We start from the raw sequence: 461,373 nt of genomic DNA, 5'->3' as shown, positions 1-461,373 counted from the left end.
AAATCTTGCCGACGGTGCGTTTTCGATAGCTGATGTGGCACGCACCGAAGGCATCACACCGCGCGCGATCCAGAAACTTTTCAGTCGGACAGGCACGACCTTTTCGCGCTACGTGCTGGAGCGGCGGCTGGTGCTCGCCAAGAGCCTGATTCTTGCCGAGAACACCGCAACTCCGATCAGCCAGATCGTCTACAGCGTCGGTTTCAACGACCTGTCATATTTCAATCGCACCTTCCGCAGTCGCTACGGAATACGCCCGACAGACCTGCGCCGCATGACGGCGCCTGACGAGGCAAAAAACCTGTGAGGAATTAAGTCGTCTCGTGACACTGCTGGAAAGCGTCACTCCGGCCGCTTGTCATCATCGCCGTAGCGACGCGCCTGAACCGCGTCCGATCCTTCCAAGGAACCAGACGGAAAGTCCCATTCCGACAAGCGAAAGAACTGTTGCCGTCGAAAACAGCGCCGAATAACCCATCCGGTCGGCAACCAGGCCGGCTGCGGATGCACCAACCATGTAGACGACCAGTTCGGCACAGGTGAGAATGGTAAAATCCGTTCCTGGCTGATCGTCCGAAGAGTTCTTCATGAAGAATGAATAGATGGCTACCAGCTCCATGTAGCGGATCAGCGTCTGGAATGCCGAGGCCGACATCGCCACCCACATGCCGGGCCAGACGCCGGACGCATTCAGCGTGAAGGCGAGGAAACACAAGCTTCTGAGGCCACCCAGCAGGATAAGCGTTGTCGTCAGGCCAACCTTGCGGATAATGGAAGCAGCGATACCCACGCCGATCAGGCCCGCCGTTGCCGCCGCTCCGCCAGAGAGGTAACCGATCCAGTCAGCCGGGACCTTGCTGTCAACCAGATAGGTGCCTTCCATCCCGCGCACGAGACCTTCGCTCGCCCGGTATGTCAGCGCAAATCCCAAGATCAGCCAGGCACTCGGACGGCGGAAGAAACCAGCAAGGCTTGCGCGCTTTTTTTCTTTGCCAACCGTGGGCGCTTCCGGCTGCATCGCCAGGGCTGCAAGAAGGGGCAGCAACGACAGCGCGGCTACCAGCAGTATCATCGTGCGCCATCCAGCGACATGAAACACCACCAGTGCCGCCGTCCCGCCAACGATTACGCCCAGCGCTACGGCACCCGCCTGCACGGCATTCCCCAGCGAGCGCGTCTTGTCGGTCAGGCATCTTACGGCGTAGCCGTCGGTTGCAATATCCTGGATTGAGGAGACGAGCGTGATCGATATGCAGATTGCAAAAAGGACCGTGGCATCACTCGGATCCACCAGCGTCATGGAAGCGATACCGGCGCTGACGAGAAGCTGGGTCGGCACAACCCAGCCGCGGCGATGGCCAAGCTTGGGTAACGGAGACCATTGATCCACCAACGGTGCGACCGCAAATTTCAGGATGAGCGGCAGCATCAGCAGCGAGAATAGGCCGATAGACGTGCGCGATGCCCCACTCTCGCGCATGATCGGCGGCAGGGCCACCAAGAGCAGATACGTCGGTATCCCCTGAGCGAGGTAAAGACCGCCCAGCACATACATCAACCGCCGTTCGAACGTCGAAGTCGAAACGGTGTCGCCAGGAATCGCGTCGTCGATTTGGGCCATTGCAAGAACCGAATTCATGAGCCCGGAACACCACAGACCCAGGTAAGGTTTTCAGCGCTTCAAACGCCGGTCTGTCCCGGAGCGTAAACAGGAATATTTTTTAATCGTCTTTATCTCACCGGCAAGCAAATGCTTGGATATGGGCGAACCCGACTAGGACAATTGCGAACAGCCGCTCGATGCGACAGAGCTGAAGCAACAAATGCAGCGGCCGGCTGCCACCCCCCTCGCAAGACTGGTTCAGGGAAATGGAGATGCCAGTTTTGTTGTTAGCGAAGAGGCCGACATATCGAAGCGGCGGTGATACGATAAAAACCGATTGCAGTCCCAGGGATCGATGATATCTCGGCGCGACCACCATTAAATGGACTTAACCGGCACTCCTCCAATGACGGACTTGGCTCTTATGCGCGCGGCCTTTCGGTAGGCCCGGGGCGTGAGTCCCATCTCCATCCGGAAATAGCGATTGAAGTTCGACAGGTTGTTGAAGCCCGCCTCGAAACAGATATCGGTGATCGATATTTCGGTCTCCGCGAGAAGGGTTCTTGCTCGCCAGACGCGGACGGATCGGCTGTAGTCAGAAAAGTTCATGCCGGTTAGGCGCCGAAAGGCACGCGAGAAGGCGGACGGCTCGAAACCAACCATCGCAGCCACTTCATGCATCTGCGCACCAGGATCCGATTGCAGGATCTGGATTGCCTGGTCGATCCGGCGGTGCCTGCGGTCCGACACCTGGTTATAGACCGCTATGAAGTGTTCGCTGGCGAGCAACCTCTTTTCGGTGGCCGCTTCGATTGCCTCCAGTATCTCTAAAAACAGCCCGAGCCCACCACGGTGTCCCACCGCGTGAAGCTCGAGAATCTTCGCTCCAATCAAGAGCGCGTCGGCGCCCAGAACCTCGATCCCCCGTTGGGCCAGAGGCTTCAGCCGGTGGAGCACTTCAAACTCAGGGCATACTGCGCGAATACCGATTAGGGCATCCGCGTCGAATTGCAGGACCATGTCTCGGCCTGGCAAAGCCGGTGCACCGGGTGTGATCCAGTTGTGCGGCAGATTTGTCCCGGTGAGCACCAGATGCCCAGGCCGAAACGGGCCGATATAGTCCCCCACATAAGCAAATCCTGAAGCGTCAGGGATGAAGTGAATCTCCCATTCGGGATGATAGTTCCAGATGCAGATCGGATTGGGATAGTCGTCCCTCCGGATCAGATAGGAAGCGCCTCCGGGTAAGACGATCTGCTCGCGCGTGGCGGTGAAAGTCTCAGAGACCGTCTGAGGAAAGTCTGATGCAATAGGCATTCAATTGCTCATGTTTCAGCGCACAAATGTCAATATAATACCAGTTCTGTGACGGAGGCAAACTAGTACGCGCCCGTCGCTTGCGTAAATGTGGGCTGGTCGATGGCAAGGGAGTTGCCATTCAGGGAGGACATCATGACACTCAACGCTCTCCGCGCCGGTTGCGCGGTTATCGCCATATTTGCAGCATCCAGCGCTTTTGCCGCCGCACAATGCACCAGCGACGTGCGTGTCCTGGCGCAGCCGCGCGACGGACTGACCCTTCTCGAAAAATATGTCGATGAGTTCGAAGAGCTCTCCGGCGCAGGCTTCGAGATCAGTTATCTCAACGAGAACGATCGCCGCGCGAAGTCGCAGGCCGACGCCTCGACGGTCGGAAGCTTCAACGTGTATTATGTTGATGAAGCCAATCTGGCGCTTTTTGCCTCGTCTGGCTGGATCGTCCCGCTTGATGGCTTTTATCCATCCGAATACGACTACAAAGATTTTGACGCCGGTATGCGCGCAGCTGCGACCTATGACGGCAAAGAGTGGTTTGCACCGGTGCAGGGTGGCGGCGACCTGATGGTCTACCGTACCGACCTCCTGGAAAAGGCAGGCATCGCGCCACCGAAGACCTGGGACGAATATTTCGCAGCCGTGCAGAAGCTGCATGATCCGGCCAACGGCGTCTACGGCACTGCGCTTCGCGGACAGCGCGGTTCAGGCGCCAACGTCTGGCGCTGGATGCCGTTCTTCAAAGCAAACGGCGGCGAGTGGTTCAAGGACGGCAAGCCGGCCTTCAATTCGGATGCCGCGGTAAAGGCGACCGAAACCTATCTCGAGCTCTTCAAATATTCGGCGCCGGGCACTCAGACCGGCTCTTGGGACGAGTCCACCGGCGCCTTCCGCTCCGGCAAGGTGGCGATCATCATCGAATCCGCACCCCTTGGCGGCATGTCCGTCGACAAGGCACAGAGCCAGGTTGCAGACAAGGTTGCGTTCTCCGTTCCGCCGTCGCCGCTGCCGGGGGCCGGTTACGCCCATGGTTTTGCAATCGCGTCCAAGGCCAACAAGACAGATGAGGAAAAGGCCTGCGCTGGTCTCTTTGTTGCCTGGGCAACATCCAAGGAACAGGAAGCCCGCCGCCTCGCCGCCGGCCAGCCGGGCGAGTTGACACGCACAAGCACCTATCAGAGCCCGGAATACGCCAAGACCTTTGGCCAGAACCTTGCCGACGCCATGGCGGCGACCGGTCAAAAGACCACCGTCACCTTCTGGCAGGATCCGCGCTGGCAGGAATTGGGCAACCAGTGGGGCATCATGCTGGAAGAGCTGATCACCGGTAGCCGCACTGACATCAAGGCGACGCTGAACGACCTAGAAGCCTTCGCAGCCAAACTCTGACGCCTCCCAAGCCGTCTGACGGGCGCGTCTGATGACGCGCCCCCTTTTGCCAATCCGAGGATCTGCCATGCGCCGAGGCCGCTCGCTGCCTTACGTCTTTCTTGGGCCCAGTTTGGGTATCCTGATCATTCTGGCGCTCGTGCCGACGATCTACGCTATCAATATATCCCTGCAGAACCGGACCCTTTCGGCACCCGATGCAGACTATGTCTGGTTAGCCAATTATCTGGCGCTGTTTTCGGATGCCCGTTTCCTGAACGCGCTCTGGGTATCTTTCAAGTGGGAGGTTATCAGCGTCTCGTTGACCATGGTGACGGGGGTTGCGCTCGGGATTGCCATGTTCGAGGCAGCGAGCGCCCGTATGCGCAACGTCCTCTGCGTGCTCTTCATCATTCCCGTTCTCCTGCCACGCGTGTGCGCCGCTTTTGTGTGGAAATTCGCCTTTCATCCGCTCTACGGCGCGCTGACCTGGCCGGTCAGGGAGCTCACCGGCATCACGCCCGACATTCTGTCGACGCCGCTCGGCGCGCTCCTTGCTGTTGCTTTCGTCGATGTCTGGCAATGGGGCTTGTTCTTTTCAGTGATCATCTTGAAGCTTCTCGAATCCCTGCCGCCTCAGCCGCTGGAAGCCGCACGCATAGATCGGGCGACCCGCTTCGAAATCCATCGTTTCGTGACCCTGCCGATGCTGAAAGCACCCTTGATCAGTCTGCTGCTGGTCAAGGCGATCGAGAGTCTTCGCTCCTTCGACCTCGTTTATGTCATGACGCGCGGCGGTCCCGGCATCTCAACCGAGACGCTTGACATGTATGCCTATTCCCAAGGCTTCATAGAAGCCGGCAAGATCTCCTATGCGTCCTCCATGGCCGTCATCATGATGGTCCTGACCATCGTCACCTTTACCTTTACCTGGAAGAGGCTGAACCGATGAAGATATCCACCTTTCTTCTCAGGCTTTTGTTGGTTCTTGCCGCTGCACTTGTCGTGCTGCCACTCCTATGGACCCTGCTAAACGCCTTCAAGACCAATGCCGATCTGCTGGTGTCAACGCCAAAGCTTATCTTCCAGCCTGTCTTCGACAATATGAGTTATGTGCTCAATCGCCGCTCGGTGGCGCGCGCACTTACCAATTCGTTGATCATCTGCTCGAGTGCGGTCGTGCTTGGCGCCGTGCTCGGTGTACCGGCGGCCTATGTGATTGCCCGGTTCAAGAACAGGATCACGGCGGAGGCGCAGTTCTTCGTTCTGTCACTGCGCTTTCTGCCGCCCGTCGCGATCGCTATTCCCATGCTGGTCATCTGGCTCGGTCTTGATCTCTATGACACCCGGCTGTCGCTGATCGTGACCTATCTCATTGTGACAGCCTCGATCACCATCTGGCTTTCCGTGCCGGCTTTCGAGCGTGTCAGCCTTCACGTTGAAGAAGCTGCCCGGGTGGATGGGCTTGGCCCATATGCGACCTTCTTCCGCATCGCCCTGCCGATTGCCCGTTTCCAGGTCTTCGGCGCCATTGCCTTCTCCTTCGTCCTTGTCTGGAACGAGTTCCTGCTTGCCATGATGCTCACGACCTCGAAGGCAAAGACCCTGCCGATCATCGCGTCCGAGATGTCACAGCTCGGCATGAATGTGCCCTGGGGAATTCTGAACGCCGCCGTCGTCCTGTTGTCGCTGCCACCGCTGATCCTGCTCGGAGTGCTTGCCGGTGGCCTCAACGCCGCATTTTCCAAGAAAACTGACCAAGGTTGACTGACCCATGAAAGCACTTGTCCTCGAACATGTCGGCGAACTTTCCCTGCGCGATATCGAAATTCCTCAAGTGTTGGGGCCGGATGACGTTCGCATTCGTATCCATACTGTTGGCGTCTGCGGCAGCGACGTGCACTATTACACCCATGGTCGCATCGGTGACTTCGTCGTGAACGCGCCCATGGTTCTCGGCCACGAGGCGGCTGGAACCGTCACCGAGACCGGCGCCAATGTCACCCATCTGAAGCCCGGCGACCGCGTCTGCATGGAACCGGGCATCCCCGATCCGAAATCGCGTGCGTCGCGGCTCGGCCTCTACAATGTTGATCCTGCGGTGACATTCTGGGCAACGCCGCCAGTGCACGGCGTCTTGTGCCCGGAGACAGTCCATCCGGCAAGTTTCACCTACAAGCTGCCTGACAATGTCTCCTTCGCCGAAGGCGCGATGGTTGAACCATTTGCCGTGGGCATGCAGGCGGCGGCGCGGGCGAAGATCACGCCCGGCGATACGGCGGTTGTTACAGGCTGCGGAACCATCGGCATCATGGTGGCACTGGCCGCCCTTGCCGGCGGCTGCTCGCGAGTGCTGATCTCGGACATTTCCGCAACAAAGCTTAAACTGGCCGAAAGTTATGGCGGCATCACTGGTATCAACCTCAAGGAGGTGGATCTCATTGAGACCGTCAACGACGCGACAGAAGGCTGGGGAGCCGATATCGTCTTTGAATGCTCCGGCGCACCGGCCGCGGTCCGTGATCTCTTCAAGGTCGTGCGCCCGGGCGGAACAGTCGTTATCGTCGGCCTGCCGCCCGAACCCGTCGCGGTAGACCTTGCGGCGGCCTGCTTCCGCGAATGCCGTATTGAAACGGTTTTCCGCTACGCCAACGTGTTTGACCGTGCACTGGCGCTGATCGCCGCAGGCAAGGTCGACCTGAAGCCATTGGTTTCCGGCACCTATGCCTTTGATCAATCGATCAAGGCCTTCGAAAGGGCGGCCGAAGGCCGGCCAGAGGACGTAAAGCTGCAGATCGTCGTGGACGGGGAGACGAAGTGATGGCCACTGTTGAGTGCCGGGGGATCAGGAAAGTCTATGGTTCGCTTGAGGTCATGCGGGATTTTGACCTGAAGATCGACAACCACGAATTCGTCGTCTTTCTCGGCCCGTCAGGCTGCGGAAAATCCACCATGCTGCGGATGATTGCCGGGCTTGAAGAGATTTCAGGCGGGGATCTGCTCATCGGCGGCGAGCGGATGAACGATCGCGATCCGGGTGACCGGGGCATCGCCATGGTGTTCCAGAACTACGCGCTTTACCCCCATATGAGTGTGCGGGACAATATCACTTTCGGTCTCGAGAGGGCGGGAATAGGCAAAGCCGCGATCGATCAGCGCCTGGCGCCTGTGGTCGACGCGCTCGGTCTTGGCGTCTATCTTGCGCGCAAGCCGACGGAACTGTCCGGCGGACAGCAGCAGCGTGTGGCCATCGCCCGCGCCATGATCAAGACCCCGGAGGTCTTCCTGTTTGACGAACCGCTTTCCAACCTTGATGCTAAGCTGCGGGGCAGCCTGCGGGTCGAGATCGCGCGCCTCCACCGCGACCTGAAAACGACAAGCATATATGTCACTCACGACCAACTCGAAGCCATGACGCTTGCCGACCGTATTGTCCTGATGAAGGACGGCCGTATTGAGCAGATGGGCACGCCCGAAGAAATTTATCAGGCGCCTCGGACAGTGTTTGCTGCCGGCTTCATCGGCACACCGAACATGAATTTCCTTCAGTTGCAGATGACGCAGGAGTGGCTGGGCGACAATCTTGTCAGGTTTACAGCTCCGGCAGGCCTCCGTTCCGGTGAGGTTACCGTTGGAATTCGGCCCGGATCATTTCGCATAAACCAGGATGCTCAAGCCTTTCGCGGCACCGTCGAGCGGAACGAGTTCCACGGTGAGACACGTCTGATCTGCCTGAAAAACGACCGCCACGAGATCAATATTTCTGTTCCTGCGGACATAAGACCCGCCATCGGCGAGGTGCTTGGTGTTGAAGTGGCATCGTCCGACCTACACGTGTTTGATCCCGGCACGGGACTGAGGTTGATTTAGACCCACTTAGGTGGGACCTTCAATCACGTCGCGCAGGGCAACTGGATGCCTACAATCCGCCTGGCTTCCGGCAGGTGGCCGGTGATCTGAGCCGCAAAACGACCTTCGATCCTGGTAGGGTCGGTTACCACGAAGAGACGGGCAACGCCAGGCATTCTCGGACGAGCAGTTCATCGGGATATTGAAAGAGCAGGATAGCGGCTGATATCAGCCGTAAACACGCAATATGCAGGCTGCTATTTATGACCGAACCGTTGCCATACCGAGCGGCCTTACCAGTGAGGTCGGCAAGCATGGCCTAAACCTCTCGGGCGGTGAAAGACGGCGAATTGCCATGGCAAGAACCTTCTTCTGGTCCTGCTCTTATTTTCCTTACTGAGGCCAGCCCAGCGTGAAACGACGGAATCGACAGCCCCTGCCGGCGACGTCACTATAACCGCGATCACCCATCGTAGAGCATTAATCACTATGAAGGATCAAGTGATCAACTGAGGCGGCAGAGAGATGAGACCGCAGCAAAAATGCGGGCGGGCATGCACGAAATGGATCGGCGGATGTACTGCCCGCTGTTGATGTATTCACGCCATCAAAAGAGCAAACGAAATATTCAGTTGAACTCTCGTGGGAGTTTCAATCCGGCGGCGCTTGAAATCATCGTCGCTGTCCGTTTCGGACACATCCTGACAACGGATCAGCATCCCGCGATTCAACGGCAGAAATGACCCCGTAATTTTAGCGATCCGGCTGGTCGCTTAAATCTTTCTCATTCGACCAATAAATGGTCAGATCCCACAATTGCATCAGACTGAAAGCGCGATTCTTGCAGGAAATCGAGATTGGCACGCTGTTTGCTTATGACTGATTTGACCGTTTTGACTGATTTGACGGTTTATTCAAAATAGAAAAGGGGAACTCGATGGGTTCAGAATTCAGTCGTCGTCGCTTCCTGCAAGGATCCGCGGGCGCAGCCGCCGTCGCTGGCTACATGCAGATCAATCCTGACTTCTTCATCTCGCCGGCCTTCGCACAGGCCGGCAAGACCATGACGTTCCTGTCGGCCGAAAACATTACCGGCAACTGGGACCCGACCGCTCATACGACACTTTCTCAGAAGAATATCGAAGGTTTCGTCATGGGCTTTCTTACCCGCACGCCGATGAAACTCGATGATCCCGGCGCGGTGGTGTACGAACTGGCCACCGACATCAAGCTGCTTGACCCGCACCGGCTACAGATCAAGCTGCGCGAAGGTATCGTCTTCCATGACGGCAAGCCGTTCAAGGCAGAAGACGTCAAGGCAACCTTCGAATACGGCTCCAGGGCAGATCGTCCGGCGCAGTGGTATCCCGGCCCGACCGAGACACTGACGATCGAAACACCGGACGATTACACCGTCATCGTCGACACATCCAAGGGCGGCTATCCGGCCCATCTCTTCATCTTTCTTGCCTCGTTCCTGCCGATCATGTCGGCCAAGGATGTCGCCGGCGGCCCCGGCGGCCCGCTCTCCCAGCGGCTCAACGGCACCGGTCCTTTCAAATTCGTCGAACAGCGCGGCAACGACACCGTGATGCAGGCCTATGACGGCTACTTCAAGGGCAAGCCGGCCATCCCTGGCATCAACTTCACCTTCACCGGCGACTCCACCACCCGTATGTTGTCGCTGATGAACGGCCAGGCTTCGATCGTTGAACGTCTGGAGCCTGAACAGGTTGACACGATCAAGGACAATCCAGCGATTTTCATCAACAAGGTCGTTTCCGTCGAGAACAAGTATCTTTGGTTCCGCTGCTCGAAACCGCCTTTCGACGATCCGCGTATCCGTCTTGCCGCCTGCCATTCGATCGATCGCGACATGATCATGGAACTGATGGGCTCGGCCGGCCATGCCTCGTCGAACTTCGTCTCGCCGGTCAAATTCGGCTATGTCGATCTGGCGAACTACCCGAAATTCGACCCCGAGAAGGCCCAGGCCCTGCTTGCCGAAGCCGGTTTCCCAAACGGCAAGGGCCTGCCGCCACTGGAATACATCACGTCCGTCGGCTTCTATCCCAAGACCAAGGAATATGGCGAGATGCTGACCGCCATGCTGCAGGAGCAGGGATTTAACGTCAGCCTGACCGTACTTGAACCTGCGGCCTGGAACGAGCAACTGTACCATCGCCCCGGCGGCGGCCCGGGCCATATGGTCGATTGCGGCTGGTCGACAGCGTCTCCGGAACCGGATCTGGTCCTGCGCACCCATTTCCATTCCACCTCGCACCGCATCTGCGGCATCGAGGACAAGGAGATCGATGCCAGCCTCGACAAGGAACGTTCGGCACCGACGCTGGAAGAGCGCAAGAAGATCCTTCAGGAAGAGACCATGCCTCTCATCACCGCCAAGATGCCGGCACTCTCGCTGTTCACATCCGTGATGATCCACGCAATGCAGAAGGACTTTGAGGGCATGTACATCTATCCCGACGGGTCGATCGACGCGGCGAAACCTGCTGCCTGACCGTGATCAGCCACACGCCGCGATCAGGCGGCGTGTGGACTTGCCCGTGACTTCTCGAGCGGAGTGACTGAATGTTTGCCGTGAACTTCCTGATGCGACGCCTCATGCAGGGCGCCATCATCATATTCCTTGTGTCCTTGCTGATCTTTACCCTCTTGCGGGTGGTGCCGGGTGACCCGGTACGCCTTATGGCGGGCGGCATGGCGCCCGAAGCACTGATCGAAAAGATCGCAACCGACATGGGCCTTCGCGATCCCATACTGGTGCAATTCGGTCGCTACATGGGTGGTGTGGTTCGTGGCGATCTTGGCCAGTCCTTCGTGCGCCCGGCAAACGGCGCCTCGACCGGTGGCGCGACATTCAACGACTCAACTCGCGGCGAACGAGCAAAGGTCTTCGACCTGATTTTCGATGCACTTCCAATGACGCTTCAACTGGCGGCCGTGACGCTGGTGATTGCACTGATCTTCTCGGCAATCATCGGCATTGCCGGCGGGCTTGCGATCGGCAGATGGCCAGACAAGCTTGCCTTCTACATCTCATCGATATTCATCTCGCTGCCGAATTTCTGGCTCGGCATCGTTCTGGCATTGCTTTTCTCGGTGAAGCTCGGATGGCTTCCTGCCATTGGCTATCAGGGTTTTGCCTACACAATCCTGCCGGCAATCGTGCTGGCGGTCGAATTGTCTCCGGTGCTGATCCGCACGCTGGTCAGTTCCGTATCCAGCCAGATGATGGAGCCTTATGTGGCAGTCGGACGCGTACGTGGCCTGAGCCGTTCGCGGATCATCACCAACCATGCCCTGCGCAACGCATCGGTGCCGCTTCTCAACCTGCTCGGTGTGCAATTCTCCAACCTGCTCGGCGGGGTCATCATCGTCGAATATATCTTCGATTATCCCGGGCTCGGCCTTCTGACCATCAATGCCGTGCTGCAGCGCGACTTTCCGTTGATCCAGGGTATCGCGATCGTCACGAGCGCCATTTTTGTACTGATCAACATTGTCGTCGATCTCGTCGCAACAACCATCGATCCGAGGCTTGAATACTGATGTCCATCACATCCGCACTCGACACCCCGATCATTTCTAAAATGGCAAGCCGCTCGATTGCGCGCCGCATATTCGATCGCGCCGCATCGACGCCCGGTTTTCGCATTGGCCTTGCAATCTTCTTGCTGCTTGCGATTGCCGCCGCACTTTATCCGGAAATCAGTGGCGTCGACCCGACCAAGATGGATGTGAAGGCCCGCCTTCTGCCGCCACTTTTCTTCGGCGACAACTGGAGCTGGGGCCACCCGCTTGGCACCGATCAGATTGGCCGCGACATGCTGGTGAGGTCGCTTGTCGGCCTGCGCTACTCCTTCCTGATAGGGATTGCATCGGTTGCAGTGACACTCATCATCGGCTGTGCCCTCGGCACGATCGCCGGTTACTTCGGCGGTCGTATCGACATGCTGATCATGCGTCTGACCGATGCGCAGCTATCTATTCCGATGATCATTCTGGCGATCGCCGTTCTTGGCGTGTCGCGCCCGACAATTCCGGCCATCGTCCTGGTGCTTGGTCTCTCAAGCTGGCCGGTCTATGCGCGCATCATGCGCAGCATTGTGATGACGGAAAGGCAGCGGGAATATGTGCGCGCTGCCAAACTTGGGGGCTCGACCGATTTCCGCATTATCGTCAGCCTGCTTCTGCCGCTGCTCCTGCCGCCGGTGATCTTCACCTCGGTGCTTGATGTAGCACGCATGATGATCTTTGAATCGACACTCGGCTTCCTCGGCCTGGGTGTCCAGCCGCCGACGCCGACCTTCGGCAATATCATTGCCGATGGCCGAAAGTATCTTCTGAACGCCTGGTGGATCGCAACCATGCCCGGCATTTTCCTCGGCCTCACTTTAACCAGCATCAATCTCATAGGCGCTTCGCTGGAACGGGCCCGCAACACCATTCACGGAGGGTCCGAGTGATGATCAAGCCGCTTCTTGAGCTGCAAAACCTCACCGTTAATGCCGGTCGCTCGGACAAGGCGAAGATTATTCTGGACAATATCTCCTTCAGCCTCGCGCCGCGAGAGATCGTCGGTGTGGTCGGGGCCAGCGGAGCCGGCAAGACGGTGCTGTCCAAGGCAGTCGTCAACTGGCTGGAACCGCCGCTTTCCGTGCGTTCCGGCAGCGTCCTCTTCGAAGGCAAGGATATTTACGGCATCTCCGAGAACGAGATGCGTACCCTGCGCCGCCGGGTTGCCTATGTCGGCGCCAATCCGATGGGTGCACTCGATCCGACGCTGCCGGTCGGCGTCCAGATCGTCGAGAAGCTGCGCGCGGTCGTTCCAGGAACCTCGCGGAAAGAGGCGGAAAAGCGCACGATCGAGCTTCTGGAGGCCGTCCGCATTCCCTCGGCCCGCAGCCGTTTCAGCGACTACCCGTCGCAGTTTTCCGGCGGCATGATGCAGCGCGCACTGATCGTTGATGCGTTGGTGACGAACCCGGCGCTGCTGATTGCAGATAACGTCACCCAGCCGCTCGACGTTACCGTCGCAGCCCAGGTCATCCGTCTGATGAAGGAACTGACCGACGGTTTCAATACCGCTGTGCTGTTCGTCTCCTCCTCCCTTCCCGTTGCCCGCGAAGCCTGCAACCGGATTTTGGTGATGGAGAAAGGTCGCATCGTCGAGGAACAGGAAACCGAAAGGCTGATCGCCGCCCCTGCATATGCCTATACGAAGGAGCTTGTCGAACAGACGCCGAAGATCTGGATCGAAAAGACCGAGATGCCGCGTCTCAACGACAAACGCGACGTTGTCTTGAGCCTGCGCGATGCCTCACAGGTCTACAGGGTAAAGAAGAAGACCGGCTTCGGTGGCTTCAACCATGTGCGTGCGGTTCGCAACGTCACCTTCGATGTCCGGCGCGGCGACAGTTTCGCGATCGTCGGTGAATCCGGTTGTGGCAAGTCGACGCTGATGCGGCTTCTGAGCAGGCTGGAACTGCCGAGCTCCGGCCAGGTTCTGTGCGGTGCCGACGATATCGCCATGCTCGGTGGCAAAGACCTTCTGACCTTCCGCAAGAAGCTGCAAATGGCACTTCAGGATCCGTTCGGTTCCCTGCCGCCACGCACATCGGTCGGAAAGATGCTGGAGGGCCCGCTTCGCACGCACGGATGGAAGGACAGTGCCAAAATTCGTGAGCGGGTTCTCAAGGTCATGGGCGAAGTCGGCCTCTCCGCCGATCTCTACGAGGAATTGCCGATCGGCCTGAGTGCCGGCCAGCGCCAGCGCATCAATGTTGCCCGTGCGCTGGTTCTGGAGCCTGAAATACTGATCATGGACGAAACGCTTTCTGCCCTGGACCAGACAGAACAGTTCAAGCTTCTCGATCTTTTCCAGAAGCTGCAGAAGGAATACGACCTCACTTACATCTTCATCTCCCACGACCTTGCGATGGTCCGCAAGGTCTGCAACCGGGTGGCGGTAATGTATCTCGGCGAGGTCTTCGAACTTGCTGATAACGAGCGGTTGTTCTTCGACCCCGGACATCCGTACACAATGGCGTTGCTCAGCGCGATGCCGACACTTGAAGAACGCCGCTACAAGGCGGAAGACTGCCTCCTGGAAGGTGAACCGCCAAGCCCGATCGATATTCCTCCAGGTTGCAGCTTCAAGTCGCGCTGTCCGCGTGCGATGGAGAGATGCGGCAGCCTGCAGCCCGCGCTTACCGCGCGTGGCAGCCAGGATTTCGCCGCCTGTCATCTCATCCAGCCATTGGCTCTCGATGACGCAACCCGTCAAATGGCTTTAGCCTGACCATGGTTGCGGCGCCACAGACGGGGCCGCGACGATCACTAGAATCCAGGGTGCATTCATGAGTTTCACCGAACATCGCCTCAAGCTTATCCTCGACATGCTGAAGCAAACCCAGCGCGTCAATGTGAGGGAGCTTGCCGATTATCTGCAGGTCAGCCAGGAGTCGATCCGGCGCGACCTCAAGGAACTTGAGATGCGCGGTTATGCCCGCCGCGTCTATGGCGGCGCGGTCCTTGACCAGCAGGAAAGCGATCAGCCGTTTACCGACCGACTGCGTGTCAGCTCACGCGAGAAAGCCAAGATCGGCGAGGCCGCAGCGTCGCTGGTCGAGGACGGCATGAAGGTGTTCATCGATACCGGCACCACAACGATTGCCTGCCTGAAACATATCGAGACGCGCAAGGACCTGACCGTTGTCAGCAATTCGCTGGCGGTCGCAGCCCACTTCTTCAATCTGCCGCAGGCAAGTGTGCGCGTTCTTGGCGGTCGCATGCGCCCAGATTATCAGGCGACATACGGCCATGAGACCGTGGCCGCGCTGAAGGAGCATTTCTTCGATCTTGCGATCATCGCCATCAGCGCCATTCACGCCGAACGCGGGTTCATGGATTTCGGCGAGGACGAGGCGATCCTGCGCCGCGTCGCCAAGGCCCAGGCAAAACGTTCGATCATTGTTGCCGACAGTTCCAAGTTTGGTCGCCTCGGCTCCATCCACACATTCGGCCTCAGCGAAATCGACGCGGTGGTGACCAGCGGCGTCATCGCGCGGGAATTTTCAGATCAATTCAATCAATCCAAAGTGGAAATCATACATGCCTGACGTCTCCTCCTCCCCTGTCCCGATCAATGCCGAGCGGCTCCAGATGCTGATGGAGACCCTCTCCACTTTTGGCGGCGGCCCCGATGGCTCGATGACCCGCCTGACGCTTTCCAGGGAAGACGGAATGGCGCGCGACTGGCTGGGGCACTGGTTTGCCGAAAACGGCTTCGAGCAGGCCGTGGACTCGATCGGCAACCAGTTCGGCAAGATGACCTTGGCGGGCGCAAATGCGCCCGTCATCATGGTCGGTTCCCATATCGACAGCCAGCCGAACGGCGGTCGGTTCGACGGGGCGCTTGGCGTCATCGCCGCCTGCGAGGCGGTTTTGTCGGTCAGCGAACGTCTCAAGGCGGAAGGCAGGTTGTCCGCCTGCAACTTCCAGATCGTCAACTGGACCAATGAGGAAGGCGCCCGTTTCCAGCCGAGCCTGCTCGGCAGCAGCGTGTTTACCGGCGCCATTGACCTGGAATGGGCGCTGGAACGGGCCGACGGTGATGGCATTACGGTGCGCCAGTCGCTGGACGAGATCGGTTATGCTGGCAAGGAAAAGGTGGAAATTCCCGACGCATTGATCGAGCTGCATATAGAAGGTGACACGACGCTCAGCCGCGCCGGGGAGCGGTTCGGTATCTTCACGCGGTTCTGGGGCGCGACAAAATATCGCCTCGCCTTCCATGGACGCCAGGCACATACCGGCGCAACCCCGATGGCGGATCGCAAGGATGCGCTGCTTGCTGCTGCCTATCTGATCGCCGATCTCAAGCAGATATCGACGGAGCACGGGCTGGACCTGCATACGTCGGTTGGCCGCCTGGAAGTCTTCCCCAATTCACCCAATGTCGTGCCGGCCGAAGCCGTGCTGTTCATCGAGCTGCGCTCGGGATCGCCAGACGTCCTGACGGAGGCGGAACGCAAGATGAAGATCAAGATCGAGGAAGCGGCGATGAAAGCCGGCGTCACCTCGGAGGTCCGCTCCATCGACCGCCGCAAGGCGGGAAGGTTCGCGCCGGGCCTGGTGACGCTTGCGCAAAGTGCTGCGGCGCATCTCGGCCAAAGCGCCCGTCACCTCGATACGATCGGCGGCCATGATGCCGTTGCCGTCTCCGATGTCTGCCCGGCGGTGGTGCTGGCGGTTCAGAGCCGTGACGGCGTTATCCACCACCCGACCGAGTATACCTCGCCTGAAGATCAGGCCCTTGGCACGCAGATAGTGGCGGACATGCTGTACAAGATCGCCTGCGAAGGTTTGAAAGTTGTCGAACTCAGCGAGGCTGCCGAATGAAGAGATCGGGCTCTCCTCAATCACCGATGGAAGCCCGCGCGGAGAAGGCGCTTTCAGTCTTTTCCGCAGCGATTGGCGACACCCCTTCCTATGCGCCGGCGACGGCAGCTGTCGCATCGCCGTCCTATCATGCCGTCGAATCCTGTGGTTTCGTGGTCGCGCCGACAGACGGGGAGGCACGTTATTTCCTGCGTCTCGGTGCCGATGAGGTAACCGATCTCGTAGATGCCGAGACCGCAATTGCTGCGGCACACCGTTTTCACAGCCTTGGTCTTTCGCCAGAGCCGATTGGTTACGATGCCGGGACGGCCAGCATGCTGTTTGCCCGACTTGGCGACGGCTGGCGAGCGGCAAGGATCGACGATCTGATGCAGCCGAAAACTGTTGCCCGCCTGATCGAGATGCAGACGACGATCGCAGGGGGTGTTTCCACCGGCCGAACATGGTCAGTCTTCGACGGCATCGATCAGCTGTGGGCGATCGTGAGTGCCGATGCCACCAGCCTGCCCGGCGATGTCGAATGGATGCTCTCCTGGATGACGCCGATCCGCGAGGCAGTTTCAGCGGCCGGCGTGGACCTGAAACCGGCCCATGGTGATCCGCAGGCTTCGAATGTCATGCTGGGCCCAGACGGGAAAATGCAGCTCGTGGACTTCGACATGGCCGCCGACATCGACCCCTACTACCAGCTCGGCGTTCAGATGAACGAACTCTACCAGTTCGAAAGCCAGATGAGGCCCTTGCTGGAAATGCACGATGGAGGTTTCAGCGAAAGAAACTTCAACCGCTGCCGTGTCTATGCGGCGGCAGACGACCTCTACTGGGCGTTGCGCAGCCTCGTACTGGAGCTTCGTTCGCCGCCGCGGGGTGTCGAATTCCTGAAATATGCCGGCTGGCGGTTCCTGCGTTGCCGAATGCTGCTCGGCCAGCCGGATTTCGAGGCCAGGCTGAGAGCGCTCTAGGCATACGAGAACGACAACGGGCTAGAAACAATAACGGGAACAAGCCTATGAATGAACTGGGAATGGCACGATCCGATGCCGAACGGGCAGTTGAGGCTGCAATCATCCAGGTACCACCTTGGGAGGGACGGCGGCTGCGCTACAGTCCGGTTTCCGGCGGAATCAGCAACACCAATTTCCGCATCGAGGTCGAAGGTGAAGAGCGTGGCTATTTTCTAAAGATTCCCGGCCGCGGCACCGAGATGTTCATCGATCGCAAGGCCGCCGCTGCCGCCAGCAAGCAGGCGGAAGTGATCGGAATCGGCCCGAAGACATTCGACTATCTCGATCACCTCGACATCGAAATCGCCGAGTTCATCGACGGTCGCCGCGCCTCGACACATAGGGATTTTGCAGACCCGGCGATCCGCAACGAAGCGGTGCGCGTCTACCGGCAGTTTCACGATGCCCCTGCCCTGCCGCTGACAAAAACCGTCTTCGACATGATCGAGGAACATTTCGACCAAGTGCGCCAGCTTGACGGCCACTGGCCGCTCGACCACGACTGGCTCTTGCGCAACTACAGACAGGCGCGCGCCGCGCTTGAGGCATCCGGGCTCGATCTGGTTCCCTGTTTCAACGACCCGATGCCGGGCAATTTCCTGATCGGTGACGACAAGTCGATCAAGCTGATCGATTTCGAATATGCGTCGAACAATGAGAGGCTCTACGATCTCGCGATCTGGAGTGGCGAGATGTTCTATTCCGAGGCGACCGACTGCGAGATAATCGAGGAGTATTTCGGTCGTTACGACAAGGCGCATCACGCTCGCTTCATCGTCCACAAGGCACTCGCCGACATCAAGTGGAGCACCTGGGCGATGGTACAAAACCGGATATCGACCCTCGATTTCGACTTTTACAAGTACGGAATCTGGAAGCATATGCGCGCCCGCTCGATCATCCACGATCCCCGTTGGCCCCTGTTTCTGAAAGCCCTTTGATGCCCGTCACCGATATCAGCCCGCAAGAAGCTGCGACCTATATCACCTTCGCCGCGGAACTTGCCGACGCCGCGCGTCCGCTGGCGCTCTCCTATTTCCGGACCCCGCTCGACGTGATCTCAAAACTCGACGATAGCCCGGTGACAATCGCCGACCGGGCGATCGAAAAACATCTCCGCGAGATGATCGAGGCGCGCTTTCCCGATCACGGCATCCATGGTGAGGAGTTCGGCGTAAAGGAAGGTAACGCCTTTACATGGGTGCTGGACCCGATCGACGGCACCAAGAGCTTCATCACCGGTTTCCCGCTGTTTGGTACGCTTGTCTCACTGACATTTCAGGAACAGCCATTCTGTGGTCTGATCGATATTCCAGCCACCGGCGAACGCTGGCAGGGCCGGCCGGGGGAGACACTCTTTGCTGGCAAGCCGGCCCACGCCAGCGGCTGCGAGAACCTTTCCAGCGCCCGTCTTTATACGACTTCGCCGGATATGTTTGTGGACATCGAAGCTGAAAGCTTCGAGCGTCTCTCCCGCAAAGCCCGGCTGCGGCGTTTCGGTGGAGACTGCTACATCTATGGTCTGATCGCTTCCGGCCATTGCGACATCGCTCTCGAGACGGGACTTCAACCTTACGACTACATGGCTCTCGTGCCCGTTGTGACGGGTGCCGGCGGATGCATTACGGACTGGCGGGGCAATGCGCTTTCGATCCATTCCGACGGACGGGTTCTGGCGTCGGCCACCCCGAGACTTCATGACGAAGCCCTGGCCCTCCTCAACCGGTGACGTGAACAAATGCCCTATACGACGACAATCGAGCAGACTGTCTTCCGCTTTGATGATCTGAAAATGCTGCTGGCGAAAGCAACCCCGGAGCGCTCCGGCGACCAGCTGGCCGGCATTGCGGCGCAAGGCCCGGTCGAGCGCTTGGCAGCCCAGATGGCGCTGGCCGATCTCCCCTTGAAAGCATTTCTCGGCGAGGAGCTCATTTCGTCGGAGGATGACGAGGTTTCCCGACTGATCACGCAACGGCACGATCCGGCAGCCTTTTCCGCAGTTTCCTCGCTTACTGTCGGTGAATTGCGCGAATGGCTGCTCAAGCCCGAGACGTCGCATGAGCGGCTGGAGGCGGTGACCTTTGGACTGACGCCGGAAATGGTCGCGGCCGTGTCGAAGATCATGCGCCTGCAGGACATGATAGCTGTTTCTGCCAAGCGACGTGTCGTGACGCGATTCCGAAACACGATCGGGCTCGCCGGGCGGCTTTCCACCCGCAACCAGCCCAACCACCCGACCGATGACAGCCGCGGTATCATCGCGTCTGCCATCGACGGGCTGCTGATGGGGTCGGGAGATGCCGTGATTGGCGTCAATCCCGCGACCGATGCGACGGATGACTATATCCGCATTGTTTCCTTGCTCGACGAATTGCGGGAAAAGCTTGCGATCCCGACACAGACCTGTTGCCTTGGCCATGTAACGACGGCGATCCAGGCAATCGAACGGGGTGCGCCGGTCGATCTCGTCTTCCAGTCGGTGGCGGGATCGGAAAAGGCCAATCGCGGCTTCGGCATAGATCTGGCGCTTCTGAAGGAGGCACATGAGGCGGGGCGGTCGCTTGGTCGTGGCATGCCGGGCGCAAACGTCATGTATTTCGAGACTGGGCAGGGCGCGGCGCTTTCGGCCGATGCGCATTTCGGCGTCGACCAGCAGACGATGGAGGCACGTGCCTATGCGGTGGCGCGCGAGTTCGATCCGCTGCTCGTCAACACGGTCGTCGGTTTCATCGGGCCGGAATACTTGTTCAACGGCAAGCAGATCATCCGTGCAGGCATCGAGGATCATTTCTGCGGCAAGCTCCTTGGCCTGCCGATGGGCGTCGACGTCTGCTACACCAACCATGCCGATGCTGATCAGGAAGACATGGATACGCTGTTGACGCTCCTCTGCGCAGCCAATGTCAATTTCGTCATCACCGTTCCCGGCGCCGACGATATCATGCTGAACTACCAGTCGTAATCGCATCACGATGCCGTCTATTGCCGCGAGACGCTGAAGCGGCCACCCGCACCAGAGTTCGAGAAATGGCTTTTCGAAATCGGCCTGACCGATCCAGATGGCGCGCTGGTCGGCGAGCCTGCCGCGCTTTCCCATTATGTCCGCAACAGCGCATTGATCGGAGCCTGACATGGAAAAGGTGCGAGAACCCACTGCTGCCGGAAAAAACCTCACTATCAAGGATATGACCGATGCGCGTGTTTCGCTCGGCCGTCATGGCGCGGGTCTTCCGACACGCGCTCAACTTGCCTTCCTTCTGGACCACGCGCGGGCACGCGAAGCGGTCTGGACGAGCGTCGACCGGCCCTCGCTGGCAGACAGGCTCGATCGTCTCGGCCTTCCGGCTGTCAATGTCGATAGCATGGCAAGTGACCGCAGCACCTATGTGCGGCGGCCGGATCTTGGCCGGCGGCTTGCGGCGGAATCTGAAAAACGGCTGAAACATGAGAGAACGATCAATGGCTATGATGTCGCAATTATCGTCGCGGACGGCCTGTCGTCCCACGCAATCGATCTCAATGCCGTGCCGTTGATCGAGGCGCTTGTTCCGAAGCTCGCTATCCTGAACCTGACCGCTGCACCAATTGTGCTGGCGAGCCAGGCGCGCGTCGCGCTCGGCGATCCTGCCGGTGAGGCATTAGGTGCAAAACTGACGATCGTGCTTGTCGGCGAACGTCCGGGACTTTCAGCTGCCGACAGCCTCGGTGCTTATATCACTTACGGTCCCAAGTCGGGAAACCTGGATTCCAGCCGAAATTGTGTCTCCAATATCAGGGATGGTGGTCTGCCGGTCTGCGAAGCTGCCGAGATCATTGCGACGCTGACCAGGGATATGATGAGGACCCGCGTCAGTGGCGTGGCGCTCAAGGCTGCCATGGTGGAGTTTCTCGAAAGACATGACAATTCGCTTCCAGCTAAAGACCTACTGACAATTTGAAGTCTTCGCGGTGCGAAGCCTTCGGGACGTGGCCCATCTGCTTTGGAAGGCTTGCGGCCTGTCGTCGAAAGCGCAGTCGGCTGCGTCGTGTTGAGTGCGGAGAGGCGGATGACGGGACGTAGACATCGCTCGCTGGAGCAAAAAAGGTGTGTGTGTATTCTCGATGCTCAGGCGAACACGCGGAAGAATTTTGATCCCATGATTTTACATTTGCGAATGTTTTCGGCTCTCCTCTATGTTGCAACCGGACAAGGAAACTGACATCATCGTTTTGCAGGCTTCAACGGGCCGCTGATATTCCATGAGCAGGGTAGCTCTCGACCGGAAACGGGCGGGAGCTTTTTTATTTTTTGGTGGGCGATGATGCATTCAGAAAGCTGGCGGGTCGGTGTGCTGTTCTCCGAGACGGGTGTGACCGGAGCCGTCGAAAAAACCCAGAGGTTCGCGACCTTGCTGGCGATCGACGAAATCAATGCGGCTGGCGGCGTCCTCGGCCGGATGATCGAGCCTGTCGCCTATGACCCTAAATCGACGCCCAATCTCTATAAGGAACTTGCGGTCAAGCTTTGCGACGAGGATCGGGTCCGTGTCGTTTTCGGTTGCCATATGTCTAGCACCCGCAAAGCCGTACTGCCCGTCATCGAAGCTCGAGAGGCCCTGCTATTCTATCCGACACTGTATGAGGGGTTTGAATACTCTCGGCACTGTATCTACACCGGGGCCGCACCCAACCAAAACTCCGTGCAGTTGGTCGACTTCCTCACCAAGCATTATGGAAAGCGGGTTCTCCTTGTTGGTTCGAACTACGTCTACCCTTACGAATCCAACCGGACGATCAGCGATCTCTTTCTTCAGCTGGGCGGTCAGGTGCTGGACGAAATATATGTTCCTCTCAACCTAAAGCCCGAAGATGTCGCCAAAATCATCCGGCATATTCGCGCGGCAAGGCCGGATGTCATCTATTCGACGATCGTCGGCGACGGCATCATTCCCTTCTACACGGCGTTCAAAGAGGCGGGTTTTGATTCAGCGACGATGCCAATCGCCAGTCAGTCGACAAGCGAGGCCGACGTGATCCGGATGCGGCCGGAAGTGGCCGAGGGGCATATCACCGCGGCCCCGTTTTTCGCCTCCCTGGATACGCCTCGCGCGCGTGCCTTCGTCTTGGCTTACCAACAGCGATACGGCCAGCAGATGCTGCCGACCGCGCCGGCCGAAGCGGCCTATTTCCAGGTCTATCTCTATGCGGGAGCTTTGCAGCGGGCCGGTGGCGACGGGCTGGAGCAGCTTCTTCCAGCCCTTTACGAGGTCGAGTACGACGCTCCGCAGGGCGCCGTGAAGATAGACCGGCTGACGAACCACACCCATCTGTGGCCAAGGGTTGCAAAAGTAAATGCGCAAGGCAGCTATGACATCGTCCATGACCCGTCGCTGCGCGTGGCGCCAGATCCGTTCATGCGAGAATATCGCCCGGACCTAACGCAGCCGTTCCCACATCGTGTTCAGGTCTGAGAAGGAGCGACGATGTCTTTCGCCCTTCTAAGAGATTTGCGGGACCTCAAGGTTCTGGTGATTCATCCCCGGACATCCGAAGGAGAGTTTCTAGTCGATCACCTGCGCCGTATCGGTTGTACGGTCAGTTGCCTCTGGCCGGTCCCTGCCGAGTTGCCACACGGCACGGATGTCGTCTTTCTTGCCATGGAAGACGAGGCGCGACCGGAAATCGAACGCCTGCTGAAGTGCCTGCCCAATCCCGCTCCGACCATGCTCGCCATCGTCGGTTACGAAAATCCCTCCACATTGCAGATCGTTCTTGAAAGCGGCGCGCTTGCCATTGTCGAGAGACCGATCAAACCGTTCGGCCTGCTGACAAATCTCGCCATAGCGCGCAGTCTCTGGCTTGAGCGCCAAAGGCTCGTCAAGGAAGCCCGTAAATATAAGCGCAAGGTCTTGGGAGACCAGAAGCTCGCCCGGGCAAAAGCCATTCTAATGGCCAATCGCGGCACGAGCGAGAATGAGGCGTATCGTGAAATGCGCGAGCAAGCGATGGCTCGGCGCGTCCCAATCGATGAAATCGCCAATTCGATTATCAACGCCGAACAGCTCTTGCGCCCTTCCCAAAAACATGATTAGTTTTTGATGTGTTCCAGATGAACACCTCCGGCACATCCCTTCGTTTCGCGAAGCCATGTGCCGCTGTTGCACGCGGCGCGGCCGTGATGCGATGATGGCAAGGGTGCCCGCAGGCTGTGAAAAGCCTCGCGGGTTTTTTGTTATCTGCTGACAGTGAAGTCGGCCTTCCAGTATTTTTTCGGCATGAAAGCCTCGCCGTAGAGCCGGGCAGTGCCGTCGCGTGCGCCAATCAAAAAAAGGGGAACCAAGATGGTGTTCAACAGACGTGACTTTCTGAAAACCGCAGCCACCGCTTCCGCCGCACTCGCCTTGCCGGCGCTGGGCGGCCGGGCCTTTGCAGCCGATGCTATCAAGGTCGGTGCGCTCTACTCCCAGACGGGCGGGCTTTCTGTCGCCGAGAAGCTTCTCGCCAACGGTGTCATGATGGCCGTGGCCGAAATCAACGCAGCCGGCGGCGTTCTTGGCCGCCAGGTGGAAGTCGTCGTCGAAGACGGCGCTTCCGATCCGAAGACCTTCAGCGAAAAAGCATCGAAACTGATCCTCAAGGACAAGATTTCCACCATCTTCGGCTGCCACACCTCTGCCAGCCGCAAGGCCGTGCTGCCGATCTTCGAACGGCGCGGCGCGATGCTGTTCTACCAGACGCACTATGAGGGCTTTGAGTGCTCGCGCAACGTCGTCTATTCCGGCGCTGTTCCAAACCAGCAGCTCTCCAACTACATTCCCTGGATTGTCGAGAAACTGGGCAAGAAGAAGTTCTTCATCGTTGGCTCCAACTATGTCTATCCGCGCGAGATGGCCAAGGTTTCCAAGAAACTGATCGAGGCGGCGGGCGCAGAATGGGTGGCGGACGAATATCTGGAACTTGGACACTCCGAATGGGCTGTCATGGTCAGCAAGATCAAGGAATCGGGCGCCGACGTGGTTCTTTCCAACGTGGTTGGCGACTCGATCATCGCCTTCTACCGCGAGTTCAAGAACCAGGGCCTCTCGCAGGAGGTTATCCCGATCTGCGCGACAGTGACCTCCGAAATCGAGATCGCCGCCATGGGCGCCGAATATGCGGCGGGCAGCTACACATCATTTCCATATTTTATGTCGATCGAAACGCCGGCCAACAAGAGCTTCATCGAACGCTTCAGGACCTTCGTCAACGATCCGAAGGCAGTGACATACCATTCGCTCGAGGCCGCCTATTTCCAGGTATTCCTGTGGAAGCAGGCAGTGGAGAAATCCGGCGATCTGTCCGCCGATGCTATCCGGGCCGGCATTCGTGGCCAGACCTATGACGCGCCCGGCGGCAAGGTGACCACCGACCCCGACAACCTGCATTGCTGGCTGACGCCGCGTATCGGCCAATGGCAGCCGGATGGACAAAGCAAGGTCGTCAACGCCTACCCGGCACCGATCAAGCCGCTGCCCTATTCGGCCTATGGCGAGACGGAAAGCAATCTTTTCTGCACCAGCAACGGTCTCGACGCAGCAAAGCTAAAGGGCTGACCCCTCTTTCCGCGTCCTCCCGCCAGCCATGCCTGGCGGGACCATGTCTCGGCAAGGCGGATCTGCGTTTTTTCCTCTGCTCGGTGCCAACCCGATTTCGGGACAGGCAAGGAGCAGGACAAAGTCTGGTCCGCCCTTCTCACGAACGGTGGCGTTATGCTCGACATTCTCTTTATCGGCCTCAGTCTCGGCTCAATCCTTCTTCTGGTGGCACTCGGTCTTGCCATCACCTACGGCGCCATGGGCGTCATCAACATGGCCCACGGCGAAATGGTCATGATCGGTGCCTACGTCGCCGTCCTCTCGGGCATCTGGCTGAAAACAGGCCTTCTGTTCGCAATTCCCCTGGCTTTTGTCGTGACCGCCCTGCTCGGCCTGGTGATCGAGCGGGTGGTGGTGCGCAGGCTTTACGGCCGCCTGCTCGACACGCTTCTTGCCACCTGGGGCATTGCCATCCTTTTGCAGCAGGCCGTAAGGCTCGAATTCGGCCTCAGCTTTTTCGGCATTCATATCGAGGGCCTGGGAGCCGGACTGCAAAACGTCGCCGTGCCTTCGTATCTGCAGGGCACCTTCAGGTTCGCCGGCGCCGACATCAACGCGTATCGCACCTTCATCATCGCGGTGACGGCCGCGTTGACGCTGGCGACATGGTTCATTCTCTACCGGACGACAGCGGGCATGCAGGTGCGCGCCATCATCCGTAATCCAAAAATGGCTGCCGCTTGCGGCATCGATGTGAAACGCATCAATGCCCTGACTTTCGCCTTCGGTTCCGGCCTTGCGGGCGTCGCCGGCGTAATGATGTCCGGCTTCAAGACGGTTTTCCCCGACATGGGCACGACGATGGTCGTTGACGGTTTCATGGTCGTGGTAACGGGCGGGGTCGGCAGCCTTTTCGGCACGGCCCTGTCGTCAGGGCTTCTGGGCGAAATCAATGCGCTGGTGGCGATTGGAACGAACGACATTCTGGCGCGCGCCGTCGTCTTCGGGGTCGTCATCCTCGTCATTCTCGTCAAGCCCAGCGGGCTATTCTCGTTCAAGGGGCGCTAACATGAGCATCGAACGAAAATTCCAGATCGCCGCCTATGTGCTTTTCATCGCGGTGATTTTTGCAGCGCCGGTTTTCGGTGACGAATTCTGGCTGAACCGCATTTCGAAATATCTGGTCTACGGCATGCTCGGCGTCGCCATTGCGCTCACATGGGGATATGCCGGCATTCTCAATCTCGGCCAGGGGCTGTTTTTTGGCCTGGGCGCCTACATGCTCGCCATGTCGCTGAAACTGTCGAGCCTGACCAGTCTGCAACAGGGCTCCGACAGGCCGGTTCCGGATTTCATGCTGTGGAATGCCGAGCCCGGCGCGCCGACGGAACTTTGCTGTATCAACAAGGGCTCCTTCCTCTGGCTTCCGTTTCAGAGCCAGTCCGTGGGTCTCGTGCTTGGCATCGTGCTTCCCGTCGTGATCGCCGGGGCACTCGGCATGCTGGTTTTCCGCAAGCGCATTTCCGGTGTCTTTGTCTCGATCATCACCCTGGCGCTTGTTCTGCTTGTGCGTCTCGTCATGGTCGATGCGCAACCGGTGACGAACGGCTTCAACGGCCTGACCGATCTTGGCTGGCTGACGATCGGCGGCATCGAATTCGACCCCTACAGCCGGGCAACCTATTATCTGTGCGCCGCATGCCTCTCCCTGACGCTCATCGGCGCGCGTCTCATCGTGGAGACCCGTGCAGGTATGATCCTACAGGCGATCCGCGACGATCAGCTTCGCGCCCGCTATCTTGGCTTCGACGTCTCGCTTTACCAGGTGTTCTTCTTTGTCATTTCTGCAGGCATCGCCGGCGTTGCCGGCATGCTCTATGTGGTCGTTGCGGAGTTCGCCTCGCCGACCTTCATGGACCTGTCTTTCTCGGTGACGATGGTCGTCTGGGCTGCCGTCGGCGGCCGTTCCTCCCTGCTCGGCGCCTGCATCGGCGCGATCCTGATCAACATGATCGAGGCCGAGGTCAGCGAGACCGAAGCGCTGGTCGAGGCCTGGAAAGCGATCATCGGCCTCATCTTCGTCCTTGTCGTCCTGTTCATGCCGCGGGGCCTTGGCGGCGTCGCGCACGATGTGCTGCGGCAGTTTATCCGCCGTGTCAGACCAGGCCCGGCATCCTCATCGTTACAGCAACAGAGCGAGGCATTGTAATATGAGTGCAATCGCGTTGACCATCGACGGTCTCAGCGTCGATTTTGGCGGATTCAGAGCCGTCAACAATGTCAGCATTACCGTTCGCGATGGCGAGTTGCGTGTGTTGCTCGGCGCAAATGGCGCCGGAAAGACAACTTTGATGGACCTGGTCAGCGGCAAAACCCGCAGCACAAAAGGCAGGGTCTTCGTCTACGACACAGACATCACCAACTGGCCGGAACACAAGATCGCCCGCGCCGGGATCGGTCGAAAATTCCAGATCCCCAGCATTTTTCGCGATCTCACCGTGCGGCAGAATCTGGAGGTCGCCAATTGCCGCAATCCATCGGTGTTTGCCAATCTCCGGTTTGGATTTTCGCGCGCCGAAGCCAAACGCGTCGATGAGGTACTCGCCCTCACCGGCCTCGAAGCGGAGGAGAATGTGACTGCGGCTTATCTCAGTCATGGCCAGACGCAATGGCTGGAACTGGGCATGCTCATCATCCAGGATCCCAAGGTTGTTCTGCTGGACGAGCCGACGGCGGGCATGACCCAGGCCGAAACCCGCAAGACGGCCCAGATCATCAAAAATCTCAAAGGCCGCCACACCATCCTTGTCGTCGAGCACGACATGGGGTTCGTCCGTGAAATCGCCGAACGCATCACCGTTCTGCATCTGGGAGAGGTTCTCGCCGAAGGAAGCGTCGAGGATATCGAGAGCAATCCGAAGGTCCGCGAGGCCTATCTCGGTTCGAAAGGAATATCCTGATGCTGACATTGAAAAACGTACACAGCTATTACGGCCGCAGCCATATCCTGCACGGCGTCACGCTTGATATCCCGGCGGGAAAGGTAACCAGCATTCTTGGCCGCAACGGTACCGGCAAGACGACCCTGTTGAAAACCCTGATGGCGCTGACCGACCGTATGACGGGCGAGATGCACCTGCAGGGGAAAGACATAGGCTCATCTTCGACGCATATGAGGGCACGGGCCGGGATCGCCTATGTCCCCCAGGGCCGGGAGATCATTCCCGATTTCACCATCCGCGAGAACATCCTGATGGGCGCCTTTGCGCGCACCGATCGCAAACGCGAAATTCCGGCACTGGTGCCGGAGCTTTTTCCATACCTGATGGCCAACCTCGATCGGCCCGGCGGTGTGCTTTCGGGCGGCCAGCAACAGCAGCTCGCCATCGCCCGCGCACTGGCCGCGGATCCGAAGGTACTGCTTCTCGATGAACCCAATGAAGGCATCCAGCCCTCGATCGTCGAGGAGATTGAAAAGATCATCATCCGGCTCAATCGCGAGATCGGCATGACGATCATCCTCGTCGAGCAGAACGTTGCATTTGCGCGGCATGCCTCTCACCACTTCGCCATGCTGGAGAAGGGAGGTGTGGTCGCGGCCGGCGCCATCGACGCGCTCTCCGACGCGCTGGTTCATAGGCATATGGCTGTTTGAAAAGACGCATCCTTTCATAAGACAATGGGAACAATCATGACACCGACACAGAGCTACACCGCCGCCGCTATCCAGTTCGAACCGACCATGTTCGAAAAGGCGCGCAATATCAGCCGGCTGAGCGCCCTTTGCGAGGAAGCGGCGCAGGCCGGCGCCCGCCTGATCGTCACCCCCGAAATGGGGACGACAGGCTATTGCTGGTTCGACAGGGCCGAGGTGAGGCCCTTCGTCGAGGCGATCCCCGGACCGACCACCGATGTTTTCCAGGCGATTGCCCGCAAACACCGCTGCTATATCGTCGTCGGCATGCCGGAAGTCGATCCGGCGAGCGATCTCTATTACAATACGGCAGTTCTGATCGGTCCGGATGGCATCGTTGGTCGGCACCGCAAGTCGCATCCCTATATCGCCGAGCCAAAATGGGCCGCAAATGGCGACATCGTGCACGAGGTCTTCGAAACGGAGATCGGACGTATTTCAATGCTGGTGTGCATGGATCTGCACTTCTTCGAGACGGCGCGGCTGGAGGCTCTGGCCGGTGCCGACATCATATGCCACATCTCCAACTGGCTGCAGGAGCGCGCGCCCGCTCCCTACTGGATCAACCGCGCCTTCGAAAATGCCTGCTATGTCATCGAAAGTAATCGGTGGGGTCTGGAAAGAACCGTGCAGTTTTCCGGGGGAAGTTGCCTGATCGAGCCCGACGGAACGGTTGCCGCATCCATCGACACAGGCGACGGAATTGCCTATGGCAAGGTCGATCTTGCCCGTGCCCGTCGCCGCGAGGTCTTAAGCGAACCGGTCTTCAAGACGCGCCGGCCCGAGCTCTACATGAACATGATGACCAACAGTTTCACCTGGAACCCTGGCGATTATTTCCGCCTCTATGGCTATCAGCCAATCCCGCGCGGACGCAGATCGCGTGCAGCCGTTGCCCAGTTCGCGCCAACCTCGGTCATTGCAGACAATATTGCCCACATAAAAAGGCTCGCAAACGAGGCTAAGGCGACAACGGCGCCGGACATTCTGGTGTTCCCGGAACTGTCGCTGACCGGACTTGAGGCCCCGCAAACGCGGGCGGAGCCGCTGTCTGGTCCCACCGTATCCGCCTTCGTTCGTCTGGCCATGAAGCTCGGCTTTTATCTCGTCGCCGGATTTGCCGAAGCGGACGAAGACAGGATCTATAACAGCGTGGTGCTTGCAGGGCCCGAGGGGCTGGTGGGCAGCTATCGCAAGACGCATCTGGGCGTCGCCGACAGTTGGGCAACGGCCGGCGACGAATGGAAAATCTACGACCTTGCCATTGGCCGGGTGGGCCTGGCGATTGGCCACGACGCGCTTTATCCGGAAGCCATCCGTTCGCTTTCACTCATGGGATGCGATCTTGTTGCCTGCCCTTCGGCGATCGCCGGCACCTTCACCGGCAGCCATGGCGGTACGAAAATCCCGCACAACTATCCGATCCCAAAGGGCGCCGATCCCTACCACTGGCATGCGCTTCGCGTTCGCGGCGGCGAGAACAACGTCTATTTCGCCTTCGCCAATGTGCTGGACCAGGAAAAGGGTTATCTGGGCAAGAGTGCGGTATTCGGGCCGGATTCCTTTGCTTTTCCACGTCAGGAATCGGCGATCCTGGATGAGGAGGGGATTGCCGCTGCGGCTGTCGATACCACCAATCTCGACACGCCATATCCGACGAACATCGTCCGGCGAAAAGACCTGGTCGTCATGCGTCAGCCGCATCACTATCAGCCTCTCGTCAAATGGCATCAGTAGAAGGCGGCACAATGTCGAAGTCTTTGAGGTCATATCGGCTCATGTGAACCCCGAACCAGGAATCGGCGCGATGTGAAACCATAAAAGTGTCAAGCCGCAGACGACGATATGGCATTGGAGCAAGCCCAATGCTATCGTTCGTGCAATATAAAACGGGGCAAGACGATCATGGATTTGGTAATTCCCAGCGCAACAAATCTCAGCCTGTTCGTCAGCGCTACACTGGTGCTGCTTCTCGTGCCGGGACCGGCAGTTCTCTACATCTTCGCGCGCTCGGTCGAGCAGGGTCGCTCTGCTGGGCTCGTTTCAATCCTTGGCATCCATACGGCCACGCTTGTGCATGTCGCCGCTGCCGCTGTAGGGTTGTCGGCGCTCCTGGCATCATCCGCGCTCGCCTTCAGCGTCGTAAAGTATGCCGGCGCGGCCTATCTGATCTGGCTTGGCCTCAAAAAGCTTTTTGGCCCCTCGGATATTCCCGGCGTCGAGGGCAATTTACCCACACGGAGCCGCATGCGCCTCTTTTGTGAGGGCTTTATCGTTAATCTCCTCAATCCGAAGACCGCACTATTCTTTCTGGCTTTCTTGCCGCAGTTCGTTGAGGTCAACCGTGGCCATTTGGCTATGCAGATCGCTTTTCTCGGGCTTCTTTACACAGCGATTGGTGTTCTGACGGACAGCTCTTACGCACTTGCCGCCGGCACGGCCGGCAAGTGGCTGAAGCGCAGTCCCGCGTACCTAAAGGCTGAACGCTGGGTCAGTGGTTTCGTGTATATCGGTCTTGGTTTGACGGCCGCTTTTGCTGGCAATCAAAAGAAATAGACCATCCTGTTGTACCTTGGGAGTCGCCCTGAACGGCTAGCCTCTTAGAGCCAACGGGGCGTCCCTTGTGTTCGATTTTTGTCGGCGTCGCTTTCAAATGAGATTTCGTAGCGAGCCGCTATTGGCTGTGGCTCCAGATCGGCGCCACAGCCGTGAGCGATGTTTACTAAATCGACGGTTTTCAACCGTTCATTAGCTTGCTCGTTCCGCTCGAAACCCAGAAGTTGCGCCAATAACGTTTCCAGGTTGACCAACAGGGCAAAGATGCGGTTGCAGCAATTGATATAACTCAAAAAACCTACGGAGACCGTTGGCCTCCGTAAGCCATCTTGTCAGTTGTCGCCCGTGCACGATGCCGGTCAGGCTCCGTATGGCACCCAAATGTTCTTCACCTGGATCGCCCTGCGCAGATAATCACGACCCTGCGCTTCGGTGCGATTTAACCAATCGGGGTGACGGCCATTATTGACCCAGGTGGCCTTCAGGTTGCCCGCAGAAGCCCGCTCGACCATCGCGCTTCCCTCGGTCGAGCCGAAATACCAGACAGCCGCAACGTCGTCATGCTCGGCCAGTGTCTTTGCAAGCAGATCGCTTTCGCCGGTCACAATGTTGATGACCCCGCCGGGCATATCCGACGTGTCCAGCACCTGGTAGAAATCACCGGCAATCAATGGATGGCGAGACGACGGGACCACCACAACGCGATTGCCCATGGCGATTGCAGGCAGCACCAGCGACACCAGCGACAGGAGGGGTGCCTCATCGGGGCAAACGATCCCGACGATGCCCCACGGCTCGTTCATGGCAAGCGTGACGTGACGTGACTTGGTGGAGTGCACGGCGCCATCGAACTTGTCTGCCTGGGCGGCATAATAGGAAATACGGCGCAGAGATGCGTCGACTTCGTCCTTCGCCTTCTTTTCGCTGACACCGGTGCTATCGATGATGCGGGCGACAAATTCGTCACGCCGTGCATCGAGGTTCTCTGCAAGATAATAGAGCACTTGAGCACGGTTATGGGCGGTTGCGGAACCCCAGCTGCTTGCCTTGGACGCTGCTTCCACAGCATTGCGGATGTCCTTGCGGCTGCCTATTCCGGCCATGCCAATCACGGTGTTGCCCTTGCCGGTCACCGAATAACTGTAGCCACCGTCGGGGCGGGCTTGCTTGCCGCCGATATAGTTCTTCATGGTTCGATCAAGGCCATCGACCGCCATCTTGCTGTCAGCGTTCGGCAATGCAGATGGCGTGAAGGCTTCAGCGGGCTTTGTCACCGGCAGGCTCTTTTCCCAGTCTGCCGCCAGATATTCGTAAAGCCCCTCGCGCGCACCTTCGCGACCGAAGCCACTTTCGTGGTAGCCGCCAAAACCTGCACCGGCATCGAGCATGTTGGTGCAGTTGATCCAGACCACGCCTGCCTTGACGCGGGCGGCTAGATCAAGCGCGACATTGATGTTTTCCGACCAGATGGAGGCGGCGAGGCCGTAACGGGTGTTGTTGGCCAGCGAAACAGCTTCATCCGGCGTGCGGAAGGTGGTCGCCGCGGCGATCGGGCCAAAGATTTCCACCTGGCAAACCGTCGATGCCTGATCGACTTCGGTGAAGAAGCCGGGAGCGACGTAATTGCCGGTGGTCGGCAACGGGTTGGAACTCTGCCAGAGTTCACCGCCCTCTTCCACGCCCTTGCGTACCAGATCCGTGATGCGTTTCACCTGCGTGGCCGAAACAATCGCGCCGACATCGGTCGACTTGTCGAGCGGATCGCCGACCCGCAGGGTTTCCAACCGCTTTTTCAGCCGTGCATAAAATTTATCGGCAATACCTTCCTGCACCAGCAGGCGGGAACCGGCGCAGCAGACTTCGCCCTGATTGAACCAGATCGCGTCAACAACACCTTCAACCGCCGCATCGAGATCTGCATCCTCGAAAACGATGAATGGTGACTTGCCGCCCAGTTCCAGCGACAGCTTTTTGCCCGAACCAGCAATCTGCTCGCGAATAACGCGACCAACCTTGGTCGAGCCGGTGAAGGCAACCTTATCGACGCCGTCATGGCCGCAGATTGCAGCGCCTGTCGAGCCATCGCCCTGCACGATGTTGACGACACCGGCGGGAAGGCCGACCTCGTGGCAGATTTCCGCAAAGGCGACAGCGGTCAGCGGTGTCAGGTCTGCAGGCTTAAGTACCACGGTATTGCCGGCAGCAAGCGCCGGCGCAATTTTCCAGGCCAACATCAGCAGAGGGAAATTCCACGGGATCACCTGACCGCAAACACCGACCGGCGAGAAACCACGGAACTCGTCTTCCACCATTTCGGCCCATCCGGCGTGATGGTAAAAATGGCGGGCGACGAGTGGAATGTCGATATCGCGGGTTTCGCGAACCGGCTTGCCGTTATCCATCGTCTCCAGAACGGACAGGAAGCGCTCGCGCTTCTGTACATGTCGAGCAATGGCATAGAGGTAACGAGCGCGCTCGTGACCCGACAGCTTCGACCATTTTGCGAAGGCCGTGCGGGCGGCCTTGACCGCCTGATCGACGTCTTCCTCATTGCCGCGAATGATTTCCGCCAGCTTATCCCCGTTTGCGGGGTTTGACACGGAAATGGTCTCGCGGCCCTCCGGAGAAACGAACCGGCCGTTGATATAATGTCCAAACGAGCGTCCATGCGCGTCGAGCCACTGTTTCACATCACCATTGGCTTCGGGGGAAGGTCCATATTCCATGGTTTCCAAAATGTCCTTGATGGGTCGCATTTTTTCAGTCCTTATGCGGCAGCGTGATGGTGAGCGCTGGAATAGCGACCGGTTACGAAATGTTCGAGCTGGCGCTCGATATCGCCAAGCATCGAGCTGGCGCCGATGCGGAACAGGTCCGGTTCCAACCAGCGATCGCCCAGCTCCTCCTTCATCAGCGTCAGCCATGACAACGCGTCCTTCGCTGTCTTCAACCCGCCTGCAGGCTTGAAGCCGACCATCTGGCCAGTCAGTTCGCCGTAGTCGCGCAGCGCACGCACCATGGTCAGACTGACCGGCAGAGTGGCGTTGACTTCTTCTTTGCCGGTCGAGGTCTTGATGAAGTCCGACCCCGCCTGCATCGCCACCATCGAGGCGCGATAGACATTGGTCAGCGTATTGAGATCACCCGTCGCCAGGATAGCCTTCATATGGGCGTCGCCACAGGCTTCACGCATCGCGGCGATCTCATCATAAAGTGCTGGCCAGTTCTGCGTCAGAACGAACTCGCGAGTAATGACGATATCGATTTCCTTAGCGCCCTGCTCGACGGCATAGCGGATTTCTGCCAGCCGCTGCGGTAGCGGAGTGAGGCCGGAGGGAAAGCCTGTCGCCACCGATGCGACCGGAATAGTCGTGCCTTCCAGTGCCTTGACGGCATGGGGCACCATGGTCGGATAGACGCAGACGGCACCGGTTGTGATGCCGGCGTCCGCAAGGCCGAGTGCCTCAAGAATGTCGTCCCGAACCGGGCGTCGCGCTTTCGCACACAAGCGGCGCACACGACCGGGCGTGTCGTCGCCGGACAGCGTTGTCAGATCGATGCAGGTAATCGCCTTGATCTGCCAGGCAACCTGATATTCCTTCTTGACCGAGCGCCGGGTGGTGATTGTCGCTGCACGCCGTTCGGAGGCACTGCGATTGACCGATACATCTTCAAACCATTCCGGTTTGAGAGCCGTGCCGTTGTTTCTGGGGAATGCTTCGCTCATTTTTTGTCCATTCTTGGGGTCAGGCTGCGGCATGGTCACGTTCGCGGCAGAATGCCTCGAACTCTTCGATGCTGGCATAAGCCTTCTGTGTTCCGGGACGGGTGATGGAATGCGCCGCATAGAGAGATGCCTTCTTCAGTGAGGACACGACCTCTCCCGTTTCGGCATAAAAGCGGGCAAAGGAGCCAATAAAGGCGTCGCCAGCGCCGGTGGTGTCTTTCGGCGTTACCTTGACGGGCTCGATATTGACGATCTCATCTGACGTAATCATGCGCGCGCCACGTCCGCCCAGCGTCACGATGACGGTACGGATACCGCGTGCGATCAGGGAACGGGCGGCAGTGATGATTGCTTCGTCGGTCTCGGTCGGCAAGCCGGACAGTAATGCCAGCTCGCTCTCGTTCGGAACGAGGAACGTTACCTGGCGAATACGCTCCGGATCGAGATTGGCAGCGGCGGGCGCAGGATTGAGGATCGTCTCGATACCGTTTTGGGCCGCAAGTTCGATGGTGTGATAGACTGTCTCAACCGGCACTTCCATCTGCATGAGGATCAGACCGCACTGTTTCAGATCGGCGGCCGCCTTGTCGACCTCTGCCGGCAGAAGATCGGCGTTGGCGCCCTTGACTATGAGGATCGAATTCTCGCCCGACTGCTCGACGAAAATCGGCGCGACGCCACTGGACTTGCCGGCAACCTTCACCACGTGACGCGTATCCACGCCGAAGCTCTCGAGATTGCGAATGGTATTGTCGCCGAAGACATCGTCACCGACCCGGGTGACCATCATGACGTCAGCGCCAAGACGCGCCGCAGCCACCGCCTGATTGGCGCCCTTGCCGCCGCAACCCATTTCGAAGGCGGGAGCCTCAAGCGTCTCGCCCGGTCCGGGCATGCGGTTCACATAGGTTATAAGGTCGACCATGTTGGAGCCTACGACCCCGATTTTCTTGCTCATGCCGAAATTCCCTGGATATCCTGTTTCAAAGGGCGCTGATCCTGGCGCCGAACTGATCGGCGGCAGCGCAATCGAGATAGCCGAGCCGTACCGGAAACGCCCTGCGTTCGCCCGGTGAAAGGCTCTGCACGTTGTTCTTGGCCTTCTCCGCTAGATAGCCCTCCGGCTCGCAGGTCGACGGCAGGGCAAATGCGGCAACTTGCGAATCCCCATTCACCAGGATCCAGCGCACCGTCTTCGGGAAGGCGGCAAGCGGATAGGAGATGGCAAAGCCATCGCCCTCACGCCGCTGCATCATCAGATGCGTAAGCCCCTCGCCGTCCGTCGGCAGGCCGTTAATGTAAAACACCTGTTCGGGGTCGTAACGTTGCGGCTCGTTAAACACTTCCATGGCTGAAGGCTGCTTTGCCAGCGTCTCCAGCAGGGAAAGATAATCGGGGTTTGGCGTCACGTGGCCGGGCACGGCCGTGCGCACCTTCACCTGCTCCGGCGTATACGGCACGGGCTGAACGATGCGCGCACCTTCGGCATAGGCGAAGTTCACATGGCACATATACATGAGGTCCATGGACGCTGATGACAGGTTCTGGATATCCATGACCATGTCAAAAAGCGTGTCTTCAGCATGCAAAGTCACGCTGGGGCGGGCAAGATAATTGGCGCCGAAGCCCATGACATATTCAACTTCGCCTGTTACCCGAACATAGGCGCCGCGCGCGTCGTGACCGATGACAAAACCGGCCTTGTCCATGGCGGCACAGGGCATTTCACCATGCAGGGGGTGATTGTCCTGCGGCGACGGGCAACCATTGCGCAACATGCCACTGTGGAATGCAAAACACCCATAGGTCTCGACGATTGAACCTGCCGGTCGTGGCATGGCAAAGCGGCTTCCCATGGTCAGGTCGACGCCGTTGAACTCGACGCTCCAGATCATCTGACCCATGAAGGGCAAGATGACGATCCGGCCGTGGCGATTGTCTAACTGCAGCGCCTCGATGCCGGTAGGATACCGGAAGGCTGTAATCTGCAGCCCGCCCGTTGCCGCCAGAAGATGCGGGACGTCTGTAAAGTCCTGCCTGCGGAGATGAAATTCCGTCGCCTGCATGGGGTCACCTGCCGGGGTTGCGCCACGCATTGATGGCGATGACGAGAATGAGGAATGCCCCCCAGATGAAGTCGATAAGGTGGTTGGAGAACCGCATCATCTGGAAGCCGGAGGAAAGCAGCATGAGGGCGATCAGCGCGATGGCGATGCCAAGAACCCGCCCCTTCCCGCCTGCGGGATTGGTGCCGCCGAGTACCGCGATCAGCACCGCCTGCAACAGATAGGACGCACCGTAGTCGGATTTCGCTGCGTTGGTTCGGCCGGACAGAATGATCCCCGCCAGTGACGCCAGAACGCCGGTCAGCATGTAGGAATACAGCATCATGCGATCTTTGCGGATGCCGGCAAACACTGCTGCCCGCGGATTGGTCCCGATCAGCATCAGGTTGATGCCAAGCGTCGAGCGCGTCAGCAGGATAGCCACGATAATGCACACGGCGACGAACAGCAGGAACGGAGTCGCGATGCCGAAGATTTTACCGTTACCGATCCAGTTCCATGCATCGGGAAAACCGACGATTGCCGGCCCGCCGGTCATCACCAGTGCCAGTCCCATCAAGACCTGGCCTGTGCCAAGCGTGGCAAGGATTGGCGTAATGCGCAGTTTCGCGACCAACAGCCCGTTGACCAAACCGGCCAGCAAGCCGACTGCCATGGCCAGCAGGATGCCAAGACCGGTGTAGAACACCATGCCCGACGTAGAGGACTGCCCTGCCTGAACCATGGTGGAATGGAAATAGACGCCGGCGATGATACCCGCCAGATTGGCAATCCCCACCACGGAAAGATCGATGCCGCCGGTCAGCATGGCAATCATCATGGCGATGGAGAGGATCCCCAGTTCGGGCATGATATAGCTGATGGACTCGAAGTTGTAATAATTCAGGAACTTGCCGGGGTTCATCCAGGTCATCAGCGCGAAGACGATGACGGTGATCACAAGGAGCTGAAGGATGTTGTTGTCGTTGCCGAGAAGCCGGCGCATGTCGAACGAATTTCTCATGATGCGCTCTCCCGTTACGCTATGCTTTTGCGATCGCGCCATGCGGTGATGGCGGTGGCGACGATGATGATCAGGCCGACAACGACGCGCTGCCAGGTGGTGTCCACCTTCATGATGATCAGTGAGTTTTTGACCATCACCAGCATGAACACGCCCATCAAGGTGCCGAGAACCGTGCCGCGTCCGCCAAAGATCGATGCCCCGCCCAGAACCACGGCCGCTATCACGTCGAGTTCGAGACCGACAAAGTCACGCGGGTTGGCAAGCCAGATCATCGATGAGTGCAGCAGCCCTGAGAAACCTGCCAGCGCACCGGCAACGCAATAGACAAAGAAGATTGTCGCGCCCGTATTGAAGCCAACGCGCTTGGCCGCTTCGGGCGAGCCGCCATAGGCATAAACACTGCGCCCGATCATGGTGTAGGTGAGGACGAGATGGATAACCAATGCCAGACCCATATAGACCACAAACATCGCGGTCAGGCCGAAAGTCGATCCCGTTGCCGACGTCAGCGAGATGACGTCGGTTTTGCCGAACCCGATCAGTTCCTTTGGCATCTTGTTGATGTTGACGATGCTGGTGCCGACGAGGCCGAGAACCAGACCGCGCACGATCGAGCCGGTTCCAAGCGTCACGATCAGCGGGATCATCCTAAAACGGTGGATAATGAAACCGTTGAACGCACCAAGAGCCAGCCCAATCAGCGTTGCCGCAACGAAGGGAACGAGCACGCCGTCATAACCGAGATAGACCATGGCGCGCACAGTCAGATACATCGCTGCAATGGCAAAGGCCGTGAACGAAACATCGATACCGCCGGAAATCATCACCAGCAGGACGCCGAGCGCCATAATACCGATCACGACATTGGAACGCAGCAGCCCGAAAATGTTGTCCAGCGACCAGAATGCCGGGTTGATAGTACCAATAATGACCATGGCCGCCAGCAAGACGCCGGCGATAATAAATTCTGTGCTTCTGAAGAATTTCATGTTTTGCGGCCCCTCAATTCAGCGTCTTGAGCCGGTCATTAACGGCGTCTTCGGTCATGCCTTCTCCGGACAATTCATCAACGAAACGGCCGCGGTGCATAACCACCACGCGATTGCAGTTCTGCACCAGTTCCGGGACATCGTCGGAAATCATCAGCACGGACAGGCCTTCCTTTTCGGCCAGTTTGCGGATGATGTTATGAATCTGTGCTTTGGAACCAACATCGACACCGACGGTCGGGCCGTTCAGGATCAGCACTTTGGCGCCCGTCAGCAGCCAGCGGGCCAGAACCACGCGCTGTGCGTTGCCGCCGGACAGATGGTTGACCGGCGTGTGCGGTCCCGGCGCCACGATCTGCATGGCCGAGAACATATCGCGGGTCGTTTCGTCGGCCTTTTTACGATTGATGAAAAGACCGCGAACAAATTTCTCAATCGACGTGACAATGATATTGCGCTCGATCGATTGTGTCAGGAATAGCCCCTCGGTCAGGCGGTCCTCCGGCACATAGGCGACACCGCAGGCAATACCTTCCTGAACGGTCCTCGGGTGAACCTCGCGGCCTGCAAGGCGCACTGAACCTGTAAAGTCAGGGCGCATGCCAAACAGCGCCAGTGCAAGTTCGGTGCGACCCGAACCGATCAAGCCCGAAATACCGACGATTTCGCCCGGCCGAAGCGTCAGGTCGGCATTTTCCACCGAACCCGGAACCGAGAGATTGCGCACTTCCAGCACCGGCATGACGGCGCCCTCCCGAGGAGCCCACTGGTAGCTGTGGGCGGTCAGTTCCTGCCCCGTCATCGCGCGTGTGATTGCCGGCTCGTCGAATTCGGCAATCGGTCCTTCGGCAACCTTCTTGCCGTTGCGGAAAACAGTCAGGCGCTCGCTGATTTCGAGCATCTCGCGCATCTTGTGGCTGACAAAGAGAACGGCAATGCCCTGCGCCTGAATATCGCGCACGATCTTGAACAGGGCATCGACCTCGTGACGCGTTAGCGCGGTCGTCGGCTCATCCATGATGATCAGGCGCGCATCGGCCATGAGAGCGCGGGCGATCGCCACGATCTGCTTGCCCGACGTGGGCAGGCTTTCGACATCCGCATCAAGATCGATGCTCACGCCGAGGCGGTCCAACGCCTTTTGAGCCAGCTGACGAACCTGTCGCCAGTCGACCGTCTTGCGGCCTTCCATCAGGAAGGTATTGATCGCCAGGTTTTCGGCGACCGTCAGGTTACCGAACAGGGAAAAATCCTGGTAGATCACCTGAATACCGTGGTGAACGGATTTTACCGGATCGAGTTTGCCAACAGGCTTCCCGTCGATCAGAATCTCGCCGTCCTCGGGCGTGTAAACCCCAGACATGATTTTGATAACGGTGGATTTACCGGAACCGTTTTCACCGGCAAGGCAATGGATTTCTCCCGGGCGAATGCTCAGCGACACGTCGTCGAGCGCCTTCACGCCGCCAAACCGCTTGCCGATATGGCGCAGCTCGATCAGATTTTCAGTCATAATGGCCTCGTGCAAGGCTGGAAAACACGGGGTGTAAGGAGAGAGGGCTGCCCCTCCCCCCGTGGTGCGGATCAGAAGTCGTACTTGTCCATGTTTTCTTTGGTCACGCCGACCCAACCTGCGCCATAGAGCAGATGTGGCTTGGAGGCGTCAGGAACCAGCAGGCTTTCGTAACCGGGCAGGCCCATATTCAGGCCGGCCTTGATCTGCTCGTTCTTCTTCTCGAGAACCGCGACAGCCAACATGTTCATGGCATAACCGGCAACGGCCGGATCCCAGAACTGAATGTACTGGATGTTATCGTTCTTGATGTATTCGCCGGCAACGGAAACAAGGCCCGTGCCCGAGAAGAAGACCTTGCCCGACAGACCGCCTTCGGCGATCAGGCGACCCGCGCCTGCCGATGTCGGCATCGGCGCGCCGAGAATACCGGTGATATCAGGATAGGCGGTCATCGCTTCCTTGAGTTTGGTATAGTCGGTATTGGCGTCGTCATAGGTTTCCAGCCGCTCGGTCGCCTGCGACATTTCCGGGAAGTTGGCCTTCTGGTACTCGACGGCGCCATCGATCCATTCCATCTGCGACTTGGACGTCAGACTGCCAACGGTGGCGACATATTTGCCCTTGCCGCCCATGGATTTGCCGAGCTCCTTCATCAGGTTCGCGCCATAGGCCTTGTTGTCGAAGGCTTCGATGTCGAAATCGACGTTCTGGATATTGGAAGCCTCATGGCTGATGACGACAATGCCGCGATCGCGGGCTTTCTTGAGCACCGGTTCCACCGCTTCCACCGAGAACGGCACGATGGCGATGGCGTCAACGCCCTGCGCGATGAGATTTTCAACAATCTGTACCTGGGCGGCGGCATCGGCCTGACTTGGGCCAACCATCCAGACATCGTTTCCGGTATCGCCCTTGAACTGCTCGACGCCATCGCGCATGCGGTCAAACCACGCGATGCCATCCACCTTCACGACGGTCGCAATGGTGTATTTCTTGCCACTCGCCGTGGTGATCAATTCCTTGTTGACCTTCGATGTATCGACGGCGCTCTGCGCAAAGACAGCCGACGCCGAAAGCGTGGCAGCAAGCGCGATGGTTGCGAAAATCTTGTTCACGGATAACTCCTCCCTTTGAAACTGCACTGTGCCGGACCTATTCCAGTCGCAGCACCCGACAATGGTCGATCCCTAACGCCGGTATCCGCTCCTCACGCGTCCGACGCCTCCTCATTCTCCCGGAAAAGGCTTCCCACGCCCCGGTAGATGGACCACGATGTGACCCAGAAACCTGTTGTCTTCCTCTCCCGATAATGCGAACTATTATGATACAATCCGATCATTATGTTTCGATCGTTTCATGTTTGTTGTTCTTCTGTCAAGCGTAGAGAGGGGCGATTGCAAGGAAACTAACACCGAAATATGAAGCGCAGGGACAAACCGAAAGCGGAGATAAGGTGAGCAGAATAAGTGCACACAATGCCAGGTTGGACGCGCTGGCTGGGCTGGTTCAGGAAACGGGTGTCCTGAGGCTGCGGGACGCAGCGTCCCGGCTTGGCGTATCCGAAATTACCATTCGCCGCGACATTGCCGCCGACGGTCAGCGGCTTAGCTGTCTTGGCGGCTACATCATTCCGGTTCAGGATGGCGCCATCAGCAGCGACTATGTGCTCGAGCAGGAGAAGGACAGCCATGCAACTGCCAAGGCGCGCGCCTGCACGCAGGCGGCAGCTCTAATCGAACCTTATGACACTGTATTCATCGATTGCGGAACGACGATGCCGCATCTGGCGCGGCAAATTCCGGCAAACGCCCATGTCACGGTCATCTGCTATTCCCTCAATGTTGCAGAGGAGCTGGCGAGCAGAACCGATGTCCGCCTGATCATGCTCGGGGGGGTCTATCATCCGGAAGCGGCTTCGTTTTCGGGTGATGAGGGTATCGAGGTGCTGAAGCGCATCAATATCAACAAGGCATTTTTGTCTGCCGGTGGCGTGGACGAACAGCATGGCGTCACCTGCTCCCATTTTCATGAAGTGCCGATCAAGCAGATGGTTATGCAACGCTCGGTTCAAAAGCATCTGGTGGTGGACAGCAGCAAATTCAGAAAGGTGCGAGCCGCGCGCTACGCTGCCATAAGCGACTTCAACTCAGTTATTGCAGATCAGCCTTCACCCTGGATTTGAGACAAACCGACAACGAGGGCTCCCAAATAAGCCTCGGGAGAGAGAACTCAGCAATATCTTTCGCCCCAAGAGGGCGAACATCACCGCAGTCCGGCTAGAAAGCCGGCAGAACGCCCCTGCTGCTACACCATTCCTGCGTATCTTGATGGAAGATTTCAGCAATACGAAGGGAGAGGAAAGATCGGCTGATATTCATCAGACTTGTCTTTCATGCCTCGTAGCAAGTTGGCCGAGTGAACAAGTGCCATCAATTAGCTGTTTGACTTGAACGCGCTCAAACACCATCTGTGCGACATGCCGAAGCATGAAAAACATCACATCGAACTGATCAGAACATGGACCCTGCCGGCTACCGTGACATTGGGGTCGGCCGTTCGCGCCAAAGGCGTCCTTCAAGAAATACAGGCAAAGCTGCCCGCTCACGCAAAAAAGTTGATCTCGCTCGAAGGAGTTGATCTCACACTGGCGATGACGGCCAGTGAGAAGACCGCCTTCAATGCAGCAGCGACCATCGTCACAAAAGTGGTGACGGAGGCAGCTGCACTGCCGGTAATCCCGCGCGAAATCGAGGACATCCTGACTATCAAGACGAGCGAGCGGCATCGTTGGCTTGCCGACGGTCGCCTGCCGAGCGCGGGGACGCGAACGGTCAGACTGAACGGCCGTGCCCGTCAGATCACGTTCCATGTCTTTGACCCCAAGGTGGTCGAAGACCTTCTCGACCGTGGCGTTGTCGACGAATGGCGGGTGGAGGATGCAGAGGCGAAAGCCGAAAAGAGGCAGCGCGCGGCATATCAGGCGAAGCTGACGCGGTCGCTCAAGAAGAAGGTTGCGAAGCGGCCAACGACGTCTTCCGATGATCCGGCCTCGAAGCTCGGCGGCTGGGAGGAGTTCGACGTGGACGGACTGCTTCGTTAAGCAGTTATGCCAGCACTCTTGGTATCACGCGCGATCACAGCACTTGGCCTAACATTTCATCGACAGGGTCAATGTTGCAGCGGTGATCTTTGCCGTGAAAGAACATTCGTCGGCAGGTTCAACGCCGGAGCATTTTAAGTTCATCGGTTTAGAAACAGGAATGTTGGGTTATACGCCGGCCTACGCTGTAAACTATGCCGCTCTGCGGATCGGCATTGAAAACCACGTATCTGCGCTGTGGGCAGACCAGGTCAAAGGAGGTTTTATGGCACTCAAGGATATCGGTCTTGCGTTGGACGTTGTCTTTGGCCACGACTGTGCGGTTTCGATCAAGGCTTTGGTTGCATCGGAAGCCGTTTCGCGTCGCCATCGCTCTTGCGGCTTCCAGGCTGACACCTACCGCATCCAGCTTGCTCACGTCGCGATCATGCACAAAATCAGGTACCTTGGTTAGTCCGCATCCGCTGATACTCAAGCACGCAGCCACTATCACTGAAAAACGGAACATTTTCTCTCACTTTTTGTGCTTGCCTGATGGCTTGCTCCGATACGCATTGGCACAAGCCTCAAGGCAGCGGCTCGGCGAACACTCTTGGCCGTTCTTCCACAATTACCGCAATCGACACAAGGCGGTCGGAAGCGTTGTGACGGCCTCACCGCAAACTCGAAGCCCGAAAGCTGACAATTATTTCCGGTAGACCGTGAGTACCCCATAAGGCTGATCACTGCAGGTGTTGCGCGCACTCAAAGGAGCGGCCAAGAACGCGTGCCAGATATCCTAACAAACGGCAAGCAGGACTTTCTCCACCACGCTGAACGGGGGACATGGTGGTCGTAGAACTTCATTCATGTTTGAAGTCCTCCCAACTGTGCTCGCAAGGCTGCGTTTTCGGTTTCTAATTGCAGCAGTTTTTCACGAAGAGGAGCGACTGCCTGCTCGACCTGCTGTTGGGTGTAGCGCGGAGTAATATGCTGGGGACAGTTCCAGTCGTACGCTTCAAGCCGAAGCCTGAAAATCCCCTCCGCACGGCCTTTATATGTGGGGTCGGATACCAGATCGTTGAGCGTCGGGTCGGCATCAAGTGTCAGCCGATCTACATGGACATAGATTTTGAGCCTCGCCCTTCGCGCGTAATCCATCAGAAAAAGACAGGCCCTGTCGTTGGCAGCCAGATTGCCGGTGCTGATGTACTGTCGGTTGCCGCGATAATCGGCAAAGGCCAGAGTTCGTTGATCAACGACTTTGAGAAAACCGGCATTGCCTCCACGATGTTGAACGTAGGGCCATCCCGTTTCCGAGACCGATGCCATATAGAAGCTGTCACGTGCGGCGATGAAAGCGATCTCGTCTTCTGTGAGGGTATCGGAGGGACGGCTATCATTACCCAACCAGATCTGGTCCACGCCCATGGCAGACTGAGCGGCTCTGACGCTTGGCGTCACGGCGACTTCAAGGAAATGATATGGCATGTCTCAATCCCCTGTTAACGCAGGCTCGCACCGCTGTCTCCCGGTGTCAGCCTGAGTTGTCTTATAGCAAGCCCGATTTTTTTGCGATGCTATATCCTTCAGATCTGGCGTAGACGTTAGTCCTGCCAGCCCTAGCCTGCAACTTGCCAACGCATCTCGCCGCGATCAGCGACGATCCGACCAAGGCCCGAGAGAGACGATCAACATAAAGCTCGGCATCGGGGTAGTTGTTTCTTACCACCAGGGACCAGTCCACCCATATGGTTCTGGATCGTTCATGGCTAAAGCACCCGGTCTCCAGGCCAGGCTGGGAAGCCTTCACGCCATCTCAGGCTGCGCGGATCCCATTAGCGGCGCGGAAGACTTCGAATGCGGGTGGGAAGCGTTAAGTCGCCGAGCCACAATGTCATGGTTGAGCCACAGAACTGGACCGGAGGGTTCGGAAGATTCACCGAAGATCAGCTGCCCTGTTGCCGTCACAACGAGACTGCTCAACAGATCGCTGATCATCACCTTGCTATCCCGATGCATCTGGGTGATTTCGTTGGACGTGCCGATGGTGAGATCAGCCTGCGCCTGGCTGTTTGCCATGGGCCATGCCGAAAAGTCATAGAACGGACGCATGACATCGCTGGCCTGCATGGCGGCGATCTTGCCGAAGACGTCTTCCATCGTTAGGCCATCTACCAGCAGCTGCTGGCAGGCCTGCCACTGGTCATCTGCCCATTGGCCGCCGTTTTCTTTCTTCAACGCAAGCAGCAGCGGTATCAGGGGCAGCTCGATACCGGTGAACACGTCGGACGAATTGGTCCGGATTTCGGGGCAATTATAAACTGTTGCCTTGATCCCTTTAGCCCAGGCTTCCTCTGCAATGCCTTCGAGCCGCATCTTCGCGTAACCCTGGGTGTAGTTGGTGTAGGTCTGCCAACGATAACTTCCGTCGATGAGGACCGCCGATCCGTGATAACCATAGGCCGTATATCGCACTTGACCGCCTGAAGCTTCAACGCGCTCGCGGATCGCCGCACTGAAATCGATGAGATGGCGAAAGGTGTTTGCGGAGACGTCGTCAAAATTCTGCAGGATGAGTTTTCCCATGTCACTGTCGAGCAGGGTCTGCGAGGACATGTGGCGGGTTCCGGTTCCCTTGTAGATCCGATTAGCGATAACCAGGAACACCTTCGCCTTCGGGATGCCGCCTGCCATTGTGTGGGCGAAGAAAACATTGCGGCCATCGGCGATCATACCGTCGAGAACGGTCATGACTTTCGAAAGCGATTCCGTAAAACGCGCATTGGCAATGTCGCGGCATTGCCTGACATAGTCCCAGTCGAGCTTGTCGTGCTCCCAGCTCTCAAGCGTCATTTTTGCCAGGAGATCGGTGGGAGTCGGCCCGTCTGCGGGCGCATCGCGATCGAAACCCGCCATAAGAGGTATGTTGATGATCCTGCCGCCCAGCTGGGCCTCCGCCGAAGACAGTTCATCGGCGTCGAGCGGCCGCAGCGTGTTGTTCTCGTCACGCCGCCCGACGGTGATCCCCACAATCTCCATTCCAGCCCGTCTCGCTTCGTCGAGCAAGCCGGTGGCGTATCCGCGGCCGAACAGTTCGCCGAAGAGTACGAAAACGTCGCCTTTACGGAAGACCGTGTTTTCAGAAAGGCGATTCAATGCAACCGGATTTTCCATGCTGTCAACTCTTTAAAGTTTGTCATCGAACACTGGCTCGTGCAAGTTTTGCAAAGACATGACCGCATTGGCACGGAATGGGAACTCATTTTCGGTGACCGTTCATTTCAAAACGTGAAGTCGGTCTCTGTTCGCCCTACAATACAGGGGACGCCGAGGCTGGAGGATCGGCGCGCCGATACCAAAAAAGAGCTCGCTGGAAACATCGCGCCTCTCCAGTGGCGCACCACGCCGAATCTTGTCGCGTCGAAGACTGTTCAGACTGCCTTCTCGCAAGTTTGCAAGAAGACCGGTATCGACAAAATATGCACCAACGACCAGGCTGACGACAAAGATAGGCATCCTCGTTATCAATTGTCGCCAGTCGAACGCTCTCGGATCAGCTCGATGAAGGCACGCAGTTTGGCTGGCATGTGTCGCCGTTGCGAGAAATAAAGGCTAAGTCCCGGATATTCGGGAGACCAGTCTTCCAAAACAGGAATGAGATCGCCTGAGGCAATATGGGGCGCAAGTGCATGTTCACCCAGATAGGCGAGCCCAAATCCGGCAAGAGCGGCCTCCAGAATAAGGTCAGACCCATCAAATGTCAGATGGCCGCTGACATCGATCAAGTGTGTTTCCCCGTGCTTCTCAAACTCCCAGCGATAGAGTCTCCCGCTTGTCATGCGCATCTGGATACAGACGTGCCGGGCGAGATCGGCTGGGACGACAAGCTTTGAACGGCCGTCGAAGTAGCGCGGCGAGCCGACGACGAAAGACCGCATTTTCGGAATGATCGGTACGGCCACCATGTCGGGCGAGATAGCCTCGGCGAGACGAATGCCCGCATCGAAACCTTTGCCGATCACATCCACGAGCGCATTTTCGGTCACGATCTCGATGTCGACATCCGGGTATCGACGGCTGTACTCGAGGATGAGCGGCTGCAGCAGAATGCGCGCCGCGCCCGGCGCCATATTCAGCCGGAGTCTCCCGGAGGGCCGATCTGAATGTTCACCGACATTTTCGATCGCCTTCTCGAGCGTCTGCAGGGCAGGTGCGATTTCAGATAGGAATTGCTCACCGGCTGCAGACAAGGACACGCTACGCGTGGTGCGGTTGAAAAGCCTGACGGCAAGGCGCTCCTCAAGTGCGGCGATGGCATGGCTCAAAGCCGATGACGACATACCGAGTTCGCGCGCGGCAGCCCGGAATCCACCGTGACGCGCGACGCCGGCAACCGCTTCAAGCTCGATCAGGCTTGCCCTCATTGCGCAATCCAGTTCATCAGGCTGTCCGATTTTGTCCTACTACACGCAACACTTACCGCATGCCATTTTTGCTGTGAAGCCATCACAGGAGAAGAAACATGCACATCATCGATCGGATCTATATCAACGGGGCGTTTGTCACGCCGCACGGCGATCAATGGGCGCCGCTTTTCAATCCGGCAACCGAGGACCAGATCGGCAGCGTGCGGCTCGCAGATGAGCGGGACGCCGACCGCGCAGTTGCTGCCGCCAAACGCGCTTTCCCAGCCTTTTCGAATACGACCAGAAAAGAGCGGATCGACATGCTGAACCGGCTGCATGCCGCGGTGTCCGCCCGAACCGACGATCTGGCGTCCGCCATGCGTGAAGAATACGGTGCGCCATCGGGCTTCATCGGCTTTTCAGCGTCACGCGCAGGTAGCGTCTTTCTCGACATGGCAAGAACGCTGAAGGACTACGAGTTCCAACGCCGCATGGGCAGCGCCGATGTCGAGATGCGACCCTCGGGTGTTGCTGTGGCGATCACGCCCTGGAACAGCAATTACAGTTTTATCTGCGGCAAGCTCTCCGCCGCCATTGCAGCCGGAGCAACGATGGTGATCAAACCTTCGGAGATGAGCGCCCTGCAGACGCAGGTGATCACTGAGTGTCTGCACGCGGCCGGTCTTCCCGATGGCATTTTCAATATCGTCACCGGGTATGGAGGCGTCGTTGGTGCGGCACTGACGGCTCACCGCGACGTGTCCAAGATCACCTTCACCGGTTCCACTGCCACAGGTCGCGGCATTGTTCAGGCGGCAGCGGCCACTATGAAGCGCGTTACAATGGAACTTGGCGGCAAAAGCCCCAGCATCATTCTGGACGATGCCGATCTTGAGGTCGCCATCCCGCAGGTGCTGGTGGCAGGGTTCCGCAATAGCGGTCAGGCCTGCATTGCCGGAACCCGCATTCTTGCTCCAGAAAGCAGGTTCGGTGAAATCGAGGAACGGCTAAGCCACACCATCAAAGACTTCAGGTCGGGAGAACCGGCCGACGAACAGGTTCAGGTTGGTCCGATGGTCAGCCAGAAGCAGTGGGATCGCGTGCAAAGCTATATTCGCCTGGGACAGGAGGAAGGCGCCAGACTGCTGGCAGGCGGCGAAGGTCGTCCGGAAGGGCTGCAGCGCGGCTGGTTCGTCAAGCCCACCATCTTTACCGGCGTCCGCAACGACATGCGCATCGCGCGCGAGGAGATATTCGGCCCCGTGCTATCGCTGATCTCCTACCGCGACGAGGAAGACGCCATCACGATCGCGAACGACACCGATTACGGCCTGCAGGCGCACGTCTTTTCTTCCGACGTCGCGCGGGCAAAACGCGTCGCAAACCAGATCGAGGCAGGCCGCGTGTTCATCAACGATGCGCCGCATGACCCAATGGTACCATTCGGCGGATTCAAGCAATCCGGCTTCGGGCGGGAATTCGGCGTCTTTGGGCTCGAGGCCTTTCTCGAACCCCGTGCCGTACTGTCGTGACATTTAAAGGCCACGCGACTTTTTAGCTGCGTGGCCTGATGCCACATACCGTCGAGCGAACCCTGTTGGGCGGCCATTGTTGCACCTGGCGTAATGATGAAGTGTGAAGCGCGATCGTTCTCATCACCACGTAATAATAGCAATCTGCAGGTGCGGATCGGGAATTGACCCGAACGATACTCGCAGGAGCGCACAATGAAACTCTATCATCATCCTTTGTCGGGCCACTCGCATCGGGCCCGTCTGTTCCTTTCACTGATCAACCTGCCGCATGAGCTGGTTGAGGTGGACCTCATGTCCGGCGCGCACAAGACGCCCGATTTCCTCAAGATGAACCCGTTTGGCCAGGTTCCGGTTCTCGACGACGACGGCGAATACGTATCGGATTCTAACGCGATCCTGGTCTACCTTGCCAAGAAAGCAGGACGCACGGACTGGCTGCCCGATGACCTGAAGAGCGCCGCAGCGGTCCAACGCTGGCTGTCGGTAGCTGCCGGCGAGATCGCTTATGGTCCGGCGGCGGCCCGCCTGGTCACCGTCTTTGGTGCCAAGTTCAATCCGGACGAAGTCATTGGTCGCGCCCATGCGGTCCTTGGAAAACTCGAAACTCAGCTTTCCGACCGAGAATGGCTGGTTGGCGAACGCCCGACGATCGCTGACGTCGCAATCTACAGCTACGTGGCCCGCGCCCCTGAAGGCAACGTGGATCTCTCCACTTATCCTGCGGTCAACAGGCTGCTTCGTCGTATCGAAGCGCTTCCGGGCTTCGTGGACTTTATCGGGACTCCGGTTGGCCTTGCCGCCTGATCCGCATTCGGGTGCGCGCCGAAGCGTGCCCGATCCCTTCTTAGGAGAGCTGACATGACCGACACTTTGACAAAACTGCCGACATGGCACGAAGGCGAGAAGTTCATCCAGGAAAAAGTCGGTGTCGCCGAGCGTATGGAGGTCGTCGGCCAGCGGGTCGTTCGCGATTTCATGCCGGATCAGCATCGGGACTTCTATGCCCAGCTCCCGTTCATCGTCCTTGGCAGTGTGGATGGCCACGATGACGCATGGGCCACTTTTGTCGAGGGCCGACCCGGCTTCATGTCCTCTCCTACGCCGACCACGCTCGATATCCGCTCTACCTTGGAGCCAAGCGACCCCGCCAGCGAAGGAATGGCGGACGGCAAACCGATCGGCCTGCTCGGCATCGAGATGCACACGCGTCGCCGCAATCGCATGAACGGCTTTGTCTCCACCGCAGCGAACGGTTATCGGATCGATGTGGATCAGAGCTTCGGCAACTGCCCGCGCTACATACAATTGCGGGATTTCCAATTCGAGAGGGCACCCGGCCAACCAAGCCAGAACCAGCGTGAAGACCTGTCCGAGCTTGACGACCTTGCTCGCTCCACGATCAAGACTGCGGACGCGTTCTTCGTTGCCTCCTATGTCGACCGCGAAGACAGGCGCCAGGTTGACGTTTCGCATCGCGGCGGGAATGCCGGCTTCGTCCGCGTTGGCGATGATGACGTTCTCACAATTCCCGATTTCGACGGAAACCTTTTCTTCTCGACACTGGGGAATATTCTGCTGAACAAGAAAGCAGGTCTGCTCTTCGTAGACTTCGCGACGGGCGATGTGCTGCAGATGACAGGCGAAGCCGACGTCATCCTGGAATCACCCGAGATTGCGGCCTTCCAGGGCGCGGAACGGCTCTGGACGTTCAGGCCAACCCGGATCGTCCGGAGACCGAATGCACTCGCACTCCGCTGGGCATTCCAGAAGGATGGATGGTCGCCGAATTCTCTGATGACCGGGAACTGGGCGCAGGCAGCAGACCGGATGCGTGCCACCGGACTTTCAGACACGTGGCGGCCGATGACGGTCACCAGGATCGTCGAGGAAAGCACGACGATCCGCTCGATCCATCTCCAGCCAAGCGACGGCGCGGGGTTGCTGCCGCATGCTGCCGGGCAGCACCTCCCGATCCGGCTGGTGCTGCCGGGAAGCGAGCGGCCTGTTGTCAGGACCTACACCCTGTCTGTCGCACCGTCCGATGGCATCTACCGCATCAGTGTCAAACGCGATGGGCTCGTGTCGCAGTTTCTGCACGACAGCATCTCCGTTGGCGACGTGATTGAGGCGCGGCCCCCCGCAGGGCGGTTCGGTGTTGACGCCCGTGCCACGCGCCCTGCAGTGCTCCTTGCCGGTGGTGTCGGCATCACGCCGCTGCTCGCCATGCTCCGTCATGTCGTCTACGAGGGAATTCGCAAACAGCGCATCCGGCCGATCACGTTGTTCCACGCTGCCCGCACGAAGGCCGAGCGACCTTTCGACAAGGAGATCGCCGAACTCGTGGCTGCGGCCAAGGGCGTGGTCCGGTTAGTGCGAGTTCTCAGCGACATCGGCGATGCTACAGAGGGCTCCGACTACGATACTGCAGGCCGTATCGACATGGCTATGCTCACCAAGCATCTGCCGTTCAACGACTACGACTTCTATCTGTGTGGTCCGCCGCAGTTTACGCAGGCGCTCTATGACGGTTTACGCGGCTACAACATCGCAGACGATCGTATCCACGCGGAAGCGTTCGGACCCTCGTCGCTGGTTCGGTCTGTAGAGGCCAAAGATGCCAGGGCCGCCCCTTTGCGTGCGCTGCCGTCCGACAAGCCGGTGCCTGTCATATTCACGAACTCGCTGAAGGAGGCCCGCTGGGCACCCGGCTCCGGAACGCTGCTGGAACTTGCAGAAGCACGCGGTCTTCAGCCCGAGTTCAGTTGCCGCGAAGGCAATTGCGGTACGTGCAAAACAAAACTCGTCAAAGGCGCTGTGACGTACCTGAAGGAGCCGACAGCGAAGGTTGACGATGACGAGATCCTCCTTTGCTGTGCCATTCCAGCAAGCCAGGAAGGCGGCATCCAGATCGCCGTCTAAACCAACATTACTACGCCTGACGCAACAGTCCCTTCCTGCTTTTCGACGTTCAACAACAACCGGTTACCAATCATCTTGAGGATCAGAGAGCGACGTCTCTCAAAACCATTAAAGGAGAATACCATGTCACGCATTCCTACCCCCGCCACGATTGAGGAGGCGCCCGAAGCCTCACGGCCGATCCTTGAGACCATCCAGAAGCAGATCGGCTCCGTGCCGAATATCTTCCGCCTCGTCTCCAACAGCCCAGCCGCCCTCAACGGCCTCGCCTCGTTGCAGGGTGCGCTCGGCAAGGGCAAGCTTGCACCCGCCACTCGGGAAAGGATCGCCCTGGCTATGGCCGAAGCCAACGGTTGTGACTACTGCCTTTCGGCGCACACCTTCACCGGAGCGAAGTTCGCCAAGCTCGATGAAGCGGAGATCGCTTCGAACCGCCGCGGAACATCGAACGACGCCAAGGCTGCGGCAGCCGTCGAATTCGCCCGCGCCCTGACGACCGCGCGTGGCTCGGTGGCACCTGGGGAAATCGTAAAAGTTCGGGACGCCGGCTACAGCGACGCGGAAATCGTCGAGATCATTGCACATGTCGCGCTCAATACCTTTACAAACTACGTCAACGAAGCCCTCGATACCGAGATCGATTTCCCGCGTATCGATCGTCTTGCGGCATGACATTCAGGACGGGGTGACGCGAGAGCCGTCATCCTTCCCTCCCCCTTACGAAACCTGGAGCCATCACAATGTCCCGTCCCCCGCTTCCCCCTTTCACTGAACAGAGCGCCATCGAAAAGGTCCGCCTTGCGGAAGATGGCTGGAACAGCCGCGATCCTGCCAGGGTAGCGCTCGCCTACACGGTGAATACTCGCTGGCGCAACCGTGCCGAATTCGTAACGAGCCGCGCTGAAGCCGAGGCCTTTCTGGGCCGCAAGTGGAACAGGGAACTCGACTACCGCCTGATCAAGGAACTCTGGGCATTCACGGGCAACAGGATCGCGGTGCGCTACGCCTACGAATATCATGATGACAGCGGCCAGTGGTTCCGGGCCTACGGGAACGAGAATTGGGAGTTTGCCGAAGACGGCCTGATGCGGGCGCGTCACGCCAGCATCAACGAACACCCGATCGCTGAAGCCGACCGCAGGTTTCACTGGCCGCTCGGCCGCAGGCCTGACGACCATCCCGGTCTCAGCGACTTCGGCTTTTGAGCCGGGCGTCGGTCCGTTGGCCTCGTCAATGCCGCCGTTCAAACTCAACGCGCGAGTTCGAGTGTCCGTTGAACTCGCTCTTACCGCATCGAGCGGCGACCTGTCGTGCAAGCGCAAGCAGGAAGACGATAGCCGTGCGCTTGGGCTGACGGGTGCGGAAATCGATCTGGCACGCCGTGGCCTGAGCTTCGATCTGAAAATAGCGCGGGCCATAGCGTTTGCGCTCGCGATCAATGAGCACACACGTGCACGTGCAAGCGCCGCTGGCCTTTGTGAGCGAAGCTGCGTCGAAATCGAGCACCTTGCTGCTGCCAACCGACAGGTCGCTGGCAGCTAATCCATGCCGCGGACGGCTTGCGGTCTTGTCGTCCAGGATTCTACTATGGTCACCGTATCGAGGGCATGGGGGACCGGATGGATCGTTGGCAGGCAATGCGGATTTTCGTGAAAGTAGCGGAGACCGAAAGTTTCGCAGATACCGCCCGCCAGATGCACATGAGTGCTCCTGCCGTCACACGGTCTGTTGCAGCCCTGGAAGATATCATCGGGGCACGCCTGTTCGTGCGAACGACCCGTTCGGTAAAAATGACCGAGGCGGGTGCCCGGTATTTCGAGGACTGCCGCAAGATTTTGTCAGACATCGCTGAAGCAGAGGCGGCAGCGGGCGGCTCCTACGCTACACCGACAGGCACCCTGTCCGTAACTGCTTCGGTCATGTTCGGGCAGATGTATGTGCTGCCCGTTGTGACGGGCTTTCTGGACGCATTTCCGACCATGAAGGCGCGAACCCTGTTTATCGACCGGCCTGTCAATATTGTCGATGAAGGCATCGATGTCGCTGTCCGCATAGGTCACCTCCCCGACTCCGGCCTCTCCGCCATAAAGGTCGGGAGCGTCAGGCGTGTCGTGTGTGGTTCACCGGCATACTTTGACCGACATGGCATTCCGACAACGCCATCCGACCTCAGGGATCATCGCATCGCGGCGTCCACCAGCGCCTGGGCCTCCCCTGAATGGCGCTTTTCCGACGATTTCCGCGTGACGATAGACGCTGCTCTTCAGTGCAACACCAACGAAGCGGCCATAACCTCCGCACGCGAGGGCTGGGGACTGACGCGCGTGCTGAACTACCAGATAGGCCCTGACCTTATGGCGGGCGACCTTCAGATCGTGCTCAGCGAGTTTGAAGAGCCGCCCCTGCCTATCCACATCATGCATCCAGAGGGTCGGAATGCACCCGCAAAAGTGCGGGCTTTCGTTGACATGGCAGTTGCCCGCCTGCGTGAGAACCGTCTCCTGAACTGATCCAGGCGCAGCGGGCAGATCAAAAACCAATCAGAATCTTGCCAATGGCCTTGCCGCTTTCCTGCAGTTCATGGGCCTCGGCAATCTGATCAAGCCCGAGCGTTACGGCGATCTTGGGAACGTAGGCTCCCGAAGCCGCGCAGGCCGAGACTTCCTCGGCGGCATCGCGCATCGCTGTTTCCGGCATCGTATAGACGTAGACGAAACGGAAAGAAAAACCACCAACGAGCGCCGGAAAGAACGGGATCGAGAGCCTGGCTTGCGGCGAACCCGTGGAGTAAGCCGACACGCCCCCGTCACGCGCAAGGCAGGCGATTGCCGTGTCGATGTTGGCGGAGATGTCCACGTCGACAATACGGTCGACGCCGTGACCATCGGTCGCCGACCTTATTTTCACAGCAACATCACCGGCATGCCTGTTGACGACGAGATCGGCTCCGGCTGCGCGGGCAACGTCTGCCTGTTCGTCGCGGCTCACCGTTGCCGCCACCCACGCCCCTGCCCACTTTGCAAGAAGAATGGCGGCGTTACCGACCGCACCGGCGCCACCCTGAACGAGGACCCGCTTACCTCGCAGGTTTGTATCGGCAAACAGGCATCGATGCGCCGTCATCGCGGGGACGCCGAACGACGCACCGACCCCGAAGGGCACGTTGTCGGCCAGCCTGACCGCTTGCCTCGACGGCACCACGACGAATTCCGCAGCCGTCCCGAACGCCCTCCCCGTCTGGGCCATGTAGACCCACACCCGCTCGCCTATACGTGCCTGAGACACGCCGGGGCCGACACTGTCGATGACGCCCGACCCGTCCTGATGCGGAACGATTCTTGGAAATGGCATGGCCTTACCGCCGAAGCCGACACGCGTCTTGATGTCCGAAGGATTGATGCCCGAGACCACGATCCTGACCCGGACTTCCCCCGCCCCGGGCTGGGGATCGGGAAGCTCGCCAACGGTCAATACTTCTCTCGCAGTTCCTTGCCGTTCGTAGAACGCAGCTCGCATAACACACCTCTCCTAAATGTGGCTTCCATCTGGGCGTGACACAGGCAAACTTGCAAGTAGGCAACAGTTTTGCCTATAGGAATAAAAAGTACACTAATGGAGAACTGAATGGCTGTTGGCCCAAAATGCCCGGTAGAAGTTACCGTCGATGTCACGGGCGGCAAGTGGAAGCCGATGATCATCTATCGTCTACTCGACGGTCCGTACCGGTTTGGAGAGCTGCGCCGCCTGGTCGGCGATCCGAGCCAGCGCTCGCTCACGATGCAGCTCCGCGAACTCGAGGCCGACGGGATCGTGAGCCGCGAGGTCTTCGCCGAGGTCCCTCCGCGCGTCGAATATTCCCTCACCGAATTCGGAAAAACGCTGGCCCCCGTGCTGATGGCGATGCGCGACTGGGGAGTTTCCTTCCAGGGTCGCTGTCAATCCACGAAGGCATGACCGGTCGTCCACGTCAGGGACCGGGCTTTGCCGCGAAGCGCTGCACGAAGAAGTCGATTAGCACTCTGACCTTCCGGGACACGTGCGATCCTGGCGGACGCACGATGTAAACGCCGATCTCCGGCAGGCCGTAGTCCGACATAATCGGCACAAGGGTCCCTGCGGCAACATAGCTTTCCGCGATCACAACCGGCAGTGCAGCGATGCCCAGTCCGGCTGCCGTCCCTTCGGCAATGCCAAGGGCACTATCCGCCTTGAACCTTCCCTGCGCATTGATGACGATGGTTCGGCTGCCATCGGACACCTTCCAGCTCTCGGTGCCCTGCAGGATCGCCTGATGTTCAAGCAGATCGGAAGGCTTTCGCGGGACGCCATGCTTCCGGAGGTATTCGGGGTTGGCAAACAATCCAGCCGCGAATGCACCGATCTTCCTCGCCGTCAGGTTCGAGTCCTGCAGATAACCGACACGTATCCCGCAATCAAAGCCTTCCGCCACCAGATCGACGTAACGGTCGCTGTAGTGCGCATGGAGCTGCAAGAGCGGATGCTGGCGAGCCAGTTCGGCGAGCGCTGGCGCAAAATGCCGCGGACCGAAGGATGACGGAACGGCGACGCGCAGCCGTCCCCGAAGCTCCCCGGTCGGCGCCATCTCCTCGCGCGCAACCTCCATTTCCAGGCACATGCGCGCGGCATGCTCGCGAAACGACGCTCCAGCCTCCGTCAGCGACGCACCTCGTGTGGTCCGGGCGAGGAGCTGGACGCCCAGCTCGCTCTCGAGACGAACGAGGCGACGGCTGACGATGGATTTCGGCAATCCGAGACGTCGCGCCGCAACCGTGATCCCGCCGCCATCGGCGACCTCAACGAAAGTCTGCATATCTTCGAAGCTGACCATTATTGCGTTCCACTTTCCGTTCCACAGAGTGGCTTATCCTAGAGCTACCGTGCCGTCTATCGCAACGCTAAATTCCACTCATCGAGCGGACCTAAATCCAACCCGACAGCCGCCGACAACGCAAAAAGGAATACGACAATGCATAAGGACGTCTTTACTCCCGAGAATTCCGCGATGCTGCTGATCGACCATCAGATCGGCACGATGGCCTGGACCCACTCGCACGACATCAACCTGGTCAAGCAGAACGCACTCAAGCTCGCCCGGATCGCCAAAGCCGCCAACATCCCGACCATCCTGACGTCCAGCATGGAAGAACAAATCCAGGGGCCGCTGATTCCGGAACTCAAGGAAATCCTGCCCGAGGCGTTCGAAGCCCGCATCAAGCGCCCGGGTATCGTCAACGCCATGCACCACGAAGGCTTCAACCAGGCCGTCAAGGCGATCGGCCGCAAGAAGCTGTTCGTCGCAGGCGTGACCACGGAAATCTGCGTCACCTTTCCGGTCCTCCAGATGCTTGACGAAGGTTACGAGGTGCAGGTCTCGGCGGACGCATCCGCCTCTTACACCAAATACGGCGACGATATCGCCCTGAGGCGCATGGAAAAGGCAGGCGCAATTATCACCACTGTCGACCAGATCATCTCGGAACTCGCCGTCGACTGGACGAGCCCGCTCGGGCAGAAGCTCGTCGGCATCCTGAACTACCACTGACAACGCAAGTCGCTGCGTTCGGCGCGGGCGATTGTCGCCCGCGCCCGAGATCGAAGGAAACAGTCCAATGACCATCACCAAAATCCCTGCAGGACTCATGCGCGGCAATATCGGCCAGGGCTTCTGCGTCGAGATCATGTATCCGGGGCTGTCACTGACAACCGACGACAGCGGGATCGGTCCCATCGGCAGGATTGACCGCGCCCAGGTTCAGCCGGGTCATCTCATAGGCATGCATCCGCACAAGGACGACGAAATACTGACCTACATGCGCGGCGGCGAGATGCTGCACCGAGACACCGTCGGAAACGAGAAAAAGCTCGACAAGACACGTTTCATGATGATGAACGCCGGCCATCACTTCCAGCATGAAGAGCTTATGCTTGGGGAAACACCCGTCCGGGCCCTACAGATTTTCCTGCGTCCTAACGCTCAAAATCTTGAGCCAATGGTGCAGTTTCATGATTTCGTCGATGAATTCAGTGACGATAGCTGGAGACTGATTGCAGGGCCACGAAAAGCGCCATTGACGGTAAGATCCGATGTCTGGGTCTTTGACGTGCGCCTCAGAGCAGGCACGACGCTGAGATTGCCAACCGCTGATAACTCCGGGTTGGCTTGCCTGCTCTTTGTCTTCAAGGGGGAAATTCGATTTGGAGACGAGACGGTCTCCGACGGAGAGAGCGTGTTCGTGACCTCGTTCGAACAACATCCAACGGCATTGACCGAGACCGATATCGTCTTGTTCTCGTTCGATACTGACGTCCAGGTATTTCGCGGCGGCATGTTCAGCGGCAACCAGAAACGGGGCCGCTGAAGTCGTTCTTCGAGCGGCGCAAACGTGAACCAGGGGCTTTCTCGCGCCAAGTCTCTTCCAACGTTTCGGTGTCTCCCACCGATGGTGTTTTTATGCATAGCAAAGGGCACCACTAGATCGGTATCATCGCCAGCGCCTTCCGTGGCCATCCTCGATGAACGGAAGGGCAGTTCTGGCCAATCGTCGCTACCCGCCCAATCTTCATAGCGATGGCTGATGCGGATCACGAAGACCGCAGCGTCCGAGCGAACACAAAGCGCGTGCGATTGGAAACACGCAACTGAGGAGGGTTTGCTTCAGTGCTTAAGGTTGATCCAGTCTTCGGAAGGAGAGCCTTCTTCCCCGGGGACGCAATCGACATCATGTTGTTTGTGACCTGACCTCCGCAGATTACTCCCGAAAGAGCCACGCGCACACGGCGAAGTCGGGCTCCGGCCTGCGCAAATTACGGTGCCAACCGTCGCCAAACGCTGCGCGCTGCGGCGCTGCGGCGGGCGCCATTGGCAGTCCGGACTCAGACACTCCCGCGCCTACGCCCTTGATTCTCCTGAGGTCGCGCCCTAGATGTTTTAGAAAGTCCGGAGGAAACATGCATCAGGTTTTAAGTCAAAAAGCAGAAACTGGCGTCAAGGGACTGGATGATGTTCTTTCCGGTGGCTTTACGCGCAGGCATGTCTTTTTACTTGAGGGCTCTCCAGGGACTGGCAAAACAACGATTGCGTTGCAGTTCCTTATTGAAGGAGAAATACGGGGCGAGCGCTGCCTTTACATCAGCCTGTCGGAAACGGACGAAGAATTGCGCGATTGCGCCAGATCGCATGGCATGGAGATTGGTAGCGGGATCGAGATATTTGAACTCGTCCCCCCGGAAAGCCTTCTCGACGCCGAACAACAGCAAAGCCTGCTTTACTCCTCAGATCTCGAGTTGGGTGAAACGACAAAACTGATTTTCCAAGCTTTTGAGCGGATCAAACCCCAGCGCGTCGTAATTGATAGCCTCTCTGAAATTCGCCTTCTAGCGCAGAGTTCGTTGCGATACCGCAGACAAATCCTCGCATTGAAACACTTCTTCGCTCGCTCCGATGCAACGGTGCTGCTGCTTGATGACATGACGTCGGAAAATTTTGACAAGACGGTCCATAGCGTAGTCCACGGTGTCATTCATCTCGAACAGCTTGCTCCCGATTACGGCTCCGAGCGGCGTCGGTTGAGAGTGATCAAGTATCGCGGTCAGTCGTTTCGCGGCGGCTATCATGATTTCACTATCAAGACTGGTGGCGTTGCGGTTTTTCCGCGCCTGCGCGCGATTGAGCACAGAACCGAATTCGAACGAACGACCCTCTCGAGCGGTCTTTCCCAATTCGACGGCCTGCTCGGTGGGGGCGTGGATCGTGGATCAAGCACTCTCCTCATCGGCCCTGCTGGAACCGGAAAGAGCCTGTTTGCTCTGCAGTTCGTCAACGCCGCAGTCGAGCGTGGGGAAAAGGCTGCGGTCTTCATTTTCGATGAGGAACTTGGTCTCCTTTACGCACGCACCAGATCAATGGGTATCGACTTGGAGAAGCTGCAGGCAGATCGGCACGTCCACATCGAGCAACTCGATGCCGCCGAACTATCACCGGGGGAATTTGCACAGCGTGTGCGCGACCGGGTATCAACTTTCGATGCCAAGACAGTGGTGATCGACAGCATCAATGGCTACCAGGCTTCCATGCCGGAAGAGAATGCTCTCATCTTGCACATGCACGAACTGCTACAGTACCTCAACAGGCAGGGAGTCAATACATTCCTGACGGTCGCCCAGCATGGCCTCGTCGGGGACATGAAATCGCCCGTCGATGTCACTTATCTGGCAGATAGCGTCATCCTTCTGAGATATTTCGAGGCGCTCGGAAAAGTGCGTCGCGCCGTATCAGTGATCAAGAAGCGCACAGGCCCTCACGAAGACACGATCCGTGAGTTCAGAATATCCGGCAACGGACTGACCCTCGGAGAACCACTTTCCGACTTCCAGGGTATCCTTCGCGGCGTTCCAAACTTTGTCGGCGATCAACACCCGCTTCTTCCTCTCAACGGGGAGGGTAGCAAGAATTCCTAACGGCGACACACGCGCACTTGTCTATGCTCCGATCGGCCGCGATGCGCAAATTGCAGCGTCACTCCTGAAGGAAGCTGGTGTATCTTCCACCACCGTGGCTGACATTGCGTCGTTTGTCGCAGGTCTAGGGGACACCATGGCCTTCGCTGTGGTGACCGAGGAGGCATTTCGTTCAGCGGACCTGAAAGGGATTTTTGCTTGGATCGCAGCGCAGCCCAGTTGGTCTGATTTGCCATTCATTATCCTGACAAACCGCGGCGGAGGACCTGAACGCAACCCGACTGCGGCGAGGCTCTCTGAGGTTCTGGGAAATGTGAGCTTTGTCGAGCGACCTTTTCATGCGACGACTTTCATAAGTGTTGCCCGGTCGGCCATGCGCGGTCGCCGGCGGCAGTTCGATGCCCGGGCCAGAATGGAAGCACTCGATGAAGGCGAGCGTCGCCTCCAGACGGCCCTTGCCGCCGGCCGACTTGGCGCGTGGGAGCTCGATCTTGCAACCAATGAACTGACCACTTCGGCAACATGTCGATTAATTTTTGGCCGCGGTCCCGACGAAGAGTTTACCTATGCGGACCTCTTAGCATCGGTCCATCCTGATGACTTCGAGCGCATGCAGTTGGCTGTTCGAGCAACGATCGAAACGGGCGCCGACTACGCGATAGAATACCGAACGGTCTGGAATGACGGGTCTACCCACTGGGTGGAGATCCGTGCCCAGCTCTACAGGGACCGCACTGGCAAGGCCATCAAGCTTGTTGGCGTATCGGCCGACATAACCTCACGTCTGAAAGCGGAAGAGCATCAACGGCAGTTGAATGAGGTTCTGGAAGAGCGCGTTGCGGAGCGAACGCGTGAACTGGAAGAAGCATATGCTACTGTCATGGAAGAGGTAAGCCAACGAGAACGAGCTGAGCAACAGTTGCGCCAGTCCCAGAAGATGGAAGCGATCGGCCAACTCACCGGCGGCGTGGCGCACGATTTCAACAACCTCCTGATGGCCGTCCTCGGTAATCTTGAGTTGCTGCGAAAGTGCGTTGGCAATGACGCAAGGGCAATCCGCCTCATCGAGGGTGCCCAACAGGGCGCAAAACGTGGCGCTTCCCTCACCCAGCGGCTTCTCGCTTTCTCGCGCAGGCAGGACCTACGCATTGACCCGGTCGATATGCGAGCGCTGGTTACCGGAATGGAAGACCTTCTGAAAAGGTCCGTCGGCTCGACCGTGGTGATCAAAACTGACGTGCCAGATCACCTTCCTCTGGTCTCGGCCGACGCCAACCAGGTCGAGCTCGCGCTCCTCAATCTCGTTGTCAATGCCCGTGATGCCATGCCTGACGGAGGCGAGATCGTTATCGGGCTGGACCATGTCCATCAGAACGTCCAGGCCGGTGAGCTTGCGGCAGGCAATTACGTCGCCCTCTCGGTCGTCGACCAGGGCCACGGAATGGATCGTGACACACTGCAAAAGGCTATCGAGCCGTTTTTTTCGACCAAGGAACTTGGAAAAGGCACCGGACTTGGTCTTTCCATGATCCATGGCCTGGCGTCCCAGTTGAAAGGCGACCTCAAGCTGACAAGCGAACTGGGTAAGGGCACAAGGGCGGAACTGTGGATCCCAATCTCGACATCCGAAATCACAAATGACTCCGCAGCGATTGAGGTCTCGGCTGGCCCGACCGCGAGCGCATCAGGACCGAAACGAATACTGCTGGTGGATGACGACCCTCTCATAGCGATGAGCTCAGCCGATATGCTGATGGACCTCGGTCACGATGTCGTTGAAGCGCATTCGGGGAAAGAGGCACTGGAACATCTGGGAGACGGAACCGGCTTTGACCTCCTGATCACGGACTATTCAATGCCCGGTATGACCGGCGGAGATCTGGCAATTGCAGTGCGCCATATTGTCCCAAAGCTTCCGATACTCATCGCCTCGGGCTATGCAGAACTGCCGCCTGGAGTTGATCTTGACGTTTCCCGGCTCGGCAAGCCTTATACGCAGGATCAGCTGGAGCGGGAGCTTCATAAGCTGTTCAACGATCCAATCCTGACAGGCCACGTTGTCAGGAATGGACAGTAATATGAGGATGGTGGCGCAAGCGGTTTAACTTACCGACCAAGTATCGGTGAGAATGCGTTTAACGGGCTTCGGTCATGAGCACACAAGCGTGAAGTAGACCGAGCCTACGTATTCCATACTGGCTGGCGGTTATGTTCTGCCGCGAAAGAAGCGGAACACATGTCCGCACCAAACTCAGAAGTCATATCGGAAGAATTCTCTTGTGCACCCGGAGGTTTCCACAAATCTCCTCAAGCACAGGCTTGGACTATCCAGGACCAGTCATCTTTCTAACACCCGGCAATGAATCAGTGTCCCTTCCTATAACTGACTCAACATCCCTAGTTTGCAGGATCACGAGAAATCGGTGACAAAGAAGACGGCCGCGCCAATTCCCGCTGCAAGCAACGTCGCTCCGGAAAGGGGAAGGCAAAATCGACTGGGTCCAGCGACCATTGCCAGTGAAAGGCGTCCAGCCCCGTTTGCGACTAATGCCATGAGGATAGCCTCTCCCACCTGACCTGTCGAAAGAATAGCACCATTGAGGCGAATTGCACTCAGCACGGCAACATCCACATCGAAAACGCCAGACAGAGCAGAACTCGCAAGAACACTGACTGACCCAAATCGCTCGACCAAGGCCGCGCTGAGCGTTGAAACAACCGCGAAACCTGCAGCAAATATCAGCAACTGCATAAGGTCAAAAGGATTGCGGGGGAGCGAGCTCTCGTCGGCCTTCTGCGCGTGCCCGAACGAAAGCAATAGCAAACCGCACAGGCCAAATGCCAACGCTGCAGCGATCGCCGATGGTGCAATTATCTTTAGCAAATCAGGTTTCAGCAGAGCGACTACGATGCAGACACGGATAATCGAGACCATTGCTGCAAGCGAAGCCCCGCCCGCCAGTGGAAAGGCATTCATTACACCATGTGCGCTTTTCGCCAAGGCGACGGTGACCGATGTCGATGAGATAATGCCGCCCGACAGTCCAGTGATAAGGGTACCCTTCTGGAGTGCACCCCATTTCACCGGACAAGTCGGCTAGATTGATTTAGCCCTGATGAACTGCCGAGGGGAAGCCATCTTGAGCGCGGAATGGGGATGGATTTCGTTGTAGTCCTCAATCCATCCGTCGATGAGCCGGAGCGCTGTTTGGGCGTCCGGTAGAGCTGATATCCGAATATAGTCCCGCTTCAACGTTTTGACGAAGGCTTCCGACATGCCGTTCGACTGCGGGCTGGCGACCGGCGTGAAGCAGGGCGTTAGATTGAGTGCTTGCGCAAACAGCCTCGTGTCCCGCGCCGTATAGGCTGAACCATTGTCAGACAGATGCTCGATAGCATTCGGGGCTCGGGTTGCATGGAAGCGTTTCTCGACCGCCTCCAGCATCATGTCGCGGACGTCCGAGCCGGATATTCCGGCATTGGCGAGCGCCGTCCAAGCGATGATCTCCCGGTCGAAGGCGTCGATGATGAAGGCGAGACGAATGACCTCGCCATTCCAGCAGGCGAACTCCAGGCCGTCCGAGCACCAGCGCAGGTTGGAGCGCATGACCATGACCTTGCCATCGTGGAGGCGGCCCTTGCGAACGGCTGTGTGCTTCTCCAGTAGCATGGCGTGGTTACCCATGATGCGATGGACCCGTTTGGCGTTGACGACAGGCTGATCGGCGGCTCGCCTTTCGCGATTGAGGAGCGCGGCGATCCGCCGATAGCCATAGGTTGGCCTTTGATCCACCAGCCTGCGGATGGCGGGCAGAAGCTCTGCATCCTCGGCCTTGTTGTATGGCCCACGCGGCTTTGATCTGCCTTTCAGCCGCTCGATGAGGTTGGAACGGGAGACGCCCAGCGTGTCTGCGACGGCCTTCATCGCGAACCGTCCTTCGGCAACAAGATCGGCCGCGATATCCGTTTTTTTGAGTCCGCTTTGGAAAGGGCTTCGCGGAGGATTTCGACCTCCATCGTCTTGCGACCGAGCATGCGCTCCAACTCCCGGACGCGATCCTCCAGTTTCTTCACTTCCGAATTTCCGACAACCGGCTCGTCAGAATCCACGGCTGCAGCACCTCCCTCGCTCAAGAGCCTGCGCCACCGATAAAGCAAATTGGGCGCGACGCCATGACGGCGAGCGGTCGAAGATACCGTCTCGCCGGGTTCGAAACTCTGCTCAATGATTGTCAGCTTTTGCTCGGTTGTCCACCGCCTGCGGCGAACATCACCCGTCAGCAATTCAACGTGTCGATAGTCGTTAGACATAAGCCTATACCCAAGCCTGTGCTTGAGCCTTTCTGCTTATGCCGACTGTCCGGTCGAAATGGGGGGCAGTTCACCTTCGTCGGTCCAAGCATGCGGACAGCAATGTAGCCGAGATAGGACAGTGCGGCCGTCAGGACGGTGAACAGCCAAACCTCGTGAGGATTTAATCCACCCCACGGATCAATGGTCCGGTTCGGCAGCAGCGGCAGTACGATTGTGGTCATCCCAGCCAGGAGGACCGCCGACCTGACTTCGGGCCATGTCAACCGCTTCAGCAGAGAATGGAGGATTTCCCTGCTGGCCAGAAGCCCTGCCAAAGCTGCTCCACCAGCGGCTGCCACTTTGTAATCACCAACAACAGCAAGTGCTCCCAATGCGAAAACACACAGCGCCGCAATTACAACAGTGACGCTGAAATCTTCGTCCTGACTCGCCTTCCAAAACTGGAACCAGCCGACTAATGCACCCAACACTGAAAATCCAATAACAAGCATCCAGGGAGCCCCAGAGAGTTGGGAGAGAGCTGCGATCACAGCGCCGAGCAGTCCCGTGATTGAGAACGTTCTTATGCCGGCAACACGCTTGCCTTCCAGTTCGTCGCGTTCACGCCAGCCCCGTTCCAACCCGACCAGCAGCCCTATGGCGATAGCGACGCCAAACCTAAGCATCAGCTCTGTCATGTCATCACCTGTCCGGTCATCTGTGTGGCAGCCAACTGAAAGCCTCGCAGCTGCCCCAACCTTAAACACAGATGCCAGTTTCCTGCATGACTTTCTCGCGTTGCTCTTGCATCACGTAAAGCCATTGCGCACCCTAGAAACCTTGTCCCTTATGAACGCTGGTACCCGGCTTGATCGCAAGCGTGCCAACAGCGAAAAACCTGTCAATGTCGAGCGAAGCTTCCTCAGAAGTGCCGAATTAACATTCCCCACTTCACGAGTGGCCAGCAATCTCGCCTTAGTTGGCTCGACGAGGTTTAGCGCCTTCATAGAAATCGAACCGTCGGGCTGCAGTCCTTCACACACGCAGCGCATCAATGACGGCGCGCAGGCCGGCCGACAGGTATTTCCGCGTCGGGTAATAGAGATAGAGCCAGTCCTCGGGCGCACTCCAGGATGTCAGGCATTCGACCAGGCTGCCGCTCTGGACATAGGAACGCGCGCGCTCTTCCCAGACGTAAGCCAGCCCCACGCCCGAAAGTGCCGCCTCGACCATCAGTTCATGGTCATCGAGCGACAGAGAGCCGGTCGGCTCGAATTCGATGATCTTGCCTGCGCGGCTGAACTCCCAGGCATAGGGCTTGCCGCTTGGATAGATATTGCGAATACAGACATGGTGACGCAGATCATCCGGGGTTTTAGGAAGCGGATAACGTTCGAAATAGCTTGTTGAGCCCACGACGGCAAACCGAAGCCGCGGTTTGATCTTCACAGCAGTCATGCCATCGCGCAGACTTTCTCCAAGACGGATGCCGGCATCGAACCCCTCCTCCACAATGTCGACAAGCCGGTCGGTAGCGACGATTTCCAGCTGAAGCCCGGGATTTTCTGCAATCAGAGGACCGATGACTGACCGGAATACGAACGGTGCGACCGAATTGGGCGCATTGATGCGAACCTTGCCAAAAGGCGTATCGCGAAACTGGTTGAGGGCATCGAGCGCCGAGCCGATCTCGCCGAAGGCGGGCGACAGTTGCGCAAGCAACATTGCCCCGGCATCAGTCAGCGACACGCTGCGGGTCGTTCGATTGAGCAGACGAATGCCGACGCGTGCCTCGAGATTACCCACCGCATGGCTGATCGCCGAGGCCGTCACCCCGCGCTCTTCACCGGCACGGCGAAAGTTGCGGTGACGGGCGACCGCATCGAAGGCCGCGAGTTCAGAGAGATCCGTACTGCGCATTGTCAAATCTCACTCATCATTGAGAGGAAGATTATCTCTCTAATCCTGATCGTTGAAAAGGTCCAGATTTCTCCTCGCAAACCGGCGCTTGTGCCGGACCACACAGGAGATAGGACAATGGCCGACTTCATTCCTCCCGCCCACAACACTGCATCACCCTTTGCCGACATGCGCGGTCATCACGTTGCCGTCCGCACGCCGGACCTCGAAACCGCAAAGCGCTGGTATGTCGAGAAACTCGACTTCCGTGTCGTTGCCGAATGGGACTACGCCGACGAACAATTGGCCTATCTCGCACCCGCGACTGACGACCATTTCTATGTGGAAATCCTGGGTGGCGGCGATCCGGCGCCGGCGGAGGTCCGCCCTTATACCGATCTCGGCGATAGCCTCAAATATGCCGGCTACCACCATTTCTGCCTGAATGTCGCAAGCGTCGACGCCACTGTCGAGGAATTGCGGGCGCGCGGCGTCACCATCGTGACCGAGCCGTTCGAGCTTTTGGCAATCAGCCGCCGCCTCGCCTTCTTCTGCGATCCCTTCGGCAATCTGATCGAGCTGGCGGAAGTCCTGCCGTGACCCTTTCTCACCCGGCTGGCCGTCACGGCATCGCGATGGCCAGCACATCAGGAGAATATCCCATGACGAACTCCATCATGATTATCGGCGCCGGCCCCGGCATCGGGCAGGCCGTTGCGGAGAAATTCGGGCGGGAAGGCTGGCATGTCGTGCTCACCGCTCGCAATGCCGATCGTCTCACCGGTCTGTCCAGAACCCTTTCCGGGCAAGGTCTCCACGTCTCGACTTTGCAAGCTGATGCGACCGACCCGATCGCACTGCGCAAGGCGGTCGCCGAGGGCGACCGCCTGTCCGGCGGGCTGACGGCGGTCCTTTTCAATGCCGCGTTCGTGCGTGAACAGGATCTGTTCAGCATGCGCGACGATGAGGTCACGGACGACCTCGCCACCAATATTGCTGCCGGCCTTCACACGATCCGGGCATCCGTTGAGTTGTTCGGTGCCCGCCGCGGTACGATCCTGGTCACAGGTGGCGGCCTCGCCGTCTCACCCCATGCCGGCTATGCCAGTCTCGGCCTTGGCAAGGCGGCCCTTAGAAATGTCGTCGAAGGTCTGGCCGGCCCTCTCGCCGAACGCGGCATCCGCATCGCGGTGGCGACAATCGCCACACTCGTCGGCCCCGGATCGACAGAGGCGAGAGAGGCAGCCGACACAATCTGGACGCTGGCGACGGACCCGACCGCAGGGTGGGAAGCCGTTTACCCCGAAGACGCCTTCAAGGGAGACTGACATGACCGAAACGTTGACTTTGATTGCCAGGCTGACGGCCAAGCCGGGCTGTGCCGCGACGCTTGGCGAAGCGTTGCAGGCTCTGGTCTTACCGACCCGCGCCGAGGGGGGATCGATCGACTATCACCTGCACCGCGACAACCATGATCCCAGCGTCTGGATTCTCTATGAGAACTGGCGATCGCGCGCTGATCTCGATGCGCATTTTGAGCAGCCCTACACCAAAGCCGTCATGGCGCGCTTTCCGGAGCTGCTGGCCCGCGACATGGAATTGACATTCTGCACCATGACATCGCCGCGCCCTTGAGCCCCCGGCCCAACGCTTTCCCCATCAATCCAGCATCAAGGAACACCCTCATGAAAATCTGGTTCATCACCGGCGCCTCGCGCGGCTTTGGCGCCCTCGTCACCACACGCGCTCTTGCACAGGGCGACGCCGTCGTCGCTACCGCCCGCAATCCCAAAGCGATCACCGATCGGTTCGGCGAGCATCCCAACCTGCTTCCGGTCGTCCTCGATGTGACCGACGACAGACAGGCAACCACAGCGGTCAAAGCCGGGATCGAGCGCTTCGGCCGCATCGATATCCTGCTCAACAATGCTGGGTTCGGATTGATGGGTGCCGTCGAAGAAGCAACCGTGGCTGAGGTCGAGGCTGTATACCGCACCAACGTCTTTGGTCTCCTCAACGTGACCCGCGCCGTCCTGCCCTTTATGCGCCGGGCCCGTTCCGACCGCATCCTGAATATCTCGTCGATCGGCGGCTATCGCGGCGCAGCAGGTTTCGGGGTTTACTCCTCGACCAAATTCGCCGTCGAGGGGCTGAGCGAAGCCCTGCATGACGAACTGGCGCCGCTTGGCATCCATGTCACCGTCATCGAGCCGGGTTATTTCCGCACGGATTTCCTCGACAGTTCGTCCTTGTCGGTGAGCGGCAATATCATTGGCGACTACGAAGCGACCGCTGGCAAGGTCCGCACGATAGCGGCCGGACTCAGCCACAACCAGCCGGGCAACCCTCAAAAACTGGCAGAGGTCCTGATCGCCTTCGCTGACGCCGCCAATCCGCCGGTCCGCCTCCCGCTCGGTAGTGATACCGTCGCAGCGATCGAAAAGAAGCATGCACAGGACAACGCCATTCTCTCCGAATGGCGCGCCGTCTCGGTCTCGACCGACTTCGCCGTTGACTAATGACGACGCTCGTCTGGTTAAACTTCATCCGATGGGAGGTAGCTTTCAGGCCTCCCATTGAAAGGATACGAACCGTCTGAGCGCGAGCGCCGTCGTCGCGACGCTGAACAGCATCATCGCGCGTACGATAATAATGATCACACGGGTAGGCCTGGCGCAACATGCAAACCTCCAGCCGTTGTTGGGTCGGGTCAGCAGGTGGACGGCCACGCCGATTGTCGCCACCGGGATCGGCATGATGCTGATCCTCATCTTCTCAACCGCCATACCGCCGTAGGGGCCGGCGAACTGACCTCGTGAGACACACTGGCTCCGTTTGCAACTGTAAATTTGGTGCTGATCTGCATCAAGTGGCTAGAGCTTGTCTCGCCTGCCGAGGTCTTAGTCTGCCCCAACTGCATATCCTATTCTGTCCTTGCAGCGAGCCTCATGATCTTGGTGGTGGACGGTCTCCCCTTGTCTTGACGTCGATCAAGTCCCGCATGAGGTCAGATGATACGGTGTCTCTCGTGTTCCTCCAAGAGGGTCACATGAGGGAGGACTTGCGATGCTTGAATACAGAATCTTGGCACGGCGGATTGATCCCAGCGAGAGCGTGGCGCGCACAGAGAATGCAGATATCAGGCTTGCTACCGGACTGACCGGCCCGGTCGACGCCTTCAATCCGGCCGAACTGTTGCTGGCGTCGATTGCAGCCTGCATGATCAAGGGGATCGAGCGCGTCCTGCCCCTCCTCGATTTCTCTCTCGATGGTGTCGAAGTGATGCTTCATGCCGTCCGGCAGGATGATCTGCCGCGTATCGTCTCCATCGACTACGAACTCTTGGTCGATACCGAGGAGAGCGAACAGCGGCTCGAACTCCTGCACAAGAACGTCCGCAAATACGGTACGATCTCCAACACCATCGCTCTCGCAGCTCGCCTTGATGGCGTCATCCGGAGGGCCTTATGAGGAGCCTTCACAGCGAAACGCATCTCGTTTCCCGGATAGGATGGCTGCGAGCGGCCGTTCTCGGCGCCAATGACGGCATCGTGTCGACCGCAAGCCTGATCGTCGGGGTGGCAGCCTCTGCGGCGGGGAGTTCCGAGATTCTGATCGCCGGCATCGCAGGACTTGTGGCAGGGGCCATGTCGATGGCGGCGGGCGAATATGTCTCGGTAAGCTCCCAGGCGGACACCGAGCAGGCCGATCTCAACCGCGAACGACTGGAGCTTGAGAGCCAACCCAATCTGGAGCGAGAAGAATTGGCGCAACTTTATGCCAGACGCGGTGTCGATATCGATCTGGCCAGAAGGGTGGCCGAGCAGTTGATGCAGAAGGATGCGCTTGAGGCGCATGCCCGCGAAGAACTCGGCATCTCCGAGATCACCACTGCGAGACCGATCGTGGCTGCCCTGACATCGGCGCTGACCTTTGCTGTCGGTGCCACGATGCCGCTCGCAATGGTGTGGCTGGCGCCGGCAGACCAACTTGTCTGGCTCGTCTCGGCTGCTTCGCTGTTGTTTCTCGCGCTGCTTGGAGCCATCGGCGCCAAGGGTGGCGGGGCAGACGTGATGAAAGCCACAATCCGGGTCACCTTCTGGGGTGCCTTTGCCATGGCGCTGACGGCAGGCATTGGCGCGCTGGTGGGCACCGCCGTCTAGGAGGTGCGCGACCCTCAGAGGATATACTCCGGTGTGGGTCCAACACCGGCAACAAGATCGGCATGCGCCGGTCGCCAGGGAGTGAGATCATTACCTATACACTCGATAAGACAATCAAAGGCATGCCATTTGACGCTGTGGTCGCAGCCACCAGGAAGCCCTGTCGACCAAAGGATTCGGTGTGCTAACCGAAATCGATGTGCGAGCGACAATGAAGAAGAAGCTCGACGTCGATGTAGCTGACTATCTCATTCTCGGCGCCTGCAATCCGATGATGGCGCTTGAGGCGATGAAGATGGAGCCCAGGGTCGGCGCCATGCTGCCCTGCAATGTGATCGTGCGATCGCTGGAGGAAGGGACCATCATGGCCAGCGCCATCGATCCCGTCGCCTCGATGCAAGCGATCGACAATCCCCACCTCAAGACGGTCGCTGGCCAGGTGAGGTGTCTGCTGCAAGACGCCGTCGCCGCGATCTGAGGCATTGGTTCCCCGGCACTGCCGCAGGCTGCCTGAGCGGGTCTTGATTGCGCCCGGCTTGTGGCGGTGTCTCCGATTGCGCGCTCAGGTCTCCAGGGCACGCCAGATGTTGCGGATGATTGCACAGCGTGGCTTGTCTTCTGCCGCCATACGCAGCTCGGCCTGGAGGTGCTAGCTCGTTTTGTGTGAGACAAATGACCAGTGCCCAAACGATTCGAACGATCACCAGCGCAACAACGAGGTCAGGGTAGAGGCCCAAATGGCCGAAAGCTGTTTCGATCGCGTTTGCAAAAAAATGGCCGGCGGTCGTCACGACTATGCCCCAGACCAAAGCACTGACGGGAGCGCTTGCTCCTAGGCAAAAATGCTGGGTCGCGCTGGTAGGGTGCACGCAACGGCAGCTTGGTAAGGCCGTCGTAACCTCGTAGAGCCTTCCGCACAGTACTATTCTTCGTAAACGTGGCCTCTGGCGGCAAAGGACATCACCTATACAAAGGTGTAGTCCTAGCCAGACTTTGGCTCAATGGCCGGCTTGGATGGCGAGACGTAGGCTTGAGACGATCCAAAATCAACCGGAGAACCCTTATGTCCAAGCAGATCCGCCCCCGCGACATGGCCAAGGCCTTCACGCCAGCGCTCTCCGATTTTGTCGACGACCCGTTGTTCTCAGAGGTTTGGGCACGCGAAGGCCTGTCAAAGCGCGACCGCAGCTTGATCACCGTTGCAGCTTTGGTTGTTATGTATCGACCAGGCGAACTGGGCGCGCACCTGCGCCGCGCTATCAAGAATGGCCTCAGCAAGAAAGAGCTCAGCGAGGTGATCACCCATCTCGCCTTTTATGGTGGCTTCCCCGCCGCTATCAGCGCGTCGTCGATTGCCAAAGAAACGCTCGGGGCCCTCGACATTGAATGAAGGGCTGCACCCTATCTCGACGGGTCCGGATCAATCTTGAGCTTTCACCGTCCGGAATCGTCTGTTCCAATCTCGCGCGCGACACCCGGTCTGTCATTCTTCAAGCAAATCGGAACGGTAATGGCAAAAACGTCTGATTTCTACGACGCCCGCCACGGTGACTTCGACACCACGGTGCCCTTCGAAGGCGTCTCGAGCGACGGTGAAGATAACAATGAAACACAGATCCGCCCAGTGGAGACGAGTCCCAGCAAAGGCGTTTCGGGGGCAGACGAGATTGCGTTCAAGCCCTCGAACATTGCTCTGCGGTCGCGCGCCTCGCAAGAACGGCAAATGTCTATGTCATAGTCGTGGATCCGGGCCGGACCGAGGAACTCACACAGCTGATAGGTCCGTCTACCACGGCCGCGGTTCTGCGTGACGATATCGATGCGGAAACGCCTCTCCTTGCGATGGATCTGCGATCTAAGGCGTTTTATGCGGGTGCGCTGGGCAGCACCCGTACCAATCGGAAGCGATGTGATCGCTTGGCATCAGAAGGTTTCGCGGCGTCCGAAATCGCGAGGATCAAGGCGCCGATGATAAGATTGGAGCGGTTCTGTTGGCGGCTGGTCGATCGGGCAGGATGGCAGCAGGTTTATACAAACCGTTTGTTGAATTTGACAGCATTCCGCTGGTGCGGCGATAGGCGATGACACTGGTTGAAGCAAAGCCGACGGCAATAGTGGGCGTTCTGTGTCACCGAGGTTCAGGCGGCGCTCGCAGGACTGCCGATGAAGGTCGTGGTCAGCAACCGCTACGCTGGTGGCATGGGGAAGTCACTGGCGCTCGGCCCGTCAAATCAGGATATGTCGGGACCAGACGCCGTGCTGGTCGAGTTGGCAGACATGCCCGATCTTCGAGCATCACACGTCCAGTGCTTCGCCAGAGTTTTCAAAGAGGTAAATGGGCAAAAGATTGTGCGCGGCAGCAGCGGCGATCTGCCCGGCCATCGGGTGATTTTAGCAATTGCCCAGATAGGTTAGATTGCCCTCCTTGACGGCGATACCGGGGCCCCGCATGTCATTCACTCCAGCCCCTGCCCAACCCGTTATGCGATATCGGTATGGTCGCGTTGAATGTTGTGGACACCGTCGACGGCACAATCAGGGCGGTGAAAATATCCAAAGCCAGACGATCAACCTGCCAGCAACAAGCCCCTTCTCCAGGTGGCGTTGAACGATATGCATGTCCTTTGAATAAGGCTCACCAAAACTATTGCTGCGATGCAAAATCGCTTTGACAACGCTTTGCCGAGATGTTTTGTCGGCTTGCTTTGCAAGCCTATACCCGATGGGAAACTGATGACTTATGCTCTTGGAAACCGGCAAATCTTTGGTCGGGAAACCGAACTCGACGTGCTTCTTCAGGCCTATGATAGGGTATCGCAGACGGGTTTCGGCGAAATCGTTTTGATCGGCGGTGCCGCCGGTTTCGGGAAGACGTCAGTCGTCAACGCGTTTCTGAACGCAAACGAATATATCAAATACGCTGTCGGCAAGGCCGACGAAGCATTCCAACGAGTACCCTACAGTGCGATCCTGAAGGCGCTTCGCCAGCTTCGCCCCGCATCGGAAATCGAAGAGCTTGCATCTGTTCGTGACGCGGTGACGTCATCGACAACCAATCGGGTAAAGGATCACCTGATCGACGCGATCCAAGCGAGCAGCTCTCCAACCACTCCTCTCGTCCTGTTTGTCGACGATCTCCATTGGCTCGACGAAAGCTCGATCCAGTTGATGCGGGCTTTGTCCGAGCGCGGCTTTCGGGACATGCTGATCGTCGGTACCTATCGGACCGATTACACGTCGGAATTTCGAGAAGTTGGGTTGCAGAATTTTCTCGGTGACACTGCTGTTCGGGTTACCGATATTCTCCTGAAGACGCTTGCATTCGATGCTGTGGAGGGGCTGATTTCCGCCCAGCGATATGGGGAGACAACCGGCCCATTGGCGCGCCTTGTCCAGTCCGTTGCAGGAGGGAACCCGTTCCATATACAGCTCATCTTGAATGTACTTAATCGGGCTGAGACCACACCGGATCTGGCTCAGTTCGTCTCTGATCAGAAGAACTGGAGCCTGAACTCGCTGCTGAGCGGCATCGTCGCCGAACTTCCATCGGAGACGAGGCGGGTTCTCCAATTTGCCGCCTGCGTCGGTTTTACAAGCGAGCAGAGCGTTCTGTGCTCTGCTGCCGAGGTTTCAATCAGCGCCCTCAAGCAATCGCTACAGCCAGCAGAAACCCTTGGGCTGGTCCAAATCGACGGGAATTGGTGCCAATTCTCCCACGACTCGGTTCGGGAGCATATCCGTGGTGCTCTTAGTAAGGATGACAAGACATCCAGGCACGCCTATATCGCAAAAAGCATGCTGGAGCTAAACGCCGCGGGAACAGACCAACATCTTGCCGTAGCCGAACAGATAGTGAAGGCTCGAACCAGTCCCATTCTGCTTGCAGGCCTTGAGCCTGCGCTTGCTGCTCTTATAAAAGCCGCCCAGATCGCTAAAGCGGTCGGCTCACTGGATGGCGCGCTTCGCTATGCCGAAAAGGGTATGGAACTCGTTTCATTCTCCAAGTCCTCGGACAGATATCATTGGGGATTTGCCGAGCTTCGCTGCGCTATCCTCGTCGATCAATTTGGAGCAGCTATCGACGACCAAGAGCTCGATCGCCTTATTGCTTACGCCGGCTCGCCAGCAGATCAGGCTCGAGCTGCGCGTCTGCGTGCCGCAGTGCTTATATTGCGGGGACAGTTCGAGCAAGCAATCGAAGTGGCTCTTTCCGGTCTGAGACTGCTTGGCATCTCGCTTACGCGAAAGCCCACAAAGGCAGAACTCGATGCCGCATATGAGGCGGTAACGGCTGCAGTCGAAAGATTGTCGCTACCCACGATCAGAGAACATGCACGCCTCTCGGACGACACGATCGCTGTCGCTGTGGGTCTCTTGGCAACTTTGCAATCATCGTTTTTTTCCGATGACGGTTTGAAATTCCTACACACAGCGAAAATTGTCGAACTGTCGGCCGAACACGGTGTCTGCGACGCAACATGCTATGGTCTCGCTTGGTGCGGAGTTTGCCTTGCCAGCGAATATGGCGACTACGAGAATGCTCTGGCTATGGCCGAGGCGGGGGTGGCGCTTTCGGGCACGCATGCCTATAGCGCGTATCGGACCTCGGCTCTGGTCGCGCTCGACCAGGTATCGGTCTGGCTAAAGCCTCTTTCCTACTCGCTGGCTCGCGCCAAAGAGGCGTTCGAACAGGGAAGGAACAGCGGCGATATCAGCATGGCATGCTATGCGACCAACCACATCGTCTCGGATTTGCTCTCCATGGGAGCGCCGCTCTCCGTGGTGACCAACGAAGCCAACCGCGGCATCGCAATGGCGCGGAGTGTTGGCTTCGAGGAGGTCATCCGGATCCTGCAGGTTCAGCTCGCATTCGTTCAGGGCTTAAGAGATCGCAGTGTCGAGTCAGGCATGATTCTGGCACTTGCGACCTCGGACACAGCATCCGAAATGTCTCCCCTGATCTTTTGGGGCCACCTCTTCGAAGGCATTTCACAGTTCTATCGTGGTCAGATCGAACTCGCCATGAAATCGTTTGCTCAGGCGAGAAAATGGAAATGGACGACCCCCGCTCATATCCACGTTGCGGATCTCCATTTTTATTCGGCCTTGGCAAACCAGATGACCGGCGTAGGTAACCCCAGCAACGATGACCGTGACATATTGCGCGTTCTGGCCGAACGGAACCCCGCGACATTCGAAAACAAGCTTGCTTTTGTGGACGCCGAAGCCGCACTCTCCGCTGGCGACACGATCGAAGCGCTTCGCCAGTATGAGCGTTCGATCAAGGCTGCAAAGGAAGCGGGCTTCTGGCACGAGCTCGCTCTTGTACATGAGCGGGCCGGGAGACTTTCCCTTGAGACTGGCCTGTCTTTTGCCGCCTTTGGCCATATCCGACAGGCCCAGGCCCATTACCAGAAATGGGGTGCGGACCAGTTGGCTAACGGACTACGGGCTGAATTTGCCGAGGTCTTTTCTGTTCCTGTCGATATCGAGCTTCCGGATCGCGTTATTCAGCCAATCGAAAGATCCGACTCGCTCACGACGGATCTTATCGTTGCCGCAGTGAAATATTCTGGCGCCATGCGCGGCCAACTCATCAGTGTCGATGGCGACGATTTCTCCATCATCGCGAGCACGCGCCTTCGTGATGGCGTCACGAATGTTTTAACAGAAAAGACCCGCGTGACTGCCGAGATGGCCCCTGCCACGATCGTCAGGCTTGTGGTGGAATCTGCACTTTCGCTCCGATACGGCGACGCACAGACCGAGGCTGGCGACGCGCATGCATTAGCCTTAAAGGAATGCCCAGTCAGGTCGCTTCTTTGCGTTCCCCTCAAGGACAAGGATCGTGTTTTCGCCATTCTCTATCTGGAGAACAACGCACTCAGCGATGCCTTCTCGCTCGAAATCGAACAGGCCATCGAGCTCTTTGTTGTCGCAACCACGGAAGCTCTCCGCCTGAAGGGACAGTTGGAGCAGCACCAGCGAGGCAGCGCCGCTCAGAAGAGCCAGGACATGGCCCGTGGAAGTGCTCGCGCCGAACTCATCAAGAATTCCCATGTCAGCGTTCTGGGGGGCATGGCGGCCTCGATCGTTCATGAAGTCAACCAGCCGCTGTCTGCTATCGTTACATTCGCCAATTCTGGCATCCGCTGGCTAAAGCAACCGGTCCCGCAGGTTCAGAATGCAATCACGAATTTCACAAAAATCGAACAGTCAGGTGTGCGGGCGAGCAACATAATCTCCGCCCTTCGTTCGCTTGCGAAGCAGGCGCCGGCGAATCTCGAATTCCTAGACCTGCACAACGTGGTGAAAGACGTCCTCACAGTTGTCGAGACGGACAGCCGTGCGGACGGGGTTGAAATCGAATGTGTGCTCGCCGAAGGTAGCTCTGTTTTCGCCGATCCGATCCAAGTTCAACAGGTGGTCCTCAATTTGATGACCAACGCGCTCGATGCGATGGAGCCGCAATCGGGTGGCCGCCGTCTCCGAGTCGAAAGCGAGGTCCGCGATACCTTCGTGATCCTCGCCGTTTCTGACACCGGAACCGGCATACCTGCATCGGCAAGGGACTCCATCTTCGATCCCTTCTTCACCACCAAGGACAAGGGTCTCGGCATGGGTCTTGCGATTTGCAAGACAATTGCCGAGGTCCATGGCGGGGGCCTGAGCATTGGCAGCACAAATTCCTCTGGTACCACGATGATTTTCCGGCTGCCGTTGACGACCAGTCCGGCAAATAAAGGCGCCGAAGCCGCTGCGTAGCGAGAATTGTCGAAGCAAATCCGCTAGCGAATTATCTCTCGCTTTGTGGCGGGCACCACCTGTGCCGCTGTGCTATACTCACCGTTACTTAGCGAACGTGAGTCGCGGAGGCGTCCGCAGTTCACGTTGCCCTATTCTTTTTTGCCGATGCCTCCGTTTCAATGTGGTCGATCCGCTAGCGTCTATGACAGAAGCATAAATTGTAATTCTGCGTGTCATAAATTTTTCGAAGGGACGGCTACCGCGGTAATCGAGTTCATCGCCAGAAAATCGAGGGTGCCAAAAAGATCCCGATCGCCAAGTTTGACGTCGCCATCCATATAGGCTTCACCTAAGGCCAACGCCCGATTTCTCGCCAGCCCGACCCTACGCCTTTTGCGTCAGATCGCCATTGATGCCCGAGGCTCGCCGCCCGTTCCGAAGAGCCTTGGCCGTCCCGTCCGGAAAGATTACACTTAGGGTGCCGATTTTGATCGGTCGCTCAAGTGCTGCTTCAAGGATCATGTCAGCGCTCCAGGAAATTCGAAAGCGTCAGATCAATGAGTTCGTCGCCACGGCCGTTCATTACCGTACGCAGCGCCCAAAGGCTGAAGCCTTTCACTTGCTCCGCCTTGATCTGCGGTGGCATGGAAAGCTCCTGAGTGTTGGTGACTACATCTAGAAGCGCCGGCCCGTCATACGCCAGAATATCCTTGATCGCATCCTCCAACTCGGAGGGATCCTCGACGCGGATTGCATGAACGCCTACAGATCGGGCGAACTCAGCGAAATTTGGATTTTTCAAGGTCGTTCCGGTTTCGAGGAAACCCGACGCCTTCATCTCCATCGCGACGAAGCCAAGCGTCGAGTTGTTGAAGATGATGACCTTGACTGGCAGGTCCTGCTGGACGAGCGTCAAAAAGTCACCCATCAGCATGGCAAAGCCACCATCGCCGGAAAGGCTGATGATCTGACGACCGGGATAAGCAGCCTGGGCCCCGATTGCCTGTGGCATCGCGTTTGCCATGGACCCGTGTGACAGAGAGCCAATCATGCGGCGCTTGCCATTCATTTTCAGGTAACGAGCCGCCCAGATTGTAGGAGTGCCGACGTCAAAAGTGAAGACGGCGTCTTCTGTAGCGTGATCGCTGACGAGCTTCGCAAGATACTGGGGATGAATCTTGCGACCAGCCTTTCCGGTAGCAAGATCATCGAGACCGGCGCGAGCCTTGACATACCGTTCTTTGCAGAAGTCGAGATAGGCAGTATCGGGGTTCGCTTCGACAAGCGGGAGCACTGCCTCAATCGTCGATTTGACGTCACCGACGAGTGCCAGATCGAGGGGGACGCGGCGGCCGAGATTTTCCGGTCGTATATCCACCTGGACGACCTTGGCATTGGACGGGAAGAACTGGCGGTAAGGGAAATCGGTGCCTAACATCACGAGCGTGTCGCAATCATGCATGGCGGCGTAACCGGAGGAGAAGCCGATAAAACCAGTCATACCGACGTCGAAAGGGTTCTCCCACTCGACGTGCTCCTTGCCGCCCAGGGCGTGGACGATCGGCGCCTTGAGGCGTTTGGCCAGCATCAGCAGCTCGGCATGGGCGCCCTGGCAACCGCGGCCGCAGAACAGTGTGGTCTTGGCGCTGCTGTTGAGAATATCGGCGAGCTGTACAATCTCGCTGGGTTGCGGCGTGACGGTGGACTGGGGCAAAGCGAATGCTGCTGCTTGCGAAATCTTACCGGTAAACTCGGATAGCGCCACATCACCTGGGACGACGATGACAGCCACGCCGCGCTTGCCGACAGCTGCACGGATTGCCGATTCTAAAACGCCAGGAAGCTGATCGGGATGGCTGACCATCTCGCAAAAGTGGCTGCATTCTCGGAAGAGCTGATCGGGGTGGGTTTCCTGGAAATAGCCGCGACCAATTTCCGCCGATGGGATCTGGGCGGCGATGGCGAGAACTGGAACACGCGAGCGATGGCAATCGAACAAGCCATTGATCAGATGAAGGTTGCCCGGCCCGCAGCTCCCGGCGCAAACTGCAAGTTCGCCTGTGAGATGGGCCTCAGCGCCAGCCGCGAAGGCCGCTGTCTCTTCATGCCGGGTGTGGACCCATTCGATGTCCTTGCGAACCCGCAACGACTCGGTCAGTCCGTTCAGGCTGTCGCCTACGACGCCATAGATGCGACGCACGCCCGCAGCGTGGAGGATATCTGTGATGAGGTCTGCTGCTTTCTTGGCCATGATGCGCTCCTTGATGGTAATTTAAATTCTTGATCGCCACGCATTTTCTCAATGCCGGCACGCGATCGCGTGAAAAGTCTTCGGATTGGACTGGGTCGTGGCGGGACTATTCGGTCAGTCCTGCCAGTGACATGATGAAGCGGAAGGTCACGGCGAATATGCCGAGGCCAATGACCGAAATGGTCCAGATGGCAATCATCCAGCCGACACGCTTGGCCGGTTCCTTTACAGAGGTCCTGATCGTCATCAGTGGTACCCATCGCCGACCGTCTGCTTCCCGCGAAACACGTAGTAGGACCACGTCGTGTAGACGAGGATGATCGGGATAATCAGGAGCGTGCCGACGAGTGCGAAGCCCATGCTCTCAGGCGGGGAAGCTGCGGCCCAGATCGTGACCGACGGCGGGATAACATACGGCCACATGCTGATTGCCAGACCGGTGTAACCGAGAAAGATCATCAAGAGCGCCAGGATAAACGGTGCTGCGTGAACCTCACGGCTTCGCAGAACCCGGAGGTGAAGCCAGGTCACGCCAAGCACCAGCACCGGAACGGGAGCAAGGAAAAACAGATTGGGTAGGCTCAGCCACCGTGTGGCGACCTGAGGATGCATGATCGGCGTCCAGATGCTTACGATAGCAATCACGACGAGAAGGGCGATGGCGATCCATTGTGCTAAATCCCGCATGCGACGATGCAGGTCGTCCGACGTCTTCATTATGAGCCAGGTCGAACCAAGCAGAGCGTAGGCCACCATCAAGGCAAAGCCGGTGAATATGCTGAACGGGGTGAAGCAATCGACTGCTGTGCCGGCAAAGGTCGTGCCTTCGAGCTTGAAGCCATTAATGAAGGCACCGAGCGCCACGCCCTGCGAGAAGGTCGCAACATAGGAGCCTCCAGCGAACGCACGGTCCCAAAAAGGTTTGTGACGATCGGAAGCCTTAAAGCGGAATTCGAAGGAGACGCCACGCCAGATCAGACCGGCCAACATGAACATCAGCGGCAGGTAGAGAGCGCTGAGCAGGAAGCCGTAGGCCAGCGGGAAGGCCGCGAACAGGGCAGCACCACCGAGCACGAGCCAGGTTTCATTACCATCCCAGACCGGCGCCACGGTGTTAACCATGGCGTCGCGTTCATGACGATCTTTGATGAACGGGAAGAGGATGCCGATCCCGAGATCGAAACCATCCATTACAACATACATCATGACGCCGAATGCGATGATGACAGCCCAGATGAGGGGAAGATCAACACCCATCTCAAACCTCCGTGGTTTCGCGCATCGGCGCGGCGTTGATTGTGTCGGGAACTGCAGACAACGGACGCGCGGGACGATTGATCTGTCCCTCGTGTTGAGGGCTCGTGCCACCACGACCCTCGTCTGGGCCATGGGCAACCATCCGCAGCATGAAGCCAATACCGGTACCGAAGATCAGGAAATACATCACTATGAACATGACCAGCGTGATGGTCAGGGTCAGGACCGCGTGATTGGATACCGCGTCCTGGGTACGCAGGATGCCGTACACCACCCAGGGCTGGCGTCCGACTTCCGTGGTGATCCAGCCGGCGAGGACCGCGATTAACCCGGTTGGCCCCATAAAAAGGGCGAACAGGAGGAATGGCCTTGTATCGTAAAGCTTGCCGCGCCAGCGCTGGAACGCACCCCAGACTCCGAGCAGGAACATCGCGAGCCCGAGACCGACCATGATGCGGAAAGTGAAGAATATGATTGTCGAGTTGGGGCGATCCTGTGGAGCGAATTCCTTCAAGCCCGGGATTTTTCCATGCAGCGTATGAGTGAGGATCAGGCTGCCTAGATAAGGAATTTCAATTGCATATTTTGTCTCTTCGGCAGCCATATCAGGAACACCGAAGGCAATCAGGGGCAGGTTGGTGGCGTTCGGATCATTTTCCCAGTGGCCCTCAATCGCCGCGATCTTTGCCGGCTGATGCTCGAGCGTGTTAAGGCCATGCGCGTCGCCGACAAACATCTGGACCGGTGCCACGATGATCAGCATCCACAATGACATCGAAAACATCTTGCGGATCGCGGGTGTCGAGCGCCCACGCAGTAGGTGCCAAGCGGCTGCAGCGGCCACGAAGAGCGCCGTTGACAGGTAGGCGGCAAGCGTCATATGCGCCAGTCGGAAGGGGAAGGATGGGTTGAAGATCACCGCCAGCCAGTCGGTCGGAACGACCTTGCCATTGATGATCTCGAAACCCTGCGGCGTCTGCATCCAACTGTTGGATGCGAGAATCCAGGTAGTCGAGATCAGCGTGCCGAGCGCGACCATGGCTGTTGCGAACATATGCAGTCCAGGACCGACTTTGTTCCATCCGAACAGCATGACGCCGAGAAAGCCCGCTTCCAGGAAGAAGGCGGTCAAGACCTCGTAGGTCAGCAGCGGCCCGGTAACGCCACCGGCGAATTGCGAAAAGCCGCTCCAGTTTGTACCAAACTCGTAGGCCATCACCAGGCCGGACACGACGCCCATGCCGAAGTTAACGGCGAAGATTTTAGACCAGAAGTGATAGAGTTCGACATAAACTGGATTACGTCGGATCAGCCACAGCGTTTCGAGTACAGCGAGATAGCTGGCAAGTCCGATCGTGATGGCGGGAAAAATGATGTGGAACGAGACGGTGAAGGCGAATTGCAATCGCGCAAGTTCCAATGCGCTGAAACCCAGCATCGAGACGCTCCTTGGCGTTGATTGATTAATTGATGGCGAGCGTTACGTGCTCGAATGTCGAACGCTTGAAAGAAGCATCTGCCAACACAATCGCGGTTGGGCGCCTGGCCCGCAATTAAACCTAGGTATAGCTAGGCTACGCCTTGATATAAAGCGGCCGAACAGAGGACATCGGAGCGTCAATGGCCGCATCGTCGGGCTTCGGGTCGCGGGCAAGAAGAGCGAAAGTGGCTTGATTTGCCCGCACTGGCGGTAGCCACATTGCAAGACCTCAAGCGAAAGCCAGAAACTGTGGATGCCTCTTCCCTCCTCCGTTTCGCCAATCCCCTCGATCGTCGTTATCGCGCCATCGATTTCTCCCGATTGCAAGCATGCAGGACCTGACCGGCTCGCCGTTGATCTGCAGGGTGAATCCACCGGATTGGTCGATACTGCACTCGAACTTTGTGCCCGTCATGCCGAGCAGGTCGCGCAAGGCCGTAATAGGGCATGTCCGGCGGTCCATCGAGTTGAGCCGGCCGTCCATTAACGGTTGCTGAGATCGCCATAAAGGGAGGGCTTTCGATCAAGCGTATCGGGGGGCGGCGATACGAAGATTGAGCCGATTGAGGTCAGGAGAGTTCAAGGGGAAAGCGCCGCGGAATAACTGATACGTAGGCCTAGCCCTCCTTTATGAAGCTGTAGGCTGGCCACGTTCCTTAGCAGCAAGGTCCTCTACTGACACCGGCGCTCAGGGGAATTGGTGTACGATGCGGCGAGCATCATGCCCGCCCCATTTCGCTGGTCATTTAGAAACCCGCCTGCTCAACTGAAGACTGACGGCGACGGCGCTTGCTGCACAGGCCATCAGCGTTGCAGTCGCCCAACCGCAGTGGTTCTGGGCTTCGGTCCCGATGGCAGAGATGGCGGCGCCGATGAGAAATAGGGTGACGTTCGAATTTTCCTCACCGCGGCGAGAAGCGGTACACCTCGCGCGGTCGACCGTCCTCCGAAGATCGGCGATCGGACTGTCAGTCGCAGGCTGCAAGCCCTGGAGGCCGCCCTGGCCGTGGAACGGCGTCTGGCAGGCGACGAGCAAAAACTGGAAGGTAGCTTGCGTATATCGTCGCCCGACTTGTTTGCGCTTGGGTTTCACCTGCGGTGATTGAGACGTTTTCGACGCTCAATCCCGAGGTCGAAATTGAACTTTTGACGGGAGCTTACGTCCTCGGCCTCGCTCAACGCGAGGCGGACGTTTCCTTCCGGATCCATCCGTCGCCGAGGACGATATCGTCCAACGGCGACTGATTGACATGCGTTGCAGCCTCTATCTCGCCAAGGGAATGAACTCCCGAACCGAATGGACGATGGCTTTACGCTGGTCGCAATACATCGCTCGACGCATTTCCAGCTATAGACTAGTTCAAGCGGAAGCTTGCCGGTACCGAGGTCACATTGAAGTCGAAGAACGGAAACGTTCAGGCCCAGATGAGTTGCTAGGGTTTAGGGATTGCCGCGCTAACGCGATCTGCCGGCGACCAACGGGCAAATCTTGTGTGTATTGACCTGGGTGAGGATCCGCCGACCCGCGAACTATGGATGGTTACCACCGAGACGTTCCGCGATCGACGGGACTGCTGGCGATTGTGGATCTGGCGGTGACGATGCGGGTAAACTGGAGGAACCAGCATGTTCATACCAGTCTCCAAGGCAAATTTTGAGCTGTTCTGTGATCTCGTCGTTGAACCTTCCGAACTTCGAATCCGCAGGTGTCAGCACAACCTTTGTAGCATGCCAGTCTCGGCACGTTGATGTTTTTTGAAAGATACTGCGCCAAATGCCCCCTGGATTGAATGGACACGCCCCAAAGTGTCGGTTCGAAGCTATCATGCGTTGACGATCGCATCCGGCGCGGTCTTTCTATCCCCACCGAGTGCAATTGGTGAAACAGGGTGGTGACGATGACCGACGCGGGCGGGGAGTTGAAAGGGGCGTTCACACAAGACGCTCGCGTGCAGCATGCACATGTTGAAGACCTCCTCACTGCCGCAGTTCAATTCTCGGGCGCATGCAAGGCATATCTCCTTGTTCAAAAGGGCGAGAATTTGGTCGTCGACACGAAGATTGTCATAGAAGGCGACAAGGCAGTTGCTACTCATCCACAGTCGGCTAGTCTTGCCCCGGGCGAAGCAGCACTTCTCGAGCTGATCGCTTCGAACTCGATATCTGAACGGTACACAACGTTAACGGTCGGGGATCCACTGCGGGCACCTCGCCCCGCCGATAACGCGGAACCCGCATTATGCTTGCAGGTTGGCGGGGAGGACGGCGCCAGCTGGGTAGTTTACATGGAATCGGACCCGCGGGGTGCTGGCTTTCCGGGACATATTGTCAGCGCGATCGAACTCTACGTTTTGGCATTGGGACGGGTTCTTAAACCGCGTTGCAGGGAAAGCAAACAGTACGGCGACACAAGCCACCTCATGGATCGAACTCCATCTGACAGGCGAACCGAAATTGACGGAGTCGATCGCGCCATTATTGCCGGCGTCGCCGAGTCAATCGCGATAGAGATAAATGACGCACTTTCGGCGGTTGTAGCCCATGCCAGCGCGGGTCTCCAATGGCTCAACCAAGAAGCTCCGAAAGTTGAAAAAGCACGGCAGTCCCTCAGGAAGATTGCCTCATCGACGTTTGCGATCGGTAGTGTGGTTGCAGCCTATCGCAAGACATCACCCGCCGGCGGTCCCGACAGCAAACCGGTAGACTTGCAGGCGATCGTGATTGAGGCGCTGGAAGCGATTGCGCCAGATCTTCAAGATGCTTCCGTTCAAAGCTATTGCGATATTCCTCGGGAGATGCTGGTTCGTGGCAATGCCAAACAGATCCAACAAGCGATCGTCAACGTGGTGAGCATTGCCTTTGACGCGATGAAGGCAGTGGACACCCCCCGAAAACTAACGATTTCGAATGCGACGCAGGACAAATTCTTCGTTCTGGCATTTTCGGACACCGGTGAAACTATCCCTGTCGGCGCTCGGGACGCAATCTTTGATCTGTCTTATACAGCAAAGCAAGGACACCGGGGCGTCAAACTGGCAATCGCCCGCACAATCGCGCAACTGCACGGCGGAAGCCTCGATGTCGCACGCTCGGAGACAGACGGCACGACGATGCTCTTGAGATTGCCAATGGCAACAACCGGCTGATGTTCTAATTTCCGATCGTGCAGGGAACTGGCTAGAGCGAAAACACAATGTTGCGCGCCTATCCAGCGCGTCCCGATCCATAGCTCTGCTTAATTTTATCTGCTAGGTAGCTCTATAAAGTCTCGACCCAAGGAGTGAATGGAGAAACGCCGTTGCCCAGTACAAGAACAATAGACAATCGTAACATGGAGTACCTGAGAGCCGACCAAGCGCCGTATATTGCGATGTCGACCTTGACTGGCGGTCTCCTCGCGATGTCGAGGTTCAAGTGCGACATGGCTGGGCATGGTCTCTCCGACGATCATGTGAAAGAGGATGCGTTCATGTTGTCCTCGCAGCTCCGCGATTATCAAGGCGGACTTTGGCTCGATGGAGAGCGACTGGATTTTGCCGGAAGCAAAAAGGGCAATTTCACCCTCTATGACTATTCCAGATCCTGGCGAGCGGACCTTCAAACGCCTTTCGACTGCGTGAATTTCCATATCTCAAGGCGAGCGCTCAATTCACTTGATGATGAGATCGGCTCAGCGCGGTTGGATAGTTTCGACATCGCGCCGGGTGCCGATACCAGCGATCCTATTGTTGAGAGCATTGTCAGCGCGCTCGTTCCGATCTTTGATGGCTTTTGCGAGGCCAATCAGCTTTTGCTCGACTATATCGGCACGGGTTTGCTGATCCATCTTGCTTCGACTTACGGCACCTCGCGACAACGCGCGCGATTAAGTCGTGGCGGCTTGACGCCAACGCAACTCAACCGGGCAAAAATGTTGATTGATGCCAATCTGAACGGCCAACTGACTCTGACTGATATCGCGACTGAATGCGGGCTCTCCTCCTCCTATTTCGCTAGAGCATTCAAGATGTCGACCGGTGGAACGCCGCACAGGTGGCTGGCTCAGCGACGGATCGAAAAGGCGATTGACTTGCTCAAGAACTCCCAGCTGTCTATAAAGGAAATTGCCTCTGCGTGCGGCTTTTCCGATCAGGCCCATTTCACGCGGGCTTTCGGTGAGGCCAAAGGTGTGCCACCAGCCGCTTGGAGGCGCAACGCTCCCCCAGCGCCGACAATCGGTCTCTATCCGATCTCCACAAAATTCCGTTCCGCCAAGTAAGCACAATAGTCAATCGTCGTCCCCGAGCATGGTTTTGCGCACGAGAAATTGCGGCTTTGAGCATCGGCAGACGACCTTGCTCGACTGATGATTTTCGTCTGATCCCCATCTTTGACTTTTTAGCAAAGCCGTTTCGATTATTTTCTGACTTGCCCGACACCACCATTCGCTTCAGTTGGATATTCGCAAAACTGGCTTAATCATTAAAACAGAGCGGCAACTGGCACATGTCGATATTCAAACGGGGTGGATTGTCACCTCTTCGGCTGAGCCAGGCTCTGTCGCTCCTCGAAGACAGCCTCCTTACTCGTTCTACTGTGACGCAGATCGCGGTCAATTGCGGCTTGTCTTCAAGCTATTTCACCCAAGCATTCAAAGCCTCGACCGGCCTGTCGCCATATCGTTGGTTGGTACAACGGCGCCTCGAAAAAGCGACGGAGCTACTCGCCGAAGCGACAATGCCCTTAAGCGAAGTCGCGACCAGATGTGGGTTTGTCGATCAGGCGCATTTCGCGAAAGCCTTTCGCAAATCTACAGGCGTGCCGCCGTCGGTGTGGCGGCGCGGCGCGCTCTCGGCGGATAATCCTGACGAGATTGACTGAAGACCACCATACACAAGGTGGTTCGACCTATTCCTCCGTATAGTGTCGGGTTTCAAAGCACATTGGTATCCTTTGCATAGATTTTTGCTTCGACTACGACGGATTCCAGCAACGATGATCGACCAGACCTCCACCGGGAGCAGTGCTTCGTCTGCGCCAACGCAGCCTCCCTCCGCAGTCTTGGCGACGATCCGGCGCGTGGCGATCCCGGTCGTAGCCGTCGTCGTCGTCGGATCCGCAACTGCGTCGGTCATCGGCAACTGGGATAGCTGGATTGCTGGCGCCGCGCATCAATCCACCGATGACGCAACCGTTAACGCGGATATCTCGACCCTGAGCGCTCAGATCAGCGGGACGATCAGCAGCGTGGCGGTCGCCGACTACCAAAAAGTTGCCAAGGGTCAGCTCTTGGCTGAGATCGATCCTCGCACGTTCGAAGCGGCGGTCACCGTTGCCTCGGCAAACGTTGCTTCGGCACACGCGACCCTCGCTAACCTAGTTAATCAGATTGAGCTTCAGAAGGCTGCGATCGATGCCGCCGAAGCACAGAACACCTCGGCACTGGCGCAAAGCATGCAAGCGGATGAGGAGTACAGACGCCAGTCTGATCTTGGTGGCGCCACGTCGCAACAGGCGCTGCAGCAAGCTCAGACCGCTGCATTGCAGGCTGCGGCATCCGTGCGCTCGACGACCGCCACAATTGCCCAGCAACGCGCGCAATTGAAGGTTTTGCAAGGCGAGGAGCCGCTACTCAAAGCTCAAGTCGACGCAGCTCAGGGCAATCTCGACACCGCCAGGATCAACCAGGGTTACACACGGATCTACGCCCCCTTTGATGGCATGCTTGGCAGGCGGCTCGTTCATGAAGGCGATTTCGTCAGCGCCGGCACAGGCATCATATCCGAAGTCCCCTTGCCAAACGTCTATGTGATGGCGAATTTCAAGGAAACCCAGCTCTCGAGAATGTCAGCGGGAGACATGGTCGAGATAAGAATCGACACGTTTCCGGGGAAAGCGTTGCGTGGCAGAGTGATTGATCTTTCTCCCGCAAGCGGTTCCGTTTTCGCTCTGCTTCCCCCCGACAACGCAACCGGAAACTACACGAAAGTCGTTCAACGGATTCCCGTAAAAATTGCCATCGATCCGGACCAAGCCTTGCTGAAACAGCTGCGACCGGGAATGTCGGCCACGGTCACCGTCGACACCCTGGGTGACGCAGTGCCATGAGCACCGCCGTCCGCTCGTTCGGGCCGGTTACGAGCGGCACCACCGCCACCCGTCCATTGCTGATCGTCGCAGCGTTGCTTCTCGCTTCTTTTGTCGTCGGGTTCGACACGCGCGTGTTCGTTGTTGGAATGCCCGACCTGCGTGCAGCCTACTCTCTTAGTGTCGATGAGGCATCTTGGCTGAGCACGATCGCGAACGCGCCACAGATCCTTATCGCTTCTGGCGTGGCGTGGCTTGCGACCGTTTTCGGGGTACGACGTGTAATGATACCGACGGCCCTTATCTATGCCATCGTATCCCTCGAGATCCCACTGGTGAACGATGGGCCGCTGCTTTTCACACTGCATGCTATTCGAGGGCTTTTGCTAGGCGTCTTTATCCCAGCGACGATAATGGTCATCTTCCGCAATCTGGACAAGAGATACTGGTTGATCGGAATCGCTATTTACGTCCTACGCGTGCCGCTGTCGCAGAATCTCGGATTTGTCCTTGTCGGTTTTTATGGCGATTATCTCGGCTGGCAGTGGATGTATTGGCAGGACGTCATCCTTGCGCCGCTTGTCGCGCTTCTCCTGTTAATCGCGGCCCCAAAAGAGGATATCAACGTTGGTCTGCTTGAACATGCCGACTGGGGTGGGATGATGCTACTCGGCTGCTCCATGACGATGCTCTATGTCGGTCTGGACCAGGGAAATCGGCTAGACTGGTTCCAATCGGGCACGATTATTGCGCTCCTGACCGGCGGTTCAATCCTTGCAATCGGGTTTCTGATCAACGAAACGCTTGTGGCGCACCCTTGGGCTCATTTCAGCGTTATCATGAGCCGCAACATCGGTCTCGGCTACGCAATCATCATCTGTTACGCGCTTTCAAGTGCTGGCGCTTCGATTGCCATACCCGGCTTCCTGCAAAATGTCGTGGGATTGAGACCGATTTCGATCTCCACGCTTTACCTGACCGGGGCCGTGATTCCAGTTTTTCTATTCATTGCCATAGCCGCCGTTCTGTTACACCGGTTCGATGCCCGCTTGTGCATCGTGCTTGGCCTTGGACTAATGGCGACAGGCTCGCAATTTGGTTCACTTCTTACACTCGACTGGGCACCATGGAATTTCTTTCCAACGGTGATCCTCCATACGGCCGGCCAGTCGTTCGCGTTTTTTGGCTCCATCGTCTACCTTATCGGCAATTCTGATCCTTCTCGCTCGACTGCGGTTTCGGCCTACATCCAAGTGGTTCGACTTGGAAGCGTCGAGTTAGCGATCAGCATCCTCGCAACACTGCAACGGCATCGGGAGCAGTATCATTCAGACGTACTGAACACACCGATTACTGCAGCGTCGCAACAGCTTCATGTCATCCTGCAAAAGCTGCAACATGTCTTCGGTGTTGGATACAGACCGCATCTTGAGAGCCTGTCGTTGGTTGCATCCAGGATAAGAAATCAGGCCTCCGTCCTTGCTTACAGCGACCTGTTTATGCTGTCATTCTGGGCGGCGGTCCTCGGCTTGCTCGTTGCAGCTTTTATGGTCTCGATGCCCTATGGGCCGCTCCACCCTGACTTCAAACATCCGGAGCCCGGCGACCTGGAGTCTTGAGGACTGGTGGATAAATGCACCCCTTGCATCCTTCAAATGCCATATCCAGGCGTCGTTCCGTAGCGTGCAAAGCGCTAACCTCAGCAAGGCTCTAAAATAAAGGATGCACACCCGGTACGAAAAACGCCCTCGGAGGTTCCGTCCATCACATTCGGATATTTTGAGCCATTTCAGAGGTCAACCGAGGTGCAGATCCCTGTCGCACTCGGTCTCATCATTCCTTGTGACCTCGTCGCTCTCACCTCTTCCGAACAGACAATGCAGCAACGGACATCATCGCGGCAAACTTGGCCGACCTGTCTGGTGACAGCATGGGCTTTGAACTCAACAACAATGCCACCATCGCGACTTGGCAGACAACATTCTTCAGGATCGGTGCCAGCAACGCTGCTTGCATCCCCAGGAGAGCCTATCGCCTTGTAATGCAGGGAGATACCAGTGTGGACGGCGAACTAGCGCGCCTGTTCAAAGCTGACTCCGACAAGCCGCAAGTGCGCGGCGTCGGTAACGATATCGTACACGCAAGCCGGACGCTGGACACAGTTTAACGCGAGCCATACCGTATATGGTCATCCGCGCATGCGATCCTTGTCAAGCCGAGGCCAAAGGTTGCTCTACTATCGACCGGACACGAATTATTCGATCTACCCGCAGGAATTGGTCCTGGCCTAATCTACGATAGCAACCGGCTCATGCTCGAGGCGGTCGACATCTGCATGCAACGCTTTTCACCACAGCGGTCGACCATGAGCTTATCGTCCCATCCGCGGAAGCCTCTACTTTTTTACAGACCTACCTGACAGCCACAGGACCCCAACGTGGACACCTGGAGTTATGGAAACTCGACAGGCGGTCCGGTAAGTCCATTGGTTTCGGCGACGTCGAGCATTGCCCGATCCTGATCCTTCCTGGCAGCTCGCTGGCCGCCGCCGCCCGATTCGCTGTCCTCAGTCGGGCAATCGTCAGCCGTCTCGCTGGGCGGCAGACGGAAGACGGCCCCGCTTGTGCATTGGATTTGCTACGTCGCTTTCCAAGCCGCCCGGTCGCACGTAAATCCTGTCGCGTTGAGTGGTCGCCGACCAGCAGAGAGGAACTACATCGCGTATCCCTCCTCGATCGTGGTTCGGCCAGTGTTCAATACCTGTCGCGCGCAGCAGATTTGATAGTGCTGGATGAAAACCAAGCCGAGGTAAACGTGGATCCCCCCGAGAGGAGATCGAAGCATAGTTGGCCGCCGACAAGCGTGTCGCGCAGCGAACGTCAGATCCTCGCAAAAAACGTTCAGACATAGGTCGGCGCTAGGGATGAGAATGCCGGCTTGTGAATCTCAATCGTTGTGTCGTGGCCAGTCATTGACTGCTCATGCCAGATCAATCCACGCGGGCCCGCGTGGTGCTCTTTGAGCGCAGATGCAGGCGATGACAGTTTCAGGCGCGCGGCGGCGTCGCGAATGAAATCTGAAAAATCACTAAGTGATATCCCATCAGCCTTGAGCAATACGCGGATCAGCGGATCGGTCAGGAGTTCGGACATGGTCAGTTCGCATTCCATTGTTAGCCTCCTGCGGCAAATAGATTTGAAAAGATCTTCAAGTAACACTACCGGATCGAACGACTGCCGGTTACTATCCGAAGATGTAGGAACCCTGCCATGACAGGCGCAGCTTTAACGGATCGATTGCCCGAGGATTCCGGCATTGGCAATCTCGCACCCACCGTGGCGGGTCGAACACTTGCCACGTGTCATCAGCTACCCGACCAAGATCGGGGATAACGGCGATCCGGTTCAACCCTTGATAAACGCCAGAATGTCCGGATTGCCAACGTCCGCATGGGTCGTCAGCATGCCATGTGGATAACCCTTGTAGATTTTCAGCGTGCCATTCTTGAGCATTTTGATCTGCAGTTCAGCCGCGTCGGTATAAGGCACGATCTGGTCGTCGTCGCCCTGGGTAACGAGCGTCGGAACCGTCACCTTCTTCAGGTCTTCCGTCTGATCCGTTTCGGAAAATGCCTTGATACCGTCGTAGGTCGGCTTGGCTCCGCCCATCATGCCCTGGCACACATTCCCCCAATTCCTGAGAGCACACCACAGCACAGAGCGAAGACCGTCATTCGAGCGATATTGCGAACTGACTGCGAGAACCGGACAAAACCACGACCCGGCAGAGGCGCGGTCTCGTCGAAAGCCACGGGCTCCATTTCTTTCGCACTGTTGGGTGATGACATGCTGCGATCCTCCTCTTGCGCGGAAGCGAACCTTCATGGCCTGTTCGAAGAGCACCGGATGAAGGTTTGTTTAATCAGCTCCGGCGCCGCCTCAGCGCGAGGCCGAAGGCGAGAAAGCCACAGCCCTGGAAAAGGAGATCGACGGTAAGCATAGCGCCGAGAAGCCCGAGCCCGACAGTCGGCCAGGTCGCGAGGATGATGACACCGATAACGGTGGTCGCAATGCCGCTGGCAAAGACCCATCCCCAACCCTCGTTTGCGCGCACACGCAGTCCAGTTGCGATCTTGAAGATACCGGCGACGATCAGGAGTGCGCCGATCACCAGCGAGATATCGACTGCGGAGAGAATGGGATCAAAAATCAGAAAGGCACTGGCGATACCGTAGAACAGCCCGCTGACCAGATCAAAAGTGCGGCGGCGCCAGCCATTTGCGGAAAATGCATGTGCTATCTGCAGGACGGCGCCGACGAGCATCATTGCTGCAATGTAGATGACCGACGCGAGCGTGGTGGCGAAGAGGTTGATGCTGGCGACGAAGCCGGCGGCAATCAGTGCGAGGCCAAGAGCCACATACCAGCCCCAGTTGGCGCGGGCTTTTTTTAAAGCGATACTTGGGTTGGCGTTTACGGTGATCATAGTCATGGCGGGCTCCTTTCATGAACGAGTTGGAAAGCGTGGCGGTCCCGGGTAGGAAACCGCAGTAGATGCAAAATCGATTGATGACGGCAGGTATTCTCACCTCGCCGGTACGCCCGGTGGAAACGAAGATGATCTGCGCGCAATCGCGGCGCGCTGGCGCGCCCCCTTCGGGCGTGGCTGTTTGGAACGCCGGAGAAGTTCTTTCTTTCCAGCACCGGTAACCAGCGCGTGCTGCTCGGCATCATCCACTGACCGTCGCTGCCGAGTGATGAGATGGTCTAGCTTTTCGTGCAGTCTGCGGATTTCAAGCTCGGCCTTGAGGTTGACCTTGTAGTCGTTGGTCGACCGGAGCCGGTCCTTCGCCTCCTGCCGCCTCTGGCTCATCATGATCACGGGTGCCTGAAAGGCTGCGATCGTCGAGAGAACGAGATTTAACAAGACGAAGGGATAGTTGTCGAAGGCATCACGCGCCGAAACAAAACTATTGTAGGCCATCCAGGCTGCAAGAACGCTCCCAAAGCCGATGATGAAGGTCCAGCTCCCACCGAACTCCGCGACGAGGTCTGCAACGCGGCTTCCAAGCGTTTCGCTGTCATCGAACTCGGTTTCGGTATTTTCAGCGAGCGTCTCCCGCGACCATATGCTTTCGGCCACTTCGTTTTCGATCGGCGTCAATTCGTCTCGATCCTCACGAAGCAGATCCAGTATCGATTGGCGGCGAAGATCTTCAATCCGACGCCTGTCGATCGTGTCGTCCGGTTTCAGTGAGGGATGGTGGCGGCGCAAGTAATCGGCCACGCCTGGCCTCAACTCGTCGATCCGGCATTCCTGACCTGGCTCGATCAACACACCGGTTACCGCATCGATCGCTCGGACAGCATATGTGTTTTTTGCTGTCGACGGGCCCCGTGGTTTCGGTTCGTCTCTTTCGGTTATGGACAGGGCATTCAAACTGGGTCCCCCAAATTTGTTTGCGGGTGCAAGCGCGGCGCCGACCCCACAGGCAGAACAGGCGTGTGGCAGGTTTCCGCACGCCCCGGCTTGCTTAGTTGGCGGCATGCAGCGTCAGCGCAGTGATGCCTGCCGCGATATTGACGCCTTCTTCGGCCTGCAATGCGATCGGCTGCAGCGCAATAGTGCCGTGCAGACCACCGCCGAGCACCTTGGCGCCGACGCCAACACCGATGGCGGCGTCAGCCGTGATACCGGTATAGGTTCCAGACAGGGCAGCCTCATCGCGGGATGCGGGCGCGAAGACGAGCCAGGAGAGCTTCGCCTTGTTGATTTCGCCGATATCCAGGCCGAATTCAGTTATCGTGCCGGAGTAAGCCTCCTTGGCGGTGCCGTCGCTTGGCGTGAACACGCAGTTCATTTTCTGCTGCGATCCGACGATAACACCGAGACCGGCGGAAACGTCGCAATCGAGGCGTCCGGCTTCGACATGTTCAGCTGCCGTGGCGGAACTCGCGCCAAAACCGATCACAGCGACAAGGGCGAGAGAAGAGATCAGAGATTTACGCATAGGGGGTCCTTTCCAAATGAGGATCAGTTGAGAGTATGCGATCCTATGAAAGGAGCGCGCAGCGGTCGCCGCGGAGAAGAGCCAGCCATTTGGCGCGGTCGACAAGAGTGGGGGGCGCCTGGCCCAGAGATTGGACCAGGCTGGCTCAATTAACGCAGCCAGAAGGTGACGCTGCCGTCAGCAGCCTGCTGAGCGTTCACGATGTCATCGAGGATCGCGCCGCGGCGCACGAGGCGACGGGCAAGCGCCTTGTTGGATTCGATCGCAGCCTGGAGCTTCTGAACTTCCGACGCCGGCAGAGGGACAGCATTTGGGTTTCTGCTGTCACTGTCGCTGGCGCTGTAGTCATTGGTGTATTCAATGTTGAAGGGTTTGTTGAAGGTTGTCAGGGTCTTTTCCAATTCCGGAGCCCAATTCATGCTGGCACTGTCGGCAGAATAGCTGGCCCCGGCAAACGACATTGTGGCGAGGGCTGCGGCGGCTGCAAGTTTCGAGACGCGATTCATAGCTTTTCCTTTCACTGTGGATGGTGAATGCCGCTGACGGATCGCCGGGCGGCATCTCGACCGCGTTTGAAGCGGTGAGAGAAAACTATGGGGTTAAGCAGGAAGGCGAAATCACACACAAGTCTCTGCGACCTAGACCAACGTTTGGTGTTTCGAGACACCGGCATGCCTTGTCGCAAGATGCAAACTGACAGTGATCTGAACCCTTCAAACTGGACCGTTTTTGGTTAGAGTTTTCCGGTGCATTTTTCTGGCTGTGAAAGGAACGGAAGTCGATGAAAGCATCGCAGTTTTCGGACGCACAGAAGGCGTTCATTTTGAAGCAGGGTGATGAAGGAGTGTCGGTGGCGGAGGTCTGCCGGAAAGCAGGGATCAGCCAGGCGACCTATTTCAACTGGAAGAAAAAATACGCGGGCATGCTGCCGCCGGGGATGGAGAAGCTGAAGCAGCTCTAGGACGAGAATGCGCGGTGGAAGAGGATCGTCGCGGACCTGACGCTGGATCGTGAGATGTTGCAGGATGTCATTCGGCGAAATGTATGGTCGGCCCTGTCATTGCAAGGATTTCAAGTTCTGGCGATAGCAGTTTGCGTTAATGTATCCGGCCTCTCGCGAGTGGACTGCTGTTGCAGCCAGGCCCTGATGAGATCCGCACATTCTGTTTCCAAATAGCTTCTTCGGGCACGATTTACAGAATGTCGATCAACTGTCTCGTCATCACCCTCGAACCCTGCAATCTGTCCGGCCCCAACGGCCAGAAAGGCGATCCGGTCAAGCTGTGACCTGACGCAGGTGCGTAGCCCCCGCCTTTGTCAGAACAACCCAAACGATACGGGCCAGCTTGGCAGCCAAAGCTACGGCCACCTTGTTAACGTGCATTCTCTGCCGCAAGGTATCGATCCAGACGCCAAGACGATCCTTTCTCCGATCGAGATGCAGCATGCATGACCGTGCTCCATGAATGATCAGGCGACGAAGTTATCACCGCGCTTATCGTATCGGGTTGCTACTGCACAGAAGTGTTTGATTTTGTTGCAAAACCTCTCGACTTCATTGCACTTCTTGTAGAGTCACTGGTTGAAGAAGGGGATATGCACCCTGCTCGGCATGAGGCGGATGCAAGCCCATGCTCCAACGACCTTGAGTTCCCGCAGCAACCGGCCACTGTCATAAGCACGATCGGCCAGAAGGGTGTTTCTAGCCTGAACAATCTCAAACATATCTGCTTGCGAGCGTCAGTCATGAACCTGGCCTGCTGTTAGTTTAAGCCGGGTTGGACGGCCGTATTCATCAACCAAAGCATGGATTTTGGTTTTCAGCCCGCCACGCGAGCGACCCATTCGATTGGATCGCTCGTCTTTTTTTGACCGTTAGCGGCGTGTTGATGCACGCGGATCGACGAACTGTCGGTCATCTGGATTCGCCATCGTAAGCTTCCGTTATTGCGTTGAAAATAAGCGACCAATGACCCACATGGCGCCATCAATTGAAGCGGTTTACGCAGGTACTATGGGGTCCGTATCGGGCTGGAATATTCGCTTAAGGCGCTCCGGTTCCTAGACTACAGAAGATACCATTCCGTACCACCCAGTCATAAACCCGGGCCTTGCCATGTACCTCACTCGGAAGAAGCGGTTCAATCAACGTCCATTCGAAATCCGTCAAATCAACGAGTGCCATCAATGCCTCCAAATCATGAGGCCAATGAATCACAATTGCTTAAAAAAACGGATTTTATGGGTATGTGATTTAGTCCTCCACCGTAGGCGGAAGTTTGCTTCCCTCATAAGAAAATGCGCGACCCCGCGGTGGATCGCGCATTCCTAACCACGCCTTCGAACATGAACCCTTTTGTGGGGGTAGCTGGCATGATGCCCTCACGTCGGCGACGACAAGCAGAACGTGGATTGAGCCAGCGCAGTATTGCGCTCGCTTACCAGCCGTAGCCGGGTCCGAATGGACCGTCAAATTCTGGGAAATCAGGCCCCCAACCGGACCAATCCCAGTTTGCGTCTCGATAGGTCTGCGCGGCCAGAAGCTGCCGATCGGCAATCCGCTCCTGCTTCTTGGTTGCCTGGTAGGAACCGTAGGCTTTCTGGGTTCCGACATAGAGGCAATTGCAATTGACCGGATCGGCATAGACGTAGCTGACGGTATTCCCCTTGCTACGCATCAGGAATTTGTTCGGCGGCAGCCGCTTGAGCATCGCGACACGCGCCGACGTGTTTGCCGGCCGCGCAACGAAGCCTGCGGCTGCAAGGTCATTTTCCTTGTGTTGAACGCTTTCGGCGGACGTCTGGCATGCCGCGAGCGCCAGAGACAACGTGGTTGTCGCAATAATGGCGAAGCCAGTCCTGCAGTTGCTCGCGGCAAATTTCGTAAGGGGCATAGTTACTCTCCGGTTTGAATTGAACAGGGAGAAATTCGAACTTTCTTGCCGCGCAGGAAATCATACCTGTGGTCAACCAGCCCATCCCTTCGTATGGCCGCCCGCTCAGCGGCTGGCGAGCGACAGACCCGTCACCCCAACGGCAAAGTTGAGGCCATGTCCCTGAAGTAGGTAGGGTCGGAGCACAACACCGCTGCCGTCGCTTTTCTTCAACACGATGGCATGGCCTGGCATGTTGAGTTCGGGGCCGGCCGGGGAGGCGCTGTATGACCCGGCAAAATCGGCGTTCGGGGCTGCGCCGAGTACGAGCCAGGTCATATGACCGTCGTCGACCTCCGCGGCATCAATAGCGACATCGGTTATGCGACCATCGTAACGGGTCGCCACACCATCGGTGGCAGAGAAAAAGTCGCAGACGACATTTTCCTTCGCGGCGACCGGCGTGTCCCCATTCGAGGTGACTTCACATCTCATCGTTCCGGCAGGCTGGTCGTCAACTGTCTGTGCGTGACTCATCTGGGCAAACGATGCCGTGGATATCAGGACGACTGCAATTCTCAAGGACATACGGCTCATCGAGCTCTCCGTTTTTTGGGGTTGGAATGCGCGCATCCAAAAAACTAGCCCCGGGGCGCCAGCGCAAACATCATCCCTACATTTACTCGCCCCCTACATGGGTATTGATCATCCGCCTCGGAGGCAGATAGGGCTGGCGCGGACGTCCACCCCTTACCTATGTGCAGGGGTAGCTAGACCAGCGCATAGATTACGCTCCATCACGCTTCCGGTATCTTTTTATAGAACGCGCACATTGACGGCATCGGGCACGAAGACTGCTTGCCGGTCGCGCCCTCGTCCCTGGAAATCGGAGCGCAATATGAAGTCCTCACATGGCGACAGTCGGTACAGTGTCAAAATGCATCACACGATGGCATTGCTCGGAATCTTGGGCGCCTCGGTCGGGGTAGTCGCGATCTCGGCGATTGCTCTGGAATTTCTGCCCTTACCGGCTTTTGCCTTAGACAGGCCACCGGTAGGTGTGCCGGTAGAGGTTGCAAACCCAAAGCGGGAAAACGTGCCAGTTTATCTCAATAGCCTTGGCTTCGTTCAGTCAGAAAACACTGTCAACATCACGCCACAGATCAGCGGACAGTTGGAGAGCGTCAGCTTTGTCGAGGGCCAGCAGGTTCACAAGGGTGATCTGCTGGCCGTCATCGACCCTCGTCCGTTCCAGGCGGCAGTCGATGAAGCCGCGGCCAAGACTGCGCAGGATCAAGCCAATCTTGCCAATGCTCAATATCTGCTGGAGAAAGACACGAGACTCGCAGGTCAACAAATCGTCACCCAGGAGGAACTGGAACAGCAGCGGGCTCAAGTAAACGCGCTCAGCGCTCAGCTACAGCAGGACCAGAGCGCCAAGGAAAACGCCGACATATCGCTGAGCTACACTCAGATACGATCACCCATTGATGGTCGCACTGGCATTCGGCAAATCGACCCCGGCAATCAGGTTTCCCCAAGTGGTGCGACCCCGATCGTTACTATTACCCAAATGGATCCGATTTCTGTGATCTCGACATTGCGCGAGGGCGATCTTGAAAAGGTTAAAAGCGCTTTGGCTGCCGGACCGGTCGAGGTCAGGGCGTTGTCAATGGACATGACAACGGAGCTCGGGAGCGGCGATGTCCTTCTGATCGACAATGAGATCAATCAGGACACCGGCACGATAAAGATCAAATCTACGTTCGCCAACCCGCAGGCAAAACTCTGGCCGGGCCAGTCCATCTCTCTACGTATCCTTCAAAAACTCCTTCCTGACGCCCTCACGGTGCCGTCCGCTGCGCTGCAACGCGGACCGGATGGCTACTTCCTCTACGTCGTAGATTCCGATGGGAGGGCGCAGGTGAAGAATGTAACAGTCGGGCCGATCGAGGAACATTTTGCCATGATCGCAAGCGGTTTGGCGGCAACCGACGATGTCGTTGTGACGGGACAATACCGGCTTTCCCCAGGTACCGCGGTGGACGCGACGCCCGTTGCAGCCCCAACCGCAGCGAAGGAGTAGCCGATGTCGATATCCTCCTGGTTCATCAAGCGGCCCATCGCCACCTCGCTGTTCATGGTCGCTCTCTTTGCGGTCGGGGTCGCTGCCTATCCCTTCCTGCCGGTTGCGGCATTGCCACAGATTGATTTTCCGACGATCCAAGTCTCGGCGCAATTACCTGGTGCGGACCCGCGCACGATGGCCACGTCTGTCACGCAGCCGCTTGAAAGGCAGTTCGCACAGATCCCCGGCGTGTCGCAGATGACTTCCACTAGTACGTTGGGAAGCAGTTCTATCATCCTGCAATTCGATCTCTCGCGCGACATCGACGGCGCAGCACAGGACGTGCAGACCGCGATCAACGCTGCGGGCGGCCAACTGCCGACAGGTCTGCCCTCTCCCCCCACCTACAGGAAGGTAAATCCGGCCGACCCGCCGATCATGATCCTTGCCCTGACTTCCGCCGAGATCCCCCTGACGGCCGTCGACGACTATGCAGAAAATGTGCTCGCCCAGCATATCAGCCAGCTTAGCGGAGTCTCGCAGGTGGTCGTTTTTGGTCAGCAGAAACCGGCGATACGGGTGCAGGTCAACCCGTCAGAGATTGCAGGTCGAAACCTCGGTTTGGAAGACGTCCGAAGTGCAATCTCAACACTTTCAACCGATGCGCCGAAAGGCACCATTCAGGGGGCCTCGCGTACCTATACGATCTACGACAATGACCAGTTGCTCGACGCAGAAGGTTGGAACGAAGCGATCGTTGCCTACAAGGGTGGCGCTCCCGTTCGAGTCAAGGACATAGGTCAGGCCGTCAGCGCGCCTGAGAATATGCAGCTTGCAGCATGGGCGAATGGCAAGCCGGCGATCCTGCTGCCGATCTTCAAACTGCCAGGCGCGAACGTGATTGACACGGTGGCGGCTATAAAGGCCGCCATGCCGCAGTTGAAGGCGATTTCGCCCGGTGCGGTCGACATCTCGATCCTCAGCGACCGTACCGAAACCATCCAGGCATCGGTTCTGGATGTCGAGACGACGCTTGCGATCACTATTGGCCTCGTCGTTATGGTCATCTTCGTCTTCTTGAGAAGCTTCTGGGCGACTGCTATCCCTAGTGTGACCGTGCCTTTGGCGCTGATGACGACTTTGGCGCTGATGTATGTCGCCGGCTTCAGCCTGGATAACCTTTCACTCATGGCATTGAGTATTGCGATCGGCTTCGTCGTCGACGATGCGATCGTCATGGTCGAGAACATCCAGCGCCATATCGAAATGGGCAAATCGCCGCGCGTGGCGGCATTCGATGGGGCAGCCGAAATAGGCTTTACGATTGTCTCGATCAGCGCATCTCTGGTTGCAGTGTTCATACCGCTTCTCCTGATGGGCGGTCTGGTCGGCCGACTCTTTCAGGAATTCGCACTCACGGTAACGATGACGATCGTTGTGTCAGCAATCGTGTCACTGACAGTCACTCCAACTCTCGCTGCTCGTTTTCTGGAACCCGAAGTGCAGGCTAAGCGTGGCCCGATATTCATGGCCTTCGAGAAGGGCTTTGACGCACTGCTTGCCGGCTATCGCCGAACGCTGGATCTGGCGTTGAGATTTCATGCCCTTACCTTCTCGGTATTCCTCGCCTCGATGGTCGCAACTGCTATTCTCTTCATCGAGATCCCGAAGGGATTTTTCCCGACCCAGGACACGGGATTGCTGATCGGTCAGCTAGAGGCGTCTCAAGACATATCATTCGCCCAGATGGTTCGACTGCAAAAGCAGGCGGGCGCCATCATACAAAGCGATCCGGATGTCGCGACGATCGGGATGGCGGTCGGTGGTGGCGCCGGGACAACGGTCAATATCGGCCGGATGTTCATCACGCTAAAACCCCACGACCAGCGCACGGCATCAGCCAGCGACATCATTCGCCGGCTCAATCCGAAGCTGGAGCAGATGAACGGCGCCCAAATTTTCCTGCAGCCGGCCCAAGACATCAATGTTGGTGGTCGCGCATCGGCAACCCAGTATCAATACACTCTGCAGGACGCCAGCGGATCAGAGCTCGATGAATGGGCAGGTAAACTGCTTGCCAAATTCAAGACAGTTCCGGAATTGGCAGATGTCGCCTCTGACCAGCAGAATGGCGGCGCGACGATCACGCTTGCGATCGACCGCGATCAGGCTGCGCGTTTCGGCATCGAAGCACAGACGATAGACAACACGCTTTACGATGCCTTTGGTCAGCGCCAAGTCGCCCAGTTTTTCACTGACGTCAACAGCTACCACGTCGTCCTGGAGGTCAGTCCCGGCTTCAAGGACAGTCCGGCGGCCATCGATGGTCTTTACATCAAATCGCCGCTGACTGGCGAGCAGGTTCCGCTTAGCCTTCTGGTGAAACAGTCGACGGGACCAACTGCGGTTCTTGCCGTCACACATCAGAGCCAGTTCCCGTCCGTGACGCTGTCATTCAATCTTGCGAAAGGCGTGGCGCTCAGCCAGGCCGTTAGTGCCATCGGCACCGCGCAGAACCAGATTGGCACGCCAGCATCATTGACAGGCACCTTTCAGGGTAATGCGCAGGCCTTCCAGTCGTCATTGGCAAGCGAACCGCTTCTGGTGCTTGCCGCGCTTTGTGTCATCTACCTCATTCTGGGGGTGCTTTATGAAAGTTACGTCCATCCGGTAACAATCCTCTCAACGCTTCCCTCGGCCGGGCTTGGGGCACTTGCGATGTTGTGGGGCTTTGGCTTCGACTTCACAATTATCGCATTGATCGGGGTGATCCTTCTGATTGGTATAGTGAAAAAGAACGGCATCTTGATCGTCGACTTCGCGCTCGAAGCTCAGCGGGACTTGGGATTGACACCACAAGAGGCGATCCGCCATTCCTGTCTTCAGCGCTTTCGCCCGATATTGATGACGACCTTTGCGGCATTGCTCGCGGGCGTCCCGCTGATGTTGGGACATGGTACCGGATCAGAGTTGCGCCAGCCACTCGGCTACACGATTGTCGGGGGCCTGATCATCAGTCAGTTCATGACGCTCTATACAACACCGGTTGTCTATCTCTATCTCGAGCGGCTTAGCCATCTGTTTGGACAAAAAAGTCCCTTATCTCAGCAGCCCAAGCCACGCGAACAGCAATGATGCGGCATTCTCTTTGAACGAACGGCAATCTGTGGTGCGCGTCTATAGCACCTATGCTTCTGTATAGCTTCGGACGTCCCCTTGAGCTGCTAGGCTTGCCAACGATCAACTGTGGAGACCCCCGATGACGAAAAAGCGCCCAGACGGCATTAAGGCATATAATGAACCGGCAGGCGGCTGGGGAGCTCTGAAAGCTGTTGCCGAGACGCTCGCCAGGCAGCAGGTGGTTGCACAAGGCACGGCAACATTGCTGAAAGCGAACCAGCCTGAAGGTTTCGACTGTCCCGGCTGCGCCTGGCCCGACCCGAAACATACCTCGTCGTTCGAGTTTTGCGAAAACGGTGCAAAGGCGATCACCTGGGAATCGACTGCCAAGCGCGTCAGCCCCGATTTCTTCGCCGACCATACGGTTGCCGAGCTTTGGAAATGGACCGACCACGAGCTGGAAAACCAGGGGCGGCTGACGCACCCGATGATCTACGATGCAAAGATCGACCGCTATCAGCCAATCGAATGGGACGAAGCCTTTCGCCTTATCGGCAAGGAGTTGAACACCCTCGAAAGCCCGCATCAGGCCGAATTCTACACATCGGGCCGCGCCTCGAACGAAGCCGCTTTCGTCTATCAAGCCTTCGTGCGTGCCTTCGGCACCAACAATTTCCCGGACTGTTCGAACATGTGCCACGAGGCGACCAGTGTCGGACTTCCGGAATCGATCGGTGTCGGCAAAGGAACGGTCACGCTCGAAGACTTCGACCACTGCGATGCGATCTTCAGCTTCGGGCACAATCCGGGCACCAACCATCCGCGCATGATGACGACTCTGCATGAAGCGTCGCGTCGAGGCACGCCGATTGTCGTCTTCAATCCGTTCAAAGAGCGGGCGCTCGAGAAATTCGCGGCCCCCCAGGATCCGATCGAGATGGCGACCTTCTCCTCGACAGAGATCGCATCCGCCTATCATCAGGTTCGCACCGGCGGCGATCTCGCGGCACTCAAGGGCATGATGAAACTTATCTTCGAACGGGACGCCGCTGATCTCGCAAAGGGCGGACCAGGTGTCCTCGACCGCGCCTTCATAGCGGAACACACCCTTGGCATCGACGAGTTGCGCCGTGACGTCGAAGAGACCAGCTGGGACCAGATCCTGTATTATTCCGGCCTCTCGCGTGCTTCAATTGAAAGCGCGGTAGACGTCTATCTTAAGGCCAAGAATGTCATCCTCTGCTATGGCATGGGTCTCACCCAGCATGCGAACGGAACGCATAACGTTCAGCAGGCCGCAAATCTCCTGTTGCTGCGTGGTAATGTTGGGCGCAACGGTGCCGGGATATGTCCGGTCCGCGGCCACTCGAACGTCCAGGGCGACCGGACTGTTGGGATTACTGAAATTCCCAATGCAGCACTTCTCGACGGCATGGAACGTGCCTTCGGATTCCGGCCGACGGGCGATAAGGGCCACAATGCGGTCGAGGCAATCGAAGCTATCGCAGAAGGCCGCTCTAAAGCGCTGATCTGCCTCGGGGGCAATCTCGCGGTCGCCATGTCGGACCCGACGGTGACCTTTCCCGGTATGCGCAAGCTCGATCTTGCCGTCCACATTTCGACGAAGCTGAACCGGTCGCATCTTTTGACCGGAAAGACCTGCATCGTTTTGCCATGTTTCGGCAGGACCGACCTCGATACACAGGCGTCAGGACCACAATCCGTGACGGTCGAAGATTCCATGTCAATGGTGCATGCCTCGCGCGGTTTCCTCAATCCACCAAGCCCTTTCCTCAAATCCGAACCCGCTATTCTGGCTGGAATCGCCCAGGCAACGCTCGGGGATAAATACGGGATCGACTGGGCGGGGATGATCGATAATTACGACCGGATCCGTGACAAGATCGAGATCGTTTTCCCCGACTTCAAGGATTTCAACAGGCGCGTGCGTGTACGTGGAGGTTTCAGGCTTAACATCCCTGCTTCACATCGCGAATGGCGCACTACGTCCGGAAAGGCGAATTTCCTGATTTCCTGCGGTCTGGACGAGGATCCGAGGCTGAAGGATCCCGAAACGCTTGTGCTGGCCACGATGCGTAGCCACGACCAGTACAATACGACTGTCTACGGACTAGACGACCGATATCGAGGCGTCTTTGGCCGGCGCGATGTCATCTTCATTAGCGCTGCCGACCTCAAGGCTCGCGGCCTGCAGGACGGCGATCGGATCGACGTGGTTGCGGTTACCACAGGACCGGAGAGGTCGGTTCGCGGATATACTGCCGTCGCCTATGACCTTCCCCAAGGTTCGGTCGGCGGCTATTATCCGGAAATGAACGCTGTCGTCGCCCTGACCCATTACGATCACAAGTCCGGAACACCAGCCTACAAGGGCGTTCCGGTCAAGATCTTTCGCTCCCAGACTGGCTAAGAAGGAGAAGCGACCTTAACATGGCTTGAGGAGGCAATGGAAATACTGATATTATGATCGCCTCTCGAACCTCCTATGCGGTCGTCTACATCGTCGACGGCGATCGTTCGATGCGTGAACCACTTGTTGATCTGTTCACGTCGATATCGATGGACGCCCTTGCCTTTGGGGATACCGCATCCTTCCTCGCGGCCGCCAGATCCGGGGCGCGGTGCATCCTGCTTGATATTCGACTGCCGCATGTCGACGGGCTCGAATTGCAGGCACATCTCAATGCCAAGTGAAACAAGATGTCGAACATCTTCATGCCGGCTATGGCCACATCCCCATGACCGTGATGGCCATAAAGGCATGGGCATCCGACTTCATGACGAAGCCCTTTGGAGAAAAGGCTCTCCTGGATGCCGTCTCCGTAGCACTTGAGCGCGACGCCGAAATCCGCAGAGGTGACGCTGACCTAGAGGCGGCGGCGGCGCTTTAAGAGACCTTGACTGCCCGCGAACAGGAGGTGATGCAGCTTGTGGTCCGCTGGCTCATGAACAAGCAGATAGCCTTTGAACTTGGGATCATGGAAGTCACCGTCAAGCTCCATCGCGGCAACGTGATGCGCAAGATGGACGTGCGATCATTTGCGGACCTGGTGAGGATCGGTGAGGCGCTCGGCTACGGAAAGCAGCCGTGATCTAGCCTTGTTGCGCCTGTATCCAGCAACGCTAAAACGTTACCGTCAATGAGGCACCACGCGGCTCGGACAGGTGAATATCTCGAAGTCCTCTCCTCGGGCGAGGGCGATGAGCGTTACACCGGCGGCCTCGGCGGTGCGAATGGCAAGGGCAGTGGGTGACGAGACTGCGATCAGTACAGGACAGCCGAGCATCACGGTTTTTTGGACCATCTCCACCGAAATCCTGCTCGTTACGACGACCGCTCCCCGGTGGCGATCCACGGCTGAACGGATCGCATGTCCGCAGAGCTTGTCCAACGCGTTGTGCCGACCCACATCCTCGCGCGCCGCGACCAAACCTATCTCCGGAAGGTACAAACCCGCCGCGTGTACGGCTCTGGTTTCCCTGTGAAGTTTTTGAGCGCCGTACAGCTTGGCAGTCGCGGCAACGACCGCTTCATGGCAGATCTGGAACCGGATGGATGAAAGGTCCGGCAACGTCCTCATCGCCTGATCGATCGACTCGATCCCGCACAGTCCGCAACCGACAGGCCCAGCCATGTTGCGTTTGCGTGCTCGCAACATTTCGTTGACGTCATCCACCAGCGAGATCTGCAGATCGATGCCCAGGTCTCCTTCGACAATATCGACAGAGCGGATTTGGGAAATATTCTCGATAACACCTTCCGTCAGGCTGAAGCCGATAGCGAAATCCACAAGGTCGTCCGGTGTAGCCATCAACACGGCGTGCGATGAGCCACCATAGGATATCGCGATCGGGACTTCCTCGGGCACACAGAGAACGCTGTTTCTTTCTGTCCATTTATCCCGGATCGAGCGTGTCAGCATCGATTGCAGGGTCGGCCTCAGAAACGTCATCGAACTAGCACCTTCAAAGTATCAGACTTTGCGAGCATTCTCTGGAGGGTGCGTCGGTGCATCGACAGTCGGCGGGCAGTTCGCGAAACATTGGCTCCACATGAAATCAACACCTGTCGTATGTGCTCGTCACGCACTGCATTCGGGCCTTGGAGGCATTCGATCCGGGTCGAGCATCTCAAATCTTTCTCCAGCAGAATTGCCAGAACAAATTCGACTGACATGGGCTTCGGCAGAACATCTGCCGCTCCGGCTCGTGTCATGGCAACAGCTGTCGGCACACTGCAATACGCGCTGTGGACGATCGTTCTGCAATCGGGATGATGGGCCGCAAGCATTTGTAACACGTCATGTGCTTCACCATCGTCGAACACCAGTTCAGTCACGCAGAACGATATCCTCGAGGAGAGGATGTGGGCAATAGCACCCTCGATATTCCTTGCGATGAGAACCTGAAAACCACCATGGACCGCCTTCTGGACCATGTCGGATTCCGGTGCCTGGGCAGGGTCGACGATAAGAACCGTCAGACGCTCGCAGGCCCCGATCAATACCTTGCCGAAAAGTTCTTCTGCCATGCGGGTCAATCTCCGATTATGATCGAAGGTTACGGAGAACGCCGAGATATCTAAACTATACGTTGGGTTAGGTCGCACCATACGTGTTGGCGGATCAGATGGAATGACCAAGATTTCGCAGGCTCTAATGACGGTGGCAGAACGACAGATTTGCCTTGTAATTCAGGTGTTCCCGCGCGGTTTCCGAAACTCGATCCGCTCCTACACTCATGTATAGTTACAGCTCCCTGCAGCTTGGTCTAGCGTTCTCGGAGTTGTGCCGCTGTTGACGGCATCCAGATCTCTTCAGCTTGAGAACAATGACGTCGGCGATCTCAATCTCTTCGAAAAACTACCGGCGAGCATGCCGCCGGCATGGAGAGGATCGTCACGTTCACAAAAGGAGCCGCAGTGAAAGTCTCTATCCTTGAACAATCGACCTTGTCGGAAAACGGGTCCCCATCGGATGCAATCCAAAACACAGTCTGGCTCGCGCGTGAAGCGGATTACCTCGGTTACGAGCGGCTTTGGCTATCCGAGCATCACAATATGAGCATCCTGCAAGGATCATCACCGGAAGTCCTCTTGGCGGCGATCGGTTCGAAGACGGACCGCATCCGGCTCGGTTCCGGCGGCGTGATGTTGCCTAATCATTCAGCCTACAAGGTCGCCGAAAATTTCAGGGTTCTCGAAGCGCTGTTTCCAGGTCGTGTCGATTGCGGGATCGGTCGCGCAAGCGGTGGCGATCCCTATACGACCGCCCTCCTCAATCCGCCCGAGGGGATCGAGTTCAGCCAGCAAGTTGGCCAGCTGGAGCGGTTCTTCCATGATGAACATCAACGCTCGACTGCAATGCCGAAGGTCAGTGGCGCTCCGCCGCTTTGGCTTCTCTCTGCGGGCTCGCATCCCGACAGCGGCCGTATGGCGTCGGAGAAGGGCATGGGTTTGGCAGTCGCGCTCTTCATCAACCCAACGGCGACGCGGGAGGCTGTTGACCAGTATCGCCGCAGCTTCAAGCCGTCGCTCGAATTCCCGGAACCGCGTGTTCTGATCGCCCTCAACTTCATCGCCGCTGACACCACCGAAAAGCTCGAGCAGTTGAAGAAAGCCTCGGACTACTTCCGTCTGATGCGCGACAGCGGTAACTATCCGAAGTCGGTCCCCTCGCCCGAGACAATGGATCAGGTAGAATTTTCGCAAAGCCAGAAGGCCTATCTCAAGCAGATCGCCAACCGCGAGGTCATCGGGCTGGTCGATGATGCGGTCAAGGAAATCGGCGAAAGGGCGGCAGCTTACGATGCGGATGAGGTCATGTTGACGACGATGTGTTTCGACATCGAGGACAAGATCCGTGCTTTCCACCAGGTTGCCAACCGGATCGTGAGTTGACGGTATGAGCCAAAAACTAACCCTTTCCGTCCTGGACATCGGCCCGATCCGCTCGAACCAATCGGCAACGGACTGCTTCAATTCTATGATCGAGCTCGCAAAGCATGGCGAGGTCCTTGGCTACAATCGCTATTGGCTTGCCGAGCATCACAATGTCGCGGCGGTCGCGGCCAGTCACACTGCCTCGCTCGCACCCGTCATTGGCGCCCACACCAAGCGTATCCGGATCGGCGGCTGCGTTCTACTGGCACACTACCCGCCGCTTTTGGTCGCCGAACAGATGGGCATTGTGGAGGCCTGCTATCCGGGCCGCGTCGACCTCGGCATCGGCCGATCGACCGGTGCAGATTGGGCAACCAGTTCCCTGTTACGCGGCGACACGGAAACGAAATCAGACGAAGCCATGATCAGCGATCTCACCAATTTACTTGCTCTGAACCGGCCCGAAGGTTTGACGGTTGCGCAGGACGGTCGAGAATTCACTTTCCAGGCAGTGCCAAACGCGACCGGCGCACCAGCCCCCTGGATCCTCGGGACCTCCTGGTATTCCGCCCAGCTAGCAGCCGAACTCGGCCTTCCCTATGCGTTCGGCTACCACATTCGCGCCGAAGGCGCGAAGGAGGCAATCGCGCTGTATCGGGAAAAGTTCAGGCCGAGCGCCTACCTTGCTGAGCCGCGCGTGTTGGTGTCCGCGATTGTGGTGATTGGGGAAACTGATCTGGAGGCCGAGCGGCTTGCCAGGCCTCAACTCTTCTTCATGTCCTCTTTCCGCTCTGGTGAACCGGTGAAATCGCAGATGCTTGTCGAAGAAGCCGATGGCGACGAATTTCCAGCTCATCACGAGAGGCTCGTTAAAATGTTCCGCAGCTCCTGGATCATTGGGTCGCCGGATCACGCCGCAAAGGCTGTAGCCAATCTTGCGGCCGATCTTGGCTGCTCGGAGATCATGATCAATCCGGTCGCGGCAGCCTATTCCTCACAGCCGAAAGACCGGGCGCCAAACCGTGAATTCACCTTGGCAGCACTTGCCGAGCGCCTTTCATAGGAATAGCCGAAAGGTACCAAACCAAAAGCACCGCGCTCATGCTTCGAAATGGCCAGGTCAGGTGCTTTTCTTTTTGACGGTGGTGTTGAGCGGGATAGTGCTATACGCCAAGCCGTACGCGAATTTGGCGCACCGCGTCCTGGTCGCATGGCCTATTGCAGTCGCTCGTCACGGCGCCGTTCGGCCGCGATTTCCTGAAGGTCGAGATCCTGCTCGATATTCTTCATGATCCGGTCAGAGACCTGACCAGCCCGATACATTTTGAGAATCTCGGAGCGACCCATACGGATCGCATAGAGGGTGGCATCGAAATGGTCCGTCGACAAAGGACCTCGCAGTTCCGGCGCGGTGTCGAAATGGGGGCTAACTTCTACACTGAAGAGATCACGATCGGATACTCGCGGCCGTCGGCGCGTTCGCGTCGCACGGCAGTGGTCAAGCATCGCCTGGTACTGGATCTGTGCAACCTTCTTTCGGATGGTCCCCTCGTCCCTGGCCAGCTGCGAATTGCTTTTCAGGCTGACAGAGGGAAATAGCTTGACGAGCAGGGGCAGAGTGGTTCCCTGAACAAGGACAGTGACAAGGATCACACCGAAGGCCGACGCAAGAATGAGGTCGCGCCCTGGAAAATCCATCGGCAAGGATAAAGCAGCCGCAAGGGTAACCACGCCCCTCATCCCCGCCCAACTGACAATCATCGTCATCGGAAGGGACGGCGGATATTTGGGACGGATACCGAGCCGTGAGAGGACGGTCCATACCACATCCGAGCCCACGAGCCAGATGAACCGCGCTGCTATGACTGTTGCGACGACAGCAACCACCGGGAGCCCGAGTGTCTGAAGACCGTCGCCGACGTTTTCGAAGTGCCTAAGAGCCTGTCGCAGTGAAAGCCCAATGAGGATGAACAGCAGGGATTCAAGAAGAAAGACAAGGACCCGCCAGAAGGACTGGGCACGGATCCGGGTCGCAGCCGAGAAAATCTCATGCTGCTGCCAGCCGAGCATCAGTCCCGTCGTGACCGTTGCTAGCACGCCTGAGAACCCCAGTTGTTCAGAGGCCATATAGGAAACGGCGGCAAGCAACAGAGTGCCGGTGACTATCAACTCGCTGTTTCCGAATTTCCTCAACAGTCTGAGCGCCACCCATCCAAGGCAGAACCCGACCACCACACCTCCGATGGACACTCGGAAGAAGGTTTCGAGGCCGACGGGAGCGTCAAAGGAACCGCTGCGGACGGAAGATATGGAGAAATGAAACAGGACAAGCCCACTTGCATCATTGACGAGGCTTTCGCCCGTCAGAATGGTTGTCACTCTGTTTGGAAGCCGCAATCTTTCGAGGACAGCCTTAGCGGCGACGGCATCGGGTGGAGAGACGATGGCGCCGAGCGCGAAAGCAGCAGACCAGGGAATACCCGGCTGTAACCAATGCACCACATAGCCAACGGCAACGGTTGTGAACGCAACTGCACCAACCGCAAGCGAGGATATAGCCGCTAAATACTGTTTGAAGTCGAGCCAAACCGTTTGATACGCGCTGCTGAGCAGGAGCGGTGGTAGAAAGACAACCATCACGAGGTTGGGATCCATGGCAACGACGGGGATGCCGGGGATGAAGGCGATGGCGATCCCTCCGCCGATGAAGGCGGCGGCCGGCGGCAAGCGCAGGCGACGTGCTGCCAACGCCAGTCCGAGGACGGCCATCAGCAGCCCGATCAGGAAATCATACTCAAGTTCGATGGACATGTCGGCAGTCTCGCAGATCATGAGGCATGCTGACGGGGCAACCGTCGCGAAGATGGTTTGCTCGGAGATGGCGTAACGACCTGCCCGCCCAGAACCCGCAGGCTATGCTGAGGATATGCGCGCAACGACGTGCAGTATCTGTCTCTGGCATACCGGCGGATTTGCCTGATCTTGGCGGCCTCTGAAGACGACCAACCCAAAGCGTTTTGGGTTCATGTAGACCGGACCTGGAACGGGTTAGTTCCGCGAGTTGTGCATCAGTTGCACCTAGCGCACACCCATTTCCGCGCCGCGTAGAAATTCCATGTATCGGTCACGGCCATGCAGAATTCCTTTTGTACCGAGGCGGGCAGCAACAGCACTGGACCAGCCGACAGGAGCCATGCCCTGCTTGCCCTGGAACTGGTTCATGACGTCGTCATAGGCAGAGATTTCCTGCCGTCCTGCTATCCGATAGACCTCCTCGTGAACCACGACATCCTGAGGCAACCGCGGCTTGATGTCCGTATCATGTGCCGGATGCGGGCGACCGACGACAAGACCCGTCACCGGAGCACAGCGCTTTGGTAATTGCAGCAGTGACGCAAGAACGGCAGCATTGTTGCGCACCGCGCCGATGAAACAAGTGCCATAGCCAAGCGCTTCGAAGGCCAATGCTGCATTCTGCGCAGCGATGCAGGTATCAACTGTGCCCAGCATCATGGATTCGAAATAGTCGAATGCCTCGAGGGGCGTATCGTAGGCCTGACCGATTGCATAATTGCGGCTCTGGTCGGCAAGCCACACGAGCATGAGCGACGCTTCCTCGATCTGCCCTTGGTTACCGCATAGCCGGTTGACCTCGCGCTTGTGCGCGGGATCGCTTATCTTGATAACGCTCCAGCTCTGCAGGTTCGATGATGTCGCCGCTGACTGGGCAGCCGCGATCGCGGTCACGATGTCGGCTTCCGCGACCGGCTCTGATGTGAAGCGCCTGATGGTTCGATGCATGAGCATGTGATCGACTACGACATTGCCGGTCCGAACCTGCTCGTCAGTTTCTCCGTAGCGATCGGCAACCGCATCTGCGACAGGGCGGCCATGTTTGACCGCGTAGTTTCTATAGGCGTCCATATCTACCCTCGTTTATCCTTATGCGATGACCACATCCGCTCGGTCGGACCCGTGAGATAGGCTCCACCGCATGAGATATTGCCGGAGAAATCAGTCTTTGTTGTCAATAGTCAGGACGATCTTGCCGAAGCCGCCACCCGCTTCCATCGAGCGGTGCGCTTCAGCAGCGCGAGCGAGCGGAAAAGTCTGGCTGATGACCGGACACAAGCGACCATCCTCGAACATTGGAAGACCATCTTTGGCGAAACGCTGCACCATTGCGCGCTTTTCCTGGGCACTGCGTGACTTCATCACTGTACCGATGACCTTCAAGTGATTGTGGAGGACCAGCCCGAGCGAAATATCGGTATTATCCTGTCCGCTTAGCAGACCGACCTGGACCAATCGCCCACCTGGACGAAGGCTGCGCAGGTTTGGACCGAGATAGTGGCCACCCACAAAATCGACGATCACGTCTACGCCCTGGCCGTCCGTTGCTTCGCGAATACCCTGCTCGAAGTCCTCCGAATTATAGTCGAAGACCCGTCCAGCGCCCAGCGCTTCGACTTCTGCTCGGCGCGATGCCGACGCAGTCGCAAACACACGGGTTCCAAGCGCGCTTCCAATCTGAACGGCCGCCGAACCAATGCCACCTGCTGCGGCATGGATTAGGACGGAGTTACCTGGAGCAATCTCGCCCAAATGGACAAGCGCTTCCCACGCCGTGACAAAGGATTCCATGATCGCCGCAGCTTCGACGAAACCGAATCCCTCGGGAACCGGCACAGCCATATAGCGATCAACCCGAGCGTATTCGGCATAGGCGCCGCCGCCCACGATAGCCATGACCCGGTCGCCCGGCGCGATGCCAGTAACATCTGAACCGATGGACACGACTTCCCCCGACAACTCTAATCCCAACAAGGCACTCTCTCCATAAGTTAAGGTGCCGTAATAGCCTTGGCGCTGAAGGAGATCGGCGCGATTGACACCGAGCGCTTTGACCTCGACGAGGAGGTCCCCTGGGCGTGGCTCCGGCTGTGGAACGTCGGCTAGGCGGAGCACATCCGCCTTGCCGAACTGATCATAAACGATCGCCTTCACTCTGCAGCAACCTTGACGGCGGCCTTGGCAAGCGCTTTGCGAGCGATGCTTTCGGCAAACTTCGGCGTTTCGCGGTGATTGTGATCGCCGCCTGCTGCCTGACGAGCTGCTGCAGCATCTTCGAAGGACTGGCCATGCTGTTCAATGAACGCCATGAACGCCTCGGTCGGGTGGCATGTAACCTGATTGGTGTAGCGCGTACGGTTGCCCTCGATCGATTCTGCCTTCAGCTCCCAGATCACGTTGACCTGCGTGCGCTCACCGGTCGGGGTGAAGACGTCGGAGATCGAGTTCATCTTGCAATAGGACGGGGTGGCTTCATCAGCGACATAGTGCTGGATGACGAGGCCGGTCCCAATCTTCTCGACATTGATCGACATCTTGCGGCCATCGTCGGTGAAGGTAGCACCGCAGGCGACGTGGTCCGGCGCGCAGCAACGCTGATATTCTGCTTCTGGGAGATTGAAAAGCCAATCGGCGATGTCGATCTGGTCTAGCGGGACGTCGATGTCGTGTGAGTAAGCGGAGAACGATAGCAGCTTGTCGGTGAGAACTTTCATGGCTTTTTCCTTTCGGTCTGATTTCGGCACCCAAAAAACCAGGACTTTGCTGGCAGTGTTCGTGGCGCTCTGATAATGATCGTCTTGAGCAAACCGTTGTCTGCTCTGGGATCAAAGTGGCATCGGGGAGAGCGAGCCTCAATTATACGGATAGGTCTCGGCCCTATCCTTTCGTCTTGGTCCTCTTTCTGTGGCCGTTTGGCGAGCCAAGAGATTGCGCCGAGCACGTGCGACGTATAAGCCCAAATTTCCTCAAAGCGGCTTTGCCCGGAGCGCAAAGATGAAAGCAGAATCCCTTTCTACATTCGTGGACGTTGTCCAGGCGGGTAGCTTTTCCGCAGCCGCACGGAAGAGAGCCGTCACACCGTCTGCGGTCGTGCGACAGATCGATATGCTCGAGGACGATCTCGGCGTCGCGCTGCTGATACGCTCGACGCGGGCACTCACCCTGACTGATGCAGGTGAAAAACTCCACGAGCGCGCCCTAAGGCTTCTTAGCGATCTAGCCGACACGCGCGCCGAGGTCTCGGCTTTCGGCGGATCGGTGTCTGGCACATTGCGGATCGCTTGCTTTCCCACGTTCGGCAAGCGCTATGTCTTGCCGGTCGTTGCTGCCCTGCAGGCTGAACACCCAGCCTTGAAAATCGAACTGGAGCTAACGGAGCGGCTCGCCGATCCGGTACAAGAGCGCCTTGATATGGTCATTCGCATGGGTATCTTACCCAACTGCACTTTGATCGGGACCAAGCTAGCGCCCTTCCGCCGGCTTCTCGTCGCAAGTCCGGAATATCTCGGAAAGGCAGGAACACCGGCAACCTTAGCGGAACTCAACCGCCATCGCTTGCTCGACAAGCTTCACGGAGCCGATCTTCTGGGCTGGACCGAAGTGCTTGGCTCACCGGCGGGCGAGAGCGGGCACGGACAAGTAACATTCCGCTGTGATGATTTCGAGGCACTGCGCGGCGCGTCCGAAGCAGGGATGGGCATTGCATTTCTACCCACATGGGTCGTGGGTCCTGATGTCCATCAAGGCAAGCTGATCGAGGTCCTCGGCGGCCATGACCACTGGAACAATGATCCTGCCGGCATCTATCTGCTTCGTGCGTTACCGCGCCCAAGTGCCAAAGTTCAGGCCTTCGCGAAGGCGCTTATTGCTTCAACAGGAAGCCCGCCGAACTGGGAACCGATAAGATAAGGCGCATTTTCAACCCGTCACCTCTTGCTGTGTGTAACGGGTCCCATAGTCCCATCCTATACGTTTGTATGGTTGTCCCGTCGCTTCGTCTGCGAGATTGATGAGCCAACGTGGAAGGAAACATAATGCAGATGGCGGCCCAGAACAAAGCTAACCTTCTCACTGCGACAACTAGGAATGGCCTGATCGACCCGTTCGGACGCGCCATTACCTATTTGCGGGTTTCCGTAACCGACCGCTGCGACCTCCGATGCACCTATTGTATGGCCGAGTACATGCAGTTCCTTCCTAAAAAGGACCTACTGACTCTGGACGAATTGGACCGGCTTTGCTCGGCCTTCATCGAACTGGGAGTGCGCAAGTTGCGTCTTACTGGTGGTGAGCCACTCGTTCGCAAGAACATCATGCACTTGGTTCGCCAGCTCAGCAGACACATCGGTGATGGCCTCGACGAGTTAACGTTGACAACAAACGGTTCTCAGCTTGCACGCCACGCCGCGGAGCTTTTCGATTGTGGCGTTCGTCGCATCAACGTCTCTCTCGACACGCTCGACCCAGACAAGTTTCGTCAGATCACCCGTTGGGGCGATTTCTCCAGGGTTATGGATGGTCTCGACGCTGCTCAGAACGCCGGCATTGCAGTTAAGCTCAATGCCGTGGCGCTCAAGGGTTTTAACGAGGCAGAAATGCCGGCACTCATCCGTTTCGCCCATGGCCGAGGCATGGATCTTACAGTCATTGAAACCATGCCGATGGGAGAGATCGACGAAGACCGGACCGATCGATATCTGCCGCTTTCGAAGCTGCGAACTGAGCTCGAGCAACAATTTACGTTTCGTTCCCTCGACTATCGAACAGGGGGACCGGCGCGATATGTAAAGGTTGCAGAGACCGGTGGCCGTCTCGGCTTCATCACGCCGATGACCCACAATTTCTGCGAGAGCTGCAACCGCGTGCGCCTCACATGCACGGGTACGCTATATATGTGCCTCGGTCAGGAAGAGGCCGCTGACCTGAGATCGGTGCTAAGAGCGGGTGAGAGCGATCATGGTCTGCAGGCAGCGATCAACGACGCGATCACCCGCAAGCCGAAAGGCCACGACTTCATTATCGACCGTGGGCACAATCGGCCGAGTGTTGGTCGCCACATGAGCGTTACCGGCGGTTGAACTGGATCGTGAAGGTCACCGCGGCTCAAGGGCGCGCAAATTATGAGCCCTTCGAAATACCTGCCGTATGAGATACGAGAACGTACCTTGATCGCCCGCTCAATCGCCCTAACGGCTATGTTCGCTTTGGCAATGCCAATGCCACGTCGATATACTCGATCAGTTTGGACAGATCTACTGGCTTGCCAAGGAACGCCAGAGCCCCTCCATCCAAGGCCGCCGTTCGCGTCCGGTCGTCATGATAGGACGTCATGAAAATCATCGGCGGTCGGTCGCCATCCTGGTTCAGATGCCCTTGCAGCTCGATACCACTCAGACCTGGCATTTTGACGTCGACAACCATGCAATCGATAGATGCGCGCGGCTGAAATCTGAGAAACGCTTCTGCAGATTCGAACAGCTTACTTCTATGACCCAGCGACTTCACAAGGTCATCGAGCGCTTCACGGATTGCCAAGTCGTCGTCAACGATGGCGATGAGAGGGGTATCAGGCACTTATTCCAACTTTCATGAGTTTGCTGTGTGCTCACGCAACGCGCACAATTGCGGGCTTTGCTGACCTTACCAGATGTTCGTTGGCTTGCTCGGTGGCACGCACAAGTTCCGCAACCGACTTGACCTGCATCTTGCGCATCACGTTGCCACGATGCAGTTTCACCGTGATTTCGCTAATACCAAGCCTGAACGCGATCTGCTTGTTCATCAGGCCTTCGACCACCGCCTCCATGACCTCCCGCTCTCTCAGCGTCAAGGTTTCGAAGCGTGTCGTGACTTCAAGGTGGCGACGCATTTCGCGCCGGCGTGCCGCATCGCGTTCCACCGCGGCGAGAACCGCGTCCAGAATGTCCTGATCGCGGAATGGCTTAGCGAGAAAATCGACTGCTCCCGCCTTCATGGCACGGACGCTCATCGAGATATCACCATAGCCCGTCATGAACACGATTGGGAGCAGGCTTCCCGAACGCTCGAGCTGGGTCTGAAAATCAAGGCCGTTGATGCCGGGCAGGCGCACATCAAGAACGATGCATCCCGGGCGGGTAATATCTGCCAGGCTCATGAATTCATTGGGATTAGCGAAAGCCTGAGCCTCAAATTTCATAGACAGGAAGAGATCGACGAGGGACTCACGCATGGAAAGGTCATCGTCGAGGATATATATAACAGGGGCGTCGAGGTTCCGTTTGCTGGACTTCAACTCAAGCATCGGCTGTCTCCTTGGGTAATTTGATCTCAAAAATTGCGCCGCCATCAGGATGATTGTTTCCGTCGAGCGTACCGCCTCTGGCTTCAATGGTACTTCTGCAAATCGAAAGACCAATTCCCATGCCCGTATCCTTGGTAGTAAAGAAGGGCTTGAACAAATTCTGTTTGGCCTCGGTGCCCAGACCGTTACCGCTGTCTCTCACCGCGATGGAAATGTGATCACGATCACGGGGGGCATCCAGAATAATCGTTACGAGCCGTTTCTGCGTCGTCGATGCGCCCATCGCCTGGGACGCATTCGAGATTAGATTGATCAAGACCTGCTGCATCTCCAGGCGAGCCGCCTTGAAGGGAGGGACTATCGACTTGCGGACGATCTGCACCTCGGTGCGATCACGCTGCAGGTCATGATCCATCAGTGTCAGCGTGTCGCTGATAAGGGTCTCGAGTTCGATCGGCTCGCTCTCCTTTGGCGTTGCGAGCATCATTGCTCGGGTGCTTTTGAATATATCGCTGGCGCGATTACTATCGCGCAAGATCCGTTCGGCCGAGCGCTTCGCAGCGTCGATATCTGGCGGGTCGCGCTCAAGCCATCTGACGAGGGTCTGCGAATTGACAGCGATCGCGCCAAGCGGCTGATTGAGTTCGTGAGCAAGCGATGCAGAAAGAGCGCCAATCATAGCGGCTTTGGATGCCCTGCTCAGTTCCGCTTGCGCCTCAGCCAGCGCCATGCGCGCCTCTTCTCGCTGAGTAACGTCGACCATGCTCACGATGACACGATTGAAGGCTTGCGGGTCAGTCGGAAAGCTAATGCCCAAGAGAACGACGCGACGTTCGCCGGCCTCGTTAAATACCTCGGCGTTGTCCTCAAAATAGGTCGCTCCATCCATGATCGCCTGCAGCAAAGAGGCAAAAGTGTCGCTGTCCTTCGGTATTATGCGATGCAGAACGCCACCGGGCTCACCCGAAGTAAACGATCCAAGAAGTTCCACAGCGGCATCATTGGCATCGACCACTTTGATTTTTCCAATGCATTCATCGAGAGCGTCGGGATGATCCTTGATATAGGCCTTCATGTCCGTCACGCCGGCAGACTTCAGTACCATGATGTATTGGAGCAATTTCGAGTAGTCGCGTTCCCACAATGCGACACGCGTGCGATCAAAGATCGAGCGATAGCGTTCTTCGCTTTCGAGCAGGGCCGCATTGGTCCGCAGCAGGGCGCTGCGCGCATTCTCATTGCGCAAGAGCAGCGCTGCTGTCACAGCGAGCGCCGCAAGCGCGACGCAAAGGCGTAAGAATGTTGGGAAATCAGGATCAGGCGCGTGCGTGAAAAAGAACGACGCCAATGAAAACACCATGAACAGCGCGGTGAGCAAGATGAGGCCAAGCCTGTTGACCGCTTCCGCGGCCAGAAGCAGTGATATTGCATAGATGACGGCGATCGCGCCTTCGATCTCCGTGAAGGTGTCGACGGCAAACACCGTTAAAGCGACGAACAGAGCCGCCCCACCGAAGATAGAGTCGTGACTACCTGCGCCTTGCCTTGCCAATCTCACTTCCAGCACCTGTGTCATGGTCGGTTCCAAATATTATAGATCAAGGATACCGGTTCGAGCCTCTTGCCGGACCTATACAATGGTCTAGTTGATCGACTTAATGACGATCCTGTCTGGTGCATTTCCGAGACAATCGGTTCGCAAGAAAGAGGCCGTCTTCCGAGGGTAGGAAGACGGCCTTTCGCGGATTGCGGTGATCCGCAGATCGTCCGGGGGGAGGGGAAACCCGGACGGGTAGCTGCTTGCTACCGACCTCGTCGTTGGGGGGCGGCGATCGAGGTACGAGATGGAGACTACTGCCGACGGCGCGGTAGCGGAACTATACTTAGGTGTCGCCAGATCTAGACGTTCGGAGCGGCAAACAAGATGCACCATCAAACACAAAGAGAGCCCCACAACATGGTTGTGGAGCCAGTTATTCCCCTTTTTGATTGAAGGCACGAATTACGTGACGAGATTTCCTTTTTCTTGGCTTTATCACCTTTCGAAATTCTGCTCTATCCGCTTCACTGAAGCCGACATTCGCTCGATGAGGAATGGACCGTAGCACTCCGACGCAATCTCTATGGCTGATTCACGCAACGATATGGAGAGATAGGCCAACATGGCCTCCAGATCGTCCCTCTCTCGCTCATGGGCTGTTCGGGAAATCTCATCCAGCCTAGCTGCCAGTTCGATTATGATGTCGTGGCGCGCGGTAGGGGAAAGCGACCGAAGATCATCCACAGTCGGCAAATATTCCATGATACGGCCGCCGACATGGCTGGGCTCGGCGCTTTGCATGAAGGTCGTCATAATTCGCTCTTTGTCAGATTAAAATGTCAAGCTGGATTGCTTCACAGACAGCGCACTCGAACCTTTTCAAGTCGAGATGAGCCCGACCCCAGGCGCAGCGCGTGATGCAGCTCTGGTGGTTCGATAATTTTCAGGGCATGATGCCAGGCTGATCGCGCGGAATTTTCGCGATATCTCTTTGCTGTATATTCAGATGCTGCGCAACGAGCGAGGGTGGCGTATGCGACAGCCACGACGACAGACCGATCTCCTGATATTCAGGGACCTTGAACACTGCGACGAACTGTAGGTCAGTCTTTCCGGTATTCTCGATGATGTGGCCCTGGCTCTTTTTGACGTAGCCGATGTCGCCAGCGCGGAAATCCGCGGTTTGACTTCTCGGACCGGCGTCGAACACCGTCATGCGCCCCTCCCCCTTGATCCAGTATTGCCACTCATCAGCATTCGGATGCCAGTGCATCTCACGTACAGCACCTGGCTTGATTGTCTCGATGGCAGCGGCGATGGTCTTCGACACGGTAAAGGCGCTGCTATCAGCAAGCTGGATCATGCCGGCAGCGCTCTCCTTGATTGGTGCGGAGGCGGTGAGACGATAGGTGAAGGGGTATTCGGGTAGTCCGGCGGAAGCGACCGCCTCCTGATCCATCGACAAAGGACCAGGTTCGGTTCCTTGGAAAATCCACAGGTCATCGAGTGGAATACTCTTGAATGCATCCTGCGGCATGCCGAAGTTTTTAGCCAACAGCTCTGGCTGAGTATGTGCCAGCCAGTCTGTCAGGAGCAATGTCCCGTATTCGGATTGGTCCCCCTGATCAAAGACGATCACGAACTCGCAACCATCGGGACCGAGGCCCTGAAGCGAATGCGGGAAACCTGCCGGAAAATACCAGAGGTCGCCGACGCCGACATCCTGGATATAGGCACGCCCCTTAGCATCGAGCACTGTAATCCGGCAGCGCCCATTCGTCACGATGGCCCACTCGGCTGCGCGATGCCAATGCATCTCGCGAACACCGCCGGCGCTGAGGCGCATATTGACTCCCGACACGGCCTGCGAAATCGCGAAGTCCGCCTTTGTCACTTGCCTTGCCCAGCCGCCGTTCTGAATGCGCTTCGGTGCGTTGTTGAAAGAGGCCCAGAAGAGCTGCATGTCACCAACATCTGTTGCCGGCGGATTCTGAAAAGAGGGAAACTGTTCATTCAGCGCGGGATTCTTCGGACCAGGGTCCGTCAGGGAGCCCGGGTTGGCGTTGATCGCACCTTCCAGTGGGTGGTCGGGATTACCGAAACTCGATGCGCTCGCGGCAGTAGCAGCAAGCGCGGCGCCGCCGGCGGCACCAAGGGCAAGCATATGACGTCGTGACAGAGGATTCATGATCGTTCCTTTTTCGCTATACGGATTAATTTGAATTTCACTTGTCGCTGGGGACGGCATTGGCGCGAATGCGAACAGGCATGGCTTCCGGCGTGAAGGAAACATGGCCGCTACTGTAGAATTGCGCCCAATAGCCCAGGGCCATAAAAATGGCGCCACCGAGGATATTTCCCAGCGTCACCCAAACAAGGTTATGAGCTGCACCGGCGAAGGTCACATCAGCCGGATGGTCGCCAATGAGCGCAAGGGAGAAGGCGAACATATTGGCGACGGAATGCTCGAAACCGGAAGCTACAAAGATCGTGATTGGCCAAAAGATCAACATGATCTTGGCAGCAGCATTATCTGTCCTGCCTGCCATCCAGATGGCTAGGCAGACCAGCCAGTTGCACAGAATGCCGCGCGCGAGCAGTGCAAGCGAACCGGCTGACATCTTGCCCGACACAATGGTAAAGAACGCCGCGCTTCCATCACCCAGCATAACACCACCACCTGCCAGATAAATGAGGCCGGCAAGGATCACGGCGCCGACGAGGTTTCCAACCCACGCCGCACACCAGACGGCGATCATATCGCCAATTCCGGCCCGGCGGGTCAGTACGGCGAGCGGCATATACATTGCAGTTCCGGTGAACAATTCCGAACCGGCGAACACGACGATCGTCAGGGCGGAGGAAAAGACAACACCCATCACCAGATGGGACCAGGCCGGGTCGGCATGGGCGCCAGCGGTAAACATCAGCACATCACCGAAACCGATGTAGGCGCCGGCCATTGCAGCGCCGATCAGAAATGCGAAGAACTGGGTTTTGACGACCTGCGCCTTGTGTGCGCCGGCTTCGGCTAAGTTATTGACGGAGTCTTCGTACATGGTTCGACCTCTCCCACCCCTGCCGGGCGAAAACATTTGAGTTGCCAGACCGTAATCCTCATCACTGGATCGCAGAACCCATACGTACGTTTAGGAGACTAGCCTCATCGTATCGGTTCCATCTGCTCGTCGCCGATCCCTACCGCATAGTAAATCGGTCGAGCTCCTGCCCATAGGCGACGATCTCTCATCCTACAGTGATCCTTTTGCCTCCAAGCCGCAGAACGCGACAGCGAGGTTATCCGCACACCAGATGGCCCAAAAGCAAAACCACGTTGCTGCGGTGCAGGTATCATGAGCGCGGCCGTCGCAACCACGCTGAGGGAGCTGGAACCCAACCTTTCAATGGTCGCGTTTGAAACGCTGTTCGATTGCGCGCTCGAAAACTCGCATGGATGGAACAATGCCGGCACTGGCCACGCTGCCAATTGCTAACTCAACTATACGCCTCAACGCGCTGACGGAACGATCGACATCGACAAAGCCCTCGAAGTCAACGTCGAGTTCGACATCTCCCGCCAGCTCTGGTCGCACTTCGTTCGCAAAGGCGCAATCAAGGATCCCGGCGCATTTATGCATGCCTGCCCGCATCCTCTCTCGGCACGTCAAAGCAATGTCGGCGCATCCTCCTGTGCCGACTTTTACGCGGACCTGATTGCGTCGTCCGTCCGATCCCACGAGATCTGAGAGGAACTTCCATGCCTGCAAAGCGAGAATTCCGTCGAAGGACCCTCACAGCATACTCGTGCTAACTCTTGTAGAGGAGGACCGGCATCCTGTCGTAAATTGGCATAACCGCCTCGTTTGCGTTCGTCAGTGCGCCTGAATAAACCTGTCCAACCTCATCGCTCAGGTGTCACAATCCACCTCACGCGAAAATCGGTTCATTCTTCAAGCTGAGCGAGGTGCCCGTCTTGGCTCCCTTTTACCTTCCGCGCCAGCAAATTTAGTCACAGGGATCAGACATTTCCCTTGAGGTTAAGGGACGAAGCCGACCCACATCGTTTGGTCAGTTCAGCAATATTATTGTCTCGCATGGTCTTGGCATCGGGCTTCATACCTTTGAGACGAAGCGGAACGCCCCAGATGATAGATCGCATCTCCCGACAGGAGTCGGGTCGACTATGGCCATTCCGGGTGTGCCTGAAGACACCTCCACAGGCACATTGCTTGAACCGGATTGGGGATGCCGGAAATAAGTGGTGACTGACGAATTCGGCCCCTCCACATCTCCTGTTCGGTTGTTGCGACAATCGGATTGTCCAAAAATTACGAACGTTTAACCGCCCAGATAGCCAGCGGTAATCAATCCCCGGCTAGTGTACTATTCACGGACATAGCGAAGTACGCGTGGCCGTAACCGAAAAACGAAGGATCACGACCATGTTGACTGCGACACGTCAGTTCGTCACCACGGGTCTGGTCGCCTTGACGATCGCCGGCACGGCTCTTGTCACCGCCTCCCAGGCTGAAGCACATAACAATTTCGGCCGCGGCCTTGCCGCCGGGATAGCAGGTGCAGTCGTAGGCGGCACGTTGCTCGCCGGCGCCGGTCACGCACACGACTACGGTCCACCCGAACCTGCGCCCGCGCCTTATGGCCCGCCGACGTACGTCTACGGCCCGGCCCCGGTCGCTTCCTACTACCCCTCATGCCATGTCGTTTGGCATCAGGACAGATCGGGCGGCATGTATCGAACGCGCGTCTGCAACTAGGTCGACGACCACCGGCTAACGCCGCCCCTGCGGAAAACCAACCGAGCCTGAGCACCCCGCCCAACCGCGGCGAAGGCCCTTCTTGTCTAGATCAAACAGAAAGTGAACCCCTATGTCGAACATCACTCAAAGACACAGAATCCTGACACTGGTCGGAGCAGCTCTGATCGCTGTTCCTTTGGCAACGCCCCTTATCGTCGGCAACAAGACCGCCTTCGCCGCGTCCACCTCCCCCGAGGTCGGCGGTATCGTCGCGCGCCCCGGCTCGTTCGCCTCGATTGTCGCCGCTGACAAACCTGCTGTCGTCACCATCACCTCGACCACGAAGGCGGAGCCTGTCGCTGCGGCGAGCGGATCTCCATTTGGTGAAAACTCGCCATTCAACGAGCAGTTCAGGCAGTTCTTCGGCGAACAGGGCATGCCCACGCCTCGCCAGGCGCCTCAGCAGCCTCAGAGGCAGCGGTCTCAGGCACTTGGATCGGGCTTCATCATCAGCCCGGACGGTTATATTGTCACGAACAACCACGTCATCGACAAGGCCATGGATATAAAGGTTACCCTTGATGACGGGACCGAACTACCGGCCAAACTGATAGGCGCCGACCCGAAATCCGATTTGGCCGTCGTCAAGATCGACGCAAAAAAAACGCTGGCGACCATATCATGGGGGGATTCCGACGCGTTGAAGCTCGGCGACCAGATCCTTGCGATCGGCAACCCATTCGGTATCGGCACGACGGTGACCGCCGGCATCGTCTCGGCCCGTGGCCGCGACCTCCATTCGGGCCCCTATGACGACTTCATCCAGATTGATGCACCGATCAATCACGGCAATTCCGGTGGACCTCTGGTCGATGGAGACGGTAAGGTGGTTGGCATTAACACTGCGATCTATTCGCCGAACGGCGGTAGCGTCGGTGTGGGCTTCGCCATTCCTTCCGATCAGGCCCGGGCTATCGTTGCCAAACTGATCAAGAGCGGCTCGATCGAACACGGCTTCATCGGTGTGCAGATCCAACCGGTCACCGCCGATGTTGCAAATGCGATTGGTCTCGACAAACCGGAAGGCGCATTGGTCGCGGGCGTCAACGGGGATACGCCGGCCGCAAAGGCCGGCATCAAGACCGGCGACGTGATTACCGCGCTCGGTGGCAAAGCCGTGACATCGCCACGCGATCTGTCTCGTATGGTCGCTGATCTCGCGCCCGGCGATCGCGAGGAGGTTACGGTCTGGCGTCGCGGACAAACGAAAGATCTCCGGTTGACGATCGGTGAGAACGGTCAAGATCAGCAGGACTCTGCCCAAGCCGGCAAGGAGGGTCCCGCAGCCCACAAGGTTCCGACGATTGGCATTGGTCTTGCAGATATAACCAATGACGTTCGCCAGGCACTCAACCTGCCAGAGACGGAAACGGGCGCCGTCATCGAGAGCGTTTCGCCTGACAAGCCGGCAGCTGACGCTGGTCTTCAACCTGGCGATATTATCGTCGCGGTCAACCAGCAGCCGGTGAAGTCTGCGGACGAAGCCAAAGCCGCGGTCGCGGATGCTGGAAAGGCCGGCCGGAAGGCCGTGCTGCTTCTTATCCAACGCGGCGAAGACAAGACTTTCGTGACAGTCCCGTTCTCGATCGGTTGACGTTCACCAGCGGATCTGACCGCCCCTGCCATGGACATGTTGTCTGTGTGGGGGCGGTTCTTTGCATTGACAATCCGCGATGCCAAATTCCGGCGGCGGGAAAATCGAGTGTGATTTGATCCCTTACCCTGGTGTCGACGTCCCCAAGTAAGCTTTGGCTTGCGCCAACGCCGGATGGCACCAATTCCGCAGAGATTGATGTCGGCACAGACAACACCTCCACCAAGCGCGAGTCAATCGACTCTGGACGGCCGCACCAATCCCTTGGATTGGGTCGGGTTTGTTGAGATGACGCCTTTGCGATCGATCTGGGGAACAAATTCCGGCGGGTTAAGTACCTCGTTCGGCCCCTTCTGCCGGTTTGCCGGTGGCGCCCAGACTATGGCCCGCTCTGTTACTCCAGTCCGCGTTTAGCGTCGCATCTATCGGCATTGAGGGCAGGTTTCACATGGCAGCAAGATTTCCAAAGATGGCGAAAAACACTGAATCCTCAGGTCCTGGAAGGCACGTTCAATTTCCCCGCATTCGACTCTTTTGGCCAGCAGATTTTGCAAGGGCGGAGTTCACGACCGATATGAGCAGGCTGAATCTGGAAATGATAAGGGTCGGCAGCAAGAGTGCCCAAACTAACTTTCGGACAAGCTTCGCGAATATGTGGTCAAAAAGCAGGGCGGAGCGAGCCAGGAAAACTTGCCGAACCGCGCAGCGGCGTCCTCGACGGCCGCCACCTGACTGAATTTTACGAGATGCACCGGCTGTGTGCAATCGTTTGGCCGGTCATCCGCGCCTAAAAGACAGCCGTGGCAAACCAAATTGACAAGTTAGATGAGCACGGGATTAGGCGTTGCGCGATTGAGGTCCCGACGCTTGAGTCTTTGCCGAAAGGCGGTCGGCGTCATGCCGGTAACACGCCGGAAAACACGTGAAAGATGCGCCTGGTCGGCAAAACCACATTCGAGAGCGATTTCGCAGAGTGGCAGGCTGCCCTCGGCCATCTGTCGCTTGGCGAATTCCACCCGACGCCTGGTAATGTAGGCATAGGGCGAAATTCCGAAATTACGCCTGAAAGCTGCAGTGAAATAGCTCGTGCTCAATCTGGCCAGGGCGGCTAGCCTATCGAGGCAGAGTTTCTCGGAAATGTTCGCTTCGATATGGTCGGTGACCCGTTTGATCTGCCACGGCGCCAATCCCCCCATCGTAGACTTTGAAGCTATATCGGCCAGCGCTGCCGATCCAAGATTCCCTGCTTCCGATAAACGACGCTCGGCGTCATCGGCACCCAAGCTCGCCAGATTGCTAGAGGCGTACCGGTCGAAGGCGTTCTCTAAATGCATGGTCGGTCTCCGATACGGCTGGTGAAGCAGTTACTGGCCGAAATTGTGCCAGTCACGCAGACGCGTCGAAACTCAACTGAAATACAGGTGTGATAGCTCTCAATCTAAGGCGACCATACGCAAGTATGGTTGCGGCAATGACCTGCCCCTTGGCAGTGCGGGCGTCCAGAACCAAAAGGCAAGGGTACGCGCAGGCGATGCCGATGCATGCACGTTTGGATGTCGACGTGTAGAAGCTCAGGCGTTACGCCGCCACGCGCCTGGCGAGGTGCCGAGCGCGCTCGCAAACGCGCGTGTGAAATGACTCTGGTCAGTAAATCCGCAAGCGGTTGCCACTTCGGAAAGCGACAATTTAGAGGTTCGTAGAAGTTCGCATGCGCGCGATATCCGCTCGTTCTGTAGCCATCGATAGGGCGTCATCCCTGTCGTTTCACGAAAAGCATGGATGAAATATCCGCGAGAAAGGTTGCAGGCTTTTGCTACGTCCAGGATCGAGATATCGCCCTTTAGATTGTTCAGGAGGATGTTCTTTGCCAACGCCTCGTGGGACCTGGACAGTTTCCTGCCGTTCTTAGAAGCAACAGGCTTTCCACCATACTGTTGGACGATATGGGTGCCGATCGCAGATGCCAGCTGATCAACAAACAACCGGCTTACCCGGTCAGGCCGCTCAAGTGCGGGGATCAGTGTTTTCACGAGATTGGCGAGAACAGGATCGCTCAATGCGGTCGTGACGTCCAGTGAAAAAATTCCCGCCAGATCGCTTTCCTGAGCGATGCGATTGAGCGAGGCCGGAGAGATCTCGAGCAGCAGGAAATCGAAGGGCCCGCCTAGATCCGCCTTGTAGGGATCGCCGAGATTGCGGATATATATCGAATCCTCGGTAAACTGGTAGGTGGTCGCATGATGCTCGTGGAAAATGCGACGGGTATGTCCACCCATCGTGGAAATCCCGATCGCAAATCCCCGATCACTGGCAGGTGTGGCCACCTGCTCCAAGCTCGTTTCCCTCGTCCCTTTGCGAAAAAAGCTGATATCGGCGCCTTGAAGCGCCTGATTGTTATAGAGCTTGTCAAACGGGCATCCGAAACTGTCCGTTGTCCTCTCGGCCTGTATTTTAGGTCCGATAGTCAACTCTTGGTCCAAGGCTGGTAACTTTCCCGTTCGAGAGGCAGAGCAGAGCTGGGCAGCTCATCTCAGTCGTTGAGCGTGCAGTTTCACCGATTTCGATAACTCACGCTAGAGGCATGCTGGATGGATAAAAAGAATACAGTAACAATATACAAATCGAAGCTGGACACATTAAGTTACGGCTTGATGATACGCGCTTCTCATCGGCATCCCCCTGTCAGCGCCAGCAATTTTCCTTCTCGATATCCTCGGACCTTTCGCTCCCTATACGAGTGGCCTGTATGCTCCGCTCATTATGATTTCGATCTTAACATTCTCCTCAACCGGCGTCGCGTATACCGGGCTTGTCTGCTTCGTTATGACGATCTTGGGCTTCACCCTGTCGCGCAATGACAGCTTCGAACTGAAGACTGAGCACAATCTATTTGCGGTTCTCACCGTCTTGGTCATCACGACTATTGCGGCCGCTTGCGCGCGCCGAATTCCCTGACGATGTCGCGTTTTCACAAGTCTGCCGCATGGACCAAGGTCGGATGCTTTCATACCTACGTATAGTTGTGATCGGCGCCGCCAAGGTGAACAATTCTATGCAAGCCACCGCGTAGGCGCGGTTATCAACAGCCATTCAAAAAACCAGTGTTCTCTGAGCCTTCAGGATGAGAACCGGATCCGACAGGGAACATTCCATGGAAATTGACGCCATTATACAGCCTGTTCGGGGATCGAGCGGCGCAGATGATCCAGGGCCTCGCAACGTCGAACTCGATCGGCAAAACCCGGATTCCCTTGTCCCACCGGAAACCGACAACGGATCTCTGCCGAACCTGAAATTTCCCTTCTCGATGGCCCATAATCGTCTTGAAGACGGTGGCTGGGCCCGCGAGATCACGATGCGCGAATTTCCTGTCTCTAAAACCATGGCTGGGGTAAACATGCGGCTCGGCGCGGGTGTGGTGCGCGAGTTGCACTGGCATAAGGAAGCGGAATGGGCCTATATCCTGACCGGCACTGTCCGGCTGACTACAGTAGACGCGGACGGAAACCTCTCCATCGACGATCTTGCTCCAGGGGATGTTTGGCTTATTCCGGCCGGGATCCCACATTCGATCCAGGGGCTTGAAGACGGGACAGAGTTTCTGCTTGTCTTTGACGACGGAAATTTCTCTGAGAACGAAACCCTGCTGATCACCGAATACATGGCCCATACGCCACTTAGCGTTCTGGCAAAAAACTTTGGCGTGACTGCCGCGGATTTCGCGAACCTTCCGAAGAAGGAAAAGTACATTTTCCGGATGCCCGTACCGGAACCGCTCGATCTGGTCCGAAACAAGCTTCCGAACAGACCTATACCGAACCCGTATGTCTATGCCTCCTCCCGGCTACCGGCGAAACGCTTCAGTGGCGGCACGGTGAAGACGATCGATTCCAGGAACTTTCCGGTAACGACGCTGTCTGCGCTGATCATTGAAATCGAGCCGGGCGGCATGCGCGAAATGCACTGGCATCCAAATGCCGACGAATGGCAATATTATGTTGCAGGCGAAGCACGCATGACCGTCTTCGATGCCACATCCAAGGCACGCACCTTCAACTATCGCGCTGGCGACGTCGGCTTCGTTCCCCGAACCCTTGGCCATTATATCGAGAATACGGGGACCACGCCGGTCACGGTCATAAATGTCTTCAACAGCCTGATCTGCAGCGATATCTCGCTCAACCGCTGGATGGCTCTAACGCCTCCCGACCTCGTGCGCGGTCACCTCAATCTCAATGACACAGTCATGGCGGCGCTCAATCCCGAGGAAAACGCGGTCGTAAAATGAGCCCAGATAGCAGGACTAAAAGGATCCAAGGCAATGAAACGAGCAATTCTGTCGGTATGCCTCGTAGTTGCAGCGAGCCGTACATTTGCACCGGTTGCCCTCGCCGAAGGGCACGATCGTGGTCGCAACGTCAAAGGCGATGGCCATCACGATCGCGGCTGGGTCGCCGGTTGCACGAGCCCGGATAGCGAACCATCGATTACCTATCCACCCACGTCTTCCGTCAACGGGGTCTATTTCGGCTACCCGCCCGAGCCGGTACCCGGATACCCACGAGGTAATCGCTATGCGCTGTCCGGCAAATGTCAGCCCGTCGGCAGCAGCCCCTCGCGAGCTGTCTGGGAACCCCCGCAGTGAATGTTGCACGGCCCGTTCTTATGGCCGCTGTGTTTCACCACAACGGCTTTTCGAAAATCCTCAAGGCGTTCGGAGCATCAAATGTCAAACGCGTCATCTGCGCCTCTGCAGTCGGGTACCGCCGCACCGGATTGCACTTTATTGGCAATACCCGATTAGTCGCTCTCGTTGGCAGAACTCAAAGGTTCGCCGACCATTGTGGCCTTCTACCTTGCAGACTGGAGTCCAGTCTGCGGAGAGGTGAGCGCGACGTGGACAGCATTGTCGAAGCGCTTTTGATGAGCGCAAGAAAGCTGCTCGTTGAAAATGCGGCGACATAAGCGCGCGAAGACCGACAGAGCCGCTCTCGACGGAGAAATTCAGACATCACCCGACTCCAGCAACGGGGATAAGCCCAATGGATGACCCTAAAGACAAACATGGAATAAAATCGATTTTGAACAATAGCATCTTCGTGCTTCGATGTTCGGGAGCTGCGATGGTATCGTATCTCGCCGCAGTGTCCCTAAATCTGGAACACCCGGTATGGGCAGCTATGTCATCGCTGATCGTTTTGCAGGAAGATGAAAGAGCAACCCAGAAGGCAGCCGTCGCGCGCGTAATTGGAACCTGCGCAGGGATCGCCATTGCCGTTTTGGTTGGGGCCTTAACTAGACCGATGGGCGCTTCTACGACTGAAGACATCGGGATCAGCGTCGCGTTCTGTGCAATTTTCACCCGTAAATTTCCAGACATGAGGGTCGCCATGTGGACCGCCCCTTTAGTCTATCTTAGTCGGAGCCCTGGAATCGATCTTTGGGATTCTGGGGTTGGGCGGGTGCTGGAAGTATTGCTTGGGGCGGCCGTCGGCGCAGCATTTCACTGGGGATCCGTTCGGGCGCTCAGGGCGCTCGATTAGGCTGATTGTGTTCTTCCAGCTCAATCAGCTGCTTCGTGTTCCAATAGCGATCGCAACTCCGCTATCGACTACCATCCGAGGCGTCTTGAGCACGTCTGCCGCGTCCAGCAAAGCGGAAGAATATTCGGAAAGCGCAAATCTATCCTTCTGCTTGGCAACCTTACCGGAGCCGGATTATACCATCCCGGCGTTTTCGCATAGCTGGCAGGCAAGCCTTGCGTTGCAGCCCCAAGGTCTCCCGATCGCCAAATAGAAGTTTGCGCATCCGGCGGCGCTGAGACCAGGTTTATCTGCGAAATGAGTCCGGTTGCTTCGCCTCCCTAATTCCTATTGTTCTTTGCCCCAAAAGGCCACATACCAAGCGGATCTGTTTTGGATACTTCAGTCACATCACTCCCGACAAAAGAGATTTCGGACCGGACCATGTTTGCGATAGCAAAGCCGCCAGCACCCTTGGCACTAACGGCTTCTCATCGGCATCCTATGACTACGCTTAAAACTTCACACCGACGCCGACCTGCACAATGTTCTGCTTAAAGTCGACATTTCTGCCGAACAGTTCGGCTCTGCCAAAGTCGTTGTAGCGATATTCAAGACGGCCGAAGATGTTATTTGTGAAAGCGTGTTCAACACCGCCGCCGATAGTCCAGCCATTTAAGGTGTCGTCATCGCTGCCCGCTGGCGTCTTCAGCTTCACGTTTGTCGCCGTCCAGCCGCCAGCGGCGTAAATCAACGTACGATCAATCGCGAAACCAGCGCGCGCGCGCACGGACCCTGAGACACCGCTTTCGAGCTTGAGGCCGCTGCTATAGTTCTTGTCGGCCCAGTCATAGTTGAGATCGCCTTCGACACCGGCGACGAAGCCGTTCGAAAACTGCCAGTTGTAACCGCCGAAGCCGCCTAGCCGCCAGCCATCGAAGCTGTCGGAACCTAGGCCATCAGTTTTGCCGGTACCCCAGCTATAACCGGTATGGCCACCGATATAGGCGCCGCTCCAGGAAAACTCCGACGGGGTGTCGTTCGCAACCGGAGCAGTGGGGATGCGGTCAACGACATCAGCAGCGTAGGCAGAAGTCGACGCACTTAGAGCAGCGAAAGAAGCAGCAAGAATGAAAAGACCCTTCATGGGGCATGATCTCCGTATCTGAGTTTTGAAGTGTTATTAGAAGCCGCTACCAAAGGGTTTGCGACCAGAATGTCACGGATGAATGAGACACTGCGGGTAATGTTAATTCTTGAACATTCCGCTCGTTTTGCATCGATTACGGACCAAGCAAATGCGATCGCTCACTGACGGCCACATGTTCAGTCCATTGGCCAACGGTGCGGCGGCTGCTCTTTTCTGGCAGAAGAGCCGCAGTGATCAGGGCAATCTTTGGATGTTCAGATACGAGTAGCTCCAGCCTCCACTCGGCATCAGCGCGAGCTCATCAAGCATGACCCGGACGAGGCCATCGACATGAGCGTCGCGCGCCGCACTTTTGGACGGTTTCGCAATCGATGTATCATCTCCAGAAGCATCGGCGAAACTGAGCGCGCGCCGCATTCAGCCGGAAGCACGGCTACGCCGGACTCTACAAACAGGCACGCCAGAAGGGCAACCCACCTGTAGGTCGCATTATTGCACTTGATAAGGACGCTGCGCTCATTTGGGAAAAGGCGCAAGGAAAGGCAGTGGGCAGCCCGCGAAGCGGGTTGGACACAATCGTGGCTGCCATTGCTCAATCCAATAGCTGCTTGTTCACCAATGGTGAGCGAGATTTTTACCTGATCGAAATCATCGATCCCCGTCGAGGAAAGGCACGCTGAAAGACTTGGGAGATCTAGTGCCTCGAGTTCGCGTCCTCAGAAAAGCTCAGCTCATTGAATAGACTTCCTTTTGAATCGACCGCGACGCAGCCTAGCAAATGCTTCTCGTCGCCGAACTTGCGGTTGCGCTACCCGTAACCGCCACCGTCCGGTCTCTCGCCCCAGACAATTCTTATTTCGAAATGAAATACCCGCTATCGGATATAATCGGGATATCCGTTTCATGCCCGCATAAGCTTGCAAAATATTGCCGCTTGCTTCCTCCCCATTTGATAACTTATGTTGGCAATGTTCTCAGGGCGGGGTGCAATTCCCCACCGGCGGTATCGGGATTTTCCCGGAGCCCGCGAGCGCTTCCGGTCTCCAAAGCCGGAAGGTCAGCAGATCCGGTGAGAGGCCGGAGCCGACGGTATAGTCCGGATGGAAGAGGACAAGGCAAAAGACGCCCGCATGCAGCGGGCTTCGCATTGCATTGTTCGCCCAAGGGATATTTGGCGCTTCTTGAAGCGCGAAAATGCCGCAAAACGGCATAACCCTTGAAAGGCTTGAAAGAAAATGACCATTGCTAAAATTGAAGACGCAATCGAAGCCATATCCCGTGGCGAGATGGTAATTGTCGTTGACGACGAAGACCGCGAAAACGAAGGCGATATCATCGCCTCGTCCGACAGCATAACCCCGCAGCAGATCGCATTCATGATGAACCACGCGCGCGGGCTGATCTGCGTCGCCATGCCGGGAGAGCGCCTCGACGCGCTCGACATTCCGCTGATGGTGTCGCGCAATACCGAATCCCTCAAGACAGCCTTCACCGTCTCCGTGGACTATATTCCCGGCACCACGACAGGCATTTCCGCTGCAGACCGGGCAAAAACCGTGCGTGCGCTGGTATCGGAAGGCTCGCGTCCCGAAGACTTCGCCCGCCCCGGCCATATCTTCCCGCTACGCGCCAACCCTGCAGGCGTGCTCGGCCGCACCGGCCACACGGAAGCCGCCGTCGATCTGTGCCGCCTGGCCGGCAAGTACCCCTGCGGCACCATCTGCGAAGTCGCCAATGACGACGGCACCATGGCCCGCCTGCCCCAGCTCGAAATCTTCGCCGAACGCCACGGTCTGCTCGTCGTGACGATCAAGGACCTCGTTGCCTATCTGAAGGGCGAGGTTGTCGAGGAAGTGGCGCAGAAGCAGGTTGCCTAGTCTTCACGCGCCTGTGCGGTGAATAAAAAACGCCCGGCGAAAGCCGGGCGTAAAATCAAAAGACAGACCACCTTACCTCTTGCACGTGGTCATCAATTCGGGCGGCGCTGCCGCGCAAACCCTACCAGCAGCAGAACCCGCCATCTACCAAAAGGTCCACGCCCGTCACGAAGCTCGCCGCATCTGACAGCAGGAAGATCGCCGGGCCGACCATTTCATCGACGCCCGCCATGCGCTGCATCGGGGTCTGCTCTTCGAACAGTTTCGTCTGGTGCACCATTTCCGGCCGCGTGTTCATCGGCGTCGCGGTGTAACCCGGCGAGATGGTGTTGACGCGGATGCCGCGCCCCACCCATTCCATCGCCATGGATTTGGACATGTGGATGACGCCAGCCTTCGATGCATTGTAGTGGCACTGCATCAGGCCGCGATTGACGATGACGCCGGACATGGAGGCAATGTTGACGATTGCGCCGCGACCGTTCTTCAGCATGGCATTGGCTTGCGCCTGGCAGGAGAGGAACACACCCTTCAGGTTGATGTCCATCATCGTCTGGAACTGGCTTTCCTCCATTTCCTCGGCAGGATTGGCGTTGGCGATGCCGGCGGCATTGACGGCAAGCGAGAGAGCACCGAGTTCGGCCTGCGTGCGTGCTACCGCTTCGCTCAGCGCCTGCTTGCTGGTAACATCGGCGGCGATCTGGATCGACTTGCGACCAGCCCTGGCAATGAAATCGGCCGTCTGCGCCAGGCCGTCATCGGTGCGGCGGTCAAGCAGCGCGACATCGGCACCGGACTGGGCAAGCCCCATGGCGATCCGCTGGCCGATGCCGGAACCGGCACCGGTGACGAACGCCACCTGGCCGGAAAGATCGAAAAGTTTCGGCGCGTTGAGCGTGATGGTGGACATTCTCTATTTCCTTCTTCAGATGGTTGCCAGTTCCATGACCGAGACGTCGTTGGCCTCGTCGCGATTGAGGATTCCGGCCTGTTTTCCCTGCGCAAGAACGAGGATACGGTTTGAAACGCCCAGCACCTCTTCCAGATCGGAACTGACGACGATGACGGCAACGCCGCTTTTGGCCAGACCGACGATAATATCGTAAATGCCAGCCCGCGCGCCGACATCGATGCCGCGCGTCGGCTCGTCCAGCACAACCACGCGCGGGTTACGTGCAAGCCATTTGGCGATGACGACCTTCTGCTGGTTGCCGCCGGAGAGATCCGAGGCAGGCTGTTCGCTGCGGCCCTTCACGCCGAATTTGGCAATTGCCTCTTTCGTAAAAGCACGCTTGATGCTAGGCGTTATCCAGCCGGTGCCGACACGGTCGAGATTGGCGTAGATCAGGTTCTCACCGATCTCATGCTCGACAACCAGCCCCTGAAGCTTGCGGTCTTCCGGCACCATGACGATGCCCTTCGCAATCGCATCCGCCGGGCTTTTCAGCGTCAGCACCTGTCCATCGAGCAAAACCTCGCCCGCACTGGTCGGATCGGCACCGGAAATGGCACGCACCAGTTCGGTGCGCCCCGCGCCGATCAGCCCGGCAATTCCAAGAATTTCGCCTGCACGGACGCCGAAACTGATGTCGCGGAAAGAATTGCCCGTGCCAGTCAGCCCCTTGACCTCCAGCACCGTTTTTTCCTGCGGTTCGGGCAGCGCCGGGAACAGGCGTTCCAGCGACCGGCCGACCATGCTTTCGACGATGGTGCGCACAGGTGTCGCGCTGTCTTCAAATTCATGCACCCGCTCACCGTCGCGCAGCACGACGATGCGGTCGGTGATCTGCCTGATCTCTTCCATGCGGTGGGAAATATAGATGATGCCCACGCCCTCTGCGCGCAGCTTGCGAACCTGCTCGAACAGGGCCTGGGTTTCCGCACCGCCAAGGGCCGCCGTCGGCTCGTCGAGGATCAGGAGCTTGGCATCGAGCGCCAGCGCCTTGGCGATTTCGATCAGCTGCTGGTTCGCGGTCGAAAGGCCCGCCACCTTGCGGGTTGCGGGAATATGTAGATTGAGACGCGCCAGCTGCTGCTGCGCCCTTCGCACCATTTCGGCGCGGTCGACGATGCCGTTCTTCATCGGCCAGCGGCCGATAAAGACGTTTTCGGCGATGGAAAGCTCCGGCAGAAGCTTCAGCTCCTGATGAATGAGTACAATGCCCTTGTCTATCGCCTCACGCGGCGAAGCGGGCGTATAGGGCTGGCCAAGCCAGGTCATCTTTCCTTCTGACGGCTCGCGGGAACCGGCGATGATGCCTGACAGGGTGGACTTGCCCGCCCCGTTTTCACCCAGCAACGCCACGACTTCACCCGGATAGACGTCGAGATCGACGCTTTTCAGAACCTCGAGCGGGCCGTAACGTTTGCTGATGCCACGGAGCGAAAGAACCGGCTCGCGCATGACGGGACCTCCTGGGAAACACGCGTGGCAGCGATGCGCCACGGCTTTGCGTCCGAATTGCCTGAAAACGAACAGATGACGCCCCCGCGCATCCGGCTGGAGTGCGCGGGGGCGGATGCATCAGGGATGGTTGGCAATGAAGCCGTCGACGTTTTCCTTCGTCGTCAGCGTCGCCTCGGAGAGTTGCACGGCCGGAACCTTCTCGCCGCCGACGATCTTGACGGCCATCTCGACAGCCGTGCGGCCCATCTTCTGGGTCTGCTGCGTCGCTGTCACGTCAAAGACGCCGTTCTTCAGCGCCTCAAGCGCTGCCGTGTCGCCATCGAAGCCGCCAACGACGATCTTCTGCGAGGGGTTGGCGACCTTGATCGCCTGTGCCGCGCCGAGCGCCAGACCGTCTGCCTGGGCAAAGACGATGGAAACGTCCGGATTGGCCTGCAGCATGTTCTGCATGATCTGGAAGCCTTCATCCTGGCTCCACATGTTGGACCACTGTTCGGCAACGATCTTCACGCCGGAATTGGCCTTGACCGATTCCATGCAGCCCTTGGTGCGGTCGACTTCCGGTGTCGTGCCCTTCTGGCCATGAATGATGACCATCTTGCCCGAGCCGCCTGCCTGCTTGATGATGTAGTCGCAGACCGACTTGGCGGAAGCGACGGAATCGGTGGCGAGGAAGGTATCGCCCGGTGCGCCGTCGGCATTGCGGTCGATGTTGATGACGGGCACACCGGCCGCCTTGGCAAGCTTGACCGGAACGGTCGCCGCAGCGGCACCAGCGGGAATATAGATCAGCGCGTCGATGTTCTGCGTCAGGAGATCCTGGATCTGGTTGACCTGCGTCGGACCGTCGCCCTTGGCATCGACGGTGACAACGGTGATGCCGCGCGTCTTGGCTTCGGCTTCGACGGCCTGCTTGATCTGGTTGAAGAAGTTCGCCTGAAGATTGGCAACGGCAAGGCCGATCTTCTTGACTTCGGCGGCGTTGGCCGAACCGAGCGACAGGGCCAGAAGGGCGGCGGATGTCAGCAGAATGCGTGAAAATTTCATGATTATTCCTCCATTTGTTGATTTTTGACCTTCGGGCAGATCAAACCTCCTCCCCTTCGGCCGCTTTTCACGCCTCCCATACCGGGAGGGTCGTCTATTGCGCGGACGGCTCATCGCCCTCCGCAGGCAAATTCAGCTTCTGCGCCGGCGCAATGTTTCAGCGCCCACGGCCAGCACGATAACCACACCGATGATGACCTGTTGCAGAAAGGGTGAAACATTGAGCAGGTTGAGGCCGTTGCGCAGCACGCCGATGATGAGCACGCCGATCAGCGTTCCGCCGATGCCGCCGGCACCGCCCGAAAGCGAGGTCCCGCCGATGACGACAGCCGCGATCGTATCCAGCTCGTAGCCAAAACCGCTGGAGGGCTGCACCGAGTCGAGACGGGCTGCAAGAACGATACCCGCCAGACCGGCAAGAACCGCACAGGCAACATAGACGCAGATCGTCACCAAGGCGACGTTGATGCCGGCAAGTCGCGCCACTTCCGGGTTGCCGCCAACCGCATAGACGGTGCGGCCTTCGGAGCGGAAGCGCAGGAAAAGAAACGACACCAGAACAACGACCAGCATCAGCAGCACGGTCGCCGTCAGCACGCCGAAATGGCGGTCGATGGCCAGCATCATGAACCAGTCAGGGAAACCGACGATCTGCTGACCGTCCGTGATCATATTGGCAAGGCCACGCGCCACCGACATCATGGCAAGCGTCGCGATGAAGGCCGGAACCCGGAAGGCGGTGACGAGAACGCCTACGACAAGGCCGCAGGCTGCGGATGCGATGAGCGCCAGCATGATGGCCATGCCCATGGGCATGCCCGCGACATTGGCTGTCCAGCCCATGATCATCATCGAAAGCGCCAGCACCGAACCGACGGACAGATCGATGCCGCCGAGCAGAATGACGAAGGTCATGCCAACGGCCATGATGCCGAGCACGGTGATCTGGTCGAGGATGTTGAGACCGTTTCGAAGCGACAGAAAATTTTCGCTGGTGAAGGTCAGGAAGACACACAGCAGCAGCAGGCCCAAAAGAGGTCCGGTCGCACCGCTTAGCCAGGCAAGCGGGCTTCTGGTGTGCGTAACCCCCTCATTGCGTTCAAGCACGGACATGGCTCCTCCAAGTGGCTATCTTGCATTTTTTAAACCGATTAGAATAATTATTCATGCTCGGTGAAACATGCATATGCCAGTTGAGAGAAACTTGTCAATAGGCTTGGAGGACGGGACGGGCCTTGCGGGTGATGGGATGGCTTCACACCTGCGCCTCTCATCCCGTTCCGGTGCGCATCGCGGGAATCCAGCGCAAGCGCGCCTGCGTGGCAAGGAGAGCCCTTTCAGCCAAAGGACTTAGGCTGAGCAGGTTCCTTTTACGGACCGAGGAATGAGGCGGGGAGGCGCGCTTCATCATTGGTGAAAATGAAGCGGCAGAAATAATCGGCACGGATTGAAACAGGACAATTCACAATTCCGGCTTGACAGAAACGCCACGTCTGCAATTATATAAACAGCTGTATAAATATTCACACGCATGTTTTGAAGAGGATCCCATGCAGCCCACAGAGCTAGAGCGCATTGCGCGCCAGATTCGCCTTCGCGACGTCCAGGCTGTTTTCGAAGCGGGTGCCGGCCATATCGGCGGAGAAATGTCGGCGATCGACATCATGACCGCCCTTTATTTCCGCGTATTGCGCATCTGGCCGGAAGAACAGAAGAACCCTGCCCGCGACCGTTTCGTGCTGTCGAAAGGCCACACCGCCTGCGCGCTTTATGTGACGCTCGCCAAACGTGGCTTTATCCCGGAAGAGGAAATCTCGACCTTCCTGCAACCCAATTCCCGCCTCAATGGCCACCCCAACTGCAACAAGGTGCCGGGGGTCGAGACCAATACCGGCCCGCTTGGCCACGGGCTTCCAGTTGCCGTCGGAATGGCCAAGGCGGCCAAGCTTTCGGGAGCGGATTACCATACCTATGTCATGACCGGTGATGGCGAGATGCAGGAGGGCTCCAACTGGGAAGCCATCATGTCCGCCGCGCAGTTCGAGCTTAACAATCTGACGCTTATCATCGACCATAACCGTTTCCAGCAGGGTGCTGCGATCTCGGAAACCAACGACGTCGCGCCGCTTCGCCCGAAGCTTGAAGCATTCGGCTGGGAGGTGAGCGAAATCAACGGCAACGCGATGGAAGAGATCGTTCCGGCGCTCGAACATCGTGGCGAGCGCCCGCATTGCATCGTCGCGCACACCAATAAGGGTCACGGCATTTCGTTCATGCAGGACCGCGTCGACTGGCACCACAAGGTTCCAAGCAAGGAACAATACGAAATTGCCGTCAAAGAACTTTCGGAGGCATTGTAATGAACGCGCCCGTAACCGCCGCCAAACTCTATGATTGCCGCGACGCCTTCGCCGAAACGCTGGAAGCGCTGGCCGCTGCAAACGACAGGGTCGTGGCCGTCTGCAACGATTCAGTCGGCTCCTCGAAGCTCGGCGGCTTCAAGTCGAAATTCCCTGAGCGCCTCGTCAATGTCGGCATTGCCGAACAGAACATGGTGGGCGTCGGCGCCGGCCTTGCCAATGGCGGCCAGCTTCCCTTCGTCTGCGGCGCATCTTGTTTTCTGACCGGTCGCGCGCTGGAACAGATCAAGGCAGACCTCGCCTATTCCAACGCCAATGTGAAGCTCATCGGCATCTCCTCGGGCATGGCCTATGGCGAACTGGGTCCGACGCATCACTCGATCGAGGATTTCGCCTGGACCCGCGTTCTGCCAAACCTGCCGGTGATTGCCCCCTGCGACCGCATCGAAACGGCCGCCGCCGTCAAATGGGCTGCGGACTATGCCGGCCCCTGCTTCCTGCGCCTGTCGCGCGTCGGCGTGCCGGACCTTCTGCCTGATGACCACGTCTTTGAACTCGGCCGCGCCAACCTGCTTCGCGAAGGTTCCGACATAACGTTGATCGCCAATGGCACGCTGACACACCGCATCGTCAAGGCCGCCGATATTCTGGCCGGTCGTGGCATCAAGGCGCGTGTGCTTAACATGGCAACCGTGCGCCCGATCGACGAGGCGGCCATCATTGCCGCAGCGAAGGAAACCGGCGCAATCCTGACGGCTGAGGAACATTCGATCTTCGGCGGTCTCGGCTCTGCCATCGCCGAAGTTGTCGTCGATCATGCCCCCGTGCCGATGAAGCGCCTCGGCGTTCCGGGCGTCTTTGCCCATACCGGCTCGGCAGAATGGCTGCTCGATGAGTTTGGCATGGCACCCGCGGCCATCGCGGAGGCTGCAGCAGCGCTGCTCAAGAGAAAGTAAGTCTCCTCCCAGGGTCGTCGCGTGTCTTCGGATGCGCGGCGACACCCTTTGCAATATCGTCGTTTAATCACCGCAAGGCTGAAACGAAAAAACTGCCGACGAAAGAACTCAAGTGATGCGCGCCATTCTGTCCATCGATCAGGGCACCACCAATTCCAAGGCCATTCTCGTTTCTGAAACAGGAGAATTGCTGGCGCGCGGTTCATCGCCGGTCGGCATCACCTATCCGCAGCCCGGCTGGGTCGAGCAGGATCCGAACCGTATCTGGGCCTCGGTGCGCGAAGCGATTTCCGCCTGCCTGTCTTCGGCACCCTCTGCCGTCAACATTGAAGCCATCGCCATTTCCAACCAGCGCGAATCGGTGACGATCTGGGACGGCGAAACAGGCGAGCCGCTTGGCCCGGTCTTGAGCTGGCAATGCCGTCGCACCGCGCAGGAATGCACCGATCTCATCAGCAAGGGCCATTCCGAACGTGTCATGGCGCTGACCGGCCTGCCTATTGACCCGATGTTTCCCGGCGCCAAGATGCGCTGGCTGTTGGAGCGTGCGCCGAAGGGCCGCAGCCTTCGCCTCGGCACCATCGATAGTTGGCTGATCCACTGCCTGACCGGCGGCAAGGTGCATGCCTGCGACGCCTCCAATGCGGCCCGAAGCCAGGTGCTCGATCTCAACCGGCAGGTGTGGAGCGAAGAGCTTTGTGACCTTTTTGGCATCGACATCAACGCCCTGCCCGACCCGCGCGACAAGCAGCGGCGACTTCGGCGTGACATCAGGTGTTCCCGGCATCAAGGACGGCACGCCTATTCTGGCTGCCGTCGGCGACAGCCACGCCGCCCTCTTCGGCCACGGCGCCTTTAATCCCGGTGACGGCAAGGTGACGTTCGGCACCGGCTCATCGGTGATGACGACCCTGCCGCATTTCATCGCGCCAGAGCGCGGCATCACCACGACAGTTGCCTGGAGGCTTCACGGCAAGCCGACTTTCGCCTTCGAGGGCAATATTCTTGTGTCTGCCGCCTCCCTGCCGTGGATGACGGACATCCTCGGCCTGCCAGATGTCGCATCTCTTGTGGAGCTTGCCGCGACCGCTGAACCAGATGGCCCCGGTTTCGTCCCGGCCTTTGTCGGCCTCGGCGCGCCCTATTGGGATTCCAATTGCCGCGCGCTATTTTCGCAGATCAATTTCAGCACAAGTCGCGCGCAGATGGCCCGCGCCGTTACCGATTCCATCGCCTTTCAGGTTTATGACGTCTTCTCGACCATGCGCGCGCAGTCGCCCTCCGGCTTCGGACAGCTGTTCGTGGATGGCGGGCCGAGCCAGAACCGTTTCCTCATGCAATGCGTCGCCGACATGCTGGACCACCCCGTCATCCAGCGTGACGCGCCGGAAGCCTCCGCACTTGGCGCGGCCTATCTTGCCGGCCTCGCCCTCGGTCTGTGGAGCGATCTCGACGCCATCGCTGCGCTCAACAGTCACGGCAACGCCATCGCGCCTTCGTCCAGTGACGGCAGGCAACGGCTTGCCGTCTGGCGCGACGCGATTGCGCGCTCGACGTTACCTGTGACGTCGGGTAAGGGTGAATAAAAATTCACCCTGGAGGGCTTATGGGCAGGATCAACGAACTTCGGATGATATCCCGCGTGGCGCAGATGTATTTCAGCGAGCACAGGCGGCAGGCGGAGATTGCCGAACATCTCAATCTTTCGCAGGCCACCGTCTCGCGCATGCTGAAGCGTGCCGAAACGGAAGGTATCGTGCGCACCAGCATCATTCCGCCGCCCGGTACCTATAGCGATCTTGAAGCACAGCTTCGCGAACGCTTCGACCTGCCGGAAGCCATTGTCGTCGATTGCAGCGAGGATCGCGACGGCGCGATCATGGCCCGCATCGGCGAGGCTGCCGCGCATTTTCTCGAGGTGACGCTGTCGCAAAACGAGATCATCGGCGTTTCCAGCTGGAGCCAGACGATCTTCAAGATGGTGGAAAACATCCATCCGCTGAAGGGCGCCAAAGCGCGTTACATCGTCCAGACGCTGGGCGGCATGGGCGATCCTTCCGTGCAGACGCACGCGACCCAGATCACCACCCGGCTGGCGCGGTTAACTGAGGCCGAACCGAAATTGCTGCCGGTCCCCGGCGTCGCCACCTCTCGAGAGGCGAAGCTTTTGATGCTGGCCGATCCCTTCGTGCGCGAAACAATTGATCTTTTCGGTTCGATCACGCTCGCAATCGTCGGTGTCGGTGCCGTCGAGCCATCGGAGCTTCTTGCCCGCTCGGGCAATATCTTTTCCGCCAAGGAGCTTGCCGATCTCGCACAGGCCGGCGCCGTGGGCGATATTTCGCTCAGGTTCTTCGACAAGGACGGCAAGCCCGTCAAGACACCGCTCGATGACCGGGTCATAGGCCTTCCGCTGGAGAACCTCTCCAATGTCGACCGCGTCATTGCACTCGCCGGCGGCTCGAAAAAAACCGAGGCGATCGCCGGTGCGCTCAGAACCGGCGTGATCGATGTTCTCGTCACCGACAAATTCACCGCCGAACGACTGGTCGGCACAGAAACATAGCCGTTATCCCATAAGGAGGAGACATGAGGCGCTTTGAAGGTCAATCCGTATTCGTGACCGGAGGCAACAAGGGCATCGGTTACGGCATCGCCCGCCGTTTTGCCGAGGAAGGTGCGAAAGTCGCCATCGCCTCTGTCGACAAGGACACCAATGACGCCGCCAAAAAGCTGGCGGACGAAACCGGCTCAGTCACCCATGGCGTGATCCTCGATGTGCGGGATGCGGCGGCGGTGCGCGAGGCCTATGGCGCAGCCGAAGAGGCAATCGGTCCGCTTTCCATCTCCGTCCAGAACGCCGGCGTCATCACCATCTCCAAGATCGAGGAGCTGACGCAGGAACAGTGGGAATTCAACCTCGATGTCAACACCAAGGGCGCGTTCCTGTGCTGCCAGGAAGCGATCCGCCGCTTCCGCGCAAGTGGCACCAAGGGCCGCCTGGTTAACACCGCCTCCGGCCAGGCCCGTCAGGGTTTTATCTATACCCCCCACTACGCCGCTTCAAAATTCGGCGTCGTCGGCCTCACGCAAAGTCTGGCCAAGGAACTGGCGCCCGAAGGCATCACCGTCAACGCCATTTGCCCCGGCATCATCCACACCGAAATGTGGGATTATAACGACCGAGTCTGGGGCCAGATGCTCGGTGACTACAAGCCCGGCGAACTCATGGCCGAATGGGTGCGCAACATTCCAATGCGCCGCGCAGGAACACCAGCCGAAGTGGCGGCCTTGGTGGCGTTTCTCGCCTCCGAGGATGCGGCCTACATCACCGGCCAGACAATTAATGTCGATGGCGGGCTGATCATGTCGTAGCACTCAACCAATCGATGACGGCATCTGCGTTCTTCTCTGGCGGATGGACCGGGTAAAAGACATGCTTGATAACGCCCGTTTCGATAATCATCGTGAGCCTCTTTAGCAGTGTCAGGCCTCCAGCCTGGAACGTTGGAAGGCGAAGGGCTGACACCAGAAGGAGTGAATGATCGGAAAGCAGAGGGAACGGCAGGTGAAGCCGCTCTGCTGCCTCTCGCTGATACTCCGTGGTCTGCGTAGAAAGGCCAAACAGACGCTTTGCTCCCAATGCCTTCAGTTCAGCGAAATGATCACGGAAGGCACAGGACTGTGGTGTACATCCCCTCGCGCCGGGTATTGCGTCCCATCCGTCAATAGCCTTGCCTCCGGGCGGGCTTGTCCGGGGGTAAGCATAGACTACGGTTAACCCAGGCCCACGCAGATCGACGGTCGTGCCATCCGTCGCAACCAAACCAATGCCAGGCAACTCCATCCCGGGTAAATGCCTGGCTGCTCCGTCGTCACGTGGGGTAACTAATTGCTCATCCCCGCCGGGTTCAATCATTGCCACCTCGTTGCTCTTCCTGTCTGTCGACGTTGCGAAGTTAGCCGATTTTCATACTACCGCAATGTCTTGTGCGCAGGTGCAAAGCTGCCGTAGCGATTCGCGCCTTCAGCCTTGATGGAATACGAACGCCACACCTTCATTCGATTTGACAAAGTCACTGATTGCCAAGTCTCTGGCCGATAGTATCGTTTTGGAATTTCCGCTGAAGCGATGTTCTGAGGCAACGGCTTCTTTATCTTGGGATCGCTGCTACCGGGTGGCCACCACTGTCCCCATTTGCAAAAGGCAATTGCTGCTCTCGGCAAATACGTCCTGCTGACTGAGACCCCCTTTTTTCGGCGATCTTAGCGGCCGTCGTGCTCCCGAGATTTTCGGCGTCTGGGAAGTTGTTCTGTTTGGCAAAAGTCACGAAGACGTCGGTGGCGTTGGAATAAATGTCTTCCAACCGAGACGTTTGGCTCAAACACTCAGCAGAAACAGGGCCGATTTTTAGAGAACAGGCCGTCTTGGCAGCTTTGCGCCAAGAGGCCTACATCCGTCGAAGCTGTCAGGATGATCCGCGCCGTGACCTTATAGCCATTCGTAAGTCTCCCAGCGTTTGTCGCGATGGGCGCGGTGGCGGCGAACGGCTGCCATCCGCAGGTTCAGACTATCAAAAAACTAAACAGTGAGCTCTCTTCGGACGATCTCAGCTCCTGCGCTCAAGGAATTCAGCTTGTCTCTTGCCACACGACGAGACAGGGGGGCCATGCCGCAATTGGTGCAGGGGCAAAGTTTATCTGCGTCGACAAACTTAAGCGCCTTGCGCAGCGTTGCAGCGACTTCCTCCGGGGTTTCGATGGTATTGCTTGCCACATCGATGGCCCCGACCATCACTTTCTTACCTCGAACAAGTTCCAGAAGATCCATTGGGACATGAGAATTGTGGCATTCGAGGGAGATCATACCGATGCCGGATTTCTGCAGCTTGGGGAGAGTTTCCTCATACTGCCGCCATTCTGACCCGAGTGTCTTTTTCCAATCCGTATTGGCCTTTATGCCGTAACCGTAGCAGATATGGACGGCGGTCTCGCACTTCAGCCCTTCAATTGCCCTGTCCAAAGTGGCAACACCCCAGTCATTCACATCGTCAAAGAAAACGTTGAAGGCAGGTTCGTCGAACTGGATGATATCGACGCCGGCAGCCTCCAATTCCTTTGCTTCCTCGTTGAGTATCCCGGCAAATTCCCAGGCAAGCTTTTCACGGCTCTTATAATGGCCGTCAAAGAGAGTATCGATCATCGTCATCGGACCTGGCAACGCCCATTTGATGGGTTGTTTGGTCTGCTGGCGCAAAAACTTGGCGTCTTCGACGAACACGGACTTCTGGCGAGACACGGCGCCGACGACTGTCGGGACACTCGCATCGTAGCGATCGCGAATTCTGACTGTCTCGCGTTTTGCAAAATCGACCCCGTCGAGGTGCTCGATGAAAGTCGTGACGAAATGTTGGCGTGTTTGCTCGCCATCACTGACGATGTCGATGCCGGCACGTTGCTGATCGTCCAGTGAAAGGCGCAGGGCGTCTCTTTTGCCTTCCAGTAATTGCTCGCCCTCCAGCTTCCAGGGCGACCACAGTTTTTCGGGCTGCGCAAGCCAGGAGGGTTTCGGCAGGCTGCCAGCGGTCGATGTGGGGAGAAGTTTCTTCACGGTGGGACCTCTTCTAAGTGATGCTCAAGCGGGGCGGTGAGCAAACAATTGCTCAAGGACGGCGCGGTATGGCTTGATGAAGTGTTTTTCGGTGAACTTACCCTGATCGACCGCCAAGCGATTTCGTTCGTCGCGATCGTAAATGACCCGGGTCAGCGAATAGTCCTGGTGCTTCAGGTTGGGCTGGTAAAATGTCCCGGCTGCTGCGTTCGCATTGTAGATTTCGGGGCGATAAATTCTCTGAAACGTTTCCATCGTGCTGATGACGCCGATTAGCTCAATATTGGAGTAGTCGCCCAGCAAGTCCCCAACAAAGTAGAAGGCCAACGGCGCAACGCTGCCTGCAGGCATGAAGTAGCGAACCTGCAATCCCATTTTCCCGAAATACTGGTCGGTGGACGAGAACCCATTCTGCCGGTATTCGACGCCCATGACGGGGTGATGATTTTCGGTCCGGTAATAGGTCTTGCTGGTCGAGGCGCTGATGCAAATGACCGGCGGCTTGCGAAAGTGCGAGCGGTAGGCATCCGACCGCAGAAAAGACTTGAACAGGTTTCCATGGAGGTCGCCGAAGTCGGCCGGAATGCTGAAGGCAGGAACGCTCTTGTTATGCTCCGGCAGCACAATGCTGAAGTCGTAGTCTCGCACATAGGAGGAGAAGTTATTCCCAACAATGCCGTCGATACGTTCACTGGTTTTGTGATCGATGATCGTCGTCTTCAGTATCTCGATGAGGGGAAATTTTTCACCTGCGACATCGAAGCTCATATCGACCGAAATGATCTCCAACTCGACCGAGTATCGGTCCGATTTGGGATTATCCCAGTGAGCGAGGGCGTTGAAGCGGCTGTCGATCATGCGCATGACATTGCGCAGGTTTTCCTGCCGCTTTTCACCCCTGGCCAGATTGGCAAAATTGGTGGTGATGCGCGTATGTTCTGAAGGACGATAGTCCTCATCGAAGGGTACGCTCGTGATTGTAAAAATGCAGGTCTGAGACATGTTGTGCCCCTATAGAGTTGGGGGCATGGGTCTGCGGACGCATAGCAAGACAGGCCGCGACAATGCAGCCTTTGCTACGGCACACTGGGACACCCCGCCCGTGGACGTTATTTCACCAAAGGCAGGTCTCCTGGCTCACGGATCATCACTTCCGTCCGCCTTCCCGGGGTAAACCAGTGACATATTGGACTTCAGCTCGCCGCTTACAGTTGCGGGGGCAGCGTCGGCTTTTCCGCATGACACGGAGCACCGACTTCCCTCTTAGCCCCGGCACGTTGCCTGCAACGACTGGGGAACCTTAGGCGTGACGACCATATTGTAAGCCACGTCATCGGTCAACATCATATAACGATATCTTTATGTCCTTAAGTCTACGTTTCCATTGTCGGTTCCGACCGAGTAGGTCGCATTCGGCGTTGTCAGGCGATTCTCACATACGCGGACCTGGCCGTGGCAAACTAAAGATGAATCGTCGACTGTCGGTTCGATTCCGACAAGCGCAGGTAAGCATGCGTGATGACAGCTTCCGGGAAATAGTAGACGTCTCGCGCCACGCAGTTGAAAGGATCAGACCACACCACGAACAGTTCCTGGCGCGGAAGCAGCCTGGTGAAACCGAAGGCGCGCATGATTTCGGCTGCCACAGGCGTTTCAACGAAGCGGCCCCGCTGGAGGTTGGGATGCTATTCGGACATGCCTTACTGTGCCGGCGCAGCGCTATTTAAGGGATCGGCGTTTGAATTAAATAGCGAATGAGCGAAGGCAAGCACCCTTAAATTGCGGGGCGATAACATCACGGACGCGTATCCGCGACAGCACCGCCGAATTTCTGCTCGGGCCTTCGGACCGCCGCATGTCGTTGAAGGTGCACAGGAAGTTCCGATCCGCACCGGGCATCTGACAGGTCTGGCAGTGGGCGGTATTCGGCTTCGTTGATCGCACCGTCAGGCTTGAGCCACTGGAACTGCCAATCGGCAGTCAACGTTGCGGTTTTACGCTTTTCGCCGCTTTCAGCAGCGTCATGCGTCCCAGTTTTCAATCGCCGGCGCAACGGCCTGGAGCAATATCCTCCTGCTGCCGCCGAGGCGGACAGTTATCCCTCACAAAGACGAATACAACCGCTTTTTCTAAGAAAAGGGTTCCAGCCTTTCGCTGCAAGGATTGCCCAGGCAGTAGCGCCGACATGCGGCAACCTGAAATATTTGAAGTCGGCAAATGTCGAGGTCGGCCCGATCATCAGCCCGGTCGTCAGTTCGGCCCCGACTGTTGCGTAGATCAGGTTATCGGGAGATATTTGTGCGGCGATGGTGGCAAGCAGCGCCTCGGCCCGCTCGGCATCGCCGACCTGCTGAAATGCCAGCGCGGCCTGGGCCGTACCTTCCAGCCACACACCATCCCGATCGTCGTTAAAATCAAAACCTCCCGCAACCTCATAATGCCGATCAACCCAATGCAGAACACGCCCACCGCGGCCCCGAAACTCCGGCACGGCGAGAATGGGCCAGAGCTCGGAATCTATTCCGGACTGGCTCGAGTTGGGTGTGTCGCTTCCGGGCAGGCTGCCGACGTAAAACCGTCCCTGCTGCTCATTCCACATCGCATCAAGAAATTTGCGTGTTTTATCCCGCATCGCCTGCCAGGCGAGCGCTCCCTCTATTTCGGCGAGCCAACCCGCAACGGCATATACATCGAGATTATGTTCCGTCGATTTCCACTCGAGTTTTGCCGGTGCAGGCTCATGACCGAATGTCCCACCTGTGTAGCCGATATCGCGGACGCCCGCCGTATGCGCATCGATCCAGCGCATGAGTTTGGTCGCTGCCTGTACATAGGACGGATTGCTTGATCGTTCACTGGCAGTGAGAAGCGCAAGTGCCGCCCAGGCCAGGTTGCCCGTTGCGCTGCCCACCTGATAATCATCCTCGACCCACGTCTTGCTGGCCTCACTCCAGAAACCGGGCAAAAGCATAGCATCGTTTTCGTTCGCGACGGGGCCGGAACGGTAGGCGTTGCGCAGGCGGCCATCGCTGTAATAGCGATCGTTGTTGACGGCGAGCAGCAGCGCATCGGCAACCCTTTTTGCTTCGGCATCGTCGCCACAGGAAAAAAGGGCAATCGTCGCCAGGGCATTGTCATAGGTGAAACCCGCATTTGAAAGAGCGGGATCAAGCGCTTTGCCGCCGGGTGCAGGCTCAAAGCTCCGAAATACGAAGGGGGTGGTGGATTTGTCCATCTTCCCAACGAGACCCGCACACAAGCTCACAGCAAGGCGGTCGCGAACTGATCCGGAACCGGTGCGCCCATCGCCAGCAGCGACCACTCCTGTTGTGAAGCAGGTCATGAGAACTGTCGCGACGATCGATTTGACAGACATGAGTTTTCCGTTTGGTAGGCGCTTTTCCAAACAAGCCCGCCTCTAGCTTGCGGTTTACGTCGAGCACGGTCCCGGGTTTGGCGCGAATTGTCTTAGCTGAAGGCCCTTGCGAGTAACATCTGCATGGACTTCAAGAGGTCGCCCTGTTCCGCGACATTTTCGGGCGCATTGCGGAAAAGCAGCCTCAAGATTGCACGATGCTGGTCGGCAGTCGGGGTGAGAGTGAATTTGCCGGGCGTTTGCGACACCTTCGTTGCATCGATCTGCACCCAGCCCACATCGGGCACGTACAGGGACTCTGCCTCGGCGTAAGACCGGTTGAAATCCGCCAGGGTCGCGGTTTCGGTCGAAAGCGCCACGATCCGTACCGCCTTCACCTCGCTTGCGCACTGCAAACGGCCTTCGAGATCCACGCCGATCGGCTCTTCCTTGTCGACACGTGGTAATTCGATGCAGCAGATGAGGCTGGTGAAGGCAATCACCATGGCGACCGCCGACCAGATGAGGTTGAGACAATCTCGCGCCGAAAATTCTACAGGGGCGTCCCATGCGTAAACGGCGAGCAGAACTGAAACCGCGGAGGTGACGGTGACGATTGCGAAAAATAGCGCTGTAGGCCCATGAATGCGCACCTGTGACCGGTCACCACCTTTCTCCGTGACTTTAAAGGGACGTCCGAAGGGTTTGCGCATAGCCTGAAACAACGTGATAGTGATGGGAACAGCGGTCAGCGCATGCGTCACTTCGGTGAACAGCGGTAGGGTGCGTTTTCCCGATATCCAGGTGGAGTAGGCCCAAAACAAAGCCAGTGACGACAGTCCAAATTTCATGAACATCAGCTCGTCGGCCTGGAGGGCGGAAACGCCTGTCAGCCAGTAGATCGATGGTGCCAGCAACAGGCAGAGGATGAAAGGCTTCGACAGCCAGCAAAACAGCCCGTGCAGATAATGCAGCCTTTGTGTCAGCGTGAACTTGCCACGCCACAATGGTCCCGTCCGCAGAAGGCCGATCTGAATGGTGCCCAGGCACCACCGCGTGCGTTGCGTGATATATTCTGGCAGGCCCTCAGCCGATAGACCGACACTGAGTTTTTCGTTGAGCCAGCGTGTGACGTAACCTCGCTCCATCAGGCGGTAGGTCAGCAGCATATCTTCAGAAAGTGCATCATGCGGAAACCCGCCGAGCTCGTTGACCGCCGCCCGCCGCACGACAAAACTCGTCCCGACGCAGAAAGCGCAACCGACCGCGTCCTTGGCCGGCTGGAATACATCAAAGAATACACGTTGATCATCGACGAAGGAATTGCGGATGCCGAGGTTGTGCTGGATGGGGTCGCAATTAAAGTAAAATTGCGGTGTCTGCACAACTGCTACCTTGGGATCGGCGAAAAGACCGGTTACGCGACGAAGGAAGTTGGCCTGTGGCGCGAAGTCCGCATCCAGAACCATGATGAAATCGGAAACCTGTGGCAGCGCATTGGTGTGTTCAAGTGCATTGTTCAGATTTCCCGCCTTGGCATGTCTATTGTCCGGGCGCGTCACATAATTGACGCCGACCGTCTCGCAATAGTCCCGCACTTCCGGCCTGCGCGTGTCGTCGCAGACAAAAACACGCAGCTGCGGATATTGCATGGCCTGGGCCGCGATAACCGACTTCTCAAGGACGTTCAAAGGTTCGTTGTAGGTGCAGATAAAGACGTCGACGAGTGGCGCATCGGAATTATTTGCAATCGCGGCTTCCCCTCTATCAGCCAGGAAAGTCCAGTCCGTCCGCCTCGTCAGGATCAGGATCGAGCCGATGGCGTAAAGGACGGAGATCAGCTCGAAGGTGAAATAAATGTAGTTCCAGGCAGTCTCCAGAGAAAGCTCGAAGGGTGGCAGCGTATCGGTGGCGCGCCAAAATATGTAAAGGCCAAGAGACAGCAGCATAATCGCACTGAAGGCCAACCGGTCCAGGACCCTGCGCGGGTCGGCCAGTATGGTAAACAGGATCGCGCAAAGGGCGATGACAAGATTGACGTAGAGTACCGACTGAACATCGCCATCAGGGCTGAAATACATCGACTTATCCTCATGGTTGGTCAGGCGCGCGGCACGCCGCGCGTGAATGAGGTTGCTTCGAGTGTCTAAAACAGGTGGTGGGTCGCCCTGCGGGTTTGCATCGCACTCCCGCAGGGGCCCGTCCAATCCATGCGGGTGTCAGGATTGGGTGCGCGGTGCCTTTCCGGTGGCATCCGTATTGCCGAAAGGGTGCTGGGTGATGATATCGGGCTGATGTGCCCGGCCAGGCACGTCCGGCCGCTGTTGTGGCCACTCGATACCAGTGTGTGCGGATAGCGTATCACGCGACGTTTCGATCAGTGCCCATGCGGCCTGCCTGACATCCGGCAATTCGCTGACGGAGGTCTTTGCAAACTGGAACAGGCTGGCTGATGCTTCATGCACATAATTCCGGGTTTTGCCGAGCCACTCGCGCGGTAGGCTCACACTCACCCACGTGCCGACCGAACAGGCGCCGTTCTCGGTCAATTTCTCCTGTGCCCTGCCGTCCATGCGAATATAGGCGTAAAGCTCTCGCCGCTCTGTTGGTGGAAAGGGCACGGCATAATCGAGGTCGACACGTTCGGTAGTACGTGGCACCAGGCGCTCCACCACCCCATCGGATTCTTCCGCCCAGGCATCAGAACTCACCTTCACCCGAGAACCGACGGAAAGCGCCTGTGCCTGACGCTCTGAAAAAATCGCCACGACGAAAGCGTTGCGACAGTCAAGCGCCTCCGCCAGCGTATCGCCTGCAACCACTTCACGGCCGGTCGCAGCCACGGGCTTGTAGAGCGTTGTGCCCGGTGGAATGGAAAGATCGGCGCGGGTCAGCCTTTCAATACGTGCGCTCTCCGCCGATGCCAGCGTTTCGAGCTCGCTTTTGCGCGTCTGCATGGTGGTCATCTGCATCCGGATCTGCAGCAGATCTGCGGACCGTGTGCGAATTTCCTGCTGAAGATTTTGCAGCGATTGCAAATCGGAGCCGATATAGATGCCTTGGCGCGCGAAGTTCATTTCCTTGGTGAGTTTGTCAACGGCGACTCTGGCAGCCTGCAGCTTTGTATCTTCAAGTTGTATTGTGTCCGCTATATCCTCTCCGATTCCAGAATACATCCCCTTCGCCATCAGCTTCTGTTTTCGCGTGGCTTCCGCTTTTGCAATTCGGGTCGAATAGGTCACCATCTGCAAGGCTGCATTGGCTGCCTGTAGATCAGATTCGGTTCTTTGCAGTAACGCCGCCTGCTGACTGGCAAGATCCCTGTTCAAATCGTCGATGCGGCTTGCATAGTCGCCAATAATTCCGTTCTTCTGGCGAAGTTCATTATCGAGTGCTGCCAGTTGCACCTTCAGGCCGATGAGCGTGGTATTGTCGACCTTGTCGTTTTCAATAGCAGCCTTACCGTTCTTGTCGGATATCTTTACCACACCGCTGATCGGTGTCGTCAGCGGAATGACTGGTGCATTGATGAGGGCGCGGTTCGTCTGGGATGTGAAGACCGGCGGAAACACAGAAGATGAAAACACCGTGGCTACAACGCCAAGGACAGTATAGGAGGCCAGCTTCACCGACGCACTTTGGCGCACTTCTTTGTCTCTATTGCGGAACAGCATGATATCAACTCCTGTTTTGTTGAACAGCCTTTCCTCCCGCAGTATTAAAATAGTTCACTAAGTTTTTTTGCGACGCAACATCGTTAAGATTGCATTAATAAATTTTTCGATATCGCCTAAATCATAGGCATCTGCCAGCGTTGAAATCGCAAAAACTCGTCCACGAAAAACTACAGAGCTAAATTTCAATCGTTTCGTATCAGCTGTGCCTTTTAAATGGCATCTGGTTATTACGCGGGCTCTCACCCCGCCGCGCAAGTTGCAACCTATAGAAGCATCCGCTTGCCAAGGCAGCGGTGCGATTCTGATTTCCCATACCGGCTTTCGATAGGCCAGCGTCTACATGTCTGTGTTCGTGGTAAGTGGTTTGCTGGTTCGGATGATGCTGCCTGAGGTGTGAAGCTATCTTCACGTGATCGCGTCGCAACAGGCTCCCAACCCTGCGACCATCGATCCGTTCATCGCGCAGGGGTAGGCATAACAGAAGGCTTGCTGCCGAAGGGACTTATTGCGACCTGAAGTGTTGCACCAGGCTACCACTTTTCAAGCCTTGTGAGCTCCCCTTAGTCAGTTATCGGAGCGCAAGAGATATTTATCGAGCTTTTTCTTTCATCGGCTTGGAACGTCTGGCGAGTGGCTGCTCAATAAACCTCTCTAAAATATAAGCTGCTAAAGCCACCACCACAGGGAATATCAGCCAAAGCGCCATGTACGCGACATCCGTCTTGTCTAAGCCGCCAATTCTTCGAATGATAGGTCGACCCTTCGACATGATGGACATGCGGCGACACAGCCACCATAGTGCCGAAAAAGAGCGGCGCGCCAGACAGACGCTTAACAGCGGAGCGTGCCAACGGACGGGGCTGAAATACCGGTGAAGACCGAAGCTTTGCGGCAGTCAAGGGAGAGTTCTGAAAATGGTCCGTGCCGTGGTCAATACAGGTTCGGCCTGCCTGCTGGCTCAGTTGAATGCCACGCTACATTAACGAGTTGTACGACGCTGGAGGATTGGGCTGATGAAAATGAGATTTCTCGGTGAGGCATTTTTCGCCTTGATGCTTTCCACCGCAGTCGCCTCCGCGCAGCAGGCGTCCGACACGGTGGCGCCCGAAAAAGCGACCGATATTGCGACTGCCAAACGCATCGAGTCAAAGAGCTTCATGGTAGCGGCGGCTAATCCGCTGGCGACTGAGGCAGGGCGTGATGTGATCGCCAGGGGCGGCAACGCCGTCGATGCAATGGTGGCGGTGCAGGCCATGCTCGGCCTCGTTGAACCGCAGAGTTCCGGTCTCGGTGGGGGTGCCTTCCTGGTCTATTACGACGCAAAAAGCGGCAAGTTGACCACGTTTGACGGCCGCGAGACGGCGCCGATGGAAGCCACACCGAAGCTATTCCTGGATGACAAAGGTCAACCGCTAAAATTCATGGACGGAGTGGTCGGCGGCCGCTCTGTTGGCACGCCGGGAACGGTGCGACTTCTGGAGGAAGCCCACAAACGCTATGGAAAGGCCGAATGGGCAAGCCTGCTGAAGCCGGCGGAAACGCTGGCTACAGAGGGCTTTAAGGTGTCACCGCGTCTTGCCTCTCTGATCGCGTCCGAGGGAGACCGGTTGAAGAAGTATACAGAACCCCGGTCCTATTTCTTTGACACCTCCGGGGCCGCCCTGCGGGCCGGCGTTCCTTTGAAGAACCCGGCCTATGCCGAGACGCTTGCGGCGCTCGCCAAAAGCGGCGCCGATGCCTTTTACAAAGGGCGAATTGCCGAGGCGATCGTCAAGACTGTGCGCGAGGCGGCCGACAATCCCGGCGTGCTGTCGCTGGACGATCTTTCCAACTATCGGGTAGTCGAGCGCGAGCCGGTCTGCTTTGCTTATCGTGCTCTTGACGTTTGCGGCATGGGGCCGCCGTCGTCGGGCGGAATCGCCATCGGCCAGATGCTCGGTCTGGTGGAAAATTTTGATCTCAAGGCGCTTGGGCCAAAAAATGTCGACAGTTGGCGCATTATCGGCGACGCCCAGCGTCTCGCCTTCGCCGACCGCGAGCGTTACGTCGCTGACACCGATTTCCTGCCGCTGCCGATCAAGGGCCTGTTGGACAAGACCTATTTGGGCGAGAGGGCAAAGCTGCTCGACGGCGATAAGGCGTTGACCAACGATGCCGTCAAGGCCGGCGAGCCGGAATGGGACCACGCGCTTCTTTTCGGCCGGGATGCGGCGATCGAGTTGCCCTCCACAAGCCATTTCGTCATCGTCGACAAGGACGGCAACGTGGTCTCGATGACGACAACGATCGAAAGTGGCTTCGGCTCGCGTCTGATGACGAACGGCTTCCTGCTCAATAATGAGTTGACGGACTTTTCCTTCAAGACCCATGATGGCGGTCTGCCGATCGCCAACCGCGTTGAGCCAGGCAAACGACCGCGCTCCTCCATGGCCCCGACGATCGTGATGAAGGGTGGCAAACCGCTGCTCGCCATCGGTTCGCCGGGCGGCAGCCAGATCATCGGCTACGTAGCGCAGGCGCTGATCGCCTATATCGATTGGGGCATGCCTGTAGAGGCGATCGTCTCCCAGCCGCATCTCATCAACCGCTTCGGCACCTACGACATCGAGGCCGGTACAAGCGCGGAAGGTCTGGCAGGGCCACTGAAGGCGCTGGGTTACGAGGTGAAACCGGGCGAGATGAATTCCGGTTTGCATGCCATCGAGATAACCGCCGAAGGTTTGATCGGCAGCGCGGATCCACGACGCGAGGGAGTGGCGGCAGGGGAGTGAAACGCTGCGCCAGCGGAAAGGGCATGAGAATAGGTCAACACGAAGGGTGTGTATCTCGCCAAGGAGCGCTAACACCTTGACAAGAACCTGCGGCCTCCGAATGCAAGTGTGGATAACGGTGCACGATCCAGATTGCGCGGGGGAGGCTGACGGTTTATCGGCAGCGATTACGTTCTTCCGGCTAACCACTACACGTGGGTTGCGACCACCGCTGTGTTTGACATACAGCCTGCAAACAGAAACTGACAGGCTGCGCTGTTCGAGCGCACGACACAAGAGGATATATGACCATGGCAACACCCCGACGACCGTCCAATCCGAAAGACGCAGCAGAGGCGCTATTCAAACCGGCGAAGAAGGTCGCAGCGCCGGCCGTTGAACGGCCTGCAATCCCTAACACCAAAGAGCTTGTATCATTGAAGATCGACAGCGATGTGCTCGCGCATTTTCAAGCCGACGGTCCGGGCTGGCAGGAGCGCATCAACGATACCTTGCGAGCCGCAATGAATGCGTCCAAATAAGCTCTTGAAGAGTCCCGACCCCATGCCCCGTCAATAGCTGCCGCTTCTCGGCCTCGCGGCTCGTTGGGCAAGCGTGGCGCAATCATACGCCATTCACAGTCAGCCCGGACCTCTGTCGAATCGAGAAGGCCTTCTCCGCGTTGAAGGCGCTCGTACCAGAGGTGGCCCAGTGAACGATCCCGCGACTGTGGGATAGCATCGAAAGGCCGGTTGATCTGGTCGAGCCACAAAAGCCTGGTCATATCGCAGGGCCTTTTCGACCACTCCGCGATTGCGGAGGAGTTACTTTGGCCAGTACTTGTTCACATACATCTGTGTCTCACGAAGCATGAAACGGGCACTGTCTTCGGCTCGGTCCTCCCAAGCGAAAACGCAATTTGAAAGGACACCGTCGAATTTCATGTCGGCAAGAGTTGAGAAGAATACTTCCCAGTTGATCTCACCTTGGCCGAAGTCGGTGTGTTGATGGACGCGCACCTTCGCTCCAGGCGGATTTACAATGTAGCGCAGTTGCGAAGACTTGTTATGATCATAGGTGTCTGCGAGGCGCACATGTGCAAGAAGCCCCTCGGTCACTCGCAGGTTAGCAACCATGTCGGGACCGTAGAAGAAGGTATGGGGCGCGATGAACGATGCCTTTACAGCCTTTGAATTGATCGTCTTGATGATATCGATGGCAGGGGCGATTTCCTCAATCCAGTCCTCTGGATGCGCTTCGAGCGAGAGGATCAGCCCTTCGCGCTCCAGAATTGGCACGAGGATATCCATCGCACGGAAAAACTGCCCCTCACACGTCTCCGGACGATGCAAGCCGCTGCGGTCATTCAGGCTTCTATCCGGGGATCCCCCTCGCCCGAACTCCGAGACCAACATCGGGCATTCCATCTCTGCCGCAATTTCGATAGCACGCTTCCAGTTCTCTATCGCCGTTTCCCACTCGTCTTGGTATGGGCTGGCCCAGCGGTACATGGGCTGCAGCGTTGCCAGGCCCACCCCATGGTCCTTGAGGGCCTTCTTGAAGCTCTTTACCCTCTCGGGATAAACCTTCGGACGCGTCCACCAGGAGAGAAAGTCCGGACGGGGTGAGAGCTCAACATAGTCGTATCCCAGCTCGGCGGTCTTTCGGCAAATTTCCTCCAGAGATAAATGACGGATCATGTGCGGATCGAGTGCGTGTTTCATCAAAACCTCCTGATAATATAAATTCGCCCCTTCACGGGAGCGTCGATGCGGACAAGCATCGCTTGCTGGACCACGTCGCGTGGGTGGCAATCATTTATGGTGCTGCTCTCTCCATCGCGCTACCGATAATCGACCCAGACCCCGCCGAGATCGGCAGAACGAACGCAGTTCTCAACCCAGCGAACGCCTTCAACCCCTGCCGCAATCCCCGGAAACCGAAGGCTCGCAAGGCGTTCGCCATCGTTTTCGTTGCGCGCCTCCATAGCGATAGCAAAGCGGTCGTAGAGGTTAGCCCAGGCCTCGAAGAGACCCTCCGGATGGCCTGCACCGATACGATCGTCGGCAAGTGCCTTTGCGTGCAGGTAGCCCATGCCACGCTCAAGAATGCGTACCGGCTCGCCCTGAACCTCAAATCGTAGCTGGTTTGGCTGCTCGTCCCACCATTCGATCGAAGCCTTTGATCCGACGACGCGCACCTTTTGTCCATGCATGGAACCCGCATTGATGGCGCTCGACCAGACGGTGCCAAACGCGCCATTGTCATATTCCATCAGGGTCATGGCGTTGTCTTCGAGCGGTGCACGCGTCTTGACGAAGCTCTGCCGGGTACACAGAAGCCGTTTGATACGGAGGTCGGGCAGGATGACCTCGGAAATATAAAGCGGATGTGTACCGATATCACCGAGCACATAACTTGGGCCTGCGAATTTAGGATCGACGCGCCAGCGGGTCGCCGGGTTTTGAAGCTCGACAGCCTCGTTGTGAAACCCGTGGGCGAATTGCAGGTTGACCAGACGAATTTCTCCGAGCTCGCCGGCAGCAACGAGCTCGCGGGCATGCTCGATGACTTGGTGGCCGCTATAGCCGTAGGTCACGCCAACAATACGGCCACGCTCTGCGGCGATACGCTGAAGATCCTCGGCCTCGGCCACCGTGAAGCACAGCGGCTTTTCACACACAACGTGCAGCCCGCTTTCCAGTGCAGCCTTGGTGATCTCGTAGTGGGTATTGTTGGGCGTTGCGATCGATACTGCCTCGATCCCATCCGGACGCTTTGCCTCCTCTGCGAAAAGCGCACGCCAGTCGGCGTAGCATCGCGAAGGCTCGAGCCCCAGTTCAACACCGAAGGCGCGGCCGCGCTCGGCGTCGAGGTCGAAGGCGCCAGCGACCAGATCGAAGTAGCGATCACGCAGGGCGGCGCTGCGGTGAATATAACCGATCTGACTGCCGCGACCACCACCCACCATAGCCCAGCGAAGAGGTCGTTTTGTCTGACGCGTTCCGTAAATCATGAGGTTTCTGTCCCGGATTGTTAGAAGCCAGCCGACTTGAGATAGTCACGGCTGAGTTTTACGTCGGCGAGGCTACCGCCCGCGTTGCGCGGATCACGCTCCTGCTCAACGGTGATAAAGCCTTCATAACCAAGCTCATCAAGAAGGGCGCGAATGGCGGGATAATCGATACAGCCCTTGCCAATGGGACACATGACCCCCTGCGCGCAGGCTTCAAAGAAGCGAATGTGCTCACCCATCACGCGTCCGAAGACGGCCCTGTCGATGTCCTTGAAGTGGATGTAGTCGAGACGGTCGGCGTATTTGCGCAGGGTTTGGACAGGGTCCATGCCGGCATACCAGGTATGGCCAGTGTCGAGGCAGAAACCGGCGACCTCCTGGGGTATGTCAATGGCGAGACGGGCAATCTCGTCCTCGAATTCGATGTAACCGCCGGCATGCGGATGAATGGTGGCGCGAACGCCATATTTCTCGCGGGCAAGAGCGGATATCGCCCTGATATTATCCATCATGCCGTTCCATGCCGCGTCATCGAGCCGGGGTGCCCTGTCGGAATGACCCGCCGCATAATCGCGTTCGTCGTGTCCCCAATCCATCACCGTCAGATAAGGTGCGGGAAATCGCTGGCCCAACGCCTTCGGCGGCCTCGGGAGACGGGTGATCAGAGCGCAAATCTCGTCCGTCTGGCGCAGCAGGCTATCGCGGTTTTCCTCAGCGACAAGATCATTGAAGATCGTTCCGGCGACGATATAGAGCCCTCGACTTGTCAGAGCCTGAGAGACCATGTCGATGTTCAGCGGAACATAACCATAGGGGCCAAGCTCCACTCCCCCATATCCGGCCGCCTTGACTTCATCGAATACCAATTCCCACGGCGGTAGGTTTGGATTGCGCACGTCATCGACGCCCCAGCAGCACGGTGCTGTGGTGACTGTTATAACCATAATATTCTGGTCCTTCCCTGGTGTCGCTCACTTGGTGGGCGACCCTCCCTGACGCAGAGATTTAGCTGGAGATCTCCGATTTACAAAGTTGGAATTTGATGGGATTCAATCAGAAAACCGGGCGGAGGGGTAAATGACTGCACGCAAGATAAGCATTTCGGATGTTGCAAAGGCAGCCGGGGTCTCGACCGCGACGGTGGATCGGGTTCTCAACAACCGTGGCGGCGTGCGTACCGACAAAGAAGACCGCGTTTTGGCCACTGCACGGGCGCTCGGTATTGACCGGGCCCTAGATCGTACTCCTTCACGCGCGCTACGTGTCGCGGTCCTTATCCAACCGCCAGTCAACCCGTTTCACGCGTCTTTGCGCGAGGGTATCGATCTTGCATCGCGAATGTACGCAACACTGAACGTGCAATTCTTCGTCCATCACATCGATCCACGAAAGCCGGCGGCGATCGCCGCAGCCGTCCGCGATTGTCGCTCCTATGATGGCCTCGTCATCACCAGCCCTGACGATATCAGGGTTCGAGAAGCCGTAGCATTCCTGTCGCGCAATGTCCCGGTGGTTACTCTGGCGACCGACCTCACAGATTGCGGGCGTGCCGCCTATGTGGGGCCGAACGACAGGCAGGCCGGTCGGGTGGCTGGCGACCTGATGGGCCTTTTCCTCGGACGGCAAGGCGGCCGCGTCGTCGTGGTTGCCGGCTCACGCGATATCACTGGCCATCGCGAACGGGAAGCCGGGTTTCGCGACATCATGACCGAGCGTTATCCTGAATGCAGTCTGGCCGTGGTTCTGGAGACCGGAGAAAATCAGGAGGAAGCAGGCCGTGTCGTAGAGATTGCATTTCGGGATGACCCGGGATTACGAGGCATATATCATCTGTCCGCGGGTGCTTTGCCGATTGTCAGTGCTCTGCAACGCCTTGGCCGAATCGACAATACGGTGGTCATCACCCACGAACTCACGCCCAATCGACGGATGCTGCTAAAATCCAGAAAGATCAACGCGGTTATCGACCAGAGACCCCTTTTGGAAGCACGCCTGGCAGTTGAGACCATCGCAAAGCTCCTCGGTAGAATGCCTGGAGAAGCGGTCTCTATCTCAACGGACATCCAGATCTTTCTCGCGGAGAATGCCTAGCGAGGTGTATCAGATTTTCCTTGACAAAGCTGGGTATAAGCAGAGCCGCACCGCCTTTGCCGACGACCTCTTGATGGGATCAGAAGAGGCGATCCGTTGTTGCAATTCAGGTTTGATTGAGCTTGAGCCATCAAACCATTCGCCGTCACATGGAACGACATATTCTCGGTGGAAAGGCGTGGGCAATTTGGGCGGGCGGCCGTCGTTGAGAATTTAGGACTTATCTTCTGCCATTCACTTCAAGCATCGCGGGGAGATAGCAGAATAGGAACTTTAGCTCGATCTAACTTGACAATTACCCTCTTGTTTTGCTGCCGCTTTGATGATTTAGACGCCAAGAAAGTGTTGGCAGCCGCAAGGCCACAAGAGGGTATAGAACATGATGAAACTTTTGATCTCCGGGACGATCGTTGGTCTGCTTGGGCTTGCGCCATTGACAGCACAAGCAGCCGCTACAAAGTACCCTCTGACCGTGGAAAATTGCGGTGTGAGCGTGACCTTTACCAAGGCACCTGAGCGTGCTGTTGCCCTTGGCCAGAATAGCGCAGAAATCTTGCTGTTGCTTGGCCTTCAAGACAAAATGGCCGGGACCGCGTTTTGGCCGAACAAGGTTCTTCCACAGGTCGCCGAGGCCAATGCCAAGGTGAAAGTTCTGACGGTCGAGTTCCCGACATTCGAGTCGATCCTCGCACAAAACCCTGATTTCATTGCCGCCGCACTGCCAAGCCTGTTGGGGCCGTCGAGCAAGGTTGCAAAGCGAGACGATTTCGAGAAAGTGGGAGTTCCCACTTATATTTCACCGAGCACCTGCGTAGCTGATGGCACGAAGCATGACAAATTCGGTTACGGCGATCGCTCGCAACTCTGGAACATGGATACTCTGTTTAAAGAGATCGAAGATCTCTCGCAAATCTTCGACGTCGCGGATAAGGGACAGGAAGTTATTGCTGATCTGAAAAATCGCGAAGCAACGCTGCGGGCAGATGCGCCAAAAGACAGAAAGAAGCTGTCCTACGTATTCTGGTTCTCCAGCCCATCACCTTCTGCTGATGCTTATGTCGGTGGCAAGAACAGCGCTTCCGGCTTTATCGCCGACCTTCTCGGCGGAACGAACGCCGTTACAAATGAGGCTGAATCTCCCGCTATCGGCTGGGAAAGCATCATTGCCTCAAACCCGGACGTCATTGTTGTTACGCAGGTCGATCGTAATCGCTGGGAACTCGACAAAGCCCAAGAAAAGATAAAATTCCTCAATAGCGACCCCGCGACTAGCCAGATGACGGCGGTCAAGAACAAGGCTCTGGTCATCATGCCCGCCCAGGCTATGAACCCCAGCGTTCAAACCGTCTATGGTGCGGAACAAGTGGCACAGCAGTTGAAGGCACTTGGTCTCAAGTGAGCAAAGCCGTCTATTCAGGTAAAGTAAGCAATGCGGTAGTTGGGCAAGCGATTTATTTTCTTGTTTGCCTCGCCGCCATCGCTCTTGTCGTTGGTATCAGCGTTGGGGTCGGTGACATGCCGATCCCATTGGCCACGACATATTTGACAATAAGCAACAAGCTCGGCTGGACCTCAGTAGAGATCAATCGCATACATGAGGCCGTCATCTGGGAGTATCGCTTGAGCCGTTCGCTCGTTGCTGTATTCTGCGGCGCAGGCTTGGCACTTTGCGGCGCGATCATGCAATCAATGCTTCGCAATCCGTTGGCAGAGCCCTATGTTCTGGGCATTTCCGCCGGTGCCTCGACTGGCGCTGTGGCGGTTGTCATCCTGGGGATAGGAGCTGGCGCAATCTCTCTTTCCGCAGGCGCCTTCATCGGGGCCTTCGGAGCGTTCTTTCTGGTTGCGCTGCTCTCCAACGGCGCACGTGGGGGTGCTGACAGAACGATCCTTGCGGGCGTTGCAGCCTCGCAATTATTTAATGCCGCGACTTCTTATGTCGTGGCCACGTCGGGCAATGCGCAACAGGCCAGAGACGTCATGTTCTGGCTACTGGGTAGCTTCGGTAGCGTGCGTTGGCCCGAATTCCAACTAGTCTCGATTGTCGTCAGTATTGGATTGGTTGTGTGCCTGTTTTATTCTCGGGTTTTGGATACTTTTGCGTTCGGCGATGAAGCGGCAGCCTCGATGGGCGTCAATGTCGGCCGTATGCGGATCATTCTTTTTGCGCTGACAGCAATCATGACGGCGACCATCGTAAGCATGGTCGGGACGATTGGATTTGTGGGACTGGTTATTCCTCATGCTGCCCGCTTCGTGGTGGGTCCTCTGCATGCTAGGTTACTGCCAGCTTGTGCAGTCTCGGGTGCTATCTTCATGGTTCTTGCTGATATTGCGTCACGCAGTCTGATCCCTCAGCAGGTGCTGCCGATTGGCGTTGTGACCGCACTCGTCGGGGTCCCGTTTTTCTCTGTCATTTTATACAGGCTTCAGCGCGCACCATGAGTTTTATCGCCGACAATGTGGTCTGGAAGATTGGCTCCAAGACGATCCTAGATGGCATTTCCTTCGCTGCCGAACCCGGCAAGATGTTGGGTCTTCTGGGACCCAACGGCTCTGGAAAAACGTCACTTCTTCGCTTGCTGAGTGGTCTCAAGCAACCTCACTCGGGTACCATAACCCTCGACAATACCAACATCTCGAAAATCCGCCGCCGGACAATTGCCCGGAGGGTGGCATTTATCGAGCAACATGCAACGACAAATGCCAATCTGAAGGTTATTGACGTCGTCAAACTCGGCCGCTTCCCCCATCGCTCGATGTTCTCGGGCTGGACCACTGAAGACGACGCCACGGTCACGGCCGCGCTTGAACGGACGCAGATGACGGCAAAGCGCAATGATCCCTGGCAGATCCTCTCGGGCGGGGAAAAGCAGCGGGCCCAGCTCGCGCGGGCGCTTGCGCAATCTCCAAGGGAACTCATTCTGGACGAGCCAACAAACCATCTCGATGTGCACCATCAGATCAGCCTTCTGCGTCTTGTCTCCGAGCTGCCAGTCACAAGTATCATTGCGCTTCATGACCTCAATCATGCAGCTATGTTCTGCGACCGGTTGCTTGTACTTCAGTCCGGCAAGATCGTGGCATCCGGTACACCTGAAGACGTTCTAACGAGCGAGTTGTTGCGAGACGTATTTTCTGTTGAAGCCGTCGTCGAACCGTCACCTTATCACTTGCGACCGCATATTCACTTCGCTCGATAATTTGGTGCCGCTCCAGCAGTTCTTAGCCTGCGCAGCTTGATTTTCGCGGCTCCAACTACTCTGGAAGCAAGACCTATTATTCATCTGCTCAATAAAATGGCTCTCTTCGCCTTGAAGGGAGTTGAACCTGAGGCCCAATTTCGTAGCCGTTGAATTTTCACGGATGCTCGCGTGTCTGGAGCCAGAGCGAATGATCGAGCGCTATCGCCACAATGCCGAGATTGGTACAGCGGATAGGCGTTCTCCAAATGGAACCACCTTGTGCTGATCGTAAAGGACCATGCCTGATACAAAGCGCTCGCCGCAAGCGTCGGCCAAAATTCGCAATCCAGAAAAATCGGAATTCGTGACGGATGCTGCCGCTTTTATCTCGATACCGACAATCTGTCCTCGTCTGTCTTCGATGACGATATCGACTCCATTCTGTTGCTTGTCACGAAAATGAGAAAACTCAAATCTGTGCCGCGCTGGCGAGTTTAAGGATCTCCCCAAAAAAGAAAGTCTCTAGCAACGCCCCGAACTGCGCTCTGTCGTTCCGCATCCTCTCGAGAAAGAGGTCACGAAGAGATCCGAGAAGACCAGAATCGAGAAAATGTATTTTCGGGGTCTTCGTCAGGCGCTTCAGTTTGTTGGAAAACCAGGGTTGAACGGTTCGGGCGAGGAACAGGCTCTCGAAAATGCCGACGTATTTCTGGGTTGTGATGTGGTTCATCCCGATGGGCCGCGCCAATTCCGGAGTAGTTCACGAGCTGTCCCGAATGCTCTGCCAATATGTGCAGCGAGCGCGGCATTTTCGCAATCTGCTCGATTTGCGCTACATCGCGAACGTCGCGTTGAACGATCGCTTGGATGTAATCTGCATACCAGTCCTGTCTGCGGCTCAACGTTTTGCGGCCAATACCTCGGGATATCCACCGGCAAGGACGGCAGCCATCAAATCGTCGCCGACGATGGGTTCTCCACCCTTAGCTTGATTTTGAAAGGCGTCGCGCAAGAAGCTGCTTCCGGCGGTTCTGATTTCGCTCTGCGCAAGCGGAAGCAGTCGAATGACCTCCATTCCGCCTGCGAGCGAGTCTGCCACCCTTGGCAGCGTCATGAGGTTAGCTGAACCAGTCAGAAGGAAACGGCCCGGACGCTGGTCGGTATTTACACTTTCCTTGATTGCCAACAACAGCTCGGGGGCGCGTTGAACTTCATCGATGACCGTTTGAAACTATGGTGATGACTAATTGAAAGTCAGTATGTGACCATTTGAAATCAACGTGGCTACTGATTGGAACGAGAGGTCAAAAGTAGGTGGCATGACGCAAGCAAGAGCTTCCGCAGGCGCCGCCTCTCGCTGATTGATCATCAGAACTGATTCAGCTGAAACGCCGGGGGACCTGATCAAAAGGGAAGCGAAAGCAAATTCGTGTATCCTCTGATCACAACACAGCATTCTACAAATGAGAGGGAATGCAAACGCGCTGATTAGGACACGAACGCGACCCTCCGCTTTTATTATACCAAATCAATGGTTTATAGGTATTCTATTAGTTGTATCGCTCGTGGAGTCCGCGCCGCTTCTGTTCCGTCACTAGCTGCTGACCGCGATGGCTTAGCGCGCACATTGGAATATTTGATCTGACAATCGCTTCGACCGCGATCAACCTGTCCGGTTCGCTTCTTATCGGCGAAGGTGACGATGGGAGCGAAGGACGGCGAGCGTGGCGGCTGCGTAAGCAGGAGGCCAGAACAGCGCCAATGCTTAAGGCGCAATATCCGATTGTACGCAGAGAGTGTCCAGGACTTCTCACGCAAACTCTTTTCAGCGGCGCTTCAACGACGCCACCAGCACGTAGAAAACAGGGACGAACATCACGGCGAGGACAGTTGCGGAAATCATACCGCCGAAAAGACCAGTTCCGATGGCATTTTGTGTTTCGGAACTTGCGCCTTTCGCGATGACGAGCGGCACGATGCCGAGCGTGAACGCGAGCGAGGTCATGACGATGGGCCGGAGTCGAAGCCGGGATGCCTCGATGACGGCGTCGATCAGCGATTGTCCATCTTGCTGTCTCTTTCGCGCAAACTCCACGATTAGCACCGCATTTTTTGCAGACAGTCCGATGAGCGTGATGAGACCGACTTTGAAGAACACGTCGTTTTCCAACCCTCGCAGATGGACGGCGATGACTGCACCGAGAATGCCGAGAGGCACGACCATCATGACGGACAGCGGGACCGTCCAGCTTTCGTAAAGCGCGGCGAGGACCAGGAAAACGATGAGGAACGAAAAGGCCATCAATATCGGCGCCTGCGCGCCCGACTGACGCTCCTGCAGCGACTGACCGGTCCATTCGACGGCGAAACCCTTGGGCAGCTTTGCCGCGAGCCGTTCCATTTCCTCCATCGCCTTACCGCTGGAGACGCCCGATGCGGCGGAGCCGGAGATGCTGGTGGAAGGGTAGCCATTATAGCGGGTGAACTGCAGCGGCATTGTCGACCATTCCGGTGTGACGATTTCCGAAAGGCGGACCATTTTGCCGGCATCGTTGCGGACATGAAGATTGAGCACGTCATCCACCTGCATGCGGCTTGAAGCCTTTGCCTGGACTATCACCTGCTGAAGGCGTCCATCACTCGGAAAATCGTTCACATAGGTCGAGCCGACGGCACCACCTAGCGTATCGGCAATGGTCGAGTAGGATACGCCGAGTACGCTCGCTTTCTGCCGATCGATGTTCAACGTGACGCTCGGGCCACGCGGAAGCCCATCAACGCGAACATCGCGCACAAGCTTGCTCTCACCCGCAAGCTGGGTGAGTTGGACAGCAGCTTTGGCAAGCGCTTCTGCACCGTGGTTGGAACGGTCCTGCAACCGCAATGCAAAGCCCGATGTCGTCCCAAGTTCATCGATTGCCGGTGGCTTGAGGCTGAAAATCTGTCCCTCCTCGGCCTTGGCCATCGCGACGGTCGCGGCGTTCACTTCTTCATCCACGCTTGTCTCTCGCGCACCCCATTCCTTCAGTGTGGTGAAAGACATGGCAGTGTTCGGTCCCGAGCCAGAAAAGCCGAAACCCGTGATGGTCAAATTATTGGCGATGTCCGGCCGGGTCTTCACGTGGTCTTCGAACAGATCGACGACAGCGCGGGTCCGCTCCGCCGTGGAATCCGCCGGTAATGTGTAGGATGTCATGAACGAGCCCTGGTCTTCATCCGGTACAAAGGCCGTCGACACCTTGGCGTAACCGTAGCCGACCGCAGCGATGATCGCGAGGTAGACCACCATGGTCCGCCCCGTCTTGCGCAGGAGGATTGCAACCCAGCCGGCGTAGCGCTCGGTCAGGCGTTCAAAGGCACGGTTAAACCAGCCGAAAAAGCCCTTTTTCTGATCATGATCGTGGCTGACCGGTTTCAGAAGGGTCGCACAGAGCGCGGGCGTCAGACTGAGCGCCAGGAAAGCTGAGAATAGAATTGAAACGGCCATCGAGACGGTGAACTGCCGATAGATCGCGCCAACCGAACCGGAGGCCATGCCCATTGGCAGGAAAACTGCCGTCAGAACAAGCGTGATGCCGATGACGGCACCGGATATTTCCGTCATCGCCTTACGGGTCGCTTCAAGAGGCGAAAGTCCTTCTGTAGCCATCAGACGCTCGACGTTTTCCACGACGACGATGGCGTCGTCGACAATGATGCCGATTGCGAGAACCATGCCGAACATCGTCAGCGCGTTGATTGAATAACCGATCGCCAGCATGACCGCGAATGTGCCGAGAAGGGCGATAGGCGCGACGATGGCCGGAATGAGCGTGTAACGCAGATTTTGCAGGAACAGCAGCATGATCAGGAACACCAGGACCATGGCTTCCGCGAGCGTCTGAACCACCTTCTGGATGGAAACCTTAACGAATGGTGCCGTATCATAGGAAATGGCGTATTCCATCCCCTGCGGCATGGTAGTGGCAAGCTCCGCCAGACGCTCGCGTACGCCATTGGACGTGCTTACCGCGTTGGCGCCCGGCGTCATCTGAATGGCTGCCGCCGTTGCAGGTTTGCCACCGTCCAGGATGGAGAAGCTTGAGCTCTGGGAGCCCACTTCGATTGTCGAGACGTCGCCCAATGTCAGCCTGGAACCATCGGGATTGGAACGCAGGATGATCTGCGCAAATTGTTCCGGGGTCTGCAACTGGCCGCTCACATTCAGCGGTACGGTGACCTTCTGGCCCGGTACAGTTGGAGATTCACCCAGACGCCCGGGGGCAACCGGGACGTTCTGCTGCTGGATCGCCTGGGTCGCCTCAGCCATGGAGATGGAATGGGCCACGAGGCGGACGGGGTCGAGCCAGATGCGCATCGCCGCTTCCGAGCCGAATGACTGCACCCTGCCGACACCGCTAACGCGCTTTAGCTCGGGCGCAATATTGCGCACGAGATAATCGTCAAGGGCGAGCGCGTCGAGCGACCCGTCTTTCGATTTCAACGAAACGATCATCAAAAAACCCGACGATGCCGATTCCACGGTCAAGCCCGCGCGGCGAACCTGTTCCGGCAGGCGCGGCTCCACGGCCTTCAGCCTGTTCTGCACATCCACCTGGGCAAGCTCGGGATTGGTGCCCGGCTTGAAGGTGACCGTGATGTTTGCGGAACCGGAAGAGTCGGCCGACGAGTCGAAATAGAGGATATTCTTGGCGCTCGAAAGTTCGCGCTCGATCAGGCTGGTAACGCTGTCATTGATCGTCTTCGGCGTCGCACCGGTATAGGTGGCGTAGATCGAGACGCTGGGCGGCGCGATGACCGGAAAGCGCGAAACGGGAAGCTGGGGAATGGAGATGACCCCTGCAATTACGATCAGGATTGCGATGACCCAGGCGAAAACCGGCCTGTTAATGAAAAACTGCGGCATGATCTGTCCGCTCCTTAGCTTTTTGTCTGTGGCGCGGCGGCGGAAAAGGGCAATGTCTCCAGCGGCTGCCCGTTTTCGACGCGATCCTGCCCCAGGACGACAACCGTCTCTCCAGCGGCAAGTCCTGATGTGACGATGTACTGACCGTCCGTTATCGGCCCCAACTCCACGGTTCGTCGGACACCGGTCTTGTCTTGTCCAATGACGATGATCTGGGGGCGACCGGCCGGATCTCGGGTAATGGCTTCCTGCGGCACGCGGATTGCCTCGCTATAGATGGCGCGTGGTACCATGGCGCGGATATACATGCCCGGAAGCAATTGCTCCTCCGGGTTGCTGACGAGGATGCGAATACCGAGGCTTCCCGTGGCGCTATCGACGGAAGTATCCGAAAACAGGATCTTTCCGTCATGGGCAAAGGGTTTACCGGCAATCGTCGTGATCTTGACCGGCAATTCGTCCGGATTCTGCGATCCTGCCTCCGCCGCCGTGTCGCGCAGCGCTTCGAGGCTCATTGCCGATTGGCGAACGTCCACATAGACCTGATCGATCTGCTGAATGACGGCGAGCGGTGTCGTCGCAGAAGCCGAGGCAAGCCCCCCTTCGCTCATGAAGGACTGGCCAATGAGGCCGCCAATGGGGCTCCGCAACGTGGCGTAGGAGAGCTCCAGCTTTCGCCGCGCCAGAATGGCCCTGGCTTCCGCCACATTTGCCTTTGCCTGCGCCAGAGCGGCCGTTGCATTGTTGAAGGACTCTGTGCTGGTGATCTCGCGTGACGACAGGGATTTCGCGCGCTCATATTTGACCTGCGCATTGAGGAGCTCTGCCTCAGTGCGAGCAAGCACGGCGGTTGCCGCGTCCACATCGGCGGCGAATGGTGCAGGGTCGATCTCGAAAAGTGGCGTGTCGGCTTTGACGAACGCCCCTTCGGTAAAGAGCTTCTTCTGGATGATGCCGCCCACCTGCGCCCGGATTTCCGCTGTTCGATAAGCTGATACCCTGCCCGGCAGCTCGTCATAAACGGTCACAGTCTCCGGCTTTACAGTCAGGACGCTGACGCGTGAAGGCGCCGCCACTTCGGGAGCGCTGCCTTCGCCCTGGCCGCTGTCGCTGCACGAACACAGAAGAATGATCGGCAGGCACAATGCGCCGAGTTTCCAGAAGCGTGATCCGCGTTGCATGTGTGTCCACCATTGAATTCTTGAAAAATCTCTTTGATGGCGGCCATGTAAGGTCTGAGCGTGGTGGCTTTGTGCAGGATTTGTTGAGGCTTCGTGGAGGCGGCGGTCTCAAACTCGACGGCGCCATCGTTCGGTGGCATGGAGGTGTCAAGGAGTGTGACGACGATGGCTGAACTAGTATTGATCGCTGAAGACGACATGGAAATTGCCGGCATACTCGAGGCCTAATTTGTCCGCGAGGGTTTCCGCACGGCGCATGCCCGCGACGGCAAGGTAGCCCTTGAACTCCACCGCTCGCTGAAACCCGATACCGTTCCTGGCTGACGTCACCATGCCGCCGCAGGATGGGTGGGTGGGAGGTTCTGGCGGAAATACAAAGACGCGGCTATACCCCCGTCATCATGGTCACCGCGCTCGACGAGGATGTCGACCGCCGTCAGGGGCTGCGCATCGGCGCCGACGATCACATCGTCAAACCGTTCCACCCCATCGAGGTCGTGACACGGGCGAAGGCGGTCCTCAGGAGTGCCGGGCTCGCTCAGGCGGGAGCCGTCGTCCGCGTCGGCAATCCGACCATCGATCTCGACGGCTACCAGGCAAAGATCGACAATGACGGCGAGACTATCCGCTTGTCGCTCACCTTGACCAAGTTCCGCCTGCTGACACATCTGGCGCGAGCGCCCCCACGGCGGCAAGATGCGATATGCGCCATCCGCCAAAGGCGGCGCGATGTTCGAGATATCGCTCGGTCAGCCGGTCTCCTGACCATTCTTACGCCGCGTGACCGAAGGACGTCGTCTCCACGCTTTCTCCACAATGCCTCCATGAAACGACAAGGGGCCCCCAATACGGTCCAGGATGCGGAAGTGGCAGCGGGTCCAGCCCGTTGTCAGCCTTGCGCGATCAAGTATTCTGATGGTGAAAACAATGACGGTGTCTGTCGACCCGAATAACGTCACGCCACCCTCCCCGCTGCGCGCGCGTCGGTGGTTCACTCTCATTGCGGTCATGCTGGCATTTACGCCCGTTGTGATCGACATGACGATCCTTCATATCGCCGTGCCATCGCTGACACTGGCGCTGCGGGCCTCGACCACGCAGGTGCTCTGGATCATCGACATCTATTCGCTCCTGATGGCCGGGTTGCTGGTACCCATGGGAACCCTTGCCGACAGGATCGGCCACAGGAAAATGCTGCTGACCGGCTTGTTCGTTTTCGGCGTTGCCTCCCTCGTGGCTGCGTTTTCGGTGACGCCTTGGATGTTGATCGCTGGGCGTGTCCTACTTGCCTTCGGTGCGTCGATGATCCTGCCTTGCGTTCTCGGCATTATCAGGCGCACTTTCGAAGACCCGGGTGAGCGCGCGATGGCGCTCGGTCTCTGGGGCACGGTCGGAGCCGCCGGTGCCGCAGTCGGTCCACTGGTCGGCGGCGCGCTTCTCGAGCATTTGTGGTGGGGATCCGTCTTCCTGATCAATATTCCCGTCGTGCTCGTCATCATGCCGATCATCGCTTTCATCCTGCCTAAAAAGGAAATGGTTTCTCCTGGCAAGTGGCAGATAAGCCAGGCTCTTTTGCTGATCGTCGGTCTTATAGGACTGGTCTATGCCGTCAAAACCGGTTTCGGTGGCAAGGAGCCCTTCGTAATCGTCGTACTCGCTCTTCTCATCGGCGCGACGGCTCTGACGATTTTCGTTCGCTCCCAGCTTTCCGTCTCGCAGCCAATGCTTGACGTAACTCTCTTTTCCCGCCCTGCGATCGTGACGGGTGTGGCGATGGCGATCGTCACGTCGGGGGCGTTGGCAGGTGTCGAACTAACCATTGCCCAGGAGATGCAGTTTGTTCTCGACAAGTCCCCGCTGCAGGCGGGCCTCTTCATGCTGCCCATCATGATTGCTGCCGCCGTCGGCGGTCCTTTCGCCGGTTTCCTGTCGAACCGGCTCGGGCTTCGCACGGTCGCTAGCGCATCCCTGTTGGTTGCCTCTCTGTGCCTTCTCGGGCTGGCGCGAATGGATTTCCATGACCCCGGCTTCATCGTGCCAGCATGCCTAATGCTGCTCGGACTATCGCTCAGCATCGGCCTCACTGCTTCATCGATCGCCATCATGGGAGCCGTGGAGGCTGAGAAGGCAGGGGCTGCCGGTTCGCTCGAGGCAACCGGTTACGAGCTGGGCGCCGGCCTCGGCATCACCTTCTTCGGCGTGGCGCTGTCGGCAATCTACATGGGTGCACTGGTTCTCCCGGCAGGGGTTCCGACAGAGCTCGCAGATGCCGCACGCCATTCGATCGGAGATACCTACGTTCTGGCAGGCAAGCTGCCCGGAAGCGTCGCTGCGGCACTGGTAACCGCCGGCAAGAGTGCCTTTTCGCAAGCGCATGCGGTTCTGTTGACAGCAGCGGGCACGACGATCGGCCTGCTTTCGGCAGCCGTATTCCTTGCCCTCAAAAACGTCAAGGCGGGCCATTGAGCCCGTCTTTCTCATTCGGCAGCGCCAATCTGGCGAGATGACCATTCCCATCTAGGAGACCATTGTGATGTCAGCCATAAACACAGACAATCTCAAGGCCGTTAAATATCCCCTTCCGATCCGCTGTCTTCACTGGATAAGAGCCGCTCTTATCATCGGGCTAATTGCATCGGGCTGGTATATGACGCGCCTGCCGGAAAGCGATATGACAACCGCTTCGATCTTCTATCCCAACCACAAGCAGTTCGGCATTCTCGTCTGGCTGCTTGCGCTTGTCCACCTTGCACTTCGCTCGCGTTACGCAACGAGCCTGCCCTCAGCGCCCTCGGCGCTTGCGCGGTGGGAGAGAACCCTCTCACATGCAGTCCACAAGCTTCTCATTCTCCTCACGCTCCTCGTTCCGCTGCTCGGCTATTCGCTCTCTAGCAGTTTTTCGCAGAGTGACGGTGTGCCATTTTTCTTCATTCCGCATCTGCCGGAACTGCTTCCCAAGAACGACAATGCTTTTTCCGTCTTCCAAACGTTGCACAGGTACGGCGCCTACGCCATTCTGGTGCTGATCGGACTTCACGTGCTGGGAGCGCTGAAACACCGGCTGATGGACAAGGGCGGTCCGACCGATGTTCTTCCCCGCATGGTTTGATTCGGGTCAGGAGCCGATCACAAGACGAGACATTGGCCAAACGGCGTCGGCAATCACCGGTAAATTGGATTATTGGCTCATCTCACCGACAAATTTGCTGATTAGGGTCAGCGTCCTGCACAGGCCATGTTTTTCTCGAATCTGAACATGCCACCGTCATTTGGATCAGTTTCGTCCGTATCGTGCGGGTCAGGATGCCGCGAATTGTAATATTCGACGATCTTGAACCCGCACTTATTGACGTAGAAGTGAATGTTGCGCTTTTCGAAATAGGGCGTGTGCGTCGTCCATATGCGTGTTTCAGGATACCGTCGCTCTATTTCTTTCCACGCTTTCTGGCCGACGCCACGACCATGCTCATCTGGTTCCACATAAAAGAAGGCGAGCTCATTTTCATGCGTCTTGTCGTCTATCGTGACGATGGCACCTCCCACCCACTTGCCGTCGGCGAGAACGCGAATAACGACAGAGCCGGGAGCCTGAAATGCGCCTTCAATGTCCTCGTCAGCCGGGATCTTCTCGCCCATCGACCCCATTTCCTCGGCGACGGAAAGCATGAAAGCGCGCTGCAAGGCCTTCTTGAAATCGGGCAAATCCGCCCCTTGCGCTATATCCAGCGTCAAATCGACCGAATTTCCATGTTTGCTCATTGAACTCTCTCTTTCACTAGGACGGCATGAGGCACGATATTGCCTCTTACTCTCTCGACAAAGCTTCGACCGGATCGAGCCGCGCCGCGTTGCGGGCGGGCAGGAAGCCGAAGGTGAGGCCAATCAGAAAAGCAACGACGCAGGATCCAAGCACCGCCTGCATGGAGATGATCATCGGCATCTCACCCTGTTTGTCGCCGATTATCGTTGCAATCGCAAACGCAAGGGCTACGCCGACGATCGAGCCGGCCAGGCAAATCAAAATCGCTTCGATCAGGAATTGCAGCAGAATGTCCAGGCGTCTTGCGCCCACGGCCATTCGAAGACCGATTTCGCGTGTCCTCTCCGTGACGGAAACGAGCATGATATTCATGACACCGATGCCGCCGACGATTAACGAAATCACTGCAACGGAAGAAATCAAAAGTGTGATCGTGCGGGAGGTTTTCTCAAGCGCCTTTCGCATCTGGTCACTGTTGAAGACATAGAAGTCCTTTGTCCCATGCCGGCGGGTAACCAGGTTTACGATCGCGCGTTCGGCGGCTGCGGTATCGATGCCATCTGCGACACGCACAGTCAGTCCGCCAAGACTGCTGGCAGTTCCAGACACCCTTCCTGCGAAGTTGAGATGGGAAACATAGATCTGCAACGTTCTATCGCCCGCAGCGCTTCTTGGCCGCTGGACAACGCCCACCACTGTCGCTGGCATGCGGTCGATCATAATGGTGCGCCCAAGCGGAACCCGGTTATTAGGGAACAGTGCCGCTGCCGTCCTGTCATCCAAAACAGCCTGCTGACCGAGCATCGACGGCCCCGCGGAGGAGAGGCCCTTGCCCGATAGCAGCTTCATGCCATTAATGGCAAAATAGTCGTGCCCGACGCCATTGATATTTGCGGTCAGGGAAGCATGGTCTGATCGCGCACGGGCCGAAGCATAGATGAGCGGCGTCACACCGCGCACATAGGATTGCGCCGAGATTGCTTCGGCATCAGCGATAACGAGAGACGTGATACTCGCCGCACGCTCGTCACCCCAATCGCGCCCCGGATAGATTGAGAGCGTGCTGGCGCCAAGTTCGCTCATCTGAGCCAGAACTTTCTCACGCGATCCTTCCCCCAGGCCCACAACACAAACGACGGCGGCGATGCCGATGATAATACCGAGCATCGTCAAGAACGTGCGGATGCGATAGGCTGCCATGGAGCGAAGCGCCATCGGAACCGCATAGGACAGGCGCTGCCTGAAGGCAGAAAACCGGCCGACCGGCGTTTCGTCGTGGGGTGGCAGTGTGATGCTTGCTTCCGGGACATCCCGTGTTCTTTGGTCGGAAACGATCCTGCCGTCATGGATCTCGATGATACGGTCCGCGTTGGCCGCAACCTGCATATCATGCGTGACCATGATGACGGTGTGCCCTTCACCGTGCAGCTCCTTAAGGATCTCAAGTACGTTCTCGCCGCTTTTACTGTCGAGTGCCCCGGTGGGCTCGTCTGCGAGAATGATTTCGCCGCCATTCATCAAGGCGCGGGCAATGGAGACACGCTGCTGCTGGCCTCCGGAAAGCTGCCCCGGGCGATGATCGAGACGCTCGCCAAGACCAAGACGATCCAGCAGTGTCCTCGCCCGACGATGGCGGGCAGCCGGGTCACGACCCGCATAAACGGCAGGAATTGCCACGTTCTCGACGGCTTTGAGCGGTCCGAGCAAATGATAACGCTGGAAGATGAAACCGAAATGCTCCCGTCGCAACGCCGCAAGCTCATCGGCAGTCAGCCCTGAAACACTCTTGCCGCCAATCACATAGTCCCCTTCGCTCGGCCGATCGAGACATCCGAGGATATTCATAAGCGTGGATTTACCCGAACCGCTGGCACCAACGATCGCGACAAGCTCACCCGCTTCGATCGTAAGGCTGACACCGTTAAGCGCGGTGATTTTTTCGTCCCCGGCCACAAACGAGCGGTAGACATTGTCGATCTGGATAAGCGGGGTCACATCGTCACCATGTCTGCGTTGGACGATGTTTCGCCTTTCGACGGTATGATGACCTTATCGCCAACCGAAAGTCCGTCGATGATCTGGTTGTTGATCTTATCCGTCAGCCCGACCGTAACCAGCTTCTCGACTGCGACGCCGGATGCCTGACGCACACGGACATGATAGCGGCCGTCCTTATCGCGATCCGTGAGGGCCGACCAGGGCACGAGAGGGACGTTTTCTGCCTTGCCGACGATAATTCTAACAGACGCTGTCATCATGGGCCTGAGGCGGCCATCCGCATTGGGGGTGTTGAACAGCCCGTTATAATAAACCGCCTGCGCACCCTGAACCGCCGCTGACGTACCGGTGCTGGTCGCGGAATCTGCTGCGATTGTCGTGGGCGCCGGTTCGATCTGCTCAAGTTTCGCCGAGATCGGACTGTCAGGATAACCCATGATTGTGAAGCGGACGTCCTGCCCGACCCGAACCCGCCCAATATCGGTTTCCGAAACCTGAACTTTCACACGCATCGTGTCCAGTTGCGCCAGAGAAACGATTGTCGGTGCGGCCTGAACGGCGTTCAGGGTCTGCCCCGCCTTGGTGACGACGGCAACGACCGTGCCGTCGATCGGAGCACGCACTTTCGTGTAGCCGAGATTGACCTCGGCATTCTCAACCTCGACCGAAGCCTGAAGGATCTGCGCGTCGAGCGCCTCGACTTCGGCCTGCAAGGCGCGAAACGCCGCTTCCGCCGTTTCCCGGTTGGCGGTCGAAACAATGTTCGCGCTATTGAGCGTTTTCTGCCTGTTGTAAGCAAGTTCAGCCTGATGCCGATGGATGTCCCGCGCGCGCCGCTGTGCTTTCAGGTTCGCAAGGGCGGCACTGGCAATCCGCAGGCCGTTTGCCTGCGGTGTCGAATCGACTTCGCCGATCAAATCGCCCTGCTTCACCTTCTGCCCGAGTTCGACATGCAGGTTTTTCAGCTGCCCCGACACCTGGGCTCCCACATTGACCAAACGGGAGGGCTCGAGGACGGCGCTAGCGACAACCGCTTCTTCGACGGCTCCCTGAACAACCGGCATGACGATTTCTTCCTTATCATCCGTCTCGGAGAAAACCGTCCGCGCCGAGGCCCCGCCTATCACCAAAACTGCGATGACGGCGCCAATGATGAGACCATTCTTTCTGGTGATTTTGCGTTTCATTGTCGTCTGACTCATGGTGTTGCGGCTTGCTGAACGCTCGTCCGCAAATGGTCGTTAATCTGCGAGCCGGTCGTATGCCAGGCAAGAACCACCTCAAGGATAGAAAAGACGATGCAGACAACGAGAAGTTTTCGTTCGGTCATGGAGCGTCTGCCCAGATCTGGCTTGGGCAGGGGTCGCACAGCAACCCATCCGCCTGAGCGCCGTCTCACCAATTGGGATCCCAACCGGGCGGCGGCACATCGTCTTCCCATGCAAAGTCATCCCAGGTGTCGATGTCGCTATAGAAATCCTGGTCGGCGTAATGATCGGACCAATAGGTGCCAATATTGAAGGAAACCGTTGGGACGACGGGCTCATGCATCACATGAGCGTAAGCCGGCACCCGGAGCCTTCGTGCTTCGTAGTCGATAGTGATGTAAGCGCCCGAAACCCAGCCCCGGCGCCGCGAGGCCTCTACGTCGCACCAACGATTGCCTTTCGTGCAGCCGACGACTTTCAGGGGTAAGCCTTCCGGCAAGATACCCATGGAGGGATAATGTGTGCTCGGACCCGCCCGCATGTTGATTTCGGCAGCGGCATATGAACCAGCCAGCGCGGTAGTGTTTCCAAGGATGGCTGCGCCGGTAATTGCCGCCGCGAGAATGAGCGCGTTTCGCATCGAAAACCTCATAGAATTCGGCCGGCACGTCCGCGCCGACAACTTAGAGCAGAGATTGCTCGTGAGTGTCACTAACCAAGTCCAAGTCCAGATTACGTGGAGGAAACGTCGATAATCGGTAGCCTTAAACGAATGACGGGGTGCCGAAGCACCCCCATCATTCCATGCCCTGCGGCACCTTCTTCAGGCTTTCGCCGAAACGCCGAACTCCGCGACAGCGGGAACGCCGTTGCGAATGTCAGTCGTGTGTGACCCTCAGTCTCGGGCTTCTTCTCGACGAGGTAGCTGGAGTTCGATACTGAAACCGCGTCCCTCGGTAGGCAGAATGACTGCGTCACCTCCATGGGCTTGCATGATCGCCTTCACGATGGGCAGACCCAGGCCTGAACCGCCGGAAACACGATTACGGGAATCATCAGCTCGCCAAAAACGCTCAAAGGCGCGGTTCTGGTTGTCATCAGCGAGGCCTGGACCCGTATCGGTGCATCGGAAATACACATAGTTCCTGTCCTGCCAAGTCTCGATATACACGGTGGAATTTGGGGCGTAGCGCCGGCAATTATCGAGGAGAGCCACAATTGCTTGACGTAATCTGGGCTTGTCTGCCAGGGTTACAGCGGGGTTCAGCCGCCTCACGACGAGGCTGCCCGCGATTGAAAGCTCGTGTTCCATCGAATCGGCAGCGGCAGCTACGTCGGATGCGAGATCGAGCCGTGAATATTGCAGATCGAGTTGGCCGGCATTGCTGAGTGCGAGTGTCCGCAACTCCTCTACGATGCCGCCGAGGTCATCAACATGAGCGATGAGACGAAGATAGAGCTGGGGACTTGGCTGGAACGCGCCGTCGAGCAGACCCTGCAATCTGCCCCGCAAGATGGTCAGTGGGGTTCGCAATTCATGGGCTATTGCGGAGTTCGAATATTTGAGTTCGGTCTCTGCCCGCTCCAACCGTTCCGCCATCAAGTTAAAATCCGCGACAAGTTCACCCGCTTCGCCAAAGCTGCGGCGGGGAAGCACGGCACGTGCCGAAAAATCACCACGGGCAATCGTCCTTGCCGCACTCGCAACAGACTTCAGCGGCTCCGTAACGTATCGCGCCAACCTCCAGCCCAGGATCGAGGCGGTCAATATACCTATCCCAAGCAGCAGCCCCAGCGTGACCGTATCTCCAATCTGCCAGGCGCTGTCATATTCTCCCTCGGGATAAAGCCAATCATAGATGAAGAAAAAATAGGCCACCAGGCCGCCATAGACAACGACGAAGGCCAATAGTGTCAGCAACACCATCGCCCGCACGAGTCCTGCGTTCAGATTAGTGCGTTTAGATGTCATCAATCCGGTACCCTACGCCACGCACACCCGTCAGAACGCCCCCGGCGCCCGCGGCAGTGAGTTTGCGCCTTAGATTGCTGACGTGGCTGTCAACTGTTCGGTCCAGCGCCTCGCCTTCTGGAAGACAGGCATCGACGAGTTCTGATCGCTCGAACACGCGGTTGGGTGACGCCGCCATATGCGCCAAAATTCTAAACTCGGTGCGCGTCAGATCGAGGGTCACGTGATCGGATCCCTTTTCAACCACCGCACGATGGGCCTGTGGATCGACGCGGAGCGGCCCAACACGCAACACGTGGTCTGGACTGCGACCCGCCACCCGCCGAAGCACCGCCTTGGCACGTGCAACGACCTCAAGGGGATTGAACGGTTTGACGACATAGTCGTCGGCGCCAATGCGCAAAGCCTGCAGCTTGTCCAGATCGTCGGCAAGTGCCGTCACCATGATGACAGGCGTATCGGAAACTCGCCTGATGGCGGCAAGTACCTCGTACCCGTCCTGACGCGGCAGCTTGATATCCAGCACGACCAGATCCGGCCGAAGGCGCTGATGATGGCCCAATCCAACTGCGCCGTCACCTGCGGTAACGACGCGGAAGCCTTCGCGCGCGAAATAGGTCTCAATAATGTCGGATATTTCCGGGTCGTCTTCTATGATGAGGATGAGGGCATTGTTCATAGATTGTCTTTCGATAGGCAATTGTGCAGGCGTTGACATAAAGCATTCGGTTCAACGTGCTGAGGTCGCGATCGCATTCCGGCGTCGGTATTCTGCTTGCAATTGGACCAACTTATTCAAGTGCGTCAATCGGTGATATTGCCGACGGGTGACCGCTCCACCGAACACGAAGATTTTCTCCACGATTTCTCGACAGACGAGGCGCATTTGCCTTTTCGCCAGCACGGCACCGGCAAACGGCACCGTTCCGTTTCCCGACGTGCTGGTTTTGACGGAGAGCATTTCGGACATGAAAAAACCAACAATCGAACAATCGTCGGTGAAATCGCTATTTTATCGAGCGGATATCTCAGCAGTGTCTGGTCATTTGGCTGCTCATGGCCACACATATCGCGTTTCCAGACCTTCCGACGTCGCATGTGCAGGGATGGCGCGCTGATGCACGCCTACTGCGATTTTGATGGTACGATAGCCACGATCGACGTCACGGATGCCGTTCTCGAGCGGTTCGCCGCCCCCGAGTGGCGCGATATCGAAGCAGCCTGGGAAGCAGGGCGCATCGATGCGCGGCAATGCATGAGTGCACAAATCACGCTCATCCAAGCGGCCATCAACCAAATAGATGAATTTCTCGACACGGTCGAAATCGATCCTGAATTCCCTGAATTCGTCCGCTGGTGTTTGAGAAATTCGATCCCCGTAACCGTCGTCAGCGACGGGGTCGATCGTTTCATTCACCGCGTCCTGTCCAATCACGGTCTCGATCATCTCGACATCATCGCCAATCACCTCTGTGTCGAAAACAACGGCAACCGCTTCCACTATCGATTGGAAGCTCCGTTTACGCAGTCCGCATGCAAAGCCGGATCGGGCGTCTGCAAATGTGCCATCGTGGCATCACATACGCCCCATATCTACGTCGGCGACGGCCGCAGCGACTTTTGCGTCTCGGCAAATGCCGACCTGCTTTTTGCCAAGCACAAACTCGCCACGCATTGCGCGAGCATTTCGATTCCGTTCGTTTCCTACACGACTTTCAAGGACGTCCAGACAGAGGCCGCGACCCAGCTGCCGCACATCCGTACTGCAAACACAGCGGCCTCTCACCTCTCAAAAACTGCCTAATCAGGAACATGAAAATGCATTCTCTTATCAAGCCGATTGACGGCCAGGACGACATCATATCCGAAGACGAACTCCGTGCTCTGGAGGAGACCTATTGCTCCCACGGAGACACGGTCCACTACACGGATCGCCCCAAATTCTTCACGGGATGCGATGGATCCTTCATGTATGACGGGACAGGTACGGCCTTCCTCGATCTGCAGATGTGGTACTCTGCGGTCAATTTCGGATACCGCAACCCCCGCCTTAATGCTGCAGCCCATCGCCAGCTTGACACCCTACCCCAGGTCGCCTCGCAATATCTCCATCGTGAGAAGGTCGAACTGGCGACGATGATCGCCCAGGACGCGGAAAGAAAGTTCGGTCGGAAGGGTCGCGTGCATTTCAACGTCGGCGGTTCGCAGGCCGTCGAGGACTCGCTGAAGCTTGTCCGAAACTATTCGGGCGGAAAAAGCCTGATGTTTGCTTTCGAGGGCGGTTATCATGGTCGCACGCTGGGCGCCACGTCCATCACCTCGTCTTATCGTTACCGTCGCCGTTACGGGCATTTTGGCGAACGCGCCCAGTTTGTCGAGTTTCCCTATCACTTTCGCGGCCCGAAGGGCATGTCGAAAGAGGAGTATGGCCACTACTGCGTCCAGAAATTCGCCCGCCTGTTCGAGAGCGAATATAACGGGGTTTGGGATCCGAAAGCCGGCAAGTCCGAATATGCGGCATTCTACATCGAGCCCATTCAGGGCACAGGCGGCTACGTCATTCCGCCGATGAACTTCTTCGTGGAACTGAAGAAGGTGCTCGATGAGCATGGCATTCTTCTTGTTGTCGACGAAATCCAGATGGGTGTTTACCGCACGGGTAAACTCTGGTCGATCGAACATTTCGGCGTCTCCCCTGACGTTCTGGTATTCGGCAAGGCGATCACGAACGGTCTCAACCCGCTTTCCGGCATCTGGGCACGCGAAGAGATGATCAATCCGACAATTTTCCCACCCGGTTCCACGCACTCCACCTTCGCCAGCAACCCGATGGGAACGGCTGTAGCTCTCGAAACACTGAAAATGGCCGAGGAAGAAAATATCGGCGCCAGTGTCATGGCAAAGGGCGCCGCCTTCCTTGATGGCTTGCAGCAGTTGCAGCGCAAACACGCGATCGTCGGCGAAGTGGATGGGCTCGGCCTTGCTCTCCGGATGGAAATTTGCCGCGACGACAGCTTCACGCCTGACAAAGCCACGCTCGACTGGATGTCGGATGAGGGCATGAAGGGCGACATGATCGTCAACGGCCGCAACTACGGCCTGGTGCTCGATGTTGGCGGTTACCACAAGAACGTCATCACGTTCGCGCCGAACCTCAACATCACTTTCGACGAGATCAATCTCGCGATTGAGCTGCTTGACCAGCTTCTGACCCGCGCTGAACGGAGATAACCTCGTGGACACGCTTCTGCTCCATCTCGATGATGCCCTCCATCTGCAGCCAACCTTTGTGGATGCCGCACTTTCGGTGGGCGCACGCGAGGTTGACGAACGACGCTGTGGGAGCGCCGTTCGTCTCTGGAGTAGGAGAGAGTCGCTCGATCTGTTGAAACCCAGTTTAGCGCGCCCCGCCGGCGCGCACGCGTCCCCTCGACTGTGTTTCCTTGGATCGGGCGACTTTCATCATGTCTCAGCGTTGCTGATTGCCGAGGCGGCAGAAACCTTCGATGGACCTCTCACCGTCATCCATGTCGACAATCACCCTGACTGGGTCAATTTCGACAACGGTCTCCATTGTGGCTCATGGGTGAACGAGGTCGCAGAACATCCAAATGTTCAAAAGATCATCACGCTTGGTGTCTGCAGCGACGACCTGCAATCGCCGGAGCGGAAGGGTGCTAACCTTGGCAATCTCGCTAACGGCAAGGTTGAGCTCTACCCTTACGACCACCTGCCAAGTCGCGTCAAACGCGGCTATGGTGAAAGCGTCAGCTACATCCAGTCGGGCGGCCATCTCATCTGGTCGACCATGAAAAAGATGGGCCTCACGGCATTCAGGGAGCAGCTGCTGTCGAGGATATTCACGTCCAATGTCTACATCACCATAGACAAGGATTGCCTGTCCCTGGACGACGCCATCACCAACTGGGATCAGGGCCGATTGCGGCTTTCCACGATCCTTGAGCTACTCAGCGACATCGCAGAGCGACATCGCATCGTGGGGGCAGATGTCATCGGGGACTATTCGACACCGATGTACACCGGCTCGCTGCTCACACGACTTTTAAAGCAGGGGGAAATCCTGATCGACCAGCCTCTGCGCGCTCCGGATGCGATGATGACCCGCGATCGCAACACCATCACCAACCTTACTCTTTTAAGATCATTTTCGGAAATATTGGCATGATGGACGGGCTGAATAATACGATGCTTGCTCTAATCCTGTTCTGCGTGCTGACGGAGGCCGGCAGGGAAATCTGCTTCAAATTCGCTTCCGCCAAAGACCGGGGCAATATTTACCTGCATCCCTTTACCTTAACCGGAATCGTGTTCTGGGGCGTAGAGCTTGTCGCCTGGACCTATGTCCTTGCGCGGGTACCGCTCTCCATCGCATTCCCGCTGATGGCCTCGAGCTATGCCGTAATCACCATCTTCAGCGCCATCCTTTTCAGGGAAAAGATCGGTCTGCGTCATTCCATCGGTGTTGCGCTTGTGTCCGGCGGCGTCATCTGCGTAGGAGTATCAGGACTATGACGTTTTCTTTCGCTGGGTCACAATCCAGTCTATCCCGCCCCTGCCCGCACGTTCCGGCAGACGAAAAGACGAAAGTGTTCAATCCGTCAAACGACGGTCTTTCCTTTTTCGAAGAGGGTTCGAATGGCAAGGCCGTGATGCTCGTGCACGGCATGAGCGGTGCTCCTGCCGAAATGCGTCTGGTGGCGCGACAATTCAGCCGCAGGGGTTATTCGGTTTTCGCCCCACTACTCGCCGGGCACGGGCGTGGGAAAGCTGCCTTGCGGCGCTCCCGCTTTGAAGACTGGCTCGACAGCACCACGATCGCCGCAGACTGGCTGGCGACGAGAAGCGACACCGTCTTTTCGGCCGGCATTTGCGTTGGTGGAAAGCTCTCGCTTCTCGCGTCCCATATGCAATCGTCCCCGATCAAGTCGGTCGCACTCTACTCACCCTGCTTCCACTACGACGGCTGGAATGTTCCGCGCTATTACGCGATCCTTTCACCGCATATCAGATGGATAAAGTTGATACCCTTCATCGACCGTCTCAATTTCAGCGAGACGCCTTCCCTCGGAATCAAGGACGACCGCCTAAGGCGCATCATAGCGGGTATGGAAAACGAAGGCGTTCTCAGCCATTTCCCCGGGCGGGGTCTCGTCGAAATGAACCGACTTGGCCATTACCTCAAGAAGCATCTGCCCGCGATCACCACCCCATCGCTCATCATCCATTCAACCGAAGATGATCTCAGTGGCCCGGACCACGCCCGCTATATCGCCGCGAAGCTGGGCGGCCCAAGAGCGCTGCAGTGGTTGAACGACAGCTATCACATGATCCACGTGGACAGAGAACATCGCAAGGTCGCCGATCTCTCCGCCCGGTTCTTCGAGACGAAACATGCTTTTAGAAACCCGATTTGAGATTGGCGACGGGGCGGGCCTCAATTCCCGAAACCTCGAATTCCTGATCCATGACACGCTTGCGACCATCGACAGGCATGCGTGGGACGCATGCTTTAAAGCAGAGATTGAACGCTACGATTATTTGCTGGCAGTCGAACAGGCAGGACTTGTCGGTTTCGAATGGCGATATGCGACGATCAGTTATTTTGGGGTCGTCGTTGCTGCTGCTCCGATTTTTCTGTGCGATTACCGTCTGGAAACGACGCTGGAAAGAGGACGGCTAACGTCCCTTGTCGAAAGCATCCGCAAAAGAATCCCACGGTTTTTGTCGCTCCGGCTTGCCTGTATCGGGTCTCCCTGTACGGAGTGCGCGAGCGTCGGAATGCATCCGGATATTCCCGGTATTTGGGAAGCTGATCTGATGACCCACCTGTTGGGGTGCACGGAACGATGGGCGCAGATGTCGGGATACGGCCTGTTCGCGCTGAAAGACGTGCCGATGCCTCTCGGCCCCGCACTGTCTGCAGCGATCCACCGGCGCAAGTTCGTCGCCATGCCCGGCTTGCCAACCGCATCGTTGCGCGTCGACTTTCCTGATATGGAGACCTATCTTGCCGGATTGTCGTCTTCGACACGCAAGGACATGCGCCGCAAATGCCGTGCAGCCTCAGAGGTAAAAGTGGAGAGGGTCAAGGACCTCGGTGACATGTTGCCCCGCTTTCTCGAACTTTATCACGATACCCGTAATCGAAGTGAGTGGCAGTTCGAAGAATTGACGTCGGACTACTTCACCGGTGTCCTGGCAAATCTGCCCGCGAATGCGTTCTGCACGGTCTATCGCGTTGGAGAAGACATTCTCGCCTTCAACCTACTTTTGCACGACCGCGACCGGCTCATCGATAAATTCTTCTGCATGGATAACATCAGTGGCAAGCCATACAATCTCTATTATCTCAGCTGGTTCGAGAACATCCGTTTTTGCCTCGAGCATGGGCTCACCCGATATCAAAGCGGGCAGGCCTATTACCAGAACAAGCTCCGCCTCGGCAGTATGCTAACGGCGAACTCCATGTTTTTCAGGCACCGAAACCTTGCTCTTCACACCGTGCTCAGGTGGGTTTCACCGCTTTTCAGTTCCGATGGATTGGAGAAACAATGAAGGATCTCCCGACGCTTTGGCTCTCCATCCCGCTCTTGAATACGCTGCAGCAGATATTTCTCAAACAGAGCGCGGTTCATGCTTCAGGCGAGTTCGGCATCGAGTGGATCGTGAAACTTGGCTCATCGCCCTGGTTCCTTTTTGCCATCATTGCCGAAATCGTCTGTTTCGTCCTGTGGCTGCGTGTCCTTGCGCAGACTGACCTGTCGAAAGCGTTTCCTCTTTCCGCGGTAAGCTATGTTTTCGTGCTCGCAAGCGCATGGCTTCTCTATTCCGAACCGGTCTCCGCTCTTCAGCTGGGCGGTAGTGCGCTGATCATTGCGGGTGCTTGGTGTGTTTCGACGGCACCGGAGGAAAGGTCGATACCTACGTCCTCGACCAAATCTGCACAGTGACTGCGCGAAATCTTGAGCCTGCAATGGTCTTGGGAGGCGTGATGGATGCGACGACATCCATTAGAATTGTCGGATCGGCGACCGGCAATAGGGATCAACGACGATTTTTCCGGGTAATGCGTGTTTCATGTGGTCCAAAATGTATAGGGTGCTTCTTGATTGCTGTGATCATTCACAGTCGAGCAGCAATGTGATCTTGAAGCGGCATCGCTGGGTTGTCTTTGCCCTCGTCCTGTCGTCCTGCCATCAAGGGGGCCCGACCTTTTCGGACATCGCACCTTCGGAGTTGCCGCCGCAATTTTCGCCGATGAGCGGGCAGCGACCCAGCCCCAAAAGCGAGGCTTGGTGGCTGGCGCTTAATGACAGTCAACTCAATAGTATCGTGGCGCGTGTCCAGCAAGGTAATCTGACCGTGGCGCAGGCCCGCGAGAGGCTGGCTGCTGCCGCCGCCATCTCACACTCTGCGTCTTCCGGCCTCCGGCCCAGTGTCGGCCTCTCAGGGTCTGCAACCGGTTCCAGCAGCAGAACAAAGGTGGACGACATTTCCCGCCGTCCAGCCCAGTTCAATCTTGAGACCGGATGGGAAATCGCTCTTTTCGGGCAAGACAAGCTGGCCCAGCATTCCGCCGATCTGGACGGATACATGGCAGCTGAAGACGTTAATGCGGCAAAGCTCTCCGTCGTCGCGGAGGCCGCAACAAGCTATGTTCGCTTGCGGGCATTGCAGCACCAGCGGCAAAATGCCGATCTGCTCTGGTCCGCCAAAGCAAAGGCCAGGGATATAACGACCGTGCGATCCCGCAGCGGATTGGCAACAAAGCTCGAAGCACAGTCAGCAACCGACGATACCGCCGCTATGGCGCAACAAAAACGTGTCCTCAATAATGCTATTGCAGACGAAATCCAGCGCGTTGCCGTGCTTCAGGGCGCAGCGGAAGACGATGCAGCACTGTCGGCAATAAAACCGCAACCCGTAGCGAGCAAAGCACCGGTGACGACGGTCCCGGCCGATATACTTCGGCAGCGTCCGGATGTCCGAAGGGCTGAATTTGCAGTCCTTAAGGCGGGAGCCGAGGTGGGAATTGCGAAATCCGATCTTTATCCGAAACTCCATCTTTCGGGAATGATTGGCATTGGGTCACCCGTCTCCGGGTCCATCTTCGGCGTTATGGGCGGCCCCTCCTTGCAAATGCCAATTTTCGACTATGGAAAGCGGCTTGATGTCGTGGAGGCGAAAAAAGCGCAATTGCGTGAAGCCGTCGTAGCCTACCGACAGGCGGTCCTTGTCGCGCACGGCGAAGCCTCCTCGGCCCTGCGTGCGTTTCTTACCGCGCGGCTCGAAACTGCCCGTGTAAGATCAGTCCACTCGACTGCTGAAAAGTCCGTTGCTGAGGCCCAATTGCTGTCGCGCGAAGGATTGTCGGACGCGTCCGTACTTGTGACCCGGCACCTCGCCGCCGCAGAAATCCGACGTCAACTCACCGAAGCCATCAAAGACGAAGCGGAAGCGCTGATCGTCTTCGCAAGAGCGACGGGCGGAAGTCTGGGCGCGGAGGCACAGAGTGTTGCAACCTCCCCCGACAAGCGGAGGAAAAACGGATCATGACGATCTCGATTGCGCGCAAGACCTTGATCCACGAATGGCGTCGTTTTTTACCCGCCACGGTCGCGATCGCCTTTTCAGGCGTCCTGATGACAGTTCAGGGCGCATTGCTGCTGGGCATCGTGGGAGCAAACGGTCTTTATGTTACACAATCCACCGCCCAATATTGGGTGGGTTTTCCCGGAACACAGAGCGTCGACCTTGGACGCGCGATCCCGGCCAGTGTGGCGACAAATCTCTATGCCGAGCCGGCAATTTCGCATGTAGAACCGGTCCTGTTCGGCTCAGGCGACTGGCGAGGCACTCACGGTGGCGGCGGTGTCAGCGTTACGGTGCTCGGCATCAATACCGCAAATGACGCTGAGGCGCTCGCGCGCATCGTTCCCGGTCCGCTGCGAAACCAATTGAACGAGCCCGGCACAGTTGTCGTTGATATTGCGGACGCATCGAAACTTTCCACGAAAAAGGGCGGCGTTGCCGAGGTTAACGGGCGCTCGGTGCGGATCGTCGGCTATATCGACGGCCTTCGTGGCCTGGGAGGCGTCAATGTCGTGGCCTCACGGGAAACCGCCCGAAATCTCGATCACAGCCTGCCCAGCGACGGCGGCGCCACCTATTTCCTCTATGATCTAAAGCCGGGCACAAACGGCGCCGCCATTCAGGCGCGACTTAACAGCAGCACCGACATACGCCGCTTCGAGGTCTGGTCGGCCGAAGAACTCGCATCGATGACGACGATGTACATGCTGCTGGATTCGGGTGCGGGAATTGCGTTCATTTTCGCAACCTTGATCGCAGTCATGATCGGTGCGGTCATAACCAGCCAGACTCTGATGGGTGCGGTGGCAGGAACAGTTCCTCAATATGCGACGCTTAGAGCCCTCGGCGTACCCTTCGACCGGCTGCGCTTCATCGTTATCGAACAGGCGGGCTGGGTTGGCCTTTTCGGCTTCGTCATCAGCCTGTTTCTGAGTGTCGCAATCGCCTTAATGGCAGCGTTTTACCGGGTTCCTTTCGAATTGCGCTTCAGTATCGTCGCCTCGGCCTCAACGGTGGTGCTTCTTGTCGCGGCTGTTGCCTGTCTTTTGGCAATACATCGTTTGCGCGACACCGATCCCGCCACGCTTTTGAGGTGAACCATGTTACCTGTCCTTAGCGCGCGTAATCTCGGTAAATCTTTTACGATACACAACATTCATATGCAGGCGTTGTCGAATGTGTCAGTGGACATTTTCGCAGGCGAATTCACGCTGCTGATCGGGCCGTCCGGCTGTGGCAAGAGCACGCTGCTTGCCATCCTCAGCGGTATGACAAAGGCAGACGAAGGGTCCGTCAGCGCCGGGGATGTCATGCTTTCGTGCTTGAGCGATGAAGCGCGGGATGAATTCCGTCTGAAGAATTGCGGGTTTGTTTTTCAGGGTTTCAATCTTTTCCCGGGCCTGACGGCGGTCGAGCAGGTGCAGATACCTCTCGACTACATGTCTGTTCCGGCAGCTGAGGCCCGGAAGCGGGCTATCGACGCATTGGCAAGTGTGGGCTTGTCAAAGAGAAGTCATCTGCGGCCGGCGGAAATGTCCGGCGGTGAAAAACAGCGGGTCGCGATTGCCCGCGCCATTGTCAAAAAACCTGCCATTCTGTTCGCAGACGAACCGACGAGCGCCCTCGACAGCGAAAACGGGCGCAACATCGTCGAGATTCTCCAATCCATAGCAAAAGACTTCGGTTCGGCGGTGCTGTGTGTTTCGCACGACATGCGTCTCGTCAAGCAGGCTGATCGTGTCCTCCAGATGGAAGACGGACGCTTGCTCAGGGACGTCCGCCCCTTCCCTGGTAAAAATTCCACAGGATCTTGAAAACATGAAATTTCCCCGTCGTATCAAACGTCCGGCAGTGACAACAACTTCCGCTGGCTTAATCGGCTTGTCGCTCCTGTATTTCACAGCACTGTCCCCGAATGCGGAGGAAGACACCGACCGCCCGGATCTTGTCGGCCCACCCATCCTGGCCGCCGCGAGGGGGGTGGTGGATATTCCAGGAGGGCTTTTGCGGGTAACCTCCCCTCGCGACGGCATCGTCGCATCCTTGCTGGTGCACGAAGGCGATCAGGTCAAGACGGGGGACGTCATGGCAATGCTCGATTCAGACCAGGAGTCGTTATCGGCAAAGATTGCATCGGAGGAAGCCTTACAAGCTGAAGAGCAACATAATCTTCTGCAAATGAAGTTGAAAAATTCTGCTCGCCAGGCCGACAGGGTTAAACGCGCCGCGGCGGGAAATGCCGTCTCGGATCAAGCCCTCGATGAAGCACTGACGGCCAGGGACAATCTCACCGGAGAACTGAAGGTAGCAGCCTCGGTTCTCGCTGCCGCCAAGATGCGACGCGATATTGCCGCCCGTGAAGTCGAAATACGAACGATCCGCGCTCCCGTCGATGGTTTCATTATCAGGCAGGGAATTAAGGTCGGGGAGTTTGCCGCGGCGAGCGGCGCGACAGAGATGTTCACCATCCTGCCGGAAGGCCAAAAGATTGTAAGGGCGGAAATTCCCGAGCAGTTCCTCGATAATGTGAAGCCCGGTGTACCTGTTGAGGTGCTTGCGGAAGACAGAGATGGGCAGGCATATCAGGGCCGTATCAGCCGCATTTCCCCCGTCTTAATGCAGTCAACCGGGATGCCTGGCGAACGCAATGACATCCGTACCGCAACCTCGATCGTGATGGTAAGCCGCGACGCTCCGTTCCGGGTGGGGCAGCGGGTCATTATTCGCGTCTATAAATAGAAATAGGGGGAAGTGCCTTACGGAAAGGAATGAAACAGATGAAGTTCTGTCCGATGGGCCCGAGTCGTTCGACGAATTACTCAAATATTAGAACTGAAACTTTCTGAAACACAGTGGATTTACATTTGCACACGGCGATGGTCGTCAATGGCTTCGTTAGGGACGCCGAATGAAAACACGTCACTCTCTCGACTAAGCAGTCCTTAAAAATAAAGAGGAAAACGGCCATGGCCGCTCGATAGTGCCCGAAATATTACGGCGATAAAAAAAGGCCACAGCACTAGAAATATGATTACCGCGAGCCTGACAGTGGCAGCGATATCTTTCAGCAACCTGAAATAGGGTCGCAGGATTACATCAGCTCGCTTGAAAAAACACATACTATTTCCACTCTGTCGCTACGATTTTGCTCATCCAACAGTTTCGTGGAGTTTCGGTAGAGAAAGCCTATAAGAAAGGTCGAAGAGCCAAGCCTGTTCGACAGGAGTGCGTGGCGTGCAGCGAAGTGTTTAGCTGATTACCGTATTATTTTGGAATTCAACTTCCAACGGACTGTCACTTAAGAAAATTGACGTGTCATCAAATGCATTTTTCGCGCAGAAGGCGTTGTCGAACAGTAATCGTTGGTTTTCCTGGGATAACAGAGATGAGCGGGCTGATTTTGAACTCCATCAAGCTGTCGAATCCGCCTGGTCGTGCGATTTGCTGACGCTCACCGACCACCCTGTGCGCTCGCGCGATCTTAAATTCGTGTGCGGACTTCCAGAGGATCGCGATTGCCGGATGGTCTGCATATGGCCGCGCAGCCATCAGCGCTTTACCGTAAGTACAACGTTCTCAACAAAGCTTTACGTTGCGGTACTCCTCCCAGATGATCACCAGAGTGACGCCTGGCCTCTTGAGCTCGTTAGCGAGTTCGGTCTTTGCCGGCATCGAGATCTCTACGTTGTGCCGGTCCATTTCATGCCAAAGGTGACCAGGGGTTATGCTTCAGTTCCTAAAACCGGCCGATCTTCGATCGGAATAGTGGCCGGCTTCACGTCGGGATCCGCAACTATCCACGATGACACATCGGCCCCGACCCAGCTTGATCGTTCCATCGCGGAGCTTCTGGCGGGGACTAGATGTCGTGGACGGTATTAGTTGACCGGCAGAGACCGCCGAAACGATCACCCGCACCGACGTGTTTGCTATCCGGCGGCGTTCAACAGACGTGATGACTTCAATCGGATGCTTCGTCACAGGACTATTCCTGATGTTATCACCAGGACATCCGACGTTCAGGCTCGCCTCACAAGGCGGCTTCACCGTGCGCTTATCCTTGGCCTGAGCAATCACTGCGCGTGAAATCGGAACGGAGGGAACGCGCCTGATCTCCGGAATCGCCCAGAAGAATCGAGGGGGATTTTATAACGGGACGAGCCTGGTGAATCGCTGGATAGAAGGGCAGCAGAAAGGCCGCCTAATTTGCTGCCGCCCCCCTCGTGCCGATTTCATCAGCGCGTTTGAGCAAGCGCGAGAGCGTCCGCTCCAGCAGGAAACCTAAGGCGGTTCTCGGTATCGTGAACGGCCTGCCAAATTGCTTCTGCAACATCGCTTTCCGCGGTGGTCAGGGCGGGATGCGCAAACGCCTCGAGGATCGGCTGTGCGAAGTCTGCATAGCTGCTGGGAAGGAGTTCCGAGACAGGAACGATGGCATTTGCCCCGAACCTCGTGGTCGGCGCGTAACCAGGCTCCACAAGCTTCACCCTTACGCCGAAATAGCTCAACTCATGCGCGAGCGACGCCGAGAAGCCTTCAATAGCCTGTTTGGTGGCAGTATAGGCTGCCGCCAGTGGGAATGCCCCCAAGGCGACGCTCGATGTCACATTGATGATGGTTCCGGAGCGTCGCTCGCGCAACTGCGGAATTACGGCCTGACACATCGCCATGACACCGATCGTGTTGGTCTCCAAAAGCTGTCGAATGAGGGACATTGGCATCGCCTCGAACGCACCAACGCCGCCAACGCCGGCATTGTTGACCAGCACGTCAATTGGACCGGCAGACTCGATGAGGCTGGCGATACTGTCGGGGCTGGTGACATCGAGCGGCAGCACGCGCAGCCGGTCAGTTTTAGCAAAGAGTGACGGATCCGGACGCCGCATGGTGGCGAGAACGTCCCACCCGCGAGAAAGGAAGTGTTCGGCAGTAGCCTTGCCGTAGCCGGACGATGTGCCGGTAATGAGAATGGTCTTTGTCATATCAGTCTCCTTGGTTGCGGTCAGATAGTGATAGACGGAGTCTTTAAGACGATCTATAATTCAGAGTCCGAATTAATTTATGAGTCGTCCAAAATGGATCCTTTAAGTGATCTCATCACGCTACTTCGGCCCAGAGCCGCGATAGCGAAGCCCATCTCCGGGCGCGGCCAATGGGGCGTTCGCTACAGATCGTATGACGCGCCTGGATTTACGCTGGTCCTGACTGGTGAAGCATGGCTCACACTAGGTGATCGAGAACCGCTACCGATCAACGAAGGCGATTTTCTCCTTTTGCCGACTACGCCCGCGTTCTCCTTGTGTAGCAAACCTGGAGCTCCCTGCATTACTGCTGAACCTCTGGCTGAAGCTGTTCGCCACGGCGACCAAGAAGGAAAGCCAGATTTCGTTGCGCTGGGCGGGAGTTTCTCTATCGAGAGTGCCAACGCCCCGCTGCTGCTCGCGCTGCTGCCGAATGCAATTTATATTCCCGCTTCGGCGGGGCGCGGGACGCGATTTGGCCGCTTAATCGAATTGCTGTCTGAGGAGTGCGTTACCGAACATCCCGGCAAGGAACTTATTGTCCAACGCTTGCTGGAGACACTGCTGATAGAGACATTGAGGTGGGACATTATCGGTAACAACACTGCCTCGGCGGGTTTGCTGAACGGGCTGCGCGATCCAGCCATGGCCCGGGTCCTGCGTGCCATTCACGAAGACGTTCGGAGAAGGTGGACGGTAGCGGATATGGCAGGAATAGCTGGCAAGTCGAGATCGGGTTTCGCCGCGCGATTTAACGAGATTCTCGGGTGCGCACCAATTGAGTATCTGGCGCGATGGCGCATCGCTATCGCCAAGCAGGCCTTGCTGAGCGGTGCAAAGTCGCTCGACCGGATCGCGGATGAAATAGGCTACGAATCCGCAAGCGCCTTTAGCACAGCGTTCAGCAAAAGGCTTGGTTGCCCTCCTGGCAGGTTCGCTAGAAGGCCGGAGCTCAGTGCCAACCCCTAGTATGCCTGTAATCTTATGATGCCACCCGATACAGGTCGCCAACGGTAATAGTTCATATGACTGCTGTAGGCGCGTAGCGGAAGACCTCTTCTAGTGAATCGACGGCATGACGTGCATTGGCTCAAGGCGATCATCACACGATGGAATAAAGGGCAATACTGGCGGGTATCAGTCAGTGAGGGTTAGAACGATCTTACCGCGAGTCCGACCGGCCTCAGATAGTGCAAGCGCCTGCCTGATCTTCGCCAAGGGTAGAACGGTATCGACGTGCGCCACCACTTTCCCAGCTTCGACCAGTTCCGCGATCGAAGCCAAGTTCCGCGCGCTCGGAACTGTAAACGACCGCTTGACGCTGACACCATAGCGCGCGGCTTCGTCGTTGGGGAAGGCTACGACCGTAATCATAAAGCCGCCTCTCTTCAGCGTTTTGAAAGCACGCTCGAACGTCTCGCCGCCCATTGTGTCGAGTACGATATCGACGTCGCGTGCTGCGTCTTCAAACGGTCGGATCGTGTAGTCAATGAACTCGTCAGCACCCAAAGCACGAACGAATTCCTCGTTGCGGCCTGAAGCTACCGCCGTAACATGCGCCCCTTTTGCTTTTGCGAATTGCACAGCTAGGGAACCCACACCGCCTGAACTGTTTGTAATGAGAAGACGTTGTCCAACCGATAATACTGCTTCATCAAAGAGCGCCTGCCAAGCCGTGGAGCCTGCCAGTGGAAGGGCTGCTGCACGGAGGACGTCAATGGTGTCAGGCACTCGCACAAGATTTGATGCTTTGGCGACCGCATATTCGGCAAAAGCGCCAGTGCGTACCATGCCGAAAACGGCCTCACCTTGTCGAAAGCTTTCGACGTCAGCACCGAGCTTCTCGATCGAGCCCACAAGTTCTTCTCCGAGGTGAATCGGCAGGGTCATCCCCATGCGCTTGCCCGCTCCCCTGCAAATTTTCCAGTCGATCGGGTTCACCCCTGCCGCGTGAACCTTCACCAAGACCTCGCCGACTCCTGGCTCTGGCCGATCAACCTCGGCGATCTCCACAACGTCGTTTGAGCCATACTCACGAATGACAGCAGCTTTCATCGTCACATCTCCAAAATATTGACCTTCTTTCTAATATACGTGTAGTTTATCGATGTGATGCCATTCCGCATCGCGGACAGGCCATTCGATATGCACCATTCTTTCAATATCCATCGCATTACGAAACCGCGCGGTTCAGCACTGCCGCTGCATTCTCATGATGAAGCGCAACTTACCTACGCTGCTTCTGGAATGATCCAGCTCCATACGGATAAAGGTGTCTGGCTTGTGCCTCCTCAACTTGTTGCATGGATTCCGGCAGGTGTTCCACATCGCCTGGACATCATGACGGACGCCGAGCTTTGGATGGTAAACTGTCAACCCTCTGCGATCGCGACTTGGGCTCCGTCGAATTTTCCCGATCGGGTCTTTGCATCGATGGTAACGCCGCTGCTGCGCTCCTTGCTCGTCGCAGCGATGGAAGAAGACCACGTGACGGAAAGGGCAGAGCTGGTAGTGAGGCTGGTACTTCTCGAATTGAGTGCAGTATCAGATGCGCCGACCTACCTTCCCTTGCCCAAGAACCCTGTCGCAAAGCGTGTGGCTGAGATCGCTCTTGGTGATCGTTGCAATCGCATGGACTTAAACGAGTTGGCATCGCGCGCCGCAACCTCGGTTCGTACAGCAAGCCGTCTGTTCCCGCGTGAGACAGGAATGACCTTGAAAGCTTGGAGGCAACGAGCTCGGATAGTAAGAACCATGGAACAACTTGCTCAGGGAAAGGCGATCGCCGACGTGGCGAGCGATGCAGGCTTCTCAAGCACTGCGTCGTTTTCCTGCGCGTTCAGACAAGTCACCTCAACAACACCCGGTGCATTCGTTTGCCATCCTCAGTATTAGACGCGATGACACAAGTGAACGTGACCGCCTCTGGCGCGAAGCGTCGGCGGTCAGCAAAAGCATTCAGCGGCTGGAAAAGCAGCTCGGCGTTTCGCTTTTTGCGCGTACGACACGTTCCCTGGCCCTGACGACCGAGGGGCGCGATCTTCATGAGCGTGCGCTCAGGCTGCTGCACGACGCCGAAGATATAGAGCAGGCGGCAAAAGCAGCGCGCACCGAGCCCGCTGGCACTTTACGGATTGCAGGTTCTGGCCGATTATGCGGTGGGACGGCACAACATCACGGCGCTGTGGCCCGAGAGCCGGCGGTCAAACCCGGCCGTCCGCGCTTTCCTCGACACTTAGTGAATTTGTCCTGACAATGGCAGCGAATGTCTGCTTCTGGGGCGACGCTGACTAGGCAGCAGTTGCCAAAAGCGGGCGTGAGGACAGATGACAACCCGTCGACAAATTCCCCAGATTTCTACAAGCGGCATTAAGCAGCCACCTTATCAAGCTCCAACAGTGCCTCCGAGGGGAGCTCTATCCTGGCAGCGGCGAGGTTTTCTTGCAGATGTCCCCGTGACGACGTGCCAGGGATCGGGAGAATGTTCGGCGATCGCTGGAGAAGCCAGGCAAGCGCAACCTGAATCGGCGTGGCGTTGAGCCGGGCGGCCACGTCAGACAGGGTAGAGGATTGCAGCGGCGAGAAGCCGCCAAGAGGAAAGAACGGCACATAGGCAACCCCTCGGGAGGCGAGTGTGTCGATTAAGGTTTCGTCCTGCCGATGCGCAAGATTGTACTGATTCTGGACGCAAGCGATGTCGGTGATCTTTCCGGCGTCCTCGATTTGCTTCGCCGTGACGTTAGACAGTCCGATATGCCGGATCAGTCCCTGTTGCTTTAAACCCGCCAGAACCTCAAGAGGCTCGTCCAGTGAGCCTTCCGCGGGGCCGTGCACGTCGAACTAGCGCGCAGGTTGACCACATCGAGCACATCCACTCCGAGATTGCGGAGGTTGTCATGAACGGCCCGTGTCAGCTCCGCGCGCGAGAACGCCGGATACCACGAAGCGTCCGCGCCCCTGCCTGCGCCGACCTTGGTGACGATCACAAGGTCGTTGTCATAGGGATGCAAAGCTTCGCGGATTATCTCGTTTGTAACATGCGGGCCATAGAAATCGCTGGTGTCGATGTGGTTGACGCCGCTTTCCACCGCCTCGCGCAGGACGGCTATGGCCTCCGGACGATCGCTCGGAGGCCCGAAAACGCCCTTGCCTGCAAGCTGCATCGCGCCATAGCCCAGCCGGCGCACCGTATGATCGCCAAGCGTGAAGGTTCCTGAAGTTGCAAAAGTGCTCATGGTCCATCTCCTTGTGTTCCTGCAAAATAGACAGGTGGCATATACGCTACAAGAAGCTATAATCCGGACAGGTTGTCCGTGAGGACGGACAATTGTTTTTTGTGTTTGGAGAGCAGGGTGTCGGATTTACCGGATCTGAATGCGTTTTTACTGGTGGCTAGATCCAAAGGTTTTCGGCAGGCCGCGCGCGAAAGTGGAGTCAGCTCCTCGGCGTTGAGCGATGCGGTGAAGCGTCTCGAAGAAGACCTTGGGGTACGACTATTCAATCGCACAACCCGCAGCGTGCTCCTGACGGATGCAGGACGTCTCTTGCTAGAGCGCACCGGACCCGCATTCGCAGAGGTGGCATCGGCACTCGACGAGGTGAAAAGCAGCCGCGGCCGCACCTCGGGGGATCTCAGACTCAATGTTCCGATGAGTGCTGCAAGGCTGGTCCTGCCTCCGATCGTGCCGCCGTTCCTAAAGGCCTATCCGGAAATAAGGCTGGAAATCGTGACCGATGAGAATTTCGTCGACATCATAAAGAGCGGCTGCGACGCAGGCATCCGTTATGACGAACGGCTCGAGCAGGATATGGTGGCTTTGCCGATCGGACCGCGCCAGCAGCGCTACGCCCTTGCCGCATCGCCGGGTTACCTTGCAAGAAGAGGCAAACCGCAACATCCACAAGACCTGCTTTCGCATGATTGTATTTTAGGCCGGTTTTCGGGGCGCGCGCTTCCCTCCTGGGAATTCGAACGCGATGGGGAAGAAATCGCCATAAATCCTAAAGGTAACCTCATTGTTCAGTTCGGCGGCGGCACCGATCTTGGTATCGACGCAGCCATTGCCGGTTCTGGCATTATTTATATTTTTGAGGACTGGCTAAGGCCACACTTCGATAGAGGAGATCTGGTACCGGTGATGGAAGAATGGTGGCTGCGGTTTTCCGGCCCGTTCCTCTATTATTCCGGACGGCGGCTTGTGCCCGCGCCTTTGCGCGCATTTATCGATTTCGTGAGACAATCGCACAAAGATGCAGCGAAATCCTTGCAGCCCGGCCCGTGAATTCAAAGTCCTTAGCTCTGTTTCTTGCCGCCGGCATTGGTCGATCCATCGTGCATATCGCGATAACACGCATCATGCATCGGACTAGAGCGACTATTCAGACATGGGCACGTCTTGCAGTAATCCAGTCCGTTAATCAGATATCGGATGCAACAGATGCGGCGGAGACGCTTTGGCTTGCCCTCGTATTGACGGTAGAGGATGGGTCTGAAAATCGGATTACGTGAGCCATCTGCCATGTGAGGCGATTCAAGCAGTTCCAGCGCATCGGCCACGCCCGCATCGGGGCAATGATTTTCCATGGCGTAACTGCGCGCGATGGCTTCGAACATGTTGCCCGCGTTTGACCAAAGGACATTGCGAGACAGTCCGCTCACATCCGAAACAGTTCGGATAACTCCCTCGATATTGCCACTGAACAAAAAGTCGAAACGGTCTTGTGCTGATTTCGCTTGAACCGGGCGACCAAAACCAGACAGGCCAAGCGAGACGATCTCCCCTTCTTCGCTGATGTCAATGCTCAAGTCTGCCGGTGTAAGAGGCATGCGCCAATCCAGCAGCATCGCGGCTGTAGCAATCGGTCCCATTACCTTGGCGAAGTACCGCTTCGACCACTCGCCAGCAACGGCGGCAAGGGGCGCGCTCGGCCCATGTCGGCGACCGTAATTGCCGAGTATCACTAAGAGATTATCGTGCTCCAGCAATTCAATGAAGGTCAGGTCGGTACGCCGCCTGCGACGGAAGAAATCTCTCCACTGCGAGTGCGCCGGTTGCCGCAGCAATTCGCCAAGAACCTCTGACCTTCGCATACGCTCCCGCCCGCCTAGACGAACCGGGAGACGATCTGGCGAGCCAGATGCTGCAACGAGGCCGTGGAACCGAACGGCCAGGAGGGTGTGCCAGTCAAACGGACATTTCCTTGCGCAACGACAGGCAGCATAGGCCAGAGCGAAGCGTGGAGAAGATCAGCCGGAACGGACTCGCCAAGGATGAACAAGGTGCTGTCGCTATCGATAGACGCAAGTCCTTCCAGATCGATTGTCGTAAAGCCGAAGGATTGCGCCGGCATTTCAATGCCATCGGCAAAACCGATTTTCCTGAGAAGGCTCGAAATTGCGGCGTTGGGTGCAAAGACCCGTAACCGCGGAACGCCAGGTAATGGTTGCGCGACAACCAGCTTGCGGCCTGCCTGCCAGGCATCGCGCAATTTCAGGTTTTCGATATCATCATCGAAACGTGCGAGGAGCCTTTCGACATCATCCGATCGGGAAAGTGCTGCGCCCGTCTGACGGGCGCTCTGATAGACGCTTACCAACATGTCACCGTCGTTTTCCTGATCGTCGATCAGGTGAACCGGAGCGATCTTACCGAGCGCACGGGCGATGGACGCGTGCCGGTAGCGAGACGTCAAGATGAGGTCAGGTTGCAATTTGCGGATCGCTTCCAGGCTTGGCTGCTGTCGTCGTCCAACGTCAACGGCGTCCGAAAGGCCTTCATTTGCGACATTGACCCATGTTCTGTAGCCGGAGATTTCCGTGCACCCAACGGGCGATATTCCAAGGCAAAGGGCAATCTCGGTGGCAGTCCAATCGAGCGTGACCAGGCGTGAAGATCCTGAGGCGGCGAGTGCCACTGGCGCAGCCATTAAAGCCACCGCGCCGCTCAAGAACGATCGTCTGCGAATACCAGCTACCACTTCACGCTCACTGTTCCGACAACGGTCAAACCCTGCCCGTAATAGCACTGCGTGGGGGTGTTGCAACCGGCGACGTAGGTCTTGTCGCCGAGATTGTACCCGTTAAGCTGGAACGAGTAGCGATCATGTTCGTAACGGGCAAATGCATCCACCAGCGTATAACCAGGAACGAAGAAGGAGTTCGCCGTATCCCCGGCAGTCTTGCCGATGCGACGGACACCTGCACCAAGCGTCAATTTGCCGTTCCAGCTATCTGGCATCGGCAGATCATAGCTCACGAACAGCGATTGCTGCTGCTTTGGAACGGTATACGGCATCTTCCCGATCTGGGCTGGCGTCTGGCTCTCGGTTACCACAGGATCCTGCCAACTCGCCGCCGCAGTAAGGTTGAGGCTGTCCCAAAGCGTGGCGTTGGCCTCCAGTTCGATCCCACGAACGCGCACTTCATCAGTCTGGTAATAAACGCTTGCAACACGATTGACGACATTCTGTTGCGTTGCCTCGAACCCGGACAGGGTCAGGCTGAAATCGTCCCCCTGTGGCGCGAATTTCACACCGACTTCCTTCAACTCGCCTTTGGTTGGCTTCAGCGGCGTTGGCGTCAATGTCAGCACCGGGGAGAAGGACGTTGAATATAGCGCGTAGGGTACAAGGCCGTTATCGAAGACATAAGCGGCACCAACCCTGCCCGTGAAAGCTGAATCGTCCTGCCGGTATCGGGTGGTAAGACCGCTGGCAAGAGCGGTGCTGTCGGAGTCGTTACTGACATAGTCTTGGCGACCGCCAACGGTCAGACGAAGGCCGCCGAGTTCCATTTGATCCTGCAGATAAAAACCAACCTGACGCTGTGTCTGATCAAGGTGTGTCGTCAGTGCTGCCGGCTGTACGCTAATGCCGTAACCCGGGTTGAACAGGTCGAGAGTGGGGCCACTGCGTGATCCTGTCCTGTTGACGAGGTTTTGCCACTGCACATCGATACCGCCGAGAAGCGTATGGCTGATTGGCCCACTGTCGAACCTGTACTCAAGATTGGTGTCCAACGCCACGGCGTTGAGCGTTGGCTGCGCATTGTAGACGAGGCGTGAAAGCGTGCGCTGGTTAGCGGAAAGACCATTGCCGAAAAGGTTTTGATAATTGACGTCCAGGTACGAGTACCGGAAATTCTGGCGCAGAACGAGATCGTCGTTAAATGCGTGTTCCAGCCGATATCCGATATAGGCCGTTTCCTTGTCGTAGATCGCCAGCGAGGGATCTCCGTCCGAAAAGCTGCGCGGTATCGTTAAACCGAGACGATTGGGATAGATGCTCCCGACGGCAGGAATAAGCGAGGGCACCTGGCCAGCGTCATCCTTCATGTAAGCGCCATATATCGTGAGACTGGTATCTTCATCCGGCGACCACCTGACCGTCGGGCTTATGGCGAAACGGTCGTTTTTTCCGAAATCGTTCATTGTTTCGCTGTCGCGGATAATGCCTTCCAAGCGATAGGTGAGATCGGAATCCGCACCGAGAGGGCCGGTTACGTCAAACCCCGCTTCCTTCTGTTTGTAACTTCCGAAACGGGTGTAGACTTCTCCGCCAGCTGTCTCTGATGGATCCTTGCTGATCATGTTGACAACGCCGCCGACATTCGTTTGGCCGAAAAGCGCGGAACTTGGTCCGCGCAGCACTTCTACCCGATTAAGGAAGTAAGGCTCCACGCGAAAGCCAGCATAGCCGCCTGTCTGGTTTGCAATCTGTGGCACGCGCAAGCCGTCGAGATAAAGATCGGCGCCAAAGCCGCGAATGCTGAAGTAATCGGAACGGGGATCGTTGCCGTAGCGTTGGCCGTTGACATTCGCGCTATAGAGCAAGCTGTCCGCCACCGTCTGTACGGCTCGATCGGTCATGGCGCCGCGGGTCACGACGGAGACAGATTGCGGTGTCTCGGCTATCGCCGTCGTGATCTTGGTGGCTGAAGCCGACTGCGTTGCTACGTAGCCACGTTGTTCGACACGGGCCCCTTTTGTCGCCGCTGTCCCCTGGACAACGATCGGCTGAAGCACGGTGGAAGCATTTGTCTCTTGTGCCTCAGCCGTATCCTTCTGGAGGACGAGCGCGCTCAACGCAACGCCCGACACGAAAAACAGGAGCCGCTGTCTGGTGACGTGGCAGGTTGATGTGCGAAGGCGAAGGACGGTGTTCTGCATTCGAGGACCTGTGATAGGAATACTGCGCGAAGGGTACCCCGGACTGTCCGCAGTGTTTGCCAAATCCCGCACGCTTGGCCGCTTAACTAGACTTTTTTTATCAGCATTGTCAGGTCAAAATCGAGCTTTTGCGGGCCATTTAGTGGCCTTATCTGGCTAAATCGTAGTTTTCTGTTTTGTCGGGCCAATCTTTCCTTTTGAAATATGGACGCTGCGCGATTATGGCTCTCTGCGTTGGATGCGGTCGTGAGACTGCTATGAGAAATCCCATCGCCTGGAACCATGATGAAACAGCCGCAAAGGGCAGCCGACCTTCAAAATGTGCCGCGGCCCGTCGCTGCCATGGCACGGACCTACGAGCAAAGCGTCGATTTTGGCTGGCACAGCCATCGCCGAGGCCAATTGTTACAGATCATCGACGGATTCATGACCGCCCGTACCCCCGACACCTCATTTATCATCCCCTGTGGTTACGGTTTGCTGATTACCCCGGAGATACCACACGCCGTTCATTCACACGGGCGGGTCTCCATGCAGTCGGTCTACATCGAACCGGATCCAGGCGTCGCCATGCCATGGGAGCCGACGCGTGTCATCTCAACCTCCACACTCCTTTCGGCAACGGTTGGGGCGTTTTTGAACGAACCGACCCTTTATGACGAAAATGGCCGCGGCGGACATCTCGCGGCACTGATGCTCGAGGAGATCGCAAATGCGCAGGAAGGCCCGTTTGCGCTTCCAATGCCAAGTGACAAGCGATTGCAACGGCTGTGTCGGGATCTTTCTGAAACACCGTCGCTCGATCTCGATATAGATCGCTGGGCAGACAATCTCGGCATGAGCAGGCGCACCATGACCCGGAAATTCCGAATTCAGACCGGCATGAGTTTCGCCGAATGGCGGCGTCGCTTGCGCATGGCGCATGTCATGCGCCGCCAGGCCGAGGGAGCGCGCCTGGAGGAGGCAGCGGCGGACGTCGGTTATCGCAGCTTGTCCTCTCTTCGCAAGGCCATGCGTGAGGTGGCAGGATGAACAGGCCGCCGAGCAAACAGAGGACGCAGGCCATCGCGGCTCAGGCGTTTGGTCTCAGCGTCGTCTATGATCAGGCTCAAGCGCTCCGAAAGGTCGATGCCGTTGCGCTTGAAGGCCGGATTACCGTCATATGCGGCGCGAACGGCTCCGGTAAAAGCACGCTTCTCAAATGCCTCGCCGGACTCGAATACCCGACGGAAGGCGAAATCCGCTTGTCCGGGCAGCCGCTCAACGCGTTGTCGCGACGCACCGTCGCCCGCCAGGTTGCCGTCCTAAGCCAGACACCAGAGGTTCCCATCGGCCTGAGCGTCGAAGAACTCGTTGAACAAGGCCGTTATCCTCACCGTCCCTGGCTTGGTCGACTGTCGACACGGGACCGCAGGATTATCGAAAGCGCCATTTTTCGCGTCGGCCTTCAAAATTTGCGTGCGAGGCAACTCACGACCCTGTCCGGCGGTGAAAGGCAGCGAGCTTGGTTGGCGATGGCTCTGGCGCAGGAGCCGCGCATCCTTTTTCTTGATGAGCCCACGAGCTTTCTCGACATCAGACACCAGGCCGAATTGCTGACCCTCCTGCGCAAACTCAACGCAGAGGAAGGTCTTACGATCATCGCGGTGCTTCATGACCTCAATCAAGTCATGGATATCTCCAATGACGTCGTCCTGATGCAAAAGGGTCAGGTTCTTGCGGCTGGGCCGACGCATCAGGTGCTGCGGACTGACCTGTTGCAGCAAGCCTTTGAGTGCCACGTCGATCTCGTGCCACATCCAGATGGAAGCGGGCGAACCTACTGCATGGTCGACTGGATCGGCGCCGGCAACCGGCAAAGCCGTCAGGCCTTGGCTCAACTATGAATTTGTCTTGCCTCCCCTTTCGTCGATTTGCTCCAGCCCTTGTCTGGTCCGTCGGCGTGGTCCTTCTGCTGGTCCTGGCAGCGCTGGAATTGAGAGTGGGAAGCAGGCTGGTCGGCTGGAGGGATGTGTTTCTTTTTCCGACAGGCCCTGAGACGCTCGCGCAGGCAATTTTGGAAACAACTCGGGCGCCCCGTCTGGTCGCAGCGATATCAACTGGCGCCGCGCTTGCGCTAGCAGGTTCGGTTCTTCAGACCGTCTTGAGGAACCCTTTGGCGGCTCCGGATATACTGTCTGTAACCAGTGGCGCGCAGCTTTTCCTCGTCGTATCGACCTTGCTGCTTCCCTTGTCTCTGCCGCCCATCGTAGTGACGAGCGCCGGCGGCCTTGCTGGCGCGGCCGCGTGCCTTGCACTGGCCGGCGGCTTTCAAGCCCCGCCGGGCCGGCTGGCTCTTTCAGGTGTCGCCGTGTCGCTTTGTTTTTCCGCGGTGTCATCGGCAATCGTGCTTATTGCTGACGAACGGGCGTCCGGTCTGTTACTCTGGTCGTCCGGCATTCTGGACCAGACCGGATGGTCCAGAACCGCAACAGCAACCCCGTTGGTGCTCCTGTCCTTCGTGGCGCTCATCGTGATGGCGCGCGCCCTCGACTTGCTGGGACTGGGCGACAAGGGTTCGGCTAGTCTGGGGGTAACACGGGCCGTCACGCTTTTCGGTCTGCTCATCGGCGTTCTTCTTTGCGGCTGCGCCGTAACCCTTGCAGGGCCCATCGGCTTCGTCGGCCTTGCAGTCCCGAACGTATTGCGCGCATTGGGTATAAGCCGGCATCACCGCCACCTGCCGCTTTCAGCGGTTTGGGGAGCAAACAGCCTCCTCCTTGCAGATGTCGCCACGCAATCTTTGGCGCGCAATGGCACGACCATACCTACAGGCGTTGCGATTGCCTGCCTCGGTGCACCGGTCATGCTATTCCTGCTGCGCAGGGCAAAGATCGGGGGGGAGCGCCGCATAGGTTTGCCCATAGGCATCGCGCCCCCACCTTTCCTCCTCGCCGTTGGAGCCCTTGTCGCTTTGGGCCTGTTGACGATGGCGGCAAGTCTCGCGACAGGCGACGGAATATCATTGACACTTGCCGAGGTGACAGGAAACCTCGACCTGCGCGCGCCTCGCCTTCTTGTCGCACTCGGCTGTGGCGCGTTGCTCGCTGCTGCTGGCACGGTCCTTCAGGCGGTGACGCGCAACCCGCTCTGCGGGCCAGAGACGCTGGGCCTTACACAGGGAGCAGCGTTGTTTAGCCTCGTCGCACTCCTGCTGGGACTTTCACCAGCAACGCCAACTTTCCAGGCCGTCGCTCTGTTGGGGGCCATCACCGTGCTTTTGCTGCTCCGGTTGCTGGCGCCGAAGAATTCTCCGGAAAAATTGGTTCTGGCTGGTGTCGCAATCGCCGCAAGCCTGGGCGCGGCCGCAACAATCATTGTCGTGGAGGCGCGCTTGCAAACGGCTCAGGCACTTTCTTGGCTCGTCGGCTCGACGCACGCCCGCGGCTACGCCGACGCCTCCATGCTGATGCCGTGGGTTTTTGCATTGTCGGCTATAGGCCTGTTGTTCAGTCGCCATCTCGACGCCGTTTTGCTTGGGGATGAAAAGGCCCGCTCACTGGGCCTGGCGACGGGAACCGCGAGCAAATACGCGATGGTCTATGCCGCCTGTGCGGTGGCGATCGCCGTTTCTTCCATCGGGGCCGTCAGTTTCGTTGCCTTGCTCGCACCGCACGCGGCTCGACTTCTTACCGGAGCACGCCACGCAAAAAATCTCCCTATCGCAATGATGCTGGGCGCAGTGATGCTGGCTTTTGCCGACACCGTCGGTCGCAGCATTATCGCGCCGCTCGAACTTCCGGCAGGCATCATCACCGCTATTATCGGCGCACCCGCCTTCATGATCCTGCTGCGTTCCGGATTGAGGTCACGGTTGTCTTGATCGCACCGAAGTAGCGCAGAACTCCGATACGATTGTTTGCAGGTGTTCGCTCTTATGAGACCAACGGATCACGTAGCGTCGTGCCAACCGGCCCAGCGACAATGCTGATCATTTCTTCGGCAAGGGATGGGCGCGATCGATGTCTTCACGCTTTGAAAAATGAGATGAGCTCACGCGCCAGTTCAACAGGGGCCTCTTCTGCCATGTGATGTCCGCTCTCTATTCCCCGGCCCGAAACGGGAAGGCTCGACCAGGGCTGCCATACCGCCGGCACATCTCCATACAACATTTCCAGATCGTCCTGCAGTGACCACAGGACATGAAGCGGGCATGTCAGTCTTTTTCCGGAATTTCGATCATCAAGATCGTGGAGATGGTCTATGTGAACACCCGCGCGATAGTCACCCAGCATTCCCCGGACAGTCGCGGGGTCTTCAACAGCCGAGCGGAAGTCCGCGAAGTTTCCCTTTCCCATGGAAGCCTCGCTGCCGCCATACCAGGCCAAGGGATCAGAAAGAATGGCCCGCTCGGGTTTGTCGTGTTGAGCAAAGAAGAACCAATGCCACCAATGCGTGGCAAAGCTAACATTGCATCGCTCCAGCGCTTCCAGGATCGGAACCCCATCAAGGATTGCGAGCTTCTCAACCCTTTCAGGGTGGTCCATCGCAGTACGAAATGCGGTGTAACTGCCGCGGTCGTGGCCCGCCAGAAAGAACCGGTTGAAGCCGAGATGTTCCATGAGAGCGACACAGTCACGAGCTTTGGCCCGCTTTGACGATGCTTCATGATCATACGGGTTAGCCGGCTTGCCAGACTTCCCGAAACCTCGCAGATCGGGGCAAACAACCGTGAACTTCTCGGCCAGGATGGGGGCCACCTTGTACCAGGTTGTGTGTGTTCTCGGATGTCCGTGCAGCAGAAGAAGCGGTGGACCACTTCCGCCATGGCGAACCCGGAGCGTTGTTTCCGGAACCGTGATCATTTCCAGCTTGAAATTTTCAAACATCGCGCTTCCCCTGAAATCGTTGAGTGAACGGTCTCTGCGACGACCGGTTCCGCCTCAGCCTGCCGTTAGACCCTGCGCTTCGGCATTGCCTTAGAACTCGGCTTTGGTAGCGATCAGGGTGTGATGGCGGAGGGCAATGGGAGAGGAGGTGCCGCCTGGTCCCGCTTTTGCTCAATCGAAACGGTCGCCGTCCTTCCCGCGACCAGCCGAACCGTCGCCGGAGCCTCATCGATCTCGATCCGCACCGGGATTCGCTGGGCAAGTCGAACCCATGAGAATGTCGGCGTCACGCTTGCCAGCGAACCCGCACTATCGCTTCGTTCCCGATCCTCGATCCCCGCAGCAATTCCCGCGACATGCCCAGTGACCGATTGGGCTTCACCCATGATATTGATCGTAACTGGATCACCGATATGGATTCTCGGTAGCTTTGTCTCTTCAAAATACCCTGCAAGATAGATGGATTCTTTTTCCACCAGGACGCCCACCGCAGTTCCAGCCAGGACATAGTTACCCCGGCGCAGGGAAAAGTTCGTAATTGCCCCGGACGCCGGCGCTCTCACGATTGTCCGCTCAAGGTTCAGCTTTGCCAGATCCCGCGCGACCAGTGCAGATCGATAGGCGGCCTCTGCCTGATACATCCGGCTTTCCGCTTGCTGTCGCTCCTTCAGGCTGGCTGCTTCCTTTGAGGCAAGCAATTGATACCGCTCGAAATCGGTTTTCGCCATCTCCGCAGCCGCCCTGCTACCCGTTACCTTCGCTTCTGCCTCGCGCAGCGCGAGGCAGAAGCGATCCGTTTCAATGCGAAACAGCGGCGTTCCTTTTTCCACCTGCGCATTGTCTGATATCAGAACCTCGGCGACAGGCCCGGAAACATCTGGTGCCAATCGGATGATATCAGCGCGGACATGGGCGTCACGGGTCCATGGCGCCTCCATGTAGAAAGACCACAAGTGCCAGCCCAGAATCGCAGCACATGCCGTCATCGACAGGGTTAGAAGCACTTGACCCGTGGTGAGCGTCAGATTTTTCATGTCATTGAAACCAGTTGATAGCGGCAGAAAATCCGCCGACAAGGGTAATGTACAGCGCAAGGTTAAACAGTGAGCGGTGCCAAACCATACGGTAGAATGCGATCTTGCCGAGAAGCGATGTGAGAAGGCGCAAGGCTGCATACGCAAACAATGCGTGCGCCGCGAGCGAGGGCAGAAAGACGCCATAGAGTTCGACCTGCTCCGTCACGCGGGCTTCCTCCCCGCCCCGGCTGTTGGGTAAACGGGAGCGTAAGCGTCCGGAGCAATGCAGAGGCGAAGTGCAACGGCGCGCATCAGAAGCTCGGTATCCATCGCGGTGGCGGCCGCGGGGGAAAGGATCATACCATCCAGCGCCTGCACCGCCTTTTCCACGGAGCCCTCACCTTTAGCGGCACGGGCACCGTACAGGGCTGCGACCGCCTGAAAGGCCGGTTTGGCGGCGAGCCGGATACCGTTCGAAGCCTTGGGCACAAGCTCCTGCATTGCAAGCAGATGCAGCCCTGCCCGGACCTCCCTCAAGAGGTCGCAGTCGCCAATTTCCAAGACCGCTGGTCGTTTTGCCATTCGTAAGGCTAACAGGCCGGCAACGTCGATCATGCGATGGTGGGTGACCAGGACGTCGGATTGCTTGCCAACCGCGATGCTTACGACATGTTTCCGGATAACAGAAAAAAGCCTTCTGTCATTTGTCTCGCTTCGCACGGATCGAAGGAGGCTGCAAACCGTGATCGTCCAGACCATTGCGAGTATGGTCGCCGCTGCGGCATTGACGAAGCTGATGAAGTCTGTCGCTGGATAGGCCTGAAGGGTAAGAAGCAGCGGAAAATTTATGCAAAGACCCATGCCGACGAGGGCAAGCGAAGGCACTGCGAGACATAGGCCCGCCGGTATCAGAAATAGTCCCAAAACAGCGGCGAGCGACGCAAAACCGTCGACTGCCGGAAGGATCTCAAAGCCGTAGATGAATGCCGCAATCGCCGCACCGATCGTCACATTGACAAACTTGCGCATGGCAGGGACCGGATCATCCATGGTGGCGAGGAGGCAACAAAGGACGCCCGATATCTGGGCGAAGGTAACCCCGTCGGACCAGCCCGTTGCGATCCAGAAGAAGAGGGAGGTGACAAGGCATGCTGCAACCGTCAGCGATGACAGCAAAGCCATTCCGATATCCCGATGCGGTGCAGGCATTCTGTCAGACGCGCCAGCCGCTCTACGTCCGCCCTCATCTTCAATGGATTTTCGAAGAGTGAGGCACTCGTCAGAGAGCCGAACAACATCCCGCAGATCTCGGGCAAATTTGACGAGAAGAAGTTTTTCCCATGTCGGAGGCGAGGTGGAGAAGGCGAGCGCATCGATCGTGGAGGAGGAGCCTCTCGGTCTCGAATCCATCTCGGCAATTATCGTCAATGCCTTTTCCCGGCCAGCCGGGTCAAACCTGCCCAGTGATCGTCGCAAATCCTCCAGTTCGCTCAGTAGCGGCAGAAAGGAAAGCATCCGGTGCTGCAGCGACCATACCAGTGCCACTCTGCTTTGGTATCTGGATCCGTCATATTGAAGATGAACCGCGAACGACCGCAGATCGGCAGCCTCTGCCGCCAGGGCGTGGCGTTCCATCCGGCTTTGGTTTCCGTCCTTTTTTCCGGTTGCTGTGGCTTCGAAAAGCTCCTGCGCCCTGGCCATCCATCCATCGATCCGGTTGAGAAGGGTCGTCCCCACGTGAACCGGAAAAACAACGTGACTGACAATCGACGCGCAGATGATTGCGAGGCCGATCTCCTCGGTGCGGGAAACGACAATATCGAAGGTGTTTACCGGAGCGTTGACGAGCGGCAGTCCTGCAAGAAGCACGGTATAGCCCGCCAACAGGCAAATATAACTACGCGGTGTGCGATCAAGGAGACTGACGAAGGTACACCCGGAGACCCACAGGATGATCGCGCCGGAAAGAAGTATAGGTTCGTTCACAAGATTCGGGACCATGAGGATCGTTGCACCACCGCCGATGATTGTGCCCAGCAGCCGATATGCCGATTTTGACGAGATCGCGCCGGACAGGGGATGAGCGACGATGTAGACGGTTGCAACTGCCCAGGACGGCCGGTTGAGATCGAAGCAGATGGCTGCAAGATATGCCGCCATGGCCGCAAGGAATGTTTTCAGCGAAAAGATGACGTTCCCGCTGGTGACAACTGGCCGGGAACTCACACCTCATCCCCCGGCAGTGTGGCCTTGCGCTCGATGCCTTTTTCATCGGTGGTAACATTGTCTGCGAGGCCGTAGGTCGCTGGCGACACATAGAAAAAGAATGGTGCAGCGAGGCAGGCGTGCAAATAGGCTTCGGCAGGGTCATCGCGCACAACAGTCGACATAGCCGGAGGCTGGCGGGCAAGCAACGCTCGGGCTTTCGAAAAAAGAATGCCTGTAATCCTTTTCAGAACAGCGGCACGATCCGGCCTTGTCCCCATCAGGGATGGGGGCAGGATGCAGAGCCTGCGAGGTCCTTTCGAGGACAGACGAATTTCGGTCCGGACGATATCCGACCACCAGCGGTCGTTGTGTTTTTGAAGTGCCATGATCACCCTCCAGCTTCTTGCGAGATGACCCTATCGACAAACCGATCGGACGAATTTAGATATTCCCTCTAATGATCACTAAATACCCCCAGCCACAACTATCCCTGTCCGGTGCCCTCGCCGACCATGATGTCGAAAGCTCTTCATCGCGCGTCCGCGCTGTGAGGATCGACGTGTCTCAGAATGAACGCGAGGCTCCCGAACACCAGCACCGTAAGGGCCAGCTTGTCATGCCGCTGCTGGGAGGCGTGACTTGTCGCGTCCCAAGCGGCATGTGGATGGTTCCGCCTCATTGTGGCGTCTGGGTTCCAGGGGGCATGCTTCACAGCAATGTGGCCACCGCCAACGCACGTTTGTTCTTCCTGTTCATCGAGCCGGGGGCTGCCGATCTGCCGAACCGGTGCTGCACGCTTTCCCTGTCTCCGCTCGTCAGGGAACTGATCATCGAGATGGCCGACCAATCGGCTGCCGCGACTGCAGACTTAGAGCTCATGGAAACGCTGCTTCTGTCGGCATTGTCGCGGATGCCGGTCGAGCATCTTCACCTCCCGCTGACGGACGAGCCCCGGCTTGCACGCATCGCATCCGAGCTGGCAGACGATCCATCCAATCGCAGTACGATGGCGCAATGGGCAAAACGAGTGGCGATGAGTGAGAATTCGCTCGCCCGTCTCGTTCAAAGCGAAACGGGCCTTACCTTCGGCCGCTGGCGACAACAATTGCAGGTGATTGTCGCAATCCGAAGCCTTGCAGCGGGGGCAACGGTGCAGCAGGTTTCGGGGGATCTTGGATATCAATCCGTCTCTGCATTCATAACCATGTTCAAGAAAGCGCTTGGCACATCGCCTGCCCGATATCTGGGAAACTTCGACCGCTGAACGTTAGGAGGTACAGCGACACCTGAAAGGAAATCGGCCGGCTGGCGGAGCTTCCTCCCAATGGACACTCTCCTACCGCAATGGTTTTTACGACCCGCCTCCCACGTGCCGCCATGCGCGCATTTCTCGATTACATGAGAAGCTATAACGGTCAAACGAAGGGCGCGCTAGAACGCCTCGACATTGTCGATCAGCTGATAGACCAGCGACTGGACCGCTGCGCTTCTTACCCACGCCACATGCGGCGTGAGGATGAAGTTCGGCAAATCAAGCAGACGCATGAGTGGATGATAGTATGCGGCAGTTCGGTGATGACAACGTCGAAGCCAGGCCCGCACAATCGCCACATTATCGGCGCTGGTTTTTCGAATGACGACCTCTCCAGACGATCACCGCAAAAGTTGCTGGGCCAACACCTGCGTTCGGGACATTTTGCATTTTTTCAATATCCACCCGCTCAATAACCTCCGGTGAGAAAAATCGTTTCGCCCGTCATGAAACTACATGCCTCCGACGCCAGAAAGACAGCTGCCCCCACCATCTCTTCCGGTCGCCCGGCCCGCCCCATCCAGTTCAGTGCGCTTACATATTCATTCCAGCCCTCCGGGTCCTCGACGCGGCGATGAGCGTTGCGGTCCGTATCGATGAGGCCGGGAGCGAGAGTATTGAGCAACACGTTGTCGCGGGCATAATCTCTAGCCTGACTTTGAATTAAATTGTGCTGTGCGGCCTTTGTCGCCGCATAGGCGGTAACGACGCTTTTGGGCCTTAGCTGATTGACTGATCCTATGGAGACGATCCTGCCCCATTTCCGAGCCGACATTCGCGGCAGTGCCGTCTGCAGCATGTCGACCGTCGAGCCCAGATTGACCGCCAGTTGAAACGCCAGATCACCTGGCGTCAGCGCCGATAGAGTGGCATTGATCTGGGCACTGGCGTTGATAACAAGGATGTCGAGTGGTGCGATCGCCTCTGCTCGCTCGATAAGATCCCGACCAGCCCCGACTTCGGAGAGATCGCCTGCCAGATGATCCGCCGCTCCCCCTTGCCTAACAATCCGCTCATGTACAGCCGCTGTGGCGCCCGGCTTGACGCCATGCAGGATGACATGGGCACCTGCCCCAGCCAACCCTTCGGCAATCGCCGCTCCTATCCCACGGCTTGAACCGGTAACGAGCGCCACGCGGCCCTTCAGGCCAAAGATGTTTTCAAGGTTCATCCTTTATCCTTCGAACAATGAGACGTGCGCACCGGAAACTCCCGGGCGGCAGGAAAACAGACCACCTGACAGAGGCGCGTCGGCGAGTGTCGAGGCCGGCAGGCGAGTGCGGGCGCTGGTGATGAACAGCGTCGACAGATCCGGGCCACCAAAGGCGATGCTGGTGGGACGGGGCACCGGCATCTCAATTACCTGGTCGAGCTTCCCGTTTGGAAGATAACGGCGCACGGACCAGCCATCCCAGATCGCACACCAGACCCCTCCTTCCGCGTCCACCGCAAGACCGTCCGGCCTGCCGTCAGCGACGGGAATGCGTGCGAATTCGCGGCATCCCGACAGCGTTCCGGTCGCGGGATCGCAATCATAGGCGTGGATGAGGCCAGGTACCGTGTCAACAAAGTAGAAGGTTTTCCCATCCGCGCTCCAGCCGAGGCCGTTGGAGACGATGATGCCGCCTTCCTTGCGTTCGAATGCGCCATCGGTGCTGATACGATAAAGCGCACCCGTGGGCTTGGAGGCGTCAATCCTCATCGATCCCACCCATATCGCGCCGTCAGGCCCGCATTTGGCATCATTCAAGCGGTTGTCGACGATGCCAGCCTCCGGGCTGACGAAGGGTGTGAGGCGACCTGATGCAAAATCCAGCCATTCGATCCCATCCTGAGACGCCACCAGCAGACGCCCACCGCGAACCGGAATGACCGCGCTGACCAACTTCCCAGTCTCGCAGGTTTCGTTCCGGCCACTCGCTGGATCAAACCGGTGGACAGCGGGATGTAGAATATCGACCCAGTAGAGCGTATTTTCGCCATCGTGCCACACTGGACTCTCGCCAAGCTGTGCGCCCCATGGCAAGACGCAACTCAGCTCGGCACTCGGACGGCCGGTGACAGACCGGGGTCTGGGCCTGGAACTAATGGCGACAGCCCCAGCCGCACCCGTGATACGGCGGGCGGCAGCAATCAATTCGCGCCCGGCTGGATGGATATTGGAGGAACTGAGCCGCGATGATGGGCCAAGCGCAACAAGCACGCCGATCGGCGTATTGTCGCGACCCATGACAGGCGCGGCTGCCGAATTTACACCTGGCAAGTGCTCCTCATACGAAATCGAATAACCACGTGCCCGGGTCAACGTCAGGTCGGCCTGGAGCGCATCGAGCGTGGTGATGCTTTTCGGGGTCTGCACATCCAGCGTCAGACGGTCCAAGAGGGCGCGGCCGACGGCGGGGTCCTGAAAGGCGAGCAGTGCCTTGCCGGGTGCCGTGCAATGCAGGGGGACGCGGCGCCCTACCTCGACGCGCACAGAAAGGCCATTCGGCGAACGTTCGGCCAGATATTGCGTCATCGTGCCGTCAAGCCGGCACAGCGCAACCGTTTCCCCCAGTTCGGCCGCCAGCCGCTCGAGTTCCGGGGTCGCCGCCGAGACAAGATCGAAACTCTCCCAGACCCTATGGGACATTTCCAGAAAACGCTGGCCCAGAACATAAGTGCCACGGGCCGCATCCTGACGGACGAGACCATAGGCGATAAGGGTGCGCAGGATGCGTGCAAAGGTCGGCTTCGGCAAGCCGGAGGCGCGCAACAACTCGGCAAAACGTAGCGGTTCCGGCGCGTCGGCAACCATATCGAGCAGGGTCAGCCCCTTGGCCAGCGCCGCCGTGCCGCCCGGGGTATCGGGCTTCATCGCCTCTGCTCCTTCGCGCGTCGCTCCAGCCTTGCCGCCGCCGCTTCGTCCAGCATCCGGTCCATCGTCCATTCTGCTTCAAACCCCAAAGTGTTTCTGATCCGCTCGTTGGACGTATGGTAATAAACGCCGTCGCCGGGAAAATCGACTGTCACGATGGGAAGGCCGGTCAGCGCCGCAATCTTCGGCAGAAGCTCGGCGAAATCGGCCGGTTCATCGGAACCGAGATTGAAGGTGCCACCCGCCGCCTCGGGGTGATCGAGAGCGAGCAGAATTCCTGCCACCATGTCGCGCGTATCGGTAACGTGCATACGGAATGGACGGCCGTTTTTGTTGCGCGACAGAATGTGCGACGGCTCACCGATATCTCGGGACTGGAGCAATTCGGCGATAGCAACGTTTCCGAAATTCTGCTGCTGGCGAATGCGTGGCCGTAAGAAAAACCGGGGACCGGAAAAGAAACTCTCTTCGTCCAGCAGTTCCGCCGCATCCTGCGTATGCGAAAACCGCAGGATCACCGTTTCCATGGTGCCGCTTCGCTGGTGAAAGCGCACCAGCTCTTCGCCCAAAAGCTTGGTCAGGCCATAGGGCGAGTTGGGGCAAAGCGGATGATCCTCGGTGACCGGCAGGAATTCCGGTCGGTTTTCCGGATAGACCTCGCCTGAGGAAGCGAACACGAAACGCCGCAGGCCAGCCGCTGAAGCGGCATCCAGAAGCCGGCGCGTACCCTCGACATTGACAGCGAACATACGATCGCGATCCGCCGGAGCCCAGGACATGAAGGCTCCCAGATGCAGGACGGCGCTCACGCCCTTCATAGCTTCGGACAGTGCCTGCGCATCCTCCAGCGACCCGACGACTTCCTCGCCGCCGGTTCCCGATGGCCTGAGATCAAAACCGCGAACGGTGCGGCCCTGTGCGCGCAAGGCGGCGACAGCGGCACGACCGACACGGCCCGCCGATCCGGTGACGAGGATCATAGCCGTTCTCCGGTCTTTGCATCGAAGAGATAAAGCTTGGCCGGATCGAACCCGAGCCGGAGTGCCTCGTTGCCAGGAAGATTGCCGGTATGCGAGACGCGCGCGATCAGACCCTTGGACTTGCCCTCCTCGCCATCGGCCACCCTTGCGCCTTCCGCGTCGAAATAGACGTATTTTTCCGATCCGAGGCTTTCCACCAGCGTCGGGTGAACATCGAAGGTGACCGGCGCATCGCCGAGAACGAGATGTTCCGGCCGCAGACCGACGATCACGCTGCCTTGGCGATCAGCCGCGCCCGGCACGGAAACATGTTGCCCAAACAGGGTAACAGTGCCGTCACGCAGTTGCGCATTGAGGAAGTTCATGCCCGGCGAGCCGATGAAACCGGCAACGAAAAGATTGGCCGGGTTGTTGAACAGTTCGTCTGGTGCGGCAATCTGCTGGATGATGCCGCCCTGCATGATCACTACCCGGTCCGCCATGGTCATGGCTTCGACCTGGTCATGCGTCACGTAGACGGTTGTGACCCCGATGCGTTTGTGCAAAGCGCCGATTTCGGCACGCATATGGACACGCAGCTTGGCATCGAGGTTGGACAGCGGCTCGTCCATGAGGAAGGCTTGCGGCTGGCGCACGATCGCTCGTCCCAGAGCCACGCGCTGCCGCTGACCGCCTGACAGGTCCTTGGGCTTGCGATCCAGATAGGGCGTCACTTCCAGAATGCGCGCCGCATCGTCGACCCGGCGGTCAATCTCATGCCTGTCCGTGCCGCGCATCTTCAGCCCGAAGCCGATGTTCTGGCGAACCGTCAGATGCGGATAGAGCGCATAATTCTGAAACACCATGGCTATATCGCGGTCCCCGGGCGCCAGATCCGTGACTTCATTGTCGCCGATGAAGATCTGCCCTTCGCTTGCCGGTTCGAGACCAGCAAGGATTTTCAACATCGTCGACTTGCCGCAACCGGAAGGTCCGACCAGCACCACGAACTCGCCGTTCTCGATCTCAAGCGAAAAGGGCCTGAGCACGTTGAGCGCGCCATAGGACTTGCTGACGTTGCGAATGGAAATATTGGCCATGCTTATTTCTCCGCGCCAGCGGTCAAACCGCCGACCAAATAACGTTCAAGGAACAGATAGATTGCGATGATCGGCAGCGCGATGAACACCGATGCGGCGGAGATGTCGTTCCAATAGGTGACATATTCGCCCTGCATCGTGGTGATGCCGAGATTGGCGGTCCAGTTGTCCGGCGAGTTGACCAGAAAGGTGCGCGCATAGGCGTAATCGGCCCAGCTGAGCACAAAGGCGTAAAGCGCGGTGGCGGCAAGCCCCGGTGTTGCGATGGGAAGCACGACACGCACCATGGCGCCGATCGGCGAGCAGCCATCGACCATGGCAGCCTGTTCCAGTTCCTTGGGGATCGTGTCGAAATAACCCTTCAGCATCCAGGTTGCGAAGGGAATGATCATGGTCGAATGTGCAAGCACAAGCGTCCATAGACTGCCGATCAAACCGAAGCTCGAAAAGATCGAAAACAGCGGGATGACGAGTAGCGTGGCGGGCAACATCTTGGCTGTGAGAACGAACATTCCCATGGTAGCGCCACCCCGCATCGAATAGCGGGACAGGGCGTAACCGGCGCTGACCGAAACCAGCATCGACAGCGCAACCGAGCCGACAGCCGCAAGCATCGAATTCCACAGCCATAGAAGGATCGGCTTTGCCGCCCAGACACGGGCAAAAATGTCCCATTGCGGATCGTCCGGCCAGAAAGTGGGTGGCAGGCGGTAGAGTTCGTCGGTGGTGGAAAGGGCGGTAACCAGCAGCCAGTAGACCGGGAACAGGATCATCACAAGCGTAAAGATCACCGTCGCGTAGAGGGCAAGGCTCTGTGCAAAGCTACGTTTCATCAAAGCCTCCTCAGTAGATTGATTTCGAGCGCCGGCCGAGCATCAGCAGGCTGGCAATGATGCAGATCACCAGCGTCAGCACGCCGACGGCGGCAGCGCGACCGAAGTTGTGATACTGGAAGGCCTGGTCGTAGGTCATGATCGACAGCGTCTGGGTTGAACGCAGCGGGCCGCCGCCGGTCAGAACCTTGATGATGGAAAAGTCGCGGAATACCCACAACAGTGTCAGCACGAGCGTGACCCCGAGAACCGGCATCAGCAACGGCATGGTGATCCAGCGGAAACGCTGCCAGACACTGGCGCCATCCACCTTGGCAGCGGCGTAATAATCGGTGGGAATAGACTGCAGACCGGCCAGACACATGATCGACACGAAAGGAAAGCCCTTCCACACCATGGTGATGGCAACGGCCCAGAAGGCGGCCGTGGAACTGCTGACCCAGGGGATCATCTGGTCGGTGAAACCGAGCTTGATCGCCAGCCAACCCAACAGGCCGAAGGACGTGTCGAACATCCACGCAAAGATGACGACCGCGATGATTTCCGGCACCGCCCAGGGCAGCGCCATTCCCAGCCGCGCGACGGTGCGGCCCTTGAAGCGATTATTGGCGAGAAGCGCCGTGCTGAGGCCGACTGCGACGCTGCCGGCGGTTACGACGATAACCAGCTTCAGCGTCACCCAGCAGGCCAGCCAGAATTCCGGCGAGGAGAACAACCATGTATAATTGCTCAGCGAAAACGGCCGGCTGGCACCGCCAAGCCTTGGTATCTTGACCTGCTGGAACGACAGGTCGATGGCCAAAACGAGCGGCCAGACGATGATGGCGGCAACCATCAGGACTGCGGGCGCGATCAGAATATAGCCGAGGAGATGTTGCCGGCTGGGGCGCGCAAGATCGAAGAACTTGCGACGCCCAGCCCGAACGGGTTCGGTCATGGATGGTCCTCCTGCCGGATGCGGATGATGGCCATGGCCCTTTCCGGGCCATGGCAAGACAACGGGATCAACCCTTGATGGCTTCGGCCTTTGCCTGCATGGTTTTCGCCACCGCCGCCGGATCGAGATCCTGAATGATCATTCCGCTGGCTTTCTTCCATCACCATCTTGCTGAACTCGTTGTAGAAGAGCTCAAGTCCGGTCGGAATGCGGTCGATCCCCGCCTCGGACGCGGCCTTCATCGTCTCGATCAGCACCGGAAAATGCGGGATGGTCTTTTCAACACCCGAGACGTCGGCCTTCGGGCTTGGCGGGGTGTTGCCGCCAAGGGTGGCATAGCTGCGCTGGAATTCCGGTGACATCGTCAACTTGATGAAATCCCAGACCAATGCCTTCTGGTCGTCGGGAATATCGGCCGGCATGGCGAGTACATTGGACGAACCGCCAAGCGGCGGATGAAGCGGCGGTGCGGCGTAAATGATGTCAGTCTTGGCCGAACCTTTTTCGGTGGTGCCGTAAAGCCAGGGGCCGTCCAGCCGCATGGCCATCTTGCCATCGGCAAACAGCTTGCGCACGTCGCTGGCGCTCATGTCGACCGGGCTGATCCCGCTCTTCATCACGGTTTTCCAGCGTGAAAGACCCTCCACCATCTGCGGCGTATCGATGGTGATATTGCCGTCCTTGTCGGTCCAGTAGGCGCCAGCGTCGAGGATGTAGTTCAGCATCTCCGTCAGATATTGACCCGGACCGCCTTTCGTTTCATGGCCTGTGCCGAACTGGTCGATAATGCCGTCGCCGTTCAGATCCTTTGTCGTCGCTTTTGCCGCGGCCAGAAACTCGTCATAGGTCTTCGGAACCGTGACGCCCGCTTCTTCGAGAAGCTTCTTGTTGTAGGCCATGACGAAACCGAAATAGTTGGTCATGATGCAGACGGTTTCGCCATTCCATTCGCATTTCTGCTGGCCGGCCCAGCCCGTCATGTCGATGCCGTCCTTCTTCAGCCACGGGTCGAGCGGCTCCAACCATCCACTATCGGCGAACATCTGAAACTCGAAGGATGCCAGATGCACGATCTGCGGCGGCTGGTTGGCCGCAAAAAGCGTCGTCATCGTGTCGGCATAGGAGCTGCGTTCCGCCTTGGTGAATTCGATTTTCACGCCCGGATGCTGTTTTTCGAAGGCGGCAATGGCCGAATGCCACCATTCGCCGGTGCCGGCATCGTCCGTCTGCCAGGAAATGAATTTCAGAACGGTATCGGCCTTGGCCGGGGCAAGGCTGCCCATTGTCATCAAAACGGCGGTCGCGGTGCCGAGCGCCAATCGGCTTATTGTTTTGTTCATGGCTTCCTCCTCCAAAAAACCAGTTCAGATACGTTTAATCAGACCGAGTGCCGCCTCCGACGGCCTTACCCCAAGTCCGGGTCCGGACGGCAGGTGATACCCGCCCTCCCGGCAATCCATGTCGCCTTCCAGCAGGTGACGGTTCGGCTCGAAGATCGAATGCTGGAATTCGTGACCTTTGAGCGTTGGCAATGTCGACGACGCCTGCAGGCTGGCGGCAAGAAATATGCCGGCGCCAACGGTGGCGTGCGGGATGACATCGATGCCGTGCTCGGAAGCAAGAGCACCGATACGGATGAAATTGGTGATACCCTTATGGCCCATTTCCGGCTGCACGATCGCAATGCGGCAGCGCTCGACGCGGGCGCGCATATCCCAATGGGTGCGCCATTCCTCACCAACTGCAATCGGCACTTCGGTATTCTTCGAAACCTTCTCCAGACCGGCAATGTCCTCCGTCCAGACCGGAGCCTCTGCGAACCAAGGGTCGAAGGGCTGCATTTCGGCAATCAGTTCCAGCGCCCGTTCCGGCGTTTGGTTCCAGTGCATGTCGGCGGCAATCTTTGCATCGGGTCCAAGCACCTTCCGGAGATTCGCCATTTCGGCCGCCGGGCCATCGTCTGCCACCGGCGTTGCGAACTTGAAGGCGTTGAAACCGCGGTCCTGCCAGTATTTCGCCAATTCCCCGCGGGCCTTGAGCGTCTTTTCAGGCAGGCCTGAAACATAGGCTGGAAACGTATCCACGCCGCCGCCGAGCAGGTCGCGAACGGACTTGCCGGCTTCCTGTCCGGCAATATCCCATAGCGCAATATCGAGCGCGGCGAGCGCATCCACGTAGAAGCCGCCGGTATAACCGCGCACCCGCATCATGTCGTAAAGGTCGTCATAGATCGCCGAAGGGTCCGAAGCATCGCGGCCGATCACGAAACCGGCGAGAAGATCGTTGATGAGAGCGGCGACCGCGCCGGGGGCGACGATACCGTAGGTCTCACCCCAGCCCACGACGCCGGCCTCGGTCGTCATGCGCACCAGGACGCTGCGGTCGAAGGTCGGGTAAACCGTCCGATTTCCCTTGCGCACGATATAGCCGTTGGGATTGACCACCTCACCTTCACGCAAGGCGCCGAGATAAGGCACTTTGCGCGGCTGGGTCAGGGTGAAGACTTCGACGCTTGCGATGGGGCTGTTCATGCGGCCTCCACGGCAACGAGGCCGAGTTCAACCAGATTGGCGTCGATATCGGCAATGGCCGCCGCATCAAGCTCGGGTGTCGGCGCACGCACACCGACGCCTTCGATCACGCCGCGACGGGCCAGCACATATTTGGTCAGCCGCATGCGATAGACCGCCTGCAGCACCAGAAGAGGCAGGGTGCGGACATAAATCCGACGAGCCTCCTCCTGCCGCCCGGCAACAAGCGCCCGATCGATGGCAACATGTTCCTCGGCGATCTCCAGCGCCGGCATTGCGGCCGTAGCACCTCGGGCATATTCGTCGAGAATGTAACGCGCGCCGCCCCCGCCGATGACGCCCTTCAGTGTCGAAGGCGCATGGGCGACGATGTGGCTGATGGCTGGGCCGGCAGGAAGCGTCTCTTCCTTGACATAGGTCACCTGCGGCAACGCCCGCACGATCTCCACGATCGCCTGCGGCGAAAGGTCGGAGCCGCGCGGCGCAGGGGCATTCTGCAGAATGATTTCAACTTCGGGCAGCGCCTCGACGATCCTGCCGAGGAATTCGATCAGCGCCGGCGCATCCGTGCCAACCGACTTGGGCACCTGCACCATCAGGTGGCGGATGCCAAGCGCCGATGCCGCCCGCCCGTGCTCAACCACATCACGCCAGTCTGCCGCACTTGCCCCGGCCACGACCGGCACCCGTCCGGCCACCACATCCACGACAATTTTCAGCAACGCCGCACGCTCGGCGGCGTTCAAAGTCTCCACCTCGCTGGCGAAACCGGGAAACACGACACCATCGACGCCCTTGTCGAGCGCAAAGACCACCAGTCGCTTCATACCCGCTTCGTCAATGCCGCCATCAGCCAGAAACGGCGTAGGCAGAACAGGCAAAATCCCCTTAAGGCCAGCCACCATCTTTCTCCTCCCGATTAAGTATCATATTTTGATACCTTGAATTCACTAATTGACACTATATAGACTTGCGACCTATGACAAGCCCCAAGATGAAATGAACGAGGAGGTTCAAGACATGGCAGCAGCGGCGACATCGATCATCGTTGATTGGGGAACGACATCATTGAGGGCAGCGCTCGTTGATGAAGGCGGCGAAGAACTCGATCATCTTGAAACCGCCGACGGTATTTCGAGCCTTGGTAGGGGTGAGCACGAGGCGGCGCTGATGGATGCACTCGCACCCTGGTTCTCAAGCCATGGGGCCTTGCCCGTCGCCGCACTCGGCATGATCACCAGCCGCAACGGCTGGGTCGAGGTCGCTTATGTGCCGTGCCCGGCCGGCCCGGCGGAACTTGCCGCCGGCACGGTGCGCAGTTCGCTGCCGAACGGGTCCGATCTCGTGTTCCTGCCCGGTCTGACCGATCCCGCCCGCCAGCCCTTCCCGGACGTGATGCGTGGTGAAGAAACCCAAATCGTCGGCCATGGCCTTGGCGAAGATGCCACCCTCATCATCCCTGGAACACACAGCAAATGGGCGCGGGTGACGGCGGGAAGGATCGATGGCTTCCAGACATTCGTCACCGGTGAAATCTTCAACCTGCTTATCAATCACTCCTTCATCGCGCGCGGTTCCACGCAGCCGCCGGTCGATGATCAGGAGGCCTATCGCTGGGGTCTGACAGAGGCAAAACGATCCGCCGCCATGCTGTCGCTGCTGTTTTCGGCGCGAACCGGCGGGCTTGCGGGCCGGCTTTCGCCGGATCAGTTGCGATCCTATGTGCGGGGACTGGTCATCGGGCAGGAGTTTCGGCAAGCCCGCGAGGCCGGATGGTATGCGGAAGGAGACGAGGCAGCTATCGTCGGCAATGACGGGCTGAACGATCTCTATCTGGTTGCGGCCGATGTGTTCGGGCTCAAGACATCCATGGGTGCGGATGACGCCCTCACAAAAGGCGCTCTGACTGTCCTGCGGCAAGCGCTTTTATAACCCTTGCCGATCGCCGGTTGCCGAAATGGCGGCATCCGGCTTTCAAGACAATCTTTAGGACCAATCATGTACGACTTCCCAGCCAATATCGGCACCAGCCGTCACGAAAACGATATCATTGCCGTTCTGGCCCGCATTCAGCGCATCGGCCTTCCAGACAATCCGATCGCCTTTTATGGCTCATCCTCGTTTCGAATCTGGAGCTCCGTCACCGAGGATCTCGGCTCGCTGGATATCGTCAATCTGGGATTTGGCGGTGGCACTTACCTCTCTGCCAGCCACTACCTCGACCGGCTCCTGGTTCCCTTGAAGCCAGGTAGAGTGGCGCTTTATTTCGGCGAAAACGATATTGCCAGCGACGGCCTCAAGGCTGAGACGACGCTTGCGCACCTGAAGGATTTGCGCGATCGCATCTCTCGAGCGCTACCGCAGGCGGACGTCTTTGTTGTGGCGATCAAGCCCAGTCCGGCGCGCTGGATATACCGCCACGAATTCGATCTTTTCAACCAGACGGCGCGCGACTGGTGCAACGGCCGCGAACACACGACATGGCTTGATCCGAACGCCGGCCTCATTGGTGAAAATGGCCTGCCGATGTTCCATTATTATTTACCCGATCTGGTTCACCTGAATACGGCAGGCTACGCGGTCTGGTCGGAAGCACTTAGAAAAAAGTTGGGTCTGTTGAACTAAGACAAGGGGAATCTTTATCTTTGGCTCTTGAAAGGAGTCGAACTGTCCCCAGCATTGTTCACAGGCTGATTTCCATTGGGTTTATAGAGCACGTCCGTTGAACGCGGAATCGCGTTTAGGCCTCCCTTACTGGCGGAATTCTGATTCCAGCGATCCGATTGGCGATTTGGTCGCAAGCAACATGGCCCGAGCTTTCAGCGACGATCTGCGTAGCCGCGTTCTAGCTGCGTCACGGGATGGCATATCGGCGCGCTCAGCAGCGTCCAGATTTGGGATTTGTATTTTGACAGCCATCGCGTGGATTGCGAGCGAGCAGGAAAGCCGGCTGACCCGGCGAAACAGGGACGACTCCGTCCGCCGGGGCGGCCTCTATCCGGCACTGAAGGATCTTAGTTGAGCCTACCCGCCCTAAGGCGACAGCCAACAATGTGCACAGGCTGAAAGACGCAGTCTCGACCACAGACGAGGAAACGGTACACCTCGACTGCGACTCCAGAACCGCAGCCAGGTTTTTTCGGGCCATCGTCGAGGCTTATTTGCGCTTCCGCCGCAAGTCGTCGCCATGGATGCCAAAGTGCTGGATGATCATATCGACATTACGGCGGTGCGATTTGAAATAAATATCAAACAGATCACCGAAGACAGGAACACTGCCCACAAGAGCATCCATGGCGATGTTGCCAACCATTCGCGCAAGCTTTTCCTGCGGCACACCAAGGCGGCGCGCTTCATTGACGATATAGAGGCCGACAATCGCGCCCGCACCATCACCAATCAGTGGCAGCAAACCCATGATGGAATCTGCACCAAAACGGATTCCCGTGCCAGGAATGCGGATCGCTGTGTCCATCATACGAGCGATGCCCGACAGCCGCCGCAGGCGGCGGAGCCGCTCAGCACCATCCACGAAGTCGTCCGATGTGCCGTGGGCGTTCCACGTTCTCGCTGTCATACAATCGTGCTCCATAAAAGAGATATGCCTCAGCCTAATATGAATGGGGATGTGGAGAGTTGCGTTCAAGAGCGTTGCGCAAGCTATCTGCATCCATTGAAACCGAACCAGTTACGCTCAATCGCCTCGATCCTGCCTATGTGACAGCACCAATCGCCCGGCATCGCTCAGGCCCTACACCCCTTTTTCGATTCCGATAGGCCACAGTAATTTTTAAGCAATATTCTCCCTTACATTGGCGCTACTACAGGACTGCTAGGTCGAGAGAAAGATGTAAGGCACGCCCTTGCATCTTTAACGTCTTTCGCGAGTTAAAGCTGATCTTCATAAAGCAGATGCGGACATGGCACATTTTTTTTGAGTTCATCGGTGCATCTAAAGGCGGACTGCTGATGGACACTGGCGCTTTAACAACAAACGACATCGGAAAACTTATGGCCGTTTCTCATCAAGGTCCGCTGGCTAACACCAGGCTTTCTGGACGAACGATTCTCATTCTGATTGGCGTCGCGGTCATCCTGCACGTGGGTCAGGAAATCTTCGTGCCATTAGCCTTGGCTCTCCTCCTGACATTCACTCTGGCACCTATTGTCTCTTTTCTCCGAAAACACTCTGTGCCCAAGATTGCCGCCGTTATTTTGGCGGTCGCCTCAGCCTTCATGGCAATTGCGCTGTTCAGTTTCGTCGTCGCCACGCAGGTGACAAATCTTGCCGAAAACATCCCGACATATCAGCGCAATATAGTCACCAAGGTTCAGGCGCTCAGCCAAGCCGGATCAGGCAATGGTGTGCTCGAACATCTGAGCAAGGTTGTCGAGCGTGTCGGCGCCGAGTTGCAAACACGCGCCGTCGAAAGTCAGGACGAGCAGTCGACCGCACCAACCATGCGAGAGCCGATGCCCGTTGAAATCGTCACGCGATCCCATCCGGTCGAGACACTTGGCAATTTCATTCTTCCGCTTATCAGCCCGTTTGCAACGGCAGGTTTGGTCATCGTTCTTGTTATTTTCATGTTGATCGAGCGTGAGGACCTTCGCGACAGGTTTATCAGGCTGGTTGGACTTGGTGACCTCCATCGCACGACGGCAGCGCTGCAGGACGCTGGAAAACGGGTTGGGAAATACCTTCTGATGCAATTGGTGGTAAATGCCCTTTACGCCTTTCCCATCACCATTGGGCTTTGGGTGCTTGGCATTCCGAACGCGATTCTATGGGGTCTGCTGACGCTGGTTCTGCGTTTCGTGCCCTATATTGGTCCCGTTATCGGAATGGTGTTGCCGCTGTTCCTCGCCCTTGCAATCTCTCCCGGCTGGTCGTTGGTCGCGTGGGTCGCGGCACTTTTCATCATCACCGAACTGATCAGCAATAACGTCGTTGAGCCTTGGCTCTATGGTAGCCACACCGGCTTGTCTCCGATGGCGATCATCATCTCCGCAATCTTCTGGTCCTGGCTTTGGGGACCACTGGGGTTAATGCTGTCGACACCTCTCACGGTGTGTCTGGTCGTTCTTGGCAGATATGTCCCCGAGTTTAGTTTTCTGGATGTTCTGCTCGGAAATGAACCAGTCCTCCAACCGCAGGAAAAGCTTTACCAGCGGCTGCTCTCCGGCGACCCCAACGAAGCGACTGACAACGCCGAAGAGTTTCTCGAAGAAGAATATCTCATCGACTACTACGAAAAAGTTGGTCTTCCTGCCTTAATCCTGGGCGAAGCGGACCGCCAGCGCGGCGTGATGACAGAGGCTCAGATCGCGCTTCTTGCCTCCAGCGCCCATGCCCTCATTGAAAATCTTGCAGAGATTGCGAGCGAAGAGGAAAACGAGGGAATGTCGGAAGACGAACAGACTTCAGCGCCAGAGACCAAAGAGACAATCGCGCTACCGGACGGTAAAGGCAGATCCATTCTATCCCTGGGAGGCCGAGGGGCCATGGACGATGCAGCGTCTGCGATGTTATCGCAAGTTCTCTTGGTTCAGGGTGCGCAGATCAGACAAGCAGACTATACAGTGATTGAAGGGCGAGATTTAAAGGCTCTGGTGGCTGACGATATCGACACCGTTGTCGTCACGTTTCTCAATGAGAACTCGAAATCGCACGCACGACAGATCGTCCGTCGTTTGAAGCGTGTAAGACCTTCTCTTCGTGTCGGCATATTGTTGCCGATGGGAGAAGGCGGGCGCGAAGCGCCAATCGACCCACAAGACATAAGCGCCGACTTCGTTGCCGCTTCGCTGACGCAGGCCGTCTTGTCGGCCCTGAGCGACACAGGCCCTGTGGCCTTGAAAAGCCCCGTGAGAAAAGTGGCACGCCAGCGCCGAGTGCCGCCGGTGGCTGCCTAAACGCAGCCACGAGAAGTCTGTTGATACTACCAATGTGCACGCATCTCGTCTCCTGGATCATAACGCATAGGACCACCCGAAAGCTTCAGCCCCTGGACTTGCGCACGCTCATCACCGCCCAAACCCGTACTCTGCAAAAAGCACGATGCATCGATACAAAGATTGATAACGTCACGCGTCTCTCGGTATCTACGGCGAACTAAGAGCAGTCAGATCTAAAGCTTGACAGTTGCTACATCAAAAGCGGCCTGCGGTTGTGAGACCTTTCAGCTTGGAGTCTCCCCTTGCTGAAACTTGGATTGGAGCCACTGATGTATGGATGACGTTCCCGCCAACAGTGAACCGCCGTCCTTTACAACACCGCCGCTAAGCGAGGTAACAAGCGCTCCGGCTTCCTGGGCAATGATCTTTCCAGCCGCGTAGTCGTAATGGCTAAGGCCGTCTTCGAAATAGCCATTTAGCCTGCCCGCGCCAACATATGCGAGATCAAGTGCGGCCGAGCCAAGTCTGCGGATGCCTGCTGTCTCGTTGGTGATGGCATCCAGGGCCCGGAAGAAACTACTGCGGTCCATCGACTTCAACTGTCCGTGGATCGGCATAGATAGAGATATGATGGATTCTTCGGGCTTTTTCTCTTCCAACCGTGTCAGTTCCTTACCGTTCATCCGGGCACCCTGCCCTCGAACTGCCGTGAACATCTCGTCCCGCAATGGGTCAAGGACGACGCCCAGTATTTCGCCATCGTCGTCGCAAAGAGCGATGCTGACAGCAAAATAGGGAATGCCCCAAATGAAGTTGCTGGTTCCGTCGAGCGGGTCTACCACCCAGCGGCGTCGTGCGTCTGGCTTGCGCGTACCGGTTTCTTCACCCACGAAACCGTAGCGATCACCTGCCCTTGCCAGAACTGCGGCAATAGCCTCCTCGGTAGCAAGATCCGCCTTGGACGCATAATCACCCAAAGCTTTTCGTTGAACACTATCGCGGGACATGGCGCCGAAATGCGTCTTCAGTTCAGCGCCTCCGGCAAGTGCGGCGGACAATGCAAGCTGCATCAGTTCGTCAAGCGACAGGTCCGCCATCTCATACTCCCGAGGGTAGAAAAGTCATCGTCTCGAAATCCACACCGACGCGCGAGTCGAGATCGAGTGCGTGTCGTGTTTCCACCGAGATGGTCGCACCGTTCTCAAGTCGAAGGCGTCTGCGTCCAGGCCTTGCCCATGAAGCGGCGATCTTTCACCGTTGCATTGACGAGAGCGCTGCCGTTTTCGCGGGTCATTACCTGTTCGGGACGCACGACAAGTGTGCCTTTACCGCGGTGGCCGCTTCCTGTGATAGGAAGTCTCGATCCGTCAGCCATCTGGAAGCCGGTCTCATCAAATTCGCCCTCCAGAAAGTTTGCGCTGCCGACGAACTCGGCAACGAAGCGGTTCGCCGGTCGCGAATAAATTGTTTCGGGATCTGCAAGCTGCTGCACGATTCCATTCTGCATCACGGCGATCCGGTCCGACATTTCGAGGGCTTCTTCCTGATCATGCGTCACATAGATTGCTGTCAGACCGAGTCTCTTCTGCAGACTGCGCAGTTCATGGCGAAGAGCCACGCGAAGACGCGCATCAAGGTTGGACATGGGCTCGTCCATGAGAAGCAGCGGCGGGTTGATGACGAGTGCACGCGCCAGCGCGATGCGCTGCTGCATACCCCCACTCATTTCTGCGGGATAGCGCTTCTCGACGCCGTGAAGCTCGACCTGGGCCAGTGCGGCCCGAACCCTTTCAGCAACTTCGCTCTTCTGAACCTTACGCAGTTTGAGCCCGTAAGCGACATTGTCGAACACGGTCTGGTTTGGCCACAGCGCATAGTTCTGGAAGACGAAGCCGATATTTCTGTCCCAGGCGGCGAACGAGGTCACGTTCTGCCCGTTGAACAGGATTTTTCCGCCATCGATTGGGTGGAAACCTGCAATGGCGCGCAAAAGTGTCGTCTTGCCGCAACCGGACGGCCCTAGCAGCGTGAAGAATTCGCCGGGCCTGATCGTGAGGCTGATGTCTTTCAGAACTGCATGATTGCCAAAGGTCTTGGAGACGGCGTCGATGACGACCTCGCAGCCTTGGGTTGGAGTTTTGGAAGATGAGGTTTCAACCACCGGAATTTCCTCGAATTTGGCCGTAGCGGACAATGAAATAGAGAGGGATGTAAATGATCAGCATCAGCAGGATGGTCTGTGCTGCGGAGACACCGAAATCGGCATCGACAAGCGTGTTTTCGAAGATCACGGCTGTCATCGGCTTCCACGGCGGACGATAGAGAACGATGGTAGACGACAGCTCCGTGACGATGTGAAGGAAGGTGAGCGTTGCACCGGTTACCGCCCCCGCCAGAACAAGAGGTGCCGTTATGGTGAAGAACACCCTGAATGGACGCGCTCCAAGACTGATTGCGGCCTCTTCGAGAGCCGGGTGAACGCGCCTCAGGGCCGCCTCTGACGCCTTCACCGTAAAAGGCAGGTTTCGAATGAGATAGGCAAGGAGAAGGATGAACCAGGTGCCGGTCAGTTGCAGCGGCGCCTTGTTGAACATCATGATGAGACCGATACCGAGCACCGTGCCGGGAATGACGTAGGGCATCATGACAGTGAGGCTGAGAACGGGGGCGATGATCCGGTAGCGCTTGCGTATAATCACATATGCAATCCCCAACCCGATTGCTGTTGCCGCCAGCGTTCCGGCAATACCAAGCGACAAGGTCACCCAAGCCGGCCCCATGCCGGTGCGCCACATAGTGGCGTAGTTTTCCAGCGTAAAGTTCGCCCTGGGTAGGCCGACCCGCCATTCCATGAAGCTGGAAACCAGCACCGTCAGGTGGGGCGTGAATGCCATGAGAAGGGCAATGATGACCGCGCCAAGCACTGTGACATGAGCAAGAGGCGATAGCGGCTTGCGTTCCAGCGCCCGCGACGACACCACGGCAAAACCGCGTCGCGCCAAATAGATTTGCTGCGCCATGAGGAACAGGCTCGAGATGGTGATGAGCACAATCGATCCTGTGGCCGCAAGCGCCGGATTGCGCCCAGCCTCGCTCAGGAAGGACGTATAGATCAGAACCGGCAGTGCGTTGACATCGAGGCCAATGATGCGCGGCGTTCCGAAGTCAGACAGGGCTGCCATCGTTGCCAGATAGAGACCGGTGATGATGCCGGGGAGTGCCAGCGGAATTTCGACCGTCATGCGCACACGAGGCGGCTTGGCACCAAGGCTTTCCGCTGCCTCGATATGGCCAGCGTCCAAACTCTGAAACGAGCTGTGGCTGAGCAGAAAGATGATTGGAAAGACCAGCCAGGTGATGACCCAAATGACGCCATGCAAGCCGACAATCGAGACATCGAGGCCGAGATAGTTGGTCAGAACGCCGTTTCGTCCCAGAAGCAAGCGCCAGGCGTATGCCCCCAGAAATGGTGGAGACACGGACGCCATAGTGACAAGAAAGACGATAGCAGTGCTGCCCGCGACCCGGTAACGTGCGATAAGATAAGCCAGCGATACGCCGATCAAAGCGGCAAGTCCGGTGGACGTCAACGCGATCAGCAGGCTGTTTACCGTGGCGGAAAGGGTTTCCGAGCGTGTAAAGAAGTCGGTATAGTGGACAGCAGAGAGCGACAGCGATTTGTTTTCGAAGGTGATGTAGGCGTTCGCGGCATGTGAGAGCAGGACAGTGTTGAGCGACTGCGCGTTGATATCTAAGGGTGCTGGTGAAGTTGTCGCGAATAGCCCCCGGGGCGCCTGCTGCGAAAGCGTGAACCGAGCCGAGCCCAGATCGAGTTCAAGTAAACCTGCCTCGTCCTTACCAACCGAAATCGGCTCTTGCGAAGAGAGGCGCAGCGTTCGGTCATCCTGGACGTCTACAGTCAGACTGTCAGTCGAACTCAGCGTTATCGCAACGCCGTCAGAAAGTTTAGCAACGCTGTATCGGGCGGTCATTTCCGGGACGAATTGCAAGCCGTCTTTATTATGCAGAAGAGTAAAACGGCCGCCCTCCTCCAGGAGGGAGGCGGCCATGAGGCGAACCTGCGGGACAACAATCGTCAGGCCGCAGAGCACGAGCGCGACGATTGAAAATATCAGCCAAGTGTCGCGCAGCACCTTCATTTTCCGCGAAGCTCCTGAAAGCGAGCCACGACCACAGGGCGCGGATCGACAGCGGATACGATTGTGAGCGTAGCCATGTCAGGCAGAGCGGCGGGAGGCGTTACATCCTTGCGTGCCGAGCGTCGAACGGTGGCGTCGCGAACGATTTCATGCGCCGTCTTGCTGCCGAGGAAATCAATGAAGCTCTTGGCGTCTTCGATGTGCTGTGCGCCCTTGACGATGGCTTGCGCATCGATCTGGCCGGTAACCGCATCGGTCGGATAGACGATTTCGATCGGCAGACCTTGAGCCTTCCACTTGGCACCCAGATCCTCGTTAATCCAGCCAACTGCTGCTTCACCGTCGCGTACGGCGTTGAAGGCGTCATCGGAACCGGGAGCAATGCGCGCACCCTTGGCCATTTGACCGACGAAATCCCAACCGAAATTGCCAGCAAGAGCGGAAAGAATGACATATCCGGTGCCGGATTTTGCAGGGTCTGGAATAATCAGGCCACCGTTCTTTGCGAAGTCTTGTGAGACGAGATCTTTCTGCGTCCTTGGTATGGAGCCGGCCTCGACGCGTTTGGTGCTGACGACCAGCGGCTGCAGCAGCACCGTGAACGGATGCCAGATGTGATTGGGATCGTTAGTCACCATGTCGGCGTCGGACTTGCTTTCGAACGCTTGGAATAGCGCTCCATTTTCTTCGAAGGTCTGCGTCGGTCCGCCCCACATGACGTCTGCCGAGGAATTGCCACCTTCTGCACGCAGACGCTCGATCAGCTCGCCAGTACCGCCGCGCACGACGGTCACCTTCACATCCGGATTTTCCTTGGCAAAAGCGTCGAGGATGGGAGCAGATGTCGCCTCCCCATGAGCGGTGTAGACCACCAGTTCTCCGGCATTCGCAACACTGATGATCGACGCCGACGCCAACGCGCCCGCTATGATACGCCGCAAGGTCCATTTCAGCATGACTATGTTCCCTTTTTAAAGTCACTGAGAAGAAGGCGACCCTATTAATCCATTTACCAGATTAAAAATCAAGCCGCCTTTTCTGCGGAATTACGGTCCTTGCGTTACAGTATTATGACTGAAGGCTAAGATCATCTGCATTGCGAACTGCTTGACGCCCATTGGCTGGGCTGATAAATTCCATTTAATTTATTAAATAGGAATTGGCCCCGATGAGCTTGATGGGCAGCAATCACACATATTCCGGCCGCTACAACCGTCGCCTCGTTTTCGATCTTATCCGATCTGGCAACGGCATAAGCCGGCGTGACCTTGTTGATGTGACGGGCTTGAAGCCGCAGACCATGTCCAATATCTGCAAGGACCTGATAGACCGTTCAGTGGTTGTAGAAACCATCCAACAAGAGGGCGCGCGCGGTGCGCCGCAAAAGAAGATGTGGGTCAGGGCCGATGCCGGTTGCTGCCTGGGTATTCACGTGGATCGCGACGGGCTTCTGGGCATCGTCTGCGATCTGGCGGGGCAGGAGTTGGGTCGCGAAACCGCATCCGCATCGCTCGAAGATCCATCCGACACCATCCGTGCCATCGCCGATATGACACAGCGTCTGCGGTCGGTTACCGTGGATCGTCCCGCCTGGGGCATCGGCATCGCGATGCCCACATTGCAGGAGGCGGAATTCGAACATCCCGTCGGCCCGCCGGGTTGGGATGCGTGGAGCCGTATGCCGGTGGCGGAAGCCATCGAAGATGCATGTGGCCTCCCCACCATCATCGAGAATGACGCCACAGCCGCAGCAGTTGCCGAACTGAGGGTGGGAAGTGCGGGAGGACTGAGCCACTACGTCCATATTTTCGTCGGGCACGGACTTGGGGCAGGCATTATCAATGACAGCATGCCGCTCCAGGGATTTTGGAACAATGCCGGAGAAATCGGTCTCCTGACATGGCCGGCGGAACTTGCCAATCCAGATGCGGGGAAACAGACACCGTTTTCGATCGACGAGCTTGCAGCGATGCTGTCGTGCGAAAGCAGGGAGATTGCGCGGCCTGGGGCATTGGAGAAACTTTACGCTCAACGCGACAGTATTCTGATGCGATGGCTCGATCTCAATTCAAAGCGTCTGCGGTTGCTGGTGTCGCTGCTTGAAAACATCATGGACCCACAGACCATCGTGGTTGGAGGGCACTTTCCCCCAGCGCTCATCAATTCCCTGATCGACCGGGCCTATCCCCTTTTGCCGTCAGTCAGCGCCCGAAGTCACCGCGAAATTCCCCGGCTGTGTGCTGGCGCTCTAGGGCCGGAGGCCGCCGCGATCGGCGCTGCCATGCTACCTGTGATTGCCCATGGCAGCCCAGACTTCAGGCGGCTCTCATCCATGCGCGGACGCAGCCAGACGATCGATTTCGAAAGACGCTTCGATCGGGTCGCAGGCGCGCCAACGGATGACGACACGTCATCCTGATTTACATGACTCTTGCCGACAGGACTAAAACATGAAAATCGCAATTGCCGGACTCGGCTTTCGGCTCGCCAATGTCATTGCCTCCTTCCGCAAGGCCTGCCCTGAACTGGAAATTGTCGGCTTGATGGACGCGCAGCCTGCTGGCCTTCCAGCCATTCAGTCCGCAGGCATGGCGGCGCCGCGACGTTTCGAAACCATCGAGGCTATGCTGACGCAGACGAAGCCGGATCTTCTTATGGTCGGCTCGCCCAATCTTTTCCATCTGGAACATATCACCGCCGGATTGCGCGCAGGCGTGCGGGTTTTCACGGAGAAACCGGTGGTGATCGACGAAAACCAGACGATGACGATGGCGCGTTTGCTTGCCGAATATGGCGATGAAAGCGTTATCGTGGGGCTAGTTCTGCGGTACTCTGACCTTTATCGGGATCTGCGCGCAGCGCAGACGCAAGGTCAAATCGGCGCCATCACGTCGATTGAGGCATCCGAGCATATCGCACCCTACCACGGAGCATTCTTCATGCGGGACTGGCGACGGCATACGCGCTATGCCGGGCCGTTTATCTTGGAGAAATGCTGCCACGATCTCGACCTCTATGGCAGCGTTGTTGGGCAGCGGGCGATGGCCGTTGCCAGCTTCGGCGGCCGAAAGTCGTTTATCGCGGAAAACAAACCGGATCAGTTCTCCGCGTTTCAACAGCGAGAATTCTATAAAAAGCCGAGCGGCTGGCTAGAGGGTGGCGCGGTGTTTGAGAGTGACGGCGATATTATCGACTATCAGACCGCGATTATCGAATATAATGGCGGGGCGACGATGACGTTTCATACCAATCTCAACGTTCCAGATCAGTTCCGCCGCTTCTGCGTGATCGGTAGCAAGGGAATGGCCGAAGGCGATTTCATCCGCAATCGCTTCGAGGTGCACTCTGCAATAACAGGCGAAAAGCTAGTCGAGCGGCGTTACGAGGGGCACGAAAGCGATCACTATGGCGCAGATGATCAGATGGCCTCGGATATCTACAGGCATCTGACCGAGGCCTCTCCCCTGCCCGTCAATATCGTCTCAGCCTTGGAAGCGGGGCTCGTGGCAATCAAGATCGATGAGGCACGCCGTCTCCGGCGCACCATCGAGCTTGCTGAAACCTGGCAGCGCTTCGATGACGCGCTTCGCACCCCGCATGTGGCTGCCTGAGGCCGCGATTATGACCATGCCAGCGTCTTTATCATCCGTTACCATCCGCAAAGCCCGACCGTCCGATGAGACGGCGATCCTCGACATATGTGTGCGCACTTCAGATCGAGGCAAAGACGGATCGCAATACTACTCTGACCCGAGACTTCCCGGACTCTTATGGGCGCTGCCCTATGTCCGCTTCTGCGCAGAAACTGCATTCGTGCTGACGAAGGGTGACGTCGTCATGGGCTACTGTGTCGCCGCACCCGATACGATTGCCTATGAAAATTGGCTCGAGGCCGTATGGTGGCCGTCCTTGCAGGAAGAGCTCCGCGATTTCGAAACACGGACAGTAGAGGATGAGAACGTTCTTTCCTATATTCGAAGCGCAAGAAAGACCCCGGCTGAGGTCACACGGCCCTACCCGGCCCATCTGCATATTAATCTTCTTCCTGAGATCCAAAATGGCGGCCATGGGTCGTCGCTACTGCGACATCAACTGGATTCTTTAACGAGGTCTGACGTAAGAGGCGTCCATCTAGGCGTTAATCAGTATAACGAAAAGGTCGTAGCATTTTACGCCAAATTCGGCTTTGTGGAAATTGACCGGACACCATCGATCGTGATGGCGAAGCGGCTGATTGAATGAAATACTTAAAGCGCGTCGCGATTTCTAACGTCGCTCTTCAAGCTGTAGCGCCTTTTGTTTTCTTTTGTCGAAGCTCGAGGATAACCAAAACTATTCCAGAAATGATTTTCATGGCGAGCTGGCCTTTAAAGTCCACTCCGTTTTGCGACAAAGTGTCTTTTCGCCCTGAAGGGGTACGAACCCACCGCACGTCATTTGTTGTCAGACTTTTTCGAGCAGTTCCATTGGCTTAGAAACACAGTGGAATGGACTCAAACGAAAATTATTGATGAATTTCGTTTAGGTATTCAGCGCATTGTCGAGGTCGTGCAAACCGACCATCAGCATCATGGGATCGGACGGAGAAGACAGGAAGCCGACGGCTTCGTAGAAGGCTCGTGCGTCATCAGAAATCGCATGGACCAGCACGCCGCGGATCCCGAGCACTTCAGCGGCATTCAGCAGGCGCAAACCCGCGTCGCGCACCAATGCCCTGCCGATACCACGCCTTTGACAGGATTGATCAATGGCGAGGCGGCCAAGCACTGCAACTGGGATTGGATCAGGCATATTGCGCCGAAAGCGGCCAGGCACTTCCGGCGGTTTCACGGAGCCAGAGGCCAGGGCATAGTACGCGACGACGCGGCTCTCCTCGCACACGACAAAGGTCCGCGACGCGCCGCCTGCTTGATTGGCCCGGGCACGGCGCCGAAGCCAGTCGTCCAGTTCAGGTACTCCAGAATTGAATTCGGCCAGTTCGTGATGATCGGCCAGGGGGACTGGTGCGCTGAGAGTCACGCCTCATCCCAGGGCGCTTTGGTCGACATCGTGCGCTTTAGACGCTCATTGGGCTGTGCAGGCGCATCGAGACGGGCAAGATATTCGGCATAAATTTCGGGGCTTACCGTGACGATTGTACGGTCGAGCAGCACCTCCTCCGCACGGCGCTCGGAAGCTTCCAACATGAAATCTGTGCGCGTTTTGCCGAGCAACTCTGCGGCGCGATCGATCAAGTTGCGAGTAGCAGGTTTGATGCGCATATTCAGCGGCACACTTGCGTCCGGGCTCTTACCCGTGTGTGAGGTCGGCATGAGAAACTCCTATCCAAGCGCATTTATATAGCGTAACGACATTATCTTTACAAGCGTCGTAAAGATAATGTCGTTACATTCGCCTGCGGACGAGCGCACGACAGACGCCGGCTTGAAGCATAACCTCATGGGATGTTGTCACGTTAAGTTACCTAGGCCGAGAAAGGCAGCGGCTCGAATTTTCAAGCGATGCAGGCAGCAATTTTCGATGCATCGAACGCTTCAAGGCGGTAGCGAATTGTTTGTGCGGCGCGGCGGCGGGCGGAAACAGAAAAGCGATGTTGGGTAGCGCAGTGCATAGAAACGAACTGTTGCAACGCTCCGGGCGATCGGCGACGCTGCAGGGTTCGTTCTCGGTTGGAAACGGCAGATGGCTGTTCTCGGCCCGATTGTTGAAGCTGTTGTGCGACCAATTGTTAAGGCCGGCAGCCACGTCCGCATTTGCCGCACTCGTAGGAGCGCAGCTTGTCAGTGATGATCCGCTAGGGAGCAAAACCACAGCGCTTCATCAAAGACACGAGTAGGCGCTTGGCCTCCCTTTTGTCACGTCGCTTCTGTAATATTTCTTCGAGAACGACGCCATCCTGATCGACTGCGCGCCCAATCCAAAACGTGGGCAACGGCGAGCCGGTTAGCGCGACAACACCTCTTGACGGGCTAAGGCCACTAGGCGCTGCAGGAGGCGTACGCCGCCGCTCGGAAGACGTTGATCGCCAGGGGATATCCTTGAGATAGGAACGCATAACCTTACTGATTGCGCAGGATTCAAGACAGGCGGAGCGCCCGGAATAGCCGTTATGTGCGTGAGGCACCTACGCCCCTGTCAACTTTCAATAGAAAGCCTGATAAACCCCGACAGTCGTTGACCGGGCGAGATCGTTTCGACGCCGCGGCCATTTCGCTCTGGTTCCGGTAAGCCAAGCGCTCCGGCGACCATGGAAACGGGTTCAAGACAAAGATAGCGGTCCATACGGTGGGCAGCGAGATTGCTAAAAACAGGGTCGGCCTCGAGCAACAGTGAAAAACTGTCAAAACCGATGCGCGCATATGACCAGTCGGTGAAGTGCAAGGTGTATCCCGTCGTAGCAGGAATGGCAGGTTTCGAGCGGGGCACCGCTTGCTGGCCGGTTGGCACGTTCTGCACATCGAGGGGATATTGCAGTTTGGCATCGGTGCTGGCGTCGCAGCCCAGTCCTGCCGAAAAATAGGGATGCCAGCCAAGCGAAACCGGCACAGGCCGGTTTTCCAGATTGGTTATCGACAATTCCACCGTCAAACGGTTGCTTTCAAGCATAAAAGATTGTTCAGCGCGGAAGGAAAATGGCCACTCAGCATCCGCCTTATAGTCAAGCACCAGCGTGCACTGATCGGCCGCCAAGCTGGAAATATCCCACGATCGTCGGTGAGCAGGTCCATGCATGGCATCAGGCGAAAGGGCGGGATGTGGAAGAAGGTCGTGGCGGATATCCGCGTGAACGAATGAGCTGCCATATAACCTGTTGTGGTAAGGAATGAGCGGATAGGCACCTGCCCTCGGCCAGTTCAACGGGTCAAAAGACTCCCCCGCTGTCGGCACCAGAATATCGCCGTGATCCTCGTGGTGCAGATGCGTCATTCTTCCACCCCAGGAAGGGTGGAGGCGGGCCGAAAGCTGCCTGAAGGCAATCGTAACCGTTTCAGGCAAAAGCATATGAGCCATCAGGCCGTTTCGGCACGCGTCGCTGCCAGTGAACATAGCCATCTTCCTGCATGGCCTTTTCATCCATCTCGACTCCCCAACCCGGTCGGTCCGGCCTCAGTTCCAGGTATCCATCCTTTGGCAGATAAGGGTCGACAACATAGCGCGTTTCATCCTCGCGTTTTTCGAGGTCAGTGCCGCCATAAACATAGCACTGCCCTTTCGGCAGCCTGTATTCAAGAATACGGAAATTCTGCTGGGCGGCGGAGAAATGAACGTTGACGGCGGTGGCGAGCGGCCCCATCGGGTTGTGCGGTGCGATGCTGACGAAATGCGCCTCTGCAAGCGTGGCGATGCGGCGCATTTCCGAAATACCACCGACAACGCAGATGTCGGGTTGAATTATATCGGCGCCCCGGACTTGCAGAAGACGCAGGAAGTCATTGCGGTTGTAAAGACTTTCACCCGTTGCCAGCGTGCAGTTCAGCCCCTGCTTCAGGTCTCCCCACATCTCGATATTTTCCGGACGCAACGGCTCTTCGAAAAATAGCGGATCGTAAGGGGCAAAGCGCATTACCCAGTTGACGAGCGGCAGCAGGCTCGAAAATCTTGGCATGCGCGTCGAAGGCAATATCGTAGTCGGGCCGCACCGTTTCGCGAAGCGAGCGGAAATATTCGGCCGAACTGCGCACCACCTCACCCCAGCGATGGGCGTGAATATCGACGCGCCATGGGCTTAGCTTGAAGGCTGTGAACCCCCAGTCTTCGTTGAGACGATCGAATTCCTCCCTTGCCGCCGGTGCATCCGGTGCCGTGTAGACGCCGGCGTAAACCTTGATACGATCACGCACTTCGCCGCCCAAAAGCTTGTACACAGGCACGCCTGCCGCCTTGGCGGCAAGGTCCCAGAGGCAATGGTCAAGGGCTGAGATTGCCGAAAGACCAAGTGCTCCGGGCGGAAAGCGGTTTTGTTGGAGGAGAAGATTGTAGAGATACTCGACCCGAGTCGGATCCTGCCCGGCAAGGAAGCCGTAGAGGTAATCCAGAACCGGGGGCAATGCGAGATCGGGGCCGTGATTGTAGCATTCGCCCCAGCCGGTCAAACCGTCATCGGTATCGAGAGCGACGATAACGCGGGGGCGGTCCTTGTCGCGGGTAACGAATACCCGCATGCGATCGATTTTCATGCTTTGGTCTTCCTCTTGAATTGCGAGAAGCAACAGCCGCGCTGTTATCTGGCAGCAGCTCCGTTCTTGATCTCGGGCGGCTCGACGTAGCGGAACCTTCTCGTGCGGTCGCGGTCGCGCGGATCCGGGCGCGGAATGGCCGACAGAAGTGCCTGCGTATAAGGGTGATCCGGCGCGTTGCAGACTTTTTCGGCGTCTCCCACCTCAACAAGCTTGCCGCGATACATCACTCCGACGCGGTCGCACATGTATCTGATGACGCCGATGTCATGGCTGATGAAGATGTAAGCCAGGCCAAGTTCGTCCTGCAGCCGCATAAGAAGGTCCAGCACCTGGAAACGCACCGAAACATCGAGCGCCGACGTCGCCTCATCCGCAACGATGATACGCGGCCGGAGCGTGATGGCGCGGGCGATACCGATGCGCTGGCGCTGGCCGCCGGAAAAGGCGTGTGGATAACGCTCACGTCCGGCCGGGTCCAGACCCACCTGCTCCATCAGGGCGCAGACGCGCTCATCCAGTTCCTTGCCTTTCGCAATGCCGTTGACCAGCAGCGGCTCGCCGATGACCTGTGCCACCGTCATGCGCGGATTGAGCGAACCGAACGGATCCTGAAAAACCATGCGCAACTCACGCCGCGCCGCTTTCAGCTCCGCACCTTCGATTTTGGCAAGATCGACCACCGTGCCATCCGCCCGGCGATAGCGCATCTCGCCCACGGTCGGATCGTAGAGGCGCATGATCGAGCGGCCCATGGTGGTCTTGCCGGAGCCGCTTTCGCCGACGATGCCGAGCGTTTCGCCCGGAAGCAGCTTGATCGACACGCCATCCAGCGCCTTCATCTCACCGAAGTGCATCGAGAGGTCGTTCACTTCCAGGATAGGCGCCGCGGCAAGATCGAGCGGCGGGCGGGCAAGCCGGATTTCCGCCTTCTGCTCCAGCTTCAGAACCGAGCCGATCAGCATACGCGTATAGGGGTCTTGCGGATTGTGGAATATTTCATCGACAGTGCCATATTCCTTGGCGACGCCGTGATGCATGACCAGCACGTCATCGGCAATCTGCGCCACCACGCCCATGTCGTGGGTGATGAACAGCACCGCCATGCCATGCGCCTTTTGCAGACGCGATATCAGGTCGAGGATTTCGGCCTGCGTCGTGACGTCCAGCGCGGTTGTCGGTTCGTCGGCGATCAACAGTTGCGGTTTGCAGGCCAGCGCCATGGCGATCATGGCGCGCTGGCGCATGCCGCCGGAATATTGGAAGGCATAACGATCGAGCGCCTTTTCGGGGTTGGGAATTTCCACCTGTCGCAGCAGCTCGATGGCTTCCGCCCGTGCCTGCGCCTTGCTCATCTTCAAGTGCAGCCGCAGAACTTCGGTGATCTGATCACCGACGGTATGCACCGGCGACAGCGACGACATCGGCTCTTGAAAAATCATCGCGATATCTGCGCCGCGCACCGAGCGGATGGCCCGGCTGCGCGGATCGAGCTTTGCGAGATCCAGCGACGTGCCGTCGGCACGGTTGAGGATGATCGACCCGGAAGCGATGTAACCGGGGCTGTCGATGATCTGCAGGATCGAGCGGGCGGTGACGGATTTGCCGGAACCGCTTTCGCCCACAACGCAGAGCGTCTTGCCGGGATCGATGGAAAAAGACAGATCGTTTACCGCGCGGAAAATGCCGTTTCGCACGGGAAATTCGGTGACCAGATTGCGGACGTCAAGCAGCGGTCGGTCTGGCTTCATGGAGAGAATATCGCTCATCCGGGGCCTCACTTGTTATAGGGGTCGGCTGCGTCACGCAGACCGTCACCGAGCAGATTGAGCGCCATGACGGCAACGACAACAGCTACGCCGGGCAGGAACAGCCACGGCGCGGTTGCGATCGAGCGAATATTCTGCGCCTCGCGAAGCAGCACGCCCCAGGAAATGGTCGGCGGCTGGAGGCCAAGACCGAGGAAGGACAGCGAGGTTTCCGCAAGGATCATCGCCGGAACGGCAAGCGTGACCGAGGCGATGATGTGGCTCGAAAAACTCGGCAGCATATGGCGGAAAATGATGCGCCCTTCCGGCACGCCATCCAGCCGGGCCGCCGCCACGAACTCTTCCGTCCTCAGTGACAGGAACCTGCCCCGCACGACGCGGGCAAGCTGCGCCCAGCCGGTCAAGGACAGGATGATGGTGATCATCATATATTGCAGCGTTGCCGGCCAACCCTGCGGCAGGGCAGCGGCAAGCGCCAGCCAGATGGGAATGGTCGGCAGCGACAAAACGAAGTCGATGACGCGCTGCATGACAAAATCGATGCGGCCGCCGTAATAACCGGAGATACCGCCCAGAACGACACCGAGAAGCAGCGAGAAAAACACGCCGACGAGACCGATGGACAGCGAAATTTGCGAGCCCTGTATTACCCGGCTGAAAACATCACGGCCAAGGCGATCCGCGCCGAAAAGGAAGAGCGGTCGGGTCTTGTCGGTCGAGGCCAGCAGATGGATATCCGTGGTGAACAGGCCGAGCACCGAATATTCGTAGCCGCGACCGAATAGCTGGATCGGGATTTTCTTGGCCGTATCTTCGACGAACACCGCCGCCAGCGTTTCAGGATCACGCGTCAGCTTCAGCGGATAATAATGCAGACCAAGCGAGAGGCCGTCCGTCGTATCGATGAAATGCACACGTTGCGGCGGATGGAAGGTGGCGCGCGCATTCTGCAGAACCGGATCGTTGATGGCGAAGAAACCTGGCAAAAGCGCGACGATATACATTGCGATGGTGACGAACAGGGCGGCCATGGCCAGCCTGTGGCGCTTGAACGCCCACCAGATCAGTTGCCATTGCGAGGCGACGGCAGCGCGGTCCGGCCGGGTATTGGTGGTGATGGCGATATCGCTCATGGCGCCCTCCTATTCGAGACGGATGCGCGGATCGACCAGCGCAAGCAGGATGTCGCTGATGAGCGATCCGATCAACGTCAATCCGCAGATCAAAAGCACAAAGGCGCCGGCGAGATACATGTCCTGCGCCATCAGCGACTGCAAAAGCAGCGGCGCGGCCGTCGGCAGATTGAGCACGATAGCAACCACAACCGAGCCCGAAATGAGATTGGGCAACAGCCATGCAATCGTGGAAATGAATGGGTTGAGCGCAATTCTCAAAGGATATTTCGTCAGCAGCCGGAACTCGGACAATCCCTTTGCGCGCGCGGTGGTCACGTAGGGTTTGGGTAATTCGTCCAGCATGTTTGCGCGCATGACGCGGATGAGGCTTGCCGTGGAGGACACCGCGAGGATCGCAACTGGTAGCCAGATGTGGGCCATCAGATCCATCATCTTGGCGATGCTCCACGAGGCAGTCTCGTACTCCGCCGAAAACAGCCCTCCGACATCGGCCCCAAATTCCACCGCCGCGACATACATCAGCACCAGCGCCAGAAGGAATGACGGTATGGAAAGGCCGAAAAAGGAGAAGGCGGTAAAAAGATAATCGCCGATCGAATATTTGCGCACGGCGGAGAAGACGCCGATCGGAAGTGCGATGGCCCAGGTTGCGAGAAGGCTTGCTATGGCCAGAACCAGCGTCAGCGCCATGCGCTCCCAGATGAGGCCGGAAACGGGCTGCTGCCATTCGAACGAGATGCCAAAATCGCCGCGACTGATGATGCCCCATATCCATTTGAGATATTGCACGATCATCGGGTCATCGAGCCCGAAGCGCTCTCGCAGTTGCGCCGCCGTATTGTGGTCTATGACTTCGTTGGACGCAGCAAGCGTGGCGATGTAAGTCGTCACGTAGTCACCGGGTGGCAGCTGGATCAGTACAAAGGCAAGAAAACTGACGGCGAACAGGGATGGTATCATCCACAGCAGGCGTTTTACGATAAATAGCAGCATAACGTTCTCGCAATCACGTTTTACCACACGCGCCGCCATCCACTACGAGACGGCTTTCGGGTGGTCGAAACAACCTGAGAGGCGCCGCCGCATTGATGAAGCGGCGCCCATGTGGCGGTGTCAGCTTGTGAAGGTGAACTGTTGCGGCAACGCCGGGCCCGGGTTGGGCCATGACCAGCTGTCGGGTTCTTTCTCCGGCACGTTGCGAAGGTTGTTGCGGATGATACCGAAACCACCAACGGCAAGGCAAAGACCGATCGTCTCGAACTCTTCCGCCGCAATATCGAAGATTTCCTTCATCTTCTCGCCGCGCTTGACAAGGTCGGCCGTCGAACGCGCTTCATCGAACAGTTTGAAGCGCTTCTTCTGGCTTTCCGGCGGCTCTTCCCCCTTCTGCCCGTTGGATGTGTACCAAAGCGCCCACGGAATGGCGTAGCGCGACCCCTGCGGGTGGAACGCGAAGAAGTCACGCGGGTCGAGCATCGGATCGAGACCGCCCGGACCCGGCCAGACCGCCGCATCATGGGCGTTATCATCGCCGCGTGTGTAGTACAGCGCGCGTTCGATGGTGTTGACCTTGATATCGACGCCGATTTGCGCCCACTGCGCCTTTACCAGTTCCAGCGCATCGACCAGATCGGGATAGAGTGTCGGGATCACATCGATCGAGAAGAAAATCGGCTGGCCGTCAGGACGGAGCCGCATGCCGTTGCCGTTCTTCTTGTCGTAACCCGCCTTGTCGAGAAGATCGTTCGCCTTGGCGACATCGTATTCGGTGTTCTGACGCGCCAGCTTTTCGTGATACCAGGGATGCGTCGGGCGCGGCCCGGCCTGATAGCCCTCGCTCTGGCCGAAATAGACGATGTCGATGATTTCCTGGCGGTTGAGCGCGATGGACAACGCCTGACGGAACGACTTGTCGCCGAACATCTTGCGCATCTCAGGGTCTTTGTGGGTGATGTTGAGGTAGATCTGGCACTGCTGCGCAGCCGATGGCACCAGCGTCAACAGACGGTAATCGCCCTTTTTCATGTTCTGCGACAGCGTCGGCTTGTTGGCCAGCACACTGATATGGCGTTCCTGAATGTCGATCTTGCCGGAGATGACGTTCAGCATCAACGATTCGACATCCTGCGAAATGCCGAAATTGACTTCGTTGATATAGGGAAGCTGGTTGCCTTCCGTATCGACCTGCCAGAAGTAAGGATTGCGTGTCATGACCACACGGGTCGCGCCGCCGGAATAGGGTTCCTTGACCACCCACGGGTCGAGCGTCGGCTTGTCGACATTCGACCAGCGCGACGGAATTTCGATGTCGCCGCACTTGGCGCGGAACAGTTCCGTCCAGCTGGACACGCCAGCCGCCTTGACGTCGGCATCGAGCGCCGTGTTGTATTTCGGCAGGAACTTGCTGCAATAATGCTTGGCAAACAGCGTCGGATGCTGGCCGAGCGGCGTGGCGAGGTTTTCCAGATAGAGCGCGTTTGGCGCTGCGAATTTGAACCTGACCGTGAAATCATCAACTTTCTCGACATCGACCGCCTTACCGGCGACGGAGAGTTGCGCCGGGGTAGCGCTGTAAAGCTCCTTGTTCTTGATGCAGTCCTCGATGGCGAACACCACGTCATCTGCGGTAAAGGGATGTCCATCAGACCATTTCGCGCCCTGCAATAGATGGAAGGTGAACTGGGAGGCGTCGTCATTGACCTCCCATTTCTCGGCAAGGTTGGGCAGAACTTCGGTGAAGTCCATGTTCCAGCGCACCAGCCCCTGGTTGCCGACCATGCGCAGGATGCCGTTATGGTCCGACGAACCGCGCAGGCCGCGGCGCAATGTGCCGCCATAGGTGCCGATCTTTTCATGCGGCGTCACCACCATCGGATTTTTTGGCAGACGTTCCGCCAACGGCGGCAGTTTGCCGTCTTTTACCAGGGCAGCCAGTTCCGGCGCTTCCTTGCCGGCAGCAGCCAGGGCCGAGCTCCCGATGACGGACACGGCGGCGACGCCGCCAAGCCCAGCCATAAAGGTTCGGCGCGTCACGCCCAGTGAAAATTTATCGCCATCGCGCATCGACTATCCTCCCAAAAAATCACCGGCAGCGAGACAGCTTTCACCGAACCGCAACAGCCTCCCGGCCAGCCAGCACACCGATCCTCCACCGGCAGGGCAGACCATATGGGCGTTTTCAGATGATTACAAGTATTGACAGATTTTTACATATTTTTTATTCGTAGGCCGGTTTTCACGATCAGGTTTGAGGAAAGAACCGGCACGACAGTAACCACGTTCATGAAATTCCCGGTATTTCTGTTGCGATTGAAATGCAGGAAACCCATTAACTTCAGCGATTTGCAACGGAAGGGCTGCTGATGGACAATCAAACCGCATCCGCCGCCGCTCGAGGCGAGACTCGCTTGAGCGACATCATCTACGAAAAGATCATCGGAATGATTTCTGATGGGCGGTTTCCCGTGAACGAGCGGTTGCCGTCGGAGCAAAATCTAGCTTCTCTGTTCGGGGCTTCCCGGCCTGTGGTGCGCGAAGCGCTGGAGCGGCTGCGCAACGACGGGCTTATCGTTTCGCAGAAAGGTTCCGGCTCCTATGTGCGCCAGCAGCCGGATTCATCCGTGTTGCAGCAGGTTCCTGTCGGCTCGCTTGCCGATGTGCAGCGTTTCTTCGAGTTCCGGTCCGGCCTTGAGTCTGCAGCCGCCGAACTTGCAGCACGCAGTTGGCAGGCTGCCGACAAAGCCCGCATCGAACAGGCCATTACCGCGCTGGAACAGTGTCTTGCGCGCAACGATCTTGGTGCGGAGGAGGACTTTGCCCTGCACGAAGCCATTGCTAAAGCGAGCCATAACCAGTTCCACATCACCGTGCGGATATGGTTCAAGCCGCATTTCGCGATCGGCCAGTCGGTGACACGCAGCCTCAGCCTCAAGCGTACGCCGCAACATGTGCGCGAGGTACAGAACGAACATACGGCAATCGTGGAAGCGATTTTTGCGCGCCAGGAACAGGCCGCGCATGACGCAATGAAAGATCACATCCTGAAGGCCCGTGCCCGCATGTTTCAGGGCGTCGGCAGCTAGAACCGTTTTTTCAACATTTCAAAAGGCGAGCCATACAGGGCAAGGGAAAATAATCAGTGATCCAGCCACGCATCATCGAGCCGAAACTCCGCTCTCTCATCGACACGCCGTTGAAGGTCGGCGAATCACCGGCATGGGATGAGCGTACCGGGAATCTGTGGTTCGTCGACATTCTCGCCCCCGCCATTTTCTGCCTGCATCCGGGCGGCAAACTCGACAGATACGAAATGCCCGCCCAGGTGGGTTGCCTCGGTCTTTGCGACAATGGCCTTGTTGTGGCGGGCCTCAAGACGGGCGTGCACCTTCTAGACCCCGCAAACGGCGCGCTCGAACTGCTGTGCGATCCGGACGAAGGACGAGCAGAAAGCCGTCTCAACGACGGCAAGGTCGGCCCCGATGGCCATTTCTGGGTGGGAACCCGCGACGAGGCTGCCGTGCCGACAGGAAATGCCCGCCTCTATCGTATCGCGCCGGATGGCGGCGTCGAGCTTGTCATCAATGGCGATATGTTCACATCGAACGGGCTTGCCTGGAATCTGGACGGAACGCGCATGTATCATTCCGATAGCAGCGGTCTGATGTATCAGGCGTTCGATTTCGATGTCGCGACGGGCAGGCTCGGTCCAGCCGAGCGCCTGCACGATTTCGCACCCGACGAAGGCAGGCCTGATGGCGCGGCGACCGATTGCGAAGGCTGTTACTGGAGCGCCGGCGTTCAGGCCGGGCGTCTCAACCGCTTTTCGCCGGAGGGCGAACTGTTTGAGATATACAGGTTGCCGTTCAAAGGGCCGACCATGCCATGTTTCGGCGGCCCGGACCTCAAAACGATCTATCTGACGAGTCTTGTGACCGAGACGAACGGAACAACCACCCCAGGTACGCTTGTTGCGTTTGATGTGCCTGTCGCGGGCGTAGCCGTTCACAAATTTTCTATCTGAAGATGCCCTTCGATTTTTAAGGAAACCAGTTGATGACGACATTCGATTTCCGCCAGGCTCTGCACGGTATTTCCGGCGTCCCCGTAACGGCTTACGAGACAGACGGGGAAGTCGATATAGCTGTCACCATCGAAGCCTATGCCCGTGTAGCAAAGGCGGGCATCCACAATATCGTTGCTGCGGGCAATACCGGCGAGTTTTACGCGTTGACGCCCGCTGAAATTTTCAAGGTCTACGAAGCCGCGATTGAAGGGGTGAACGGGCAAGCCCCCGTTACTGCAGCGATTGGACGCTCGCAGCGGGAGGCCCTGTCCATGGCGCGTCGGGCCAGGGAGATGGGCGCGTCTGCGGTCATGTCCCACCAGCCGGTTGACCCGTTCGCAGCGCCGCAATCACAGATCGACTATTTTATCGGCCTGGCTGAAGGCAGCGAATTGCCTCTCGTAGCGTATGTCCGCGCCGACGGGTTCTCGGTCAACGACATGGTCAGACTATCGAGCCATCCGAATGTCGCAGGCATAAAGTTCGCAACGACCGATATTATGCTTCTGTCGCGTGCGATCGCCGCTTCCGATCCTGACGGCTCACTTTACGTGTGTGGACTGGCAGAAAGCTGGGCTCCCGCCTTCTGCGCCGTCGGAGCCCGCGGTTTCACATCCGGTCTCGTCAATGTCGCACCGCAATTTTCCCTGCAAGTTCATGATGCACTGACGGCCGGCGATTTCTCGGCCGCACGTAAGATCGTTGAAAAGATCGAGTTGTTCGAACGGCTGCGGACACGATACCGGAACGGCGCCAATGTGACTGTGGTGAAGGAAGCGATGCAGATCCAGGGGCTTGCGGTTGGCCCAGTTCGAGCACCAGGACTCGCCCGTCTGGACGACGAGGATCGTGCAACACTTGAAGTCCTGCTTGCCAGCTGGCAATGACAGAAGCCTCATTCCCGACTGTGGAGACACACTACGATGCCGATGATGGCACCCAACCCATCTGCGGAATTATGCGCCTAACCGGCTCGGTTGCGATGAACAAACAATGCCTTGCGTCACGCCCAGATGACCATTGTGGTTATCTGGACCAGGGGTTGATCACTTTCACCCCGGCAGCCTCGAAAGGGCTTGTATCGCGAGTTGAGATCGTGAGGCCATTTGCTGCCGCTGTGGCTGCAATGTAGCCATCGGCCGTGCCGATCGCTTTCCCAGACGCTCGAGCGCGTGCCATCAGTTCAGAGTAGAACTGAGAAGTAGCCAGATCGAAGGACAGGATGCGGCCGGAAAAGTGTGGCAGCACCTCGCCCTCGAGACGGTCGCGGAGGATAGTTTGCCGTCTGCCTGAAGGCATAGCAGCAATTCCGAAGCGAAGTTCCGCAATCGTTATTGCGGAGATGAACAGCGTTTCGACAGCTTGGGCGTCCAACCAGGCAATCACCGCCTCGTCCGGAACCGGTTTCCAAGGTTCGGATATGACGTTGGTGTCAAGCAGGATCATTCGAAGGTCATCGGCTTAGCAGGTGTCTTGTCGCGACTTTTCTGAAGAGCTTCAACGTCGCTGTTGGAAAGCTCTGCGTCGCGACCAATGGCCGCTAGCAAGGACCCGAGCTGAATACGTTCCGGAGGACGAACAGCCGCTTCAATAATGTCACGAATCTCGGCCTCCGTGCTCCGGCCATGATGAGCCGCTCGCACCCTCAGAGCGCGATGTGTTTCTTCAGAAAGGTTACGAATGGTGACTGCCGGCATTGATATCATCCTTGGAAAAATGATCTCTTTGATATCAAAATACCAATAATGACGCTAAACTTCAAGAGTACTGAGTTTCAGCAGGATTTGACCCGTTTTCATTTCGCGGCCGGTAATCCGTCGAGGATACCGCAACCACGAGCTATCGTCTTATCGGGAAGATCTATGCACACCTTGCGAGAATGATTGTCGAGCGGGCGGGGTTTTCAGCGAGACATGAGCATGACCCGAAATTTTCCATACTGGCCAATTCACAAGAAAACAGTCCTTACCCCGGTGAGGCTGGCTATCGCGCAGGCTGTCCGTGTTAATCGAGATTGGACATGTCTGATGTTGCCCTAGGGGTCCTCCGCGTCCATATAGTTCCAATGACGCATGATTCGAAAATATTCGTAGGTCTTCGATCCGCTCGCAAACGCTCGCCATCGGCCAGCGAAGCCATAGGCCCAAAATGCCAATGGGACGGGTGTGAAAAGAGCGGTACTCATCGTGCGCCGGTGGGATCGGGTGCAGAAGGTCTTTACCTCTTATTCTGCCTTGAGCATGTGACTGACTACAACAAGGGTTATAGTTTTACGACACCACCCTCCAATGCCGACGTCGCCCGTTACCAGAAGGAAGCGACGACGGGTGCGCGCCCGACCTGGGGAACGAGGGTGAGCACGGCAACTGAAACTCCGCTGCCGTCTTCAGTTCGTTCAGGCTCAGCAAAAACGCTAAATGCTCGCAAAGCCGATCGGCAAGGGCAAACGCGGATCGGCGCCCAACAGAGAAAGCTCAAGGTACTGGAAGCCAAAGCTTTCGAAACACTCGGCCTTTCTTCCCAGGCGACACCCCAAGAAATCAAGAGCCGCTATAAGGAGAGGCTCAAAATGCACCATCCCGACGCCAATGACGGAGACCGCAATTCTGAGGATGCACTTCGAAGCTCGATCGAAGCGTATCGAATCCTTAAATTGAACGGTTTTTGCTAAAGCCTGTTTGAAAGGGGCTTAATATCCCTGCCTTCAAGGGACCCGAGCCACTGACCCGCTCCAACGCATAGATGAGATGATCCCTCGGGCCTCAATCCAAGCCACCATTTCTCAAATGCATTCAAGGAGCATCTCCTTCATTTGCCCAGCAGCTATGAGAAGCCACGTGCGCCGTTGCGCGACATCGCGCTTGGCAATGGGCTTCGGCACGGTTTGTATTTTTTGCTGTTCGACCGCAAAAGCGAAGACACCGAGATGGCCTGTTGAACAAACTTTGCCGTGAGGAGAATGGCCGTCATCGCCACTTAAACGGCCGAAAGACACTGGGTTAGCAATCTATATCTTGCCACCATTCAACCGTGCGGCGCTTCTCTAATCGGCGGGCTGAGGTCAAGGTGTTTTCCATCTATCTGTAGTCGAGAAGGCAAGAGTTCTTTGGCAATCGGGCCCGAAGCGTCCACGGGGTGACCAATCCCCTCAACGGTGCTATACCCTTAACATGGACCAGATCGCCACACGCTCGTATCGTAGTGAAGACTTCAATGCATGCTTGGCAATCTTCGATGGCAACGTGCCAACGTTCTTTTCACAGGACGAACGTGTCGAGTTTGCGCAATTCCTGGATGACTTAGGCTCCTCGACGAGCTCTTATCTCGTTATCACGCTACATGGCCGCATCGTCGCATGTGGTGGGCTGAGCATCGGCCCAACCCCGACAATAGCATCTCTCTCGTGGGGCATGGTCGACCCAGCCCACCATCGACAAGGACTCGGCACTCGCCTCACATATGAGAGATTGAAGCTGGCCCGATCTTCAGCAGAGATTGCCGAGGTGGTGCTTGCGACAAGTCAACATACCAGTCGCTTCTATGAGCGACATGGCTTCAGGGTCGTGGAGACCACCCCCAATGGCTTTGCTGCCGGGCTGGATCGTTACGACATGACACTCCGCCTCGTGTAGCAGAAGCTCATGCCTCCTATGTGGCGTCCAACGTCTTTTCGCGGCCCTTGCTTCTCTCCGGGATCGACACTCGGCCCTCCCATGATGGGGTTCAGTAGATGATGTGGCCCAATCTATGCTGCATCCTGATGACGGATCATCGGAATAAACGCCGCCACGAACTCACATCACCATCGTCCGCGAAGGACGCCTTCCGCCGCTACGCGGAACCCTTAACTCGTATCTCTCGCTTGCCTTTGTGGCCGACCTTCATGCCGCTACGGTTGAGACAGTGTCCTCCCTTGTCCAGCGGAATTCCGAGCCATCCACCCACATGCGATGCATTACGACCGCAAGACGGCGGGCCAGTGCCACTTTGGCCTTCTTGCTGCCATGGCGCTTGGCGATGTTCATGGCCCATGCCTTCAGCCAGCACCACTTCACCACGCGCGTCATCATAGATTGGGCGGCCTCATACAGCAGTCGCCGCATCATGGCATCCCCGCGTAGAGAGACGTGGCCGACCCGGCTCATTTCGCCCGACTGCTTCAGCACTGGCGTAAGACCCAATATCGCTCCGACTGATCGAGAATGACGAAACCTGCTGGGAATATCGATCGTCGCGACATAGGCGAGCGAGACGATCGGTCCAACGCCAGGTACCGTCATCAATCGCCTGCAAACCTCATCCTGCTTGCCCTCCGATAAAACCCGCTTCTCCAGCTTGGCCAAGCCTTCTCGCAACTTGCGTCGTCCGGCGAGCAGTGGCTCCATGATTTCCGCCAACTCAGTGTCGTGTTCGACAAGTTCGAGTATCCTTCTCTCGAACGTGCCGCCAGAGGCATGGCCAACCTTCAGTCCGAAGTTGCGCAGGAGCCCGCGCATTTCGTTTTCCAGATCGATCGCCTTCTCCTGCAGCAACGATCGGGCCGTTAGCAAGGCGCGACGCTTCTGGCTGGTGAGCGTCTTCACATGCACATCCTTGAACAGGCCGACCCGCATCATGTGGGCGATACCGCGTGCATCGTTCCTGTCGCTTTTGTTCTGCTGCAGGGCATCTAGGAACGCCTTGGTATTGCGCGTCTCAATACAGAAGACCGGGAGCCCAGCCTTTGCCAGCCCTTCAAACAGCCATTGCGATAACGGTCCTGCCTCAACGCCTACCCTCTCCAAGCTGAATGCCGGATCGCTCAGGATGGCGACAAGGTCGTCAGGGTGGGAGACCACCTTGCGTTCCCGGCATAGCTTTCCGTTTTCATCGACGATACAGACGCTCGTTTCTTTGACCGAGACATCGAGGCCGGCATAGTGTTTCATGGCTGCGCTCCTCTGCATGATGGTTGTGCCTGGTTTCCGACAAGCGAATGTATCATCGGCAGTGGGGTGCGGCTCATTCTTCGGGGCGGATGAGATGGAGCACGAAGCCGATTAGCCCATCTATGTTATCCGCAACACTGTTGCTCGACATGTCGGACATGCCCCCGCCCTCGGATTGCAGGGGCATGCCGTCGGGTTCATCAGTCTGTCAGGTGTGCGTAATTTTGGTACCGAGTACTTTCAGGCACTCGCGCATGAAAGCGGCCAATCCCGTCCAGCCTTTCGCAGAAACCATATTGCCGTCGACATAGGCCTCCGTGGGCTTCACGTCGATATAGATGCCGCCGACAGCGGTAACTTCGGGCTCGCAGGCGCCCAGCCCGGCGACCTTCCTGCCCTTCAGCACGCCGGGCACGGCCATCAGTATCTGTACGCCGTGGCAGATCGTGAAGATCGGCTTTCCGGTTTCGTGGAAATGGCGCACCATGTCCTGCACGCGCTTGTCGGTGCGGATGTATTCCGGGCCACGGCCGCCCGCAGCGTACACGGCGTCATATTCCTCTACCCGCACCTCTGAGAAGGTCTTGTTGATATCGGCATAGTGGCCGAGCTTTTCGGTATAGGTCTGGTCGCCTTCGAAATCGTGCAGCGAGGTCTTGATACGATCGCCGGCCTTCTTGTCCGGGCACACGACGTGCACCGTATGGCCGACAGCCTCCATCCCCTGCTGGTAGACGTAGATTTCATATTCCTCGGTGAATTCACCGGTCAGCATGAGGATTTTCTTGCCGCTCATGTCGTGTCTCCTTTTGTCATGGGTGTTGTGGTGTGCCCGGCTGGAGCCGGGCCCGGTGTGCGATCAGAATGGCGATGCGGGGAAATAGAACTGGTCCGCATTCTCCGGCGTGATGAGCGGCGCGCCGAGCAAGAAGGAGCCGCGTACCGGCGCCTGCCCCGCGAACTGGGCAGCCGTCATGTAGATGGCCGACTTGATCATCGACGGCGGATAGGGTGTGGAGATCGGCGTGCGCTCGTTTTTCTCCTTCACCATCTCGATAACCTGTTTCATGCCGTTGCCGCCGAGCGCATACTTGATGTCCTTGCGGCCGGCATTGTCGACAGCCTCAAGCACGCCGAGAAGCATGTCGTCGTCATTAGCCCAGACCGCATCAATCTTTGGATGTTTTGCCAAATAGTCCTGCATCAGCTTGAAGGCTTCATCCTGGTTCCAGTTGGCGTACTGGATGTCGAGTATCTTGATGTTTGACTTGGCGACGACATCCGAGAAGCCCTTAATTCGCTCGTCGTCAATAACCGTCGGGATGCCCCGCAGCACAACGATCTGTCCTTCGCCGCCCAGCTTGTCGACGAGCCAGTGCGCGGTGTTGGCGCCAACGGCGATATTGTCGCCGGCGACATAGAGATCCTGCACGCTTGGATCGGTAAGGCCACGGTCAACCACGGAAATGAAGGTGCCTTTCTGTTTGATCTGCTCGACCGGGCCGGTCAGCTCCTCAGAGGTGAAGGGCAGGATGACGAGCGCATCGAGCTTGCGGCTGGCCGAGAGATCCTCAAGCGCCGAGACTTGGGCGGTTGCCGAGGCCGCCGTCGACAGCACCACGTCGATATTTGGGAACGCGGCTTCGATTTCCTTTTCGGCCTGCTCTGCATGGTAGACGACTCCCCCCGTCCACCCATGCGTCGCGGCAGGGATCGACACGGCGATCGTCACCTTCTTGTCTTCGGCCTGAACGCTGCCGAGCGGCAGGACAAGGGCCAATGCGGCTGTCGATAACAACAGTCCGGCTTTCTGGATAATAGACTTCATTTTCTCCTCCTTTTGAAGTCAGTGCTGTTTTCAGCGGTTGGCAGTAAAGCGGTGCGCCAGCATGGCGATGATGATGATCGCACCCTGTACGGCGGCGACGAGGTATTCCGAGACCATGTCCGAGAGGACCATGACGTTGGCGATGACCTCAAGAATGAGTGCGCCGGCCACCGTACCGCCGATGCGCCCGCGTCCGCCGCGAAGAAGGGTGCCACCGATCACGACAGCGGTGATGACCTGCAGTTCCCACAGCTGTCCGGTCGTCGGCGTTGCCGCACCGAGACGCGGCACGTAACAGATGGCCGCAATGGCCACGCAGATGCCTTGAATGACATAGGCGCCGGTGCGAACGGCCGCGACATTGACCCCGGAAAAGCGGGCGACTTCGACATTGGACCCGGCCGATGTCAGGCGGCGGCCATACTTGGTTTTATAAAGCAGGAACGCACCGATCATCACGACGACGAAGGTAATGAGCACCGGATAGGGAATGCCGAAAATGCTGCCGAAATAGACAGGTCGGTAGGCATCGCGCAGGCCTCGGTCGATGGGCAGCGAACCGCCATTCGTCATGAAGGTGATGAACGCCCGGAAAATCCCCATCGTGCCAAGCGTCACGATGAAGGGCTCGATGCGCCCCACCGTCACGATCAGGCCGTTAAACAGCCCGCAGAAAGCGCCGACCACCAGCGCTACGCCAGCTCCCATCGGGATGGCCCAGCCGCCGAAAGATGGGGCAAGATGGTTCATCACCATGATCGTGATGCCGGTAACGAACGCCATCATCGAGCCGACCGACAGGTCGAGCCCACCCGACGAGATCACGAAGGTCGCTCCCACGGCAATGATGGCGACGAAGGCGCTGCGTGTGACCACGTTGATCAGGTTGGCCGACGCCACGAAATTGGAATTGACCAGGGCGCCGATGAGGACGATGACGGCAAGTGCAATGAAGGGTGCGAGATCCGCCCAGCGGATGCGGCTACCCTCGTCAACGGGTATGATTGTTGTTGTTGTTGCTGTCGCTGCGGTCATGTTCGTCCTCCCCGACGACGTCGCGTCCACCGACAGTTGCGGCGTAGACGACATTTTCCTCATTGATTTCAGCGCCGAAAAGTTCGGCGACGATCCTCCCTGCCCGCATCACGAGAACACGGTCGGCAAGCCCCACCAGCTCCGACATTTCCGACGAGATGACGATGCAGGCCTTGCCCGCCCGCACCATGGCGTCGATGAATTCGTAGATCTGGCTCTTGTTGCCAATGTCGATGCCACGCGTCGGTTCATCGATGATCACCACCGAAGGATCGGTGAGCATGACCTTGGCAAGCAGCAGCTTCTGCTGGTTGCCTCCTGAAAGTTTTCCCGCCTCCAGCCGTAGCGAACGGACGCGGATATCGTAATCCGTCACGGCCTCCTCAAGCCGTGAGCGCTCGCCCCGTCTGTCGAGAACCGTGCGCGGATTGACCGTGTCCAGCGCCTGAAGCGTCAGGTTGGGACCAAGCTTCTCCTCCAGAAGCAGGCCCTTTCCCTTTCGATCCTCGGTCAGATAGACAAGGCCGGCCTCCATCATCGTGCGGACCGACCGGTGTTTGATCTCCTGGCCGTTGAGAGTGACGCTGCCCGTCCGTGACGGGCGAAGACCCATCAGCCCCTCGATCAGTTCGGTGCGTCCAGCACCGATCATGCCGCCGATGCCGAGCACCTCCCCCGGCCGGACGCTGAAGCTCGCATTTTCTGCGCGATGGTCGACCGTCAGATCGGTGACCGAGAGAATGGGCGCGCCTTCGGCAGGCGGGCGTTTGTGGGGATAAAGCATCTCCAGTTCCCGCCCGACCATAAGTTCGGCCATTTCACGCTGGCTGAGACCGGCGGCCGGCCAGGTGCCTATCATGCAGCCATCACGCAGCACGGTGATGCGGTCGGCAAGCGCCTGCACCTCGTCGAGGCGATGGGATATATAGAGAACCGCCACACCGTGATCACGCAGCCGCCTGACGATGTCGAGCAGGGCCGCAACCTCGTCATTGGCCAGAACCGCTGTCGGCTCGTCCAGAATGACGACCTTGCGGTCGTCAAGAAGCGCGCGTGCAATCTGCACAAGCTGGCGCTGGGCAAGCGGCAATTCACTGACACGGTCACGCGGGCGCGCCGTCGAACCGACCCTCTCCAGCAACTGGGCGGTGCGGCGGTTCATCGCCCGGTCGTCAACCATCGGGCCACGGCCGACTTCACGCCCCAGAAACAGGTTTTCTGCAACCGTAAGGTCCGCGGCGAGCAGAATTTCCTGATGCACCAGCACGATACCGGCATTTTCCGCCTCCACCGCGTTTCGAAATTCGACCGGTTGGCCGTCCATGAACAGCCGACCTTGCGTCGGCGCGACATGACCAGACAGAAGCTTCATCAGCGTCGACTTGCCGGCGCCGTTTTCACCGATGATGGCGTGAACCTCTCCAGCGCGGACATCGAGCGTCAGGTCCGACAGGACGGTGATTGGACCATAAGCTTTCCAAAGCCCATCGGCCCGAAGGGTTGCGACCGCCGAACTTTCCGGCGATGCCAAGGGTTGGGGTGACAGGACGGCGTTCATTCGAAAGCCGAAAGCAACCGGTCGCGTGAACGTTCGATATGGATGCGCATGGCGTCGACCGCCGCCTGCGGATCACCCGACCGAAAGGCCGCAAGCAAATTCTCGTGCTCCTCGAGTGCCTCCTGCGTCACCCGTGTGTGAAACATCAGCCGGAAAATATGCAGATGGACATGCTGGTTCGACAGCGTGCTGCGGATAACGTCATTTCCGGCAATCTTGAGAATCGCATCGTGGAAATGTGCATCCGCGCGGGCAAACCGCGAGTATCGCGTGTTGCGATCGACGGGCGTCTCGCCATTACCCATATCCGCTGCCGAGTTTTCAAGCTGACGCAGTGCCTCGGGGGTCATGTTGAGCGTTGCGAGCCTTGCGGCTTCCGGCTCGACCAGCAGACGGAAGGCATAGAGATCTACGAACTGCTTTTTCGTCCATTGCGGAGCTGCGCTGTAGCCGACCAGATGCTCCTTACGCACAAGCCCCTCGCGCTCGAGACGGCTCAGGGCCTCGCGGATCGGTGTTTGGGAGACGCCGATTTCGCGTGCCAGGACATCAATCGGAATACGCGCGCCGGGCGCTATCTCAAGGGACATCAGCCGATGGTAGATATTGTCGTAAACGCCATCGACCACGCTGCTCGGGCGAATGCTCGCTCTCGCTTCCCGTTCCGCCGTAAAAGCCACTTTCACTCTCCAATTGCTTCTTGACACGTCGGCATTTGTTACAAATAAGATATCGTATGTCAAATACAATATCGTATATGATCTGATATAGGATTTTGAAATGAAGCAGCAACCGGAACGACTCCGGCATCTGGCGACGGCCCTGCTCGAAGGTCGGGGCGTCCCGTCCGACAATGCGAGCCTCCAGGCCGACGTGCTTCTGGAGGCCGAACTGCGCGGGCTACCTTCGCATGGCCTGCAGCGGCTGCCGCTCATCCTTTCCCGGCTGGACAAGGGAATTTCCGACGCCAAAGCATGCGGAACCGGAACATGGAGCCGGAGATCATTTCTCAGCGTTGACGGCGAATGTGGTCTCGGACCTGTGGTAGTCATGCATGCGATGCACACCATGCGAAGTGTACTGAGCAAGACAGGAATCGCTGTCGCTGCGATCCATAACGCCAACCATATCGGCATGCTCGCCTATTATGCGGAGGCCGTCGCGAGGGAAGGCCTGATCGGCATCGTCATGTCGACCAGCGAGGCGCTCGTGCATCCGTTCGGCGGAACGCAAGCGATGCTCGGCACCAACCCCATCGCCATCGGCATTCCCTGCGGTGAGCGACCTTTCGTGCTCGATCTTGCAACCAGCGTCGTTTCCATGGGCAAGATCCACAATCACGCAATGCGCGGAATGCCTATCCCGTCTGGCTGGGCCGTGGATGCGGCAGGCCGCCCAACGACCGACCCGCAGGCGGCAAAGGCCGGGGCGATAGCGCCCTTCGGCGGCGCGAAAGGATACGGGCTGGGTCTTGCGATCGAACTTCTCGTCGCAGCGCTTGCCGGTTCCGATCTCGCGCCCGATGTACATGGCACGCTCGACGATACCCACCTGGCCACCAAGGGCGACCTTCTCATTCTCATCGACGCGGCAGCGGGAGATGGCAGTGTCCAGTCGCTTGCGACCTATTTGGATCGTCTGCGCCTGTCCCGCCCGACCAACCCTGCAAACCCGGTCGCAATTCCGGGTGATGGCGCGCGTCAGCGCCGCGCCGAGACTGAAAACACGGGAATAGAGCTGCCGCAGCCGCTTTTAGATCAGCTTATGGCGCTTAAGGCCGCCTGAATTATCGGAGGAGACACAGAATGAACCTTTTCGGCACATTGAGAGCGCCGCGCGAACTGCTTTTCGGCGCCGGGCAGCGACATGCACTCGGCAGCATCGCCGCCAGGTTCGGCAAGCGCGCGCTGATCGTCACGGATACACGACTTGCGGAAGATGCCGACTTTCTCACACTCGTCCGTCAACTTGACGACGTCGGCCTCGCCGTCATGGTCGATAGCTCCACCCTTCCCGACGTTCCCGTCGATTCCGCCGCAAACAGCGCCGAGCGTGCCCGCATTTTTTCGCCGGACCTGGTCATAGGTATAGGCGGCGGTTCGTGTCTGGACATGGCCAAATGCCTGGCTCTGCTTCTCAGCCACGGTGGCAGGCCGCAGGACTATTACGGCGAGCATAGAGTGCCGGGGGCCGTAATGCCGTTGATCACCATTCCAACCACCGCCGGTACCGGATCGGAGGTAACGCCCGTCGCCGTGCTTTCCGATGTCGAGCGCAGCCTGAAGGTCGGCATCTCCAGCCCCTATCTGATCCCGACTGTCTCTATCTGCGATCCGGAACTCACCCTCTCCTGCCCGCCCCGCCTGACGGCAATTGCCGGGGCCGATGCGCTGACCCATGCGATCGAGGCCTTCACAGCGATCCGGCGCGACCCCGTTCCGGGTATTGCCCAGCAGCGCGTCTTCGTCGGCAAGAATGAGATATCCGATCATTTCGCACTCAGCGCCATCACCCTGCTGTGGCAGGGGCTGGAAGCGGCCTGCAAAAACGGCGCGGACCGCGCGTCGCGCGTGAAAAGGTGATGCTGGGCGCAACGCTTGCGGGGCTTGCCTTTGGGGTAGCGGGAACCGCCGCCGCCCATGCCATCCAGTATCCTGTCGGCGCCCTCACCCACACAGCCCATGGTCTCGGCGTTGCCTGCCTTATGCCCTTTGTGATGACCTGGAACGAGCCGGTCATCGGGCGCGAACTCGCGCAGATTGCCGACGCGGCCGGCTTGCCCGGCCCCGAGGACGTTATCCCCGCCGTCGTTACGCTTTTCGAGCGGATCGGCATTCCCGCGACTTTGCGCGATCTCGGTCTTGCTGAAGACAGGATCGACTGGGTAGCCGAGCAAAGTTGCGGCATAACGCGCCTCATTCAAAACAATCCCCGCCCTTTGAACCCGCAAGAAATGCGCACCCTCGTTGCCGCCGCCTATCATGGTGACCGGTCACGCCTGAACTGAGTTGAAAAGGATTTCCCGCCATGACGTTCCAAAACAAAATCACCGGTTATGCCGATCCTGCCCTCCACGCCGAGGGCCTTTATATCGGTGGCACATGGCACAAGGGCGACGGCATTGCCGTGATGGATCCCTCGACGGGGAGCAAGCTTGCCGAGGTTGCTGACGCCTCTGTCGAAGACGCGATGCGCGCCGTCGATGCCGCGCAGGCAGCCTCCGCCGGATGGCGTGCCACCTCTGCCCGGCAACGCGCCGAAATCCTGCGTCGCTGGTTCCAGTTGATGACGCAGCACGAGGAAGAGCTCGCCACGCTTATCGCGCTGGAAAATGGCAAGGCGCTGCCCGATGCACGCGGCGAAGTGGCCTATGCCGCCGAATTTTTCCGCTGGTATGCGGAAGAGGCAACGCGCATCCCCGGCGAATTCCGCCACACCCCTTCCGGTTCGCATCGCATCCTCGTCGACCACGAGCCGATTGGCATCGCGGTGCTGATCACGCCGTGGAATTTCCCGGCGGCCATGGCGACCCGCAAGATCGCTCCGGCCCTTGCCGCCGGCTGCACGGTGATCCTGAAGCCCGCCTCCGAAACACCGCTGACGGCCTATGCCATGGCGCGGCTTGGCGAGGAGGCAGGCGTGCCGGCGGGCGTCGTCAACGTACTGACTACGAGCAATCCAAGCGGGGTGACGAATGCCATGCTCGCCGATCCGCGCGTTCGCAAACTATCCTTCACGGGCTCTACCGGTGTCGGCCGAATGCTTCTTGCGCAGGCCGCAAAGTCGGTCGTCAGCTGCTCGATGGAACTCGGTGGAAACGCGCCCTTCATCGTCTTCGATGACGCTGATCTGGAGGCCGCACTCGATGGCGCGATGATAGCCAAGATGCGCAATGCCGGGGAAGCCTGCACCGCCGCCAACCGTTTCTATGTCCAGTCCGGCATTCACGACGCTTTCGTCGCCGGGTTGACGGCCCGCATGGCTGCGCTCAGGATCGGCCCCGGCTACGATCCAGAAACGCAATGCGGCCCGATGATCACGACGAATGCCGTTCGCAAGATTGATCGCCTCGTCTCCGAAGCGGTGGCTGCGGGCGCTCGCCTGACAACGGGTGGTAAACCGCTTATGGAAAACGGCTATTTCTATCCGCCAACGGTGCTCGAAAGCGTGCCGGTGGATGCATCCATCGCCCGCGAAGAGATCTTCGGCCCGGTCGCGCCCGTCTACAGGTTCGAAACCGACGACGAGGCGGTTCACCTTGCCAACAACACGGAGTACGGTCTGGCTGCCTATATCTATTCCGGCGACCTGAAGCGGGCGCTCAAGGTCGGCAAGCGCCTCGAAACCGGCATGCTCGGTATCAACAGGGGTCTGATGTCGGACCCGGCAGCACCCTTTGGTGGCGTCAAGCAGAGCGGCCTCGGCCGCGAAGGCGGCGTCACCGGTATCCTGGAATTCATGGAGGCGAAATATTACGCTGTTGAGTACTGACGGGGGAACAGGATGACGTCACAGGATCTATACAGGATTCGGGATTTCGTGCAGGATTTCGACGCGATCGCCGCCGAATTCGCCACTCGTAGCCGTGCAGTTTCGGCGCGCGCGAATGTGTTGGCCGATCTGCGCTACGGCGCGCGGCCGCGGGAGGTTTTGGACGTCATCCTGCCGGAACGCCCGAAGACCGGTGCGCCGCTACATGTCTTTGTCCATGGGGGATACTGGCGCTCCGGCGAGAAGGAGAACTACCGCTTCGTCGCTGCTCCAGTTCTGGCCGCTGGCGGCGTCGCGGCACTCGTTGAATACGACCTCATGCCCGGCGAGCGGCTTGATGTGCTGGTTGGCCAGGTGCGAAGGTCCGTGCTCTGGCTACAGGAGCATGCCTTGGACTTCGGTGCGAAGCCCGATCGAATGACCGTCAGCGGCCATTCGGCTGGCGCTCATCTTGCCTCCTTCCTGGCCTCCATCGGCCCGGCGGAAACAAATGTTCCATTATTGCCCGAGTTGAAGGGACTTCTGCTTCTCAGCGGCATTTACGATCTCTCAGGGATACCCGACAGCTTCCTTCGAGATGAGGCCGAGATGACTGAGGGAGAGGCCGAGGCCTGGTCGCCGCTTGGAGCGACCCAGCTCGATTGTCCCATGCGGATCATTGCGGTCGGATCTAATGAAACGGCGCCTTTCCACGCTCAGGCCACGGACATGCAGACGATGCTGGAGAGAATGGGACAGGACGCGGGCATACTGAATGTTCCAGATCGCAACCATATGAGCGTCGTGCTTGACCTCGGCAATCCGGATTCGGCGCTCGGCGGTCGTCTCGCCCGGATGGTGTCGGAGTCATAAACTGATGGGATCCGCTGCAGGGGCCGCACCCTGTGACGGCGTCCTTGACGGCATTACCCTTTGCGAAAATTTGGACAAGACGCAGTTCTGACCGCAGAGCAACGATCGATACTGCATCTCATTATGTCATGGGACGGACAGGACAGCTTGCCTCCGCATTGGTGAGAGCAGGGATGAGTTGCTGTCTTGCAATTACGAGATTTGCGTTTTCCTGAGGGCATGGATACTGGCGCCAATATCGAAACTGGCCACGTTCCAGGCACCATGCCCTGGCTGATCGGCGAGCGGTTACCCCTATTCTGTTCCTTAGGACGGGTAGGCGCCATCAGTTTTGGCGGAGCGCACGTTGATGCTTCCCCGCAAGTGCTCCCAGCCTGCCGGTGGTTGGGACCTCGGCTTTTTGTTTCGGCACGCGGGGGTACTTGAGGGACCAACTCTCGGTCCCCGATCACGAGCATCATGCCAAACCATCACCTTATGGTATCAGTTACGCTATTATAACTCTTGAGAAGCTTGGGATCCTCAACACCTTAGCGCAAACTGCTGCTCGACCTCATCCGCTGGCGCGCGCGCCTAGGCTACAGCGCGCGGGATGGTGGCGGCGGCGAGCAAGGTCGCTGATCATTTATCCAGAAAGATGGCTTTCTTTCATCCTTAGCGTCACAACGACGCCGCCCTCTACCCAGTTATAGTCGATTGATCCACCGAGTTGTCCAGAGACTGTCCTGTGCAACATCTTACTGCCGTAACCGTCTGACGATCTGGGCGACTGGGCAGGGTCGCCTCCGTGTTCGCTCCACACGATCTCGACCTCGTCTTCGATTATAGAACCGGATATGTCGAGCAATCCCGCCTTATTCGACAAGGCACCATATTTGAGCGAATTCGTTGCCAACTCGTGTATCACGAGTGCCAGGCTGGTTGCGGCCTTCTCTCCTAATCCCATCCGCGGCACAGCAACGCGGATGCGACCTGCAAAAGCTCCAACGTCGTCGTAAGGGGCAAGCAGCACAGCAAAGAGGTCACCGAGCAATGCCGATCTCCCCTGGCCATCGGGGAGCGGGCGCACCAGTTCGTGGGCCCTGCCGAGGGCTGTCAGTCGCTCAGTCAACTGCTTTGCCATTTCCTCTTTTGTCTCGGTCGTCCGCGAGGTGATATTTGTTAATCCAGAGGCCAGAGCCAGAATATTCTTGACGCGATGGCTCATCTCGCCGGCAAGGAGTTCATGCCCTTCCTCCGCCTGCTTGCGGCCCGTGACGTCAAGAAAGATGCCTGTCATTTTTTCGGTTGCAGCGTCTCCCTCGTTGCCCTGGCCCCGAGCGGAAATCCAACGAACGTCGGAGGCGTTCGTGAGAATGCGGAAATCAATTTCAAACGGGCCGTCGATGGCGCGAGTTGAGACGAACGCCGCCCTGACGCGGTCTCGGTCGGCGGGATGCACCTTGGCGGAAAGATGCTCGAAAGTGAGGTCTACCTCGCCGCAAATGTCCCAGAGTTCGTAAGCCTTGGCATCCATCACAAACGTGTCGTCATCAACGATCCAGGCCCAGAGCGCGACCCCGGCCGACTGGATAGCACGCCTGAGCTCGGCTGTACTCCATTCAGGTTGTGATGTGCCTTTGCTCAATTTCAAATGTCTCCCACCCCATACAAAAGCTGGTATCGATCTAGAACTAGCTGGCCAGCGAAGCGTTATCAATGTTCTACGTAGTATGTGCTTTATTGGGATGGAAGTGGAATGGCATTAATTTCGGACCGGTATCGGGACATATTTGTTGGCGATGGAGAGATGGCGCAGATGATGCGGCGCCATGATTGGGCGGATAGTACACTTGGTTGTCCGGACGAGTGGCCCGAAGCGCTGAAGGTCGCAATTCGGCTGTTGCTCACCTCAAAATTTGAAATGTGGCTTGGCTGGGGTCCAGACATCGCCTTTTTCTATAACGATGCCTATAGGCCGACCTTGGGAAATAAGCACCCCAACGCGCTTGCTGTGCCGACAAAGATATTATGGTCTGAAATCTGGAATGACATCAAAGGGCGCTTGGAAACCGTTTATTCAAGCGGAGAGGCAACCTGGGACCGCGCGCTGCTCTTGCTTCTCGAACGCGACGGGTATCCGGAAGAAACGTATCATACCTTCTCTTACAGTCCGCTGATCGGAGACAGTGGCAAGGTCGAGGGCGTCTTCTGCGCGGTCACGGAAGAAACCGAGCGGGTCATCAGTGAACGCCGCCTGGCAACCATGCGCACCCTGGCGTCTGGCCTTGCCGTGGCCGACACAGAGGTCGAAGTCTTCAACGCTTCACGCAAAGCGCTTAACGACAACCCTCAGGATCTTCCCTTCTGCGCACTTTATGTTTTTGACGAGAACGGCAATGCGATGCGCCGGTGGGTTTGCGGCACAGCTGAAGACGACACTTTATTGCCCGTAACAATAAACCGTGGTGTGGGTATCTGGAACCTTGAACGCGCCTGGCAAAAACAGACCATGGATCTGATAGAGTTGTCGGCCACAGACGTCATCCCGTCGGGGCCCTGGCAAAGAGCGCCATCTCAGGCTGCGGTCATTCCTTTGGTCGGACAAGCCAGCGACCAACCCAAGGGGGTAATGATCACCGGGCTCAATCCGCATCGGGCGGTCAGCGACGATTATCTGGATTTCCTTAAATTGATAGCCGGCCAGATCACCTCGCGCTTGGCGAGCGCCGAAGCGTTCGAAACAGAACGTCGACGGGCAGCGGCGCTTGCGGAGGCCGCTGAGATCCGGGAAAAAGCAGCGTTGGCACTCGAGCAGCTCAATCGTCAACTCTCCTCAGAAGTGCAACTTCGGACCGCGGAGCGAGATCGGATGCGCGCCCTGTTCCAGCAAGCCCCAAGTTTCATGTGCATCCTCAGCGGGCCTGAACACACTTTCGAGCTGGTCAACGATGCCTATAATCAACTTGTCGGGCATCGCGAGCTCCTTGGCCTCAGTGTCAGAGAGGCGCTGCCTGAGATTGCCGGGCAAGGTTTCTTCGAATTGCTCGACGGTGTTTTTCGATCGGGCACGCCGTACATAGGTCGTTATGTGCCTGTTTTCCTGGAACGGGATGGCAACGAGCAGCCGGATCAGCGCTTCGTACATCTGATCTACCAGCCAATTTTTGATCTTAACGGATCAGTGACCGGGATTTTCGTTGATGGCTTCGATGTCACGGACCAGAAGCGTGCTGAGGATCAGCTTCAGAGCCTTAACCACACCCTTGAGGAAAAAGTCGAGCAGCGCACTCTTGAACTGAGAACAGCACTTCTGAAGCTTGAGAAAGAAACTGTCGAGCGCGAAACCGCACAGATCGCGTTGAGGCAGGCGCAAAAGATGGAAGCGCTGGGTAACCTCACAGGTGGCGTGGCGCATGACTTCAACAATCTTCTCCAGGTCGTGAGCGGCAACCTGCAGCTTCTCTCCAAAGATATCGACGGCAACAGGCGGGCAGAACAACGCCTGCAAAATGCCTTGGCCGGCGTTGCCCGCGGCGCAAAGCTTGCATCGCAGCTTTTGGCCTTCGGTCGCCGTCAGCCGCTCGAGCCCAAAGTCGTCAATGTTCGAAAACTCATCCAGAATATGGACGATATGCTGCGCCGGGCACTGGGCGAAGAGATAGAACTCGAAACCGTTGTCTCCGGCGGGTTGTGGAATACGCTGATCGATCCGAGTCAGCTGGAGAACGCCATCCTTAACCCTGGCAATCAATTCGAGGGACGCGATGGAAGGCCGCGGACGATTGACAATCGAGACCGGAAATGCGGTTCTCGACGACAATTACGCCCGTTCGCACGACGATGTCCGTCCCGGACAATATGTGCTCGTTGCAGTGACCGATACGGGGTCAGGAATATCGCCGGATATCATCGAACATGTCCTGGAACCGTTCTTCAGCACGAAGACGGACGGGAAGGGAAGCGGACTCGGTTTGTCGATGGTTTACGGCTTTCTTAAGCAGTCCGGAGGCCACCTCAAAATCTACAGCGAGGTCGGGCATGGGACGACCATGAAACTCTATATGCCGCGCACGGTGCAGGTCGAAGACAGCCTGAGTGATCCAGAGGCCATTGCGGTGACGGGTGGCACGGAAACTGTTCTCGTGGTGGAAGACGATGACGGCGTTAGGGAAACATCGGTGGCGCTGCTGACGGACCTTGGTTACCGCGTCCTCAATGCGCGAGATGCACAGTCCGCATTCGCCGTCGTCAGCAGTGGCGTTCAGATCGACCTGCTGTTCACGGACGTCGTGATGCCGGGCCCGATGCGCAGCACAGATCTTGCGAGGAAGGCCAAGGCTCAGTTCCCTGGCATGGCCGTGTTATTTACCTCAGGCTACACCGAAAATTCGATCGTCCACGGCGGCCGGTTGGACGCTGGTGTCGAGTTGCTATCCAAACCCTACACGCGCGAGGCACTGGCCCGCAAAGTCCGCCACGTCCTGAACAACGCGCAGCAACACAGGATTGCCTTGCAACGGATGGAGCGCCAGGAGCCCGCGCCTGCACCCGAGCGGGAGCCGCGTGATAGCCGCCCAACGGTGTCCGCAAAACCGCATGTCCTTATCGTTGAGGATGAGCCGCTTATCCTGATGTCGACGGTCGACATGGTAGAGGAGCTTGGTCACACGGTGCACGAGGCTAACTCAGCGGAAGATGCCCTCAGCGTCCTTGAGACCAACAGGATCGACATGTTGCTGACAGATGTCGGTCTGCCCGGCATGTCCGGGATCGAACTCGCAAGGCATGTAAGGGAACGCTGGCCAAACGTGCGGATCGTTTTCGCAAGCGGTGACGACAACGCCAAGACAGCCTCGGGCATTTCCGATGCGCAGCAATTATCCAAGCCTTTCAGTATCGATGGGCTGCGACAGGTTTTGGGTAAGGCCGATCGGACCTTGTGACCGCAATCTGGCTGGCATGACTGGCGCACGGGTATATCCACGTTTGCCATCGCGCTGTTTGGCGATGGCGGCCGGCCACTTGCGCAAGGTTGAGTATCCAGTCCCACCTGCGCTGTTGACCGCCGAGTCATCACGATAGTGGAACTGGATCTGTGGAGATACCTCGATGCCCCCTGGGCAAGCGAGGCCACGGCACCCTTCGCCGGTTAATGGGCCTTCCGGTTTTTATCCGAAGTCGACGCCCGCGCGGCGTAAGTCATAGCTCGACCGACAAGAACCGCGCGGCATAAACACCACCAGTTCGATCCGGATCAGCCGTACGCCGCGGGGCACGAGATCACTAGAGGCTGACGCCCTCCAGTTTCGCGATCAGCGTGTTGCGATCCTCGACCGATCTCAATCGCACCGTTAGAGCTTCGCTCTTAACCGGTACCTGGGGCGGCAGAGAGACGGCAATGCCGGGAATATTTTCGGCAGCCCACCGCCTGAAACGAGGCAACTTGTTGGGGCCGCTGATAGGAAGGGTGTGAATATATCTGAAAGTCATGACTGCTTCTTTCCGAATGCGGGCAATGCCATGGCACAGGCGGCCAGATTTGCTCCGCAGTTTTCGTGTCGGGTTGCGAGAAACCTGACGCCAATGTCGCGGTCGCAACTATTGGCGCCAGGCAATCAGCGTCCGGCACTAACCCTTCGGATAGGAAAGACGTAACGCATGGTGAGCGCGAAACCCGTTAGCTCCATCGTCGGCATGTCAGACACCAGAACCTTGCCGCTCGCTCAACCCCAGGATCAGGCGGCCAGAGTGACGGCGGGCATGCCAGCACCCCAGCTCTGCATCGAGCTTCCGTACAAAATCGGCAAGCGCGATATCACCCAGCCTGTCCGCCGCCGCTTGTGGAGAAAACCATCGTCTTTTTCGGTGCGCTTTTTCGCGCCAGTGGGTCAAAGTGCCACGCACGTTCATACCGAATATCGTGACACAGCAGACAAGCTGAGGCCCATCGTTGAGGGTCTTGATGTATCTGTATGTCATTACCGGAGCCGGGGACATGTCGCCAATAATTCCTGCCACCTTGAACGCATGTCGCGAGGCCATGACGAGGGGCGGACATGCTTTCACGAGCGGGCCATTGGGCACGATCCAGCGCTCGCGCTCACGGTCCGTGACAAGCAGCACCTTGCGATGGCCGTCGCGCCCGATCCGCCAGGGAAGTACTCCGACCTGCTGCAACTCACCTCTGTCATCAGGTGACGAGACGATCCGGCTTGCTGTCGTAGCGCCTGTCATTGTCCTGCGGTCTCCGCAAGCCAGCGAAAGGGCAGCCGGAACTCGTTGCGCTTGCAACTATGAGGCTTGCGTGCGGCTCTCAGTGGAACAGAGGTTTCACACCAAGGGCACCGGGCCGCGGCACCCGGCAGTTGACGGTTGCAGGCAGGGCAGACTGGAAGGGGGCGAGGGTGGGACATTGAAACGCTCCATGGCTACGTCGCGCGAGCGACGCATTACGAACCGCACTTTCAATTGCGTGGTTCCCGGAGCGGCTGGGTCTATGGCGGCGTTAAGGGTTCAGTGCTGCCAGCTCCGGGTTAGGGAACGTGCCTGATCAATAAGCCTGAAAAATAGGGATTTCATGGTCGTTTTCATGATGCTTATCTGGGCAAGGATCGCGTTGACGGCAAGGTGACCTTTTGCCGCACGATAGGAATGATGTCGGACCATTCGCGCCAAATCGTACGTGAACGAACCTCGTGACATCCACTCAGCGGCAAGAAGCTCTGCGTCACTTTATGGCCTTACTGTCAGACCCAGAGCTTTTCGCTTGAACGCGCGGACGACGATCGAGACATTGATGGAGGTTTTGCAGACGTAGCTGTTCTCGAACAACAGACCTGACCGGTCGTTGCACCGCACTGACGATTCGAGCGCCTGCTCAGCTAGGTTGCGCCCCCACTCGTTGTGGAAGAACGTGCTTCCATCGGTAAAGCCAAGCCCGGTGCTCTGGTATGTCGGTCGGGCTTGCAGCGATCTTAAGGCGGCAAGATAAGCGGCATCATTGTCCGACCTGCGTCCAGCGATCATTGCTTTTCCCAGAGATTTCCGATCGATGCTGGGACGCCTCCAAATAATGAAGCGGTTCTCAACCAGATCAATGTACTCATCGAGACCAGCAACGGGGATCGAGTGGACGGCGAAAGGTTGATAGAACATGAATGGATCGCTCTCTTCGGCGGCCGCATTTGCCCGGAAACACATAACCGCTTCGAGCGATGCCACTATCTCCGGCCAGGCTTTAAGGACGGAGGACATCACCTGAGGGGCGACTCCAGCCTTCCGCCAGAGTGCATGTATTAACGCCAGAGCAATCCACCGTGGCTCGCCTGTCGTCTCGTTAGCCGCGTTAGCAATCGGTGCAAGGCAGGCCTCGTCCTCACATAGGATAGCGGCGACATCAGCCAGAGTAGCATGATCAAGTCCAAAATTGGGCTTGGCAACCAGAGCAGGAAACAAGGTGGTAACCTCTGAAAAACGCCTTGTTCTCAACAAAGAGAACAAAGACCAGTGGAGCGACTGAATTGGCGAACGACCCCATCGCACGCGTGCGATCGGGTGACGCTCCTGCTTTGAGGGGCAGCGGCTCCGGTCTGGCTTGAGGTCCAATAATCATCACCGATGCGTTCCTCCCGGACAGCATGAGTCGAGCTGGGCCGCCGCTCGTGATCGCCTAGATGACCCCTAACGCGTCCATAGCTTCCGCGACCCGAACAAATCCGGCGATGTTTGCACCAAGGACGTAATCGCCCGGCGCGCCATATTCCTCGGCGGTTTCCGCGCAGACATCATGGATCGCACTCATGATGTCTGCGAGGCGCGCCTCCGTTTGCTCAAACGTCCAGCTGTCACGGGAAGCGTTCTGTTGCATTTCCAAAGCAGACGTGGCGACCCCTCCTGCATTTGCGGCCTTGCCAGGCGCGAACATGACGCCCGCCGCCTGAAACAACCTTACAGCCTCGGGAGTCGACGGCATATTTGCACCTTCTCCCACCGCGATGACGTTGTTTCTGACGAGCGTCTTTGCGTCTTTACCAGTCAGTTCGTTCTGCGTTGCACAGGGCATAGCCACGTCACAGGGGACATCCCAGATTGATCCTCCCTCTACAAAGCAAGCGTCCGACCCCTTGAGCTTCACGTATTCCGAGATGCGTCCTCGGCGGACCTCCTTGATCTCCTTGACCAGGGCGAAATCAATCCCGCTTTCATCAACGACATAACCGTTTGAATCGGAGCAAGCGACAATCTTCCCGCCGAACTCGCTTACTTTTTCCATTGTATAAATTGCAACGTTGCCCGAACCAGAAACCGATACACGCTTTTCTGAAAAGTCCATTCCTTTGGAGGCCAGCATCCTGCGCACAAAGTAGCTCGCCCCATAACCTGTCGCTTCTTTGCGAGCGCGCGAACCGCCATAGAACAGGGCTTTCCCGGTCAGGACACCCGCCTCAAATCGATTGGTGAGCCTCTTGTACTGGCCAAACATATAGCCAATCTCACGACCGCCGACACCGATGTCGCCAGCGGGAACATCGGTGTATTCGCCAATATGTCTATGAAGCTCAGTCATGAACGACTGACAAAAGCGCATAATTTCGCCATCAGATCGTCCGCGCGGATTGAAGTCGGATCCGCCCTTCCCTCCCCCGATGGGCATACCGGTCAAGGCGTTCTTGAACGTCTGTTCGAATCCGAGGAACTTGATGATACCGACGTTGACCGAGGGATGAAACCGAATGCCGCCCTTATAGGGACCCAAAGCAGAGTTGAATTGCACGCGGAATCCGCGATTGATTTGGACCTGACCGTTGTCATCCACCCAAGGCACACGAAAGATGATCTGCCTCTCCGGTTCACAAATGCGCTCGATGAGGGCGTTTTCCGCATAACGCGGATGTTTAGCAATGACTCTTCCAAGGCTCTCCAGGACTTCGCGCACGGCCTGGTGGAACTCGAACTCTCCTGCGTTTCGGCGCAAGACTTCGTCGAGAATGGGTTCGAGTTTTTCGTCGACGTGAACCATCAAATACTCCGTTTTTTTAATAGCTTAAGGAAGATCGGCATGGGCAAGCAGCCTAATCACTGCGGCGAGGGTGACTGTCTTGGCTCGTCAGACATCGGGGTTCTTTGACCTCACTCGCTCGGACATCATCGCCTGGAAGTTCGACAGCAGGATTATGCATCCGCCGATGACGACCCAGGCGTCTACGCCTTCTCCGTAAGCGTAGAACCCGACGACCGCAGCCATGGGTACACGCAAAAAGTCGATGGGCATGATGACAGATGCATCGAGGCGCTTAAGCGCCTGTGCCTGGCGGTAATGCGCACTCAAGGCACCAACGCCGGCAACCATCATCCACGGAATATCGGACAGGCTGACGTCCCTCCAGTCCGTCAACGCGGCCAGCAGTCCCAGCGGCAGTTGAATGAGGATCATCCAGACCACGATGATTGCTGGTGAGCATTCTTTCGTGAGCTGCTTGACGAGAATTAAGGAAAGCCCATAGCCGGCGGCCGCCAGCAGCACTAAACCAGCAGCCGGATCAATGACGCCGAATCCTGGACGCACTATCACCAGAACACCGATGAAACCGCCAAGGGTTGCGAGAAGCCGCGGCCCGGTTAGCTGCTCCTTGAGAAAAAGCCAGGCGAAAAATGCGACCCAGATCGGCATCGTAAATTCGAGTGCAAAGATCGAGGCCAGTGGGAGAGCGACCACGCCAATGGTCCAGAAATACTGGGCGGTGAAGTGAACGACGTTTCGGGCGAGATGCCTTGGAAACAGTTTCTTCTGAAGGATCTGCGGCAGGAGTGACCGTCCCACCAGCAAAATTACGCCGAGACCGACGAGAGCCCGGAAAAACAGTACCTGTCTGATCGACAAGGTCGATGCGAGCTCGCGAGACCCGACAGCCATGCTTATGAAGGACGCCATGCTCAGCGCCATCCAGCCAAGTCCCTGCGCAAAACCTGCCCGCCCCCGCATTCCAGTAAAATGTGTGTCTTTTTCCATGATTGCTCCGGACAGCTTGTGCTGCCGCGATAAGGGAAGCCTTGGTCCACTTTTGTTGGCCAAACATCTGAAGCACCATACGAAACAGATGTTGTTGGTGCGTTCAAAGGGCGGAGGAACGTGCGCAAGCAAGCGCAGACATCCGGTCCTGCAGACCTTTCTTGCGTCGATATCATCGCGTTCAGAGGTGGCTGAAGGCTTCCGCGGCTGCTCGTCGTAAACCGGCACGGCCGACCCGGACGACAGTCAATTGATGTCTGTGTCCATCGCGAGAATTCCACTCCCCGCGCTGCCCGGGCTTAAGGCCCAAGAGCGCCACGCCAACAGGCGTCAATACAGACAAGCGGCCCGCGTCTGCCAGCACTTCATTCGGGAGAACAAGGGTAACCTGACGTTGCTGCCCCTCTACATCATACGAGACAGTTGATCCTAGGCAGACCGTGTCGAGCGAGACCTGTTCGTCTGCCAAGACCCAGGAGTTTTCCAGCTTCTCACTCAAGTCGGGGCCGACGTCGAAATCATTGGTCAGGGCCACGAGCGTCAGGCGGCTAAGTGTGTGAAAGTCTGTTGCCCCGATTATGGGCATGGTTTGGCTGAGTGAAGACATGTTTATTGTGACCTGCGCAACAACCCCATCGCTAGAGGAAGGGCGTTGACTTGTTTGAAGAGAGACTTGCCGCAGATGGTAAGGCGAACGTGTTGACGTAGCCACTCTGGATCCGGCAGGCGACAGTGGCCGGACCCGGTTACGATCCTGCGATGGGGCAGACGCTGAAAGCGCTCACTGCGCGTCTTTTGCTCTCATTCAACATCAACCTAGCATTTATGGAAGGTGCCATGAAGTCAAGGGCACTTGCCGAGATCAAAAGCGCCGGGCAGCGTCTCACGGAGCGCTTCTTGACTTCCCCCTCAGGCATGCCATGATTAGGGCACCATGTTGAAAATTGGCAATTCACATAAATTTCGCCTCTGCCGAGAGTATCCCGTCGAAGGATACTAGCCCGGGACGTAGACTGCTGTCGCGCGTCTGAACCCGGGCTTTGATCCTGCGGGATTGCGCGACCTCACCCTCCACAAGCAGTCTTTTTAAAACGCAGCTATTCGGCCGCGGTACGAGGCATATGAAATGAACACCACTGATTACACAAAGCCGTCCATCATCGCCCGGCAGACTGACCACGCTCGTCTGACCGCTCTTGCACTCGCGGCACCGGGGCGCGACCTCGACGATGCCGAGAAGTTGCTTATCGAACTTGAGCGTGCTGATGTCGTAGAGGATGACCAGTTCCCCGCAGACGCAGTGGCGGTCGGATCGACGGTATCCTACCTGATGGAAGGCGGAGCCAGAAGGACGGTAACTCTTTGTTACCCCGGCCTCGCCGACATCGAACGCTCAATGGTCAGCGTGCTGACCCCGATTGGAGCTGCTCTTCTTGGTCTTTCTCCCGGACAGCAGATCGAGTGGAAGGGCCGTGACGGGCATTCACACAAGTTGACCGTCCTTGAGGTGATGGCCGACTTAACGGTCAACGCCTCTTAAGACCCTCATTCCGGATGATACGAGAACCCGTTTACAAATTGACGGCGACCGTCCGCATCCACCGATTGACGAGGTCACAATTCAAACGTCGCGAGTAATCGCGACTATTGCGATCCCAATCGATGCCAGAGAGCTTCATCTTCCACTCCCTTGGTTGGCCATCCGTCCCTGGATGACCCGGCAAGCTTCGATCCATGCATACCGCCTTGCGTTTAAACGTGAATGAACATCACCTGAATATCTGAATGAGCTACTAGAAGCGCAATCGTTTCGGCACCCATCACCTCTTTCTCGAAGTTGTTCGAGGAGCAGGTGGCGGCTCAGATGGTTATGCTTGACTGATGTCACACATCCTGCAACGCCATTGCCACGCCGAAAAACGAGGCGGATCAATGCCATGGACGATCCAGCGCCTAAAGTTCGCCCTTCCGGTGTTGAGATGGGCTGACCCCAAATGCTTTTTTGAAGCTCTGGGTGAAGGCACTTTGGGTCGCAAATCCCCACGCCTGAGAAATCTCCTTTACGGACCGATCCTTATTCCGATCGATCTCGTCGCGAGCTTTTTGAAGGCGCAGAGCAAGCTGATACTCACTTATTGTTTGTCCCACGCAGTTCAAAAAGGAATATTGCAAAGAACGAACACTGACCCCGCTCAGGCCCGCCAAGAGTTCAGGAGAGCTTCTAGCCGCTGGGTGCGCATGGATATAATCAATCGCTCGACGGACTTGTCGTGGAGCAATGACGGGCACAGGCGCCTCAAGTTTTTGCGTGTAGTTGTTCGGATAGTTTAGAAGAAAACTGTCAACGATCAGATTACCCATACTCGGAGACTGCTTATTCAATGACCTGGCAATTCCTTGTAACGGTGAACCGTTCAGCATTTGAACAAGAGCCGGAAGCCCTTCGAGTTTGCCATGATCCAGAGCGCGTTTGCTAAATTCGATCGGCTGAACCACAGGCCGATCGAGCAATATCGACATGCGTCTTGATAATAGAGCGTCTGAGATAACAACTGTTGAATGTTCGCTACCATCAAGGACATCCACGCTATCGGCGTGCCGGTAGCCAATGACCTGATTAGCCGCAATCGATAGCCTTTCACCCCGGAAGTCATATTCGGTCGCTCCCTTGCTCGCGAAATTAAACAGAACAGCGTCGAACATCGCAATGGGAGTAACGCGATACGAGCCTATCGTCGCCGACCATTCGAAGAATACTTCATCGATTACGGCCAGTTGACCGGTGACCCCGTAGTTGTCGTGTGAGCCCAGTGGCATGACAGCGACGGGAGCATACGCCTCACTCAGATACTCTTCGACTTCCCCAATATCTCTCGACGAGATCTTGAGCTGTTTGTACAGACCGTCCGACATTTCCCGCACATCCCAACACAGGTTGACGTGATAAAAAGCGCATTAGGTACCAACTCAATGGCATCATATGTCCCTATAATAACCAACGGTGCGGCATCATTTAGATCTGGGAATCAACCGAGGGTATTGCTCCATTTCGGTCGTAATCAGTCATGCTTGCAATCAGCCTCTGCGTTGCGGAAGACGTTCTCAATGTCTAGTGAACGGTTCAGAGGACATTTGTCCGGCACGCTGGCAATAGTCGCAAAAAAATTGCACCTCAGAAACACACCTGCACTTTACAGGTGGCTCATCGGCTTCACGCGCCTTTTGAGAGTGAGAGTTTTCGACTATTCTTAATTATAAACATTGGCGCCTTACCGGTCGCGGCTCTAAACCTCTAAAAAAGGTTCACGTCGAATGGCTTAGCCAAGGATTATGGCCTAAACGTCCGCGACATAAAGTGGTTTGGATACGGATTTGATACAGAGATGTCTGGATGAGCAATCAATTATTTCGGCCTCCAAGCTTTTAGCGGCGATGGAAAACCCGAAAAGGCTCGCAATACTGCGGATTCTCGTTGACGCCGAAATTCCGGTTGGTGAGCTGGCACACCGGGTTGGCCTCAGCCAATCAGCCTTGTCGCAACACCTCGCCAAGCTGCGCAATGCAAACGTCGTACAGACCCGCCGTGAAGCGCAGGTGATCTACTATTTCAGCCATTCCGATGCAGTGCGGCGTATTTTAGCTACTTTGGAAGCGATTTTCCGCGAGCAGCCGCCTGTGTCTCCGGCTGCGGCGCCAAGCGGGCGATAAATTCGCGCCGGCGCATGAAGCTGGCAACGTTATGGATGGCTTCACTGGATTGGACTTACTGGCTAGTCAAGATTCCTCGCCGCTTTAGACTGTTTTCTTGATGTATTGTAATGTAAGCGCTGTTTCTGGGCCACGCTCTGATGTTATCGGCCCTCCTTTGTTGCATTGAATTGAAACGCGCGTATAGGCTTTGCCTGTATATCGCAGGAGACCATTGATGGACGGAAGCTCGCTAGCGGTCAGGCGTATTCAGGCAGATCAAGTGGACGCATTTCGACGCATTCGCCTGGAAGCGCTTCGCTCTGAACCGACCTTTTATGCAAGCAGCTATGAGGACTGGGTTTCACTGTCTGTCGATGAATGGCAGCAGCGTCTGCATGATCCGGTTTTTGTCGCGTTTCGGGATGACGAACCTGTGGGCATAACCGGTTTGCTCCGCCAACGCGCGAGCAAGATGGCTCATCGTGCCACGATTATCATGGTTTATGTGCGCAAGAACCTACGCGGAACGGGCCTTGCCCGTAATCTCCTGGGGACAGTTGCAGACTATGCCCGTGACATCGGGATTCTGCAGTTGGAACTGGCTGTGAGTGCGGAAAACCCGGCTGCAATACGTTTCTACCTGCGGGAAGGCTTCTCTGAGGTCGGTCGGATTCCTGCTGGCTTTCTACATGACGGCAGGGAGATCGATGACGTCATGATGGTGCGTCGCCTGCTCGATTAGCGTTTTCGGATATCAAGCAGCAGCTTCGCTATTGCAATTGGGGACAAAGCTCCAAGGCAGCAGCTCATCAATCCGGCTCTGCTTGTGACCGTTGACGATGGCGGTGAGCGTGGCAGTCAGGTAGGCGAAAGGATCGATGGCATTGAGCTTGCAGGTCTCGACCAGCGAGGCGATGATCGCCCAGTTCTCCGCCCCAGCGTCGTGCCCCGCGAAGAGTGCGTTCTTGCGATTGAGCGCAATCGGTCGGATGGTGCGCTCGACACTATTATTGTCGATCTCGATGCGTCCATCGGTCAGGAAGAGCTTCAGACCATCCCAGTATTTGGCGATGTAAGCCAATGCCTCGCCGAGCGGCGACTTCGTTGCGACGCGTGCGCGGTGATGGACAAGCCAGTTATGCAAGTCTGCGACGAGTGGCGCTGAGCGTTCCTGTCGTCCGACAAGTCGAGCCTCCGCGTCAAGGCCTCGCAGCTCGGCCTCGATGCGATACAGCTCTCCGATCCGCTTCACTCCTTCCTCGGCAATCCGTGCTGAGCCAATGCGAGTGATCTCCACCAGCTTGCGACGCGAGCTGAATGTCGGGACCAACGCGCTCCGGCGCGATCAGCCTGTTGTATCCGGCATATCCGTCCACTTGCAGAATGCCCGTGAAGCCCTGCAGTATCCGTTCGGCATGAATGCCACCGCGACCGGGCGCATAGGTGAAGGCCACGCCTGGTGGAGCGCAGCCGCTCCACGGGCGATCATCCCGCGCCAGTGCCCAGAAGTATCCGGTCTTGGTTTTGCGGGAGCCGGGATCGAGAACCGGGGCACGAGTCTCATCCATAAACAGCTTGGTTGAGCGCTTCAGGTCGGCGACCAAAGCATCGAAGACGGGCCGCAGTTCATAGGCTGCCCGGCCGACCCAGTCGGCGAGCGTGGAGCGGTCGAGATCGATGCCTTGGCGGCTCATGATCTGGGCCTGCCGATAGAGCGGAAGGTGGTCTGCATATTTGGAGACCAGCACATGGGCGACGGTCGCTTCCGTCGGCAGCCCTGCCTGGATCAGCCGTGCTGGTGCCGGAGCCTGAACGACACCGTCAGTGCAGGCACGGCACGCATATTTGGGCCGCCGGGTGACGATCACGCGGAACTGTGCCGGGATCACGTCCAGTCGCTCGGAGACATCCTCGCCAATGCAATGCAGACAACCGCCGCAGCCGCACGTCAGGCTTTCCGGCTCGATCACCTCTTCGACACGCGGGAGATGCTTCGGAAGGGAACCGCGATTGATCGCGCGTGGCCTAGCAATCCTGCTTCCAGCCGGAACGTCCGCCTCATCTTCGGCATGGATCACGGCCATAGCCGTCTCCAGGTCTTCCAGTGCCAGGTCGAATTGGTCCGGATCGGTCTTCTCGGATTTGCGCCCGAAGGCTGCCTGCTTGAATGCTGCGACCAGCTTCTCAAGCCGCTCGATCCGCTCATCCTTGCGGGCGATATGCTCGTCCTTGCTCGCTATCGCGACGTCCTTGGCCGCCTCGCGTGCCTGCGCCGCGATCAGCATCGCCTTCAGGGCAGCAACATCATCGGGAAGGTCGGCGGCATCAAACATAGCAGGAAGCTACCAAATCCGGAGCCGATTTGCCTCTGCAATTTGCCCTGCTGAGTCATTGTGCCGCAGCTATTCTATGGCTTCCGGTGCTCTCGTCTGGACGACATGAACCCGCCGCCAATCCAGGCCCGCAAACAGGGCCTCGAACTGGGCATGGGTCAACGTCATCAGGCCATCCTTGATGCCGGGCCACGTGAACGTGTGCTCTTCCAGCCGTTTGTAGGCCATGACGATCCCGGAGCCATCCCAGTAGATCAGCTTCAACCGGTCCGCCTTGCGGGACCGGAAGACAAAGACCGTTCCAGTGAACGGGTCCTTGTGCAGTTCGTTCTTCACCAGCGCCGCTAAACCATCATGACCCTTGCGGAAGTCCACAGGTTTGGTCGCCACCATGATCCTGACGCGGTTCGACGGAAAGATCATGTAGCTGCCGCCAAGGCGCGGGCGATTGCAGCAATCCGGGACGCTGACGCGCCTTCCTCAAGAAAGATTGTAACTGGACCCACGACGATCTCGGCGCGGGAAGCGACCTTGGCTGCCTGCGGCTCCGGCGATGGAGCATCAACAACGATGGCCGCAAACTCGACCCCGTCTTCGGGCTCTGGCAGCACCAGCTTGCCCTGCCGAGCCAACGTCCGCCACGATGACAGGTGGTTGGCCTTCAGCCCGTAGCGCCCTGCTACTTCGTTCACGGTTACGCCTGGTCTCAAGCTCTCCGAAACGATCCGCGCCTTGACCTCATCGGGCCATTGGCGATGGGCCTCACGTCTGCTCCGCCGCGTTTTGACAACCTCCAACGTAGACTCCATGGAGAAACTCCTTGTCGCTCATCCACGGAATGTCGATCACAGATCAGGCGACGACGGGCAATGTGGGGGCAGAACACCGGTTACATTGTAATGAGTTGTCCGACCGCACATTGTCCGCTGTCGCCTGATCTGTGATCGACACTCCATGGATGAGTGACAACGAGGATCTTGCAGGCATACGTCAGAGTTGTCTCAAGGTGTACTACGCTTATCGACTTACACGGTTACCGTGCTGCTTTCGGCGCTCTTTACGGAGACACACCCAACAAGAAACATCAGGACCACAATCCGGACCTCGGAACTCCGTGAGTCGCTCAGTTTGCTATTCCGTGGCTCTACACTCACTTCTGAAATACACCTCAGACAGCCGAAAGTTTCCTTTGTGTCGCTTGCACTGAGCAACGATATCTATACTCGCCTTCAAAAAACCCACGATGTCGGCCCGGTCCAGGCCTGCGCCGCCCTCAGACTCCTTAACGAGCAGGACCAGTTGCTCAAAAGCCAATTCGGCCGAGTTCGCATGGACCGTGGTTATTGAGCCAGGATGGCCCGAATTCACGTTCCGGATATAATAAAAGGCCGTCCCATCGCGAAGCTCCTGAAGCAGAACCCTATCCGGCCGCATACGAAGACAAGATTCGAGAAGCTCTTTCGGTCCGGCACGCGAAAGCCCCTGCCCTCCTTTCGAGTAGAACAAGCGCACGTGGTTCGGTTGTGAGATAACGAGCTCGGGAGTGTCCTCGATTGAAATGACCCTCTCGTTTTCGGGAATATGCTTGATCAATGCTTTGGAAAGTGTCGTTTTCGCCGAACCTGTGGCGCCAGAAATGATGATGTTTTTTCGAGCGATGACGGCCTGCCGCAGGAAATCCTTAAAACGGCCGGCACGATATGTTTCACACAGTTCCTCATCCTGCGCGGAGGAGGAGGTACTGGTCGCTGCGCACGCTGTCTGGAAAAATCCCTTTTCCTCCAGATCATCAAGACTGAAGTCGACCGAGGAAGGCTTGCGGATTGTCATGCTGACAGTGTCATTGATGGTCGCCGGGGGGATGACGATCTGGATTCGTTCGTTCCCGGGTAGCGTCGCCGACAATATTGGACGCGTCTCATCAATCGACTGATGGGAAAAACTTGCGACTGCCCGGGCAAGACGCATGAGCTTTTCGAAGGTCAGTTCCGGCATTTCATAGGTCCGCCACCCACCGGGACCTTCCGTCAACACCTGCCCGGGCCGATTGACAATCACCTCTAGGAGAGACTTGTCCTGAAGGAATGTCGAAAACGGCTTCAACAGCTCGCTGACGACAGCCGATTCCTGCCTCTCTGACATTTCGCGCCCTATTTCGTTAGGAGCGTCGATCGTGGCGCGAAATCCCCCAGGACTGCACGATCGAAAACCCGGTTTCTGGGTTCGGTCACCCTAAGACTGTAGATGCCGGAAAAGTCGAGATCGCGAGCGACAAAGATCGAAACCGGTTCACCTTCGTGCTTATTGAGTGTCGGCGGGATATTGATGGACTGCTCGACCGCGATGGCGGCCGCCTGTTGACTGGCACTCGTTGTTTTTTGCGCGTCGACATCGCTGTCCTGCAGCCGACTGCTTGCATAGTTCGTCGCGTCCCCGACAATGGAAAGCAGAAGAGCGCTGCCGAACCGCTCCCACCAATGGGTGTCGACATGGCCGTCGACACCGGCACGACCAAGTGCGTCGGTTGCTGGTGATGCGAGAGTGACGATAACGCCCTTCGGCGTTTTCGCGCGATTCCAGAGAATGAACAGGCGCTTTTGCCCGCGTTGAAGCCCTCCACGATATTCGCCGACAACCTGCGTGCCCTTTTCCATCAAGACCACCCTGCCATTGTCAGAGAGAACATCGCGGTTGATCACACAAGTGGTAAATCCCGGCTGGTCGGATGCTAACGCAGTTTCAAGAACGCAGGGAATGGTCGTTCCCATCGCGACGATGAAATTGCGGTTTCCGAGTGTACCGGCCCTTGAGCCTTCAAGCCGCGTTGGCCGCAGCAGGCCATCGAAACGATGCTGCTCATTGTTTTGCTGGTTCTGAACAGACATATTGTTGTCGAGCGGCACGAAATTGCTGTTGTCGGAAGGATAAGAGCTGTCGCTTTCCCTCAACTCTTTCCGATTCCTCTGCCCTCCACTGAAGGCCATCACGGGCGCGCGGCGGGCGGAATCGAGCAGCTTATCCTGCTCTTCAATGACCGGTTCGACGACAGGCGTTGGCAATTTTACTTCAGGGAGCGCCTGGTCCGGTTCAACTTTCTCTTTTGCGGCCTCGAAGGGGGTCGTCTGGCGAATAATGATCCGTTCGGGCTGAAGATTTTCATCCCTTCCCTTCTTTCCCGTCGTCGACCAAAGCGCGAAGCTGACAAACGCGATGATCGCAATGGCAACAGCGCCGCGTTTCAAGAGAGGGCTGTTGTCGATCTGACGACTGGTGACGGTTTCGGCACGCTCTCCGGGGATGCGATCCTCGTCTTCCTGAGCCATGACTGTTCCCTTCCCTATTGCCCGGTAACGTCGCGCTTCACGACGCGCTCCACCGAAGGAGACGTTGTGTTGGTGTCAGGATTGATACCGACGCGGTCGTAGGCTTCGTTGAAGACGCAAAGCACATCCTTGCCCCGACGCAAGATGAACTTGCGGCTGATCGCGTGCACCATCACCAGATCTCCATCGACCGACTTCGGAACAAGGCTTTCGGAGCCGTCGGAGTTCTCCATATAGATCGCGGGCATTTCCTGGTTACCCACAAAGGCGAACGTTGTAATCTTGCCGTTGTCGTAGACGCTTTGCGGCTCCAGTGCCGGCGATCCCTGAGAAGAATAGCGCCAGTTTCGAGGGCCATAGGCTTCGTGAAGCGCCAGCACATTGTCGGCGTCCTTCGCCTGGGCCGCGAGAGCCCTCGACGCTGCCTGCTGGCGGCGAAGCTCGGCGTCATCGCCTGGATACCTGTACTTCACGTAGAAGTAGGTGTTTTGGCCAGCCTCTACGGAGCCATCGCGCGCCGTCAGTTCCATCTGGTAGCTGCGGGTCGAGCCATCCCTGCGCGTCGTAACCACGGAAATATTCGTCACCGGCTGGCTCTCGCGTGGCTTCAGGAACAGGATGTTGCCGGCCGGCGCAACTTCCCAGGCGACGCTATTGCCGAGCGCGACATGGGCGATTTCCTCGTCCGCCGCGAACTCGACCTGTACGGATGACCGCAGAGTGCCGACCACCCGCGTGATGTTGTAGGGTTGGTAGTTCACGAACCGGATACGACTGTCTTGCGAGGCACCTCGGGGTATCTCAAGCGCAAACGCCGGCGACATCGAAAGGGTCACGATGAGTGCAGGAATTCGAGGGATGCGCATCATCTCACCTCCTCCGGATCAGCGCGATACTCGCTGACGACGAAGCCGAGCGGGTTTACGAGCCGGTCCGTCGAGGACATCGGAGCGTTCGCGTAGGAATAGGTGATCGACGCAACCCAATGGGTCGTTCGCACTTCCTCGCCACGTGTGATGGTTCGCATGTAGCGTACGGAAACGACATTCTGATTGATCAGGGAGATTGAAGCGATATCGATCCTTGCTGTAGCCCCGCGACCATAAGTATTCTGGGGCGATTGCGGGTTGCTGCCACGGTAGAGGGCCGCGAAACGCGTTTGCTCCGCTTGCGTCGACAAGAGGGCGATGGTGCGGAAATTTTCCTGTGCTTCACTCCAGACGTAACCCTCGCGGGCCCGGACATATTTTGCAGCGAAATATTTCGTCACCGCCTCATCGTAGGTGCCAGCCGTCGATGTCAGCGCTGACACGACGTCGACAATGCCGGTCGAATTGTCGACGCGCACCACAAAGGGCTCAACCGTCTTGAGGGGTGTGAGACACGCGACCGCGAAGACGGCTACAGCGGCGACAATGCCTGAAACTATGGCGATCGACCAGGCAATCCTGTTCGATCGCTCGACCTGGATCATCCGGTCCTGGTCGAAACGACGTGCTTTGTCGAAGTAGCTCTTGAGATTATCTGTCGTCACCATGTTTCATCCCTCACAGCGGCGATAGGAACCGTCGATGTCCAGATGCGCAAAAGCGGAAGTCTCGCTGGCCTCTTTTACGAAAGGTGTGAGGGACGTGGACGAACTCGTGTTGGATTGCTGCTGTTGCAGCTTGCTGCCGCCCTCCCAGTCCCACATCGAGCGGTTCAATGGGCGGCGCGAATAGCCGTCGCAGTTCGGCAATGGGTAGGTCATCGAAGCGCAGCCGACAAGCGTGGCTGAAAAGATGATCAACAGGGCAGGCTTAATCATTCAGCAGGCCTTTATCTAATGTTCTGGATTGGGTGTCATACGCCGGCATTTCTTGATCCGAAGGCGCGGCGGGCAAACCGAGCACCGCGACCGATCATCCGGCCGGTGTGGGAGGCTGCTCTGGCCAGCATGCCTTCATGCGCATCGCGTGCGGTCGTGTAACCATAGACCAGCGAGGCACCGCCAGACGCCAGCGCCGATGCAATGCCAGGTAGCTGGTAGAATATGTACAGGGCAGCTATCCCGATGGCACAAAAAGCAATAGGGCGCATAAGGACGTCGCTGTAGCTGTCGATTGCGGTGAAGCTCGAGTCCAGGCAGGAGATCAAAAGCGAACCGACGGCAACGACAAGGACCTGAAGGATCACGAAGTTTGCGAGCTGCCCGATCCAGGACTCGGTAAAACGGCGCGTCGATTGAAACATGGCAAGCGCAATGAAAATCGGCCCGATCGCCAGGACGATCGCCAGCGCCAACCGTGCATAAAGGGAAACAACATAACCGATCCCCGCCACCAGAAAGCTGACGCCGACCACCATGATGCCGCCCACACCTGTGACGATGTCAATCGGCCAGGAAGCCCTGGTCCAGATATCGGTCGCAGAGGCCTGGCCCTTGTCGAGCAGACTGTCAAAGGTGCTGGCACTCGGCGCCGTACCTGCATTCAGCGCCTGAGCGATCTCGCGCGGCAAAACATCGAAAAAGATGTTTGTGACATAGGTCTGGTATTCGCCCGCGTTCTTCACCAGCATCACAATGATCGCAAGCTTTATCGCGCGGAAGGCAAAGTCAAGGATAGGTTCCTGGACCGAGCCCCGAAGGATGAGATAGCCGTAGAGGACGACGTAAAGGGTCACTGCCACCGTCAACGGACCAGCGACCCATTCTGCTATGTTCGACGTCCCATCCGAGACGAAAGTCTCCAACGGCCGCTTGAACTGACCGTCGATAAACTCAAACACCTGGTACATTTGGTCAGCCTCCCAATGCCTTGCGCATGTTCTGGAGCCGGAGCTTAACCTCGGCCGCTTCCGCGTTCTGGCAATTGGGCGTCTGCCGCAATGCACCCGGGTTGTTGCGGCACTCGGTAATCGTACGGGACAGCAATTCGGTGTCGGCGACGAACTCGTCCACCGTATGAGTTCGCTCCGCCTCTTGCGAACAAGCCGACAAGAGCACCAGGGAAAGGACGATGAGGGTGCACTTCACTTTAGCGCCGCCTTCATATTGTCCATCCGTTGGCGCCAGTCCTCCGCCTTGCGCTGTTCGTCGACCTGGTTCTGCGCCTGCTGCACCATCCTCAGCCCCTCCATCCGCAGGACGTCGGTCTGAAGAAATGCCTGTTCGGCCTGCAGCCGAGCCTGCAGATCGGCAATCTCTTTGGCGTCGCCAGCCGTGGAAATCTTTCCCCGCAGCTGATCAATCCCGTCGATGCGCTTGGTCGCGGCATCGTAGATTTGCTCACCAAGGCTCATTTGCCCGGCATTCTTGTTCTGAAGCCGGGACAATTCCTGAGCGTAGAAATCATCGGCGTCAGTGCGGTAGGTCGAGTTACCTTTCAGAAACCTTGAGGCGGAATCACCGAACACGCCGGTGCCGTTGCCTTTGAGCAATCCCTCGATGGCAGCGAAGTCGGAGGGAAGCGCCTTGCGGATCGCCGGATCGTTGAGAACCTCGGCGACATCCGCCATATCGGTCAGCTTGTTGAGCGAGCCATAAAGCTGCCGAGCCTGGCCGATCTGCTCATTGAGCGCGTCGAGTTGCGACTTGAGCTGCGCGATGCTCTCGATCTGCTTGGCAATCGCAGCCTGATCGTTGACAGGAATCCCCTGCCCTGACGCGCCTTCAGCAGCAAGCATGAGCACCGCGCTGAGCAGTACGCCATGAAGTCGATAGGAAGTCATCAGCTAGCACTCCTTCGCTGTTGGAAAATGGGAAGCCAGTTCTCGACGTCGTCTCCAACCTCCGCGCGGATCGCGTCGAGAAGTTCGACATTGGCGGTCCGGCCGGAGAGGATGGCGAGCTCGTCATCGAAGCCGTTGAGATCGAGCTCGGCAACGACGCTGTTGTGTCCTTGCTTCAACACGAACCTCCGGCTTTCAACGGAAAGCTCGCGCGCTATCAATTCGTATTCGCGCTCGGTGAGCTTGAATCCATCGACATAGTCGGCATGGTTGCCGCGCGAGTTGGGCAGGAAGATCTGTGTCGGGCATTGCTCGATGATCGTGTGCGCGATTGGCGAGTTCAGCGCGTCGCGTGGGCTTTGCGTGGCAAACAGCATCAACCCATTTTGTTTGCGGATGGTCTTCAGCTTGTTTTGCGCAAGATCGCGGAACCCCTCGTCCTGTAGCGCCTTCCAGAATTCGTCGATGACGATGATGATCCGGCGGCCATCGATCATCTGCTCGACGCGATGGAAGAGATAGGCCATCAGCGGTGTGCGAATTTCCTCGTTGTCGAGGAAGTCGGTCATGTCGTAGCCGATGAACTTCCCTGATCCGCCGAAATCCCCAAATCCGATATCTTCGATGACATTGTCGAAGACCCAGCCGAGCGGCCCTCCCTCCTCCCACCGGCGGAGCCTCGCCGCGATACCTTCTGGATCCGTATTGTTGAGGAAAGCCCGCAGCGCCCCTATTGTCCGTCGCTCAGCGGGCAGGTCGGCAAGGCCGTCGATCGCGCCGGAGATGTCGCGAAGTTCGGTGACAGTCAGTTCCCGCGCCCCTGAACCCACAAGCTTGCCGATCCAGCGCGCCAGGAACACCTTGTTCTCCGGCGTCAGGTTGAGGGCCTTTAAGGGAGCGCAGCCGGTGGGGACCCCGTTCTTCAGCGGCAGGTAGGTGCCTCCGGCGGCGCGAACATAAAGGTCCGCGCCGCGATCCTTGTCGAAGAACACCACGTGCGGGTCGTGTTTCTCGAGCTGTGACAGCATAAAATTGACAATCACGGTTTTGCCCGCTCCCGACGGACCGCACATGAAGGTGTTGCCCAGATCGCCATAATGGAGATTGAAGTAGTAGGGCGAGCCTGAAGCGGTCTTGAGCAGGGCGACGGCGCTTCCCCACTCATTGCCGTCCTTCTGTCCGATCGGATAGGAATGGAACGGTGACAATGCTGCGAAGTTCTTCGAGCTGATCGCGCCTGAGCGCGCGCGGTAACGAAAATTGCCCGGAAGTTGCGCCCACCATGCCGCTTCGAGGCCAAGATCCTCACGCGCAACGACAGCGCCGCCATTGGTCAGGCTGGCGCGAACCTTTGCCAGATTGTCGGTTAATTCCTTTAACGTGGTCGCAAAGACGGAGAGTGTCAGGTGATGCTCGCCGATCACGAAGCGGTTGGACTCCAGGTCGTCCATCGCATCGTCAAGTTCATCGATTTGCGAAGCCGCCTTGTCGCCGCTGCTCACCAACTGGTTTTGCTTACGCCCCATGATGACGCGAGCGTCCGCCTTCGACACAAAGCAGAACGACTGTGAGAGAATGAGCTCAAACGGACTGTTTAGAACTCCGTCCAGCATGCCTGTCCTGGTGCGGGCTGGATATTCCTTGAAGCTCAGCATGCCAGCAAAGCGGCTTTCTGCCTCATGCCGGATCTCGATCGTTTCCCGACCTATGATGACGCGATCAGAGTAAATTGCCGAGGCGACGCGACCTTCGGTAAGCGGCACACGCTCACGCCTCCCGCCGACGAGCTGGTGCAGCACCTCGCTCGGTTCAGAGAAGAGCATGCCTTCCTGTTCGTAAAGAGAAAGGACCCGTGGCTCAAAGCGCCTCAAGCCCGCCACTACGTTGACGACTTTGTCCTCAAGCTGTTTCAGAGCCTCTTCATCCAGCTCCATATCAAGTCGTTTTGACCGTCGAAGGTACGACAGCAGCTTGCCCGCCTTGTCTGCAGGGCCACGCGCTGGCGACCAAAGGACGGTCAGATAGAGATCGTTGCGGAAAAGGTGCTCGCGCGCCATGCGTTCCCGGTATTTCTCGTTGAGCGAGGCGGAGAATGGCGTTGCGAACGTTCCGCCCGGATAGTCGCTATCCCTGCGCCGAATGAGATGGGTCCAGATCGCGAGCCGCTCATCGGCAATATTTCGATAGAGCGTGTTGAGGTCGCGATGGAGCGCGTTGATGTCGAGCAGATCAGCAGTTTCGAACGATACGCCTGCGAGCGCGACCATGACCATGAGTGTCCGGGACTCGAGCGCGATTGTCGTCTCGTCGATGTGCCGCACGTAAGGGATAAAAGCCTCTGGCGTGAGTTCGCGTGATCTAAGAGTGGCGATGTCAGGCAATTCCAATATCCCTTTCGTCGAAGCGGCGTGTCAGTCTCAGAGGGGAAAGTGTTGCCCCGCCCCAATAGGCACCGTTGCGTGAACGGCCGCGTGTCTCGACCCAGGCGAGCAGGATGCGGAACATGTTGTGATCGTGCTTGACGAGCGCTTTGAAGATGAGATGGAAAACGATGCCGACGAACGCGTAGGCGATAGATCCGGCGACGATGTAGAGGATCGTCGTGACCATGATGTTGAAGCCCATCGCCTCCATCGTGACACCGGCAATCATCGCGGGACGCGTACACGCGATGAAGAGTGTGTCTTCTTCGAGAACCGTTTGTCCGCCCACCATCCTCAGGCTCCGACGATGGTGTTGACGAGTTCGGTGGCGCCAAAGATGCCGCCAATTCCGATGATCCAGAAGCCCGCTCGCCTCAGGTCCATGTAACCAAACATCCAGGCGATGCAGATGACGATGACCGCAATCACGGCGAGAAGCTTAGCAATGTTTCCCGTCAACATGTCGACGATGTTCTGCAGGACGGTTTCGATGCCGGCGGCTTGCGCGAAGGCGGGCTCAACCATCGTCACTATAATGGCGGCAGCCATGACGGACGAGGCGACGACGGGTCTGATCCGGGAACTAATTATCATTCACTCTGCTCCAATTCCAATTGATTGTCTTGAAACACCAGGACGGATGAACGGCTTCGGGTCTTGAAGACGTCCCACGCGGACGCCGCCGAGATCGCGTGTGCTTCCCCCGGAGTGTTTTCCGCCACCACTTCGGCAACGACGTCTGCTTGGGAAGAATTCGCCGACACGTTTGTCTGCAACCCTTTTCCCGTGTCGCCGATTGTAAATCGAGCCACTGTCGGTCCGAGCCGTTCGATTTCGCGGCGAACCTGATCGCCATAGTTGACCACGCCCCCGACCGACGGATCGTCACGTCCATAGCAGGATTGCAGCACCTGCTCGGCCCTGGGACTGTCAGCACCCTCCTTCACCGAGAGGCAGCAATAGCCGTCGGATGGCGTCGCTGGAGCCTTCAGGTTAAGGCAGCGAGCGAAAGCGGCTGGTATCGAGAGGTTCAATCTCCACAGTTCTTCCGGCCCGACCCCGTCGGGACCAATGTGTATGTCATGGCATGTTGCCTCCGAGGATGCGGCGACTTCGATTACATCGGCCTTGGTCGCAGGTTGCCGCCCGAGCGGTGCACGGCTGTTGATCCTGATGGTGAACGGAGCGCACCGGCTTTCGGGGCTGACCACACCCGCAAGAGCCTCCGATGCAACGAAGGGTGCGCAGGTCTGCGCAAGATCTGAGAAGACAACGGGCATGTCAGAACCACACCCTCTGCGTGCCGACGCCCTCAATCGTCACATCGACGTATCGAGGTTTCTCGCGGACCAGGGGTCGCGCCACGGTATTGGCCAGGCATTGGTATCGCCCGTCTACCCTTTGCCACCTCGGTGACGTGACAGAGCCTTTGTTCGGATCGCCACCGTCTCGATCTCGCCGGCAAAAGCTGTCGCTCACGGCTTGCAGTGACGTGGAAATGCACGTCGCGTCACGTCCCCTGGGACCGTAGCCAGCAGATAAGCGGTAGCCGGCGTTGCAGTAATATGGTTCGTAAAAAGGGCGAGAGGTCTGAAAACCCACGCCCGCGCAAGTTGGAAACGAACGCCCTTTTGCCAACCACCTCCAAAGCTTCTCGACGGGCGGCCTGCATTCGCCATACTGGGTCGGACCGCCGGGATTGGATAAGCACAGGATAACCTGGCACCCCCATTCGTCGGCACGAGCGCTTCGCTCCGAAATGGTATAGAGTGAAACGAACCCTGACGCTGCTATGATCATTCGAAAGAAAAGGCCCTTCATGCCCCCTACTCTCCGTCTTCCTAAATGTCCGCCTCAACTGAACGGCGACTCGTCTCAATTATTTGACTATGCAAATAATAGATAGTTAAAACGATGGCAAGCAATTTAAGTGAAAGATGGCAAAGTCAGGCCTTGTCCGTTTTTGCGGTGCGTGAAATCCTGGAGAAGCCGATCGACGGTGAATCGGCGCAGTCGCGCATCAAACAGATCGGCATGATGAATATTCTCTATCTGATGCACCAGGCGCATCAGAAGTTAACACTCTCAAATGTAATTGATATTACCGGCATGACGCGTGGTGGGGTGATCGAAACCATTGAACTCTTGGTCCGACGGGGCATCCTTACGGAAACGCTGGGAAGAAACTCAATGGGACGAGGAACGGCTCGACAGTTTGAGTTTTCCCCGCAGGTTTTTGCCGCGCTTGGTGGTGCCGCGGCGGCCGGAAATGCGTGATTTTACCAAGCATGTTTTATACAGTATTTAATGTGGACGCCGTTTTACATTAAAGGGTCGGCATGTGCCGTACCGCTCACCAGCATTGTCGCGGAAGATTTTCGCTGCCGAGGCATACTGCCGAGTTCACCCCGGCGGTCTGTGCCTGAAACAGCAGCCTCGGTCTGGCCCTCTGCCGGAGGAATGGCGCGAGGCCGGCATCAAGAATTTGCTGGGGCGACTGATCACGGCGATACGCCAATCCTGTAGTTTTGTCGGGCCGGCTGCGGAACGGATGGTCTGTAGCGGGGTTATTCTCTGACAGAAACAAGCAGGGTCGGTCATCTGGGCTCGAGCTGCTCACCAAGGAGATCAACATGGACCTTCCGCAGAATACGGTCGTTGCCGTTGCCGATGGCGAAAAGCTTAGCCTTTTTCGGAACGACGGAGATGCGGCGACTGTCAATCTGACAGCGTTGCCAGATCCGGCGATCGACAGCTCGAAGATCTCTTCCGGCGCCCGACATTCCAGTAGCTCGGCTAATCCCGACGATAGCCAGCAAGACGAAGACGGGTTTGGTGCAGGTGTTACGGATATGCTGAACAAGCAGGTGCTTGAGGGCAAGATTAAAAGTCTGGTGATTATCGCGGCACCGCGCACACTGGGTGAGATGCGCAAGGGCTACCATAAGTCGTTGTCGGAAGTTCTTATTGGAGAACTGGATAAAGATCTGACTGGCCATTCTGTACAGGATATCGAGAAAGCACTCGCTGTCGCTTAAATCCTGCATCTAAACGGCGTTATCGGCCCCGCCATCCCCGGCGGGGTTTTTGCTTGGCGCTCGTTGGAAATGTAGAGAATCGGCAACAATGTAGTGTTGCCAAATTTTGCTAGACTGTCCCTGACAAGAACGACGCCACGACTTCTTGCTTACGTCTTATTTCAGGAGATGGCGGGACTGATCTGAATAGCCGGTACGGAGGCGCAAAGCTGACGTCACTCCCGAAGTTGGCCCAAAGGGGAAAAGAAAGTGGCATGTACTCCGACCGTGGGGGCGAAGAGACCACAATTGCGCAACTGCGTCTGAGCGAGGGAACAAACCGGACGAAATCTCCGTTGCTCGTCATAATTGTTCATTTGGAGGCGTGTGATGAAACTCAAGCTGGCTCTAAGCGTGATTCTGAGCGTTACCTTCACGGCAACAGTCGCGGAAGCGCGGACTCAATTGCATCATTACGGTACCGTTCCGGTGACGGGTGACTACATACGTGAGATCGCCTATCGGTCAGCACTCGACAGATGCAGTTTTGAATCTTACCCATCATACCACCCCGTCGGTATTTATGCAGGTGCGTATGGCTCTCCCGAAATGCGCAGATGCATGTACCGTATGGGTTTCATCTTGGAAAATGGTGAGCCTCTCGCATACCCCGTGAGGAAGGCGAAGTACCTGCTAAGGTAACAAGACGCCAAAATATGTAAGATTGAAGCGACTGACAGTCACCGTTTCAATCACGATGTTTACGGCCCCGGTTCCTCATCAAAAAGGAGCCATTTTGGTTTGCCGAGTGAATCGCGTATTGAAATCCGGCTTCCGAATATCGACTTTCAGGATAGCCTGGAGGTCGAAATGATCTACATTGTCATCGCGTTATGCGCGCTCGTAACAGCATTCTTTGCTTGCCGGTACTATGCCGCCAAGATTCTGCTTGTCGAACACGATATCGACAAAGCTATCGCACGGAAATTTGAGTCGAGTGGGAAGGCTATTGAGCTCGCGAAACTTCGAGAAGAAAACGCAGTGATGCGAAACCTTTTGCTCGACCTTCTGGAAAACGAAGTGGCTTTTCCGGTGCAGCAGGCAACGGTATCAGTCGACGACTTATTCAGGATGAAAGCAACCAAGATCCAAAGGTATCGCGAGATACTGGCCGAATCCCGGCACGTCTTGCAGCAGCGTGAGGCCAGTCGCGTTTCCGGGCTCTCAAGCTCACTGAAGAGTACCGAGCGCAGGATGTAAGATTCACCATACACTCAGCGAAAAATTGCAAGAAACCGAGCAACGGGGATGACGGAAAAGCCGACGGCAACCCTTCTTGCAGCAGAGCGTCTCCTGTCGGCCCAAACCGGTCATTGGCGGCCCAATGCTACAGCGCAGTTTTGCGCCCTCATTCCAGTCATAGACACCGTGTCTGCCCGTACCTAAATGCAGACACGGCTTTACATCCAGGTGCTTGCTGCTTCCGCTCGCACGAGTAATCGCTACGGTTTCGGGGAAGGCATCCCGCGGCAATTGACGGTGCGAGATGGCTGTTATTCCCCCTATCAGCAAAAACGCTACCCTCACGGGTGACGATGGCGGCAGTGAAGTTGCCAGCGCAGCGTTTGTATGGCACCTCGTTTACATGCCAAATTTGCAAACGACATAAGGAGGCGACGGTGGGAGACGAAGTTTGGGGGACGTTAGTCAAAGAATTCTCTGACGTTCCAGACGCGTCGGCCATAACTCGCATCACTGTGCGCCTTGTGATCGCGGCGGTACTCGGTGGCGTTCTCGGGTTCGAACGCGAGAGCAAGGGCAGAAGTGCTGGCTTGCGGACTCACATGTTGGTTGCCGTGGGTGCTGCGCTTTTCGTTGTAGGTCCACTGCAGAGCGGCATGGAGATCGGCGATCTGTCACGGGTACTGCAGGGTGTCGTTCAGGGAATAGGCTTCCTCGGCGCGGGTGCTATCATAATCCGCTCGGCGCGGCGCGAGGTAGAAGGGCTCACCACGGCGGCCAGTATCTGGGCGACAGCCGCGATCGGCGTGATGGCCGGCCTGGGATTGGAGGTAACTGCCGTCTTATCGACCGCGATCGTCTTGGTCATTCTCGCAGCTGTGCCTCACATCTTGCCCACGCCATCCGAGACGGACTCAAAGTCTAGTGGGGAGAATTGACCGTAGGACGACAGCGAAGATATTTCGGCCTCTTTGCCCCTGCCCAGAAGCGAAGCGGACATGCGGCGACCACCTAAAGTTCATGGTCACGCCACAACCGACCAATCCCGCAGGTCAGTGGGCGTCACGCCCGACGCGCACGAACGCTCAGCCAATGATCATGGGGTTTTCCGACGCACCGACGGACCTCGCTGACGATCCAGCCGGCTTCGGTAAGTTCGGACCGCAAGGCAGCCTCGCGCCAGTATGTCTCGACGTAGCGCCGCGACGCTAAAGCACTGCCGTGTGTGGACACATCCTCGCCGTCGCCCTCTCTAACCGAGGCGTGGAGTCGCCCACCGGTCCGGGTCGCCTCGGCAAGCCGTCCAAGCACCGTACCGAAATCATCGCGCGCGACATGAATCAGGCAGGCACAGGCCCAGATCCCGTCATAGGGCGTGCCGGGACGCTGTGGGTCGGCCAAGTCTGCGGTCAGCGGGTCCAACAGGTCGGCCTCGAAGCCACTCCCGCGAAGCAGTTTCACGAATCCCTTCGAAATGTCGGTGCGCCGGACGCTAATCCCTCGCTTCTCAAGCTCAAGTGCATCTCGCCCGCCACCGCTTCCGATCTCCAGCACCCTGGCAGAGCCACCCAGCTCGGTCACGAACACATCGATCTCTGTCGCGACCCATCCGGGCATCGCTGCGGCCTCGGCAGCGTACTCCGCCGCTACCGTATCATAGGACCGCACGGTCTCCCGGTCAGTGCTCATCCTAGCGCTCCTCCTTCAAAATAACAGACTCGATCAGCGAGAGGTCCATCAGCCCGCTACACTTCGGCTGTTGGTGACATCACGGGCGATTTGCTCTCCAGCTTTAGCAGAAATTCCATCAGAGGCACCACCGACCGACATGCGAGCGCATTGCTGCCGGGCGGCAATGCGCCTTCGTTTTGGTCGTTCGGCGCTCCTGCGGCTTTTCCACAAAGCGGACCTGCCTTCTGTGCTTCCGCCCGGTCTACCAGCCAGAACAAGATTGACTTAATGGAGCTTTGAATGGTCGAATGCCTAATCGACGATAGACTCGGCTACCTGAATCCCATCTGCAGCCTCGCCAGCGGTGACCGGAACATCCGGAAATTTTACAGTGCCTGACATTTCGATCATGGCCAAACGGCAGCGGCGAGCAAATTCGTCGTCTGAAGTGCCGGAAAGATACTGTGCGGCGGCGTAGAGTCGGTCGGTCGACACTAATCCGTATGACATTGATGTGGCCGAGGTGATGCACTTGTCGGTGAACTGATCCGCGCGCTCACCCGGCTTCGTCAGGCGATAGCCGTTTCCGAATAGAATGCCTTTGGCCGGCTGACTGACTTCCTCGCGCTGCAGGTCTTCGTGCAGGTTGGTTGACAGCTGACGCAGCTTCTCGATGTTTACTGCCTTGTTGTCCTTGCCTTCAGCTTCACCGAGAAGGCGGCCTTCCGCGCTCTCGAAGACTGCATCGAATTCCGATTTCCCGTCCTCATATGGTTCTGCTTTGAAGCCGAGCACCGTCAACGCGGTGATGACCGCCGCCTCCAGCGGCTTGCCCTTCTCGAATAGCAGCGCGCGCAGCTGTCCTGCGTCCTTTAGCTGGTTGGATAGATCATCCTTCACGCGCTGGGCCTTCTCCAGTTCTGTCTCTGCCTGGAGCAATTGCTGGCGAAGCTCGACCTCACGGGCGAGTGCAAATTCCTCAGCCGACGCCCATTCGGGTTGCGGCGTTTTCTCACCGTCGCTGGCAATTGCCTTCGATAGAGCGACAATCTCCCCAATTAGTGACGCGCTGAATTGCTGGCCTGCTTGAGACCAGACCCAATCGCCATCTTTATTTTCTTCGCTAAACTCGTCCCGGTCGAAATCCATGTCGGGAAGAAGCAGAAGCGCACCGGTGGAGACCTTGCTTCTCAGAAAAAGCCCCACGGGGATGTGCCCGGTATGTGTTTGAACACACACACCTTTGCTCGTTATTGGCCAGACGACGTTATAACGTGAGGCTTTTCCAAACTTTTGCCAGTACGCCGCGAACAATTCTTGCGTGCTTTGGCTGAGCGCCATTGAAGATCCCTGCGTCGCAGTCCATTTGGACGCGACCGGAAGCGCATTGTAGCTTGTGCATAATTCGACGTGTCGCGTGACCTTTTGATTGCGACCAGTCCCGGAAGTGGATTTCGACCCGGTCGCGACATACACCTCGGCAGGCGGGGAAAGAAAGGCAACAACCAGTTTGCCCGCGTCTACAGCCTGCGTGATTTCCCTACGCCAGTGCGCGCACGCTTCCCGGAGCGCAAATGATTTGTTGTCATTCAGGCAGAGTTTGCCGAGATATTCGTCATTGCCATATTCGTAGGTAGTGATCTGGGAAATATTGGGTCTGAAGAGGACGATGTCCCAATCTAGGAGCGAGTTTTTATCACTGAAAGTTGCGCTCTCGATGTTGTCCCCTACCAAGTCGAATCCGACAGTCAAAATTTTCTTAGGCATGCAACCCCGCCGTCCCGTTGATGGCTCCGAATGTACTTCCGGCCAAACACCCATTCAAGATTGGCGGTTGCGGTCATCCCCGAAATTGTGACCTTTGAGGGTAAACCTTGCTACAGCTGTGTGGTGGTCAGTGTGTTGCTTTGCCCAGCAATCTCACTCTGACCGCGTTCAGCCCAGTCATGCCTAAAAAGTCGCGACTTGATCACAGGTTAACCTGCCCAGACTAGGGTCATCGTTCCGCGCCGAAAAGGGGGGCAAACTTCAACGCTAGTAACAGCTCCTTCTGGCCCCGGCATGCGCCGTAGCACGCGTGACTACGGTGAGTGTCGGCTTACTTGCGTCCGCCGCCAAGGAGCCGGCATTCCGCTCCCGGCCCCAAGTCAGACTGCCCTTCCTTGAAGCGAATGTCCGCTGTTGGCGCACAGGTGACGTTTTACGCCGCTGCGAAGCGTTGCCTGCTTTCAGGCGCGTCCCATGATGGCCTCTGTGACCGACACGAAGGCGCTTTGCCGACTGGGCGGAGCCGACCCCATTACCGCCGTTCACTATGCGGGCTGACTTCCCGGAAGCAATCATCGCGGGGGGGCCTTAGCTGTAAAGGTAACGACGCATGCAATAGAGCAGCGTTGCCATTTCCGCGTTCTCGCGCAAGTCGATCGCGCGCCTGAAGAGGAACCGATGGGTCGCCTCGTCGACGCCATTGGTTAGCTCGCATTCAAAGGTGAACCGATGCGTCTGTGAGGATCGGCTGGTTTAGCGAACGAAAGCTTCCGTGAACTTAATGCGGGCCAACGACCGATTGAAGCCGCTTTGCCAGCTTGCCAGACCCGATCCCATTCTGGCCGTTTGGCGCCAGAACGCCAACGCCCAAAAGCCGCCGCGAGCAGCTAATCCAAAAGCTTGCCTTGCGCTCCGTCTTCATGCCGCGCTCGCAGCTTCCCCAAGATCTCGTGTGAGAAACATGACGGTCGCCAAATCGAACGTTCCTCTGGGAAACTCTCCCAGATTGTGCCACTCGACACGAGCATCGGCGGGCGTGCCCTGGAAAGTGGCCTCAGTATTGGCCGAGAGGGCCGAAGCGCTGTAGGGAATTAAGATCCTCTGCCTCATTTTCGTGGTTTACTCTGGGCCGGCGGTGAGCCGAACTTGCGGGAATAGGCGCGGGAAAATGCGGCGGCGCTGCCGAAGCCGACCCAGGCGGCGACCGATTTGACACTTCGTCCGGCGCGCAGTTCTGCTCGTCCGAGCGCCAGGCGCCAGCCATTCATGTAGGCGATAGGCGACTGGGCAACGGTTTGCGTGAAGGTGGAAATGAATTGTCCGCGCGACATATCCGCTATGGCGGCAAGGTCCGCAATCCGCCAATTTCGCGCCGGATTGTCATGTATGGCCACAAGGCTGGGATGCAGTGCGGGGTGCGCCAGACCCGCCAGTAATCCCGCATCGACCGTGCCGATCGCTATTGCCTTGCGGATCGCAAGCACGACGATGATCTCGCATAGACGCGCCTCGATAGTACCGCCACCACAGCGGGCGACCTCGACTTCGGCCACCATCAGTTGAGACAAACCGCGCAATTCCGGTTCGTTGGCCAGTGAAAGGCACAATTCGTCTGGCAGTGCACCGACCAACGGATTGGCACTACCGCCAAAATCCACTGTGGCGCCAGCGCATATAACTGCGCCATCCGGCAGCAACGCCGTGGATCTGGCGCGATAAAGCAGATGGGTCGGTTCACCTGCGCCATGGACATTGATGATCAGGAGGTTAGCGGCTTCAGCACAATCGCAACGTGATGCGCCAAGATGAAAGGCTTTCAGGAAAGCCGTCAACCGATCATGTTTTCGCCCGGAATCTGAACTTTCAGTCATGTATTTCCTCCCTTTCCTGATCGCAAATCTTGTATCCTCCTTGAGCGAAGCACGCCAGCACGCCTAAACAGACAAGAGACAGCATGACACAGGATTCTGCAGCCAAATTTGACGCCTCCCGCGCAGGGGAATACGCACGACAGAGCAGGATAGCGCTGGCCGGATATGACGCCTGCCACGAGCTTTCCGCCTGCATGCTGTCTGCAGCTCTGGGCGAAGGAACGTCGGCACGGGTGCTGGTTGTCGGGGCTGGCGGTACGGCGGGCGAAATCATCGCCGCCGCTCGGCTGGAACCGCAATGGTCCTTTGTCGCCGTCGATCCTTCAGCACCGATGCTCAACCTTGCACGCGATCATCTGGTCAGGGCCGAAGTGTCTGACCGGGTGGAGACCGTCCTCGGAACCGTCTCCGATCTGGATAGTGCTCCATCGTTTGACGCTGCAATCATGATCGGCGTGCTGCACCATTTGCCAGGGAACGCCGCAAAGCAGGATGTTCTGGCGCAGATTGCAATGCGGCTGTATCCTGACGCGCCCCTGATTGTGGCGGGGAATTATCGGGCGTATGCCTCTCAGCCCCTGCTCATGGCAGCCTGGGCAGCACGCTGGCGTATGAACGGCGCCGGGCCTGAAGAGGTCCAGGCCAAAATGGGCAAGATTCTGCAGGGTGCGGAGCCACCCCGATCGGAAGACGAGGTCATTTCGTTGCTGGAGGGCGTTGGTTTCAACCAACCGCTTCGGTTTTTTGCAAGCCTGTTTTGGGGAGCATGGCTTGCCCGACACGTGGGGAACGCTAAGTGAGCGCCATGATCTGCTCGATTTGCAGACAGTTTGGATCAAAGAGACAAGTTCACTCTAAGCCATCCGGTATTGGCAAATTGTCAGCCCGAACCCCGATGGCTCAACGTAACGCCGGGGCGAAAAACGCCGTATGAGCACACTCGCGCAGCTAGAGGATAGCTTTCAGGCATTCGAAGCGACAACGCGAGCGACTTGAACGAAGGCGTATATCCGGAAAAGGCCGATGCGCCGAAATACACGGTCCCGCTCGGCTCGGTGCCCTTGGCTCATATGATAAAAATCGGCGAGGCTGCATGCAACCTCGCCGTATCTGGCGGTTGACTTGCGCGTTCTATTTACGCGTAAAATTCGGGAGCCTTCTTGAAGTTCGCCCAGGCGTCAGGGTCATGGCCGGTGACGACTGTTGCATCATGCTTTTCGGCATAGGTGCGGAGCTTCTGAACAGAACGGACCGTGTCAACGGTCGAGGCAAGGAAGCCAGGCAAAGCCTTCTCTTCCCAGTGGTCCAGTGTGTAGGCAGCATCGATCGTCAGGAGAAGCGGTTTGCTGTTTGGCAGGCGCACCAGGAAGGACTGGTGGCCTGGCGCATGACCGGGCGTGAAGATCGTGGTGAGCGTGCCGTCGCCGTAAACGTCGTAATAATCGTCCTGCGTACCGTTGAGGAACTGCCACTTCAGACCCGGCTTGTCGAAGTCCTTGCGGATATAGCCGCCGCCAGCAAACCAGTCGGGCGTAAAGGCATACTCATATTCAGAGCGCTGCACGATGTGGGTTGCGTTGGGGAAGCGACCGATGGCGCCGGTATGATCGAGATGCAGGTGCGACTGCACAACATATTTGACATCGGCCGGATCGAAACCAAGCGCCTTGATCTGGTCAACGCAGCCCTGGTCCTTATCCAGCACTGGCCAATAGACATCGCAGATGCCGCCCCAATGGCCACGCGGATCCGTTGCAACTTCAATCGCGTTGCCGCCGTCGATCACGGTGTGCCCAGCCGGATGGGTAATCAGGAAAAACGGAACGGGGATCTCATAGTCCGCACCGTTCCCCTGGTTCATCTTGATGTTGTGTACCTTGCATTTCAGCGTACCCGACTGAAGCATGTAAAGTCTGATATCGGTCACTCGTTTTCCTCCCTTGGAACTGAAGATATTGCTGTAAGAAATGGGTCAGAACGCCTCGCGGTAGAGCGCAAGCGCATCCTCTTCGCGGACTTCGACCGGATTATTGACCAACAACCGGCTCTGTTTCATTGCGTCGGACGCAAGCATGGCGAGCGTGTTGTCCGTCACGCCGACATCGCGCAGACGCCGCGGCGCGCCGCTTTCGTCCATCAGCGTTTCCATATGCTGAACGAACGCATCCGAACGGGTTGCCGCATCCCCTTCACCCGGGACACCCAGCACGTCGGCAAGCTCCGCATAAAGCGACGCTGCAGCCTTCGCGTTAAAGCGTAAAACCGGCCCCAGCATGAGGGCATTGGAAAGCCCGTGTGGCACGTGATAATGGCCGCCCAAGGGATAAGCGAGCGCGTGGACGGCGGCCACCGGTGAGTTGGCGAAAGCTTGACCAGCCAAGGTCGCACCCAACAGCATGCCTTCACGGGCTTTCCGGTCGGCCCCGTTCCTGCAGGCGGCGATCAGGTTTGCACCGAGCAGCCGCAGTGCCTCGCGCGCCAGAGCATCTGATAGCGGGTTCTTCTTGTGTTTGCTGGTGTAAGCCTCGATGGCATGCACCATGGCATCGATACCCGTGGCAGCCGTATGGACCTGCGGCAGTCCCACCGTCAGTTCAGCATCCAGAAGAACGAAATCAGCGTAAAGCTGCGGGGAAACGACCCCCATCTTGGTGGTTTCGCCCGTGGTGATGATCGAGATGTTTGTGACTTCCGAACCTGTACCGGCCGTGGTCGGCACCAGCACGAGCGGCAGGCGTGATCCTTTTACGTTGCCGATCCCGTACATGTCGGCAAGCGTCTGGTCCGAGACCAGAAGGACAGCCACGAGCTTGGCGATGTCGAGCGAGGAGCCCCCGCCAAGACCGATGACGATATCGACCCCGATCTGCCTTGCGGACTCGACGCAGTCGGCAACGATGTGCTCTGGCGGATCAGCAACGACCTTGTCGAAGATCGTGACGTTAAAGCCGCTGGCCGCAAGAGCGTCAGCAATCGGCTTGATGAGGCCGGCCTTGATGAGACCTGCATCGGTAATCAGCAGCGCCTTGCGCGCCTGAAACCTGCCGGAGAGAATCTCTCCGAGACGCTGGGCGCCACCCCAGGCAACCTGCATGGAGGGAACGGTGCGGAATTCGAAAGGGTTGATGGTCATCTGATCCTCCCAGCGTGATCTCAGCCGATGGCCGAGCACAGGTATTTGATTTCAAGATATTCTTCGATGCCGTAGTGCGAGCCTTCGCGGCCCAAGCCGGACTGCTTCACGCCACCGAAAGGTGCGACTTCGTTGGAGATGAGGCCTGTATTGTGGCCCACCATGCCGTATTCGAGCGCTTCTGCGACACGCCATGTCCGGCGGACATTCTCGGTGTAGAAATAGGCCGCCAGACCAAATTCGGTGTCGTTCGCCATGGCGACCGCTTCGTCTTCCGTCCCGAACCGAAAGAGCGGGGCGACGGGTCCAAAGGTCTCCTCACGGGCAACCTTCATGGCCTGGGTTGCACCAGTCAGAACCGTTGGTTCGTAAAACGTGCCTCCACGAGCATGGCGCTTTCCGCCGGTGACGATCTTTGCTCCCTTGCCAAGGGCATCAGCAACGTGATCCTCGACCTTTGCTACGGCATCCTGGTCGATCAGTGGACCGATCAGAACCCCAGGTTCGGTGCCCTCACCGACGGACAGGCTTTCGACCCTTTTGACCAGCTTTTCCGCGAATGCGTCGTAAACACCATCCTGGACATAGATCCGGTTGGAGCACACGCAGGTCTGTCCGGCATTGCGGTATTTCGACACGATCGCGCCCTCAACGGCCGCATCCAGATCGGCATCATCAAAGACGATGAAAGGCGCATTGCCACCAAGTTCCAGCGACAGTTTCTTGATCGTCGGGGCCGATTGCGCCATCAGCAGACGACCGACTTCAGTCGATCCGGTAAAGGAGATCTTTCGCACCGTGTCGCTTTCGGTAAATACCTTGCCGATATCGCGTGCGGCGCCCGTCACCACCTGGAAGACACCGGCGGGAACGCCCGCTTCTTCGGCGAGAACACCCAGAGCAAGTGCGGTGAGAGGGGTCTGCTCAGCCGGTTTGACGATCATCGTGCAGCCTGCAGCAAGTGCCGGGGCCGCCTTGCGGGTGATCATCGCGGCCGGGAAGTTCCATGGCGTGATCGCGGCGCAGACGCCGATCGGCTGCTTCAGGATGGTAATGCGCTTGTCCGTGGTCGGCGAAGGAATGGTATCGCCATAAACACGTTTGGCTTCCTCCGCGAACCATTCCACGAAAGATGCCGCATAAAGGGCTTCGCCCTTTGCTTCCGCAAACGGCTTTCCCTGCTCGGCAGTCATCAACGCACCAAGATCGTCAGCGTTTGCCACCATGAGATCAAACCATCGACGCAATATGGCAGCGCGGTCCTTCGCAGCCCGGCGGCTCCACTCGGAAAATGCCTTGCCTGCTGACTCGACTGCAGCTTCAACCTCATCTGCCGACAATGAAGGAACGTGACCGATGATCATCGAGTTGGCGGGATTTTCCACCGCAATCGTCTTGCCATCCGCGGCTTTCAGCCAGCGACCATCCACCAGGCAGGCATCACGCAACAGCGCCGCATTTTTTAGCTTGATCATCGACCTCTCCCGCACTATAGTTCAACTAATTGAACTTGAATCATTAGAGTGAACTATGGGCCAAAGGGGCCAAGTGTGTCAAGGAAGGTGCATGGCTGAAGATCAACAATCGTCGCAAATATCAGACACTGTACCGGCACTCAGACGCGCCGTGCGTATTCTGGATCTTGTGGCAGGTTCCCCGCGGGACCTTACAGCCGCCGAGCTGACACGCTTTCTGGATTTGCCCAAAAGCAGCGCGCATGGCTTGCTTGCGGTGATGACTGAGCTTGATCTTCTGGCGCGATCTGCCGATGGAACCCTGCGTATTGGACCCCACTCGCTCAGATGGGCGAACGGCTTTCTGTCGCACCTCGACATCGTATCGACATTCAACGACCATCTCGCCCAGCGCCACGACCTCGATCCCTACACGGTGACCCTCACCGTCCGCGAGGGTGGCGAAGTCGTTTACATCGGCTGTCACAACTCGGCCCAGCCTCTTGGACACACGTTTCGGATCGGTATGCGTCTGCCGGCGCCATTTACGGCCACCGGGAAGATCCTCCTGTCCGATCTGGGGCCTGGTGAATTGAGGATGCTGTTCTCTCAGTTTCCACAGCCTCTGACATCAAGGAGCGTTGCTGGCCTTTCGCAGCTTGAAGAGGAACTGGCTTTGACGCGCGCTCGCGGCTACTCCATCGACGATGGTCAGATCCGCGAAGGTATGCTTTGCATTGGCGCAGCGATACGCGATTACTCGGGAGCCGCATCTGCCGGCATTGCAATCAGTCTGATCCGCAGCGAAGCCAGCGACGAAAAAATCGCTAGCCTTGGTGAGGAGCTTCGCACCACTGCCAACGCGCTTTCTGAAAAGCTTGGGTACCGATCGCAGAAAGATTAGTCGTAACCTGTAGGGGTATGGTCGATGCCGACGAGCCCAGCTTTGCTGTATGCGCCAGTGCACCGGTACCCCAGCTAGCCCCCGTGCCGAGTATGGCTGCGCCTGGCGCACTCCGGATCGAAAACAAAAAAATACATCGTTGATGTGTTGAGCGCCAAGGGAAGGGACCTCGGTCCGGAGATGCACGATTCACCGTCTTACCTGATGCCCAACTGGAACGAAGCCGAACAATCAGTGGTCCATACTGGCCGCTCTGGAGCCAGAGCTTGTGATCACAGGTCGTGGCTCTCCGTTACGGTGCGAAAACCTGCGTGCGCGTCTCCACGAACTTGCCAATAATTTCTCGGCAATTGCAGCGCCAGAAGGCAGACCGTAGGTTCTCTACCCGGCGAAACATGGCAAGAGTGGAAACGATGCCTATCGTTAGATCGAGGAACTCGAGACGACTCCTTCGGAGCGTGTCCGAGGTGTCGCGCCGGCCCGGATAAGGCGGCGTCTGTAAGCTCAGGCCTTGCTCCAGCCGATATCTCGGCAAACGCAGTTGAACTGGCTAATATCCGGTCATCTCCAGATAACCTTGTCCTGACGTGCTTCCATCAAACTCTATTGGCCCTTCCCAGTAGGCGGTTGACGTCGCCATCCAGGCTTTCTCGTTCAGGGGCTTCGTTTTTATGTCGAGGCCACGGCTGGGTATCTTCACGCTCCATTCGACCGGAATGCTCTTTCCGTTGATATCCGCGGTCCGCAACGGACTGAGCAAGACGTCTTTCGGATCGACGGGAGACGGCCTGCCATCGGCGGAAATCCAGTTGGCGGAGATGTAGCCGCTTTTATCGTCACGCAGACGGAAGGCCATGAGTTTTTCGCCGGATGCAAGGTGAAGGGAAAACCAGTCCCATCCCGTCTGGCTCGAGGCTAGCGGTTGCGACGACCATTCCCGATCGAGCCACGCCTCGCCCGTTACCTCATGGGTTTCACCATCAAGAAAGACGCTGCCGCTGACACGGTAGAATGGCTGGGAGTAATAATAGCTTGCCTGGCCCTCTGCCGATTTGACCGAGTAGCCGTTGTCCCCCTGACGCACCAAAGGCCCGTGGGCCTGAAGTTTCAGACGATATCGGAAGCTCTCGCCACTGGCGTTCAAATCAAGCTGATCGAGGTCGTCCCGTGCATTGTCAGCTCCTGCCTTCATTTGCCAATTGTCAATCCAGGCGTCGAAGGGTTCGCCTTTGACCCCCGCCTGTCCCACGCCTCCCCGCGCGAGCCGTTCGGCAACATGGTGACGGCTGGCAGTCGTGACGGCTGCGTGGCCAATCCAAATTTGAGGGTCGGACCATCCGGGGCGCTCGACAGGTTCAAGCGCAGAACGAAAGAGTGTCCATTGGACGCCCATGCGCTGTCCATCGGCCGTCTGCAGATTTGCAGTGACGTACCACCACTCGATCCTGAAATCCGGATGCGGCTTGTGGTCTTTTGGAAAGACAAGTTCAACGCCTCGTGTGGGAATGCTGAAGCCTTCGGCATTTGACCCGAGGCCCGCAAAGCCCTGCCCTATGACCGGCGTGGGCAAGGAAGTGCATGAAGCGCAAAGGAGCAGGAGGACGGCTTTAGCGTTCACTGGCGAATATCCTCAAAAGATCGGCCGGCGCGGTTTTAGCAAGCCGTCGAACAGGGATCAGGACCGAAATGATGGCGGCGAGCAGGGCAACAAGACCCAGCCTCAGCCAGTCCAGCGGAAACAGGATCAGCGGCAGCCGCCATCCGAAAGCCTCTACATTGATGATTGCCAGCAAAACCCAAGCCAGTCCCAGCCCAACAGGGATGGCGGCAATGAATGTCACAAGCCATAGAGCAAGAGTTCGCAGGACCTCCAGCATCGCAAGGTCGCGGCGACGAAGTCCAAGTGCCCAGACAGGAGCAAGCTGCGGCAGTCGAAGCGAAGCGAGCGTAAGCTGGCTCGAAAACATGGCAAAACCCGCCACCGCGAGCGTGAGCACATTAAGCGCGCCGGTGACCGCAAACGTCTGTTCGAAGATTGCAGCAGACTGCCGTTTCAGCGAGGCCTGGTCTACAATATTGGCTTCGGGCAGGCCGAACTCAGTCATGAGGCGTTGTCTGAAGCCCGCAACCTCCTCTGGCTCCATGCGAAGGCCGTATCTCAGCTTTTCAATGTCCGGGTAGTGCTGGACGAGGGCATCAAGACCAATGATGATCTCGCCCCTCGGATTGCCATAGTCGGAAAACACCCCGACGACCCGGGCTTTCCAGCCACCTGGCATTTCTATCTCTGCGCCGGGCGACGCCTTTCCTGACCTCCAGAACTGTTCGTTGACCAGTGCACCCTTCCCGCTCGCAATCTCGTCCCATGTTGCGGGCGCACCTGAAATCAACGGCCAATGATCCCTGTATGTCGCATCGTCAGCGACGCCGAAGATGCGGACGTCCTGCCCCGAAATTTTCCCTTCCGTACTCCAGATGGGTAGAACCGCCCTTGCATGGTGTGGAAACCAATGCCGCAGACGCGCAGCTTCAGCCTCGTCACGGGCCGTCACATAGACCTCTGCGGCCAGGCGCTGATCGAGCCATCCCACAAAGGTTTGCCTGAAGCTTGAGACCATGGTGCCGACCCCGATATTGGCCGACAAAGCGAGCAGCAATGCCATCAGCGCCAGGGAAAGACCCGGCAGTTGCTGGCGCGTATCGGCGAAAAACCAGCGGGTCAGTCCCTGTCCGGAGATGTGTTCGGCCGCTCTCATGCCCAGTGCCAGCAAGGTTGGAAGAATGAGTGCAGCGCCCAGAAGAAGCGCTGCAAGCACTGCGAAACCTGAAATGAGCCCGCCGCCCAGCAGCACAAGCGCGCCGGATACAAAAAGCAGAACCATCCCGGCGGCCGCCTGATGGAGAAGACTTTTCGTGGACACCATCGCCCACGCCCTACCCTGTGCCGTGGACAGTATCGGCATCCGCCAGACGCGGAGGAGATGTTGAAGCGAGGAGAGCCCGGTCCCCACCAGCGCCATTGCAAGGCCGGCGATCCACCATTCAGGCCGCAGCGAGAGTGAACCGGCAACACTGGCCCCGTAAAGGCCACGCAGGGTCGCGGCCACGCCCGGCAATAGAGCCGATGCGACAACGTAGCCGACGACAACGCCCAGCGCTCCCGATACCAGCGCAAAAAGCGCGGTTTCGATAACCAGCATCGCGGTCAGGGAGCGAAGCGAGACCCCGAGCGACCGCATGGTCCTGAACGACCCACGCCGTTGCTCGAACGACAGGCCTGTTGCCGAATACACGATGAAGAGACCGACAACGAAGGCAAGAAAACCAAATGCGGTCAGGTTGAGATGAAAACTGTCCGTGAGGCTTGCGACGTCGGGCCTGCTTCTTGCCTGTTCGAGGGAAAGTTCAGGGGCTATGTTTCCGATCGTCGGAAGATCGGGGTCTTGCGATGGCGAAACGATAAGCCGGCTCAGTTCACCATTGCGTTTCAACAGGCGGTCAGCCGTGGAAATATCGACAAATGCTGCGCCGTCGGGGAGATCCGCTCGTGCCTTAAGGGAAAGGCCAGAGGTATCTTTCAATGTGGCAGCCGTTGCAGGCGAAACGATCATCTGTCCGGGCGTCTGGACGAATTCCACCAGCGCGGACGGATCAGATGGTGCAGGCACCATTCCGTCGGATGGCATGGTCAGGGGGTCGATGCCGATAAGCCTGATACGCGTCGTACCAAACCTGTAATCGCCTTCAATGATCGGAGAGACGTGCAAACCTGCCCTTCGAAGCCGGGCATATGTTTGCGAGGAAATTCTGCCGCCGTCCTTTGCCACCAGTTGATCCAGCTGGTTTTGCGCCAGGACCGAGGCCGCCCGGTCATAACTTGCTCTGGCTTCGGCATTGATTGCCTGGACCGCGCACCAGAGGCCGGTTGCAAGCGTGACGCCGACAATGAGGGTGAGAAGCTGAAGCGGTCGGTAGCGCCAGTGTGAGAGCAGCGCCCGGAAGGCGGTCCAGTTCATTGCGAAACCTTCCCGCCACTCAGCGCGATACGCCGATCGAGTTTTACCGCCAGCCGGCTGGAATGGGTCACCAAGAGGAGTGTGATCTGCGCGGACTTTGTCAGTCTCAACATGATATCGATGACGATATCAGCCGTCGCCTCGTCGAGATTACCTGTCGGCTCATCGGCAAGAATGAGGGGCGGTCTTGCCGCAAGCGTACGTCCGATCGCCACCCTTTGCTGCTGACCGCCGGAGAGCTGTTCGGGATAGCGTGCAAGCAGCTCTCCGATCCCCAGCGCCTCGACCAGGCTTTTTTCCCAGACCGGGTCGAAACGGCCCGCCAGCCGGGCGTGAAACGAGATATTGGATCCGACATCGAGGCTCGGAATGAGATTGAACTGCTGGAAGATTAAGCCCACCTCCCGGCGTCGGAAGCTCGCTCGACCGGCCTCGTCGAGATCGGTTATTTTCCGACCCCTCACCGTGATGATGCCACTGTCGGGCAAATCAAGGCCGCCGGCCAGATGCAAAAGCGTACTCTTTCCGCTGCCGGATTCCCCCGTCAGGGCAAGACTTTCGCCGGCTTCAAGTGAAAGGTCGACGCCGTTCAGGACCGGGATATTGCCTTCGGCTGTCTGGTAGGATTTCTTGATGCCGGAAAGTGAAAGGACCATGGCTCTTCGATCTCTGCTTCGTCCTATATGGACCGATATGCTGGCGGATCTCAACCGGTTTAGATACCGATATTCCACGCGCAGCCTAAACGACCGCACCGTTTCTGGCTGTAAAGTCGCCCTCCCCTCTGGCGTCTACCCCCTCCCGTTCCGAACGTGAGATGGCACCCGACACAAAAAACACTCGCCGTCGCCTTCCGACAGTCATGGCGGCTCTAGGGGGCCGCATTGACCGACGAACTACATGATCAACGTGACGGTTTATGTCGCAGCGCCTTCGATCATTTCTGAGCCGGGCAAAAGTGAGCGGCGTGGTGCTGAAGGCAGCCGAGGCAAAATTTCCTCAAAACTTGGGAGTATCCATGTCAGTCACGGGCATCCGATCACGTTGGCTCACATGCCAGGCGCATACAGGCTTCACCCTGTTGAAAAATTGTCCTATGCTGTGGAAACATGACAGGCTGTGTGCATCCGGACGGCGAAGGTCGCCAAGGCAGTGTCCGGCCACAAGCAACTTCTAAACTCGGCCGGACTCTCATTGGAGAGTCGTCATGTCGGAACAATCTTTTGCAACGCCGTCCTTGCCGTTCGTACGTGTAGAAACCTGCGACGGAATACACGCCGCTGTCGCCTTTGAGGTGATGCGTGATCACTATGGGGTTTATGCTGCGACGGCAGCGGCATGGTGCGCCATCGAAGCACGTGGCGACGGTAAGGATGACCATTATCGTTTCTGGTTTGGTCTTTTTTGCGATCTTCGCAAGGCGTCCCCGGTCTTCTCTCTTCAGTTGCCACCAGCCTTCAAAATCCCAGGAATTTCTGAGCGCTCCGGAATTCCGTCCGCGGAGAACAGGTGTGACTGCCTCTCGGTGCTGCTCAAATCCCGGCATGTCGGAAACGCAATTATTCGCGAAGTACGATCAATAATAAAAAACTAATATTGGATTTGGCGCGGCAGCGTAGCCAATGTCTGCCAGCAAATTGCGAAAAATCAATCCATTACGAGGGCGAACGATGAAACGTGGAATCCTGTTTGTTACATTTGTAGCAGCAACCGGCCTGGTCAAATCTGCAGATGCAGAGCAGTTGATCGTCAACAGCTACGGTGGACCTTACGAAGATATCATCCGGGATCGGATCATCGAGCCTTTCGAAAAAGAATTTGGCGTGAAGGTTATCTACGACGCGGTTGGATCCGCGTCGCAGGACCACGCGAAAATAAAGGCGACGCGTGGACGACCGGGCTTCGATGTCGTCGTCATGACTGCCTCGCAGTCGCTTGATGGCTGCCGCGATGGTCTTCTGGAGAAGTTTTCGCCGGAAAACGTACCCAATATTGCGAAACTCAACCCTGAAATCAGCGGGATCGCCGGCCCCTGCGGTGCTGTCCACGAAATTCAGTACCTGTCGCTTCTGTGGCGTAGTGACAAGCTCAAATCCACACCAACCTCGTGGTCGGCATTTTTCAGCGAGGAACTGAAGGGCAAGGTTATCCTTCCAACGTTCCAGAACATCATGGCTGCCTATCTCATGGAGATCATGTCGGTTGCAAACGGTGGCGATCTTATCGACAACGTCGATCCCGGCTTCGAGGCGATGGGCAAACTTGCAAAACAATCGATCGGCTTCGAACAGTCTTCCTCAATCATGGAAAATTATCTGAAGGAGGGCCAAGTCTGGGCCATGCCATTCTGGAACGGGCGTGCGCAGCTGCTCGTCGACAGCGGTTTACCGGTTGATTACGTAAGGCCCACGGAAGGGACGATTCCGCTCGTTGCGACCTTGAATGTGCCGATTGGCGCCCGCAATAAAGAAATGGCGAACAAATTCGTCAATTTCTTTCTCGAGAAATCCAGCCAGGAGGCGTGGGTCACGGGCTACAATGTCGGCAGCGCCCGCACTGATATCGATGTTCCCGATGACGTCCGCGCCCGTCAGATCACCACCGAAGACGATCTGAAGACCCTTCTTCTCCCTGATCTTTCCACCGTCGCAGCCAAACTGCCGGAATGGGGAGCTCGCTGGGAGCGTGAAGTGATCGCGGCAGCGAGATAAGGGAGGGCACAATGACAACGCTGGAACTCCTGTCGCCACTTGAACCTGCGCGACGCCGGGCCTTTACGCTGCGGCCCTATCTTTCTCTAGTGCCCCCTGCAACGGTACTTTTGATCTTCTTTGCTGTGCCAATGGGCATGATGGTCGGGATGAGCTTTCAAGGAGCCGATGATGAGGCATGGACAACAGCCAACTATCAGCGGTTTTTTTCCGACGATCTGATGCTGGCTGGTCTTGGCCGGACGATGCTTATGTCCGGTCTGGTTGCCATTTGCGTGACCGTTATGGCCTATCCGCTCGCATATTACCTGGCACGTTCGACGTCACGCTGGCGCACAGTCGTGTTTGCACTTGCGATTGCGCCGGAACTTGCCGGTGTTGTGCTGCGCACTTACGGCTGGCTGGTAATCCTGGAGGACCACGGCTTTGTGAACTCGATGCTGATATGGGCAGGGTTGATCTCTGACCCACTGCCACTGTCGAGAAGCATGTTCGGCGTCGTCGCTGGTCTGACGCATGTCGTTCTGCCCTTCGGGGTTCTTTCCTTGCTGACAAGCCTGCAAGGCATCAATCCCAATCTCGAAAAGGCCGCGCAAGTCCTGGGGGCCTCGCGTCCGGCCGTGCTCCGCCATATCGTTTTGCCGCTTTCCATTCCAGGCATCGTCAGCTCGTTGCTCATCGCTTTCACGATGGCTGCTAGTGCCTATGCGACCCCGGCACTCCTCGGCGGTGCGGGCTTCAAGGTACTCGCAACGATGGTCTACGAGCAGGTCCTTTTCTACATCGACTGGCCGTTCGCTGCGGTGATGGCGAATGTGTTGCTGGCGGCAATGCTTGTCGCAGTCTTCATTGGCTCTCGCATTGAAGCGCGCCTCCATAACAAGCTGCATCTCTAGGAGAATGACGTGAACCGGTTTTTGTCGATTACCTTCAAGACTTCGCTGGCACTCATCCTTGCATTCATCACGCTCCCGCTCCTGGTGGTGCTGGTGGCATCCGTGAGCCCGACAGCAAAGATCGTTTTTGCACCATCGCTCTGGACAACGCAGTGGTATGGCGCGCTCTTGACCAGCCGCTGGATCGACCCGTTTTTGCTCAGCGTCGAGCTCGCGCTGATTGTAACGGTTCTCAGCGGACTGTTCGGGCTTCTGGCAGCCTTCGCGGTCGCCTACGAGAAATGCCCGGGCCATGCCGCTATCATGTCCTTCCTGTTGTCTCCGCTTTCCGTCCCGCAGATCGTCAAGGGGGTGGCAATCGTCCTGTTCCTTTCGTCGACCGGGTTTTATGGTCTTCTCGGAACGCCCGGCCTGATCATCGCACACGTCATACTCACCTTGCCATTCGTTGTGCGGATGATCGCAGGTGCAATGTTCAATTTCGACAAACGCCTTGATCTTGCGGCGCGTGTTCTGGGTGCAAGCAAGCTGCAAAGGATCCGCTATATCCTGCTGCCCCTGATCAAGCCCGGCCTTTTTTCAGGAATGACCTTCGCGTTCATTCTCTCCTTCAACAACATTCCCCTGTCGGTCTTCCTCGTCCGGCCTGGCGAAACGACACTTCCCATTACCGTTATCAATCACCTTGAATACAGCCTCGATCCGGTTCTGGCGGCAGTCAACGTCACCTCCCTCTTCTTTATCCTCGCGGCCGTCTTTCTCTTCGAGCGGATCGGCGGTTTTTCGACACAGATACATGGTGGAAGCAAATGAGCACAATGGACATAGAACTGATCGCGATCACCAAGAATTACGGTGCCAACCGCGTCGTCGACAATATTGATCTTTCGATCCCGGCAGGCGAATTCGTCAGCATCCTGGGTCCGTCCGGTTGCGGCAAGACAACGACCCTGAACATGATCGCGGGCTTCTCGGATCCTTCCAGCGGAGATATCCGGATCCGGGGGCAAAGCCAGCTGGGTGTCCCCCCGGAAAAGCGCGGGATCGGACTGGTTTTTCAGAACTACGCCTTGTTCCCGCATATGACGGTTGCCGAAAATGTCGCCTTTGGCCTGAAAATGAAAGGTTGCCCAAGAGATAAAACCGAGGCCGAGGTGCAGTCGGCCTTGAAACGTGTGCATCTCGAGGGTTTCGAACAGCGATATCCCAAGGAATTATCCGGCGGTCAGCAACAACGCACTGCGCTTGCCCGAGCGATCGCGCCGAAACCGTCGCTCCTTCTTCTGGATGAGCCCTTGTCCAACCTGGACCTCAAACTGCGAGAGGCGATGCGTATTGAGCTCAAGGAAATCCAGGAGGAGCTCGGAATGACTTTCATTTATGTCACCCACGACCAGGACGAGGCAATGGCGATGTCTGACCGCATCGTGGTCATGCATGGTGGCCTTGTGGCGCAAGAGGGTAAGCCGGACGATATTTATGACCGTCCACAGTCGCGTTTTGTCGCTGATTTCATCGGGAAATCAAATCTGCTTCCGATCGTATCCCTGAGACGGGATGAAGCAGCGACGATTGCTGTTGTCGAGGGCGGTCTTGAACTGATCGTCGTGTCGCCGGAAAATCCCGATGTCGTCCGGTACTGTTGCCTGCGACCGGAAGCCGTCCGTCTCACGCCCCGAGGAACCGAATTACCCTCCCCTACCAATACGTTCAATGGAACCGTAACCAGGATCGTCAACCTCGGGGCGTATCGTGATTGCTTCGTCACCCTGACGAACGGGACCGTTCTCAAGTCACTCGTGCGATCGACGCGGCTGCCCGATTTGAGGGTCGGTCATCCTGTCCTTCTCTCAATTGATCCCGAGGCTGTACAGTTGCTTGAAGATTGAATTGATCGCGTACTCCTATCAATGCACTGAAATTGATATTGGAGATACGAAGGTCAGTCACGCTACTCTTCCCTTGCAGAGATGGAAATTTCCAAGGAAGGAACAGGAAATGCTCAACACGCAAAGAATATCGGCCGTACAGGACGGAAGCAACGTTTGTGCCGACATCGTCGGGTTCGACTTCAACAACTATGACGAAAGGGACATTGAAGAAGTTCGCAAATACTGGCTGCACTACGGCGTTCTTCGTTTCAAGGCCGCTAACATCACTGACGAGCAGCAAGTCGCTTTCTCCCGTCACTTCGGCGAGTTCGTCATTCACCCCAAGCAGTTGCAGGAGGGTGGACATCCGACACACAAGGAAATCCTTGTTATCGCCAATACCATGAAAGACGGCAAGCCTTCCGGTGCCATGGGCAACAGCGAGGCGACCTGGCACACGGATACCTGGTTTTACGAGCGCCCGCCAGCGGGTGCAATCTTGCGTGCGGTGGAGGTGCCGGCAGAAGGTGGGGACACCTACTTTCTCTCCACCTATCGCGCCTACGATGCATTGCCGGAAGAGTTTCGCAAGGCAATCGATGGCAGGCAGATATTCTTCCAGAACGTCTACGACAAAACCGGGAAATTGCGGCTTGGCAAGGTGAAGCCTGCCAGCAAGGATTTCCGGGAATGGAACGGTATTGTCCATCCGCTGGTGCGCACTCACGCGGAAACCGGTCGCAAGGCGCTTTATCTTGGTGGAACGGCTGAAGGTGCATGGATCGTCGGGATGCCACTTGATGAAAGCGATGACCTGCTGAAGCGCCTGTGGCAGCACACGACCGAAACAAGCGAGGTTTTTGTCCAGAAGTGGACGAGAGGCGACATCATGATGTGGGACAATCGTTGCACCATGCATCGCCGGGATTCTTTTGATCCCAACACGATCCGGATCATGCACCGGACCACGACCTCCGGCGAACGTCCGGTCTGATCGTCTCAGACTCCAGAAAAGCGACCTTAATCATGCAAGAGTACCGGATAGAAAAGGGAGGGGCTCCCCTTCCAGCGGACCTTTGTGTCCTGCTGCAGGACGTTGAAACTGCAACGATCGGACATACCGAGCATATTGGCTTTCTCAACACAGGCATCCGTCCGGTCCTTCCTGCGAAGGTCATCGGGCAGGCATTGACCGTCGCGGCACCAGGCCGCGACGGAGTGATCATCTATAAGGCGATCGACCTCATCCGGCCCGGCGATGTTCTCGTTATCGCGCGTGTTGATGGGGACGATATCGCCTGTGTCGGTGGCGGCGTCGCGACAGCAGCAAAAGCGCGTGGCGCTGCTGCAATTATCGTGGACGGACCATGCACTGATGTCGAGGAAATCGTCGCGTCAGGCCTGCCGGTCTGGTGTTGCGGAGTTTCGGCAAAAACGACGAACCGGGCATTCCGGACTGGTGGCTCCATCAATGTTCCCGTCGCCTGCGCCGGCACCGCGGTGCTTCCCGGTTTCGCGGTCCTCGCAGACACTTCCGGGATCTTCGTCGCAGACCGTTCACGGATGCGCAACCTGGCTGAGGCAGCGCTGAAGCGTCAAGAACGGTCCACTCGGCTGCGTGCCCATCTTGCGGCAGGCCATTCAATCTTCGCGTACGATGAGGGGCAATCCCAATGAAAATATCGCTCATTCAAATGAACTCCCAGCCGGACCGCAGGGCAAATTTGCGTCAGGCGCAAGCTTTGATGCTCAAGGCCGTCAAGGAGGAGGTGCCGGATCTGATAGTCCTGCCGGAACATTTCGATTGGTCAGGCGGTACCGCCTCGGAAAAGCTGGCGGCGGCAGACTACATGCCCGGTGGTGCAGCTTACCGGATGGCGCAGGAATTTGCTTGCCGGCACGGATTATGGCTCCATGCCGGCAGCATGCTCGAGCGTGTTCCCGGGGAAGAGCGAATATACAACACCACCGTTGTGTTCGATCCCGAAGGCAGGGAAGTCGGCCGCTATCGCAAGATTCATCTTTTCGACATCGTGGCTCCCGACGGCAAGGCCTATCGCGAGTCCGTCACGGTCGCACCAGGGCACGACCTTTTTGTCTACGAGGCTGGCGGCTTCCGGATCGGAGCCGCCATCTGCTACGACCTCCGGTTTTCCCGCCTGTTCGATCAACTTGCCGAGAACAAGGTCGATCTGGTCATTCTGCCGGCTGCCTTTACGATGCAGACCGGAAAGGATCATTGGGAGGTCCTTTGCAGGGCACGCGCCATCGAGTTCCAGGTCTATTTCGCCGCGTGCGGCCAATGGGGCAGTTACCTTGCCGCCGGCGGCGAGACCCGGCAGTGTTTCGGCAACTCTCTGGTTTGCGATCCGTGGGGACAAGTCATCGCCCGCGCCTCGGATGGAACCGGCATTGCAACGGCACGGCTGGACAGCCAACGAATAAATGATGTGCGCCGGCTTATTCCCATGGAGCGCCATCGTCAGCAGTTTCCAAGCGCAGCATCTCGGGCAGGTCTTGCTGAAACGCCGTCACCAACAGCTCAACATCTAGTAGTCGAAAATGCTGCCTGCGACGGGCTATGTTCGACTTGCCGCAGCAAGACAGACCTGCCTGCCTCGTGTGAATAGTCGAGAGAGCGCCATGACGACCCCCGCAACGCAGACCCTTGCCGAATGCCTCGTGAATGCGTGTTTTGAGAACCTTCCGCCGGACGTGGTAGAGAAAGCAAAGCTCTGCCTGATGGACTCGGTCGGATGCTTTTTCGGCGGTCACCAAACCCCGGTCGCGCCGGGTCTGGAACGGCTTTCGGCTGACATCGCCGGAGGTTCCGCTAACCCTCCCCGTCTGGACCCCGCCTGGCACGCATTTCAGTACGCGACTCTGGCCAACGCCCTTGACCTCGATGACATCTACTGGAAGGGGCATCCTGGGGCAACAGTGGTTGCTGCGGCTCTCGCGGTTGCCAACCGGTCGCGCTCCACAGGGCGCGACCTGATTGCTGCAATCGTCGCCGGTTACGAAGTGGGATGCCGCATCGGCATGTCGCTCCGCCACACCAGACCGCGCAAGACCGTCCATGGCCATGGCACCTGGCAAATATTCGGCGCAGCCGCCGCGTCGACGAAACTGCTGAAACTCGATCATAAGCAAGCGGCCCATGCCCTGGCAATCGCGGCTGCAAATGCACCTGTGGCGTCGGTCATGAAGACCGTTTACGGGGCCGCACCGACAATGGCGAAAAACAATTTTGCGACCGCAGCAATGGGCGGCGTCAACGCAGCCTTTCTTGCTCGTGCCGGATTTGAAGGGCCTCTTGACGTTTTCGAAGGAGACACCGGTTTCTGGCGGATGGCGGGAGCCGATGGCGTCGACCTGTCGCAGCTGAAAATCGGGCCCGGTATTCGCTACGAAATACAAGACGTCGGCTTCAAGGCGTTCAGCTGCTGCAGGATCATTCAAAGCAGCGTCGAAGCTGCTGTTGAGGCATTCGCCGTCGCGGCTGTTCGCGGCAAAGGTCATGACGTCAGGGAAGTCGAGGTCTTCGCCTCCGAGATCGTCTGCCGTCCCCCGTTCAATGATCCCCAACCCCGCGACATCTGGGCGGCCCAGTTCAGCGCACCTTTTTCAATCGCCATGGGCGTGCTCGGACACGCTGCCGGTCCGGAATGGTTCGAGCCTTCCCGTTTCCTGGATCAAACAGTGCGCGAGCTGACGTCAAAAATCCGGCTCTTTCCTCTGAGACCCACGGATCGATTGAGCCATCATCACGGGGCAAAGGTCCGTCTTCACCTGCTCGACGGCCGCGTGGTGGAGGCCAATGTCGAGGTTGCAAAGGGCGATGCTGCCAATCCACTTTCGCCTTCGTTTCTGGAGAAGAAGTTTTTGCGCCTGTCGGCGGGGCGTTTGCATGGGAACGTAAAACTGGAATTACTGCAGTTCCTCAAGCAGCTCGAGTTAAAAGACGACCTGCGATTTCTGCTGGACACGATTCGCACACCAAGAGGCGTGCCTCAGTCCATGGACAGCCCTATGTAACCGGAATGAATATTGTCGCATAAAAGATAGCTAATCTTGGCTTTATTTCCCGCTGATTCCTGCTGAAATCCTCTCGTTCGAATGTTCGAGGAGGAACTCGCATGAGTGGAGGAATTATCAGTCCAAGCCTGTCAGACATACCGTGTTACTGCGCGACAGATATCGCCGGGAACGAGGCTCTCCTCGATGGCAAGATCGTCCATGAGGTTGCCGGCAAAGCATGGGACGACATTGCGCGCGGTTCCGCGTACGGCACGAAATCCGTGCTCTCCATCACCCCCGGAGAGATTGACAGGCATCCCTTGATCAAGGATGCAGTATCGCTGGAGGAGCGTCTTGGCTGGAAGTTGTCCTGCCTTTCAAGCGTCAACAGCCGCTATGGGGCAGTGAAAATCGTTGGCGCAAACGCCCTCAATCGCCAGCTCGGTCTTCCACGGTCACGGTCCACGATTGTCCTCCTGGACAAATTTACCCTCCTTCCTCTTTGCCTGCTCGATGGAACTGACATCTCCGCCGCCAGGACGGCGAGTTATGCGACGCTTGTTCTTGAACGACTGCTCGCGCGCCGTCGAGATATGTCTGTCTTCCTGTTCGGCGCTGGACCGATTGCTGAAAAAATCGTTCTGGCGCTTGATCGATGCCACAGGGAAAAGATTTGCGAAGTCTTTATCCGTAGCCGCACAGTTGACTCAGCCATACGGCTCGCGAGATCGCTGGAAAAGACGGTAACCTTCGACATGATTCCTGTTCGAGACAACGCCGATCTCGGTCGATGCGATTTTGTGATTACTGCATCAAACGCCAAGGCTCCCGTCTTCGAGGCCAGTGAGATAGGCGACGCTCCCGTGCTTCATCTGGGTGGAGATGAAACACCCGCGGGACATTTGGAACGGGCGCTGCGGTGCGGTAGCGTTCTGTGTGACGATGTGGAGATGGTGTCGCGTCGTGGTTCGCAAAGCCTCGCGCTTCACTTCTCGCGGAAAGGAACGACGCTGGAGCAATTGGGACCACTTCTCGGCATCCGGTCAATTACGGCGATCCTGGATCCGTCTGAGATCGCACAGGAAAAACCTGTCCACATCACCTGTGTCGGTTTGCCCATGCTGGACCTTTATGTGGCCGCACATGTCTACGAGGCTTTGTCAGGCGTCACTGATGATAACGCCGGCGGAGCGACGGTTGTAGAAGCGGCCCACTGAGAGATGCTCCCATGTATATGACGAAGCTCCTCGCCGAATGCATTGCTGACCGCGTTTTCCATACGGCGCCGGTAGAGGTGAGGAACAAGGCACTGTGCTGCCTGCTCGACGCCGCGACCTGCGCTCTCGCCGGCAAATACACCACCGGATCGACGAGCGTCAGACTTGTTGCCAGCCGAATTTTCGGTCCCGGAAACGCGGCCCTCTGGTTTTCGGAGCATCGCTTATCGACCATCGGCGCCGCCTTCGCCAACTCGGCTTCTGTTTGCGCCCTTGATTTTGATGATGGTCATCGTGCCGCGCGCGGACATCCAGGTGCTGCGGTGATCCCTGTTGTTCTGGCCACCTCCGCTGACGGGGTAATCGACGCGGACGAATTCGTCGCTGCGATCGTCGCCGGCTACGAGATCGCTATCCGGATCGCCGCCGCACAAAACCCTGAGAACATAAAAAGTCGCCAAAGCGGTCTCTGGGCCGGCTACGGTGCGGTCGCTGCAGCCGGCAGTATTAATCGCACACGCGGTGATCATCTTGCCCAAGCCTTGGCGATCAACGGTGTATGGGCCCCCAATCAAGCGGCAAATGGAAGCTCCGGCTATTCGAAGCTCTCCGGAAATCATGCGAAAGAAGGAATCCCGTGGAGCGTCCTCACTGGCCTCACCGCACTCGAATTGGCCGACACTGGGTTTACGGGTCCAGAAGATATTCTCGATCACGCTTCCCATTTTGACAGGGATCGCATCGAGACCGGGCTTGGTCTGACCTGGGAAATCCTGGGGACCTATTTCAAGCCGTATTCCTGTTGTCGCTATATTCATCCCGCCATCGATGCAACGCTGGACCTCATGCAAAGCCGGAGACTCGAGCCGAAAGACGTACTGTCAATCGAGGTCCACACATTCCAGTGGGCTCAGCGGCTGCAAAACAAAGTCATACCGAAAACTCTCGTGGAGGCTCAATACAGTTTGCCTTTTTGTCTGGCAGCGGCCGTCCGTCGTGGCGCATCTGCGCTGGCGCCCATCGATGAGCGACTTCTCGATGACCGGGAAATCTGTTCCCTTGCCGGTGCCGTTACCCTGGCCCTCGATGAACAGATCGACGAAAAATTTCCGTCAGAAACGTTGGCTAGAGTGACATTGACCACTCCTTCGGGCGAAATAACCTCCACCACCGTTATGCCGCGTGGCGATGCGGGCCGACCGATGCTTTGGGACGACCTTAGGGAGAAGTTCCATGAGGTGTGCAAGGGCAAAATGAGTGCAGCGCGTGAGGACGTTTTCGACACGGCGATTGACCAGCTCAAGTATGGTGATCCTCTGCCGTTCCTGCGAGAGATTTCGGCCGACCTGTGATTATTGATCGCTTCGCTTGGCCGTAGAAGCGCCCGAACTATTGCCTTTGATCGTTCCATTCCAGACCACCACCTTGCCATGGATGATGACGTGACGGACGCGGCCCAGGTTGACACGATCGACGATCGCGAGATCGGCGCGCCTGCCCTTCTCGATCAAACCGCGATCGCTTGCCAATTGTGGAAAGGCGCGTGCGACGTTCCCGGTCGCCAATGCGACAGCTGCAGCCGGTGACATCTGCTTCTTGTTAACAATGCGCTGGATTGCCACGAGGATACTGTCCCAATGGCCGCCGGCATAGTCAGTCGAGATCGTATCGACGCATCCGGCCTCGACCAAGGCGTCGAAATTCGCCGGATTATTCCGCCAACGAGTTTGGATGCTGTCAAGCGTTGAGACATCGATGGTGACGCCACGCCGTCGCAGTTCGTGGGCGAATGATACGGATTCATCCGGCAGAAACATCGGATGGTTCGTATGACCCGCGACGATGTTTGCGTGGGGGTATTTCTCAGCGACTTCGATCAGACGTTGGACCGACGGCGCAGAATTGTGAAAAATCGCCGGGAAGCCCACACGCGCGGCTTCTCGCGCCACCTCCTCAAAGCCTCTCAGCGCGAGGTCGACCGGTGGCATTACGGACGCGAGAATGACCTGACGGACGGTTCGCGCGCTGCAGACATCGGACAGACCGCATTCGTTGAGTATCGACTGCAATTCGCGATCGGAAACTCCATCCTCGACTTTCAGGTATCGGCCGACCACGGCATTTCGCAACTGGCGTGAAACCAGAGGTGATACCTTCCGTCCCGTCGCCCGTTTCATCGCCTCTGGAATGAACCGATATTCCTGCGCACCGCCTCCCAGTGTCTGGCCCCCACCAACCTCGCCAAGGGCTTTTGCTCCTTGAGACAAAGCATCATCGATGGATGCATGTCGATGTCGTTCGGAAAGACCGGCGCCATCGATTGCCAAGGCGGCTTCGATATTGGAAGGGGTGTGCGCTGTGGAGATATGGACATCAAGCGGATGTGGATCGCCCGCAAACGCCTCATCAGCCAATGCCAAACCGCATACATTCAACAATGTCGTCGTCCCCTCAAGGAGGTGCCTGTTCCTGTTCCAGTCGATCACGTCCCTATCGACAGGAGACGACCCGCTCGGCATGGATGGCCCGCCCACGCAGCCATGGGCATGCGCATTGATAACGCCCGGGATAATCGTGTGGCCGTGAGCGTCGATGACGTCGATCTCATCAGGATTGATGGATATATCTCCTGGCTGGACGAAAACAATTCTGCCCTCTCCGATACCGATGGATGCATTTTCATGAAATGTCGCGCCATCTCCCGTTATCACGGAAGCACCGCGTATGATCCTGTCGAGCCGATTATGAGACATTGCGATCGTCCCCCAAACCGTCTGGAGCCTGACGCGCATGGGATTCCAGAATGTAGCCGACACCCCGGACGGTGCGGATAAGATCGGGTTGCCCGTTCTCGTTCAGTCTCTTTCGCAATCGGCCTATGTGGACGTTCAGTGTGCGCTCTTCTACATGATGCAGACTTGGCCACACCGCACTCATGAGCTCCGCCCGCCGGCAAATTTCGGTCGGTCGCTCCATCAGGTACGACAACACAGCAAATTCCAGTGGTCCCAAATGAACGTTTAGACCGTTTCTTGAAACCCGATGATGCTCGAAATCAATCTCGATGCCGCCATAGGACAACTGGCCTGATCGCGCTCGAGGCAGTGCCCGGCTGAGCGTACGCTTGCGCAGATATTCAAGCAGCTTGACCGGTGCAAACGGCCGGACGAAACATTCTTCGGCGCCGGCGCGCTGCATATCGACATATTGCCCCTCGGCGCCCGCACCAATGATTGCGAGCACGGGGACGCCCGCCGTGCGATGATTTCCCTTTATCCTGTCACAGACCTCAACCGCGGGAAAGGGATCAGGTCTGCAGTCAAGCAGTATAGCCATGACTTGGTGATCGTCGGCCAGGTGCGACATCTCTTCCACGCCTCTGGCCATCCGAACCTGATAACCCTCCACTTCCAAAATATGTGAAAGGAGGAGGAAGAAGTCAGCATCAACCGAACCGATCAGGATCAATTTTTTCATCAAATGTCCTTTGCGTCGGCAGCACCCTACAAAAGCAGGGCTGTTACCTCCTGCATCGAAGCAACATACCTATAATCGACACACTACTTTCTCTCATTTTCGATGTGAAATCGACTACTAGAAGTAGTAGTCGCCAAAAGTGATGCGTTGTGGCACATTTGAAATTTATCTTTGTTATCAGGGGAGACGGTGGCCGCCGACACAGTTTGGCTACTCGCAGGACGATCATTGCAGGGACGGACATTTGACCACATCGAAGAGCGGAAAGACCAGGGATGGCTTCGTATCGAACGCTTGGCAGCGAGATCGGAAGCGTAGCGTCGCAATCGTTGAATTATCATCGCATCATCCAAACAGCGATAAACGCCTGTGCGAAACGGCTATTTTGCGTTGCCGAAGTAGATGCCTCCACCAACGGGCAACAGGCATCCGGGCTACCACGCCATCGCTGCGGTCTGGTTGGAAGCTACATAGGCCGCAACGGAAAGATGCTGCTGCCAGACCAAGACGGTCGCTCGGCGTGACTCCTGACGGGCGAGCTATCAGCGACCGAGCGGGACGCTGACCAAAGCTAGAAAAATGTTGATAAGGCGTCGGTTTCGAAGCGATCGTTCCCCCCAACGTCGAGCCGATAGCCGAACAATAAGTCTGGACGCGGTACAGCCTGCCACGGCTTCAACCGAAAGACGAGCGGCAAAATCATGAGGATGTCGGTCGTCTAAAACGCTGGCGCGTTGTCGTTGAGCGCCCATGGGGAACGAGGTGCTTGTCGTCTGCGCCGTGAGACTCACCTCACAACGAAAAGGATTACGGCATGAAATCAGTGTCTGCGAATCTCGCCAAGGCTATCGAGACAATCACAGATGCCCCCACAGTCTACGAGGCTCTTTTATGTGTTCAGGGAATTTACGACGTCGATTTCGTCACCTATCATCTCACCGCAACTGTGATCAGCGACCTTGATGCGCCGTTTGTTCAATCAACTTACAGTCCGGAATGGATCGCACGGTATTTCCTGAAGCGATATGTTCAGGTCGATCCTGTTGTGCAACAGGGCTTTTTGCGGCAGCTTCCATTCGACTGGCGTGAATTCGAAATGACGCCCGAAATCGCAGCATTCTTTGATGATGCCCGGCAGCATGGCGTCGGAGAGTTCGGTTATTCGATCCCCATTACTGACAGGGTCGGCCGGCGGGCGATTTTCTCCCTCAGTGCGGAGCACGACCCGAAAGGCTGGGACAGACTTGTTGCAGGAAATATGTCAGACTGGATCGAAATCGCCTATCAGATCCATATGAAGGCGATCACGGAGATTCATGGCGGAGAAGACCCTGTTCCGGGTCTCAGTGCACGCGAGCGGGAGTGCCTGTCATGGGTAGCACGCGGAAAAGATCACAAGGATATTGCACTCATTCTCGGAATTTCCGAGCATACGGCAAGAAGCTACCTCAAGTCGGGCCGGTTAAAGCTTGGATGCGCAACTATTTCATCCGCCGCAGTCCAGGCGATGAAGTTCAGGCTGATCAACATCTGATTTAGCAGCACGAACCGGGACTTTCACCCTCGTGGCACAACAACCAAAGACCTTCAATTTTCGGCGCAATACCTCAATTGATTGTACCCATCTGTAGCGATGGGCAACTCGGGATTTACGTGCATCCTATTCCGACACATGATCGGAGATTGGCTCGTGTTCCTTCTTATCCAACCCTATCAATATTATCGGTACGCAGGCCTGCTGGAGCAGTCGTTCCGATTGCGGAAGCGGGTTTTTCACGATTGTCTTGGCTGGCAGGTCGATGTGCATCACGGTCTTGAACGGGACGCGTATGACGAGTTAGGCGCTGTGTACCTGGTCTGGTGTGACAACGACGCGCACCATCTCTATGGCACGGTACGGCTCATGCCGACGACAGGGCCGACATTGCTGCATGATGTGTTCAGGCGAACTTTGCCGGCAGAGGATCTGGTGTCACCAGCCACATGGGAAGGCACACGAATGTGCCTTGATGTCGACCTCCTCAGAGCGTCTCAACCGACGCTCAGCCCATCAAGAGCGTTTGGGTTCCTTTTGCTGGCCCTGTTCGAATGCGCCTTTGCGCATGGCATCAAAACACTTGTGTCAAACTACGAACCGCCAATGGAGAGAGTATATCGGCGAGCCGGATTGATCGTGGAGGAGATTGGCCGTGCTGACGGTTATGGCCGGCTTCCGGTGTGTTGCGGCGTGTTCGCTGTTTCAGAGGAAACTCTTCAGCAAATGCGAACAGTCCTTCGAGTTGCACGACCTCTATACAGGCGATTTTTGCCAGCGGCGTCAGAAGCGGCCGCAAGACAAACGCCTCAAGGCTCGGACCACATCAAACCTCTTAGAAAAACGGAGCTCTTCTGGACCTGCAACGCAGCCCGCAGCCAGACGTGTCTCTCACGGATGGGAGGAAAATACCTCGGATGAAACTCTGGCTACACAAATTGATCGATACGACGTCCATGATGAAAACCAGCCGAGCGACTACAGAACTACTCGATCACCTGACCCAAGAGCTGGGGTTTGACTATTTTCATGCGCTGACTGTCCGTCATCCCGGGTTTGGGAACTCCATCCTGTCGAATGCTCCCGAGGCGTGGCTGGACCAATATCGGCAGGAGCATTTCGACAGGATCGATCCAATCCTGGACCGCACCCGTGAAATAATGGCACCATTCGTCTTTGATTTTGAGCATGAGAGAAAAGTCGCGCGCGGACCCGACCAGACCTTCTATTCCAGTGCCGACGAGGCGGGCATCAGGGCCAGCATATGCATGCCCGTGATGGCGCCTTTCAGCGATTTGTTTACCCTCTCACTTTTCACCAGCGATGTAACGTTGCCCCACAAATACCAGTTGCAGCCCGCTTTGAGTGCAAATGCTGTGGCGTTACTCTACAGGTGCGTGGAGGCGACCGCGACCGCATCGATCAGATCACCGGCTGTCGAATTGACGGCACGACAGGCCATGGTTCTAAAATGGGCCGCCGAAGGAAAAACGACCCAGGAGATAGCGCTCCTTGAGAACATGACACACCATACGGTCAATTTTCATATGAAGAGCATTCGACGGAAACTTAAGACCGTAACTCTCCCGCAGTCGACTGCGTTGGCCACAAAGCTGGGACTGATCTAGCTCGTACTGCCAAAGGTTCACGATGAGCTTGCGCTCGATCGTCCCACAGCCAGCTCACCGAAGAGAGTCGACGTGGGCAGCGAGTATGCTGAGAAGACTGCCGATGTGTCGGTTCATTTGACGATCATCACGGATCGGGACGTGACGAACGGCTGTTTCTTCTGAGACCACGGTCTGTAAGAGAACTTTACCGTCGATTTCGGCTACGTCGATGCGTTCCTGGCGGACGAGCCCGACTACGACTCAGCGCCGCTGATCACAGGAGGTTTTCGGTGTTGGGCTGATTGCAGTTATCAGGCGGCTTTCCGAAAATGGAGCGGCAGGAAGAAGATCCCAATCTGCCCGTTCGGTCACGGCCTCACGACTACGAAGGGCCAACAACAGAAATCATTTCCGCTCCGCGCCCCCAAATCAGTCAATCTGGAACGTATTCCAAATCCCCAAAGCGGACGTCACTTGATTGTTGCTCGAAGCATAGCCATCAAATGGCACATACGAACTCACGAAACTAACGGCGGCGATCGTGTTGGCCTGGCTAGCGGGCCATTCGCGAGAAGTGCTTCTGCTTGTTCAAGAAAATAGGCCATGTCACCGGAGCGGCCAGGTCCGAACACCTTCCACTCCTCTATGGGACGCAGTGTCGCGAGTGCGCCTGCGCTCTTCAGCAGGTCATCCAGGTCAGGCTGGCAAAGACCGCTAGCCTGCAAATAATATTCTGCCCATCGCGACCACGCAAAAATCCACATTGACACGATGAGCCCGTCGTTCCACTGCGCCCAGTTTGATGTACTCGCAAGTGGTTGTCGCACCGCACGCTCTTTGCGCTTCAAGATATTTCTCAGCACGTTGATGGTTGCTCGTTGCCTGACCGCAGTGCTGTGCGCAAAGAGATACGCACTTATATTGGTAGTTCGACCTTCTCGAGATATTTCGAAAAGCCTTGATTGACTCGCCCAACCATCGCCCAAAAGCACTTCCAATTCGTCACTCCACACACGGCAAGCATCATCTACCTGGACGCGGCCACCTTGAACGAGTGGGGAGATGACATCTTCGAATAGCCACGGCTCCGCCCAACCGAGATGATGCATGTGTCCACGCAATGAGTCTACAAGCCAGCTCAGATCATTATGAGTGAGTTCGGGAGGCAGAGCTTTATCTAAAGCCTCAAGCAGTGCCTTACAGACTTCGGCATTATCGGATGAGCGTGCCGCACGAGCTGTCATCCAGCCGAGAGCTTGAACCTGCGCGGCTGGTGGTAACGTATATATCAGATTCAGCGACGAGTCTCGCGCCTCAGGCTCCTGGAGACGGGTCTCGATCGCGTTCAATCCCAACCAATGCAGAAGTGCAATATCGCTTTGAACGAGCGAAGCTCTCTGGTCCCTGTTAATCTCGAACATTACGGATTGTGAGATTTCGCTGATGATTTGGCTCAAGACCAACATGCGTTGCACGTTCGCGCTTCTCGCCTCAGCCGGCATATCCTTCATCTGGTCTGTGGCAATGGCCAATATCTTGTTCGGCGCATAAGTCCACAGGAGCTTGATGGCGAAAAAATCTGCCCAGCCGAGGCCATTGTATTTCGTTGTATGAGAAAAATGGTCCGGTCGGTAGGACTTGTGCAGCAACGTATCCAACGGCTCCCGGACAATATCGGTGTTGAGAAACGCAAGTGCTCCGTCGGAAGCCTCGGGTTGCCGATCAAATGCCATCTGAATGAAAGACGCCAGGAATTCCAAGAAGGCGGGGCTTTCCTGGAGTTCACGGACCGTTTTGCCGTCTGACCAGGTATGGGCGAGAACGTCGCCAATTATGCCCCAATCTGCGTCAAACCCGGAAAAATCTTTTCCTCTCTTTTGGATGCAGTTTAAAAGGCCCGACCTCGCCGTGACGGAGAACCTGTCATCCTTGATGAGACCGAGCTGCGTCATACAGTCTCTTAAGTGATCGCCCGCCAATCCTTCCAACGACCGCTCGCCGGTCCAAGTGGCAAGAATATCTCCGACTCCTTCTTTCTGTAGGAAGCGTAGGGGTTCATAGCGACGCGGCACAGTGGCCCGTCCTCCCGCCTCGAAGAGGAGTTTGATTGGTTGATTGATGGCGTCTTGACCATTGTGAGCAGCCATTGCTTCCGCCACCAGCCCCGTTTTGTACCGCTCGACGTCGAGCAAAGTGTCGGCCGGAATCGGAGTGATAAGGAGCGGGTAGTTTTCGGCCGCTTTTTGTAAAGAATTGGAGAGATTGAAGCCTGCGGCCGGGAGACCGTCCGGCGCAATGACTAGAATGTACCGGTCATGAAGGCGTCCTTCTCGCAATCCGTAAATCCTGAGATTCATACCTTCCATCTGCTGGCGATTGCGTTCGCAGCTTGCCATGAGATTGTTCATGCGATCGGACTGGGGTACCGCCTCCCCATTCACAATCGCGTCGTCACTTTTCGAAGCCTTGGGTAACGATGTGAATATCAGGTATTGCGCCTTTGCTGCCGCCGAAAGCAGCACCAACCCCAACCCGGCATCCTCGAAATAGGGGTCGAATATCAAGATCTGGTGCTCGTTGTATTTCGTGAGGAGGGTCTTGAACCACTCCGTGAACTGCAAGCGGCCTTCGCCATCGCCTTGATTCCAACGCTGAAAAAATCTGGCCTCCGATTTGCTCGGATGAAGCTTTCCGAAGAGTGAGCGGAGCTCACGATTCACTGGTACCCATGGATCGGCTTCGCGCCCGCCAACCTTGCTGTTCGTCACCACGCCGCCGCCGTTGAGCGTCAGCACTGCCTTCACTCGTTCCGTACTCGATGGTCGCGCAGTTTTCTGCAGCCAATCGAATTTAACCGGGATCGGGGCTGAGCCCATTGCTTGCAGTCCGAAATGGATTTCTCGAATATAGTGCATACGCCAGCGGCAACATAACGTCCCCTCGCCGGAAATTGCGCCGCTGAAGCCAAATATCTCGATATCCGTGCTGTCGCTGCGGGCGCGCAGCCCCTCGCTTAGTTCAAATCGATGTCTATAAGTTCCCTCGTCCTCTCGCTCGGCAAATGCGATGCACGAATGATAGATATGATCATCACTGCTGACTGAGACTCGAAACTGAAAGCTCTGATATGCCGCAACCTGCTTTGCATCGAAGCGAACCTCCAATGCGAGCGGCGCAGTTGTCCATCGCACGTCCAGCAGAGATCTTTCCTTGTCATCAAGCCCCGGAAACACGATGAGTTCGATATCTCCGAACCGGGTTACATCCGCGCCGCCAAAGTCGAGACCAGTGTCGTCGTTCAAATGTTTCACAACGAGATTAGTCAACGCGATGTCGTAATTCTCTCCAATCCGAAAAAGCCCTTTCTTGTCGGCCTGTGCGATCGAGGCACTGAATGCCCCTGCTGTTTCATGAGGACTTACAAGGGAATGCTTGTCATGCGCACCCCGATTGAGCAGATATGCGGCTGGCCTGTATATGAGTGCTCCTCCGTCCAGGGCTGTTGTGCCAAGCCGGGTACGTAGATTTTCGGGGAGACTGAGGTTGAGAGTGCCACTGATCGCTGCGATGGTCTCGCCAGCGCAAAGCAATTTAAGAACCTCTGCGCATCGCTCGCTGCCGAGGTACAGGTTCAGCCGGACAACCTGCGCCTGAGCCGCACCGAGAAACTCGAAATTGTCGTCCTCCGTCGCCGACCAGGTATTGTTTGAGAAGCTATAGGGAAGCACTCGGCCATACAGGATTCGGTTTTCGTTCTCATTGTCCACCCTGATCTGCAGGATCCATAGTTGCAACGCGCAGGGTTGTGGATCCAATGAAAATAGGCGGGCTAACCGGACGTCGCTGATTAAGTCCTCTAATCGAGGAGAGAGTGCCTTTTGCCGGGCGTCTTCTATCATTGTTCCCTCCGAATGGACGTTGCGGCTCTCACGCACAGGCAGCTAGATTGTTTCGTGCGGCTCGGCATTCCGAGGAGCTGTTCCTTGATATATGCTACGTAAAAGGCAAGGGTTGGGGTAGGCCCCACAACCTATTCAGACATAACTCATGGAAAGACTAGATATACCGGGGCGGTTTTCCGTTCTGGACTATCACTAAGCCACCAGATGCGTGATAGAAATCAAGCATGTACACCAAGAATCTTGCTCACCTTCTTCATGAAATTCTCGCCAGCGGGTCACCATTTGATGAGACGTTAACCCGTTTCGAGCGCCTGCGAGGATGTGCACTTCTTCCGAGAGGAAAAGAAAATGCAGCCAAGCGGCTGACCGACACCGAGGTTGCAAACGCAATCCTGGGTTTTGTGCCATCGTTGCCCGGTTGGGCAGGACACGCGTCGCTCATTCTTGGCGGGTTATGTGCAGTTGGCGGAGGTCGTGCGTCGTTCGAGAGCACGACGACCTTGCGGGAGTCAATAGCAGCCATTCTTGCCAGTGATCTAGGATGTCGATCACTCGTCGGGATAACGTTTTCTATCGAGCGTGACTATGGCAGCGAGGAATACCATGCCCGAGCGGTATTTGATGGAGGGGGTATTCGTAAGGTTGTATCCTACGTTTCTCACATGGCGACTACACTTTTGGCGGAGGGCGCTGAGGAGCGCTACGATCATGACAAAATGCGCGCGATTTCCGGCAGGCAACTGACGCTTGGACAGGACTTCTTCCTACGCCTACGGAGAGATTTGACGCTATCACGCCATCTCGACCTACCGTTGAAAACGGACTGGCGAGAGTACGAAACCGAAGAAGAGAAAAACGCTTTTCATAAGCGTTTGGGCGCGCGCCAAAACTCGCGGTTCCTCAATTTAGCCGTTGATACCCAAGCAGCTTGGCCTAGTGAACCGACCCGTATGAAGTTCGAGGGGTATCAATTTGTGCTGTTTCCTAGGACGAAGGAAAACTCCCATTCGATAAGCATAGATCTCGCCACAGAACGGCTCTCGGCGGAAGAAGCGAGAACCTTGCTCAATCGCTTTTTAAGCCTACTGGCTTGGTGTGATGATCAGTATGCAGTCCTTGGATTCGGTTGGTCAGGAAACCCGGTGCCCGTGCCAGTTTCTCTGTCCCGAAAAGGCTTCTCAACGACTTCGCAATGGCTATTTTCAAGAACCTTACCTACCGATCAGGAGCTAAGGCAGAGGCTCGCGTACTATCGAGAGGGGCTTAATGCACGCGAAGCAGGGCTGGTGACATTTGCGGTCCTGAGCTTCTTCAAGGTGTTTGAGGTCAGGGCGGCGTCGAAGCGAGGCGATCCAAACCCAACGATAGAGTGGATTAGGGACGCGTTCCCGCTCGTAGAAAGTACCCTACAGCCAGAAACGATCAGAGATTTTCATATTGCTCGCGACGGTATCGAGGTTGAAAAATACATTTCGCAGAATTGCCGAGTAGCGACCGCGCATGCTTCGGCCCAAGTTCCGTCGGACGCGGACTCTTCCCTCGAAATCCAGAGGCTGTATTTAGCTGCCGAAGTAATACACGCACTCGCTCGCCACTGCCTCAGAACGCAGTATCGCCTATCCAATATCCATTACACTGATGAGTTTTCCGACTGACCGACCGCCAGATAGATTCGACGTGTTTGGCGGAATGATTTCCGGAACGGTGCTGGCAGTAATCTTCGTTCGGGTGTTCTATTTGATTATAACGCGGTTTATGCACCGGGCGGAAGTCCAAGCTCACTCCGCGGCAACGGCTATCCCGCAGGACTCAACCCTCCGAGGTTGTCCGCTTCCTTCGTCCACAAGACAGAAGCGGACAGTCAGATCGTCGGCCCCGAAGAGGAAATAATTCCCGCTTTGCGCCCTCATTCCAGTCATAGATACCGTGTTTGCCCGTACCTAAATGCAGACATGGCTTTACATCCCGGTGCTTGCTGCTTGCGCTCGCACGAGCAATCGCTTCGCTGGACGGTTTGGGGAAGGCATCCCGCGGCAATTTACGGTGCGAGACGGCTGTTATTATCCCTATCGGCACAAAAGTTACCCTCACGGGTGACGATGGCGGCAGTGAAGTTGCCAGCGCAGCGTTTGTATGGCACCTCGTTTAAATGCCAAATTTGCGAACGACATAAGGATGCGACCGTGGGAGACGAAGTTTGGGGGACGTTAGTCAAAGAATTCTCTGATGTTCCAGACGCGTCGGCCATAACTCGCATCACTGTGCGCCTTGTGATCGCGGCGGTACTCGGTGGGGTTCTCGGGTTCGAACGCGAGAGCAAGGGCAGAAGTGCTGGCTTGCGGACTCACATGTTGGTTGCCGTCGGTGCTGCACTTTTCGTTTTAGGTCCACTGCAGAGCGGCATGCAGATCGGCGATCTGTCACGGGTACTGCAGGGTGTCGTTCAAGGAATAGGCTTCCTCGGCGCGGGTGCTATCATAATCCGCTCGGCGCAGCGGGAGGTAGAAGGGCTCACCACAGCGGCTAGTATCTGGGCGACAGCCGCGATTGGTGTAATGGCCGGCCTGGGAATGGAGGTAACTGCCGTCTTATCGACCGCGATCGTCTTAGTCATTCTGGCAGCGGTGCCTCACATCTTGCCCACGCCATCCGAGACGGACTCAAAGTCTAGTGGGGACGATTGACCGTAGGACGACAGCGAAGATGTTTCGGCCTCAACTCAATCTGTAGCAGGTAGCGCGAAAAGGCTGAAAAGCGCCCTCATTCCAGTCGTTCAGATCGCGATGGCGATTTCCCAGGAGCTGTCCTCGTTTTGCAGCAGAGCGTTATAGCCTCCACAGTGGGATAACCCTCTCAGTATCTGCACAGTTTGCGAAAGGGTAGTTTTAGGTGCTGCCCCGTGAGGGACAAAAAAATATGGGTTCATGGGCACGTGCAGGATTTCAAAGACGGGGATAAATAGGAGCGAATGTTGGTGCGCCTGTTTTTTCGTTTGACGGAAGAGGTTAAACTCGAAGGATGGTCCGAAACCGAATCTCCCTTCGCAAGTACATTCGCTTCCAGCTCGAGCAGATGAGCGCATCCAACGAGCATCACCGCTTTGAGGATCTCGCCTTCGAATTGTCGAGACTGCGGATCGCCTCGAACGTAGTACGCGCCACCGGCCCGGTGCAGGCAGGCGGCGATCAAGGGCGGGACTTCGAGACCTACCGCACCTATCTGATGGGATCTCCGATCGGCAGCAGCTCCTTCCTCGCCAAGGCTTCGGACGAGACCATCGTGTTCGCTTGCACGCTGAACAAGGCCATCGAGGGCAAGGTGAAATCGGATCTTGCGACGATCTTCGGCGGCGGTGATCGACCGAACGCGGTGAACTATCTCTGCGCGCCCGACGTTCCGGTTGCGATGCGTCACAAGCTGCAGGATCACTGCCAGACCCAATACGCTGCAAAGCTGACGCTACTGGATGGGCAGACGATCTCGGACATGCTGACTGATCCCGACACATTTTGGATCGCCGAGGAATTCCTGTCGGTTCCGGCCGAGCTCTTCCCACCGGTCTTGGTGGACGAGGAATACCAGGCCCTGAAGGAGAAATGGTTGGCCGAGCCACTGAACGGTGGGCCCTCCAACATAGCCCAGTTCCTAGAGATCAAACGCGGGATGCGCCGAGCCACTTTCGAGGAGAACGCCAGGCCCGATATCGATCGGTGGATTAGGCGAATGGAGCCTCTGAAAGATATCCCAGGGCTGCGACGCAAGGTTCTCTACGAGATTGCCGTCGCCACCCTGCGCGGGAAGGGCTTCCTCGATGCTGAGGACGGGGCGCTCGGGGAGTACTTCTCGACCCTCCCGATCGATGCGCCGCTCGAGGACATCGAGGACATCGTCTATCTCGCCTCTTACACCTCGACGGCACGGGCGCTTGGCCACCTTCGTGGTGCGACCGATGAGGTCGACGGCTGGGTCAGCGAGGCGGCAGAGGCGGTCGATCGAGGCCTGCGGCTCCATGCCGCGAGGTCCAGCCAGTTCCGGCTCCTCAGCCTGCGCGGCCACGTCGAGATGATGGACTTCTGGCACCACGCCGCGACAGAGGCCGCGGGCAAGGCCATATCGACGTGGAACCGTGCTGCCGACATTGCAGCGGAAGACCCATTGAGCGATGCATCGACCCTAGCAGACCTCATCCTGATCATTGCTCCAGCACTGGGGTCGCGCACGGACTTCCAAGATCTCACCGACAAGGTCGACAAGTTGGTGTCGGAGCGCGAAGGCAAGGCCGCAGCAGGCGACCTAGCGCGTGATCGAGCAGTGGCATTTGCGGAGTCGGGACAGTTGCTCCTCGCCATCGATCAGTTGCAGCGAGCCAAGGAGAACTGGTTCAACGCCGAGACGCTTAGGGGATCGGTGCTCGCCATGCTTTTGCTGTCCCAGTGGTATGCGAAACTGCACCTGCCCCATGCCGCCAGGTACCACGCCTCCATGGCGCTCTACACTATCGTGAGGGCCGACGACGATGAAATTGGTGAGATGTCTGTCCGCAGCGGGTTCTTACTAGCGGACACGTTCTTCCTCGCCGGCGAGATGCTGAGTTACCTCGCTTGCGTTGGACTCATCCTGCCGATGCACTCCAGCTATCGAGTTGACCCCGATGACGTAGAGCTGCATGACGACTTCGCTCGTGCAATCGCCCAAGGTGCGGTGATCCTCGCAACCGCGCCAGTCATCGCGCCCGAGATCGTCCAGCGCGCCAGAGCCATCGTCGATGGTTGGAACGTGGATGATGCTTACAAAGGGGCTATAGAAAAGGCGACCAAGTCGCCGCCGTGGTTCGGCATGTCGCATAATGAGGTCGTTTCCAAGCTGAAGGCGGAGATCGGTCAGGACTTCGTCAACGACGCTCTGGGCGAGGTGCGCATATCATGGAAGGCGCTGGGTCTAAAATGGACGATACTTGCGCCGCGGCGGTTGCGCCGTCGTGCAGAGGCACTCGCTGCCACACTCCAGATTGCCCTGACCGATCTGGCCAGCACCGATCTCGTGGTGATCCCCTCGGCGGTCGAATTGCGCCTGCAGGTCGGCAACGCCAAGTGGGATACCCGACACGAGTCAGACAACGAAAAGTTGTCGTGGGTGCTCTCACTGCCCGTGGACGACGACAAGTCTAACGACCCCGAAGTGCTGGAGCGCGAAGCACGATCAAGCCTTGCGTTCGTGATGCAGACCCTCCGCCAGGTCTCCGCACTTCCTCAGGAAATGCTGATGAAGGCGTTCGAAGCGCGGATAGAGCGAGGGCTCTGGAAGAAAGTCGCGTTCGTGCGGCCTCCTGGCCACCTCATGGAGGAAGCACGTGCAATGGCTGATCATGAGCGCGACGCCGGGCCCTTGACGGTTGCCGGGTCGCGCCCGTCGATCGAACCGCTTGAGCACCCACTCATGATTGGTCCGAAGGGCGACGCCGTACTCTATTCGAAGGCCAAGGCCATGGACATGATTGCCAACCGGTACAGGAGGCTCGGGCCGTACGCCGCGCAGGTCGTGCCGGGGCTCATGGAGGTTCCGCGGATCAAAGCAATGCTGCAGGCTCAGCACGATAGAGGGATCAAGGATTGGGAGTTGATAACGATTATCCTCAACATCGCCCTGAACCAGTCAGTGAGGGCCGATCCATCGAGGATCTCGGCGGGCGGAATGGACGCATACCGCCGCGAACTGGCGGCAGCGAGCGAAGTACTTATGTCCGGCGGTGGTCCAGCGTTCGACCCCGCATGGCTCAGGTCGGAGGATTGGCCGATACACGTGCGGACCTTCATAATGGCTGTGACAAGTTCGTGGGGCTTGGTCAACAATCGTCAGACACCGAATTTCGATGCCTTCAGGGCACTGCTGGAGAACAGATTCCATCATCTCGATGATGACCTCCCCCACGACAACTGGTTCGGATGGGCGGATCCCGTCGAGGAGGACCAGTCTAACACGGAGGAAGAGCCGAGCATTTAATATGCAGGTGAACTAATTTATGCGAGACTGCACTAGCTTCAGGCCCAAGCCTATATACCCAGCGGCCTGCGTCCTGAACCCTGCCTAGTGAAGCGCTGTTTAGGCCAAAGCCGCGGGCCAGCCCGCCACCTCACTGAAATCAGAAACGCTAACTCGGAATGTCAGCTCTTCGCCAGCCGGCTCCTATAGCCGTCGGACTGCTTTCGGCCCCAAAGCAGCCGGTGTGCGGGCGTAGCGGCCGCGGACTGATTCGCGAGAAATGCACCAGCCAGCGTACGGACCAGTTCGCCCACACAACTAATCTGGAAAGTCCCAGAATGTTCAGACGAAACAGCCCAGCCTTCAACTCCCGCTTTCCACCTTCTGGTGGAGCCTTTCGATCTGCTCGCGGCAGAGCTTCTCGATCAGGGCGTGAAGTTCTGCGGTTCGCTCCTGAAGCCATGCGAGTGCCTCTTCGGAAATTTCGAAACGCTTCGAATAGCGTGCCTTGACGTAGGCCTCGTTGAGAATGTTGTACCATGCGGTAAAACGCTGATGGTCTCGCGGCCAGATGTCGACCAACCGGAGATCACGATCCTCCGAAAGCCCGCGCAGGAATTTGAGGTTGTGTGACGCAGGTGAATAGTTTGTCACTGTCAGGAGAAAGCAATTGTAGGCCGTCTCGACCGCCTGATGGAGAAGGAAGACGGCCTTCTTATCCATATCCTTCGCAGAAGCAATTTGGGCGAGTTCTAGAAACTCGCTTGCGCTTAGCATTTCGCGATGAAAATGCTCCTCGGCAACTCTCAGCGCATCGGCAGGGCTGAGCGGTTTCGCTTCAGCCAACGGCCGGTCGTCGAATTCATAGAGCACGACACCTTCACGGGCGAGATCGACGAAGAAGGCTTGGCCATCATGCAGAAAATTGCTGATCTCGCGTGCTCCATGCACGATGAGACCAACGGGTGTCTCGATCTCCTTGTCCCACATCAGCCGGTCGGTTGCCTTGTCCCAGTATTTCGGATCGGCCAGTTCCTTGTTGCTGACGATGACAAGTATGTCGAAATCCGATCGGTAGCCTTTCGACGTGTGCGGCTCATCCACCCATGTGCCACGGGCGTAGGAGCCGAACAGAATGATTTTGAAAATCCGCCCGTCTTTCTTGGCCTCGGACTTCGAGTGCTCGACAATGCCGGCGAACTCTTCGTGGATGATCCGGACGACCCTTTCCAGTTCGCGCTGCTTTGTCTGCGGAAGATGTCCGATATCCGATTTCATGGCCTCACCATCGATTCTTCTGGGTAGATATTCTAACCGCTACCGACAGGCGATTTCTACTCCACATTGTCGTAGTCCCAATCCGCCTGCATCCACATTATGCGAGGCTCGACCGCGCTCAGCAACCATTAATCGTACAAACCTATCAATGTCGCATCTGGACCGAGGCGCTCAACCACTTTATCCTTCCTGGTATTCGAGGCCTCCCTCGATCTTAATTGCGCCCCCGGCGGAAGGAACTGAAATGGATCTGCGCCAAATGAGCACATTCGTTGCCGTCGCAGAGGAGCTGCATTTCGGGCGCGCCTCCATCCGGCTTAACCTCGCCCAGCCTGCGGTCACCGCCCAGATCCAGGCGATGGAGAAGGAACTTGGCGTTCCCCTTCTAATCCGTTCCACACGCCGTGTTCAACTCACTCCGGCAGGTTCAGTTTTCTACGAACGTTGCGTTCAACTGCTTCGCGACGTCGACGAAACTTGTGCGATCACACAGGCGGTTGCGGGCAAGGCTGCCAGCAAGATCACCATCGGTACAATTCACCCGGCGACCTTCGGTGTTCTACCCGATTTTCTTGCCCGAATTGGCCGACGTTATCCGGATATCCGCATTCATATCCGCAACGGCACAACCGAATCCATCGTACGGGACATTGAGCGCGGACAGGTCAATATCGGGTTTGTCCGGCCTTTGGACAACAACGGCTCATTGCGATGGCAGGCAATAACAGAGGAGCGCTATTTACTCGCCGTCTCCAAAGAAAACGCTTTGGCTGAGGCCGAGACCGTCACGCTGGAAGACCTGCGCCGCCAGAAGATTATTTCCTTCTCGCGTTCAAACCTGTCCTACACGGAGCGGTATTTTCTCGATAAGTTCCGCGAGCATGAACTCTCCGATCGGATCGTCTATACCTGCGACGACACACTTTCACTGATCGCGCTCGTCTCCGCAGGCGTCGGTGTCGGCTTCGTTCCGGAATGGGCGGCAAACCTGCCGAACAGAAACTTTCGTTTGAAGCCAGTGGAGGAGATTGATCTGCGTATCGGCCTTGGGCTCGCCTGGAGCAACCAGGACCCGACCGCCAATCGTGATGACATCATAGAGATCGGCCGCCAGCTCGCATCCAATATGGCGAAAGGGCCGGCTCGTAAACAGCACCGCAACTGAACATCCGAAGTAGCGTTCGGCATGCCGGGGTTTTTGGTTTGCTGAACAGTCGTGAACGCACTGCTACGTGCGAACCTTATTCTCGCGCAACACAGCAAACAAGAAGTCTGTCGTCGCAAATCACCGCGCGACATCTCGGGGATCGGTGACCTTCAGATCGGCGGCATCGAAGATGTTTGTGACGCGGGTGTTGACCGTCAAGCCCCGCGCAACCGCGGTGGCAGCGATGTTACAACCCACCGACCTTTACGCACTTGCTGTCTCATTTGCCCGGCCATGAACTGGACACAGGTCTGCCAAGCGTTGGGGGGCCGAAGGAGGCACCCGTTCTGAAGAATCGGCAGAACCTCTCTTTCCAAGTTATCCTGATAAATTCTATCCCGCCCGCCGCACGGTTTAGCCGCGAGGTACGCCGATCGTATCAATACCCCTCATATGAGGGAGCGCCGTTGTGGGTATTTCCCATCATACGAACCAACTGCATGTTGTCCTCCATACCACCGCTGGTCGTCGCTTATGTTTTATGTTGCGCAAAGCTGAGGGAAGACACTTCTGAGGAATGATAAATGGGGTATCAAAATGTCTCAGAGGCCTTCATTGAGCTAGAAGCTGCACTCACCGTAGCGAAGAAAATCTGCACGCAGAGCCGAGATATCTGCTTGTCGATCACCGACAGGTGCAACGGCAGGCAACTGAATTTCGAAAATGGGTGTGCCATCATCACAGTCGTTGACGATGGTCTTATTTTAAGGGTCTCCGCTGGAGACCTGGTCACGTTCTACGGCATTCAAACCGTGATCGAGGGTCGCTTTTGGGAGATAGCACCCAGCGCCGCAAGATCAATGACATGGCTACCAGCACGAGAGTCCCGCTCCGGGCAATTCCATAGAAGCGCGACAACGGACATGAGAGAATGACGGTCTCTAGCTCCGTTGGATCAATTCGAAAAATTTCCAGGTCGTAGCTGTCGAACCACGGTTTGTACCAGCGCCATGCAATATGTGCCTGGGCACCTCCGTGCGCTGCTGCGGGCTGCCCCAATCACTCTCGAGCAGACCGCGGAACCTCTCAAAGTCGAGGGGTGGGGCTGGGTGCAACCCTCCCTCGATGCCTCGGTCATATATGTACGAGGATCTTTATCTTCCGATTTCGCTTCCAAGACGATCAGCGGCTTGCCGTCATTACCCAGCAACAAAAAATCGATGAATCCCGTCGCGCTTTTCTCAAAGTCCGCACCGAGACTTTCGATGTGCTCAGGCTTCAGCATGACGTTCGGCTCGAGAACGACATTCGCGGGACCGCTTGTCATCGAAGAAGCGCCAGCCAGCGGCCTCCAGCAGCCGATTGATTTTGATCCTCGCCGTCGCTTCCTTGCGTAGTACCAACGCCCATCCCCCGAGAAAATTCAGCCATCATTGCGCCTTCGGAATAAACCCCACAGTAAATCCGAACAATCGGCCAATCTTCCCTAAAGTTTCGAGCGTTGGGTTCGCCGTCCCGGCTTCGATCTCAGCAACTTGGCGCCTGGTGAGCGATAGCGTCTTGGCGAATTCGTCCTGCGTCAAACCAAGCCCTCTTCGGATTTCAACAACAGCCTCAGGTAACCTCAAGTCGCCAGTCCGAGCGCGTTCCGCCAGTGTTCGCCGGTTCTCAAGAATTTCCTCTTTCGTTGGCTTTCTCCATCGAGCCATTTAGCTGTCCTCCGGCATCACTGGCACGCCGCCAGAACGCTCTCGGCGATTTCAATGCAGCGTCCCATTGCGCGTTCTAGAATTTCCGGAGACCCACCCATATCTTTCGCCATAGCCGGTGTTTGCCGGAGGTATTCGGCAAACACGGAAAGCTCAGCTGCGAGCGCATTCTGCTCATCTGGATCAGGGATCAGTTCAGCGCAAATGCGTTTCCAATCGGGAAGGTGATCGCGACCACCATCCCGCATCATGGCCCAGCGGGTGGAACGAACGATCCCCTCTTTGGCAAGCCGCATTGGCGCGAAATCAAAGAGCGGAGACAGGCGGATCGTGCCGTCCTGGTGCTTACTCAGTGCAGAATTTCGGCCGTGATTATCGGGATTGCCGAGCGCCAAATTGGCGATGTCCCGCTTCAGGTATTCGACAATGTCCGCGAAGGGATTGGCAGAATATTGGCGCAAAACGTCGATGTAGGCCTCGTGCGAGCCGACATGACCGAAATCAGCAACCCCGATCGCGGATACCAGGCTTTCTTGGCCCAGCCTAACGGTTCCGCCACCTTCTTTTTTCTTCCGGTCGAACCGAGGAATCATCAGGACACTTTCGGCATAGGTCGAAGGTTCGTGCACATTCAGGCCGATCTCTTGAGCGATCCGCGAATAGAGGGCTTCGCCTTCGAGTATAAGGCGGTCCACAGGCTCGCTGCTGCGGACCAGCTTGACAATGACATGGCGCACGGCCTCATCATCAGTCACGAAGCTGTCGGGATAATAGAGACCGTCATTCGCTTGGGTCATCGAGACCTTAGGCCATTCGCCTTGCAGGCCGCTTGAGCCAGAGGCGAGCATTCCGAAGCGATCGGCGACTTCCATGAAACGATCCGAGCGCTCAAGGATTTCAGCTTCTGCAACCCCTTGGCGCTCAACACCGCGCAGCCGTTCCGTCTCGGCCTCTGCCGCTTCTTTGATCCGGATATTGCCTATGCCGCCCGTCGCCGATCGCAGAAGCAGCGGGAGATCAGAAGCGCGCGAGCCTTCAGCAAGACTGAGGTGCTCGGCAAGCTTTCGCCTTGCATGCCCCTGGGGCATGAGATCCAAGAGGAAGGGCGGCCAGCTGCGGCTATATCGATTTTCGAGATCAACGGGATATCGGACAGATAACGCGCGATGGTCGCGAACCGTTTTTCCACCCGCGAACTCCGCAGATGCAACTGTGACGAAATAGTCGAGATCGTAATCGACGATGGACGCGCCCTGGTAGCCGGCCGCATCGTCCTTAAGTTCTAGCGTCGCGGCGTGGTGCCACTGGCCATAAAAATGGGTTTGTAGCGTTAGGCGCATTAATTGACCCTTTCAATGGTTCAAATAATGCATATTTTTAATTTATTCAACCCATCAAAGTGGGTTAGATAACTGACATTAGAACTCCCAGCTACCGACGCGGTCATTAACGCTCCTGAGCTGACTGACCATCTTCCGGCCACGCAACGCATTGCCGCAAGCGAACAGTATGAGGGGCAAGCTCAGCACAGGTGTCAGCCAAGCATCGGAATCGCTTCTCCCTTCGAACACAATGAGCAAGACTTCGCCGATCGCAGCGAAAAAGACCACCCCGAAATCGTATTGCTTTGAAAGGCTCGTGCTGAAAGCCAGCGTCCTCAAACTTTAGCTTTCTTTGCTTCACGACGCGATCTCTGATGGACCGCGAGACACCTATGCCTCCAGGTTCAGCAACTCCTTCTAGCCGCGCGGCGATGTTGACGGTGTCACCGAAGACGGCTACGGGCAGATTTATCCGCAAACACGAGAGCTCACAGAAGAAGAACAGGCCGAGCTTTAGGCTCTTGGGGAGACCTTCGATGAATTGCAGGCGCAGATCGAAGCCTGCGCTGAAGGCGACCCTGCGATTGAGACAGATGAGGCGCGGCTTGTCGAAATTGAACAACGCATCGCGGCTATCCAGAATACCACCAAGGCATATGACGCACCTGGGCGCCGACCTCAGCGCGGACGATTGCGTCGTTAGAAAACTCCTGCTCAGCCATATTCATCTCTTTTCCATTCATTGGTTTCAGCGGATAACGCAGCGGGCGCGGTCGAGGACACGCCGTTGGCGCTCTGCTACGATGTTCTGGCTTGCCTGCATGCGGACCACCTGCTGCAGCACCTTCAGCTGTTCCCGCATTACCTCGAACGCACGGCGCTGAGCAGGCGGCACGCGATTGATAACATCCAGCTCTCCATGCAGGATGGCATTGCGGCCGAAGCGCTCGTCGAGGGCGCGGCTGACGGTTGCAAACTCCTTACTAATGGCGGGATCGAGCGAGTCGGCAGCGACGTCGAGCCTGCCGTTCTTTTTCTTCATCGCCACTGAGAGTTCTCTCAGTGCATCTTCGGCGGAAGGGGACAGTCCCGGGATGGCGATTCTCATGCGCTGGCGCTCCTCATTGATCGCCTCCCTCTCTGCATCAAATGCGGCCGTAAATGAGGTGGCCAATGACCGGACACGGCTTGCCGCCTCCGGGACGGCCCGGAAAGCCTCCTTCCGCTCCAGGCCGACAGCGAGCAATTTGTCCATGATACGGCCGGAGCCTCGCAACGCGCCGTAGGCAGCGGGATCATTGCTGATGGCCGCAGCGATCCGCTCACCGGCAAAGCCCTTCAGGATCAGATCTTCAATCTTTCCGACAGCACCTGCCGGATCGCGCCAGATACGCGCTGCCGCGTTCGCAAGGGCGGCGCGATTCTGACTGTAGTGAGGAACAGCTCGCGCCCTCTCCCGCGCCTCGTGGTCGATCGGGGTTTCAAACTCTGTTACAGCTGCAAGCATTGGCAACACCGGCACCGTCTTTTTCCCAGGCACGACGCTGGCGCCGGTAACGATCCTGGAGCGATCTTTCCTTTCGGCAAGATGCTGTTCTTCGGCAAAGCGGCGTATGGCGGCAAAAAGACGATTGAGCTTTTCGCGCCGGTCGAGGTCAAGGTCGTCCGGCATGCGCTCGATCATGTTGCGCTGGGCAACAGTGTCTGCCTTGTCGGTGAAGGCGGACCAGCCGAAGCGAGCGTTGAGAGCGTCGTTGACCCCCCTCACCTCTTGAACAAAAAGGCGATCCTTCGCCGCGTAGGCGAAGGCCGTCTTGTAGGCATCCTTGCCACCGCGCTCGCGTACGGCTTCGATTTCGGCGAGGCGCGCCATAGCCGGTTTGGAAAGCGCCGGGATCGACAACGACATATGCGCGCGCCGTTGCTCCTCTCGCATGCCGAAGCGTTCGACCTGGCGGCGGAACTCTGTGGCATGGGCACGCGCCAGCGGCAGCAATTCGGACAACGCCGACACCGCCGCATCGCGCTCGGAGCGGGCCGCGCGGCCATCGACAAGAAGATCCGATCCATGCAGACGGCCGAGGCGCTGCGGCGAGGCCTCAAGGTCGTCGGCAAGCTCGCGGGGCGCAATCCGCGCGTCGGAGGCAAGCGTGTTCAGTCTGGCAAGCGCGCCGTCGGGATCGCGATAGATCTTTTGCAAGACTGGGCGAAGAATGGCGTCGCGTTCCTTCCAGTGATCCGAGCGAAGCTGCGCGCGGCGGGCATCCTCGCCGACACCACGGGAAAACAATGTTGTCGGCGGGATGAGATATTGTCGATCCGTCGGAATTTCTGCCGTCCGGGTTTCGGCTCGTTCCTCACTATAGGAAACACGCTTCTCGCTTTCGATCGCGAGGCCGAGCGCCACGCTCGCCCGCTCCCAAAGCTTCGCCACTTGCTCGCGCTTCTGCGCCAGCCACGCCAGCTGCCGCGCCGCTCCGTCCTCCATCCAGGCTGCGACCCCAGAGAGCGTATCGATACCGCGACGCTGGGCAAAATCGCGGGCGTGCGCCCGGTAGCCGGCCTCGCTCTCGAAATCGAGGGTCGTCGTCTTGGCGCCGGAGCGGCCAAGACGCTCCACCAGTTGCTTGAACAGTTCCGGCCGATGGCTCTCCTCCTCGAGGCGCTGCCGGCGAACCTCTGTCGTTTCAATCCGTTTGGCAGTCCAGACGTTTCGATGGACCGTCCGTTCCTCGAGCCTCTTCTTTCCCGTTTTTTCGTCGATGACGGGCACCATCACCGTCACCCGTTCGACACCGTCCTTGCGCAGCGTCACCGTGTCGCCTTCCGACACGCCGGCCTCCTCCAGGGCCTTTGGAAGGCTCACGCCCCAGAGCCGATGCACGCTTCCGTCGTCCGTTTTCACATCGGCATAGGGGCTTTGATCGGCATCCTCTTCCTGCGGCCGGAATTTCGCATTGCCGGTTTCGACCAGCTCGCCCGTGATGCCGGCGGCATGATCGGCCCGGGATCTTTTCCCCCATTCCGGCTTCCGCTCAAAGTCCTCGCGAGCGGCATAAAGATCGGCCCGATCGCGATGGCGGGTCATCGACACGTACGTCAGGTGCTGATCCATCATGCCGGTTGCGAGCACGAATGTCCTGTCGACGGTCGCACCTTGGGACTTGTGAATGGTCGCGGCATAACCGTGATCGACATTGCGATAGCTGTCTTCGCTAATGACGACATCCCGGCCATTATCGAGACGGACCGATAGTTGTGGGTCGCCGTGCGTGTCGCCGGTGTAGACGACCGTGCCGAGCATGCCGTTTTTGACATATTGGGGTCCAAGCTTTTGCGCACGCGGCTCGAGGAACCGGGCGTTTTGGAGGAAGATGATCCGGTCGCCGACGGCGAACTGCCGCACGCCTCGTTCCGTTTGAAATTCACGAGAGACGGTCAGGGCGCCTTCATCTTTCATGACGTTGCGCAGCGCTTCATTGAGCCGCCGTACGTCGTCGTTGGTATGGGCGAGAACGAGCAGTTCGTCACCACGCATGCGAACCGACTGTTCTTTATCGGCATATTGCTGGATGAGGTCGCGGCGAGCGCTCGTCCAGTCAGCAACGATGCGCTCCACAGCTTCAGCCCGGCTCTCCGCCTCGACAATATGCCCCCGCTGCGCATAAGCATCCAGCCCCTCCTCGACCTTGCCGCGGGCGAAAAGACGGGAGGCCTCTCGCGCCCACTCCTCACGCTGGCGCCGCACACCGGCAAGTTCGGCAAAACCGATCCGTTCGGAAATTGCCCGAAAGGCTGCGCCGGCCTGGATCGGTTGAAGCTGCATTGCATCGCCGACCAGAACCACCTTGGCTCCGGCCTCCTCGGCGCGCTTGAGCACACGCGCCATCTGCTGCGACGAGACCATGCCAGCTTCATCGATGACAAAGATGTCCCGCCGGTCGAGGAGATCGCGTCCGTTATGCCAGGCTAGTTCCCAGTAGGCGAGCGTGCGCGATCTGATGCCGGAACTGTCCTCAAGCCCCTCGGCCGCCTTGCCGGCAAGCGCCGCCCCGAAGACGCGGTGGTTGTCGCTCTCCCAGGCGACGCGCGCCGCGGCAAGCAGCGTCGATTTGCCCGCACCGGCAAGCCCGACCACAGCAGCGATGCCAGTGTCGCCAGCGACATGATGGACAGCCTCCACCTGTTCGCGATCAAGCGTGAACAGATTTTCCGGATGGGCCGTTTCTATGGTTCTGACAGCCGCCGCAATTTTCGCGTTGGCGACGCCGAAGCCCTTGCGCCGGGCCAGAACTTCCGCCGACTGCGCCATGTCGTATTCGATGCGCAGGACATCGCGTGTGGTGAAGACCGCAGGTTCGGCCACCTTGCCGGTCTGCAGGTTCGCCTGTTGCGGCTTCAACAGCACGAGGTCATTGGAGGCCATCAGCTTGGCACGTATATTGGCGAAATCAGCGGGATCGTCGACATAGCGGTGCAGAGCCTTGGCGATGTCCCGTTCATCGAAGGTGGAGCGCTCGTTGCCGAGTTGTTTCAGGAGTAGATGCGGATCGGCCAGCAACCGGTCGGCCATCTCCTGCCGGCGCGCGAGATCGGCCGGCGCGAAATACATCGTGACACCCTTGCGGGCAAGCGCTGCCTTTTCTGGCCCGAGATGTTTCTGGGCAATCCCGTCGAGCGCCTGTTCGGCATAGGAACGCCCGTCGAGGCGTATCTCATGGCCGGCAAGCGCTAGATGCCGATTGGCTGTTTCCGCCCAGGCGATTTTCCAGCCCTTCATGGTCTCCTTGTCTCCGGCCCAGAGCCTGTAGACGATCTTGCCCTTCGGTCGGTCCGGCGTGACGACCCGCAACGGCTCGCCGTCGGTGCCAAGCACCGGCACTTTCTTCGGCCCGAAACCCCGTTCCGTCAGAGGTCGAAGCGCGGTCATCAGGTGGATGTGTGGATTGCCTTGCCTGTCATGATAAACCCAGTCGGCGATCATGCCCTTGGACGTCAGATTGTCCCGGACGAACTCGCGCACAAGGGCGATGTTCTCTGATCGCGTCAACTCTTCCGGAAGCGCGATGATCAACTCGCGGGCAAGCTGCGCGTCGGCACGAGTTTCGAATGCGTCCACTGCATTCCAAAGAGCCTCGCTGGCCGCAACGACGCTCTTCCCATCGATGGCCGCGCGCAGCCAGGCCGGTACCTGGTCCGGTAGCGCCAACTCCTCGTGTTTCAGTTCGGCCGCGCCGCCACGGTAACTGAAGGAGGTTCCGGCCTGTTCGTCCATCATCCGCGCCCGATGACGATAGGCGGCGGCCGAAACGATACTGCGTCCCGCTCCCCTGCCGATCACCTGCGCTCTGACGAACATGATCGCCACTAACGTCTCCAGTCCTTCCAGGCACGTCGCGTCAGCGACGTATATTGCGCCCTCAAATCAATCGGCCTGACAAGACCGATGCTGCTTTTCCGGAAGACGGCCCTGCTGGGATTTCCAATATCGACGTTTGGGGGCTTGTGTACGGTAGCGCTTTTGACTACCATTTTCTAGTCAGTTAAATGACTGAATGAAAATTTCCAAAGACGTTGAAAGGACTTGCCTATGGCCACTAAGCCTGCGCTCATGGATATTGATGCTCAAATCGAGAAGCTTCGCGAACGAAGAAAAACTTTAATAGTAAAATCAGCTGATCGTTTCGCGAGTGCGGCAACGAAGTCGGGACTGGCAGAGATGGAGATCGCTGATGAGGAGGTGGATCGCATCTTCGACGAGATCGCAGCGCGATTTCGCAACGGCGAGAAGAAGCAGGCCGCTGGCTCACCTGCTTCGCCGCGTGGACAGGCAAATGGAGCGACTGGTTCGGAAACGGAGGCTCCACATGACAGCTGACCGAAAGAAGGGAGCGAGAGAAAAGTTCTTGCTCGGCGACATTGTCGTTCGCGCGGGCCTGTCGAACGCCGATCGGGCTTTCCTGCTTGGCGGGCTTCTCGAAATGAAGCGGGTCGTGCCGGGGACACCTGAACATCGGCGTCTGTGCGATATCGGAGAGCTGGCCTTCAGAGATGCGGTATCCAACGGCGGGTTAGAACGCTTTTTGAAGGTGGCGGAATGAAGGGAAATGCCAAACAGCATCCGAGCCTTTTGCTTATCATCATTCCCATCGCCGTCACCGGATTTTCCTTTTACGTCGCCCACTGGCGTTGGCCTGAATTGGCGACCGGCATCACAGGCAAGACGCAATACTGGTTCCTTCGGGCGTCACCGGTGCCCGTCCTTTTGTTCGGGCCGCTGGCTGGACTGCTGGCGGTCTGGGCGCTGCCCCTCCATCGGCGAAGGCCCGTGGCATTGGCAAGCTTTCTCTGCTTTCTCCTGATGGCCGGCTTTTACGGGATGCGCGAGTTCGGGCGGCTTCAGCCGCTCGTAGAGAGCGGTGTGCTGACCTGGGATCAGGCGCTATCATTCGTCGACATGATTGCGGTCGTTGGCGCAGCGATGGGATTCATGGCGGCCGCGGTCGCGGCGCGCATCTCCAGCGTCGTGCCCGAACAGGTGACGCGCGCCAGGCGCGGAACATTCGGAGATGCAGACTGGCTGCCGATGTCGGCGGCGGCACGGCTGTTTCCCGATGATGGCGAAATCGTCATCGGCGAGCGCTACAGGGTCGACAAGGAACTCGTCCATGAGTTGCCGTTCGATCCGAACGATCCGGCCACCTGGGGACGCGGTGGCAAAGCCCCGCTGCTGACCTACGCCCAGGATTTCGATTCGACTCACATGCTTTTCTTCGCGGGCTCCGGTGGCTTCAAGACCACCAGCAACGTCGTGCCGACGGCGCTCAGATATACGGGTCCCCTCATTTGCCTGGATCCGTCCACCGAGGTGGCCCCGATGGTCGTTGACCACCGAAGAGATAAACTCGACCGAGAGGTTGTGGTGCTCGATCCGGCAAATCCGGTCATGGGATTTAACGTGCTCGACGGCATCGAGCACTCGCTAAAAAAGGAAGAGGACATTGTCGGCACCGCGCACATGTTACTCTCGGAAAGCTTGCGCTTCGAATCGTCGACTGGCTCTTACTTCCAATCGCAGGCGCACAATCTACTGACTGGTCTTCTGGCGCATGTGATGCTGTCACCGGAATATGCAGGACGGCGAAACCTGCGCAGCCTGCGCCAGATCGTCTCCGAGCCGGAAACCTCCGTGCTCGCCATGCTACGCGACGTACAGGAACACTCCGCGTCCGCCTTCATCCGTGAAACGCTCGGCGTCTTTGTTAACATGACTGAGCAAACATTCTCAGGCGTCTATTCGACGGCATCGAAGGATACGCAATGGCTGTCGCTCGATAATTACGCGGCACTGGTTTGCGGCAACACGTTCAAATCGAGCGAGATCGCTGGCGGAAAGAAAGACGTCTTTATTAACATCCCCGCATCGATCCTGCGGTCCTATCCCGGTATCGGTCGGGTGATCATCGGCTCGCTGATCAACGCGATGATCGAAGCGGATGGTGCGTTCACGAGGCGAGCGTTATTCATTTTGGACGAAGTCGATCTGCTTGGCTACATGCGCGTGCTTGAAGAGGCGCGCGATCGCGGTCGCAAGTATGGCGTTAGCATGATGCTGATGTACCAGTCCGTCGGGCAACTGGAACGGCACTTCGGAAAAGACGGTGCGGTGTCGTGGATCGACGGCTGCGCTTTCGCGAGTTACGCCGCGATCAAGGCACTGGATACCGCCCGCAACGTCTCTGCCCAATGTGGAGAAATGACTGTCGAAGTCAAAGGCAGTTCTCGCAATCTCGGCTGGGGTACGAAAAACAGCGCATCGCGGAAATCAGAAAACATCAATTTCCAGCGCCGGCCGCTGATCATGCCGCACGAAATCACACAATCGATGCGCAAGGACGAGCAGATCATTATCGTCCAGGGCCACAGTCCGATCCGCTGCGGACGGGCGATCTATTTCAGGCGGAAGGACATGGATATGCACGCCAAGCCCAACAGGTTTGCCAAGCTGGGACCTTGACGGCTCAGGCGTTTTCTTGCGGACCGTATTCGGCTTCCATTGGCCATTTCGTTGCCTTCATCAGCGCCAGTGCCGCGTCGATCGCGTTCTAGCGCTTCGATCAGGTCGTTGTGTCTCGTTGAAGGATGAGCATGGACACCGAAGAATTGACGATGTGCTAGCTCAACCCGTCCTAGTGCCTCTCCAGTGTAGATGACAGATGCTCCTGTATCGTAGTCGTCGCGGTCGCCGCAATGGATGCCATTTGATCCTCCTTTTTCGAAAACGTGCGATGCCTGAACATGGACCGACTGACGATTGAAAGCGAGGACAGCTCGCCATCTGATTTACCGGCTGTGTTCACCTCGACGATCGCGCCCGGACGTACCGTTCAGACCGGGAAGCTTGATCCCGTGAGGATGATCGGACACTGCCGAAACCGCAACAGGCATCCATCACAGAAATGAATCGGAAGCGACCTTTCGATTCATAAGTCTCGTTGGACCAGATCGCGAGCATCGCCGATCATGCGGGGATGGGAACACACCACTACCAGCTTTATTGCCAGAGGATCGACGCCAACAGGAACATGGCCCGATATTACGCGCTTGCGATCCGGCCAACCCTTTTTGGCGAAATAGCCGTCGTGCGAAGCTGGGGACGGATCGGCAAGGCTGGCGGGGAGATGACCGAGGTGTTCGGCAATGAGAATGATGCGATATCGCGCTTTCTCGAATTGTTACTGCAGAAGCGCAAAAGGGGCTATCAACCGGCAAGAAGCTGTGGAAACCCCTGCAGGAGCGCCACTCTAAGGACAACGCCGCATGACAACGTCGCGATCGCCTGAAAGGGTTTTCCCGTCTTTAACGAGGAAACCGTCATGACCACAACCAATGAAATCGCCGAAAAGATCGCATCCGAACAGAACCTGACCAAAGCCCAGGCGAAATCGATCGTCGAAACCGTCTTCGCGTCGATCACGACGGCAGCCACGTCCGGAGCGGAAACATCTATCCCGGGATTCGGCAAGTTCAAGATCAAGGATACCCCGGAGCGTGAGGCTCGCAATCCGGCAACCGGCGCCACCATCAAGGTTGCCGCTGCGAAGAAGCTTACGTTCCAGCCTGCCAAAGCACTGAAAGATGTGCTGAACAAGTGAGCCGCACCGCGGTAAGCGGGGTCATCAGGGGGGAGCCGCCAAAGGCAGACGGCGCAGCGTCATCGGCGCTGCTTGCCATCACGCTTAAGCTGATCTCGATCTCGATGGCAATCGGACGGTGGTGGCAGCATTGCGGGTATATGCCACCCTCAGAAGGGCGGCACGGCGTCAACGGAACCGTCCTGCTCGGCCATGATAACGGCCAGTTCGGCCAGAGCCAGTTCCAGCTCCGCGGCAATCTGGCGACGCTCGTCTGGGTGGCAATGGTTCATCTCGGCGCGCAGTTCTTCGATATGTTGTTCCAGTAGCATCGTCATCTCCTTGACGTTTGAGAAAGATGACGCCGCGGGGCGTGAGGAAATGACGGGGTCAGGGATCGCGTCGGCGACCGCCAGAGGCGGCGAGTGGGGTGCCGGTTTTGTTGAAGCGCAGGGAACCGGAGCGGAAGCAAAATCGGGGGGCCACGCGAAGTCCTTGAGGCCGGCATTTGCTCGCGGCACGATTGGTCACTCTGAGCAGACCCCGCCTCTCCGTATCGCGACCAGAAGAAGAAGCGGGCTAGATGCCCGGTTCCTTCTTGGTTTGAACAAGGGAAAAGCCCCGCCGTTTCCGGCTGGGCTTCGTCTTTGATCAGGCGTCGCGCTTCGGGCGGTTCCAGACCAACGTATAGTCGCCTTCCCTCTCGTTCGGCCAAAGTGCCGCATTGATCGGGGCCGGAAAGCTCGGATCGTCGAGCTTGACCGAGATGTAGGGCTCTCCGTCGCCGGAAACCTGGCTCCAGGCGGCGCCGACTTCGGCCGCTCCGGACATGATCCGAAAGTCGGGAGCGTCGCGGGATGTGCGTTCGATCGGGTTCAGGCGGGCCTTCATGGAGACCGTCAGAGTGCGTACGTGGCCGAGGATGGTGTTGCCGTTGGTGGTGAATTCGCCGATGACTGCCATTGTCGTGATCCTTTCGGTTTGATCGGGCCGCGACCATCGCGTCCTCGATGACTGTCGATTTGATCGGGGACGATCGGACCGCATCCTTAAGGGACCGGAATGCAATGGAGGGCGGCGGGAGACGGCTTTCTTGGACCGCGAGGAATGCGAACGCAGGTCGCAGGGGAAGAAAGGGGGCGATGCCGTTGCGGGAGAACGATCGAGGCGGAGCCGCTCTTCGATCAGACATGTCAAATCGAGGCCGCGTTGGCCGCGCCCACTTCCTATGCCCGAATGGATGGCAGCAATGGCCACATCGATCGTTTGGGCATTGCCGGGCCAATGCGACAAGTCCGGTGAGCGTCGCCGAACTTTCCGTGTCGATGGCGGCTCCGGTTTTCGATCGGGCACATGTCGCCCATGCTTGCTCGTATCCGCAAGAATGACCTGTTGCTGATGCAGGACGCATTAGGGCCAGTCGCAGCAAAACTGGCTCGCGTCCGCACGGCACAAGATCGCCTTCGCTTTCCTCCCGAACGGTCAATCCGCGCTGCCCGGATTCAGATTTTGGGAGCAGTACCAAAGGACGCGCTAAAATGAGAGGGGCGCTATTACACTGCGTCCCTCGTCGCGCAGGCATCCGCCCTTGGCTGAAGACCGTGGAGATAATTGACCGCCCGCTGCGCATGCGCGGCCGCCTGGAAAATTGCACGTTTGTCGTTGGCCAGCACCGAGAGCCATGACTGCAGATAGGACGCGTGATCCGGCCGCGGCTCAAGTTCCGGCGCGATACCGAGGTCAGCGCAGAGGAAGCAACTGCCAAGTTCGGCAATGAGTTCTTCCCGCGCGCGCTCCGTCCGGTCCTTGGCATAGCGCGACAGGTCGCGTCCCACGCGATGTTCTGCCGCCGTCCAGTGGGTCGCCTCATGGCTGAGGACTGCCGCATACCCGGCGGCATCGCGGAAGGCTTCGAACGGTGGCATCTGGATATAGTCCATGGCCGGAGAATAGTATGCCTGGTTGCCGCCGTGCCGAATGACTGCGCCGGTATTGCGGAAGAACTCGTCGGCGTGACCGATGCGCTCGATCGGGCTCAGGAGCGGTTCGGGTACGCCATGATAGTGGTCAGGCAGGCCGTCGATCTGCGCCACGTTGAACACCGTGTACGATTTAAGGAACGGAATATCGCGCTCCACCTCGCCGCCATTGCTGTCGGCCTCCGACTTGGTGAAGCGGCTTGCATAGATGACCGTCGTTCCGGTCTCGCCCTTGCGAACAGCTCCATCCAGCTGCAAGGCCTGTTTGAACGTCATCCATGTCGGCGAGACATAGCCCCTCGCTGTGCTCTCCGACCACAACAGCAGCACGTTGAGACCGCTATAGGCTTCGCCGTTGTGGCGCAGCGGCCGGGTGATCCGTCCGGTCGTGTTTGCGGCCGACCAGGGCTTCATCCACGGACGGACGCCTTTTTCCAGATCCGCAACGATCCTGTCGGTGATCCGCGCATAGAGATCGGCGCGCTCGCCCTGCCCTTTTCTTTTCATATCCTTCAACCTCCGTTTTCGGAGGTCGCGACCATCGCGACCCCGTCACGTCGGTCAAAAGCCGGGGAGATCAGGGATGAGCGCACGCGGAACGCGCCGTAACAACGTGAAGGAGGGCGAAGCCCTTGCGCGAGACCCTCGGCCCGGCAGACCGAAGGCGGAACGGGGTAGCAATGGACAGATTACCGATCTTCATCCGCAGCCAATGCAAGGGCTTCGCCAGCAAGACCACTTTCTGCCGCACGGCAGCCGACGGAATCTTAGCAACGGCGCGGTTGAGGTTGGGACCTTCTGTCGACGCATTGAAGTCGCGTCCCGTCGTTGATCCGAAGGCGGTGGCCGGCACAGGCCCTCGTTACTTCGAGCTGACGAGAACAGGACACCTTCGTCGACGTGAACAAAGGCGGGGCCGGAGCCCCGCCGTGATGGTTGTTATTCGAAGGCTGACAGCTGGACGGCTGCCGCCTTGCGGTCGAGCGTCTGGCCGGGATTTTCGACCGGCCGGTCGAAGGGCTTCCATGTTTCGCCTACCACCTGCTCATAGGCTGCGACAGCGCCGACGGCCGCCATTCTGAGCGCATGTGCCTGGATGCCCATGTCGGCTGCGAATTCGCGCTTGCGCTGGGCGGCGCTCTCATAGCCGACCGGACCGTCGAGATCGTCGTCGCGGGCATCCGCAGCGCTCTTGGCGGTGGCGTTCCGCGCCTCGGTGACGGCGCGGGAGTAGAACTGGCCGGCGCCATGGGCCGATCCGACATAGGCCCCGACGATGCGCTGCAGATGGATCTGCATCGCCCGGTCGCCAAGGCCATCGGAAAGTGCGGTGGCGGTTTCGACGATCAGGCGCTCGTGCATGCCACGGATGCCATCGCTGTCGACAATGGCGATCCCGAAGCTTTCGGCGATCCGAAGCGCCTGTGTTTCATCGGGGCATGAAAGGCGGACCATTTCGAGGGTGGCGCCTCTGCGCAGCGGCACGACGCGGGCGGATTGGCGGGTTGATTGACGGGATTGGGTTGCTGACTTTGCCATGGTGGTCTCCTTTGCTTCGCCGAAGTGTCGGCCCCCTGGCCGCTCTGTCCTTCGGTGCGGTCGAAAGGAACAGGCGCAATCCGGGCGGATCAGGGCCCGGGCAGGCCAGATCGAGCGAAGCAGGCAGGCGGTCAAGCAGGGGTGACAAGCCCTTGCGAAGCCCGCGTGCCTGCTTTGTCGAGAGCGGCATGACCGGCCGCCCCGCGGCGCGACAGCGGCCTTGAACCGAACGGGCGCCGGTTCAGACGCCACGAAACCGAAGGACGGAACGGCCAGAGGCAAACCTCGGATGCCGAAGCTGAGAGGAAACCACGCTAGACCTGCGCCAGGCCGCGCCGATCCAACGTCCAAGCCGCAGCTTGCACAGTCATCACAACCGCCGACGTCACTATCGGCTCGTGGTCCCGTTTGGCCTAAGCCACCCGGCAGATGTCCACGGGCACGCAATGATGCGATTGCATCCTCCTGTCGCGCGAGCGTTCACGAAAGTCCATCGACGGAGGAATTATGCCGCATAACCGAGACAATCGTCCGCAGTGCGCGACCAAATATGTTCCAGCTTCTCGTCGTGCTTCATCACAAGGGAGGGCCTGGATTCGCTTTCGATGACAGCGCTTTGCATGCGTTCGGGCGAGCTCTTGTCGGCCAGGTCGCAATAACCGCGGAAGTGCCAGAGGCACCCGTCGACCGGCAGAGAGAAGAGGATGCTGGTGACCAAACCGTTCGGGAATTCGCGCATGGCGAATATCCCGGCCTTGATCGAGAGCGGCGGCAGTATCTCAAACGTGTAGTCGTGGGATGCGTCGGCGATCTCGAACCATTCGCCGCTGTAGAGCGCGCTGTCGTCCCACTCCCATACATGCTCAGCCTCGTTCGGTAATGATCGCGCTGATGTGGCACCCATGGCTGCACGCCAACTCTACTGTTTTCCCAAAAAATGCTGCGGGGGCCCTCGAGGGACGCCAAGCGGCGCGGCTCCCGGGATAGCGAAAAATCACTGAAAATTCCTGCTCTTCACCTTCAGCGTATCGATATGAAGATCAGGCGTGAACATATCCCGCGGGACGACCGGCCTCGGCCGATCGCGAGAGTCCGGCCCACCGCCCCCATGGGCAAACTCATCGCCTCGCCCCGTTGGCAGCCTGAATTCGACATCCCGATCGGCCAGGCCAACGAGATCGCCTGACAGATCGAATAGTTGCTGCGCGACGAGGTGCACGACCTCCCCTTCCCGCTGAATCCGCCCATTGATTGCCATCATCGAGGATCCGAGCACCACGCTCCTGCGCTTCTCGAACAGTGACGGCCAGACGACGATGTTGGCAGGGCCTGTTTCGTCCTCGATGGTGATGAACATGACACCCTTGGCCGACCCGGGCTTCTGGCGCACCAGCACCAAACCTGCAGTATAAACCCATCGCCCATCCCGAGCATTCATCGCCTCCGCACAAGGGATGATGTTGCGTGCCGACAGGTCCCTGCGCAGGAACGCAACCGGATGCTGCCGTAGCGTCAAGCCCGTATGGCTGTAATCTTCGATGACGTTGTGCCCGTCCGTCATCTGCCGAAGGGCGACCTCCGGCTCCTGCTGCTCAGCGATTGCCGCCATCTCGCGCTCAGTCGCGGCGGCAAACAACGGCAATGGCTCATCACGCAGCGCCTTGATGGCCCAGAGCGCGTCGCGCCTCTCGAGTTTGAGCGATGGCAGAAAGGCATCGGCCTCTGCCAGCTGGACAAGGGCCTCCGTCGGCACGCTGGACCGGCGCCACATGTCATCGACGGATAAGAAAGGACTATTCATGCGTGCCGTCACGATCCGCGCTGCGTCAGCGACAGCCAGTCCCTTCACCTGCCGAAACCCAAGCCGGACAGCATGCCGATTGGTGCTGCCGATCTTTTCCAGCGTGCAGTCCCAGCGCGAGCGGTTGACGCACACGGGTCGCACCTCGACGCCATGCTTGATCGCATCGCCGACGATCTGGGCGGGCGCATAAAAACCCATCGGCTGACTGTTGAGAAGGGCGGCACAAAAGACATCCGGATAATGGCATTTGATGTAGTTCGATGCATAGGCGATCAGCGCAAAAGATGCCGCGTGACTTTCCGGAAAACCGTAGCTGCCGAAACCTTCGAGCTGGGAAAAGGTCTTTTCGGCGAACTCCGCCGAATAACCGTTCTTGACCATGCCGGAGACGAGTTTTTCCTTGAAGCGGGAGACCCCGCCGGTGAACTTGAAGGTGGCCATCGACTTGCGCAGCTGGTCGGCCTCGCCACCGGTAAAACCGGCGCAGACCATGGCGACGCGCATGGCGCTCTCCTGAAACAGCGGCACGCCCAGCGTCTTGCCGAGCACGGCCTCAAGCTCGGGTGTGGGATACTCGACCGGCTCCTTGCCTTCGCGGCGGCGAAGATAGGGGTGCACCATGTCGCCCTGGATAGGACCGGGCCGGACGATCGCCACCTGCACGACCAGATCGTAGAAGGTGCGGGGTTTCAGGCGCGGCAACATCGCCATCTGCGCGCGGCTTTCGATCTGGAAGGTCCCGAGCGTATCGGCTTTTCGGATCATTGCGTAGGTGGCTGCGTCTTCCTGCTGGATCGTAGACAGATCGAGATCCTCGCCCTTATCCTCACGGATGAGATGAAACGCCTTTGCCATGCAGGTGAGCATGCCGAGTGCGAGCACATCTACCTTCATGAACTTCAGCGCCTCGACGTCATCCTTGTCCCATTCGATGATCTGGCGGTCCTTCATCGTTGCCGGCTCGATCGGCACGAGATCGTCCAGCCGGTCATGGGTGAGGACAAATCCTCCTGGATGCTGGCCAAGGTGGCGTGGCGCACCCATCAGCTGCTGCGCCAGTTTCAGGGTGAGCGCTAAGCGCCGGTCGTCGGGGTTGAGGTTGAGTTCCCGGATATTTCGGTCGGGCACTTCCTCCGACCAGGACCACATGCCTGATGATAGCGCCTTGATCACGTCTTCCGGCAGGCCGAGCGCCTTGCCGACATCGCGGATCGCTCCCTTGGCACGATACCGCGTAACGGTGGCGCAGAGGGCTGCCTTGTCATGTCGGTAGGTCTTGTAGATCCATTGGATGACCTCCTCGCGCCGCTCATGCTCGAAGTCGACATCGATATCCGGCGGTTCGTCGCGTTCCTGGCTGACGAAGCGCTCGAAGAGAAGGTCGTTGGTCGAGGGATCGATAGAGGTAATGCCGAGAATATAGCAGACGGCGCTGTTGGCCGCCGATCCCCTGCCCTGGCAGAGAATGCTCTGGCTTCTTGCAAAGCGCACGATCGAAAACACCGTCAGAAAATACGGCGCATATTTCATGGTGCGGATGAGATCGAGCTCATGCCGTACGGTTTTCAAGACGTCGGGCGGCAGCCCTTCCGGATAGCGGTCAGGCGCGCATTCCCAGACATAATGCTCAAGCGAGGCTTGGGCATCCTTGCCCGGCACGATAGCTTCTTCCGGATATTGATAGGTTAGCTCCTCGAGAGAAAACGTGCAGCGCCGCACGATCTCCATGGTTCGCGCCAGGGCCTCCGGATAACGTGGAAATAGGCGAGCCATTTCTTCCGGAGGCTTCAGATATCGGTCGGCATGACGCTCTCGCTCGAAGCCGACGTCATCGATCGTGGTATTGTGCCTGATGCAGGTAACGATGTCCTGCAACTGCCGCCGACCCGGCTCATGAAACAGCACGTCATTGGTGACGACGGTTTTGACCCTGAACCGTGCCGCCATGTTGGAAATCTCATGGAGCCGCATCTGGTCGTTGGGTCGCCGGCGCAGGCACAGCGATACATAGGCTCGATCACCAAAAACGTGCGCCAACTTGCGAAGCTGCGCGGCGCATGTGGCGTCCGGCAGATCCGGCACCAGAATGCCGATCATGCCTTCCGAGTAAGCCATGACATCGTCCCAGTGCAGAATGCAGTTGTTCTTGCCGCCGCGCGACTTGCCAAGCGTGATGAGCCGGGTCAGCCGCGAATATGCCGGACGATCCATCGGATAGACCAGCAACGACATACCGTCGGCGAGGTCGAGGCGACAGCCAACGACAAGGCGGAGACCTGTCGCGCGGGATGCTTCAAGGGCGCGGACGATGCCTGCGAGCGAATTGCGATCGACGACGCCGATCGCACTGATCCCAAGGAGTTTTGCAGTATCAAATAACTCCTGCGCCGACGAGGCACCACGCAGAAACGAAAAATGTGTCGTGACCTGGAGCTCGGCATAGCTCATGCGAATATCCCGTGGCAGAACCAGCGGTGTGACCCGGTTTCCGGATTAATACCGTCGCCGGAGCGGAACACCCAAAGACGCTCACCGGATTCGTCCTCGATGACGAAATAGTCGCGCACGGCGTCCATTTCGGCATCTCGCTGCCACCATTCCCCGAAAATGCGTTCGGGGCCGTCGGCACGTTTGACCTTGCGGCGTTTGCCACGCCAGACGATGGAGACTGGGGGCCGGTCCGGCATCAGCGCGATCGCCTCGATCAACTCAGGTCTCGGCAAGAGACGAACGGGGCGGCGCCAATGGCTGACCCAGGCAACGGCGATCGGTTCGGCGACGGGGCTGATGCGCTGGACAGAGCGTTCCGGCACATCGGAGGCGACCGGTGCGACGCGATAGACCCTCTGCCCCCGGTTTCCATAGAGGTCGATCAGCGGCGTGACATCAGTGACCTCATCCTCGACCAGAGCAGAGGCTTTCTGAGCCTCCTCGAGAGACTCGGCTATAACGGCGAGCAGGATCAGCTTTTCGATCCCGAAGCCCGGCTCGATCTTTTCCGTCCGGTCCCGAAACAGTTTTGTCAGCCAGGCGACATCGCGGGCGGGGCCTGGCGGTTCCGGCGCGGATGGCCTGTCTCGTGCCATCGACCTTCTCGACGATCAGGTCGGCACGGCGAACGCCAAGCCCGCGCTTCTGGAGTTCGTCAACGAGTTGCACGACCAGACGGCCAACATATTTATTGATTGTTTCGACTGCCCCGATCGGTTCGGCAAAGGCCTTGGAGACTTCAACCAGCTCTGCGGTCCGGATGGGCTCGATCGGCTCGGCGACACGACAGAGCATCTGGTCGAGACGGCGACCGACTTCCGGACCGAAGCGCAATGTCAGCGAGGCCCGCGGGGTGTTGGCAAGCTCGCCGATTGTCTGGAAACCGAGAATGCGCAGATCAGAGACGATCTTTGACGGCAGGCGCAGAAGCGAAATCGGTAGTTTTTCGACGGCACGGGCCGTCTCGCCCGGAGGAACGACAATCGTTTCGCGATTGATTGCGCGGGCGCAAGCATGGGCAGCACCCCAGCTGTCGGCAACCGCCACGCGCGCCGTCAGTTTTCGGGCAAGAAACTGGTTGGCGATCTTCGTCACCATCGGCAGTTCACCACCCTGCAGATGATCGGCGCCTTCCGTATCCATGACGATACCATCAATCCCGTCGACGGCGACGATCGGCGAATAGATCGTCAGCGCCCAGTGCGTGATGCGCTCCAGCGCGGCTTGATCGGCTTGCGAATCTGCGTCAACCAGCATCAGGCCGCGAAACAGCGACTGCGCCTTTGCCGCCGCCATGCCGGCATGCACGCCCGCCTTTCTGGCAGCCGGATCGGCGGCAGACACCCATCGCTTCGAACCGCTTCTCGCGATCACGGCGATTGGCTGTTCAGGCGGAATAGACGGATCGGCCCGACGAATGCGATCCGTCGGCAGATCCGGAAGATAGATCGAGACGACCCTTGTCATCGCACGCCCTCACGAGAAACTCAGCACACTCACCCGCTTTCACGCGCATCAATTCCAGAAACCATTGAGGCCTGCCCACCCCCGGTACCGGCAACTCCTCTGACGGCATCACGCTGACACGCCACCGCGTGGTCGAGGCCGTCGGCTGCCCAAAGTCATTGGCCTCCGTCTGTCGCCGCCATCGGCGGACCGCGAGCGCCATGGTCCCGGTTCGCTCGGCTGCAAGCTGCAGGCGGCGGGAACTGACCATAGGCAGGCGAACAAGTTCACCGACGACGGCACCAAGTCCGCCGAAGGAAAGGCCCTCCTCCATATTGGCCAGTACATCCTCTTCCTTGTCGGATTCAACAAAGATGACGCGGTCGGGATGCAGACCCACATGGGCAAGAGCTGGAAAAAAAAGATCCGGCCGCGTCAGACACCAGATGACGGGGCCTTTTGTTCGTGCGGCAATGCCGGCAACACAAAGGGCGGCCGCTGCACCATCGACAGTACCGGAGCCACCGCCTGCAAACTCGTGCAGCGCGCCATAGGCGAGGCCCCCGCCAGGCAAGGCCGCATCGATCTCGGAAACGCCAAAAGAAAGTGTTCCGGCCCGCTTCGCGGATACCCCTTCCATCGACGCGATGCGGTCTCGCAAGTCGCAAATCACCCTCTGACGGGCAGCAGTCATCGTTCACGGCTCCCTTCAAGGTCGTGTTCAAAGGATCGACATTATGTCGTACGGGCTATATGTTCATTGTTTGTTCTCGTAATGCAAAAGAGTCAAGCACCACATGGTTGAGGAATATTATCCCAGTATTAGCAAAGTCGAAGATTCGAAAAGGATTCAAGGAGGTAAGGGAAAACAGAAATTTTTGCGGCCCTTGCGTCCGTCGGGTTCAAAACGGTGGATAGCGGGGATAGATGAACGGCGTCACAATCTTCTTAAGGTTTTCGTGCTGAACTCGTTTGCATGACGAAGCCACCGAGATCAAAGCCGCTCCTTCGTGATACCGAAGCTCCGCTACGGTCAAAGCCGCGTCGGAAGCGCAATCCCGCACAGCCACAGCTGCTGTTTGATCCGATGCCCGATCGCGTCGAGCCGGCGCTCGCCCAATTGAAGGCGCACCCTCCACAAGGCGACCAATGGAGCTGGGAGCTGAAATGGGATGGCTATCGCCTCGCTATCCATATCGAGCCGACAGGGGTCCGCATCCTCACGCGTGGTGGCCATGACTGGACGCACCGGTTTCCGGCGATCGAGCAGGCTGCCCGGGCGCTTGGTCCGGCAACGATGATCATTGATGGCGAGGCGGTTGCGCTTGACGATGAAGGGCGGCCGGATTTCGGGCTGCTGCAGAAATCGTTGGGTGCGTCTGGAAAGACGGCTGGCAACCGAGCTTCGGACGCCATCCTCTACGCGTTCGATCTTATTTATCTCGACGGCCATGACCTGCGCAACGTGGAGTACCGTTCGCGCCGGCATCATCTCGAGGATACGCTGAAGGGGCACGACGGCGCGATCCGCCTTTCGGAAACCATTGACGCCGATCCCGCGATCCTGCTGGAACACGTTGGCAGCCTTGGCCTCGAGGGCATCGTCGGCAAGCAATTGGATCAACCCTATCGCTCCGGCCGGACCGGCGACTGGGTCAAGATCAAGTGCGTTAAGAGCGAAGCCTTCATGGTTGTTGGCTACGAGCCATCGACGGCATCGTCCGGCGGCTTCGGCTCTCTGGTGCTTGCTGCCTATCGCGGTGACGAGCTCGTTCATGTCGGGAACGTCGGGACGGGCTTCAGGCAAGCCGAGATGAACAGGCTGCGCAAGATGCTCGACAAGCTGCGCTGGAAACGGAAGCAGCCGCCTGTTCCCTATGCCGAAAAGGCAGACATCGTTTGGGTCGAGCCGACTTTGATTGCCGAGATCGAGTTCCGGGCCTGGACGGCGGACGGCAAGCTACGCCATGCCTCCTACAAAGGCTTGCGGGAACGGCAAGACAATGCCGACGTTTACAAGCTCGACTAGCGACGCAGGCGGAACTCACCACACAACTGCATTCGGTCGCAACGGAGGAATTGCTGCCATGTGCAATCTATATCGGATGGAAGACAAGGACTGGGTCTCCAAATGGGCTCAGGACGCCGAAAGCCTGATCAACCTGATGCCAGCCTATCAGATGAACCCCGACCAAATGGGGCCGATCGTGCGCAACACGGCGGACGGCAAGAAGCAGCTTGTGCATGCGCGATGGGGATTACCGTCCCCTCGCTTCGCCTTGGAGAAAGCGGCCAAAGCCAAGGCCGAGAAGCTCGCGGCCAAGGGCAAGCCATTTGATCTCGAGGAGTTGATCCGCATGGAGGCCGACCGCGGCACGACAAACGTGCGTAAGCTCAATTTCCCGCACTGGACGCGATGGTTCGACGTCGAACACAGATGCCTTGTCCCAGTCACCAGCTTCGCCGAACCGGATCCGGCGAGCAGAGAGGAAGGCGGCAATGTGCCCAATGCCTGGTTTGCCCGCGATGACGAGAAATCGCTGATGTTTTTTGCCGGCATCCATGTGCCGCAATGGAAGAGCGTCCGGAAGGTTCGGGACGGACTCACGACCGACGATCTCTATGGTTTTCTGACCACCGATCCCAACGATCTCGTTAAGCCGATCCATGAGAAAGCGATGCCTGTCCTGCTTCTGACAAAGGAGGAGACTGACATATGGATGCGGGCACCCTGGAATGAAGCCAAGGATCTAGCCCGCCCACTACCGGAAGAGGCGCTGATTATTTCGTCGCGAGAACCGTACGGGTCCACCGTCGTGTCGAAATCGGGCGAACCGGTTGACCAAGACTGATTTGTGTAGTGTCTGATCAGGCGGCACTGGCGCCGAGAGGCGTGGCTGCTCGATGTCAAAGTTTAAGTCTTCCCGCGCTTTCCGCCACGTTTGCCCGCCAAGTCCACCAGCCGCCGAAATGTCGGACACTCCATATGTGAGGGTGCCGGGCAATCGGCGACATGACGGAGCGTATCGCGTAGCGCCGCCGTTTCCCTGATCTTTCGGTTAATTTCGTCGGCCTTCGCGTGGATAACATCACGCTGGATGTTCGGAAGTGCATTTCGACTAAACATTCCCCGCCAATCTCCCACAAGCGAAAACCCCGCCGATAGCGTCCGCCTGATCCACTGCAACGTCGCTTTCAAAACACCTCCCAATACCCGAAAGGTCGGACTGTAATTGGAGGTGGAGTCGACTCGGGCGATGCGGTGCGTCAACCAAAATAAGTTCAACCGTGAGTGCGTTCACGGTGCGATTCCGCCAGCAACGGTCAATATCGTCCCGGTAATAAATCTAGCCATTGGTGACGCGAGCCAGACCGCCGCATCTGCGATGTCTTCCGGCTCCGCTATGCGCCCCAACGGGGTGGCACGGGCAACTTTCCCGGGTCGATCTGGGTTGCCCTCACGCGCGTGGATATCTGTCGCGGTCGTGCCTACGCGGATCGCGTTCACGCGAACTCCAACGGAACCAAGCTCCTTGCCGGCACCGATCGTCAGTGTTTCCACCGCGCCTTTTGAAGCCGCATAATGCACATATTCCCCTGGACTACCAAGCGTCGCCGCGAGGGACGACATGTTGACAATCGAGCCACCCGCACCGCCACGATCGGACGCCATCCGCTCTATCGCTTCCTGGAGGCAATAAATCGTGCCAAAAAGGTTGGTCGCGAAAGTGGCTTGCAGGGCACCCTCGGTCAAACTTTCGAGCGTGGACGTTCCTCCGATGATCCCGGCATTATTAACAAGGCAGTCGATGGGGCCGAGTAATTCATCGCAAGTGCGGAAGAGATTTTTTACCGCGTTGCGATCCGAGACATCAGCGCCAACAGCGATTGCCTTCGCGCCTTCGGCCTCGCAACGCTCGGCCGTCGCAGATGCGCCTTCAGCGTCAGAGTGATAGTTCACACACACATCGTATCCTGCCCGCGCAAACGCAATTGCAGTTGCTGCACCGATCCCTTTGCTGGCACCTGTTACAAGGACGATAGATCGAGAAGGCATTTGCGAAGAATTCTCTTAAATAGCTGCTAGCTAGACAGGTCGTGGAGATCGGTAGTGATCGCCGCACCGACTGAAAACTCCGAAAACCGGACATCCAGTCCGCCACGCTCAGGCGTACATGCAGTCAACCCAACGAAATAATGGGAAACTTTAGGAAACGGAGCAAGCCGCAGCAACGGCCAAATGCTCCCATTGGAGGATGCCTGAATACGCATCGTGCCTTCCTTCAATGTGATCCGGATATAGAAATCTTCAAGTTCCTTGAAGGGCTGGGACACTGACCAGTCGGATTTTCCATCGGTGATGACTGTGCTGAGAAACCGTTCGCCATCTGTAAACTCAACGCCTGACTTCACCCATCGATTTTCATCAATGCGCACCATAAGACCGGCCTGATCGTAGAGCGACCGGAATTCGCCTTGGACGCGGACACTCGCTGTGAAACCATCCACGACCGTTACGCCTAGGAAATGGCCACTGTCGCGCGTGAAGCCGTAATGCGTTTCACGCCAGAAGTCAGTGTTTGCTTCGGTGGTTAAAGAGAGACCCGTCTCGGTGGCTTCCCACACTACAGGTTTATTCAGCCACTCAGCTTCTTTGAGATTAACGTCCACGGCACTGTCTCCGGAATTGCCCTTGCATCACTGCTGGTGGGGCTATTGCCCGACTCAACGGATACCCGTGATCATAAACCTGGTAAAGTGAGTGTTGTCCTGCTGCCAGTTTCGTGGACACCAAGTTAAGGTGCTTCCTACGAAACTGGAGTGCATAAATGCAACGAAGGAAGTCCAGCCGCGAGTACAAGCTTGAGGCAGTGAAGTTCGTTAGGGAGCGTGAGGCCACACCGTCACCGAAGCGCTCGGCAAAAATCTTTCGATGGCAGTTGGTAGCACTATAGACAAAGCGCCTGACGGTCAGATGCAATTCGATCCGTCGAGCCATACACGGCAGATCACCGATCACCGGAGGGAAACGGTCCCGCAGTGGGGACATATGGAGTCCGTTGACCCGGCGGACGCAGTGACAACGATCGCGTCGGTGGCATCATGCACCGATTCAACGTTCAAACCGGCCGGGATCAGGTCGGAAGTCGAAACTGGGCTCGCATGGCGCTGATTCTCCTTCGAAAATCACACCAATTGAATCCGAAACATCATCGAGAATGAGTCAGTGCCCAAAAAGATCCCGCGGCCATAGTCGCGACGCGCTGCGTGAAGGACAATGTATTGCGAAGATTGCCAGACATGTTCGTCACCCCTCTGGCATAAACTATGCCACGCAAACGATTTCCGATTGCGTGGCATAGTCCTTGATTGGCGGCGGGGATATCCCCCGCCGATGCTCATGTCGTTGACCGATCGCCGATCAAAACTCCTGCCAGTCGTCCTTTGACGTATCGACAGCAGCGTTACCAGAGAATGCGGATGCAATCTTGCGGCCAAGCGCGCGTACGGGGGATGCCACGTATCTGTCGTTGCCGCCGGCATTGCGAACCGGAGCGGGCTGGCTCTTCTGCTGATAGGCGGTACCGGCGAGCTTGAACTGCGCGAGAAGCTGGTTGAGCGAAGCGACCTCCTTGGCCAGATTGTGGCTGGCAGCGTTGGTCTCTTCCACCATGGCAGCATTTTTCTGCGTGTCCTGGTCCATCTGGTTGACCGCGGTATTGATCTGCTGGAGGCCGGAGGATTGCTCCTGCGCGGATTCCACGATGGAGACGACGTGCCGGTTGATTTCCTGCACTTCCGATACGATCGTCGCCAGTGCCTTGCCCGTGTCGCCCACCAGCTGAACGCCCTGCTGCACCTGATCGTTCGAGGTGGTGATCAGCGCCTTGATTTCCTTAGCCGCATTGGCGGAGCGTTGCGCCAGTTCGCGCACTTCCTGCGCGACAACGGCAAAGCCCTTGCCCGCCTCGCCCGCACGCGCAGCTTCCACGCCGGCATTGAGCGCCAGAAGGTTGGTCTGGAAGGCGATTTCGTCGATCACGCCGATGATGTTGCTGATCTCGTTGGCGGATTTGGAGATCTGCTCCATGGCGACCACGGCGCGACGTACCACCTCGCCGGATTGTTCGGCACCTGCCTTGGCGCGGCTGACGATCAGGCCGGCCTCCTGCGCTCGCTTGGTGGAATCCTTCACTGTCGTGGTGATCTCTTCCAGAGCGGCAGCGGTTTCTTCCACGGCTGCGGCCTGCTGTTCGGTACGCTTGGCCAGATCGTCGGCGGCCGATTTGATCTCGTTTGCGCCCGCGCCGATGCCACCAGCATTCTGCGCAACCCGGGTCAATGCCGATTGCAGCTTTTCGGCGGACATGTTGAAGTCGTTACGAACGCCGTCGAGTGTCGCCGTGAACGGCTGGCCGATGCGGTAGGACACATCGCCATCCGAAAGCTTCGAAAGACCGGTTGCAAGATTGTCGACGGCAAATTTGACGTCGGCAGCTTCCTTGGCCTTCTGCTGCTCGCGCGCGATGCGTTCCTTTTCCGAAAGGCTGCGATTGGCTTCGGTTTCCTGTTCGAGACGAATGCGCTCGATCGCACTCTCGCGGAACACCTGAACAGCAACCGCCATCTGGCCGACTTCATCCTTGCGGTCCATGCCATCGATCTCGGCTGCCGTATCGCCGCCTGCCAGCGACACCATGCGCTCCCGCAGCCGGGCAATCGGCGTTGTGATGCCACGTGAGGCCACGAAAAGTGCGAGAATGATGCCGGTTGCAAAGCTGATGCCAACCACAACAAGCGAGGTCAGGATCGTGGAATTCGTCTGATCCGTCAGATCGTCGCTGCCTGTTGCAACACCCTTGGCAAGCTTGTCCAGCAAAGAGCCTATTTCGTTTCCGGCCGCGCGAATTTGCCCATCAGCCTTCAGGAGTTCCGCCGCGGACTCCTGATTACGATTAGCGGAGCCAAGCTCGACGGCCTTATCAGTGGTTGCGATGATGCTCTGAGATTGTTTGAGCAGTTTGTCGATTGTGGCCGTCTCTTCCGGGAATATGGCCTTGACGTTGTTCAATCGCGAGATCAGTTCGCCTTTGTCGGTATTATACTCGCCTTTGGCGATGGCGAAATCCGGTATGGAGGTGTCGTATGCCATTACCTGATAAGCACCGTAAGCCACCGCCTGAAGATTGCGGTTGGCGCGAGAAAGCTCGACAAGCGCGGCATTATCGCCGGCAATGAACTCTGAATAGAGCGTGTCCGCGTTTTTGTAACGGGCGGACATATATACTGTTGCACCCAGACCGATGATGCAGAGCGGTAAAATGAGCGACAGAATTTTGGTGCGGATACTGGCATTCTGGAGAAATGACACGGATAACCTCAGGGCATGAATACCGCTCCTTCCCCGTGCCGGAGGTGTTCGGCAAGACTGACATTGCACGTCGCGTAACCTCGATCATCAAGGCTTCGGTAGCCGCATCATCGGCTCTGATCGCAACTGCATCATGCATGCGCCGAAAAACGCCGGCCTGCCCCCTTCAAATACGGGCAGGTCACCATTCCGCGGGCGAAACGACAGCCCCGCCAACAGGCGGAAACGCCGGGCCGCATTTCGCAAAACACGGACTAGAACCAATTGTTCCACGGCCGTGCTTCGCTGGTTTTCTTGCGATTAGTTATAGTTAAATACTTTACAATTTCTTCATGCCCAAACGGGCGCAGGAGATACCAATATCTGAAAGATCAGCGTGCGATTAGCCATCCCACCCCGGATAAGCCCGACCTGTGGGATGGTGATGCAGGCCACATTCACATATGGGCAGCGCAAGGCTTAAAGAAACCTGCGAACAAGGGCTGTACGGCGGTTACGAGTGTACGCTTCGATGAAGCTGCAGGCCCGCTCGTTTCAAACTGTCCAGCGAATGCTGCGCCATCGCGTGTCGTCAAGGACGTCGCCGCTGAATGCATCAACTCTTTGAAATCGTCCAGGCCCACGTCATCGGCGCGCATGACTGAACGGATCAGTGGATCTGCGAAAATCTCGGCGAGCGTCATCTCGTCTATCGTCTGTCTCATCTCAGTCTCCTTTCGATAATTCCTAAGCTGTGAAAGCGGGCGATTGCTTGACGGGCTCGCGCCAAGGTGTTACCGGTAAGTAACTTTTGTGATAGTTACCGATCGGTAACACGCATGTCAACACCGCTTGAGGGTAAAAAATAAACTCATGAAATCCGAGACATCTGATCGTGCTTCTGAGCAGAAAATCGCACCTCGTGACCGGATTGTGTCAACGGCCTGCCAACTGTTTCGTGAACATGGGATACGCGGCATCGGTGTTGATGCCATTGCCGAAGCCGCCTCAACCAACAAGATGACCTTATACCGACATTTTGGTTCCAAGGACGATCTTGTGTGTGAAGCGCTCAAGCACAGTTCTCGAACGCTCGATAAAGCCTGGGAAGATCTCGAAAAAGAGAACCCGGGCGACCCGAGGGCTCAGCTCACGGCATGGGTTAAAGCGCGCGCACAATGTCTTTCCAGCGAACCCTATGGATGCGATTTGGCCAATGCTGCGGTAGAGTTGAAAGAGCAAGGGCACCCTGCACATGCGATAATAGAAACATTGAAGATGGAACAGCATTCCCGGCTTGCCGATCTTTGTCGTTCGACAGGTGTAAGCGATCCTGAACTTTTGGCTGATACGCTATCCATGCTGTTAGAGGGAGCACGCGTCAGCAAACTTGCCGTCGGCAAAGAAGGTCCGTCGATGCGGTTTACGCGTGCGTGTGAAGCGGCGATGGTCTCGTTTGGTCTAGGTGCACAGGCTTCTGCCTGATCCTGGTGGTGCAAGAAGGAAGTGCTACTGAAGGCAGTGTCACGTTAACAGGGCGTCGAATAAGGCTACATGACCAGACTTGCCCGTGATCCTCTTTATCGTCGCCACCGATTTCCACCTGACGTGATTGCCCATACCGTTTAGCTCTATGTCCGGTTTCCGCTCAGTCTGCGAATGGCCGAGGATGTGCTGGCAGCTCGTGGGGTCATCGTCTCTCGTCAGACCGTGAGACTTTGGGCTGAGAAATTCGACAGGCACTTTGCCAATGAAATCCGGAAGCGATCGATCGGCAAGCTCGGCGACAAATGGCTGTTGGTTATCGCACGAATATGATCCATTCTTCCATTTCGAAAAGATCCACTCTCACTTCGGAAAGAAGTTTTCGGTCAATACCATAGAAGCAATGTGTTGTTACAATGCCAAATGAAAAACTGGCTTAAACCCAGCTGAAAACCGACAGGCCGGGGTCAATCGCGGAGACCTTCTTCAACGTGAAGGCGTCTATGGCGCTCAGACTTACGGGGACAGTAACATCCTCGGCCTTGAGGTCGCTGGGAGAAGTGACAGCCGTCGGAAACGAAGTAACCGGCCTTGCCGTCGGCGACCGTGTCATGGGGATTGTCGGCGGCGGGATGGCGGCTACCATTCCGACCAGAATGTCCTTCATCGAGGCGGCCGCAGTCATGGAGAGCTTCGTCACGGGCTGGGAGGCTCTTGCACATCTCGGACGAACCGAAAAAAAGCGAGACCGTTCTCATTCATGCTGCTGCAGGCGGCATCGGATCGGCGGCAGTCCAGCCCGCCAAAGCGGCTGGAGCAACCTAGCTAGCCACCGCTTTGGCGGGCAACATCGGGAACGTGCTTTCGCAGGGCGCCGAAGCTGTGTTCGATTATCAGCGGTCGGACTTCGAGGCGGAGGTCGTCGATGCGACGGCATCCTGTGGGGTCGATCTGATCATCGACTTTGTCAGCGGGTCCTACCTCGTCCGCAACATTCGTAGTCTTGCTCCTGGTGGTCGGCTTGTCCAAGTGGGCCTGTTGGGGCGAGATAAGAACGCCATCATTCCGCTCGGAACTGTCCTTCACAATCACTTACAATTGCTGGGCACGGCCATGAAATCCAGATCTCGCTCAGAAATGAGAGCTATGATCCGCCGGTTCAGGGACGATGTGCTGCCAATGATGGGCAAAGAACTTCAGCCCGTTGTCGGGGCACTGTATCCACTCTCAGCTACATCGGATGCCGATCGCCGGATGGAAGCCGGCGGAGTGTTCGGCAAGATCGTTCTTGACGATTTTCATGGGTGATGCCGGATACGCGGGGAGCTCTTGGACTGAGTGGAACTCGCGAATTGCATCGCGATAAGCCAAAAGATTGACCGCCGGTGAGTTTTGCCCAGCAGACTTTTGCACGAGGAAAGATGCCGGAGTGGTGGAGAGGGCCGCTGTGAACGGCCCTACCCCTGGAGCGCTGAATTTATAGCACCCAGCCTCCGTCGATTGTCAGGCTCGATCCTGTCATGAAAGACGTGTCGGGACCCGTTAGATAGGCCACCATTCCCGCAATTTCCTTGGGGTCGGCAACGCGCTTCAAGGGGCTGCGGTCAGACAACATCTCAATGGCGCCGGCGTTCATGTCAGTGTCCGTTGGACCAGGTTGGATGTTGTTGACGGTGATGCGCCGCGGAGCCAGATCAAGGGCCAAGCCTTTCACCATCGCTGCGACCGCAGCCTTGGAGAATTGGTAGACGCTTGCTCCCGCCATTCCAGTCCGTTCCGCCGTGTTCGACCCGATCGTTATGACGCGGCCGCCATCCTTCATGTGCGGCACTGCGGACTGGATGGACAAGAAAACGCCGCGGATGTTGATGTCGATCATTAGATCGAGCTCTTCGAGAGTGACAGCATCCACCCTGTCGAGCCGCAAAATCCCTGCATTGACGACGACGGCGTCGATTGGCCCGAAGATGTCGACAGTCTTTGCCACCGCGCCACGAATGGCGGCAGCATCTGCGCTATTGGCCTGGATGGCCACCGCGCCGCGCCCACTCTTCTCGATCTCGTTCACGAGCGCCTTTGCGCTGTCCGGTCGCGAAACATATGTGAAGGCGACATCGTAGCCGTCTTTTGAAAGTCTTTCGACCGCAGCGGCGCCGATACCACGGGCACCTCCAAATACGAGGGCGGTCTTTCGTTCTTCGATTGTCATGGGATTCTCCTTTTATTGACAGATCAGTCCATAATTGAGCAAATGAAAAGCCTCCTTGTTGCGGAGGCCGCGTTATGGTTTTAGACGCTGTGTTGCAAATCGTGCCATCGCCTTCAGATCGAGAGCTTTTGCGCCGCCACGCGCAGCCACCTGCAGGCCGGTCATCGTCATCTGAATGAACGCGGTAGTTTCTTCAGCGTCGAGAGCGGGATTGATTTCCCCCGAACGCTGGCCCTCCAACACTCTCTCCAATATGCGTCGACCTAACGCCGCACTGGCAGAGTTGCGGCGCGAATTAAGGTCCGGGTCTGTCACGCCAAACTCGCCGACTGATCCAACCCCCATGCATCCCAGCGCCCGCTCGCAATCGTCTTCCGACACAAGACCGGAAAGCAGGTCTTCGATGCCTTTTATAGGCGATGTCGGGCCGCTCAACCTCATGACATGCCCAGTGTTTGTCCGCTGCTGATAGGTATCCAGCGCTTCCAGATAAAGAGTACGTTTGTCGCCAAAGGCGCCGTAGAGGCTTTGTCTGCCGATGCCCATCGCCACACGCAGATCATCGGTAGAGGTCGCGGCAAATCCCTTTGCCCAGAACACCCTCAGGGCTTTCTCCAACGCTGCGTCGCGGTCAAATTCTCTCGGTCTTGCCATTCGGACGACGTACCAATTATTGATTGATCAGTCAATAATTAAATTCCCACCTTGCGGCGGAAATATTCCGGGGCAAGTGCAACATGTTCGGGCGTCGATGAGAGTGCGAGCTTCCTGACTGTGGCAAGCCCCGGCCGCCGGAGCGCGGTTTTCTGTCATATTCCGAATTTTGAACGGTCTATGTGATCCCGGATTGACATCGAAGTTAATCGTGGATATTTTATATCCACGATTAGGAGATGCACCATGAAACTGAGCGAAGGCGTCGAGCAGGCCATTCACTGCACGGCATTCCTGGCGGGGCTGTCCGAAGACGGCGTCCTGTCGGCGGCAGCACTGGCAGAACTCCACGGCGTATCGACGAGCTACCTCCTCAAGCATCTGCAGGCGCTTTCCGGCGCCGGGATCGTCGCAACGACGCCGGGTCCGAAGGGTGGATATCGGCTGGCCAAGGCGCCAAAGGACATCACGATGCTCGACATCGTCCTCGCGGTCGAAGGACCAGCGCCCGCCTTCCGGTGCGCCGAGATCCGCCAGCGCGGGCCGAATCCACTTCCGGCGCGCTACTTCACTAAGCCCTGCCAAATCAACGCCGCGATGCTGAAAGCCGAGAAGGCCTATCGCGCAGAACTCGCCAAGGTGTCCGTCGCGGACCTTCTGGCGGACCTTGGTGCAGCCGACGACGGTGGTATCGCCGCCCGGGGGTGCGCCTTCCTTGAACTCCACGAACGCAAGACGGGCAATCGCGCCTCGTCATAGGAGAAAGCACCATGACCAAGATGAAGAAGGTCGTCGTCATCGGCGGCACGGGCCTGATCGGCTCGAAGGCAGTGAAGCTGCTACAGGACGCCGGCCACGAAGCCGTCGTCGCAAGCTCCCGCAACGGGATTAATGCCTACACGGGCGAAGGACTGGCCGAGGCGCTTGCGGGCGCCGACGCCGTCATCGACGTGTCGAACATGATGTCTTTCGATAAGGCCGTCATAACCGACTTCTTCGACAAGTCGAGCCGAAACCTGACACGTGCCGAACAAGCCGCGGGCGTGCGCCATCACGTCGTCCTCTCGATCGTCAACGCGGACCGCCTCGCCGCGAACCCATACATGGCCGGCAAACTCGCCCAAGAAGACGCCGTCGCAGCATCGGGCCAGGCCTACACCATTGTGCGCGCGACACAGTTCCACGAATTCACGGAGACACTGGTGGGCGCCTACTCGGCCGACGGCGCGGTGAAAGTGCCGGATATCGACTTCCAGCCGATCGCGGCCGACGACGTCGCCGCTGCTTTGGTGGAAGCCGCGCTCGGGGAGCCGAAGAACGCATCCGTCGATCTTGCCGGGCCCGAACGGGCACCGTTCGAATCCTTCATCCGGACCTATCTCGATGCCAAGAGCGACGCTCGTCCGGTCAACGCCGACGCCGCCGTCGACTACTTCGGCGCTTCCGTTGTCGCCGGCTCGCTGGTTCCCGGCGGAGACTACATCAAGGGTGCGATCACGATCGCCGAGTGGCTCAGAACATAGGAGGGAAACAATCATGAAGACCATCCTCCATGCCGCTTCAGCCCTTGCGGTCTCTCTGGCCACAGCTTCCGCTCATGACGTCGCCAAGCCTGGACTTGCATATGATACGAAGGACGCGAAGGTGACGCTGGTTTACGAGCATCCCCTCCCGGACGTTCCCCGAAAGAGCGTGAAGGGCGTCCTCGTCGAGTACGGCCCCGGCGGCTACAGTTCCGCTCACACGCATGCAAAATCCGCCTTGATCTATGCGACGGTTCTCGAAGGCGCCATCCAAAGCGCCGTGAACGGTGGCGAGACGAAGACCTTCATCGCCGGGCAGAACTTCACCGAGCTGCCGGGCGACCGCCACGACGTCAGCGCCAACGCCAGCAAGACCGAGCCGGCGAAGCTGCTTGCCGTCTTCGTCGTCGATACCGATGACACCGCCCTGACGACACCGCGAAAGCCGTAGCGCTACCTACCAGACCTACCCCCTCACCTAGCACAAGCAACGACGGTTTCTCCGGCGAACGGAGAACCGTGTCCACGAGAAAGGAAAACAATATGTCCCGCATGAACTGGTCCGAAGTCGCCCCCGAGGGGGCCAAGGCGCTCTTCGGCGTCCATCACTACGTCACCAAGAAAACGAACTTGCCTGAGGAGCTGATTCATCTCGTCTTCCTGCGCGTGTCGCAGATCAACGGCTGCGCCCATTGCATCGACATGCATAGTCGCGATCTGCGCAAGACGATGTCCGTCGATAAGATCACGCTTGTTCCTGTCTGGGATGAGGTGCCTCACCTGTTTAGCGACCAAGAACGAGCAGCACTGGCCTGGGCTGAAGAAGTCACGAATGTCAGCCAGACCCACGCCTCGGACGAGGCCTATGCCGCCGCAGCCGCAGCTTTCGAACCGAAGGACCTCGTCGATCTGACGATCACGATCGCTGCGATGAACGCGTTCAATCGTCTCGGAGCGCCATTCCGGCTTCCGGTTGCAGCCAAGGCGTGATCGCGCTAACAGTGCAACCGCATAGGCACCTCCCTGCCGGGCCGTCGAGGTCCGACAGGGTGTTTCGACCTGCAGATGCGACCATCCCGGTCGCCATCTCCCAGACACGGAAGGCATTATCCGGATCGAACACTTCAGAGTGTTTATGAAGGTGAGCCGCTGTTCTACTCCTGCGTGAAACCGACTGACCACGATGTAGCAGGCCTTCGACTGCCCGAAGGCCTCGCCTGACAACACCGCAAATCACTCGTGTGCCGATATGCGCTCAGCCTCGACGATCACGTACTGACAAGCCCGTTAAATGCTCAGAAATCAGCCAGAGCCGTTCAGCAGCCCGTGGATCCATGGCCCAAGGCGCCACACCTCTGGTCCCATCCGTCTCCGCCTGCGGCAGGGCGACTTCGCAATCTTCGCAGTAGACGCCACCAATCCCGTTGAGTTCGGGTCGCGTTGCTGCCCAGACGCTTGTTGCTGCCCCTTGTTCCGGCGTCTTGAGATCGCGCGATGGATCGACTCGACGATTGCCATTCTCGTCGTAGACATCAAAAGAGTTGATCTCGTCTTCGGTAAGATGGCGGGCGAGATCGGTCAGGATGATGCCCGGGTGCAAGGAAAATGACCGTATGCCATGCCCTGCTCCAAGCCGATCAAGTTCAAGCGCAAACAGAGCATTTGCCGTCTTCGCCTGGCCATAGGCCTGCCACTTGTCATAAGGGCGAGCCTTGAAATCAATGTCGTCGAAATCGACTGGACCGATTTGATGGCCGCGCGATGACACAGAGACCACCCGCGCGTTGCCAGCCTTGACCAGCGCAGGCCACAGGCCTGCAACCAATCGGAAATGGCCGAGATGATTGGTGGCAAACTGGCTCTCGTGCCCAGCCTGATCCCGGGCAAGCGGCGTCGCCATGATGCCGGCGCTGTTGACCAGGATTGAGATGGGCATGCCCGCCGCAACGATCCTGTCAACAAAGGCGGCAACCGATGCGGGATCCGCAAGATCCATCGCTTCGATAACAACATTGTCGATACCGGCAAGTGTGCGTTCGGCCTTTTCGCGACTGCGAGCCGGTACGATGACACGAGCGCCGGCACCAGCGAGCGCCCGCGTCGTCTCGACGCCGAGACCGGAATAGCCGCCGGTGACAATCACCGTCTTGCCGGAAAGGTCGATACCCTCGGTGACCTCGCGTGCCGTGCTGGATGCGCTGAAACGAGATCCAATAGGTTTCTGTTCGGACATGTTGTTACTCCTTCATTTGTGGCTCTGGTGTCCGTCCCCTATATCGGGTAGCTTCTCGGAGTCCCCAGCCTGCAGGATCCGGATTTCTGTCGTGATCGTCCAAAACATCCAGGATCCCCTGTCCGACGTGCTCAGCGCCATCGATGCGCGTGCGCTGTTCTCCGTGCGTTTTGCAGCCGGAGGCGCGTGGTCTGTTGCTTTTCCACCACCGGGCTACCTCAAGTTCAATGCAGTCCGTGAAGGCGTTGCCTGGCTGATCTCGGAGGGAGAGGCACCGTTGCGCATTGAAGCCGGCGATTGTCTTGTGGTCAGCGGCAAGGCGTTTACGCTTTGCAGCGATCCCAACGTGACGCCGATAGCGGCGGCAGAGGTATTCGCTGGGGGTAATCTCGATGTCTCAGTGGGCGATGGTCGGGATTTCGTGCTCCTAGGCGGCAGCGTCAACCTCGATACCGTCGATGGCTCACTCCTCACCGACGCCCTGCCGCCTGTTGTAGTGATTGACCACGAAGAGGCCGGACCGATTGGCTGGCTGCTCGAACAGTTGGACCTGGAGTTAAACAGCGCAGCACCGGGTGCTCGCGTCGCCTGCAACGACCTGCTGCGTCTGGTGTTTATCCATGTCCTGCGTGCCTATATGGCGCGCCAGACATCACAGCATCCCGGCTGGCTCGCCGGCCTTGCGGATGCTCGTCTGGCGCCGGCACTGCGGGCCATCCACGCCGATCCATCGCGCCACTGGACGGTAGAAGCACTGGCGTCTCTTGCCGGCCAGTCCCGCTCCGGATTTGCCGAAAGATTTCGTGCCACCGTCGGAGCATCGCCGATCGACTATCTCGCGAACTGGAGGATGCGGCTTGCCGCCGCCCGGCTGCGGCGTGGCAACGAGCCACTGCCACGGATTGCACAGTCGCTCGGCTATGGATCCGACAGCGCTTTTGCCGCCAGCTTCCGCCGCGCCATCGGCCAATCGCCGGCGCGTTACCGTTCCCTGTATCGCGACAAGATGCAGAGTGAGGTTGTCAGGTCGTGACTGCTGGTTTGCCACTAGCCGGTCTGGTGTGCAGGCAGATGCAGCGTTGCAGCAAGTCCTCATTGTTTGCGACCGCTTTCAATTTGGACATACTCCGCATCATACGCCTTGACAGGAATCGAACCCAGAACCGGCAAACCGAAGAAGCTATCACGCTGATTCTACCAAATAAACACTCTCTATGATCGTCAAAGCTATCGGTCGTTTAAAGAACCGCAGACGTGGAGAGCTTCCCATGAGGCTGCTTAAACGGATCGGCTTTCGTTTGGATCGAGCCATTCACGCTGCTCATTGTTAGTGCTTTGACGGCCAACTGTTCAACTTTTTACCCTTATTTATCCCAGGCCCGAGGACCGGCGGTGCTAGTCCTTTTTCCAGAGGCGCTGATGTGGATCGGCACCCAATTTGGAAAAGGAAAGCATCATGAAAAAGCATCTGCTCGCCACTGTCGCACTTCTCATGGCCATCTCTCCCGTTGCGGCTGAAGCCCGCTGCGTGCCGAACACCCCAGTCATCGCCGCGAAAGCCGTTCCCGTCATTCAGTACAAAAACACGACGATAGATGGCGTAAAAGTCTTTTATCGTGAAGCCGGCCCCAAAGACGCACCGGTGCTACTGCTTCTGCACGGATTTCCGACCTCGTCCCATATGTTCCGCAACCTCATTCCGCTGCTTGCAGACCGCTACCGCGTGATCGCGCCTGACTATCCCGGCTACGGTCAGAGTGATGCGCCCGACCACACCAAATTTTCCTACACATTCGAGAACCTGACCAACGTCGTCGACAAGCTGACGGAAAAAGTCGGCGCCGATCGCTACAGCATGTATGTGATGGATTACGGCGCACCGATCGGATACCGGCTCGCGCTCAAACATCCCGAGCGGGTTGAAACCCTGATCGTGCAGAATGGCAACGCCTATACCGAAGGCCTCGCCGCGTTCTGGGATCCGATCAAGGCCTATTGGGCCGAGAAGACGCCGGAACGCCGGGAAGCGCTCGCCGGTCTGGTTACGCTCGAAACCACGAAATTCCAGTATACCGACGGAATGGGCGATGTCTCACATATCAGCCCTGACAACTGGGTCGTCGATCAGGCCTTGCTCGACCGGCAGGGCAACAAGGACATCCAGCTGGATCTCCTGGGCGACTACGGCAGCAATGTACCGCTATACCCGCAATTCCAGGCCTTCTTCCGCGACAACCAACCGCCAACGCTGATCGTCTGGGGCAAGAACGACAAGATCTTTCCGGAACCTGGCGCGCACCCCTATCTTCGCGATCTCCCGAATGCCGAGATGCACATTCTCGATAGCGGCCATTTCGCCCTCGAAGACAAGCTCGATGTGATGGCGCCGCTCATCCGGGATTTCCTCGACCGCAAGGTTTGCAACTGATCGATAGCCAATCCGTTCCGCGGGGCCAGCGGCCCCGCAACTTCCCCCATCAAAGGAAAAGATCATGACCAGTCCCGTTTCGGGCACCCAGACAGCTGGTGCCCTGTCCCTCTCGATCGTCCTCGTGCACGGCGCATTTGTCGATGGCTCCGGATGGCAACAGGTCCATGGCGAACTTGTCGACCGCGGCTTTGAAGTGCTCGTCGCTCAACACCCGACGACCTCGCTTGAAGGCGACGTTGCCGTGACCGAGCGCCTGATTGCCGCAGCTCGCCACCCGGTTCTCCTGGTGGGCCACAGCTACGGTGGAGCCGTCATCACCGAGGCTGGCGTCAACCCGAAAGTCCAGGCTTTGGCCTACATCGCGGCTTTCGTGCCGGATGCGGGCGAATCCGTCGCCGCTCTGAACGAAGCTCCGGAAGAGCCCGGCGAAACGAAGGCACCGTTGCTGCCGCCGCAGGACGGCTACCTCGTTGTCGATCCTGCCAGCTTTCCGGAAGCATTTGCCGCCGATGTCGACATCACGACCAAGCGCTTCATGGCGGCGGCGCAGTTGCCCTGGGGCCTTGCAGCGGTCATAGCACCCCTTACCCACGCAGCTTGGAAGACCAAACCCAGCTTCTATCTCGTCGCTTCCGCCGACAGGATGGTGCCGCCTAGCGCGCAGCGCCGGATGGCCAAGCGTGCGAGTGCTGCGATCACCGAGATCGACAGCAGTCATGCCGCGATGCTGTCACACCCGCACGACGTCGCGGCGTTCATCGCAACCGCCGCCTTGGCCGCAACGCCGACCGAAGGTGCCGGACAATGACCCGGCCCGTCACCCATCACCGAACCACCAGCGTTGAAGGCGTGGAAATTTTCTACCGCGAGGCTGGAGAGAAAGGCGCCCCTGTCGTGGTGTTGCTGCACGGCTTTCCAAGCTCTTCGCACATGTACCGCAACCTCATCCCAGCGCTTGCCAACCACTATCATGTGATTGCGCCCGACCTTCCGGGGTTCGGTCTGTCGGCAATGCCGTCTTCCAGCGAATTCGAATACAGCTTTGCCACTTTCTCGGATGTCATCGCCGGTCTCCTCGAACAGCTGGGCGCCGAACGCTACGCGCTCTATGTCATGGATTATGGCGCGCCAACCGGGTTTCGTCTGGCGCTCGCGCATCCGGATCGGGTGACCGCCCTGATCGTCCAGAACGGCAACGCCTATGAAGACGGCATGGGGGATTTCTGGGGAGTGACGCGGGCTTACTGGGCCGACAACGGCCCGGTAAACCGCGACGCGCTGCGGCCTTTTCTATCGCTTGACGGCACACGTTTCCAATATCTCACTGGCACAAAAGATGAGACGCGGATCGATCCGGCGGCATGGTTATACGATCAGCTCTTCCTCGACCGCCCGGGCAGCACGGACATCCAGCTGGACATCATCTACGACTATAGGACCAATGTCGCGCTCTACCCCGACTTCCACGCCTATTTCCGCGCCCATCAGCCGCCGGCCCTGATCCTGTGGGGCGAAAATGATCCCATCTTCCTGCCGGAAGGCGCACGCGCCTTCCTCCGCGACCTGCCCGAAGCCGAGCTTCATTTTTTTGATACCGGACATTTCGCCCTGGAGGACAAGGCGGACGAGATGATCCCGGTCATGCGCGACTTCCTCGCCCGAAACCTGACCCACTAACTGAAACCCAAAAGAGGATAATGACCATGTACAACAGCAAATCCAAGCCGAGCGTCCTCCCCACCGGCGGCGGCGCAGCCCTCATCGATCCCTCCGACGCGCTGATCCTGCTTCTCGACCACCAGTCGGGGCTGTTCCAGACGGTCAAGGACATATCCGTGTCTGATCTGCGCCGGAATGTGGAGATGATCGCCAGGCTCGCCACTCTCTTGAACATCCCGGTGATCACCACTGCTTCGGAACCTGCCGGCACTAATGGTCCACTGATGCCCGAGATCCATGAATTGGCGCCGCACGCCGACTATGTGCCGCGCAAGGGAGAAGTAAACGCCTGGGACAATGACGATTTCGTCGCAACGGTTCGCGCAACCGGCCGCAAAACTCTCATCATGGCAGGCGTCTGGACCAGTGTCTGTGTGATGTTTCCGGCGCTCGATGCCCGCACTGCTGGCTACGATGTCTATGCGGTGCTTGATGCCTCGGGGGATCCGAGCGAAATGGCCTCGCGGATTTCACTTGCCCGCTTCGTGCAGGGCGGCGTCAAGCCGACATCTACCAATGCATTGCTGTCTGAGCTTCACCGCACCTGGGCGCGTCCCGAGGCTGCCGAGCTTGGCAAGCTCTACGGACTTGCCGCACCGAACTATGCCGCCGTGGCCGAGAGCTATGCCCGCGCGCAGCAGGCCGCTAGAGAGGCAATCTAGTACTTTGTGCATCCGACGCCCTGCGAACAGAGCACACTTTAGGGAGATACGATATGAGTTACGGTTTCATGGATATCGCGATCACGCCTTCAGTTCGCAGGGCGCAAGCGGAAATGAGAGCGGATCATTTCTGGTCCGACTTCAAGGGACACCGCGAATTCGACCAGTTCACGGCACAGGAGACTGCGTTCATCGCACAACGCGACAGCTTCTACATGGCCTCCGTTTCGGAAACCGGTTGGCCTTACGTTCAGCATAGAGGCGGGCCTACCGGCTTTCTCAAGGTCCTCGACGATCGCACCCTCGCCTTCGTCGATTACCGCGGCAATCGCCAATATATCACCACCGGCAATCTGACAGAAAACGACCGGACATGCCTGTTCCTGATCGACTACCCCGCGCGCACCCGGCTGAAGATCTATGCCCGTGCCGAGAAGCTGGCCCTTGACGCCGATCCGCTACTTACCGAGGCCATCACCGATGGTGCTTATGGAGCCAAGGCTGAACGCATTTTCAGGTTGAAGCTCGAGGCGTTCGACTGGAACTGTCCGCAGCATATCGTGCCGCGTTACACCGAAGCCGAATTTTTGGCCGCCTCGCGACATCTTCTGGACAAGGTCGCTCAGCTTGAGCAGGAAAATGCGTCACTGCGGGAGCGCCTCGATTTGCGACGAAAAGACTGAGCACGAACCGAGGAGAATGCAGCAAGGTCAACCAAAGTCCGTTGCATCGATGGCAAGCCGGGTCCGTTTGGTAGCAGCACCTGCACCCATGGCGCGGGCATGATCCAATGACGTCTGGAAATAGCGCATCGCCTTGTCGGGCCGACTGTTTCCGGCTGCAATCATTCCCGCAACGCGCCAAAGATCCGGATGCCACCAACGCTCTTCACGTATGCCAGTTTCTGCAAGCACGGCGCGCAGACTATCCTCCGCAAGCTGCAGTTCGCCTGCGGCAAGATATGCCTCCGCCAACAGGCTCCGGTAGAAGGGGACGCGAGCACGCCAGTTCCCCCGAAGCAATCCGTTGATACTGTCTTGCATCAGGGTAAAGCCTGCCTGCTCACCTCGAGAGGACTGGATAGCACCGGCGAAAAACTTGGCTGTCCCCTCGTAAATGCCGACGCTTTCTCGCCGGCTGACGTCGGCCAGTTGGTGCTGAAGCCGCGAAGCAGTTTCGAGATCACCCTCCACGAAAGCGATCGGAAGGGCCGCAAGCGAAATTGCATTGCCCAAGGAGATCATGTGATCGAGATCGGCGGCACGATCGATCGCCTGACCGGCCAGCCGGGAGGCACGATCAGGATCACCCTGTAACCAAGACAGAAATGCCTGAGAGAAACGAATACCGGCAGGCAAATCGACCTGGAACCTGGACAAGCCATGCCCTTCCTCCAGGTGACCCCAATCATCCATCAGCGCCTCCAGGTCGGCCGATGCCGAATTGAACTCGCCTGCATAGATCTTGATATGCGCTAAAAGTCGTTTGCCGTCGGGCGCCGTCGACCAGTCCAGAGCCTTTGCTGCCGCAAACTCGTTCATGCTGCGCAATGCCGTGCGGGGCCGGCCGGAATAGGCCAGAAAAACGGCCTGTCCGCACACCGATCGTATTTCAAATTCCGCGTCGAGCGACCCGTTCGCATGAAAGATGCTTTCGCGCCAAGCATCATCGGTTTGCGGGTGCATGTGGCGCGCCAGTGTCATGGCCCAGGCCCGAGCCGTGGAGAGCTTGGCTCGGCCCAGTGGCGCGAGCCCCATGAGGGCAGCGCTGTTTGACCCGGCAAGGTCGATGGCCTCCAGCATTTCCCTAAACGCCGATAGTTCTTGCCACAGCGGCAAGGCAGCGACCACCAATTCGACACCCAAAGCCGCATCGCCTGCGGGATCAAACGCCCAACCGATGGCCGCGCGAACGTCGTCGATCTGCCTCCGATATTTGCCGAGCCATTCGCGAGATGTCTGCGACGACCAATCCCGTTCGGCAATCTGCAGCTTGTCCTTTGTTCGAACGGCAAAATGTCGTCTTGCCTTCTCTCTGTAGAGGGAACCTGAAAGACGCCGCGCGGCATAGGCACCCGTGCTTTCGGCAAGTCTGTAATGCACAGTCCCGCCGTCGTATTCCGCTGATACCAGCGACTTTGCCACGAGCTGCGACAGTGCGTCTCGCCCGGTCATCGGCTCCAGGGCGCCGGCGAAATACATCGCCTCCACGTCGTCGGAGTTGAAACGGCCGGAAAATACCGAAAGCAGACCGAGCAAGACCGCCTCACGGTCAGGAAGAAGCCGATAGCTCCAGTCGAGCGTCGCCTCCAAGGATTGGTGGCGCAAGGGTGCATCCCTTGCTCCCCGGTTCATCGTATCAAAGCCATCCCTGAAGAGGTCATCGAGCGCAGAGGGTGCAAGAACACTGGCCGTACCGGCGGCCAGTTCGATGGCAAGTGCCAAGCCGTCCAGCCGTGAGCAGATCGAAACAACACTGCGGACATATTCATCAGTAGGCTTTATATCGCCTAAGCCGTACGCCTTTGAAATGAACAGCTGGATTGCCGGAAACTGTAGCGCGTCGCTGATGGACATTGTCGTCGTCTGGTGCGGATAAGCCAATCCTGAGAGAAAATGAATCTGCTCGTGCCGCGTCCGTAACGGCTCGCGGCTGGTCGCAATGATCCGCGCCGAAGGAACGTCCGCGGATATCCGCTCAACGATCGTCGCGGCCATCGCGACAACGTGCTCGCAATTGTCGATGATGAGAAGCAGCCGGTTGCTGCGAAGGACGTCGATCACGCCTGCGATGGGATCATCAAACCCAAGCGACACGCCGAGGGCAGACGCGATCGCCGGAACCACAAATCGCGGGTCGCTCAGCGTCGAGAGATCCGCAAAGGCGATGGCTTCGTTTGCCCCGCAGGATTGCTCAGCAACCGTAACCGCGAGAGACGTTTTTCCCGCGCCGCCTGGCCCGACGATGGTGACGTAACCCGCTTGATCAAGCTTTTCCGAGATCTGCCGGGTCGCTTCATCGCGGCCGAGGAGCGGCCGACCCTGGGGTGCCGCGATATGATGGCTTGTGCTGGCAACCACTTGCCGAGCTGGCGCCGGGCGATCGCTTTCCAAGGCGGCCACGAACTTGTAACCTCGCCCAGCAATGGTTGCGATGTACTCCATGGAAGGATCAAGTTCGGCTAGCGAGCGTCGAAGGTTGCCGACATTGACCTTCAGGTTATGGTCGTGGACGATATAATCTGGCCATACATGCGCAAACAGATCGGCTTTGCTGACAACCTCGCCCGCCCGCGCCACGAGCAGGGTCAGAATGTCGAAACCTCGCCCGCCGAGGCCGACGGGTTGCCCCTTGTACAGAAGGGATTGAGCTTCTGGCAGAAAACGGAAATCTCCAAACTGGAAAGCGGTCTGTTTCGACAATGTCTGTATCCCGAGATCGTGTGACACCCTGCTCTCACAATTCAAAAAATTTAACGATATACCGCGCTGGCCAGTTTTCAAGGCGTATGGAGAAAGGTTGCACCGCAGGCTGGCTCAAGATGAAGGTTGCCAGGCCTCTTCGCAGATCTTCGATGGTGTTGGAAGATCGTCTAGCTCGCTCAAAATCGCTCCACGACAAAGTCGGCGCAAATCCTCATCAACGGCATTTCTGGCCCAGACGGGCGTGCAGGATTCGCCGATGAAATTGTTCTATTTTTAATCCGACGGTTCCGTTATCTGCTTTCGGCGAAGTGTCGGCCATTGGAGTACTCTCTTGGATTCTTGTTCTTCTGATCAGCCCTGCCTCACGCAGGAGGATGCCATTGAGGCCAAAGCTTTCATTGATCTGCACAAGGCCGCCCGCGGCCGATTGACGGACGAGGAGCGGTTCGCATGCGTTTCCATGAATGGTGGATGCACGATCTCACTACCGAGCGCGCCTGCGATCGGCCTCAACCGTATCCTTGGCCTCACCACACGTGAAGATCTCGACAAGGCCTACAGCTGGATGAGGGGAAAGACGGGGAACCGGTTCTTACAGGTCAATGCCGACACTGCATCGGACGAGCTGACACAGTGGATCGAGACGAAGGGGTTGGTTGCCTACGGACCTGGATGGGCGAAGCTTCGGCGATCCACGGACACGGTCCCTCTTCCATCGCCAGGCACCGTGAAAACACGAAAAGTTCGGCCCGACGAAGCCGAGGTATTCGGCGCCATGATGTGTGCCGGTTTTGGCTTTCCGGAAAGCCTCACTGCTCTATGGGCAGCAATCGTGGGACGCGACGGATGGTCTTGTTTCTACGCGTTGGATGGAGACACACCCGTGGGAACAGGAGCGATGTTCGCTTCAGGATCCTTCGCGTGGCTCGGCGGTGGAACGACCGTGCCGAGCTTTCGAAATAGAGGTTCACAAAAGGCCCTAATTCAAGCTCGTCTAAAGGAAGGCGCAGACCGTGGCGTGTCGACTTTCGTGGTAGAGACCGAAGTGCCATCGGCCGAAAAGGCCAACATCTCGAACGCCAATTTAGCGAAAATGGGTTTCGTGCATATCTATAATCGCAGCAACTTCATTTTATGACACTTGCTGTCAAGAGAGGACCAAGGTCGTGCATTAGCAATATGATTTGGTTCGTCAGCTTAGTGCGACTGACTCTACGGATATTTATGGGGCCACTACATTGCAAGGTTATGCCTTGGCTCTTGAGGGGATTTCAACCATTGGCACGCTTCTTTCTTCCCGATGCAGTCGGTCCGTAGGACGGCTCTATGGAGGTCGACATCATAGGAGCCAGCGCTGGGTGTTTTCTCGTATAAATATGTCCGAAGAGTTCGGCAGCGAATGCTCTTCCCTCAACTCGGCTATCTCTCGGCCATATGAAGCGGCACCTCTACCTACGCTTTACCCTGGGCCACAGCTCCAATTAGATTCGAAAACACCCCCTCGGCCTCGGAAGCGGAGCAGTTTCCCCGTGTAACAGCGCTTGTCAACGCGTCTCCTGCCGCAACCAATGCCGCGCAGGCCAATGCCAGCGATTCCGGCTGAAAGCTTGAGTGAGGCCGTAAAACATCCATGAACATTTCGATCACAGCATCGACTAGCTCTTGGTACACGTTGGCTTTCTCCTCGCTTCCTGCAAGCGCTGCGCCGACAGCATGAAATTCGTCACCTTGGTCGGTTCCGCAGGCCAGATAAGTTTTAGCCAAAGCCAATATAGTCTCTTTCGCCGGTCGATTTCCCTGAGCCATAAGTGTGCGAAACGCGGCAATGCGTTCGGTGTCTATCCAACGATAGAGTTCAATTAACAAACCCGTTCTGGTCTCGAAGTGCTCGTAGGTCACAGGTTTGGAAACGCCCGCCCGCACTGCCAGGTGACCTAGTGTCAGCCGATCAGCACCTTCTTCCCGAACGATCAGGCGCGCCGTCTCTAGTAGCTGCTGACGCCTCTCGGACTTCGAAAGTCGGCCTGTAGTCCTATTGTCGATGGCAGCTTTTTGCTTTTCCACTTGCATACCTACTTTTAGTAACCTACCATGTGTAGGAATTAGTAAACCACAGGTATCGTGATGTTACAAGCTTCTGGAAGTCTCCACGACCCAATACTGATTATCGGCGGCGCCGGCGAGGTTGGGCGATGGGCCACACGCTTCTTGCGTGAGCAATATCCTGATGTACCAATCCTCATTGGCGGTCGCGACGAACAACGCGCGATACGAGCAGCAGCAGCTGTCGACGGCGCGTCTGCGGTGGTAGTGGACCTCACTGCCTCTGACCTGGGGCTAGGCGAGCAACGTGTGTCGGCGGTCGCAACGCTCTTTACGGATAAAACCGGGGCAGCTCTCCGCTGGGCCCAACAATTGGGCGTTGGGCACGTCAACATCTCACCAAGCATAAGCGAGCTGGGCTTGGAAACTGCTACATTCATGCAGAGACCTACCGCCGCGCCAGTCGTCCTTGGTACAGAATGGCTCGTTGGTGCGACAAGCGTACCGTCACTCTTGTTCGCCCGAGAATTTGGTCGTCTGGAAAACATTCATATCGAGGCAGTGCTCGATGAACAGGATGCGTTCGGACCTGCAGCGAATGCAGATCTTGAGCGCCAGATGTATGCGGGTGCTGCCGCTCTTTTGAGAACGGTTGGCGCGTGGCGATGGTACCATGGCGCCGAGACCAGATCGAAGGTGCGCGCAATCGACGGCACCGAGTTGGACGCGAACGTGTTTTCGCCAAACGACGTCTTGTTGTTGGCAAACGCGACCGGCGCTCCCGATATTCGGTTCGACCTGGCCATTGGAATGAGCTCCACCCGCCGGAATGGCGGACCGGTATCGACTGAAATCATTATCAACCTTTCGGGCCTGGATCACGCCGGGCAGCAGCTTCGGAAACGTCACGCGATCGTTCACCCCGGCGGGCAGATGCCGCTAACGGGTCTGGGTGTAGCGCTCGTTCTTGAACGCATGGCTGGTCTCGCGGGCGATACGCCCCGACCGGGCCTCTATTTCCCGGCCCAGCTCATCGACCACTCCACATACTTTGAGCGGCTTCGCGCATCAGGCGGTGAAGTCATTGAATTGGAGCCGATCCAACACGCGCTGCAAGGCTCGGATCAAGCATAACCTGGAGCAGAAAATGAACCACACTCATAAAGTAACAGCCGCCACGGATCATCCCGTACACCATTCGCAAATCGAGGCCAACGGTGCCTCTTTCCATGTGGTTGAACAAGGCCGCGGTCCAGTAGTGCTCTTCTTGCACGGATTTCCAGACACTGTGGAAACGTGGCGTAGCCAGATGCAAGTTGTCGCAGAAAACGGATACCGCGCGATCGCGCTCGACATGAGGGGTTTCGGCGACAGCTATGCCCCGAACGATCCCGCACTTTACAGCGGAGCCCTAATTGTTGGCGACCTGATTGGCATCCTTGATGCGTTGCAGGTGCCTACCGCAACCATCATATCCCATGACTGGGGTGCCGACCACGGACAACGGGCGATGGTCATGCGACCGGATCGTTTCAACGGCATCATAACGCTCGGCATCCCGTTCCTGCCGCGTGGCGAGCTGAGTACATGGGACTTGCTACGCAGTCGCGGTCTCGGCGATCTCTATTATGCTTTCGACATGATGAAGCCGGAGACGGATGACCGTATCAGTGATGCCAGCAAGACTATTCCGAGTGCACTTTATTGGCTCTCGGGCGAACCCGCCGAAGGAACCGGCTGGGACCCCATCGACGCAAAGCGGAATATGTTTCGACCTGCCCCTGACGTGCTGCCGACTTGGGCCGATCCAGCCTATGTGAAGCACAACATCGACACGTTCCAGCGAACGGGATTCAGAGGCGGTCTGAACCAGTACCGGGGCGTGCAGGCGACGTTTGAGCATCTCGCCGCGTACAAGGACGTACTGATCAAGCAGCCATCGCTTTATATTTGGGGCGATGCAGATGGGTTGTGCCGACTGTTCCACCCGGTCCCACCAACCGTGGAAGAGATGCGCAAGACAGCGCCCGGGCTCGTCGATGTCGTGCGCCTGGAAGGTGTAGGTCACTGGCCTCATCATGAGGCCCGCGAACGCGTGAATGCCGAAATCATCAAATTCCTGAACGGCCTGAATGCCGCCGTTTCAGCAACTGTCTAATCGATCAAGGAACATAGAACCATGATACTTTCTCACGCACTTCGTACAGGCGATCTTGCTTCGGTCAAAGAAGCTATCGACGCCGGGGCGGACGTTAACGCTAGAGGCCCCGATGGTCTCACGCCGTTGATGATCGCGTCTGCGCTTGGGCAGGCACAAGCTGTTGCTTTGCTCCTTACTGCCGGCGCGGACGTGCTGACGGCGGACCCTCGAATGGGAGCAACGGCAATCCACAAAGCGGCACAGTCCGGCAGCGCCGACGTGATCGGGATTCTGCTTGACCACGGAGCCTTCATCAATCAGCAATCGCCAGTTCTTGGCAATACCGCATTGATGGATGCCGTGCTTCACAAGCACGAAGCTGTTGTGCGGGTTTTGCTGTCGCGCCGCGCGCGCACCACGATACGGAATTACTGGCAACAGACCGCGCTCGACATCGCCAAGTATGACGACCTGAAAGCAATCGCAGCGCTGATTGAGGAAAGAGATGAGGCGGATGAAAAGCACATCGCCAGCTTGTCGATCATCTCATCAGTCAAGGCCGGAAATATTGAGGAGGTGAAGCGGCTGATCGCAGATGGCGCGGATTTTGAGGTTCGGGTGCCGATAACCGGGACGTTCGATGACGACTACACGCCTCTCGGTCTTGCAGTTCGCGAAGGTCATGCCGAAATCGTGCGCCTATTGCTGGATGCTGGGGCAGATCCTCGCCGCACCATCGGTCTCATGCGCGGTTCGCCACTTCACGATGCTGCCTATTTTGGGAAGGCGGATCACATCGATATTCTGACGTCAGCAGCAAAACAGGGGGACACACAGATTGAGCTCGATGCGCAGGGTCCTTACAATGGCCTGACCGCTTTGCACGATGCTGTTTGGCATGGATACGTAGATGCAGTTGCATCCCTTGTGCGCGCTGGTGCTCGCCGTGATCTGAAAACTCACTCGGGCCTAACACCACTGAGCCTCGCTACTCTCTACGGCTATGAACCGATCGTTGACATGCTGAGCAGCGACAGTCAGCAGACTGGATCCCAACCAGAAATCCGTTGAGTTAACTCGTTGAGCTCTCAAGGGCGCGGCGATGGAAATTAAAGACTGATCCGTAGTGCAGTGGTGTGATCTCGGTTTGATGGCCAAGCTGCGCAAATTTCGCTCGTTTAGCTACCGCACATCAACAATTTGCGGTAGCATCCGGGATGGTCGAACGCGTGGGGGACGGGTCAAAAGAGCCGCCATAGCTAGTCTCTGGCAGCCCACATGAAAAACGTTTCTCGCTGTTCTCCCGCTTTGACCGCGTCCAGATAGCGGGTCTTCCAGACATCAGCAATGAACGTCTCCATCGTCGTGGGCAATTTCGGACGATACTCGTGCTCCCCATGGAACCTTACGATGCCACTGTTCAAAGCGTCAGCACTGAGGGTGTCGTCCTGCCATTTCTCCAGCGTCCCGAACCGTGCCAGAAATTCAGCCTCGACGTCTTTACGGGTCGTTTCGATGTATCGGTAATCCACCGGCTTGCCGATCTTCTTGCCAACGATTTCGGCCAGTTCGTTCATCGAGACATCTTCCGAGCCTACTTCGAGGTATACGCGGTGTCTGCCCCTCGGATTGGTCAATTCCTTGGCCGCCAGCCACGCAATGTCGTCGGTCGCCACCCAGGGCATCTTCAAATCGGGTTTGCAGAACCAGGCAATTCGACCGTATTTGGCAACCGGCCCCGTCCACGCCGATACGTCGTCCATGAACCAAGCGGCGCGCAGGTGGACCAAATCGATGTTGCCGAGTTCGTTTAACTTTTCGTCCAGATCGTGGAAGCATTCGAAATGGCCCGTTTTCCCCTTCACGTCCGAACCCATGGCCGTCAGGCTCACGGCCAGGTTGACAGAGGATTTTTTGAGCGCATCGACAAAGCGCTTGGCAACAGCGGGGTAATGCCCCTCGATGTTGTTCCAATCGGTCTTCACCATCAGGAACGCAGCATCGGCACCCTGGAAAAACTGGTCAAGGTCTCCCTCTCCGGTGTCAAAGCTTCCCAGAAATGGCTCTGCGCCGAGCGCGACCAGCGCGCCCAGCGCGGGGCCACCTCGCGACAATGCTCTAACCTGATGCCCGGCCTTCAGTAAGTTCCGGGTAAGTTTAGCGCCAACTCGTCCCGTGGCACCGACGACAGAAATTCGCATGACAGTCTCCTTGCGGTTGTTGATCGCCGATTAGTAGACTATTGCTGTGCGTACGAATTTGGAGATAGTGCCAAATGATCTCGAAATCGGGCCAATCCGCAAAACTGCTGCGTTCCTGCTACGATGACATTGATCTCGACCAGTCGGATCGTCCGGCCTTCGCTGTTCGCCTCGACTTCAATGACTATGAGGCTGAAGTACCCCAGCACCAGCACAAGGAAGGGCAGCTCATCTTGGCCCTGCATGGGGCCGTCACCTGCAAGACGGAAAATGGCATCTGGATTGTCCCACCAGACTGCGGAGTCTGGATACCCGGCGGCGTGCCCCACAGCAACCAGGTGACGTCCAACGCACGCCTGTCCTATCTGTTCGTTCAACCAGGCGCAGCGACACTGCCTCATGAGTGCTGTACTTTGTCTGTGTCACCGATGCTCCGCGAGATGATCCTCCGACTGGCGGATGTACCCGTCAATTCTCCTCCGGACAATCATGTCGGCCGTATGGTGCAGGTCTTGCTGGACGAACTCGCGCAAATGCCGATACAGGGGCTGGATTTGCCCGCCTCCAGCCATCCCAAAATCGCCGCGATCACCGCTGCCCTGATAGCGGAGCCGAGCGATCGTCGCACCCTCTTGGATTGGGCGACACACGTTGCCATGAGTGAGCGATCCTTGAAGCGGCTGATGGTCCAGGAAACGGGACTTACCTTCGGCCGATGGCGGCGGCAACTGCATCTGGTCATCGCGTTGCGCGAACTGGCCAGCGGCGCGACGGTCCAGAGGGTATCGAGCGACTTGGGATACGAATCCCCTACCGCCTTTATCGTCATGTTCAAGAAGGCATTGGGAACAACACCGACCCGCTACTTCGCGAGGTGATTTTCCGAGTAGTCGAATTTCTCAACACTGGTCGGCCCTTGCAGCACGTGCCGTGACTACAATGGGCCTACTACGGACGATGGATCTTGCGTCGTCCCGCTCAGGAACAAGGTCGAAAAAGGGCTCGACCTCACCCAGCCGATCAGAGAGGCGACGGTAGCGCTGGGATCCGGGATCGACAACCCCCCTTTGTATCAATCATTTGGATTTTCGGCGTTGAAGCTATTGAGAGGATGCGCGTTACTTCTAAGTGCATGTCCCCAAAACACCAATACCCACGCCTTGAACGGATACGAATCAACCATCCGTGAAACATGAAGATGTTAGCCGCACGCGATGAGTCGTGGATTTTCGCACCAAATGGTGCTATATGAGCTACTCATTTACGGGGGCTGGAACATGCGATCAACCATAAATATCGACGACAATCTTATGGAACGGGCCAAGTCCCTCACGGGCACCAAGGAAACAGCAGCTCTCGTGCGGCAAGCGCTGGAGACACTCGTGCGTGTGGAATCCGGCAAACGGCTGATCGCGCTTGGCGGCTCTATGCCTGAGGCTGAAGCGTCGCCTCGCCGACGGAGCGACGTGGCAAAGTGATCCTGGTAGACACCTCGATCTGGATAAATCATTTTCGATACGATGACTCAGAACTACGAAAAATCATCAATGATGACCAGTTGCTCTGCCACCCATTCGTTGTAGGCGAATTGGCGCTCGGCAGCTTAAGAGAGCGGGCTGCAGTTTTAGAATTCCTAGCAGCTCAACGCGAGGCGCTAATCGCGACCCATGCAGAAGTAATGACGATCATTGATCGTCATTCGATATTCAGCATGGGGATTGGTTACACAGATGCGCATTTACTTACTTCAACGTTGCTCGACCGGCGATCAAGCTTGTGGACAAGAGATAAGCGCCTAGCGGCCGCAGCACAAAAAGTTGGTGCGGCACTTTACACGCACGCGCAAGCCTCTCATTAGCCCAGCAACGCAGGACGCCCAGCAATATTGTGGCTCTTGAACGGATTCGAACCGTCGTCCACGCGTCGTGGATTGGCTAAGCATTTGCGACGCAATTCACTCACACTCGCTGGCGCCGCCCTAACTTGGTTTTGCTGGCTAATCGGAATGATGCGCACCGAAAGAATGATCGACCGAACGGCGGTATAGCTAAGGTCGCCAAGTTGCGTAGAAATCAGCGCGGAGACGCAGAGGAAGGCGCTGCGGATACCGATGGCTTGTGATCGCACACCGCTTTCAAAAGCGAGATTGTCGTCGCTTGAGCAGTTTTCGAAATACCCGCATATCCTTCTCTATACTGAAGCTTCCCCATAACTGTGCTAGCGAGGCCTGCATCCATTCTCTCGGCGACTGCCAATGCAGCGGCGGCCCTGTTTTTGAATGGCAAGAGAGCTTCGAGAACGTATCCATCGCCGCATGCCTTGGCGATGCACGCGATATCGAACATGTCACGTGGCTGAAGAGAGGATCCTCGATAGTGAACCTTCTTCGCGATGATTTCGCCCGGGGTCTCAAGGTCAACTTGGATTCCACGTACTGCGACACGGGATGTTGGATCGTTGGTCAGACTTGGAGCACAAATGAAGTCAATTTCACCGATGCCCGCGAACACGATTTTCAACGCATGCGTCCCGTCCGAAACATATTCATCTGGGTTCACCTGCAGGGTATAGCCCTGTGTTGTCGGGTTCAGATATGGGAGGACCTGCGGATCATCGACGAAAATGTCGATATCGAAGCTTTCACGATGGTTTATCTGGAGCATAAGGGCGGTGCCACCCCCGAAAGTCCAGCTATCGAGGAGTTTAAAAGAAGAGTTCGCCTGATTGATAATTGACGCAGCCTGGTCGAAAAGGCTTTCCCATTGGCTCATCAGGACAACCCTCAGGCGGCTAGGGCGAGGGGATATCCAGCTAGCTGCGAGAATTTCTGGGCAATCTCGGATGCTGTACCGTGGTCGATTTCCATCTCATCCAGAAACTGGTGCTGGAGCTCGGCTTTCACTTCGGAATAGAATGAGAATGCCGAAGCATCGAAATTCTCAACGCTCGCAAAATCCGAAATCTTCGAAGCGAGTTGCTCAGCCGAAAGGTTCGTCCCGTAAGGGGCGTTCACCGTCGACAGTACCTTAATCGCAACGCTAGACATCGTTATCACCACCAATTTTCAATAAGTTATGTAATACATACCCGCCAAAAACGCAAGAAACACAGCAGACGCAGGCATGCAACGGCATTAATCCGGCTTATTCCAGTTCTTGTCACAAGAGCAGACGAAGCTGCGGCGTTTTTCTTCCCGGTGCATGTCTACTACACCGGGAAGAGGCATTTTGCGGCTCAGAGGCCGGCGCGCGCAAAACCGTGTTCAACGAGCCGGTCGATTACCTCAGGATAGCTGACGCCGCTTGCCGCCATCGCCTTCGCATACATGCTGATATCGGTGAACCCCGGAATGGTGTTCACCTCGTTGACCAAAAAAGCCATGTCCTCGGTCAGGAAGAAATCGACGCGCGCCATACCGTCGCAACCGAGCGCCCGGAAGGCGAGTGCTGCCGTCTCGCGGATCTTCGTCTCAACCTCTGGCGGAAGCTCTGCCGGAACCGTCAGCGCCGCGCCATCGTCGTCGATATATTTCGCATCGTAGCTATAGAAGCCATGGCTTTCGGCCGGGATGATCTCACCCGGGCGAGAGACGAACAGGCCACCCTTGGCGTCCTCGAGCACGCTGCACTCGATCTCGCGGCCGCGGATGAATTCCTCGGCAAGCAGCTTGCGGTCATGCTTGAAGCCCTCCGCGAGCGCCGGCGCAAATTCCTGGTTGCCGGAAACCTTGCGCACGCCGACCGAAGACCCCTGACGCGCCGGCTTAACGAACAGCGGCAAACCCAACGCGATCTCAAGCGTGTCGAAGGACGGCACCCGATCCGCATGCACGGTAACAGCACGCGCCACCGGTAACCCCGCCGCCCGCAGCAGCTGCTTGGCGATATCCTTGTCAAGCGCTGTCGCTGAACCCAGGATGCCGCAGCCAACCAGTGGCACGCGGGCCACCTCCGCCAGTCCCTGCACGGAACCATCCTCGCCGAAAATACCATGCAGAACCGGGAACAGAATATCGATCTTCCCGGCATCGCTCATCCTGCCGCCGTCGATGGCGATCATCCGCCCACGCCCGCCGGGCACCAATGCGATTTCGGTGCCGTTTGCCGGCCTGGCGAGCACGCCATTTTCGAAATGGCTGAGCAGCCACTCGCCTTCCCGCGTCACGAAGATCGGCACCGCCTCGTATTTCGAGGGCTCCAGTGCCCCCACGACATTCGTCGCCGACATGACGGAGACGTCGTGTTCGGCCGAGCGGCCGCCGAAGAGAACGGCGATGCGCAGCTTGCCGCGGGAAGATGTCATGAAAACCCCCAAAATAATCTCGTGTCTAAATAGTCTAAATAGATGTCAGAAGCCGATCGCGATGCCGCGATTGGCAAAGAAGCGGTCGAATATGGCAAGCGGTAGCAGCACATCCGCCTGGCTCGCAGCATCATGACCGGATGGATTGTGGAAACGGACCGTATCAGCCGAGGCTGCCGTCACCAGAATGAGATGCCCGCCTTTTGAGGGCGGCATGCGTTCCGGCCAGCGTATGCCGCTATTGACCGAGGCGATGAAGAACGGGCGTTCAGCGAGCAGACCGGGGATGCTCTCTGTTGCGACACCCGTCATCGTTTCTGCCGAGAGCCCGAAGCGCTCGCCCACATAGGTCACGAAGGGCGCATAGATCAGTCCCTTGATCGAAGCATCCAGCTCGTTGACGACATAGCCGCCATAGGTGGTGCAGGCACGGGCGAGAGCAAGCGTCGGAAGCAGGTCGCCGCGCGCTGCCAGGATCATCTTCAGGCAGGCCATGCCGCAGACATTGACCGCCCAGCGCGCGTATTCCTCGATCGTCTCGGCACCCGATTGCCGCCAGAGCGGATCGCGCAGCAGCGCCGCAGATCCTTCGGCAAGCACGGGCAATGTCATCTCCGGTGTTTCCCACTGACTGAAATAAGGAACGACGCCTGTTGATAAGGGCATGGCAAAAATCTCCTGAGCGGTATACTCGTATACGAGGTTGCTTGGCATGATCAAGATGATTGCTGTCTCGGAGAAGGTTGGCCATGAACGATTTCGTCGCAATAAATGTTGAAACCATCCGGCCGGAGACCGTGGCGGATCGTATCGCAAGGGTTCTGAGGGAAGCGATTTCCGGTGGAGAGCTTCGCGGTGGCGTCGCGCTCCGACAAGACGAGCTGGCCGCACGATTTGGGTTCAGCCGCATGCCTGTGCGTGATGCCTTGAGGCTTCTGGAAAGCGAGGGCCTCGTAACCATTCACCCGACAAAGGGGGCCTTCGTGGCAAGAATAGATGCCAAGGAGATTGCGGAGATCTATTCCATTCGCTCGCTACTGGAGACGGAAGCCTTGCGCCTATCATATGTAGGGCTGACGACAGCCGATTTGGACAGGGCGGCAACACTTCTCGCCCAGATCGACGCTGAGAAGGATGTGGGACGTTGGGGGACGCTGAATAAGCAGTTCCACATGACACTTTACGGCGCCTGCCAAAATGAGCGGCTCATCGGCCTTATCGCTACCCACCACGATGCAGCCGACCGCTACGTACGTGTATTGCTATCCAGCTTGGACTATGAGCAGCAATCGCAGGAGGAGCACCGTGCTCTGCTAAAGGCTTGCAGAGATCGGAATATCGACGCTGCAAGTGCAATTTTGCAGCGTCATTTGCTTGAAGGAAGTCGCAAGCTCAGCACGGCCGCCCAGTCGAGCTAAGGCGGCTCGCCGGTTCAGCGTTCGAGACGGGCGAAAGTACGCTTGACTTAGGAGATTCGCTGCCGTTGAGACGGGTAACAGGTACATTTTTTGCTCTTGATGAGAGGTGAACTGCTGACCCGCACACCGCGGAAGTAGGAATCTACCCTGACAGACCGTTGCGTTATCACGACCTCTTCGGAAGTTTCGACTTAAAACTATCTTTCGCTTCGGCTGAAAGTGGACAATGAGTGATTTTAGCTTAACGTCGCGAACGCATCGGGCGGGCTCAAGGTGGATTAGGCGTGGGCTTCTTCGGGACATTTGATAGGCTGCATCACGGTTTTCAACCTCAGCCGGATTGTCACCAATAGGTTGGGGGCCATCGCCCGCGCGGATTATCTCATGCCAGCTGGAACGATGTAACAATGCATGTGCTTCTTTAGAGTGATACGGTACCAGCCGTCCTGGACCTCGTACCCCCGGTGATCGATGACAATATTTACCGTCCGACACGTCACGTCCTATCGTTATAAACGGCCGGTTGAGTTCGGAGAGCACAGACTTTTGTTCAGACCGAGAGACAGTTTCGATCAGACGCTGCTGAGCTCCCGACTCCTCATCGACCCGGAACCGGACTATCTTCGTTGGATCCATGATGTGTTCGGAAACTGCGTCGCAGTTATCGGCTTTGCTCAACCCTCACGTGAGCTCCGCTTCGAAACCGTCATTCGCCTTGACCATACACCCTATGTCGCAATTGATCTGCAAATCGATCAGGACGCTTTGACTTACCCGTTTTCATATGATCCAGACGAAGCGCTGGATCTGGAACGAACCATCCAGCGCCATTACGCTGATCCACATGATCAGGTCGGTAAATGGGCGCGCCAATTCGTGCGAATCGGGCAACCCACTGAAACCGGGCACCTGCTGATGACGTTGTGCTACGCCATCCATGAAAGTTTCATCTATGCCCGACGACAAGAGCATGGAACGCAAGCGCCGACCGAGACGCTGCAGCTTCGCAAGGGAACCTGCCGCGACTTCGCGCTACTTATGATGGAGGCCGCTCGATCACTTGGGTTCGCGGCCAGGTTCGTCACGGGCTATATCTACGTTCCAGACCGAGACGGATCAATCACCCTTGGCGGCGGTTCCACCCATGCGTGGTGCCAGATCTATTTGCCGGGCGCCGGTTGGGCTGAGTTCGACCCAACCAACGGTATCGTGGGCAACCGTGATCTTATCCGTGTTGGGGTGGCGCGGGATCCGAAGCAGGCAGTTCCTTTGTGGGGAAGTTACGACGGAACAGCCGCTGACTACGAGGGCATGTCAGTCCAGGTCAACGTCACAACGGATGATCGCATCGAAACTGTGCTCAACTGAGCGGAACGCATTGCCGATCCCGGCGTTTGCCGCCCAAGCTAGTATAACGGCAAGGTGGCGTCGCCTTAACTGCCTGTTCGAAATGACCTGATATCGGGTTTTCATGACCGAAGTCCCTCTCGCCCACTTCAGACGCCACCAATTTCCCGCTGAGATCATTGCTCATGCCGTATGGCTCTATTATCGGTTCCCGCTCAGCTTCAGTGACATTGAAGATCCGCTCGCTGAGCGCGGCATCAACGTCTCATTCCAGACCGTCTCGGAATGGGCGGCGAAATTCGGCTTGAAATTTGCTCATCTGCTGCGGCACCGTTCACGAGGCCATTTCTAAGACAAGTGGCAGCTCGACGAGATGGTGGTGACGATCAAGGGAAAGAAATATTGGTTGTGGCGCGCCATCGACGCGAACGGTTACGTGCTCGACGCTCTGCTGCAAAGCCGACGGAACAAGGCGGCCGCCTTAAAGCTGATGAGAAAGGTGCTCAAGCACCAGGGGACCGCCCCGCGCGTGATGGTGACCGACAAGCTGCGTTCCTATTCGGCCGCAAAATCCCAGTTGATGCCGCGCGTCGAACATCGTTCGCATAACGGATTGAACAACCGAGCTGAGAACTCTCATCTTGTAATGCGACGGCGAGAGTGGCGTGAGGTGAGCATGTAATCGCGGATGACATCGGCGTGGGCGTCGAGGTCGCCGCGCAGCTCGCTGTCGAAGGTTTCGACGTCCCATTCGACGTCCCAGACGTCAATGATGGTGATACCCTCGGTCATGCCTCACTCTCGTTTCTTGCTACGATCCGCGCGCATGACGGGCTGACCAACTCCCAAATGCGTTCAATGATCGATTCCAGCGAAACAGCGTCTAGTTCGAGCGATGCGGCGTAAGCAAATGTCGATCGCGCGCGGTATCGCCCACAGGTCGTAATAGTCTTTCATGCGCCCGTTGAGAACACCAAGCGCCACCATCGCCTGGAATTTCTCGGCGATCACCGTTGCAGGCGGATAGGAACGAACCTGCGGAGCGGGAAAATCTAGCAGGGCTGGATAGTCGAGCCGCTGCGTCGCATCGGCCATAGCGTCTCCGAAGCCGATGTCGATTGTAATGGGATGCGGGTTCTTTCGAGATAGGCTGCAGTCTTGAGACGAACGCGAAGTCAGCGATCAGGCGGGCAGGATCTCCGTCCACATGTCCGAGAAAGTCCGCATCCCGCGTCACCCGATTGTCGTCGGCCACCCAGACCGTGACCAACATACCGCCTTTCAGGACGAAGCGGTCCCTATGCACTGAGATTGACAGGCGATACAGCAGCCGTTCGAGCGCGAACCGCACCAGCAAGACGTCGAAGGCGCGACTTTCTTTGCGGGCGATATTGAGCAGCCGATCCTTGACCGACTTCGCTATGTTCGCTGTTTCTTTAGCCATTGGAGGTGAGAGCCTCAAGATAGGGTTGCATGACCTTCCAGGCGCCGCCGGCCGTCGCGGCTTGGGCGATTGCGCTTGGAGTTGCCTTACGTTGCTGGAGAGCAGCACGCAGTCCTCCGACAGCAACCGATCGGTCCACCAGCTTGGGGTTTCGGAACAGGTCAGCAAGGGTTTTCGGGATCGAATAGACCGGAACGTCAATGCCGGCGATCACTTGATTTTCGATGCCCTGTCGCAGATAGGGTTCCGTGAAGCGGACCATACGCAGCGGGGGATAGGACTGCACGGGCGCCCAATCGCTCGTCCCGATCGCTATCCAGACACGCCGCGGCATCTGGTCGGTCAGTCCGTGGAAGGCGAGCGCCGACACCAGAGCGATCACGCCTTTGGGCGCTCGCATGATGGCTTCAGCAAGTATCTGGTTCTCTTCGACTTCCGCGTCACGCTTCTGATAAACGCCGCGCGAGATACGCTCGATTTCACCGACCTCGACGGCGCGCGCGATCGTTTGTCCGCTGATGCCAGCCTCGCGTAGTTCATGCGCATGCATCATGCTGCGCGCAGCAAGCAGGCTTCTGAGCTTTGCTTTTTGCGACGATGGCATGTTACAAATCCTCTAATGGTTTGCGATCTTATCAGAGGTTTTGTCACGCGTCATGCCTGCATTAGCGAATAATAGACGGCCAGCCTCCAGCGAGCTCACATTATCTGCCGGAATGTCTTTTCGATCCATTCGGCGCTAGCGAAAGTCGAGAATTGCCCCGGCGCGGCATGAATGAAACGCAACTGGCCCACCGGCATCGTAAAGTTAACGGCCGAGAAGCAATAGGATGACGCCGGCCGCGTTGTACCGCTTACATTCGAGCGATTTGCGCCCACAGGTCTATTGCCTGCGAACGAAGTTCGCGATGATGGCTGGAGGAGATGTCATGTCGGGGATGTGGAACATGTTGGCAATTGGATCATGGATAGAGACGAAGCGTTGTAGATGTCGCTGTGACTTGAAGCACTTCATGATCCGCTCTCGCCGCCGGATTGGTTCGTGAGAATTCTCTGCCCGATTGTTCAAGCCTTTATGCGAACGGTGCTCGACACCGGGCATGATCTTTCGCTTTGCTGCGCCGTAGGATCGCAGCTTGTCACTGATCATCACACGCGGTGAGCGACCTTGTCCTTTCAACAGCTTGCGCATCAGGCGTTTCGCCGCCTTTGCGCATCAGGCGTTTCGCCGCCTTTGCGTTTCGGCGGCTTTGAACGAGAACCTCCAGGACGAAACCGTCCTGATCGACAGCACGTCACAGCCAACGCTTCTTGCCGCAAATTGAAACAACGGCCTCATTGAGGTGCCATTTATCTCCGAGCCGACCGGATGATCGGCTTCGGATCTCGTTGGCGAAGGCACGGCCGAATTTCTCCGCCCACAGCCTGACGGTTTGGTGCGAGACAGCGATCCCACGGGCAGCCAGCAAGTCCTCAACCATTCGCAGGCTCAGAGGGAAACGGAAATAGAGCCAAACCGCATGGGCGATGATCTCGGCGGGAAAGCGATGGCGGCGATAGAGTGGGTCACGGTCTGTTATGAACCACATTCCGTTAAGTTGACGACGCCCTTCGGCGCCATCGCTCATTTTGAACGTAGGTTGATTTCGGAACGTACCAAGGACGGTATCGCCGCCGCAAGGACGAAAGGGAAGTTGCCAGGCCGGCAACCGCTCGACATGAAAAGGGTCGAAGCGGCAATCAAACTTATCGAAGCAAAAACATCTCCGACGGAAGCAGCCCGGCAGCTTGGGCTTGGGCGCTCTACTGTCTATCGTGAGATGCGTCGTCTGGGTATCCAACGACCGGCCTGATCAAATCGCATCATCAGAAGTTGCAAAAAAGCCGCAACACCTCAGGTTTCAGCTTTCCACTGTCGTTAAGGACTCCAAATCAAACCGGTCATTTGGTATCGCTCTTGGTTGAAGAGCGTTGGCGCATCGAGGTAGACTTTGCCTAAGTAAATACCGGTCTCAATCCAGTTTCACCCTTACTGCCGGATAGCGATCTGCTGTCGGTGTATAATTCTGTTCATCGGGTGGCGGCAAGAGACCGGTTTGGCATTGTTACAATGTGCCAGTGCAGTTCCGCTGTCTCAGCTGTTCAGCCGCCCAATAGCATCGCCACACCGTGCCCTTCAGGGTTTTCTCATGCACCATCTTGGTGGGCTTCCGAGCGGAAGACCAAGACGGTATGTGCAATACACTTCAGGTCCAATGGACCATTATCCCCACAACACCTCCCCAGCCGTGGATCGCATGCAGCGGATGTGGTGGCATGAGAGCATTTCAATCCAATGGTAAAATCCGGCTCAACGCCAACGGCCGCAAGCTCGACGCATGGCTCATCTACAAATGCCTGGCATGCGAAAAGACTTGGAACCGGCCGATTTTCGAGCGGCAGAATGTTCGCGACATCGATCCCGACACCCTTACAGCGTTGCAGTCCAATGATTCTGAGTGGTTCCAGGCAGAGGCGTTTAACCTGGAACCTCTGAAGCGGAAGGCGCAAAGGGTTGATGAGTTTGATGATTACGCCATCGAAAAAACCACGCTGCGTGAAGCTGAGTACTGGACGAAATTGGTGATCGACCTGGTAACTCCTATTCCGACCAGTACACGCCTTGATCGTTTACTTGCGTCGGAGTTGAGGATTTCGCGCTTGCGGCTTCAGAAGCTGAACGAACGTGGTTTCCTCCAGGCAACCTCTGACCGCGCCAACGCAATGCGCCGGCATATAAAAACCGGCACGGTGGTCACCATCGATCTATCCGAGGAGGCGGATCGAGAGCAATCGTGGAAGCCTTTGGCGACAGGTGGACCGCTTTAGACGCAATGGCGGAGGCCTGAAATCCTCAGGCCTTCGTCCATGACGGTTCACCTCTGCCGTTGTCTAGCGGGAAATCAACGCGACGCCCTCTTGTCGGGGATTAAGCGAACAACGTGACATCGCCCCTTCCAATGCTTTGAGGGAAAACCCTCATTGCCGTCCTGGGAACGAGGGTTACAATATCAGCATCTTAATCGTTCAGGAGGGCCAAATGGCTGAAATGCAAAACGAAAGTAAAAATCCGCGTCCCGACCCGGCAGAGGAAAATGCGTTCTTTCCTTCCCCTTATTCACTGAGTCAATTTACCTCGCCCAAGTCCGATCTTAGCGGAGCTGATTATCCCAATGCCTATAAAGGTGATAAGAAAGTTCTCATGATAGGCGCCGATGAGCGCTATCTACTGACCGATAATGGCAGCTTTTTCTCGACCGGAAACCATCCAGTGGAAACGCTGTTGCCAATGTATCATCTGGATAAGGCCGGCTTTGCCTTCGATGTCGCCACCGTCTCGGGCAATCCTGTCAAGTTCGAGTTTTGGGCCATGCCTTCAGAAGACACCGAGGTTAAGAGGTTTTTCGAAAAGTATCATCCACAGTTCAAAAAGCCCCTGAAGCTTGCGGACGTGATCGCCAGCGGGTTGGACGACTATGCTGCCATCTTCATCCCAGGCGGTCACGGCGCACTGATCGGCATTCCTGAGAGCAAGGATGTCGGGGAGGTTTTGAAATGGGCAGCAACGAGCGACAGATTCGTGATCTCTCTCTGCCATGGGCCCGCAGGGTTCCTTGCCGTCGGAGAGAACAGTGAGATCTACAAGGGTTACAAGATTTGCGCTTTCCCGGACGCGATTGACGCGAAGACGCCTGATATCGGGTACATGCCCGGTCATTTGACATGGAAGTTCGGCGAGAAGCTGAAAGCCCTCGGATTTGAAATCTTGAACGATGATATCTCCGGCGCGGTTCATCAGGATCGCAAACTCCTGACGGGTGATAGCCCGATGGCGGGTAATAATCTTGGAAAGTTGGCCGCACAGGCGATGCTGAAGGAATTTTCTAACTGATGGAGGCCCCCGGCGCGGCAGACAGAGTGTTTCAGAGCGTTCTGGCGATTGATGCCGCCGAAACGTTCCAAACGATTAAGACCGAGGTTCGCTCTCTCGTCGCGCCGTTCGGCTACGACCGCTTTGTACTGTTCTCAGCGTCCGCCGCGCGAGAGGAGCCAATAGAACGTATTTATTGGATTGAGGGAGATTGGTTTGGAAATGGCGATCCAGTCACCGAAGAAACATATATCCGGCGGTGCGCAATAACGCGTCATATCCTCGGTGCCCGGGAGCCGTTCTTTTGGACAAAAACATTTCGTGAGAACGGCGAACTATATCGCGTCGTCAATCTGCCGCGCGGGCCCGGCATTCAAGGATTGCAAGTTCCCGTATTTGGCCCTTCGGGACTTGAAGGTGCCATGAGCCTGGGGGGGACGCAGATCAATGCGTCGCCAACGACGAAGTGGATTTTGACGTTGTTGGCCGTGGCCGCTTTTTACTCCGCACGCAAATTGATTGAGGCGCCCGTTGCGTCTGCAATAGCAGTCCTTTCGGACCGAGAGCGTGAAGTCCTCACCTGGACAGCAGCGGGTAGGCGGCAATTGGAGATTGCTGCGACACTGGGGCTTTCGGAAAGAACAATCGAAAACCATCTGCGGCGTATCCGTCATCGGCTGGGCGTGAGTACGACAGCACAAGCAATCAGGATAGCGATTCGAAATGGTGAGATTACAATCTGACCATTAGCTTTCAGGAGATTGAACATGTCGAAGACGATACTCATCACCGGTGCGGCTTCGGGCTTGGGCCGGGGCATTGCTTTTGGCTTGGCGAAAGCTGGTGAACGGGTGATCGCGGGCTGCCAGATCTGGCCGCAAGCACCCCGAGCTTCAGTGCCGGCACTCAACAGCGAGTTTAACGCTACGCCAACCATGTCGGTAATATGAGAGGCGACATAAAGAATCTTATAAGGACCACCCTGTAGGCTTTGACGTAAGGCAGGCAGAGCGATGCAGATCGATTTACAAACCCTTTGGTACTTGACAGTCGGAACGCTCCTGGTGTCAGCGTCGCTTCTCCTTTGGGAAAGGCAGGCTCATCCAGGTCGCTCACGCGCGCTCGGTGTTCTGGCCGCAGCACTCTTCGCGTTCGTTCTCGGCTGCATGCTTGCAATGAACCGCAGCCACTTTCCGGTCGCGCTCGGCATGGGGGCGATCAACATCCTAATGATGTTGGGCTACCTTCTTGTCCTTAACGCCATCGCTGGCCTCGACGGTCACCGGTATCTCTGGTCGTCCGTCGCAGCGCTAAGCTTTCTAGCCATCGCCTGGGCGATCGCTGGCACGCACTTCCCGGCCGCCTTCTGGAACCATGTCTCGTCTATCCCCATCGCGCTGACCTGCGGCCTGACAGCATGGACACTTCTGCGCAGCCGCACGGTCCAGCGATTGCGCTCACGTCCGATCGCAGTATCGATCTCGGCCGTCCATGCCGTGTTCTACCTTGGCCGAGCGTTCATTGCCCCTGTTCTCCTTGAGCGGTACGGGCAAGATATTATCTCCATCGTCGCGAAGGCGACGATGTACGAGGCCGTCTTGTACTCGGTAGCGATGCCGATGTCCTTTCTGATGATTATTCGAGAGGAGGAAAAGCTCCACCTGCTCCGCGTGTCACAAACCGATCAGTTGACCGGGCTTGCAAACCGTCACGCCTTTTTTGAGCAGGCATCTCGGATCGTCCGGGAGCGGCATGATGACCCCGTGTCACTGCTCGCCTTCGACCTCGACCACTTCAAGGCGATCAACGACCGTCATGGACATCAAACCGGAGATAAGGTTTTGCAGCTGTTCGCCGAAACCGCCCGCGAAGAAGCGGGGCCCGACGCGCTTATTGTCCGGCTAGGCGGTGAGGAATTCGCTGCGCTTCTGCCACGGTGCGACCATTCCCAAGCTCTCAGTCGCGGCTTGGCGATCGCAAGCCGGTTCGCCAAAGCAGCCGCTCGGGCAGAGGGCTTGGAAACCCAGGCCACCGTCAGTATCGGCCTTGCGGCACCTGACTGCCACGACCTCGCCGGGATGCTTGCAAGCGCCGACGGCGCGCTGTACCGGGCGAAAGCCCTTGGGCGGAACCGGGTTGAGGTAGCACGGTCAAACGAATCGAGGCAACAGCCCTCAGCCAATCCCGTGCCTCATCATTTGCGGTTAGTGGCGACCGGGGTGCCCTGATTCGATGTAGCTTTTGGGTCATTGATTGTGTCGAAATCCGGTGAGCCGGTGGAGCAAGGCACCCTGCTGCGACTGTGCTCAATAGCCCGCTGCACATGACGTGCATTTTAGGCTGCCAGCACGAATGAAACTTTCCTAGTAAAGGCACTTGGAGAGCTAGTCACGTCTCAGGTGTCCCAACGTCATCAAGCACCTGGCGAAGTAGCGACACCAGCATATCAACCTCTTCATGCGACAGCCCTTTTGTCATGTCCGCATTGCCTTGGCGCAAAGTAGCGCGACGTGCCGACAATCGTATGAGTACCGTCTCAGTCGCGAAGGTGGGGCGCAAAAGTGGCCAACTTTTTCTCCACCCCGTGGGAGGTCTTTACTCCGCCGTTGACAATTCCATTCCTTCTCAGCAGCCCAGGGCACCTGATTAGATGAAATTTGCTTCTATGATAAAAGTCTTCGTTAGCCCTGATCAGATCAGGAACTGGTCGCACAGTAGAAATCCAGCTATCTGGGTTGGCGGATACGGCCATAGTCTTGTAGTCGACACTCGCGCCGGTGAATCCCGCGGCGGTTGGAGATATCACCTTTGAATCGCGACAAAAGGTGCCTCGTCGAATGGTGAGAAGAGAAAAAGATGGGTCCCCGGCGGGCTTACCTCCGCTTCAGATGAGATTGCAAAGCGAGCCGCGAAGACAGAAGGTGGCGGTGATCCTCAAGCTGGCTGGCGTGGCCTGCATCGGTCTCGGGCTGGCGTGGACGCTCTGCTACCTCTATTTTGGTCGCTACGAGCTGTCGGTAGTGTTCATCGGATTGACCTGCGTGGGCGTGCTCGCCCTCCATCGCAGCAAGCGAAGCGATAGCTCATCGCTCCTTGTCGTTGCCCACGGGGTTTTTGTGGTCGTCTGCGCCATTTCGCTGATCGATGCACCCATCGCCTGGGTTCCTCGGTCGGCCCACCTATTTCTGCTTCCGCTTGCCGCTGGAGCGGCTTTTACTTTTGAGCGACACGAGCGCTATGGAACGCTGATCTTCCCCCTGATTTGCATCGCCGCTTTTGTTGCGTTCGCGATGGGCGCGCTAGACCCCCTCGCACCAGCTATCTCGCCGCCACTGGAGGTGCGCGCATGGGGCGCAAAGCTGAATACGACGACGTCGATGCTGCTGCTGGCCATGGTGTTTGGCATCTACCGCATCGATAGTGGAAAGCGCCTGCGGCTGGAACGCGAGTTGGGTCGAGCTGTCCGTAACGGTGAGATCGAGGTGTACTTTCAGCCACAGGTGCGTGGTAGTGGCATTGTAACTGGTGCCGAGGCGCTCGTGCGCTGGCGGCATCCGTCCGGTAAGCTGCTGTCACCCGATGCCTTCATCGATCTCGCGGAGGAAAGCACTCTGATATGCGAGATTGGGTTGGAAGTGCTTCGTCAGGCTTGCGAGACCCTCAGGCACTGGTCCGACAACCCACGCACGCAAGCGCTACGCCTGGCAGTGAACATTAGTCCTGTCCAGCTACAGGATCCTTCGTTAGTGTCGTCGGTTTCGAGGATCATTCGTGAGGCGGGCATTGATCCGTCCTTGCTGGAGTTCGAGCTTACCGAAACTGCACTGGCGACCGATACTGCGGCTGTGCTTGAGCGGATGGAAGTGCTGGCGTCCAGTGGCGCCTCTTGGGCGCTTGACGATTTTGGAACCGGATACTCCTCGTTGGCAACGTTGCGTACCCTACCGGTGCGCAAGCTAAAGATTGATCGGCAGTTCCTTATCGAGGCCACAAGGCAAGAGCGCGCTCAGCGGCTTCTCGGAAAAATCATCGAGATATCGCATGTCATGGATATGTGTGCCTTGGCCGAAGGTGTGGAGACGCCTGACCAGCGGGAACTATTGACCCGACTTGGTTGCGACCACTTCCAAGGCTACTTGTTCGCCCAGCCGATGCCGCGCGAGGAGTTGAATAGATGGTTGGGTATCCACTGCGGCTTGCAGTTGGTCTAGCAATTGTCCGGCCCGCCGAGTGACGTCTTCCTCGCCTTGGGACAGTTCGCCATTAAGAAGCTCCTCCATCAGCTTGTGAAGTACGCTACCGCGCAGGGCGCCTGCTCGGATGATTCGTAGTCCGTCCGAGGTGCTATCCACGACAAAACTGTCTATCGTGTCTGCGTTGCGGTCAGGATCGCGCTCGCTCGGAAGATCCCAGAGGATGGGTTCCGAGGCTGCGACAATGTGCTCGCGCTCGGCGATGAAAATGGCATCGGTCTGCCCGTTGGTCAGGACATTAGCAGTGGTTACTTCAGGAACAGGCAGCATGTCAGTTTGAAGCTCATTCAGGCGCTTTTGTCCCAGATCCATGACCCTGGATCACGAGCGCGACGAGGCTCCTGGCAGATCGGGGATTACGAGAAGATCGCGGGCCCGCGTGGTCGCAATTACCACAACCGTTCACGTTGCCTCGCTTCGCGAAACTCTTCCTCGCTGAGGGCGACTGCCAAGTCCGGCGGCTCGATGCCGCCGCCGATCCAATGAAAGGTATCGTCCGATTCGAGAATGTCGTCAGCCCATCCAGCCAGCGTCAGAAAGCGAGTTCGCCATGAATAGCAATCCGGCGCGCAGCTGTTCGCGGTTGACGATGCCCCCAAGACACACTCTGACATGTTCGTCAGGTGCGCCGAGAACAGTAAATGCGTCTGATGGCATCAGCCCGACATGACGACCGGCCATCCGTCCCATGAGTTCCGCCCTGCTGAAGCCCTTGGGCAGCTTTAGCCATATGCTGAAAGCCTCCGGTTCGCCTCTCACATCTAAGTCCGGGAGCGCTTCGATGGCGATCTTATGTCGGGCTGCGCTTTCCGAACGGACAAAGTGGCGAATGGCGTCGGCTGTTCCGTCCTCAATCCACCGCGTCGCGAGCGCCATGCAGATCGGTGACGGCATTACAGCGCTAGCTCGCATTGCCTGGGAGAGGGAATACGCAGCCTTTGCGCTAGGCGAAACGGTATAGGCGAGGCGCAGGCCCGCGCCAAGGCATTTTGCCAAACCGCCGATGTGCCAGGTGAGGTCGGGAGCCAGAGTAGCAAAGGGAACGGGTGCTGCGGCAGGAATGAAGCCATATGCATCATCCTCAATCAAGGGGAGCCTGTGGCGTAGAAGCACTTCGGCAATTTCCATGCGCCGGTCCCGTGGAACGGTCAACGTCGTGGGATTTTGAACCGTCGGATTGAGATAAAGAGCCTTCGGCTGGTGCAAATGAATAGCGGCGTCAAGCGCATCCGGCATAACGCCAGAAGCATCCATCGGAATTCCCACGAGTTGCAATCCCATACGAGCTGCGATCGCTCTCAGACCGGGATACGTCACAGCCTCACACAGGACAACATCGCCCGGTCTCGTCATCGTTGAAAGAAGCGCCGTCATCGTCGCATGCGCTCCGGGTGTTATTGCAATCCGTTCAAGACTTGGCACCATCCCTCTTTTTGAAAGCCATGAAGACGCTGCCGCTTTATCCTGTTCGCCTCCGGTCGTGGACTGGTAACGGAGAAGAGAGATCAGGTTGGCTGAGACAGTCTGCAGCCCATCCTGCATCCGCGCCACAAGGTCCGGATCCTGAGGTTCGGGAGGCATGTTCATTGACAAATCCTCGTCGCTGGCCCGACGTGGATCGATCCGATGCTCCTCCTTCGGCCGACCAAGGGCAAAGGTGCCCCTCCCGACATGGCTCTCCACAAGGCGACGCGAATGCGCCTCGTTGTAGGCGCGACTGACGGTCGTGAAATCGATCCCAAGACGCTCGGCGAGCGTGCGCTGTGGTGGCAGTCGGTCACCGGCCGCGATATCGCCGCGCTTGATCGCCAGTTCTATCGCATCTGCTATTTGAAGATAACGTGGCTTGCCGTCAGGGCGGAGTTGCGGGATCCATTTCAACATTTTATTTCGCGTCCGAGTTAAGATTGTTTCATATTGTATGGATAGAAAATTGTGTTTTCAAGCTGAAATTCGAGACAATAACTCGCCCAGAATTTTAGCACATGTCCGTCGTTTACGCTGTTTTCTTAGTCAGTTCGCATATTGAGAATGCAAAATTACAAAATTGAGGAAAATTATTGTATGGACATTGAACTGATTATTGATTCATTCAATTTCCTTCGTATCGTTTCTGCATCAACCCCGCTTAAGGAGATGCAGACATGCCTGAAGTAACGCAGCCGCCGCACAAGGATGGTGACTTCTTTGTCGACTACGAGTCCAAGGTTTTTGAGGACGTAAAAGCCGATCCGGGCGAAAAGGCGCTTGTTACCTTCCACACCGTGGCGTTCGAAGGCTCTATCGGGCTTGTGAACATTCTCAATGCCATCCGCTTGCAGCGGAAAGGCTATGAGACTTCGATCCTTCTTTACGGGCCGGGCGTCACACTGGGGATCCAGCGGGGTTTCCCCAAGCTCGGGGATGAAGCGTTCCCGGGCCATCTGAACTTCAACAAGAACCTTGAGCGCTTCATGAAGGAGGGCGGAAAGGTCTATGCGTGTCGTTTCGCTCTGCAGGCCCTTTATGGGCACGGCGAACCGGCTCTGATCCCCGGCATCATCCCGATCCTGCCTCAGGACGTCCTGGACTGCGTGCTTCTGCACAAAAAGGCCAACGCCCTGATCATCGACACATGGACCGTCTGATTTGACCTCAACACCCCGTTCGGCAGCGAACGGGGTGCGCCGTTCCAGGTTATTCAAAGGAGCCAGTCATGTCCAACACAGTACGTGCCGCAGCAGTCCAGATCGCGCCCGACCTGGCGTCACGCGCCGGCACCGTCGAGCGGGTCCTCAATGCAATCGCCGAAGCTGCTGACAAAGGCGCCGAGCTGATCGTATTTCCCGAGACCTTCGTGCCCTGGTATCCCTATTTCAGCTTCGTTCTGCCACCTGTCCAGCAAGGCCCTGAGCATCTTCGGCTTTATGAGGAAGCAGTCACGGTACCATCAGCAGAAACACGGGCCGTCGCGGACGCCGCGCGCAAACGCAATGCGGTTATCGTCCTTGGCGTCAATGAGCGCGACCACGGCTCGCTCTATAACACTCAGCTAATCTTCGACGCGGATGGCAGCCTGAAACTCAAGCGTCGCAAGATCACGCCGACCTATCACGAACGGATGATCTGGGGCCAAGGCGATGGCGCCGGCCTGAAGGTTGTCGACACTGCCGTTGGTCGCGTGGGTGCCCTTGCATGCTGGGAGCATTACAATCCTCTGGCCCGCTATACTTTGATGGCCCAGCATGAGGAAATTCACGCCTCTCATTTCCCGGGCTCACTGGTCGGCCCGATATTCGGCGAGCAAATCGAAGTCACCATGCGCCACCACGCGTTGGAATCGGGCTGTTTCGTGGTCAATGCCACCGGCTGGCTGAGCGAGGAGCAGATCGCATCTATTCATCCGGACCCCGCCTTGCAAAAGGGGCTGCGCGATGGCTGCATGACCTGCATCATCACGCCGGAAGGACGCCATGTCGTACCGCCGCTGACCTCGGGCGAAGGCATCCTGATCGGCGATCTGGACATGCGGCTCATTACCAAGCGCAAGCGGATGATGGATTCGGTCGGACACTATGCTCGGCCTGAACTGCTGCACCTTGTCCATGACACGACGCCCGCACGCGCACGCGAGCAGGTCGGCCTTTCAGGCGATTTTCCCGATGCGGAGCAAGACAAGCCATTTGAGGAGGTTCAGGATGCGTGAGCTGCCATCGATAGATCCGGAACTCATCAACGACCTCCAGACACGAGGAATGCGTCTCGTCGATCCGCGTGCCGGCCACGAGAGCAGGCGCGGTGGCGCAGGTCCTTCCGACCATAAGGCGGTCAATTTCGGAGACACAACCGTGATGGTGCCGGTACATACCGCACCCGCATTCGACAGTCCCTATCTCGTGGAAGCGCCCGATGCCGAGGGCCGCGCGCGCATCACCAGGGAAGGATCAGAAGTCGCCCGAATTCGATTTCCCAATCGGCCGCGTTTTTACGATCTGATCACGGCAGACGGCATTCCGTACAACAAGATCGCAGTTCTTCATTCGCGCGACGTACTTGCCACGACCATTCTGCAGACCTGCATTCGTTATGAAAGCCGCAAGAAGACCTGTCAGTTCTGTTCGATCGGCCAAAGCCTTGCCGCCGGCCGGACTGTCGCGCACAAAACTCCCGCGCAACTGGCAGAGGTCGCAAAGGCTGCCGTCGAACTCGACGGCGTCAAGCACATGGTGATGACCACTGGCACACCTGCGGGCAAGGACCGCGGTGCTGCCGTTTTGGCAGAGAGTGCGCGCGCGGTTAAGGCCGTCGTCGACCTGCCGATTCAGGTGCAATGCGAGCCTCCGGAAGACGATGTCTGGCATGAGCGAATGAAGAACGCGGGTGCAGACGCATTGGGGATGCACCTTGAAGCGGTGACACCTGAAGTCCGCGATCGGATCATGCCGGGCAAGGCAAGCGTTCCGCTTGAAAAATACTTTTCCAGCTTTGAGGCCGCAGTCAGAGTGTTTGGGCGGGGTCAGGTCTCGACCTACATCCTGGCGGGTCTTGGCGATACGCGTGAAGCCATCCTGGATATGTCCACGCGATTGGTCGCAATGGGCGTCTACCCATTTGTCGTCCCGTTCGTGCCTATCTCAGGCACACCGCTAGAAAGTCACCCCGCACCGAAATCCGATTTCATGGCCTCCATCCTGGCTCCCCTGTCGCAGATCATCATCGACGGCGGACTTAAGGCCTCGGATATCAAGGCCGGTTGCGGAAAATGCGGCGCCTGCTCGGCGCTCTCAACTTACGAGAAACTGAGGATCCCGGCATGAGCCTCATGGATCACTCCACCTTCATCTGCCCTGAATTCATCATCCGGGCAGCGTCGGAAACCTGGGAACTTCAAGGGGTATCTCGTCTTCGACACCAGGTGTTTGTAGAGGAACAGCGCATCTTCGTCGGCAGTGACCACGACGAAATCGACGCTCGTGCCATCCCCCTTGCGGCAATCGCCACGTTGGCGGCCGAGCCTGCGGACGTCGTGGGCACTGTCAGGATCCATGAGCCCGAACCCGGCATCTGGTGGGGATCGCGGCTCGCGGTCGCCCCTGCATACCGTAGAGTTGGTCGGCTGGGTGCGGAGCTGATCAGGCTTGCGGTAAGCACCGCCAACGGCATCGGATGCCTAGAATTTCACGCCCATGTCCAGCTTCAGAACGTACCTCTTTTTCGCCGGCTGCATTGGGAGCCGCAAGGAGAGATCGACCTGCATGGCGTGCGGCACATGCACATGCTGGCTTCACTCGAGCACTATCCCCCCATATGCGACCCGGCCATCGGCTGGTCGGCAAGAGCACGGAGGTCGTGATGGATGTCCATGCATTGGCGGCAGCACTCGCAGCTCACCCGTCTATTCGCAGCAAACTTGACATAGCAGGCACGACGCGGGCGCTCTCATTGTCTGCTGGAGCACCAGGAATGCCCGGCGACGATGCCGCAGCAATCCGAGCCATGGACGGCACCTGGGATCTGCTGGCGGGCGAAGGTTTTATGCCGCAATTCGTGCAGGACGATCCGTGGTTTGCCGGCTGGTGCGGTGTAATGGTGAACCTTTCGGACATCGCAGCGATGGGAGGACGCCCGACCGCACTGCTCGACACCGTGTGGGCTCCGGATACAGCATCCGCCGAGCCCCTGCTTGCCGGCCTTCGCGACGCAGCGATTGCCTACGGCGTACCGATCGTCGGTGGGCATACCAACCTCCGCAGCAAAGATCTCAATCTTGCCGTATCCGTGACGGGACGCGCGAAGAGGCTGATTTCCAGCTTTGCAGCCGCCCCTGGAGATGTGCTCGTCGCCGCAATCGATCACCGTGGGCATTATCGGCCAAGCTTCGACAACTGGTGCGCAGCCCTTGACGCGCCTCACGAGCGGCTGCGCGGCGACTACGAGATATTGCCGGAGCTTGCCGAGGCTGGTCTGGTGGATGCAGGAAAGGATATCAGCCAGGGCGGGATTGTCGGCACCGCGCTTATGTTGGCCGAATCATCTCGCTGCGGGTTCGACATCGAGCTTGCTGATATCCCGCTTCCGGCAGGTGTTGCAGTCGACCGCTGGCTGCGCACATTTCCGAGTTTTGGCTTCCTCCTTTCAGTTCGGCGGAAACGTGCAAACGAGGTCTGCTCAGTATTTGGTGCTCGGGACATCAGCGCAGCTGCCATCGGTCACGCAACGGACAGCTCCCGGATCGATCTGACGAGCGGTGGCGCCAGGGCAACGTTCTGGGACTACGCGGCAGCCCCCTATATCGCGCTTGCAAAGGAGATAGCCCATGCCTGAAGTACGCTTTACAATCCGATGGCCTGATGGGACGGAGGAGAGCTGCTACTCGCCCTCGACCGCCATAACGCACCATCTCGAAGCCGGATGCACCTATCCGCTGACTGAATTTGTCGAACGTGCCCGCACCGGGCTGAACGAGGCATCAGACCGCGTCGCGGCGAAATTCGGCTTCGCCTGCTCATCCGCACTCGACCAACTGGCAAAGATCGAAACGACAGCTGCCGCTCAGCCGGCTGACGCCAAGGTCACCTGCCTCTCGATGTCATGAAAGGGTTTGTTATGATCGTCGATACTGTACCGCACGTTCCAGTTCTCATCATCGGAGGCGGCCAGGCTGGTCTTTCTGTCAGTTGGTATCTGATGCAGGAAGGGATCGAGCATATCGTTCTCGAGCGCCACCGAAAGTTCGAAAGCTGGCGCAACAATCGCTGGGACAGTTTCTGTCTGGTCACACCAAACTGGCAGTGCCGGCTGCCCGGCTGGCACTATAAGGAAGCGGATCCGAATGGCTTCATGCTCAGGCAAGAAATCGTAGACTATCTGGATGGCTTTGCAGAAAGCTTCAGCCCACCGATCCGCGAAGGGGTGGACGTCACGCATGTCTCGCCTCGCGACAGTGGTGGATACTGGATCGAGACTAGCTCTGGCAACTTGACTGCGGACCAGGTTGTGGTTGCGACAGGTGGGTACGACAATCCAATCGTGCCGTCCTACGCAGCAGATCTGGACGCCACTATCCTACAGATGCACTCGCGCGATTACCGGCGTCCGTCGCAACTACCAGATGGCGGGACCTTGATTGTCGGCACAGGGCAATCTGGCGTGCAGATCATGGACGACTTTCATCTGGAAGGTCGTCCAGTGCACCTGGCGGTAGGACCCGCTCCGCGCAGCCCGCGCAAATACCGCGGGCGCGACGCAACCGACTGGCTTTACGATGCCGGCACATACGCCGTCACGATCGATACCCATCCCGATCCTGTAAAAGCGCTCACCCAGACGAACCATTACATGTCTGGCCGAGACGGCGGCAAGGAGATCGATCTGCGCAAATATGCACTGGAGGGGGTGCGGCTGTACGGATCTGTCGCGGGTGCCTCGGGCACGATGATGGCATTCCTGCCCGACCTCGAGAAGAACCTTGATGATGCTGACCGGAGCTACCTGGGTATACGCAAGCAGATCGATGCCTGGATCGCCACGCACGCAATTAATGCTCCAGAGGAGCCCCCATTTGAAAAGGTCTGGCGTCCCGCTCAAGAAATCACCGAAGTTGATCTGGCGGAGGCAGGCATAACGTCGATCATTTGGGCGATCGGTTTCCGCCCGGATTATTCGTGGCTGAAGGTCGACTGTCTGGATCAGCGAGGCAAGCCGGTGTCCCGTCGCGGTGTAACCGATGCACCTGGTCTGTATTTTATTGGTCTTGGCTGGCTGAACACATGGGGCTCCGGCCGATTTCTTGGCATCGACGAGGACAGCCGGTATCTCGCCGAACAAATACTAGCACTCCAAAAGAACAGGCTGGCTGCATGAGGACTGTTCAGCTCGCCAGGCACGAGGGGTCGGAGCTAATCGAACGCCACGTGCTAGGAATGGCGGAAATGGGCTACAGCGGCATTTCGGAGCAATGGCTCAAGCGACGCGCCGGTGATTTGCACTGGCGGCTCATCGCGCGCGCCATGGGACAGCGGGATGCTGTTTTCACTTGCTCAGAGGGCGCACCACTTTATGCGGCTTTTTGTGCGACCAGCTTGCAGCTCGTAAGACCTCATCTTCCCCATCTGGGCGGGGAGATGACACTGGCTGCGGATCTCTACCGCGTCGGCCACGGGCGTCTGGCGTCACTTATCCGCGTCACCGCTGGCGGCGATACTGTAGGCCGCATGATTTTGGTCTCGACCTTTGTGGGACGTTCCGAACCGGGGATCAACCGATCTGTCGTCCGGCGGAGCCCGCGAGCGCTAGCGATGCCGCCCGAGGCGCCCCTCGCGGTTCGTCGCGTTGCCGAGATGGCCTCGGCCGCCACGCGAGACATTCGCAACAACCATTTTAAACTCTCCGGGATGTCACAGACACAGATGGTCCTGCCTTGCCCGGCGACAGACTTCAATGCCGCCAGACTTCTTTATTTCCCGAGCTACAGCGCTTTAGCTGACCGGGGATTGTTCCAAGCAGGAGAGACGCATACCGGGATGATCGCCTCACGGAATGTAGTTTATCTGGGTAATGTAGAGCCCGGAGAATGGATGGAGATCAACTTCAAGAAGCTGCCTTCAGGGTATGAAGTCTTCCTGAACGGCCAAGACTGTCGACCTTTGGCGTTGATGCGCGTACGTTTCGACCGTGGGAACGACAGCTCTATAACCGCTTAACAACGCGACGCGGTCGAAAAGAAATGTCGGCTTCAAATGCTGCTACGGCAACTCATGCGATAACGTCTTGCTTAGTCTAGCTCTTGATGAGATTCGCACTTACGACCAATATGTTATAAATTCGGCGAAGTGGTTGGTTAGAAAGAATCTCCCGCCCAATCTTCATGGCCGTGACGTATGCGGATGACGAATACGCTCCCGTCTTCAATGACGCGGTACACGACAAGGTGAGCCTTGAAAGGATGGATCCTGACAGGAGGAGAAATCTCATGGCGTTCGCGTGCCATTCTTGGGTTGGTGGCGATGAATTCGAGCAAGGCAAAAAGCTCATCGTGATATTGTCTGGCGACTAGTGCTCCGAAGATGCGGATGCCTTCTTCTGCAATGGAAATAATATCCTCTTCCGCTTGGACAGATAGGCTAAATGGCATTAAGCGCGTCCGCGGCTGATGTCAGCTCGAGAAGTGGCTAAAGCAAACAACTCTTCCGTTGAACGGCTCCCAACTCCGCTTCTGATCCCGTCGTCGACAAATCGCTGCATCTCGGCAATCTTGTCCGTACGCGCTTGGTCTCTGCGGATCAGGTCCCGGACATAATCGCTCGCATTCGAGTATCGACCAGTCTTGGCCTGTGCTTCAACCCAATCTTTCATGGGGTCTGGCAGGGATACATTCATCGTCGCCATTCGAGTCTCCTTAATGCCTCAACATACTGGCTGATGGCAAAGTTTGTCAAACTAACGATGAGGTCGCAATTACAGCTCTTGATGGGAACCGAACGCTGCACCCTTAATTCGGTTAAGCTGCTATTTGGCGTATCATTAATCCTCCTCTGGACGCTTCTCAGGCAGCGGTGAGTGGTCCGCCAGTACACGAAATAGTCACACGTCCTCGGGATAGAGACGAGGGAAAAGGGTATCGAGCGCTTGGACTGGAAAGCGCAGCGACACAGGCCCCTTTTCGGTAACTGACGCAAGCAGGCCCTCATCCGTCAGCGCCTTTAGAACGCGCCGCGCCGATCGATCTGGCAGGCCAGTGATACGCGAAGCCTCTCCCCGCTCAAATTCTCCGCGCACAAGGGCTTCCTGAAGTAAGGGCGCGCACTCGTCAGGCAAAGTTTCCTGACGATGGACATAACGCTTGAGGCGTCCCCCTAGTGTTTTGAGGTCAAACAGGCTGTCCATGTATTCGAGCTGATCGAGACACACGCGCAGAAACCAACTGGTGAACAGTTCCAGTCCCTTGAGCGACAGGTTGCCCCGTTCATCGCGGTCGCCCTGACGTGGCTCGTCTGCCCAAGCCATATGCTGCTTATATTCGGCGCGTCCTTCAGGCCCCCCCGCCAAGCCTCGAGCCAAGCCGCGGGAAACTGACCAGAGACCATGAGCTCCCACTCCGGCCGCTTGTGCCATCGCATGACTCATCAAACGGCTAACTCGGCCGTTGCCGTCTGGAAACGGATGGATGTAGTTGAAACGGTGATGCGAGGTCGCCATCGCAAAAAGGCGGGCGCTACGGCTGCTCCCCACTGCCCTCATCGCTTCTCCTGGAGCCGGCTGGAAGGCGAACCGCTGATGGAAGTAGGCCATGAAATCGGGCACGCGATCGCTCGCGGGAGGCAAATGTCTGCCGACCTCGACGTCCTGCTCCTCCCCTCGCCGCCATTCGCCGGGCGTCATAACAAAGCTGTGGTGGTTACCGACAATCGTCAGCATCTTTACTGTTGCGCCATCATAAAAGGCGCGGTGAAGATAGCGGATGAATTCTATCGATGCAGGATCAGGCAACATCCCTGCCGCCTCTCGCTCGTCGATCTCCTGCTGAACACGATAGTGGGCGACGGCTTCGATCTTGAGGTCGCGCCGATCGTCCTCGGGCTTAATTCCCTGCAGGGCCTGCTCGATCTCACGTGGCCGGGTGTTGTGGCCTTCGATCAGATTACTATAGTAGGTGTTCATGATCCTGACGGTGCGGGCCAGTTGGGCTGCGGTTTCAGGATGGAGGGCCCGGCCAAGTCGTTCGGCCCTGGCGACAATCTCAAGCGAAAGGTCCAGCAGTTCGCCGCTGGGATGCTCGATACGCGCCGGTTCGATGCGGGTAGATGCTTCTTAGACAGTCATTTTGGCCGATATCCAGTTTCCTTATATCATTTATATATATGGGATTTTTGTCGATTTACCATCACATTTGGCCGATCTTTTGGCCGATGTTGTCGTGAGTACTATAGCCCCGTCATCAAGACATGACCCACCCAATCACCAAAAAGAACTCGGGCAATGACACTCGGTTCCTGGCAAATCTTTGCGAACTTCTGGCCTTTCCACTGCGATGTTCATATTAGTTTACCCGCCTTGATGGGAGCCGAACTGACGACCATGAGATATCAGATAAGAAAAACAAAGCGAATCAGCCTGCATTGATCACTTAGTGTCGGAAACGCATGATTGACCCGGCACTTTCATGCAGGGTCAATCATGATAGGCGGTCAGGGTCAATTTTTATGGGGACAACTCCTCCAGAACCCTACCCTTGGTTTCCACTGCGAACACGGCCGTTACCAGAGCTCCAACGACTAATATGACTGCGAATGCGCCGAAAACATACTGAATACCCATCGATGACATCACCCAGCCAACCGCAATCGGCCCCGCTGACGACCCAAGGCGTAGCCAAGCGCTGCCTGTCCCGGTGCCAATGGCACGCAGACGGGTCGGGTAAATTTCTGCCGAATAGAGGTAGAGCGAAAACGTCACCGTCTGTAGGATGGCATAGGCCAGTCCGGCAAGGATAAGAACCTGCGTTGCCGATGTGGCCCCCAACCAGGCGAGAACGACGAGCGGAATGGGTGCGAGCAGCAGCGCTCCCACATACCAACGCTTGCGTCCAACCTTATCGATGAGCAGTGCGCAGATAATCGCTGCGATCACACCGCCGACTGACGTCATGAAGCCGTAAAATATACTGGTTTCGAGCGGCAGGTTAAAGGTTTGCCGATACAGGGTCGGGAGCCATGTGATCGTGCCATTGGCGACCATATAGGCACAGAACCACATAGCCCAGATAGACAGCGTGCGCTTGAGATAGATGCCCTGGAACAGTTCACGCCAGTCGGATTTGCGGTGCAAGGGAGCCGCTACGATCTTTGGTTCAGGCAACTCGTGACCAGACGAGCGTGCGCTGTTTTCAAATTTGGTCACGATTCTGTCGGCTTCCTCATAGCGCCCGTTGGCAACCAGCCAGCGGGGGGATTCGTGCAGGAACCAACGCAGCGGGATCATCAGGAGCGCAGGAACAAGGCCGACCACAAACATGGCTTTCCAGCCATAAACTGGCACCATAAAGTATCCGATCAATCCCGCACCAACGAGGCCGAGTAAAAACATCACTTCGTACAGAAGAAAGAAACGACCGCGCCCTTTGGAGCCAATCAGTTCATTGATGTAGGCGCTGGCCACAGGAACTTCACCACCCGTTCCAATTCCCTGAACAAATCGAAAAGCCATCATCATTCCAGCGCCGGCTGCGAAGAGGCAAGCGATGTCCATGCTGACGAAAAGCAGGATCGTAAACAGCAGGACCTTGAGACGTCCAATCTTTTCCGCCAACCAGCCGAAGCACACCGCTCCGATGAGTTGTCCCAGATAACCCATAGACAGGATCATGCCGGTCTGGCCGGGCGTGAGATTCCATTCACGGACCAGAACCGGCATGGCATAGGCGATTGCGATGACCGTATAACCATCGAAAAATGTTGCAGCACCAACGATGTTACGAGCCCAGAAAACTTCGCGGGTTACCGGAAGTCGTTCAAGGCGTGCACTGATTTCAGCTTGCGGATCGACGAGCGGCGTAGACGCCGTCAACCTTTGTTCCATGTTCATGATTTCCTCCCTTTGCCTAGCCCACTCCCGGCCTGGCGTCGAACCTGACGGATTGATCGTCTCAGCTTCCGGAATCGTCCGCGGCGATAGTCGGAAGGCATCGCTCATATCGGTGAGGCATGCACGTCGTTACGAACCTGCGATTGCGGCACGTCACCCCCGATGTGCAGCAATATCCCCTCCCCTTGTTTCAACAGCCCCCGCCTTTCAGGCAGGGGCTGTTGTTATTATTCTGCCGCCATCAGTTGGTCGACACGGCCGATACCAGCAGCGTCGAAGGCGGCGAAGATTTCAGCTTCAGCCTTTTCGCCAAGATTCTTGAGCGGCTCGCGGATGGTTGCATGGTCCAGCACGCCACGGTGAACGAGACCAAGTTTCAGTGCAACGGTACCCTCCATGTGAGAGCCTCTGTGATACACGGCGCGCGTGACGGGAAGCAAACGTTCGAATATCTTTCGGGCTTCTGGGTAGTTCTGTGCCTTACCAGCATTGATCAGGTCGATCAGCAGTTCCGGTGCGATATTGCCGTAGCCGACGAGCAAACCATCGACATCGAACATGGTCGGCAACAACCACTCGTCATGGCAACTCAAGACCTGAAGTTTCGGATTGGCCTTTTTCAGTTCCGGGATTTCAACGTACCAGCGCTTCATATTGCGCACGCCGTTCTTGGTTGCGACGACCCCTTCCTGGGTCGCGATCGCAAGCTGGGTATCAAGATCATAGGAGGCTTTGGTCACATCAGGATATTGGAACAGAATGCATTGCAGACCGGATTCCTCCCAGATCGCCTTGTAACGATCTTGCGGTGCGCCTTTTTGAAAACCAAAGCGAAGCCAGCCATGGTTTGGATAGACGAGCGCGCCTGTCGCGCCGGCAGCCTTGCACTTCTTTGCCTCTTGTGCGGCAACCCTCGTTCCTTCACCGGTGATGCCGGCAATGATCGGGATGCGACCATCGACAGCGTCGACATATGTGTGGATGAGCTTGAGACGCTCTTCTTCCGTTAGGAATGTGCCTTCACCGGCGTGGCCGAGAATAACCAGGCTCTTCACGCCATCCATTCCGGCAAGCCATTTGGCAATGCGGGCATTAGCGGCGTAATCGACCTCGCCGTCACGAGTAAATGCAGTGACCGGCGCCGGGCTCAGGCCTCTCATGTCCATTGCTTGCATGGGATATCTCCTCCTCAGATAGCCACTGTCCGCCTCGCGACCAGTGGTGGGATCGTTAATGGGAACGTTCCCACTATCGAGCTGGATTTTACTGGAGTCAATAGTTTTTTTGATGCATGTTCACCCTTAGCGAATGTGAGGGTACCGTGGCGCGGAAAACAGAAATGAAATCAGAGGTCAAAGAGACGGGTCGCCAAACGCGCATAACTATCCACGATGTTGCGTCTGCTGCGGGCGTGTCAAAGTCGACGGTGTCGCGCATTTTAGATGAACGTTTGCCTCAGTCCGACAACGCCACATCGCGGCGAGTGCGCAAAGTCGCAGAGGATATGGGCTACATGCGCGACGTCTCGGCAGCGAGCCTCAGGCGCGGCAATACCATGACGGTTGGTGTGATCGTGCCTCGGTTGACGGATACTGTTATGGCGATGCTGTATGAAGCACTGGCCAAGGCGTGCAGCAAAACGGGACGCTTCGCCATTGTCGCTACGACCGACGACAAGCCTAAAGCTGACAGGCTTGCGGCAGAGTCTCTTCTCAAAAGAGGCGTGGACGGATTGATCTTGTCGACAGCCCGCGAGGACGACGATTTCCCAGAGGTACTCACAGCTCGAGGGATACCTTTTGTTTTAGCTCTCCGCAGTGATGGTCGAAGCCTTTCCTCGGTCGGTGACGATCGATTGGGTGGATATCTCGCAACACGACATCTGCTGGATCTGGGGCATCGACGCATCGGTGTAATCGCCGGACCGTCCTATGCTTCCAGCTCACTTGGACGTGTCGAAGGTTATCGCCAGGCTCTTGAAGAGGCAGGGATCGCTGTCCGCCTGGATTACATCATCCCCTCGACGTTCGGTATCGATGCTGGCGCGGATGCAGCACAGCAGCTTATGCGCCTAGATGATCGTCCTACGGCAATCTTCGCCGTGAACGACAACACCGCAATCGGGGCCTTGTCCGGTCTGTCGCGTATGGGGCTGTCTGTGCCTGACGATATTTCCGTTGTCGGATACAACGACATTCCCATCGTCAGCCACCTTCCAACACCACTAACGACGCTGCGTGTGCCTTTTGATCAGATTGCTTCGAATGCTCTGGATCTTCTGGCGAGCGGAACAATTCCAAGCGAAGATCGAATCCGCATCTCCGCTCCAACGCTCATTCCCAGAAAGAGCTCGACCAAACCTTCTTCTTGAACGGATTCGAACCAGCAACCCTATCGATTTTGGTGGGCTATGAAACTGCTAACGAGTTACGCAAAAACACCAATTGCTAATTCGCGCACGTGCCGAGGATCGGCGACATCAGCTTGATGTGGGCATCAATCCGTTCCAATACTCTATCGGGTAGAACAGCTCGTTCAGGCAGAGACCACCAAGACTGGTTGACGCGCTCGACGGTCTCCGTAACAGCCTTCAGCACAGCAGCTTCAGGCAGTCGCGCGCGATGCGCGAAGACTTTCCATCGCTGGGCGTTCATTGCCTTGAACGGCCTTTCACCGGCCAGCGACAGTGCCATGGCGTCCGACGGAATGTAAGGGACTGTCGAGAGCACATCATAGACTGGGGCGAGTGCCGGCTTGTTGCCCTTCCCATAATAAATCAGCGACCAATTCTTGAGGTGCATGTCGCCATTTCCTGTCAGGACTGCCAAAGCCAGTCGTCGGACGAACTCGAGGGCTGCCGCTGAAGAAACGGCGACCCCAATAGCCACAGCGATATCATGATATGAGGCCCCCTCATATTTTCGAGACGGATAGACGCCGAATACCTGTGCGAAATCTTCGATATGGATGCGTTCACCACCGGCAACGCGATCGAAACGTTTGACGAGGAGGACTTTGCCGTCGGACAATGTCTCAAACTCCTCCGGAATACCCTCGAACTGCGATTGTTCCACGAGCTCGCGTTCCGGCACGTCCATACCAATCGCTTCGGCCAATGCGAGATTTGCAAATTCGTTTTCCGAGACACCGGGAAATGATGTCGATGGAAACTTGGCGATATATGAACCCTGCTCGTCGCCTAAGGGGATCGTCAGACCGCCGCCCTTGCCTGTGTTTTTGATGACGGAGAGTTTCATCTGCACGCCGGCGAGCGAAAACCGGGCCTTCGGTCTCGAGGGTGTCAAACCCTCATTACGAACAATGCTGCCTTCGCTCGGCACAATTCGGACAGCTCCCGGCAGATCCGATCCGAGTGCTACAAGCAGGTCGAAATCATTTCCTGCTCGCACGCTGCCTGAATGGTGCCTCTCCATCGCCTCGCGCAGTTTATCCTCTGGAAGAAGGTTCGCAAAGAACGATGGCAAAGCCCTTGCGACAGGCTTCGGGTCCTTCCGCAAACCCCCATGTGCCGCGCGAAATGACAAACTGAGCACTGGGAAACCACCCGTCTGTCGATAGCTCTCCTCAAAGCTGAACGCGTTGAAGTCTCCCGGCGTCCTCACGATCATGCCGACCTTCAGGTCATTCAGCAGCACGTCCAGTGAGGTTATAAATCTTGGATCAAGAGGCGCATCAGACATTGCCATCACCATCAGGACTGGCGAGGAAAGCAGGAAGGTCATCGTCGGCGCCACCTGGCTGCAGCAAAGCTTCAACCGCCGGGACAATGGCCTGCGGGATGAGCATCAGTTCCAGACCAAGCGCACGACCAATGTTGATCAGAGTGGTCGTACGGGCAGCGCTGGCTCCAGCCTCAATCTCGCGGTACCGCGGACGCGATATACCCGCCATATCCGCAACCTGCTCCTGGGTGAGGCCCAAAGTCTTGCGCGACGTCTTGAGCAGCCGCCCTATGTCCTGAAGAGCCTCCGGATCCGATTGCATATGATACATTAACGATTCATCTTTCCCATTATGATATGTTTACGTATCTCACAGCATCTGCTCATGTCAAACTCAATGCCGCCAATAGGAATCATATCAGGCTAAAAGATCTTCTTACAGATCAATTTTGTTTCCTCTACTGAGACAATCTCGGCAACGACACTGGAAGCACACCCGCAATACAACCTTCTTTAAATGTCCGCTCCTATCCGCCCGTGCTCGGCACTGGTGCCGAGAGAACGGAATAATAGCATGGCAAAACACGATCTTTCATCTCATTACTTTCAACGAAAAATCTCGGATTTCTGCGAGGTACGCATTGCGCCAATCGCCTCAAAGCGAATGCTGCAAAGCATTAGGACCTTTCTCATAGGTCTTGTCATCCACCGCCGGCCACCGCTGATCGTTAGTGGCCGTATGAATTGGACGGCCATTGGCGAGGCATGCGGGATTGAGGGCGAATTGGGCGTCCATCGCCTCACTCATCGAAACGTGCAAATTCAATGCGGTCGATCCGCTGGCCTACTTGACCGCTACACTTTCTCCCATCGCAAATGGCCACAAGCAGAGCAGCATTCACGAGCTTATGCCGTGGAATTTCTTGCCGCGAAGAGACGGCTAAAGTCTGCTTGACCACTACCAACGATCAAGTTGGAAGGCTGATCCAACGGAAACGACCGTCCCTCGATTTTGCAGCAGTATCATTCGTGTACCTTCTTTTCTTCGCGGCAGCGCCTTGCCAAATAGCGGCACAAAGAAAATTTCGAAGGATTGAAATCGATGAACAATGCAGTTTCCACCGTGAAGTCACGGAACATTCTCGTGCTTGGTGCCGGAGAACTCGGCATGCCGGTCCTACGCAGCCTGGCACATCGCGCCAAGGATATCGAGGACGCCAAGATCAGTGTTTTGCTGCGCGCCAGTGCCGTGGTGTCCGATGTACCGGCCAAGCAGCGCGACATCGCTGAAATCCGTGACTTGGAAATCGAGATCGTTTTGGGCGATTTGGTGAAAAGTTCGATTGAGGAGTTGGCCTCGGTCTTCTCGCAATACGACACCGTGATCGGCTGCACGGGCTACGCGGCAGGCATCGATACGCCAATAAAGCTCGCCAGGGCAGCGCTGCAGTCGGGCATTCCCCGCTATTTCCCCTGGCAGTTCGGTGTGGATTTCGAGAAGATTGGTCGAGGTGGTCCGCAGGACATCTTCGACGCTCAGCTCGATGTGCGTGAACTCCTGCGGTCTCAGAGCAAGACGGAATGGGTCATCATCTCCACTGGCATGTTCATGAGCTATCTCTTCGAACCAGAATTCGGCGTCGTTGATCTGGAGAAGAACAAGGTCAACGCGCTCGGAAGCTTCGATACTGCCGTAACGTTGACTACCCCCAACGACATCGGCGTGCTTACGGCTGAAATCGTCTTTTACGAACCGACCATCAGGAACGAGATCGTCTTTCTAGCCGGTGACACCGTCACCTATGGCGAGCTTGCGGACAAGTTGGAGGCGGGCTTAAAACGGCCCTTTAACCGGTCCGAATGGACCGTGCCCGTCCTTATGGATGAACTGGCAAAGGACCCACAAAACATGATGCGCAAGTACCGTGCAGCGTTCGGCATTGGGCGAGGCATGGCATGGGACAAGGCGGGGACGTTCAACGTGCGCGAGCGCATCAAGGTGACGGAGGTGTCAGACTGGATCGACGCGAACCTGATCGCAAGGTAACGCCGTCCCTTTGGGGCGGAAGTCGACGTGAGGTGGTGATAAGACAGGGGGAGCGCGGTATGCCGCACTCTCCCGGTTCGTCCGCTTCGCCCATTCTCCATCCGGTCGATGTCGTGATGACATCAAAGGAGCGGCGTGTTTCTCGACCGTTAGAACGTTTGCCAGGAAGGCTTCTCCGGCGGCCGGGAATCAAATTCCTCGCGTGACTTTCGGAATTGTTCGGAATTCTCCACGACCCATGTCCACAAGGGGATCATACGAATGAGGAGACCCATTCCCATTTCTGTCAGTTCGTATTCCACCCGAGGGGGCATCTCGACAAGATCGTGGCGCGTGACGAGGCCATCTCTTTCGAGTTGGCGGAGCGTTCGAGTTAGCATCCGCTGCGTTACACCGTGCATCCGTCTACCGATATCCGCGTGCCGAAGTCTGCCATAAACGCCGAGGGTGTGTATGACGCCGAGCGACCACCTATTTCCTGCGTGGGCAAGAACTTCGCGTCTCACCCCGTCTGCATCCTCGCGAAGACCATCGCAAACCGCCTGAGAGTAGCTCAACATTTCTTCTCTGGTCATCAGTCTAACCTCCGGCATTTCCACCATCTCGCTGTAACAGCCTTCTTGGGGCATTTCACCTGTCTCTCCGGGTTGCACAAGAGTGGTGAACTAAGGGGGGATGCGGCTCACAGTCTGATAGGCCAGAGCGAGATAGGAAAAAGAAGCCGTGAATGAATAGTAGTATGAAGAGAATATTGAGGCAGTTCGTCTCTTGGATGGAAAAATGCCGCCAATGGCTCAACGCCGCTGTAGCTTTGAGTTTTCTGCGCGTCCTGAACCTTTTTCCTGCCGATCCAGCGATCAGATTTTCAGATCGGCTTGCGCGGATGGTCGGACCGATGACCCCACGACATAAGCTTGTGCTTCATAATCTGGCTCTTGCGTATCCGGAGAAATCAGACGTCGAACGGCGGGAAATTGCGATAGCAAGTTGGGGACACATGGGCAGACTAGCCGCCGAATATGTCTTCCTGGAACAATTGTTCGATTATGATCCTGCGAGGGATGAAACCGGACGGATCGAAGTTACGGGGACTGAGGAGTTTCAGGAACTCAACGATCATAAGCGGCCGTTTATCGTATTCACCGCGCACACAGGCAATTTCGAGTTGCTGGCCGTAGTCGGGGCCAAGTTTGGCCTGAATATAACTGCTTTGTTTCGTCCTCCCAACAATCCATACATCGCCGAGAAAATCTCCAATTTTCGAAAGCAGAGAATGGGGACCCTTGTCCCGTCGCACGCGGGTTCATCGTTCGCACTTGCTCGTCAACTCGAGCGCGGGGGCGGCGTCGGTATTCTAGTCGATCAGAAGTTCCGTAAAGGCCTGCCGACCAAGTTCTTCGGTGAAGACGCGAGAACCAACCCTCTGTTAGCAAAATTGGTACGGCAGTTCGAATGCGATGTCTTTCCCGCTCGCTGCATTCGCCTACCCGACAACCGGTTCCGGCTGGAGCTTGAGCGAAAAATTGTGATCCCGCGCGATGAGACGGGTTATGTAGATGTCTGGAGGACCACCCAACTTCTAAACGAAAAGGTAGAAAGCTGGATTAGGGAGTATCCGGACCAGTGGCTTTGGTATCATGACCGCTGGGACCAAAGAAGAAGCATCTAGCCATGTGTCGTTAACGTTACGATATCCGAACTGGATGCACCTTTCAGAACGACCTCAGGTATTCGCGTCTTTGTTTCCACCAATAGCTGATGTCAGCTTTTGACGCATCCCGGCCATAAAAGCCGCGTTGTAGTTTTTGGAACGGCCTGTCGCTCTGAGTCAATGTGCTAAGTTTGACCTGCCACTGAGAATTTCCTCCAGAATGGATTATGGTCCAGCCCATTATGAGGTGCTCCCCGATTTTGGGCCAGCGGGAGCTGGAATTTTCCGGGGTTTTGGCTCAGTTCGGCGGGGGTGCCGATGAGCCGTTCATAAGCGAAATCGGCACTTTGTTGCCTATCGCGCTGTGTGGCTGCGGATTTCGATGAATCGGGACAGCGTTTTCGGCAAGTCGCGGACAGCGGGCTCGATCGAGTTCCGCCAGCCTGGTTGCTGTCAATGGTGATTGATTTCGTTATTTCGGCGCTGGTCAAGAGCGTTGGTGTTTTCCGCTTCCGCATGCTCTCGCCTTCGAGCGTTATGCGGTGGGCGTTGTGAACGATACGATCGAGGAGCGTGGTTGAGAGCAGAATGCGCTTCCGTTGACGCCGATAACCGGTCTCGTAGACACAGTTACTACGGCTCCTGAACTTCCCAACTGGGCGAATAGCCGTGAGACCGCGAAGTGTGACCTTATGGCTGAACTGGCCAAAAGGCTGAAGCCGGCGCGCCGGTCGTGCTCGTTGGAAACTATCGCAGCTACAGCTCGGAACTGCTACTGCTCGCGGCCTGGGCGCAGCGGTGGTGCGGTGGCGAATGAATGGCGCCAGCCCCGATGAGGTGCGAGCGAAGATGGAAAGGATACTGCAGGGCGCCGAGCCGCCTCGGTCCGAAGACGCGGTCGTCGCCCTGCTGGCCGAAACCGGTTTCGAGGCACCGCTCCGGTTTTTCTCGAGCCTCTTCAGGGGCGCCTGGTTCACGAGGAAAGAACTGGAGCGGGTTACCGCCCTGGAATCTGGCGGCGACCGCAATCGAAAATCGCCTCCAGATTATCGCTCGCCCGCAACGAACAATTTCTCAGGGAGATAAGCGCCCACTCGCTTTGACACCGGAAGTGATTCCTGGCGCGTCACAGGCGGAGAGAGGATTTCTTCGGCCCTAGTGCCGAATACTGCTCCCTTGCGCCATTAATCCAGAAACAATGTTCTGAATATCGTATGAGCGTCCCGAAAGCACGAAAGGCCCAGGTTCATGGGTTGAAATAGTCTGTGGCACGAAAAAAAGATGGGGTATTGCTTTTTTCGTCTAGCTGTTCTGTCAAGGGCAACATGGTTTCCGCCTCGTAACGGGCGTCGATTATAGCCGCTGTGTATCGAAGCACATCCCCGCTGTTTATCGCATCGGCTGGGTAGGGCCCGACCAAATCGACTTCGGCCATCGACCATGCTGCTTTGATTTCGGGCGTGATAGTGCCGGCCGCGCTGATGACGAGAATGGTGAGGCGTTTGCTAGTCTGCATGCAATGCTCCCCGCATGCCGCCGGCAGCAGCGTGTGTTAACTACTATTATAAGCTCGGCGAACCGTCGAGGTTTCGTCCGGTATCATCAAATATCTGCGACGCTTGGCAGTAGATTTCCTGGATATACGATAGAGCCAAATATCAAGTTTCATCCATGGCACGTTTTCGACGCATTCCGGGTGCCGGACCAAATCGCGCCGAGCGCGGTTCCGGGCTCGTTAAACAGGAGGCTCCAATGCCCACGCGAAGGACCCTTAAAAGATCACTTTCTTGATGGCCTTGAGGACACCTACTAAGCGGGAAACAGTTACTTAAAGCTCTGCCCAAAAACAGGTACGCGGCGCTTATTACCGTTTTCTTGCGAATTGCAACCCGGGCGTCCGGCAGAAGCTTCTCCCAGGCGAAACGGGGCCAGACGACCCGTTATGGCTCCGGACAAAGGAGGAAAAAATGACAACTATCCCTCTTCTAGGCACTTGTTCGCTCGGACTCTCCTTAGGCAGACGCTGCTTCGCCGTCTACGGCGTGGATGAGGTGGTTCGACTGTTGGAGGAGCACTGGCTGAACAAGACAGGCGCACATTATAAACAGACGTTGAAGAGCTGCCGCCTGGCGTTGCTCCGAAGCGGACCTTCCGAGGTAGCGTGCGAGCACCTCGTTGCTACATGCCTGAACGCAGGTATTCCACACCAAGTTCATTCCATTCCCGGAAAAGACCAGTTGCCGCTCTTCGCCGTAGCGAGCAAGGACGCCAATGATCTGTTGATCGCGAGTGCTCTCAGATGAGCATCCATGTCGACGGCAAAAAGCAGGAGGACACCATGGCTGAGCGACGCGAACATATTCAACCCGACGACGATCTTAACCGCTCTGTCAGCGAGAAGCTTGATTGTACTCTCCCGTCGGTATCGATGACGGCGCGCTCCGCGGTTGAAACCGGACGTGGAAGAGAATGATCGTCTATGTGCTGGTGATCCTCACGCTCCCTGTCGTCATTGCGCCATCTTTCCTGCTCCATACGCATCCGGGCCGGATATGAGCCGAAGATGAGCGGATTGAATGACAAGGTCATTTGCCGGGAACGGTGATCGCCCCCGTAGTCTGCCATAGTGTCTCGCAAGGCGTGCGGCCCGACCGTTCGCCCTGGCGGCGTCGGATATCTTCCTACAGATGCCTTTGCGCGTCCAAAGATACCGGTGAACTGATCTCTCCACTTTGGCGCTTGAGCGGTATACCTATACGATCGCGCAGCCCCGCTGCCAGATGAAGCTGGTTGCGATGTCGGCCTCTTACGGCAACATCTGTTGCGACCGCATGGGCAACGCCGCGTTTGCAAACAATTTCGTCCACGAGAACGAAATAATTTTCCCGAGCATGTATTGATGTGGCCGCAAGATACTGGCTCGGATAAACGGCCTTGATGACGTTGTCGATTACAACAGCCCAGCCGCGCTCGTGGGGTGCAATCTGATATTCGGTCTTCTTGTCCATTGTGCTTAATCCTCCCTTTGGGGCTGCCTAACCACAATTTGAAGATGCTTGTTCCAAAGAGAAATGAAGCGGCTGACTTTCGCAGGTCTGGAATCAGCCGCGTCCCGCTTCAAAAAGAAAGAGTTCGGGACGGGCGCAAAGCGCGCATAACCCAGACCATGAGGGTAGGTGTTGAAACTCACCACCGACCCCTGTTGCACGCTTCATTGCCACGCTGCGGTAGAGCTCCGATCGCAGAACCGTATCGAGAGCGTTGCGGTCGTCGGGGCCATGTGGCGAGGCCTTTCCGGATAGGCGCTGGATATTTCCAAGAAGGGCTGGGACGATTTTCACCGAATGACCGCCCGTGGAAATCGATCACGGCCCCGCAATTTCCCAAGCGGGCGTCTCTCCTAGTTATTTTTCACGCCCCTCGGCGACTTGGAGGTGATGCTGAAGGGCCGGAAGCGTTTTAGCAGTCCAGGCTTTCAGTACCGGGTTTTCCCCGCCTTGAGAGTAACGCTTGAAAAGATCTACGGCGTCTTCATGGACAGAAACCTGATTTTCCTTATATTGTTCGACAAATTCAGAGCCCTCCAGCTTTTTGAGATCATCAAGCATCGTCTGGTGCGATGAGTTGGTGGTAGCGTTCAACGTCGCCTTTACCTGACCGCTTTCGACGAGTTGCTTCAGCTCGGCACTGGTTTTCTCATGGTCGGTTATCATCTGCTGTGCAAAGGCTTTGGTTTCTTCGTCGCCGCGCGCGAGTGCGAGCTTGCTGGATTCGATTTCAAACACGTCGCTGCTGCTAGCCTCACGTACGAAATCCTCTACGCTCGGGGCGATGCCGAGAGCCGAGTTCACGCCCGTCTTTTCCGTTGCCGATTGAGCTATTGCAGCCGTTGCAAAAGCCAGAAACGCCGTGCCTATCAAAAACTTTTTCATCTTTTCCTCCTGAGTTTTTATCAGGCCTAACTGCGGGCCGACCGAGATGTTCCTGTGACGCCGTTAAAGCCGATAATCGAAAAGAAGGGCGTGATCCCGGCCACGCAGCAGGACCGGGCACCAAACGCATGTCCTGGAAGGCACACCCGCCAATCCGCTGCCGCGCTTCTTCGACATTCAGGACAGCGTAATTGTGATCGACAACGAGGATATTTGTTCGGTCACCCAATCACGTCCGCGCCGCTCGCTCGGCTTCATCACCCATGATGCGCCACCATTGCATACTCCGTCGGCGATAATATGCGCTGTGGCCGGCCCGAGGCGAGTGCAGGAGGTATGCGACGCCTGCCAAGGTGACCACGGCGTCAAACGTCCAGCCGCCGGTGCAGCCACGGCGAATCCACTGCATTCGCCGAGAAAGTGCTTATCTACTGATCACTGGCGACGCGACCTAAGCCTTCGACAACGAATCTGGAGGAACGATTCAGGTGAAACTCGACCTCGTGAAGGAAAATAAGAGGTGGTGGGAGATAATCCCGTCTGGCGACCACCTTCCCCACGGGATTTGCCTCACGGTGCTGGACTACCGCCGCATATCACGGGGCGCTGGCCCGAGGAACCGATGACCGCTGCCTGCCAGCAAGGCTGTAGCGGGGACGATGAACGAATTTACGCGACCGGTCGAGATCATACTTCCCGACTTCGTAGTATTTTGGCGGGTGTCTGATAATCAACTGAGGAAATGGTTCCGCAGGCAAACAAACCGGTCAGCTGAAGCGCACAACCGATCTCAACGGAATTTTTGCAACCAATACGCCGTCGCCTCTGACAACCTCGAACTCCGCGCCATCTACAACTTCATTCTTGAGAATTTTCTCCGCCAACATTTCTCTGGCGGCTTGCGCGGCCTCGCTACAGGCACGTTCATCGCTCGTCAGCATCGCACCCTCGGTATCCACAGAGAGACCTTGAGCGTCTCGGACGTGGAAGAAATATCGTGGCATCGTGCACTATCCTGTTTTCTAGCGGTGTTTTATTCAACCAGCTCTCAAGATGTTGGTTCCGGCAAAAATCGCGAAAAGACCTCTTAGTATTTACCCGGACCGCTGAGCCGCAGTAAGGTTTTGCTGTGGTGTAAAGATACCTCACTGTATTTTTCTGGCCTTTCAATCCAGCAACTATGCTCGCTAGGCAAGAGATGCGGTCAATTCCACCTTACCGCGGCGCACAGCGGGTCCTGCCAAAATCGAGGACGATGCTTGCTGCGTTTTTTCAGAGGAAAAAACTGATGGCTGTAGAGCAGCGGGCGCGCCAGACCGCGAAATTTCGCGCGCACATCGTCGCTGCTGCGACGACAATTATCGGTACGGTCTCTATCAGCAGGTCCGACTGATGCCAAAAGCTGATTAGGTCGAAGGGCAACCATTGATGTTGAAGTCGACGGAAAAAACGCGATGCAAACAATTGCGCTTCTCAACGCGATGAGGGCACCGCTTGTTTTTGTGCCCATCCACAGGACGCAATAAGCCGGCCACGTCTTGTGTGACGACAAAACGCAACGTCGGAAAAATAGCCGACGCGCTCCTTAACGGCCAGGGTCTGTCATCGACACTTCATTGATCATTGTTCGGACCGTTGGAGCGCTTGTCTGCAGCTGAACGGTATCCACTGACCTCTAGAACGCGAAATTCCAGAAGCACGACGCGCCGCATCATCCCCAGCAGCTCGACATCAATGGAAGATTCGTTGGCGATTGCCGGAAACTCCCGAAGGACTTCGCTGATGGTCTTTTCCACAAGATGGGCCTGCAAAGCTTCATTGGAGGTGAAACGAGTGGCCCAACGTGCAAGTACACGTCGAAGCAAGCAATGATTGTAATTTGTTGGCTGTGGCACACGGCTACCCCCAAAAGAATAGGCGGGAGCACATATAGACCCTCAGGTACCACCGCCTATTAATTCGGTTGGTGGCAATGTTGACAAGTCTACTCCTTTCCCGATTAGAGTCGACCCCTATAAATGGCGACCGCCAATCAACCCCTGATTGCCTCGCCAGTCCTTATCCGTCAGGTTGCCAAGGAAATGTCAGCCAAGAAAAGATTTGAACTTTAGGTATCGGCACAGTTGAAGTGGATCTCAGACGTACTCCTGGATGCAAAATTTCGATAAATCCGTGATCCGGATTGCGTCGCTCGATCTAATGCACGTCCGCCGTTCAGCGTCAGACTAAAGACGATCACGGGGAGCCGTTAGCCGGATGACCAAACCGTCGGATTTCCATTCACGGTGAATTTCTCCACCCAACTGGCTGCCAATGGTTGCGCGACCGAGAATTGTGCCAAAACCTACCCCGTCGGACTTTCGCTGGACAGGCGGCCCACCTTTCTCGGTCCACAAGAGAGTGAACAGCCCGCCGTCGGTTTCACATGTAATTTCAACCCGCCCCTGCTCGGTCGACAAAGCGCCGTATTTCGCTGCGTTGGTGGCGAACTCATGTAGCATCAGTGCAAAGCTCGTCAGGGAACCGCCGGTGAGGACGATATCCGGACCACTGACGATCGCGTGAGACGCCGCGCTCTGGCCATACGGAGCGAGGATCGTTTTAATCAGAGAATGAAGTGTCGCCGTCTGCGCGAGGCGATCAGCTTCCGCTGAAGCCGGCGGAACCGTCAACATATGGGCGCGGGAAAGAGCACCGAGTCTATCGCGGACCGCGGCCGCGAGCTCAGCAGACGTTGTTGTCGTTCTCGCACTGAGTGAAACTATACTGGCCGCCACGGTGAAGAGGTTCTTTACCCGATGGTTCATCTCCTGGATCAACAGATGCTGTTGCTCTTCGGCGCGCCGACGTTCCGTGATGTCGCGCGCAATCTTGGAAGCACCTATGACGTGACCGGCGCGGCCCCTGATCGGTGACACGGACAAGGATATATCAACCAGTGAGCCGTCCTTGCGCTGGCGCACCGTTTCGTAGTGGTCGATCTTTTCCCCGCGCCGAAGACGCGCCAGAATACTGGGCTCTTCATCGGCTCGATCCGGGGGGATCAGCATCGTGACCGAACGGCCCACAGCTTCTTCTGCCGTATAACCAAACAACTTTTCTGCGCCGCGATTCCAGTCCGTGATTGTACCGTTCAGGTCCTTTGCCAGAATTGCATCGTCGGAGGACTGGATTATGGCTCTCATGCGTTGTGTTATCTCGTCTGCAAATTCATCATCCGGCTCTTGAATCAGCATGTTGACACCACCGGAGAGGACACCGCCGCTATCGAACACCGGCGATGCGAACGTACGGACCAGAACCCGGCTTCCGTCGGGTCGCTCATAAAGCAATTGATGATCTCGCACCGTTCGCTTATCCCGAAGGGCCATCGCCATCGGGCTCTCTGCATGAGGCAATGGCTTGCCATCCCGTGTGTGGAGCCTCAGGGATCCGCAGTATCTGACTTCCTTTAGACGCGGTCTAAGTCCCCATATATCGGCAGCCAACTCGTTGTAGAATATCAGCACGCCGGCTTCATCGGTGAGATAAGCTGCAACCGGCGAAACCTGCAGAAAGTCTCGCCACGTCACGTGTCCGGCCGGGATTTCGCTCAACGGCGCTGGCAAGGAATCGGACGTTTCTACTCGACTGTCATCGTCGCGACTGTGTTCACGCACCTGATACCTCTAACTTGCTCGTGTTGATCCTCAGGCCGGTGTATCGCTTCGCTTTCCTTGAAACCCTGTTGTTGAGCATCGAAAGCTACCTTGCAGGAAAGGGACTTGGCAACCCGGAACACAGTCCGCCCTGGTGGCTTCCCAAGGTTCGTGCATCCAGAGGATCTTTCGTGTCGCGACACTCGCTCAGGTAAGTTGGCGTCAAGCGCTGTCCAGGATCTCTTCCAGACGGGCGATCTGCTGCTCTGTCTCGCGGTCGTTAAGTTCCAGCCGAGCCTCCCCGTGAGGGTAATTCTCAATCCGGGAAATCTGCGGCTTCATGATCGATAAAGCGTGATCTTCCATGGCGTGGGCGTTGCGCAATCTCGTCATAAAAATATCGCGCGGGTCGGTAGCCATTCGTCATCCTCCGTGTGGTGTTTTCCGAACTGTGATGCCCCTCGAAAGTTCCCCGGCGTGTTCGGACTTACGTCGGTGCGCACCAGCTCGCGGTTGTCCGGAACAATCCCTTCCGCGTCTGGTTAGGCGGCGTGAAAGGAGGAGAAATGCATACCATTTCGGGTTCGTGGGCGACGGTCGGTATCGCCGGGCTGGTGATCTGGCTTTTCGGCGGCCTACTCAACGCCGCCAGCTATTATTCGCCGCCAAGACCGCGCCGGCACTATGCGGAAATTATAACTTCCGCATTATTCGTTACCGGCGGCATCTTGGAGGCCGTGATGTTGATCGGCATCGGGGTGAGTTTACTCGTCGACTAGCCTCGGGCGGGTCGGCCGCGACGTGCGTCGGTCTCGCCTCCCTGGCTTCCACCTACTATCCAGCGGTTTGCAGTGCCATTTCGCTGATGATCGCCGGTCAAGCATCGAGCGGCGCCCAACACGTCAGATCCTAAGTGGCGAATGCGTGTCCAATCCTGATCAGGCAAAAGTCTGCGGCAATCAGCGCATGCTGAAACGACGATCCGAACGTTTCTTCAACGACTTTTCCCTGAACGCAGCAACACAAGACTGCGTTCGATCAGTACATATTCAGCAGCTTCGATTTCCCGGTCCGCCAAGTCAGGATCGACTGTCGTCATACCTCGATCCAGCCTTTGTCTGTCTGCGGAAGCGAGAATGGGACTGGCCCGTCATAGGGATTGAATAGGATATCCGCGCCAACGCGATCAGCGTCGGCGTCACCGACACGGATGGACTGGGCAAATTTTCGGCGGCAGCGTGCAGGCGCAGGCTACCAGGGATTATCTCGCAAGCCTGATCCCCGTCGGCCATGTCGGCCAGCCCGACGAAATCGCCCAGCCTGTCCTGTTCCTTACCCGACGACGCAACTTTCATCGACGGCACCGAGCGCTTCGTCGATCGCGGCCAAGCGCAGATCCGAACCTTCCCATCATGCGCCTTGGCGCAATGGTGCCCAGGGGCTCCTCATTCAACGCGGCGGTCGTGCTGGTACACTTCGTGGCTTGAAGATTGCGGAACTTACTTTGATCGCGACAGTTTGGTCCCACCCGACCCGTCAATCCTCCAAAAGAAGTTATCGATACCGCTCCAATCATCGTCAGTCATCATTACGGCAGCACCATTGAGGTCAACCTGTCCGCTACGCCTGGTTTGAACCGCATCGTTTTCACGAGCGTTGCGATTGATCATGTGAACTGGACCTAGAACTGAACGGCAATTCTGGCCTTATTTGCGCTGCGCTCAATGAAGGAACAGGTGATGGATTGGGTTCTGGTGATTGCAACGCCATCAATCTGGATGGGGCGGGCTGAGCGTTTTTTGGCGAGGCGTTTCAGCTGATCTTGCAGAACGCATCAGCGACTTTCCATGAGGCATCGCGGCTCGGCGGATCTCATCAAGCCTGGCGGGGATGTGCAGACTTGAACGATACCCGGAGGCAAACCATGGCGAACTGTTCGTCCGCTGCAATACGTAGAATAGTCATCATCAGCGATTTTCAGGATGGCAGGTCCGATCACTCCGGTGTCCAGAGCGTTGAATGGTTTCGCAATCAATGGCTTGCAGGCTCCCGTGGAAATTATCCACATCCATCACAATCACCAAAACCGGTGGAGGTTGTTGGCGGCTATATTGAGCGCTTGCCCCTTGCCGCCCTTAAAACAGGACTGGTCAATTGCGCCGAGATATGGACGCACTGGCGCGGGGAAACGCCTCCAAGGGACACGATACTTCCCGGCTCCCACCTGAGGCGCCGAATGTTCAGGATGAACGGCGGGGCTGCACCTTTTTCGTCAAACGACATGATCGGTCACATTGAGGCCTTCGGGGTGCCGTCGATCCTCTGCGTCTGGGGCCTTGGCGTCGATGAGAACATTCTCGCGGCGTGCCGGGACAGCTACAAAATCTACAATTCGATCGATGCGCCGGCGTTAAGAGTGCCGTTTGAGGTCAGCCGTCATTTCAATCTTGTCCTGACGGGCGCTGAGTGGCAGTCCGAAGAGGTACGCATACGTCATCCCGAGATGGCGACCGCGATCATGCCAATCGGTCCGGAATTTGCGTCCGAATTGACCTTTCGACCCCTGGGCCTGCGCAAAATATACGACGTGATCTATGTTGCCGCAGCCCAGCCATACAAACGGCACGACATCCTGTTTGCGGCTCTCGACAGGCTACCTCGCTCGCTACGCACGCTCTGTGTTTGCGGTTATGGGGAAATGATCGGTGACTTGCACCGCAAGGCCCGGGAGTTGGGAATAAATGTCGATTTCGTCGATCCCCCGGGTGTCGCCTTCGCCGAAGTCAATCGGCTGATGAACATGGCAAGGATCGGCGTCGTCTGCGGGGTTGACGACGGCGCGCCTGCGATCCTCACCGAATATATGCTGGCGGGCATTCCGGTTCTCGCCAATAGTCGGTTGAGCTGTGGCCTGCAATACATCACGCCAGATACTGGCGGCACAGCGGCCCCAGAGGAATTTCACGAGGGGATAAGCAGCATGCTTGGACGACTTGATTCCTATCGGCCCCGTGACGTCGTCCTCGCAAACTGGACGTGGCCGCACAGCATCCGGAAGCTGGAACGCATCCTCGGCGAATATTAGCCGGATCGTTTTTTATGACATCTCAGGAACTATAGGGCCGACCGGTGGTTCGAAGACCGTCAATGTGACGTGCGCTTTATTGCGAGGTGTTTGATGAACCTGCTGAATTCCCACCCGCAATCGGCTGATGTCGGCGTGCCGGCCAATTCCCCCCTTATCTGTTTTTCCCATCTCAGATGGGATTTTGTTCTGCAAAGACCGCAGCACCTGATGCAGCGCTTCTCACGCGAAAGGCAGGTGTTCTTTTTCGAGGAATTCATTCCGACCGACCATCACCTTGCCTATCTTGAAATCCATTCGTTTGAGGGAACCAGCGTCAAGGCGATCCGTCCCCGCATTCCTCACTGGTGGAGCGCCGAAGAGCGCGATGCTGCACTGGGTCGGATACTGGACGAACTGCTGGAACTACAGGGCGGCAGGAAACCGATCCTCTGGTTCTACACACCCATGATGTTCAGCTTTGCAAAACATGTCGATGCCGCAGCAGTGATCTATGATTGCATGGATGAGCTTGCCAACTTCAAGCATGCTCCACCGGAGATCAGGGACGCCGAGCAGGCGCTGATGAGGCGGGCGGATGTGGTTTTCACAGGCGGCATCAGCCTTTACGAAGCAAAGAAGCATCGGCACGATAACATCCACCCCTTCCCTTCCGGCGTCGATACAGATCATTTCAACGCGGCGCGGAGGGAGATCGCAGAGCCAGCCGATCAGGCGTCCATTCCCCATCCGCGTCTCGGCTATTACGGCGTGATTGACGAGCGTCTGGATCTTGACCTTATCGGCAAGATGGCGGCGGTTCGCCCGGACTTCTCATTCGTTTTTGTCGGCCCCGTCCTGAAGATTTCGCCCACCGACCTGCCAACGGCACCCAATATTCATTATCTCGGTCAGAAAGCTTACGAGGACCTTCCCGCCTATCTGAGCGGCTGGGACGTCGCGCTGATGCCTTTTGCCCTCAATGATGCGACGCGTTTCATCAGCCCGACCAAAACCCCGGAATATCTTGCGGCGGGATGCCCCGTGGTCAGCACGCATATTACAGATGTCGCACGCGGTTACGGCGATGTCCGCGGCGTTTTCATCGCCAACGGCACCGGTGATTTCGCGTCCGCCTGTGACGCAGCACTTGCCATATCGAGAGGTGGCGACCCTTGGCTTCAGGTGGTTGACGAGGTCCTTGCGCGTTCATCCTGGGACGCAACATTCGACGCCATGTCACTTCTGGTCAACAGGGCGGTCACGAACATCGGGATGCCCATTGCTACTTCGGACAGATCGTTTCTCAGACAGGCTCGCCGCGATAAACCGCAGACTTACGACTATCTCATCGTCGGCGCGGGATTTGCCGGATCAGTCCTGGCCGAACGTCTGGCCGCAGACGGGGACAAGAAAATCCTCCTATGCGACAAACGGCCCCATATCGGCGGCAACGCCTATGATCATTACGATGAGGCAGGTATTTTGGTTCATAAATATGGACCGCATATCTTCCATACCAACAGCGAAGACATCGTTGCCTATCTCTCCCGGTTTACGGCATGGAGGCCCTACGAGCACCGGGTTCTTGCGCAGGTCGGCGATCTACGCCTTCCCATACCGATCAACCGCACGACGCTGAACACGCTTTATGATCTTGATCTCGCAAATGAAGCTGCGGCTGCCCTTTTCCTCGCGGGTCGAGCGCAGCCATGTGATCCTATCCTGACATCCAGGGATGTCGTCATATCGCAGGTCGGACGAGAACTCTACCAGACGTTCTTCGAGGGATACACGCGAAAACAATGGGGCCTCGACCCATCGGAACTCGACCGTTCCGTCACCGCACGCGTGCCGACCCGCACGACCGTGGACGACCGGTATTTCCTGGACCGGTTTCAGGCCATGCCGCGCGACGGTTACACCCGCATGTTCGAGCGCATGCTGGACCACGAGAACATCACCGTCATGCTCGGCACAGATTTCGCCGACATCAGGCATGCGGGCCTTGCAAGACATACGATCTTTACCGGCCCGATCGATGAATATTTCGACCACCGCTTCGGCCATCTTCCCTACCGCAGTCTGGAATTTCACCATGAGACCCATGATGTGAGACGGATGTTTCCGGTGGCTGTCATCAACTATCCCTCGCAGGACGTGCCCTATACGCGGGTGACGGAATACAAGCATCTAACCGGCCAGGTCCATCCGAGAACGAGCATCAGCTACGAATATGCCTGTGCCGAGGGCGACCCCTATTATCCTATTCCTCGACCGGAAAATCAGGCCCTCTACAAACAATACGAGGCTTTGGCCCGCAAACAGGCTGACGTGACATTCGTCGGGCGGCTTGGCACCTACAAATACTACAATATGGATCAGGTTGTAGGTCAGGCTCTCGCGACCTACAGACGTCTGCGGTCACAGCGGGTTGGCGGCGGGGTTATGGTCGATGCCCAGGGTGACTGACAGGCCCCGCATCGTTCTTGCAACCGACAGCCTCGACCCATCCGGAATGGGAGAGCACATGCTTGCGCTCGGTCGGGCGCTGTCAAGCCGCTGGGACGTAACGCTGTCCCTGATCTTCGAGGACAGGGCCGGTCTGTTGCCGCGTGCGGCGCGGTACGGGCTAGGTGTCAAACTGGCCGCAAATCATAGCGAGTTTCACGCATGGCTCGCAAAAACAGATACCAGCCTTCTTCACGTCCACGCCGGCATCGGATGGGAAGGTCATGACCTTGCCACGGCAGAAACCGTCAAGAGAATTCCCATCATCAGGACGGAGCATCTTCCTTATCTTCTGACCGACCCAAATCAGCAGAAGCTTTACAGGCGCGAGACCCGACACCTTGCGCATCATATCGTCGTGTCCTCTTCGTCGATGGAAAGTTTCCGTCCCCACATCGCGCCCGCACAATTAACCATCGTGCGCAACGGTATTTTTCCACTCAGCCCGGCCAGTTCATCGTCCCAGCTGAAGCACGACCTCGGCCTCTTGGGAAAGACGGTCCTTCTGACCGTCGCCCGCTTCACGGCGCAGAAGGACCACGCGAAGCTGCTGCATGCATTGCCGGAAGTCCTGCAATCATATCCGTCGCTCGTGCTGCTGCTGGTGGGATCGGGCGAGGAACAGCAAAATGCGGAAAGGCTGGCAGCGGAACTGGGCATCGATGACCACGTACGTTTCCTCGGTCAGAGATCGGATATCGCTGCGATCATGGGCGTAGCCGACCTCTTTGTGCTTCCGTCGCGTTTCGAAGGGCTGCCGATTGCCGTGCTGGAGGCCATGTCGCTTGGCCTGCCCGTAGTTGCAACGCGTGTTGGAGGAACGGTTGAAGCGCTGGGGGAAGACCATGCCTTTTTTGCGGAACCCGATCTGCCCGCCTCGCTGGCGTGCACCATCATAGAGGCACTGAGCGATCCTCGTCGTCTGGCCGCCGCTGGCGATATGGGCCGCGAGCGTTTCCAGAAACACTTCTCCGCTGACCGGATGGCAGCGGAGACCGGCGCAGTCTACGAGCGGATGCTCGGAAGGCGAGCAACGCAAAATCAAAAGGACAATTCCATGCAGAAGACACGCCTCGCCTTCATCGGCGTCGGTGGCATCGCCCAGCGGCACCTCGACATTCTGGCCGATTTTGATGACGTCGAGCTTGTCGGCTTCGCTGACCCCGATATCGCACGGGCGGATCAGGCGGCGATGCGTTTCGGCGCGAAGTCCTTCCAGCATCACGGCGACATGCTGGATGCTGTTCTGCCGGACGCCGTATACGTTTGCATCCCACCCTTTGCTCACGGGGAGCCAGAGCATGATCTGATCGAGAGGGGGATCCCTTTTTTCGTCGAAAAGCCCGTTTCACTCAACATTGAAACAGCGCAGGAAATTGCTGCAGGCGTCGCGCGCAAGAATCTGATCACGGCGGTCGGGTATCACTGGCGTTATCTCGACATTGTAGACGAGGCCCGTGGTCTTCTGGCCGAAAATCCTGCTCAGCTCCTGTCCGGTTACTGGCTGGATTCAACGCCGCCGCCGCAGTGGTGGTGGAAGCAGGACCAATCCGGCGGGCAGATGGTGGAGCAGGCGACGCATCTCCTCGACCTCGTGCGGTTTCTCGTCGGTGAGGTGACCGAGGTTTATGGGCGCATCGGACACAAGGACCGACCGGAGTTCCCCGGCCTTGATGTGCCAACCGTTACCACTGCCAACCTGACTTTCGAGACGGGCGTGGTGGCCAATATCGCCTCCACCTGCCTGCTCGGCTGGAATCACCGTGTCGGCCTCCACATTTTTGCTGACCGGTTGGCCATAGAGCTGACCGACAGGGATATTATGGTGGATGTGGGACAGGGACGCCCCGTGCGCGGCGCAGATGGCGACCCGGTTTGGCGCGAAGACAGAGATTTTATCGACGCCGTGCGTGGCGGTGAAAACCGCATTCGCTCCCCCTATGCAGAAGCCCTCGCCACGCACCGTCTCGCTCTTGCGGTCATGTCATCGGCAAAAGGCGGGGAACCTGTCCGTCTTGAAAAGCCGGATTTCGTGCGCGTGCAACCAGCCCCCTTGACGTTCCAGCCGCGCCCGGAAGCACCGCAGGGGCTGCCGCCCGGCCACCGCCACGTCAGGTCGCTCGGGGTCGAAGCGCCGGGCCGGGCCTACTTCTTCGGTTATGACGAAGGACCGCCAGCCGATGGTCAGGTTCAGCTCGATACTCTTTATACCGGTCTTTCCGCGGGAACCGAGCTGACGTTTCTGAAGAACACTAATCCCTATTTCCGCTCCCGTTTTGACCATGGTCGCGGCGTGTTCATCGAAAACGAGCCGGACCTGCACTACCCTGTGCCGTTCCTCGGATACATGGAGGTCGCCCGCGTATCACAGTCTTACGCAGCCGGAATTGCATCCGGGGATATCATCGCCTCGGCCTACGGTCACAAAACCGGCCATACGGCAGACCCTTTCCACGATGTGCTAGTCGCCCTGCCGGCGACGCTCGATCCGCTGCTGGGAATCTTTGTTGCGCAGATGGGCCCGATTGCGGCAAACGGCCTCCTTCATGCCGATGCGGAAGCTTTTGGTGTGAGTGTGCCGACGCTGGGTGCGGGGGTCAAAGGACGCCCCGTCATCGTCATCGGGGCAGGCACCGTAGGGTTGATGACAGCACTGTTTGCCCGAGAGCTTGGCGCCTCCGACGTTATCATCACCGACCCGTCGGATTTCCGTCGCGGAAAAGCCGAAGCCATGGGCCTGACCGCAATGACCGAAGAGCAGGCATGGCAGCACGCCAAGGCTCGCTGGCACGACGGCACGATGGGGCGTGGCGCAGATATCGTATTTCAGACCCGAGCACATCCCGGAAGCCTGCACACAGCGCTGAAAGCCCTGCGGCCACAGGGAACCGTGATCGACCTTGCCTTTTATCAGGGCGGCTCCGATCATCTACGGCTGGGCGAGGAATTTCATCACAATGGCCTCAACATCCGGTGCGCGCAGATAAACCGCGTGCCGCGTGGGCTTGCGCCGCTCTGGAACAGGGAAAGACTGGCACGCGCAACTGTGGATCTCCTTGCCGTTGAGGGAGCCTTGATCCGCGAACACATGATCACGCATGTCATCGCCATGGACGAGGCCCCGGCCTTTCTTGCCGATCTGGTCGAAAACAGACCGGACTTTCTGCAAATCGTGTTCCGGGTGAGCGAATGATTGCCGAACAAGCGCCTTTAAGTATACTGTTCGTTTTCGCCTGGCTTGTCGTCGGCGGAGAGGAAACGGAAGTCCAGCTACTCGCCAAGCACCTAGACAGGAAGCGATATCGCATTGACGTCGTCGCCTGCTTTCGCAAACCGGGCATGCCGGAACAGACGCACGAACAGCTGCGCGCGCTCGGGGTTGACGTTGACACCACGCCCTACAACCTCTCATTCGACGATACGGTTGCCTATCTCGCCAGCAAGATTTCCGGCTACGACATCGTGGTTTCCTGCCAAAACGTTGCCGACATCTACCCGGCGCTGGAGCGCCTGCACCTGCGCCCATTGCTTATCGAACATGGTGGCCTTGTCTCGGAGGCGCTTGCAGGGCCCAAACATTTCACCAGCCGTTATGTCGGCGTCTGCCGCACGATCCGCGATGCCGCTGCCTCCCACATGCCGGGCCGCGAAGCGTGCGCCATCGAAATTCCGTCGATGGTCGATCTGTCGGCCTTTGACCCGACTCAAAGAGACCGAATGCGCCGCAGTCTCAACATCACCGACGATCAGATCCTCATCGGCTGGGTCGGCCGCCTCGATCCGAAAAAGAACGTCGAAGATTTCATCGACGCGGCAGCAATCGTTAGCCGCGCCCACGCCCACGCCCGCTTCGTCATCGTCGGCGGGCCTGATGCCTTCCTGCCGCAATACGCGACCACATTAAGGGAATTGGCCGCAAAACATGGGCTTTCCGACGTCCTTCAATTTCTGGGCGACCGAAAAGACGTTGCAGATCTTCTCGCAGCCTTCGATATTTTTACATGGCTTTCCCGCGGCGAAGGCATGCCACATGTGATCGCGGAAGCAGGCGCCGCAGCTCTACCCGTCATCTCAACGCCGGATAACGGCGCGATGCAGCAGATAAAGGACGGTGTCTCGGGCCTGTTCGTACACTATGACGATCCGATTGCTGTCGCCGAGAGGATCGGTTTTCTGATTGCCTCTGGCGAACGCCGGCGTTCCCTTGGCTCCGCATTGCAGCGGAAAGTGGAGGCGACCTATTCCGTTCAAGCGGTGATACCGCTTTGGCAGCAATTGTTCACCGAAGTGAATAAGGAGCGCAAAGCGGCGCGAGCGACGGGATTGTTCAAATCTTTCCTGCAAGGCGGTTTCGAGTGCTCGAGCCATCGCCTTCGGCCAAGGGACGGCGAACTCAACGGCCGGCGGCTCGACATGATTTCTACGATCACTCACGACATCAATGCCGCACGGGATTATCGCCAGCTTGCCGAATTCGGTATCCGCACGGTGCGTGATGGCTTTCGCTGGCATTTGATCGACGGTGCCGGCGAATACGACTGGTCCAGCATTCGCCCGATGCTGCGGGCGGCCAGGGAGACGGGAACGCAGGTTATCTGGGATCTGCTGCATTATGGCTGGCCCGATGATCTGGACATCTGGTCGCCACGGTTCGTTGACCGATTTGCACGCTACGCCGCAGCCTGCGGCCGCCTGGTGCGTGAGGAAAGCGACGACATTCCCTTCTATTGCCCCGTCAACGAAATTTCGTTTTTTGCCTGGGGCGGAGGCGATGCGGGATATCTCAACCCGTTTAGCCGAGGTCGTGGCTTCGAACTAAAAGTGCAGCTGGCACGAGCGGCGATTAGTGCCGTGGACGCGATAATTTCGGTCGATCCCCGCGCCCGGTTTGTCCACTGTGATCCTGTCATCAACGTCATCACCGATCCATCGCGCCCGTGGGAAGCAGGCATGGCGGAAGGGCACCGCCAGTCTCAGTTCCAGGGCTGGGACTTGATATCCGGCCGGATGTGGCCGCAGATCGGCGGTAATGAGCGTTATCTCGATATCGTCGGCGTGAACTATTATTTCAATAACCAGTGGATCCACGGCGGGCCGCCGGTCGATATCGGCCATCCCCTGTACAAACCGCTAAGCAAAATTCTCATCGAGACCTATGCGCGTTACGGCAAGCCCATGCTGATCGCTGAAACCGGTACGGAGGGAGGACGCAGGGCATCCTGGTTTGAATATGTTTGTGCCGAAGTGCAGATTGCCATGCAGTACGGCGTTCCGCTTGAGGGTGTGTGCCTTTATCCGATCGTCAATCACCCAGGATGGGACGACGGCCGACTGTGCGAAAACGGGCTTCTTTCCACGGAAATCACCGCATCGGGCCGGGCGGCGTATGCCCCCCTGGCAGCCGCAATCAAACTGGCGCCATTCAGGGCTTGATGGATCACGCGCCCGTCAACTTCACCAGAGTTGTGATTGTCGTTGTCGATGCGCTGAGCTGAGCTGTCTTGGCTGGCAAGACCATGCAGTCGCCCAGGGGGTGAGCAAGCACCATTTCTGGAATGCGGGACGCACTGTCCGGGTGAAGTCGCGTTCTCGACTTTAATCTCGGTCGGGAAAGGTGACTGTCGGCGACCTGAGACTGAAAGCACTGGGCGTTCCGGTCGTATTGGTGAGCGCAAGCGACGCCGCAGCGTTCTCAAGATATTCCGTGCTCGACGGTACCGATATTGCGGAAAGCCGACAGATCCAAAACGTCTGGTGGCCGAGTTTGCGCGCGACGGTGTCGGCAGCAGAGACCCAGCGGTCCGAGCACGATTTGCAAATGACGACAAGAGGCTGGTCAACTGGCACGGTTCCATCTCCATGCCGACCAGCGGTCAACGACACCCGCTCCGTGCCTTACCAGCCATGTCGCTGGAGGCATGGAAATTTATGTCTATCTCGTTTTGATCAATGGCGCGATTGTCCTGATCGGGAACGCGTTGGCGCGCCAGTACATCGAGCGCACAGCGGCAATCGGCGGCCTCGTAACCGGCTGCATGCTGCTTGCTTTTGCTCAACGCGGCTTTCTCAGTGCGTGGGCTCCTGGGGTCCCGCAGCCTCGATGGATGTTTTCACGATTGGAGAGATTCTCTTCGTGCCCTGCGGTGGAGTACATATTGGTCGAGGGTATCTCGCACGAGCATAGCAGAGGCAACTATTTTGGCGCTCACTCGCTCTCGACCATCGGAGATCTTAAAGGACCGACGCTAGGCAGCACCGTGCCTGGTGCCCTTGGCGGACCAGGCGTGTTCCTGCTCTTTGCCGGGCTGGCAGCCATCCGCGCCATTCTCTTTGTCGTTGGCACACGCATTCGACCCCCAGAGCCGCAACATCGCCATCCTCGGTAGGCTCACCGCGAACTGTCTTGATGCTGGATTTGCGCGAGGGATATGTATTGCATGAATCGTAAAGTCGCGAGGAAAGCTTGCGGATCAATCAGCGCCGAACTCGGCGCTTAACCAACGCTGACCGATATACTCCAGGGGAACCCGGTCTATTTCGGCCGTTGCGCAAATCGACCGCGATAAATCAGTGGGCTAACCCCGTAACATCGAACTTGCACCTGTCAGATTGCTCTGCCGAGGCTTTGAGCGATCTGGCAATCTCCGAGGCATCGTTTTTTTGTGAACACGTCTTTCTCAAGATCGAGCGCGTCGCTTTCCTTGGTCACCTTCTGCGACCATTTCTTTTTAGCCTTTTTCATTGTTTCTCTCCCGGCAAATCATGATTTTCGGTATGGGTCATGGGTATGGTGACTGACACGCTCACCACCTCCTCCGGAAACCCTGCTCTTCGAACGCTTGTCGTTTTCTGCGGCTTGATTTCCAAGGGTGCCTTCGCGTTTCCATGCGATGCACCCGGCCCGCCCTGACGGATGCTGGCCGGTATTTTTGTTGAAGTGGACATGTCTTCCTCCTGTCGCAGCGGACGAGCCGCGCATTACTTGTCGTCGCGCGTTTTCATTGCGTCGGAAACACGCTTCTTACGTGGGTTTTTGAGGTTCTCCCCAACAGCATCCCGATCGTGCTCGGGATCGTCAGCGGGCTCCATGTAGCCTCTGGGGCGGGTTTCCTTCGGCCCCTCCCAGCGGGGTGATTGGTCGGTGGTGCCGGGAGCGCCATCTCGTGGAGAATTATTGGTCATCATTGCCTCCGGTTGGGTTGCGAACCCACCCAACCTCTTTGCGGCGACGATGTTCCGCGAAGACAACGACACAGCAGGGCAACTTTTTTCGAAACAATTTCGCGTTGCCCCGGTTAGGCGCGAGAGAAAATCCAGTCCGAGGGAACATGACGATGACGGACAAATCCGGCAAATCCGATCGCATCTCCAGAATGGCTCCGCGGTGCGCCTGCGGCGACCATGTCTTTCCTGAGGAACCAACATGCCAAGATTTTTCTTCACCGTGATCAGCGGCAAAAACATCCTCGATGATCCGGAAGGCAGCGATCTGCCGTCGCTCGACCGGGCGATCGACGAGGCGCTCCAAGATGCCCGGGCGCTGATGAGCGAGGCAATCCTGCAAGGGCGCGATATCTCGGAAGGATGCATCATCATCCGGAATAAACAGCAGGAAGTATTGAAAGTCGTCCGCTTCGCCGACGCGCTAGACAGAAATGACTGATGGCGTTGCACCGTCCGTCCGCATACGACTTATCAGTTTTTCATATTCTTTTTCCGGCACGCCGTAGGTCGTGACGGCGACATCTTCCAATATGCTTCGATTGACGATCCGGACGTTTCCTCGGCTGGCACGGATCGCATGAATGCCTTCGAGAACATGCAGCTCGTTGGTGATGCCCGGCCGCCGCACCCCGAGAACCGTGGAGAGAAACTCATGGGTGATCGGCAGATCATCGGTATCGAGCCGATCATGACACATTAGCAGCCAGCGCGCGAGCCTTTCGCGCAGACTGTACTGCCCATTTGCCAGCACAAGCTGGCCGACCTGAAGCAGACAGATATTGATATAGCCCAGCAAAAGCTCCCGCAGCCGCACGTCGTTCTCCATCTCCTGTCGCAGTTCGACGGCAGGGATCAGAAAGCCACGGCCGCCGACACCCATGACGGTTTCATCCGGCGTGGTTTCCGCGCCCAGAAGAGCGGGCCAGCCGGTGATCCCCTCCCGGCCGACGAGCACGGTTTCTATGCTTTTACCGCTATCGTCATGAACGACGGTGGATGCCAGACCGGTTTCGATGAAACAGAGATGGGAAACAGGCACGCCAGCCGCAACGAGCTGATACCCCGCCGGCAGATCGACGTGCTCCATTCGAGACGCGAGCCGTGACAGCCCTTCCATGCCCAGGGTTTTCAATAGCAGGTTATAAATAAAAAAATCAGATCCAAGCATAGCGGTTCGCCCCTTGCTCGAAAACAACAATATGCGGCGGTCATATTAACAGCGGAAAATCGCATGAAAACAGTGAGTACGTTTCCGTACGAATTTGCAGGGCGGTCCCTTGGTGCATCGGGGAATGGCCGAACAGGCGAAATTCTTGCCGGGACGACTTAGCGAAAGCAATCCGCCGCATCCGCCTTCAATATCTGGAACAAGCTTTTCCAATCGTGGTTAGGGGTTGCAAACAGGGAGGCTTGAACACCATGAAAAAGAACATCGAATACCAGATCATGGCGCATGAAAATGGATGGGCCGTCGTCATCTCTGATGCCATAAGAGGCGTTTATCTCAGCCGACATCTGGCGCTCGCGGCAGCAAAACTGCTGGAGAGCGATATGCTGCCGACCGAAGAGGCGAGACGGTTCGCTCAAACTACCCATATGACGCTGACCGATACCGCAGCCCCCATGTCCCGGTCGCTTCAGGTAAGGGTGGCGGTGCCCCAACAGGTGGATGTTCCCCTGCGACGCAGAAGCGCAGAAATCAGCGTTCCACCGTCGACTGATGGTCGCAATCTGGAGGCGGGTAAGGTCTAGGCGAAATGACGGGCCGGCGCCGGCTCACGCGGTGCGACCGGGATGCGTCGCGATTAAAAAATAGCGCGCAATGGCGGCCGCCAGCGCAAATATCACAAGCGTATAGACCATCATGGTTTTCCAGGTGCGTTTGCGGCGGCGAAAATCGCCGTCATCTACGCCGATGGGTAAAAACTTTGAATCGAGCCTTTCACTTACCGGTCGGTTTATATCCTGCTCAAGCCTGATGCTTTCCCGTGGCGGATCAGCCAAGTCATTGTCTTTTGCCTGCATCCGATACCTCCTCATGGGCGCGCGGCATCCCACCCCCGCCCATCCGCAATTGTTCCGCCCCCGAAGCGGGACGGCGGCGAGGAAAACCGTCGCAAGAGGTTTTCATCGGGACGAGATGCCCAACGCCGCGCCAGCCCTCTCGCGCTTATTTGATAAATTCGGACTACGGGGCGGCTGAAATCATCCTGCTCAGGCGTTATGGTAGGTGGAACGGCACACCCATGCAGTGGTATGCGAGGAGTAAAGCATGCGGACTGTCAAACGCCTCACCATCGCAATCATTGGCATGACTGATACCGTGACGCCGGAAATCAGGATGGCTTGGTTTCATGCTCAGATTGGTCTCGAGGGACCGTATTCCGCAAGTTTCATAGAGAGTGAAGCCGCTCTGAAATTTACCGCCGCGATTATCGACGTTCGTTACGAGGCAAACATCCTGCTACGCCTCACCGAGCAGTTGGATGGCGAAGCCATTCCCTATCTTTTTTTCGTACCCGAAGCGGTCATCGATAGCGAGCCGGGACCTTTTGTCCTCTCCAGGCGTTCGGAAGACATTGAAAACATTGTTTCCGCCTTGATGGCGCAAGGAGGAGGCATCAGACATTAAAGGGAGGCACGTGTCATGCTGAAGCAACCCGATAGCCATGGCGAAGCCAATATTCTGCTTTCTCATTTACCCGATGACGTCCGGGTAGAGGTTGCAGACGCGTGCAGGTCTATCAACCTCGCACTGGGCGACGTGCTGATACCCGCCGGCGGGGCCATCGAGGGTGTTTTCTTCCTGTCATCCGGCATAGCTTCCGTCGTTGTCGTCACCAAATCGGGACGCAAGACCGAGGCGGGAGTTGTCGGCAAAGAGGGGTTCGTGCCGGCGGGAGCCGTAGCAGGCGCGCAAACGAACCTGACCGAGATCGTCATGCAAGCTCCGGGCGAAGCACTTTTCATGGATATCAGGTCGTTTGACGCGCTTGTTTCAAAACATCGGGTATTCTTCGACATTCTGGTCTGCGCCCTGCACGTCTCAAGAACACAGATACAATTCACGGCATCTTCGAACGCCACCCAGTCCGTAACGGAGCGCCTCGCCCGCTGGCTCCTGATGTGCCACGACCGGGTGGAAAGCAATCAGCTGCAACTGACCCACGAATTCCTGTCAACCATGCTGGCAGTCAGACGCGCGAGCGTAACGGACGCTCTGCACGTGCTGGAAAGCCTTGGATTCATTCGCTCCGAAAGGGGACGAATTACGATCAAGAACCGCGAGATGCTTGAGACCTATGCCGGCGATCTCTACGGCGTGCCCGAGGAGGAAAACAATCGAATGCTCGCCCGATTTATGCGCAAATACAGCTCTGATTCTGCGCTTGACGACCTGACTGTTATTGCGAGCGAGGGCGTTCGGTAGGCCGGGCGACCGTTCCCAGTTGCCGTTGGTACGCTTGCGAACATTTACCTTTGGTCGTTTCTCTATAAGATAAATGCATCTTCCCTCACGCTGTGAAACGCAGAGCGCGTTTCAAGGAGGTGAAATGCAAACCAATCACGAATACCTGAGTGCTGGAATTTTTCTAAACGAAGACATCAATATCGTTAAGGCAGCCTACGAAAATGTTGTGTCTGCAGAACGCGATCCGGCTCTATGCCCTGCAGAGGTCGCCCGCTATGTCCTGAAAATGTATGATCGCGGCGTCGTCGATCCGTCGAAACTCCAGCAATTGGCCGCTCTCTATTTCCGAACCAAATTGCGTGTCGGCTGACATCCAGGTCTGACGGGTGGCATCCTGTCACGATTTCAGCTTAGTTTTTAACCTCCCAGGTTTCCGATTATCCTGCATCTCGCCATGCGGGTGGGCAGAACGTTGCCGTGTTCCGACCGTCGATCGATCCGTGAAACGACACGACACCGATATGAAAGTCAGCCGGCGGACCGGGAACAAACCTGCGTAGGCACGGTTCGGGTTGCTCCAAGGAACTCATACCGAACGAGGTTATCAAATGACCCGGAAAACTCTCCCTATTCCAGAAGACAACCGGAGCCACCAGGGCCCCGGTGACAATGGCCGCCTGAGCACGGAAGACGCCTCATCTGTCCAGGAACAGAAAGCTTCGACCCAGACGGGCCGGCAGGCAAACATAAAGATTAACACGGCCCATCAAGGGCACCGGCAGGACAGGTAATGCCCGCCTGTTCCCGGCAGGCGGCTTGGTTGTCACCAACCTGTTTCCGGGCTCCTCGCAATCTAAGATCAATGCGGTTACTGGAGGCGCCAAATGCGGATTCTTGCCGTGACGGCCGAAATGTTTCCATTCGTCAAAACCGGCGGATTGGCCGATGCGGCAGGTGCTCTGCCGGAGGCGCTGGCGAGACAGGGGGCGGATGTTCGTACATTGCTGCCTTTGTACCGCAGGCTCACGCCACTTATCCGCGGAAAGGAGCCATGTCTGAGTGCAACTGTTCTTGAGCAGCCGGTATCGGTTTATCCCGTTATCTCAGACGGTCAACAACTGCTGCTTCTGGAAGCGTCGGACCTGTTCGACAGGGACGGCCATCCCTATGGCATAAAAGGCGAGCCTTTTTCCGACAACGATCTGCGCTTTGCGGTCCTTTCCAAGGTTGCAGCGAAAATCGCAGTCGGTGCGATTGACGGCTGGAAGCCCGATCTCGTTCACGCGCATGATTGGCACGCGGCCTTAAGCTGCGTCTACCTCGCCGAGGCAACGCCGCAGGTGCCCTCCGTCCTTACCCTTCACAATCTCTCGTTTCAGGGACAATATCCACTGGAGCGGGCGGGCGTTCTCGGATTGCCGCCCCACCTCTGCACGGTGGATTGCCTCGAATATTATGGCGACATGTCGTTTTTGAAGGGTGGCCTGACGACCGCATCGGCCGTGACGACGGTAAGCCCCACTTACGCAAGAGAAATCCTCACACCGGAAATGGGAATGGGAATGCAGGGCGTGCTTGCTAAGCGGCGCGAGAACCTGCGCGGCATCGTCAACGGCGTCGATCAGGACGTCTGGAATCCGGCGACGGACCCTTACATTCTCGCCAATTTCACGGCTGCCACGGCTACGAGACGGAGCCTCAACAAATATGCCTTGCTCCAGGCCCTTGGTCTTGCACCTACTCAGGGCCCGGTCTTCGGCGTGGTCAGTCGCCTGACCTGGCAAAAGGGGATCGATCTCCTCCCTCACGTCGTACCCCTTATAATTGAAAGGAAAGGCAGGCTGATCATTCATGGAGAGGGAGATACGACACTGGAAGACAGCTTGGGGGCGCTTGCAAAGCGTTATCCGGAGCTGGTCTGCGCCCATATCGGCTATGACGAACGGCTGGCGCACATGATCCAGGCCGGCTCGGATTTCATCATCCAGCCTTCATGGTTCGAACCATGCGGGCTGACGCAGCTCTACGCGCTGCGATATGGCGCGCTGCCCATCGTCAGCCGCACGGGCGGGCTGGCCGAAACCATTATCGACGCGAATGACGCGGCCATTGAGGCGGGCGTGGCGACAGGCTTTCAATTCGAGCCGGCGAATACAGACGATCTGCGCGCAGCGCTGGACCGCGCTATTGACGCCTATAATGACCGGGACCTTTTCCGCCGGCTTCAGGGGCAGGCCATGCAGGCTAATTTTTCCTGGGACAAGAGTGCCGCACAATATATGGCGCTTTTCGAGAGCCTTGTTGGCAACAGCACGCGCAAAAAGAACGCCGTCGCCGACATCAGACCCGAGACTTTTGCAAAGATAAGAGCTGACTGGCGGCGGGCGGGAACTCCAGGATCATCAACAGGTTAGGCCACTGGCAACAGGAGGCTCTGGTGATGAATGCAGCGAATTATCGCAAATGGGGTGCGCAGCGCAATCAATCCGGCGACACGGATTTCAGCATCTGGGCACCCGCCTCGGCAACGGTGAAACTGTGGCTGAACGACGCGGAATTCGACATGCAGACGGCCGGGGACGGCTGGCATCACGCCACAATACCCACCTCCACCGGCGATCGCTACTGCTTCATACTGGATGACGGGACAAGGGTTGCGGATCCCGCTTCCAACCGGCAGGAGGAAGGCCCGCTCGGCCCCTCCCTTATCGTCAACCATGACTTCCACTGGAAAAACCCCGACTGGAAAGGCCGGCCGTGGCTCGAAGCGGTCGTCTATGAGCTTCATGTCGGAACTTTTACAAAAGAAGGAACATTTGCGGCCGCAGGGGAGAAGCTCGAATATCTCGCAGGCATCGGTGTGACGGTTGTCGAACTCATGCCGCTTGCTACCTTCTCGGGCAGTCGCGGCTGGGGTTATGACGGCGTTCTGCAGTTCGCGCCCCAGCGAGATTATGGAACGCCCGAAGACCTCAAGGCCTTTATCGATAGGGCCCACGCCCACGGCATCATGGTGCTGCTGGATGTCGTCTATAACCACTTCGGCACCACGGGGAACGCAATTGAGGCGTTTGCTCCCAGATTCTTCAAGCAGGGCGGGACGCCGTGGGGACCCGCGCCGGACTTCAACCGCGCCGAGGTGCGGTCGCTCTTTCTCCAGAACGCGCTCTACTGGCTAGAGACATATCGGTTTGACGGGCTGCGGATCGATGCCGCCGACCATCTCGCCGGCGGCGACGGAGACGTCGATTTTCTGTTCGAGATGGCGGGGCACGTGAAACGGGCGATAACGAGCAGGCATGTCCATATCGTTACGGAAGACGCGCGAAATGCAGCCTCACCCATGACACCTTCGTCTGATGGCCTCGTCGGTGTCGATGCCGAGTGGAACGACGACTTTCACCACGTGATTCATGTTGCCACCACGCATGAGGACGGCGGCATTTACGAGGATTTCGCCAACCAGCCCTATGACGGTCTCCGCCGCTCGCTCGCAACCGGCTTTGTCTATCAGGGCCACCCGCGGCCTTCTCATAATTTTGCCGGAAGCGGTGAACCCAGCGGCCATCTCCCGCCCCACCGGTTTGTAAACTTTCTGCATAACCACGATCAGGCCGGTAACCGCCTGCGCGGGGAGCGGCTGCGCTCCCTGATACAACCTCCCCTTTTCGATACGCTTGAGACGATCCTCCTCCTCGCCCCCCAGACGCCGCTGATGTTCATGGGCGACGACCATGGTTCGACCAACCCGTTCTTCTTTTTCTCCGACCACCCTGAAAACGACCGGGAGCAGGAGATCAAGAATCGGCTGAAACAGGCGGAAAGCTTCCAGGGCGAATTACCTCCCGAGGCCCCAGGGGTGGTGCTGGATCCGAATGATCTGCACACGATGCAAATCTCGACCCTGAAGTGGGATGAGGCGGAAACGACCGAGGGGAAGCTGGCAAGGGAAAGGATGAAGGCGTTGCTTGAGAAACGGCGCCGGTACATCTGGTCGCTCCTGTGCTCGGATTTCGAGAGGGGAGTTTCCCTTGACTGCGAAACCCAGTGTCTGGCGATCGACTGGTATTTCAGCGCGGGACGGCTGGAAATGCGCGCCAACCTTTCGCCAAACCTCACCAGTCTTCCGACTGTGCAGGGGGAAACCTTTTTCCGGCACGGCAGTATCGAGGGCACGAGCTATGACGATTATGCCCTGCAATTTGCGATCGGTGACCGCTGACAGGAGCAAAGAAACAAACGGCCGCGGCAATGTCTTGCGCGAGCGGTTCAACTCACCGAAAGATGATTTCCGGCGATCCGCCGGAAAGGCGCTCTCGAGTGTGAGAAATTACACTTTAGTCAAGATTGCGCCGAAGCGATTCCCTTGCCCTGTTCACCCGGCTTTTGATGGTGCCCACCCGGCAGCCGCAAATGGCCGCGGCATCGGAGTAACTCGTCCCTCCGGCGACAAGCAGAAGAGCTTTTTTCTGATCCTTGTCGAGATCCCGTATCGCGCGCATGACTTCCTGATGCTGCACACGCCATTCCTGGCTGGCAGGGGTAGACATGGTCTGCTCGATACCAACGGGCAAGCCTACACATTCGCGTTTAGACACCTTGTAGCGGGTACAGAACGTGTTGCGCAAAATGGTGAAGAGCCACGATTTCAAAGCCGTGCCGGGCGTAAAACCGTGCAGGGACCGCAGTCCTCGCAACATCGTCTCTTGAACGAGATCGTCGACATCCTCTTCATTCCTGACGAAGCGGCGGGCAAAAGCCGTCAAGGCCGGCGCCAGATCTGCAATACCGATACGCAACACCTCCAGCTGCGCATCATTTAATGTGTTTCCGGAAACTCCACTCACAGCGTGCTTGGCCATTTTCCCATCCTTTCACTATGGGCAAATGTCTCGGCGGACGCTTGGTTGCTGTACGCCAACGTACAATAGCGAAATCCGCGACGATCCAAAAGTCTCATCGAGAACACCCCGACCGCGTAAACGCTCGCGTCCCGGCAACGAGGCTTCAGACCTTTTCCGCACTGCCGGGTGATTGTTTCCGATGCCGCTGTTCAATCATGCGTTCCGCGTTTTCTCTCGTCTGTTCCCTGTCCTTGCGGCTTTCATCGCTATTGCCGGAACGGGCGTCATCCGTACCGGGCTCTGGCTTGGCGTCGTCGTCTGGTAGGCTCATCGCTTCATCTCCGCTTGTGGTTTCCAGAATGAGGGACCCGCTATCCCCGCAGTTTTCTAACCATGCCGCCGGAAGGATGTTCCGGCGCAATGAAGGCCTGAGGGAACAGGGTCGCCGGAAAATGGTTAGGGGCGTATCAAGGAGGATGTCATGAACAAGGACGACAAGCTGAAGCAGATCCATAAGGACAGCGAACCGCAATTTGCGCGCGGCAAAAAAACCTCTGATAACAACGGCGTCGCGAGTGCGAAGCCAAGGGTTATCACAGGGTCGGACGATGCAACCGCCAACAAGCTGCCGCCTGGGGTCAAAAAACCCGAAAAAGACTGGGATTTGAACTACGACGAACGGGACACCAACGAGGGCGATTTCAGGGGTTAATCCGGTCGAAAATCGCAATTTTCACCGTGCCAGGTCCTCGATCAGTAGTCCGATGGATTGCGGCTCGGCGCCCTCTCGTGTCTGCACCGTCAACATGCTGCCGGTGTTCAGAACGCCCTCAAGCACGGTACGCTCGTCCACAATGATCTTGATGACCTTCGGGGTCGCAGCCTCGATATTCAGGCTGTTGCTGGTTTCGTGATCGACTCTCTGGGTCACGGCTGGACGTCCGTTGCTGGGAAGATTGGTGGCCTAACTGCGCTCCGCGAAGCTTGTTCCCTTTGCTGCGCATGGTGCGCCGCGGTCGCCGAAAAATTCTGGAACTTTGATGAGGACCCCCGATTAGGCGTGGACCCGGCGCACCTGCCGCTCCACCATCTGGAAGGAAAACCGACCATGAAGGCCCTGACCTGGCACGGTAAGCACGACATTCGCTGTGAGAGTGTCCCCGATCCACAAATCGAGCACGGCAGCGACGCGATTATCAAGGTGACCGCCTGCGCAATCTGCGGTTCTGATCTTCATCTCTACAACGGCATCATGCCCGAAATGCATGGCGGCGACATCATGGGCCACGAGACCATGGGCGAAGTTGTCGACGTCGGTAGGGACAACAAGACCCTGAAGGTCGGCGACCGGGTCGTCGTTCCCTTACCATTGCCTGTGGAGAATGTTTCTTCTGCAAAAGAGGGTTTTACTCCGGCTGCGAGCGCAGCAACCCCAACCCGCATAAGGTTCGGGAGATGTGGGGAAACTCCCCCGCCGGGCTGTTCGGCTACACGCACCTTCTGGGCGGTTTCAGCGGGGGCCAGGCCGAATATATGCGGGTTCCCTATGCCGATGTCGGGCCTATCAAGGTTCCCGATGGCCTGACGGACGAGCAGGTCCTGTTCCTGTCAGACATTTTCCCGACCGGTTACATGGCGGCGGATTTCTGTAATATCCAGCCCGGCGATACGATTGCCATCTGGGGCTGCGGTCCTGTCGGCCAAATGGCCATCCGCTCCGCCTTCCTTTTGGGTGCGGAACGCGTCATCGCCATCGATTCCGTACCCGAACGGATCGCCCTTGCCGCCGCCGCAGGCGCGCTCACACTGAATTATCTGGATGACGATATTTACGAGCAGATCATGGAATTGACCCATGGTCGCGGCGCCGACGCCTGCATCGACGCCGTGGGGACGGAACCGGATCCGGCCGCCGGATGGGATTCCCGGCTCGACCGTATCAAGGTGGCGACATTCATGGGGACGGACCGTCCACATGTGCTGCGGCAGGCTATTTATTGCTGCCGTAACTTCGGCACAGTCTCGATCGTCGGCGTTTATGGCGGTTTTCTCGACAAGATCCCGATGGGCTCCGCGATCAATCGCGGCCTGACATTCCGAATGGCTCAGACACCTGTGCAGGCCTATCTACCCACTCTTCTGGGGCGGATCGAGAAGGGAGAGATAGACCCCTCCTTCGTGATCACCCACCGCGCCACCCTCGATGAAGGCCCTGATCTTTATAAAACGTTCAGCCACCGCGACGATGGTTGCATCAAGGTCGTCCTGAAGCCGTAGGAAAACAACCATGCCTGCGGAAAAATCCATCAGGGGCCTTGCTGTGGTTACTGGCGCGTGGAAAAACTTCTCGCCCGAATAGCGACGAAAGAGCGCCCAGTCGATCTGCTGTTTGCGAACGCGGGACTGGGGCTGGGCAACGGTTTTCTGGATCAGAAAATGGATGCGATCCAGCGGGTGATAGCCACCAATATCAGCGGCACCGTTGCGCTGGTGCATGCGATAGGCAACGGCATGCGCCAGCGCGGCAGCGGCCGGATCCTGTTCACGGGCTCCATTGCCGGTTTCATGCCCGGCAGCTTTCAGGCGGTTTATAACGCGACAAAAGCGTTTATTAATTCCTTCTCATTCGCCCTTCGCGAAGAGTTGGATGGCACCGGCGTTACCGTTACCTGCCTGATGCCCGGAGCAACAGAAACCGCATTTTTCGAGCGCGCAGATATGCTCGATACGCCGGTCGGCAAACAAAAGAAGGACGATCCCGGCTTCGTCGCGCAAATCGGCTATGAAGCGATGATGAATGGCGACGGTGACGTCGTGTCCTGCTGGAAAAACAAGCTGATGTCGGCTGCGGCAAACGTGACCCCATCCGAGATCCTGGCAAAACAACACCGCAAAATGGCTGCCCCGGAAGAAAAGTGACGCTCGCCTACGGGAATTTTATGAGCCGCCGAGCGGATTGCGACGGAAGAGCACCGAGGAATGTCGCCGTGTCACACACCTGCAACTGCGTCGAATAACGGCCGGAGAGCAACTTTAACGCTGCGTCGTGCGTCGCATCCCTTCCGCTGCAAAGCGCGTCTTCTACCAGAACGACATGGAAACCCTGGTCTATCGCACCCAGAACGGTGGCGAGAACGCAGACATCCGTTTCTCCGCCTGTGATCACAACCGTCGACACACGCTCTTTCCGCAGGATTTCGCCGAGACGCCCGTGTTGCCACGGCGAATACACGCTTTTGCGGAAGATACGGGCGGGTGGGATATAGCGCGATAGGGAGGGGATGACCTCGATGAGCTCGGGAGGCAGGGCCTGCTGCGTCATCATCGGCCATTTTTCGTAATAGGCCCGCCACGCACCGGGAGCCTCTTCTACGGTTTTCGGCGGCATAAAACAGGTGAAGATGCAGCGGGCTGGATCCGCCTGAACCACGGCCTCCACTTCTTCGCTGATGCGGTCCATCCATTCGACATGCCATGGCGTGTCCTCGGCGAAAACGCGCTGCATGTCGACGCACAGGTGCCGCCAGTCTCCCTCGTCCGAAAATTTGATCAAGCCTCCTCCCTACCCGCCGGTCTCGCTGTGAGGAGCGGCAACCGGCTTTGATTCCGGCGATCCGCGAAAGCGCAGGAAGATGGAAAGAACGACGAGGACCGCAGTCGACAGAAACTCCGATTGCCAGTTCTGAAACGATTCAAACCAGAATTCTACACTTCCCAGATGCGCAAACAGCGTCGCCTCGGGCTCGCCGTGCATGGCGGCTTCCAACGCCGCCGTCTCAGCACTGTATTTCAAATGCAGGAGAAAACTGACGATAAAAAGGAAGAACAGCGCCAGACCCAGGGAATAGGAATAAATGGCACGGATAAATCCTCCAACTTTTACCGGCCAGGGCGCCTTGGGATCATCTTCCTTTTGGGCAGGGTCTTCATCCTGCGAGGCCGTTTTGTCAGGATCCTTGGACTCCGAGGAGCCTCTTTGAAAAAGAAATGCGGTCAGCATCACGTAAGCCGACATCTGGAGGAATTCGCTCTCCCAGTTTTCAAACAAAGCGGAAAGAAAATGACCGCTCTTTGCATAAGAAAAAAACGTGACAGGCACGGCGTGATGTTGCGCCAGCTCCTCATTGTAAACCTCCCAACCGGTCGCCAACATACCACCGATCGTCAATACGGAAGTCAGGACAAGGACAATCGTCAATCCATTGTCGCGAAACAGCCTCATGGTTCAGCCTCGCATGAAAGAGACAACTGAAAAATCGAAGGTGCCGCAGGTTTGAGCGGCACCTCCCAGGTGACGGACCGCTCACGCCGCCTTGGATTTGGCCTTCACGTTCGCTCTGGCCTGGGCAAGCGACGAGAGCGCCGTGTCCGTCGCGCTTTCTTCGCCCAGCGTCTGTTCAAATAGTTTGGCCGCTTCCTTCATGCCGAGTTCGACCGCCCACGTCTTCAAGGTGCCGTAACGGGTGATCTCGTAGTGTTCCACGGCCTGCGCCGAAGAGATCAGCCCGGCATCGAGCGCGGACGAGCCCTTGAATTCCTCCATGATTTCCTCGCCTTCCGCGATGATGCCCTGGATCGCTTCACAGGTCTTGCCGCGCGCCGGCTTGCCGAGCAGTTCAAAGACATTCTGCAAACGCTCCACATGGACCTCGGTCTCGTCCCTGTGTTTTTCGAATGCCGCCTTCAAGTCCGGCGATTGCGCAGCGCGCGCCATCTTTGGAAGCGCCTTCAGAATCTGGCGCTCGGCAAAATAAATGTCCTTCACGGTGTCGAGGAAAAGGTCTTCCAATGTCTTCTCAGCCATTTTTAGTCTCCTGTTGCTTTGGTTGGTGAGTGGGAAATCAGATGGTCATCATTGCTCATTCACGGGAACGGAGGCCTTGCCGAGCTTCACCGACGGCTCGCGCGCCCACACCCGCAACTTGCCGAGTTCGGACACGAAGGCCGCCAGTCCCTCCTCGCCTGGCAAGGGCAGCACCCCTTCATCCATGGCGTCCGCAATTCCCGCTTTTTCCAAGAGCGGCAGCGCCGACGGGTCGTAGCCGATGAATTTGCAGTGCTGGAACGCGTCGGCAACGAAATCCCTCGCAGTTGCTTCCTTGATCAGATCATCGACGGCCGCTGCCGATGTCAGCAGCGCCACCGCATCGAAAAGCACCGAAGGACCGCCATCGATCATGTGATGTGCCTCGATGAAGGTGCCGTCTGACGCCGTCACGCCGCCAACCTTGGGCGCGATCAACTCGAAGACGGCTTTTTCGGCTGTTACCGCCTTGGTCAGCCCCTTCAGCAGTTTTGCGTCCACACCGTCGGTGATGAGAATACCGAGCTTGCGACCCTCGAACCGTTTGGGTCCACGCTGAACGATACTGAGCGCCGGCGATGGCTCAAGATCCTGACGGGTCGGCACGGCGGCATCCGCGGGCTTCGGCATGGCTTGCAGGCCGAGCTTCCGCGCCACCGTTGCGGCAAGCGTTTCATCGATATTGAGAAGATGCGCGACCATCCTCTCACGGATGACCGGTGTTTCCACCTTGCTGAGTTCGAAGGTGAGCGCCGATGCGATATGGCGTTGTTCAGGCGGCGTTTGGCTAATGTAGAACTGGCGCGCCTGGCTGTAGTGATCGGCAAAACTTTCCGGCCGCAGCCTCGCCTTTGGTCCCTGCTCTTCAGCGGGGAAATGCTGGAAACCACGCATCGGCGATTCCCTTGGACCCTCTCCGAAGGAATTCGGCTGATAATTGGCCCGTCCGGTCGGGTTGCGCACCGCCATATGGCCGTCCTGCTGAAAATGCGCGAAAGGACACTTGGGCGCATTGATCGGTAGATGTGTGAAGTTTGGCCCGCCGAGGCGCTTCAACTGCGTATCGAGATAGGAAAAATTCCTGCCCTGCAGCAGCGGATCATTGCTGAAATCGATGCCCGGCGGAACGTTCTGCGTCATGAACGCCACCTGTTCGGTCTCGGCAAAGAAGTTGTCCGGCGTACGATCAAGGACGAGCCGGCCGACCGGTTTGGGCGCCAATATCTCCTCGGGGATGATCTTGGTGGGATCAAGGACGTCAAAATCGAAACTATCGGCGAAGTCCTGGTCGAAAAGCTGCACCTGCAACTCCCACTCCGGGAAATTGCCGGACTGGATCGCAGTCCAGAGATCGCGCCGATGGAAGTCGGGATCGGCGCCGTTGATCTTGACCGCTTCGTTCCACGCCACCGATTGCAACCCAAGTTTCGGCTTCCAGTGAAACTTCACAAAGCTCGATTCTCCCTTCGCATTGATGAGGCGGAAGGTGTGCACGCCGAACCCTTCCATAAACCGAAAGGAACGCGGAATAGTCCTGTCCGACATGATCCACATGACCATGTTCATGCTTTCGGGCGTCAGGCTGATGAAATCCCAGAAGGTGTCATGCGCCGTTTGCGCCTGCGGAAAGGCGCGGTCGGGCTCCTGCTTGGCGGCATGAATGAGGTCCGGAAACTTGATTGCGTCCTGAATGAAGAAGACGGGAATGTTGTTGCCGACGAGATCCCAATTTCCCTCCTTGGTGTAGAGCTTCACGGCGAAGCCGCGTACGTCACGCGCAAGATCGGCTGAGCCCTTGTTGCCGGCGACTGTCGAGAACCGGACGAAGGCAGGGGTCTTTTCACCGGCCCGCTGAAACAAGTCAGCCTTGGTATAGGCGGCAAGCGATTCATAGGTCTCAAAATACCCATGCGCTCCGTAACCCCGGGCGTGGACGACACGCTCGGGAATTCTCTCGTGGTCGAAATGAAAAATCTTCTCGCGGAAATGGAAATCATCGACGACCAGTGGCCCACGGGCACCGATCCGAAGAGAATTCTGATCATCAGAGACCGGTCCCCCCTGAGCAGTTGTTAATACGGACCCGTCGCCGTCGACGGTTTGGTGCAATTCACCACCGGATCCGCGATCAAGTTTTTGGTCGTGGATGGTAACAGTCACGGTTTTCCTGGCGGGCGAGGTGGAATCTGGTTTTCTGGCCATTGGAGCTCCTGCAAGGAGTTGGCAAGGGGCCCTGAGAAGACGAGACCCCTTGGTGAACGACGATGGTTCCTCTTAAATTGCGGAACGACGATACCGGGTCCGCTCCCTTTCAACGTCTTCCGACGCATAAGGGCTGAGCGTGTCGTCAAAGCGAGTCCAGCCTTGCTCGTTATAGGCGGCACGGCGTTCCACCGGATCGACATAGTTGGACCGTCTGAGGATGTCTTCCGCCTCTGGCACAAGGTCTTCTTCCACTCTGGCCGTGACGAGCGTGCCGCCCCTTCTTACGCCTTCGGCATAGACATTGGCGTCATCCTCGGAAACGCCCGAACGGGTCATGGCGCCGATGAGTCCACCGGCAGCGCCGCCGGCGACCGCACCGCCCGCCGCCCCGACGGCCGTCGCGGCAAGCCAGCCTGCCGCGACGACAGGCCCGACGCCGGGGACTGCCATCAATCCAAGCCCGGTCAGCAGGCCGCCCGCGCCCCCGACAACGGCGCCGATCCCTGCACCCGTGCCCGCGCCTTCAGCGGCGTTCGTGTCTTCTCCGTGCCGTCTGTCGGCATTACTGCCAACGATACTGATATCGCTTGACGGCACGCCCGCAGTCTCAAGTTCGCTGACAGCAGCGCTTGCGTCGTCATAGTCGTCAAAAAGTCCGGTTACGGTTCTCATGTCATTTCTCCCAAAAAATCCTGCGCGCCTTATTTGGCGACGACGTTGCCCTGGTAGTCGAGCGCTACGGCGACCGTTTTTTCGCCCTTCATGGCCGATGCCATCCAGACG

General features: G+C 57.5%; 410 protein-coding genes, 29 pseudogenes and 2 riboswitches (1 of these 441 only partly in view). Of the genes and pseudogenes, 224 read left to right on the top strand and 215 right to left on the bottom strand.

What is annotated here, in order from left to right; genetic code table 11:
* A protein-coding gene (locus QE432_RS25795; RefSeq protein WP_306627386.1) for a helix-turn-helix transcriptional regulator crosses the window boundary here: on the top strand, positions 1-307 show its 3' portion. Its footprint begins 653 nt before the window's first position; the window shows 307 of its 960 coding nt (coding positions 654-960); its start codon lies beyond the left edge, outside the window; the stop codon is at positions 305-307.
* A 54-nt stretch (positions 308-361) separates the two neighbouring features.
* Here the strand turns inward: QE432_RS25795 and QE432_RS25790 are convergent, their stop codons facing one another.
* Entirely contained in the window at positions 362-1,621 is a 1,260-nt protein-coding gene (locus QE432_RS25790; protein WP_373465234.1) for a RhtX/FptX family siderophore transporter, read from the bottom strand.
* A 360-nt stretch (positions 1,622-1,981) separates the two neighbouring features.
* Complete coding sequence (locus QE432_RS25785) at positions 1,982-2,920, bottom strand: AraC family transcriptional regulator (protein ID WP_013637579.1); 939 nt, start codon at positions 2,918-2,920, stop codon at positions 1,982-1,984.
* Positions 2,921-3,055: 135 nt separating this feature from the next.
* Between QE432_RS25785 and QE432_RS25780 the strand changes: the two genes are divergently transcribed.
* The 26 genes and pseudogenes from QE432_RS25780 (at position 3,056) to QE432_RS25655 (ending at position 31,368) form a co-directional block, all read left to right on the top strand.
* A complete protein-coding gene (locus tag QE432_RS25780; protein WP_013637578.1) occupies positions 3,056-4,306 on the top strand; it encodes an ABC transporter substrate-binding protein in 1,251 nt (416 codons plus the stop codon).
* 67 nt (positions 4,307-4,373) lie between these two features.
* Positions 4,374-5,237, top strand: a complete 864-nt coding sequence (locus tag QE432_RS25775) for a carbohydrate ABC transporter permease (protein WP_113049330.1) — start codon at positions 4,374-4,376, stop codon at positions 5,235-5,237.
* Positions 5,234-6,052, top strand: a complete 819-nt coding sequence (locus QE432_RS25770) for a carbohydrate ABC transporter permease (RefSeq protein WP_003516943.1) — start codon at positions 5,234-5,236, stop codon at positions 6,050-6,052. Before QE432_RS25775 ends, QE432_RS25770 begins: the two co-directional genes overlap by 4 nt.
* A 7-nt stretch (positions 6,053-6,059) precedes the next feature.
* On the top strand, positions 6,060-7,106 hold the full coding sequence (locus QE432_RS25765) for an NAD(P)-dependent alcohol dehydrogenase (protein WP_306627382.1): 1,047 nt from the start codon (positions 6,060-6,062) through the stop codon (positions 7,104-7,106).
* Positions 7,106-8,155, top strand: a complete 1,050-nt coding sequence (locus QE432_RS25760) for an ABC transporter ATP-binding protein (RefSeq protein ID WP_003516945.1) — start codon at positions 7,106-7,108, stop codon at positions 8,153-8,155. Before QE432_RS25765 ends, QE432_RS25760 begins: the two co-directional genes overlap by 1 nt.
* A gap of 533 nt (positions 8,156-8,688) precedes the next feature.
* Complete coding sequence (locus QE432_RS25755; protein ID WP_306627380.1) at positions 8,689-8,877, top strand: hypothetical protein; 189 nt, start codon at positions 8,689-8,691, stop codon at positions 8,875-8,877.
* A 194-nt stretch (positions 8,878-9,071) separates the two neighbouring features.
* Positions 9,072-10,655, top strand: coding sequence for an ABC transporter substrate-binding protein (locus tag QE432_RS25750; protein WP_025591696.1), 1,584 nt, complete (start codon positions 9,072-9,074; stop codon positions 10,653-10,655).
* A gap of 71 nt (positions 10,656-10,726) precedes the next feature.
* Positions 10,727-11,707 (top strand): ABC transporter permease, encoded by a 981-nt coding sequence (locus tag QE432_RS25745; RefSeq protein WP_306627378.1) that lies wholly within the window; start codon positions 10,727-10,729, stop codon positions 11,705-11,707.
* Positions 11,707-12,624 carry an ABC transporter permease gene (locus QE432_RS25740; RefSeq protein WP_003516951.1) on the top strand — a complete coding sequence of 306 codons (918 nt, stop codon included), beginning with the start codon at positions 11,707-11,709 and terminating at the stop codon, positions 12,622-12,624. The genes QE432_RS25745 and QE432_RS25740 overlap by 1 nt, the downstream gene beginning before the upstream one ends.
* Entirely contained in the window at positions 12,624-14,459 is a 1,836-nt protein-coding gene (locus QE432_RS25735) for a dipeptide ABC transporter ATP-binding protein (protein WP_306627376.1), read from the top strand. Before QE432_RS25740 ends, QE432_RS25735 begins: the two co-directional genes overlap by 1 nt.
* A 58-nt stretch (positions 14,460-14,517) precedes the next feature.
* Positions 14,518-15,279 (top strand): DeoR/GlpR family DNA-binding transcription regulator, encoded by a 762-nt coding sequence (locus QE432_RS25730; protein ID WP_013637571.1) that lies wholly within the window; start codon positions 14,518-14,520, stop codon positions 15,277-15,279.
* Positions 15,272-16,561 (top strand): Zn-dependent hydrolase, encoded by a 1,290-nt coding sequence (locus tag QE432_RS25725; protein ID WP_065660534.1) that lies wholly within the window; start codon positions 15,272-15,274, stop codon positions 16,559-16,561. The genes QE432_RS25730 and QE432_RS25725 overlap by 8 nt, the downstream gene beginning before the upstream one ends.
* Complete coding sequence (locus tag QE432_RS25720; protein WP_306627373.1) at positions 16,558-17,523, top strand: phosphotransferase; 966 nt, start codon at positions 16,558-16,560, stop codon at positions 17,521-17,523. Before QE432_RS25725 ends, QE432_RS25720 begins: the two co-directional genes overlap by 4 nt.
* Positions 17,524-17,570: 47 nt before the next feature.
* The gene (locus tag QE432_RS25715) at positions 17,571-18,506 is read left to right on the top strand and encodes a choline/ethanolamine kinase family protein (protein ID WP_035200787.1); all 936 of its coding nucleotides are present in this window, start codon (positions 17,571-17,573) and stop codon (positions 18,504-18,506) included.
* Positions 18,506-19,294, top strand: a complete 789-nt coding sequence (hisN, locus tag QE432_RS25710; RefSeq protein ID WP_113049327.1) for a histidinol-phosphatase — start codon at positions 18,506-18,508, stop codon at positions 19,292-19,294. Before QE432_RS25715 ends, hisN begins: the two co-directional genes overlap by 1 nt.
* Positions 19,295-19,303: 9 nt before the next feature.
* Positions 19,304-20,695 (top strand): annotated as a pseudogene (locus QE432_RS25705) (ethanolamine ammonia-lyase subunit EutB).
* A 1-nt stretch (position 20,696) separates the two neighbouring features.
* Entirely contained in the window at positions 20,697-21,503 is an 807-nt protein-coding gene (eutC, locus tag QE432_RS25700; RefSeq protein ID WP_080803045.1) for an ethanolamine ammonia-lyase subunit EutC, read from the top strand.
* Between the two features lie 360 nt (positions 21,504-21,863).
* The gene (locus QE432_RS25695; RefSeq protein WP_113049326.1) at positions 21,864-23,015 is read left to right on the top strand and encodes a transporter substrate-binding domain-containing protein; all 1,152 of its coding nucleotides are present in this window, start codon (positions 21,864-21,866) and stop codon (positions 23,013-23,015) included.
* Between the two features lie 12 nt (positions 23,016-23,027).
* Positions 23,028-23,636 (top strand): ANTAR domain-containing response regulator, encoded by a 609-nt coding sequence (locus QE432_RS25690; protein ID WP_003516987.1) that lies wholly within the window; start codon positions 23,028-23,030, stop codon positions 23,634-23,636.
* 249 nt (positions 23,637-23,885) lie between these two features.
* Positions 23,886-25,136: a transporter substrate-binding domain-containing protein gene (locus QE432_RS25685; protein ID WP_003516989.1), complete on the top strand. Its 1,251-nt coding sequence runs from the start codon at positions 23,886-23,888 to the stop codon at positions 25,134-25,136.
* A 156-nt stretch (positions 25,137-25,292) separates the two neighbouring features.
* Positions 25,293-26,186: an urea ABC transporter permease subunit UrtB gene (gene urtB / locus QE432_RS25680; RefSeq protein ID WP_019565873.1), complete on the top strand. Its 894-nt coding sequence runs from the start codon at positions 25,293-25,295 to the stop codon at positions 26,184-26,186.
* 1 nt (position 26,187) lies between these two features.
* The gene (urtC, locus tag QE432_RS25675; protein ID WP_080803035.1) at positions 26,188-27,327 is read left to right on the top strand and encodes an urea ABC transporter permease subunit UrtC; all 1,140 of its coding nucleotides are present in this window, start codon (positions 26,188-26,190) and stop codon (positions 27,325-27,327) included.
* Position 27,328: 1 nt separating this feature from the next.
* Positions 27,329-28,078 carry an urea ABC transporter ATP-binding protein UrtD gene (gene urtD / locus QE432_RS25670; protein ID WP_113049325.1) on the top strand — a complete coding sequence of 250 codons (750 nt, stop codon included), beginning with the start codon at positions 27,329-27,331 and terminating at the stop codon, positions 28,076-28,078.
* Complete coding sequence (urtE, locus tag QE432_RS25665; protein ID WP_003516996.1) at positions 28,078-28,773, top strand: urea ABC transporter ATP-binding subunit UrtE; 696 nt, start codon at positions 28,078-28,080, stop codon at positions 28,771-28,773. The genes urtD and urtE overlap by 1 nt, the downstream gene beginning before the upstream one ends.
* Before the next feature lie 24 nt (positions 28,774-28,797).
* Entirely contained in the window at positions 28,798-30,549 is a 1,752-nt protein-coding gene (locus tag QE432_RS25660) for a nitrilase-related carbon-nitrogen hydrolase (protein ID WP_162690633.1), read from the top strand.
* Between the two features lie 168 nt (positions 30,550-30,717).
* Complete coding sequence (locus tag QE432_RS25655) at positions 30,718-31,368, top strand: LysE family translocator (protein WP_111790402.1); 651 nt, start codon at positions 30,718-30,720, stop codon at positions 31,366-31,368.
* Positions 31,369-31,727: 359 nt separating this feature from the next.
* Here the strand turns inward: QE432_RS25655 and QE432_RS25650 are convergent, their stop codons facing one another.
* From QE432_RS25650 to QE432_RS25615, 8 genes are all read right to left on the bottom strand, one after another.
* The gene (locus QE432_RS25650) at positions 31,728-34,124 is read right to left on the bottom strand and encodes an aldehyde dehydrogenase family protein (protein ID WP_162690634.1); all 2,397 of its coding nucleotides are present in this window, start codon (positions 34,122-34,124) and stop codon (positions 31,728-31,730) included.
* Between the two features lie 11 nt (positions 34,125-34,135).
* Positions 34,136-35,095, bottom strand: coding sequence for a deoxyribose-phosphate aldolase (deoC, locus tag QE432_RS25645; RefSeq protein ID WP_111790423.1), 960 nt, complete (start codon positions 35,093-35,095; stop codon positions 34,136-34,138).
* Positions 35,096-35,114: 19 nt separating this feature from the next.
* A complete protein-coding gene (gene rbsK, locus QE432_RS25640; RefSeq protein WP_111790404.1) occupies positions 35,115-36,053 on the bottom strand; it encodes a ribokinase in 939 nt (312 codons plus the stop codon).
* A gap of 25 nt (positions 36,054-36,078) precedes the next feature.
* Entirely contained in the window at positions 36,079-37,161 is a 1,083-nt protein-coding gene (locus QE432_RS25635; protein ID WP_111790405.1) for an aldose 1-epimerase family protein, read from the bottom strand.
* Positions 37,162-37,165: 4 nt separating this feature from the next.
* Complete coding sequence (locus QE432_RS25630) at positions 37,166-38,164, bottom strand: ABC transporter permease (RefSeq protein WP_111790406.1); 999 nt, start codon at positions 38,162-38,164, stop codon at positions 37,166-37,168.
* Between the two features lie 14 nt (positions 38,165-38,178).
* Positions 38,179-39,156, bottom strand: a complete 978-nt coding sequence (locus QE432_RS25625) for an ABC transporter permease (protein ID WP_003517007.1) — start codon at positions 39,154-39,156, stop codon at positions 38,179-38,181.
* Positions 39,157-39,169: 13 nt separating this feature from the next.
* Positions 39,170-40,669, bottom strand: coding sequence for a sugar ABC transporter ATP-binding protein (locus QE432_RS25620; protein WP_111790407.1), 1,500 nt, complete (start codon positions 40,667-40,669; stop codon positions 39,170-39,172).
* 71 nt (positions 40,670-40,740) lie between these two features.
* Entirely contained in the window at positions 40,741-41,787 is a 1,047-nt protein-coding gene (locus tag QE432_RS25615; protein ID WP_111790408.1) for an autoinducer 2 ABC transporter substrate-binding protein, read from the bottom strand.
* A gap of 338 nt (positions 41,788-42,125) precedes the next feature.
* On the opposite strand from QE432_RS25615, the gene QE432_RS25610 reads away from it, so the two are divergent.
* The 3 genes from QE432_RS25610 (at position 42,126) to QE432_RS25600 (ending at position 44,226) form a co-directional block, all read left to right on the top strand.
* Complete coding sequence (locus tag QE432_RS25610; protein ID WP_111790409.1) at positions 42,126-42,854, top strand: DeoR/GlpR family DNA-binding transcription regulator; 729 nt, start codon at positions 42,126-42,128, stop codon at positions 42,852-42,854.
* Between the two features lie 294 nt (positions 42,855-43,148).
* Positions 43,149-43,772, top strand: coding sequence for a hypothetical protein (locus tag QE432_RS25605; protein WP_111790424.1), 624 nt, complete (start codon positions 43,149-43,151; stop codon positions 43,770-43,772).
* 94 nt (positions 43,773-43,866) lie between these two features.
* Positions 43,867-44,226, top strand: coding sequence for a hypothetical protein (locus QE432_RS25600; RefSeq protein WP_306627368.1), 360 nt, complete (start codon positions 43,867-43,869; stop codon positions 44,224-44,226).
* A gap of 392 nt (positions 44,227-44,618) precedes the next feature.
* On the opposite strand, the gene QE432_RS25595 is transcribed toward QE432_RS25600, so the two are convergent.
* From QE432_RS25595 to QE432_RS25585, 3 genes are all read right to left on the bottom strand, one after another.
* Positions 44,619-45,242 carry a pyridoxamine 5'-phosphate oxidase family protein gene (locus QE432_RS25595; protein ID WP_003517021.1) on the bottom strand — a complete coding sequence of 208 codons (624 nt, stop codon included), beginning with the start codon at positions 45,240-45,242 and terminating at the stop codon, positions 44,619-44,621.
* Between the two features lie 318 nt (positions 45,243-45,560).
* Positions 45,561-46,928: an enoyl ACP reductase FabMG family protein gene (locus QE432_RS25590; protein ID WP_060641980.1), complete on the bottom strand. Its 1,368-nt coding sequence runs from the start codon at positions 46,926-46,928 to the stop codon at positions 45,561-45,563.
* A gap of 350 nt (positions 46,929-47,278) precedes the next feature.
* Positions 47,279-48,178: a LysR family transcriptional regulator gene (locus tag QE432_RS25585; protein ID WP_003517025.1), complete on the bottom strand. Its 900-nt coding sequence runs from the start codon at positions 48,176-48,178 to the stop codon at positions 47,279-47,281.
* Between the two features lie 98 nt (positions 48,179-48,276).
* On the opposite strand from QE432_RS25585, the gene QE432_RS25580 reads away from it, so the two are divergent.
* The 7 genes from QE432_RS25580 (at position 48,277) to QE432_RS25550 (ending at position 55,124) form a co-directional block, all read left to right on the top strand.
* On the top strand, positions 48,277-49,692 hold the full coding sequence (locus QE432_RS25580) for an aldehyde dehydrogenase family protein (RefSeq protein ID WP_003517028.1): 1,416 nt from the start codon (positions 48,277-48,279) through the stop codon (positions 49,690-49,692).
* A 195-nt stretch (positions 49,693-49,887) separates the two neighbouring features.
* On the top strand, positions 49,888-50,499 hold the full coding sequence (locus QE432_RS25575; RefSeq protein WP_003517029.1) for a glutathione S-transferase family protein: 612 nt from the start codon (positions 49,888-49,890) through the stop codon (positions 50,497-50,499).
* Between the two features lie 54 nt (positions 50,500-50,553).
* On the top strand, positions 50,554-52,614 hold the full coding sequence (locus QE432_RS25570; RefSeq protein ID WP_111790412.1) for a 2Fe-2S iron-sulfur cluster-binding protein: 2,061 nt from the start codon (positions 50,554-50,556) through the stop codon (positions 52,612-52,614).
* 123 nt (positions 52,615-52,737) lie between these two features.
* The gene (locus QE432_RS25565; protein WP_025591651.1) at positions 52,738-53,286 is read left to right on the top strand and encodes a carboxymuconolactone decarboxylase family protein; all 549 of its coding nucleotides are present in this window, start codon (positions 52,738-52,740) and stop codon (positions 53,284-53,286) included.
* A 68-nt stretch (positions 53,287-53,354) separates the two neighbouring features.
* The gene (locus tag QE432_RS25560) at positions 53,355-53,819 is read left to right on the top strand and encodes a nuclear transport factor 2 family protein (RefSeq protein WP_111790414.1); all 465 of its coding nucleotides are present in this window, start codon (positions 53,355-53,357) and stop codon (positions 53,817-53,819) included.
* Positions 53,820-53,880: 61 nt separating this feature from the next.
* Positions 53,881-54,156, top strand: coding sequence for a hypothetical protein (locus tag QE432_RS25555; RefSeq protein ID WP_019565860.1), 276 nt, complete (start codon positions 53,881-53,883; stop codon positions 54,154-54,156).
* A gap of 77 nt (positions 54,157-54,233) precedes the next feature.
* Positions 54,234-55,124, top strand: a complete 891-nt coding sequence (locus tag QE432_RS25550) for a LysR family transcriptional regulator (RefSeq protein WP_003517041.1) — start codon at positions 54,234-54,236, stop codon at positions 55,122-55,124.
* Positions 55,125-55,143: 19 nt separating this feature from the next.
* Here the strand turns inward: QE432_RS25550 and QE432_RS25545 are convergent, their stop codons facing one another.
* Positions 55,144-56,130, bottom strand: a complete 987-nt coding sequence (locus QE432_RS25545; protein ID WP_111790415.1) for an NADPH:quinone reductase — start codon at positions 56,128-56,130, stop codon at positions 55,144-55,146.
* A 108-nt stretch (positions 56,131-56,238) separates the two neighbouring features.
* Between QE432_RS25545 and QE432_RS25540 the strand changes: the two genes are divergently transcribed.
* Positions 56,239-56,568, top strand: a complete 330-nt coding sequence (locus QE432_RS25540; RefSeq protein ID WP_003517048.1) for a winged helix-turn-helix transcriptional regulator — start codon at positions 56,239-56,241, stop codon at positions 56,566-56,568.
* Positions 56,569-56,581: 13 nt separating this feature from the next.
* Here QE432_RS25540 and QE432_RS25535 read toward each other — a convergent pair whose 3' ends face one another.
* Entirely contained in the window at positions 56,582-57,463 is an 882-nt protein-coding gene (locus tag QE432_RS25535; RefSeq protein WP_080802987.1) for a LysR family transcriptional regulator, read from the bottom strand.
* 138 nt (positions 57,464-57,601) lie between these two features.
* Between QE432_RS25535 and QE432_RS25530 the strand changes: the two genes are divergently transcribed.
* The 4 genes from QE432_RS25530 (at position 57,602) to QE432_RS25515 (ending at position 63,169) form a co-directional block, all read left to right on the top strand.
* Positions 57,602-58,177: an isochorismatase family protein gene (locus QE432_RS25530; RefSeq protein ID WP_065660562.1), complete on the top strand. Its 576-nt coding sequence runs from the start codon at positions 57,602-57,604 to the stop codon at positions 58,175-58,177.
* Positions 58,178-58,244: 67 nt separating this feature from the next.
* Complete coding sequence (locus QE432_RS25525; protein ID WP_111790416.1) at positions 58,245-58,994, top strand: pirin family protein; 750 nt, start codon at positions 58,245-58,247, stop codon at positions 58,992-58,994.
* Positions 58,995-59,583: 589 nt separating this feature from the next.
* A complete protein-coding gene (locus tag QE432_RS25520) occupies positions 59,584-61,092 on the top strand; it encodes an ATPase domain-containing protein (RefSeq protein ID WP_306627363.1) in 1,509 nt (502 codons plus the stop codon).
* Between the two features lie 94 nt (positions 61,093-61,186).
* A complete protein-coding gene (locus QE432_RS25515) occupies positions 61,187-63,169 on the top strand; it encodes a hybrid sensor histidine kinase/response regulator (protein ID WP_111790417.1) in 1,983 nt (660 codons plus the stop codon).
* Between the two features lie 333 nt (positions 63,170-63,502).
* Here the strand turns inward: QE432_RS25515 and QE432_RS25510 are convergent, their stop codons facing one another.
* The 4 genes and pseudogenes from QE432_RS25510 to QE432_RS25495 all read right to left on the bottom strand — a co-directional run bounded on the left by QE432_RS25510 (position 63,503) and on the right by QE432_RS25495 (position 67,305).
* Positions 63,503-64,177 carry a DUF4010 domain-containing protein gene (locus QE432_RS25510; protein WP_306627362.1) on the bottom strand — a complete coding sequence of 225 codons (675 nt, stop codon included), beginning with the start codon at positions 64,175-64,177 and terminating at the stop codon, positions 63,503-63,505.
* 12 nt (positions 64,178-64,189) lie between these two features.
* A protein-coding gene (locus QE432_RS25505; protein WP_112354636.1) for an IS3-like element IS426 family transposase occupies positions 64,190-65,403 on the bottom strand; the annotation gives its coding sequence in 2 pieces (ribosomal slippage) (positions 64,190-65,067 and positions 65,067-65,403; 1,215 coding nt in all).
* Positions 65,404-65,477: 74 nt separating this feature from the next.
* A pseudogene (locus QE432_RS25500) lies at positions 65,478-66,083 on the bottom strand (MgtC/SapB family protein); the annotation flags it as partial.
* 337 nt (positions 66,084-66,420) lie between these two features.
* Entirely contained in the window at positions 66,421-67,305 is an 885-nt protein-coding gene (locus QE432_RS25495) for a LysR family transcriptional regulator (protein ID WP_112292362.1), read from the bottom strand.
* A gap of 117 nt (positions 67,306-67,422) precedes the next feature.
* Between QE432_RS25495 and QE432_RS25490 the strand changes: the two genes are divergently transcribed.
* The 4 genes from QE432_RS25490 to QE432_RS25475 are packed head-to-tail and all read left to right on the top strand — an operon-like array spanning position 67,423 to position 69,803.
* On the top strand, positions 67,423-67,884 hold the full coding sequence (locus QE432_RS25490; protein ID WP_013637024.1) for a VOC family protein: 462 nt from the start codon (positions 67,423-67,425) through the stop codon (positions 67,882-67,884).
* Positions 67,881-68,612 carry an SDR family NAD(P)-dependent oxidoreductase gene (locus QE432_RS25485; protein ID WP_306627359.1) on the top strand — a complete coding sequence of 244 codons (732 nt, stop codon included), beginning with the start codon at positions 67,881-67,883 and terminating at the stop codon, positions 68,610-68,612. The genes QE432_RS25490 and QE432_RS25485 overlap by 4 nt, the downstream gene beginning before the upstream one ends.
* A 1-nt stretch (position 68,613) precedes the next feature.
* Positions 68,614-68,919 (top strand): putative quinol monooxygenase, encoded by a 306-nt coding sequence (locus QE432_RS25480; protein WP_003517063.1) that lies wholly within the window; start codon positions 68,614-68,616, stop codon positions 68,917-68,919.
* Between the two features lie 50 nt (positions 68,920-68,969).
* On the top strand, positions 68,970-69,803 hold the full coding sequence (locus tag QE432_RS25475; RefSeq protein WP_306627357.1) for an oxidoreductase: 834 nt from the start codon (positions 68,970-68,972) through the stop codon (positions 69,801-69,803).
* Positions 69,804-69,848: 45 nt separating this feature from the next.
* Here the strand turns inward: QE432_RS25475 and QE432_RS25470 are convergent, their stop codons facing one another.
* Positions 69,849-70,055, bottom strand: a complete 207-nt coding sequence (locus QE432_RS25470) for a hypothetical protein (protein WP_111790818.1) — start codon at positions 70,053-70,055, stop codon at positions 69,849-69,851.
* A 295-nt stretch (positions 70,056-70,350) separates the two neighbouring features.
* Here QE432_RS25470 and QE432_RS25465 point away from each other — a divergent pair, with 295 nt between their 5' ends.
* The 8 genes and pseudogenes from QE432_RS25465 to QE432_RS25435 all read left to right on the top strand — a co-directional run bounded on the left by QE432_RS25465 (position 70,351) and on the right by QE432_RS25435 (position 78,212).
* Positions 70,351-70,755 (top strand): OsmC family protein, encoded by a 405-nt coding sequence (locus tag QE432_RS25465; RefSeq protein ID WP_065687622.1) that lies wholly within the window; start codon positions 70,351-70,353, stop codon positions 70,753-70,755.
* Positions 70,752-71,447: a VIT1/CCC1 transporter family protein gene (locus QE432_RS25460; protein WP_111790817.1), complete on the top strand. Its 696-nt coding sequence runs from the start codon at positions 70,752-70,754 to the stop codon at positions 71,445-71,447. The genes QE432_RS25465 and QE432_RS25460 overlap by 4 nt, the downstream gene beginning before the upstream one ends.
* A 122-nt stretch (positions 71,448-71,569) precedes the next feature.
* Positions 71,570-71,925, top strand: a pseudogene (locus tag QE432_RS25455) (DUF302 domain-containing protein).
* Between the two features lie 585 nt (positions 71,926-72,510).
* Complete coding sequence (locus QE432_RS25450; protein ID WP_111790816.1) at positions 72,511-72,837, top strand: carboxymuconolactone decarboxylase family protein; 327 nt, start codon at positions 72,511-72,513, stop codon at positions 72,835-72,837.
* A 120-nt stretch (positions 72,838-72,957) separates the two neighbouring features.
* On the top strand, positions 72,958-73,185 hold the full coding sequence (locus QE432_RS25445) for a hypothetical protein (RefSeq protein ID WP_111790815.1): 228 nt from the start codon (positions 72,958-72,960) through the stop codon (positions 73,183-73,185).
* A gap of 2 nt (positions 73,186-73,187) precedes the next feature.
* Positions 73,188-73,532 (top strand): XdhC family protein, encoded by a 345-nt coding sequence (locus QE432_RS26680; protein WP_373465233.1) that lies wholly within the window; start codon positions 73,188-73,190, stop codon positions 73,530-73,532.
* Between the two features lie 60 nt (positions 73,533-73,592).
* Positions 73,593-73,862 (top strand): annotated as a pseudogene (locus QE432_RS25440) (NTP transferase domain-containing protein); the annotation flags it as partial.
* A 240-nt stretch (positions 73,863-74,102) separates the two neighbouring features.
* Positions 74,103-78,212, top strand: a complete 4,110-nt coding sequence (locus tag QE432_RS25435; RefSeq protein ID WP_112391778.1) for a trifunctional serine/threonine-protein kinase/ATP-binding protein/sensor histidine kinase — start codon at positions 74,103-74,105, stop codon at positions 78,210-78,212.
* A 366-nt stretch (positions 78,213-78,578) separates the two neighbouring features.
* Here QE432_RS25435 and QE432_RS25430 read toward each other — a convergent pair whose 3' ends face one another.
* From QE432_RS25430 to QE432_RS25410, 5 genes are all read right to left on the bottom strand, one after another.
* Positions 78,579-78,716: a hypothetical protein gene (locus QE432_RS25430; protein ID WP_156390108.1), complete on the bottom strand. Its 138-nt coding sequence runs from the start codon at positions 78,714-78,716 to the stop codon at positions 78,579-78,581.
* A gap of 1 nt (position 78,717) precedes the next feature.
* Positions 78,718-80,448: a ubiquinone-dependent pyruvate dehydrogenase gene (poxB, locus tag QE432_RS25425; protein WP_373465237.1), complete on the bottom strand. Its 1,731-nt coding sequence runs from the start codon at positions 80,446-80,448 to the stop codon at positions 78,718-78,720.
* Between the two features lie 103 nt (positions 80,449-80,551).
* Positions 80,552-80,692, bottom strand: coding sequence for a DUF2474 domain-containing protein (locus QE432_RS25420; RefSeq protein WP_082546262.1), 141 nt, complete (start codon positions 80,690-80,692; stop codon positions 80,552-80,554).
* Positions 80,692-81,702 carry a cytochrome d ubiquinol oxidase subunit II gene (cydB, locus tag QE432_RS25415; RefSeq protein ID WP_111799852.1) on the bottom strand — a complete coding sequence of 337 codons (1,011 nt, stop codon included), beginning with the start codon at positions 81,700-81,702 and terminating at the stop codon, positions 80,692-80,694. The genes QE432_RS25420 and cydB overlap by 1 nt, the downstream gene beginning before the upstream one ends.
* Before the next feature lies 1 nt (position 81,703).
* On the bottom strand, positions 81,704-83,140 hold the full coding sequence (locus QE432_RS25410; protein ID WP_113049314.1) for a cytochrome ubiquinol oxidase subunit I: 1,437 nt from the start codon (positions 83,138-83,140) through the stop codon (positions 81,704-81,706).
* 1,940 nt (positions 83,141-85,080) lie between these two features.
* Here QE432_RS25410 and QE432_RS25405 point away from each other — a divergent pair.
* The 6 genes from QE432_RS25405 to QE432_RS25380 all read left to right on the top strand — a co-directional run bounded on the left by QE432_RS25405 (position 85,081) and on the right by QE432_RS25380 (position 91,415).
* Positions 85,081-86,328 carry a sensor histidine kinase gene (locus QE432_RS25405; RefSeq protein ID WP_112191868.1) on the top strand — a complete coding sequence of 416 codons (1,248 nt, stop codon included), beginning with the start codon at positions 85,081-85,083 and terminating at the stop codon, positions 86,326-86,328.
* A gap of 152 nt (positions 86,329-86,480) precedes the next feature.
* Entirely contained in the window at positions 86,481-87,440 is a 960-nt protein-coding gene (locus tag QE432_RS25400) for a helix-turn-helix domain-containing protein (RefSeq protein WP_245482010.1), read from the top strand.
* A 227-nt stretch (positions 87,441-87,667) separates the two neighbouring features.
* The gene (locus tag QE432_RS25395; RefSeq protein ID WP_113049312.1) at positions 87,668-88,042 is read left to right on the top strand and encodes a helix-turn-helix domain-containing protein; all 375 of its coding nucleotides are present in this window, start codon (positions 87,668-87,670) and stop codon (positions 88,040-88,042) included.
* A gap of 114 nt (positions 88,043-88,156) precedes the next feature.
* On the top strand, positions 88,157-89,269 hold the full coding sequence (locus QE432_RS25390; protein ID WP_112292365.1) for an HlyD family secretion protein: 1,113 nt from the start codon (positions 88,157-88,159) through the stop codon (positions 89,267-89,269).
* The gene (locus tag QE432_RS25385) at positions 89,266-90,867 is read left to right on the top strand and encodes an MFS transporter (RefSeq protein WP_112292366.1); all 1,602 of its coding nucleotides are present in this window, start codon (positions 89,266-89,268) and stop codon (positions 90,865-90,867) included. The genes QE432_RS25390 and QE432_RS25385 overlap by 4 nt, the downstream gene beginning before the upstream one ends.
* A gap of 311 nt (positions 90,868-91,178) precedes the next feature.
* Entirely contained in the window at positions 91,179-91,415 is a 237-nt protein-coding gene (locus tag QE432_RS25380) for a hypothetical protein (RefSeq protein ID WP_111799849.1), read from the top strand.
* 733 nt (positions 91,416-92,148) lie between these two features.
* On the opposite strand, the gene QE432_RS25375 is transcribed toward QE432_RS25380, so the two are convergent.
* From QE432_RS25375 to QE432_RS25350, 6 genes and pseudogenes are all read right to left on the bottom strand, one after another.
* Positions 92,149-92,418, bottom strand: a complete 270-nt coding sequence (locus tag QE432_RS25375; RefSeq protein ID WP_060642936.1) for a hypothetical protein — start codon at positions 92,416-92,418, stop codon at positions 92,149-92,151.
* A gap of 234 nt (positions 92,419-92,652) precedes the next feature.
* A pseudogene (locus QE432_RS25370) lies at positions 92,653-92,925 on the bottom strand (alpha/beta fold hydrolase); the annotation flags it as partial.
* A 244-nt stretch (positions 92,926-93,169) separates the two neighbouring features.
* Positions 93,170-93,739: an HdeD family acid-resistance protein gene (locus QE432_RS25365; protein WP_082546263.1), complete on the bottom strand. Its 570-nt coding sequence runs from the start codon at positions 93,737-93,739 to the stop codon at positions 93,170-93,172.
* A gap of 93 nt (positions 93,740-93,832) precedes the next feature.
* Positions 93,833-94,534, bottom strand: coding sequence for a DUF1003 domain-containing protein (locus QE432_RS25360; RefSeq protein ID WP_060642938.1), 702 nt, complete (start codon positions 94,532-94,534; stop codon positions 93,833-93,835).
* A 247-nt stretch (positions 94,535-94,781) separates the two neighbouring features.
* Entirely contained in the window at positions 94,782-95,258 is a 477-nt protein-coding gene (locus QE432_RS25355) for a DUF992 domain-containing protein (RefSeq protein WP_112292368.1), read from the bottom strand.
* Positions 95,259-95,407: 149 nt separating this feature from the next.
* Entirely contained in the window at positions 95,408-95,764 is a 357-nt protein-coding gene (locus tag QE432_RS25350; protein ID WP_060642940.1) for a hypothetical protein, read from the bottom strand.
* Positions 95,765-96,039: 275 nt separating this feature from the next.
* Between QE432_RS25350 and QE432_RS25345 the strand changes: the two are divergent.
* Positions 96,040-96,297: pseudogene (locus QE432_RS25345) on the top strand (transposase); the annotation flags it as partial.
* A gap of 237 nt (positions 96,298-96,534) precedes the next feature.
* Here QE432_RS25345 and QE432_RS26720 read toward each other — a convergent pair.
* The 4 genes and pseudogenes from QE432_RS26720 to QE432_RS25325 all read right to left on the bottom strand — a co-directional run.
* Positions 96,535-96,741 (bottom strand): annotated as a pseudogene (locus tag QE432_RS26720) (IS110 family transposase); the annotation flags it as partial.
* A pseudogene (locus tag QE432_RS25335) lies at positions 96,729-97,443 on the bottom strand (IS5 family transposase). The pseudogenes QE432_RS26720 and QE432_RS25335, both read right to left, overlap by 13 nt.
* 253 nt (positions 97,444-97,696) lie before the next feature.
* Positions 97,697-98,152, bottom strand: coding sequence for a hypothetical protein (locus tag QE432_RS25330; protein WP_060642941.1), 456 nt, complete (start codon positions 98,150-98,152; stop codon positions 97,697-97,699).
* Positions 98,153-98,257: 105 nt separating this feature from the next.
* On the bottom strand, positions 98,258-98,728 hold the full coding sequence (locus QE432_RS25325) for a DUF992 domain-containing protein (RefSeq protein WP_060642942.1): 471 nt from the start codon (positions 98,726-98,728) through the stop codon (positions 98,258-98,260).
* 301 nt (positions 98,729-99,029) lie between these two features.
* Between QE432_RS25325 and QE432_RS25320 the strand changes: the two genes are divergently transcribed.
* The 4 genes and pseudogenes from QE432_RS25320 (at position 99,030) to QE432_RS25305 (ending at position 106,432) form a co-directional block, all read left to right on the top strand.
* Positions 99,030-100,217, top strand: a complete 1,188-nt coding sequence (locus tag QE432_RS25320) for an efflux RND transporter periplasmic adaptor subunit (RefSeq protein ID WP_245482009.1) — start codon at positions 99,030-99,032, stop codon at positions 100,215-100,217.
* 3 nt (positions 100,218-100,220) lie between these two features.
* Positions 100,221-103,334 (top strand): efflux RND transporter permease subunit, encoded by a 3,114-nt coding sequence (locus tag QE432_RS25315; RefSeq protein ID WP_060642944.1) that lies wholly within the window; start codon positions 100,221-100,223, stop codon positions 103,332-103,334.
* A 124-nt stretch (positions 103,335-103,458) separates the two neighbouring features.
* On the top strand, positions 103,459-105,750 hold the full coding sequence (locus QE432_RS25310) for an FdhF/YdeP family oxidoreductase (protein WP_112292369.1): 2,292 nt from the start codon (positions 103,459-103,461) through the stop codon (positions 105,748-105,750).
* A gap of 53 nt (positions 105,751-105,803) precedes the next feature.
* A pseudogene (locus QE432_RS25305) lies at positions 105,804-106,432 on the top strand (response regulator transcription factor).
* Between the two features lie 45 nt (positions 106,433-106,477).
* Here QE432_RS25305 and fdhD read toward each other — a convergent pair.
* Together fdhD and QE432_RS25295 are read right to left on the bottom strand one after the other, a co-directional pair.
* Positions 106,478-107,263 (bottom strand): formate dehydrogenase accessory sulfurtransferase FdhD, encoded by a 786-nt coding sequence (fdhD, locus tag QE432_RS25300; RefSeq protein ID WP_111790823.1) that lies wholly within the window; start codon positions 107,261-107,263, stop codon positions 106,478-106,480.
* 26 nt (positions 107,264-107,289) lie between these two features.
* Positions 107,290-107,871 carry a response regulator transcription factor gene (locus tag QE432_RS25295; RefSeq protein WP_162692097.1) on the bottom strand — a complete coding sequence of 194 codons (582 nt, stop codon included), beginning with the start codon at positions 107,869-107,871 and terminating at the stop codon, positions 107,290-107,292.
* 390 nt (positions 107,872-108,261) lie between these two features.
* On the opposite strand from QE432_RS25295, the gene QE432_RS25290 reads away from it, so the two are divergent.
* Positions 108,262-109,239 (top strand): LLM class flavin-dependent oxidoreductase, encoded by a 978-nt coding sequence (locus QE432_RS25290; protein WP_162696615.1) that lies wholly within the window; start codon positions 108,262-108,264, stop codon positions 109,237-109,239.
* 4 nt (positions 109,240-109,243) lie between these two features.
* On the top strand, positions 109,244-110,284 hold the full coding sequence (locus QE432_RS25285) for an MsnO8 family LLM class oxidoreductase (protein ID WP_060642949.1): 1,041 nt from the start codon (positions 109,244-109,246) through the stop codon (positions 110,282-110,284).
* A 152-nt stretch (positions 110,285-110,436) separates the two neighbouring features.
* Here QE432_RS25285 and QE432_RS25280 read toward each other — a convergent pair whose 3' ends face one another.
* The 4 genes from QE432_RS25280 to QE432_RS25265 form a co-directional block, all read right to left on the bottom strand.
* On the bottom strand, positions 110,437-112,032 hold the full coding sequence (locus QE432_RS25280; RefSeq protein ID WP_112292381.1) for a Na+/H+ antiporter: 1,596 nt from the start codon (positions 112,030-112,032) through the stop codon (positions 110,437-110,439).
* A gap of 267 nt (positions 112,033-112,299) precedes the next feature.
* Positions 112,300-113,145, bottom strand: a complete 846-nt coding sequence (locus tag QE432_RS25275; RefSeq protein WP_060642950.1) for a nitroreductase family protein — start codon at positions 113,143-113,145, stop codon at positions 112,300-112,302.
* A gap of 90 nt (positions 113,146-113,235) precedes the next feature.
* Entirely contained in the window at positions 113,236-114,228 is a 993-nt protein-coding gene (locus QE432_RS25270) for an NAD(P)H-quinone oxidoreductase (protein WP_112292372.1), read from the bottom strand.
* Complete coding sequence (locus QE432_RS25265) at positions 114,225-114,788, bottom strand: hypothetical protein (protein ID WP_060642952.1); 564 nt, start codon at positions 114,786-114,788, stop codon at positions 114,225-114,227. The genes QE432_RS25270 and QE432_RS25265 overlap by 4 nt, the downstream gene beginning before the upstream one ends.
* 280 nt (positions 114,789-115,068) lie before the next feature.
* Here QE432_RS25265 and QE432_RS25260 point away from each other — a divergent pair, with 280 nt between their 5' ends.
* Together QE432_RS25260 and moaA are read left to right on the top strand one after the other, a co-directional pair.
* The gene (locus QE432_RS25260; RefSeq protein WP_112292373.1) at positions 115,069-115,983 is read left to right on the top strand and encodes a LysR family transcriptional regulator; all 915 of its coding nucleotides are present in this window, start codon (positions 115,069-115,071) and stop codon (positions 115,981-115,983) included.
* Between the two features lie 125 nt (positions 115,984-116,108).
* Positions 116,109-117,152 (top strand): GTP 3',8-cyclase MoaA, encoded by a 1,044-nt coding sequence (moaA, locus tag QE432_RS25255; RefSeq protein WP_060642954.1) that lies wholly within the window; start codon positions 116,109-116,111, stop codon positions 117,150-117,152.
* Between the two features lie 115 nt (positions 117,153-117,267).
* Here moaA and QE432_RS25250 read toward each other — a convergent pair whose 3' ends face one another.
* The 6 genes from QE432_RS25250 to QE432_RS25225 form a co-directional block, all read right to left on the bottom strand.
* Entirely contained in the window at positions 117,268-117,648 is a 381-nt protein-coding gene (locus tag QE432_RS25250; RefSeq protein WP_060642955.1) for a response regulator transcription factor, read from the bottom strand.
* 31 nt (positions 117,649-117,679) lie between these two features.
* Positions 117,680-118,357, bottom strand: coding sequence for a response regulator transcription factor (locus QE432_RS25245; protein ID WP_060642956.1), 678 nt, complete (start codon positions 118,355-118,357; stop codon positions 117,680-117,682).
* Positions 118,350-119,933, bottom strand: a complete 1,584-nt coding sequence (locus QE432_RS25240) for a PAS domain-containing sensor histidine kinase (RefSeq protein ID WP_060642957.1) — start codon at positions 119,931-119,933, stop codon at positions 118,350-118,352. The genes QE432_RS25245 and QE432_RS25240 overlap by 8 nt, the downstream gene beginning before the upstream one ends.
* A 459-nt stretch (positions 119,934-120,392) precedes the next feature.
* Positions 120,393-120,710 carry a hypothetical protein gene (locus tag QE432_RS25235; protein WP_060642958.1) on the bottom strand — a complete coding sequence of 106 codons (318 nt, stop codon included), beginning with the start codon at positions 120,708-120,710 and terminating at the stop codon, positions 120,393-120,395.
* Positions 120,711-120,840: 130 nt separating this feature from the next.
* Positions 120,841-122,085, bottom strand: a complete 1,245-nt coding sequence (locus tag QE432_RS25230) for an oxalate decarboxylase family bicupin (RefSeq protein ID WP_113049311.1) — start codon at positions 122,083-122,085, stop codon at positions 120,841-120,843.
* A 37-nt stretch (positions 122,086-122,122) separates the two neighbouring features.
* A complete protein-coding gene (locus tag QE432_RS25225) occupies positions 122,123-122,956 on the bottom strand; it encodes a formate/nitrite transporter family protein (RefSeq protein WP_113049310.1) in 834 nt (277 codons plus the stop codon).
* A 240-nt stretch (positions 122,957-123,196) separates the two neighbouring features.
* On the opposite strand from QE432_RS25225, the pseudogene QE432_RS25220 reads away from it, so the two are divergent.
* From QE432_RS25220 to QE432_RS25210, 3 genes and pseudogenes are all read left to right on the top strand, one after another.
* A pseudogene (locus QE432_RS25220) lies at positions 123,197-123,547 on the top strand (malate:quinone oxidoreductase); the annotation flags it as partial.
* Between the two features lie 792 nt (positions 123,548-124,339).
* Complete coding sequence (locus QE432_RS25215; RefSeq protein WP_113049309.1) at positions 124,340-124,672, top strand: hypothetical protein; 333 nt, start codon at positions 124,340-124,342, stop codon at positions 124,670-124,672.
* Between the two features lie 112 nt (positions 124,673-124,784).
* Positions 124,785-126,308, top strand: coding sequence for a DegQ family serine endoprotease (locus QE432_RS25210; protein WP_113049308.1), 1,524 nt, complete (start codon positions 124,785-124,787; stop codon positions 126,306-126,308).
* 821 nt (positions 126,309-127,129) lie between these two features.
* Here the strand turns inward: QE432_RS25210 and QE432_RS25205 are convergent.
* Both QE432_RS25205 and QE432_RS25200 read right to left on the bottom strand, forming a co-directional pair.
* Positions 127,130-127,642 (bottom strand): helix-turn-helix domain-containing protein, encoded by a 513-nt coding sequence (locus QE432_RS25205; RefSeq protein WP_113049307.1) that lies wholly within the window; start codon positions 127,640-127,642, stop codon positions 127,130-127,132.
* Positions 127,643-127,879: 237 nt separating this feature from the next.
* Entirely contained in the window at positions 127,880-128,788 is a 909-nt protein-coding gene (locus tag QE432_RS25200; protein WP_306627340.1) for a helix-turn-helix domain-containing protein, read from the bottom strand.
* Positions 128,789-129,459: 671 nt separating this feature from the next.
* Between QE432_RS25200 and QE432_RS25195 the strand changes: the two genes are divergently transcribed.
* From QE432_RS25195 to QE432_RS25185, 3 genes are all read left to right on the top strand, one after another.
* Positions 129,460-130,596, top strand: coding sequence for a cupin domain-containing protein (locus QE432_RS25195; RefSeq protein ID WP_111790783.1), 1,137 nt, complete (start codon positions 129,460-129,462; stop codon positions 130,594-130,596).
* 33 nt (positions 130,597-130,629) lie between these two features.
* Positions 130,630-130,953, top strand: a complete 324-nt coding sequence (locus QE432_RS25190; RefSeq protein ID WP_162690681.1) for a hypothetical protein — start codon at positions 130,630-130,632, stop codon at positions 130,951-130,953.
* Between the two features lie 397 nt (positions 130,954-131,350).
* Positions 131,351-131,851, top strand: coding sequence for an FUSC family protein (locus tag QE432_RS25185; protein WP_111790782.1), 501 nt, complete (start codon positions 131,351-131,353; stop codon positions 131,849-131,851).
* A 493-nt stretch (positions 131,852-132,344) separates the two neighbouring features.
* Here QE432_RS25185 and QE432_RS25180 read toward each other — a convergent pair whose 3' ends face one another.
* Positions 132,345-132,977 (bottom strand): outer membrane protein, encoded by a 633-nt coding sequence (locus QE432_RS25180; protein ID WP_111790781.1) that lies wholly within the window; start codon positions 132,975-132,977, stop codon positions 132,345-132,347.
* 969 nt (positions 132,978-133,946) lie between these two features.
* Positions 133,947-134,096, top strand: a riboswitch (FMN riboswitch).
* A 119-nt stretch (positions 134,097-134,215) separates the two neighbouring features.
* Here QE432_RS25180 and ribB point away from each other — a divergent pair.
* On the top strand, positions 134,216-134,857 hold the full coding sequence (gene ribB, locus QE432_RS25175) for a 3,4-dihydroxy-2-butanone-4-phosphate synthase (protein ID WP_113049305.1): 642 nt from the start codon (positions 134,216-134,218) through the stop codon (positions 134,855-134,857).
* 121 nt (positions 134,858-134,978) lie between these two features.
* Here ribB and QE432_RS25170 read toward each other — a convergent pair whose 3' ends face one another.
* The 4 genes from QE432_RS25170 to QE432_RS25155 all read right to left on the bottom strand — a co-directional run bounded on the left by QE432_RS25170 (position 134,979) and on the right by QE432_RS25155 (position 139,424).
* On the bottom strand, positions 134,979-135,767 hold the full coding sequence (locus tag QE432_RS25170) for an SDR family oxidoreductase (RefSeq protein WP_003517081.1): 789 nt from the start codon (positions 135,765-135,767) through the stop codon (positions 134,979-134,981).
* Positions 135,768-135,782: 15 nt separating this feature from the next.
* Positions 135,783-137,261 (bottom strand): sugar ABC transporter ATP-binding protein, encoded by a 1,479-nt coding sequence (locus QE432_RS25165; RefSeq protein WP_019565851.1) that lies wholly within the window; start codon positions 137,259-137,261, stop codon positions 135,783-135,785.
* A 120-nt stretch (positions 137,262-137,381) separates the two neighbouring features.
* Positions 137,382-138,311 carry a sugar ABC transporter substrate-binding protein gene (locus tag QE432_RS25160; RefSeq protein WP_003517083.1) on the bottom strand — a complete coding sequence of 310 codons (930 nt, stop codon included), beginning with the start codon at positions 138,309-138,311 and terminating at the stop codon, positions 137,382-137,384.
* Positions 138,312-138,443: 132 nt separating this feature from the next.
* Positions 138,444-139,424, bottom strand: a complete 981-nt coding sequence (locus tag QE432_RS25155) for an ABC transporter permease (RefSeq protein ID WP_003517084.1) — start codon at positions 139,422-139,424, stop codon at positions 138,444-138,446.
* A 437-nt stretch (positions 139,425-139,861) separates the two neighbouring features.
* Here QE432_RS25155 and QE432_RS25150 point away from each other — a divergent pair, with 437 nt between their 5' ends.
* The 5 genes and pseudogenes from QE432_RS25150 (at position 139,862) to QE432_RS25130 (ending at position 145,002) form a co-directional block, all read left to right on the top strand.
* On the top strand, positions 139,862-140,671 hold the full coding sequence (locus QE432_RS25150) for a transketolase (RefSeq protein ID WP_113049303.1): 810 nt from the start codon (positions 139,862-139,864) through the stop codon (positions 140,669-140,671).
* Positions 140,671-141,627 (top strand): transketolase family protein, encoded by a 957-nt coding sequence (locus tag QE432_RS25145; protein ID WP_019565850.1) that lies wholly within the window; start codon positions 140,671-140,673, stop codon positions 141,625-141,627. Before QE432_RS25150 ends, QE432_RS25145 begins: the two co-directional genes overlap by 1 nt.
* A gap of 115 nt (positions 141,628-141,742) precedes the next feature.
* Positions 141,743-143,213: pseudogene (locus QE432_RS25140) on the top strand (FGGY family carbohydrate kinase).
* Positions 143,214-143,233: 20 nt separating this feature from the next.
* Positions 143,234-144,193: a sugar-binding transcriptional regulator gene (locus QE432_RS25135; RefSeq protein WP_013637520.1), complete on the top strand. Its 960-nt coding sequence runs from the start codon at positions 143,234-143,236 to the stop codon at positions 144,191-144,193.
* 23 nt (positions 144,194-144,216) lie between these two features.
* The gene (locus tag QE432_RS25130; protein ID WP_111790778.1) at positions 144,217-145,002 is read left to right on the top strand and encodes an SDR family oxidoreductase; all 786 of its coding nucleotides are present in this window, start codon (positions 144,217-144,219) and stop codon (positions 145,000-145,002) included.
* Here QE432_RS25130 and QE432_RS25125 read toward each other — a convergent pair.
* The 7 genes from QE432_RS25125 to QE432_RS25095 form a co-directional block, all read right to left on the bottom strand.
* Positions 144,992-145,546: a peroxiredoxin gene (locus tag QE432_RS25125; protein WP_111799831.1), complete on the bottom strand. Its 555-nt coding sequence runs from the start codon at positions 145,544-145,546 to the stop codon at positions 144,992-144,994. The two genes, QE432_RS25130 and QE432_RS25125, sit on opposite strands and share 11 nt — an antisense overlap.
* Positions 145,547-146,209: 663 nt before the next feature.
* Entirely contained in the window at positions 146,210-147,238 is a 1,029-nt protein-coding gene (locus QE432_RS25120) for a methionine synthase (protein WP_111790775.1), read from the bottom strand.
* 24 nt (positions 147,239-147,262) lie between these two features.
* Positions 147,263-148,240 carry a DUF1852 domain-containing protein gene (locus QE432_RS25115; RefSeq protein ID WP_076844257.1) on the bottom strand — a complete coding sequence of 326 codons (978 nt, stop codon included), beginning with the start codon at positions 148,238-148,240 and terminating at the stop codon, positions 147,263-147,265.
* Positions 148,241-148,343: 103 nt separating this feature from the next.
* Positions 148,344-148,556, bottom strand: a riboswitch (cobalamin riboswitch).
* Positions 148,557-148,698: 142 nt separating this feature from the next.
* Positions 148,699-148,884 (bottom strand): hypothetical protein, encoded by a 186-nt coding sequence (locus QE432_RS25110; protein ID WP_065662765.1) that lies wholly within the window; start codon positions 148,882-148,884, stop codon positions 148,699-148,701.
* Positions 148,885-149,333: 449 nt separating this feature from the next.
* Entirely contained in the window at positions 149,334-150,614 is a 1,281-nt protein-coding gene (locus tag QE432_RS25105) for a hypothetical protein (RefSeq protein ID WP_306627335.1), read from the bottom strand.
* Positions 150,615-150,706: 92 nt separating this feature from the next.
* Entirely contained in the window at positions 150,707-152,674 is a 1,968-nt protein-coding gene (locus QE432_RS25100; protein ID WP_306627333.1) for a glycosyltransferase family 2 protein, read from the bottom strand.
* A gap of 138 nt (positions 152,675-152,812) precedes the next feature.
* Positions 152,813-154,267, bottom strand: coding sequence for a multidrug transporter (locus QE432_RS25095; protein WP_065660587.1), 1,455 nt, complete (start codon positions 154,265-154,267; stop codon positions 152,813-152,815).
* Positions 154,268-155,283: 1,016 nt separating this feature from the next.
* Between QE432_RS25095 and ggt the strand changes: the two genes are divergently transcribed.
* Positions 155,284-157,041 carry a gamma-glutamyltransferase gene (gene ggt / locus QE432_RS25090; RefSeq protein ID WP_306627331.1) on the top strand — a complete coding sequence of 586 codons (1,758 nt, stop codon included), beginning with the start codon at positions 155,284-155,286 and terminating at the stop codon, positions 157,039-157,041.
* Positions 157,042-157,331: 290 nt separating this feature from the next.
* Entirely contained in the window at positions 157,332-157,562 is a 231-nt protein-coding gene (locus tag QE432_RS25085) for a BrnA antitoxin family protein (RefSeq protein ID WP_060643007.1), read from the top strand.
* A gap of 282 nt (positions 157,563-157,844) precedes the next feature.
* Here QE432_RS25085 and QE432_RS25080 read toward each other — a convergent pair whose 3' ends face one another.
* From QE432_RS25080 to QE432_RS25070, 3 genes are all read right to left on the bottom strand, one after another.
* Positions 157,845-158,744 carry a sugar phosphate isomerase/epimerase family protein gene (locus tag QE432_RS25080; protein WP_097170238.1) on the bottom strand — a complete coding sequence of 300 codons (900 nt, stop codon included), beginning with the start codon at positions 158,742-158,744 and terminating at the stop codon, positions 157,845-157,847.
* A gap of 119 nt (positions 158,745-158,863) precedes the next feature.
* The gene (locus QE432_RS25075) at positions 158,864-160,036 is read right to left on the bottom strand and encodes a Gfo/Idh/MocA family protein (RefSeq protein WP_111795198.1); all 1,173 of its coding nucleotides are present in this window, start codon (positions 160,034-160,036) and stop codon (positions 158,864-158,866) included.
* 20 nt (positions 160,037-160,056) lie between these two features.
* Positions 160,057-160,980: a sugar phosphate isomerase/epimerase family protein gene (locus tag QE432_RS25070; protein WP_113049298.1), complete on the bottom strand. Its 924-nt coding sequence runs from the start codon at positions 160,978-160,980 to the stop codon at positions 160,057-160,059.
* A 133-nt stretch (positions 160,981-161,113) separates the two neighbouring features.
* Here QE432_RS25070 and QE432_RS25065 point away from each other — a divergent pair, with 133 nt between their 5' ends.
* The 4 genes from QE432_RS25065 (at position 161,114) to QE432_RS25050 (ending at position 165,330) form a co-directional block, all read left to right on the top strand.
* Entirely contained in the window at positions 161,114-162,127 is a 1,014-nt protein-coding gene (locus QE432_RS25065; RefSeq protein WP_111790768.1) for a LacI family DNA-binding transcriptional regulator, read from the top strand.
* A 379-nt stretch (positions 162,128-162,506) separates the two neighbouring features.
* Entirely contained in the window at positions 162,507-163,526 is a 1,020-nt protein-coding gene (locus QE432_RS25060; protein WP_111799826.1) for an ABC transporter substrate-binding protein, read from the top strand.
* A gap of 50 nt (positions 163,527-163,576) precedes the next feature.
* The gene (locus QE432_RS25055) at positions 163,577-164,572 is read left to right on the top strand and encodes a FecCD family ABC transporter permease (protein WP_306627492.1); all 996 of its coding nucleotides are present in this window, start codon (positions 163,577-163,579) and stop codon (positions 164,570-164,572) included.
* Positions 164,569-165,330: an ABC transporter ATP-binding protein gene (locus tag QE432_RS25050; protein ID WP_111790766.1), complete on the top strand. Its 762-nt coding sequence runs from the start codon at positions 164,569-164,571 to the stop codon at positions 165,328-165,330. Before QE432_RS25055 ends, QE432_RS25050 begins: the two co-directional genes overlap by 4 nt.
* A 451-nt stretch (positions 165,331-165,781) precedes the next feature.
* Here QE432_RS25050 and QE432_RS25045 read toward each other — a convergent pair whose 3' ends face one another.
* The 4 genes from QE432_RS25045 to QE432_RS25030 form a co-directional block, all read right to left on the bottom strand.
* The gene (locus QE432_RS25045) at positions 165,782-166,042 is read right to left on the bottom strand and encodes a DUF4143 domain-containing protein (protein ID WP_306627326.1); all 261 of its coding nucleotides are present in this window, start codon (positions 166,040-166,042) and stop codon (positions 165,782-165,784) included.
* A 168-nt stretch (positions 166,043-166,210) separates the two neighbouring features.
* The gene (locus QE432_RS25040; RefSeq protein ID WP_306627324.1) at positions 166,211-166,498 is read right to left on the bottom strand and encodes an AAA family ATPase; all 288 of its coding nucleotides are present in this window, start codon (positions 166,496-166,498) and stop codon (positions 166,211-166,213) included.
* Between the two features lie 639 nt (positions 166,499-167,137).
* Positions 167,138-170,218 (bottom strand): multidrug efflux RND transporter permease subunit, encoded by a 3,081-nt coding sequence (locus tag QE432_RS25035; RefSeq protein ID WP_111790889.1) that lies wholly within the window; start codon positions 170,216-170,218, stop codon positions 167,138-167,140.
* A 14-nt stretch (positions 170,219-170,232) separates the two neighbouring features.
* Complete coding sequence (locus QE432_RS25030; protein WP_111790888.1) at positions 170,233-171,399, bottom strand: efflux RND transporter periplasmic adaptor subunit; 1,167 nt, start codon at positions 171,397-171,399, stop codon at positions 170,233-170,235.
* Between the two features lie 344 nt (positions 171,400-171,743).
* On the opposite strand from QE432_RS25030, the gene QE432_RS25025 reads away from it, so the two are divergent.
* The 3 genes from QE432_RS25025 to QE432_RS25015 all read left to right on the top strand — a co-directional run bounded on the left by QE432_RS25025 (position 171,744) and on the right by QE432_RS25015 (position 174,508).
* Positions 171,744-172,352, top strand: coding sequence for a response regulator transcription factor (locus tag QE432_RS25025; RefSeq protein ID WP_245260804.1), 609 nt, complete (start codon positions 171,744-171,746; stop codon positions 172,350-172,352).
* Entirely contained in the window at positions 172,327-173,865 is a 1,539-nt protein-coding gene (locus QE432_RS25020; protein WP_111790887.1) for an MFS transporter, read from the top strand. The genes QE432_RS25025 and QE432_RS25020 overlap by 26 nt, the downstream gene beginning before the upstream one ends.
* Before the next feature lie 67 nt (positions 173,866-173,932).
* Positions 173,933-174,508, top strand: a complete 576-nt coding sequence (locus tag QE432_RS25015) for a cytochrome b (protein WP_019565820.1) — start codon at positions 173,933-173,935, stop codon at positions 174,506-174,508.
* A gap of 107 nt (positions 174,509-174,615) precedes the next feature.
* On the opposite strand, the gene QE432_RS25010 is transcribed toward QE432_RS25015, so the two are convergent.
* The 7 genes from QE432_RS25010 to QE432_RS24980 form a co-directional block, all read right to left on the bottom strand.
* Positions 174,616-175,158, bottom strand: a complete 543-nt coding sequence (locus QE432_RS25010; protein ID WP_013637492.1) for a GNAT family N-acetyltransferase — start codon at positions 175,156-175,158, stop codon at positions 174,616-174,618.
* Positions 175,159-175,204: 46 nt separating this feature from the next.
* A complete protein-coding gene (locus QE432_RS25005) occupies positions 175,205-177,154 on the bottom strand; it encodes a MacB family efflux pump subunit (protein ID WP_306627321.1) in 1,950 nt (649 codons plus the stop codon).
* Positions 177,151-178,344 carry an efflux RND transporter periplasmic adaptor subunit gene (locus QE432_RS25000; protein ID WP_019565818.1) on the bottom strand — a complete coding sequence of 398 codons (1,194 nt, stop codon included), beginning with the start codon at positions 178,342-178,344 and terminating at the stop codon, positions 177,151-177,153. The genes QE432_RS25005 and QE432_RS25000 overlap by 4 nt, the downstream gene beginning before the upstream one ends.
* Before the next feature lie 11 nt (positions 178,345-178,355).
* Positions 178,356-178,487, bottom strand: a complete 132-nt coding sequence (locus QE432_RS24995; protein WP_019565817.1) for a hypothetical protein — start codon at positions 178,485-178,487, stop codon at positions 178,356-178,358.
* A 65-nt stretch (positions 178,488-178,552) separates the two neighbouring features.
* The gene (locus QE432_RS24990) at positions 178,553-179,005 is read right to left on the bottom strand and encodes an SH3 domain-containing protein (RefSeq protein WP_019565816.1); all 453 of its coding nucleotides are present in this window, start codon (positions 179,003-179,005) and stop codon (positions 178,553-178,555) included.
* 255 nt (positions 179,006-179,260) lie between these two features.
* Entirely contained in the window at positions 179,261-180,337 is a 1,077-nt protein-coding gene (locus QE432_RS24985) for an ATP-binding protein (protein ID WP_113049296.1), read from the bottom strand.
* A complete protein-coding gene (locus tag QE432_RS24980; RefSeq protein WP_019565814.1) occupies positions 180,327-181,016 on the bottom strand; it encodes a response regulator in 690 nt (229 codons plus the stop codon). The genes QE432_RS24985 and QE432_RS24980 overlap by 11 nt, the downstream gene beginning before the upstream one ends.
* Before the next feature lie 96 nt (positions 181,017-181,112).
* Here QE432_RS24980 and QE432_RS24975 point away from each other — a divergent pair, with 96 nt between their 5' ends.
* From QE432_RS24975 to QE432_RS24925, 11 genes are all read left to right on the top strand, one after another.
* Positions 181,113-182,141, top strand: coding sequence for an MtnX-like HAD-IB family phosphatase (locus QE432_RS24975; protein WP_306627317.1), 1,029 nt, complete (start codon positions 181,113-181,115; stop codon positions 182,139-182,141).
* 14 nt (positions 182,142-182,155) lie between these two features.
* Positions 182,156-183,568 (top strand): aspartate aminotransferase family protein, encoded by a 1,413-nt coding sequence (locus tag QE432_RS24970; protein WP_026330866.1) that lies wholly within the window; start codon positions 182,156-182,158, stop codon positions 183,566-183,568.
* Positions 183,569-183,572: 4 nt separating this feature from the next.
* Positions 183,573-184,523 (top strand): arginase family protein, encoded by a 951-nt coding sequence (locus QE432_RS24965; protein ID WP_026330865.1) that lies wholly within the window; start codon positions 183,573-183,575, stop codon positions 184,521-184,523.
* Entirely contained in the window at positions 184,520-184,870 is a 351-nt protein-coding gene (locus QE432_RS24960; protein ID WP_013637481.1) for an EamA family transporter, read from the top strand. Before QE432_RS24965 ends, QE432_RS24960 begins: the two co-directional genes overlap by 4 nt.
* Entirely contained in the window at positions 184,867-185,772 is a 906-nt protein-coding gene (locus QE432_RS24955; RefSeq protein ID WP_013637480.1) for an alpha/beta hydrolase, read from the top strand. Before QE432_RS24960 ends, QE432_RS24955 begins: the two co-directional genes overlap by 4 nt.
* Positions 185,750-186,913, top strand: coding sequence for a GNAT family N-acetyltransferase (locus QE432_RS24950; RefSeq protein WP_019565809.1), 1,164 nt, complete (start codon positions 185,750-185,752; stop codon positions 186,911-186,913). The genes QE432_RS24955 and QE432_RS24950 overlap by 23 nt, the downstream gene beginning before the upstream one ends.
* Positions 186,910-187,308: an EamA family transporter gene (locus tag QE432_RS24945; protein ID WP_019565808.1), complete on the top strand. Its 399-nt coding sequence runs from the start codon at positions 186,910-186,912 to the stop codon at positions 187,306-187,308. Before QE432_RS24950 ends, QE432_RS24945 begins: the two co-directional genes overlap by 4 nt.
* A 190-nt stretch (positions 187,309-187,498) precedes the next feature.
* Positions 187,499-188,914: a TolC family protein gene (locus QE432_RS24940; RefSeq protein WP_306627312.1), complete on the top strand. Its 1,416-nt coding sequence runs from the start codon at positions 187,499-187,501 to the stop codon at positions 188,912-188,914.
* Positions 188,911-190,047, top strand: a complete 1,137-nt coding sequence (locus QE432_RS24935; RefSeq protein WP_306627310.1) for an ABC transporter permease — start codon at positions 188,911-188,913, stop codon at positions 190,045-190,047. The genes QE432_RS24940 and QE432_RS24935 overlap by 4 nt, the downstream gene beginning before the upstream one ends.
* A 3-nt stretch (positions 190,048-190,050) precedes the next feature.
* A complete protein-coding gene (locus QE432_RS24930; RefSeq protein WP_013637475.1) occupies positions 190,051-190,764 on the top strand; it encodes an ABC transporter ATP-binding protein in 714 nt (237 codons plus the stop codon).
* A gap of 4 nt (positions 190,765-190,768) precedes the next feature.
* Positions 190,769-191,689, top strand: a complete 921-nt coding sequence (locus QE432_RS24925; protein ID WP_306627308.1) for an HlyD family secretion protein — start codon at positions 190,769-190,771, stop codon at positions 191,687-191,689.
* 1,496 nt (positions 191,690-193,185) lie between these two features.
* Here QE432_RS24925 and QE432_RS24920 read toward each other — a convergent pair.
* Positions 193,186-193,932 (bottom strand): SDR family oxidoreductase, encoded by a 747-nt coding sequence (locus QE432_RS24920; protein ID WP_013637469.1) that lies wholly within the window; start codon positions 193,930-193,932, stop codon positions 193,186-193,188.
* A gap of 93 nt (positions 193,933-194,025) precedes the next feature.
* Here QE432_RS24920 and QE432_RS24915 point away from each other — a divergent pair, with 93 nt between their 5' ends.
* Positions 194,026-194,940 (top strand): AraC family transcriptional regulator, encoded by a 915-nt coding sequence (locus QE432_RS24915; protein WP_013637468.1) that lies wholly within the window; start codon positions 194,026-194,028, stop codon positions 194,938-194,940.
* Positions 194,941-195,108: 168 nt separating this feature from the next.
* Here the strand turns inward: QE432_RS24915 and QE432_RS24910 are convergent, their stop codons facing one another.
* Entirely contained in the window at positions 195,109-196,026 is a 918-nt protein-coding gene (locus tag QE432_RS24910; protein WP_111790880.1) for an NADP-dependent oxidoreductase, read from the bottom strand.
* Positions 196,027-196,116: 90 nt separating this feature from the next.
* Between QE432_RS24910 and QE432_RS24905 the strand changes: the two genes are divergently transcribed.
* Both QE432_RS24905 and QE432_RS24900 read left to right on the top strand, forming a co-directional pair.
* The gene (locus tag QE432_RS24905; RefSeq protein ID WP_026330863.1) at positions 196,117-196,866 is read left to right on the top strand and encodes an AraC family transcriptional regulator; all 750 of its coding nucleotides are present in this window, start codon (positions 196,117-196,119) and stop codon (positions 196,864-196,866) included.
* A gap of 43 nt (positions 196,867-196,909) precedes the next feature.
* Positions 196,910-197,116: pseudogene (locus tag QE432_RS24900) on the top strand (LysR family transcriptional regulator); the annotation flags it as partial.
* A 224-nt stretch (positions 197,117-197,340) separates the two neighbouring features.
* Here QE432_RS24900 and QE432_RS24895 read toward each other — a convergent pair.
* Positions 197,341-198,206, bottom strand: a pseudogene (locus tag QE432_RS24895) (aldo/keto reductase family oxidoreductase).
* Between the two features lie 117 nt (positions 198,207-198,323).
* Between QE432_RS24895 and QE432_RS24890 the strand changes: the two are divergent.
* Positions 198,324-199,253: a LysR family transcriptional regulator gene (locus tag QE432_RS24890; protein ID WP_113049120.1), complete on the top strand. Its 930-nt coding sequence runs from the start codon at positions 198,324-198,326 to the stop codon at positions 199,251-199,253.
* A gap of 11 nt (positions 199,254-199,264) precedes the next feature.
* Here the strand turns inward: QE432_RS24890 and fhuF are convergent, their stop codons facing one another.
* The 3 genes from fhuF to QE432_RS24875 are packed head-to-tail and all read right to left on the bottom strand — an operon-like array spanning position 199,265 to position 203,138.
* A complete protein-coding gene (gene fhuF, locus QE432_RS24885; protein WP_306627305.1) occupies positions 199,265-200,062 on the bottom strand; it encodes a siderophore-iron reductase FhuF in 798 nt (265 codons plus the stop codon).
* Between the two features lie 14 nt (positions 200,063-200,076).
* Positions 200,077-200,898 (bottom strand): iron-siderophore ABC transporter substrate-binding protein, encoded by an 822-nt coding sequence (locus QE432_RS24880; protein ID WP_113049122.1) that lies wholly within the window; start codon positions 200,896-200,898, stop codon positions 200,077-200,079.
* Between the two features lie 44 nt (positions 200,899-200,942).
* A complete protein-coding gene (locus QE432_RS24875; protein ID WP_306627303.1) occupies positions 200,943-203,138 on the bottom strand; it encodes a TonB-dependent siderophore receptor in 2,196 nt (731 codons plus the stop codon).
* A gap of 285 nt (positions 203,139-203,423) precedes the next feature.
* Here QE432_RS24875 and QE432_RS24870 point away from each other — a divergent pair, with 285 nt between their 5' ends.
* From QE432_RS24870 to QE432_RS24860, 3 genes are read left to right on the top strand one after another with little or no spacing between them, the layout of a single operon-like run.
* Positions 203,424-204,170 (top strand): AraC family transcriptional regulator, encoded by a 747-nt coding sequence (locus QE432_RS24870; RefSeq protein ID WP_034502199.1) that lies wholly within the window; start codon positions 203,424-203,426, stop codon positions 204,168-204,170.
* Positions 204,167-205,024, top strand: a complete 858-nt coding sequence (locus QE432_RS24865) for an ABC transporter ATP-binding protein (RefSeq protein WP_174047965.1) — start codon at positions 204,167-204,169, stop codon at positions 205,022-205,024. The genes QE432_RS24870 and QE432_RS24865 overlap by 4 nt, the downstream gene beginning before the upstream one ends.
* Positions 205,021-207,000 (top strand): iron ABC transporter permease, encoded by a 1,980-nt coding sequence (locus tag QE432_RS24860; protein ID WP_306627300.1) that lies wholly within the window; start codon positions 205,021-205,023, stop codon positions 206,998-207,000. The genes QE432_RS24865 and QE432_RS24860 overlap by 4 nt, the downstream gene beginning before the upstream one ends.
* Positions 207,001-207,145: 145 nt before the next feature.
* On the opposite strand, the gene QE432_RS24855 is transcribed toward QE432_RS24860, so the two are convergent.
* From QE432_RS24855 to QE432_RS24835, 5 genes are all read right to left on the bottom strand, one after another.
* A complete protein-coding gene (locus tag QE432_RS24855) occupies positions 207,146-208,006 on the bottom strand; it encodes an alpha/beta fold hydrolase (protein WP_080802885.1) in 861 nt (286 codons plus the stop codon).
* A 113-nt stretch (positions 208,007-208,119) separates the two neighbouring features.
* Complete coding sequence (locus QE432_RS24850; protein WP_019565788.1) at positions 208,120-209,040, bottom strand: efflux RND transporter periplasmic adaptor subunit; 921 nt, start codon at positions 209,038-209,040, stop codon at positions 208,120-208,122.
* Between the two features lies 1 nt (position 209,041).
* Positions 209,042-209,248, bottom strand: coding sequence for a DUF1656 domain-containing protein (locus tag QE432_RS24845; RefSeq protein ID WP_019565787.1), 207 nt, complete (start codon positions 209,246-209,248; stop codon positions 209,042-209,044).
* The gene (locus QE432_RS24840) at positions 209,245-211,248 is read right to left on the bottom strand and encodes an FUSC family protein (RefSeq protein WP_306627296.1); all 2,004 of its coding nucleotides are present in this window, start codon (positions 211,246-211,248) and stop codon (positions 209,245-209,247) included. Before QE432_RS24840 ends, QE432_RS24845 begins: the two co-directional genes overlap by 4 nt.
* Positions 211,245-211,616 carry a hypothetical protein gene (locus QE432_RS24835; protein ID WP_080802878.1) on the bottom strand — a complete coding sequence of 124 codons (372 nt, stop codon included), beginning with the start codon at positions 211,614-211,616 and terminating at the stop codon, positions 211,245-211,247. The genes QE432_RS24840 and QE432_RS24835 overlap by 4 nt, the downstream gene beginning before the upstream one ends.
* Before the next feature lie 71 nt (positions 211,617-211,687).
* Between QE432_RS24835 and QE432_RS24830 the strand changes: the two genes are divergently transcribed.
* Complete coding sequence (locus tag QE432_RS24830; RefSeq protein ID WP_162729766.1) at positions 211,688-212,494, top strand: AraC family transcriptional regulator; 807 nt, start codon at positions 211,688-211,690, stop codon at positions 212,492-212,494.
* A 457-nt stretch (positions 212,495-212,951) separates the two neighbouring features.
* Here the strand turns inward: QE432_RS24830 and QE432_RS24825 are convergent, their stop codons facing one another.
* The 9 genes and pseudogenes from QE432_RS24825 to QE432_RS24785 all read right to left on the bottom strand — a co-directional run bounded on the left by QE432_RS24825 (position 212,952) and on the right by QE432_RS24785 (position 222,664).
* Complete coding sequence (locus QE432_RS24825) at positions 212,952-213,713, bottom strand: SDR family NAD(P)-dependent oxidoreductase (RefSeq protein ID WP_306627293.1); 762 nt, start codon at positions 213,711-213,713, stop codon at positions 212,952-212,954.
* Positions 213,714-213,716: 3 nt separating this feature from the next.
* The gene (locus QE432_RS24820) at positions 213,717-215,399 is read right to left on the bottom strand and encodes an SMP-30/gluconolactonase/LRE family protein (RefSeq protein WP_113049129.1); all 1,683 of its coding nucleotides are present in this window, start codon (positions 215,397-215,399) and stop codon (positions 213,717-213,719) included.
* A complete protein-coding gene (locus tag QE432_RS24815) occupies positions 215,396-216,379 on the bottom strand; it encodes an NAD-dependent epimerase/dehydratase family protein (RefSeq protein ID WP_113049130.1) in 984 nt (327 codons plus the stop codon). The genes QE432_RS24820 and QE432_RS24815 overlap by 4 nt, the downstream gene beginning before the upstream one ends.
* Positions 216,376-217,458, bottom strand: coding sequence for an ABC transporter ATP-binding protein (locus QE432_RS24810; RefSeq protein WP_013637454.1), 1,083 nt, complete (start codon positions 217,456-217,458; stop codon positions 216,376-216,378). Before QE432_RS24810 ends, QE432_RS24815 begins: the two co-directional genes overlap by 4 nt.
* 2 nt (positions 217,459-217,460) lie before the next feature.
* Positions 217,461-218,291: a carbohydrate ABC transporter permease gene (locus QE432_RS24805; protein WP_003492168.1), complete on the bottom strand. Its 831-nt coding sequence runs from the start codon at positions 218,289-218,291 to the stop codon at positions 217,461-217,463.
* Between the two features lie 10 nt (positions 218,292-218,301).
* Positions 218,302-219,228, bottom strand: coding sequence for a carbohydrate ABC transporter permease (locus QE432_RS24800; RefSeq protein WP_019565778.1), 927 nt, complete (start codon positions 219,226-219,228; stop codon positions 218,302-218,304).
* 67 nt (positions 219,229-219,295) lie between these two features.
* Positions 219,296-220,568 (bottom strand): annotated as a pseudogene (locus QE432_RS24795) (ABC transporter substrate-binding protein).
* Between the two features lie 24 nt (positions 220,569-220,592).
* Positions 220,593-221,759, bottom strand: a complete 1,167-nt coding sequence (locus QE432_RS24790; RefSeq protein WP_113049131.1) for a mandelate racemase/muconate lactonizing enzyme family protein — start codon at positions 221,757-221,759, stop codon at positions 220,593-220,595.
* A complete protein-coding gene (locus QE432_RS24785; RefSeq protein WP_003517164.1) occupies positions 221,756-222,664 on the bottom strand; it encodes a dihydrodipicolinate synthase family protein in 909 nt (302 codons plus the stop codon). The genes QE432_RS24790 and QE432_RS24785 overlap by 4 nt, the downstream gene beginning before the upstream one ends.
* Positions 222,665-222,779: 115 nt before the next feature.
* Between QE432_RS24785 and QE432_RS24780 the strand changes: the two genes are divergently transcribed.
* The 3 genes and pseudogenes from QE432_RS24780 to QE432_RS24770 all read left to right on the top strand — a co-directional run.
* Positions 222,780-223,691 (top strand): 2-dehydro-3-deoxygalactonokinase, encoded by a 912-nt coding sequence (locus QE432_RS24780; protein WP_113049132.1) that lies wholly within the window; start codon positions 222,780-222,782, stop codon positions 223,689-223,691.
* Between the two features lie 66 nt (positions 223,692-223,757).
* Positions 223,758-224,384: a GDSL-type esterase/lipase family protein gene (locus QE432_RS24775; RefSeq protein ID WP_306627290.1), complete on the top strand. Its 627-nt coding sequence runs from the start codon at positions 223,758-223,760 to the stop codon at positions 224,382-224,384.
* 181 nt (positions 224,385-224,565) lie between these two features.
* A pseudogene (locus QE432_RS24770) lies at positions 224,566-224,768 on the top strand (IS630 family transposase); the annotation flags it as partial.
* 148 nt (positions 224,769-224,916) lie between these two features.
* Here QE432_RS24770 and QE432_RS24765 read toward each other — a convergent pair.
* Positions 224,917-225,336: a DUF4112 domain-containing protein gene (locus QE432_RS24765; RefSeq protein ID WP_013637447.1), complete on the bottom strand. Its 420-nt coding sequence runs from the start codon at positions 225,334-225,336 to the stop codon at positions 224,917-224,919.
* A 434-nt stretch (positions 225,337-225,770) separates the two neighbouring features.
* Between QE432_RS24765 and QE432_RS24760 the strand changes: the two genes are divergently transcribed.
* A complete protein-coding gene (locus tag QE432_RS24760; protein ID WP_306627489.1) occupies positions 225,771-227,675 on the top strand; it encodes an AI-2E family transporter in 1,905 nt (634 codons plus the stop codon).
* Between the two features lie 266 nt (positions 227,676-227,941).
* Here the strand turns inward: QE432_RS24760 and QE432_RS24755 are convergent, their stop codons facing one another.
* The 4 genes from QE432_RS24755 to QE432_RS24740 form a co-directional block, all read right to left on the bottom strand.
* Entirely contained in the window at positions 227,942-228,754 is an 813-nt protein-coding gene (locus tag QE432_RS24755) for an inositol monophosphatase family protein (RefSeq protein ID WP_306627288.1), read from the bottom strand.
* Positions 228,755-228,858: 104 nt separating this feature from the next.
* A complete protein-coding gene (locus QE432_RS24750; protein WP_306627286.1) occupies positions 228,859-229,818 on the bottom strand; it encodes an ABC transporter ATP-binding protein in 960 nt (319 codons plus the stop codon).
* On the bottom strand, positions 229,811-231,817 hold the full coding sequence (locus tag QE432_RS24745; RefSeq protein WP_113049137.1) for an ABC transporter permease: 2,007 nt from the start codon (positions 231,815-231,817) through the stop codon (positions 229,811-229,813). Before QE432_RS24745 ends, QE432_RS24750 begins: the two co-directional genes overlap by 8 nt.
* Positions 231,814-232,773: an extracellular solute-binding protein gene (locus QE432_RS24740; RefSeq protein ID WP_112497358.1), complete on the bottom strand. Its 960-nt coding sequence runs from the start codon at positions 232,771-232,773 to the stop codon at positions 231,814-231,816. Before QE432_RS24740 ends, QE432_RS24745 begins: the two co-directional genes overlap by 4 nt.
* A 212-nt stretch (positions 232,774-232,985) precedes the next feature.
* On the opposite strand from QE432_RS24740, the gene QE432_RS24735 reads away from it, so the two are divergent.
* The 3 genes from QE432_RS24735 to QE432_RS24725 are packed head-to-tail and all read left to right on the top strand — an operon-like array spanning position 232,986 to position 236,059.
* Complete coding sequence (locus QE432_RS24735) at positions 232,986-234,236, top strand: ROK family protein (RefSeq protein WP_080850363.1); 1,251 nt, start codon at positions 232,986-232,988, stop codon at positions 234,234-234,236.
* A 31-nt stretch (positions 234,237-234,267) separates the two neighbouring features.
* Entirely contained in the window at positions 234,268-235,428 is a 1,161-nt protein-coding gene (locus QE432_RS24730) for a Gfo/Idh/MocA family protein (RefSeq protein ID WP_113049139.1), read from the top strand.
* A complete protein-coding gene (locus tag QE432_RS24725) occupies positions 235,394-236,059 on the top strand; it encodes a GNAT family N-acetyltransferase (RefSeq protein ID WP_113049140.1) in 666 nt (221 codons plus the stop codon). Before QE432_RS24730 ends, QE432_RS24725 begins: the two co-directional genes overlap by 35 nt.
* Before the next feature lie 279 nt (positions 236,060-236,338).
* Here the strand turns inward: QE432_RS24725 and QE432_RS24720 are convergent, their stop codons facing one another.
* From QE432_RS24720 to QE432_RS24685, 9 genes and pseudogenes are all read right to left on the bottom strand, one after another.
* A complete protein-coding gene (locus QE432_RS24720; protein ID WP_306627282.1) occupies positions 236,339-236,836 on the bottom strand; it encodes a GNAT family N-acetyltransferase in 498 nt (165 codons plus the stop codon).
* On the bottom strand, positions 236,833-237,129 hold the full coding sequence (locus QE432_RS24715; RefSeq protein WP_019565754.1) for a type II toxin-antitoxin system TacA family antitoxin: 297 nt from the start codon (positions 237,127-237,129) through the stop codon (positions 236,833-236,835). Before QE432_RS24715 ends, QE432_RS24720 begins: the two co-directional genes overlap by 4 nt.
* 182 nt (positions 237,130-237,311) lie before the next feature.
* A pseudogene (locus QE432_RS26715) lies at positions 237,312-237,740 on the bottom strand (DDE-type integrase/transposase/recombinase); the annotation flags it as partial.
* Positions 237,741-237,952: 212 nt separating this feature from the next.
* Positions 237,953-238,819, bottom strand: coding sequence for an aldose epimerase family protein (locus tag QE432_RS24710; protein ID WP_113049240.1), 867 nt, complete (start codon positions 238,817-238,819; stop codon positions 237,953-237,955).
* Positions 238,806-239,994 (bottom strand): annotated as a pseudogene (locus tag QE432_RS24705) (galactarate dehydratase). The gene QE432_RS24710 and the pseudogene QE432_RS24705 overlap by 14 nt, the downstream one beginning before the upstream one ends.
* A 44-nt stretch (positions 239,995-240,038) precedes the next feature.
* Positions 240,039-241,763 carry an ABC transporter ATP-binding protein gene (locus QE432_RS24700; protein ID WP_162729767.1) on the bottom strand — a complete coding sequence of 575 codons (1,725 nt, stop codon included), beginning with the start codon at positions 241,761-241,763 and terminating at the stop codon, positions 240,039-240,041.
* A gap of 8 nt (positions 241,764-241,771) precedes the next feature.
* A complete protein-coding gene (locus QE432_RS24695; RefSeq protein ID WP_025591532.1) occupies positions 241,772-242,896 on the bottom strand; it encodes an ABC transporter permease in 1,125 nt (374 codons plus the stop codon).
* 9 nt (positions 242,897-242,905) lie between these two features.
* Positions 242,906-243,892 carry an ABC transporter permease gene (locus QE432_RS24690; RefSeq protein WP_003517191.1) on the bottom strand — a complete coding sequence of 329 codons (987 nt, stop codon included), beginning with the start codon at positions 243,890-243,892 and terminating at the stop codon, positions 242,906-242,908.
* Positions 243,893-244,012: 120 nt separating this feature from the next.
* Positions 244,013-245,962: an ABC transporter substrate-binding protein gene (locus QE432_RS24685; protein WP_013637433.1), complete on the bottom strand. Its 1,950-nt coding sequence runs from the start codon at positions 245,960-245,962 to the stop codon at positions 244,013-244,015.
* Between the two features lie 299 nt (positions 245,963-246,261).
* Here QE432_RS24685 and QE432_RS24680 point away from each other — a divergent pair, with 299 nt between their 5' ends.
* The 3 genes from QE432_RS24680 to QE432_RS24670 are packed head-to-tail and all read left to right on the top strand — an operon-like array spanning position 246,262 to position 248,848.
* The gene (locus QE432_RS24680) at positions 246,262-246,981 is read left to right on the top strand and encodes a FadR/GntR family transcriptional regulator (protein ID WP_003517195.1); all 720 of its coding nucleotides are present in this window, start codon (positions 246,262-246,264) and stop codon (positions 246,979-246,981) included.
* A 56-nt stretch (positions 246,982-247,037) separates the two neighbouring features.
* Positions 247,038-247,919 (top strand): SMP-30/gluconolactonase/LRE family protein, encoded by an 882-nt coding sequence (locus tag QE432_RS24675; RefSeq protein ID WP_306627279.1) that lies wholly within the window; start codon positions 247,038-247,040, stop codon positions 247,917-247,919.
* Between the two features lie 32 nt (positions 247,920-247,951).
* Positions 247,952-248,848, top strand: coding sequence for a dihydrodipicolinate synthase family protein (locus tag QE432_RS24670; RefSeq protein ID WP_306627277.1), 897 nt, complete (start codon positions 247,952-247,954; stop codon positions 248,846-248,848).
* Between the two features lie 139 nt (positions 248,849-248,987).
* Here the strand turns inward: QE432_RS24670 and QE432_RS24665 are convergent, their stop codons facing one another.
* Positions 248,988-249,407: a type II toxin-antitoxin system VapC family toxin gene (locus QE432_RS24665; RefSeq protein ID WP_306627275.1), complete on the bottom strand. Its 420-nt coding sequence runs from the start codon at positions 249,405-249,407 to the stop codon at positions 248,988-248,990.
* On the bottom strand, positions 249,404-249,658 hold the full coding sequence (locus tag QE432_RS24660; RefSeq protein WP_038496682.1) for a FitA-like ribbon-helix-helix domain-containing protein: 255 nt from the start codon (positions 249,656-249,658) through the stop codon (positions 249,404-249,406). Before QE432_RS24660 ends, QE432_RS24665 begins: the two co-directional genes overlap by 4 nt.
* 368 nt (positions 249,659-250,026) lie before the next feature.
* Between QE432_RS24660 and QE432_RS24655 the strand changes: the two genes are divergently transcribed.
* Together QE432_RS24655 and QE432_RS24650 are read left to right on the top strand one after the other, a co-directional pair.
* A complete protein-coding gene (locus tag QE432_RS24655; protein ID WP_306627486.1) occupies positions 250,027-250,632 on the top strand; it encodes a J domain-containing protein in 606 nt (201 codons plus the stop codon).
* A gap of 499 nt (positions 250,633-251,131) precedes the next feature.
* A complete protein-coding gene (locus QE432_RS24650) occupies positions 251,132-251,593 on the top strand; it encodes a GNAT family N-acetyltransferase (protein ID WP_112155296.1) in 462 nt (153 codons plus the stop codon).
* Positions 251,594-251,842: 249 nt separating this feature from the next.
* On the opposite strand, the gene QE432_RS24645 is transcribed toward QE432_RS24650, so the two are convergent.
* The 6 genes from QE432_RS24645 to QE432_RS24620 form a co-directional block, all read right to left on the bottom strand.
* Positions 251,843-252,889, bottom strand: a complete 1,047-nt coding sequence (locus tag QE432_RS24645; protein ID WP_306627271.1) for an IS110 family transposase — start codon at positions 252,887-252,889, stop codon at positions 251,843-251,845.
* A 208-nt stretch (positions 252,890-253,097) separates the two neighbouring features.
* The gene (locus QE432_RS24640; protein ID WP_306627269.1) at positions 253,098-253,685 is read right to left on the bottom strand and encodes a DJ-1/PfpI family protein; all 588 of its coding nucleotides are present in this window, start codon (positions 253,683-253,685) and stop codon (positions 253,098-253,100) included.
* A gap of 63 nt (positions 253,686-253,748) precedes the next feature.
* On the bottom strand, positions 253,749-254,717 hold the full coding sequence (locus QE432_RS24635; RefSeq protein WP_306627267.1) for a substrate-binding domain-containing protein: 969 nt from the start codon (positions 254,715-254,717) through the stop codon (positions 253,749-253,751).
* A gap of 30 nt (positions 254,718-254,747) precedes the next feature.
* Entirely contained in the window at positions 254,748-255,752 is a 1,005-nt protein-coding gene (locus QE432_RS24630) for an ABC transporter permease (RefSeq protein ID WP_306627265.1), read from the bottom strand.
* Positions 255,709-257,310, bottom strand: a complete 1,602-nt coding sequence (locus QE432_RS24625; RefSeq protein WP_306627263.1) for a sugar ABC transporter ATP-binding protein — start codon at positions 257,308-257,310, stop codon at positions 255,709-255,711. The genes QE432_RS24630 and QE432_RS24625 overlap by 44 nt, the downstream gene beginning before the upstream one ends.
* Positions 257,307-257,996, bottom strand: a complete 690-nt coding sequence (locus QE432_RS24620; protein ID WP_306627261.1) for a GntR family transcriptional regulator — start codon at positions 257,994-257,996, stop codon at positions 257,307-257,309. The genes QE432_RS24625 and QE432_RS24620 overlap by 4 nt, the downstream gene beginning before the upstream one ends.
* A 94-nt stretch (positions 257,997-258,090) precedes the next feature.
* Between QE432_RS24620 and QE432_RS24615 the strand changes: the two genes are divergently transcribed.
* From QE432_RS24615 to QE432_RS24600, 4 genes and pseudogenes are all read left to right on the top strand, one after another.
* Positions 258,091-259,095 (top strand): Ldh family oxidoreductase, encoded by a 1,005-nt coding sequence (locus QE432_RS24615; protein ID WP_306627259.1) that lies wholly within the window; start codon positions 258,091-258,093, stop codon positions 259,093-259,095.
* A gap of 20 nt (positions 259,096-259,115) precedes the next feature.
* Positions 259,116-260,317, top strand: a pseudogene (locus QE432_RS24610) (iron-containing alcohol dehydrogenase).
* A 20-nt stretch (positions 260,318-260,337) separates the two neighbouring features.
* Positions 260,338-261,801 carry an NAD-dependent succinate-semialdehyde dehydrogenase gene (locus tag QE432_RS24605; RefSeq protein WP_306627257.1) on the top strand — a complete coding sequence of 488 codons (1,464 nt, stop codon included), beginning with the start codon at positions 260,338-260,340 and terminating at the stop codon, positions 261,799-261,801.
* A gap of 12 nt (positions 261,802-261,813) precedes the next feature.
* On the top strand, positions 261,814-262,653 hold the full coding sequence (locus tag QE432_RS24600; RefSeq protein ID WP_306627255.1) for an alpha/beta hydrolase: 840 nt from the start codon (positions 261,814-261,816) through the stop codon (positions 262,651-262,653).
* Between the two features lie 625 nt (positions 262,654-263,278).
* Here QE432_RS24600 and QE432_RS24595 read toward each other — a convergent pair.
* The gene (locus QE432_RS24595; RefSeq protein WP_306627253.1) at positions 263,279-264,286 is read right to left on the bottom strand and encodes a sensor histidine kinase; all 1,008 of its coding nucleotides are present in this window, start codon (positions 264,284-264,286) and stop codon (positions 263,279-263,281) included.
* Between the two features lie 156 nt (positions 264,287-264,442).
* On the opposite strand from QE432_RS24595, the pseudogene QE432_RS24590 reads away from it, so the two are divergent.
* Positions 264,443-267,578, top strand: a pseudogene (locus QE432_RS24590) (response regulator).
* Positions 267,579-267,918: 340 nt separating this feature from the next.
* Here the strand turns inward: QE432_RS24590 and QE432_RS24585 are convergent.
* From QE432_RS24585 to QE432_RS24560, 6 genes are all read right to left on the bottom strand, one after another.
* Entirely contained in the window at positions 267,919-268,125 is a 207-nt protein-coding gene (locus tag QE432_RS24585) for a hypothetical protein (RefSeq protein ID WP_025591490.1), read from the bottom strand.
* Between the two features lie 207 nt (positions 268,126-268,332).
* A complete protein-coding gene (locus QE432_RS24580; RefSeq protein WP_112157754.1) occupies positions 268,333-268,869 on the bottom strand; it encodes an NUDIX hydrolase in 537 nt (178 codons plus the stop codon).
* Positions 268,870-269,367: 498 nt separating this feature from the next.
* Entirely contained in the window at positions 269,368-270,090 is a 723-nt protein-coding gene (locus QE432_RS24575; RefSeq protein WP_306627251.1) for a hypothetical protein, read from the bottom strand.
* 214 nt (positions 270,091-270,304) lie between these two features.
* On the bottom strand, positions 270,305-271,654 hold the full coding sequence (gene gdhA, locus QE432_RS24570; protein WP_306627249.1) for an NADP-specific glutamate dehydrogenase: 1,350 nt from the start codon (positions 271,652-271,654) through the stop codon (positions 270,305-270,307).
* Between the two features lie 87 nt (positions 271,655-271,741).
* A complete protein-coding gene (locus QE432_RS24565) occupies positions 271,742-272,644 on the bottom strand; it encodes a DMT family transporter (protein ID WP_306627247.1) in 903 nt (300 codons plus the stop codon).
* A 181-nt stretch (positions 272,645-272,825) separates the two neighbouring features.
* Positions 272,826-273,251: a GreA/GreB family elongation factor gene (locus QE432_RS24560; protein ID WP_111790837.1), complete on the bottom strand. Its 426-nt coding sequence runs from the start codon at positions 273,249-273,251 to the stop codon at positions 272,826-272,828.
* 519 nt (positions 273,252-273,770) lie between these two features.
* Between QE432_RS24560 and rnk the strand changes: the two genes are divergently transcribed.
* On the top strand, positions 273,771-274,184 hold the full coding sequence (gene rnk / locus QE432_RS24555) for a nucleoside diphosphate kinase regulator (protein ID WP_306627245.1): 414 nt from the start codon (positions 273,771-273,773) through the stop codon (positions 274,182-274,184).
* Positions 274,185-274,597: 413 nt separating this feature from the next.
* Here rnk and QE432_RS24550 read toward each other — a convergent pair whose 3' ends face one another.
* Positions 274,598-275,557, bottom strand: coding sequence for an AraC family transcriptional regulator (locus tag QE432_RS24550; RefSeq protein WP_306627243.1), 960 nt, complete (start codon positions 275,555-275,557; stop codon positions 274,598-274,600).
* A gap of 474 nt (positions 275,558-276,031) precedes the next feature.
* Between QE432_RS24550 and QE432_RS24545 the strand changes: the two genes are divergently transcribed.
* Complete coding sequence (locus tag QE432_RS24545; protein WP_025591476.1) at positions 276,032-276,352, top strand: ArsR/SmtB family transcription factor; 321 nt, start codon at positions 276,032-276,034, stop codon at positions 276,350-276,352.
* A 217-nt stretch (positions 276,353-276,569) separates the two neighbouring features.
* Positions 276,570-277,076, top strand: a complete 507-nt coding sequence (locus tag QE432_RS24540) for a GNAT family N-acetyltransferase (protein ID WP_111791045.1) — start codon at positions 276,570-276,572, stop codon at positions 277,074-277,076.
* A 12-nt stretch (positions 277,077-277,088) separates the two neighbouring features.
* On the opposite strand, the pseudogene tnpC reads toward QE432_RS24540, so the two are convergent.
* The 16 genes and pseudogenes from tnpC to QE432_RS24460 form a co-directional block, all read right to left on the bottom strand.
* Positions 277,089-278,667, bottom strand: a pseudogene (gene tnpC, locus QE432_RS24535) (IS66 family transposase).
* A 69-nt stretch (positions 278,668-278,736) separates the two neighbouring features.
* The gene (gene tnpB / locus QE432_RS24530; RefSeq protein ID WP_162690704.1) at positions 278,737-279,090 is read right to left on the bottom strand and encodes an IS66 family insertion sequence element accessory protein TnpB; all 354 of its coding nucleotides are present in this window, start codon (positions 279,088-279,090) and stop codon (positions 278,737-278,739) included.
* The gene (gene tnpA / locus QE432_RS24525) at positions 279,087-279,476 is read right to left on the bottom strand and encodes an IS66-like element accessory protein TnpA (protein ID WP_162690705.1); all 390 of its coding nucleotides are present in this window, start codon (positions 279,474-279,476) and stop codon (positions 279,087-279,089) included. Before tnpA ends, tnpB begins: the two co-directional genes overlap by 4 nt.
* 322 nt (positions 279,477-279,798) lie before the next feature.
* Positions 279,799-280,809 carry a P-type DNA transfer ATPase VirB11 gene (gene virB11, locus QE432_RS24520; RefSeq protein ID WP_306627241.1) on the bottom strand — a complete coding sequence of 337 codons (1,011 nt, stop codon included), beginning with the start codon at positions 280,807-280,809 and terminating at the stop codon, positions 279,799-279,801.
* 8 nt (positions 280,810-280,817) lie between these two features.
* On the bottom strand, positions 280,818-281,990 hold the full coding sequence (gene virB10 / locus QE432_RS24515; protein WP_306627239.1) for a type IV secretion system protein VirB10: 1,173 nt from the start codon (positions 281,988-281,990) through the stop codon (positions 280,818-280,820).
* Between the two features lie 14 nt (positions 281,991-282,004).
* Complete coding sequence (gene virB9, locus QE432_RS24510; RefSeq protein ID WP_373465232.1) at positions 282,005-282,859, bottom strand: P-type conjugative transfer protein VirB9; 855 nt, start codon at positions 282,857-282,859, stop codon at positions 282,005-282,007.
* Entirely contained in the window at positions 282,856-283,527 is a 672-nt protein-coding gene (locus QE432_RS24505; protein ID WP_003517248.1) for a virB8 family protein, read from the bottom strand. The genes virB9 and QE432_RS24505 overlap by 4 nt, the downstream gene beginning before the upstream one ends.
* A 3-nt stretch (positions 283,528-283,530) precedes the next feature.
* Positions 283,531-283,797: a hypothetical protein gene (locus QE432_RS24500; RefSeq protein ID WP_306627237.1), complete on the bottom strand. Its 267-nt coding sequence runs from the start codon at positions 283,795-283,797 to the stop codon at positions 283,531-283,533.
* A gap of 35 nt (positions 283,798-283,832) precedes the next feature.
* Positions 283,833-284,768, bottom strand: a complete 936-nt coding sequence (locus QE432_RS24495) for a type IV secretion system protein (protein ID WP_306627235.1) — start codon at positions 284,766-284,768, stop codon at positions 283,833-283,835.
* A 4-nt stretch (positions 284,769-284,772) separates the two neighbouring features.
* Complete coding sequence (locus QE432_RS24490) at positions 284,773-285,006, bottom strand: EexN family lipoprotein (protein WP_003517253.1); 234 nt, start codon at positions 285,004-285,006, stop codon at positions 284,773-284,775.
* Positions 285,003-285,701, bottom strand: coding sequence for a P-type DNA transfer protein VirB5 (gene virB5 / locus QE432_RS24485; RefSeq protein ID WP_306627233.1), 699 nt, complete (start codon positions 285,699-285,701; stop codon positions 285,003-285,005). Before virB5 ends, QE432_RS24490 begins: the two co-directional genes overlap by 4 nt.
* Positions 285,701-288,082, bottom strand: a complete 2,382-nt coding sequence (locus tag QE432_RS24480; RefSeq protein ID WP_306627231.1) for a VirB4 family type IV secretion/conjugal transfer ATPase — start codon at positions 288,080-288,082, stop codon at positions 285,701-285,703. The genes virB5 and QE432_RS24480 overlap by 1 nt, the downstream gene beginning before the upstream one ends.
* Positions 288,075-288,416, bottom strand: a complete 342-nt coding sequence (locus QE432_RS24475; protein WP_013637408.1) for a type IV secretion system protein VirB3 — start codon at positions 288,414-288,416, stop codon at positions 288,075-288,077. Before QE432_RS24475 ends, QE432_RS24480 begins: the two co-directional genes overlap by 8 nt.
* Positions 288,417-288,418: 2 nt before the next feature.
* Entirely contained in the window at positions 288,419-288,718 is a 300-nt protein-coding gene (locus QE432_RS24470; protein ID WP_035200925.1) for a TrbC/VirB2 family protein, read from the bottom strand.
* Positions 288,715-289,404: a VirB1 type IV secretion protein gene (locus QE432_RS24465; RefSeq protein WP_035200926.1), complete on the bottom strand. Its 690-nt coding sequence runs from the start codon at positions 289,402-289,404 to the stop codon at positions 288,715-288,717. The genes QE432_RS24470 and QE432_RS24465 overlap by 4 nt, the downstream gene beginning before the upstream one ends.
* Before the next feature lies 1 nt (position 289,405).
* The gene (locus QE432_RS24460; protein WP_035200927.1) at positions 289,406-289,945 is read right to left on the bottom strand and encodes a hypothetical protein; all 540 of its coding nucleotides are present in this window, start codon (positions 289,943-289,945) and stop codon (positions 289,406-289,408) included.
* A 93-nt stretch (positions 289,946-290,038) separates the two neighbouring features.
* On the opposite strand from QE432_RS24460, the gene QE432_RS24455 reads away from it, so the two are divergent.
* The 4 genes from QE432_RS24455 to QE432_RS24440 all read left to right on the top strand — a co-directional run bounded on the left by QE432_RS24455 (position 290,039) and on the right by QE432_RS24440 (position 293,321).
* On the top strand, positions 290,039-290,401 hold the full coding sequence (locus QE432_RS24455; protein ID WP_035252472.1) for a transcriptional regulator: 363 nt from the start codon (positions 290,039-290,041) through the stop codon (positions 290,399-290,401).
* Positions 290,402-290,757: 356 nt separating this feature from the next.
* Positions 290,758-291,162, top strand: coding sequence for a host attachment family protein (locus QE432_RS24450; protein WP_112402678.1), 405 nt, complete (start codon positions 290,758-290,760; stop codon positions 291,160-291,162).
* 849 nt (positions 291,163-292,011) lie between these two features.
* Positions 292,012-292,401 carry a hypothetical protein gene (locus tag QE432_RS24445; protein ID WP_025591457.1) on the top strand — a complete coding sequence of 130 codons (390 nt, stop codon included), beginning with the start codon at positions 292,012-292,014 and terminating at the stop codon, positions 292,399-292,401.
* Between the two features lie 419 nt (positions 292,402-292,820).
* Positions 292,821-293,321 carry an MgtC/SapB family protein gene (locus QE432_RS24440; protein WP_306627228.1) on the top strand — a complete coding sequence of 167 codons (501 nt, stop codon included), beginning with the start codon at positions 292,821-292,823 and terminating at the stop codon, positions 293,319-293,321.
* A 124-nt stretch (positions 293,322-293,445) separates the two neighbouring features.
* Here QE432_RS24440 and QE432_RS24435 read toward each other — a convergent pair whose 3' ends face one another.
* The 3 genes from QE432_RS24435 to QE432_RS24425 all read right to left on the bottom strand — a co-directional run bounded on the left by QE432_RS24435 (position 293,446) and on the right by QE432_RS24425 (position 297,692).
* Positions 293,446-294,072 carry a class I SAM-dependent DNA methyltransferase gene (locus QE432_RS24435; protein WP_112402681.1) on the bottom strand — a complete coding sequence of 209 codons (627 nt, stop codon included), beginning with the start codon at positions 294,070-294,072 and terminating at the stop codon, positions 293,446-293,448.
* Positions 294,073-294,366: 294 nt separating this feature from the next.
* A complete protein-coding gene (locus QE432_RS24430; RefSeq protein WP_236763183.1) occupies positions 294,367-295,821 on the bottom strand; it encodes a hypothetical protein in 1,455 nt (484 codons plus the stop codon).
* Between the two features lie 1,106 nt (positions 295,822-296,927).
* Positions 296,928-297,692, bottom strand: coding sequence for an AraC family transcriptional regulator (locus tag QE432_RS24425; protein WP_112402684.1), 765 nt, complete (start codon positions 297,690-297,692; stop codon positions 296,928-296,930).
* 83 nt (positions 297,693-297,775) lie between these two features.
* Between QE432_RS24425 and QE432_RS24420 the strand changes: the two genes are divergently transcribed.
* Entirely contained in the window at positions 297,776-298,492 is a 717-nt protein-coding gene (locus tag QE432_RS24420; RefSeq protein WP_112402685.1) for a class I SAM-dependent methyltransferase, read from the top strand.
* Between the two features lie 335 nt (positions 298,493-298,827).
* On the opposite strand, the gene attM is transcribed toward QE432_RS24420, so the two are convergent.
* Genes attM through QE432_RS24405 form a run of 3 tightly spaced genes read right to left on the bottom strand, consistent with a single transcriptional unit; the run spans position 298,828 to position 302,300 of the window.
* Positions 298,828-299,619, bottom strand: a complete 792-nt coding sequence (attM, locus tag QE432_RS24415) for an AttM family quorum-quenching N-acyl homoserine lactonase (protein WP_003517310.1) — start codon at positions 299,617-299,619, stop codon at positions 298,828-298,830.
* 45 nt (positions 299,620-299,664) lie between these two features.
* Positions 299,665-300,825 (bottom strand): iron-containing alcohol dehydrogenase, encoded by a 1,161-nt coding sequence (locus QE432_RS24410; protein WP_145167136.1) that lies wholly within the window; start codon positions 300,823-300,825, stop codon positions 299,665-299,667.
* Positions 300,826-300,845: 20 nt separating this feature from the next.
* Positions 300,846-302,300: an NAD-dependent succinate-semialdehyde dehydrogenase gene (locus QE432_RS24405; RefSeq protein WP_306627223.1), complete on the bottom strand. Its 1,455-nt coding sequence runs from the start codon at positions 302,298-302,300 to the stop codon at positions 300,846-300,848.
* 55 nt (positions 302,301-302,355) lie between these two features.
* Between QE432_RS24405 and blcR the strand changes: the two genes are divergently transcribed.
* A complete protein-coding gene (gene blcR, locus QE432_RS24400; RefSeq protein ID WP_306627221.1) occupies positions 302,356-303,183 on the top strand; it encodes an IclR family transcriptional regulator BlcR in 828 nt (275 codons plus the stop codon).
* A gap of 550 nt (positions 303,184-303,733) precedes the next feature.
* On the opposite strand, the gene QE432_RS24395 is transcribed toward blcR, so the two are convergent.
* Genes QE432_RS24395 through QE432_RS24385 form a run of 3 tightly spaced genes read right to left on the bottom strand, consistent with a single transcriptional unit; the run spans position 303,734 to position 307,855 of the window.
* Positions 303,734-304,801, bottom strand: a complete 1,068-nt coding sequence (locus tag QE432_RS24395) for a lipocalin-like domain-containing protein (protein ID WP_306627219.1) — start codon at positions 304,799-304,801, stop codon at positions 303,734-303,736.
* Positions 304,791-307,199, bottom strand: coding sequence for an ABC transporter permease (locus tag QE432_RS24390; protein ID WP_306627217.1), 2,409 nt, complete (start codon positions 307,197-307,199; stop codon positions 304,791-304,793). The genes QE432_RS24395 and QE432_RS24390 overlap by 11 nt, the downstream gene beginning before the upstream one ends.
* Positions 307,196-307,855, bottom strand: a complete 660-nt coding sequence (locus tag QE432_RS24385) for an ABC transporter ATP-binding protein (RefSeq protein ID WP_065660657.1) — start codon at positions 307,853-307,855, stop codon at positions 307,196-307,198. The genes QE432_RS24390 and QE432_RS24385 overlap by 4 nt, the downstream gene beginning before the upstream one ends.
* Positions 307,856-308,099: 244 nt before the next feature.
* Here QE432_RS24385 and QE432_RS24380 point away from each other — a divergent pair, with 244 nt between their 5' ends.
* From QE432_RS24380 to QE432_RS24325, 12 genes are all read left to right on the top strand, one after another.
* Positions 308,100-308,312, top strand: a complete 213-nt coding sequence (locus QE432_RS24380; RefSeq protein WP_306627215.1) for a hypothetical protein — start codon at positions 308,100-308,102, stop codon at positions 308,310-308,312.
* A gap of 94 nt (positions 308,313-308,406) precedes the next feature.
* A complete protein-coding gene (locus QE432_RS24375; RefSeq protein WP_306627213.1) occupies positions 308,407-308,793 on the top strand; it encodes a hypothetical protein in 387 nt (128 codons plus the stop codon).
* A gap of 76 nt (positions 308,794-308,869) precedes the next feature.
* Entirely contained in the window at positions 308,870-309,910 is a 1,041-nt protein-coding gene (locus QE432_RS24370) for an ABC transporter substrate-binding protein (RefSeq protein ID WP_306627211.1), read from the top strand.
* 11 nt (positions 309,911-309,921) lie between these two features.
* Positions 309,922-310,806 carry an ABC transporter permease gene (locus QE432_RS24365; RefSeq protein ID WP_003517329.1) on the top strand — a complete coding sequence of 295 codons (885 nt, stop codon included), beginning with the start codon at positions 309,922-309,924 and terminating at the stop codon, positions 310,804-310,806.
* A gap of 9 nt (positions 310,807-310,815) precedes the next feature.
* Entirely contained in the window at positions 310,816-311,619 is an 804-nt protein-coding gene (locus QE432_RS24360; RefSeq protein ID WP_035200942.1) for an ABC transporter permease, read from the top strand.
* Positions 311,616-312,695, top strand: coding sequence for an ABC transporter ATP-binding protein (locus QE432_RS24355; protein WP_174041423.1), 1,080 nt, complete (start codon positions 311,616-311,618; stop codon positions 312,693-312,695). Before QE432_RS24360 ends, QE432_RS24355 begins: the two co-directional genes overlap by 4 nt.
* A 109-nt stretch (positions 312,696-312,804) precedes the next feature.
* Complete coding sequence (locus tag QE432_RS24350; RefSeq protein ID WP_003517335.1) at positions 312,805-313,671, top strand: TauD/TfdA dioxygenase family protein; 867 nt, start codon at positions 312,805-312,807, stop codon at positions 313,669-313,671.
* 32 nt (positions 313,672-313,703) lie between these two features.
* Positions 313,704-314,354, top strand: a complete 651-nt coding sequence (locus QE432_RS24345) for an RraA family protein (RefSeq protein ID WP_306627208.1) — start codon at positions 313,704-313,706, stop codon at positions 314,352-314,354.
* Complete coding sequence (locus tag QE432_RS24340; protein WP_306627206.1) at positions 314,351-315,307, top strand: carbon-nitrogen hydrolase family protein; 957 nt, start codon at positions 314,351-314,353, stop codon at positions 315,305-315,307. Before QE432_RS24345 ends, QE432_RS24340 begins: the two co-directional genes overlap by 4 nt.
* Before the next feature lie 13 nt (positions 315,308-315,320).
* The gene (locus tag QE432_RS24335) at positions 315,321-316,715 is read left to right on the top strand and encodes an MmgE/PrpD family protein (RefSeq protein WP_306627204.1); all 1,395 of its coding nucleotides are present in this window, start codon (positions 315,321-315,323) and stop codon (positions 316,713-316,715) included.
* A 101-nt stretch (positions 316,716-316,816) separates the two neighbouring features.
* Positions 316,817-317,914, top strand: coding sequence for an ornithine cyclodeaminase (locus tag QE432_RS24330; RefSeq protein ID WP_306627202.1), 1,098 nt, complete (start codon positions 316,817-316,819; stop codon positions 317,912-317,914).
* Positions 317,915-317,925: 11 nt separating this feature from the next.
* Positions 317,926-319,266, top strand: coding sequence for an MmgE/PrpD family protein (locus tag QE432_RS24325; protein ID WP_306627200.1), 1,341 nt, complete (start codon positions 317,926-317,928; stop codon positions 319,264-319,266).
* Here the strand turns inward: QE432_RS24325 and QE432_RS24320 are convergent, their stop codons facing one another.
* Positions 319,267-320,667, bottom strand: coding sequence for an amidohydrolase family protein (locus QE432_RS24320; RefSeq protein WP_306627198.1), 1,401 nt, complete (start codon positions 320,665-320,667; stop codon positions 319,267-319,269). It lies immediately after the preceding gene.
* Positions 320,657-321,391 (bottom strand): response regulator transcription factor, encoded by a 735-nt coding sequence (locus tag QE432_RS24315; RefSeq protein ID WP_306627196.1) that lies wholly within the window; start codon positions 321,389-321,391, stop codon positions 320,657-320,659. Before QE432_RS24315 ends, QE432_RS24320 begins: the two co-directional genes overlap by 11 nt.
* An 814-nt stretch (positions 321,392-322,205) precedes the next feature.
* On the opposite strand from QE432_RS24315, the gene QE432_RS24310 reads away from it, so the two are divergent.
* The 3 genes from QE432_RS24310 to QE432_RS24300 all read left to right on the top strand — a co-directional run bounded on the left by QE432_RS24310 (position 322,206) and on the right by QE432_RS24300 (position 324,553).
* Entirely contained in the window at positions 322,206-322,925 is a 720-nt protein-coding gene (locus QE432_RS24310) for a helix-turn-helix transcriptional regulator (protein ID WP_020811874.1), read from the top strand.
* A gap of 156 nt (positions 322,926-323,081) precedes the next feature.
* Positions 323,082-323,846, top strand: a complete 765-nt coding sequence (locus QE432_RS24305) for an acyl-homoserine-lactone synthase (RefSeq protein ID WP_306627194.1) — start codon at positions 323,082-323,084, stop codon at positions 323,844-323,846.
* Entirely contained in the window at positions 323,843-324,553 is a 711-nt protein-coding gene (locus tag QE432_RS24300; RefSeq protein ID WP_306627192.1) for an autoinducer binding domain-containing protein, read from the top strand. The genes QE432_RS24305 and QE432_RS24300 overlap by 4 nt, the downstream gene beginning before the upstream one ends.
* A 500-nt stretch (positions 324,554-325,053) precedes the next feature.
* Here QE432_RS24300 and QE432_RS24295 read toward each other — a convergent pair whose 3' ends face one another.
* The gene (locus QE432_RS24295; RefSeq protein WP_306627190.1) at positions 325,054-328,434 is read right to left on the bottom strand and encodes a VPA1262 family protein; all 3,381 of its coding nucleotides are present in this window, start codon (positions 328,432-328,434) and stop codon (positions 325,054-325,056) included.
* Positions 328,435-328,661: 227 nt separating this feature from the next.
* Between QE432_RS24295 and mauJ the strand changes: the two genes are divergently transcribed.
* The 3 genes from mauJ (at position 328,662) to QE432_RS24280 (ending at position 334,437) form a co-directional block, all read left to right on the top strand.
* The gene (gene mauJ, locus QE432_RS24290; protein WP_306627188.1) at positions 328,662-330,092 is read left to right on the top strand and encodes a methylamine utilization protein MauJ; all 1,431 of its coding nucleotides are present in this window, start codon (positions 328,662-328,664) and stop codon (positions 330,090-330,092) included.
* A 444-nt stretch (positions 330,093-330,536) separates the two neighbouring features.
* Positions 330,537-331,121: an MgtC/SapB family protein gene (locus QE432_RS24285; protein ID WP_083211624.1), complete on the top strand. Its 585-nt coding sequence runs from the start codon at positions 330,537-330,539 to the stop codon at positions 331,119-331,121.
* 388 nt (positions 331,122-331,509) lie between these two features.
* Complete coding sequence (locus QE432_RS24280; protein ID WP_306627186.1) at positions 331,510-334,437, top strand: hypothetical protein; 2,928 nt, start codon at positions 331,510-331,512, stop codon at positions 334,435-334,437.
* A gap of 342 nt (positions 334,438-334,779) precedes the next feature.
* Here the strand turns inward: QE432_RS24280 and QE432_RS24275 are convergent, their stop codons facing one another.
* On the bottom strand, positions 334,780-335,694 hold the full coding sequence (locus QE432_RS24275) for a nucleotidyltransferase and HEPN domain-containing protein (protein ID WP_306627184.1): 915 nt from the start codon (positions 335,692-335,694) through the stop codon (positions 334,780-334,782).
* A gap of 244 nt (positions 335,695-335,938) precedes the next feature.
* Between QE432_RS24275 and QE432_RS24270 the strand changes: the two genes are divergently transcribed.
* Complete coding sequence (locus QE432_RS24270; RefSeq protein ID WP_306627182.1) at positions 335,939-336,859, top strand: LysR family transcriptional regulator; 921 nt, start codon at positions 335,939-335,941, stop codon at positions 336,857-336,859.
* 566 nt (positions 336,860-337,425) lie between these two features.
* On the top strand, positions 337,426-337,776 hold the full coding sequence (gene rctB / locus QE432_RS26710; RefSeq protein WP_441296762.1) for an SMa0974 family conjugal transfer regulator: 351 nt from the start codon (positions 337,426-337,428) through the stop codon (positions 337,774-337,776).
* Positions 337,777-338,271: 495 nt separating this feature from the next.
* Here the strand turns inward: rctB and QE432_RS24265 are convergent, their stop codons facing one another.
* The 3 genes from QE432_RS24265 to traA all read right to left on the bottom strand — a co-directional run bounded on the left by QE432_RS24265 (position 338,272) and on the right by traA (position 345,240).
* A complete protein-coding gene (locus tag QE432_RS24265) occupies positions 338,272-338,550 on the bottom strand; it encodes a helix-turn-helix transcriptional regulator (protein ID WP_003517384.1) in 279 nt (92 codons plus the stop codon).
* A 17-nt stretch (positions 338,551-338,567) separates the two neighbouring features.
* A complete protein-coding gene (locus tag QE432_RS24260) occupies positions 338,568-339,890 on the bottom strand; it encodes a type II toxin-antitoxin system HipA family toxin (RefSeq protein WP_306627180.1) in 1,323 nt (440 codons plus the stop codon).
* 730 nt (positions 339,891-340,620) lie between these two features.
* The gene (gene traA, locus QE432_RS24250) at positions 340,621-345,240 is read right to left on the bottom strand and encodes a Ti-type conjugative transfer relaxase TraA (RefSeq protein ID WP_306627178.1); all 4,620 of its coding nucleotides are present in this window, start codon (positions 345,238-345,240) and stop codon (positions 340,621-340,623) included.
* 222 nt (positions 345,241-345,462) lie between these two features.
* Here traA and QE432_RS24245 point away from each other — a divergent pair, with 222 nt between their 5' ends.
* The 5 genes from QE432_RS24245 to QE432_RS24225 all read left to right on the top strand — a co-directional run bounded on the left by QE432_RS24245 (position 345,463) and on the right by QE432_RS24225 (position 349,027).
* Entirely contained in the window at positions 345,463-345,750 is a 288-nt protein-coding gene (locus QE432_RS24245; RefSeq protein ID WP_306627176.1) for a TraC family protein, read from the top strand.
* Entirely contained in the window at positions 345,740-345,973 is a 234-nt protein-coding gene (locus QE432_RS24240) for a conjugal transfer protein TraD (protein ID WP_112155434.1), read from the top strand. The genes QE432_RS24245 and QE432_RS24240 overlap by 11 nt, the downstream gene beginning before the upstream one ends.
* Positions 345,970-347,889 carry a Ti-type conjugative transfer system protein TraG gene (traG, locus tag QE432_RS24235; protein ID WP_112155435.1) on the top strand — a complete coding sequence of 640 codons (1,920 nt, stop codon included), beginning with the start codon at positions 345,970-345,972 and terminating at the stop codon, positions 347,887-347,889. The genes QE432_RS24240 and traG overlap by 4 nt, the downstream gene beginning before the upstream one ends.
* A gap of 514 nt (positions 347,890-348,403) precedes the next feature.
* Positions 348,404-348,715: a WGR domain-containing protein gene (locus QE432_RS24230; RefSeq protein WP_112155442.1), complete on the top strand. Its 312-nt coding sequence runs from the start codon at positions 348,404-348,406 to the stop codon at positions 348,713-348,715.
* Positions 348,716-348,748: 33 nt separating this feature from the next.
* Complete coding sequence (locus tag QE432_RS24225) at positions 348,749-349,027, top strand: HU family DNA-binding protein (protein WP_003517400.1); 279 nt, start codon at positions 348,749-348,751, stop codon at positions 349,025-349,027.
* 149 nt (positions 349,028-349,176) lie between these two features.
* On the opposite strand, the gene QE432_RS24220 is transcribed toward QE432_RS24225, so the two are convergent.
* From QE432_RS24220 to QE432_RS24185, 8 genes and pseudogenes are all read right to left on the bottom strand, one after another.
* Complete coding sequence (locus QE432_RS24220) at positions 349,177-349,338, bottom strand: hypothetical protein (protein WP_019565695.1); 162 nt, start codon at positions 349,336-349,338, stop codon at positions 349,177-349,179.
* 319 nt (positions 349,339-349,657) lie between these two features.
* Positions 349,658-349,969: a DUF736 domain-containing protein gene (locus QE432_RS24215; protein WP_162647916.1), complete on the bottom strand. Its 312-nt coding sequence runs from the start codon at positions 349,967-349,969 to the stop codon at positions 349,658-349,660.
* Between the two features lie 590 nt (positions 349,970-350,559).
* Positions 350,560-351,492, bottom strand: a complete 933-nt coding sequence (locus QE432_RS24210) for an ArdC family protein (RefSeq protein WP_112155444.1) — start codon at positions 351,490-351,492, stop codon at positions 350,560-350,562.
* 432 nt (positions 351,493-351,924) lie between these two features.
* Positions 351,925-352,524: a hypothetical protein gene (locus QE432_RS24205; protein ID WP_112155436.1), complete on the bottom strand. Its 600-nt coding sequence runs from the start codon at positions 352,522-352,524 to the stop codon at positions 351,925-351,927.
* A gap of 505 nt (positions 352,525-353,029) precedes the next feature.
* A complete protein-coding gene (locus QE432_RS24200) occupies positions 353,030-353,428 on the bottom strand; it encodes a DUF1419 domain-containing protein (protein WP_112155437.1) in 399 nt (132 codons plus the stop codon).
* 90 nt (positions 353,429-353,518) lie between these two features.
* Positions 353,519-356,776, bottom strand: coding sequence for an error-prone DNA polymerase (locus tag QE432_RS24195; protein WP_111791076.1), 3,258 nt, complete (start codon positions 356,774-356,776; stop codon positions 353,519-353,521).
* A pseudogene (locus QE432_RS24190) lies at positions 356,773-358,285 on the bottom strand (Y-family DNA polymerase). The gene QE432_RS24195 and the pseudogene QE432_RS24190 overlap by 4 nt, the downstream one beginning before the upstream one ends.
* Positions 358,206-358,958: an ImuA family protein gene (locus QE432_RS24185; protein ID WP_060642157.1), complete on the bottom strand. Its 753-nt coding sequence runs from the start codon at positions 358,956-358,958 to the stop codon at positions 358,206-358,208. The pseudogene QE432_RS24190 and the gene QE432_RS24185 overlap by 80 nt, the downstream one beginning before the upstream one ends.
* A 282-nt stretch (positions 358,959-359,240) precedes the next feature.
* On the opposite strand from QE432_RS24185, the gene ligD reads away from it, so the two are divergent.
* A complete protein-coding gene (ligD, locus tag QE432_RS24180; RefSeq protein ID WP_112155438.1) occupies positions 359,241-360,293 on the top strand; it encodes a non-homologous end-joining DNA ligase in 1,053 nt (350 codons plus the stop codon).
* 58 nt (positions 360,294-360,351) lie between these two features.
* Entirely contained in the window at positions 360,352-361,116 is a 765-nt protein-coding gene (locus tag QE432_RS24175) for an SOS response-associated peptidase family protein (protein ID WP_112155439.1), read from the top strand.
* A gap of 446 nt (positions 361,117-361,562) precedes the next feature.
* On the opposite strand, the gene QE432_RS24170 is transcribed toward QE432_RS24175, so the two are convergent.
* The 4 genes from QE432_RS24170 to QE432_RS24155 form a co-directional block, all read right to left on the bottom strand.
* Entirely contained in the window at positions 361,563-362,321 is a 759-nt protein-coding gene (locus QE432_RS24170) for an SDR family oxidoreductase (protein WP_060642160.1), read from the bottom strand.
* Positions 362,322-362,347: 26 nt separating this feature from the next.
* Positions 362,348-362,935, bottom strand: coding sequence for a DUF1349 domain-containing protein (locus QE432_RS24165; protein WP_025591391.1), 588 nt, complete (start codon positions 362,933-362,935; stop codon positions 362,348-362,350).
* A gap of 751 nt (positions 362,936-363,686) precedes the next feature.
* Positions 363,687-365,636 carry a methyl-accepting chemotaxis protein gene (locus QE432_RS24160; RefSeq protein ID WP_306627169.1) on the bottom strand — a complete coding sequence of 650 codons (1,950 nt, stop codon included), beginning with the start codon at positions 365,634-365,636 and terminating at the stop codon, positions 363,687-363,689.
* 437 nt (positions 365,637-366,073) lie between these two features.
* Positions 366,074-366,340: a hypothetical protein gene (locus QE432_RS24155; RefSeq protein ID WP_060642264.1), complete on the bottom strand. Its 267-nt coding sequence runs from the start codon at positions 366,338-366,340 to the stop codon at positions 366,074-366,076.
* 148 nt (positions 366,341-366,488) lie between these two features.
* Between QE432_RS24155 and QE432_RS24150 the strand changes: the two genes are divergently transcribed.
* A complete protein-coding gene (locus tag QE432_RS24150; RefSeq protein ID WP_080802590.1) occupies positions 366,489-367,100 on the top strand; it encodes a TetR/AcrR family transcriptional regulator in 612 nt (203 codons plus the stop codon).
* 69 nt (positions 367,101-367,169) lie between these two features.
* Positions 367,170-367,415, top strand: a pseudogene (locus QE432_RS24145) (IS6 family transposase); the annotation flags it as partial.
* A gap of 121 nt (positions 367,416-367,536) precedes the next feature.
* Here the strand turns inward: QE432_RS24145 and QE432_RS24140 are convergent.
* Positions 367,537-367,785: a hypothetical protein gene (locus QE432_RS24140; protein WP_111790966.1), complete on the bottom strand. Its 249-nt coding sequence runs from the start codon at positions 367,783-367,785 to the stop codon at positions 367,537-367,539.
* Positions 367,786-367,937: 152 nt separating this feature from the next.
* Between QE432_RS24140 and QE432_RS24135 the strand changes: the two genes are divergently transcribed.
* On the top strand, positions 367,938-368,408 hold the full coding sequence (locus QE432_RS24135; RefSeq protein ID WP_233283734.1) for a zinc-binding dehydrogenase: 471 nt from the start codon (positions 367,938-367,940) through the stop codon (positions 368,406-368,408).
* A gap of 169 nt (positions 368,409-368,577) precedes the next feature.
* On the opposite strand, the gene QE432_RS24130 is transcribed toward QE432_RS24135, so the two are convergent.
* Both QE432_RS24130 and QE432_RS24125 read right to left on the bottom strand, forming a co-directional pair.
* Complete coding sequence (locus QE432_RS24130) at positions 368,578-369,309, bottom strand: SDR family NAD(P)-dependent oxidoreductase (RefSeq protein WP_306627166.1); 732 nt, start codon at positions 369,307-369,309, stop codon at positions 368,578-368,580.
* Positions 369,310-369,381: 72 nt separating this feature from the next.
* Entirely contained in the window at positions 369,382-369,927 is a 546-nt protein-coding gene (locus tag QE432_RS24125) for a TetR/AcrR family transcriptional regulator (protein ID WP_306627165.1), read from the bottom strand.
* Between the two features lie 282 nt (positions 369,928-370,209).
* Between QE432_RS24125 and QE432_RS24120 the strand changes: the two genes are divergently transcribed.
* The 4 genes from QE432_RS24120 (at position 370,210) to QE432_RS24105 (ending at position 372,476) form a co-directional block, all read left to right on the top strand.
* On the top strand, positions 370,210-370,722 hold the full coding sequence (locus QE432_RS24120) for an RrF2 family transcriptional regulator (RefSeq protein ID WP_019565668.1): 513 nt from the start codon (positions 370,210-370,212) through the stop codon (positions 370,720-370,722).
* Positions 370,723-370,733: 11 nt separating this feature from the next.
* The gene (locus tag QE432_RS24115; RefSeq protein WP_111799498.1) at positions 370,734-371,486 is read left to right on the top strand and encodes an SDR family oxidoreductase; all 753 of its coding nucleotides are present in this window, start codon (positions 370,734-370,736) and stop codon (positions 371,484-371,486) included.
* 13 nt (positions 371,487-371,499) lie between these two features.
* Positions 371,500-371,937: a cupin domain-containing protein gene (locus tag QE432_RS24110; RefSeq protein ID WP_111799497.1), complete on the top strand. Its 438-nt coding sequence runs from the start codon at positions 371,500-371,502 to the stop codon at positions 371,935-371,937.
* A gap of 92 nt (positions 371,938-372,029) precedes the next feature.
* Positions 372,030-372,476: a carboxymuconolactone decarboxylase family protein gene (locus QE432_RS24105; RefSeq protein WP_003517456.1), complete on the top strand. Its 447-nt coding sequence runs from the start codon at positions 372,030-372,032 to the stop codon at positions 372,474-372,476.
* Positions 372,477-372,741: 265 nt separating this feature from the next.
* On the opposite strand, the gene QE432_RS24100 is transcribed toward QE432_RS24105, so the two are convergent.
* A complete protein-coding gene (locus tag QE432_RS24100) occupies positions 372,742-373,719 on the bottom strand; it encodes an oxidoreductase (protein ID WP_112154586.1) in 978 nt (325 codons plus the stop codon).
* 91 nt (positions 373,720-373,810) lie between these two features.
* Between QE432_RS24100 and QE432_RS24095 the strand changes: the two genes are divergently transcribed.
* The 6 genes from QE432_RS24095 (at position 373,811) to QE432_RS24070 (ending at position 379,214) form a co-directional block, all read left to right on the top strand.
* On the top strand, positions 373,811-374,752 hold the full coding sequence (locus QE432_RS24095; RefSeq protein WP_112154585.1) for an AraC family transcriptional regulator: 942 nt from the start codon (positions 373,811-373,813) through the stop codon (positions 374,750-374,752).
* 423 nt (positions 374,753-375,175) lie between these two features.
* A complete protein-coding gene (locus QE432_RS24090; protein ID WP_112154584.1) occupies positions 375,176-376,147 on the top strand; it encodes an alpha/beta fold hydrolase in 972 nt (323 codons plus the stop codon).
* Between the two features lie 64 nt (positions 376,148-376,211).
* On the top strand, positions 376,212-376,958 hold the full coding sequence (locus tag QE432_RS24085; RefSeq protein WP_112154583.1) for an alpha/beta hydrolase: 747 nt from the start codon (positions 376,212-376,214) through the stop codon (positions 376,956-376,958).
* Entirely contained in the window at positions 376,955-377,827 is an 873-nt protein-coding gene (locus QE432_RS24080) for an alpha/beta fold hydrolase (RefSeq protein ID WP_111799492.1), read from the top strand. Before QE432_RS24085 ends, QE432_RS24080 begins: the two co-directional genes overlap by 4 nt.
* A 26-nt stretch (positions 377,828-377,853) precedes the next feature.
* On the top strand, positions 377,854-378,531 hold the full coding sequence (locus QE432_RS24075; RefSeq protein WP_111799491.1) for an isochorismatase family protein: 678 nt from the start codon (positions 377,854-377,856) through the stop codon (positions 378,529-378,531).
* A gap of 53 nt (positions 378,532-378,584) precedes the next feature.
* Positions 378,585-379,214 (top strand): pyridoxamine 5'-phosphate oxidase family protein, encoded by a 630-nt coding sequence (locus QE432_RS24070; protein WP_112154582.1) that lies wholly within the window; start codon positions 378,585-378,587, stop codon positions 379,212-379,214.
* Between the two features lie 27 nt (positions 379,215-379,241).
* Here the strand turns inward: QE432_RS24070 and QE432_RS24065 are convergent, their stop codons facing one another.
* Both QE432_RS24065 and QE432_RS24060 read right to left on the bottom strand, forming a co-directional pair.
* Positions 379,242-381,248: an ATP-binding protein gene (locus tag QE432_RS24065; RefSeq protein WP_306627504.1), complete on the bottom strand. Its 2,007-nt coding sequence runs from the start codon at positions 381,246-381,248 to the stop codon at positions 379,242-379,244.
* 51 nt (positions 381,249-381,299) lie between these two features.
* Positions 381,300-381,830 (bottom strand): annotated as a pseudogene (locus tag QE432_RS24060) (winged helix-turn-helix domain-containing protein); the annotation flags it as partial.
* Here QE432_RS24060 and QE432_RS24055 point away from each other — a divergent pair.
* Positions 381,783-381,977, top strand: coding sequence for a hypothetical protein (locus QE432_RS24055; RefSeq protein WP_306627502.1), 195 nt, complete (start codon positions 381,783-381,785; stop codon positions 381,975-381,977). The pseudogene QE432_RS24060 and the gene QE432_RS24055 overlap by 48 nt on opposite strands.
* A gap of 310 nt (positions 381,978-382,287) precedes the next feature.
* Positions 382,288-383,094, top strand: a complete 807-nt coding sequence (locus tag QE432_RS24050) for a GNAT family N-acetyltransferase (RefSeq protein ID WP_019565658.1) — start codon at positions 382,288-382,290, stop codon at positions 383,092-383,094.
* Between the two features lie 314 nt (positions 383,095-383,408).
* On the opposite strand, the gene QE432_RS24045 is transcribed toward QE432_RS24050, so the two are convergent.
* On the bottom strand, positions 383,409-384,026 hold the full coding sequence (locus QE432_RS24045) for a TetR/AcrR family transcriptional regulator (protein WP_112154580.1): 618 nt from the start codon (positions 384,024-384,026) through the stop codon (positions 383,409-383,411).
* A gap of 54 nt (positions 384,027-384,080) precedes the next feature.
* Between QE432_RS24045 and QE432_RS24040 the strand changes: the two genes are divergently transcribed.
* Genes QE432_RS24040 through QE432_RS24030 form a run of 3 tightly spaced genes read left to right on the top strand, consistent with a single transcriptional unit; the run spans position 384,081 to position 387,210 of the window.
* Positions 384,081-385,133 carry an NAD(P)-dependent oxidoreductase gene (locus QE432_RS24040; protein ID WP_111799487.1) on the top strand — a complete coding sequence of 351 codons (1,053 nt, stop codon included), beginning with the start codon at positions 384,081-384,083 and terminating at the stop codon, positions 385,131-385,133.
* Positions 385,134-385,146: 13 nt separating this feature from the next.
* Positions 385,147-386,157, top strand: a complete 1,011-nt coding sequence (locus tag QE432_RS24035) for an alpha/beta fold hydrolase (protein ID WP_112154579.1) — start codon at positions 385,147-385,149, stop codon at positions 386,155-386,157.
* Positions 386,158-386,178: 21 nt separating this feature from the next.
* Positions 386,179-387,210 (top strand): ankyrin repeat domain-containing protein, encoded by a 1,032-nt coding sequence (locus tag QE432_RS24030; RefSeq protein ID WP_112154578.1) that lies wholly within the window; start codon positions 386,179-386,181, stop codon positions 387,208-387,210.
* A gap of 188 nt (positions 387,211-387,398) precedes the next feature.
* On the opposite strand, the gene QE432_RS24025 is transcribed toward QE432_RS24030, so the two are convergent.
* The gene (locus QE432_RS24025; protein ID WP_112154577.1) at positions 387,399-388,340 is read right to left on the bottom strand and encodes an NmrA family NAD(P)-binding protein; all 942 of its coding nucleotides are present in this window, start codon (positions 388,338-388,340) and stop codon (positions 387,399-387,401) included.
* Positions 388,341-388,414: 74 nt separating this feature from the next.
* On the opposite strand from QE432_RS24025, the gene QE432_RS24020 reads away from it, so the two are divergent.
* From QE432_RS24020 to QE432_RS24010, 3 genes are all read left to right on the top strand, one after another.
* Complete coding sequence (locus QE432_RS24020) at positions 388,415-389,218, top strand: AraC family transcriptional regulator (RefSeq protein ID WP_019565652.1); 804 nt, start codon at positions 388,415-388,417, stop codon at positions 389,216-389,218.
* 399 nt (positions 389,219-389,617) lie between these two features.
* Positions 389,618-389,818, top strand: coding sequence for a type II toxin-antitoxin system VapB family antitoxin (locus QE432_RS24015; RefSeq protein WP_013637280.1), 201 nt, complete (start codon positions 389,618-389,620; stop codon positions 389,816-389,818).
* Positions 389,815-390,198 carry a type II toxin-antitoxin system VapC family toxin gene (locus QE432_RS24010; protein WP_019565650.1) on the top strand — a complete coding sequence of 128 codons (384 nt, stop codon included), beginning with the start codon at positions 389,815-389,817 and terminating at the stop codon, positions 390,196-390,198. Before QE432_RS24015 ends, QE432_RS24010 begins: the two co-directional genes overlap by 4 nt.
* A gap of 214 nt (positions 390,199-390,412) precedes the next feature.
* Here the strand turns inward: QE432_RS24010 and QE432_RS24005 are convergent, their stop codons facing one another.
* The 4 genes from QE432_RS24005 to QE432_RS23990 form a co-directional block, all read right to left on the bottom strand.
* Entirely contained in the window at positions 390,413-391,111 is a 699-nt protein-coding gene (locus QE432_RS24005) for a nucleotidyl transferase AbiEii/AbiGii toxin family protein (RefSeq protein ID WP_112154575.1), read from the bottom strand.
* Positions 391,112-391,122: 11 nt separating this feature from the next.
* Complete coding sequence (locus QE432_RS24000; RefSeq protein ID WP_013637284.1) at positions 391,123-391,386, bottom strand: hypothetical protein; 264 nt, start codon at positions 391,384-391,386, stop codon at positions 391,123-391,125.
* A 188-nt stretch (positions 391,387-391,574) separates the two neighbouring features.
* Positions 391,575-392,642, bottom strand: coding sequence for a D-alanine--D-alanine ligase family protein (locus QE432_RS23995; RefSeq protein ID WP_019565647.1), 1,068 nt, complete (start codon positions 392,640-392,642; stop codon positions 391,575-391,577).
* Positions 392,643-392,687: 45 nt separating this feature from the next.
* A complete protein-coding gene (locus tag QE432_RS23990) occupies positions 392,688-393,308 on the bottom strand; it encodes a C39 family peptidase (protein WP_112154574.1) in 621 nt (206 codons plus the stop codon).
* Positions 393,309-393,391: 83 nt separating this feature from the next.
* Between QE432_RS23990 and QE432_RS23985 the strand changes: the two genes are divergently transcribed.
* The 3 genes and pseudogenes from QE432_RS23985 to QE432_RS23975 all read left to right on the top strand — a co-directional run.
* On the top strand, positions 393,392-394,060 hold the full coding sequence (locus QE432_RS23985; RefSeq protein WP_019565646.1) for a GntR family transcriptional regulator: 669 nt from the start codon (positions 393,392-393,394) through the stop codon (positions 394,058-394,060).
* Between the two features lie 471 nt (positions 394,061-394,531).
* Entirely contained in the window at positions 394,532-395,428 is an 897-nt protein-coding gene (locus QE432_RS23980) for a transglutaminase family protein (RefSeq protein WP_111800976.1), read from the top strand.
* Positions 395,429-395,531: 103 nt separating this feature from the next.
* Positions 395,532-396,074 (top strand): annotated as a pseudogene (locus QE432_RS23975) (IS6 family transposase); the annotation flags it as partial.
* Here the strand turns inward: QE432_RS23975 and QE432_RS23970 are convergent.
* The 4 genes and pseudogenes from QE432_RS23970 to QE432_RS23955 form a co-directional block, all read right to left on the bottom strand.
* Entirely contained in the window at positions 396,044-396,199 is a 156-nt protein-coding gene (locus tag QE432_RS23970; RefSeq protein WP_162647851.1) for a hypothetical protein, read from the bottom strand. The pseudogene QE432_RS23975 and the gene QE432_RS23970 sit on opposite strands and share 31 nt — an antisense overlap.
* 63 nt (positions 396,200-396,262) lie before the next feature.
* Positions 396,263-396,502, bottom strand: coding sequence for a nucleotidyl transferase AbiEii/AbiGii toxin family protein (locus tag QE432_RS23965; protein ID WP_013637289.1), 240 nt, complete (start codon positions 396,500-396,502; stop codon positions 396,263-396,265).
* Between the two features lie 341 nt (positions 396,503-396,843).
* A complete protein-coding gene (locus tag QE432_RS23960; protein ID WP_306627152.1) occupies positions 396,844-397,455 on the bottom strand; it encodes a type IV toxin-antitoxin system AbiEi family antitoxin domain-containing protein in 612 nt (203 codons plus the stop codon).
* A gap of 250 nt (positions 397,456-397,705) precedes the next feature.
* Positions 397,706-398,440 (bottom strand): annotated as a pseudogene (locus QE432_RS23955) (IS6 family transposase).
* Between QE432_RS23955 and QE432_RS23950 the strand changes: the two are divergent.
* From QE432_RS23950 to QE432_RS23920, 7 genes are all read left to right on the top strand, one after another.
* Complete coding sequence (locus tag QE432_RS23950; protein ID WP_441296761.1) at positions 398,372-398,704, top strand: recombinase family protein; 333 nt, start codon at positions 398,372-398,374, stop codon at positions 398,702-398,704. The pseudogene QE432_RS23955 and the gene QE432_RS23950 sit on opposite strands and share 69 nt — an antisense overlap.
* A gap of 379 nt (positions 398,705-399,083) precedes the next feature.
* Positions 399,084-399,719 (top strand): DUF1062 domain-containing protein, encoded by a 636-nt coding sequence (locus QE432_RS23945; RefSeq protein WP_115064243.1) that lies wholly within the window; start codon positions 399,084-399,086, stop codon positions 399,717-399,719.
* A gap of 211 nt (positions 399,720-399,930) precedes the next feature.
* Positions 399,931-400,782 carry a glyoxalase III HchA gene (gene hchA, locus QE432_RS23940; protein ID WP_112154573.1) on the top strand — a complete coding sequence of 284 codons (852 nt, stop codon included), beginning with the start codon at positions 399,931-399,933 and terminating at the stop codon, positions 400,780-400,782.
* Positions 400,782-401,504, top strand: coding sequence for a PA1136 family autoinducer-binding transcriptional regulator (locus tag QE432_RS23935; protein WP_111799478.1), 723 nt, complete (start codon positions 400,782-400,784; stop codon positions 401,502-401,504). The genes hchA and QE432_RS23935 overlap by 1 nt, the downstream gene beginning before the upstream one ends.
* 24 nt (positions 401,505-401,528) lie before the next feature.
* Complete coding sequence (locus QE432_RS23930; RefSeq protein WP_041694748.1) at positions 401,529-401,711, top strand: SDR family NAD(P)-dependent oxidoreductase; 183 nt, start codon at positions 401,529-401,531, stop codon at positions 401,709-401,711.
* A gap of 63 nt (positions 401,712-401,774) precedes the next feature.
* Complete coding sequence (locus QE432_RS23925) at positions 401,775-402,989, top strand: GGDEF domain-containing protein (protein WP_112154572.1); 1,215 nt, start codon at positions 401,775-401,777, stop codon at positions 402,987-402,989.
* A 693-nt stretch (positions 402,990-403,682) separates the two neighbouring features.
* On the top strand, positions 403,683-404,972 hold the full coding sequence (locus QE432_RS23920; protein WP_306627149.1) for a putative bifunctional diguanylate cyclase/phosphodiesterase: 1,290 nt from the start codon (positions 403,683-403,685) through the stop codon (positions 404,970-404,972).
* Here QE432_RS23920 and QE432_RS23915 read toward each other — a convergent pair.
* Positions 404,859-405,326: a hypothetical protein gene (locus QE432_RS23915; protein ID WP_162647850.1), complete on the bottom strand. Its 468-nt coding sequence runs from the start codon at positions 405,324-405,326 to the stop codon at positions 404,859-404,861. The genes QE432_RS23920 and QE432_RS23915 overlap by 114 nt on opposite strands.
* A 201-nt stretch (positions 405,327-405,527) precedes the next feature.
* A complete protein-coding gene (locus QE432_RS23910) occupies positions 405,528-406,898 on the bottom strand; it encodes an aminotransferase-like domain-containing protein (RefSeq protein WP_111799475.1) in 1,371 nt (456 codons plus the stop codon).
* 260 nt (positions 406,899-407,158) lie between these two features.
* On the opposite strand from QE432_RS23910, the gene QE432_RS23905 reads away from it, so the two are divergent.
* From QE432_RS23905 to QE432_RS23870, 8 genes are all read left to right on the top strand, one after another.
* The gene (locus tag QE432_RS23905; RefSeq protein ID WP_013637302.1) at positions 407,159-407,641 is read left to right on the top strand and encodes an MSMEG_0572/Sll0783 family nitrogen starvation response protein; all 483 of its coding nucleotides are present in this window, start codon (positions 407,159-407,161) and stop codon (positions 407,639-407,641) included.
* Between the two features lie 68 nt (positions 407,642-407,709).
* Positions 407,710-408,699, top strand: coding sequence for a Nit6803 family nitrilase (locus QE432_RS23900; protein ID WP_112154571.1), 990 nt, complete (start codon positions 407,710-407,712; stop codon positions 408,697-408,699).
* Positions 408,692-409,810 (top strand): MSMEG_0568 family radical SAM protein, encoded by a 1,119-nt coding sequence (locus tag QE432_RS23895; RefSeq protein ID WP_080802472.1) that lies wholly within the window; start codon positions 408,692-408,694, stop codon positions 409,808-409,810. The genes QE432_RS23900 and QE432_RS23895 overlap by 8 nt, the downstream gene beginning before the upstream one ends.
* Positions 409,807-410,346, top strand: a complete 540-nt coding sequence (locus QE432_RS23890; protein WP_111799473.1) for an MSMEG_0567/Sll0786 family nitrogen starvation N-acetyltransferase — start codon at positions 409,807-409,809, stop codon at positions 410,344-410,346. Before QE432_RS23895 ends, QE432_RS23890 begins: the two co-directional genes overlap by 4 nt.
* Positions 410,346-411,317 carry a sll0787 family AIR synthase-like protein gene (locus tag QE432_RS23885; protein ID WP_112154570.1) on the top strand — a complete coding sequence of 324 codons (972 nt, stop codon included), beginning with the start codon at positions 410,346-410,348 and terminating at the stop codon, positions 411,315-411,317. The genes QE432_RS23890 and QE432_RS23885 overlap by 1 nt, the downstream gene beginning before the upstream one ends.
* Positions 411,310-411,588, top strand: a complete 279-nt coding sequence (locus QE432_RS23880; RefSeq protein ID WP_013637307.1) for an MSMEG_0570 family nitrogen starvation response protein — start codon at positions 411,310-411,312, stop codon at positions 411,586-411,588. The genes QE432_RS23885 and QE432_RS23880 overlap by 8 nt, the downstream gene beginning before the upstream one ends.
* Positions 411,589-411,599: 11 nt before the next feature.
* Positions 411,600-412,856 (top strand): MSMEG_0569 family flavin-dependent oxidoreductase, encoded by a 1,257-nt coding sequence (locus QE432_RS23875; protein WP_112154569.1) that lies wholly within the window; start codon positions 411,600-411,602, stop codon positions 412,854-412,856.
* A complete protein-coding gene (locus QE432_RS23870) occupies positions 412,763-413,695 on the top strand; it encodes a Pnap_2097 family protein (RefSeq protein WP_113049419.1) in 933 nt (310 codons plus the stop codon). Before QE432_RS23875 ends, QE432_RS23870 begins: the two co-directional genes overlap by 94 nt.
* A 137-nt stretch (positions 413,696-413,832) precedes the next feature.
* Here QE432_RS23870 and QE432_RS23865 read toward each other — a convergent pair whose 3' ends face one another.
* From QE432_RS23865 to QE432_RS23845, 5 genes are all read right to left on the bottom strand, one after another.
* The gene (locus QE432_RS23865; protein ID WP_306627146.1) at positions 413,833-414,126 is read right to left on the bottom strand and encodes a type II toxin-antitoxin system RelE/ParE family toxin; all 294 of its coding nucleotides are present in this window, start codon (positions 414,124-414,126) and stop codon (positions 413,833-413,835) included.
* Positions 414,126-414,380, bottom strand: a complete 255-nt coding sequence (locus QE432_RS23860) for a type II toxin-antitoxin system ParD family antitoxin (protein ID WP_013637268.1) — start codon at positions 414,378-414,380, stop codon at positions 414,126-414,128. Before QE432_RS23860 ends, QE432_RS23865 begins: the two co-directional genes overlap by 1 nt.
* 195 nt (positions 414,381-414,575) lie before the next feature.
* Positions 414,576-415,652 (bottom strand): Fic family protein, encoded by a 1,077-nt coding sequence (locus tag QE432_RS23855; protein WP_306627143.1) that lies wholly within the window; start codon positions 415,650-415,652, stop codon positions 414,576-414,578.
* A 540-nt stretch (positions 415,653-416,192) separates the two neighbouring features.
* Complete coding sequence (locus tag QE432_RS23850) at positions 416,193-417,575, bottom strand: MFS transporter (RefSeq protein WP_111799467.1); 1,383 nt, start codon at positions 417,573-417,575, stop codon at positions 416,193-416,195.
* A 227-nt stretch (positions 417,576-417,802) separates the two neighbouring features.
* Positions 417,803-418,750 (bottom strand): dihydrodipicolinate synthase family protein, encoded by a 948-nt coding sequence (locus tag QE432_RS23845; protein ID WP_003519114.1) that lies wholly within the window; start codon positions 418,748-418,750, stop codon positions 417,803-417,805.
* Between the two features lie 164 nt (positions 418,751-418,914).
* Here QE432_RS23845 and QE432_RS23840 point away from each other — a divergent pair, with 164 nt between their 5' ends.
* Positions 418,915-419,946, top strand: a complete 1,032-nt coding sequence (locus tag QE432_RS23840) for a LacI family DNA-binding transcriptional regulator (RefSeq protein WP_112154566.1) — start codon at positions 418,915-418,917, stop codon at positions 419,944-419,946.
* Positions 419,947-420,022: 76 nt separating this feature from the next.
* Here QE432_RS23840 and QE432_RS23835 read toward each other — a convergent pair whose 3' ends face one another.
* Complete coding sequence (locus tag QE432_RS23835; protein ID WP_112154593.1) at positions 420,023-421,276, bottom strand: type II toxin-antitoxin system HipA family toxin; 1,254 nt, start codon at positions 421,274-421,276, stop codon at positions 420,023-420,025.
* The gene (locus QE432_RS23830) at positions 421,269-421,580 is read right to left on the bottom strand and encodes a helix-turn-helix domain-containing protein (RefSeq protein WP_112154594.1); all 312 of its coding nucleotides are present in this window, start codon (positions 421,578-421,580) and stop codon (positions 421,269-421,271) included. Before QE432_RS23830 ends, QE432_RS23835 begins: the two co-directional genes overlap by 8 nt.
* Before the next feature lie 460 nt (positions 421,581-422,040).
* On the opposite strand from QE432_RS23830, the pseudogene QE432_RS23825 reads away from it, so the two are divergent.
* Positions 422,041-422,202 (top strand): annotated as a pseudogene (locus QE432_RS23825) (transposase domain-containing protein); the annotation flags it as partial.
* 158 nt (positions 422,203-422,360) lie between these two features.
* Positions 422,361-423,305, top strand: a complete 945-nt coding sequence (locus QE432_RS23820) for an aromatic alcohol reductase (RefSeq protein ID WP_112154565.1) — start codon at positions 422,361-422,363, stop codon at positions 423,303-423,305.
* A 149-nt stretch (positions 423,306-423,454) separates the two neighbouring features.
* On the opposite strand, the gene QE432_RS23815 is transcribed toward QE432_RS23820, so the two are convergent.
* The gene (locus QE432_RS23815) at positions 423,455-423,865 is read right to left on the bottom strand and encodes a winged helix-turn-helix transcriptional regulator (protein ID WP_256939172.1); all 411 of its coding nucleotides are present in this window, start codon (positions 423,863-423,865) and stop codon (positions 423,455-423,457) included.
* 179 nt (positions 423,866-424,044) lie between these two features.
* On the opposite strand from QE432_RS23815, the gene QE432_RS23810 reads away from it, so the two are divergent.
* Together QE432_RS23810 and QE432_RS23805 are read left to right on the top strand one after the other, a co-directional pair.
* Entirely contained in the window at positions 424,045-424,974 is a 930-nt protein-coding gene (locus tag QE432_RS23810) for a lipid A biosynthesis lauroyl acyltransferase (protein WP_112154564.1), read from the top strand.
* 795 nt (positions 424,975-425,769) lie between these two features.
* Positions 425,770-426,042, top strand: coding sequence for a hypothetical protein (locus QE432_RS23805; protein ID WP_112154563.1), 273 nt, complete (start codon positions 425,770-425,772; stop codon positions 426,040-426,042).
* Positions 426,043-426,202: 160 nt separating this feature from the next.
* Here QE432_RS23805 and QE432_RS23800 read toward each other — a convergent pair whose 3' ends face one another.
* Positions 426,203-426,472, bottom strand: coding sequence for a hypothetical protein (locus QE432_RS23800; protein WP_306627140.1), 270 nt, complete (start codon positions 426,470-426,472; stop codon positions 426,203-426,205).
* 451 nt (positions 426,473-426,923) lie between these two features.
* Between QE432_RS23800 and QE432_RS26675 the strand changes: the two genes are divergently transcribed.
* Positions 426,924-427,259: a DUF982 domain-containing protein gene (locus tag QE432_RS26675; protein WP_373465231.1), complete on the top strand. Its 336-nt coding sequence runs from the start codon at positions 426,924-426,926 to the stop codon at positions 427,257-427,259.
* On the top strand, positions 427,256-427,429 hold the full coding sequence (locus QE432_RS23795; RefSeq protein ID WP_306627138.1) for a hypothetical protein: 174 nt from the start codon (positions 427,256-427,258) through the stop codon (positions 427,427-427,429). The genes QE432_RS26675 and QE432_RS23795 overlap by 4 nt, the downstream gene beginning before the upstream one ends.
* A gap of 208 nt (positions 427,430-427,637) precedes the next feature.
* On the opposite strand, the gene QE432_RS23790 is transcribed toward QE432_RS23795, so the two are convergent.
* From QE432_RS23790 to QE432_RS23765, 6 genes are all read right to left on the bottom strand, one after another.
* Complete coding sequence (locus QE432_RS23790; protein ID WP_112154561.1) at positions 427,638-427,964, bottom strand: hypothetical protein; 327 nt, start codon at positions 427,962-427,964, stop codon at positions 427,638-427,640.
* Positions 427,965-428,360: 396 nt separating this feature from the next.
* Positions 428,361-428,888 (bottom strand): DUF4142 domain-containing protein, encoded by a 528-nt coding sequence (locus QE432_RS23785; protein ID WP_112154560.1) that lies wholly within the window; start codon positions 428,886-428,888, stop codon positions 428,361-428,363.
* Between the two features lie 767 nt (positions 428,889-429,655).
* Positions 429,656-429,892 (bottom strand): DUF6894 family protein, encoded by a 237-nt coding sequence (locus QE432_RS23780; RefSeq protein WP_113049374.1) that lies wholly within the window; start codon positions 429,890-429,892, stop codon positions 429,656-429,658.
* A gap of 609 nt (positions 429,893-430,501) precedes the next feature.
* Entirely contained in the window at positions 430,502-430,684 is a 183-nt protein-coding gene (locus QE432_RS23775) for a hypothetical protein (RefSeq protein ID WP_162647849.1), read from the bottom strand.
* 429 nt (positions 430,685-431,113) lie between these two features.
* Entirely contained in the window at positions 431,114-432,547 is a 1,434-nt protein-coding gene (locus tag QE432_RS23770; RefSeq protein ID WP_306627136.1) for a PAS domain S-box protein, read from the bottom strand.
* Positions 432,548-432,748: 201 nt separating this feature from the next.
* Positions 432,749-432,946, bottom strand: a complete 198-nt coding sequence (locus tag QE432_RS23765; protein WP_112154557.1) for a DUF892 family protein — start codon at positions 432,944-432,946, stop codon at positions 432,749-432,751.
* 146 nt (positions 432,947-433,092) lie between these two features.
* Between QE432_RS23765 and QE432_RS23760 the strand changes: the two genes are divergently transcribed.
* The 6 genes from QE432_RS23760 (at position 433,093) to QE432_RS23735 (ending at position 444,487) form a co-directional block, all read left to right on the top strand.
* Positions 433,093-433,305: a hypothetical protein gene (locus QE432_RS23760; RefSeq protein ID WP_112154556.1), complete on the top strand. Its 213-nt coding sequence runs from the start codon at positions 433,093-433,095 to the stop codon at positions 433,303-433,305.
* Between the two features lie 1,145 nt (positions 433,306-434,450).
* On the top strand, positions 434,451-435,611 hold the full coding sequence (locus QE432_RS23755) for a glycosyltransferase (RefSeq protein WP_112154555.1): 1,161 nt from the start codon (positions 434,451-434,453) through the stop codon (positions 435,609-435,611).
* 93 nt (positions 435,612-435,704) lie between these two features.
* Complete coding sequence (gene glf / locus QE432_RS23750; protein WP_112154554.1) at positions 435,705-438,062, top strand: UDP-galactopyranose mutase; 2,358 nt, start codon at positions 435,705-435,707, stop codon at positions 438,060-438,062.
* Positions 438,055-441,294: a glycosyltransferase gene (locus QE432_RS23745; protein ID WP_306627478.1), complete on the top strand. Its 3,240-nt coding sequence runs from the start codon at positions 438,055-438,057 to the stop codon at positions 441,292-441,294. Before glf ends, QE432_RS23745 begins: the two co-directional genes overlap by 8 nt.
* Positions 441,291-443,534: a glycosyltransferase family 4 protein gene (locus QE432_RS23740; RefSeq protein WP_112154552.1), complete on the top strand. Its 2,244-nt coding sequence runs from the start codon at positions 441,291-441,293 to the stop codon at positions 443,532-443,534. Before QE432_RS23745 ends, QE432_RS23740 begins: the two co-directional genes overlap by 4 nt.
* 485 nt (positions 443,535-444,019) lie before the next feature.
* Positions 444,020-444,487: a hypothetical protein gene (locus QE432_RS23735; protein WP_112154550.1), complete on the top strand. Its 468-nt coding sequence runs from the start codon at positions 444,020-444,022 to the stop codon at positions 444,485-444,487.
* Positions 444,488-444,705: 218 nt separating this feature from the next.
* Here the strand turns inward: QE432_RS23735 and QE432_RS23730 are convergent, their stop codons facing one another.
* From QE432_RS23730 to QE432_RS23720, 3 genes and pseudogenes are all read right to left on the bottom strand, one after another.
* Positions 444,706-444,843 carry a DUF3175 domain-containing protein gene (locus QE432_RS23730; protein WP_306627133.1) on the bottom strand — a complete coding sequence of 46 codons (138 nt, stop codon included), beginning with the start codon at positions 444,841-444,843 and terminating at the stop codon, positions 444,706-444,708.
* Positions 444,844-444,861: 18 nt separating this feature from the next.
* A pseudogene (locus QE432_RS23725) lies at positions 444,862-445,046 on the bottom strand (hypothetical protein).
* 33 nt (positions 445,047-445,079) lie between these two features.
* Positions 445,080-445,283, bottom strand: coding sequence for a hypothetical protein (locus tag QE432_RS23720; protein ID WP_060643048.1), 204 nt, complete (start codon positions 445,281-445,283; stop codon positions 445,080-445,082).
* 241 nt (positions 445,284-445,524) lie between these two features.
* Here QE432_RS23720 and QE432_RS23715 point away from each other — a divergent pair, with 241 nt between their 5' ends.
* Positions 445,525-445,764 carry a DUF6894 family protein gene (locus QE432_RS23715; protein WP_112154548.1) on the top strand — a complete coding sequence of 80 codons (240 nt, stop codon included), beginning with the start codon at positions 445,525-445,527 and terminating at the stop codon, positions 445,762-445,764.
* Here QE432_RS23715 and QE432_RS23710 read toward each other — a convergent pair.
* The gene (locus tag QE432_RS23710) at positions 445,747-446,493 is read right to left on the bottom strand and encodes a Crp/Fnr family transcriptional regulator (RefSeq protein ID WP_112154547.1); all 747 of its coding nucleotides are present in this window, start codon (positions 446,491-446,493) and stop codon (positions 445,747-445,749) included. The two genes, QE432_RS23715 and QE432_RS23710, sit on opposite strands and share 18 nt — an antisense overlap.
* 251 nt (positions 446,494-446,744) lie before the next feature.
* Here QE432_RS23710 and QE432_RS23705 point away from each other — a divergent pair, with 251 nt between their 5' ends.
* Positions 446,745-447,077, top strand: a complete 333-nt coding sequence (locus QE432_RS23705; protein WP_112154546.1) for a hypothetical protein — start codon at positions 446,745-446,747, stop codon at positions 447,075-447,077.
* A gap of 24 nt (positions 447,078-447,101) precedes the next feature.
* On the opposite strand, the gene QE432_RS23700 is transcribed toward QE432_RS23705, so the two are convergent.
* Entirely contained in the window at positions 447,102-447,350 is a 249-nt protein-coding gene (locus tag QE432_RS23700; protein ID WP_306627131.1) for a hypothetical protein, read from the bottom strand.
* Between the two features lie 247 nt (positions 447,351-447,597).
* Between QE432_RS23700 and QE432_RS23695 the strand changes: the two genes are divergently transcribed.
* From QE432_RS23695 to treZ, 5 genes are all read left to right on the top strand, one after another.
* Positions 447,598-447,957, top strand: a complete 360-nt coding sequence (locus tag QE432_RS23695; protein WP_019567398.1) for a hypothetical protein — start codon at positions 447,598-447,600, stop codon at positions 447,955-447,957.
* A gap of 15 nt (positions 447,958-447,972) precedes the next feature.
* A complete protein-coding gene (locus tag QE432_RS23690; RefSeq protein ID WP_112154544.1) occupies positions 447,973-448,755 on the top strand; it encodes a Crp/Fnr family transcriptional regulator in 783 nt (260 codons plus the stop codon).
* A gap of 124 nt (positions 448,756-448,879) precedes the next feature.
* Positions 448,880-449,107, top strand: a complete 228-nt coding sequence (locus QE432_RS23685; RefSeq protein ID WP_112154543.1) for a hypothetical protein — start codon at positions 448,880-448,882, stop codon at positions 449,105-449,107.
* A gap of 514 nt (positions 449,108-449,621) precedes the next feature.
* A complete protein-coding gene (gene glgA / locus QE432_RS23680) occupies positions 449,622-451,151 on the top strand; it encodes a glycogen synthase GlgA (protein ID WP_112154541.1) in 1,530 nt (509 codons plus the stop codon).
* A gap of 26 nt (positions 451,152-451,177) precedes the next feature.
* A complete protein-coding gene (gene treZ / locus QE432_RS23675) occupies positions 451,178-452,959 on the top strand; it encodes a malto-oligosyltrehalose trehalohydrolase (RefSeq protein WP_112154540.1) in 1,782 nt (593 codons plus the stop codon).
* A gap of 115 nt (positions 452,960-453,074) precedes the next feature.
* Here treZ and QE432_RS23670 read toward each other — a convergent pair whose 3' ends face one another.
* Both QE432_RS23670 and QE432_RS23665 read right to left on the bottom strand, forming a co-directional pair.
* On the bottom strand, positions 453,075-453,599 hold the full coding sequence (locus tag QE432_RS23670) for a sigma-70 family RNA polymerase sigma factor (RefSeq protein ID WP_112154539.1): 525 nt from the start codon (positions 453,597-453,599) through the stop codon (positions 453,075-453,077).
* A gap of 145 nt (positions 453,600-453,744) precedes the next feature.
* Complete coding sequence (locus tag QE432_RS23665; RefSeq protein WP_162647845.1) at positions 453,745-453,912, bottom strand: hypothetical protein; 168 nt, start codon at positions 453,910-453,912, stop codon at positions 453,745-453,747.
* Positions 453,913-454,062: 150 nt separating this feature from the next.
* On the opposite strand from QE432_RS23665, the gene QE432_RS23660 reads away from it, so the two are divergent.
* Positions 454,063-454,293, top strand: coding sequence for a hypothetical protein (locus QE432_RS23660; protein ID WP_013762433.1), 231 nt, complete (start codon positions 454,063-454,065; stop codon positions 454,291-454,293).
* 21 nt (positions 454,294-454,314) lie between these two features.
* Here QE432_RS23660 and QE432_RS23655 read toward each other — a convergent pair whose 3' ends face one another.
* Positions 454,315-454,512: a hypothetical protein gene (locus QE432_RS23655; protein ID WP_112154538.1), complete on the bottom strand. Its 198-nt coding sequence runs from the start codon at positions 454,510-454,512 to the stop codon at positions 454,315-454,317.
* Between the two features lie 177 nt (positions 454,513-454,689).
* Here QE432_RS23655 and QE432_RS23650 point away from each other — a divergent pair.
* Together QE432_RS23650 and QE432_RS23645 are read left to right on the top strand one after the other, a co-directional pair.
* Positions 454,690-455,858: pseudogene (locus QE432_RS23650) on the top strand (zinc-dependent alcohol dehydrogenase).
* A gap of 57 nt (positions 455,859-455,915) precedes the next feature.
* Positions 455,916-456,500: pseudogene (locus QE432_RS23645) on the top strand (SDR family NAD(P)-dependent oxidoreductase); the annotation flags it as partial.
* Between the two features lie 7 nt (positions 456,501-456,507).
* Here QE432_RS23645 and QE432_RS23640 read toward each other — a convergent pair.
* The 5 genes from QE432_RS23640 to QE432_RS23620 form a co-directional block, all read right to left on the bottom strand.
* Positions 456,508-457,134 (bottom strand): isochorismatase family cysteine hydrolase, encoded by a 627-nt coding sequence (locus QE432_RS23640; RefSeq protein WP_162647848.1) that lies wholly within the window; start codon positions 457,132-457,134, stop codon positions 456,508-456,510.
* A 9-nt stretch (positions 457,135-457,143) separates the two neighbouring features.
* Entirely contained in the window at positions 457,144-457,803 is a 660-nt protein-coding gene (locus tag QE432_RS23635; protein WP_162647847.1) for a DUF6766 family protein, read from the bottom strand.
* Between the two features lie 81 nt (positions 457,804-457,884).
* Positions 457,885-458,385, bottom strand: coding sequence for a YciE/YciF ferroxidase family protein (locus tag QE432_RS23630; protein ID WP_003519016.1), 501 nt, complete (start codon positions 458,383-458,385; stop codon positions 457,885-457,887).
* Positions 458,386-458,433: 48 nt separating this feature from the next.
* A complete protein-coding gene (catE, locus tag QE432_RS23625; RefSeq protein WP_112154537.1) occupies positions 458,434-460,587 on the bottom strand; it encodes a catalase C in 2,154 nt (717 codons plus the stop codon).
* Positions 460,588-460,659: 72 nt separating this feature from the next.
* Entirely contained in the window at positions 460,660-461,262 is a 603-nt protein-coding gene (locus tag QE432_RS23620; RefSeq protein ID WP_060642992.1) for a general stress protein, read from the bottom strand.
* Between the last annotated feature and the right edge of the window lie 111 nt (positions 461,263-461,373).

The sequence above is a fragment of the Agrobacterium sp. SORGH_AS_0745 genome (genome assembly GCF_030818995.1).
Lineage (GTDB): Bacteria > Pseudomonadota > Alphaproteobacteria > Rhizobiales > Rhizobiaceae > Agrobacterium > Agrobacterium tumefaciens.
Note: the sequence above shows the minus strand (reverse complement) of the source record. Positions and strands in the feature narration are given on the sequence as shown.

Excerpts from the sequence above, each read along its gene's own strand:
- QE432_RS25790 (WP_373465234.1), bottom strand. The coding sequence starts at position 1,621 with ATGGCCCAAATCGACGACGCGATTCCTGGCGACACCGTTTCGACTTCG.
- QE432_RS25785 (WP_013637579.1), bottom strand. The coding sequence starts at position 2,920 with ATGCCTATTGCATCAGACTTTCCTCAGACGGTCTCTGAGACTTTCACC.
- QE432_RS25780 (WP_013637578.1), top strand. The coding sequence starts at position 3,056 with ATGACACTCAACGCTCTCCGCGCCGGTTGCGCGGTTATCGCCATATTT.
- QE432_RS25775 (WP_113049330.1), top strand. The coding sequence starts at position 4,374 with ATGCGCCGAGGCCGCTCGCTGCCTTACGTCTTTCTTGGGCCCAGTTTG.
- QE432_RS25770 (WP_003516943.1), top strand. The coding sequence starts at position 5,234 with ATGAAGATATCCACCTTTCTTCTCAGGCTTTTGTTGGTTCTTGCCGCT.
- QE432_RS25765 (WP_306627382.1), top strand. The coding sequence starts at position 6,060 with ATGAAAGCACTTGTCCTCGAACATGTCGGCGAACTTTCCCTGCGCGAT.
- QE432_RS25760 (WP_003516945.1), top strand. The coding sequence starts at position 7,106 with ATGGCCACTGTTGAGTGCCGGGGGATCAGGAAAGTCTATGGTTCGCTT.
- QE432_RS25755 (WP_306627380.1), top strand. The coding sequence starts at position 8,689 with ATGCACGAAATGGATCGGCGGATGTACTGCCCGCTGTTGATGTATTCA.
- QE432_RS25750 (WP_025591696.1), top strand. The coding sequence starts at position 9,072 with ATGGGTTCAGAATTCAGTCGTCGTCGCTTCCTGCAAGGATCCGCGGGC.
- QE432_RS25745 (WP_306627378.1), top strand. The coding sequence starts at position 10,727 with ATGTTTGCCGTGAACTTCCTGATGCGACGCCTCATGCAGGGCGCCATC.
- QE432_RS25740 (WP_003516951.1), top strand. The coding sequence starts at position 11,707 with ATGTCCATCACATCCGCACTCGACACCCCGATCATTTCTAAAATGGCA.
- QE432_RS25735 (WP_306627376.1), top strand. The coding sequence starts at position 12,624 with ATGATCAAGCCGCTTCTTGAGCTGCAAAACCTCACCGTTAATGCCGGT.
- QE432_RS25730 (WP_013637571.1), top strand. The coding sequence starts at position 14,518 with ATGAGTTTCACCGAACATCGCCTCAAGCTTATCCTCGACATGCTGAAG.
- QE432_RS25725 (WP_065660534.1), top strand. The coding sequence starts at position 15,272 with ATGCCTGACGTCTCCTCCTCCCCTGTCCCGATCAATGCCGAGCGGCTC.
- QE432_RS25720 (WP_306627373.1), top strand. The coding sequence starts at position 16,558 with ATGAAGAGATCGGGCTCTCCTCAATCACCGATGGAAGCCCGCGCGGAG.
- QE432_RS25715 (WP_035200787.1), top strand. The coding sequence starts at position 17,571 with ATGAATGAACTGGGAATGGCACGATCCGATGCCGAACGGGCAGTTGAG.
- hisN (WP_113049327.1), top strand. The coding sequence starts at position 18,506 with ATGCCCGTCACCGATATCAGCCCGCAAGAAGCTGCGACCTATATCACC.
- eutC (WP_080803045.1), top strand. The coding sequence starts at position 20,697 with ATGGAAAAGGTGCGAGAACCCACTGCTGCCGGAAAAAACCTCACTATC.
- QE432_RS25695 (WP_113049326.1), top strand. The coding sequence starts at position 21,864 with ATGATGCATTCAGAAAGCTGGCGGGTCGGTGTGCTGTTCTCCGAGACG.
- QE432_RS25690 (WP_003516987.1), top strand. The coding sequence starts at position 23,028 with ATGTCTTTCGCCCTTCTAAGAGATTTGCGGGACCTCAAGGTTCTGGTG.
- QE432_RS25685 (WP_003516989.1), top strand. The coding sequence starts at position 23,886 with ATGGTGTTCAACAGACGTGACTTTCTGAAAACCGCAGCCACCGCTTCC.
- urtB (WP_019565873.1), top strand. The coding sequence starts at position 25,293 with ATGCTCGACATTCTCTTTATCGGCCTCAGTCTCGGCTCAATCCTTCTT.
- urtC (WP_080803035.1), top strand. The coding sequence starts at position 26,188 with ATGAGCATCGAACGAAAATTCCAGATCGCCGCCTATGTGCTTTTCATC.
- urtD (WP_113049325.1), top strand. The coding sequence starts at position 27,329 with ATGAGTGCAATCGCGTTGACCATCGACGGTCTCAGCGTCGATTTTGGC.
- urtE (WP_003516996.1), top strand. The coding sequence starts at position 28,078 with ATGCTGACATTGAAAAACGTACACAGCTATTACGGCCGCAGCCATATC.
- QE432_RS25660 (WP_162690633.1), top strand. The coding sequence starts at position 28,798 with ATGGGAACAATCATGACACCGACACAGAGCTACACCGCCGCCGCTATC.
- QE432_RS25655 (WP_111790402.1), top strand. The coding sequence starts at position 30,718 with ATGGATTTGGTAATTCCCAGCGCAACAAATCTCAGCCTGTTCGTCAGC.
- QE432_RS25650 (WP_162690634.1), bottom strand. The coding sequence starts at position 34,124 with ATGCGACCCATCAAGGACATTTTGGAAACCATGGAATATGGACCTTCC.
- deoC (WP_111790423.1), bottom strand. The coding sequence starts at position 35,095 with ATGAGCGAAGCATTCCCCAGAAACAACGGCACGGCTCTCAAACCGGAA.
- rbsK (WP_111790404.1), bottom strand. The coding sequence starts at position 36,053 with ATGAGCAAGAAAATCGGGGTCGTAGGCTCCAACATGGTCGACCTTATA.
- QE432_RS25635 (WP_111790405.1), bottom strand. The coding sequence starts at position 37,161 with ATGCAGGCGACGGAATTTCATCTCCGCAGGCAGGACTTTACAGACGTC.
- QE432_RS25630 (WP_111790406.1), bottom strand. The coding sequence starts at position 38,164 with ATGAGAAATTCGTTCGACATGCGCCGGCTTCTCGGCAACGACAACAAC.
- QE432_RS25625 (WP_003517007.1), bottom strand. The coding sequence starts at position 39,156 with ATGAAATTCTTCAGAAGCACAGAATTTATTATCGCCGGCGTCTTGCTG.
- QE432_RS25620 (WP_111790407.1), bottom strand. The coding sequence starts at position 40,669 with ATGACTGAAAATCTGATCGAGCTGCGCCATATCGGCAAGCGGTTTGGC.
- QE432_RS25605 (WP_111790424.1), top strand. The coding sequence starts at position 43,149 with ATGCCGAAGCATGAAAAACATCACATCGAACTGATCAGAACATGGACC.
- QE432_RS25595 (WP_003517021.1), bottom strand. The coding sequence starts at position 45,242 with ATGCCATATCATTTCCTTGAAGTCGCCGTGACGCCAAGCGTCAGAGCC.
- QE432_RS25590 (WP_060641980.1), bottom strand. The coding sequence starts at position 46,928 with ATGGAAAATCCGGTTGCATTGAATCGCCTTTCTGAAAACACGGTCTTC.
- QE432_RS25585 (WP_003517025.1), bottom strand. The coding sequence starts at position 48,178 with ATGAGGGCAAGCCTGATCGAGCTTGAAGCGGTTGCCGGCGTCGCGCGT.
- QE432_RS25580 (WP_003517028.1), top strand. The coding sequence starts at position 48,277 with ATGCACATCATCGATCGGATCTATATCAACGGGGCGTTTGTCACGCCG.
- QE432_RS25575 (WP_003517029.1), top strand. The coding sequence starts at position 49,888 with ATGAAACTCTATCATCATCCTTTGTCGGGCCACTCGCATCGGGCCCGT.
- QE432_RS25570 (WP_111790412.1), top strand. The coding sequence starts at position 50,554 with ATGACCGACACTTTGACAAAACTGCCGACATGGCACGAAGGCGAGAAG.
- QE432_RS25565 (WP_025591651.1), top strand. The coding sequence starts at position 52,738 with ATGTCACGCATTCCTACCCCCGCCACGATTGAGGAGGCGCCCGAAGCC.
- QE432_RS25560 (WP_111790414.1), top strand. The coding sequence starts at position 53,355 with ATGTCCCGTCCCCCGCTTCCCCCTTTCACTGAACAGAGCGCCATCGAA.
- QE432_RS25550 (WP_003517041.1), top strand. The coding sequence starts at position 54,234 with ATGGATCGTTGGCAGGCAATGCGGATTTTCGTGAAAGTAGCGGAGACC.
- QE432_RS25545 (WP_111790415.1), bottom strand. The coding sequence starts at position 56,130 with ATGCGAGCTGCGTTCTACGAACGGCAAGGAACTGCGAGAGAAGTATTG.
- QE432_RS25540 (WP_003517048.1), top strand. The coding sequence starts at position 56,239 with ATGGCTGTTGGCCCAAAATGCCCGGTAGAAGTTACCGTCGATGTCACG.
- QE432_RS25535 (WP_080802987.1), bottom strand. The coding sequence starts at position 57,463 with ATGGTCAGCTTCGAAGATATGCAGACTTTCGTTGAGGTCGCCGATGGC.
- QE432_RS25530 (WP_065660562.1), top strand. The coding sequence starts at position 57,602 with ATGCATAAGGACGTCTTTACTCCCGAGAATTCCGCGATGCTGCTGATC.
- QE432_RS25525 (WP_111790416.1), top strand. The coding sequence starts at position 58,245 with ATGACCATCACCAAAATCCCTGCAGGACTCATGCGCGGCAATATCGGC.
- QE432_RS25520 (WP_306627363.1), top strand. The coding sequence starts at position 59,584 with ATGCATCAGGTTTTAAGTCAAAAAGCAGAAACTGGCGTCAAGGGACTG.
- QE432_RS25495 (WP_112292362.1), bottom strand. The coding sequence starts at position 67,305 with ATGCGCAGTACGGATCTCTCTGAACTCGCGGCCTTCGATGCGGTCGCC.
- QE432_RS25490 (WP_013637024.1), top strand. The coding sequence starts at position 67,423 with ATGGCCGACTTCATTCCTCCCGCCCACAACACTGCATCACCCTTTGCC.
- QE432_RS25480 (WP_003517063.1), top strand. The coding sequence starts at position 68,614 with ATGACCGAAACGTTGACTTTGATTGCCAGGCTGACGGCCAAGCCGGGC.
- QE432_RS25475 (WP_306627357.1), top strand. The coding sequence starts at position 68,970 with ATGAAAATCTGGTTCATCACCGGCGCCTCGCGCGGCTTTGGCGCCCTC.
- QE432_RS25470 (WP_111790818.1), bottom strand. The coding sequence starts at position 70,055 with ATGAGGATCAGCATCATGCCGATCCCGGTGGCGACAATCGGCGTGGCC.
- QE432_RS25465 (WP_065687622.1), top strand. The coding sequence starts at position 70,351 with ATGCTTGAATACAGAATCTTGGCACGGCGGATTGATCCCAGCGAGAGC.
- QE432_RS25460 (WP_111790817.1), top strand. The coding sequence starts at position 70,752 with ATGAGGAGCCTTCACAGCGAAACGCATCTCGTTTCCCGGATAGGATGG.
- QE432_RS25450 (WP_111790816.1), top strand. The coding sequence starts at position 72,511 with ATGTCCAAGCAGATCCGCCCCCGCGACATGGCCAAGGCCTTCACGCCA.
- QE432_RS25445 (WP_111790815.1), top strand. The coding sequence starts at position 72,958 with ATGGCAAAAACGTCTGATTTCTACGACGCCCGCCACGGTGACTTCGAC.
- QE432_RS25435 (WP_112391778.1), top strand. The coding sequence starts at position 74,103 with ATGCAAAATCGCTTTGACAACGCTTTGCCGAGATGTTTTGTCGGCTTG.
- QE432_RS25430 (WP_156390108.1), bottom strand. The coding sequence starts at position 78,716 with ATGATCCTTGAAGCAGCACTTGAGCGACCGATCAAAATCGGCACCCTA.
- QE432_RS25420 (WP_082546262.1), bottom strand. The coding sequence starts at position 80,692 with ATGACGATCAGGACCTCTGTAAAGGAACCGGCCAAGCGTGTCGGCTGG.
- cydB (WP_111799852.1), bottom strand. The coding sequence starts at position 81,702 with ATGGGTGTTGATCTTCCCCTCATCTGGGCTGTCATCATCGCATTCGGC.
- QE432_RS25410 (WP_113049314.1), bottom strand. The coding sequence starts at position 83,140 with ATGCTGGGTTTCAGCGCATTGGAACTTGCGCGATTGCAATTCGCCTTC.
- QE432_RS25405 (WP_112191868.1), top strand. The coding sequence starts at position 85,081 with ATGACCGACGCGGGCGGGGAGTTGAAAGGGGCGTTCACACAAGACGCT.
- QE432_RS25395 (WP_113049312.1), top strand. The coding sequence starts at position 87,668 with ATGTCGATATTCAAACGGGGTGGATTGTCACCTCTTCGGCTGAGCCAG.
- QE432_RS25390 (WP_112292365.1), top strand. The coding sequence starts at position 88,157 with ATGATCGACCAGACCTCCACCGGGAGCAGTGCTTCGTCTGCGCCAACG.
- QE432_RS25385 (WP_112292366.1), top strand. The coding sequence starts at position 89,266 with ATGAGCACCGCCGTCCGCTCGTTCGGGCCGGTTACGAGCGGCACCACC.
- QE432_RS25380 (WP_111799849.1), top strand. The coding sequence starts at position 91,179 with ATGGGCTTTGAACTCAACAACAATGCCACCATCGCGACTTGGCAGACA.
- QE432_RS25375 (WP_060642936.1), bottom strand. The coding sequence starts at position 92,418 with ATGGAATGCGAACTGACCATGTCCGAACTCCTGACCGATCCGCTGATC.
- QE432_RS25365 (WP_082546263.1), bottom strand. The coding sequence starts at position 93,739 with ATGACTATGATCACCGTAAACGCCAACCCAAGTATCGCTTTAAAAAAA.
- QE432_RS25355 (WP_112292368.1), bottom strand. The coding sequence starts at position 95,258 with ATGCGTAAATCTCTGATCTCTTCTCTCGCCCTTGTCGCTGTGATCGGT.
- QE432_RS25350 (WP_060642940.1), bottom strand. The coding sequence starts at position 95,764 with ATGAATCGCGTCTCGAAACTTGCAGCCGCCGCAGCCCTCGCCACAATG.
- QE432_RS25330 (WP_060642941.1), bottom strand. The coding sequence starts at position 98,152 with ATGCCCCTTACGAAATTTGCCGCGAGCAACTGCAGGACTGGCTTCGCC.
- QE432_RS25325 (WP_060642942.1), bottom strand. The coding sequence starts at position 98,728 with ATGAGCCGTATGTCCTTGAGAATTGCAGTCGTCCTGATATCCACGGCA.
- QE432_RS25320 (WP_245482009.1), top strand. The coding sequence starts at position 99,030 with ATGAAGTCCTCACATGGCGACAGTCGGTACAGTGTCAAAATGCATCAC.
- QE432_RS25315 (WP_060642944.1), top strand. The coding sequence starts at position 100,221 with ATGTCGATATCCTCCTGGTTCATCAAGCGGCCCATCGCCACCTCGCTG.
- QE432_RS25310 (WP_112292369.1), top strand. The coding sequence starts at position 103,459 with ATGACGAAAAAGCGCCCAGACGGCATTAAGGCATATAATGAACCGGCA.
- fdhD (WP_111790823.1), bottom strand. The coding sequence starts at position 107,263 with ATGCTGACACGCTCGATCCGGGATAAATGGACAGAAAGAAACAGCGTT.
- QE432_RS25295 (WP_162692097.1), bottom strand. The coding sequence starts at position 107,871 with ATGGCAGAAGAACTTTTCGGCAAGGTATTGATCGGGGCCTGCGAGCGT.
- QE432_RS25285 (WP_060642949.1), top strand. The coding sequence starts at position 109,244 with ATGAGCCAAAAACTAACCCTTTCCGTCCTGGACATCGGCCCGATCCGC.
- QE432_RS25280 (WP_112292381.1), bottom strand. The coding sequence starts at position 112,032 with ATGTCCATCGAACTTGAGTATGATTTCCTGATCGGGCTGCTGATGGCC.
- QE432_RS25275 (WP_060642950.1), bottom strand. The coding sequence starts at position 113,145 with ATGGACGCCTATAGAAACTACGCGGTCAAACATGGCCGCCCTGTCGCA.
- QE432_RS25265 (WP_060642952.1), bottom strand. The coding sequence starts at position 114,788 with ATGAAAGTTCTCACCGACAAGCTGCTATCGTTCTCCGCTTACTCACAC.
- QE432_RS25260 (WP_112292373.1), top strand. The coding sequence starts at position 115,069 with ATGAAAGCAGAATCCCTTTCTACATTCGTGGACGTTGTCCAGGCGGGT.
- moaA (WP_060642954.1), top strand. The coding sequence starts at position 116,109 with ATGCAGATGGCGGCCCAGAACAAAGCTAACCTTCTCACTGCGACAACT.
- QE432_RS25245 (WP_060642956.1), bottom strand. The coding sequence starts at position 118,357 with ATGCTTGAGTTGAAGTCCAGCAAACGGAACCTCGACGCCCCTGTTATA.
- QE432_RS25240 (WP_060642957.1), bottom strand. The coding sequence starts at position 119,933 with ATGACACAGGTGCTGGAAGTGAGATTGGCAAGGCAAGGCGCAGGTAGT.
- QE432_RS25235 (WP_060642958.1), bottom strand. The coding sequence starts at position 120,710 with ATGACGACCTTCATGCAAAGCGCCGAGCCCAGCCATGTCGGCGGCCGT.
- QE432_RS25230 (WP_113049311.1), bottom strand. The coding sequence starts at position 122,085 with ATGAATCCTCTGTCACGACGTCATATGCTTGCCCTTGGTGCCGCCGGC.
- QE432_RS25225 (WP_113049310.1), bottom strand. The coding sequence starts at position 122,956 with ATGTACGAAGACTCCGTCAATAACTTAGCCGAAGCCGGCGCACACAAG.
- QE432_RS25215 (WP_113049309.1), top strand. The coding sequence starts at position 124,340 with ATGTTGACTGCGACACGTCAGTTCGTCACCACGGGTCTGGTCGCCTTG.
- QE432_RS25210 (WP_113049308.1), top strand. The coding sequence starts at position 124,785 with ATGTCGAACATCACTCAAAGACACAGAATCCTGACACTGGTCGGAGCA.
- QE432_RS25205 (WP_113049307.1), bottom strand. The coding sequence starts at position 127,642 with ATGCATTTAGAGAACGCCTTCGACCGGTACGCCTCTAGCAATCTGGCG.
- QE432_RS25195 (WP_111790783.1), top strand. The coding sequence starts at position 129,460 with ATGGAAATTGACGCCATTATACAGCCTGTTCGGGGATCGAGCGGCGCA.
- QE432_RS25190 (WP_162690681.1), top strand. The coding sequence starts at position 130,630 with ATGAAACGAGCAATTCTGTCGGTATGCCTCGTAGTTGCAGCGAGCCGT.
- QE432_RS25185 (WP_111790782.1), top strand. The coding sequence starts at position 131,351 with ATGGATGACCCTAAAGACAAACATGGAATAAAATCGATTTTGAACAAT.
- QE432_RS25180 (WP_111790781.1), bottom strand. The coding sequence starts at position 132,977 with ATGAAGGGTCTTTTCATTCTTGCTGCTTCTTTCGCTGCTCTAAGTGCG.
- ribB (WP_113049305.1), top strand. The coding sequence starts at position 134,216 with ATGACCATTGCTAAAATTGAAGACGCAATCGAAGCCATATCCCGTGGC.
- QE432_RS25170 (WP_003517081.1), bottom strand. The coding sequence starts at position 135,767 with ATGTCCACCATCACGCTCAACGCGCCGAAACTTTTCGATCTTTCCGGC.
- QE432_RS25165 (WP_019565851.1), bottom strand. The coding sequence starts at position 137,261 with ATGCGCGAGCCGGTTCTTTCGCTCCGTGGCATCAGCAAACGTTACGGC.
- QE432_RS25160 (WP_003517083.1), bottom strand. The coding sequence starts at position 138,311 with ATGAAATTTTCACGCATTCTGCTGACATCCGCCGCCCTTCTGGCCCTG.
- QE432_RS25155 (WP_003517084.1), bottom strand. The coding sequence starts at position 139,424 with ATGTCCGTGCTTGAACGCAATGAGGGGGTTACGCACACCAGAAGCCCG.
- QE432_RS25150 (WP_113049303.1), top strand. The coding sequence starts at position 139,862 with ATGCAGCCCACAGAGCTAGAGCGCATTGCGCGCCAGATTCGCCTTCGC.
- QE432_RS25145 (WP_019565850.1), top strand. The coding sequence starts at position 140,671 with ATGAACGCGCCCGTAACCGCCGCCAAACTCTATGATTGCCGCGACGCC.
- QE432_RS25135 (WP_013637520.1), top strand. The coding sequence starts at position 143,234 with ATGGGCAGGATCAACGAACTTCGGATGATATCCCGCGTGGCGCAGATG.
- QE432_RS25130 (WP_111790778.1), top strand. The coding sequence starts at position 144,217 with ATGAGGCGCTTTGAAGGTCAATCCGTATTCGTGACCGGAGGCAACAAG.
- QE432_RS25125 (WP_111799831.1), bottom strand. The coding sequence starts at position 145,546 with ATGATTGAACCCGGCGGGGATGAGCAATTAGTTACCCCACGTGACGAC.
- QE432_RS25115 (WP_076844257.1), bottom strand. The coding sequence starts at position 148,240 with ATGTCTCAGACCTGCATTTTTACAATCACGAGCGTACCCTTCGATGAG.
- QE432_RS25105 (WP_306627335.1), bottom strand. The coding sequence starts at position 150,614 with ATGTCTGTCAAATCGATCGTCGCGACAGTTCTCATGACCTGCTTCACA.
- QE432_RS25100 (WP_306627333.1), bottom strand. The coding sequence starts at position 152,674 with ATGTATTTCAGCCCTGATGGCGATGTTCAGTCGGTACTCTACGTCAAT.
- QE432_RS25095 (WP_065660587.1), bottom strand. The coding sequence starts at position 154,267 with ATGCTGTTCCGCAATAGAGACAAAGAAGTGCGCCAAAGTGCGTCGGTG.
- ggt (WP_306627331.1), top strand. The coding sequence starts at position 155,284 with ATGAAAATGAGATTTCTCGGTGAGGCATTTTTCGCCTTGATGCTTTCC.
- QE432_RS25085 (WP_060643007.1), top strand. The coding sequence starts at position 157,332 with ATGGCAACACCCCGACGACCGTCCAATCCGAAAGACGCAGCAGAGGCG.
- QE432_RS25080 (WP_097170238.1), bottom strand. The coding sequence starts at position 158,744 with ATGAAACACGCACTCGATCCGCACATGATCCGTCATTTATCTCTGGAG.
- QE432_RS25075 (WP_111795198.1), bottom strand. The coding sequence starts at position 160,036 with ATGATTTACGGAACGCGTCAGACAAAACGACCTCTTCGCTGGGCTATG.
- QE432_RS25070 (WP_113049298.1), bottom strand. The coding sequence starts at position 160,980 with ATGGTTATAACAGTCACCACAGCACCGTGCTGCTGGGGCGTCGATGAC.
- QE432_RS25065 (WP_111790768.1), top strand. The coding sequence starts at position 161,114 with ATGACTGCACGCAAGATAAGCATTTCGGATGTTGCAAAGGCAGCCGGG.
- QE432_RS25060 (WP_111799826.1), top strand. The coding sequence starts at position 162,507 with ATGATGAAACTTTTGATCTCCGGGACGATCGTTGGTCTGCTTGGGCTT.
- QE432_RS25050 (WP_111790766.1), top strand. The coding sequence starts at position 164,569 with ATGAGTTTTATCGCCGACAATGTGGTCTGGAAGATTGGCTCCAAGACG.
- QE432_RS25045 (WP_306627326.1), bottom strand. The coding sequence starts at position 166,042 with ATGAACCACATCACAACCCAGAAATACGTCGGCATTTTCGAGAGCCTG.
- QE432_RS25035 (WP_111790889.1), bottom strand. The coding sequence starts at position 170,218 with ATGCCGCAGTTTTTCATTAACAGGCCGGTTTTCGCCTGGGTCATCGCA.
- QE432_RS25030 (WP_111790888.1), bottom strand. The coding sequence starts at position 171,399 with ATGCAACGCGGATCACGCTTCTGGAAACTCGGCGCATTGTGCCTGCCG.
- QE432_RS25025 (WP_245260804.1), top strand. The coding sequence starts at position 171,744 with ATGGGTGGGTGGGAGGTTCTGGCGGAAATACAAAGACGCGGCTATACC.
- QE432_RS25020 (WP_111790887.1), top strand. The coding sequence starts at position 172,327 with ATGACGGTGTCTGTCGACCCGAATAACGTCACGCCACCCTCCCCGCTG.
- QE432_RS25015 (WP_019565820.1), top strand. The coding sequence starts at position 173,933 with ATGTCAGCCATAAACACAGACAATCTCAAGGCCGTTAAATATCCCCTT.
- QE432_RS25010 (WP_013637492.1), bottom strand. The coding sequence starts at position 175,158 with ATGAGCAAACATGGAAATTCGGTCGATTTGACGCTGGATATAGCGCAA.
- QE432_RS25000 (WP_019565818.1), bottom strand. The coding sequence starts at position 178,344 with ATGAAACGCAAAATCACCAGAAAGAATGGTCTCATCATTGGCGCCGTC.
- QE432_RS24995 (WP_019565817.1), bottom strand. The coding sequence starts at position 178,487 with ATGACCGAACGAAAACTTCTCGTTGTCTGCATCGTCTTTTCTATCCTT.
- QE432_RS24990 (WP_019565816.1), bottom strand. The coding sequence starts at position 179,005 with ATGCGAAACGCGCTCATTCTCGCGGCGGCAATTACCGGCGCAGCCATC.
- QE432_RS24985 (WP_113049296.1), bottom strand. The coding sequence starts at position 180,337 with ATGACATCTAAACGCACTAATCTGAACGCAGGACTCGTGCGGGCGATG.
- QE432_RS24980 (WP_019565814.1), bottom strand. The coding sequence starts at position 181,016 with ATGAACAATGCCCTCATCCTCATCATAGAAGACGACCCGGAAATATCC.
- QE432_RS24970 (WP_026330866.1), top strand. The coding sequence starts at position 182,156 with ATGCATTCTCTTATCAAGCCGATTGACGGCCAGGACGACATCATATCC.
- QE432_RS24960 (WP_013637481.1), top strand. The coding sequence starts at position 184,520 with ATGATGGACGGGCTGAATAATACGATGCTTGCTCTAATCCTGTTCTGC.
- QE432_RS24955 (WP_013637480.1), top strand. The coding sequence starts at position 184,867 with ATGACGTTTTCTTTCGCTGGGTCACAATCCAGTCTATCCCGCCCCTGC.
- QE432_RS24950 (WP_019565809.1), top strand. The coding sequence starts at position 185,750 with ATGCTTTTAGAAACCCGATTTGAGATTGGCGACGGGGCGGGCCTCAAT.
- QE432_RS24945 (WP_019565808.1), top strand. The coding sequence starts at position 186,910 with ATGAAGGATCTCCCGACGCTTTGGCTCTCCATCCCGCTCTTGAATACG.
- QE432_RS24935 (WP_306627310.1), top strand. The coding sequence starts at position 188,911 with ATGACGATCTCGATTGCGCGCAAGACCTTGATCCACGAATGGCGTCGT.
- QE432_RS24930 (WP_013637475.1), top strand. The coding sequence starts at position 190,051 with ATGTTACCTGTCCTTAGCGCGCGTAATCTCGGTAAATCTTTTACGATA.
- QE432_RS24925 (WP_306627308.1), top strand. The coding sequence starts at position 190,769 with ATGAAATTTCCCCGTCGTATCAAACGTCCGGCAGTGACAACAACTTCC.
- QE432_RS24920 (WP_013637469.1), bottom strand. The coding sequence starts at position 193,932 with ATGACAAAGACCATTCTCATTACCGGCACATCGTCCGGCTACGGCAAG.
- QE432_RS24915 (WP_013637468.1), top strand. The coding sequence starts at position 194,026 with ATGGATCCTTTAAGTGATCTCATCACGCTACTTCGGCCCAGAGCCGCG.
- QE432_RS24910 (WP_111790880.1), bottom strand. The coding sequence starts at position 196,026 with ATGAAAGCTGCTGTCATTCGTGAGTATGGCTCAAACGACGTTGTGGAG.
- QE432_RS24905 (WP_026330863.1), top strand. The coding sequence starts at position 196,117 with ATGCACCATTCTTTCAATATCCATCGCATTACGAAACCGCGCGGTTCA.
- fhuF (WP_306627305.1), bottom strand. The coding sequence starts at position 200,062 with ATGCGAAGGTCAGAGGTTCTTGGCGAATTGCTGCGGCAACCGGCGCAC.
- QE432_RS24880 (WP_113049122.1), bottom strand. The coding sequence starts at position 200,898 with ATGGCTGCGCCAGTGGCACTCGCCGCCTCAGGATCTTCACGCCTGGTC.
- QE432_RS24875 (WP_306627303.1), bottom strand. The coding sequence starts at position 203,138 with ATGCAGAACACCGTCCTTCGCCTTCGCACATCAACCTGCCACGTCACC.
- QE432_RS24870 (WP_034502199.1), top strand. The coding sequence starts at position 203,424 with ATGAAACAGCCGCAAAGGGCAGCCGACCTTCAAAATGTGCCGCGGCCC.
- QE432_RS24865 (WP_174047965.1), top strand. The coding sequence starts at position 204,167 with ATGAACAGGCCGCCGAGCAAACAGAGGACGCAGGCCATCGCGGCTCAG.
- QE432_RS24860 (WP_306627300.1), top strand. The coding sequence starts at position 205,021 with ATGAATTTGTCTTGCCTCCCCTTTCGTCGATTTGCTCCAGCCCTTGTC.
- QE432_RS24855 (WP_080802885.1), bottom strand. The coding sequence starts at position 208,006 with ATGTTTGAAAATTTCAAGCTGGAAATGATCACGGTTCCGGAAACAACG.
- QE432_RS24850 (WP_019565788.1), bottom strand. The coding sequence starts at position 209,040 with ATGAAAAATCTGACGCTCACCACGGGTCAAGTGCTTCTAACCCTGTCG.
- QE432_RS24835 (WP_080802878.1), bottom strand. The coding sequence starts at position 211,616 with ATGGCACTTCAAAAACACAACGACCGCTGGTGGTCGGATATCGTCCGG.
- QE432_RS24830 (WP_162729766.1), top strand. The coding sequence starts at position 211,688 with ATGATCACTAAATACCCCCAGCCACAACTATCCCTGTCCGGTGCCCTC.
- QE432_RS24825 (WP_306627293.1), bottom strand. The coding sequence starts at position 213,713 with ATGAACCTTGAAAACATCTTTGGCCTGAAGGGCCGCGTGGCGCTCGTT.
- QE432_RS24820 (WP_113049129.1), bottom strand. The coding sequence starts at position 215,399 with ATGAAGCCCGATACCCCGGGCGGCACGGCGGCGCTGGCCAAGGGGCTG.
- QE432_RS24815 (WP_113049130.1), bottom strand. The coding sequence starts at position 216,379 with ATGATCCTCGTCACCGGATCGGCGGGCCGTGTCGGTCGTGCCGCTGTC.
- QE432_RS24810 (WP_013637454.1), bottom strand. The coding sequence starts at position 217,458 with ATGGCCAATATTTCCATTCGCAACGTCAGCAAGTCCTATGGCGCGCTC.
- QE432_RS24805 (WP_003492168.1), bottom strand. The coding sequence starts at position 218,291 with ATGAAACGTAGCTTTGCACAGAGCCTTGCCCTCTACGCGACGGTGATC.
- QE432_RS24800 (WP_019565778.1), bottom strand. The coding sequence starts at position 219,228 with ATGACCGAACCCGTTCGGGCTGGGCGTCGCAAGTTCTTCGATCTTGCG.
- QE432_RS24790 (WP_113049131.1), bottom strand. The coding sequence starts at position 221,759 with ATGAACAGCCCCATCGCAAGCGTCGAAGTCTTCACCCTGACCCAGCCG.
- QE432_RS24785 (WP_003517164.1), bottom strand. The coding sequence starts at position 222,664 with ATGGTGGCTGGCCTTAAGGGGATTTTGCCTGTTCTGCCTACGCCGTTT.
- QE432_RS24780 (WP_113049132.1), top strand. The coding sequence starts at position 222,780 with ATGGCAGCAGCGGCGACATCGATCATCGTTGATTGGGGAACGACATCA.
- QE432_RS24775 (WP_306627290.1), top strand. The coding sequence starts at position 223,758 with ATGTACGACTTCCCAGCCAATATCGGCACCAGCCGTCACGAAAACGAT.
- QE432_RS24765 (WP_013637447.1), bottom strand. The coding sequence starts at position 225,336 with ATGACAGCGAGAACGTGGAACGCCCACGGCACATCGGACGACTTCGTG.
- QE432_RS24760 (WP_306627489.1), top strand. The coding sequence starts at position 225,771 with ATGGCCGTTTCTCATCAAGGTCCGCTGGCTAACACCAGGCTTTCTGGA.
- QE432_RS24755 (WP_306627288.1), bottom strand. The coding sequence starts at position 228,754 with ATGGCGGACCTGTCGCTTGACGAACTGATGCAGCTTGCATTGTCCGCC.
- QE432_RS24745 (WP_113049137.1), bottom strand. The coding sequence starts at position 231,817 with ATGAAGGTGCTGCGCGACACTTGGCTGATATTTTCAATCGTCGCGCTC.
- QE432_RS24740 (WP_112497358.1), bottom strand. The coding sequence starts at position 232,773 with ATGCTGAAATGGACCTTGCGGCGTATCATAGCGGGCGCGTTGGCGTCG.
- QE432_RS24735 (WP_080850363.1), top strand. The coding sequence starts at position 232,986 with ATGAGCTTGATGGGCAGCAATCACACATATTCCGGCCGCTACAACCGT.
- QE432_RS24730 (WP_113049139.1), top strand. The coding sequence starts at position 234,268 with ATGAAAATCGCAATTGCCGGACTCGGCTTTCGGCTCGCCAATGTCATT.
- QE432_RS24725 (WP_113049140.1), top strand. The coding sequence starts at position 235,394 with ATGACGCGCTTCGCACCCCGCATGTGGCTGCCTGAGGCCGCGATTATG.
- QE432_RS24715 (WP_019565754.1), bottom strand. The coding sequence starts at position 237,129 with ATGCCGACCTCACACACGGGTAAGAGCCCGGACGCAAGTGTGCCGCTG.
- QE432_RS24710 (WP_113049240.1), bottom strand. The coding sequence starts at position 238,819 with ATGCTTTTGCCTGAAACGGTTACGATTGCCTTCAGGCAGCTTTCGGCC.
- QE432_RS24700 (WP_162729767.1), bottom strand. The coding sequence starts at position 241,763 with ATGAGCGATATTCTCTCCATGAAGCCAGACCGACCGCTGCTTGACGTC.
- QE432_RS24695 (WP_025591532.1), bottom strand. The coding sequence starts at position 242,896 with ATGAGCGATATCGCCATCACCACCAATACCCGGCCGGACCGCGCTGCC.
- QE432_RS24690 (WP_003517191.1), bottom strand. The coding sequence starts at position 243,892 with ATGCTGCTATTTATCGTAAAACGCCTGCTGTGGATGATACCATCCCTG.
- QE432_RS24685 (WP_013637433.1), bottom strand. The coding sequence starts at position 245,962 with ATGCGCGATGGCGATAAATTTTCACTGGGCGTGACGCGCCGAACCTTT.
- QE432_RS24680 (WP_003517195.1), top strand. The coding sequence starts at position 246,262 with ATGGACAATCAAACCGCATCCGCCGCCGCTCGAGGCGAGACTCGCTTG.
- QE432_RS24670 (WP_306627277.1), top strand. The coding sequence starts at position 247,952 with ATGACGACATTCGATTTCCGCCAGGCTCTGCACGGTATTTCCGGCGTC.
- QE432_RS24665 (WP_306627275.1), bottom strand. The coding sequence starts at position 249,407 with ATGATCCTGCTTGACACCAACGTCATATCCGAACCTTGGAAACCGGTT.
- QE432_RS24660 (WP_038496682.1), bottom strand. The coding sequence starts at position 249,658 with ATGCCGGCAGTCACCATTCGTAACCTTTCTGAAGAAACACATCGCGCT.
- QE432_RS24655 (WP_306627486.1), top strand. The coding sequence starts at position 250,027 with ATGACGCATGATTCGAAAATATTCGTAGGTCTTCGATCCGCTCGCAAA.
- QE432_RS24650 (WP_112155296.1), top strand. The coding sequence starts at position 251,132 with ATGGACCAGATCGCCACACGCTCGTATCGTAGTGAAGACTTCAATGCA.
- QE432_RS24645 (WP_306627271.1), bottom strand. The coding sequence starts at position 252,889 with ATGAAACACTATGCCGGCCTCGATGTCTCGGTCAAAGAAACGAGCGTC.
- QE432_RS24640 (WP_306627269.1), bottom strand. The coding sequence starts at position 253,685 with ATGAGCGGCAAGAAAATCCTCATGCTGACCGGTGAATTCACCGAGGAA.
- QE432_RS24635 (WP_306627267.1), bottom strand. The coding sequence starts at position 254,717 with ATGAAGTCTATTATCCAGAAAGCCGGACTGTTGTTATCGACAGCCGCA.
- QE432_RS24630 (WP_306627265.1), bottom strand. The coding sequence starts at position 255,752 with ATGACCGCAGCGACAGCAACAACAACAACAATCATACCCGTTGACGAG.
- QE432_RS24625 (WP_306627263.1), bottom strand. The coding sequence starts at position 257,310 with ATGAACGCCGTCCTGTCACCCCAACCCTTGGCATCGCCGGAAAGTTCG.
- QE432_RS24615 (WP_306627259.1), top strand. The coding sequence starts at position 258,091 with ATGAAGCAGCAACCGGAACGACTCCGGCATCTGGCGACGGCCCTGCTC.
- QE432_RS24605 (WP_306627257.1), top strand. The coding sequence starts at position 260,338 with ATGACGTTCCAAAACAAAATCACCGGTTATGCCGATCCTGCCCTCCAC.
- QE432_RS24600 (WP_306627255.1), top strand. The coding sequence starts at position 261,814 with ATGACGTCACAGGATCTATACAGGATTCGGGATTTCGTGCAGGATTTC.
- QE432_RS24585 (WP_025591490.1), bottom strand. The coding sequence starts at position 268,125 with ATGACTTTCAGATATATTCACACCCTTCCTATCAGCGGCCCCAACAAG.
- QE432_RS24580 (WP_112157754.1), bottom strand. The coding sequence starts at position 268,869 with ATGACAGGCGCTACGACAGCAAGCCGGATCGTCTCGTCACCTGATGAC.
- gdhA (WP_306627249.1), bottom strand. The coding sequence starts at position 271,654 with ATGGTTCACGTCGACGAAAAACTCGAACCCATTCTCGACGAAGTCTTG.
- QE432_RS24565 (WP_306627247.1), bottom strand. The coding sequence starts at position 272,644 with ATGGAAAAAGACACACATTTTACTGGAATGCGGGGGCGGGCAGGTTTT.
- QE432_RS24560 (WP_111790837.1), bottom strand. The coding sequence starts at position 273,251 with ATGTCTTCACTCAGCCAAACCATGCCCATAATCGGGGCAACAGACTTT.
- rnk (WP_306627245.1), top strand. The coding sequence starts at position 273,771 with ATGAACACCACTGATTACACAAAGCCGTCCATCATCGCCCGGCAGACT.
- QE432_RS24550 (WP_306627243.1), bottom strand. The coding sequence starts at position 275,557 with ATGTCGGACGGTCTGTACAAACAGCTCAAGATCTCGTCGAGAGATATT.
- QE432_RS24540 (WP_111791045.1), top strand. The coding sequence starts at position 276,570 with ATGGACGGAAGCTCGCTAGCGGTCAGGCGTATTCAGGCAGATCAAGTG.
- tnpB (WP_162690704.1), bottom strand. The coding sequence starts at position 279,090 with ATGATCTTTCCGTCGAACCGCGTCAGGATCATGGTGGCGACCAAACCT.
- tnpA (WP_162690705.1), bottom strand. The coding sequence starts at position 279,476 with ATGGAGTCTACGTTGGAGGTTGTCAAAACGCGGCGGAGCAGACGTGAG.
- virB11 (WP_306627241.1), bottom strand. The coding sequence starts at position 280,809 with ATGTCAGAGAGGCAGGAATCGGCTGTCGTCAGCGAGCTGTTGAAGCCG.
- virB10 (WP_306627239.1), bottom strand. The coding sequence starts at position 281,990 with ATGGCTCAGGAAGACGAGGATCGCATCCCCGGAGAGCGTGCCGAAACC.
- virB9 (WP_373465232.1), bottom strand. The coding sequence starts at position 282,859 with ATGATGCGCATCCCTCGAATTCCTGCACTCATCGTGACCCTTTCGATG.
- QE432_RS24505 (WP_003517248.1), bottom strand. The coding sequence starts at position 283,527 with ATGGTGACGACAGATAATCTCAAGAGCTACTTCGACAAAGCACGTCGT.
- QE432_RS24500 (WP_306627237.1), bottom strand. The coding sequence starts at position 283,797 with ATGATTAAGCCTGCCCTGTTGATCATCTTTTCAGCCACGCTTGTCGGC.
- QE432_RS24495 (WP_306627235.1), bottom strand. The coding sequence starts at position 284,768 with ATGTACCAGGTGTTTGAGTTTATCGACGGTCAGTTCAAGCGGCCGTTG.
- virB5 (WP_306627233.1), bottom strand. The coding sequence starts at position 285,701 with ATGACTTCCTATCGACTTCATGGCGTACTGCTCAGCGCGGTGCTCATG.
- QE432_RS24475 (WP_013637408.1), bottom strand. The coding sequence starts at position 288,416 with ATGGTGGGCGGACAAACGGTTCTCGAAGAAGACACACTCTTCATCGCG.
- QE432_RS24470 (WP_035200925.1), bottom strand. The coding sequence starts at position 288,718 with ATGATAATTAGTTCCCGGATCAGACCCGTCGTCGCCTCGTCCGTCATG.
- QE432_RS24465 (WP_035200926.1), bottom strand. The coding sequence starts at position 289,404 with ATGCCCGTTGTCTTCTCAGATCTTGCGCAGACCTGCGCACCCTTCGTT.
- QE432_RS24460 (WP_035200927.1), bottom strand. The coding sequence starts at position 289,945 with ATGAAGGGCCTTTTCTTTCGAATGATCATAGCAGCGTCAGGGTTCGTT.
- QE432_RS24455 (WP_035252472.1), top strand. The coding sequence starts at position 290,039 with ATGGCAAGCAATTTAAGTGAAAGATGGCAAAGTCAGGCCTTGTCCGTT.
- QE432_RS24450 (WP_112402678.1), top strand. The coding sequence starts at position 290,758 with ATGGACCTTCCGCAGAATACGGTCGTTGCCGTTGCCGATGGCGAAAAG.
- QE432_RS24445 (WP_025591457.1), top strand. The coding sequence starts at position 292,012 with ATGATCTACATTGTCATCGCGTTATGCGCGCTCGTAACAGCATTCTTT.
- QE432_RS24435 (WP_112402681.1), bottom strand. The coding sequence starts at position 294,072 with ATGAGCACTGACCGGGAGACCGTGCGGTCCTATGATACGGTAGCGGCG.
- QE432_RS24430 (WP_236763183.1), bottom strand. The coding sequence starts at position 295,821 with ATGCCTAAGAAAATTTTGACTGTCGGATTCGACTTGGTAGGGGACAAC.
- QE432_RS24425 (WP_112402684.1), bottom strand. The coding sequence starts at position 297,692 with ATGACTGAAAGTTCAGATTCCGGGCGAAAACATGATCGGTTGACGGCT.
- QE432_RS24420 (WP_112402685.1), top strand. The coding sequence starts at position 297,776 with ATGACACAGGATTCTGCAGCCAAATTTGACGCCTCCCGCGCAGGGGAA.
- QE432_RS24410 (WP_145167136.1), bottom strand. The coding sequence starts at position 300,825 with ATGACCATCAACCCTTTCGAATTCCGCACCGTTCCCTCCATGCAGGTT.
- QE432_RS24405 (WP_306627223.1), bottom strand. The coding sequence starts at position 302,300 with ATGATCAAGCTAAAAAATGCGGCGCTGTTGCGTGATGCCTGCCTGGTG.
- blcR (WP_306627221.1), top strand. The coding sequence starts at position 302,356 with ATGGGCCAAAGGGGCCAAGTGTGTCAAGGAAGGTGCATGGCTGAAGAT.
- QE432_RS24390 (WP_306627217.1), bottom strand. The coding sequence starts at position 307,199 with ATGAACTGGACCGCCTTCCGGGCGCTGCTCTCACACTGGCGCTACCGA.
- QE432_RS24385 (WP_065660657.1), bottom strand. The coding sequence starts at position 307,855 with ATGGTCCTTTCACTTTCCGGCATCAAGAAATCCTACCAGACAGCCGAA.
- QE432_RS24380 (WP_306627215.1), top strand. The coding sequence starts at position 308,100 with ATGATCAACGTGACGGTTTATGTCGCAGCGCCTTCGATCATTTCTGAG.
- QE432_RS24375 (WP_306627213.1), top strand. The coding sequence starts at position 308,407 with ATGTCGGAACAATCTTTTGCAACGCCGTCCTTGCCGTTCGTACGTGTA.
- QE432_RS24370 (WP_306627211.1), top strand. The coding sequence starts at position 308,870 with ATGAAACGTGGAATCCTGTTTGTTACATTTGTAGCAGCAACCGGCCTG.
- QE432_RS24365 (WP_003517329.1), top strand. The coding sequence starts at position 309,922 with ATGACAACGCTGGAACTCCTGTCGCCACTTGAACCTGCGCGACGCCGG.
- QE432_RS24355 (WP_174041423.1), top strand. The coding sequence starts at position 311,616 with ATGAGCACAATGGACATAGAACTGATCGCGATCACCAAGAATTACGGT.
- QE432_RS24350 (WP_003517335.1), top strand. The coding sequence starts at position 312,805 with ATGCTCAACACGCAAAGAATATCGGCCGTACAGGACGGAAGCAACGTT.
- QE432_RS24345 (WP_306627208.1), top strand. The coding sequence starts at position 313,704 with ATGCAAGAGTACCGGATAGAAAAGGGAGGGGCTCCCCTTCCAGCGGAC.
- QE432_RS24340 (WP_306627206.1), top strand. The coding sequence starts at position 314,351 with ATGAAAATATCGCTCATTCAAATGAACTCCCAGCCGGACCGCAGGGCA.
- QE432_RS24335 (WP_306627204.1), top strand. The coding sequence starts at position 315,321 with ATGACGACCCCCGCAACGCAGACCCTTGCCGAATGCCTCGTGAATGCG.
- QE432_RS24330 (WP_306627202.1), top strand. The coding sequence starts at position 316,817 with ATGAGTGGAGGAATTATCAGTCCAAGCCTGTCAGACATACCGTGTTAC.
- QE432_RS24325 (WP_306627200.1), top strand. The coding sequence starts at position 317,926 with ATGTATATGACGAAGCTCCTCGCCGAATGCATTGCTGACCGCGTTTTC.
- QE432_RS24320 (WP_306627198.1), bottom strand. The coding sequence starts at position 320,667 with ATGTCTCATAATCGGCTCGACAGGATCATACGCGGTGCTTCCGTGATA.
- QE432_RS24315 (WP_306627196.1), bottom strand. The coding sequence starts at position 321,391 with ATGAAAAAATTGATCCTGATCGGTTCGGTTGATGCTGACTTCTTCCTC.
- QE432_RS24310 (WP_020811874.1), top strand. The coding sequence starts at position 322,206 with ATGAAATCAGTGTCTGCGAATCTCGCCAAGGCTATCGAGACAATCACA.
- QE432_RS24300 (WP_306627192.1), top strand. The coding sequence starts at position 323,843 with ATGAAACTCTGGCTACACAAATTGATCGATACGACGTCCATGATGAAA.
- QE432_RS24295 (WP_306627190.1), bottom strand. The coding sequence starts at position 328,434 with ATGATAGAAGACGCCCGGCAAAAGGCACTCTCTCCTCGATTAGAGGAC.
- mauJ (WP_306627188.1), top strand. The coding sequence starts at position 328,662 with ATGTACACCAAGAATCTTGCTCACCTTCTTCATGAAATTCTCGCCAGC.
- QE432_RS24285 (WP_083211624.1), top strand. The coding sequence starts at position 330,537 with ATGGCGGCAGTGAAGTTGCCAGCGCAGCGTTTGTATGGCACCTCGTTT.
- QE432_RS24280 (WP_306627186.1), top strand. The coding sequence starts at position 331,510 with ATGAGCGCATCCAACGAGCATCACCGCTTTGAGGATCTCGCCTTCGAA.
- QE432_RS24275 (WP_306627184.1), bottom strand. The coding sequence starts at position 335,694 with ATGAAATCGGATATCGGACATCTTCCGCAGACAAAGCAGCGCGAACTG.
- QE432_RS24270 (WP_306627182.1), top strand. The coding sequence starts at position 335,939 with ATGGATCTGCGCCAAATGAGCACATTCGTTGCCGTCGCAGAGGAGCTG.
- rctB (WP_441296762.1), top strand. The coding sequence starts at position 337,426 with ATGGGGTATCAAAATGTCTCAGAGGCCTTCATTGAGCTAGAAGCTGCA.
- QE432_RS24265 (WP_003517384.1), bottom strand. The coding sequence starts at position 338,550 with ATGGCTCGATGGAGAAAGCCAACGAAAGAGGAAATTCTTGAGAACCGG.
- QE432_RS24260 (WP_306627180.1), bottom strand. The coding sequence starts at position 339,890 with ATGCGCCTAACGCTACAAACCCATTTTTATGGCCAGTGGCACCACGCC.
- QE432_RS24245 (WP_306627176.1), top strand. The coding sequence starts at position 345,463 with ATGGCCACTAAGCCTGCGCTCATGGATATTGATGCTCAAATCGAGAAG.
- QE432_RS24240 (WP_112155434.1), top strand. The coding sequence starts at position 345,740 with ATGACAGCTGACCGAAAGAAGGGAGCGAGAGAAAAGTTCTTGCTCGGC.
- traG (WP_112155435.1), top strand. The coding sequence starts at position 345,970 with ATGAAGGGAAATGCCAAACAGCATCCGAGCCTTTTGCTTATCATCATT.
- QE432_RS24230 (WP_112155442.1), top strand. The coding sequence starts at position 348,404 with ATGGGAACACACCACTACCAGCTTTATTGCCAGAGGATCGACGCCAAC.
- QE432_RS24225 (WP_003517400.1), top strand. The coding sequence starts at position 348,749 with ATGACCACAACCAATGAAATCGCCGAAAAGATCGCATCCGAACAGAAC.
- QE432_RS24220 (WP_019565695.1), bottom strand. The coding sequence starts at position 349,338 with ATGCTACTGGAACAACATATCGAAGAACTGCGCGCCGAGATGAACCAT.
- QE432_RS24215 (WP_162647916.1), bottom strand. The coding sequence starts at position 349,969 with ATGGCAGTCATCGGCGAATTCACCACCAACGGCAACACCATCCTCGGC.
- QE432_RS24210 (WP_112155444.1), bottom strand. The coding sequence starts at position 351,492 with ATGAAAAGAAAAGGGCAGGGCGAGCGCGCCGATCTCTATGCGCGGATC.
- QE432_RS24205 (WP_112155436.1), bottom strand. The coding sequence starts at position 352,524 with ATGGCAAAGTCAGCAACCCAATCCCGTCAATCAACCCGCCAATCCGCC.
- QE432_RS24200 (WP_112155437.1), bottom strand. The coding sequence starts at position 353,428 with ATGGGTGCCACATCAGCGCGATCATTACCGAACGAGGCTGAGCATGTA.
- QE432_RS24195 (WP_111791076.1), bottom strand. The coding sequence starts at position 356,776 with ATGAGCTATGCCGAGCTCCAGGTCACGACACATTTTTCGTTTCTGCGT.
- QE432_RS24185 (WP_060642157.1), bottom strand. The coding sequence starts at position 358,958 with ATGACTGCTGCCCGTCAGAGGGTGATTTGCGACTTGCGAGACCGCATC.
- ligD (WP_112155438.1), top strand. The coding sequence starts at position 359,241 with ATGACGAAGCCACCGAGATCAAAGCCGCTCCTTCGTGATACCGAAGCT.
- QE432_RS24175 (WP_112155439.1), top strand. The coding sequence starts at position 360,352 with ATGTGCAATCTATATCGGATGGAAGACAAGGACTGGGTCTCCAAATGG.
- QE432_RS24170 (WP_060642160.1), bottom strand. The coding sequence starts at position 362,321 with ATGCCTTCTCGATCTATCGTCCTTGTAACAGGTGCCAGCAAAGGGATC.
- QE432_RS24155 (WP_060642264.1), bottom strand. The coding sequence starts at position 366,340 with ATGAGACAGACGATAGACGAGATGACGCTCGCCGAGATTTTCGCAGAT.
- QE432_RS24150 (WP_080802590.1), top strand. The coding sequence starts at position 366,489 with ATGAAATCCGAGACATCTGATCGTGCTTCTGAGCAGAAAATCGCACCT.
- QE432_RS24140 (WP_111790966.1), bottom strand. The coding sequence starts at position 367,785 with ATGACTGCGGCCGCCTCGATGAAGGACATTCTGGTCGGAATGGTAGCC.
- QE432_RS24130 (WP_306627166.1), bottom strand. The coding sequence starts at position 369,309 with ATGACAATCGAAGAACGAAAGACCGCCCTCGTATTTGGAGGTGCCCGT.
- QE432_RS24120 (WP_019565668.1), top strand. The coding sequence starts at position 370,210 with ATGAAACTGAGCGAAGGCGTCGAGCAGGCCATTCACTGCACGGCATTC.
- QE432_RS24115 (WP_111799498.1), top strand. The coding sequence starts at position 370,734 with ATGACCAAGATGAAGAAGGTCGTCGTCATCGGCGGCACGGGCCTGATC.
- QE432_RS24110 (WP_111799497.1), top strand. The coding sequence starts at position 371,500 with ATGAAGACCATCCTCCATGCCGCTTCAGCCCTTGCGGTCTCTCTGGCC.
- QE432_RS24105 (WP_003517456.1), top strand. The coding sequence starts at position 372,030 with ATGTCCCGCATGAACTGGTCCGAAGTCGCCCCCGAGGGGGCCAAGGCG.
- QE432_RS24100 (WP_112154586.1), bottom strand. The coding sequence starts at position 373,719 with ATGTCCGAACAGAAACCTATTGGATCTCGTTTCAGCGCATCCAGCACG.
- QE432_RS24090 (WP_112154584.1), top strand. The coding sequence starts at position 375,176 with ATGAAAAAGCATCTGCTCGCCACTGTCGCACTTCTCATGGCCATCTCT.
- QE432_RS24085 (WP_112154583.1), top strand. The coding sequence starts at position 376,212 with ATGACCAGTCCCGTTTCGGGCACCCAGACAGCTGGTGCCCTGTCCCTC.
- QE432_RS24080 (WP_111799492.1), top strand. The coding sequence starts at position 376,955 with ATGACCCGGCCCGTCACCCATCACCGAACCACCAGCGTTGAAGGCGTG.
- QE432_RS24075 (WP_111799491.1), top strand. The coding sequence starts at position 377,854 with ATGTACAACAGCAAATCCAAGCCGAGCGTCCTCCCCACCGGCGGCGGC.
- QE432_RS24070 (WP_112154582.1), top strand. The coding sequence starts at position 378,585 with ATGAGTTACGGTTTCATGGATATCGCGATCACGCCTTCAGTTCGCAGG.
- QE432_RS24065 (WP_306627504.1), bottom strand. The coding sequence starts at position 381,248 with ATGGCCGCGACGATCGTTGAGCGGATATCCGCGGACGTTCCTTCGGCG.
- QE432_RS24055 (WP_306627502.1), top strand. The coding sequence starts at position 381,783 with ATGCGCAAACAGATCGGCTTTGCTGACAACCTCGCCCGCCCGCGCCAC.
- QE432_RS24045 (WP_112154580.1), bottom strand. The coding sequence starts at position 384,026 with ATGCAAGTGGAAAAGCAAAAAGCTGCCATCGACAATAGGACTACAGGC.
- QE432_RS24040 (WP_111799487.1), top strand. The coding sequence starts at position 384,081 with ATGTTACAAGCTTCTGGAAGTCTCCACGACCCAATACTGATTATCGGC.
- QE432_RS24035 (WP_112154579.1), top strand. The coding sequence starts at position 385,147 with ATGAACCACACTCATAAAGTAACAGCCGCCACGGATCATCCCGTACAC.
- QE432_RS24030 (WP_112154578.1), top strand. The coding sequence starts at position 386,179 with ATGATACTTTCTCACGCACTTCGTACAGGCGATCTTGCTTCGGTCAAA.
- QE432_RS24025 (WP_112154577.1), bottom strand. The coding sequence starts at position 388,340 with ATGCGAATTTCTGTCGTCGGTGCCACGGGACGAGTTGGCGCTAAACTT.
- QE432_RS24020 (WP_019565652.1), top strand. The coding sequence starts at position 388,415 with ATGATCTCGAAATCGGGCCAATCCGCAAAACTGCTGCGTTCCTGCTAC.
- QE432_RS24015 (WP_013637280.1), top strand. The coding sequence starts at position 389,618 with ATGCGATCAACCATAAATATCGACGACAATCTTATGGAACGGGCCAAG.
- QE432_RS24005 (WP_112154575.1), bottom strand. The coding sequence starts at position 391,111 with ATGAGCCAATGGGAAAGCCTTTTCGACCAGGCTGCGTCAATTATCAAT.
- QE432_RS24000 (WP_013637284.1), bottom strand. The coding sequence starts at position 391,386 with ATGTCTAGCGTTGCGATTAAGGTACTGTCGACGGTGAACGCCCCTTAC.
- QE432_RS23995 (WP_019565647.1), bottom strand. The coding sequence starts at position 392,642 with ATGACATCTTCCCGCGGCAAGCTGCGCATCGCCGTTCTCTTCGGCGGC.
- QE432_RS23990 (WP_112154574.1), bottom strand. The coding sequence starts at position 393,308 with ATGCCCTTATCAACAGGCGTCGTTCCTTATTTCAGTCAGTGGGAAACA.
- QE432_RS23985 (WP_019565646.1), top strand. The coding sequence starts at position 393,392 with ATGAACGATTTCGTCGCAATAAATGTTGAAACCATCCGGCCGGAGACC.
- QE432_RS23980 (WP_111800976.1), top strand. The coding sequence starts at position 394,532 with ATGACAATATTTACCGTCCGACACGTCACGTCCTATCGTTATAAACGG.
- QE432_RS23970 (WP_162647851.1), bottom strand. The coding sequence starts at position 396,199 with ATGACCGAGGGTATCACCATCATTGACGTCTGGGACGTCGAATGGGAC.
- QE432_RS23965 (WP_013637289.1), bottom strand. The coding sequence starts at position 396,502 with ATGGCCGATGCGACGCAGCGGCTCGACTATCCAGCCCTGCTAGATTTT.
- QE432_RS23960 (WP_306627152.1), bottom strand. The coding sequence starts at position 397,455 with ATGCCATCGTCGCAAAAAGCAAAGCTCAGAAGCCTGCTTGCTGCGCGC.
- QE432_RS23950 (WP_441296761.1), top strand. The coding sequence starts at position 398,372 with ATGGGCGATGATCTCGGCGGGAAAGCGATGGCGGCGATAGAGTGGGTC.
- QE432_RS23945 (WP_115064243.1), top strand. The coding sequence starts at position 399,084 with ATGTGCAATACACTTCAGGTCCAATGGACCATTATCCCCACAACACCT.
- hchA (WP_112154573.1), top strand. The coding sequence starts at position 399,931 with ATGGCTGAAATGCAAAACGAAAGTAAAAATCCGCGTCCCGACCCGGCA.
- QE432_RS23935 (WP_111799478.1), top strand. The coding sequence starts at position 400,782 with ATGGAGGCCCCCGGCGCGGCAGACAGAGTGTTTCAGAGCGTTCTGGCG.
- QE432_RS23930 (WP_041694748.1), top strand. The coding sequence starts at position 401,529 with ATGTCGAAGACGATACTCATCACCGGTGCGGCTTCGGGCTTGGGCCGG.
- QE432_RS23925 (WP_112154572.1), top strand. The coding sequence starts at position 401,775 with ATGCAGATCGATTTACAAACCCTTTGGTACTTGACAGTCGGAACGCTC.
- QE432_RS23915 (WP_162647850.1), bottom strand. The coding sequence starts at position 405,326 with ATGGATCTGGGACAAAAGCGCCTGAATGAGCTTCAAACTGACATGCTG.
- QE432_RS23910 (WP_111799475.1), bottom strand. The coding sequence starts at position 406,898 with ATGTTGAAATGGATCCCGCAACTCCGCCCTGACGGCAAGCCACGTTAT.
- QE432_RS23905 (WP_013637302.1), top strand. The coding sequence starts at position 407,159 with ATGCCTGAAGTAACGCAGCCGCCGCACAAGGATGGTGACTTCTTTGTC.
- QE432_RS23900 (WP_112154571.1), top strand. The coding sequence starts at position 407,710 with ATGTCCAACACAGTACGTGCCGCAGCAGTCCAGATCGCGCCCGACCTG.
- QE432_RS23895 (WP_080802472.1), top strand. The coding sequence starts at position 408,692 with ATGCGTGAGCTGCCATCGATAGATCCGGAACTCATCAACGACCTCCAG.
- QE432_RS23890 (WP_111799473.1), top strand. The coding sequence starts at position 409,807 with ATGAGCCTCATGGATCACTCCACCTTCATCTGCCCTGAATTCATCATC.
- QE432_RS23885 (WP_112154570.1), top strand. The coding sequence starts at position 410,346 with ATGGATGTCCATGCATTGGCGGCAGCACTCGCAGCTCACCCGTCTATT.
- QE432_RS23880 (WP_013637307.1), top strand. The coding sequence starts at position 411,310 with ATGCCTGAAGTACGCTTTACAATCCGATGGCCTGATGGGACGGAGGAG.
- QE432_RS23875 (WP_112154569.1), top strand. The coding sequence starts at position 411,600 with ATGATCGTCGATACTGTACCGCACGTTCCAGTTCTCATCATCGGAGGC.
- QE432_RS23870 (WP_113049419.1), top strand. The coding sequence starts at position 412,763 with ATGGGGCTCCGGCCGATTTCTTGGCATCGACGAGGACAGCCGGTATCT.
- QE432_RS23865 (WP_306627146.1), bottom strand. The coding sequence starts at position 414,126 with ATGCCATTTAGCCTATCTGTCCAAGCGGAAGAGGATATTATTTCCATT.
- QE432_RS23860 (WP_013637268.1), bottom strand. The coding sequence starts at position 414,380 with ATGGCGACGATGAATGTATCCCTGCCAGACCCCATGAAAGATTGGGTT.
- QE432_RS23855 (WP_306627143.1), bottom strand. The coding sequence starts at position 415,652 with ATGAACACCTACTATAGTAATCTGATCGAAGGCCACAACACCCGGCCA.
- QE432_RS23850 (WP_111799467.1), bottom strand. The coding sequence starts at position 417,575 with ATGAACATGGAACAAAGGTTGACGGCGTCTACGCCGCTCGTCGATCCG.
- QE432_RS23845 (WP_003519114.1), bottom strand. The coding sequence starts at position 418,750 with ATGCAAGCAATGGACATGAGAGGCCTGAGCCCGGCGCCGGTCACTGCA.
- QE432_RS23840 (WP_112154566.1), top strand. The coding sequence starts at position 418,915 with ATGAAATCAGAGGTCAAAGAGACGGGTCGCCAAACGCGCATAACTATC.
- QE432_RS23835 (WP_112154593.1), bottom strand. The coding sequence starts at position 421,276 with ATGTCTGATGCGCCTCTTGATCCAAGATTTATAACCTCACTGGACGTG.
- QE432_RS23830 (WP_112154594.1), bottom strand. The coding sequence starts at position 421,580 with ATGCAATCGGATCCGGAGGCTCTTCAGGACATAGGGCGGCTGCTCAAG.
- QE432_RS23820 (WP_112154565.1), top strand. The coding sequence starts at position 422,361 with ATGAACAATGCAGTTTCCACCGTGAAGTCACGGAACATTCTCGTGCTT.
- QE432_RS23815 (WP_256939172.1), bottom strand. The coding sequence starts at position 423,865 with ATGTTGAGCTACTCTCAGGCGGTTTGCGATGGTCTTCGCGAGGATGCA.
- QE432_RS23810 (WP_112154564.1), top strand. The coding sequence starts at position 424,045 with ATGAAGAGAATATTGAGGCAGTTCGTCTCTTGGATGGAAAAATGCCGC.
- QE432_RS23805 (WP_112154563.1), top strand. The coding sequence starts at position 425,770 with ATGAATGGCGCCAGCCCCGATGAGGTGCGAGCGAAGATGGAAAGGATA.
- QE432_RS23800 (WP_306627140.1), bottom strand. The coding sequence starts at position 426,472 with ATGCAGACTAGCAAACGCCTCACCATTCTCGTCATCAGCGCGGCCGGC.
- QE432_RS26675 (WP_373465231.1), top strand. The coding sequence starts at position 426,924 with ATGACAACTATCCCTCTTCTAGGCACTTGTTCGCTCGGACTCTCCTTA.
- QE432_RS23795 (WP_306627138.1), top strand. The coding sequence starts at position 427,256 with ATGAGCATCCATGTCGACGGCAAAAAGCAGGAGGACACCATGGCTGAG.
- QE432_RS23790 (WP_112154561.1), bottom strand. The coding sequence starts at position 427,964 with ATGGACAAGAAGACCGAATATCAGATTGCACCCCACGAGCGCGGCTGG.
- QE432_RS23785 (WP_112154560.1), bottom strand. The coding sequence starts at position 428,888 with ATGAAAAAGTTTTTGATAGGCACGGCGTTTCTGGCTTTTGCAACGGCT.
- QE432_RS23780 (WP_113049374.1), bottom strand. The coding sequence starts at position 429,892 with ATGCCACGATATTTCTTCCACGTCCGAGACGCTCAAGGTCTCTCTGTG.
- QE432_RS23765 (WP_112154557.1), bottom strand. The coding sequence starts at position 432,946 with ATGGCTACCGACCCGCGCGATATTTTTATGACGAGATTGCGCAACGCC.
- QE432_RS23760 (WP_112154556.1), top strand. The coding sequence starts at position 433,093 with ATGCATACCATTTCGGGTTCGTGGGCGACGGTCGGTATCGCCGGGCTG.
- QE432_RS23755 (WP_112154555.1), top strand. The coding sequence starts at position 434,451 with ATGGCGAACTGTTCGTCCGCTGCAATACGTAGAATAGTCATCATCAGC.
- glf (WP_112154554.1), top strand. The coding sequence starts at position 435,705 with ATGAACCTGCTGAATTCCCACCCGCAATCGGCTGATGTCGGCGTGCCG.
- QE432_RS23740 (WP_112154552.1), top strand. The coding sequence starts at position 441,291 with ATGATTGCCGAACAAGCGCCTTTAAGTATACTGTTCGTTTTCGCCTGG.
- QE432_RS23735 (WP_112154550.1), top strand. The coding sequence starts at position 444,020 with ATGGAAATTTATGTCTATCTCGTTTTGATCAATGGCGCGATTGTCCTG.
- QE432_RS23730 (WP_306627133.1), bottom strand. The coding sequence starts at position 444,843 with ATGAAAAAGGCTAAAAAGAAATGGTCGCAGAAGGTGACCAAGGAAAGC.
- QE432_RS23720 (WP_060643048.1), bottom strand. The coding sequence starts at position 445,283 with ATGACCAATAATTCTCCACGAGATGGCGCTCCCGGCACCACCGACCAA.
- QE432_RS23715 (WP_112154548.1), top strand. The coding sequence starts at position 445,525 with ATGCCAAGATTTTTCTTCACCGTGATCAGCGGCAAAAACATCCTCGAT.
- QE432_RS23710 (WP_112154547.1), bottom strand. The coding sequence starts at position 446,493 with ATGCTTGGATCTGATTTTTTTATTTATAACCTGCTATTGAAAACCCTG.
- QE432_RS23705 (WP_112154546.1), top strand. The coding sequence starts at position 446,745 with ATGAAAAAGAACATCGAATACCAGATCATGGCGCATGAAAATGGATGG.
- QE432_RS23700 (WP_306627131.1), bottom strand. The coding sequence starts at position 447,350 with ATGCAGGCAAAAGACAATGACTTGGCTGATCCGCCACGGGAAAGCATC.
- QE432_RS23695 (WP_019567398.1), top strand. The coding sequence starts at position 447,598 with ATGCGGACTGTCAAACGCCTCACCATCGCAATCATTGGCATGACTGAT.
- QE432_RS23690 (WP_112154544.1), top strand. The coding sequence starts at position 447,973 with ATGCTGAAGCAACCCGATAGCCATGGCGAAGCCAATATTCTGCTTTCT.
- QE432_RS23685 (WP_112154543.1), top strand. The coding sequence starts at position 448,880 with ATGCAAACCAATCACGAATACCTGAGTGCTGGAATTTTTCTAAACGAA.
- glgA (WP_112154541.1), top strand. The coding sequence starts at position 449,622 with ATGCGGATTCTTGCCGTGACGGCCGAAATGTTTCCATTCGTCAAAACC.
- treZ (WP_112154540.1), top strand. The coding sequence starts at position 451,178 with ATGAATGCAGCGAATTATCGCAAATGGGGTGCGCAGCGCAATCAATCC.
- QE432_RS23670 (WP_112154539.1), bottom strand. The coding sequence starts at position 453,599 with ATGGCCAAGCACGCTGTGAGTGGAGTTTCCGGAAACACATTAAATGAT.
- QE432_RS23665 (WP_162647845.1), bottom strand. The coding sequence starts at position 453,912 with ATGAGCCTACCAGACGACGACGCCAAGCCAGAGCCCGGTACGGATGAC.
- QE432_RS23660 (WP_013762433.1), top strand. The coding sequence starts at position 454,063 with ATGAACAAGGACGACAAGCTGAAGCAGATCCATAAGGACAGCGAACCG.
- QE432_RS23635 (WP_162647847.1), bottom strand. The coding sequence starts at position 457,803 with ATGAGGCTGTTTCGCGACAATGGATTGACGATTGTCCTTGTCCTGACT.
- QE432_RS23630 (WP_003519016.1), bottom strand. The coding sequence starts at position 458,385 with ATGGCTGAGAAGACATTGGAAGACCTTTTCCTCGACACCGTGAAGGAC.
- catE (WP_112154537.1), bottom strand. The coding sequence starts at position 460,587 with ATGGCCAGAAAACCAGATTCCACCTCGCCCGCCAGGAAAACCGTGACT.
- QE432_RS23620 (WP_060642992.1), bottom strand. The coding sequence starts at position 461,262 with ATGAGAACCGTAACCGGACTTTTTGACGACTATGACGACGCAAGCGCT.